This window comes from Peristeroidobacter agariperforans (assembly GCF_004138335.1).
Classification (GTDB): domain Bacteria; phylum Pseudomonadota; class Gammaproteobacteria; order Steroidobacterales; family Steroidobacteraceae; genus Steroidobacter; species Steroidobacter agariperforans.
In genome coordinates this window covers 2,070,397-2,531,769 of record NZ_RYFW01000001.1, presented here as the reverse complement: position 1 = coordinate 2,531,769, position 461,373 = coordinate 2,070,397, and the positions used below count along the sequence as shown (strand labels likewise).

The following is a 461,373-nucleotide window of genomic DNA, read 5'->3' as shown; positions in this document are numbered from 1 at the left end:
ATCTCCGCAAGCATGGTCGGCGCCTGGCCATCTACCGACGGCGAAATCATGAAGCCCGGCTTCATGCCTTTGATCTTGCTCGAGCAGATGAAGCGCGCGGCCATCAGCAAATGCTGATGCCAGAACACCGGCACCACCGCGCCCTGCTCTTTCAGCAATGTTTCCAGCCGATCCAGGTTGACGATCTTCAGCCGGCTGGTCCACCACAGCACTTCGAGAATCAGCGCGCCCAGATAGGTGGCGAGCCGATAGACGAACATGCGCCCCGCCGTCAGCTGGCGCTGAGATTTGGTCCGCGAGGGCCGCGGCGGCGGCGCGCTTTCTTCTGCTGACATCCCTGCAAGTTTACCGAAAGGCTAACTGCCCTGCTGCAGCTGGGCGGTCAGCTCGATTTCCTTACCCTCACGCCACACTTTCAGACGCACGGTATCGCCCGGCTTGTAGTCATCCAGTCGCGCGGACAACAGCGCGCCGCTGTCCACTTCCTTGCCGTCGACTGCGACGATCACATCGCCTGGAACAATCGTGTTCCGGCGCTCGACGCGAACCCCACGCAGCCCGGCACGCTCGCCAGTCCCGCCTTGCTGAACCCTGAGAACCGCCGCGCCGCGTACACCGAGTTGTCGGGCAACTGCGCGACTCAGCGTCTCATCGACGTCGATGCCGAGGCTCGGCGGAGCGTAACGACCTGTGGCGATGAGCTCCGGCACGACACGGTTGATCGTGTCCACGGGCACTGCGAAACCGATCCCCGCGCTCGCGCCCGACGGACTGAAGATTGCGGTGTTCATGCCTATCAATCGACCGGCGCTGTCGAGCAGTGGCCCGCCCGAGTTGCCTGGATTGATTGCGGCATCGGTCTGGATGAGATGTTGAATGACGCGGCCGTCGTCCTCGCTGAGCGAACGATCCAACGCCGACACGATGCCCGTCGTCAGCGTCCAGTCGAGCCCGAAAGGATTGCCGATCGCGAATACCGACTGCCCGACCTGCACGTCGCCGCTGCTGCCGACGGGAATCGGCGCCGGCGCATCCTTGGCCGCGACAATTTTCAGGACCGCAATGTCATGCGCCTCACTGCCGCCGACGAAGGTCGCTTCGAAATCGCGACCGTCGGCGAGCTTCACCGTCGCGCTGCTGCCGCCTTGGATGACGTGCAGATTCGTGACGACATGACCTTGCTCATCCCAAATGAAGCCCGAGCCGGTACCTCGCGGCACTGTCATGACATTCCGCGTCCAGTAGTCGAGCACGCGCTCCTGGGTCGAGATGAACACCACTGACCCCTTGGCCGCTTCGAACAAACCGATGATGGCCTGCTCGTTCGACATGAGCTCGGGCCGGGGCACGACGGCTCGAGGGGCCGCGTCTGCCGTGACTCTGCGTACCGTGTCGGATGCCAGATACCAGGCGCCGTACGCGGCCAGGGCGATCACGACCAGCCGGGAGACATTCCGCCAACGCGAGCGTTCGGAAGCTTGCAACGTCATGAGGCGTAAGTGCTTGATGGGAAATGGTGCCGACTCGCGGAATCGAACCGCGGACCCACGCATTACGAATGCGTTGCTCTACCAGCTGAGCTAAGTCGGCACCGAAGAACCGATGCGGCACCGGGGAGCCCCGGTGCGGCGGGGTGCGAAGTATAGGGGAAGAAGTTGCGAGCGAACAGGCGCTGCAACGAACTTGACGACTAGGCCGAAGGCGTCTCGACCGGACGCTTCTTGCGCAGACGGATCACGACCTCGATGGCCTCGGCTTCCATGCCCTCGGGCAATGTCGGGAAACGGCTGAAGGCGATGTCGTTCGGATCGATGTCCCGCAGCTCACCGGTTTCCAGGTCATGGAAATGGTGATGGGGAACGATGGTCGAGTCATACACCGAGCGCTCCGGATCCAGGTGGATCTGGCGCACCAGCCCGCGCTGGGCCAGCACTTTGAGCGTGTTGTAGACCGTGGCCTTGGAGACGCGCTCGCCACCCCGACGGATCTCCGCCAGGATCTGCTCGGCCGTCATGTGCGTCGGCGCCGCCATCAGAATCTCGGCAACACGCACGCGCTGATGGGTAGGCTTGAGGCCGTGCAGGTGCAGCTGCTCGATGATCCGATCGCGCGTCGGACCCTCCGCGCTGACCGCGGGGCCCTGCTGAGGGCTGTACTCGGAAGTCACTTAGGAACCCGCCACTGAAAAATCCGGGCAAATACCCAGGGCAATCAACTTGGGACCGAGCATACCTCGGCATGCGCCTGGAGGCGAGAAACTAGGTAAAAAAGCCTCGAAATCGACATTTGGGGGCTGGGGCGGGCTCCTATGGTGGGCGTCCGTGTAGCGAAGGATCGCGCCCATGTGTCCCCCCTGTCCTCCATCCAGCTCCCGCCCGACGGGCTTCAGTCTGCTCGAGTTGATGGTCACGCTTTCGATCGCGGGGATTCTGCTGGGGCTCGCGGCACCCTCGTTCCGCGGGATGATGCTCGACTCGGAACGAGCCTCGGTAGTGAACTCCTTCGTCCATAACGTCTACCTGGCTCGAAGCACCGCGACCCTGCAGGGACATACGGTCTCCATCTGCCGTTCGATAGACGGCGAGACCTGCAGCAACGCCACCGCCAACTGGCAGGAGGGCTGGATCGTGTTCGTGAATTCCGATCGGGACGAGCCGCCGATGCGCGATGAGAACGAACGGATTCTCGCCGTTCAAGCACCCTGGCGCGGCGGAACGGTCACGTCGAACCGGCGCAGCTATTCATTCAATCCCTATCAATATGGCGTCAACGGCACGCTGGTGTTCTGCGATGGTCGCGGCCCGGCGCAGGCGCGCGCCATCATCATCAACATCTTCGGCCGTCCGCGCTTAGCGACACGAGACGCCGAGAATCGGCCTTTACGGTGTCCCAACGGATAGCCATCATGCGCGCGTATGGGAGGACCAATTACGCCCTCGCGCGGCGCTTACCGCGAGCGTGGCTTCAACATCGTCGAGATTCTTGCCGCCTTATTGGTCATGGCTGTGGCCATCGTCGGCATTGCGGCCCTTTACTCGGATCAAACTCACATTCCCGCAGACGCGCGCCTGCCGCTGCAAGCGGCGGAGCTTGCTGAGCAAATGGCTGAACGCATTCGCACGACTCCCGAGGGTCGAGACGGCTTTGCGACGACGGTCGGCGTGATCTGCAGCGACAAAGCGAAAACGCGAACGCCACAAGACAAGGCCGCACAGATCGCCGCGTGTTGGGAGGACGAGGTCGAACGCTCATTGCCCAGCGGCCTGGGCTCGATCTCACGGGATACGTCGATGACGCCAGCGAGCTACGTCGTCGCCGTCAGCTGGTCAGCGCCCGGCACGGGAGCGGCGTCGTATGTGACGCGGGTAGAGATCAGATAGCGGGCCGCTGTTTTTCTCTCAGCTCTCTTGGCAGGCTGAACACGACATTCTCCACCTGCCCTTGCAGGTTCTCGGGGAGTTGACCGCCCCATTCTCTCAGCCGCGCGACCACTCGTTCGACGAGTACTTCCGGCGCCGACGCACCCGCAGTCACACCCGCGACGCGCTTGCCTTCGAACCACTCGCGCTTCATGTCTTCCGGACCATCGATCAAATAGCCGGGGATACCCGCCTTCTCCGCGATCTCGCGCAGGCGGTTCGAGTTCGAGCTGCTCGGCGAGCCCACCACCAGGATGATGTCGCAACGTTCGACCAGGCGCTTCACTGCGTCCTGACGATTCTGCGTGGCGTAGCAAATATCTTCCTTGCGCGGCGTCGTGAGCGTCGGGAAGCGACGTCGTAGAGCATCGACCACTTTCTGCGTATCGTCGACCGACAACGTCGTCTGTGTCACGAACGCCAGCCGATCCGCATCTTTGATCTCGAGCCGGTCCACATCCTCCGGCGTCTCGACCAGCACGATGCGACCGCCGAACTGAGTATCGAACTGCCCCATCGTGCCTTCGACTTCGGGATGACCTTCGTGACCGATGAGGATCACCTCGCGGCCTTCGCGCGCATAACGCGAGACTTCCATGTGCACCTTGGTCACCAGCGGGCAGGTCGCATCGAACACTTTCAAATCGCGACGACGCGCTTCTTCTTGAACCGCACGCGCCACGCCGTGCGCGCTGAAGATCACGGTCGCGTCGTCCGGCACTTCATCCAGCTCTTCGACGAACACCGCCCCCAGGCTGCGCAAACGTTCGACCACGTAGCGGTTGTGAACCACTTCGTGCCGCACATAGATCGGCGCACCGAACAGCTCGATCGCGCGCTCGACGATGTCGATGGCCCGATCGACACCGGCACAGAAACCGCGGGGGTTGGCGAGGAGAATCTGCATCACTTGCTCGATATTACTTGGTCGGCGCCTGGGGAGTGCCGTCGGCGGGGCGACGGTCCTGCCCGCTTTCGAGGAACGCATCGATGAGCAGACAAGCGGCGCCGATGGAGATCGCCGTGTCGGCGATATTGAACGCCGGGAAATCCCACGTGCGCCAGTTGAAGTAAATGAAATCCACGACGTAGCCGTGCATGACGCGATCGATCACATTGCCGAGCGCGCCGCCGAGCACCAGCGACAGCCCGATCGCAAGAACGGTCTGATCCGCGCGAATGCGCCGCAGCCAGATCATCAACGTCAAGCTCACCACCACCGCGAGCGTGATGAAGAACCATCGCTGCCAGCCCGATGCCTCCGCCAGGATGCTGAACGCCGCGCCGGTGTTCTCCAGGTACACGATGTCGAGGATGGGCAGCAGCGAAATGCTGTCCTGGAATTTCACGGTGCTGATGACCAGCGCCTTGGTCGCCTGATCGAGGATCACCACGAAAAAAGACAGCCACAGCCAGTTGCTGCCGCCGCGCGTGGGCGTGAACCAGACTTTCGCCAAAGGGTTGGTCATTGCATCGACCTCAAGTAAAGCGCCGCTGTTCGCCGGGCCCGTCTACGTTGGTCACGCAGCGGCCGCAAAGTTCCGGATGGTTCGGGTGCTGCCCCACATCCGGACGCTTGTGCCAGCAGCGCACGCACTTGGTCGCCGTCGTCGGCTTCACCGCGATCCAGGTCGTGTTGCCCTCGCCCTCCACCGCCGCCACCGCATCGGCGGGCCGGCTGTCGGCGGAATGCGCCCGCGCAGCTGAAGTGATGAACACGAAGCGAAGTTCCTCGCCGAACGACTGCAACGTCTCCAGCAACGGCCCCTTCGTGTACACGTCCACTTCCGCATCGAGCGGCGCGCCGATCGAGCCCGCGTTACGCAGCTTCTCGAGCTCACGTGAGATGGCGCTACGAACATTGAGGATCGCATCCCAATCGATGGTGGGCGGCTGCGTCAGCTCTTTCGGGAACTCGAAGAAGGTATTGAAGAACACCGACTCGCTACGCGCACCGGGCATGTAACGCCAGATCTCCTCGGCCGTGAACGACAGGATCGGCGCAAGCCAGCGCGCCAGCGCTTCGGCGATATAAAACATCGCCGTCTGCGCCGAGCGGCGCGGCAGACTCTTCTTGCCCGTCGTGTACACGCGGTCCTTGGTGATATCGAGATAGAAACCACCCAGGTCGACGCTGCAGAAGTTGTGCACTTTCTGATAGATGAGGTGGAACTGATAGCTGCGATACGCCGCGATCACTTCTTCCTGCAACTGGTGCGTGCGCCACACGGCCCAGCGATCGACCGCAACCATCTCCGACACCGGTACTTTGTCCGTCGCCGGATCGAAGCCATCGAGATTGCCCAGCAGGAAACGCGCCGTGTTACGGATGCGCCGGTACGACTCGGCGACGCGCTTCAAGATTTCATCCGACAGCGCCATTTCGTTCGCGTAGTCGGTGGCCGCGATCCACAAGCGCAGCACGTCGGCGCCGAGCGTGCCGATGACCTTCTGCGGCACGACGACGTTGCCGAGCGACTTGGACATCTTGCGCCCCTTGTCGTCGATCGTGAAGCCGTGCGTGAGCACGGCCTTGTAGGGCGCGCGATCGTGCTGAGCAACCGACGTGAGCAGCGAGCTGTGGAACCAGCCGCGATGCTGATCCGAGCCTTCGAGATACAAATCGGCGGGATCTTTCACGTCGGGGTGCATCTTCGGCACACAGTGGTGAGCACTGCCGGAGTCGAACCAAACGTCCATGATGTCGGGGACTTTCTCGTATTCCGCGGCCTCACCGCCCAGCAGCACCGCCGGATCGAGATCGAACCAGGCGTCGATACCGCCCTGCTCGACGAGCTTCGCCACGTCTTCTAGCAATTCGACCGTGCGCGGGTGCAATTCGCCCGTCGCCTTGTGAGTAAACAAAGCGAGCGGCACGCCCCACGCGCGCTGACGGGAGATACACCAGTCCGGACGATCGGCGATCATGCTGTTGATGCGGTTCTCGCCCCAGCCCGGCACCCACTTCACTTTCGCGATCTCGCGCAGCGCGCCTTTGCGCAGCCCCGCCTGTTCCATACTGATGAACCACTGCGCCGTTGCGCGATAGATCACCGGCGTCTTGTGACGCCAGCAATGCGCGTAACGGTGATTGAGCTTGGTCTCGTGCAACAGAGCGCCGCGCTCTTTCAGCACTTCGATCACATGTTTGTTCGCATCGAAGACCCGCTCGCCCTCGAAGATCGGCGTGCCGGCGACGAAGCGGCCGTCGCTGCCGACCGGGTTGTAGACCTCGAGCTTGTACTTCAAGCCGACTTCGAAGTCTTCCGCACCGTGGCCGGGGGCCGTGTGCACAGCGCCTGTGCCATCGTCGATCGTGACGTGATCGCCGAGGATGATTGGCACGACGCGCTCGTAGAACGGGTGCTGCAGCTTCACGCCTTCGAGCTTAGCGCCCTCGACCTCAGCAAGCCGCGTGACGTTCTCGACGCCCGCGCGCTTGGTCACCGCGTCGACGAGCGAACTCGCCAGCACCAACAACTCGGCGCCGGTGTCGACCAACGTGTAACGAAACTCGGGCCCGAGCGCGACGGCCTGGTTGGCAGGCAGCGTCCAAGGCGTCGTCGTCCAGATGATCACGCTCGCAGGCGACTTCAACCCAGGCACGCCGAAGCGCTTCGCAAGATCGGCAGAATCCTTGACCGCGAAACGCACATCGATGGCCGGCGAGACTTTGTCTTCGTACTCGACTTCCGCCTCGGCGAGCGCCGAGCGGCAGTCGAGACACCAGTGCACCGGCTTCAACCCTTTGTAGACGTGACCGTTGCGCAGGATCTCCGCGAACGAGCGCAGCTGTTCGGCCTCGTACTTCGGCGCCATCGTGATGTACGGGCGATCCCAATCGCCCATCACGCCCAGACGTTTGAAGTCCTCACGCTGGCCATTGATCTGTGACTGCGCGAATTCGCGGCACGCCTGACGGAACGCGCGAGGATCGAGCGCCTTCACTTCCTTGCCACGCGTCTTCTCGATCTGATGTTCGATCGGCAGCCCGTGACAATCCCAGCCGGGCACGTAAGGCGCGTCGAAGCCGTCCATCGAGCGCGACTTGACGACGATGTCCTTCAAGACCTTGTTGATGGCGTGGCCAAGGTGAATCGCACCGTTCGCGTACGGCGGACCGTCCTGGAGAATGAACGTGGGCCGGCCCTTCGCGATCTCGCGCAGCTTCTGATACGTCTGGGTTTCTTCCCAACGCTTGAGAATGTCCGGCTCACGACGGGCAAGGTCCGCCTTCATCGGGAAGTCGGTCTGGGGCAGGTTGATGGTTTGCTTATAGTCCATACGGGAAAAGCGGTTAGCGGTTGGCGGTTCGCGGTTGGCGGTTGGTGCAGACGCGGCTACGCCGCGCGCATGCGGCCGGAATTCGCAAGGTAATCATGTAAGCGTTCATACAAAAGCATCTCTCTTCACTAACCGCGAACCGCTAACCGCCAACCGCTAGTATCTGCCGCGCCTGCGCGGCGTCTCGATTCATCTGCTCGATCAACGCATCCATATCGGCGAACCAGCGCTCCGCGCGCAGGTAGGCGATGAAGTCAACGTGCACGTGCTGGCGATACAAGTCGCCCTCGAAGTCGAACACGTGGGCTTCCAGCAGCAGTTCCTTGCCGTTCACAGCCGGACGCGTGCCGAGGCTCGCAACACCCGGCGCATCTTTCAGTCCAGCGCCCGTCACTCGAATCGCGAATATCCCGGCCAGCGGCGTCGCGCGCCGGTGCAAGCGCAGGTTCGCGGTCGGAAAGCCCAGCTTGCGGCCCAGCTTCTCGCCATGAATCACCTTGCCGGTCATCCGATAGGGACGACCGAGCAGCTTCGCCGCCTTCGCCATGTCGCCGATCGCCAGCGCCTCACGGATCCCGGAGCTGCTGACGCGCTCACCGTCGATCTCGAAGGCCGGCACCTCGGTGACCTCGAAGCCAGCTGCCGCTCCAAGCGCGCGCAAACAGGCGATGTCACCCTGGTTGTCGCGCCCGAAGCGGAAATCGTGCCCTACTACGATGTGGCGGACGCCGAGCGCTTTTACCAGTACCTCGCTCACGAACTCTTCGCGGCCGAGCCGACGCATGCGCTCGTTGAAGCGCAGGCAGACGAAACGGTCGACCCCGTAGCGCTCCAGCGCTTCGAACTTCTCGCGAAACCGGGTCAGCCGGGCCGGCGGCGTGCCTTTGGCAAAAAACTCGCGCGGCGTCGGCTCGAACGACATCAAGGCGGCCGGAAAGCCGTGCTCCGCGGCGCGCTCGCGCAGCACGCGGATCATCTCCTGATGCCCGACGTGGATGCCGTCGAACGCCCCGATCGTCAGCACGCAGCCCCGCTGCCCGGCACGCAGGTTATAAAGGCCCCGAATGAGCTCCACCGCGGCCCTCGTGCTCCGCAAGTCCAAGGATTAAGGTGAACCGACGGTCCACATGAAGTGAAGCATTATAGGGAAGTCGCGGGCGACTGCAGTCGGAACTGGCCGGCGCGTACGCCCATCACCCACAACGCCGCAAAATAAACCCCGATTCCGCCGACCACCAGTCCGGCCAGCCACACCACGCGCTGGAGAGTCGGGGTGACCAGCCAGGTGGCGATATCGCCGCCGAACCACCACAGGAACGCGGCCATGAGGGCGCTCGCCAGCGCGATGCGGATCAGCAGACCCCGCATGGCCTGGCCGCGCCGGAGGACCTGGCTGCGCAATAGCCCCAGATAGAGCAAGCCGGCATTCATGATGGCGCCGACGCCGTTGGTCAGGGCGAGCAGCGTGTGCGCACCCGGTGTCTTGAGGTTTCCGGTCAGCCATAGCGCGACGACCACAATCACATTCAGGACCATCGTCACGCCGAGCGCACGCATCGCGACCTTCACCGGACCTTTGGTGTTTTGCTGGGCGTAGTAGCCGGTCGCGAGCACCTTGATCAGGCTCCAACCGAGCAGCGCCAGGGAAAAGGCCATCAGCGCCATGCGCGTCATCACAACGTCTGTGGCCTTGAACTGGCCATAGTGCAGCAGTGCGACGGTCAACGGCCCCGACATCGCGAACATCGCGACGGACGCCGGGATCACGATAAGACAGACCAGACGCACCGCCCACGCGAGCGTCGCCGAAAATTCATCCGGTGACTTGCGCGCGTGCTGGGACGACAAGCTCGGCAGGATCACGGTGGCAAGCGCAATGCTGAACACGCCGAGCGGAAACTCGACCAAGCGGTCCGCGTAGTACAGCCACGTCATGCTGCCGTCCGCCAGCAACGAGGCGATACCCGAGCTGATCATTACGCTGAGCTGCCCCATCGATGAGCCGACGATGGCCGGCCCCATGAGCCGGGCAATGCGCTTTACGGCCTCGTGCTGCCAATTCCAGTGCGGACGACGGATCACGCCGAGCTTGATCAACGCCGGGATTTGAATGATCAGCTGGATCACGCCACCGACGAACACCCCGACGGCGAGCGCCACGACCGGCGTCTCGAAGTACGGCGATACATACGCCGCGAATACGATCAAAACGATGTTCAGCACCACCGACGTGAATGCCGGCAGCGCGAACTGTTGATAGCTGTTGAGCACGCCGCCGGCGAGCGCAGTCAGAGAGACGAACAGCAGATAAGGAAACGTCCAGCGAAGCATCTCCACGGCAAGTCCGAACTGGCCCACCTCTTTCGTGGTGAAACCCGGCGCGCAGACGGCCACGATGACCGGCGCGGCGATCACGCCGATCACCGAAACGACGGCGAGAAATGCGCCCAACGTGCCGGAGACGGAGTCGACCAGCTCGCGCACATCTTCTTTTGAGCGATTCGCCTTGTACTCGGCGACCACCGGCACGAAGGCCTGCGAGAACGCACCTTCGGCAAACAATCGTCGCAGCAGGTTGGGGATCTGATTGGCGAGGACGTACACCTCCAGATACACCGCCGGGATCATCACGGCCTGGACGACGTCCCGCACCAGCCCCGTGATCCGGGACAGCAGCGTGGTAATTCCGACGATGGCGGTGCTACGAAAAAAGCCGCGGCTCATGGGTGGCCGGGCTCGAGCGAGGTGGGCGAGGCTGGGGTCATGGGGCGGCAATGGTACCGGACGTCAGTCAGCGCTGACGGACTTCCAGCCTCGCTCCGGACTATGGCGAACGACGGGCGATAAGCGTCCGCTGAGAGGGCAAAATCAGGTCAATGCTGGCGGCGATGGCCTGAACTGGTCAAAATTCGTGGTTCGGAAGCACTTTGCCCTTGCCTTACGGCTGATCGGCCGGCAGAATTCGCGGCCTCTTTTTTGGAGCCTTCACGACCGTGGCCAATATCAAGTCCGCCGAAAAGCGCGCCCGCCAGACCGTCAAGCGCCGTGCCCGTAACGTGGCTGGCCGCTCGAAGCTGCGTACTGCCATCAAGGGCGTCGTGAATGCGGTGGAAGCCGGCGACAAAGAAACCGCCGTCGCCAAGTTGAAGGCCGCCGGCCCGATCATCGACTCGGCCGTGAACAAGGGCCTGATCCATCGCAACAAGGCTTCTCGCCATAAGAGCGCCTTGAATGCGCGCGTGAAGGAAACGTCGGCCGGCTAAGCCGACAGCTGAACTCGAATGCAAAAAAGCCGGGCTTTGCCCGGCTTTTTTATTTGGCGCCACCGCTTGGATGGACGTGTTTAGCCGGCCTCCGCCTCGCTCGGCGCGTCGATCTCTTCCAGCCGCTTCATGATGGACTCGCACAGCTCTTGCGTACCCAGATGCGCGAGCCCCGAGATCCGATACACCGGCCCCTTCCAGCGCAGCCGACGGACAATGTCCTTGCAGACCTTATCGGCCTGATCCGCGGGCAACAGGTCCACCTTGTTCAGCACCAGCCAGCGCTCTTTCTCCGCCAACTCGGCGCTGAACTTCTTCAATTCGGCGATGATCGAGCGGGCATCCTTCACCGGATCGGCCTCCGGATCGGGTGGGCTCACGTCGATCAGGTGCAGCAGCACTCGGGTGCGCTGGAGGTGCTTCAGGAACTGAATTCCAAGGCCCGCGCCTTCGGCCGCACCTTCGATCAGACCCGGGATGTCCGCCATGACAAAGCTGCGATGGACACCGACTCGGACCACACCGAGGTTCGGGTGCAGCGTTGTGAACGGATAGTCGGCAACTTTCGGCTTCGCCGCCGAAACCGCACGAATCAGCGTTGATTTACCGGCATTCGGCAATCCGAGCAGCCCGATGTCGGCCATGACTTTCAGCTCCAGCCGAAGATCGCGCTTCTCGCCCGGAAGACCGGGCATCGCCTTGCGCGGCGTGCGATTGGTGCTGGATTTGAACCGCGTGTTGCCCCAACCGCCCTTGCCGCCCTTGCCGACCAGCAAGCGCTGGCCCGGTTCGGTGATGTCCCCCAGCTGCTCTTCCGTGTCCACATCGATGACCACAGTGCCAATCGGCACTTCGACGATCAGGTCGGTGCCACTAGCGCCGGTGCAGTCATTGCCCGAGCCTGCGGTGCCATGCGGCGCCCGGAAGGCGCGGTTGTAGCGAAAGTCGGCGAGCGTGTTGATACCGGCCTTGCCGACAAGATAGATGTCCGCGCCCTTGCCGCCATCGCCGCCGTCGGGGCCGCCGAACGGAATGAACTTCTCGCGACGAAAGCTCGCGCAGCCGCGCCCGCCGTTACCGGCTTGAACCTTGATCGTGGCTTCGTCGACGAAACGCATGTTGCTAGTTTGGGTGCGCGGAGGGCTTAAAAAAAGAGCCCCGGCGCGGGCCGGGGCTCTTTCGGTCTTGCGAAAGCGCTGTCCCGATTACTCGGAGACGACACTCACGAACGTCTTCTGCTCGACGCCGCGCTTGCGGAACACCACGCGACCTTCGGTCGTCGCGAACAGGGTGTAGTCCGTGCCGGTGCCGACGCCGTCACCGGCGCGATACACAGTGCCGCGCTGGCGGACGAGGATGTTGCCGGCGATCACGTGCTCGCCGCCAAACTTCTTGATACCGAGTCGCTTGGACTCTGAATCGCGGCCGTTCTTGGTACTGCCGCCTGCCTTTTTATGTGCCATGGCGTGTGCTCTCCAAAATCAATAAAAGGGTTAGCCGCCGACGATGCCCGTCACCTTCACTTCCGTGAACGGCTGACGGTGCGTGCCCTGGCGCAGGTAATGCTTGCGGCGACGGAATTTGACGATGACTTTCTTATCGCCCTTGCCGTGGCTCTGCACGGTGCCAGTCACCTTGCCGCCGCTCAGGAACGGCGCGCCGATCTTGACCTGATCGCCCGAACCGACCAGCAGCACCTTGTCGAACTCGACATTGGCGCCAGCCTCGGCATCGAGCTTCTCGACGCGCACGACCTGGCCTTCGCTGACGCGATACTGCTTACCACCCGTGGAAATGACGGCGTACATGTTTGACCCAAGCTCCGGGGACCGGGAAGACCCCGGCTGAAAAGGGCGTGAAGTGTACGGAGCGGACGGGTTCTAAGCAACAGCCGAAGCCGCATCCAGGCCAAAAACTGCCTCGAAATGCCCTTCCGAGGGCTTTCCCGTCGGAATTCGTCTCATGTTCGCGGCGGCGAGCACAGGCGCGGCCGGGCACTTTACACGCAGATTTCATGCCTTTCACGGCCTCATGAAGGCAGTGAACAGAACTAAGTCTGTGACATGCGACAGCTTGCGCCCGTGATGGGCTACCATTCGCGCGTCCGGCTATTTCCCCTTGGAATCCATGAGCTTCGAGTCCGTCAAAGCGCTGGTCGAAGACGACCTGCGACAGGTCGATGTGGTCATCCGCAATCGTCTCGCCAGCGACGTAGTCCTGGTCAACCAGATCGCCGAATACATCGTCGGCAGCGGCGGCAAACGCCTACGGCCCTTGCTGGTCGTGGTCGTCGCTCGTGCCTGCGGCTATCGGGGAGCGCTGCATTCCGAAGCCGCGGCGATCATCGAGTTCATTCACACCGCCACCCTGCTCCACGACGACGTGGTCGACGGCTCCAAACTCCGCCGCGGTCGCGATACCGCGAACGAAGTGTGGGGCAACGAAGCGAGCGTGCTGGTGGGCGATTACGTCTACTCGCGTTCCTTCGAAATGATGGTGTCCCTGGAGAGCATGAAGATCATGGCCGTGATGGCCAGCGCCACCAACAAGATCGCCGAGGGCGAGGTGCTGCAGCTCCTGAACGCCAACGACCCGGACACCACCGAGGAGCGGTATTTCGAGGTGATCTATCGGAAGACTGCCAAGCTCTTCGAAGCCGGCGCGCAGATCGCCGCGCTCCTGGCTGGCGCTTCTGTTGAGGTTGAAGCCGCGATGGCGGCCTACGGCCGCCACCTGGGCACGGCCTTCCAGCTGGTCGATGACGTACTGGATTACCGGTCAAACAGCGCGGAACTGGGCAAAAACCTGGGCGATGACCTGGCCGAGGGCAAGCCCACCCTTCCTCTTATATATGCGCTCCGCACCGGGACCGAGGAGCAGCGCGTGCTCATCCGGCACAGCATCGAGGAAGGCAGCATCGCTCGACTCGCAGACATCACCGCCGCAATTGAATCTACCGGGGGCCTTGCGTACACTGCGCGGCTCGCGCGGCGGGAGGCCGCCCTCGCCATCGACGCAATCGCCGTATTGCCCGACTCGGCGTATAAGCAAGCCTTGCGCGAATTGGCGGAGTTTGCGGTGGGGCGCTCCTACTGATCCGCCAGCCCAGTCCTTCTTCGGGGTGTAGCTCAGCCTGGTAGAGCGCTACGTTCGGGACGTATAGGTCGCAGGTTCAAATCCTGTCACCCCGACCATTCAAAACATTCGATTTTTTTCTCGGATCAATGCTGGGGTTCCGGCGTAACTCTGCTCGGGGTCCGAGTGGGGTGTTCGGCGTTCTGGCGCGACCTGCGCAAACTGACACCCGCCAGCTTAGTTCCGCGCCTGCGGTGCGCTGCCTTGCCGCTGTTCTTATTGCGGCAAGGGCTCCTCTAAACGCAGTGTATTCAGCACGCGGTCAAGGCTTCGCCGCCATCTCCTCAGTCATTTTTGACAGCAAGGCTTCCAGCTCTCTCGCGACGTCGTACACGTTTGCCGTTGTTCTTCGTAGCCCTTCGATATCAGCATATGGCGTCATCATATTCTTTGAATCTTTCAACATTAGAAAGGCAAGACCCTTAGGCTTCCCTGCCTCAGGCTCCCCCTCATAGACGACGACCATGGGTCCATGCGCAATAATGTTCCGGACTCTCATGATTGCTTCTGCTTTTTCCAAGGCGGTCGTCAGTTCGCTTTTCAGCCCGCTCGAAAGCGCGGACTTGCCCACGAGCTGAACCAGCTTGCTTCTCCTTCTTGCAAACATGCCATCTCGGAGTTCTTCAATGGGCGGTCGCTCCCCTTCCGGCATCAGCTCTTGAATCATGACATCAATCAACAGCTCGATTGCCCCGCCGTTGATTATTATTGAACCAATCTCACACTGATAATCATGCATTCCCTCCGCGTTGGTCACAAAGCCACGCAGGGCATCTCGAATCGTCTTGTTCTCCATACTTCACCGGTACTTGATTCACAGGCGATGAGCGCGCCGCTGGGGAATCTACCACGCTGAGGGCAATCCGCTCCGTTTCGAAATACAGGTGATGCGCTCCCTCCGTGTACGTGATCGGCGCGTTCGGAGGGCATCCGCAGCCCAGGACAACTGTAATCACCCGCCACGGCCTCCCATCTGACCCATCTTCCTACTTCCGCAACTGCGGCGCGCTGCCGGCATTGCCGCTGTTCTTGTTGTGGTCCTCCGGCACGTCGAGGATTCGACACAGGAGTCGTGCCTGATATGAGATGCTTGGCTGCTGGCCATAGGTTGGCTAATACCGTAGCCGCACTCCTCAGCGGGTACATGCAAACAAAAGGGCTCGCGCTCGGACGGCGCAAATCGATCCCGTAAGGCAGATAGACAACTGCGCCGAGCTCAACCTGACGGTACTGTGCGTGGTCTGCGGCCGGTCGAATCGACCGCTCTATTCGCTGAGCAATAGACACGGGCCAGCACTTCCACCGAAGAGGCACCGAGCCTATCGATCGCCGTCAGGTACCTCTCACGGTGAATTTATGGCGCGGCTGGCGATGCGCAGGATCGAACTCTCGCTGCACCGAGTCGCGATCATTCCGGCCGAGTCGCGTCCATGTGGTCTGCGTGTTGGGCGCCGTGGTTGTTCCGAAACCGTGCGGGAGACTAAGCCCAATGAGGTCCGTGATTAAGTACCGGTCGTGGAAGTCGTCCCATAAGAATACGTCCACCGAGATGCCAGCCGCCTTAGCCACGGCTTGGATGGACGGTTGCAGCGCCGCGACCACCTCCTTCACCTTAGGGCGCTTGTCGTTGCCGCCGCCGTACCATGCCACGCGATGTATTTCGACGAGAGGCTTCATTGAGCGGGCTTGGAGACTCACCAAGATCTTGATCAGGTCACCGTACTGGTGATGATCGGTGAAGTCGATAAACGGATCGATGAAGGTTAGCGAGTTCGCGTGTTGCAGGACCGAAGCGAGCGCCGCTTGGTACTCCGTGAGCGTACGGCCCAGGCGCAGCGACGGACTGCGAGCTATCCACCAGGGCGCACTCGTCAGGCGGTTCACCGAGCTCACAGTGTCGTTGCCGGCATGTGGCGCCGCCGTCGTTTCGGTTGCGATCACGCCGGCGAGCGGTCGTGATGCATGACTGCCGAGCGCCTCTAGGCACCACTCGGCATCTGTCTGGGGTGCCGTCGCTTGCGTCGCATTCACGAGCACGCTTCGGTTCTGCGCGCGCAACTTCTTGAGAAGTTCCTTGCCTCGCTGGTGCCACGGGCGCGAGGAATCCTCGAATATCTTTGCCCATTCGCCGCTACGCAGGTTCCGCACGAGGCCCTCGTGCAGGAGCACATCCTTGAGCGCCTGAAGGTACAGCCCGCATACCTCTTCGCTGTTGTAAGCCGCACTGTCGAAGACGTCCGGTGTGATCGCGTACTCGGCGAGCAGGGCCATCAGAGCACCTCCCGCAGACCCTCTTCGAAGAAGCCGCCCGGCCAGGCCTTCACGAGTTCGCCGCGTTCATTGAGCGGCATCTTGCGTGTGATGCTTCGCTCGCTGTCCTTCTCGACCAGAACGACGGACACGTCTGCTGGCGCAATCGGCCGCAAGCCCTCAGCAACCGTACCTTCGTGCGTCTCACGCATGCGCCGCATCACGCGGAGCAGGAGGTGTTCGCTGTGAGTTTCGACGAGGGTGATGCGTCGCTGCCCTTCGCGACCTGCGCCGTCGAGGAGCAGGTCTCCCAGCCCGACCTGCACTGCTGGGTGCACATGGATCTCGGGCTGTTCGACGAGCGTGAGACCGCCACGTCCTTCGATGGCCGCCACGACTATAGGGATGAGCTGCGAGATACCGGCGCCTACTTCGGAGGGGAGTACGAAGGAGCCCGCACCGGTGTCGAGGAGGAGCCGTCGGACGGTCCGATCGACGTGACCATCGGACAGCTCTTCGGCGTCCGCGCCTCCGTCGAACAATTGCTGGACCACGACCTGGCAGCCGGCGCCGAGTTTTCGAAGCCACGTATTAGTGCGCTCGATGAGCGTGAGCCGGTCGGCAAGGAGCAGGTCCCAGGAGGCAAGGCCGTCAGCCCAGCTCGTGATGCGGCCCGCGCGCTCGTAGAGAAAACCTCGCGGCGGGATCGTGCGCAGCGGGCCGATGTACTGGGCGCCGCGCAAGAAGCTCGCAAGCTGAGATGTTGTGCCAAGAACTACCATCTCGAGGAAGGTGCGAACTTCGCGAGCCGCGCGCTCGCGAAGTTCGATCGATGCCTTCAATGAAGCGATCTGCTGCTTCGTCTCTTCCGACGGCGGCCTGAGGCTCAGCGAGATGAGCTCTTCCTTGTCACCCTCGATGTCGCCTGCCACCACTACTCGAAGAGGTTCATTTGGAGCGGGAAGCGCAGAGGTGCGCCCGCGAGCGAGCGCGAACACGGGTAGAAATCGTCCGTCTCCGAAGCCGCTCCCATCAACGAGTCCTGCGCCCGCTCCGCTGCTACTGCCGTATTCGCCGTCTTCTATCCCGAGCGCGCGATGGAGCACTTCCTCTGGAATGGCGATCTGCTCCCACGTCTCGGTAACCTCTGAAGGCGCATGCTTCGCCGAGACCGGCTGCTGCGAACCATCCACCTCGATCGTCATCGCGCCGGATAGCTCGCGAGTCTGCCTGGGCAAGACTGGGTGGCCGAGATTCACGCGAGCATGCAGCGGTTCGCCGTCGCGCAGCGTAGCTCCGCTTTCGAGCCACACGAGCGGCTCCACATCGCCGTTCACGCCGAACACGACACGTTTGACGATGGGGCCGCGAAAGCTCGTGGTCGTGACGAAGCGAATGGTCAGCTCCAACCATGCGCTGTCCACGTCGTCGTCGAGGTCGGGGAACGGGAAGTCGGTGAGGTCGCGCCCGAAGCGCTCGAGACCTGCGGGCGTGGCAAACTCTGCTCGCAGAACGATGGCGCGCTCCGTTTCGTGCTTGTGGACGAGACGAGCGAAGCCGCCGAGCTCCAGAACGTTGCCGCCCAGCTCGGTTCGGTCAACGTCGGCCTCGCCACGCTCGATGAGCTCGTGTAGGTACACGAGCGCTTGCAGGATGCTGCTCTTGCCGGCGCTATTAGCACCGAAGAGCAACGTCAGCGGCGCGAACTCGATGCGTTGACGAGCGGAGATGCCCTTGAAGTTCTCGATTTCGAGAGAGGTCAGCACGGGCCCTCCAGCGAACCGGAGAACGAGCGGGCGACGAGGGAATTGAAGAGGTCTTGGGAGAATTGTAGCGAGGCAGCGAGGCGCTCCTGGGCCCTCACGACCTTCCAACGAAGCTCTGCGAACTCCTGCTGCCGCCGCAGTGGTGGCAACGGGAGCGGAAAGTCTAGGATGGTGGCCTGGTTAATAAACGGTAAGTCCAGCCGCATCACTGATTCTCGCAGCGGAGAGCTTTGAAGCGCCGTAGTTACGTACACGGGGTCCAGAAGATCAGGCCGGTTGATCGTGACGACGATGGCGTTATCGGTAACCCACGCCGGCCCCTCCGTCATTCGCGTGATGCCGCACTGCTGTCCGACACGACCAACCACAACCACCGGGTCGTTGTACAAGGCCTTGGTGGCCCACCCATTGATGCCATTTCCACCATAGATCGGGATGCCAGTCTCCATTTCGGCCAACACCGGTTTGCTGGACTTCCCGCTTGCAGCGGAAAGGAAAGGCCGAAGAGGCGCAAACGGCCAAGGAGATCGTTTCGCGCGAATGTCGCCGAACATCTCCAAAAACGTCGAGCACAGCAGTTCCTCGGCGAGCGCAATGGCCTCCTTGCACTTGCGACGGATGGCGTCGGCCTTGTCGAGGATGTCGGCGATGCGGCGCTGTTCTTTCGGCGACGGAACCGGCATCAGCATTCGCGCTACGTCTTTGGGGTAAAGATGAATTCCTTTGACGAGATCGCGCAACCGACGACGGGTCCCGGCTGACCGAATCCAATAGTGCACGAAGCGGGCGTCGGCACCGGTTGGTCGGACGATGAGCCATTCGCCAGTTGCGAGGGTGTTCTCTACGCCCTCGAGCGCGAGCGCGATCTTCGACGCAACGTAGTCTGCATTGTGAGCCGCGTTCAGGATCAACGTGTCGCCACGACGAACCAAGCGCTCCCTGAACTGCTCAGCGAAGCTTGAATCAACGAACGACTCGTGGCAACCACGAAACTGACCGTCTTCGTCGATGTCGCGGATTTTGAGCACGGGGTGGCCTGCGGTTCGTTGGTCGCCCTTGGCCGGTGTCTTCCCGTTGAACACCTGAGCTACGCGACCGAGTTCGACAACGCTCATCATAGCATCGCCTCCAACTCGCTCAGGTCCTTAGCGATCTCCGATTCAAGGGCACGAAGCTTGGCGACAATTTTCTTCGGCGGGTCGTACTCGACAGCTTCGTGCTTCGCTTCTTTGTAACGATTGATCGACAGGTCAAAGCTCTTCCTTTCGATCTCCTCCACCGGCACCATGAAGTGCTTCGCCGTGCGGTCGATGTCTTTCTTTGCGCTGCGCTTCCGCCAGCGCTCGAGTGCATCGGGCAAGTCGTTCTCGCCGACCGGATCGCGCTTGTCGTCGAGCGAGTAGCCGTCGGCGTCGACGTCGTAGAAGAAGACGTGATCCGTCTTACCACCCTTAGTGAACACGAGGATGGCGGTGGATACGCCCGCGTAGGGCTTGAACACGCCCGAGGGCAGCGCGAACACTGCCTCGAGCTGGTTGTCCTTTACCAGCAGCTCTCGGAGCGCCGCGTGAGCCTTCGACGAGCCGAAGAGTACGCCGTCCGGAACGATGGTAGCGCTGCGGCCGCCCTTTTTAAGCATGCGTAGGATGAGCGCCAGGAACAGCAGCTCGGTCTTCTTTGTCTTCACCGCTTGCGTGAGCGTTGGATGAACGTCGCCCTCGTCGAGGCTGCCCTTGAAGGGCGGGTTCGCCAGGATGACGTCGAGCCCGCCGGTCGCCTGCTTACTGAACTTCTCCGGGAACGAATTCGAGAGCGTGTCCTGATAGTGGATGTCTGGGTTGTCGACGCCGTGGAGCATCAGGTTCATCGACGCGATGCGGAGCATGGTCGCGTCGAAGTCGAAGCCATGAAACATCCCGTTCTGGATGTGGTCACGATAGGGCTCGAGGAGATCGCCCGTGAAGATGGCCTCCCCATTCTCTCCCCTCAGCTTGCCTTTCGACGAGGTATGGGTCTCGAGGAGGTACTGCATCACTCCCACGAGGAAACCCGCCGTGCCGCACGCCGGGTCACCGATCGTCTCAGTGGGCTTTGGCTCGAGCAGCTCGACCATAAAGCGGATGATGTGGCGTGGCGTTCGAAACTGGCCGTTGATGCCGGCCGTCGTCAGCTTGCTAAGCAGGTACTCGTAGAGATCGCCCTTGGCGTCGCCGTCGGTGATCGGCAGCTTGTCAATCATGTTCACGGCCGAGACCAAGAGGCTCGGCTTGTGCACCATGAGCTGCGCGTCCTGCATGTACTCGGCGAAAGTAGTGCCTCCGTTGAGCTTGCGGAAGTGTGGGAACACCTCGTCGCGCACCACGCGCAGGAGCTCGCCCGCGTCCTTCTGCTTGAAGTTCTTCCAGCGACGCGGGTCGTTCGGGCCATTGAACCGACCCCTGAATGGCTTCTTTGTGCGTGCAGCGCGCCGCTCGCCGGTTGTCTCCATGACGTCGAGCAGCCGCGCGAACATAAGAAATGAGATCTGCTCAATGACTGTGAGGGGATTGGTTATGCCGCCGGTCCAGAACTCGGTCCAGAGCTTGTCGATATCGCCTTTCTGTTGTGTCGTCAGTGTGCTCATAGTGCTTGACTCGCGGGCGGGAAGTCCCTCGAGGTCGCCCGCTGGGGTTCGAAGACGCTCAGGATGGCAAGAAGCTCATCGACGTCTCCAGGATTAGTGAAGATACCGTCCATGCTTTCTGCGTGGAGGGTCGTGAACGGGGGCTCGTACAGACGCTCAAGCTCGATGCCGCCGTTCTGTGCAATGTAGTTCTGCAAGACCTGCAGAAACCGCAGCTGCTGCGAGGATAGCCGCGGGTGCTTGTGAACGAAGTCCGTGAATGCCTGCTCCACCGCCGCCGCAGCGAGCCCCACCAATCCACGAAAGACCGTGAGCAGCGACCGCCGTGTTTCCGGGTCGTGCCCAGCTAGGTGCTTAACGTTGGCCTTATCGTCGATCTGCAACACTAGCTTGGCCAGCTCTTCGAGCTCGCGCTCCTGCACGGGCTTGCCTTCGCGAATGTGCTGCAAGATGACGTTGTTCGAAAAGTGCTCCTTAAGCACACGCTCGACGCGCGAGCGGTATTCGACGAGGTCGAGCCCCTCAAGGCGCGGGATATATGCCTCCGCGATGTGGCCATCGTCAGTCACGTCGAAGACCTGCGGCGCCACGCGCGTGGTGGTAGGAAGCTGCTGGTACTTCATCACCGAGCGAAGCTCCCTCCTGAGGCCTTCGAGGTGGTTGACCTCCACGCTCGACCAGAAGTCCTTGCTGCGAACCTGTTTGATGGCGTCGGCCTTAGCTTTCACTGGCTGCAGGTTCTTACTTAGTAGCTCCACGGCCTCTTCGACACGACCTTTCAGGTCCTGCACCTTGGGCGCGCTCGGTCCGCCTTTGAGCAGCTCCACTTGGAGGCGCGTCATCAATAGGTCGAAGCGGTACGCGTCCTCGTCGCCGCGGATGCTGCGGAGATATTGTAGTGGGGCGACGATCGATAGCAGGTCGGCCTTGGTGGCAGCGGCGAAGTGGTGGATGCGATCAGCGTCCGCGAGCTGTTCCAGCTCTTTCCACTTGTCTCGCGCGTCGATTGCGTTCGTGTCTCGCACCGCGCGGATGTCGCCGAGCACTTGCTGTTGGGCAATCCCGATGGCGGCCTCGTCCATCTTGTCAATAGCCGTCTGGAGCAGCTCCACACGTGCCTCGAAGAGGTGCTGGAGCAGCGACTTCTGCGGGGCTGGCTGCGCCTCCTTGTACTTTTCGTCAAAGAACCAGAAATTCTGCCAGTGGTCGAAAATGAGGAACTCTGTCTTGTCTTTGCCCGGCCCGAATAGGTCTTTGCGCAGGCGTGTGCCACGGCCGATCATCTGCCAGAACTTCACATACGACTTGATCGGCTTGGCGAAGACGAGGTTCACCACCTCGGGCACGTCGATGCCGGTGTCGAGCATGTCGACCGAGATGGCGATGGTCAGCTCGCTCTCGACATTCTTGAAGTCGTCGATGAGCTGATCGGCCTTGGGCTCCTGGTTGTCGATGACGCGGCAGAAGGTCGAGCCGTACTGCGGATATAGCTCACTGAAAACCTCGGCGAGGTGCACCGCATGCAGGTGGTTGCGCGCGAAGACAATGGTTTTGCCGACATGCTGGCCCGTCGCCTCGCGGAGGCCGCCCTCCATCAGCGACCGCCAGATGGCGCGCGTGGTGTCCTTGTTGAAGAAGTACTTGTCGAGGTCTCCACTGTCGTAGTCGACGGACTGCGCTTGCGGGTCCTGGTCTTCGAGCTCTGCGCGCTGCGCCTCGCTCATCTGTGAGTAGCGGAAGCCGTCGCGCGAGAACTTGGTGCTCACCTGCATCACGCGGAATGGCACGAGGTGGGGCGGCTTGGATTCGATCGCCTGCTGGAAGTCGAATGCTGACGTCGGGTCACCGTTCTCACAGGCGAACAGGTCGTAGGTGTTACGTTCGATGAACTTCACCGGCGTCGCAGTGAGGCCGACCTCGAGTGCATCGAAGTACTGGAAGAGCGAGCGGAACTTCTTGTAGATGCTGCGGTGGGACTCGTCGGCGATGATCAGATCGAAGAAGCCGACGTCGAAGGCCTCGTAGGCTTTCATCATTGCCGGGTACGTCGCGAGGTAGATGCGCTTGTCGCGATCGTTGGCGGTCGAAGCGTCAACGATCACGCGCGGTTCGCCCGGCAAGAACTCTTTGAAGACGCGGTCAGCCTGGCGACGCAGCTCCTTGCGATCGCAGAGGAAGAGGATCCGCTTAACCCAACCCGCGCGCATCAGCACGTCACACAGCGAGATGGCGACGCGCGTCTTGCCAGTGCCAGTGGCTTGCACGACGAGCGCCTTGCGAAAGTTGCGCTCGAATCGCTCGGTGACGCGCTTCACCGCTTCGAGCTGATACATGCGGTTCGCAATGGCGAGGTTCGGCTCAACGTGGGCAAGGACCTTCTTACCGTGCCGCTGATGGACGAGGTACTCAAGACTGTCCTTTGAGTAGAAGCCGTAGACCTTGCGGTACGGATCCTTCTGCGCGTCGTCCCACAAGAAAATGTCAACGCCGTTAGTAAAGAAGATGACCGGGCGCATGCCGGTTTCTCTCTCGAGGGCGTCGGCATACTGGCGGGCCTGCTCGCCGCCTTGGCGCGCATCTTTGGCGGTCTTCTTCGCCTCGATGACCGCTAGCGGTTTGCCGTCGTCGCCGTAGAGCACGTAATCGGCGAAGCCGTCACCGGTGGGCGTGGGTAGCCCCTTGAGCTTCATCTCTTGCTTAACCTGCTCGGTGTTCGCACCGAGCGCACCGACATTCCAGCCCGCCGCGAGGAGCTGTTGGTCGATGAGACGGCGTCGCGTGAGTTCCTCGTTGAAGTGGAGGAACGAAGCGACCTTCTGGCCTTCGTTCTTCAACTTTTCGAGTTCGGTGGCGTGCTCCGTCGCTGCACGTTCGGCATCGAGACGCTTTTTGGTCTCGGCGTCCAGCGCGGCGAGCACCGACTCGTACTTCGCCTCTGCAAGGCGAAGCTTCTCGAGAGCATCCCGCGCCTTAACGGTGCTCGCAGCTTCCGGCGGTGGAGCAACGAACTTGGGAACAGCGTCGAGCTTGCCACCGTCGATCTGCACATGAAACCAGCGCGCGATATCGAACAGCTGCGCGAGGCACTCGAGCGAGAGCTGACTCGTAATCGGCCGCCGAGGATGAGCGGCGTGGTTCCCCGCCTTGCGCACTGCATGGAGTTTGTTCTGGACAACCTCGGGAACGGCCTGGCGGAATGAGGTCTCATTCATCAAATCGTTGAGGTTGTCGGAGAACGGTGGGCGCAGCCGATAGCGAACGTAGATCTCCGCCACTGCATGCTCGACGAAGCTGCGCTGCTTGATCAGCGAGCTTGCGGGGTCTTCGTGCGCGTAGCGCTCGGCAAAACCTGCGAGGTCAGCCAGAACCGCACGGCCCGCCCGGAGGAACTCGAAGTTCTCGGACTTCATGTGCGGTACGTTCTCCTTAGTGACGTTGGCGAGCATGCCGAAGTCCATTTCAAGGTTCGTGCCATCAGCTCTGCACCTCGTACTTGGCGAGCCAGTTTGAGAGGGTCTGGTAGCTGGGCAGCCCCACGAGCTCCGCGGCCTTCGTCTTGTTACCGTGCGCTTCGTCGATTGCTCGCCCGAGGTAATGGCGTGCCACTTCTTTCAAGAGATCCGGGAGGTTGAGACCTCCGCCGAGTGGGCGCCCGAGGACTTCCTGCTTCGACGCTGAAGGGCTCACCGGGAGGAGTGCTTCGCGCACATCTTCTGAGGAGATCACGGCCGCGTCACTCCAGATGGCCGCTCGCCGCAGGGTGTTTAAGAGCTCGCGAACGTTGCCCGGCCAAGGATGGGACAAAAGAAGGTTCCTTGCGCCAGCAGAAAGCTTCTTCTCCTTGAAACCAGGTTCGGCACCCAACTCCAGGTTCACCTGCCCTAATAGATGGTCGATCAGCACACCGAGGTCACCCGACCTCTCTCGAAGTGGTGGGATCTGCAGGACGGCGACGGCAAGCCGATAGAAGAGGTCCTCGCGGAAGCGACCGGAGGCAATCTCTTCGGTGAGCGTGCGGTTCGTGGCGGCAACGATCCGAACGTCCACCTTGGTGGACTTACTGGAACCCAGCCGTACGACCTCGCCCTCTTGAATGGCGCGCAGCAGCTTCACCTGGGCGGGCCCTGGAAGTTCGCCCAGCTCGTCGAGGAAGAGTGTGCCGCCATCCGCCGCCTCGAAGTGCCCCTTGCGCTGTTGGACGGCTCCCGTGAACGCCCCCTTCTCGTGGCCGAACAGCTCGGACTCTACGAGATCAGCCGGGATCGCCCCGCAGTTCACGGCGATGAAGGTCCGGTCCCGGCGTGGGCTTGCGCGGTGAATGGCGCGCGCGAGCATCTCCTTGCCCGTCCCCGACTCGCCTTCAATCAGTACCGGGACGTTGCGGATGGCAACGCGCCGGGCGCGCTCGACCAACCGAGCCATGACGCGGCTCTTGTGAATGACATCGACAAACTCGGGGGTTTCCGGAGGTTCAGCGCCGCTTATTTTGCGCAAGCGTTCGTCCGGCGCGCGCAGTAGGTCGGGCAAAAACTCCGCGGAGAGATCGAAGGGCACCGAGGCGGTGCGCACGCCGTGTTCTCGCGACGACTCAATTAGCTCAGCGGGGAAGCGCGTCTTGCCAAGGATAATCCACACCGCTGCCATCGCGGGCGTGCCAGGGCTCAGATGCATCGCAAGCTCGGTCTTGCCACGCCGCTCACCGAGGGCGTGCTCGATGCCGCGGACAGCGGCTTCGTAGATCTCGCCAAACTGCGTCGGCCCCGAGAGTTTTTCCGCGAGCGCCTCGATACGCACCGATGACCGCCCACGCAGCCACCTCAAGTAGGGCTGGACCAGCTCGTATTCGTAGTCGGAGAGCAGGAAGGCCTCGTCGAAGGGCCGCTGCTCGATGGCTTGCGCGATCGGACCCAATCCCACGAGCTCGCCCTCGGCGGGAGCCCGGAGGTCGGTCTTCCCGATCCATGCCATGAGGACCTTACGCATCCAGGCAGAATATAAAACTTCTTATCTACTAACAAGGAGACTTGTATGCGACAGATCAGCATGACAATGACAGCGCACATCGGCATATGGAAGCATGGAGTGATGTTCATCTCTGCAGAGCCGGGCGGATGAGCGCAACCGTTAGATCCGCGAGGTTGCCGAAGATAATCACAGGATGCGCTCACTAAGCTGCCGGCGATCGCGAGCGAGTTGCTCAATGCTCGATCCTTAACGCGGACTAATTGGTGGTCGCGATGAGTTAGTCCACTCGAACCGCATTTGCTTCGTCTCGCCGCCTGCGGTGGTCGATGACCCGGTCCTCAACCGAATGATTCCACAACCACTTCCCAACGCTCCGGGATTCTCCCGGTCCAGCAAATTCAACAGTGGCAGGACCTCTATCCGCGATCTCTCAGCGATGCCTCTTCCCTCGAAATGGTCATGCCGGATCTGGGTGCTGACTAATTGGCAAGCCGAAGCCATCGTCCTCTAGGCCGGTCAGTATACGCGCTTCAGCGGCACGAGCTGTTTCGAGTCAGAATCAGCTGGTCATATGCTCGCGCTTCCGTCTCTTCGAGAAGGTCGCTGGTATACGACCGCCTCGTCGTCTTCACTTCCTCGTTGATTACCGTTGACTCCAAGACTTACGCCTAAGCGGGGCCACGTTTGAGAACGGCTAACACCTCATTGGTCGCGGAACTCGGGACTTGAAACAGGGTAAGCGTCGACCGGAGGGAGTTCTTCGTCTGCGTACTTAGATCGTCGCGATCAACCTCGCCTAGCCACTTGACCTTGCGAAGCAATGCAACCCCGCGATCTTGCGGATCCAACTTAGCAACGAAGTCGCCTGTGACTTTGCCGATCGCGTATTTGCGAGCCGTTGGGTCGTACGTTATGCAGAAGTCGTCGATCGTGATTTCATTTATGAAGCGCCACACCTGAGAGGCGCCCGAAATGATTGTGCCCTGCTTTAAGTCCGGCCGGACTCGCGCGTAGATTTCTGCCAGCTCCTTCCTGGACATTCCGGGTTGCGCATTTATTAGCTCCGCCCAGCCTATCGCGATAATTCCGCGGTCCTGAAATGCATCGTAGAGGCGACCGCCATCACCCCTAGCCATCCACATCTTCTTGTTTGTCATTGCGACGATTCTGACGAATCCGCCAGTGCAAGCTTATTGATCTGGCTAGCAAGATAGGCGGAATCGTGGGAGATGTCGACCTAGGAAGTGGCGCTCCGATATGGCGAGGAACTCCTCGAGTGCGCATTCGCCACCGCCGCCCCGACATGTATGCCAATCGGCGTTGTGGGCTTGCACTGGCCGCAGATCGAACGCCTTGGCTGGATGGAGCCCGAGGAAGCCGAGCTAAACACGGCGCACGTTTGAGGCTGGCCGAGACGCACTTTCGGCCACATAATGCCCCTCAGAAACATTGCCCGCGACTCCGCTCTCGGCAAGCGAAGTGTCCGACTCCTGACGTAACCCTCTACTTGAATCTGACCCGCCGGGCGATCGCAGATAGAGCACATATGGAGTCACCCCGACCGCTCAAAACATCCAAGATTATTCTCAGCTAGTTGCCGGGGTGCCGGAGAATTCTGGTCGGAGTCCCGGCGGGTGTTCGGCGTTTCCGTCGCGACCTGCGCAACTGGCACCCGTCAGCTCAGTTCCGCGCCTGTGGCGCCCTGCTGGCGTTGCCTCTGTTCTTATTCTGCTCCTCGAGCACATCGAGGATCCGGACGACGAAGCGCTGCTGCGTTTTGGACAGCGCCTGGAGGCGCTCCGCGTGGCGCATCGCTCTCGGCGAAAGCCGTCGCTTGTGCACTGGCTCTGGCGCGAAGCCGAGGAACTGGTCGATGTTTAGGCGGAACAGCCTCGCGAGCCGTTGAAGGATGAGGACGGAAATCCGCCTGTCCCCGATTTCGTAAGCGAACACCGCCTGCTGAGACACACCGAGCGCGCGTGCCAGCTCCGCTTGCGTCATACCTCGTGACTTGCGCAGCTGCGTGACGCGCTTTCCGAGCGCGGCGAAATAAGCACGACTTTCTTTCTTGATCTGCGGCGACTTCGGTGATGCGGGTTGCGTGTCGCTCACGTGCGCGCCCTGCCCGCTCTACGTCAAACTTCCGGAGTCCGCGCCGCCCGATCCCTTGCTCGGTGGCGGGCCGAACTCGCCAGCCTTAAAGCGCCTGACGATCTTCTCGAGCGCATCGACTGACTCTGCGATCAGCCTCGCGATGACCTGGGCCACGTCGGCGTGCATTGTTCCATCATCGTCATCGGAATACAGCAAGACGTCGTACAGAACCCTCGCCATCCCTTGAATCTGCATGAGGTTGGCGCGTTCCGCTTCGATGAGTTCTTCGAGAGAGCGGCCGGCGGGAAGTGCTTCGTATGTTTCCTTCTCCGCCATGAGTTGTTACCTCTTGCGGAGCGGTGAACTGCACAACCGCTCGATGGCTTCTGCGCCGCCGATCAGGCGTTCGTGGAGAGCCGCCTGTCCTTCGTGACATTGCTGAGCCGCGTCGCGAAGGCCGTCGGCGGCGAAGAGCGCTTCGGCGACGTCGTCGTTCGCTTCGCCGGCGCTTGAGCTTGGGAAGAACTTGCTACGGGTTAGAAGGATCGCGTGTATCAGCAGGCGGGTGCGACGGAGTAATGCCATGTCACCCTGGGATCGGCACCATGCCTCGGTCTGCCGCACGCTCGCCAGCAGCGCGTTGAGGCCCATGCTGAGGACGACCATGTCTTCGCGGCTGGCGCGAGTCATGGCGCGTACCTTGTGCGGGGCGCGCTACTGCATGAACTGGGCTGGTCGGAACGATTGTTGGAAGCTACTAGCGAGTACTTTCGAACGCATTCTCGCCACTGATTCATGGCCGCGCCCCGCCTGATGAAGTTCGGTGGAGCACGGCGAAGCCGTTTGTTCTGTTAGGTACACGCGCACATACCCGCGCAAGCGCCGGGTGCGCCATAATGAAGGAAGCCATAACTGCCTCTTGGTAGGCGTTGTGGTTAGGCCCTCGTTGGTGTTGGTAGCACCGACGGGGGCCGCCCTCGGGCGGATCACTGGCCGCGGGATGACACTATTCCGATCGCGCGTTGGAGTCCAGACAATCAGCGTCAGTTGGCACAACGCAGGAACATGCAACAAAAGCCGGGCGTAAGTGGTTGCTGCTCCCGCAGGTCTGCATAAACTCCAAGTTCTAGCGATCAACGTCACTTCCGCTTCCGGCCCGGCCAGCAGCGGACATAGCGTGGCAGTCGCGATCGAAGAAGTCGGACCTGAAAGTCTTCCCCGAGGCCCCGGCCCCGATGCGCGCGGAACTCTGCGTAGCCCTCGGCGACTCAGTGCTGTACCTGGCGCAGGCGTTCGGAGATGTCTTCCACGCCCGCAAGCCTCCATACGCTGTCACGGAGAACGAATTTCCAGCCATTCGTGTGCTTCACGAATACTGCGTGCTCTTTCACCACTTCAAAAGGTATCAGTGCTGCGCGCATCACCGAGAAGTCCTCATTGAACAGGACGCCGGCTAAGAAATCGAAATGCGCGCTTTCCAGATTGCGTATCGCGCTCAACTGTCGCGATCCATTGTGCGGGGTTATGCGCCGACACTTGACTTCAATCTTACGCCCCTGAGGATCAACACCGTCGTAGCCTGCGGTAGAGGCCGTGTTGAGCGTCAACGACAGAGCCTTTGCGACAAGTCCCTCTGCGATGTCTGCGCCAGGACCGTTTGACGACCGGACGAGATCGCGTCTCCGCATCTCCGCCATAAGCTCGGCGTACAGTTTGAGCAGGTGGCGATTCGACAGGCATTTCAAATCGTTCATGGTTACCGCTCCCAAACGGTGGAACCGCAAGAGACAGAAATCTCGAGCCGCTTTGCGCGAGCTACCTTTAAGCCGAGTATCTCAGGCGGTTGGACATTCCTTGAGCGGACGCGGGATTGCAGTCGGGCATCTAGAAAAGAATACTCCATTGGGGATAAAAACCCCTCGCCTTAGCCAATACCTCTTGCAGCGTCAGTTCTCTGTGCTGCCCACTGATCACATTGACGAACACGAATCGGAACTGCTTCTTGAGACTCTGCGCAACGAGCAGCTCCGCCGTCGTGAGCGCGAAGAAGTACTTGTTGAAGTCCGCCCCGATTGACCTCCTATTCGTTGATTTGATCTCGTAGAGGATCAGCGAGTCGAGCTCCCGTTCGATCGACTCCTGATCGTCGAGATCGACCTTCACTGCATCGCGAATCCTCACGACGTCATACGCCTTGCCATAGACGACGCATCCGCGCTTAGCGAACGCGATCACGATCTTCTTCTTCTGAGCAGCCGTCGGCGTTATATAGCCGAGTTTCAGGCGAGTCAGTATCTGGACCGCACGCCTTGCCGTGGTGTTCCCCTGGCGAAGGGCAGGGATCAGATCGCCCGCCGCATCCGGAGCGGTTGTTCGCTTCCGTGCCATGGATTCAGCTTCCTGTCCGCTCGGTTCGCAGTGAAGTGCCCAGCGCCCTTGCCAGGCAGGCGAGAAGATCCTCGCCGGTCTTGCGTGCCTCGGCTGCAACACTTCTTTGAACCTTCAGCGAGGGCAACGGCATTTGGAGTGACAGAACGTTCTCCTTCCTCAGATTCGGATACACGCTTCGCTGCGCTCTCATCTGGAGCAGCTGCTGGCACGACGCCGAGTGGATATAGGCGACTAGAAAATCTGGGTCCAGTGTCGACGGATCCGTTCTGACCACATAGATCCCGATGCAGGCGATCGCAGGTTGCTCGAGCATGTTGAATACGACCGCTTTGCCGATCGTGCCGGAGCGCGATACCAGCACATCGCCCGCTTCCAAAAGACACTCGGCAGAACCTTTCACCTTGTCGGGCAGAAACCAGAGCGTCGGCTCTTTCATCTGACAATTGCCGTAATCCGAGATTCGCAGATACCCGATCGACTCTGCGGGCCGGGCTCCCGACTCAAGACACTTGTTCTTCACGTAGAGCCCGACGCGCAAGCACGCATGTCGTTCGAGCAGAACGATACGCTGCTGCGCGCCCAGCAGCTTGCCGAGCTCTGTGTCGAGCCAACTCGGCCGCTTGAGCGCCTGCCGGCTCAGCTCGATCTTCCATCGCTTGGCGGAGAGCTGCGTCCGGTCGAGAAATTCGAATTCGCAGGGGACGCCATCGCCCACGCCCTCGACGCGAGTGTGAAAAAGGTGGCTGATCACCTGAGGCTCCGCGGCTCTTTCAAATCGCACGGCGGGCTCGCGGGCGCTGTCCAGCGCCGAGGCATCGATGATCTGAATCGCACCCTCCGCTCCGTGATAAGCGAGGCTGAGAATCGCCGCCCGGACCTTCGGAGCCTCAGGAAATATTCCCAGCGGTAGCAGAATGACTGTGTCGAGAATCCCTCGTTCGATAAGCCAGCGCCGGAGCGGCGCAGCGGATTCGCGCGTAAGAAAGCCCGCCGGCACGATGATCGCGGCGCGGCTGCCAGGGCGCAGTGTTTTCACGATGCTTTCGAGGAAAAAAGCTTCCGGCGCGCTGACGCTCGTGGCATCGCCGCCGCTGCGCTGGCGAATAGCTCGCGCCATTGTGCGCCCAAACGGGGGATTGGTTAGCACGAACTCGAATGGCTTCGTTGCCAGACCGGAGTCTGCTTCATCGTCGTCCTCGCTGAGGACGTAGCGCGTCAGCCCGACCAGGAACTCGTGATTGTTGAGACGAGCATCGTAGGGAAGATCGCGCTCCTGATTCTTCCCGTCGATCACAACAGATGCCATGTGCTCGGCGACGCGTGCCAGGAAGAGCTCCGTGCTCATCGATGTGTCGGCGCCCCGGATGGCGCAGTTCGGCCCTGAAACGTCACGAACCAGTTTGCGCACCCATTCTCGTGGAGTGAAGAACTGCCGCCCTCTATTCCCCAGCTCAGCGCCGACGGCGTCGAACAGCTGAAGAAGTCGGGAAGGCGTGGCTTTCTCATCCTCGTGAGGAGTGAATGAATAACTGACGTATTCGACGTCAGCCGCTCGCAGGCGGGCCACGCTAGACACGGCTTCTCCGAGAATCTTAAGTGCGCCCGCATGGCGCGAACCCGATGCCTGGGCGGCCCGAGACAGCATTACACCGAGTTTCTCCAGTTGCGGCCTCAATGACTCCGGGCCGTACCAGTTCTGGGGGTCAAGATTCGAGAAGAGAGCGGTGGCGAGATCCGCTCTCTCAGGTTCTCCATTGTGCGCCGTTGGGTGGAGGTCCAGTGCTTCCCGCTTCTCACTTGCCCACTCAAGCAGCAGCATGACGCAGAACAGTTCACGCATCCGCGTCGTCGAGACTCTGCGGCTCTCGAGCCCTGAAATGAGCTGTTGGACCAGTGACTCGTGCTTCGCACGTTTGGACGATGCTGAAGATCCGGGCAAGTGCAGCTGCTCCGTCATTCGATAAGGATCTTGTCGCACGGCGAAAATCTCAGGGATAGATCTTTCTTTGCCCGAGCAAGTCAATTCGAGCTTTCGCCTTGAGGTTTCCTGGGTGGCGATGCTACTCATGCTAGGCGCGGCTGTCATCACCCAACTAGGGACGAACGACTTGCCTCTTGCGAGAGCGAACGCCCGCCTCGGGCCGATAGCGGCCCCGCATCGCCATTCCTGCGGACATAAATTTAGCCTAATCCTCGATGATCGGAACATCCACGTTCGCCTTGAAGCTCTCACCTAGCGAAGGAGCGATCTATCCTTCTCACGCTGCTGACCCACTAGCGCCATTAGCTCATGCGCCAACCTCTCCTTCTCAGTGCGCGCGGGCGGCATTTGGTTGACGAATCGCGCAACATCGTTGGCAAGCTGATGCTGCCCCTCGACGACCAAAAGATTCCGCACGGTTTTCCATCCGCGCAGGACTTCAATTCTGGATCGCTGGAGCTGAGCGGCACCGGATCTATCTAGGGATCCTGCTTTCAGCTCGCGCACGACATCGCCCAGTCGCGCGGCCATGTGCGACGACTCGCCCCTCTGAGCTGCTCTGAAAATGGAGTCCAACTTCGGCGTCCGACTTTGCCCACGAACATGTCGTTCCGTGGCGTTCGCCTCAACGCCATGCGCTCGAAGCTGACATGCAAACTCCTGCCTCCAATGTCGCAGAGTCGCCTTGCGAATATTGAGCCGTACGCCATCTTCGCCGAGCGCTTTTACGACCACATGCACATGCGGGTGCGGCTCATCCGTATGCAACACCATCGCGTATCGATGTTTGAGTCCAAACTCCTCACGAGCGAAGTCGCGGACGGCTGCTAGTACCTTCTGTGGCGGCGTGCCCGCCGGCATGGAGAAGATCAGCCTGTGAACAAGCTTCGGCGGCTTTCGCCGATTCATCGCGAACAGGTCGAGCCGCTTGCGATCCTCCTCTAGATCCAAGTCCCAATCGTCGACCAGATGCCGACCTACTCCCCGACCGGTCAAGCGCTGGCCGTCGTCGGTCTCGATCTCCAGCTCGCCTCGCCTGCCAATGTAGCTGAAGTGAGCATTGACGCCTCGACCCGTGGTCGAACCCCCACCGCCCGTGACCTTGACCACCACTTCGGGCGCTCGCGAGACCGTCCGGTGGATCTGTGCGATCTGAGCGGGCGTCAGCGCAATCCGAGCGCCCGGACCTGCACGGCCATAGCTGATGATGTCGAGGATCGGCCGACCGGCCTCAAGTCTGATCGTTCGCATGGCCTGCCTCCCAACTCCTGGTGTTGGCTTTGATCAGCCCCTTGATGTGAGCGCGCATCGCTTCGCATACCTTGAGCATCATTTGCACAACCTGCCCGCCGGGGGAGACCGAGCCCGGTCGCTGGTGTGCCAGACGAGCCAGCTGGTTGAGGTTTCTACCGATCGCACTGAGCTCGGCGACAGAGCGCTTGAGCTCCATCAGCTCCGCCTTGGGAAGCGGCGACAGCGTCCGCAGATGGGCGCGCACCAGGACGGAGACGTACGTAGCCGCCGGCATCTGCCGAGCTGCTGCCCTTTCTGCCAGTAACAACTGATCGTCCGGGTGCAGTCGGACACACAGCCGAGCGCCTCGCAGGCGTCGCTCTGGCGACTTCAGAACATCGGCATCGTTCACGCCGCCGGTGTGTACGGCCATATCGACGAGCCGTTTCAGCAACGCCGACTCGGTCATCTGCTGCTGTTCCGCAAGGCTGCGGAACCGGGCTTTCGACTCCGGGGAGACGCGAGCAGCGATGACGTGCGTGATTCCCATGCACCAGAGTGTAAACAAAAGCAGCCGCAGGCCAATCCTGCAATTGGCCGCTTTGTTGATCGAAACTCAAACATTCGCAGTCACTGATTCCAGCGGAGTGCGTGGCAGTTCGAGGAGGAAGAGTTCGACCGTTGGCGATATTTGCTATTTTTATTGAGGTCAGTGATCTTTGGCCTCGGGCGCGTGTGCTTTATGGTGAGACTGAGACTTCGGTGCGCATGAGGTCTCGAATATATCGCCGGGTGTGCTCGGCCGTTAGTGGGCGTACTGTCTTGCATCCAAATGCAGACGACGCGACGCCTGTGTATCGATCACCCAGAACGCTCCTCTCGATCTTGGCCCACCACCCCGCCGGATGCCTGCATCACCGGCCACACTAGGAGCCGCTCGCGCGAGGGAGAGACCCTGCCCAGTCACGAAGACAGCTGCGGACTCGTTCTCGCATCGTGGCCGACGGGCGCTGTCCAGGCGATGCCCATCTCTACGGGTCCAGTTGTGGGCTGGGCGGCGGCAGGAAGCCGTCCGCAGGCGGCTCTGTCTCGCTTTCCCACAAGCTCACCCGATCTCACCGTCCTTATTCGTCACGGCGTCGGAAGACTATCGAAGCAGCGCGCGAGACGACTCGCCTGGAGCACGCAATCTGATCTGCCGGCAGAGACGTGGATGGTGAAGACGACGCCAACATATAAAACGGTCGCGCGACAACTTGCGACGGCACGCGACCGTTTGGGATAGCCACCTATCCGTCACAAGCCATACTCCGCGCGTGCACGTTCGACGAATCGAGCGACGCCCTCTTGGCCTTGCCCGCGCAGCCACCGGATAAAAGCATCAACCTCGAGCGGTGGTAGTTCCCGGTTGTCGTGCCCAAGTGCCGCCGTCACTCCTTGGGAGTGAGACAACCGACGTTGCACATTCGCAAGCCGCTCGCGGGCTACGCGGCAGTAATCGCGCTCCAGCTCAACGCCAAGGTAGCGTCGACCATTCAAGGCAGCGGCCACTAGGGTGCTACCGGAGCCAGCGAAGGGATCGAGGACCAGTTGCCCAGGCTGCGAGAAGGCTTCGATGAGCGGCGTCAGAATCTTCACCGCCTTCTGCGTCGGATGATCCTGATTGCCCGAGTACACCCAGGGCTGGATGTCATCAATTGGCTGCCCCGGCACCTTTGGGGATCCCTTGGCCAGCACGTACGCCTGTTCATGGCGGTAGTGGAGATAGCGTGTGCGCGACGCGTAGTCCTTGGCCCAAACGATGTGACCGATCGGCCGAAACCCAGCGCGGCGCCAGGCTCGGAAGAATGCATCCACCTGGCCCCAACCGTAGAAGGAGATGCAGATGCTGTTGGGCTTCAGAACTCGGTACAGATCTGTAAATGCACCCAGAATGCGATTCGGATCATCGTCGTTCGCAATCGTCCGACCTTTGCTGTCTTGATAGCGGACACCGTAGGGCGGATCGGTTACCACGAGATCGACGAAAGAATCCGGCAACCGCCGCAGTACGCGAGTGCAATCACCCTGAAGAACTTCGTTGACCGGGAACATGATGGCATCTCCATTGGCATCGGCGGGTTTGCCGATGCGCTCTCCCGATCACGGCGCGCGGAGCGGTCAAGCGAAGACCGGCGGGACCGTCGAATAAATGGAGGGGACCCGCGTCCGCGGGGAGGCGGCCGTTTATGCGGCGAAAGCCCGCCGGGCTTTGCTTGACGGCGAGCACACCGTGATAGCATGGAGAGCAAGGCAAACCATCCCGCCTTCCTGCTTCCTAATCGTTAGACCAAAACAAACAAGCGACAACTGAAATGAAATCTGGAGTTGCACAGCAATGGGTGATCGAGTCCTCCTGATCGATCTGGAGAATGTTCAGAAGTTCCATCTCTCCGCACTTCCCGGCGATGTTCGCGTGCTAGTGTTCTACGGCGCGGCGCAGACGAAGCTGCCGGATGAGTTGGTCATACAGGCACAGCCACTAGGGACACGGCTCGCATGGATCAGGATTTCAGGCAACGGACCGAACGCACTCGACTTCCATATTGCGTATTATCTCGGGCTAGAGCTGACCCATCGACCTACTTCCGACTGCACGGTGCTCTCTAAGGACACTGGCTTCGATCCATTGATTCGACATCTCGTCGAACTCGGGCATAGGTGTCGTCGAGCAAACTCACTGAGGTCAGCATTCCCCAGAGCGGCGATCCCTCCGGAACCCGAGCAGGATAATTTCGGGCGATTGATATCTCTCCTGACCAAGGAGAAAGCTCGCCCGACCAGGCGCAAGGGGCTCGCGAATAAAGTTAAATCCTGGTTTCCCAAACTAGGCGACGACGTCCGATTGGCCCTAGTGCAACGGCTATTCGAGGAAGCTCATGTGCGCGAACTGGATGGGGCACTTACGTACGCCATTTGACGCATCAATCAAGGCGTACGTTGAGGAGTTCCGGCCGCGTCAGAGAGGAATTCTTTTCCGAATCCGCGCTAACTGCCATGAGTCGACTGTGATTCAATTCGGTGGAAATCCTGCGCGCGAGACTTCCACCATTTCGCTGGTGGCGCTCATTGGCCCCTCCCCCAGCTGCTTAAAAACCTTGTCCAAACTCTCTTGCGCAATACCCGCCTCTCGATGAGCGTGTGCTGCGGCATCCATAATCATGCTAAAGATTGGGGGCGCAGAGGAACGCAAAGCACCGAAGGCGAGCTCTAGACCTGAGCTGATTTTCTTTCGGGCGCCGGGGTGCAACATGAGAAGGATTGCACCCATGACGATCGAAGCCTTCACCCAATCTGGCGCTCTAGCGATCGATTGACCCAGATTTTTAACTCCAGAAATTATCTGGCCGATCACGTGGAAGCCGAGCAAGCCCAGCGTGATTCCCCCAACCTTTATATTCCACTCAATTGCCGCTGCGCGAGAGTAATCTCTTAATGAGAACACGCAGTCGATGGATATCCTCTTGCCGCCCATTTGAGAGATGTGCCGATCGTTACTTAGAACTCCTTTCGCGCCAACGGCTTCCGCCAGAGCAAGAAACACAGCGTCGTCAGGATCTACCCCAGCCCTATATGGCCGAATTCGGTCCTCATCAGGATCCAGCACGTTCAGATGCTTTTGGTAAGCGGCCCAGCCTTCCAGCATTCGACTTCGGTCGATATCTTCCTCAGCTGAGAATCGGTCGATGTGCCGACCGACCTCTTCATACAGCTGGCTTGGCACATAAACCTCCAACGTGCCGGACTCCACAACTTCCAGCAACGCGGTACGAGCCACCGGCGACTTGCGTTTAGTTGCCAACCAACGTACATCTCGCAGAATTATATTGGCGTCCACCACTAGGCGCATCTTGAAGATACGACCGAGAAAGCCCATCTCTTTCCACAGTTCGATGATCCTTCGGAGCTCCACAAGCTTGTCCGATGGAACGAAGTAGGAAGTTGCATCGTGCTTCTGCATCCGTGTTACGCAACTCTCTGTTTGTTACGGAGCGATATAGCGGCTGCGCCGCGCGCTACTCTGCTGTTCGCGCCACGCCCTGAAAAGCCACCTGTTTCATTGTTAAAGCACGGCTTCTCGCAGGGAGATTGCTAGATCACCGTTAGTCTTGCTGTCGTTTCCAGCCACAATCACCGCTGCGCTGTGCGCCTCATCGTGGCACATCACCATTATCCCAAACTCACGCCATTCCATTGCTACCCAAGTGCTGCCGGTAGCAACGATCTTGCCTCGCCGCGCATGCATTTCCTCGCCCGCTTTGCGCCTACACTCCTCCACGGAATTCCTCGCTTCCCCGGATCCACGGACGCCACAAATATCAGCGGCGCACTTCCCGTGTCTCTTGGTGCTTGTGCTGCGATCGGCGCGGCGGGGTCCGGGACTCGGTCAAGGGAGCGTTCCGCCAGGAGGGTCACCGCTATCGAGGACGCAGCAGTAATGACAGCAACGAGCACGGCCTGTTTCGCTTGGATGCGAGTGATCTCGAGCTGCTTCTGTTCTGTCACACATCCTCTCTGAGCGCCTGGGGGCCTCCACGCCTACTAATCGATCCGAAACACCGGTGCCCAGCAAACGCACCTGAGACTCCCGGCGACCTATGTGAAGCTCTCTATGGACGCCAGACCACCAGCAAGGGCATCATCCCGCCGCCTCTGCGGTTTGATATGCGCACTGTACTTGAGCTTCGCAGAGCTAAAGAAGCCCCCACACTCCTGTCGCAAGTCGCACCCGTCGCACTCCGGCATATACTCGTTCTTCCAATCAGAGATGCTGCGAACCGCGAACCTCCGAATCTCGGGATCAAGCAAGCAGAGCTGATGGTTGTAGATGAGAGCTTTGACGCGCGCAGCGTGTAACGTGTGTACTGCATCGGCCAGCTCAGCTTGATAGTCCACCGGATCTATCCACAACTCGGATAGATTGGCCTTAGTGAAGCCCGTCATCTCCAGACCCATGAGCGCCACCTGGTCCACAAACTGCAGATTGCGCGCGATAAATCGGGCAAGCGCCGGCAATCTCGCGTAGGTAGCTGCGTGAACGACCACCCGAACCTCAACGCGAACGCCGCACCGTTTCAGGTTGAGAATCCCGCGGACGGTCTCGTCGAAGGCACCGTCGGCCTGCACCACATAGTCGTGCAACGACGCGATATCTGAGTAGAGCGGTATGCCGATCATCAAATCCGGATGATGCAACGCTGCGAGCGCCTGCGCGAGGCTCAGCTGCTTGAAGTTCCTTCCGTTGGAAAGGATGTGAACGCCGGTATGAGGGAGGTTCGACTTCAGAGAGCGCACCAAGTCAAACAGCCTGGCGCCCAGTAGGGTTGGCTCACCGCCGGTGATTCCTACCTCTCGAGTACCAGGATCAAATAGCGGAATGGCATCCAGCAGCTCATCGACGAGGTGAGAATCATCCACGTCCCTGGGCGGCTGAGAGCACATCAAGCAAAGGCTATTGCACCGCTCGGTGACCAGCAGGCTGTTGGTGCTCGCGTTTCGCCGATAAACCACACGTATATGGAGATCGGGCGTCAGCCGGATAACATCGCCATCCCCCAAGTAGAGCAGCGACGGATCAATTAGCAGCGCGCCGCATTGGTGATCCGAAGCGAATGGGCTATCAGGCCTGACAAGAACAACACCGAAACCCTTTGGAATGGAAGCCCAATCAACGGGCAGAAGCAGAGCCGCATTCTCTCGCAGCACCGCCGGGAGCTCCGCATCGGTTGTGACCCGAAAGGATCGTACGCGCTCCGGCCGCATCAACCCCAGCGGAATGTTCTGCTTTGCGGAGAGCGTCAACAATCGAAAGCCCACCTAAGCAGTATCGCCTTATCGGCCAGGCTGTCCTCCATCAATGCAATCAGATGTCGAAATATGGCCATATTGCGTGCGCAGTACCCGCTGAGAGCCTTATTTCCCATCATGTCGCGCTGTGTTGCATGGTGATAGACAGGATCCGCGCCACAGTACGGCACGAATGCGCACTCGGAGCACAGGGGCGCACCTTCCGCCACTCCCGCCTCCAGCGCGTCAAGCAATGTCGTCGACAGCATCATCTCTTCGTATGAGTTCACGCCCAGCCGGCCGAGTCGGAACGACTGATCGCCCATCTCTGCCAGCATTCGCGACTCATCACTTGCGTAGACCGCTCCGTCGTAGTTATAGACGATCGCGCTTATTCCCAGACCTGTCGGTGACTGAAGGTCAACATAGCCAGGGTTCTGCGGCGTCAGCATCTTTCTCAGAATGATCGCCGCATAAGTCTCGCGGATCGAGTAGCCATGCTTGTTCAGCTCGAGGATGTAGCTCAGCCCCTCTCGATAGAAAGACAGCCACCGCTCCGCGTCGTATTTATCGACCTGGCCCGTTGTGACAGCAAATCCGTAGGGACTCAGTGGCCGGAGGAAAATGCTACGGAAGCCCAGCCGCACATACTCGTCGATGATTTCCTTGACATACGGGAGGCTTCTTTCGGTCGTCGTCATCAGCGCCGACACGCGATCTCGGCCCAACCGATCTTGAATTCTTTTGATCCCACGGATTGTCAGCTCGTACCCATTCTTCCCTGGTTTTGGGCGATTGCGATCGTGAAGACTCGACGGCCCATCAAGAGACGTACTGAGATAGATGCCGTGCCGATCGCAGTAGTCCAGGATCTCGTCGGAAATCAAGCTCAGGTTCGAAGCAATGACGAACTGCAGGTTCCGCTTCTCCTGCACGTTGCGCGCCTCAGCCATTTCCACGACTGACTTGATCCGATCGAAGGCCAGCAGCGGCTCGCCGCCCTGGAACTCAATCTTGATCGCGGGCGCCGGGCTACGAAATGTCATTTCGACCGCAGCGGCTGCAGTGTCGTCGCTCATATCGTAAGCAGAGCGGTCCTCGGTCTGCCGCGAGACCTGGCAGTACGCGCACGTGTAGTCACAACGCAGCGTCACCACAAACATGTGCAGCGACGTAAACTGCGACACTCGCGCCAGCTTTGTCCGGTACTTCAACGCGAGCAGATCGAGGGCTACATCAGAGTCCGCATCTCGTATGAAATGGCGGCTCTTGAACTCATCGTACAGATCTGAGCCCTGCGGCACCCGGTGGTGGATCAGGTCGTTGAGCTGGTCGCGCTTGACTACCAGATACTCTCCGACCATGTTTGAAATGACATATCGCTCTTGATCGAGAGCGGTGAACCTGAGGGGCAATAGGCGGTACCCCGCCATCTCCACAGCCCGAAATGTTTCGACAGCTGAGAATCGCTTCGCGAGAGCCATCTAGGCTGAGATCAATTTGGAGTTGGAGAATGCGTGAGCGAGAATCAAGTTGCGCTCATTCTCCGTTTCTTTGGCAACTATCGCTCTGAGGTGCTGATCTAGCACCTCATTCCTGTACCTGCCTTCGAAATCGTCCGCGCGTAGGGCGTATGAGTCATTCAGAGGCGCGATCTCCACAGCGATCTTGGCCTCGGCAAGCCGGAAGTTGAAGCTACATACGTCCGTGAACTTCAAAGCAGCCCGCTGAAGCACCTCTACAGGGTAGATAGCTCGATCAAACTCGATGCTCAGCATGCAGGCTCCGTCCCACGCACAGTTGACTCCCGGCCGTGCTCGATTAACCCGCGTATGACTGATGCGAAGAGTGTGAGCTGTGGGATGCGTGCGACTCGTGGGATGCGTGAGACGAGTGCGACTGATGAGATGAATGCGAGCGGTGCGCTGTCATCACGGAATCCGTGCCTGAAGCGGGCTCGATGACAAAATCTTTTGCTTGGGGCTGCTCCGCCACGATCGGGGTCAACTGCGCCTTTGGATCAGCGGCAGCTCCGGCCGGTGACTGCGAAACAAGGATTGCGGCAGCAAGTGCCAGCGTGGAGGTTAGAAACGCTCTTTTCTTCTGTTCGCCCATGGTCACTCCCTGGTGCAAATGTTTTTCTGATATTCCGGCGCTTGTAAAGCTTACTCACAAGTCGCTGGGAGTCAATGACAGCCGCAACATTTCTAACGACCGGAGTGAAATGCTGGAGAACATCGCGACGCAGCAGACACCTTTTATGTAATGCACGAGCCGGCATGACCCGTTGACCAGTTCACTGGGTGCTCACGCCGGTTTCGTCCCGCGACATCGCGGATACGAACCGCAGCCCCAGAATGAGAGGCCAGCATGAGGCCCTCGTGTCGCCTTTCTTAACACCATAGCGCCTCCGCATAGCGCGCAAGCGGGATCCACAGTGGGAGACTCCCGCCTGCGTCTCGTTGGGTCCATGAAAGGTTCTGGCTCGCGGGCCAGCGCGATCATTTCAGCTAGTGCCGGACCGTCGATCAGTTCAATTTCGGATTTGCGCGCAAAATCACGCGCTTCATTCGTATACTCACCCGAGACAACGAAGAACCCACCGGAAGCATCGCTGGCCGCGATCACACCGTAGAGCTCCCGAATCGGCCTTACGCCGACTTTCGCTTGTTTCCACTGCTTGCATTGTACGTAGTACTTCGCGCCGTCCTTTCGGAGCACCAGATCAATACCGCCATCCTGGCCATCCACTGCATTCTCGATGACTACATAGCCGCGGCGGCGGAATGCCTCGCCAACGATCGATTCGAACTGGCGCCAGGAAAGCTGCCGCACCTGTTCGAGGCACGCGAGATCGTTGAACTTCCGCTTGATGACGAGAGCTCGGATGAAGCTGAGCAGGCCGATGAGCAAAAACAATCCTGCGAAGAGTGCAGCACTATTCTTCGACACCATGCCGATGCCGGCCATGTTCTGCTCGCCTGCGAAATAGTGAGGCAAAGCAAACGCAAACAAGGCATATACGGTTGCGGCGACAACCACACTGATCCACCACGGGAGCACCAAAAGCACGTCTGCCAGTGATTCACGTCGCTTCGACATGGACGGCCCCTCTGTAACGGTTGAGAGTTTATTGAGTCCTGTTGGAATAACTGTGAAACGGGTCGCCTAACGATGGCATCGAAGGTACAGAGCACGACCGGGCTGATACGATCACGTTGCCGTGGACGATATTCCATATCCCTGGTCGGCCGCGGCGACCTCGGCGAGATCGTGGCGGATCTTAGAGCACTCGCAGCATCACTGATCCGGTCACGCCAGGGGTGAAGCATCAAATTAGCAGCACCCACGCGAGTGAGACATCACCAGCAGCAATCGGTTGCCGACCGTCTCGTCTGTTTGAACCAGCGCGACTATTTCGCCCGATGTTGAGAAAACAGGTTTAGGCAACCTGTAAACCGGACCGACGCAGGACCATCGCAAGTCCTTGGATCCTCGGGTCATTCGCAATACACTCGAAAAGCGGCTCACTTACATGGGTGCAACCGAGCGGGACGGTTTGAGAAATAAGTAACGCAGAGCACGGATATGGCACGAAGAAGAAAAGGCGACTCAGGGGGAGCCGCAACGGTCGTCGTCGGCGCGATTGTCTTGGCGATTGCCACAATTCCTAAAGAACTCTGGGTAGTCATAGGAATCGTAGCCGCCGCAGCCCTAATTTTTTGGCTCATTTCCAAGAGCAAAAGCTCCTCCTCGTCACAATCTCAGGGCTATGCCCCCGACGCCCCAATGCGGCTCGACGCACTACAAACGTACCGTGGCACCCGCCCGGCGCCCCACCCACCAAAGGGACGCGCGATTCCAGCTTGTTGGATTCCCGCGAACCAGGCAACGACCATTGCCGGAACTACGGTCCGAGGCGGCATGCTGTATCTGGGATCTGATCTGCGTGCAGCCAACGGACAGGTCGACCCTGCCCTCATCGATCCACGCTACCCACTGTCAGCTGATGTGCCGGAACTTGCCACGCGACAGATGGACTATTGGCCAAGCTACACAGCCATCTCCGATTCCGCACGCCGAGCATATATTGAGTGGCTGGCGACCGGCCGAAGCGATCCGACAGCAGACATCGGCTACGTCTTCCTCTTTTTCTACGGCCTGGAGAGACGGGCCCTCGTCGACGCGGCGTCAGATCCGGCGGCCAAGGCAGACCTACCGGCGATCGAGGCCGAAGTTCGTCGACTCATCGCGATCTATGGGCAGAATCGCTCATTTCGGCGATATGCATCGTCGTTCATTGAGTTCCTAGCACCGCACCGCCTCGGAGACTCGCCTGGCGACCAACCACCTCCGCCATCCAGAGACTTCTCTGTAGAACTGCGGCTTGGCTTAGGCCGGATGGCAATGCGAGGAAAGCCCGTCCCGACATCGTGGGCCGTGGCCTGGGCACTCAGCGATCCTCGTCTAAAGCTTCCTAAAGCGCTTCAACGGTGCCCTCTGCAGTTCGAGACCCTTTTCGCGAAGCTCTATACAGAGCAATTCGGAGAGGGCATCAAGTTGCCCGTCAATCGCACGAAGATTCGGTTGAGTTATCGGCCGGCCTCCAGTGGCTTTGGTGGAAGTGAGCTCTCAGTCGATACAGACGGCATTCCCGATATAACTGCGGTCGTGGCACCGCTCAAGAAGCTAGAAGCCTTGATCGAGAAATGTGCTAGTGCCTTAGCACCCTACTCGCGATTCGTAGGGAAGAACCCCGCTCAGGCGACATCCCTCGAAGCAGCGCTATTACTTCCAAGAGCACTGTGGCCGGACGCTACGGCCGCCGCTATGCAGGGCCTCAACGAAAAGATTCAAGACGGCCTGCGAGTAATGACTATCGGAGAGCTAGTCTCCTCTCTCGGCGGCTCAGCCTCGCTGACGCGCGATCGTCTTCGCTCACTCGCCCACGCGCTCGAAGAGATCAACGTCGGTATCGAACCTGACATTCTCGGCGGCGCGCGAACTCCGAAGGCGGACGATCAAATCATTCTCTTCCGCTGCGCGCGAGAAGACGCAGCATTGCGGCAATCCGGCTCCTATCAAGCCGCCTCCGTCACGCTTGATCTGGCATGCAGTGTGGCGTCGGCAGACGGAAATCCTCACCCGAATGAATTGCGTCTCCTGATGAAGCAGATCGATAGTTGGGTGCAGCTATCCGAGCCCCAACGCAAACGACTCAGAGCGCGACTCCGAATGGCCATTGAGGCCCCGCCGTCTCTCGCAGCACTGAGGGGAAAACTCGACATTATCCCAGCAGACGCGAGACGCGCCCTTGCGCACCTGCTTTCGACCCTTGCGCAGGTTGATGGCACTGTATCCCCCGCCGAGGTGCGTCTGCTCGAACGCATCTACAAGGCGCTCGAGGTTGATGCGCAAGCACTGTACACCGACCTGCATATAGCAGCGGGGGCCCCTAGTGCAACCAATACTGCAGCCACCACTACGACTCCAAGCAGGCACGTGACCGGCGGCCTTTCACTGGACATGGCGCGCATCGAGGCGCTCCAGCGCGAGACCGAGCAAGTCGCAACTCTTCTTTCAAGTGTGTTCATCGACGCACCAGCCTCAGTTGAGTCCGAAGAGGAGCAGGATGAAATGAAGCCTGTCTCGGAGCCGACTCTCTTAGGGCTGGATCCCGAGCACAGCACGTTCCTTCGCCTACTACTGACCCGATCCTCGTGGCAGCGGCAAGATCTTGTTGATGCGGCGGCCGATATGGAGCTAATGCTCGACGGAGCGCTCGAGCGCATCAATGAAGCCTCCTTCGAACAATTCGATGAAGCTTTGATCGAAGGAGATGACCCAGTGGAGATTTCGCGCGACGTCTCGGAGAAACTCGCCGCATGACAAAGATCAAATCGAAGGAGCGGGATACCGTTGTCCAGGCTCTACGCGCTGGCGTCGTCCCGCGAACCGGCCAACATCTCATCCAAGTCGGACGAGCCCGCGAAATCGAAACGCTACTGCGGGATATCGAACGTATAGCAGATGGAGGCACAGGGTTCCGTCTTGTGATCGGAGAGTACGGTGCGGGTAAGACATTCTTCTTGAACTTGGTGCGCGCCATCGGCATGGAGAAGCGCCTTGTTACAGCGCACGCCGACCTAAATCCGGACCGTCGGCTGCAGGCATCCGGAGGTCAAGCACGTTCGCTGTATGCGGAACTGATGAAGAATTTCTCGACGCGGACCAAGTCGGATGGCGGGGCACTGCCGGGCGTTGTTGAGAAGTTCGTAGCGCAGGCGAAGACAGAATCGAAAACCTCGGGCAAAAGCACTGAAGACATCATTCGCGAGAAGCTGGCCAATTTGTCAGAGATGGTAGGAGGCTACGACTTTGCCGAGGTGGTAGCCGCTTACTGCCGAGGGTTCGAGGAAGGGAACGATCGACTTAAAGCAGATGCCATTCGATGGCTTCGCGGTGAATTCACAACCAAGACAGATGCCCGATCCGCGCTGGGAGTAAGGACGATCGTCGACGACGATGCATTCTACGATCAGCTGAAGCTGCTAGCGCGATTCGTGCGCCTTGCCGGATTCTCGGGACTACTCATCTGCCTCGATGAAATGGTGAACTTGTACAAACTCGCCAATGCTCAAGCACGCAATGCGAACTACGAGCAAATCCTTCGCATTCTGAATGATTCGCTGCAAGGCTCAGCAGAAGGGCTCGGCTTCATTCTAGGCGGCACACCCGAGTTCCTCTTGGACACTCGCCGCGGCCTTTACAGCTACTCTGCGCTGCAATCACGGTTGGCCGAGAATACGATCGCTGCCCGAGCTGGCATTCAAGACTTCTCGGGTCCGGTGCTCCGGCTAGCTAGCCTTACCAACGAGGACTTCTTTGTTCTCCTTCAAAAACTAAGACATGTCTATGCAAGCGGAGAGGAGGCGAACTACTTGGTACCAAATGAGGGCCTGGTTGCCTTCATGCAGCATGCATCCAAGAGACTCGGGGAAGCCTACTTTCGAACACCGAGAACCACTATCACGGCTTTCCTCAACCTCCTTGCAACGCTCGAACAACATCGCGACTCGAGCTGGCGCGAGTTGCTGGATGTCATCGAGGTAGATGAGGACACGGGTGGCGCGAGCGAAAGGGTGACTGAGGATGACGAGCTCGCGTCCTTCAAGCTCTGACGATTCTAGCTTCGACCTCCTTCATCCCAGCATTCAGCGCTGGGTGTGGTCAAAGGGCTGGACATCACTCAGGGATGCCCAAGAGCGGGCTATAAAGCCGATCCTCGAAGGTCAGCGGGATTTAATCATCGCTGCAGCCACTGCAGCTGGAAAAACAGAAGCCGCCTTTCTACCAATCCTAACGAGAATTGCAAACGCCGGCGAGGAGTCCGCACTCGCCATTTACACCAGTCCGCTAAAGGCGCTGATCAATGATCAGTGGGGGCGACTGGAGCAGCTCTGCGAATCCTTAGAAATTCCGGTCATTCCATGGCATGGCGACATCTCTCAAAGCAGGAAGCAGCGCTTTCTACGTCATCCGCGCGGTGTTCTTCTCATCACTCCCGAGTCTTTGGAAGCGATCTTCGTCAGGCGAGGCAGCGAGGCGCCGCGCCTCTTTGCGGAGGTCATGTATGTAGTTGTTGATGAGTTGCACGCATTCATTGGCACCGAGCGCGGCAAGCAGATGCAATCGTTACTCCATCGAATGGAGCATGCCGCAACCAAGCGCATACCACGGATAGGGCTTTCGGCGACGCTCGGAGACATGAATCTTGCAGCCGCATACCTGCGACCCGGCAGCCCCAGCAGCGTTGACCTGATCGTGTCGAAAGCGGGCAATCAAGATTTACGCGTGCAGGTGCGTGGCTATCTTTCCCCTGCCGTCATCGAAGACCCTGAAAACGACAGCGAGGGCGAAGACCGACTTCTCGGCGCCGAGTACGCCATTGCAGATCACCTCTACAATGTCCTGAGAGGATCTAACAACCTAGTATTCCCGAACTCGCGCAAGAAGGTGGAGTTCTATACAGATGCGCTAAGGCGCAAATGCGAGTCTGACTCTGTTCCCGTCGAGTTCTGGCCCCATCATGGCTGCCTCTCGCGCTCGATCCGAGAGGAAACTGAAAAAGCGCTTAAGGCCGGAGATCGGCCGGCCACCGCCGTTTGTACCACGACACTAGAGCTTGGCATCGACATCGGCGCCGTCAAAACTGTAGCGCAAATTGGGCCCGGCCCCTCCGTCGCGTCCATTCGTCAGCGCCTTGGTCGGTCCGGGCGGCGTCCCGGCGAGCCCGCGATACTCCGGTCGTACAACATTGAGCAATCTTTGACCGACCGGTCCTCTTTCTCAGATCGACTTCGAGAGTCGCTGGTGCAGTCGATCGCGATGATTCGCCTGCTGCTGCGCGGCTGGTACGAGCCACCGAACGCGGCTGGCTTGCATCTATCAACTCTGGTCCAACAAATTCTATCGGTTATTGCTGAGCGCGGCGGCGCACATGCCGGGCCGCTCTACAGATTGTTCGTCTTGGAAGGACCTTTTGGCGGCCTGACGCAGCCAGAGTTCGGCGAACTACTACGCGGCCTTGGGCTAAAAGACCTAATTACCCAGGATCGCACCGGCCTCCTGCTTCTCGGCCAAACAGGTGAGCAACTGGTCGGAAGTCACGATTTCTATGCAGCTTTCACTTCTGAGGACGAGTGGCAGATCGTGTGCCAAGGACAGACCATAGGCACCCTACCGATAAGTTCTCCGATATTCGTTGGAATGAGGCTCATCTTTGCCGGCCGTCGATGGCTAGCCACCTCTGTTGAAGATGAAGCTCTTATTGTATGTGTTGTCGCAGATCCCGGCGGCATGCCTCCATCGTTCGGCGGAAGCAGAGCAAGCACGCACGATGTAGTTCGCTCGGAGATGCGAAGTGTTCTCGCAACAGCTGACCAAGTCGGTTTCCTCGACCAAACCGCGAACGCACTACTCGCAGAAGCGCGGCGCCAATACGCAGACCTCAATCTATCCAGCGAGATCGTGCTAAGGAGCGGGGAGGCGATTTCGCTTTTCACATGGCGAGGCGACCCTACGAATGACGCGCTAGTGCTGATACTTCGTGGCCTTGGGATCGAACGAGTGGAGAACGAAGGCATTTACCTGATAGTCGAGAAGTACGGAATCGACAGATTGCATGACGCACTCACGGACATTGCAGAGCTTACCGATGTCGACTACATGCGCCTACTGACGGACGTCTTCAACATGCGCAGGAGTAAATGGGACTGGGCGCTGCCCGATTCGTTGCTCAAGCAATCGTTCGCTTCATTGCATCTATCATTCAGCGGGGCACGAACGGCTGCCCGTGAGCTCGTATCAGGAACGCGGAGGTGACATGCGATTAGCGAGATTCCGAATCCAAAACTATCGATCGATTCGCGATTCCGGCGATATTCGCATCGAATCACTGCAAGCTCTCGTGGGAGAGAACAACTCAGGAAAGAGCAACTGCCTTCGCGCCCTCCACTGCTTTCTGACCAGCGGCTCAGGCGGAATGGAAATCCGGGATTTTAATGACCGCGATTCGCCTTGTGTGATCGAGTGCGAATTTGGCAGCCTCAATGAAGAAGAAGCCAAGCGCCTCCGTCCTTACCTAATCGGTGACAAGATCATTCTCCGAAAGGAGCTACGAATTCACGACGACGAAGCTAAGGACCGCAAATCAGTGAAGGCGGAGTATCACGGATATCAAGCTGAACCTCGTAGTCCTTGGCTCTCGATCGCGAAGATGGAGGCTGAAAACGCTCGCCCCAAGTGGCAGGAGGTCGCCGCGGAGCATGGCCTTATTGACTACGTTCAAACGCCAGAAGGAAAGGTCACTAAGACCAGCTACAAGGCTGGACTCGAGCGATATCTCTCCGAACACAACGTGGAATACGACGAGCCACAGCTTGGTACGACGCATGCGCTGGGCATTCCTCAGAACCTTCTTTCCGCGTTGCCGGAGTTATACCTGCTTCCCGCGATTACCGACTATTCCGAGGAGATCGATCGGCGCTCGTCGAGCACGGTATTCAGGCGCCTTATGGCAGATCTTTCAGATCGAATTATGAGCGCGGACCCGAGGCACAAGGAATTGGAAGAGGCGCTCGGCCGTGTGCACGCGTTACTGAACTGTGTTGGTGATGATGGAGGGACCAAACGGTTGGAAGCATTGGGCGGTGTTGAGACATCTCTTCGCGACGTGATGAAGAAGCTCATGCCAAGCGTTTCCTCCATTAGACTTGAAGTTCAGGTAGATGCCTCGAAGGACATCTTCGCACGCGGAGTGACCATTCGAATCGACGACGGGGTTCTAACGGACGTTGTCGATAAGGGGCACGGAATGCAACGAAGCGTGGTGTTCTCGCTGCTGCAAATGCTAATCAGCTCAGCGCATCAGCGGTCGGTGGGTGATCGCAGACCGATCATCCTCGCGATTGAAGAACCAGAGCTCTACATTCACCCTCACTGCCAGCGGCTGATTTTCCGCGTCCTTCGGGAGTTCGCCGGCGTTGGCGACGACGATGCCGAACCGACCGGCGATGACCAGGTGATCTACACCACTCATTCACCAGCCTTTATTGAGGTCTGGAACTATCAGCGCATCGGCCTTGTTCGAAAGCCCGATCTTCCCACCGGCACTGTGATCACTCAGGCCGCCCGTGGAATTCTCGGCAATCCGGATGAGCGAAAGGTCTTCAAGATGCTCACGTGTTTCGGGCTCAAGCACAACGAGGTTTTCTTTGCCCGGGAGGCCATCCTCGTCGAAGGGCCGGAAGACGACGTTGGGGTAATAGCCACCGCCAGGAAACTTGGCAAGATCAATGAGCTGCCGGATGAGATCGGCGTCTCCGTTGTGGTTACTGGTAGCAAAGGCGAGATCCCGAAGTTTCAACGGATACTCAACGCCTTCGGCCTGAAATACGCGGTCATGCTCGAGCTAGACGGAAAGGACGAAGATCACCCCCAGAACGCTCCGATTCTCAACGAACTGAACGGGAACCGCGTAGCTAAAATTCCTAGCAAGCTCGAAACACTGTTGGGGTTGGAGAAGCACTTTGATGACCAGCGGCACGCCAGGCAATTCTTCTCTGACTCGAACAACATCAATAACGACATGGAGTCTGTGGTCGCACAGCTCCTGCCTTGACGGTTGCACGAGTAGGGTCAAATTGCAGGAACTCGTCAGCTGGACCCATACTGACCTTACCGCTGTAACGGGAACGCAAAGCGGATGGGGTGAGGCCAGCGAAACTGATCTCACCCGCAGTACCGAACAACTGCGCCGCGTTGGTCGGCGAGGAAGTTGAGGAGGACCCGTCCTCTACGATCAATTGGTTCTGCTCTTCAACAACGGAGAATGTTTATGCCAAAGATAGTTCATGAACCTCTACTCAAGCAGTCACAAGCCACGTAGCCATGCCCGACCATCCCGATTTTCTCCGCTCACCCAAGAACGTTTCGGTGCTGATCCGCGCAGCTCAGGATTCGAGATTCTTGGACCGCAGGGTTTCCGGCCGAAAGCACTGCAGGATCAGCACCAGGCGGTCGCCGAGGTCACCCTTCACCCTGGAGTTCCGTCCGCGGTCGTTGCCAGTTTCGAGACCGCCAAGAACCTGAACCTCTTCTCGTGGTTTGTGTATCGGTTTCATTCAGCCGCTCGAAGTCACGCATATCAGAGTCTCGAGCTCGCGCTCAAGATTCGCTTCAAGGATGACCTTTACGCGCAGGAAGAGCGGAAGCGCCGATCATTGTACGAGAGCAAGATCAAAGGCGATCAGCAGAATGCCAAGCCGTATCAGCCGCTGGACAAGGAGAAGTTCCGCCCGATGCTGCATGCACTCCTGGGATTCGCGATTGAAATCGGCGCTGTGAAGAACGAGAACTTCAGCGCCTGGCGGCTAAAGGCCCGACTTCGAGCGCAATCCCGGAGGAGCATTGAGACAATTGATAAAATGAAGGCCTTGGGCCTCTCGGAACTCGAGATCGACGACTCGCAGCTCGAGATCAACGACAAAGATCGCGATCACGACTATGTCGGACAGGTTCTCAAGAACATTCCTTTTCTGAGAAACGAGCACGCGCACGGCACAACCGCGCTGGATAACCAATCGCTGAGCGCACGACGCCTGGTGGCGGAGATCATCAACCAGATTTTTCCCGACGCTGCGCAATTCATCGACAGGGACTCCGCCGCCGCGGCGTCCAATCCCGATTGAGCCGATTCGGATCGAATCCCGTCGAATCGAACACACCGCCTGCTGCTTCCGGCCACCTCGATGGCACCCGGCCCCGAAAGGACCGCTGTCGCGACACTCACCTGAGCCCTTGCAATCGCACTCCGACGGAGCTAACACACCCTCTGTTTTTATCAATTCTCGTCAATTTCTCCGCCTGACATTCCCTGGCGGATGGGGAATGATCTTGTTCGGGTGAATGGTCCCCAAGCTGAACTACGCCTGTACAAAGGCGGCGAAACTCGAGCCAAATGCCGATCCAATACGCCGAATTTTCCGCGAAACTCCCCCTGGGCTTTTCCTGACCACTGAGGAATGCTGTGCATGGGTGGAACGTCGCCCCCGTTGATCATCGCAATCACATCAGGAGTAACGATCATGAACTCGTATTCGTCCCGATCGCTCCGTGCGATACCCACTGCACCCGCGGCTACGCGCCTGGCCGGCACGGCTGGGCACGGCGAGAGCCACGCGCTCGCCGGCCGTGCGATCGCGTCAGTTCCTCCGGCACAATCGCAAGTACCGCACGATGTACAGCCGACGACACCGATCCGCATGCTCCGGCTCTCTCAAGTCGCAGCGATCACCGGCTTGAGCAAAACCAAGATCTATCAACTGCAGATTCAGGGCGACTTTCCAATGCGAGTGCAGCTATCTCCCAGACGTGTCGCATGGGTGGAGTCGGAGGTGCAGGCCTGGCTTGCCGCACGCATCACATCCAGCACGCCTCTGATTGAACGCTGACTCGGTCCCTCCGTCATGACCCGTCAGCTTCAGCGCTCGGCAGCGCCGCGTCGTTGCGGCCTCCGAGCGGTCTTTTACTCCCCGACCGGATTGCGCCGCTGACGCCCAGGAGATGCTACTCTGGGCCATTAGCGCCGCGAGCATGCTCCTCCTACGCCGCTTCGGTCGGCTCCACGATCACATAGGCGTTCGCGTCCGACTCACGCCATAGGCTCGCAGCATCAAACTCAGCGCCGATAAGATCCTCCGCCCAGCGCTCGAGCACTTCGCGCATCTCCTTCACATAGCCATATCGGTTGTAGATCGCCGTGACGCTGCCATCGGCGTGGCCCAGAACTCGCTTTATCAACTGCTCACCACCAACACCCAACTGCTCCGCAATCCGAGTCGCGACGGTGCGTCGCAAGTCGTGCGGAGTCCACGGCACCAAACCTCGCTCGCCGGACACCGCCGTCACGGCCTGCATCATTCTGCTGTGCCCCTTCGACCATCCAGACACCGGCGCGAGACCGTCGGTGCCGCTGAAGACGAAGTCGCCCTGTCGTCCAGCGTAGTTCGCCAAAGTGTGTTCGAGTATCTGAACCGCGACCGGCACGAGCGGCACCACATGCACGTGGTCGCTTTTGTATGCCTGCGCTGGAATGACCAGCAGGGACTGCTTGAGGTCAATATACGACTGCCGACATCGCGCCCACTCGCCCGGTCGGCAACCCGTTAGCATGATCAGGCGATAGAGCGGACCGAACGGATAGCCGAGGGTCCCAGCGGCTTGCCAGACGACCTGCGCTTCCTCCAGAGACAGCACGCGCTCCTTCTTCCTCTTCTTTGGCAGGTTGTCCTCCATTCCCGAAACTGGATTGTCCGCGCGCTTCAGCAGCCGCTCACGAATGCCCCAGTTGATCATCTTACGAAGGACAGCAACTACGCTTCTCGCTGCTTCGATGCCACCGCGACGGCGCGTCTTTCCTTCACGAGTTGAAGGCACCTTAACCATGGCCTTCTTCATGAGGTCGCGCACCTGGTCGCGAGTGAGCATGTCGGCCACCACCCGGCCCACTCCTTCTATGATGTGAGTCCGGATGGCCATCTCATATCTGGTCCCAGCGCGAAGTCGCTTGAGATGGACGTAGTCGGTAAGGAATCTTTCAGCTAGACCTTCAACAGTGAGCCGCCCGGTCGCTACCCGCTCGAGCGCTTCAACCGGACTCTCACCGCGCCGCGCCTGATCGATAAACGTGTTGGCCTTTGCTCGGGCAGCGTGCAACGAGACCTGCGGGTACGAGCCGAGTGTTAGCCGTCGCTTCGGGCCCATCAGCCCGTGACCCCGATCGGTGATGCCACCTTCGCCGAATACGCGGATCATCAACGACCATGTCGCGCCCCGCGTTTTTCCAATTCGCAGTGTGAGTCCAGGCACTGCGCCGTCAGGCAACTCGACGCGGCCGGCCCGTGGTTTGGCCAATAGTGCGCGTATCCCTACGTCTGTGAGCTTGTTCATAAGCCACCTCGCTCCTGGGGTGTCACCTCAAATTCGTGGGTGCCAGCCTCGATTTGCGGGTTTTCAAACCACCGCTCCGGGGTGCCACCACAGGGTGATACTTTGCTCGTCTCTGCCTGAGAAAGCGAGCACGTCCGTGAACTACGAAAGACGCGCAATGCCTATATTTATAGTCTTTGCGGCACTTCCTCACGTTCCCTTAGAAACGCCGGAAGAAAATTCGGGACACATAGCACTTCTATAGAAGCCTGCGAAGTAAGCTTCAAACGTATCGATCGTTAGTTCATATCTTTCGAAGGAAGTACTTATCAGGAATGGCCAGCAGCGCAAGAATATCGCTTGCGCGCAAGACGAAAGACCCATCGTTCAGTTGCCACGGCAACGGCAAAGCGACCGCACGGGATCCTACAGCGCACGGGACCTGCGAGAGTGCGTGCATCAACGTCGCGTTTGATGGCGCCGCAGAAAGAACCCGGGAAGCTATCGCAAACTTTGCAGTGAACTCAGCGAGGCTTAGGCGCTCGTCACGCCTTTGCTAGTCTCCCGCCTCTCACGTAAGACCTCTAAGGCAAGTAAGCCGAAGGACTTTCCTGTGCCCGGCCGATGCGCACTCACGGGGATTCCTGCGGTTTCATCCCGCCATTGCTCAAGATGGAGCTCCGCGTTATTACGAGGGATAAGGGCTGCGAACCTGAAGAACTTCTCCTGGTCGGTCAACCACAGACCGCTGTACAGATCGCCATCTTGTTCCGAGACTTGACTGACCTCCACGAGAATCCCATGCAGCGGCGACATCGACTTCGCATGCAAGATTTCGATCAGCCACGAGAAGTGCAGAGGTTCTGCTTCGAATGTTGAGGCGAGAGTAAAGATTCGATCCTTCGTTTCTCGATTCTGCTCTTGAACGTTTCGCCGACCGATTGCCGCCATGCTAATTCCCCGAAAGGCTAACCTGCCGCGTGCTCAGACATTTGGATATACCGCCGTCTCCACGAATTCTTGTTCTTACACACAGTGAACTGCGCATCAGAAGCTCCGACTGCCCTCCGAGAACACACCATGCTTCTCGACATGTTCGTTATAGGCAGCGATGGATTCGCGATTTTCTTCACGCCATTGGCGATCCTGCGCGTCCCGCAATTGCTCGATCAATGCCTGCTCAAGGATGGCAGACAGATTGATTTTCGAAGCGCGGGCAGCATCGAGCAGGTCGCGGCGAATATCGTCATTAGTGGCGCTCTTCTGCAGAGCACAGGCGGAGCCGACATTCCTCCGCCTGTCTCGCATAGGCCGTGCCGGGCTGCGCGTCATTGGCCGCGTCGCTCACGCCACTGCCGCTGATCCGGATCCCAGATGCCAAGACCTGCCTGATCAGCAATGACCGGATCGGCAAACGAGATTACGCGGTCCAGCACAGCAGCGAACTCTGTTGGTATGGTTGTCTCAAGTCTCTGCTTTCGCAGCCACGCACTCCACCGTGCCTGGCCGAGTTCGGAGTATCCAATTAATACGGCAGCCAATGGCGCGAGAGCAAGCTTCCGATGCTGTGCTACACGATCAAGAGATGCTCGGAAGGTTGCTCCATCCACTGGATGCCGCATGGCCAGGGCATATACGTCCACGAAGTCGCGCCATCGAGTGTTGGCAGTGCCTCTAGCAATCGCTGTTGCAACTTTCTCGGCGAGCACCATCTCCAACGGATATCCGCGCACCTGCAGAGCACCATCTAGCAACCGCGGCAGGTTGACGTGCTGCGGCTCTGGCCAGATTGGATCGCCAACGTTCACATCCACGTGGAGCCGAACCGTAGCCCGTGACAGCGTTCCGCCGAGCGTCACGCGTATGCCGCTGTAATCGTCTTCTTCTCTAATCGACTCGGCGGTCGCCTGCTCGGGGTCGAACGCAATACCATCGGCCAGCGCGATGCCAGCAATCTTGCGAACAACATTCAGTATTTCGGCCTCCGTGTTTCGGAGCGCAGTCGCCGCCAGGTCGATGTCTCTTGTTGGGCGGCGGGCGTCGAGAGCTGCGAGTAGCACGCCGCCTTTGAGGACGAGTTTCTGCCCATACTCGGACCGCGTCAGGCGATCGAGAAAGCACTCGAGCGCGTATAGCTGTATGAGTTCATCTGTTGGCCGCCCGGTTTGTCGCGCTTTGCGCTGGAGATCAAGATAGCGTGCACCGGCAACTGACGTGCGATCCACGGGACTCATAGAACGACTTCCAATGCGGATCGGACAGCTTTCTCCGCGCCTCGAAAGTGTTTCGCCATCGCGAGAAGCGCAGCAGGCTTCGAACCTTTCCGCGCAATCCAGCGACGGAGCGCGTTCCACGCGACATCTGCCCCTTCCTGATGTCGCAGTCGAATGACGTCGACGAGCGTGCGCTCCGGAGAGTAGATGCCGATAGAAAGTCCATCGCCGATACTGAGTTCATCTCGACCCAGCTCGAATGTCTCCCGGGCGAAGACATGAACTTGGATCGTCTCGCGCAGCGCTGGGGTGCGACTGCCTCGAGGTAATGCAATGTCGATGCGCGGCGGAATGATGTCCGTCAGTCCGTGGCGAGCAAGCGCAGTGACCAAGCAAAGCGTGCCTCGGGGCGCCCGATGGGCAATCTCCAATAGATCCTGATCGACCTGGGGTGCATCAGCCCAGCGATACAGCCCGCGGGCGACCTGATCGATGAGCCCTTGAGAACGATAGGCATAGAGCCGCTCGGCCGAGATACCTGCGGCCCTGGCTTGCGTGTAGGTGAAGGCCGGCGGCAAGGCCTTTCGCCCTGGAATGGTTGCTTTACGGCTCATCCGATGAAATCGTACACAGGAAACCGCATCCTGTCTACGATTTCATCGGGACCCGATCCCACAGGAGGCCGACGATGTCAGCAGCAGAGTCCAGCCAGTTCCCGGGGCATCTGACAACTGATCCTGCTCTTCGGCAGGAATTCCGGGCGACCGTTGTGGCTTGCTTGCTCCCGCCGGATTCGGGAATTCCTGCCCATGTTGAGACCGGCCGTCCACCTTTCCCTGCCTCCGATGAGACCCGGCCGCCCGTTCGCAGCTAGGTGTGCGTATGAAGTCGGCCAGTTCCGCCGCTGGACGGCTCACGTGCGCCGCGCGTGCCTGCTCCAACTCATAGACCACACCGATCGAAAACAGAGCATCACAGTCTCGGCGAAACTCGCTGAGACGGATCCGGACGCCTGTAGAGAGCTGTCCCCATGAGCCCCGCCAGTGCCACACCCGCCCGCGAGTAGCTGAACAGATTCGCCGGCTATCCTGCGAAACGCATCAGGAACGCGCCTCACCGACGGCGGCCATATCTCTTGCAATCGCCCTCCGAGCAGAGCTAACACACCTCTGTTTCTATCAATTCTCGTCAATTTCTCCGCCTGACATTTGCTCGCCGACCAGGAATGATCTTTGTTCGAGTGACAAATGCCGACTGAAGATCACCGCCCATGCAACCACGCCAATACATGCATGACCCACCAGCCTAATTCGCCGAATTTTCGGCGAAACTCCCCGCTGACATTTCACGTCCGCTGGGGAATGCTGTGCGTGCAGTGAAGCCACGCCGCTCGGTCATCGAAATCAGACCAGGAGTAACGCTCATGAACACGGATTCTTCTCGACCGCTCCGCCTGATACCCGCAACACGATCGGACACACCCGTTGCGCCAGTGTCCGGTCGAATCGAGGTTCGCAGCCTCGCCGGTCACATGATAGATGCACAGGCTTCCACACAGCCGGACGTGTCTAGCGATGTGACCCCTACCGCGCCAATCCGCATGCTCCGACTCGCTCAGGTAGCGAGCATGACGGGATTGAGCAAGGCAAAGGTCTACGCGCTGCAGAGTCGGGGCGACTTTCCACAGCGCGTGCAGCTCACAGCTGGGCGCGTCGCGTGGGTGGAAGCTGAGGTGCAAGCTTGGCTGGCAGCGCGTATCGCCGCGAACACGCCACTAACTCGGCGCTGAACCGATCGCTCGGAACTAACTCTCTTCGCTCGGTGGCGCCGCGCCGTCAAGGCCGCCGAGCGAGAGTTTCCAGCAGTCGCCAGAAATGCGCCACACGCCTTCACGGCGCGGACAGTGCCGAGCGGACCATCAAAGCGAGCCAGCGTACGCGTTGCTCACGAGACGCTCGTCTCCTCGACAATCACGTACGGCACCGTCTCGGGCTCAGAGAAAATGCTCGCGGGATCGAATTCCCCGCCCATAAGATCCTCCGCCCAGCGCTCGAGAACCTCGCGCATTTCCTTCACATAGCCATATCGGTTGTAGATAGCTGTGACGCTGCCGTCGGCATGCCCGAGAACTCGTTTGATGAGTTGCTCGCCGCCGACGCCGAGTTGCTCCGCAATCCGAGTTGCAACTGTTCGGCGCAGATCGTGTGGTGTCCAAGGCACCACGTCGCGCTCACCACTCACAGCCGTCACGGCGCGCATCATTCTGCTGTGCCCCTTCGTCCATCCGGATACCGGAGCTAGACCGTCGGTGCCACTGAAGACATAGTCACCCTGTCGTCCAGCGTAGTTCGTCAAAGTGTATTCGAGAATCTGAACGGCGACCGGCACAAGCGGCACGACATGTACGTGATCACTTTTATACGCTTGCGCCGGAATGACCAGCAGCGAATGCTTGAGGTCGATGTATGACTGGCGACACTGCGCCCACTCGCCAGGTCGGCAACCCGTCAACAGGATCAGGCGATAGAGCGGACCGAACGGATAGCCCAGCGTCCCAGCGGCATGCCAAACGATCCGAGCTTCCTCCAAAGACAGCACACGCTCCTTCTTCCTCTTCTTCGGCAGGTTGTCCTGCATCCCCGCGACGGGATTGTCTACGCGCTTCAGCAGCCGCTCACGAATGCCCCAGTTGATCATCTTACGGAGGACCCCCATCACACTTCTCGCGGCTTCGACACCACCGCGACGGCGCGCCTTTGCCTGCCCGGTAGGAGTTACCTGAACCATGGCGTTCTTCATGAGACTACGCACCTGGTCACGAGTAAGCATGTCGGCCACCACCCGCCCCACCTCCGCGACAATGTGAGTCCGAATGGCGATCTCATAGTTGTATGCGGACCGCAGTTGCTTGAGATAGACGTAGTCGGTGAGAAACTTCTCGGCCAGACCTTCGACGGTGAGCCGGCCAGTAGCTGCTCGTTCCAGCGCTTCCACCGGGCTTTCACCGCGCCTTGCTTGATCGAGATATGCGCTGGCCTTAGCCCTCGCGGCATGCAAAGAAACATGCGGGTATGTACCCAGCGTGAGGCGCCGCTTCGGACCCACCAGAGCGTGGCCTCGATCGGTGATTCCACCTTCACCAGCGATACGGATCATCAACGACCACGTCGCGCCCCGCGTCTTCCCGATTCGAAGCGTGAGTCCGGGCACTGCGCCGTCGGGCAATTCGACGCGACCGTTCCGTGGTTTCTCCAGCACCGCGCGTATCCCTACGTCTGTGAGCTTGTTCATGAGCGACTCACTCCTGGGGTGTCACCCCAAATTCTTGGGTTCCAGCCACCGATTTGGCAGTCTTCACCGCCGCTCCGGGGGTGTCGCCCTGGGGGGCGTTCCTGCCAATTTCGGCTTGAGCATGCATGAACGATCCAAGAAAGGGAACATCGAGAAACGCCGCTTTTTATAGACTTTCTCGCACCTCCCAAGAGACATACATAACCGCTCGAGAATTCTTCGGGACTAGCAACTCGCACGTACAAGCTCCCGCGAGCGTACCAATCGCAGGTTCAAATCCTCGCGTCGACTAAGATGCGCTGGCGCTCTATACCGACCGATTTCGTTCGCCATGATCGTCGTATCCACGCCTGCATCGCTTCCGACTGCCACGACATGCGTGCGCCGAAACTCATGTCAACTGCTCCAGTTCAAGGCAAGCACGTCAGGATGATCTTTGCATTGGCTCACCCACGCCATTCCGCCGTCCATAAAGTAATGTGGCAAGGTGCAGCTCGAATCAATCTGGAAGATGACATCCATTCGTCGGTCGCAGCGAGGACAGGCGATGTAGTCGAGATTCTGAGGCCAATCGAGCCAGCCTCCCAGCTTGTCTCCCGCCAACGCGAAGCGCTCCGACTGATTGATCATCAGACACTCTTGCGCATCGCTCAGCTGATTGCCGTGGAGCGGTCGGGAATCTGCGGCACCTGATGCACGATCAAGGGCATGTACGCCTGATCACAGTTTGCCGGCGTCAACGCGACGACCTTGGCCATGAAGTCGATGGTGGCTGAATCGCTCAGCGCGACAGCCTGCATCGGGCCGCGACGGCCCGATGCAGACTTGCACAGCGAGACCTACTGCATCTTCCGGCCGTGAGCGCGCAGGATCTCTTTGACCCGCTCCACCGGCAGCGCATCGACCGTCACCCAGCTCCGCTCGACGGTGTTGAAGCTACGTTCGGTGCGAGCCATCAACATCGAGTTGTAGATGGCCTCTTCGGCCGACTCGATGGCAGCTTGAAACAGCGGCGAGATCTGATCGTTCGGCAGATCCTGGATCTCAGCAACGGCCGCGCGGACGGCGGGTGTTCGACGCACGCCTGCCGCCGTCGAAAAGCTGATCGCGTAGTCGCCCGATCCATTGGAGAACGATGAGCCAGTGCGAGCCAGACCGGCAAGCGTGCGATTGCCAAGGCGACGTAGATTACCTGGCGACAATGGCGCATCCGTCGCTACGACGATGATGATCGAGCCATCGGAGCTGCTGTCATTGAGCTCCTGCTTCAAATAGTATTGGCCCAGCGCTTCGCCGATGGGCACGCCGTCCATCTGCAAGATGCCGCCGAAGTTAGATTGCACCAGCACACCCACCGTGTAACCGCCGAGCTTCTTCGGCAGCACGCGGGAACTGGTGCCGATGCCACCTTTCCATCCAAACGCGACGGTGCCCGTGCCCGCACCGACCGATCCTTCAGCGACCGCCCCGCTTCGTGCGCCGGTGATGGCTTCGGCGATGATCTCGGCCGTCAACGGTCGCGAGCGAATGTCGTTCAATCGGCTATCGTTGGTTTCTCCGACCAGCGCATTCACGGAGACGACGCGTTCGTTGCCTGGATACGCGAGCGTCCAGTTCACGATGGCTTCGGCGGCCCGCGGCACGCCGAGCGTGTTGGTCAGCACGATGGGCGTTTCAATTTCACCCAGTTCGTCGACCTGCGTCGACCCCATCAATTTTCCGAACCCGTTGGCGACGACGACGGCGGCCGGCACCTTGTCCTGAAACAAGTTGCCCCCGTGCGGAAGAATCGCGGTCGCGCCCGTACGGATGCTGTCGCCCTTTCTGAGCGTGACGTGCCCGACCCGGACGCCGTCGACATCGGTGATCGCGTTGTATGTTCCCGGCTGAAGCACGCCAGGCTCGATGCCGATCTGTCTCGCACGCACGCTAGTCGGATCTTCAGCCGAAGCAACACCGACGTAAGTCATTGCACCTATCGCCAGAACCCTCATCCAACTTCGCATCGTTGCTCCCTCGTTCGTCCCATCAACGAAGGATCCGTGCCCCCTCGATGAATGGCTTGACCTGCAGGCTAGTGTAGATCGTTTCGGGAACAACCACCGAGCCCTCCTTCATCACCAACCGCAGGCGACGCAGGGCGCCGATGTCCCGCGTGGGATCGCCGTCGACCAGCAGAAAATCGGCGCGCTTACCGCGTTCGATCGTACCCAGCTGCCGCTCGAGCTTCAGAGCGCACCAGCGCAGCCTCGTGCGGCAGGATCTCGCGAGCAAATCAAGTGTTGAGCGCTCTGTCCAGGATGCGGACAATAGCGTCAACAGGCTCGCGAGATACAGCGATTCATGCCCCGGACGGCTGCGCGGATATTTTGCACGTGGACTCAGGGGTTCCCGCGGCTGCTTCGTCACGGTTAGCTTGGACAGCACGCCGCGAAGGTCTCCGACGCGCGTATAAATGAGCGATCTGCGCTTCCGGGATTTAAGCCGATGGCTCGTCTCGGTCCATAACCGGGCCTTTCGACCAGGAGATATTCGACTATGAAGCTATTGGCGTGCATATTTGTGTTCGTGGCCGCGGCCATCTGCGGTCGCGCCGGCGCCGATTCGTGCGCCGATCTAGCGCCCTATCAGAAGGCGCGTGAAGTCATCGAAGACCGCGATCGCATCCTCACGCCCAACGGAGTGCAAGAGAGTTTCAAGACCCGCATCGGCGGCATCGAACAATGGTTCAACGTGCGCGGCACCGATCGCGCCAATCCCATCATTCTGTTCGTGCACGGCGGCCCGGCATCGCCGCTCATTCCGATGTTGTGGCAGTTCCAGCGCCCCATCGAGGAGTACTTCACCGTCGTGAACTACGACCAGCGCGGTGCGGGCAAGACTTATGTCGAGGATCATTCCGACGCCGTTGGCGATAGCTTGCACATCCCTCGCTACATCGACGACGCCATCGAAGCCGCCGAATACATCCGCCACCGCTACGGCAAGAACAAGATGATCCTGATGGGACACAGCTGGGGCACGGTCATCGGCATGGGCGCGGCGCTCAAGCGGCCCGATCTGTTTCACGCGTACGTGGGCATCGGCCAGGTGATCAACACTCACGACAACGAGCGAGTGAGTTTCGATTACGGCATGCAACAGGCAATCGCCCACGGCAACACGGCGGCCGTCGATGAGATGAAGACTATCGCCCCCTATCCTGGCGATAAGCCCATCACCCGTGATCGCATCATCATTGCCAGGAAGTGGGCGCAGTACTACGGCGGGCTGACCGCGTACCGCAACGACTCCAAGTATTTCTTTAGCGCGCCGCTGCTCTCGCCGGAGTACAGCGCGGCTGATGTTTGCGCTGTCGATCAAGGCAGTCTTTTCACACTCGGACGCGTGCTGCCCGAATTCCTCGAAGTCGACTACAAGAACGTCACTCGCTTTCCGATTCCGGTCGTGATGTTCATGGGCCGGCACGACTACACCACTCCCTCCGAACCGACCGCGGCGTGGCTGGCCAAGGTGAAGGCTCCATACAAGCAAGGCGTGTGGTTCGAACACTCCTCCCACATGATTCCGTGGGAGGAGCCGGGCAAGACGGTGCTGAGCCTCGTGAAATACGTGGCCCCGCTTGCCAAAGAAAAGCCGCAACGCTGACGGCGTCGTCAATCCGAGAAGCCGTCGCAGTTCACGTTGCGCGCAATCCAGCGACGAAGCGCTTCCCACGCGACATCGGCCCCTTCCTGATGTCGCAGCCGAATGGCATCGACGAGCGTGCGCTGCAGAGAGTAAATGCCGATACAAAGCCCATCGCCAATGCGGAGCTCATCTCGACCCGTGCGAGAAGGCATGTATCGCTGAGCGACGAGCGCACCGCAACGTTCTGCGGATGCCGTATCCTGCCTATCGGCGGTGCGGTCATCCGCGACGCGTAATGAACGCGAAGTCTTGCCGGCGGAAGCTCTTGAATAGAAGTAGCAGCCCGGACAGGGACAACCAAAGCGCGGCGAAGCCGATGGTGATCACGAGTGGATTGTTGAAGTTGTCACGCCCCCGATAGTCCATCGTGTGCAGCATCCAGAAGAAATCGAACAGCCGCCAGCTGTCGCCGCGCGTCTGGACCAACCGGCCGTCGTCCGCGGAAAAGTAGAGCGTTGTACCCCGCTCGTCATCAAAGCGCGCTTGCCACGTCGCACCCGAATCTCGCGTCTCGATCGTTTCATTCGGGTGAAACGTCACGGACGCGAGTCGGCCTTTGCCGGCATACTGCTCCTGCGCCAAGTCGCGGATCTCGGCCTCCGAGAGGTTCGTGACCTCACCGCTGACGGCGTCTCGCAGCATGACACCTTGCGCCGTTTCAACGCGCCAGACCCATCGGTCGAGCACTGAAAAAAGACGGATTTCGAGAATCTCCTTCGAGTCCAGCTCACCCAACCAACTCGCCGGCTCAACGAACGATGCAGACGCTGCTAGCACTTGCGCCTGCGGATCACGCACGCTGTGCTCACCCGAGACGTCATGATGATTCAGCCATGCGAACACGAGGCCGCTCACCGCCCAGAGCAGCACCTGCAGGCCTACGATGAGGCCGAGCCACTTGTGGAGTTTTCTTAGGAATCGCATCACAGTGTTCCGATTGAGGAATTGGGCCGCCGTACTGGCGTCTTCCGACGGAAGCTGAAGTACAGGAGCCAACCACCGCTCAACACCGCGACCACTCCTGCCGCCGTTGCTGTCCGCAATAGCGCATTGTTCATATCGGTCCGAGTGTCGAAATCCATGATGTGAAACATCCAGAGAAAATCGAACCATCGCCAGAAACGGTGGCGCCGCGTCACGAGCACACCTGTGTCCGGATCGATATAGAGGCTCGTTTCCGACCAGTCGTCGAAATCTCCACGCCAGATCGGCAGAGGCCGAGTCTGAATTTCCAGAGGTGCGTCGCGCTCGATCAGCGTCAGTGTGGTGAGCTTGCCCGCGCCTGCGTAGTACTCGCGGGCAAGATTCGACACGGCATCTTTCGGCAATGGCGAGAGCACCTGCCCGGTCGTGGAATCGACGAGTGCTTTACCGGTGCGCGTCGTCACTTCGTAGACGGGAGCGATCACGCCTGGCAAAGCACGCAACGACACTTGAGTGACGCCTTCGAACCGATTCGCCACGGCGGCAAACGAAACCGGAGGGGGTTTCGCCTCGAATGGCACGCGAACGTTGCGCACGAGCGGGTCGCCGTGAATGAAATCGAGGTCGACCACGACCATGTAGAAGCCGCTGAGCGTCCAGAGCACGAGCGGAATCCCAACGATGAGACCGAGCCACGTGTGAATTGTGCGTGAGAGTAGTGCGGGACGCATGGGGTCTCGGATGCGAGTGATGTCTCGGCGGCGGGATCAACGCCCACCGCCACCCTATTTCGTTATGCAGATTGCAGCTGGCGCGCAGGTACCAACACCTCCCGAATAGGTCACATCTAGCCGAAACCCACGCGCAGCATGCGATCTATCTGACTCGAACACGGACCAGCGGTGCAGGAACAGCGCAAATCCCTTCACCCTGACCACATTATTCCCTGTCACTCCACCACGCATCGGGGCCTCCAAATTGCTGGGAACTAGTTGCCGATGAACCCGGAGTAAAGCCCACTCCATCCCAAAGCCCCCCCTCACCATCAAGCAACCGCAGCCGCAAACTGCGCAAACAGATCACCAGGCAACGCGTGATCTAGCTTCCAGGTGATCGCCATCGGGAGCTCCCCAGTGTGACTAACATAGGTCGCCGGCCCAAGGAACCAAAAGGCGCGATCATCGCGGCGCAATCTCGCGAAGAGATGGACACTCGTGCCCATAGACACATGTTTCTGGTATCGCTGACCAGTTTCGCTCGACTCACGAACCGTAGATTGCGATTCCCAATGAATTAGATCGCGGCTGATCGCGTAGTCCTTGTAGCGCGTCGTCGGGGAGAACTGTCCATCGGTTTTGTCCAGCGTGAACACGAAAAGATCAGCGCGCGCATCCCGGACGAAGCGGACACCCTCTCTCCAATCTGGAGGGATAGCAGCATCACCGACGCCGAATGCGGACAGGATCTCCGTTCGTGTGTAACGAGCATGGACCCGCAACGGCACTTCGGCCTTGTTTGCAAGGGAATGGTGAACGTGATTAACCCTCTGACGGAGCACTCCCAGTATTTCTCGGAGCTCCAGGACGATTTGAGGATGTTCCCAAAGAAGGCGGGTTGCTGCCTCCAGAGTCGTATCCCGTTCAGCCGCTGAGCCGGTGATTGAGGCCACCAGCATTCGAAGGAGCCGCTGATCGTGAGTCGACAGAGCATTGGCGGCCGGCGGACCGGAGCTCAGAAACTGCTGATATGTGTCGATGCGGTTGAGATCATCTATATGAAGCATTCGGCCGCACGCCCGACGGAGCCCATCATTCTCGGGCCCAGCTCCTGCGATAGGCAACCCAGCGGACTCACGCAGTTCCGACCACGAGCGTTTTCCTTCGTAAATGTCTTCTAGATCCAAGCCGGAACGGCCAAGGTATTGGCCCAGGGTTACATCGGATTTGCCGCTCTGCATGGAGCGCAACTCCGCAACCTTCGCCGCCCATCCGCTTGGAATAGCTTGCTTGATGCTCGCGAGCACGATATCTGATGCGACCCGGTCGAGTTGCATATGACAGCCTGCGGGCAAGAATGGAAATCCGTTCTGGATCTGCCCGATGATGTCAGCCCGCGAACCGCCAAGCAGAGCTCGAAATCGTTGGTCGAATCGAAACTCCTTGCGATGTTGGCCAACAAAATCTAATACGGTGCATGCGGATTTTCCGGGATACCTTCTCAAGCCACGTCCCAGTTGCTGGAGAAACAATGTTGCACTCTCCGTAGGGCGAAGCAGCAGCAGCGTGTCAACGGCGGGAACATCAATTCCCTCATTGAAGAGGTCGACAGAAAACACAACGTTAGTGCGACCGGCCTCGAGGTCTTTTAACGCTTGCATCCTTAGTCCTGAATCGGTCTCGCCAGAAACTGCAACTGATGGAATCCCGATCCGGTTAAATGCTCTGGCCATAAAGTGTGCGTGCTTGATGCTGACGCAGAACCCGAGGGCACGCACTCTTGAAACATCGGCGACATGCTCGTTCAGCTGCTTTGCGACCAAGCTTGCTCGTAGGTCATTCCCGGTCAACACATTAGTCAGTTCATCTATGTCGTAACCCCGCCCGCGCCGCCAAGGAACATGACGCAAATCCACTCCATCGTGAATACCGTAATACAAGAATGGACATAAGCGATGCTGCTCGATCGCATCCCAAAGACGCAGCTCCGCGGCGATTCGGTTGTCGAACCAGTGGAGTAGAGGCAGGCCGTCAGCGCGCTCCGGCGTCGCAGTGAGACCCAATAGCTCCACGGGCTGGATATGCGAGAGTAACGATGAATAGGATCTGGCCGCGGCGTGGTGAAACTCATCGACGATGACCACGTCAAAGTGATTTGGAGACAAATCAGCAAATCCCGTGGCGCTCAGGCTTTGAATGGATGCGAATACGTGCTCGAAGCTCGATGGACGCTTACCGCCAACCCAGAGCGCACCAAAAGAGTGATCGCGCAGGGCAAGGCGGAACGTCTCCAGACTCTTTTGCAAAATCTCTTCTCTGTGGGCCACGAACAGTAGGCGAGAGCGTGGCAGACGGAACTTCAATTGAACGTAGTCGAGCGCAGCCATAACCGTCTTTCCCGTCCCGGTCGCAGCTACAAGAAGGTTTCGATGGTGCCCGAGCTGCCGAGATACCTCGATTTGCTCCAGTAACCTCTCTTGAAAGGGCTGTGGCATGAGCTCGATTGGACTCAATGCCAGCGAGCCACCCTTCCTGGATTCCACTTTCAGCCTCGCTTCGAACTCAGCGCGAACGTACGACTCAAAGTCGGAACTGCTCCAATAGCTTTCGAATACCGCGCTAAGTTTCTCGATGACCGACGGGTTGCGGGCGCCGGAGATGCGTACATTCCACTCAAGGCCATCGTGCTGGGCTGAATGGGTCAGATTTGAGGAACCGATGTATGCTGTGGAGAATCCGGACTGCCGCTCGAACATCCAGCCTTTCGCATGAAGGCGCGTTGCCGTGATGTCATATGAGACTCGTACAGTTGCGCCGAGTGCGACGAGTGCGTCAAGCGCACGGGCCTCGGTTGATCCTGTATAGATAGTTGTCAGGACACGCAACGGTTTGCCGGCGGCGCAATGCTTCTTTAAGGCCTCGATCAGTGGTCTAAGCCCGCTATAGCGGATGAAGGCCATCACGACAGAGATCGCGTCGGCGGATTCAATCTCTGTAACAAGCTGGCTTCCAATTCTTGGCTCGCCCGGCGCGTTTGTTAACAGCGTCGTATCAAGTAACGGGATAAGGGGTCCGGCAACAGCTTCGGCCGTGCCATCTGGGTTACGGCGGGCGATCGATTGAAGGACCTCCCCTGTCACAATCAGTTGCTCGGGCTCCACCTCGGCCTCTGCGACCACTTTGTGGATCTCGGCGACGAGGTGACGCGCAAGAGCGAGTCCGACTTTGGCACGTTCCTTCTCGTCAATCGTGCCAATGGCTCTCGCGATCAGTCGCGCAATGTGCAGGGAGATCCGGTCTGGCGCATCCGCTGCTCGCAACAAGCCTTTGATTGGAACCAGGCTACGATCAAGCTTCGCGATCGTCTCGCTTAGGGCCTCGGTAATGAGCGTGTCGTAAAGGCCCGGTCTTGTGTTGCTCATGGGTTCGATTCTAGTTATTAGAGGGCTGAGAACTCCAGCATTACGACGGATCAGATAGTCAATACTCGATCCGCCGGTTCCGACCTATACGGGCCGAGAAGGCCTCGCGCGTCGGCTTTACTGTATGTGCCTTCCGCTGAAGGGCTAGCCTGATGATCTTGCTGTAATAATCGGCTTGTGACGCTCCGTACCGTACGAGCCATCCACCGATACTCCAACAATAGCGCGAGGCCAAAGAACGCGAGACTGTTCATCGTCCACCCGTGGACAGCGGGCTCATACTTAGAGATTAAGGCCACCCCGAGCAGGGCAATACCGACTAGCGAGGTTCGGAGACCCTCGCCACCGCCGATCATGCCCAGCCGCGAAACCACTTTCGTCGACTGAAGCTTGAGTCGCTCGCAAGCGAACTCCAACGTCGAAGTCTCAAAGTGCTCGAGCGCAGCGATCAGTTCATGCTCACGATCTAGTGCTTCAATGATTCGATCCACATGCTCTACAAACGGACGCCGCGTTGTCCGGGCAAACTCGATAAGGATCACGACGAGACCAGCTAAAAACACCACGAGACCGAGAATAGACAGTGACAAATAGGCAAGGTAGAACCACGATGTCGTCGCGCCACCAACCTGCCGCAGCACCTCTCCCGCTACAAATAGGCAACCGCCGATCATGGCAGCCCATCCCGACAAGCGTTCCAATTTTGTCGATGACGGCCTCGACGACTTGTATTTCTCTGAGTGGTCCCTAACCAGGTTCAGAACCTCTGAAACGCTAAGCCAGGGTGAGTCACTTGTCATAAAGTTGCCTCGTAATCTTACCGCCGTTTGGTTGACGGCATCATCTATAGTAGTCGAGGCGCGCCGTGGACACGGCCAGCTAGTTCTCCAACAAAAAAAGCATCGCACTTACTAATTGGGACATGTCGTCAGCCACCAGGCCGTTCTAGGGGCCGGCCAACCCGCCAGTTATGCCCGCCGCGAGCTGTTCAACTTCCGATGCCGCAACCAAGACTGTCTACTACGACACCGTCGTATACGACGGAATCAGCCCCTAATCCTTGTGCATAATTGTGATTGTTCGTGACCGTCACACCGTCGTGTGGTGCCTCTTCACTCAAACACCTCCGCCCCCTGAATCACCCTCCTCCCCTCATCCAACCCGCCCACCACCAGCACCTTCCCACTCCGCAGCGGTGTCACCGTATGCAGGAACCGCGTTCTCGTCATAACCGGCCCATCCCGACGCCCACCATCAACCGCCACAATCTCCGTCGTATCCGTACCTGCTCCCGACATCGAGTGAGTTCCGCCAGCGATGAGCAATCGCGAGTCCACCAGCCTGCCTACGCCGAATGACGCCCGCGGTGTTGCCATCGAAGCAAACGAAGAGAACGTACTCGCCGCAGGGTCGAATCGAAGAATAGAGTTCACCGGCTGATCATCCGCATCCACCCCGCCCAAGATGAGCACGCCGCCATCAATCATCGTATGAGCGACATGCCGCGCCCTGGCACCAGGCTCAGCCGCAGGCAGCAACGTCGACGTCGCAGCAACTGGATCGTACAGTTCGGGCGGCGCAGGCTGGCCGTCAACTGTGTAGCCGCCATAGATGAGTACACGGCGTTCGTTGATGCGAACTGAAGTGTGCTCGGCACGGGCAACCTGCAGCGGCCCCGGCAGGAGAGTGAACGTATCGTTCGCTGGATCGTAGATCTCGACCGTGTTGTCCGGGATCGCTCCTTTCAATCCGCCGGAAATCAGCACGGTGCCGTTTAGCAGAAGGCTCGCGGCAGCAAACACGCGCTCTCGTTGCGGAGCGTTGGGCAGCGAGCTACTTGCTCCAGTATCACCATCGATGAGCTCGGCGCCTGGGGAACCGGTCAAAGCACGAAGGCCGCCGGCGACCAGCACGTCGCCATCGAACAACGTCACAGAGACGAATCCCACGCGACCGGTGGCAAGCTCGCCGATCTGAGAGAATCGCTCAGTACCGGGATCGAATGCCCAGACGCTGCTGGGGAACACCGAGCCATTGTCTTCGCCGCCGAAAATGATCACGCGCCCGTCCTGCAACGTCGCCGCGGCGTGCTCAGCTCGAGCGAAAGGCATCTCGATGGCACGCATGTGTTCGCGATAGCTGACGATAAGATCGAGATCGCGTGATACCGACTGGCCGCCGTTCGTAACAACCAGCTTGTAGCGGATGTTCTGCGTCAGTCCGCTGATCGTGACGGGCTGCCCGCTCTGCACCGGAACATCGTCCGGCTGGAGAACTCCGGTCCCGTTCGCAAAGACGGCCGTCAACTGTGCGCTGTCACCGACGTGATAGGCGGAGCGATCGGACGTGAGTTGAGTGATCACCGGGCCACTAGGCGGTTGCGACGTGCTACCGCCGCCTCCGCCGCCACAGCCGCTAAGAAAAACGCCAATGATGAAGATCGCCGCCGCTCGACGGTTGTGTGCAATCACGTAGCCGGTCCGCTGAGTGAATCAGCGCGCGAGAGTGGCAAAGCCTGGCAATGAGCCGCATCCGACGAACGGGCTATTGCCTACGCTCCTAATGTCGAAAAGCACTCAGTGCATCGGATGGTTGGCTCAAGAGCGGGGAGACTGGACGTCCTCAGCCTGCATCGAACGCCGCTGCCCTGACCGGGCAACGGCCTTTCTCCCTTGATAACTCAATCCGCACTACTTCGGCCTCTTCGCCCTCAACAAATCCTTCGTCTCCTCCTTCCCAACATGCGGATTCGGATGTCGCTCCATCGACGACCACTTGTTCTGCTTTGACAACCCCGGTGGCGTTCTCACTTCCCGCACCGCCTCCGCGTCGCGGCTCTTCTTATCCTCCCGAGCCTGCGCTGTCTCCGCAATGCCCGCCCCAGCAACCAACACGCATCCAGCTAAAGCCATCACTCCACAAAACAGCTTATTCACGCGCTCTCCTTGTCGTTGCCACCCGAGCGCAACTCTATGAGTGAATGCGACGCGACATCTGTGAGTTAAGACATAAGCGCCGCGCTCCACGCGAGGGAATTTCCACTAGGGGTGTAATCAGGGGTGTAATCGCGCGCGACAACGAATTGGAATGTCTAGTAACAATGGAGCAGCTCACCTCGCAACACGCACTTGTCCGGCGGACCGTACTGACGCCAGTAACTAAACAATCCAAGCCGCGTGACGAAATTCTGAAACCGCGGGGAATCGCGGAATGCGTGCATTTCCCTGGTCCACAGTATTCCCCAACCGTTGCCGATCGTTCCGTGGGCTGCAAGGCGATCGACGATCCGCTGAGCGAGGTCGTGAGCCACATCGACTGCACCGAGCATGGTGAACCAGACGATCAGTCTTTGCGCCACGCTTGGTTCCAGCTCTTCCGGCGACAGTTTCGCCTCCCACGCCTGCAGCGCTGCGACGGCCCGATCATTGCGTGACGGCTCGGATTGCGCTCGATAGAAAGATTGAATGGCCTCGAAACCGCCCGCTTCGCGCGAAGCGGGCGACAGCGTCTCGGTCAGCTCCTGTGCCGCTTCCTCGAAGCGTCCTTCGAGCATCGCTAACTGCGCACGGGCTTCTCGTATTGCCGTGAGACTGCGCGGATAACCGTTCGCAACGGCCAGGTCGATCCATTTGCAAGCTTCCAAGCCATCGCCATCGAGCAGCTTCTGAGCACCCAAGTGCAGCGCGAGCGCCGGCGCCGAGGGCGTCAGCTCATAGGCCAGTTGAATCTCGCCCAACGCCTTGCGCTGATGACCGGCCTGTCGTGCGATATAGATCGCATGACACACGAGAGCGTCGGGATTCCTGGCGACTAACGACAGCGCCCGGCGCAATTCAGTCTCCGCTTCGAGCCAACGCCCGCAACACGCATTGATCAGTCCGAGCACCCCGTGTGCTCTGGATATCGATGGATCCAGAGCGAGCGCATGTCGGGCGTCGCGCTCCGCATGATTCAACAGCATCAACGCGCACCCATCATTTGCGGCGCGGTGAGCCCGCGCCTCAGCGATGGCGTACCACGCGCGGGCGAAATCCGGGTCACGCGCCAGTGCGCGATCCAGAGTCTGTATGGCCGCTTCCAGATTGTCCTCGGTCGGCTGAGCACGCAGTGCCATTGCCTGCAGGTAGAGGTGATACGCCTCGAGATCGCGCGTAGGTGTTTTGCGCCGGGCGGTTCCCATCACGAAACGGCTCGCCGTTGCGTCGACAATGGCGACGGTCAATTCGTCCTGCACCCTCGCAAGGTCGTCGCAGCTGCGCTCGTAGCTCTCCGACCACAAGTGATGACCGGTGCGCCCATCCACCAGTTGCGCGGTAACCCTGATGCGCTCGCCGATGCGACGGATGCTGCCTTCCAGCACCGCTTCCACATCGAGCTCGCGTGCGATCTTTCGCACATCCACATTCCGGTCCTTGAAGGCAAAGGTGGAGGTTCGCGAGGCCACTTCGAACCAGCGCACGCGCGCGAATGTGTTGATCAACTCCTCCGCCATTGCTTCGCCAAAACGATCGGTCGCGGGGTCTCCAGTCAGGTTCGCGAATGGCAGAATCGCCAGTGGAATGCGCGTATGCGTACGAGCGGCAGGACGCGCCGGCTCATTCGAGTTCGCAACCGATGCGACCTGTGGCGATTCGTCCGACGGTTCGGAGACGGTCTGCACGTCGGCGACGAAGCGATAGCCGCGCCCAGGCACGGTGACGATGAAGCGATACTCTCCCGGACTTTCACCGAGCACTCGTCGCAGCAATGAGATGTTTTGATTGAGGCTGTTCTCTTCGACGATCACATCCGGCCAGATCGCACCGATCAGCGTCGCCTTGCTCAACAATTTTCCGGGTCGCTCTACTAGATACAGCAGCGTATCGAATGCCCTAGCGGTTAAGGGCAGCGCCCGATCGCCATTCTTCGGCAGCAGCAAGCGCCGCGCCGCGTCGAGACGAAAGTCTCCGAACTCGTAGGTAAACCGGCCGGCCGCCATAACGAGCCATATAAACACAAGATATGAGGATCTCTCGCAAAGCCTGGCTTCCGTACCCCGGCGGAATTCTAGCGCCATGCTTCGAGCCATCAACCGGATTTCCCCTACAGGTCAGCTCCGCGGCGTGCGTGCAATTCACAAACGTTCAGAGTATTTGCAAAGCCAATTCATACCGCGACTCGCACGCTACGCCCCGACTCCGCCACACCAAAGGGGAAAAGCAATGAACGCAGCGAAATCGAAATCGGCCGTGAGCTTGACTCTGGCCGCGGCACTCGTCGGACCATTCGCCGTAGCGCACGCCGATCGAGTCGGGCAACTGGAAGGCACGCCGAAGATCGTCGTCAACTACGAGGATGTGGATATCTCCAATTCGCAGGGCCTCGCGACTCTCTATTCCCGCATCCAATACGCCGCAATGGATATCTGCGACTACGATCGCTTGCACAAGGAGCTCTCGAGGCAGCGCCGTCCGGAAGCGTGCTATCGAGCCGCGGTCGACGATGCCATCAAACAGGTCAATCAACCCGTGCTCACGGCGTATCACCGCACGAAGTCCAAGTCGATCCCGGGCTGAGTGGATGGGCGAGCTGAACAGCAGCGGCGGATGACGAAGCGTGTCATCCGCCCGGCGTCCCCGACGTGCGTGATACGCTTGCTCAATGAGCAAGCTTCGCATCGGTCTTCTCGGCGCAGCCCGGATCGCCACTCCCTTCATCGCCGGCGCCAAACTTTCTTCTCGCGCGGAAGTCGTGGCCGTAGCGAGCCGAGATCGTGGACGGGCACAAGCCTTGGCGGACACGCACGGCGTGCCGCACGCGATGACGTATGAGCAGCTGCTGGCGGCGAAGGAGATCGACGCCGTTTACATCCCTCTGCCGAACAGTCTGCATGCACCTTGGTCCATCGCGGCCGCGCGTGCCGGCAAGCATGTTCTGTGCGAAAAGCCGCTCGCCCTGTCCGAAGCAGAGGCGCTTGAAATGTTCTCGGCAGCCGACGCCGCGGGCATCGTGTTGCTCGAGGGATATCCGTTTCTGTTTCAGCCGCAGACGCTGGAGATCGAGCGACGCATCCAGGCCGGTGAGATCGGCCGGGTGCAAACCATTTTTGCGACCTGCGGCTTTACCTTAAGCAATCCCGATGACTTCAGGCTCGATCCCACGATGGGCGGCGGCGCTCTGCTCGACGCGGGCTGTTATCCGGTCAGCCTGATCCGTCAGATCACCGGCGCCCGGCCAACGCGAGTGACGGCAACGGCCCAGTGGCATCGAGGTGTCGATCAAACGCTGGCAGCCACTCTCGAGTTTGCGAGCGGCACGATCGCTCAGCTGAGCTGCAGCTTTGCGAGCGGGCTGGTACGCACGGCGGTGATCGCCGGGTCGGACGGCATCATCGAGACGGACTACAGCAATCACACGATCCGCTCGCCCGCGCCGACGTTCGGCCTGCGTCGTGGCAGCGATTGGCGGCGGCCGACGGAAGCCATAGCCGTGCCTCGCGAAGACGGCTTTCGCCTGGAAATCGATGCGTTCGCTGCGATGATCGACGGCAGCGAGCGCGATCGCCACGCCGCGCGACGTGCCGCAAGCATCGATGTCGCGTGGACCTTGGAGGCCATTCTCGCCCGGGCACGAGCCGTATCCTCATAGTCTCGTCAGGTGCTCATCGCAACGTGGATGCGGCATTCCCTGAGTTTTTCAAATAAAAAATAGTTGTGCCGCAGGGCACTTCAGTTCCCCATCGAGCGTCCGCTACACGACTTCAGAGTCAGCACCAGTGCGTGCTGTTGGAGTCAAAGGTCGATGTTCAACGATATGAAGGTAGGCACTCGCCTGGCGATTGCCTTCGGTGTAGTGCTGACGCTGCTGGTGGGCGTCGTCATGGTCGGCGTCAGCCGCATGGGCCACATCAACGAGAGCCTGCGGGCAATCGCGGAAGAAAACGTCGTACAGATGCAGCATGCGCAAGAGGTCCGCGCGGCCTCGTATGCGGTGAGCTCGTCGATCCGAAATCTGATCATCGTGAGCGATGACGAAGAAATGAAGGCCGAGTACGCGAAGCTGCAGGCGCTGTTCGAAAAGGCGCGCCAGGAGAGGGCGGCGCTTGCCGAGATGTTCGACACGATCGACGGCACCACGGCGCGGGAGAAAGAGCTGTTTGCGAAGCTGGAAGAGCTCAGCAAGCCCCTCCCGGCGGTGATCGACAAGGTCGCCAAGCTGGCGCTGGCAAACAAGAAGACCGAAGCGATTCAGCTGTATATGAGCGAAGCGTCCAAGCCGAACTCTGCGGTGCGCGACGCCGCCGAGGAACTCGTCGAATACGAGAACGATCTGAACGACGAGGCCGCCGCTGAAGCGGTGCAGACTTACGAAGCCGCTCGCAACATGATGATCGTGCTCGGCGCCATCGCCGGTCTGCTCGCGGTTGCCGCTGCCCTGCTGGTCACCCGTAGCATTCTGAAGCAGCTCGGCGGCGAGCCGTCGTATGCCGCGCAGCTGCTCACGTCGGTCGCGAACGGCAACATCAATATCGAAGTGGCCACCAAGAACGGCGACAACAGCAGCATGTTGTTTGCCGTGCGCAATATGATCGATCGCCTGAAGCAGGTGATCTCCGGCCAACAGCGCCTGGTCGAAGCCGCCAACCGCGGCGACTTCAGGGAGCGCGTGGACCTGAACGGTCTGAGCGGCTTCCAGAAGGAGATGGGCGAAGGGCTCAATCAGCTCGCGACGACCACCGGCCAGAGCATCGACGACGTCGTGCGCACGATGCGCGCGATCTCCGAAGGCGATCTCACCAAGACGATCGACAAGGACTATCAGGGCGCTTACGGCGAGATGAAGGAATACGCCAACAACACAGTGCTGAAGCTGTCGATGATCATCAGCGAGGTCAACAGCGCCACGGATTCTCTGTTGAGCGCCTCCGAGCAGGTCAGCACGACGGCGCAGTCGCTGTCGCAGGCTGCGACCGAGCAGGCCGCGGGCGTCGAGCAGACCAGCGCCGCCATCGAGCAGATGACTGCCTCGATCGCTCAGAACACCGAGAACGCGAAGGTCACCGACACCATGGCCTCCAAGGCGTCGTCGGAGGCGAGCGAAGGCGGCGAATCGGTGAAGGCCACCGTCGCCGCGATGAAGCAGATCGCGCAGAAGATCACGATCATCGACGACATCGCGTACCAGACGAATCTGCTGGCGCTCAACGCCGCGATCGAGGCGGCGCGCGCCGGCGAGCACGGCAAGGGCTTTGCGGTTGTCGCCGCTGAAGTGCGCAAGCTCGCCGAGCGCAGCCAGGTCGCCGCGCAGGAAATCGGCACGGTGGCGACAGGCAGCGTGGAACTGGCGGAAAAAGCCGGCGCGCTGCTCAGCGAGATCGTTCCGAGCATCAAGAAGACTTCGGATCTGGTGCAGGAAATCTCGGCGGCTTCGCAGGAACAGTCTTCCGGCGTCGGCCAGATCAACTCGGCAGTCACGCAGCTCAACCAGACGACGCAGCAGAACGCAGCGTCGTCCGAAGAGCTCGCCGCCACCGCAGAAGAAATGAGCAGTCAGGCGAGCCAGCTGCAGCAGACGATGTCGTTCTTCCGGACCGGCTCCAGGGGCTCGCAAATCACTGCTCCGGCTCGCAAGATGACGGTCGCCAAGGAACAGCCGCGCAAAGTCGCTGCGGCCGCATCGGTGATGGGAAATCTCGCGGTCTCGGGCAACGAGCCGGACGCGTCTCAGTTCGCGAAGTTCAACTAACGAGCAGCGCGCATGACTCAGGCCAGCTCACATCGGGCGAGAGAGGCAACATTGCCGCTGGCGCCCGGCGCGGAAGCGCAGATCAATCAATATCTCACATTCATGCTGGGCGCCGAGACTTTCGCCCTCGGCATTCTCGCGATCAAGGAGATCATCGAATACTCGAGCCTCACCGACGTGCCGATGATGCCGCCCTACGTCCGCGGCGTCATCAATCTGCGTGGCGCCGTGGTGCCGGTGATCGATCTTTCAGTTCGCTTCGGCCGCGCCTCGGCGCCCGTGACCAAGCGCACCTGCATCGTCATCATCGAAGTCATGGCGAACGAGGAGCGGCAGGTGATCGGCATCGTCGTCGATGCGGTGAATGAAGTGCTCGACATCCCAGCTTCGGATATCGAGCCGCCACCGGCCTTCGGCGCAGGCATCCGCACCGACTTCATCCTCGGCATGGGCAAGGTGCACAACAAGTTCGTCATCCTGCTGGACGTGAATCACGTGCTGGCATTCGATGAGCTTGCTGGTTTGGCGATGCCCGCCGCCTGAGGCTCATTTGCGCTTCGACGCCACCGACCACGCCGGCGGATCGCTGGCAGGGAACGATTCCCAGCCGGCCTCCTCGACCGGATCGTAGGCGTCGACCTCTTGATTCTGCTCGGCGGAGTCATCGGGCGTGACCTCGTCACGAGGGGTCTCGGACATCGTGCTCTCCTGCAAACGCTGCCAGCGATGATCTCGCAGTGTTCGCACCGGGTCTTGGATGAGCGTGCCGAAACAACGACGTACACCAAAAAGTACTCAAGCCACCGCTTTGTGCCTGCTTCCCGGTCGCAGGCCTGCCGTCTAAGCTAGCGAACATGGCATCCCCAAAGCTCGCTCCAGACTGGGACATCGCTCAGTGGTTCAACGTCGACGCTCCGCTCGACCTTCGCGCGCTGCGAGGCCGGGTCGTGGTCGCCGGTGCGTTTCAGATGCTTTGTCCCGGCTGCGTCTCGCAAACGATTCCGCAGTTGCGCCAGGCGCACGCGTTGTTTCCCGAATCCGAAGTCGCCGTCATCGGTCTGCACACCGTGTTCGAACATCACGCAGCGATGGGTCCGACGGCGCTCGAAGCATTCCTGCACGAGTACCAGGTCCGTTTTCCGGTCGGCGTCGACCGTACGAGCGGTCGCGGCGAGCCGATCCCCTCGACCATGCGCCGCTATGGCATGCAGGGCACGCCGACGCTTCTGCTGATCGATCGCGAGGGACGGTTGCGACGGCAAACGTTCGGTCACATTCCCGATCTGCAGTTGGGCGCCGAAATCATGGCGCTGATGCGCGAGCCTGCAAACATCGACGCTGTCAGCACGGACGATCGGCAACGGCGCAATCCGCAAGCGAAGTGCGATGCCGACGGCTGCGCCATCCCGAACGAATCCGAATAGCGCGACAGCGCTGGCCAATCGCCCGGAGATATAGTGAGCCGCAACATCCCTTAAGCTCACCTCCGGTGATACATGCCCACCCAGGCCGCGACGCGAATCGTCGAATTCAGCGCCGCTTCGCTGACAGACCCGCTGCGCATACTCGCGTCGATGTCGCACGATCTGCAGACGCCGCTGACGCGCCTGAAACTTCGCGCCGAGGCGATGGCCGACTCCATCGAAAGAAACAAGCTGATCGCGGATCTCGAGGAGATGGAACACCTCGTTCGGCAAGGAATCGTGTATGCGCGCTCACGTCACGGCGCGGCTGTAACGCTGCGACGTATCGATCTGGATGCCTGTCTGCAAAGCCTGGCGAGCGACTATCGGGACATCGGCAAGGCGGTCACGCTTTTCGGGCGAATCGGTACGCCGTGGATCACCTGCCAGCACGCACTACGACGCACACTGATGAACCTGATCGACAACGCTTTGAAGTACGCTGGCTCGGCCGAGCTGTGTGTGAGACGCGTGCCGGGCAACTCGATCTCGATCGTCGTCGCCGACCGCGGCCCCGGCATCCCGCCCGCGGAGCTCGCCTCTGTCATGCAGCCGTTTTATAGAGCGAGCTCATGCGTCGCCGGCGTTTCGGGCGCGGGACTTGGCCTGTCGATCGCGCACGAGCTCGCTACGTCGCTGGGCGGAGCACTCAGCCTGGCGAATCGTGAAGGGGGCGGTCTGTTGGCAACGCTGACTCTTGCGGCATGCCCCGCGTCTCCGGCAACGCCAGCGCGCCGATGATCACCAGCGAGAATGCGGCCGTCGCAAGCATGCCGATGGAACGGCCCAGCGGAACATCGAGCCACGACGCTGCGACCAGCACCGGGAAGATCGAGCCCAGCGCGCGTCCAAAGTTGTAACAAAAGCCCTGCCCCGCTGCGCGCAACTCGGTGGGGAACAGTTCGCTCATCCACGGGCCCAGTCCACTGTAGAGCCCCGCGGCAAAGAAGCCCAATGGCAAACCCAGCGCCGCAGACGCCGCGTTCGATATCGGCAGCTGCGTGTATAACAGGGCGAGCACGCCAGAGAAGATAGCAAACATCAGGAACGTGACGCGCTTACCCGCAGAGTCCACCAGGCACGACGCGACCATGTATCCACAGAACGCACCGAGAATGATGATGCTGGTGAACGCGCCAGTGCCGATGAAAGACAGCTCTCGCTCGGTGTGCAAGTACGTCGGCAACCAGATCGCGATGGTGTAGTAGCCGCCATGGGCGCCCGCCGCGAGCAGGCACGCATAGAAGGTCGCCGATCGGTAAGGCCGCCCGAAGATTGCGAACATCGATGCATGCGAATCATGCGTCGACCTTTTCGCTTCCAGGAACACGCTCGACTCAGACACCGAGCGACGCACATACAGCGCCACGAGCGCCGGCAGCAAGCCGGTGAAGAACAGCACGCGCCACGCGATAGCTTCGGGCAGCTGAGTAAACAACAGCGTCGCCAGCAGCGTGGCGGCGCCCCAACCCACCGCCCATGCGCTCTGGATCGAGCCCATGACCCGACCGCGATAGCGCGACTGAACCGCCTCGCCGATCAGAATCGAGCCGACCGCCCACTCACCGCCGAATCCCAAGCCCTGCAGACACCGGATGACCAGCATCTGCTCGAAGTTCTGCGCGACTCCGGATAAGAACGTGAACACTGCAAACCACAGGATCGTGATCTGCAACAGGCGCGCGCGGCCGAAGCGATCGGCGAGGATGCCCGCAATCCAGCCACCGACCGCGGAAAAAACCATGGGCGCGGTGGCGAGAATGCCCGCGTCCGTCTTGGAGAGGCTCCACAGCCCCATGAGCACCGGCATGACGAACGGATACAGATGGACGTCCATCGAGTCCGCGGCATAGCCGGTGAAGCAGGCCCAGAAAGTGCGGCGATCTTTGGCGGTGAGAGCGTTGAACCAGCTCGGCATGAATCCTTGCCACGACTAGCAAAGGATTCACCAGTTTAGCAGTCGCGCGTGGCCGACCGGGTGAACATTCGCACTTTATTCAGATCGCGGCCCGCTCGTCGCGCACGCCCGGGGCGCCCGTGTACACTGCCGCCCGCAGCGACGGATCGACTGCCTGAAACTTGCGGAATTGCGATGGCGTCATCCCGGTGATGCGGCGGAACGTGTTGGCGAACGCCGACGGCGTCTGGAAGCCCACCGACAGAGACACGTCGGTGATCGAGACCGTTGGATCGGTCAACAGCTGTCGTGCCCGCTCGATTCTCAGTGCACTGAACGCCGCGAACGGCGTGCGACCGGTCGCCAGCCTGAAGGCCGTACAGAAGTAGGCCGGGCTGAGGCCGAGCTCCGCGGACGCTTCGGCGAGGCTGATGCCCTCTTCCAATCGATTGCTCATATGATTCATCACGCGGCGAACCTGCCAGGCTGCCAATCCTCTGCCCGACACCAACATGCGCTCGCCCGCCGCCGTGACTCCGCCGCGCTCGCTATCTGCCATGAACATGACACCGCTCCTGTCCGATCCTGGCCGGCAGTCTCGCAGACACCTCGCGCCCCTGCTGTGAGGTCTCGGGAGTCGGCGTGAGATCGAAGTCATGAGCGGCAGGATCGTGCCCCCGATCGACACGGCGGTGGCCTTCGGGCCCTACGTTCTGAAGCCCCGTCAGCGACTGCTGACTCGCCATGGCGAGCCCGTCGACCTGGGCGGGCGTGCGCTCGATCTGTTGATGGTGCTGATCGAGCGGGCCAACGAGACGGTCAGCAAGCGCGAGTTGCTGGCGGCCGTGTGGCCGGACGTGGTCGTGAGCGAAGAGAGCCTGCGGTTTCACATGAAGACGCTGCGGGGCGCGCTGGCGGACGGCGATGACGAGGCGCGCTACATCACGACTCAGGTTGGACGGGGTTACTGCTTCGTCGCGCCGGTTCGTCGCCATGATCCAGCTCCAGCGATTGCCGAAGTCCGCGAACCGGCCCCGCTGGCAACGATGCCGTTACGCAGTTCATTGCCGACTCGGCTGCGCCGGATGCTCGGCCGCGATCAAGACGCTCGACTGCTGTCAGCGCACGCCCTAGCGGATCGTTGTGTCACTGTGGTCGGGCCGGGCGGCGTCGGCAAAACGACGCTGGCGGTCGCGGTCGCGCACGATCTGGAAAGCACTTTCCCGGGCCAGGTCTACTTCATCGATCTGAGCGCGTTTCGGAATGCGGCCCTGACTTCGACGGCCCTGGCCTCGGTGCTCGGCATGTCCGTGCCGACCGACGATCCGACGCCGAGCCTGCTCGCCTTCCTGCGCACGCGGCGCATGTTGCTGGTGTTCGACAATTGCGAGCACGTGATCGACGATGCCGCACGACTGATCGAGTCCATCGTTCATTCCGCGCCGGAGGTTCACGTCCTCGCCACCAGCCGCGAAGCATTGCGAATCGACGGCGAGCACATTTATCCGCTGGAGCCGCTGCAGACGCCGCCCGACTCACCGGAGCTGTCGGCCGGGACGCTGATGCAGTACTCGGCCGCGCAACTGTTCATCGATCGCGCCAACGCCGGTGGCTGGCGGCACACGCCCAGCGATGCGGACGCGCGCATCATCGGCAGAATCTGCCGCAAGCTCGATGGTGTCGCGCTGGCGATCGAATTCGCAGCCGGCCGCGTCGCCACGTTCGGCCTGGGTCAAACGGCCAGCTTGCTGGATGAAACATTGGGCCTCGCCTGGTCCGGCCGCCGCACGGCTCAGCCCAGACAACAAACGCTGGAAGCTACGCTCAGTTGGAGTTGCGCCCTGCTCCCGCCGATCGAGCTGCGTGTGCTCTATCGGCTCTCGATCTTCGTGGGACACTTCTGCCTGGAAGTCGCGCAAGTGGTCGCAGCCGACGCCGAAGTGGACGCAAGAAGCGTGATCTCAGCGGTCGAGGCTCTGCACGCCAAGTCCTTGCTGTCTCTGAGCAGCTACGCCGGACGAACGACTTATCGACTGATGGAGACGACTCGCGCGTATTGCATGGAGCGACTGCAAGCCGATGAGCGAGAGCATCACGAACTCGCGCTCCGCCATGCTCGGCTGTTCCAGCGGCTGCTCGAATTTCCCGAGGACTGCTTCAAGGAAAATGCCCAAACCTGGCGCAGCTACCTGGCCGAGAACCTCAGCAATGTTCGCGCGGCGCTCGAATGGGCGTTCTCGCCTCGCGGGCATGCGCCGATTGCAATCTCGCTGGCGCGAGTCGCGTCCCGACTGTTCCTCGAGCTGTCGCTGCTCACTGAGTGCCGGCGCTGGTGCGAGCGGGCCATCGAGTCGATGACCGACGCCCAACGCGGCGACGCGCCCGAGCACGAGTTGCAAGCGGCGTATGGCCTGTCGGTGACATTTACCTTGGGCAACACGGACGCCGCACGCATCGCCTTCGAGCGTGCGCTCGAAATCGCGACCGCCTTGCACGACTCTCGCAATCAAGTGCGAATGCTGGCTCGCCTGCACATCTTCCACGAGCGTCTGGGAGATTTCGCGGGCTCGCTCGCGAAGGCTCGACAGGCGGCTCAGATCGCCGCTGAGCTCGGCCAGCCAGAACAGCGGGCCGTTGCCAGCTCGTTGCTCGCAATCTCGTTCCACCTGATGGGCGATCAGGCGCGCGCGCGAGCGGCGTCGGAAGCGGCTCTGAAACTCAGCGCCCCGTCGGAGCGCTGGCAGACCATCGATGCAGGATTCGATCATCGCAATCGATCGCTCATCACGCTGGCTCGCACGTTGTGGCTGCAGGGGTTGCCGGATCAAGCACGCGCTCGCGCGGCCGCTGCCGTCAGCGAAGCGGCCGGCCTCGAACATCCGGTCACTCACTGTATTGCGTTGATCTGGGCCGTGTCCGTCGATCTGTGGAGCGGCGATCTCGAACAGGCGGAACGTCACATCGACGAGTTCATCGCCGAGGCCGAGATTCATTCGCTCAGTCCGTATCTCGCCGTCGGCATGGGCATCAAAGGCGAGCTTGCCATCCGCCGCGGTCAGGCCGAGGCGGGCGTGCCGGCGCTACGCGAGTGTCTACGACGGCTGCACGCCGTTCGCTATGAGCTGCTGACCACTCATCTGAATCTGTCGCTCGCGGAAGGTCTGATTGCGATTCAGCGTGCCGCAGAGGCGCGAGAGCTCATCGAATCGACCATCGCACACAACGAAGCAAGCGGCGAGTTGATCGCGCTGCCGGAGCTGCTGCGAGTCAAAGCGGGCCTGCTCGAGGATGGCGAGGCCGAAGAGACGTTGCGGAACGCACTGGAGCACAGCCGGCGGCAACATTCCCTGTCGTGGGAGCTGCGCTCAGCCATGGACCTCGCACGGCTGCTCGCCAAACAAGGACAAGTGGGCGCTGCGTACGATGCGCTCGCGCCAGTGTTCGCCAGGTTCACCGAGGGTTTCGGCACTGCCGATCTACGCGCCGCTCGACTACTGCTCGATCAGCTATCCGCAAACGTCACTGGCGCCGAAAATCGATAACCGCGGCCCGTGACGTTTTCGATGTATTGATCGCCGGCGCCGCTTTCGCCCAACGCTTTCCTGAGCGCTGAGATGTGGACACGGAGTGTCCCTTCTTCCACGACCATGTCGGGCCAAACGTGCGCCATCAAGTCGCGTTTCCTAACAACCTGCCCGGCCTGCGTAACCAAGGCGCCGAGAACCTCGCGCGCCCGACTGCCCAAGCGCACCGGCGTATCGCCGCGAAACAGCCTTCGCTGGTCGAGCTCGAAACGAAACGGGCCAAATGCTGTCGTCGTCATAGGCCTGCGATCTGACGGCAGCAGTGTGTCTGCAATGTGTCCAATTTGTATCGAAGGCACGTTCAGCGCAAGAACGCCGCCAGTGCGCGAAGGACGTCCACGTCGGGATCCGAGCGGTCGGAGGTCGATTCGCAGAAGATGCCACCGAATTTCTTAGTCACCTCCGCGGTGAGTGTCGCAAGCTCACGCTCCCGTTCGGGCCATCCCAGCGTGAGCACATCGGCGCCAGCGGCGCGCAACGCGGATATCATCACGGTCAGCTCGCTTCTAACCAGAGAAGGATTGAATTCACCTCGGGCGATGTCGCTGCCGCCGGCGGCAACGATGGCAAGGTCAGGCTTCAGCTCCAACGCGCGCGTCAGCTGCGTGATGCGCACCTCCGCCGCGAGCAGATTTCGGCGAGCGAGATCGAATGCAACGAATTCCGGCTGGACGCGGGTGAGCGCTTCGCTGATCCGATCGACCCACGACATGTCGCTGTCGCCCAGAATCACCAGGCGTTTCCAGCGTGCGCCCGCGAGCATCGAAGCTGACATGGAGTTCTCCGCACGAATTGCCGGCGCATGGAAGCACGCGCCGTAAGAGTTGTTGCCACACGCTGCAACACTTAATAGGTGTTGCGAGTCCCACTTCAGGCGCGGCCTGCTGCAATCCGGCGCGATTCGACGTACACTGCCCGCCTCTGGATGCAAATCCAGAGTTCTATGCGCCAATAAACAACCTCTGCATTTTCTACTTGCTTCTCCTGCAGACGCGCACGCCTGTGCGCGGAGGTTGTTATGTCTCCAGTTATCGTGGCGCGCGACGTCGCGTACGAATTCTCCAATGGGCGCGAGCTGTTCAAGCACCTGAGCTTCACCCTGAATGCCGCGCGGTCGGCATTGGTCGGCCCCAACGGCGTCGGTAAAACGTGCCTCGCCCGGCTGCTGGCCGGCGGGCTCGAGCCGACCCATGGCGCCATTCAACGCGATGGCGCCGTCGCCCTGTTTGCTCAGCGCGAGCCACCCGAGCCGATTGCGGTGGCTGACTATCTTGCGTCCGTCGATCAGTGGTCGCTCACGCGAGACCGGCTGCTGACAAACATCGATCAGCAAGCGCTGTGCACGACACTGAGCGGCGGCCAGTGGATGCGAGTGCGGCTGGCACGCGCGCTGGACGAAGGCTTTCTGATTCTCGATGAGCCCACCAATGACCTGGACCGCGAAGGCCGTGAGGCGGTGTTCCAGTTCCTTCGTTCGCATGCCGGCGGCGTGCTGCTGATCTCTCATGATCGCGAGGCGCTCGAGCTGTGCGACGAGATCCTGGAGCTTTCCAACCTGGGCCTGATGAAGTTCGGCGGATCGTGGTCGGAGTACGTGATCGAGAAAGATCGCGAGCGTGCGCGGCTCGGCGCGGCCCTCGACCAAGCCAAACGAGAGCGCGACGCTGCGGTCGTCCATCGCGTAGAACAACAAGCCCGGCAGGAAAAGCGCAACCGTCGAGGGCAGGCTGCTGCCGCCCGCGGAGGCATTCCCAGAATTCTCGCCGGCGGCCGCAAGCGCGCGGCCCAAGTTACGACGGGCAAGCGAGATGTCGCTCTGGTCGAGCGTGCCGGGGCCGCTGTGACCACGGCACACGAAGCGTTCGCGGACTTGAAGGTCGATCCGGTGATGTATGCGGACCTGATGGGACAGGAACTGCACTCGCAGAAACTCATCGCCGAAGCTCGCGGCTTCAACATTCGCTTTCGCGACTGGCTCTATGCGCACGATCTCGACTTCAGCTGGCGCGGCAATGTCAGGTTGGCTCTGCAAGGCCCCAACGGTTCGGGCAAATCCACCCTGCTCAAGGCCCTGACCGGCGCGCCTTCGATCTCGCGCGGTGAGTTGAATCGGGGTCAACTCGTGACGCTATATATAGATCAACGCTGCAGCGTGCTCGACGACACATTGAGCGTCCTCGACAACGTCCGCGCCGTGGCTCCAGGCAGCGAAAGCGAGATCCGCACTCATCTCGCCCGCTTCCTTTTCACCAGGGATACCGTCTTCCAGAAAGCCCACTCCCTCAGCGGCGGCGAACGCCTCCGCGCCACCCTCGCCCGCGGCCTCCTCGCCACGCACAAACCCGAACTGCTCCTACTCGACGAACCGACCAACAACCTGGACCTGGCAAACATCGAGTTCCTGGAAGGGCTGATTCGCGAATTCCACGGCGCACTGATCGTCGTCTCGCACGATCACAGATTCCTGGCGAACTGCGGGGTGACGGCGGGGTTTGAGTTGCCAGCTCGCTGAGGCGCGCGGATCAGAGGCCGCGCAACGCCCGGCGTGCGCGTCACGCGGCATGGACGCCGCGGCATACGGCGCACGCCTGTTCAGTCAAACAACGAGCTATTCACCATTTTGGGTTGATCACATCGAACATGATTGCGAGGTGACGGATTTCCGACATGGAGCTGTCGATCGAGGGCGCCGGGTCGAGGCCGCATCAGTTTCCACGCCTTGCTGGGCCATGTCCTGCGAGGCACAAGCCCGCGGCCGCCGCCCTAGACCTCAAACCCCAGAAACGCGAAACCCCGCTTGTGGCGGGGCTTCGTCAGTCCGGATCCTCTTACCAAGCACCGGGGCGGACCTCGTCAGAGGCGGGCGTGCACCGGGCCGGCTTTTGTGCACAGGGGGGTTCTACGGCGGCCAATGAAGTAGAACAAGCCAGTTAACACACCCTATCTCATTAGTTGCGCCCTCCGTCCTGCCTGCACCATCCCTCCCGCCAGTCTGCTACTCTGTCTATCCGTACAGTAACCCAAGCAGGGGACGATAATGAGCAATGCGAAAGGGCTGTCCGAGTATCTGGTTATTTCCAAAGGATACTGGGACGAAGATAAATCCCCGGAGCAGATCCAGGGCGCGATCGATGCCTTCTATAAATGGCACGACGTGCTGGTGGCGCAGGGCAAGATGATTTCGGGGCAGCGGTTGCAGCCGGCGAAGATGGTGGTTTCCAAGCACGGCATCACCGACGGGCCGTTTGCCGAAACCAAGGAAGTCATCGGAGGGTACTGGCATTTTTTAGCAAGTAGCCTCGAAGAAGCGGCGGCGCTGGCCGCGCAGAATCCGACGCTGGCGTGTGGGCTGAGTATGGAGATCCGGCCGATCGAGCCCACCAAATGTTCGGCGTTCGACCAGACAACCGAGACGCCGCACAGTCGCCGCAAGTAACAATCGCGGCGCATTCATAACGTGCTGACCACATGCCCGCCATCGACAGTGATGACACTGCCGGTCATGTAGCGCGAGGCGTCGCTGCACAACAGTAACAACGCGCCATCCAGATCGGCGGGCTCGCCGAGATGGCGCTGTGGAATACGTCGGACCAGGGCTTGTCCGGCGTCCGTCTCGAAGAACGCTGAATTCAAGTCGCTCGCGATATAACCCGGTGCGATGGCGTTGACGCGAATGGAATATCGCGCCAACTCCAACGCCATCGTCTTGGTCAGCTGAATCAGCGCCGCTTTGGAGGCCGCATACGGCGCGACCATCCCGGCCTGTCGCAACCCCAAAATCGACGCCACGTTCACAATGCATCCGCCGTGCCCCGCGGAGCGCAGATAGCGAGCGACCGATTGGCTCATGAAGAACGCGCCACGCAGATTGGTGTTGATGACGGTATCCCAATCGGACTGCGTCTGATCGAACACCGGCTTGCTGACAGTGACGCCCGAGTTGTTGATGAGAATGTCCAGGCGTCCGAAGCACTGCCGTGCCTCCTCCACCGCACGTTCAACGGAATCCGCATCGCCGGAGACATCCAGAATCAGAGGCGCCGCCCGACCGCCCGCAGCAACGATCTCTGCTACCAGCGCATCAAGCAACGAAGCCCGCCTCGCCGCGACGACGACACTCGCACCAGCTCTCGCCAGGGTTTGAGCGAAATGCCGACCCAGGCCGCTCGATGCACCCGTAACCAGCGCGACCTTGCTGCTGAGATCAAACACCGAGTCCAAAGCTCGCCTCATCCATACTCATCAGCGACGTGCTGCCATTCCGGATACTGTGCGCGTGCGCGTGAATCCTCGGCAGCATCTTGTCGAAATAAAACTGCGCCGTTTGAATCTTCGCTCGATAGAACGCCGACTCCGCATCGCCGGCGTCGAGCCGCTCGTGCGCGACCACCGCCGACAGCGCGAGCACATAACCAACGCACACATAGCCGGCGAGCATCAGATAATCCACAGCCGCCGCGCCCACACTCGCCGGATCCGAGCGGTGCTGCTCAGCAACGGCGTCCGTAATCTCCCGCCACAAGCTCACGCCGTCCGTGAGCGCCGCCGCCAATCGCTGCAACGATCGCTGACGTTCAGCTCGCGTGGCAAGCGCAAGGATCTCATCAGTGAACCCTTCGAATTCCTCGCGCAACGGACCGAGCAGCTTCCGACCGAGCAAATCCATGCCCTGAATACCCGTTGTGCCTTCGTAGATCCGAGTGATGCGAACGTCGCGCACGCGCTGCTCGAGCCCCCACTCTTTCATATAGCCATGGCCGCCCAGAATCTGAATGCCCAGATCCGTGGCCTCCGTCGCCCACTCGGACAACGCGCCCTTCGCAATCGGCGTCAACAACGCAAGCCGTTGCTCAGCACGCGAACGCACGTGAGCGTTCGGGCTGTCGGCGAGGTCGACCCATTTTGCGCAGTAGAGCACGAAGGCGCGGCCACCTTCGGCAATCGCCTTCTGCGTCAACAGCATTCGACGGATATCCGGATGAACGATCAACGCCGCCGGTCGAATCTCATCGGCCGGCGCATCCAACGCCCGCCCCGCCAGCCGCTGCTGCGCATACGCCAACGACGTTTGAAACGCGCCTTCGGCGTGCGCTTGTGCCTGCTGGGCCGTACCCAGCCGGGACTTGTTGATGAATACGAACATTGCACTCAGGCCACGCCCCGGCTCGCCCACCAGCCAGCCCTGCGCACCTTCGAAGGCCATGACGCACGTAGCGCTGGCCTTCAAGCCCATCTTGTTCTCGATGGACAGGCAGCGCACCGAGTTGAGCGAGCCCAACGCACCGGACGCGTCCGGCACACGCTTGGGGACTGCAAACAACGAAATGCCTCGCGTGCCGGAAGCCGCACCGGGCAAGCGCGCCAGCACGAGATGCACGATGTTCTCGGAGAAGTCCTGCTCACCCGAGCTGATGAAGATCTTTGTGCCGGAGATCGAGTAGCTGCCGTCGGCTCGCGGTTCGGCCCGGCAACGCACCTGGCCAAGGTCCGAGCCACAGTGCGGCTCGGTCAGGCACATTGTGCCCATCCACTCGCCGCTGATCAGCCTGGGAACGAAACGCTGCAGCAACTCGGCATCCGCGAATCCGAGCAACGTCTTGATCGCGCCGTCGTTCAACAGCGCATACATGCACCACGCGTGATTCGCAGCCTGCATGAACTCCGAGACGCAGAGCTTGAGCGAATATGGCGCCGCTTCGCCGCCATACTCGGCCGGATTGCCAAGCCGGGGCCAGCCCGCCTCGACATACTCCTCGTAGGCGTCGGCGAAGCCGCTCGGCGAACGAACCTGCCCAGCTTCGAAATGCGCGCCTTCTTCGTCGCCGACTTGATTCAGCGGCACGAGGACATCTTCCGCGAAGGTTGCAACAGCCTGCACCACTGCATCGACTTCTTCTGTCCCAAGCTCCGACTCCAGAGCGCGGTAGTGAGCAGCGAAGTCGAGCACCTCGTGCACACAGAAGCGCACGTCGCGAAGCGGCGCCTTGTACGTTTGCATCAGTGCTCCGCGAAGTGGCCGAGCACCGCCTTGGTCTCGAGGAATTCCTTGAGACCTTCCTTGCCCCATTCGCGGCCGTTGCCGGACTGCTTGTAGCCGCCGAACGGTGCATTCATGTCGAGCGCAGCACCGTTGATATGAATCATCCCGGCCCGCAGTTGCCTGGCGACATTCCGCGCTCGCTCCAGGTTGCCGGAGTGCACGTAGCCGGCGAGCCCATACACCGTGTCATTCGCGATGCGCACCGCCTCTTGCTCATCCTGGTAGGGAATCATCACGAGCACCGGGCCAAAGATCTCCTCGCGCGCGATCGTCATCGAGTTGGTGACATCGGCAAAGATCGTCGGGCGCACGAAGTAGCCGCGAGTCAGCTCGTCCGGACGTCCGAGTCCGCCGGTGACGAGTCTCGCCCCCTCATCGACGCCTCGCTGAATCAATCCCTGGATCTTGTCGAACTGCGCTTTGCTCGCCACGGGGCCCATGGTCGTGCCCGACGCCTTCGGATCGCCGATGACGCAGCGCTCGGCCACGCTCTTGGCGATGCGCACGGCTTCATCGTAAAGCTTCGCCGGCACGAGCATGCGCGAGGGCGCGTTACACGATTGGCCGCTATTGATCAGCATCGGCATCACGCCGCCCTTGACCGCCGCCGTCAGGTCGGCATCGTCCAGAATGATGTTGGCCGATTTCCCGCCAAGTTCCTGTGACACGCGCTTCACCGTGTCCGCCGCCATCTTGGCCACCTGAACGCCGGCGCGCGTCGAGCCGGTAAAAGAAATCATGTCTACGTCCGGGTGCCGCGCCAATGCTTCGCCCACCGTCGGGCCATCCCCATCGACGAGATTGAACACGCCCTTCGGCACAGCCGCTTCCTCGAGGATCTCGGCGAACACGTGCGCACACAGCGGCGCGATCTCGCTCGGTTTCAAAACAACCGTGCAGCCGGCTGCGAGGGCGGGCGCCACTTTGCAGGCGATCTGATTGATCGGCCAGTTCCAGGGCGTGATCAATCCGCACACGCCGATGGGTTCGCGACGGACCAACGTACCGTTCATTTGCTCTTCGAACTCGAACGTCCGCAGCGCACTCAACGCCGCCATGAAATGGCCGATGCCCGCGCCAGCCTGGACCTGCACCGCTAATCCCAGCGGCGCGCCCATTTCATCGGAGATCACCTCGCCGAGGCGCGGCAAATGCTTCTGCATCACCTCGATGATGCGCTGGAGCAAGGCAATGCGCTCTTCGCGAGATGTCTGTGAGAACGACGCGAATGCAGCCCTCGCTGCTTTCACGGCCCGATCGACGTCCACGATCGATCCGAGACTGATCGCACCGACCGGTCGTTCCGTCGCCGGACTGACAACTTCGAGATCGCGAGGGCTGGCCGGCGAAACCCAGGCGCCGTCGATATAGAACTTGCGGAAGTCGTACATAGGAAGTCCCTTACTTCGGTGGCATGCGCTGCGCGCCGTCGAGACGAATGGTCTCGCCGTTGAGGAATGGGTTCTCGGCGATCGAGATCACGAGTTGCGCGAACTCCGGCGGCCGGCCCAGGCGGTTTGGAAACGGAATGGACGAGGTCAACGCAGCTTGTAGTTGCTCATTGAGCTCGCCACCGAGCATCGGCGTTTCAAATACGCCGGGCGCGATAGTCACGACCCGTATGCCCACGCGCGCGAACTCACGGGCCAGCGGCAGCGTCATGCCTACGACACCAGCCTTCGATGCCGAGTACGCCGGCTGTCCGATCTGTCCGTCGAACGCCGCGATCGATGCGGTGTTCACGATCACGCCACGCTCGCCACCATCGAGCGCAGGCGCATTCTGCATGCGCGCGGCAGCGAGGCGAATGATGTTGAACGTGCCGACGAGATTCACATTGACGATGCGCGAGAACTCCGCAAGCGCCAGTGGCCCGTCGCGTCCCACGGCCTTTCCCGGCCTGCCAATGCCGGCGCAGTTGACGATGACGCGCGCGACGCCGTTATGTTGTTCGGCAGATTCAATAGCCCGAGCCGTGCTCGTCTCATCAGCAACGTTACAAACCTCGGCGTGACAGCCGAGCGTCTTCGCCTGCGCCGCCAGCGTGGTCTCGTTCAGGTCGAGCAACGTGACCTTCGCTCCCGCTTTCAACAAGGCGGCCGCCGTTGCGGCGCCGAGGCCGGAGGCGCCGCCCGTGACAATGGCTGCATGACCCGCTAGATGCATTCGAAGACTCCGATTAACTCGTATGAGGCGGCTGCACGATGGCCTTGATCGCCAGGCCGCTGGCGCACGCCGCGGCCGCTTCGTTCAATTGCGCCAGACTGAAATAGGAAACCAGGCGATCGAACGGAAACGTTCCGTCGCGCCACCAATCGATCAGTTGCGGAATGAATCGCTGCGGGACGCTGTCTCCCTCAGTAACACCGCGCAGCGTCTTCCCGAACAGAAATCGATTCATGTGAAGCTGAACTTCGGCTTGATGGCCGGCGACACCGAGCGACGCACACACGCCGCAAGCTCGCAAACTATCGACCGCCTGCCTCAGCACCGCAGGCGCGCCGGTGCACTCGACGCTGTAGTGAACGCCGCGGCCTTTCGTGGCAGCACGAATCGCCACGAGAGCGTCTTCAACTTGCGTATTGATAGTGAGCGTCGCGCCCAACTCTGCAGCGATTCCCAAGCGTCCCGCGTTCTTATCGATTGCGATGATCGTTGCGCATCCGGCGATGCGCGCCGCCATGATCGCGGACAAGCCGACGCTGCCCGCACCGAAGATCGCGATGCTCTCGCCGCGACCTGGCTTCAGCGCATTGATGACGGCTCCCGCACCCGTCTGCATGCTGCAGCCGAGCGGCCCCATCAATTCCAGCGGCACATCGGTCGGCACGCGGATCGCATTCGACTCCAGCACCAACGCATGCGTGGCGAACGCACTTTGCCCAATGAACCGCGCCGATAACGGCTGGCCTTGCCGATCTCTCGCGAGCGCACTGCCATCCACACGAACGCCGCCGAAATTGAGGCGGGCGTTGCGCGTGCAGTAAGCCATCCGATCGTCCTGGCAATACTCACAATCGCCACAGTATGCATAGGAAAGTACGACGGCATCGCCGGGGCGCAGCCGCGTGACGCCCGCGCCCACTTGCTCGACGATGCCCGAGCCTTCGTGGCCCAGAATCGCAGGTAATTTGAACGGCAAGTCCTGGTCGCGAGCACTCAAGTCGGTATGACACAGTCCGCAGCCGACGATGCGCACCAGCACCTCGTGCTGCCGAGGCGCGTCGATCTCGATCGGTTCGAGATCGAACGCACCCGGGCGACGGACGACAGCGGCGGTGGCAGCTCGCATGCGGCTTTCGACAGCGCACGTCCGCCTAGAACGACATCCGCAATGTCAGGCCGTATGTCAGCGGCGCCGAGACATAGCCGTTCGCGTCCGTTCCTTGCAGCGGCGAGTTGAAATGCTGAGTCACATAGCGCTGATCGCTGCAGTTCTGGCACCACGCCGTGACCGACCACGAGTTGTCCGAAGCTTTCAGGCCCAGGCTCAGGTTCAGCTCCGTCTGCGCCTCACGCATGAGGTTGTTGGACGTGTTCGTGAACTGATCGCCCGTGTAGGTCGCGGCCACGCGACCGACTAGCGAGAGGCTGTTGCTCAACGGCTGATCGAGACTCAACGACGCATTCGCCGCGAGATCGGGTGCCTGCGCGAAATCACGACCCGACAGATTGAGGATCGATGCCGACTCGCCGAACTCCGCCTCCGCGAGCCACGTGGCATCGAGCCCCAGTGTCAGCGTATCCGTCAGCGTGAAACTGTTCTCCGCTTCGAGGCCGTACACCGTGGCTTCCGGCGCATTCACGATGGTGAACTGCGTGCCGAGGAACTGCGCCACCTGCAGGTCTTTCATCTCATCGTAGAACGCGGCGAAGTTGCTGCGGGCACGACCGTTGGCGTATTCGGTCTTCAAGCCGAGCTCGTAGCCGTCGACGTACTCCGGCTTGTAGCGTGGATCGAGCGGCACGGCGCCAGGCACTTCGGCGGGATTGTTCAGTCGCGTGCCTGCAGCCGTGTTGTCGATGTTCACGCCGCCGGCCTTGAAGCCGCGGCTGTAGCTCACATAGCCCATCACATCCGACGTGAATTGATACTGCAGACCGAGCGTGCCGGTGACCGCATCGTCTTCTTGCTTGGCGCTGTACTCGGGCCCCGGCTGCACGTTCAACAACCGGAACGCGGCGTTCGGCAGCGGCGTGAAGAAGAAGCGCTCGAACGCGCCGGTCTTGTCTTCACGCGAATATCGAGCACCGACGATCAGCTTCAGCGGATCGCTGAGCCCGATGCTCCAATGCGTGAACGCCGCGTACGAACGGCTGCTTGCCGGCAGAACCGCATCGCTCCACAACCCTTCCGGCGCGGCCGAGGTGCCGGGCGGCAGCCCTGCCTGCGCACCGAACAGCACATCGAAGAACGCCTGCGCCTGATTGCCCCACAACAGCTGATGCGTGGCGTCGATGTCTTCATCCGCGAAGTACGCGCCGAACACATAGTCGGCCGAAGCCAGCGTGCCGTTGTAAGTGAGCTCCTGCGAGAAGAAATCGGTGCGGAAGCTTTCGTTGATGGTGAGGATGTTGGCGCCGGTGAAATCGGCGTCCATGCCGTCCTGCTGAATCTTCCAGCTGCGGTACGCCGTCACCGAGTGCAGCGAGTTGCCCTTGCCCAGCTCCCAGTCGGCCTGCAATACGACGCCTTTATCAGTGAGATCCTGGATGGTGTCGTTGCTCAGCACCTGCTCATAGTCGTCGAAGTCCGCAGACGGCGGACTCAGCCCACGACCGACGGTGAGAAGGTTGATGAAGGGCTGCAGCGGTCCATCCACATCGTCGACCTGCCCGTAACAGCAGTTGCTCTTCTCCTCGGAGTAGTCGGCGATCAGTCGCAAGGTCAGCGAGTCGGTCGGCTCGACCAGCAGTTGCGCCTTGGCCGCGCGTGGCTTGCGTTCGTTGTAGGAGTCGCCCGTGTTCGGGTTCTCGATGAAGCCATCGGCTTCCGACCACAACGCCGCGACCCGAGCCGCCGCCCGATCGCCCATCGGAATGTTTACGGCGCCACGCGCGAGCATCGTGTCGTAGTTACCGTAAGTCAGCTCGAAGTTCGAATTGAAGTCGCCCAGCGTCGGTCGGGTGCTGTTGATGAGCAAAGCGCCGGCGGACGTGTTCTTGCCGAACAGCGTGCCTTGCGGTCCACGCAGGACCTGCAGGCCATCGATGTCGAGCCAGTTCTGCAGGGCCTGACCGGCACGAGTGCGGTACACGCCATCGACGAACACGCCGACTGCGCCTTCGAAGGCGCGGCTGTTGCCGACCGTGCCGATGCCTCGAATACGGATGTTGGCGCTGTTCGCGGCGCTGTTGCTGCTATCGAATGAGATGCTCGGCGAGATCTGTTGCACGTCGCCGATGTTTTCGACTCGCGCGGCTTCGAGTGTTTCCGCCGTCACTGCGGTCACGGCGACCGGCACTTCTTGCAGGTTTTGCGCTCGTCGCTGAGCGGTAACGATGACCTCTTCGGTGTGCGCCCCTGCGACGCTCTGGTTCGTGTTCGCGACGGTCGATTCCTGCGCGCCCGCGGTTCCCGCCATGGCCAGCAGGACCGCCAGCGATCCACCCACCCGCTTGTACCCCAACTCGATAGTCATCCGATTTTCCCCCCGACTCTTATTGATCAGGCTGCATGGCCCCCGGATACGGCGGCCCGTTCTGACTCAAGGATGGGCCCGGGGCGGGTCGGCCCGACTCGTCGGAACTGACGATCTGGCGTCAGGTGATCAGGTTCAACTTGCGGGCCACGGCGATGGCCTGGGTGCGGTTGTGTACGCCGAACTTGGCGTTGATGTTGCGCAGGTGCGTACGCACCGTGGTCTCCGATACGAACAAGCGCCCGGCAATCGCCAGATTCGACAGCCCCTCCGCCAGCAGCCGCAGGATTTCGAGCTCCTTGCGGGTCAGCGCCTCGGTGGCGCCGGGCGCCGGGGCCGGTGCTTCGACCTTTTCGGCGCGCTGCCCGGCGAGCCGTTTCAGGTATTCGGCCAGGTTGGCCGTTTCGTCGAGCTCGTTCTGTTGAGCCAGCGACAACCGCTGCAACAGCCGCTGCATCGGCTCGCCTTCGTCGAGGAAGATCCGCACGAACCGTTCGCGCGCACCCAATCGGAGCGCATCTCGAGCCATGCGCAGCGACGCCTTTGCGTTACCCGCCTTATCCAGCGCGAGCGCCAGCAGGATGCGCAGCTTCAGGGCGCGGCGATGACGCTTGGCGTTCTCGGCGCGCTCGAGTTCCTGTTTGAGTTGATTGACCGCCTCGTCCGCCCCGCCGCTGTGAATCATCAAGCGCAGCTGGCCTTCCAGCAACGTGTCCATGTCGTTGCCAAACAGCGCGCGGGACATCACCGGCGTCCAATCCACCGCCGACCGTGCCCTCTGCAACGCTTCACGTGCGCTCTTCACATCATTGCGCCATAACGACAGACGCGCCCGCTCCAGCTGTGCGTTCGCCACCAGGCGTGCGAGGCTCATGCGATGGCCGAAACATTCCATTTCGGTCACGGCCAGCAGCGCGCGATCGTGATCGCCGGCGTGATGGGCAATGCGTGCCAGGCTGCGATGGCCGCAGATGAGATGATCGGTCATTCCCAGTTCCTGCATCAGCGGCACATACACGCTGAGCAAGCGCTCCGCCTCCGCCAGCTCGTCCTGCTCATAGAGCACTTCGGCGAGCAGGATGCCGGCCATGGCATTGCCATTCGTATCGATCAGGAACTTGCGCGAGCCGACCGCGGAGGAATGTTTGAAGCGCGCGGTCGCCTGCCTGAGCCGGCCATGCAGCAGGTCAATGGCGCCTTCCACACATTGAGCGAAGATGGTCATGAACGGACCGGCCGGCGCATCCTGCTGAACCCGGCTGCGATCAAGCAGCTCGCGCGCGTTGGTGTACTTGCCCATGATCATGTGCAGGTTCGCCAGCGACGTGCGCAGGATGCTGAAAGGAAACACCTGCTCTGCGGTCACCTGCTCGAGCGCGCCTTGAGCGGCGTCGTATGCCTCATCGAACCGATCCAGCATCGTGAGCAACATCGGGCGCAAGGCAAGCGCATGCACTTCCAGCTGCGGCGGCAGCGGGCCTTGCGCCTCGATGCGCTTCAACATCTGCATGGCCTCCTGCCCGCCTTTCGTGAATGACAACGCCCAGGCGTGCATCAAGCGCAGATGCGGCCAGTTCGCGAGCTCCTGTGGCGGCACCAAATCCAGCAATCGCGCCAGCAGCCGGATGCGTCCGCCTTCCAGCAATTGCTCGGCGATGCGCTCCAACATCGGCAGTGCATAGTCGAAGTCCGCCGAGGCAAGCGCATGCTCCACGGCCGGCACGGGGCGATTCTGCGCGTCGTACCAGCGAGACGCGGCACGATGCAGATCGGGAATGTCCTGCGGATACAGGCGCTCCAACTGAGTGCGAAGGAAGCCGGCAAACAGGCTGTGATATCGGAACCACTCGCCGTCCTCGCTGATCCGCTGCACGAACAGATTCGAGCGTTGCAACGACTCGAGAATCTCGCGACTGTCGCGTTGACCGCGCACGGCGTCGCAGAGTGGCGCGTTGAAATGATGAAGCACGCTGGTGCGCACGAGGAATTCGCGCACGCTCTGACTTTGCTGAGCCAGCACTTCCTCGGCCAGATAGTCCGCAACCAACGCATTCGAGCCGGAGAAGTGCGACACCAACTCGACCGAGCGCTCGCTGCGTTCGAGCGCGAGCGACGCCAGCCACAACGCAACCGGCCATCCTTCGGTAGCGCCTTGCAGCCGCGCGATGTCGGCGCCGGGCACGTTCAATCCACGCTTGTCTCGCAGATAGTCGCCAGTCTCGGCGACCGAGAAGCGAAGCTGCATCGGATCGATCACCAGCAATTGACCGCGAGCGAGCAGCCGGGGCGCACCGATGTCCAGCATCGTTCGCGACCCAATCACGACGCGGCAGCCCTCGGGCAGGTTCTCGATCACCTGTCGCAACACCGCCAGCGACGCTGCGTTCTGTAACGACTCCGCGTCATCGACGAACAGCACGAATGGGGCCGGCGTGCAGGCAATGCGCTCCATCAGGTCGAGCGCGATGACACCGGCCGCGACATCGTTCTCCGGCTCCGTGCCGGGCGCGACGCCACTGAGCAACTTATCGAACGACGCATCGAGGAACGCGAGAAAGCGCCCGACATCGTTGTCAGCCGCATCGACGGTGAGCCAGGTGGTAGTGACGCCCTGGGCGCGCAAGCCGTCCATGACTTGCAGCATCAACGTGGTCTTGCCGAAGCCCGCCGGCGCTTGAATCAACACCACGCTCTCGCCGCCGGCACGGCACAAACGCTCCTGCAATTCCTTGCGCGGAATTTGCGAGGCCGGCAGCGTCGGCGGCGTGGTTTTCGCCAGCAGCAAATGATTGCGCACGCCCGAGACGAAGTCAGAACGATTTTTCGGCAATCCCACGTACATCTATCGACCCGCGGCCGCCGGCTCAGCGCTCGGCGCCCAACCCCCTCATGAATCGACTGTGCTTGATTCTTCCTCCGCCCAGTTGAGCGGGTTTGGCCGCGGCTGCAATCGTCAGATCCGACGAAGTGTCGAGCCGGCCGCCGCCTAGAATACGGGATCGCTCCCTCCAACGTACCGTCTCGAGGAATCGATCATGTCCGAAGCTTACATTGTTGCTGCCGTTCGCACCGCAGGCGGACGCAAAGGGGGACGCCTGTCCGGCTGGCATCCCGCCGACCTCGCCGCCCAGGTGATCGACGCGCTCGTCGCCCGCGCCAAAGTACCGAGCGACGCCGTCGATGACGTCATCATGGGCTGCGTCAGCCAGGTCGGCGAACAAGGCTTCAACGTGGCGCGCAATGCCGTGTTGTCGTCCTGCTTGCCCGAAAGCGTGCCCGGCACTTCGGTCGATCGGCAGTGTGGCTCCTCGCAACAAGCGATTCATTTCGCGGCGCAGGCCGTCCAGTCCGGATCGATGGACGTGGTGATTGCCGCCGGCGTCGAGAGCATGACGCGCGTGCCGATGGGCCTGTCGGTGTCGCTGCCCCAGAAGCACGGCTTCGGGTTTTATGTCAGCCCGGGTATGCAGGCGCGCTATCCGAACGTCGAGTTCAGCCAGTTCCTGGGCGCCGAGATGATGGCGCGCAAATATGAACTGTCGAAGGATCAGCTGGATGAGTACGCGCTGAAGAGTCATCGGCTCGCGATCGCGGCGACGCAGGCAAAGGCATTCGACAACGAGATCGTGCCGGTGCAGATCCGTCGTGCTCCGGTCACCATGCCGAGCGGCGAAGTCGTGACGCCCGCAGCGACCGAGGATTTGCACACCATCGACGAAGGCATCCGCTTCGATGCCAGCATCGAGGGCATTCGCGCCGTGAAGCTGCTGGCCGAGGATGGACGCGTCACCGCCGCGACGGCAAGCCAGGTCTGCGACGGCGCCGCCGGCGTCATGATCGTCAACGAGCGTGGCCTGAAGAAACTCGGCGCAACGCCGCTCGCCCGCATCCATCACATGAGCGTCATGGGGCACGATCCCGTCATCATGCTGGAAGCGCCCTTGCCCGCAACTCAGAACGCGATCCGGAAAGCTGGCATGAGCATCAACGACATCGATCTGTTCGAGGTCAACGAGGCCTTTGCGCCGGTGCCGCTGGCGTTCTTGAAAGTTACCGGCGCGGATCCGCAGCGCCTCAACGTGCACGGCGGCGCCATCGCGCTCGGTCATCCGCTGGGCGGCTCGGGAGCAAAGCTTATGACGACGCTCGTACATGCGCTCCATCGTCGTGGCAAACGTTACGGGTTGCAGACCATGTGCGAAGGCGGCGGCATGGCGAATGTGACGATCGTCGAGCGCCTATAAAATCGATGTGAAGTCGTGAACTCAGCTCGGGCGGCTCCAGCCGCCTGAGCTGCTCCATTCCGCCCAGCCATCCAGCGCCTCGATCCGCTCGCCGCTTGCGCGCAGCGGATTGATCTCCAAAGACACCAACTGCGGACCCAGCGCCAGGGCCGCATCGCCAATCGCAACGATGACGTTTGCAGCGGCGAGACGGTCGACGGCCGGCGTCCCGCGGAAGCCATCCAACAACGCCTTGCCTCGCAGCTCATCCAACATGGCGAGCGCGTCGGCCTGCGAGATCGGTAACAAGCGCAGGCTGGCATCGCGCAGCGCTTCGACCCAAATGCCGCCCAAGCCAATGGTGATCACCAGGCCCCATTGCGGATCGCGCATCGTGCCGACGAACAGTTCAACGCCGGCGTCGCGCATCGGTCCGACCGAGACACCTTCGATGCGTGCATCAGGCATGGCCCGTCGCGCACTCGCGATGATTCGCTCGTACGCAGCCGCGACGTTTGCATCGCCAGTAACATCGAGCTTCACGCCGCCCACTTCGGTCTTGTGAGGAATGTCGGGAGAGACGATCTTCAGCGCGACTGACGATCCAAGCGTACGCGCATGGCGGATCGCTTCTTCTGCGCTGTTGACCACCTTGGCAGGCACGACCGGAACACCACGGCTCTGCAAATATTGAAGCACCTGGCGCTCGGACTCCGGTCGCGAGTCGGCCACAGATAGCACACCCGCGGACATTTGCCCGCTTCGCGGGCTGGACGAGCCAACGCCGGGCAGCGCGCACCTGTCATTCGCCGAAGGCCGCACCTCACGCGAGCGTTTCGACCACTCGAGGGCACGCGCCACCGCTCGGATGCCGTGCTCCAGACCGCATGGAAGATAGTTGCAGCCAGTAGCTTCGATGATCTCTTCGCTCATCTCTGTAAAGGGCCGCACAGTGTGACTGATCAGCAACGTCGCACGGTCGGCTCGGGCCTGCGCCGCCGCCACGCCTGCGAGCAGCTGCCGCAGCAGCTTGCTGTCATCAGCGGCTGCCGACGCCACATCCAACACAGCGAGGACCGCGGCGAACTCAGGCTCCGCCGTCATCGCATCGAGTGATTTCTCGAGCAACGATGGATCGAGCAACGCGCCGCCGGTGACGTCCAACGGATTATGGGGCGTCCCAAAGTTCGGCAGCGCAGCCGCAAGACGCGCCGACGCTGGCGACGACAACGATGGTAAGCTCACACCGGCGTCGGCCGCGCGGTCCGCGGCTATTTCGCACAAGCCACCGGACAGGGAGATCAATCCCAACCCGCCCTCGGGCAGCTTGCCCCAGCGAGCCAGCACCTCTGCGGTGAGAATCAAATCTTCGAGCGACGTCACGCGCACCAGCCCGAAGCGACGACAAACGGCGTCGAACACACGATCGTCGCCGACCAACGAGCCCGTGTGTGCCTGCGCCGATCGAACCGTGACCTCGCTGCTGCCGACCTTGAGCACCACGACGGGTTTGCCCGCTTGCGACGCTCGCAGGCAAGCGCGCGCGAAGGCAGGAGCGTCGCGCACCGATTCCAGGAATAGTGCGATCGAACGAGTGGCGGGATCGTCGACGAGATAATCGATGACCTGCGCGACACCGACGCCCGCTTCGTTGCCGGTAGACACCATGTAAGTGAGCCCGATGCCCTGCCACTGCGCGAAGTAGGACATCTGCGCCGCCAACGCGCCGCTTTGAGAAACGATGGCGACCTTTGCGGCGTGAGCACGTTGCGGCCGCAAGCTCACTGTCCACACCGGCGCGTTGTTGGTGTAGTTCACGAACCCCAGACAGTTCGGCCCCAGCAACGAAATGCCGAGCTCGCGAGCCAGATTCATCAGTCGTTCCTGCAGCTCACGACCGGCGGCGCCGGACTCGGCAAACCCGGCGCTCAGAATGATGGCATTGCGAATGCCCGCGGCACTGAGCTCTGGCAAGGTATCGAGCAGAGTTTCGGAGGGCACCATCAGCAGCGCGACATCCACCGGCTCGCCGATCTCACGAATCGAGCTCACCGCGGGATGCCCCAGCACCTCTCCGCCCTTGCGATTGACCAGAAAGATTTTTCCGTCGTACCCGAGCGTGCGCAGATTCGCGAATGCAGCGCGGGTCCAGACGGAACGCTCCGTCGCGCCCACCAATGCGATGGAACGCGGCGAGAACAGTGCAGCTAGTGGATGTGACATGCAATCGTCGATCGTCGTCTCAGGATTCCCAGATCACCGGCTGCGCCAGCTCGCGCCACTGCGTGGCCCGTGCGAGATAGCGGTCTTCGATCTGGCTGCGACGGATCTTCATCGTCGGTGTGAGCAAGCCGCTCTCGATGGTCCACGGCTCCTTGACGACGACCAGGTACTCCACCTGCTCGTGATCTTCCAGCGACGCGTTGACTTGCTCGAGCAACGTCGCCAGCTCACGATCGAGCTGCGTGTGCGTAGCCGTGTCTGCCTGGGCCTGACGATATTTGTCCGCCGCCACCATGAGCAGCGCGAAGGGCTGCGGCTCGCCGTGACCGGTCACACAAATCGCCTCGACGAACGGGTGCGCTCCCAGCCGGTTCTCGATCGGCACTGGCGCGACGTACTTGCCTTTGCTCGTCTTGAATAGTTCCTTGACGCGGCCAGTGATACGCAGCCGGCCCGCTTCATCGAGCTCACCGCGATCGCCGGTGCGGAAGAACCCGTCAGGTGTAAAACATGTCTGTGAATCTTCTGTGGCCCGGTAGTAACCGAGCATCTGCCCGGGGCTTTTCACCAGCACTTCGCCGTCCTCGCCGAGACGGCATTCGACGCCTGGCAGCGGCACGCCGACATAACCAGGCCGCACATCATCGCGAGGGCTCGCATGAGAAGTCGCGGCATTCTCGGTCATGCCATAGACCTCGATCAGATCCAGCCCCAGGTCGCGATACCACGAGAGGATTTGCGCCGGCAGCGGCGCGGCGCCCGTGAATCCCAAAGTCGCGGCGTCGAGCCCCAGACCCGCCAGGATGTTGTTCTTGACGATCGGGCCCTGCACCGGATCGGAAAACAATAGCTTCTGCTTCTCCGGCGGCACCTGTTGATTCACCGCCTGATAGAACTTGGTCCACAACCGCGGCACAGAAAAGAACCGAGTCGGACGCGCGCGCTTGAGGTCCTGCGCGAATGTTTCCAAGCCGAGATTGAAGAACGCCTGGAAACCGAACACCAACGATGGCACTTCCAGCGCCACGCGCTCTGCGATGTGCGCAAGCGGCAGATACGAGAGCATCCGATCCTCGGTGCTCGTGCCCCACAACGACTTCGTGGTCAGGCACGGCGCGATCAAGGAGTGAAAGCTGTGCATCACGCCCTTCGGCTGGCCCGTCGTTCCGGAGGTATAGATGATGGTGGCCAACGCGTTCTCGTCGCGCTCGACGGCTTTGGGCAGCGGCTCGCGGGCGGCAATGAGATCGCCCCATCGCGGGCTGACGGTCGCAGGAGACATGGGCAGGCCGATCTTGGGCAGCGTGGCCGGCAGCACGCGCTGCACGTCGTTCCAACTATCGGTCACGCCATCCACTCGCCCGATGAAGATCAGACGGGCATCGCAATGACGCAGCACGTACTCCGCGGTTTGTGAGCTTGCGCTCGGATACAAGGGCACACTCACATGGCCTGACATCCAGATCGCCAGGTCCGCCATGATCCAGTGCGCGCAGTTCTTCCCATAGATCGCAATGCTGCTGCCCGCAGGTAATCCGAGCGCATGCAGATGCGCCGCCATGCGCCGGGTTTCGTCCCATACGCGCGCCCAGCTGTATTCGACGACCGTGCCATCCGGCAGCGGCTGCGTGAGATAGGTGCGGTCGGGCGTGGTGCGGGCCCAATGTTCCAGACGCTCCAGCATCACAGCGTCCTCGCGATCAGTTCCTTCATGATTTCGTTGGTGCCACCGTAGATGCGGCTCGCGCGGTTGTCGATGAAGGCGCGTGCGATGGGGTACTCCAGCATGTAGCCGTAGCCGCCATGTAACTGCACACACTCATCGACCACGTGACACACGAGCTCGGATGCCGTGAGCTTCGCGGTCGCCGCCGCTTCGGGACTCAGCTGATTCTGCAGCACCAATTCCAGACAGCGATCGACGAACACTTGCGTGACGGCGATCTGCGCTTTCAGCTCCGCGAGCTTGAAGCGCGTGTTCTGATATTCGGCGACCGACTTACCAAACACCTTGCGCGTGCGGGTGTAATCGATCGTCCATTTGAGCGCGGCCTCGGCTGCCGAGATCGAGAGAATGGCGATGATCAGCCGCTCCCACCCCAGCTCCTTCATCAACTGCGGAAAGCCCTGACCTTCCACGCCGCCGAGCAGATTGGAGCGCGGCACGCGCACGTTCTCGAAGAACAGCTCGCACGTGTCCTGCGCCTTCATGCCCACCTTCTTCAAGGGCGACGCCTTGGTGAACCCTTTCCGGCCGTTCTCGACCAGGATCAAGGAGGTGTCCTTGGAGCCCGAGCCCGAGTTGCCGGTCTTGGCCACCACCACGACGATGTCGGCGAGATAGCCGTTGGTGATGAAGATCTTGTTGCCGTTGATGATGTAGTCATCGCCATCGCGCTCGGCGCGGGTCTTCACCGCCTGCAGATCCGAACCGGTGCCGGGCTCGGTCATCGCGATGGCGCCAACCGCTTCGCCGCTCGCCATCTTCGGCAGCCAGGCGTGCTTCTGCTCTTCGGTGCCGAAATTCAGGATGTAGTTCGCGACGATGTCCGAGTGCACCGCGAAGCCCGGCCCGGTCACACCCGCATAGCTCTGCTCTTCCATGAGCACGGTGCTGTACAGGCGGTCTCCGCCCATGCCGCCATATTCCTCGGGCACGGTGAGGCACAGAAATCCCAGTTCGCCTGCACGCCGCCAGACATCGCGGTCTATATGCTGCTGCTCCTCCCAGCGCGAGTGGTGCGGCACGCACTCTTCTTCCAGGAAGCGCCGGACATTCTTGCGGAACTCATCGTGATCGGCAGTAAAGATGGTGCGAGCGAGCATGATTGCCTCAGTAATACTTCCGTCGTTCACGCGCCATGGCGCGCATCGCTGGCGTGGCTCGATATTGCGGCCCGAGGGCAGCGTAGCGCTCCGACAGCTCGACCACCCGTTCCAGGCCGAGCCAGTCGGCGTACTTGAGCGCTCCCCCCAGGTACGAAGGTAAACCCACGCCGAGCAGTAACGCCATATCCAGTTCGGCGGCGCTCGCCACGACTCCCTCCTCCAGGCAGAGGGCCGACTCGACGATCAGCGGCAGCATCATGCGCTCGACGATTTCCGCATCGCTGAACGAGCGCGGGCCTTCAGCTTGGACGTCCTGCAACAGCACGCGGGCCACCGGGTCCGGATGCTTCACCGGCTTGCCCTTGGCGCTGATTTCGTAACGATAAAAACCGAGGCCGTTCTTCTGCCCCAGCCGGCCGTGCGCGACCATGAGCTGCAAAGGATCCTTCCAGGTCCGGCGCAAGCGTTCGGGGAAACCGGCACAAATGATCTCCGCCACGTGCACGCCGGTGTCCATGCCGACCACGTCGTTGAGATACGCGGGTCCCATCGGCCAGCCGAACGCTTCCATGGCGGCATCGATCTGTTCGTAGTCCGCGCCGTCCGCGAGCAAACGTCCGAACGCCTGCATGTATGGCGTGAGGATGCGGTTGACGAGGAAGCCCGGGCCGTCGCGCACGACGATGGGTGTTTTGCCCATCGAGAGCGCGTAGCTCACCACCGTGCCGACTGCCGTATCGCTGGTCTTCGCACCGCGAATGACTTCGACCAGCGGCATCATCGGCACCGGATTGAAGAAGTGCATGCCGACGAAGTTCTCGGGACGCGCGAGCGGCGCGGCGAGCTCGTCGATGCGCAAGCTGGACGTGTTTGATGCAATCACCGCATCCGGTCGGCCCGCGTCCTCCAACTCTCGCAGCACCCTGTGTTTGATCTGCAGATTCTCGACGACGGCTTCGACGATCACATCGGCCGTATTGAAGTCCTGATAGGTCAGCTGCGGGACGATCGAGGCGAGCACACCGTCCGCCTTGTCTTGGGCGAGCCGGCCCGCCGTCACTTGTTTGCTGAGGAGCTTGCGCGCCTCGCCGATGCCCAGATCGAGCTGACCTTGCGCGATGTCCTTCATCACCACCGGAATGCCGCGGCTCGCGCTCGTGAACGCGATGCCGCCGCCCATGATGCCCGCGCCGACCACGGCGGCTCGCTGGACTCTGCGGCCGCTGCTCGCGTGGCGCTTCGCTGCTTTCTTGACCAGCTGTTCGCTCAGGAAGATCTGCACCAGCGAACCGGCCGCTTGCGTCTTTGCGATTTTCGCGAATGCGGCGGCCTCGAGCGCGAGCGCGCCGTCTCTCTCTAGTGGCATCGCCTCCTGCAACAACTGCAACGCCGACATCGCGGCCGGCTGATGCTTCGGCATGCGCGCGACGAGCGTGCGTTTGGCTTCTTCGAATATCGCATTCGTATCGACACCATCGGTTCGAACCGGCCCGAGCTTCGCCGACCGACGAGCGCGCCAGTCGAGTTCGCCGCGAGCTGCGCGACCCAGCACGTCCAGCGCCGTATCGCGCAACGACTCTGGGACTGCAACGAAATCGACAACGCCTGCCTTCTCAGCCGCCGGCGCCTTGGAAGGCTCGCCGCCGAGAATCCAGCGAAGCGCCACTTCGATTCCCGCCACGCGCGGCAAACGAACGGTGCCGCCGAAGCCAGGAAACAAGCCGAGCTTCACTTCCGGCAAGCCCACCTGGGCGTCCTGTGCCAGCACGCGATAGTCCGCTGCGAGCGCCGCTTCCAGTCCGCCCCCGAGCGCGAAACCGTTGATCGCGACTACCACCGGCACCGGCAATCCTTCCAGCGCATGAAATACGCGATTGGAAGCCATGTTGCTCGACATGACTTCCTGCTGCGGTTTGCTGAACAATGCACCGAAGCCGCCGATATCGGCACCGACGATGAATGACTGTTTCGCACTCGTGATCAAAACACCGCGCAGCCCTTCGTGAGCGGCCGCGGCCGTGATCGCTTGCTGGAGTTCGCTGACAGTGCGCTTGTCGAATTTGTTGATCGCATCTTCTTTGCGATCGAAACACAGCTCGACAAGCCCGTCCTGGAGCGCACTGACGCGAATCGACTCGCCCTGAAACATTGGAATCCGCCTCTCCTCGCGCTCGCGCGCCCGATGTATTACTAGTTGAAACTCGCGGTGACGTGCCGCAGCCGCTCGCGGCATTCGCTCACCATGCGCTCGATGAGCTCGGCGCACGTGGGAACGTCATCGATCAAGCCCACCACCTGGCCGGCTGCGATCACTCCGCCATTCGGATCGCCCGCGATCAGTGCTTCACGCCCGCGCTGGCCCGCCACCAGATGACGAATGTCTTCGAACTGACAGCCCTTTGTTTCGGCCGCGACCACTTCTTCGGAGATCGCATTTCTGAGCACGCGAGCGGTGTTGTGCATGGTGCGAAAGATCAGGCGGGTATCTCGCTCGCTCGCCGAGACCAGCGCCTGTTTGATGTTGTCGTGGATCGGCGCTTCGCGGGTCGCGCAGAAGCGAGTGCCCATGTTGACGCCGTCGGCGCCTAGCGTGAGAGCCGCGGCCATGCCACAACCGTCGCCGATTCCGCCCGAGGCAATGATGGGCACCGACAATCGGCGCGCCGCTGCCGGAATGAGCACCATGCCACCGACATCATCGTCACCGGGATGTCCGGCGCACTCGAAACCGTCGATGGAGATCGCGTCGGCGCCGTGCTTCTGCGCCGACAGTGCGTGTCGCAACGACACGCACTTGTGAATGACTTTGAGCCCGGCGGCCTTGGCGATTGCGATGAATTCGGGCGGCACCTTGCCGGCTGTTTCGATCGCGGCGACCTTGGCGCGCACGATGGTGTCGAGATAACGATCGTACGGCGGCGGATTGATCGAAGGCAGCATGGTGAGATTCACGCCGAACGGCCGATCGGTGAGCGTCCGACACTTGCCGATCTCGTCCCACAATGCTTCCGGGGTGGGCTGGGTCAGCGCCGTGATGATGCCGAAGCCGCCGCCATTGGAAACCGCGGCAGCCAGCTGCGCCGTGCCGACCCACATCATCCCGCCCTGGACTATTGGGTACGCGATGCCCAGCATTTCGGTGATGCGCGTGCGCAGAGGATCCCCCGGTTCGTATCGTTTCGGTGCGATCAAGCTAGGGGTCGGGGGAGGAGCACGCCTCGTCGGTTCTGACGATTTTCGGCGCTGGGCCCGCGGGCAGGATGAGTCGCACAGTAAGGCTCGAGCATGGCAATCGTTCCACCGCACCGAATCCCCGTCATCGTCGGCGTCGCCGACGTCATCGACCGCCCAGCAGACCTGGCGCAAGCGCGCGAGCCAGCGGCGTTGATGGCGGATGCGCTGCTCGGCGCCTTGCAAGACGCCGCCGGTTCGGCAGCACCCTCGTTGCTCGACGCGCTGGATTCGCTGGACATCGTCGCCGAGCATTCCTGGCCGTATGCCGAGCCTTGTGACGTGGTCACCGCCCGACTCGGTCGTGCGCCGAAGCGTTGTGTGTACGGTGTCGCAGGCGGCGAATCGCCTGTTCGTTTTATTCACGAAGCAGCACTGCGCATCGCCTCCGGAGACAGTACCGTCGCGGCCGTTGTCGGCGCCGAGTCGCAACACTCCGTTGCGGCCGCGAGCAAACAATCGGTTCAGTTGCCCTGGTCGCCTCGTGGCGCGAATGCCGGGCTGCTGCGAGGCAAGGATTTGTGTCATCCCGTCGCGATCAGGCATGGCATGACACAGCCCGTCCACGTTTATCCCTTCTACGAAAACGCGGCCACGGCCTCGTGGGGACAAACGCCCGCCGAAGCGATGCGTGAGTCGGCGGAACTGTGGTCGGATTTTTCCAAAGTCGCTGCGGAAACGCCGAGCGCCTGGCTGAAGCAGGCCTACTCGGCCGATCAACTCGCGACACCCTCGCCAGACAATCGTCCCGTCGCGTGGCCTTACACCAAGCACATGGTCGCGAATCCATTCGTGAACCAGGGCGCCGCGGTCGCGCTGACTTCACTGGCGAAAGCTCGCGAGCTCGGCATTGCCGACGAGCGTTGTGTGTTCATTCACGCCGGCGCGCGAGCGATTGAGCCAAGAGATTATTTGCAACGGGACCAGTATCAGCGCTCGTACGCGCAAGAAGCCGTGTTGGAAGCTTTGCGCGACGTGGCCGCTCGCTTCGACGCCGTCGAGTTGTACAGCTGCTTCCCCATCGTGCCCAAGATGGCTCGACGCGTGCTCGAGCTGCCGGCCAAGGCGCGGCTGACTTCAATCGGCGGACTGAGCTTCTTCGGCGCACCGCTCAACAACTACATGACGCATGCGACCGCAGGGCTGGTGCGCCGGCTGCGGAATCAGCGCGACGGATTTGCTCTGCTTTACGGCCAGGGCGAATTCGTCACCAAACATCATGCGTTGCTACTGAGCTCGTCACCGCCACAGCACGAACTAGCAGCCATCGATGACAACGTGCAGGCACGCGCCGATCGACTGCGGCGGCCGGTGCCGGAACTGATCGATGATTTCAGCGGGCCGGCGGCATTGGAAACATTCACCGTCGTTTACGGCCGCGGCGGCGAGCCGGACTTTGGCACGGCGATCGCCCGCACCGACACCGGCCCCCGCCTGATGGCGCGCGTCGCGCCAAGCGATGCCGCCTCGCTGCAAGCGTTGACGAGCCTGTCGACGACTCCCATCGGCCGCGTGGGCCAAGTGACGACCGGCGCGGACAACCTTCTCCACTGGACTGTGACATGAGTGAACCGGTACTCCTCGAGCATCGCGGCGATGTCGCCATCGTGACATTGAACGTGCCGGAGAAGCGCAATGCCCTGGGGGTCTCGCTATACCGAGCGCTCTCGCAAACATTGACGTCGCTGCAAGACGATCCGTCAGTTCGTGCGTTGGTTTTACACGGCGGCAAGCACTTCTGTTCGGGCGGGGATATTTCATCCCTGGACTCGGCGCCGCTCGCGATGCGCTCGGCAATGCACGTCGGCCATCGCGCCGTGCGCGCGTTGATTGGCGGTCGATTGCCCGCCGTGGCGGCTGTCTCAGGCAGCGCATTCGGCGCAGGCTTCTCGCTTGCGATGGCCTGTGACTTCGTCATCGGCGATCCGTCGACCACGTTGTGCGCGGCGTTCGGCAAAGTGGCTCTCACGCCCGATTACGGATTGATGTGGACGCTGCCCCAGCGCATCGGCATCGGGCGCGCGCGAGAGCTGCTGATGTTGTGCAGGCAGGTCGGCGCCGAAGAAGCGTTGTCGATGCATTTGATCGATCGCCTCGTGGGCCCGGGCGAAACGCTCGACGCCGCGCTACAGCTCGCCAAAGAGCTGGCCGCCGCTTCGCCGGGCGCGATTGCGACGACCAAGGCCATGTTGTCTCGTTCGCCCTTGTCCCTGGACACGATGCTTGCCTGGGAAGCGGATACACAATCCCTGCTAGCTCGAACACAAGACCTGCAGGAAGGCGTCCGCGCCTTCGCCGAGCGGCGGCCGCCCGCATTTCGTGGAGAGTAACGCGATGTTGAACGCGGCAGCCGATACCATGCGCGCCGAAATCGAGACCGTGCCGCAGTACTGGCCGCGTCTCGCCGAATATCTGGCGGGGCTGGGCATGCAGCTGGATCTCGACACGCCGCCGCAGCAGTTCGCTGGGGGCTTCGCGAATCTGAACTACCTGATCAAGCTCGACGGCCAACCGGCCGTACTACGCCGACCGCCGAAAGGGCCGCTGCCGGCAGGCGCATACGATATGGCGCGCGAGTTTCAGATTCTCTCGCGGCTGTGGCAGAAGTTTCCGCTCGCGCCGCGTGGCCTGCACCTTTGCGAAGATGCGCGCGTCATCGGTGCGCCGTTTCAGATCGTCGAGTATCGAACGGGCATTTCGTTACGCGACTCGCTGCCTGCCCCGCTCGCCGGCGATGCGACGATCGGCGCCTCGCTCGGCAACACGCTCGTCGATATCCTCGTCGATCTGCATCGCGTGGATCCGGTGAGCGTGGGGTTGGAAACATTGGGCAAGCCCTCGGGCTTCCTTCAGCGCGCGACCGAAGGCTGGATCAAGCGGGCAAGCGTCGCGGTCGATGGGTGGGGTACGCCGACGGCACTGCAACTGATCATCGAGCTCGCACACTGGTTGCGTGAGAACTGTGTTCCGGACGCCAGTCCGACACTGCTCCACAATGATTTCAAGCTCGACAACGTGCTGCTCGACCCTACGACGCTGGCTCCGCTTGCGGTGCTGGATTGGGATCAAGGGACTCGTGGCGACGGGTTGTTCGATCTCGCGGTGCTGCTGAGTTACTGGACCGAGCCTGCCGATCCGGCAGCGATGCATCAGATGGCGCAGATGCCGACGGCCAGTGCCGGCTTTCCGACTCGACAGCAGGCCGCTGAGCGCTACGCGTCGGCGCTCGGCCGTGATCTCTCGACGTTCAGGTTTCATCGCGTGCTTGCTCAGATGCGCACTGCCGTGATTTTTCAACAGCTGCACGTTCGGTGGCGTCGCGGTGAGACTCGCGATTCGCGGTATGAGCGATTTGGTGAGATCGGGGAGGGGCTGCTGCAGTTCGCACGCTCCATCGCGCGGGGCGACGTGTTTTAGGAGCCCGCCCACCCGCCCTTTCTGTTGGCGCTGCGCGCGGCCATACGGCCTATTCTCGCTCCGGTGCGCAGCGAAGTGTTCTAAGAGCCCACCCACCCGCCTTTTTTCTTTCTTTTGGCGCTGCGCGCGGCCATACGGCCTATTCTTGCTCCGGCGCGCAGTGAAGTGTTCAAGAGTCCCACCCGCCCGTATTTCTTTCCTCTTCTGGCGCTCCGCGCTGCCCGGCCGGCCCGTGCCGGACCGGCGGCGCAGGAACTTGGGGGCGCAGCGCCAAACAAAACGCAAGCGTTCCTGCTCCGCGAAGCCCCGGCCGGCGCGTAGCGCCAAACAAGAACAAATATAGGGCGGGTGGGTGGGCAACAAAATCGCGCGGGTGGGCAGGTCTTCAAAAACCACCGCGTAAGCGACCCCAAAAGGATCGCCTACGCGGGGCGAAGCCCAACGCTACAGCGTCTTCATATACTCGATCAGCGCCCACCGCTCCGAGTCAGTCAGCGACTGCGTAAAGTCGTGACCGCCGTTGCCGTTGCCGTACAGGTAGCTGTTATAGACCATGCGCGACTTGATCTGCTGATCCGTGACCGGCGGCGGGACCTGGTACGCCAGGTTCAGATACTGAGCCGCCACGTTGTCCCACATCGAATAGATGATATCGATGGTCGCCATGCCGGCCGTGCAAGGCAGGAACGGCGAGGTGAAGATGTTGTTGCTGCAATTCACCGACGTGTACTTCCAACCCAGCTTCTGCCAATCGTAGGACGCGAAGCTGTAATCGTAGCCGGCGTTCTTGCCGAACACGCCAGGCGCAGTGTACGGACGCTTCCACACCTTCGGACGATCCGCCGGTTTCAGCACGCCCCACAAATTCGGCACGCTGCCGTTGTGGAAGTACGGAGCCGTCGCCCAGGCACCATACAGCGGCGGTGCGATGTAGCCGATCGGCTCCTCCCAGATATTGGGTCCGAGCGGCGAATAGATCGGCCCACCATTGTTATAGATGGCGCGTGGCACGCGACGCAGCTCGCTCTCGACGATGCTATCCGATGGGTAGCCAGTGAAGTCCGGGCTGAGACTGTTGTACGCCCACCAACTGCTGTTCCAAGCCCGGCGGCTGCGCTCGTCCGCCATCAGCTTCATACGCTGCGGATCGGTGCGGATCGTTTCGATCGGTGTCACCACGGCGGCGACGCCCTTCAAACGAGGATCGGGCAGATAGTTGGGGTCTGCTGCATGCCGCGGCGAATAGACGCCATGACAGCTCGCGCACGATCCGTTGCCAGGTGGCTTGGGAATGGCCCCATTCACGGTACCCGCCCACAGATCGCGCTCGTGATAGATCACCGCGCCCTGCTCCGCCAGCGCCGTGTTGATTGTTTTTGGATAGGTCGCCGGCGACAGCGAGATCAGGAAATTGTTGATGTCCTCGAACTCATCTTCGAGGTTACGGCGCATGGTGGCATCGCGGAACAGATTCGCGACACCGAACGCCATCTCCGAGTGCACGTTGTCCGATGACAACGAGCCATCCCAGAACTGGCGTGTCTTGAACGCTCTCGCCCACCAGGCCGGCGCCTTGGTCATGCCTCCATGCGGACTGTCGGCGACATACTCGAGCGGGCTTGGCGCGAACGTCAGGGTTTCCATGTCGAACAGTGCGGGCAGCAGCGAGATCAGACCGATCGCATCCGAGCTGCCGCGACCATTGCTCCAGGGAATAGGTAACAAATTACCCAGCGATGTGATCGGGGTGGTCCGGAACAGATCCGATGCCAGCAATCCGGCATCGTTCGCACTGTTGGGCAGACCCCACTTGAACGGCGCTTCGCTTGCGGTGCCCAGGCGAGAGTCGTGACATGCCGAGCAGGACGCGCCGATCAGGCCCGTCCACTTGCCGTTGTCGTCCTTGCCTTGAATCAGGCCCAATGGCAGTTGGCCGCTGCCGCCATTGGTCTGGTTCGGATCCTCGCCCGGCAGCGGATAGGGATTGCGGAACGGCGCAGGATACAAACCATAACGCTTGGCCACCTGCTCTTCGAAATCTGGCGGACGCACCAGATAACCCCATTGCTGGTAGATGAAGTGATAGCTGACCGCCAGCGCCATCGGCAGGAAGAACTGACGCTCCTCGAGATTGATCCGTCCGCGAGTGGCGCTCGCGCGAAACTCCCCGCACGTCCTCGGCCGTGGCGGCAGACGATTCAGGAACGGCGGCGGTGGATTGTGTAGATCGACGAAAGGAGCGTTGAACTGAATCGCCGCGTTCGGATTGGTATTCACGGCCGCTGTCACCAGCGAGCGCGGATCCACCGGCAGCGGCGTATTGTCCGGCTTGCCATTACAGCCCGCCATCAACGGCGAGCGAATCGATGCCTGATCGAGCAACGGCAAGGCCTGCCCGTTTGCTCCCTGAGCGATCAACAATATGGGCGCAGCCGCGAGCACGGCCCACGCCCTCCCTAGTCTTAGGCGTCTCATGATTCCCCCTGTACGGCCCAGCGAATGAGTTCTGTACAGGGTGAATCTAACGACGCGGTCCGGGACCGGCTTCGTCGGAAGGGACGATTTCGAGGATGATTTTCGGCGCGCGTGTCGTCAGCCGAGCGTCAGCGCCTTCAATTGCGGGAATGCTTTGCAGCCCATCGCGAAGTATGTCACATCGCGTTCCGTGCCAATGGAGAGGTAACCCAGATGATCGGCCGCGGCGAGTGTCGAGGTGCTGCCGGCGAATGGGTCATAAACGATGCCGAGCCCCAGAGGCAGTGCCGCACGCACGACCTGGCGCAGGAAACGTTGCGGCTTGAGCGATGGATGAGGAGCAATCTCGCGCTCGGCGCCGCGCGTCGGCGAACAGGTGATGACGTCCTTGAAGGGTTCTTCGCCTGAGATTCGACGCAAACCCCCGGTGCCCCACTTGCGCAAGTTATCCGCCGCGGTGCCTTCGAACGGTTTTCTGAACACGCCCCACGGCTCCCAGCACGAGCGGGCCATCATCGACACGTCGGAGAATTCTTTTTCCGCGCCTTTGGGGCGGTCGCCACCACGTAAAGTCTGCACGAGCCGGATGACTTCGCCGCGCTTTTCAAAACCGGCACGTTGGAAGGCATGAAACGTCATCGTGGACAGCAAAGGATTGGACGCGAGGAACACGTGTCCGCCAGGCACGAGCGCACGATTCAATCCGTAAGCCAGCGCCCCGAAGAAGTTATATAGCGCGCTGACTTCTTCCTGCGAGAGCACTGTGAAGCGCGGCAGGGGGCTGCGCTTCGCGCCATCGAAAGACGGAGGGATGCGCCACACGCCGCCGCGACCTGCTCGCAGCTTGCGATGATCCTTCTCCTCGAATTCGACGATGCCGTAGGGTGGATCGGTCACCACCGCGTGGATAGAGTGCTCCGGCAGCTCGGCGAGCCACTGAACGGCATCGGCCAACACTCCGGTGGCCCGCTCGGAAAGGTGCTGGCGGCGCTGCTCGCCATGCTCGCGTACTCGTTGCCACAGCTCGTCTTGACGATCGACCAACGCGGCACGCCAGGACTTCGTGCGGCCGGAGTCGGAGGCGACTGTTTTCATGGACGGCGATTGTATCCGAACGTATCCGCGGCCGCCGTGGAAACGAAGCAACACGCAGCCGCGGGCCAACCACACACGCCGGATACACACCGCCGCTGCAATGAGCGCCCGCTGATTTTCATAGAGGAGCGCATATGATTCGTCGTCCGTTACTTCGTTTCCTGGCCGCGGCCGCATTTCTCGCCCATGTGCCGTTCGCTTCGGCGAGCGCCGCCGACACTACGGTCGTGCTGGTGCACGGCGCGTTTGCCGATGGCTCGAGCTGGAACAAGATCATTCCGAAGCTGCAGGCTCGCGGCCTGAAAGTGATTTCGGTGCAGAATCCGTTGACCTCGCTGGCGGACGACGTCGCCGCCGCTCGCCGCGCCATCGACAACGCTTCGGGCAACGTGGTGCTGGTCGGCCATTCCTGGGGTGGCACCGTGATCACCGAGGCGGGCAACCACGACAAGGTGAAAGCGCTGGTGTATGTCGCCGCGTTTGCGCCGTCCAAGGGCGAATCGAGCGCCGATCAAGGCAAGAATTACGAAACTCCGCCGGGCATCGCCAAGCTCGTAGCCGACCCGGCGGGATTCCTCTCGCTGCCGGCCGAAGCGGTCGCGAGCGACTTCGCGCAGGACGTAACGCCAGCAGAAGCCAACCTGATCGCGATCACTCAAGGTCCGATTCGTGGTGCGAGCTTCGATGAGAAGATCACGGCGGCTGCCTGGGAAACCAGGCCGAGCTGGTACATCGTGGCGAGCAAGGATCACATGATCCAGCCGGCATACGAGTCCAAGACCGCGCAGAAGATTCATGCGAAGGTGACGACACTGCCGAGCAGTCACGTGCCGATGGTTTCCCATCCCAAGGAAGTCGCGGACGTCATCATCGCCGCTGCGACCAATCACTGACCTGCGACATGAGTCACCCGTTCTCACACACCCGCCGCGGCTTTCTCGCGACGACTGCAGCCGCGGTCCTCACATCGAAGATCGCACTCATGACAACTGCGCACGCCGCCAATCCGCCCCTGGTTGCAAACAAGCAGATCAAGGCGGGTATGCTGAGCGTTGGTTACTCCGAGACCGGGCCGAGCAACGGCCCGGCCGTCCTGTTGCTGCACGGGTTTCCCTACTCCATCGACAGCTACGTCGATGTCGCGCCGATGCTCGCAGCACGCGGCGCTCGAGTGATTGTTCCTTATCTGCGCGGACATGGCTCAACGCGCTTTCTCGACAGCACAACGCCGCGCGCCGGTCAGCAAGCTGCCATCGGCGTTGACGTGGTCGACCTGATGGATGCACTGAAGATCGAGCGCGCCGTGCTTGCGGGTTACGACTGGGGTGGACGCGCGGCCTGCGTCGCAGCCGCGCTGTGGCCAGAGCGTTGCAGTGGCCTCGTGTCCGTGAATAGCTATCTCATTCAAGACATCGCAAATGCCGACAAGCCGTTGTCACCGGCCATCGAGTCGGGGCTGTGGTACCAGTACTACTTTCAAACCGAGCGCGGCCGCGCCGGTCTGACCGCCCATCGTCGCGAGATCGCGAAAACCCTGTGGACCCGCAACTCGCCGAACTGGCGCTTCGATGAAGCCATCCTGGCCCGACACGCCGCGGCTTTCGACAATCCGGACTATGTCGATGTGGTGATTCATTCCTATCGGCATCGACTCGGTCTTGCGCCGGGATACGCGCAGTACGAGGCCGTTGAGCAGCGCTTGGCAGCGCTGCCAGCGATCGGTGTGCCGACGATCACGCTCGATGGCGCAGCGGACGGTGTGGTGCCGGCGACCGACGGCACGGCCTCGGCGAAGAAATTTACCGGGCCGCGCTCACATCGCATCATCGCAGGCGCAGGTCACAACCTGCCGGAAGAGGCGCCGAAAGAGTTCGCTGCCGCAGTGTGGGAGCTGGTCACCGGCGATCGGTGACCGGGCCTCGCCTTACCAGCACGCGTCGTCCTTGGGCTCGCGGCCGCCCCTCTGATCCAGGCTCAGCTCGCCGCAGTGACTGGGATCGGTGTCTTTTTGGGCGTCGGTGGGAATGGCGCTGACGGTGTACGAGCGCGAATTCTCGCCGATCTCCGGCTCAGGAAACGTATAAAAGCGATTCAAGTCGCTCTCCGTGCGGCAGGCGAGATCGGGCTTCGCGCCTTCATAGCTGAGATTCGTCGTGTAGTAGCGCTCCATGAAGTTCGCATACTGCGACAGGCACGCCGCGGCGGCCTTGCGGTGGGTCTTCGCGACGTGCGACCGATACGACGGATACGCGATCGCGGTGAGGATGGCGACGATCGCCATGACGACCATCAGCTCGATCAACGTCATGCCGGTCGCGCGTCGGCCCATCGGTTCATATCTCATAGTCATTGCCTGCAAGCTCAGTTCACGATCTCGCGCCAGCTCATCCGGCCGGCGGCGGTGGCGGGCACCTGGAATCCCAGCTGATCCATGACGCCGCCGGTGGTTTGAAAGTCGATCTCGCTGCCGACAATCGTCGTCTGGCCAGCGATGGCGTTGCCGATTGCGACACCGGAGACCACGAGGACCTGCGAACTGTTCGAGCCGGACTCCACCGGCATGTGGTCCACCTCGGTGTATTTGCCGTCGCGGCTCACGTCGAAGAAGGTGTCAGGCAGACGCGCGCCGGTGAATGGATCGATCGCCATGATGAAGCCGGTACCGGTCGGCTTGCAGATGTCGGCCGCTTCGGGAATGCGCGTGGTTGCGAGCAACGCCGTGCCCACGAACTGATTTGGCACGATGACGCGCTCGCCTCGCGGCGCGCGCCCTGGCGAAACCAGATCCATGTACCAACCGCGCTTGCCGGCCAGATCGCCGACCGAGCCGTCCTCGACGGCTCGCAGCGTCAAGTCGTCGCGTTTCGACTCGGCGATGATGTTTCTTTGCACCAGGTCGCTGCGCGTCGCGGTGCTGGCATTGTTGTCCTTGATGCCGTACCAGGACTGCACCTGCCGGTCGTTCAGATCGGCGGCATTCAAGTAACGTCCGGTGCCGAAGAATACCCAGACCGCGCCGGTCGACGGATCCCGACCAGCGATCGGAGCGGCGGTGATCGGCTGAGCATTGCCGCTCGGATCGCGCGCCTGGAACATCTTGGTTGCGCTCGGCTTGCTGGCGAGGCCGGTGAACTTCCAGAGATTGCCCTTCAGATCGCCCGCGTACGCGACATCGGAAATGCGGTCGCCATCAACGTCCCGGGCCAGCACCGCGCTGAGTGCATTGCCGCCGGTCGCACCAGTGTCGGCTGTCGTCACAGCACCGGTTATCGCATCGATCATGATGAGCTGCGCCGAACCTGCCGACGTGGCGTGCCCGTTGCCCAGGATCACGCGCCATTCGCCGTCGGCGACTTGAGCAATGACGGGACGGCCGATGTTCTTGCCCAAAGATGGAATGTCGGCGCCGCTCTTCTCCCACAGGAATTTCACGCTGTCCGGATCGGTGACATCCAGCGCGAACACTCCTGGACCGCCGCGCCCCATAGTGCCGACCAGAATGGTTTTCCAGCCCTTGTCGTAGACATCGGTCACGACCATTTCGCCGTCGACGAAATAGCGATGCTCGTAGGCGGGATCGCTGTATGAGCCCAGGCCATTGACGATCGCGCTGTTGGGCACGAAGGCATAGGTCTCCTGGCCCTGCTCGGCCTCGACGGCGCCGGCGTCGAACCCGTGCAACATGCCGTCGTTCGCGCCCACATAGATGACGGGAGTTCGATCGGCTACGTCCTGCGCAAACTTCGCGTAGGATGACGCGCCGGTGAACGAAGCGCGCTCATACAACGCCGCATTCGGTGCAGCCACGTAGACCGGGCTGGAATTGACGATGTCGCCGAGCAAGCCGGTACGCGTTCGCAAGGCGCCATTTGCCTGCGATTCCTCCTTGCTACGATCGCCTAGCAAGTAATCCACCACGTCCGCCGATCCCAGCGCAGTCCTCTGGGTGGATCCCAGGTTGTCCCAGTTGAAGGCAGCGTACTTCGCGTCTGCGTTGTTGCCTTGTGGGTTGTGGACATAGATCCGCCGCGTCGTCCAATCGCGCGCGGTCAGTTTCACACCGGCAGACCACAGCGGGCTGCTCGAGACCCTGCCTTTGTCATCCAGCTCGTACGCACGCAGATCGCCACGCCACGTGCCGTTGTAGAACACCGCCTGGAAGAGTTGCGTATCGGTTTGCAGCTGACTCGAGGTCGAAGACAACGCAGTTCCCGCGCCCTGTGTTTCGGCGGCGATCTTTGCGAAGGCACGCGTCAGGCTTTCGACCATCTTGTCCGCTTCGCTCGCGACATAGAAATTTTCGGGCCGCAGGTCGCCGGTCGAGAGCGTTTCGCCACTGCTCCACAACGTGGTGTCGAGCGCCTTGGTCTGCTGGTACGGCTCGTAGTCCTCCGGCACGTTGAAGCCGCCATACTTGGCCGCGAGCCAGTATTGATTGCGTGCTCTGGGCTCGAGCACCTGGGCCTCGCGCACGTCCACCCAATAGGTCGAGACCGTCTGCTTGTCGTCCAGATCCGGCCGCAAATCCCGGGTGTGCGAGTCGTAAGCGAGGCCGGCGATGAACGCGGAGTTCTCGCGACCGGTAAAAGGCGTCGGGATCGTGATGCCTTCGAGCTGCGCCACCTTCTGCGTCGCCGTCAGTACGTTCACGGACTTGTCGGAAGAAACGGCGCCCGGGCGGGTCGGCTCGTCGGTCGTGGTATTGCTGCCCGGCAGATTCTTGTCGCGGTGGGTGTTCACATCGCCGATGCCGAGCAGCGCGTTGTTCTGGCAGCTGTACTGCATGGGATCGTCCCAGTCGGTGATCACGGGGAAGCCGTCCGCATGGTTGAAGCGCTGCGAGGAAGTGCCGCTCAGCGCGCTGTATTCGGACACGTTTCCCTGGCCTTTCAGATAACGAATAGCCGCGTAATAGAGCTCGCTCACCGGGTCGTAGCTCTTGTGATCCTGCGTGGTCATCTGGCCGAATCGGTTGATGTAGTTGATCACGCCGCTGTAGTTGATAGCCTGGCCGACCACGCCCGCCGTCGCGGCAGCATCCGCTGCATCCGGGTTCTGCACCAGGATGCCGGTGCTCGGATCCCACTCGCGGTTGCCGTTCGCGACCAGCAGATTGCTGGCGGGATCCAGCTTGTATTCGCCCACGAATTTCTGGCGGGCGCGCAACACGCCGCCATCGCGCAGGATGCTGCTGTCGTTGAGGTAGCCGAACACGCTGTAGCGGATCCGGCTGGAATATTTCTGGATCAGGCCTTCGGGCTTCCAGCCCGAAGAGTACTGCACGCAGTTGCTCTCGACGCCGATGTTCGAGTCGCACACCTTCACGCGGACGCTGACTTCATAAACCTTAGAGCCGTCGAGGGACGTGTGCGTCGATGGATCGTAGGCAACGACGGGATCCGAATTGAGATTGCCCGATCGGGTGAAGCGCATGCGGTTGCCGAGGGTCCAGATGCGATAGGTGAAATCGCTCCAGTTGGCCGGGGTTGCGCCACTCACCAGGCTGGAACCGCTGCCGCTCGCCGGGATGCGCCGATTCGGAAACAAACTGTTGGCGCCATTGCCGTCGTAGCGCGCCTTTTCCAACCAGGTCACGCCGGCCTCGTCCTTCACTCGATGACCGCCGGTCAGCGCCTTGCGAAACGGATCGATGGTCTGGGTCGTCGCCCAGTTCAGATAGTTGCCGCTCCACTGCTGCAAGCTGCTGCTACAGGTACGGGTCGTGGTCTTGCCAACCGGATAGAAATATCGATTCGTTTCAGTCGTGCTGTATGAATACTTGTAACATTTGGCTGGATCGAAGTAGCCGGTGTAGGCACGCGCTACGTCGTAGTTGCCGAGATTCGCCATGCTGTCGAGCGTCGGGTACTCGACCGATGGCACCAGCAGCAGATTGCCGGGAACATTGCCTGCGACGGTGAGCGGTGACTGCGCGACCGTGTTGCTCGCCGTTTGACCGCTCGCGGCGCCGGCGAGAACGGTCAGAAGCGTACCCGCCAACGCGTAGCGAAGTTTCACCAACACCGGCATGACGACCTCGATTTGCGCCACGTCAATACGCACGCTTGACGGTGGATTGCAGCACGACAATGGATCGGTCGGCGGCGTCGGCGGGAGCGCTGCTGCGCGCGGTGATTCGATAGTAGGCGACGCCTTGATACGTAGTCGCGCCGTACGCGGCAGAGTCGGCATTCGCTTCCAGATCGAAACTGCTCTGGGCGGGGCCCGTGCCCATGAACTGGATGAAATATTCCGGCGTGCCCGGCGTCTTGCCGCTGTTCACAGCGTGATCCCGGTCGACAGCGACCCAGTTCGCGCTGGTGCCGGTAAAGGTGTTATCGGGGATCACCGGGCAAGTCACACCGGTCACGGCCCGGCAATCGACACCTCCCAGAGCGTCGATGCGGCCATTGGCCAGGATCGCGACTTCGGCTGCACGCAACGCCGATTCGGCGCGCTGAAACGCGAGCGAGCGATCATACATATTGGCGCTCATGTGCTCCTGCAGACTGGTGCCCCGCACGGCAGCGAGTCCGATGAGCGTCGCCACCACGAGCAGAACCAGCGAGACGATCAGCGCCACACCCTGTTGATCACGCCGCGCAGTCCTCATGGCACGCGGTTCCTCAAAGTAATGACATTGGTGAAGGTGCGCTCGAATCGCCCGTTGTTCTCGCTGGCATCGGTCGACAGGCGCGGATCGGCGCTGTGCAACGTGAGCGTGATCATCACGGCGTTGACGTTGGTCCAGACACCGACCGCCGTGGCCGGGCCGAATTCGGTCTCGCCCGCCTCGCGGTAGGAGATCTGCATGTCGGTGACGCCTGCGACGATTTCTTCGGCGGCGCCGCTCAGCGAACGCCGGAACAACGATCGGCCGCCTTCGGCGGGACGCTGGTTGTCGCCGATGTACCAGTCCACCGCCTTCAGGCGCGACAGCTGCGAATTCGGCCCGTAGCTGTAGACGTTGCCATTGGCGTCTTTGCTGGCGCAGTCGACCGGATAACCCAGACCTTTGGAGCAGTTGCGCGGGTCGCCGCTGTTCTCGGCCCCGTGCCCCACGGTCACGTTGGCGCTGTTGTAATTGGTGATCTTGAAAATCGCCGCGTGGTCGAAGTCACACACCATCACGATGTCATCCTTGGCGATCGCGGTGCTCTGCACATTGATCTTGAAGTTTGCCGAAGTGGCCTCGTGCTTGACGACTGTCAAGCCAGTGCCTTCGATACCCTGCAATTGGATGGAGTCCGTGCCCTCGATGCGATTGTTTGGCGGCGCGCCGGCGCCGAACTCGACGGCACCGTCGTCCTGCGCGCCCTCGAAGCCGCGAATGCCAAACCAGTCCTGCCACCACAGCTCGCCCGAGGGCGATTGCAGAACATTCGCAACCCGCCCACTACTATCGCAGCCAGTGACGCCCGCCTGGCGCACGTCGCGCGCCAGCAGTTCAAACGCGGTGCGTGCGCTTTCCTGAATTTGCGACAAGCCCTCGTTGGCTCGGTAACTCTGTCGGTTCGCGAGAATGACACCCATCGCGCCGCCGATGATGACCAGCCCAAGCACCATCGAGATCATCAACTCGACCAGCGTGAAGCCGCGCTCGCTCACAACTGCACCTCGGTCGTCACTTCCTGTTGCCGAGCCGTCTTGCGTTCCGTCGTGCTGCCGACCGAACGCTCATCGGACCAGCGGACCGTGATCGTGCACACCCCGGAGTTCGCGCCGGTGCTCGTGCACGCGACGACACCGTTCGCGCCCGGGCCCAAGGTGTTGAGCAGATTGGTATGCCAAGTTTCCAGGGCGCGTTCGGCGAAGGTCTCGCCGGTGAGGTCCTGCGCCTTTGCGGAGTCGAAGTCGAAGTCGCCGGCGAGCGCTGCGGCTCGATCGGCGCGCATTGCATCCACGATGGAATGTGTTTCCACCACGGCCATGCTTCGCTCCATCGCGCCTTGATTGTTTCGCAGACTGTACATCTGCAGCCCGGCAAGGCCGAGCATGCCGATCGAGAGCACCAGCAGCGACACCAGCACTTCGATCAATCCGACGCCTGCCTGCGCGCGAGGTCCGCTCCTCATGCCCCACAGTCCTCGTCAATCGATTCCGTGGACAGGCGGCTGCCGCGCCCCAACGTCACTTGCCTGCCGCTGCCATTGCGCGGTGCGCAGATAGTGATGCGACGATCGGCAACGAGAGCATTGCCGCTGTAAGCCAGGCCTTCCGGCCGGAACGTGACCAGATCTTCAGTCAACGTGGAGCGCACGCTGATGCCGCCCGAGAACGTGTTCACCACGCCGCGGCGAATTACATTGCCGCCGGCGCCGGTCGTGACGATCCAATGCGTCCAGGGCCCCGTCGCGAGCTCGCAATCCTCCGCCTGTTCCGATTCGACACGACAGAAGGACACGCGGACGTTGCGCTTGATCGCCTCGGAGCGGGCGAGATTGAGCGCGGCGACCACTTCGTTCGATTGCGTCGTCAACCGGCTATTGACGGTCATCTGAGTGAAGCTCGGCACCGCCAAGGCGAGCGTGATACTGGCGACGGCCACGGTCACCAGCAGCTCGATCATGGTAAATCCCGACACGGGTCGGTTGGCGCGGTTGATTGGAACGGTCGTGAGCATCGCGAGCAGCCGCATTGATCAGGCAACAATACGCAAAGGATAGGCACTTGCTATCTGCAATTCGCGAATTGCATCGCAAGTGCCCACATGCAAATTGCCGCAGGCAGGACCGTATTACGCGTAAGGGAAGCGCAATCGCTGTACGAGCGATGCGCTGAGCGCTGCTTGAGGGAATGACTATGCCGTCGCTGCGCATGAGTCGCAGCGACGGCGAAATGTATGTAATTAGGTAACGAGCAGTTTGTGCACTGTCGGAGCCGACCTACAGATAGCTCGTGACCTTCGGCTCGTGAAACCAGTCGTAGTCGCGACCGTTCTGATATTTGATCGGCAGCGCGGCCAATTCTTCATCCGAGACGCCATCGAGACACGCGATGTTGATGGACACGAAGGCGCCGCCGATCTCGGGCACATCGCCGCGACTGAACGAACGCAGCCCGCAACTCTTGCAAAACAGCTGGTGCCCCTGCTTGGAGCCGAACTGGTAATCGCCGAGCTGTGCCTCGTCGGTCAGCAGCCGGAAGGCCTCGGGCTTGATCACCGTGCCCCAATACCGCGTCTTCTTGCAGATCGAGCAATTGCACCGGCTGGTGCCCTGGCTCAGGTCGATGTCCGCTTCGTAGCGAACGGCGCCGCAATGGCAGCTGCCCTGGTAGGTTTTCAACATGGGTCGGCTCTCCGTGAGGTGAAACGCTATGCTTGCCGGCAGTGTAGTCGCCACTGCTGTCAGATCCTGTCAGCAGCCCTCCTGTTCCGCCAATGAATAAGACTGAACGCCTGTTCGCCCTCATCGATGTATTCCGCCGACACCGCCGGGCGGTCACCGCCGCGGTGCTCGCCGAAGAAATGGACGTGTCTCTGCGGACCATCTACCGGGACGTGCAGACCCTGGTCGGCCTGGGCGCACCCATCGATGGTGAGGCCGGCACGGGCTACCTGCTGCGCCCGGGATTCTTTCTGCCGCCGCTGATGTTCGACCCCAGCGAACTCGAAGCGCTCAGGCTGGGCGCTTACTGGGTGGAGCAACAGGCCGATGCCGGGCTGGCGCGTGCGGCCAGCAATGCCATCGCCAAGATCGCGATGGCCACCCCGGACGACCTGCGCGACCAGATCGACTCGATCGGTTTATATGCCTTCCCACAGCCGAACGAGCCCACGCGGCTGGCCGTCCTGCCGCTGATTCGCGAAGCCTTGCGCAAGGAAGAAAAGGTGTCGATCGTCTACCAGGGCCCGGACGGCGCGCGCAGCGAGCGGACGGTTTGGCCGCTGGTCATTGCCTTCTATCATCAGCCGTCGTTGGGCGCGTGGTGCGAATTGCGCCAGGACTATCGCACCTTTCGCGTCGATCGCATCGCAAGCGCAGTGGCCACCGGCCTGCCGCTGCCGGAGCGCAGGACCACGCTGTTCAAGGCGTACCTGGAGCACATCTTCGCCACCTCAGGGGAACCCTGAACCGCGTAGCCAACGGCGTCTTCATTGCACTTTTGCGAGCCACTTCACTCAAGACTCGCCGCGCCGCTTCGATTAATGCATATCACGCCGTGCTTCTCAGCGGCCGAAACCGGCGGCAGACAGAATCAGCGGCGAACCGAAGTTCGAGTGTGATGTGTTGTGACGACTGGCACAGATACTGACCCTTGGCGCACTAAGTACTACGACAGCCTGGGCCGGCTGGAAGAGCAGCAGCTGCAGTTTCGCGCCATGGAAACGGCGCTCAAGCGGCTGGTCGGCCGCCTTTGCACAGCCGCGCTCGGCCTGGCGCCACCGCTGGATGAGCAGCTCCGCAAGCTGCAGGCGGTCATCCGCCGCGAGACCACGGCGGAAGAACTGGAAAAGCTCACCCCCGCGCTCACCGACGCGATCGGGGCCCTCGATCATCCTCTGCCGCCATCCCCGACAAACTCATCGAATGGTGGGCTCGCCAACGAGGAGCGCCTGCGGTCCATTCTCGGCGCCCTGCTCCTCGAGCTACGGCGCGACGCCGAGCTGATCGAGCAGGCTGATGCGTTGGATCAAACGCTCTCGGCCGCGCTGACCAACGAGCAACTGCCCGACGTGCTCACCTCCCTGACCGAGATGGTCGGCAAGCGCATCCAGCACATCGAGCGCGCCAAAGAGGAAATCGAAGGGCTGCTCGGTCACATGGTGGGCAAGCTGGATGAGATCGGCCAGTTCGTCGCCGAACAACACCAGCACCAGGCGCAGTCGCAAGCCAGCAGCGAGACCTTGAACACGCAGCTGGTCGGCGAGATCCAAGCCATGGGCGAGACCGTCGAGACCGCCAAGGACCTGCAGCAGATCCGCCAGCAGGTCCGCAGTCGCATGGATGCCATCGACCGGCATCTGCAAAACTTCCGGCAGCGTGAAGCCACCTTCGCCGCAGCCATCAGCGCTCGCAACGAGCAGATGCGCTCCCGCATCGTCGAGCTGGAAACCGAAGCCAAGCGGCTGCAAAGCCAGTTACAGGCTGAGCAACGCGCCTCGACGCTCGATGTGCTCACCGGCATTCCGAATCGCCAGGCCTACGACAAGCGTGTCGATGAGGAACTGCACCGGCTGCGTCGTTTCAAACAAGCGACCTGCCTGGCCGTGTGGGACGTGGATCATTTCAAGCGCATCAACGATACCTACGGTCATCGTGCCGGCGATCGCGTGTTGCGCGTGGTCGCCGACTGCTTCGCCAGCCGGATCCGCTCGACCGACTTCATCGCCCGCTACGGCGGCGAAGAGTTCGTGATGATCCTTCCCGGCACGCACCTCGAAGATGCCTTGCGCTTCAGCGAGCGTATCCGTGCGGCCATCGCCGAGATCGGCTTCCACTTCCGCGGCACCCCGGTATCGATCACCGTTTCGAGCGGCATGACGACACTGTCTCCCGACGACACCGCCGGCAGCGCCTTCGACCGCGCCGACAAAGCGCTGTATCGGGCCAAACAAGAAGGCCGCAATCGCTGCGTGACCCTTTGAATACAGGCGGCGCCGCCATCGACGCCGCCTGCGAGGGTTACGGCACGATCATGAAATCGGAGACTTCTCCGCCCGTCACCAGCGCACCATTCATCTTGGTCGCGATGGTCGGGGCATCGATCTGCACTCGATACAGTTCGGCCGCCGCGCTCGCCTGATCCGCCGTATAGATCATGCGATCGCCGGCGTGGGTGTATTCGAACCACATCACGCCCGACGCCGACATCGGCGCACTCAGTTTCGTCGCCACACCGGCGCTGGCGAAGTCCACTTCATACAGCTCATACACACCGGCCGTTTCCTGGTTGGCGTTATATGAAATGCGCGCGCCGTCCGGGCGCAGATCGAAACCCACTACACCGCCGCCCGACACCATCGATGCACTCAGCCTGGTGGCCATCCCAGGCATCGAAAGCTCCGCGCGATACAACTCCGGGCGACCGGCGGTGTCCTGCTCGGCGACGTACACGATGAAGTCACTCTGCGGTCCGAACTCATACATCGTCGTGACACGGCCGCCGGCGACCAGCGGCGGATTGACCTTGGTCGACACGGCGGGTGCGTCGAGCGCCACCGTGTACAACTCCACGACGCCATCGGTCGTTTGATCCGCGCAGTAAGCGACCCGAGCCGAATCCGGCGCGAATTGGAAGCGGCACACATCGCCGCCCGACACCATTGCCCCGTTCAACTTCAAGCTCGCGCCGGGATTCGACACCGCGACGGTGTAGAGTTCCAGCACGTCGTTCGTGTCCTGGTCCGCGACGTAGCCGATCTGCGCACCGTCGGGGCTGAACTCGAACTCATCGTAAACATCACGGTCGGCGCCCATCTGGGGAGACACCCGTTGCGCCACACCGGGGTTCGAGAGGGTGGCGATGAACAGTTCGTACACGTCCACGGTGTTTTGATCCGCGCGATACACGACTCGCGAGCCGTCAGGGCTGAACTGATAGTTGTCGCGAACCCAACCGCCGCTGACCAGCGGCGCATTCACCTTGGTCGCCACCCCGGGATTGGCGAGATCCACCAGGAACAGCTCATAGATCTCGTCCGTCACGTCGGCGCGATACACGACCTTGCTGCCGTCGGGGCTGACGATGAAATCGAGCACGTCCCGGCCCGACTGCAATGGCGCGTTGAGCTGGGTCGCCACACCCGGGCTCGCGAGGTTCACCGCATACAGTTCATAGCGGCCCGAAACGGAACCATCGGCAACGTAGATGGCAGTCTGGCCGTTCGGCGTGGTCGCATATCGATCGACGCTGCCGCCCGCAACCAGCGGCGCACTCAACTTGGTCGAGCCGGTCGGGTTGCTGGCATCCGCCAGGAATAATTCCCAGATGTCGTCCGAGTCCTGGTCGGCGATATAGATGACCGGGTTCGGCGAGCCCGAGTCGGAGCCGGTGCCGCCGCCGCCCGGGCTGGGAGTGCCGCCGCCCGTGCCCGTATCACCCGAGCCGCCAGAGCCGGAACCGCCGGTGCCCGTACCGCCCGAACCGCCGCCGTTGCCACCTCCACCGCCGCCCCCGCAGGCGGCGAGCATCAAGGCTGCAATCGTCGTCGCGAGCACTCCGCCCCGACGTAACAAAGTCTGCGGGCAGCTACTTGTATCGAAAGTCATGGTCGCTCTCCACTGAAGTTTGAGTCGTACTAAGATGTCGGCCGGAATCGAGTGCGCTCGCTCCAGCTCCTGTTGACCCATGCGCAGTGGTCGGCCGGATTGGCTCACGGGAAATAAGAAAAGTGACGCGACATGTCCGGCAGTGATGTGACCCGCCTGCTCGATGCGGCCGGCGGCGGCGACAAAGACGCTCTGGAGCGGCTCTATCAGGCCGTCTATGACGAGCTGCGCCTGCTCGCAGAATCCAGCATGCGCAAGGAACGCTCCGGCCATACGCTGCAGCCGACCGCGCTGGTCAACGAGGTATACCTCAGGCTCAATCCCGGCTCGGGCGAGTGGCAAAACCGTCGACACTTCTTCGGCGCGGCGGCGCAAGCCATGCGCCGGATCCTGGTCGATCACGCCCGCCGCAAGTACGCCGAGAGACGGGGCGCCGGTCATGAGCGCGTCACCTTGTCGGATTTAGATGTGAGCGCCCCCGAAGACGATCTGGACGTGCTGGCGGTGAACGACGCACTCGATCAACTCGCCCGCGAAGATGCGCGCCTGTCCGAAGTGGTCTCGCTACGATTCTTTGCCAACATGAGCATCGAGGACACGGCGCGTGCGCTGGATCTTTCCCCCGCCACGGTCAAACGCGACTGGACTTTTGCTCGCGCGTGGCTGTGCGAACACATCCAACAACACCGCTGATACCTGCAGGTAGATCGCATGAGTCTGCAAAGCGAGCGCGAGCTGTTCGAGGCCTGCGTCGATCTGCCCAAGACTGCAAGGGCGCAATGGCTCCACGAGCACTGCCCCGATGAAGCGAGCCGCGAGCGCATCACGCGTTTGTTAGAAGCCCACGACGCGGCTGAACGAGACAACGCACTGGAACGACGCGCCCATTCGCCAGCAGAGCGCGGCGAGCGGCGCATCGGCCCCTACAAATTGCTGGAGCGTGTCGGCGAAGGCGCGATGGGAGAGGTCTATCTCGCCGAACAAGTCACGCCCGTGGTCCGCCGCGTGGCGCTCAAAGTCATCAAGCCCGGCATGGACTCGCGCGAGGTGATTGCCCGCTTCGAAGTGGAGCGCCAGACGCTGGCGTTGATGAGCCATCCCAGCATCGCTCACATCATCGATGCCGGCACGACGGAATCGGGGCAGCCGTACTTCGCAATGGAATATGTCGCCGGCATCCCGCTCAATCGTTACTGCGACCAGCACCGGCTCAGTATCGATGCACGCCTGCAATTGTTCCTGCAGATCTGCGATGCCGTTCAGCACGCGCATCAGAAAGGCGTCATTCACCGTGACTTGAAGCCGAGCAATTTGCTGGTCAGCGAGCTGGATGGACGGCCAATGCCGAAGGTCATCGACTTCGGCATTGCGAAGGCGGTCACGCCGGGAACGCAGGCCAGCCGCGCTCACACCCGCATCGGGCATCTCATCGGCACACCGGAATATATGAGTCCGGAGCAGGCGCAGCTCTCGCCGCTCGATGTCGATACGCGCTCGGATGTTTATTCGCTCGGCGTAGTGCTCCACGAGCTGCTGACTGGCACGCTGCCGTTCAAGATCGCGAATCACGAATCGTCCCCCGCGCAGCTGGTGCACGAGCTGCTGACCTTCGATCCGCGAGCGCCGAGCACTCGAGTCAAGACCAGCTCGCAGGCGCTCGCCAATGCCGCGGAATATCGCCAGCTTACGACTCGGCAATTGTCGTTGCGCCTGCGAGGCGATCTCGATTGGATCGTGCTCAGAGCGTTGCAGAAGGACCGTAACAATCGCTACGGCTCGCCCGCGGAGCTTGCGGCAGACGTGCGCCGGCACCTGGCGAATGAGCCAGTTGTGGCCGGGCCGCCCTCCGTTGCGTATCGAATGCGCAAGTTCGCCGCGCGCCACAGTCTTGCGCTGGCACTGATCTCCGGTTTGTTCGTATCGCTGGCGGTGTTCGGCGTCATGATGGCCTACCAGGCGAAGGAAATTGCCCACCAGCGTGATGAAGCTCGCTATCAGGCCCAGCGCGCCGAGGCGTCGAATGAATTCATGAGCCTGATGCTGGAATCCGTCGGCCCCGAAGGGCGTGCGCTCACGCCCATCGAGCTGGTCGACACCGGCCTGGAGCTGCTCAACAAACAATACGGCGACGATCCACGCTTCGTTGCGCGCATGTTGCTGCAAATGGCCCGGCGCTACATGGACCTTCACAACACCAACAAGCAGCTCGAAGTGCTGCACCGGGCAGAAAACATCGCTCGCGATCTCAAGGATGACGAGCTTATCGCCGCCGTGCAGTGCGCAGCCGTCGTCACAGAGCTGGATGCCAACAACTATTCGGAGGCCGAGCGCCGGATGAAGCTCGCCCGCGAGGCGATGCAGCGGCTTGGTCATACACCGGTGACCACACGTGTCGATTGCTTGCGGGCTGAAGCGGACATCGCGCACATGCACCGCGACCGCGCCGGCGCGATCGCGAGCTTGAAAGAAGGAATAGCGCTGCTGGAGCGCGCCGATGACACACGCGGGCTGCGATACAACGGACTGCTCACCGACTTGGGCGGCATCTACTACAACACCGCCCGCTACAAAGAAGCCCTGGAGCTCAACATACTCACGAGCGACGCGCTCGATCGCAATGGCCGTGGCGGCACGCTGGCCAAGGCCACACTGATGATCAATCGCTCCTCGCTGTTGTATCGGCTCGGCGAGATCGAGAATGCCCGCAAGGTCGGCGAAGAGGCGATCCAACGCATCCGATCGTTGCGAGGGGCGCAGCCCATCCCCATCGCTTACGGGGTTTCTTTTGGCACGACGCTGCAACGGCTCGGCCGATGGGACCAGGCCTTGACGGTGCTCGAGGAAGCCAGCTCGCAGGCCAAGCTGCTCGACAGCGAATTCTTGAGAGCGAACGCCCAGCATCAGCTGGCCCGGGCGCTGATGGGCAGCAAACAATTCGAGACGGTCGAAGCAAAGCTCGCCGATGCGGAACGGATCTGGATGGCGAACGAGACCGGCAATCGCGACCGGCTCGGCGATCTGCTGCGCACTCGCGCGGAGCTGGCCATGGCTCGTGGCGACTACGACTCCGCTCGGCAATTCATCGATGCAGCGCTGAGCAAGCTCAGCTATGCCCCCGGCCAGGATCTTTCCCCTGGCGCGAGCGCGGCGCTGACCACTGCCAGCAAGATTTATCTGCAACTAGGCGACATCGACAAATCCGTCGCTTCCGCCAGGGAGGCCCTGGCCCTGGCCGAACGCGTCGCTCGCGATCCGACGGGCAGTGCCGATATCGGCGATGCCCTGCTGGCGCTGGGCCATGCCCAACAGGCACAACGAGATCCGGCCGCGACCGCAACCCTGGCCCGGGCAAATGAAACATTACGTAAATCTTTGGGCCGGTCCTGACAGATACAAAACAGTTGTGATCGAAATATTCCATTGCTAGACTCGCCGCCGGTTTGAACTTTCGTCAACCACCGAATTCATGCACCTGAGACACGGCAAAGCCCTCGAAAACACGCAACGCGCTTTGAATCGCGGCGTGTTCGGCTGCCCATGGCATTCAGGTAGCAAGTAACGTCTTCAGGGCTCCTGCCCCGAAGGCGCTAGCCGGACGGGACACCAGGAGCCAAGCCGCACGAGACCTCTCTCGGCGCCGGCCAACCTCCTCCCAAGTGCCTCGACCGCGAGGTTTTTGTTTCAAGTACGCACGAGCGTGAGGCTAACCCTCGACTCGCGCATTTGTTTCGACCGCCGGACCAGGAGGAGCAACGATGAGTCCGCACATTCTCGCGCTTGACATCGCCGGCGCTCCGCACCGGTGGGTAAGCGTTCGCCAGGCCGCGCATTACTACGCGACCGACATGATCGCGTGGGCCGCCGGCCAGCACGAGTTCGTGCTCCACGGCGGCATGCAACGTGTCACGGGCCTGCAGTCGATGATTCGCGCCAGCTCGATCATTGCGATCAAGGGCCGGGACTTCATGGTCCGGCACTTCGATGTGGTGCCGACCTTGAACAAGGACATGCTGCTCGCTCGCGACCGATACACCTGCGCGTACTGCGCTCAGCGGTTTCGCGCCGACCAGCTCGATCTCGAGCACATCGTGCCGAGGTCCAAGGGTGGCGCGGACTCGTGGACGAACCTGGTCGCTGCCTGCAAGGCGTGCAATCACCGCAAGGCGGATCGCACGCCCGAGGCGGCGGGCATGAAACTGCACTATGTGCCGTACGTTCCGAACCGATATGAGGCGTTCATTCTGAGCAATCGCAAGATTCTGGCCGACCAGATGGAGTTCCTGCTCCTCGGCGTGCCGCGCAATTCGCGAGTGCACTTGAACGCGTGAAGCATGGGCGGCTGGATATTTCCAGCCGCCCCTGTGCGCTATTGTTTGATCTGTCCGACGACAATATCGATATTCCAGCCATTCGGCTCCGCATACGAGACGACGCCGTTCTCGTGAAGACGCAGACGCGCGCGCGCATTCACCCCTGGATACCTCGCGGCTGGCTGATAGTCCGTAAGGTAGGCCACACGGCGAATCAAATCGGGGTGTGACAGAAGCAGATCGGCGTGCCAGTCCCATGGCATCGCTGCGCCAATAGCAACCAGTGTCGCCCCCATCGCATGTAACCACGCACGGAAACCCAAGCGATGGGAGCGCTGGTCCGTATTGTTCGCGCGCCCCGAGGCGATCCATGGAAATGAGGAAAGCAGCGACATGATCATCGAAACCAGCAATAGCCCGACGCTCAGGCTCATTGCTCCCAGCGACAAAGTGAGAACCCACAGCGCGGGATATAGCTCCAGAGCAACAAAAGCCACCGCTATATCGAAGTCTTGCGGCGGCAGGCCGATCGCGACCGCCGTGAAGTGACGAGAGATAGGCACCGCAACAAGGAGGATCGTGGCGTGCAAAGCGACGATGGCATACCTCCGCACAGGGTATTTCCAAAGCGCCCGTAGCTTGGGCACCACCCACGTCAGAAAGGCAGTCGCGAACGATGCCGCAGATATACACAGCGCCACGTTGCCAATCTGCAGCGCGGCTACGCCGCTCATAAAGATCGGTACACACGAGACAATCATGCTAATGACCGCGACTGCGTATAAGCAGTTGGTCAGGCTCAAAGCCTTGGATTCTTCCTCTCGAAACATCTGCGCCATGGATCCCTCGCGACCCGCCCTTCCCACCGGAAGAATTTCATAGTTGTGGAGCAATGGTAAATATATGACTTGCTTCTCATACAAGGAGCCGCCCCGCCCGCCATCCTCTCGCCATGCGTGGGATCGGACTCATCGCAGGCGTGCTCTATCTGATGCTGTCCATGGCAGCAGCGGCCGCCGACCTTGCCGAGGAGCAAATCCGAAAAGCCCTGATACAGCAAAGCATCGCCGCGTATCCGGGCAGTTGCCCCTGTCCTTACAACGTAGACCGGGCAGGCCGGCAGTGCGGACGGCGGAGCGCTTACAGCAAGCAAGGGGGTTATAGCCCGCTGTGCTATCCCGCCGATGTCACGCCGGAGATGGTCGCTCGCTATCGCAACCGGTAATGAGCGCAGGGACCTCCCATCTACCCCCGCGGGTGTAGAATGAGCCCCATGAGCACCTCCTCCCAAATCTTCCAGTTCGAAAAGGATTTTGCCGGCGCGCTGTACTGCATACCCATGGCCGTGCGGCGCAAGCTCGATTTGTGCGGCGTCAAGGTGTCGTTGAAGCAGTGGAATCGTTTCGCACTCGATGAGCGTGAGCAGATGGTTGCGCAGAGCTGCGAGACGGCGGGCGAGATCGACGATTACGGCCGCTATGTCATGAACGTGATCGAGCGGAGAACGGCCGAGCCGGCGCAGCTGCTCGAAAGAGACAATGGCGCGCAATGGAATGACACGAGCAGCGTGCCTCAGCGCGTCGTGGATTATTCGATCGAGCGTGACGTGACTCCGCCGACGCCCGCGCAATGGGCGAAGCTGAGTCCATTACAGCGCTTCGCCATTTTCAAACTGACGCGTCCCGGTCACACCAACGAGAACTTCGTGCCGGCGATGCGTGAGTTCGGCTTGATTCAGTAGCAACTCAAGCCTTGGCCGCCGTTTGCTCAGCGAGCTGCTGAACGGCGGTTCGAACCGGCCCTTCGAGATCCATCCCGCCGGTGTCGTTGTAGTAGCCAATGATCCGCGAGCGCATTCGCGGATCCCAGAATTTCTGGATGTGCTGGCGAATGCTCGCGGCCGCGACGCCCTGGTCCTGCTCGCTTGCGAAGAAGGCGCCGATGTCATTGGCCATGCGAACTAAGTAGTCGATGTGCATAGGAGTCGCGAAGGATGGGCGTAAACCACATGTTGGTGCTCACGCGCGAAACCAATCAATGTCAGCCCTGCAGCCTCCGCCATGCGAATAGCAAACGCCGTAGGCGCTGACACAGCGGCGAGCAGCGTGCCGCCGACGGTGACGGCCTTCTGCACCATTTCATAACTCGCGCGGCTCGTCACCACGAAGTATCCATAGCTGAAGTCACCACCCGCGCGGATCACCGCACCGATGACTTTATCCAACGCGTTGTGCCGGCCGACATCTTCGCGCACCAGTTTGATGCCCGACTCCGGCAGCACCCAGGCAGCCGCGTGAACACTGCCGGTGCGCAAGTTGATCTCCTGACGATCTCGCAGATCCCGCAAGGCGTCGTGGAGCGATCGCGCATCCACCTTCACTCCGCCCTGCACCGGTGCCGGCTGGCGAATCGCGTCTTCCACCGTTTGCGCACCACACAGACCACAGCCGGTGCGACCGGTCATATTCCGTTGTCGCCGCAGCAGTTCGGACAGCTTCGATGCGGTGATGCCGATGCGCACTTCCAAAGTCCCGTCATCTCGCGTCGACGCCTCGACCGATACGATCTCTTTGGGCGAATCGACGATGTTCTCGCTCAACGTAAATCCAACCGCGAGATCTTCCAGGTTCGCCGGCGTCGCAAGCATCACCACGTGCGGGACGCCGTTGAACACCAGCGCGACCGGCAATTCTTCGGCGACGTGATCGGCAACGCGCTCGACATCGCCATCGCGCCAGCGATGCACCGTGACTTCACAGCTCGTCGCCGGCGTGGAACTGCGCTCAAGCATGCACGCCAGCTCTCCGCCGAATGCGCGTGTTGCGCTCGGTCAGCTCGCGATAGCGCTTCTGCCATTCCGAGGGCTGATTGACCTTCACGACCTGCACTGCCGTCACCTTGTACTCGGGACAGTTCGTTGCCCAATCGGAATTGTCGGTGGTCACGACGTTCGCGCCGGACTCCGGGAAATGGAACGTCGTATAGACGACGCCTGGCTGCACGCGATCGGTCACCTCGGCACGCAACACCGTCTCGCCGGCCCGGCTGGCGATGCCCACCCAATCCCCGTCGAGAATGCCGCGCACATCGGCATCGTGCGGATGGATCTCCAACCGATCTTCGTCGTGCCACACGACGTTGTGAGTACGCCGTGTCTGCGCACCCACATTGTATTGAGTGAGAATCCGCCCGGTCGTCAGCAGCAACGGGAAGCGACTCGTCGACTTCTCGCGGGTCGGCACGTAGTCCGTCACCCAGAACTTGCCCTTGCCCCGCACGAACTGACCGATGTGCATCGTCGGCGTGCCGGCCGGCGCCGCCTCGTTGCACGGCCACTGGATGCTGCCGAGCTTGTCGAGCTTCTGGTAGTTCACACCGGTAAAGGTCGGTGTGAGCAGGGCGATCTCGTCCATGATTTGCGACGGATGCGTGTAGTCCATGGGATAGCCGAGCGCTTTCGAGAGCAGCACCGTAACTTCCCAATCCTCATAGCCGCCGAGCGGCTGCATGACCTTGCGCACGCGCCCGATGCGCCGCTCCGCGTTCGTGAACGTGCCGTTCTTCTCCAGGAACGACGAGCCGGGGAAGAACACGTGCGCGAACTTCGCGGTCTCGTTCAAGAACAGATCCTGCACGACGACACATTCCATCGCGCTCAGCGCCGAAGTGACATGCGTCGTATTCGGATCGGATTGCGCGATGTCCTCGCCCTGAATGTAAACAGCGCGGAAGCTGCCATCGAGCGCCGCTTCGAACATGTTGGGAATGCGCAGCCCCGGCTCGGACTGCAGCGGCACTCCCCACTGCGCTTCGAACGTCGCACGCACGGCGTCATCGGACACATGCCGATAACCGCTGAACTCGTGCGGGAACGAGCCCATGTCGCACGAGCCCTGCACATTGTTCTGACCGCGCAGCGGATTCACACCGACACCAACGCGACCGAGGTTTCCGGTCGCCATCGCAAGGTTCGCGATGGCCATGACCATCGTCGTTCCCTGGCTGTGCTCGGTGACGCCCAGGCCGTAGTAGATCGCGCCATTCGGTGCAGAGCCATACATCCGGGCGGCGCCGCGAACTGCCATCGCAGGCACGCCGGTGACGGCTTCCATCGCCTCTGGCGAATTCTTCGGATCGCTGACGAACGCCTTCCACTTCTCCCAGGACTCGGCTTCGCAGCGATCGGTGATGTACTCGCCGTGAGCCAGGCCCTCGGTCACGATCACGTGCGCAATCGAGTTCATCAGCGCGACGTTCGTGCCCGGCTTCAACTGCAGGTGATAGTCCGCCTCGATGTGCGGGCTGCGCACGAGCTTGATTTGCCGGGGATCTATGATGATCAACTTCGCACCCTGCCGCAGCCGGCGCTTCATCTGCGAAGCAAATACCGGGTGACCTTCGGTGGGATTCGCGCCGATCAGCATGATCACGTCGGTGAACATCACTGAGTCGAACTCCTGCGTGCCGGCCGATTCGCCCAACGTGTTCTTCAGGCCGTAGCCCGTGGGTGAGTGGCACACACGGGCGCAGGTGTCGACGTTGTTGTTGCCGAACGCCGCACGCACCAGCTTCTGCACCAGGAATGTTTCCTCGTTGGTGCAGCGAGAGGAGGTGATGCCGCCCACGGAGTCCGGGCCGTACTGCGCCTGGATGCGTTTGAACTCGGACGCCGCGTAGCTGATGGCTTCGTCCCAGCTCACTTCGCGCCACGGATCGGTGATCTTGCTACGGATCATCGGCTTCGTAATGCGATCCGCGTGCGTGGCGTAACCATAAGCGAACCGTCCCTTCACGCAAGCGTGGCCATGGTTCGCATGACCGTCTCGATACGGCACCATGCGAATGACCTGCTCACCCTTCATCTCGGCCTTGAACGTACAGCCGACACCACAGTACGCGCACGTCGTTGCAACCGCACTCTCGGCTTTGCCGAGTGCAAGCACCGATTTTTCAGTGAGCGCCGTCGTCGGGCACGCTTCGACACAAGCGCCGCAGGACACGCATTCGGACTCCAGGAACGACTCCGACTGACTTGCGGAGACTTTGGATCCGAACCCGCGGCCTTCGATGGTCAGCGCGAACGTTCCTTGAACCTCATCGCAGGCGCGCACGCAGCGAGAGCAGACGATGCAGGCGTCCTGGTTGAAGACGAAGTAAGGATTGCTGTCGTCCTTCTCCGAGTGCTGATGATTGCAGCCCGCGGGCACGCCATCGACCGCCGGCAATGCATAGCGCGATTCGGTGACGCCCGCCGCCGCGGCCATTTCGTGCAGCTCGCAGCGGTTATTGCTGGAACGGCACTCGGCCTCGGACGGGTGATCCGATAGGTATAACTCCAGCACATTGTTCCGCAGCTGGCCAAGCTTCTCGCTTTGGGTGCGGATCTTCATGCCATCCGCCACCGTCGTCGTGCACGATGCCGGATAACCTTTGCGACCTTCGATCTCGACCAGGCACAAGCGGCACGAGCCGAAGGCTTTCAGCGAGCTCGTCGCGCACAGTTTTGGAATTTGATTTCCGAGCAGCGACGCCGCGCGCATGATGGACGTGCCATCGGGCACGGTCACGGTGAAGCCGTCGATCTCGACGGTCACTTGTTTTACCGCCCCATCGGCGGGGCGCGGCACGGCCGGTGTGCCTGGATCTATGTAATCGAGTGCGTGCATGGCTTGAACTCCGGCTACTGCACAGTCTTGCGAAAGTCTTCGGGAAAATATTTGAGCGCGCTCTGCACCGGGAATGGCGTCATCCCGCCCAGGCCACACAGCGAGCCGTGCAACATGGTGTCGCACAGCTCTTCGACCAGCTGCAAATTGCGTTCGCGATCGACGTTGGCGAGCACGCGATCCATCAACTCCACGCCTCGCGTCGAGCCGATACGGCACGGCGTGCACTTGCCGCACGATTCCTTCGCGCAGAACTCCATCGCATAACGCGCCATGCCGGCCATATCGACCGTGTCATCGAACACCACGACGCCGCCATGACCGAGCAACGCGCCGATGGCGCTCAGCGCTTCGTAGTCAATCGCCGTATCGAATTGCGAGGCTGGAATGTACGCGCCGAGCGGCCCACCCACTTGCACGGCCCGAATCTCGCGCCCTGAGGCGGAGCCGACGCCGTAGTCATAAATCAGCTCACGCAGCGTGAGACCGAACGCCCGCTCGAACAAACCGCCATGTTTGATGTTGCCCGCGAGCTGTAATGGAATCGTGCCGCGCGACTTGCCGGTACCGAAATCTTTGTAGAAGTCGGCGCCCTTCGCGAGGATGACCGGCACCGAGGCCAGCGATATCACGTTGTTGACGATGGTCGGCCGGCCAAACAGCCCTTTGATCGCCGGCAACGGCGGCCGCACACGAACCTCGCCGCGCTTGCCTTCGAGGCTTTCGAGCATCGAGGTCTCTTCGCCGCAAATGTAGGCGCCGGCGCCCAGCCGCACCTCCAACTCGAACTGCTTGCCACTGCCGAGAATATTGCCACCCAGATAACCGGCGGCGCGAGCGGAAGCGATCGCTTCGTCCAACGCCCGATGCGCATGCGGGTACTCGGCACGTAGATATATGTAACCCTGCGTGGCGCCGACTGCGATCCCCGCGATGGTCATGCCTTCGATGAGCGTGAGCGGATCGCCTTCCATCAGCATGCGATCGGCGAAGGTGCCCGAGTCGCCTTCATCGGCATTGCAGGTCACATATTTTTGCTGAGGTGGCTGGTCGAGCACCGTCTTCCACTTGATGCCGGTCGGAAACGCGGCGCCACCGCGGCCACGCAGGCCGGACTGAGTAACGGCATCGACGATTTCTGATGGCGACAGAGCGAGCGCGCGCTTCAACCCGGCATAACCACCGTGCGCAACGTAGTCCTCGACGGAAACTGGATCGATGACACCGACGCGTGCGAATGTCAGCCGCTGCTGGCTCTTCAGCTCCTTGATCTCATCGGTGAGCCCGAGGTGCAGCCGATGCGGCTTGCCGTCCAGAAAGCCTGCATCGAACAGGCTCGAAACATCTTGCACGGTTACCGGACCGTATGCATGACGGCCTTCGGCACTAGCAACTTCGATCAACGGCTCCAGCCAGAACAAACCGCGCGAGCCATTGCGGACCAGCTGGACGCGCAGTCCGCGGCGCTGAGCCTCGCGATCGATTGCGGCAGCTACTCGGCCCGCGCCGAGCGACAACGCGGTTGCATCTCGGGGAACGTAGACTTTGATATTCATGACAACGGTGCGATCAGCGCGTCGAATGAATCTGGTGTGACACGGCCGTGCAGCTCGCCGTCGATCATCACGGCCGGACTGCAGGCACAGTTCCCCAGGCAATACACAGGCTCGAGCGTGTAGCGGCCGTCGGCAGTCGTGCCGTGCAGCTCGACGCCGAGCTTGCGTTGCACATGTTCCGTCAGCTTCTCACAGTGCATGGAGCGGCAAGCCTCCGCCTGGCACACCTGAATGACGTGCCGGCCAATCGGCGCTTGCCGGAAGTGATGATAGAAAGTAACGACGCCATGTACGTCGGCCCGAGACAGATTCAATACTTCGGCGATGAGAGGAATGGCTGCAGGTGGCACATATCCGAGGCGATGCTGAACCTCGTGCAACACCTGCAGTAGCGGCCCGGGCCGGCCTTGGTACGTCGCCAACGCGGCCTCGACCTGTTCGCGTGACAGGTCGTCCAGCGGATCGCGGAGCGCCCGATCTGCACTCATATCATCACCCCCCACCAGCCTTCGGCGAGTGTGACACCGTTGTGCAGAATCGACCACCGCAGCCGCGTCATTCGAGCGGCGCGCTGGCTGAATCGTGCGAATGAGCGCGGTTACTATCGATACCGGGCCATTGGGACCGGCCCTCATCCTGGTACAGGAATGCCAGCTCGTTGGCATCGAACGATTCGAAGAATTCGTCCGAGGAGATCCGCTCGAGCGACTGCTGGCCGGAGAAGCCGGGAAAATCAATACGCAAGATGCCCGGATCCTGCTTACTGCCGGTGCTTTTCACATGGGCAGGACAGCCGCCGTGCTTCTCGACCCAATGGCGCGGATGGTCTCGTGATCGACGGTAGCTTCAGCGGATGCCATGACTGCACTCCTTCGAAACATTGCGTCTCGGTAACGCATCGCCTTCGAGTGAGATCCATGCCCATGAAATCGCGACGGGGTAGCCCCGATAAGTAGGCCCCTTCGTTACAGGCCGGATCCGCGCCCGGCTTTGCTCGCCAGCACGCCATCGCCGTGGAGTTTGGTTTTGAGACCGCTGCGCTTCAGGCGAGTGGCCACTTCGGTGGGCACGTCGCGGCCGGTCGTGAGTTTGTTCGGCGCGCCGGTGTAATGAAACATTCGCCCGCCACGTTTCAACACTCGCGCGAGCTGATCGTAGAACGATTGTGAGTACAGCTCGCCGGCGATACCAAAGCGCGGCGGGTCGTGCAGGATGGCATCGAACGACGCGTCCGGCAGCTCGGCGATCTTTTCCGAAACATCGCCTTGAGTCAGCGAGAGCGCGCCGCACGTTTGCGGCGACCAGGGATTCAGACTGCGCAGCCAGATGACATCGGGATTCTTTTCGAACGACACAATGCGCGCCGCGCCACCTTCCAGACACCAGGCCGCGAAGTAACCCAAGCCGCCGCAGGTATCGAGCACCACTTTGCCGCGAGGCTCGATCAAAGCAACCTTCGCTTGCGCATCCTGATAGGGCGACAGTCGCTCACTTACTAGCATTTTGATGCCGTCGATCTCGAAGGTGGGCGTGCCCCACTCGGTCGGCACCAGCTTGATGAGCGATGAGCTGTAGCGAGATACCGGCGCGAACTCGCCGTCTCTCCAGTAATAAACCGTGCGCTCCTTGCACTTCTCCAGATACGGATAGCGCTGCCCCTGCCAGGTCCAGCCGGAGTCGTCGAGCGCCACTGTCGTCGTCGTGCGATCCAGATCCAGCGAGCACGACAGCTCGGCAACACCCGCGCGTCGCGCCTTCTGCAGCTGGTCGTGAACCTTCAACGTCAGCAGCGGCCCCGGCGTTCGTCTCTCAATCGATTCGGTCATGCACGCCATGATACCGAGCCGGCCGCGCCTGCGCCGTAAAACGCCAGCGGTGTCTGCAGAGAGCGCCCGCACCTGAGCGCGAACGCCCCCTGCCCCTTTTCGCTACGGCATCTTTACTTTCATCGGCATCGGCAGCGATGCCGTGCGGCTCGGCATCGGCGCACGATCCGGCGGCGCCAGCCCCGTCACCAACTGATCGATGCGCACCGACTGACCCGTCTTGAAACATTGGTTGGCTGCGGCGCCCACGAGCATGGAGTAAGCGCCGCCGCGCTCGTCCGATGCACGCTTGTACTTATCGGCCGGCGCATCGCCGAATATCTCAGTCAGCATCACGTCATCGCCGCCGCCGTGACCGCCCGTTCCGGTCCAAGGCTCGATCTCACGCGGCGCGCCTCGCAAGGGAATGATCCGCGTCGTCACGCCATCATCCTTGATCTTTCCCTGCGTCTCGTCGGCGCCGGCGACGCCCGCCTGCTCGACGATCGAATGCTCGATACGGCCCTTCGTGCCGTTGAACGCGATGTGATAACCCTCCCAGGAGTTGAACGCATTCAGCGAATAACTCAGCGTCGTGCCTGTGTCGTAGCGAACCACGACGTTCATCGTGTCTTCGATGTTGATTTCAGGCCGCCACACGCACTGGTCACGGAAATAGCCGTCGTGCTGCTCATTGTCCAGGTACAGCGCCTTCAGCCCGGGATCGGCGGCGAGGTCGAAATAGAACGTGCAGGCAGCCTTCTCGGGACAGGTCCGGCAGCGCTCATGCGGGCCTTTCAGTCCCATGCGCTTGGCCATCTCGGGCGTATAGAACTCGCGCTTGCCAACCGCGACGACCGATTCCGGTTGCGCCCCGAGCCACCAGTTCACCAGATCGAAATGATGCGTCGCCTTGTGAATCATCAGGCCACCGGAAATGGCTTTATTGCTGTGCCAGCGGCGGAAGTAGTCAGCACCGTGCACGGTGTTCAACAACCAATGGAAGTCGACCGAGAGAACCTCGCCGATCTCGCCGCTCATCAGCATGTCCTTGATCTGCGTGCGCGGCGGGGAATACCGGTAATTGAAAGTCACACGCACGTGCCGGCCGTTGCGTTTGCAGGCATCCAGAATGGTCTGCGCCTTCTCGGGCGTCGTGGTCATCGGCTTCTCGGTGATCACATCGCACCCGGCATCCAACGCACGCACGATGTAATCGTTGTGAGTCGCGTCCGGGGTCGTGACGATCACGGTCTGCGGCTTGGTTTCGCGAATCATGCGATCGAAATCCGCCGCGCTGTAGGCCTTGGGCTTGCTCGCGCCGGTCGCGGCAATCGTCTTCACCGCCAGGGCTGCCCGGCCCGCATTGTTATCGCTCACTCCTACGAGTTCGTTGGAGTCACGAAATTTACCGGTGATCGCGTGCGTATACATGCGTGAGCGCGAGCCCACTCCGACCACGGCGAAACGCTTTCTGGGCGCAGCGGCGTAAGCGGTGCTCGCCAAACCGAGCGCCACAGCGCCGGCCGACTTGAGCACGGTGCGTCGATCGAGGCCGACAGGATCTTGGTCATTCATGCATGAAACCCCTGGAAAATAAGTATTTTGTCGCGGTCCACGCGCGCCGCGCCGGAACTCCAGCGAGCACTCTTGCAGAAATATTTGTCTGCGTAATGCATTCGCCTGAATCGATTGTCGCCGACCGGGACGGAGTCATGAGCGCTGTGACCGGCCTCTAGCCAACTTCAATCAACTATGATAATTCTCGCTCATTGCCGGTCACGACGGCAAGCAATGATAGCGGTAACTCGCAAGGGGACGAACACACACGGCTGGCACCGGCTAGCAATCATCAAAACGATTCAAAACCGCTCACGCCGTCGGCGCGGGCGACCAACAAATTCTTCATAGGGGGCTATGAAATGATCGGGAGATTGAAACATCGCCGGCGAGCGGCTGCGCTCGGCTTCGGTGTGGTATTCGCGGGTTCCACTTTGGGCACAGCTGCACTGGCGCAAGACACGCAGCGTGCGGAAGTGGAAGAGGTACTGGTGACAGGCTCGAGAATCGCGCGCGAGGGCATCGACACCTCGACGCCGGTCAGCGTCATCGGTGTGGAAGAAATAAAACTCTCCGGCGCGCCGAACGTCGAAAAAATCCTGAGCGACGCGCCTCAATTCGTGGCGTCCACCAACGGTGGCGCCTCAGCAAACACGGTGCCGGGCGGCACCGCCGATGTGAATCTTCGCGGCTTCGGCGCATCCCGCAACCTGGTGCTGGTCAACGGCCGACGCTTCGCGATCTACGGCCCGGAACAGGTCACCGACCTCAACACCATTCCGACCGCGCTGATCGCACGCACCGAAGTCGTCACTGGCGGCTCCTCCGCGGTGTACGGCTCCGACGCCATCACCGGCGTCGTCAACTTCATCATGCGCGATGACTTCGAAGGTGTGGAAGCAACGGCGCAAACGAGTTACGACAGCCCGACCACGACGCCGACTTACAACATCGACCTCACCGTCGGCGGCAACTTCGCCGAGGGCCGCGGTAACGCAGTCGTGTCGGTGAACTATCTCAATCGTGGCTCCATCACTCGCGGCGAGCGCGGCGAATGGGCATACGACTCTCTGTCCGACGGTTGCGTGACACCGGCATCTGCGAGCCGCGATCATGCGGGCGTTCCGGTCGCTGTGCCCTCGGGCTCGACGTGTCGTGCTGCGGGCGGCGTGCCGGGACTCATCGCGGGCGGCAGCGGCGATATTCCAAACGGCCGCTTCACCGGCGTGCCGCTCTTCAATTCCGCCACGTCGACCGCCGGTTTGAATGACGCACTGGAAGCGGCGGGCCTCACCGGCATGGGCTCGCGCGGCTTCACGTTCAACGACACAGGCTCAGCAGTGCGCCCTGCCCTCACACCGCAGGACGACTTCAACCTCGGCCCCGACAACTATCTGCAGGTGCCGCAGGAACGCTGGATGGTGAACGCGTTCAGTCATTACGACTTCACCGACAAGGCGACCGGTTATCTGGAGTTCCACTTCAGCAACAACCGCGTCGATCAGCAGCTGGCGCCGACCAACATCAGCGGTCCGTTCCTGTTCAACATCAACAATCAGCATCTCGCAAATGTCGATGGAATGAACGAGGTCCTGCGCCAGTTGGATCTGGCCGAGACCGGACCGACCACAGTGACGACTGGCTCGAGCTCGCGCGTCAACAATCCGAACGATGGCTTCGCGGTGATCAACGTCGGCCGTCGCCTGGTCGAGGTCGGCCTGCGTGAAAACGTGTCCGACCGCAATGTGTGGCGCATGGCATTGGGCGTGCGTGGTGACATCGGCGATGTCTCGGAGAATTTCCTCAGCAACCTCGCCTACGATGTCTATTACACCTTCGCGCGCACCGAAGAGACGAGCCGCCAGTCGGGCAACGTTTCTCGCAGCCGCTTCCAGAGCGCGTTGCTCTCGAGCGGTGGCGCGGCCCCGCTGCTGAACATCTTCGGCCAGAACATATCCGATGCTGCCGTGGATGCGATCGCGATTGGCGCGACCAACTCAACCGAAGCGCAGCTGCAGGTCGCCGCCGCAACGCTGTCCGGCCAGATCATCGATCTGCCGGCCGGTCCGCTGGCCTTCTCGCTCGGCGCAGAGTGGCGGTATGCATCCTCGCAGTTCGTGCCGGATGAGTTCCTGCGCTCGGGCGACGTAGTCGGCTTCAATCCTGGCCTGCCCACCGAGGGCGATGTGACGGCCAGGGAAATCTTCGGCGAGTTGCGCATCCCGCTGCTCGGCGGCTTGCCGTTCATCGACGATCTCACGGCGAACGGCGCGTTCCGCATGTCCGATTACGATCTGGAGGGTGTGGGCAAGGTCTGGACCTATCTCTACGGTCTCGACTGGCGCTTGAACGAAGACATTGCTTTCCGCGGGCAATTCCAGCGCGCGATTCGCGCACCGAACGTTGCAGATCTCTACGGCGGCCTGCGCCAGAGCGTCGAGCCCGCAACCGATCCTTGCTCCGACAAACAACCCGCCTCCGGTCGAACGGATGAAGTGCGTGCGCTGTGTGTCGCGAGCGGGGTTCCGGCGTCGTCGGTGTTTACGGCGGGCGTGCAACCGAACACGATCATCCCGGCATTGTTTGGCGGCAATCCCGAGGTGGGCGAAGAAGAGTCCGACACTCGCACCTTCGGCATCGTCGTCACGCCGCAGATTCTGCCGAAGCTGGCCGTAACGTTGGACTACTTCGACATCACGCTGGATGGCGCGATCGCGCAACTCGGCGGCGGCCTGAACAACACGTTGAACCTGTGCTTCAACGTCATTCAGGACATCGACAGCGAGTTCTGCCAGGCCATCAATCGCAATCCGGTGACGGGCGAGATCAGCGTGCCGTACTACGCCGAGATCCGGCAGGCGAACACCGGCGGACTGGCAACCTCCGGTTACGATCTGTCGGCTCGCTACGGCTTCGACTTCGGTTTCGGCCTGTTCGGCAACGGCAGCACGTTGAACATCAGCACGGCGTGGACCAAGACCAATGAGTTCACCTCGACGCCAGTGCAGGCGTTCCCAAACGTGAAGAACCGCTGCGTCGGTTCCTATGGCACCACTTGCGGCGAGCCCATCCCCGAATACAAGGGCGTGACTCGCTTCACCTGGGCGACTGGGCCGCTCAGCCTGAGCTTGCGGCATCGATTCATCGACGCTGTGACGGTGGATCGTTATCTGCTGCCGACGCGTGCGGGGACGACTGCGCCGGCCTACGCCGACCTGGTGAATCCGCGCCTGGGCTCGCAGAACTATCTGGACTTCTCCTTCTCTTATGACTGGGGCCAGCAGGTGGAATTCTTCGGCGGCGTGAACAATCTCGCCGACGACGATCCGCCGGTGGTCGGCAGTGCGCAGATCCGCGCCAACACGTGGCCTGCGACCTACGACTACAACGGCCGCACCATGTTCATCGGTATGAGCGTTCGCACGTTATGATCGAAAGGTGGCGGCGTGACGGTGCCCCCCATGCTGTCACGCCGCCACAGGGATCTGCAGGAAATATGAAGTCGGTTGCCCTCGCTCTGAGCAGCGCTTTCCTTCTGGCCGCGACGCTCGTCGATCCGACGAGCGCCGCACTCGCCGATGCGGCCACCTCGTATCGCAATCCCATCCTGCACTCGGACTACTCGGATCCGGATGTCATCCGAGTCGACGACAGCTACTACATGGTGGCGTCGACATTTCATTTCTCGCCGGGCGTGCCGGTGCTGAAATCCAAGGACCTGGTGCACTGGACGCTGCTCGGTCACGTGCTGCCGCGGCTGGATTTCCATCCCAACTACGACCTGCCCGGTCCGGTGGAGTTCGACGACACCACCGAGCGCATTCCTTTCAACACCAGGATGGGCCACCGCTACGCCGCCGGCGTCTGGGCGCCGTCCATCCGTTTTCACGAGGGGCGCTTCTACGTGTACTTCGCAACGCCCACCGAAGGCGTGTTCATGGCTAGCGCCGCGCGTGCCGAAGGACCGTGGAGCGCACCCGTCAAAGTCATCGACGAGCCCAATCTCGAAGATCCGTGCCCGCTGTGGGACGACGATGGCAACGCCTATCTGGTTCATTCGCGCGTCGGCGCTGGTCCATTGATCCTGCGCCGGATGAGCGCCGACGGCGCCAAGGCGCTCGACGCCGGCAAGGTGATCGTCGAAGACAAAGTGCGATTGCCGATTCTCGAAGGCCCGAAGCTGCTCAAGCGCGATGGCTACTACTATATCTTCGCGCCCTACGGTGGCGTCGGCGAAGGACCGCAGGCGGTGCTTCGATCCAGGAACATCTACGGCCCGTATGAGATCCGCACTGTGCTCTCCAAAGGAACGACACACGTGCAGGCGCCTCATCAGGGCGGCTATGTCGAAACACCGTCGGGCGAAGGCTGGTTCTTGCACTTCAACAGCACGGGTGCGTATGGGCGCATCGTTCACATGCAGCCGGTGCGTTGGGAGGATGGCTGGCCAGTGATGGGCGAGTTGTTGCCAGGCGCGCCGAACGGACAGCCCGTGCTGTCACATCGCGTGCCCGACGTCGGCAGTAAATTCGAGCCGGTGCAGATTCAAACGTCCGATGAGTTTTCGGACGCGAAGCTCGGCGTGCAGTGGGAGTGGAATCACAACCCGACGGACGCAAACTGGAGTTTGAGCGAGCGTCGCGGCCATCTGCGACTGAAGGCGATGCCAGCGCAGAACTTCGTCAGCGCCCGAAACACTCTGACTCAGGTACTGCACGGTCGCTCGTCGCAGGTCACGACGCGAATTCTGGCGAGCGAGATGCGCGACGGGCAGAAGGCCGGGCTCGCCATGTTTGGCAAGCGCCCGAGCTGGATCGGATTGACGCAGCAGTCAGGCAAGCGCCATCTCACGTTCTCCTACGCCGGTACGGACACGCTCGGCGATGTCGTTGCGGCCGATTCGCTGGTCTTGCGGGTGAACGTCGATGATGAGTTCGCCCGCTACTCCTACAGTACTGACGAGGGCAAGACGTTCAAACCGTTCGGCACGCGCGCGAAGCTGATGTTCAGCTGGTGGAAAGGCGCACGGCCCGCGCTATTTACGTTCACATCCAATCCGACCGGCGGCGGCATCGCGGACTTCGACTGGGTGCACGTCGAGGACACGAGCATCGATCGGCAAGCACTGGTGACCCGAAACCATCCCACGCTGACGAGCATCGACCCTTCCTCGCCGTTCATGGTCGGCAATGGAAACGTCGCGTTCACTGCCGACATCACCGGACTGCAAACCTTCCAGGAACAATATTCGTCGCTGACGCCGCTGCTGACGCAGGCGCAGTGGGCGTGGCACAGCTTTCCCAATCCCAAGCAGTTCAAGTATGAGGACAGCCTCACGACCATCGACGTTCGCGGGCAGCCACAGCAATACCCGTGGCTGCGCGATTGGTCAGAAGCAAAGCGTCCGGAGATTCAGTGGCTGCGCGAGAACCCGCATCGCTTCTCGCTGGGGCGTGTGTCGCTGCACTTGCTATCGAAGAACGGCAAGCCCGCGCAGTTCTCCGATCTGAAGGCGACTCGACAGACGCTCGACCTGTGGAGCGGTACGCTGCGCAGTCACTTCGAGTTCGAAGGCCAGCCGGTCGATATCGAGACGAGCGTTCATCCGCGCCTCGACATGCTCCATGTGAGCATCAAAGCGCCGACGATCGAGCCTGCACGGCTCGGCGTCGATCTGAAGTTTCCGGGCGTCGCCGCTCAGCTCAATCCGAATCCGGCGGATTGGGAGCATCCGGAGCGTCACACGACGGAAGTGCTCGGCAAGAGCGCACGCCAGATCTCCCTGCAACGTCGCCTTGACGACACCCGTTACTTCGTCACGGCCGCGAGCGATGAGGATGCGAGCTTCGAACCCATCGGCCCGCATTCGATGCGCGTTCGCCCCAAGGCTAATGACGGCGTCTTCCGCTTCAGCGTGCTGTTCTCGCCCGAGCGGCATCAGCAACCGCTGCCGTCGGCGTCGGAAACACACGACTCTGTAGTCACGCACTGGAATTCTTTTTGGAACAATGGCGGCGTGATCGATTTCTCCGGCAGCACGGATCCGCGCGCGAAAGAGCTCGAGCGGCGCGTGGTGCTCTCTCAATATCTGATGGCGCTGAACGGCGCTGGCGCCTTGCCGCCACAGGAAGAGGGCTTGTTCTCCAACAGTTGGAACGGCAAGTTCCACATGGAAATGCACCCCTGGCATGCCGCGCACTTCGCACAGTGGGGTCGGACGGAGCTGCTCGAACGCAGCATGCCCTGGTATCAGCAACACTTGCTGCAAGCGAAGGCGCGCGCGGCTTCGCATGGCCTGAGCGGCGCGTGGTGGCCGAAGATGGTTGGACCTGAAGGGCGCGAAAGCCCGAGCACCATCACGCCCTTCCTGATGTGGCAGCAGCCGCATCCGATCTTTCTCGCGGAGCTGATTTATCGCGACCGGCCCAACCCTGTTACCCTGGCGCAGTATCAGGAGCTGGTGTTCGAGACCGCCGATCTGCTCGCATCCTTTGCTCACCATGACGAGAAGACCGATCGCTATGTCCTCGGTCCGCCGCTCATCCCCGCGCAGGAAGTGTTCCCGCCGCTCACGACGTTCAATCCAACGTTCGAGTTGGAATATTTCCGCTTCGGACTGGCGACGGCGCAAAGCTGGCGCGAACGATTGAAGCTTGCGCGCAAGCCCGAATGGGATCGTGTGCTACAGAAGCTCTCGCCGCTGCCGCAGCGGGACGGTTTGTACCTGGCGGTCGAGTCGTTTCCTCAACAGTGGGAGCAGGCGCGCAGCCCCAAGTGCTCCAACGGCAACACGGCCGACGAATGCTGGAATCGCGATCATCCATCCTTCCTCGGCGCGCTGGGTTTGCTGCCGGGCTCGAGCGTCGACCGGGAAACCATGCGTCGCACGCTGCGTGCGGTGGAATCGCATTGGGATCTGCGACAGACGTGGGGATGGGACTTTCCGCTGCTCGCCATGACTGCAGCGCGCCTGCACGAGCCGGACAAGGCCGTCGACTTCCTGCTGTCCAGCTCGAGAAATTTCCAGTTCGGTGTCAGCGGCATGACGCCGCGCGTGCATCTGAATGAGCACGCAGCGGATCTCGTGCCGACAGCGGCTAGCAACGCTAACGCAGATGCGGGTTATCGCCGGCTCGCGGAAACCTACTTCCCGTCCAACGGTGGCTTGCTGCTCGCTGTTGGATTGATGGCGGCGGGCTGGGATGGCGATCTCACTTACCTGCCCGGCTTCCCGAAGCAAGGCTGGCGGGTGCGAGCCGAGGGCTTGCGGCCGCTGCCTTAGGGCCGGCCGAGCACCGCGCGCTCGGGCGACAGGCGAATCACCAGATCGGCGCGCCCGGGCATTTCGATCAAGATGTGACGCGTGAGCCGCTCGTAGTGCTGAATGAAACGCACCAGCGCCGCATCGCTCATGACGCCTGATTTGTTGCCGGATTGATCGCGCAGCTCGTGCTCCTGCTGAGTGCGCCACTTCAAAACCACGTCGAACGACGGCGCCGCGAGCAGCACCAGGAAATCGATCTTGCCGAACAGGCGCTGATATTCGCCGCCGAGCGCATCGTTCACATAGCGCCGCCAGCGGCCATCGACATCTTCATTCGCTTCGAGCGCATTCACCGGCTGATCCAGGGGCCCGAGTGTCTGCGGCCGCGCGCCGACGCACCAGCCCTCGAACAGCACCAACTGCACCGGCGCTTGGACCGAATCCCACTGCGCCTTCGGCCGACGATCGTCGATCGACTTGTCGAAGCGAGGCAGCGGCACTTGCCCGCCGTGGCCGAGCGCACTCAACGTTTGGACGCCGAGTTTCGTGTCGTGCGTCCCGGGCACGCCACGCGTACGAAGCAGCGGATGCACGTACTTCGCGAGCGTCACTCGCTCGGCGAGCGGCAAATACAAATCGTCGAGGGAAAGATTGGCGACCGTCAGACCCGCCTGAGTGAAGCGCGTCGTGAGTGTCTTGCAGACGGTGCTCTTGCCGCTGCCCTGACTGCCGCACACACCGACCACGAGGGGATGGCGCGAGCGCGCAGACGCCAGCTTCGCGCGGATGGCGTGCTCGATGATGTCAGCGGCAGATTGCGATTCAGGCGACACGGTTCGGTGGCGTTCGGCCGGCGAAAAAGCTGTCCAGATTGTCCGCCATCTGCATGCCCATGGCAGTACGCGCTTCCAGCGTTGCGCTGCCCAGATGCGGCAAGAGCACGACGTTTTCCAGCTCCCGCAGCGCCGGCGACACCGACGGTTCGCGCTCGTAGACATCCAGCCCCGCAGCCGCGATCTGCCGTTGCGCTAGCGCGTTCGCCAGCGCCTCCTCATCGACCACACTGCCACGCGCCGTGTTGATCAGGATGGCGGTCGATTTCATCCGGGCCAGTGTGTTCGCGTTGATCAGGTGACGCGTGGCCGCACCGCCCGGACAGTGCAACGAGATCACGTCCGATGCCGCTAGCAAAGTGTCCAGCGTTGCGTGATGTTCAGCGCCGAGCGCGCGCTCGTCCTCAGCGCTGGCCCGACTGCGCGAGTGATACGCGATGCGCATTCCCAGCGCCGCTCGAGCGCGACGGGCAGCTTCTTTGGCGATGCGACCGAAGCCCACCAGACCCAAGGTCTTGCCTTTCACATCGGTGCCGAGCAGTTGAGTCGGCGCCCAGCCCGTCCACTTGCCTTCACGAAGCAGACGCTCGCCCTCGCCGGCGCGACGAGACGCCATCAGGATCAGCAGGATCGTGAGCTCTGCAGTCGCGTCGGTCAGTGCATCGGGCGTGTTGGTCACGACCAGATTCGCGGTCTTCGCCGCTTCGAGATCGACGTGTTCGTAGCCCGCGCCGAAGTTGGCGATGATGCGCGTCCTCAATCCGGAATTGAGCAATAGCGCGGCATCGAGCTTGTCCGTGATCGTCGGCGAGAGCGCATCGAAGCTGCGCAGGGCCATCAACAACGCTTCCCGTCCGAGCGGACGATCGTCGGGATTTACGGTCACTTCATAGCTGGCGCGCAGACGCTCCAGCACCGACGCAGGCAACCGACGGGTTATCAGCAGACTCGGACGGAACATGAGAATCTTCCTTGTGGATCATGACGCGAGAATCGAGCGATCGATCTCGCCCACGTTGCACACGCTGGTCAACGCCATCGCCACTCGCATTTCCTTCGCGAAAATGTCCAGCAACTGACTGACGCCGGCGCCGCCGTTCGCCGCGAGCGCGAACACCCAGGCACGACCCAGCATTACACCTTCGGCGCCCAACGCCATCAGGCGTACTACATCGAGGCCGGATCGGACGCCGGAGTCCGCGAGAATCGTCAGCTTGCCTTTCACTGCGTCGGCAATGGCCGGCAACGCGCGAGCCGATGACAGCACGCCATCGAGCTGACGGCCGCCATGATTGGAAACGACGATGCCGTCGGCGCCGATTTGCGCGGCCGCGATTGCATCTTCGGGATCCAGAATGCCTTTGAGGATGAGCGGCCCGTCCCAAGCCTGTCGCAACCAATCCAGATCGGTCCAGCGAATCGAGGGATCGAAGTTCGCGCCGAGCCAGCCCATGTAATCGCCGAGCCCGCTCTTGGCTCCGAGCACCGATTTGAGATTGCCCAGCGAATGCGGACGGCCGTGCAAACCGACATCCCAGGACCAACCGGGCCGCCCCATGGCTTGAAGCACTCGACGCAGCGGCGCGTAACGCCCCGACATGCCCGAGTGAGCATCGCGATAACGAGCGCCGGGCACCGGCATGTCGACGGTGAACACCAACGCCTGAGCGCCCACTGCTTTCGCGCGCGACAGCATCTCCCGCATGAATCCACGATCTTTGATCACATACAGCTGATACCAGATCGGCGCCGGACAATTCTTCGCGACTTCTTCGATGGAGCAGATGGAGACGGTCGAGAGCGTAAACGGAATGCCAGCATTGCAAGCCGCTCGAGCGGCTTGCACCTCGCCGCGCCGGGCGGACATGCCCGAGATGCCGACCGGACCGAGCGCCACGGGCATCGACAATTTGCGGCCGAACAGCGTCGTGCTCAGGTCGATGTTGGAAACATCGCGCAGCACCCGTTGCCGAAGCGCGATCTCGGTGAGGTCGCTGACGTTCTTGTTCATGGTGCGCTCGTCATAAGCGCCGCCATCGATGTAATCGAACAGGAAGCGGGGCAAGCGGCCGCGAGCCGCCCGATGGAAATCTTTATAGGAAGCGAGAATCATGCGGTCAACCTGTCCTCCGCGCGGCCTGGATTCGATTTCGTATATCAGCCCCCGCGCTTAATATATCAGACGGCCGACGCCGCGTTGGCGCACCTCCCCGCTCCCGTTATTCCTGTGTCGCTCGCGGAAAGTCAGTCGACACACTCAATTCGCGCCAGCGCTGCAGGTCAGCCAGCTTCGCGCGATCCGCCTGTTCGATCACGTTCACAGCATCGCTCCCCAGCGGCAGTCTGAAAGGCGGCGCATCCATAGCAGCGATTTGGAGGATGACTTGCGCGGCGCGCTGCGGATCGCCTGGCTGACGACCGTCGTACTCGCGCTGCGCCCTGGCGGCCGCGCCGACGACTGCGTCATATTCAGCGCGCCCGGCCTGAAGCACGGTCGACGATCCCGCAAAGTCGGTGCGAAAACCGCCCGGCTCGATGACCGTGACCTTGACGCCGATCAGCGCCATCTCCCTCGCGAGGACTTCCGAGAAGCCTTCCACGCCCCACTTGGCCGCTGAATACGGTGCACGGCCTGGCGCGCCGATGCGGCCGCCTACCGAGGAAAACTGGATGATGTGGCCGGCGCGCTGTTGGCGCATCACGGGGATCGCCGCCTTTGTGACGATGATCGTGCCGAACAAATTCGTTTCGATCTGCCGGCGAAAATCCGCAAGCTCCGTGTCTTCGATCGAATTCACGTTGCCGTAGCCCGCATTGTTCACGAGCACGTCGAGTCTGCCGAAGCTGTCGACGGCGAGTTGAACTGCAGCCTCCGCAGCGGCCGGGTCGGAGACGTCGAGAGCCGCCGTCCGCACCGCCTCGCCATGACGCTCCACGAGATCGCTCAATGAAGAACGATCGCGCGCAGTCGCCACCAAGAGATGGCCAGCGTCGAGCACGGCTTCGGACAATGCACGCCCCAAGCCGCGAGAGCTGCCAGTAATGAGCCATCGTTGTTGCATGGAGATCACCGTCGGTTAGCGCTTGGGAAATTCGGTGAAGACGTAGTCGCGATTCTTCACGATCGTGTGACAGGCGAAGCCGCACTTGGCATCGTTTCCCTGCGGCGGGCGATCCGAGGTGTTGCTGGGCCGGAACGCGTTCGTCGCCTCCTCGAACTGGAACGCGGCATAGCCCCAGCCGCCGGAGTCGGCGAAGCGCTGCTTGTCCTTGAGCATGAAGTCGACATCATGGAGCGCACCGGCAACCAGCGGCGCGTTGGGATACGACGTCTTCGAGGCGATCCAATGGATCTTCGCCATCTTGGCGCCGTCGGGAAACGGCTTGCCATTGCCGGGGATGCCGGCCTCGAAGGCCCGGATCATCGCGGGATTACCGAGAATCGCCGCGAGCTTGTCACCGTTGTGACTGAGCGAAATCACCTGCCACTTCTCGTACCCCTTGAACTCCGAGAATGACAGGCCGCCCGGCACCTTCAGGCTGTAGCGATCCTGACTGGCGAGCGCCGCCGTTGTCAGCGCGACCAATCCTATCGCTACACCTGCCGCCATCAACCTGTTGTTCCGCTTCATCGCCACTCCTTACGTTGGGAAGTCATGGCGACGATGCTGCGGTGGCCGGGCACAAAAAGCCCGTGATGGCTCGTTAGGAGTTGTTAGCTCCTCGACTCATCTCGGGTACTCGAGGCTGGGGTACCAGTCGGACTTGCGGCCTTCCGGCGTCATGTCGAGCACGGTCCAAAGCGGCATGAGGTCGGGCGCGCCGCGCGGATCCTGGCCGGGATCGGCCTGTTCGAAGCCCATCTCGCCCGCCCAGAAGTGCCGAATGACGCCATCGCGCTTCGTGAACACGTTGATCGCGGCGGTGTCGGCGAACTCGGGCGTGTTCGCGAGATAGTCCACGCTGTATTCGCGGCTCGTGTCCGAGTAGAGCTTGAGATTGCGCCAGCCGCGCTCCTTCTTGAACGCCGTCAGCCGCTCGATCGGCGACTGCGCAATGACCGCGAGTGCGACGTTCTGCTCGATGTCCTGTGCTTCGCCATCCCAGGCGCTGAGCAACGACGTACACATCGGACAGGGCCGTGCGCGCTCTGGACCATACATGTAGCTGTAGACCACCAGCGTCTGCTTGTCGCCAAACAGCTCGGCGAACGTGACCGGGCCGCGCTCGCCCTGAAACTGGTACTTCTTTTTCACTTCGCCGCCCGGCGGCAGTGCGCGACGCAGCTCGGCGACGCGCTCGATGTGACGTCGCAGTTCGATTTCCGCAGCGAGCAAATCAGTGCGGGCCCGACGATATTCGGCGCTCTCGTTCGGAAAGCTGATCTTGTTCCTTGCCGCCAGCTCCGCGGCCGGGACCAAGGGCTGAGTCGATGTCTTCGTCTGTGCCTGGGCCATCTGAGTCTCCTTGGAAACAGGACAAGGATGGACGCCCAAGCCTGCCCCAGGCGCCTCTCCTGTTCCACCGTATTGAGCCAAGGACGAGCCACATCGGGCAGTTCCGACAGCGCCGGCCAATTTTTTTTCGGACGGTCAGTCGTGCGTCTGACCCCAGAGCGGCGTTGCGACCATGGACTCGCGCTCGCTGAACCGCTCGAACCAGGACGCCAGACGCGGCCGGCGCCGGAACGTCGGCAGTTCCCGAAATTCCAGCCAGCTCAAGGCCGTGGCGAGTGCGATGTGACCGATGTCGACGGCGCCGTCGGTGTCGAGCTCCCGCTCCAGCCAGTCGTAACTCGCCAGCAATTTTTCCACGTAGCCATCGCGCAACGCGGGATAACGCAGCTCCTTCGGCCGGCGCTGGGTTTCCCAGCGAATCGCGATGCCGGCATCGGCCAGCCCCTGCGCAACGGCCTGCACTTGCAAGGCCCGCCAGCGCGCCTCGCCTTCGGTCGGAATCAACTTCCGGCCGGTATGGAGCGTGTCGAGATAGGCGCAGATCACGTCCGAATCGAATAGCGCAGGCAGGCTCTCTCGCACCAGCACCGGCACCTTGCCGAGCGGATTGGCGGCGAACACCGTTTCATTCCGCCGCAGCGGACTGGTTTCGTGGTGAATGACTTCGATCCGCTCGGCCAGACCCGCTTCGTGCGCGAACACCAGCGCCTTGCGGGCATAGGGAGAGTGAGTCTGATACAACAATTTCAAAGTCCGGTTCATTGACTGGTTCACCGCGGTTGTGACGTGGGCTACGATGTTAAAAGTGCGGCGGCGCGCATCGGCCGCGATTCCACCAGGCTCGATGCAGTTTTTCCGCTCGTCATTGCCAGGGCCAGGGCCTGTTAACACCCATCATGGATCTGGATCGTTTCGACCGTCAGCTTCTGAACCTCGTCCAGGCGGACTCCGCGCAAACTGCCGAGCAATTGGCGGAGCACGTCGGCCTGTCGCCTTCCGCAATTCAGCGGCGGCTGAAGCGGCTGCGCGAGCAAGGCGTCATTGCTCGCGACGCGGCGATCGTCGATCCGCGCGCTATCGGGCGGCCCACGTTCTTTGTCGTGTCCCTGGAGATCGAGCGGGAGCGGCCGGAACTGCTGGCCCAGCTGCGCGAATGGCTGACCAAGCGCGCCGAGGTTCAGCAAGCCTTTTATGTCACCGGCGAGACCGACTTCGTGATCATCGTCACCGCGCGCGACACCGAGGCATTCGATGCAATGATGTCGCAGCTGGTCCAGGAAAATCCGAACGTGCGGCGCTTCACCACCAATGTGGTGCTGAATCTGCTCAAGCAGGGGCTGACGATTCCGGTGCCGCTGGACGACACATAGCGGTTCAACAGCAAAGCCACCGCTTCTATTGCGGCCAACCGGCGCGTTGCGCGGCCATACTTGTTGCATGCAAGAACTGAAGAAGCTCTGGGCGCTGCTCTGGCCGGACGCCCAACCCACCTCATTACTCGAGTTACCGTCACTCGCCCGGCTGGCCGGCGTCGGCCGCGTATACGTCAAAGTCGAGGGCGAACGGCCGCTCGGCAGTTTCAAGTCACTCGGCGGAATGATCGCCGGCGTCCGCGCGCTGGCGGCAGCGAGCGGCGTCACTGATGCACGAAATCTCTTCTCCGAGAGCACCGAGACCGCACGAAAGCTGCCTCGATTGATTTGCGCCAGCGAAGGCAATCATGGGCTGGCCGTCGCGGCAGGCGCAAACAAGGCCGGGACCCAGGCGATGGTCTTTTTGCCAAGAGAGGTCAGCCCCCTGCGCGCCGCGCGAATCGCAGCGTTGGGCGCCGAGATCGTACGCATCGAAGGCACTTACGACGACGCAGTAGCCGCCGCTGAAGCGGCGGCGGCAAGAGGCGAGGGTTTGCTGATCTCCGATACTTCCAGCGCTGCGGACTCGCCCATCGTCAACGATGTGATGGCGGGTTACGGCATGCTGGCGGACGAGCTCATCGAGCAGTTCAACGATCGGTCGCGCGCACGACCGACACACTTGTTCGTGCAAGCCGGGGTCGGCGGTCTCGCTGCCGCCATGGCCGATGGCCTGCAATCGTTGCTCCGCGCGCCGACCAAGTTTCTCATCGTCGAACCCGACGCCGCGCCGTGCGTCGCTCGCGCACTGCAGGCGGGCGAACCGACGCTCATTGAAGGCGATCTGCACACTTCGGCCTCGATGCTCGCGTGTGGCATGGCCTCGGCTCCGGCATTACGAATCCTGCAGCGTCATTCGGTCGCCTCCGTTTTGGTTTCGGATGTTCAGCTGCGTGTGGCCGCAGCGGAATTACGCAGCGCCGGCGGGCCTGAAACCACCGAGTCCGGTGCGACGGGCCTCGCCGGTTTGCTGCAAGTCGCTGCACGTCGCGAACTGCGCTCGCAACATCAACTCGCTGACGACAGCGTCGTACTGCTCATCGCCACCGAGAGCGCCTGAAACACCTGTCTTGACATGCAACCTCATGGTTGCATAATGATGCCATGGATCTGGACGCTGCGTTTCGCGCATTGGCGGACAGCAGCCGGCGCGCGCTGCTCGATCGCCTGTACGAACAAAACGGCCAAACCCTCGCGCAGCTGTGCGAAGGCCTGGACATGAGTCGTCAGGCCGTGACCAAGCACCTGGTGATCCTGGAGCAGGCCAATCTCGTGGTCGTGCAATGGCAGGGCCGCGAGAAGCTGCACTACCTCAATCCCGTGCCTATTCACGAGATCGCCGAGCGCTGGATCCGCAAGTACGAGCGCGGCCGCCTGCGCGCGCTCGCCGATCTGAAGAAACGATTGGAAGGAGACGACGATGAGTAGCAAGTTCGTCTATGTCACCTATATCCGCACCACCGCCGAGAAGCTGTGGGATGCGCTCACCCAGCCGGAGTTCACGCGTCAGTACTGGGTCGAAACCTGGCAGGACTGCGACTGGACCCAGGGCGCTTCCTGGAAACTCATGATCCCCGATGGTCGCGTCGGCGACAGCGGCAAAGTGCTCGAAATCGACCGCCCGCGCAAACTGGTGCTTCACTGGCACAACCAGTTCGTCCCTGAACTGAAAGCGGAAGGACCGACACGCTTGACCTATGAACTGGAGCAGCATGGCGACGAAGTGAAACTCACGGTCATTCACGAGAGCGACGTGCAGGACTCCAAGACCATCGACGCCGTCTCGAACGGCTGGCCGGGCCTGCTCGCCAGTTTGAAAACTCTGCTCGAAACCGGTCGCCCGCTGGCCAGCACGACGCGCTGGCCCGAGGGCCTGTGACCTGACGGAACTTTACGTTCCATTGCTTTCTTGTTCGGACTCATCGAGAGCTGTTTTGCGAGCTGCGCCATGAGTCCACGGAAAGAGTTCCCTAAACCGCCCTTCCCCAAACAATCCCAGTCCCTGCCCGGCTCGAGCAAGGCGATGAAGCCCGAGCCGGACTACGGCGAGGACAGCTACAAGGGTGCGAATCGGCTGACGGACAAGAAGGCGCTGATTACCGGCGCCGATTCGGGCATCGGCCGTGCAGTCGCCCTCGCATTTGCGCGCGAAGGCGCCGATGTCGCCGTCAGTTATCTCAACGAGCATGAAGATGCGAAGCAGACGCAGCGCCTGGTCGAAGCGGCCGGGCGCAAGTGCGTGCTGATACCGGGCGATATCGCGCAAGCCGAGCATTGCCGTACGCTGGTGAAGAAATCGGTCGAAGCGTTCGGCCGCATCGATATCCTGGTGAACAACGCCGCGCACCAGATGACATTCGACGCGTTGGAAAAAATTCCCGACGAGGAATGGGACAAGACGATGGCCACCAACCTTTCGGCCATGTTCTACATCACCAAGGCCGCCATGCCGCACATGAAGGAAGGCGCCAGCATCATCAACACAGCATCGATCAACGCCGATGTTCCCAATCCCAGCCTGCTCGCCTACGCAACGACCAAGGGAGCGATTCAGAATTTCACCGCTGGACTAGCGCAGTTGCTAGCCGAGAAAGGCATTCGAGCGAACACCGTCGCACCGGGGCCGGTCTGGACGCCCCTGATCCCGGCGTCGATGGACCCGCAGAAGGTCAGCGAGTTTGGATCGCAATATCCGATGAAGCGACCGGCACAACCGTGCGAGTTGGCGCCGGTGTATGTGATGCTCGCGAGCGATGAAAGCAGTTACGTCTCGGGAGCGACCGTCGCCGTGACGGGCGGCAAGCCTCTTCTTTGATAAGCAGACTGCCGCGCCGCGCCTCGTCACGAGGCCATGTTCACCACGACCTTGATGCAGTCGTCTTCCTTGTCGCGGAACATCTGGTATGCATCCGGCACATCATCGATGCCGATACGGTGAGTGATGATCATGGTCGGATCGATCTCGCCGTTCTCGATGCGAGCCATCAGCGGTTTCATGTACCGCTGCACGTGAGTCTGGCCGGACTTGATCGTCAGCGCCTTGTTCACGACGGCGCCGAGTGGAATCTTGTCCGCCAATCCGCCGTACACGCCCGGAACCGAGACCGTACCGCCGTTGCGACAGGCTTGAATCGCCTCGCGCACGACGCCCGGCCGCTCGGTTTCCAATCGCAACGCCTGCTTCACCTTGTCGTACGCGTGCTGGACACCGTGCATGTGCGCCTCCATGCCCACGGCATCGATGCACGCATCCGGCCCGCGGCCGCCCGTCCATTCCCGTAATGTTTCCAGCGTGTCCATTTCCTCGTAGTTGAGGATCTCTGCGCCTGCTCGGTGCGCGAGACTCAGCCGCTCAGGGAATCGATCGATAGCGATGACCCGGGACGCGCCCAACAGCTTGGCGCTCATGATTGCGAACAGGCCGACTGGCCCACAGCCCCAGACAGCCACCGTGTCACCTTCCCGGATGTTGCAGTTCTCCGCGGCCATGTAGCCGGTGGGCAGGATGTCGCCGAGAAACAGCGCTTGCTCATCGCTCATCGCATCCGGGACCTTCATCGGCCCGACATCCGCGAACGGCACGCGCACATACTCGGCCTGCCCGCCTGCATAGCCGCCCAGCAAATGCGAGTAACCAAAGATGCCGCAAGGCGAATGGCCCCAGAATTTTTCCGCGAGCCGCGCATTCGGATTGGAGTTCTCGCACAGCGAGTACATTTCCTGCTCGCAAAAGAAACAATTGCCGCAAGAAATCGGAAACGGCACCACGACGCGATCGCCGCGCGAAAGATTCGGCACGCCGGACCCGGTCTCGACCACTTCACCCATGAACTCGTGGCCGAGAATGTCACCGCGCATCATGCCGGGTACGTAGCCGTCGTAGAGATGGAGGTCCGAGCCGCAAATGGCCGCTTTGCGCACCTTGATAACAGCATCGCGTGGATTGATCACACGCGCGTCCGGCACTTCCTCGATGCCGACCTTGTGCACGCCTTGCCAACAGACTGCTCTCATGACTCCTCCTTGCCGAACATGCGACCGATCATGCTGCGCTTTCCGGCCGGCTGGCCCTGGGTCGTCGCGATCTCGCCGGTCTCGATCAATTGTTTCAAGCGCCGCAGGTCTTCGGTGACCAGGGACTCCGGCGCCATCGCCACCAGTTGCGCGGCTTTCGCAGCGGCGGGCCCGCCCGGCATGCCGTAATAGATTTCCACTTTAACCTGCGTCCCCTGGCCGCCCGGCCCGGGCTCGAAGCGCACGCTGCCGACGTGATTTATTTCCGAGCCGGCGACGGTGCGCCATGACATCAGCCTTCCCGGCTGATCCTCGACGATCTCCGACTGCCAGCGCAGTTGCACGCCGCCAGGCAGGCGAGCCGTCCATTCCGATCGTTGCTGGGCCACTTCCGCCACGGATTCCAGGTGGGACATGAAGCGCGGCAGGTTTTCCAGCTTGCGCCAGAATGCATACACCTGATCCGGCGGACTATTGATCATCAGACTGGCGTGCACCGGAACGTCCTGTTGCGCCTCGGCCATGGAAGATTGCAGTTCCACTTTGCTCGCGTACAGATCGAGCGCAGTAACGCCGGCAACTGCCGTTGCCGTCGCCGCCACGCGCGAGGGATTCGAATCCGGCGAGCGCAGCGATGCGCCGAGCAACGCGAGATCCATCACATCGCCGACGACGCGCGACATCGCAAACGTCGCCGGCGCACGACCCGACAGCAAACCGACGCCGCTCACGATCTCGCGCACGCCACACATTCGTAACACAGTGCTTTGTTCGCCCACACCGATCATGCGCCCCATCGCTTTCGGTGCCAGCAGCTCTGCCATGCCCAGCCCGACGCTGAACCAGCCGAGCGAACGATCGAGGACTGGCTCGCGAGTCATTGATGCAGCCATGGCCATGCCTCGCTAACCCTGAACGGGACGCTGCGAACCGTCGTCGGTTCCCGCAACATTGTCGCTTCCGAAACGTCGCGCGCCGTTGCCGCCGCGACGTTCCAAGGACGATGCAACCGCCTCGCGCAGATTGTCGTACTCGCGTCGGCCGGCTTCTTTGGCGCGGGCTACGGTGCGGTCGTGTACGGGCCCGACCCATCTGTTCTCATATTCCGTCATGGGCAGCGCAGCGCCGATCAATGCGCCGGCCGCCAGCGCGAGCGCACCGAGTGCAATCGGCTGTTCCTGAACCAGATCGTCCAGGCGTGAGCGCACTTCGCGCGAGCGGACTTGTACGGTTTGCATCGAACCCGACAACCGGTCCGAGACCTGCCCCTGCACCCGACGCGCCCTGCTGCGAACCTGGTCAGCCGCATTCCTCACGCGGCCACGAGCTGATCTGTCCCAGCGCTCCTCATCGCGCCGCCATTCGCGCTCGCGACTCATATAATCCTCGTAATCCTCGTCGTCGGAGCGCGACTTCGCCACCGAAGCCACCAGCCAGATCAGCCCGGCCGCCGTGAGCACCACCGGCACCGGGTTTCGCCGCACGGTGTCCGCAGCCTCCCGCATCAGCTCCGAGCCCGAGTCTCGAATGAACTCCACCGAGCGATCGAGCAACTCGCCCGAGGAAAACTTGCGCTGGATCTCATCGAGCGTTTGATCCAGATTTGCCCGGATCTGCTCGCCGCGCTGCTCCAGATCGGCGGCGCTACGCTTGTCAGTTGTGCCGTTCATCATGTCCTCCGCGCGACCACGGTCGCATCTTTTTGCAGCGATTCTTGAGTGCGATCGAACTGCTCGCCCAGATGTGACCACTTGCGCTTGCCCGCATTCAGCAGCACGAACCCGGCGACCAGCAATACGATGCTGACCAGCATCGCCGCCAACCACGGGCGCATCACTTCAGCGAGCGCGAGGATGACGGTTGCAACCAGCGTGAGCACGCCTGCCAGCAGCACGCCGGCCGCGATCGCGAACGGCGCGACGCTCAGTTTTACATCGCGCAACGCTGTGCGAGCTTCGGCTTTGGCCAGCGCAATTTCGTTTCTGGCGAGCGCCAGAGCTTCATCCATCAAACGACTGAGCAGCCCCGTCATGGACGCATCCGTGGGGCCACTGGGTATCGGGGAGGACGCCATGACTCAAACTCCCCTGCTTCCATAGGTGTCGGGCGTGGCCGACGCTCGATAGAACGCGGCACTTTGTTCTTCGCCTGCCTCACCCAGATCCTCTTCATATAAAGCGTCCAGGTTGCGCTCGGAGGCCTTCATGAAGCGCACGATCGCGACACCGAGCGCGGCGCTGCCGAGCAGGAACATTCCGGGATGCCGGACCGCCAGCTGCCGCACCTGGTAGTACAAATCTTCGATGCTGTCCTCGCGCAAATGCGCCGCGAGGCCACTGACGTTGCCCGAGAGCTTCGATGCATAGCTCGCAATCGTCGGCTGGGACTGATCCAGCTTTGAGCAGGCCGCATCGATGGCGTCGGCGATATCCGCGATCTGATCCGCGGCGGCGCGCTTGCCGCTCTCGATCCTCTGCTTGCCGTCATCGCGCAAGCGCTGTTTCAAGTCGGCAGCACGGCCGCGCGCTTCTGAAGTGCTTGTACTGTCGGTGGATTCGGTCATTGCCCTCTCTCCGGTTGAAATCTCATCAAGATGCCGATTTTTAATCGCGCGGCGACAAGAAGGTTCCGCCTGGATTGGACGGGCGCCGAGCAAACAACAGTGCCCACGATCCGCCGACAGTGAAATCGCGGAATCCGCCCGCTGGGCTGCCCCGCATACGCATATTCCAATCGCACGCTGTGCACCAATTCGCTGCCGGCCGCTGGACGCGGCTGCTGTGAGCGGATCGCACCCGCCCCCTCGGGATTACCTCGTAGCGAGTTTGTGATTTCCGAGATTCGGGGCGCGCGGCGGGGCGCAGGCGAGACGCTGAACGAGCGCGGTCAGCGCATGAAACACCCGCGAAACATCTGTTTTGGCGCGGGCGTCGACATTCCTTTTGCGTTTTTACCGGTTCAACGCTCAATTCCAGTCGATATAAATTCGTTTAGATGCTTGCCCTGCAGGGAATATTTCGGTAGTAGCCGGTGAGCGAATGATACGTTTTGTCACCAACCGTCACCGTTATATACAAACACGTAGTGTTTATTTGGTACGATAGCGCCATTCCGTTCCAAACATGGTCATTTCGAATCTTCCCATCACATCCCCGCGCATTCGAGAACGGACCGAAGTTTCATAAGCGGCCACCAAAGTCAAGCCGATGCTGAGTGTATCGACTCGACGAATCAGACGAGTTCACGACCGCGGAACTCGTCGCGGCGGCCGCGGATTCAAGCGGCGTTACCCAGAGGACTAACCATGGCAACTAAAGCAAAACGTTCGAAGACTCCCGCTAAGAAGAAGAGCTCCAAGGCAACTTCCCGCGTTCGTTGGACGAGTCAGAATGACCGCGAAATGAAGGCGCTGATCAAGGAACAGACTCCGGCCCGTGCGATCGCGAGCAAGCTGAAGCGCACCGAGGCGGCCGTCCGCCAGCGCATCCACAAGCTCGGCTTGTCGCTGCGCTCGTCGAAGAAGAAAGCCCGCCGCTAATCCGGAATTTGGGTTGAAACATTCGGGGCCAGCGGGTTTTGCCTCGCTGGCCGCCGAATGATTACAAACCCTTAATAATTCCCAACGGTTTGACCGCCCCCGCCGCGGCGCTTTATAGTCGCGGCCATGATCCGAATCAGCACACGCAAACAGCAACAACCGCGCTTCATTGCGGCGGTTGCGCGTGCGTGCGTTCGGATTTCCTCGGGCCGGTTCTAAGCCCAAACTCCAACAAACATCCGCAACCCCGCCATCCGGCGGGGCTTCGTCGAGCTTCGCTGGCCACCCTGTCAGGAGCTTGACCATGATTCATTACATCAGCGACAGCGAAATCGAGCGCATTGCGCTCGGCGTCATCGACCGGACTTTGCCGAAACCGGAGTGGACGCACGCGGCCCACTTCGCCGCGGCTCTTTGGGTTTTGCGACGGCCCGGCATGAACGCCGAAGCCGAGATGCCTAAATTGATTCGCGCGTACAACCTCGCGACCGGCGTGGAGAACACCGATTCGAGCGGCTATCACGAGACCATCACTCTGGCCTCGCTGCGAGCCGCGCGCGATTGGCTGGAAAAAAGACCGGAAAAGGCGCTCCACGAAGTGCTGAACGGGCTGCTCGCGAGCCGTTACGGACGCTCCGACTGGCTGCTCGAATACTGGTCGAAACCCGTGTTGTTCTCCGTGATGGCGCGACGCGCGTGGATCGACCCCGATCTCAAGCCGTTGCCGTTTTAGGGCCTTCCAGCTCGAGCACGCGGACAAACATTCGCCGCAGCACCAGGATGCTGAGCGAACCTGCGACCGCGACCAGCACATGAAGCATCCAGAACATCATCGGGCCGAGCGGCTCATAGAAGCGCGCCAGCCAGCCGCTGGCGATGCCGCCGACGAACAGGCCGAGGTAATAGGAGCCGACCATCATGGCGTTCACGGCAGGGGGTGCTGCGCGCGAGACGAGCGCGAGTGCAATCGGCGCCACATACAAATAGGAAGCGGCGCAAACGAAATGGAACAGGATGGGCCAGCCCACCGGCACCCGGCCGGCGCCCGCCAGCCATTGTCCAACGCTCAACAACAGACACGCGATGGCGAAGAAAGCGCAGCCGAGCGCGATCTTTCCCAGATCGCTCGGCTCGGCGCCCCGCTGCGCCTGGCGACGCCACAGGAACATCACCAGCGGCGCGAACAGCAGCACCGTCAATGAATCGAGCGCCTGGAACCAGGTGACGGGCAGCATCCAGCCGAACGGCAACGAGCGATCGACGTGGTCGCGCAGCCACACCGGATAGGTATTCCAGACCTGGGTCTGCACCGTCCAGAACAGTGCAGTGATCGCGAGCAACAGCAGTATCACCAGGACTTTGCGCAGATCACCGGGCTGCATGCGCGGGCGATCGTGAACTGGAGCGTCACGCGGTCGATCAGCCGGCAAATATTTCGCACCGGCCAGATAAATGACGATTCCGATCAACATGCCGATGCCGGCGGCGCCAAATCCGTAGTGCCAGCCGTAGAACTCACCCAAGGTGCCGCACACCAGCGGCGCGATGAACGCGCCTACGTTGATAGCAGTGCAGTAAGCGGTATATGCGCTGTCGCGGCGACGATCGTCTTTGCTGTAGAGCGCGCCGACCTGAGCGGCAAGATTACCTTTGAGCAAACCGGAGCCGACGATCAAGGCGGCCAGCGCCGGCAGGAAGGCTGCTTCGAACGCCATCAGGAAGTGCCCGATCGCCATGGCCGCTGCGCCGAGCAGCACCGCCCGACGTCTTCCCATGACGTGGTCGCCGAGCAGACCACCGAAAATGGGCACGAAATAAACCAGGCCGATATACAGCCCGAAGATCTGGGCCGCGAGCGCTTGTGTGGACAACGTGCCGAACACCGCCTCGATGGCGGCGCGCAGGCCGGCGAAACCGGCCACCTGCTCGACCACTCCGGGCTGCAGCAGATATCCCGACATGTACAGCACCAGCAGCGCCTGCATGCCGTAAAAGGAAAATCGCTCCCAGGCCTCGGTGAAGGCGATGTATGCCAGACCGCGCGGATGGCCGAAGAATTCGGCACTGGCCGCCGGTGCTGCGACCGGCGATGAGGCCTCGGCGATGGTATTCAACGGCACCCCTTACTCGCAGAATTGACCGATGTTGTCAGCGTCGCCACCCGGGTTAGGAGTGCCAAAGCCAATCGCCTTGGTGCCGTTTTCGCACCGGCCGTGACACAATCGAGGTTGATTCGGGACACGATTTGAAGAACGCTTCCATCCCCTGGGGAGGAGGCGCCGAGTTTATAGACGATGAGCGAGGAAAAAATCGCACACCAGCCGGCGGCCTCGCTGCCGTCGCGCAAGGCGCTGCCCCCTTTCGAAGCACTGCGAGCATTCGACGCCGTGGCGCGCCTCGGCGGTGTCCGTAAAGCCGCCCAATATTTGTGCCGCGACCATGCCGTGGTGAGCCGGCACCTGCGCGCCATCGAAGATTGGACCGGCACCAAGCTGATTCAACGCACTCCCGGCGGCGCAGTGCTGACCGAGGACGGCATTCGATATCACAAGCAAATCGCCACCGCCATCGACTTGATCGCCGGTGCGACCGTCGATCTGATGAAACGCGGCGACGATCATCGCCTGCACATCCGCTGCATGCCCGGCTTCGCGCTGCACTGGCTGTCGAGCCGGCTCGGCGAGTTCGAAAAGGCCAATCCCGGCATCGATATCGAAGTCCGCCCGCTCGATCGACTGCCCGACGTGCTCGCCCACCACACCGACGTCGAGATCCGCCTGGTTGCGCCTTATGCGGACCGCATCGAGCTCGCCGCCGAGCTGCGCAGCGCCGAGATCGTCCATACACCGGTGCTCGCCGTCGCCAATCGTGAATACCTGGCCCGCTCGGCGCCGATCAACGAGCCGCGCGACCTGCTGACCCATCAGCTGTTGCACGAGGAGAACTTCAACCGCTGGCGCAACTGGCTCAGCTTTCACGGCATCCATGAGGATGTGGAGCTCAGCGGCACGCGCCTGTGGCAAGGCCATCTCACATTGGACGCGGCACGACACGGCCGCGGCATCTCACTGACCAACTATGTGATCGTGGCTGATGACCTGGCCAGCGGCCGCCTGGTCGATGTCGGCGAGGGCAAGCCGGCGTTCCAGCCGCTGGCCGTGGGCATTTATTACTTTATCGCGCGCGAGAAGCGCTGGGATTCGCCGGTGATCCGCAAGTTCCGGCAGTGGATGATCGCCACCCTCAAGAAACAGCATCCACACTTAAAAGCGGGCGCGGCGTGAGCCGCGCCCAAAAGCAACGTTACCCTAACCCAAACTTCTTTGCGGTTTCGTCGAGCGCCTTGCGCGCCTTCTCCGTCAACTCATCGACCTGAGCTTTGCTGATGATCAGCGGCGGGCTCAGCACCATCGACTGATACACCGCTCGCATGATCAGGCCATTGTTCGCAGCCACGTCGCGGCAGAAATTCGCCGCATCGTCCTGCGTCGTGAAGATTTCACGAGCCTGCTTGTTCTTCACCAGCTGAATGGCCGCGATCAGACCGACGCCACGAATCTCCCCGACGATGGGGTGCGAGGCCGCCAGCTCCTGCAGGCACTTGCGGAAATACGGCGCAATCTCTTCGCGTACGCGCTCGACCAGGCCTTCCGAACGCATCAACTGAATGTTCGCGATCGCAACGGCGCACGACGCGGGATGACCCGAGTACGTATAGCCGTGCGCCAGCGCGCCGCCTTCGTTGATTTCCTTCCAGATGCGATCGTGAATCGCGACACCCGCGATCGGCAGATACCCCGACGACAGGCCCTTCGCCATCGGCATCAGATCCGGATCGATGCCATAGGTCTGCGAGCCGAACCACTGCCCGGTGCGTCCGAAGCCACAGATGACTTCATCGGCAACCACGAGCACATCGTATTTGCGGCAGATCCGCTGAATCTCGGCCCAGTAACCCGGCGGCGGCTCATACACGCCACCGGCGCCCTGCACCGGCTCACCGATGAAAGCCGCGACATTGTCGGCGCCCAGCTCGAGGATTTTTTCTTCGAGCAGACGCGCCGCCTTCACCCCATACTCTTCCAGGCTCAGCCCCGCACCCTGCGTGTAGTAGTGCGGATGAGCGATGTGAGCGAACTCGGGCAACAACTGTCCATCGAGCGCGTGCATGTGCGACATTCCGCCGAGGCTCACGGCCGCAAGCGTGCTGCCGTGATAACCGAGGTTACGCGCGATGAACGTGCGCTTGGTCGGCTTGCCCTTCACGCGCCAGTAGTGACGCGCGAGACGAATGACGGTGTCGTTCGCCTCCGAGCCCGAGTTCGTATAGAAGAAATGCTTCAAGCCCGGCGGAGTCACCTCCGCCAGCACCTTGCCCAACTCGATCTGCGAGGGCGTCGACGTTTGGAAGAAGCTGTTGTAGTACGGCAGCGTCTGCAGCTGCTGAGTCGCCGCATCCACCAGTTCCTTGCGGCCGTAACCGACGTTGACGCACCACAGGCCCGCCATGCCGTCGAGGATCTTGTTGCCGTCGCTGTCCCACACGTACGCGCCTTCGGCGCGAGTGATGACCCGTACGCCCTTGCCGGCCAGCGCCTTCTGATCGGTGAAGGGATGGACGTGGTGAGCCACGTCCAACGCCCGATAATCCTGAGTGCTGCGAAACGTCTGCGCCATTGCCTCTCCACGATTGCCGCTGCCCGGGCCGCAGGCCCGGGCAGCCAATGATCAGAACTGATACCCGACCTTCACGCCCACCTCACGCGGCCGCGTGCGATTGGCGTTGGTCCACGCGTGATACGGATCGATCCACTTGTTCTCGTTGGTCAGGTTGGTGCCGAACACCTCGACGCTCGCCTGACCGATCTTCATGCCCAGGCGCGCCGCGAGCAGCGCGATGTCATCGGAGAACTGCGGCGTGTTTTCCAGCGGGAAGCTGCTCAGGTCGATGTAGCTGACCTTGTCGCGGTAGCTGTAGTCGACCCGGAAGAAGCCCGGCATGGTCGCGCTCCAGTCGAAGTCGTAGTTCGCGCCCAGCGTGTAGCTGAACTCCGGCACGTAGTCGACCGGATCGCCCGGCAGGTTGGTGGCGCCGAGCGCCTTCACCTCGGTGATCTCGCTGTCCAGATAAGTCGCCGTCGTGTTCAACGTCAGCCGCTCGATCGGACGGAACGTCAAACCGACTTCGACACCCTTCACTTCGGCCTTGCCGATGTTGCTGGTGATCTGATCGGTGGTGCCGGTGTCCGCGTTGAACACCAGGCCACGGCGCAACATGTCCTTGTAGTCGCTGTAGAACACGGCCGCTTCGTACGCGAACACGCCGCCGCCCACGATGCCCTTGCTGCCCAGCTCGTAGCTGATCAAGGTCTCGGGCTCGAAATTGTCGGCTGGGCCGCGGTTGAAGCCGCCGCTGCGGAAGCCGCTGCCGACGCTGGCGTAGATGTTGATGTCTTCGGTGACCTTCACAGACGCGAACGCGCGCGGATCGACCGAATCGAACGAATCCGTTTCTTCGGTGAGGCCATCCCACGACTTCTGATCGTCCTGGAAGTAGCGCACGCCGGTGCCGAGCTCCCAGCGCCCGAAGCGGAAGGAAATATCGCCGAACAGCGCATACGACTCGTACGTGTCGCGATCGTAGTACTCCAGGCCGCCGAAGTAGTCGCCCGCGAACAGCGTGTCGTAGTACGCGGTCAGCGAGTTGCTCATCGAGCGGTAGAAGCCGCCGAAGGTGTAGTTGAAGAAATTCTCGCCAGCGGAGCTCAGGCGGAGTTCCTGCGTGAACTGGTGCGCGCGAGTGTGGCGATCGTCGGTGCCTTCCAGCGCACCGCCGTACACCGTCTCCGGACCGCCGATATACGAGGCCGGGTACTGGTGATCGTGATCGATGTACGTGGTGGAACTGAGCAATTCGGCCGGACCGAAGTCGTACTTCACATCGAGGTTGTACAGGTCGTACTCGAACTTCTTCGGCACCAGGCGACGCGCACGATCGACGGCGACAGTGACGGTGCGATCCGGCTGCTCATAGCCGAGCCCCAGCTCGCTCTCGTTGCGATGGATCATGATCATGCCCTGCACCGACAGCGCATCGGTGGGCTTCCACAGCGCCTTGGTGCGCACGATGCGCAGGTCCTGATTGTTGCCGTCCTCGATGCCGGCTTCCGGCTGATCCTGCCAGCCGCCGCCTTCTTCGGCGTGGGCCGCGATGCGAATGCCGAATTTGTCGGTAACCAGCGGCGCGTTCAACACGCCGGTGATGACTTCACGCGAGTCGCCGCCGCTGATGAAACTTTCCTGGGCCGCGATGGAGCCGCCCCATTGATCGAGCTCCGGCGACTTGGTGATGTAGCGGATCGCGCCGGCCACCGAGCCCTGGCCGTACAGCGTGCCTTGCGGGCCCTTCAGCACTTCGACGCGCTCGAGATCGACCGGACGCGCATCGAGCTGGTCGAAACCGCTGAGCGAGAGCGGCGCTTCGTCGAGATACACACCGACTAGCGCATCCGTGCCGTATTGGTTGCTCAGGCCGCGCATGAAGATCTGATAGCTGCCAGGGCCGTCTTCGCGCAGCGCCATGCCGGGCACCGCGAACGCGATGTCTTGGATATTGGTCAAACCCTTCTGCGCAATCTCCTCACCGCCGAGCGCGGTGATCGCCACCGGCACGTCGACCAGCCGCTGCTCGCGCTTCTGCGCGGTCACGATCACCTCTTCGACCACCAGTTCCTGCGCCATTGTGCTGACCGAGGTGGTTGCGCCAACCACCGCCAGTGCCGTGATGTACTTGAGTCGCGTCGCCATGTTGCCTCCCAAAACTTTGATCCCCAGGGTCAAGCCGTTGTGTTTATGTGTCTGGTTCGCTACGTCAACGCGTCGACCGCGCTGTTGAAGAAATCGTTGTCCGGAATCGCCTCGGCGCCCTTCGGTTTGGAGCGCGAGCTCAGTACCGCGACGATCACCTGCTCGCGCGGATTGATGTAGATGTATTGACCGAAGATGCCGCGAGCACTGAATGCGCCGTCGGCGAACGAGCCATTCGGTCGTGCGACGGGCCACCACATATAACCGTAATCGACGCGCGCATTACCGACCTGGCGCGGCTGAGTGGCTTCGACGATCCAGTTGTCCGGCAGCACGCGCTCGTTGCCGATGACGCCGCCGTTGGCCATGAACAAGCCGAAGCGCGCGTAGTCCCGCAGCGTCGCGTTGATGCCGCTACCGGCCACTTCCAGTCCGCCCGGCGCTTCGAGCCACCACGTGGCGTCCTGTTCCATGCCGACTTTGGACCAGATCTTCTGAGACAAGTAGTCCGCGCACCAGATGCCAGTGGCTGCGCGCACCAGTGCGCCGACGACGTGAGTTTCGCCGGTGCTGTAATTCCACACGGAGCCTGGCGCGGACACCCGCGGCTGGCTGGCGAGAAACTTCATGATCGCGCCCGGCTGCTGAGCGATCTGCAGCTCGAGCATGCGACGACGTTCGGAGCTCGGATCGGTGTGCGTGTCATCCCAGTGCACACCCGAGGTCATCTGCAACAGATGACGAATCGACACGCCGTCGTAACTCGTGCCACGAAGCTCGGGGAGATAGCGCGTGAGCTGCTCATCGACACCGCCAATGAGCTTGTCTTGGATCGCCGCGCCGATGAGCGTAGTGCTCACCGACTTCGCCATCGACATCGAGATCCAGCGCGTGCTGGCATCGGTGCCCAGATCATAGTGCTCGAGCGCGATGCGGCCGCGCTTCATCAGCAGCAGGCCGGCAACGCGATTGCGCGAGAGATAGTCGGGCAGGTCGTACTCCACGCCCCTGGAGCGCACGACCAGATCCTGCAATTGAATGTCGGCGCGCGGCAGCTCGTGAACAGGACCGCCTCGGGCGATCGTGCGCGTCGCGAACTCCCACTGCGTATCGCGAAACAAGCGCAGTTGGGCGTCGGGGAGCAGCTTGCCCGCGTAGGCATCGCGGGCCTGGCTGGCGGCGGCCTGAGGTTCATCCGCACGTCGGCTGCGGACTTCGGCGTCGCGATGCAAGGTGAAAATTCCTGGATAACAGCGGTGTTGCTGTTATATCGCCAGCCCACCGAGGCGCACAGTTGCCAATGCTGACGGCGTCGGTGAGCTGCGATCACCAGGAGCGGACGCCCTGGTGAGTCAGGATCACCTGACCCCGATCTGCTCCCAATGGCCAGGATTCAAGATCAATTTGCCGTCAGCAAAACGCACATTGAGCGGATATCGGCCCGGCACCGTGAAGTCACCCTGTGCGACCGGCTGCAATTCCACGGCCGCTGCCTTCTTGATGGCGAACGCATCGCGAGCACCGCTTGCTTGCGCCACCAGCTTGCCGCCCTCGGTGGAGACTTTCACGCTGACGATGTCGCTGAACTTGTACTCGCCGGCGTACTTCTCCAGATCGGCGGCCGCGACTTTGAAGCGCTTGTTCGGCTGGAAGGCCTTGGGCTGTTCGGGAACCGACGCAAGGATGGCATCCCACATCACTTCGCTGGCAATGACGCCCAGATCCACGGACGTGAGCGCACCCGGGGTCTTGTCATCAACTTCCGCAGTCGAGATCGCGTAGAGCACGTCGCCGTCGTATTCGGTCGCGAACGGCTGCAGCCCGCGCGCCATCGAAGTGTGAACCTGCACAGCGATCCGCTGCAGCAATGCCGGCTCCAAGGTCTGGTTCACGACGACCAGGCTGACCGTGGTGTTGCGGGCGGCTTCTTTCGGAGGCTGCCAACCGGGCTTGCGGCTGTCTGGCATGCCGGCGAGCAGATCGGTGGGACGCAACGGCTGCGGCCAGTTCGCACCGGGATTGCACGCAACTACTTTGCCATCGCGATCCGTCACCACCCCGAATGCGTTGACGACCGTGAACGCGGCGATCTTCACCGGACCAACCTGACGGAACGCACCGCCCTGACCGGAGTGCACGTTGCAACCGAAGAACTGACCGGTGCGCGCCGAACGCCCCGCGCCTTGAGCACCTAAAGGAAACACACCGGGTTGCGCGGCTCGCAACGCTGCTTGCGCCAGCCGCTTGTCGGGATAGATCTCGTTCAGCCGGCGGTCGCCAAAGTCATAAATGATCGCGCCCACGGACAACCCGATGTTGTCCCAGTTGCCACTGCGCTCGCCGTCGTCTTTCAGCGCCGTGTTCACGGCGGTCGTGGACTCGAGGCCATACCACGAGCCGCCTGAGAACACGACCGTGTCCACCTCGGGCGCGTTATAGCCGAGACGCAGATAGTCGGTGTTCACCGTGCCGGGACCGCCGCCGCGAACATCGACTGCTCCGTACACGCGACGCGCGAAACGAAACACCGTGACGCCGGTCGGGCCCTCTCCATACTCGCCGGTGCCGATCTTGAGCATGGGCCAATCGAACTGAAGCTTCTTGTCGCCCGCGTTGACCACCGGCTGCAGGGAGTCCTGCGGATCGGCGACGGCCGACGCCGAAGTGACGGTGACAGCGGCCAGCAGCAGGGCCGTCATGGATTGGCGCAACGTTCGCATCGGGGTGCAGCTCCGGGCATTTAACACTGCAGCCATTGAAGCACAGGCGCGAATGACCCGGGCGTGCCATCAAGGACGCCGTTGGTGCGCCGGACACACCTCCCCTGGACCGCCGATTATCTCACCGGCTGCATATCTCCCAGCACCGTCGGAATCAACTCCGAGACGGTCGGATGAATGGGCACCGCCCACTGCTGCTTCGTGTACGGCACATCTGCGTTCATCACATCGATGATGCCGTGAATCGCTTCATCGCCGCCGACGCCGAGGATCGATGCGCCCAGAATGCGCTTGGAGTCGGCGTCGGCGATGAGTTTCATGAAGCCTTGCGTTTCGCCCTTCTCGACGGCGCGGCCCACTTTGCTCATGGGCCGCGTGCCGATCAGCAACTTCTTGCCGCTCGCGCGCGCTTGCGTTTCTGTCATGCCGACCCGGCCCAGCGGTGGATCGATGTATAGCGCGTAAGCGGGAATCCGCTGGCTGACACGCCGGTCCGCACCGTCGAGCAGATTCGCCGCAACGATCTCGAAGTCGTTGTAGGACGTGTGCGTAAACGCGCCGCGACCGTTGCAATCGCCGAGCGCGAACACACCCGGCACGTTGGTCTGCAAACGATCGTCCACCTTGATGTAACCGCGCGCATCGACTGCGACGCCCGCCCGGTCGAGGCCAAGATCATGCGTGTTCGGCAGGCGACCGACGGCGAGTAGCACGTGACTACCCACGACTGTAGGTGCGCCTTGCGTGCAACTCACGTGAACTGCTACACCCTCGGCGTGTGGCGCGAGGCTGATGCATTCGGCATGGGTGCGGATTGCGATGTCCTCGTTTTTCAGGATCTCGGCAATCGCGAGCGACACATCTTCGTCTTCGCGGCCGATCAGCCGCCCGCTTTGCTCGACGACGGTCACTTTCGAGCCAAAGCGCCGGAACATCTGCGCGAACTCGAGACCGATATAACTCCCACCGACCACCACCAGATGCCTGGGGACGAAGTCCACCTGCAGCATCGTGGTGTTGGTGAGAAACGCAACGGTGTTCACGCCCGGCATGTCCGGCACATTCGCGCGACCGCCGACATTGATGAAGACATTCGGGGCGGTGAGGGCCTGCTCGCCGACTCGAACCGTGTTCGCGGCTTCGAAGCGCGCCTGGCCTTCGATCACTGTGCAGCCGGGCATGGATTTCAGCCAGCTCTCCAAACCCGAGCGTGCGTCGAGCGTTACCTTCGCGGCGCGTGCTTGCACGCGTTTCATGTCGACGCTGACGGACGCGCTCGTCTCCACGCCGTAATCCGCCGCTCGCCTCGCAATGTGGGCTGCGTAGGCGCTGGCGACCATGGTTTTGGTCGGCATGCAGCCGGTGTTCACACAGGTGCCGCCGAACAGCTTGCGTTCGACGATCGCGACCTTCTTGCCCGCCTGCGCCAAGCGCGCCGCCAGGAATGGCCCCGCCTGGCCCGCGCCGATGATGATGGCGTCGAAGTTCTGTGTCATGGCAAAGCCAACACTATGAGCCCCGCTGCGGCAATCGCAACCGCATCCTCAATCAACGCCGCCGGCCGATCCTTCCCGAACGCCGCCGCCATCTTGGCTCTCGCAGCGCTGCCGCCGAGTGTTCCGATGATTGCACCGATAGCACCGACGGTCGATCCAACCCACAGCGACCCCGCCGCCACTCCGATCGCGCCCCCGGTCACGACGCCCATCAGGATACGCGTCCCGAATTGCACGGGAACTTTGCGACTCGGTGTCGTGGGGAGCTGGTCGGTGACCAATTCACCTATTGCCAGAACGAGGAAAACCCAAGGCGTCCAGCGATAACCCAGGAAGGCGAGCCAGGTGCCGCTCAGATTCAGCAGCCCGTAATGAGCCGCGAACGAAATCGCCGCCGGCGCCGTCATGGCGCGTAGCCCGGCGACGATGCCAATCAGCAGAGCAAGGAAATAAACCATGATCCCTCGTCACGCTTTGTTGTGATTGACAGCATCCTAATCCAACAAAGCGCGACCGGGAGAGCCGTCGCAGCATAAAGGCACGAATATTCCAGGCGGGCACGGTGATACCTTATTCGGCGACCGTAAACGACGTGCGGCCCAGACGGTCGACTTCCAACTCGACGTGCATGCCCACATGCAGCTCGAACGCCGCCATCGCGCCACCGGCCATGACGATGTGACCCGCTTCCAGCACTTCGCCACTGATCGCAACCAACCCCGCCGCTCCCACGAGCGAACGAACCGGATCACCCAGGATCGCTGCCGTCGAGCCAAACGAATGCGCGCGACCATTCACCATCACTCTGATGCCGAGATTATCGAGCGGCTGATGCGGCGAACTCCACGGGCCAATCGTGAGCCCCGAGCACGAGCTGTTATCCGCAACGACGTCGGTCAGCGAGAACCTGAAGTTCTGATAACGCGAATCGATGATCTCCAGCGCCGGCGCCACCGCCTCGAGCGCATCGCGTGCTTGCATGGCCGTCACGATGCCAGACAGCGGTTTGCGCAACAGAAACGCCACCTCCGGCTCGACGCGGGGATGCACGAAACGTTTCCTGCTGATCGTGCTGCCGTCCTCGACGATCATCGCGTTCGTCAGGCGGCCCCAGATGAGATCGTGCACGCCCATCTGTTCCATCTTGGCCCGGCTGGTAAAGCCCATGGCCACGCCGATGCGGCGCTCGCCTCGTGCGAGGCGTCGCTCGATGCTTTGCCTCTGGACCTCGTAAGCCTGTTGCAGCGTTAACGCTTCCGTGGCTGAAATTTGCGCCACCGCAGTGGCATTGCGAACCGCGTCGTCCAACAGCCTCGCGAGACGGGGAATATCTGCAGTCATGCGGCGACCTCTTTGGTCTGCAGGCGCGCTTTCCGGTCACGCGATTCAGCACGATGACGGCCTCGGACGCAAGCCATCAAGGCCCTGGTCAATAGTAAACACGCCGAGCCGGCGCGCACGGGCCAACCGTTACGGGCGAGACTTGCCGGCCCGACGACCGGTGACGCTGCGGCTTCTGTTCTTGCTCGGCAGATCTTCGCCACGACGCGTCAACGCAGCACGCACCACGTCGGTGGTTCGTTGCAGGTGCAGCTCAGTCAACCGGCAAGCACGCAGTGTCTTGCGACCGAGTACGGCCTCGACAATGGCTTCGTGCTCATCGTGCACATCGCGCTCCACGCTCGCCTCGGCGAGCGAGATCATTCGATAACGCTCCGAGTGATAGTGGAGCATGCTGCGCAGACGGATCAGCCATTTCGAGCCGCACGCCGAGACGAGCGCTTCGTGAAAACGGCGGTTGGCGTTCTCCCAGCGCGTGAAGGTCGCAGCGTCACGTTCTTTCAATTGATCCTCGAGCGAGGACAGCTCCTCATAAGCTTGATTGACTGCGCGCTCCCACTCGAGGCCGCCCTTCTCGATGGCAAGCGACAGCGCCTGCGTTTCGATCAGCAGGCGCGTGCTCATCGTGTCCTGCAGTTCGTCCAGCGAAATCTGCGACACCCAGAAGCCGCGCTGGCCCTCGGCCTCGGCCAGCGCATCGCCGGTCAATTTCACCAGCGCCTCGCGCAGCGGGCTCAGGCCCACGTCGTAGCGTTTGGTCAGCATTTCCATCGCGAGCTTGGTGCCAGGCGGCAGCGCTCCGGAAATGATGTCCCGGCGAATCTGCTGATACGTCTGGTCGGCGATGGTCTTCGCGACCGTGGTGTTGTCGTTATCCGATTCCCTCTTCATTCGATCCCCGCTGCAACCGCCGTATTCTCTGGTCGAAAGCGGCCGAAGCCCTTTCGACACGGCCGGCCAAGGACGCGACTCTTGCCGATCCGCTAAGCTCTTGGTGAGCGTCAAAGCCACGGCCCGGCCACTGATGATAGCGCTAGCAGCATCATAAAACTCAGGGGCGTTGCCCGTCACGATTCTGCCGGTGTCGACGAAGAGCGGCGCCTCGTGGGTCGCGTTCGACACGCTCAACCCAGGCCCGCGCGGCTCAGCGGGCCAGGGATCGTGGAGGTAAAAGCGAGCAGGCCAGCGAAACCTCAACACGGTGCCCGGAGGATCTGCCCCGCCCTGGCGATGCGAACCGCTGAGCCACTTCCTCTTATCTTTGCGTCCGAAACTCGATGCCAGCTCTCGTATCCTCCGGCCCGCGCTGGGCCTGCACAGACAGATCGCGAGAGAGCTTGTAACGCAGAGTGATGACCTCGCCCGGCTCAAACAACCCGACTCCGTAACTCAAATACACACGCGGCGACAAATACTGCCCAACCGTCAACGCCGCGCCACCGAGCATCTCATCATCCTTCACCGCCAACTCATCGGCGCCCAGCCGTCTGCCCAGGTTCTTCGCGAGCAGGCCTCCGGCAGCGGCACCCAACGATCTCGTTGCCGCCTGCACGGCGTCACCCTCACCCGACCCTGAGCCGATGTCATCTAACGGCTTGCCCGCAACGATGTATGAAAGCGCATTCGCCTGACTCATCGGCGGATCCGAGAACACGGTGAGCTCCGGGCTCTGCGCGCTGCCGCGAATTCTCAAGCCCGCGACAACTTCGTCCACCTCGCGCGTTGCCTCGATTCTCAGCCTCGGATTGTCGAGCGGCGTCGATGCGTAGAGCAGCTGACCTTGCTGAATCGTCAGGTCCTGCCCATACGCTTTATAGGTTCCCGTAACGTTCACATCACCGGACGCCACCGTGTCCGTCCCCGGCCTCTCACGCACATCGAGTTGTCCCGTCACCTTCGCGATCAAGCCAAAACCGGTGAGATTGACGGCCTCTTCCTTGAGCTCCGTCCTGCGCTGCTCTTCCCCGCCCAAAACGATCGTAATGTCCGCGTACAACGGAATCGCCTCCTCCGCCGCTTCTTCCTGCGTCTGCGCGTCCACGACAACCACGTCCGGCGAGGCAGCCTGCGCTTTATCGCCGCCCCTCGGCAGCTTCTGCAAATTCACATCCGCCGAGGGAATCCTCACCTTGCCCGACAGCGTCGTCCGCTCCTCGTTACGCACGACATCGATATCCGGTGAGATGAGCACCTTCGCACCCGGGATGTCGGCCGCGAGAAAACGATTGCCCTCGACTTGCATGTTGATGACTCCGCTCGTCGACGCCGTGCCCGCAAACTTCAGCGAGCCTTCGCCTGAAGCGACGCCGCCCGACACCTGAAACTCCGTCGTCGATTTCGGCCGCACATCGACGCGGCCGTTCTTCAAGTGCAATCCAACCGCAGGAATATCCGCGGCCAGCTCCGCCGCCGTGACCTCGCCCGTGATCGCTGGCTCCTGCAGCGAGCCCGTCACGCTGCCCCTGGCATCCATGCGTCCGTGCACGTTTGCGAGCTGGGGCGCGAACACTGCGAACGGTGCGAGATCAGGCAGACTCGCGTTCATGCGGGCATTGATCTGCGTATCGCCCTGATTCAGCCCGCGGACCTCACCCTCGCCTTGCAGCGAGCCATTCTCCATCAGACCGGTGCTGATCGAAGCTCGGGCGTCCGCGCCGGACAGGGTTGCTTCGACCTTGAAGTCCCGATACGTCAACAATGTTTCTTCTTCGGCGGGCTCCGACTCGCCATCGACCACCAGCGTGCGCGACATGCTGCCGGAGGGCGAGCGGATCGACGCGTTGCCGAACAAGTTGCCGTCGGCGTCGCGACGGATGTCGCCCTGGCCTTGGATCATTCCTTTGAAGCGCAAGGGCAGATCGCCGCTGGACATGGAGTTCGCAAGCGCGAGCGGCACGTTGGCCAGCGAGTAACTACCTTGCATCGAGCCGTCCGGCTGCATGCCGCCTTGCAGGCACAGCTCGATGTCACGATCGACGAAACACGCGCGCGACACATCGACCGCCGTCTTCTGATCCTGCGTCTTCATGACGATGTTCGCCGGCTCACGCAAGCTCAAACGAGCGGCATCCTTCACGTCGAGCACCAGCCGCTGTACCGCGCCGGACCAACCATCGTCCCGGCGACCTCCTTGCACAGCGACGGAGAACGCGAGCGGCTTGCCGGTCGTATTCACTTCAGCGCGATGCTCCGCCGAGTTGCCGGATGCGTTCGCTTGCAACGTCTCAAATTCGAGACCTGCAGCCGACAGCCCTTCCATTTGCACCTTCACCGCGCCTTCCGGATCTAGCGGCTTGTTCACGTCAGCGTCCAGCGTGATTCCCTGCAGACGCATCTCATTCATGTGCAGCTCATGACCACGCGCATTGCCGTTGATCGCCACCTCGGGCCACTTGCCGAGCACTCGAAAGTTCGCCGCCAGTTCGCCGCCAGAGTCAGGCACCCAGTCATTCAACGACGCCACATTCACTGCGATGGTGGCGTTGATCTTCTCGCCCTTCGCCGCCTCCACCCGCAACGAGCTCTGGCCCGAGTTCAACGCGAGCGTGCCGGCGGGCAAGTAAGGCGCGGTGAGCGTCATATCCGCATCGCCCGAGATCTGGCGACCGCGTAACCGGCCACGCAACTCGCTGAGCTTCAACGTGGCGTCCGGCCCCTGCTCGGTCATCTTGCCTTGCGTGGCCAATTGAAAACGCAGGCTGCCCGGCCACTCGACCGCGAACGCGCCGGGATCGAAGTCTTTTCCTTGCGCATCGACGACCCACGCCAGTTGCGGTTTCAAATCGACTTTGCCGGTCGCGGCGAGCCGGCCTTTCGGCTGCACGATGTCGAACTGTTGCAGCTCGACCAGCTCCGGCGTTCCGCGCACTTGCAACGCAATGTCCGCCTGCTGCTTCTGCGGACCCAACGTGAGCCGCCCCTTCGCGTTGTACAGCTTTGGATTGCCATCGAAGTCCAGCTCGCCGTGCGTGTACAACTCCTGCCCGACCCACGCGGATGGCACGATGACATCCCGCCACCGCGCGCTCGCCTTGCTGATCCAAGATTCTTCCGAGAACTGAATATCGGCATCGGCCATCAGCTCGCCCGCCGTCGCGCCGATCTTCAACAGCGTCTCCAACTGTAACCGCTCCTCGCTACGCGTGAAGCGCACCTGTTCCAGCTCGAGCGGCTCGTCGTTGAGCGTCACCCGGCCGGAAACGACACCCTGATCGAATGTTCCTTCGCCGTGCAACGATGCCGCGAGACTATGGAAACTCGAATCCGGCATCAGCTCCTCGCGAGGATCGAAGCGCGGCACTTCCAGTTGCAGCTGCCATTGATGATCGGCCGCTTGCGTCACTTTCGCGTGCAAGATCGCTTCGAGCGGCGCGGACAATTTGGTGCTGAGGACCGCATCCGATTCGTTCGCCGAAGCGAGCAAGGTGCCGACGAACTTCTGCTCGCCCGCCGTCCATTCGAATCGCCCCCGTCCCTCGCCCAGAAACGCATCGTTCTGCGCGACACGCCCGTGGAACGTTACGAAGCCCTGCGGCGATTGCACGTTCAGTGTTCTCACGGCCAGCGCTGCCTCGGTCCAGCGGCCGGCGAACGTCGCTCGTGTGATCTCGACGATCGTTGCTTCCGGATTTCGAAGCTTCACATTCCTCGCCAGGAACGAATCGACGGCGATATCGATCGGCGGCTTGAGGGTGAACGGCTTGGCGGGCTCCTCGGGCGGCGGCGGTTGCGTTGGCTCCTGCATCAGCACGTCGACGCCACTCACGTTCAGTCGATCGACGTGCACGAGCCGGCGCCACAGAGCGTTCAGCACCAGGTCGACCTCGAGCGTCGCGACCGCCGCGTCGATGCCCGCCGCCGGATCTCGATAGTGCAGATTGGTGATGCGCAGCGGACCGGCAATCGACCCGTCGATGGCGCCGATGGCAAGTTTCTCGCCCATGATCGCCTGCGCGCGTTCGGCGGCGAACCGCGTGCCCGACTGCGTGTTGAGGATCCAGGCAATTGCACCGACCGCGAGCAGAATCAGCGCCGCGATGACGATGCCGGTCCAGGCCAGGGTTTTCTTCAGCACGCTCATAAATCCGGCCCGATGATCAAATGAACGCGCCAGCCGCCGTCCAGATCGGTGACTACCGGCTGCGCGACGTCGAGCCGCACCATCCCGATCGGCGATTTCCAGCGCACGCCGATGCCCGCGCCCACATTCATGTCGAAGCTGGACTTGAAGGCGTCGCCGGCATCGACGAACACCGCCGCGCCCCAGTTCTGCCAGAAGAAATGTTCGTACTCGACGCTGCCGGCGGTCAGATATTCGCCGCCGATGACGCCGCCGCTGGCGTTGGTCTCGCCGATCGCTTGATAGTCGAAGCCGCGAATGGATCGATCGCCGCCGGCGAAGAAGCGCAGCTCCGGCGGCAGCGCATCGAAATCATCCACGACCATGGCGCCGAGCGCGGCGCGAAGAATCACGCGGCCGTCATCAGTGACTTTCTTCAGCCACTTTCCCTCGGCGCGTACCTGCGCGAAGGTCGTGTCGGAGAGCACCTGTTCGAAGCCGAAGCGCAGGCCGTACAGCAAGGAATATCCCGAGGTCGGAAAGTAGATATCGTTGGCCTGTTTCCGGGTGAGCAGGCCATCGGCGTAGAGCAGGCTGGTCTGGCCGCGCTCATCGGCGATCTCGAAATCGCCGTTCAAGTACTGCAGGCCCACGGTGCGAGTGAAGCCTTTCCAACGATCGGCAACCTGCGTGGCCGCGAGCCGGAACATGCGCGAAGTGCTGGTGTCGGTCTCTTCATCGCGATAACCGAGACCGAAGGTGTAATTGCGCGGCCGCGGGCCGGGCCTGGGAATCTGATATTTGACGCTGTACTCCTCCAGCCGCCCCGAATACTCGATCTCGCCACCCAGCTTGTGGCCGCGCTTGTTGAGCCAGCGTCGCTGCACACCGAGCTTGGTGCCGGGACCGGAGTCGGTGCCGAAGTAGATGTTCGCCGTGTACAAGGTGCGCTTGGCGGGAATCAGCATCACGTCCACGGGCACTTCGCCGTTCGCGGCATGCTCCAGGTCGGGCGCGACCGCCACCGATGTGAAATAGTCCGCATCGACCAGCGACTGCTGCAAGGCCAGCAGCTTGTCCGCCGAGTAATACTCGCCGTCCTTCCACAACTTGTATTTCTGCAGGAACGAATCCGGGAACTGGGTCTGCGAGAAGCGCAGCGCGCCGAGCCGGTAGCGCGGGCCCACATCCCACGCCAGGTCGATATCCGCCGTGTTCGCACTGCGAACGACTGACACTTTATGGCGCACCAGTTGCGCGCCGAGAAAGCCGTCGTTGGCGAGCGCCGCCGAGATCTGATCCTTGCTGCGCTCGTACTTGGCGTGATCCAGTCGCTCGCCGTGCCTGGGCTCGAACCTCTCCACCGCCTGTCTGACCGGGTCGAGCGCGGTGGCTTCGGGTGCGACTTCGATGCTCTTTTCCTGAACGATCACCGGGTCGCCGGCTTTCACATCGAAGACCGCGTGAAATTTACCGGGCTCGGGCCGCTCCAGCCGGCCCTCGACGCTCGGGTTGTAAAAGCCGAAAGGCTCGAGCGAGCGCACGATCTGCTCCTTGCCACGATCGAACAGGCGACGCGCCTGCGCGGCCGACACGTCGCGCTCTTCGTATTGTTTCAGCTCGAGGTTGGCGCGCGCCGATTCGAGCATATCTTCCTCGAGTCCGTTGATGGTGACGGTGACCCGCTCGGCGAGCGCGGTTGCGGTACAAAACACGCACAGCGCGGACAAGCCGGCGCCACGCAGAATCCGCAGATTTGTCATGGACCGGGCAGCCGGGAGTGGGGTTCAGATCTCATTCATTAGGGACGTTTTAGTGCCCGTGTTGTTCCACGGGTCAGTGTCGGGAAGTCGCGGCGCCGGGCGCTTGAAAGCCGGCCGCCCACGCCCGACAATCCGCACGCGTCTACAATCGCATCAGCAGGTAATCCGATGACAATCTCAAGAATTCTCGCATCCACCGTTCTGCTCGGCGCGCTCAGCGTCTTCGCTCCGCTCACTCACGCCGCCAAGACCTGCGAGCTGGCCATCGAAGGCAACGACGCCATGCAGTTCAACAAGCAGTCGCTGGCCGTGGCCGCCGATTGCACCGAAGTGAAGCTGACGCTGAAGCATTCGGGCAAGCTGCCCGCGGCCGCCATGGGCCATAACTGGGTGTTGACCGAAACGTCGGTGTTTCAGGCGGTCGCCACCGCCGGCATGTCGGCCGGTTTGCCGAACAACTACGTGCCGAAAGACGACAAGCGCGTCATCGCGCACACCAAGGTCGTGGGCGGCGGTGAGAGCACCAGCATCACGTTCCCGACCACGGGCTTGAAGAAAGGCGGCGATTACACCTTCTTCTGCTCGTTCCCCGGCCACTGGTCGGTGATGAAAGGCAAGCTGACCTTCGGTTGAACCCGTAGCACGGCGACGCCAGCCAGGAACAGGCTGGCGCCGCCGATGACCAGGGCATAGACGGGCTCGCCGCCGAGGAACGTCCGCAGCAGAAAGCCGAGCACGCTGGCCGCCAGCAGCTGCGGAATCACGATGAAAAAATTGAAGATGCCCATGTACACGCCCATCTTTTCGGCGGGCAGGTTGTCGGAGAGCAAGGCATAGGGCAGCGACAGGATCGACGCCCACGCAAAGCCGATACCGATCATCGCAACCAACAGCCATTGCGGATCGCGAATCGCCGCGAATGACACGAGTCCCAGCGCGCCCAGCCACACATTGATCATGTGGCTCACGCGCAAACCCCAACGCCGCACCATGAACGGAATCACGATGGCCGCCAGTGCCGCGAATCCGTTGTACGCCGCAAACAGCACGCCGACCCAGTTCGCCCCTTCGTTGTACGCGGCCGACTGAACGTCACTCGTGCCGAAATGCACTTGCGTGACAGCCGCGGTCGTATAGATCCACATCGCGAACAAGGCAAACCAGGAAAAGAATTGCACGACCGCGAGCCGGCGCATCGCATCGGGCATGTCGTGCACATCGGTCATGATCGCGGTGAATACGTTGGTGGATCGCGAAGCGCTCAGCACCAGCAAAGCCACGCCGTAAACGGCAATGCCGCCCGCCAGCAGATATAGCTGCCGATCCCACTGCAACAGGGATATGGCGAGCAGCCCGACCACGCCGGCGCCGAGCCAGACTGCGCCATCTCGTCGCGACCTTGCGACATCGAGCGGCCGCTGGCGCACCACGCCGGCGTCATCGAAGTTCTTGAGCTGATCGGGGGGATATTCACGCGTGCTGAATACCGTCCAGCTCACCGCGCCCAGCAGCATGACGCCGCCGAAGTAAAAGGAATATTTCACCGTGTCGGGAATCTCGCCGGGCCCGGCGGTGTTGTCGACACCGAGCCGGGTCAGAATCCATGGCAGCAAGCTCGCGATGACGGAGCTGACGCCAATGAAAAAGCTCTGCATCGCATAGCCCGCCGGCCGCTGCGGCGGCGGGAGCTGATCGCCGACGTAAGCGCGAAACGGCTCCATGGAAACATTGATGGACGCGTCCAGGATCCACAGCAAACCCGCTGCGATCCACAGCGTCGGAGAATTCGGCATGAACACGAGGGCCAGCGTCGCGGCGAGCGCGCCGAAGAAAAAGTACGGTCGCCGGCGACCAAGGCGAGTCCAGGTCCGGTCGGAGTAGTAGCCGACGATGGGCTGCACGATGAGCCCGGTCAGCGGCGCCGCCACCCACAGCATGGGAATCTCATCCAGTTGCGCGCCGAGCGTCTGGAATATGCGGCTCACATTCGCGTTCTGAAGCGCGAAGCCGAACTGGATGCCGAGGAATCCGAAACACATGTTCCAGATCTGCCAGAACGACAACACGGGCTTCTGCATGCGACTCATGACTCATCTTGCGCCGCGCACACCACGTAGCTCAAGGGCTCCAATGTCACTTTGTAGCTGCCCGGCGCAGTCGGGCGTGGAGCACAGGGTCCCTTCAACGAGCGAAAGGCGCGAGTGCGAGCATCGACCTCCACGTTCGCCTGCAATGGCACGGTCGACGTGTTGAAAGCGACCAGGATCTCGCGCCCGGTCCGCGGGTCGAGGCGCGACACGGCAAACAGCCCGGGCTTTTCTGAGTAGTTGCGCACGATCTGCTTGCCTCGGCGCAAGGCGGCGTTCTCCTGGCGCAGCGCCGCCAGCTCGGCGATCGCCACATACAACGGATGATCGCGATCGAAGTTGCCGAGCGCCGTCGTTGCCTTGGTTCCGAGCAAAACGTTGTCGTTATAGCTGGCAACGCGGCTGGGAAACATGTCTTCGCGCGCGTCCTGATCGGAGCCGTCGCCCGCGAATCCCTGCTCATCACCTGCGTAGATCACGGGCACACCACGCAAGGTGAACATCATTGCGTGAGCGAGCATCGACCGTTTCAAGACGCCGGCATCGTCGCCATCCGTCATATTGGCGCGCGCGTAGTGCCCGAAGCGGCCGATGTCATGATTGCTGATGAACGTCGGCAGTTGAATCGCCGCCTCGTCGCCCCCTTCGTAAAGCGCATCGCTCCTGTAGAGCCATGCGAGCTTGTCCGTGCCCGCACTCTTCGTGAGCGTGTCGAGCACCGTGGCGCGGAAAGCGAAGTCGAGCACGCCGGGCAATCCATCGACGCGAGTGCTCCAGGCGAGCGGAACGACATCGCCGGTCTCCGCAAACACTTCGCCGAAGATGTGAAAGTTTGAGATGCCGCGCGCGTGCGCCGTTTTCAGCATCGCGGGCACGAATGCCTGCCAGAACTCCGGGTTCACATGACGGGTCGTGTCGATGCGAAAGCCGTCGACGCCGAACTCCTCGATCCACCGCTGATAGATCTCGATGAAACCACGCAACACCCGCGGATTCTCGGTCATGAGATCGTCGAGCCCGACGAAGTCGCCCATCATGCTGTTTTCGCCGCGGAACGTGGTGTTGCCGCGGTTGTGATACCAGATGGGATCGTTGAGCCACTCGGGAACCTTCACCTTCGCTTCGGCCGGGCGAATGAACGGCTCATAGGCATAGTCGGTGCGCGTCAGCTTTGCGAAGTTTGCTTCGGTCTGAACGCTCTCGCCCAGAAAGCCTTCGTTGATGGCCGAGCCGTCGGTGCCGCCGGCCCGGCTATAAGGATAGTCGGCGCGCGAGCGGTAGACACAATCGCTTTGCGGACATTGCCGATACGAGATCACATCGGCCGTATGATTGGTGATGATGTCGAGATAGACCTTCATCCCGCGCGCGTGTGCGGCGTCGATGAATTCCTTCAACTCTTGCTGCGTGCCGAAGTGCTCGTCGACGCGCGTGAAATCGGTGATCCAGTAACCGTGATAGCCGGCCGACTCCTGGCCGGGCGGTCCTTGCACTGGCTTGTTCTTATAGATCGGACCCAGCCAGATGGCAGTGGCGCCCAGACCCTGGATGTAGTCGAGCCGCTTGATCAAGCCACGCAGGTCGCCGCCGTGATAGAAACCTTTGTGCGTGGGATCGAAACCCGTCTTGAGTCGATCGCCCTTCAGCCCGCCGCGATCGTTCCGGGTATCGCCGTTCTCGAAGCGGTCCGGCAGCAGGAAATAAATAACCTCGTCCTGCGGCAGCCGCGAGCGGAATGCAATCGCGTCAAATGTTTCTGCGGCCAGCGATCCGGACAAACACAAGCACAGCACGGCGAACCAACGCATCCTGATCTCTCGCTCGAATGACGTCGCGGGGCGGACTGAGGGCAGAACGCCCCATCATCCCCTTCCCGGGGGTGGGAAGGAAGGGGATGTGGGGCCACGACAACGATCGCTCAGAGCCGATAGTTGATGCCGAGCAGATACTGCCGGCCGTATTCCTGGAAGTCCTGCAGACGGGTCTCGGACACCGAGTACGCGATGTACGGCTCGTTGGTGAGATTGTTGACCTGCAGGAGAATGGACAGACCCTGCAGCGTGCCGGGACCAAATTCGTAGCCGAGCTGCGCGTCCGTGATCCGGTCGCCCTTCACGTATTTGAAGGCGCGATCGTTGGCGAAGTTGGTCACCTCACCGATGTACTTCGAGCGCGAGCGAGTCGCCACACGCGCCGAGAAGCCCGCGTTCTCGTAGTACACCGTAGCATTCCACACCGTCTTCGACAGGCCCGGCAGCGGAATATTGCCCAGGCCGTTGCCGCCGGTGAACTGATTGTTCGGCGGATCCTCGATGGTGATGCTGCTTTCGGTGCGCGACACGCTCAGGATCGTGCCGAAGCCGCTCAGCACATCGGTGAACAGTTCGCCGGTCAATGCGACGGACAGCTCTAGACCTCGCAAGTTGCCGCCATCGCCGTTCACCGGCCGCGTGAATCGGCCGCTGGTCGGAATCACGATATCGGGATCCTCGAAGTATTCCGGCGGCAGGGTCGCGAGGAAGTCTGAGAAGTCGTAGTCGGCGATGGTCTGGCTATAGATATAAGTCTTCAGGTCCTTATAGAAGCCCGCCAACGACATGTACGCGTTCGGTCCAAAGTATTTTTCATACGAAAGGTCGTACGCCACCGCGCGCCAGGGATCGAGACGCGGATTGCCGCCCGAGCCGCCGGGCAATCCGGTTGCGGCGTCGTAGCCGATTTCGCTGGACGCCTTCAGCTGATCCATGCGGGCGCGCGCGATTTCTTTTGCGACGCCGACACGGACCGCTTGATCCGACGGCAGCATGAAGGCGAAGTTGATCGCGGGCAGCACATCTGTGTACTTCTTGCCATCGCTGAACGGCACCGGGTCGCCGTTCTCCAGGCGCAGTGCGTCGGAGCTTTGATCCGTCTGCACCACCTGCACGCCGACGTTGCCCTTCAACGTCACACTCGAGGACAGCTCGTGATCGAGCTCGCTCTTCACGTAACCGGTCGTCACCTTCTCGCTGACTTCCCAGTTCTTGCCGACCAGATATGCGAAGCCGTCGCGATCCGGCGTGCCGTAGTCGATCGGGTTGTAGAAATCGGCCAGCACGCCCATTACATCCCACGCGAGCGCGCGGCCGGCATTCGCGTAGCCGAGATTGGTCGGCGCGAGCAGATGGTCGCCCACCTGGTAGTACGCGTTGTTTCGAGTCGAGAGATTGGCCTCGGGCTGCACCTTGTCCTTGCTGCGATCCGAGTAGTTGGCGCCGACTGCAATATTCGCCAGCCAGGCATTGTCCAGCTCGCGGATCACATCGACGCGCCCCGACTTCAGCTCGTCCTCGATGTGCGGAATCTTGCTGTAGCCCGCGCCGTAGATCGTGGGACCGACCCGAACGCCGTTGGGATCGGCGTAGTTCATGTTGAAGCTCAGCGTCGGCATGTCGTCGCGCGACAGGCTGAAGAAACCCGAGTCAGGAATGTTGGAGGTGCCGCCCGCCACGAACTGACCGTTGGTTTCGAATTGTTCTTCGTCGCGCTCGGCCTTGGAGTAGCTCACATCGGCGATGAACGTCCAGCTGCCGGCGAACCACTTGTTGTTCCAGCCGGTCGCGAAAATCTCGTCCTCGGTCTTGAACAGGAAGTTGCGCGCCAGCGGCACGCGATTGAGCAGCGTGCCGCCGATCACGGTGTTGTCCGCGATGATGGGATCCGCAAAGCCCTGACCCTGGATGGGATAGTTGCCCAGATTCACTTCCAGGCTGCGTGCATTGTCCGTCTGCTTACGCTTGGTGTAGTACAGATCGAGCACGGTCTCGTAGCTGTCGCTCGGCCGCCATTGAATCGCCGCCATCGCGCCGTCGCGGCGGTTCTCGCCCATGTCGGAACGGATCTTCATGCCGTTCGTGACATACAGACCGTCCGCCACTTCGGGGTGATAGTTGAACGCGTCAACGTCCGGATCGTTCGCGTGCCACGGTTCGTAGGTGCCGGCGCCCTGGATCGCCAGCGGCGATTCCAGATGCGCGAAGCCGAAGGTGACGCCTAGCGTGTTGTCGAGGAACTGATCGATGTAGGAGAAGCTGGCGCGATAGCCCTTGTCGTCGGAGTCGGCGCCCATGTCGTTCTGCGAGTTCATCTCGCCGCGCACGTTCATGACGATCGCGCGGTCGTTCACATCGAGCGGACGCGTGGTGCGCAGATCGATCGTGCCGGCGAGGCCCTGACCGACAAGCTGCGCATCGGGCGTCTTGTATACCAGCACCGAGCTCAACAGCTCCGACGGATATTGATCGAACTCGATGCTGCGATTATCGCCGGTGCTCACCTGCTCGCGGCCATTCAACAGCGCGCTCGTAAAACCCGGATCGGTGCCGCGCAAGCTGATTGCGGACGCACGACCTTCAGCGCGTTGCGAGGTCAGGCCAGGCAGGCGTGACAATGAGTCGGCGATGCTGGTGTCCGGCAGCTTGCCAATGTCTTCGGCAGAGATCGCTTCGACGATGCTGCCCGAATCGCGCTTGAGCTCGATCGATTCTTCGATACCCGCCCGGATGCCGGTGACGACGACCGTCTCCAATTCGCCGCTGTTCGCCGCCGTTGTTTGCGCATGTCCCGCGGCTGCAAACAGCAACGCCATACCGATGGCCGTGCCGCCGCCCAGACTACGCGTCACCGCACGCGACAGTCGCTGGTTCGAGATCGTATTCATTTTACATTCCCCCATGTTTCTGCCGGCGCGCCGGCTTGAAATAATCCTGCTCGCCAAGGTGCTGGTCATTTTTTGCGATCGTAGGTCCGCGACTACTGCGGAACAACGCTATGCATACGTATTCATGACGGAACCCGAGCGAATACGACGCCGTGCCCCGGCAACGTCAGGCGCTCGTCATGCAACTCGCCCGTCAGAACGCCAACGCTCTCGACTTGCTCCGTCCCTGCCGGTAGCTGCACGGCGGTCTGCACCGCTTCAGGCGACAGATTGAAAACCGCGAAGATGCGTGAATCTCCCTGGGTTCGCGTGAATGCCAGCAACGGCTCGGGCACATCGATGAACTTGATATCGCCCCAGCGCAGCGCCGGGTGACGACGACGCCATTGCAAGAAACCGCGAGTCGCGTTCAATGTCGAGTGCCTGTCGGCGAGCTGCGCTTCAACATTGCAGTTCCGATGCTCGGCCGCCACGGGCAACCACGGCCGCGCCGTGCTGAAGCCCGCGTGTTCGCCGCCGTTCCATGGCATCGGCGTACGACAACCGTCGCGCCCTTTGAAGTTCGGCCAGAACGCGATCCCGTACGGATCGCGCAACGATTCGAATGGCACACTGGCTTCGCTCAATCCCAGCTCCTCGCCCTGATACATGCAGACCGAGCCGCGTAGCGAACACAACAGCGCGATCAGTTGATTCGCCAGATACCTCGAAGGACGCTCGCCGCCCCAGCGGGTCACTACACGGCGCACGTCGTGATTCGAGAACGCCCAACAGGGCCAGCCATCGGTGAGCCTGGCTTCGAAGCCTTCGACCACCGATCGAATGTGCCGCGCCGAATATTCTTCGGACAACAGTTCGAAGCTGTAGCCCATGTGCAAGCGATCGGCGGTCGTGTACTCAGCGGTGGTCGCGATCGAATCCTCGGAGGAAATTTCCGCCAAGGTCACCGCGTGCGGATACTCATCGAGCAAGGCGCGCAGCTCGCCGAGAAATTGCAGGTTCTCCGGCTGCGTGTTGTCGTAGCGATGGTATTGATAGGCGTACGGATTCTCCGGGCTGAAGCCGCGCGTGGTGCGCTCGTGCACCGGCTTCGGTGGATTGTCACGCAGCGCGCGGTCGTGGAAACAAAAATTGATGGCATCGAGCCGCAGCCCATCGACGCCCTTGTCCAGCCAGAAGCGCACGTTGTCCAGGACGGCGCGGCGCAGCTCGGGCTGATGAAAATTCAGATCCGGCTGCGACGACAGGAAATTGTGGAGGTAGTACTGGCGCCGGCGCGGCTCCCAACGCCACGCGACGCCGCCGAAGATCGACAGCCAGTTGTTGGGCGGCGTGCCATCGGGCTTGGGATCGGCCCACACATACCAATCGGCCTTGGGATTGTCGCGGCTCTGCCGGCTCTCGCGAAACCATTCGTGCTCGATCGAGGTGTGACTGAGCACCTGGTCGATCATCACCTTCAGGCCCAGGCGATGCGCCCGGCTCAGCAACTCATCGAAATCGGCCATGGCGCCGAACAAGGGATCGACGGCGCGATAGTCCGCCACGTCGTATCCGAAATCCGCCATCGGCGACCGAAAGAACGGCGCGATCCAGATCGCATCGACCCCGAGCTCGGCGACATAGTCGAGACGCTGGACGATGCCTGGCAGATCGCCGACCCCATCGCCGTTGCTATCGACGAAGCTGCGCGGATAGATCTCATAGATCACCGCGCCACGCCACCACGGCGGTACTGACATCGGCTCGCATCCCCACTGTTCTCGGACGCGCAGAGATTACCTTCAGCACCCCGTCGATCTCGACAGCCTGCATACGTATTCATTGCAGACCGGCAGGCAAAAAAAACGAGCGACCCTCAGTCTTGGGGGTCGCTCGCGCTTCTGACGATTCGCTATCAATCGTCAGTCATCGTGCCTTCAGACTCTTACACTGCTTCTGACCTTGCGGTCGCAAACCCGAATGGGAGAAAACTATTCCCAGTAGCGGGGTGAACGGTAGTAGTCGAAGGCTCGATCCCGATAAGCCCGGCCATCGTCCTTGGTCAATTCCGACAGCGAATCCGCCGGCGCAGCCTGTAACTGTTCCTTGGTGATGTTCACCACGTAGCCGCTCTCGTCCTCTTCGTACTTCAACATGCTCCACGGAATGGGATGGTACTTCTCATTCACGCCGAGCAAACCGCCGAAGCTGACGGCGGCGAACATGATGTTGTTGGACGTCTTGTCCAGCACCACGTCCTCGATCTCGCCGATCTTCCTGCCAGCCGGATCCTTCACCGCAGTGCCGATGACCTTCTTGGCTCGAATCGCTTTGGTGTGTCCGCTCGAAGTAGGCATGACTCGCTCCTCTGCTCCATCGATTGAATTCTGCCTTTGGCAGTTCAATGAGTGGAGCCCCGCGGAGTTCCTGCGAAGTATCTGGCGCGCAGTCGGTGCGGGCCGACGGAGAAGTTACACGCCCTTACAGATAACTGAGCCACCAGTCGCGCCGCTCCCGCTTTACACGAGCAAACCACGACGACAGCGGATAGAGCATCAGCACTACGGCGAGCCAGGTCGCGTAGACGACGGGGAGCTCGTAGCCCTGCCCGGTCGGGGCGCCTCCGAAGCGCGACAGAAAATCGAAGTAGTACGACACCGACAGTCCGCCGAGCACACCGATCAGCAAGGCGACGCTGTGCGCCAGATAAATGTGCAACACATACGTGAACAACGAGGTGCGACCGAACGCCAGCAGGAATCTATGCAACCGCCCCGTCAATCTATCGAGGGCGAGAAACAGCAGCATCGAGACGCCGAGCGTGACCAGCACATACATTAGCGACGGTGGATACTTCGACACGTTGATGAACGACAGCACCGTCATGACCGCGCTCGACTGCACCGACCAGGGCGCCGGATCGCCGTAGCCATTGACCGCACGCAGGACCACGAACGCGGCGAGCAAGCTCAGCGCCAGCAGCAGCACGTTGCGGCGTCGCTGCTCTGGCTCCTGCCGGAAGATGAATCCGAGTCCGTAGCCCAGGCACATGACACCGAACCACGGGATCACCGGATAGGGAACGAAGCCGCGAAGAAACAAGGTCGGCCCCGGCTGCATGGTGAGGAACCACGCCTGCGTCCAGGCGCCCAACTGCGCCGCGTCGATCGCCGACGCCACGAACTGATGGCCGACAACAATCGCCCCACCCAGGCCGAGCACCGCGGCCGCCGGCAATCTCACAACCAACGACATCAGCACCATGCCGGCGCCGATTGCCCAGATCACCTGCGCGAACGCGAGCGGTGGGCCCCAATTGAAGCCGAAGCCGATGATGGTGAACTCGAGCACGATCAACCACAGCCCGCGCGTGAGCAGGAATCGGCTCAGCGCCGCCGGCTCTTTGCCGTTGGCCCGCTGCATGAAGATCGAGACACCGGCAAGGAACACGAATGTGGGCGCGCACAGGTGGGTAACCCAACGCGTCATGAACAGCAGCGGACTGGTCTGAGTCAGATCGGTCGGGTTGAAAACCATTGCCGGCGCATGCACGTAATCACGAACATGATCGAGCACCATCAACACGATCACCAGGCCGCGCAACAGATCGATGGCATCCAGACGCAACGCCCCCGCCCGGGTCAGCGCAACTTCTTTCGCAGCGGTTGCTGTTGAACTTTCGCCGGCGCCGACGAATTCGGAAGGCACAACGGGGGCTAGGGCGCGTTCGTCCATGCTGACTCCAAGGGGTCTTACGCATTCCCGGACAGAATTGCCGGGGTACGCATTGGCGCATATTCCACACTTCCGCTGCACCTACTTTGGTCAGCGCCAGCGCCTCGCGCAAGCCATTGCGCGTTGCATATGTTGCATATGTGGCACTATCGCCGCCCGGTTGCTCGAGAGATGGTTTATCGATGCTGTTCCAAGACGCCACGAATGACTGGCCCGCCGCCGTTGATGTCCTCAATGAGCGGGGCCGCTCGCCGTTCGTGCTGATCTGCGAGCACGCCTCCAATCATATCCCAGCGGAGTACAACAAACTCGGACTGGACGACAGAGAACTGACCCGTCATATCGCCTGGGACATCGGCGCGGCCGATGTCACACGTGCTTTATCGAAGCGCCTCGATGCGTCGGCGTTCCTCGGCGGCTATTCCAGACTGCTGATCGATCTGAACCGTCCGCTGCACGTAGCCGACAGCATCCCACTGCGCTCGGAAGCCACGGCCATTCCTGGAAACCTCTCGCTGGATGCGGCGGAGAAGGAACGGCGTCGCCGGTTGATGTTTCATCCTTTTCAGGATCGTCTCCGCCAGCACCTCGAAACGCGCAGCGCCGACGGCCGTCGCAACGTGCTGATTGCGGTCCACAGCTTCACGCCCGTTTACCTGGGGCAGCACCGTGCGTGGCACGCGGGCGTGTTGTTCGACAAAGCTGCGTTACTCGGACAGGCCCTGATCGCTCAACTCAGCCGGGATCCGCTGCTCAACGTCGGCGCCAATGTTCCTTATGGCGTGAGCGCCGATGCCGACTATGCGTTGGTCGTGTACGGCGACCAGCTGGACAATCCGGCCGTGCTCATCGAGATCCGCAACGATCTGATTGACGATCCTGACGGGGTCGAGACCTGGACGCGCAAGTTAGAAGACGCCTTGCGCGCCGTTGAGCAGTTGAGCTAGCGCGCGAGGTACATTTCGCGCCCACCGACCACGGTGCGCACGACCTTCACGTTGATGATCTGCGTCGCCGGCACGGCAAACAAATCCTTCGACAGCACGGCAAAATCGGCCAGGGCGCCCTGCTTCAACACGCCGACCTTGCCTTCCTGAAATCCTGCCCAAGCGTTTTCGGCCGTGTATGCGCGCAGCGCCTCCGCAACAGTGATCTTCTGCTGCGGCAGCCAGCCATTCGGATTTGCGCCGTCGGCCGTGCGCCGCGTGACGGCCGCATAAATACCCGTCAGCGGATCGAGCGGCGCCACCGGCCAGTCGGATCCGAATGTGAGATGCGCGCCGGAGCCGATCAGAGAACGAAACGCATAAGTGCCCTTGAGCCGTTCTGCACCGATGCGCTTCTCCGCCCAGCGACCATCGTCGATCGCGTGTGCGGGCTGCATGGACGGAACCACGCCCAGCGGCCCGAATCGTTCGATGGCGGCCGGCGTGAGGTGCTGAGCGTGCTCGATGCGGAAGCGCCAATCCTTCTTCGGCCCAACCTGCTCCACTTTCTCGAACGCGTCGAGCAGCCAATCGTTCGCGCGGTCGCCGATCGCATGCACTGCGACGTGCAGACCCGCCTGGTTGGCAGCCGTGATCGCCGCGCGCAGTTGCTCGGGATCCACCATCGTCAGGCCGGTAGTGTTCGGTGCATCGTCATAAGGCTTGTGAAACCAGGCGGTGGTCGAGCCGAGCGAGCCGTCGACAAAACCCTTCAATCCGCCCCAACGCAGCCACGCATCGCCCGAGCCGTTGCGCTTCTTGTATTCGGCTGCCTTCTGCCAATCGGCCAGCGGCGCAAAGGAATAAATGCGCAGGCGCAGTTTGTCGCTCGCCCTGGCGCGTCGATACAGCTCGATCACTCGCCAGTCTTCGATGCCGCCCATGTCGTGCACCTGCGTCACTCCGCGAGCCACGGCGTGCTCCATTGCACTCTCCAGCCCTGCCGCCAGTTCCTGATCCGAAAGCGGCGGAATCGCCTTGGAGACCAGGTTCATCGCGTTGTCTTTCAGAACGCCGGTCGGCCGACCATTCCTATCGCGAACGATGGTGCCGCCTTCGGGATCGGGGGTTTTCTCGTCGATGCCCGCGAGCTTCAGCACCAGCGAGTTCGCCAGCGCCATGTGGCCATCGAGGCGCGAAATGAACACCGGCGTAGTGGCCGTGTCCTTATCGATCCAATCGCGCGTCGGCAACTCGCCGCCCCACAGCTCGTGATCCCAATTGCCATCCTTGACCCATTGACCCTTCGGCGTTTTCGCCGCGGCTTGCGCGATTCGCTGCGTGAACTCCGCGCGAGTCGCAGCGTCACGCAGATCGACCTGCGCGAGCGCCATACCCCCGTTGATGAAATGCACGTGGTTGTCGATGAAGCCAGGCACCACGAACGCACCCTGCAGATCGATGGCGCGGGTCTTTGCGTCCGCGAGCTTGCGGACCTCGGCGGTGCTGCCGACGGCGACAATGCTGCCGTCATCGATGGCGATCGCTTCAGCTTTCGGCTGCTGAGGATCGCCCGTCCACACGTTCGCATTGAAGTAAACAGCATCGGGCGCGGCTGACGCCACGCCGCTCGCCGATTGCAACAAGAGCGCGGCCACCGCGACGTCGATTATTTTTCTCAGCATTTCGCTCCCTCGCCATCGCCCTGACAGCTGCCGTTACTGAAGCCCCGCTAACCCCACAGCGCCGGTGTCGGCCAGGACATCACACCGGTGCGGTCGTACTGAATCGGATTCGCCCAATCTTCGGCCTGCAACAGCGGACCGTCGAGATCCACGACTTCACACAACTGCGCGAGCACCATGCCTGGGGCCATGCCGACAGAGCCGGTGACCATGCAGCCGACCATCAATCGCAAGCCCTCAGCGCGGGCTGCGTTTGCAAGCTCCAGCGCGGCCGTCAGTCCACCGGTCTTGTCGAGCTTGATATTCACGAACTCATAGCGGCTCTTCAAGCGCGGCAGATCGTCGATGGTGTCGATCGATTCATCTGCGCACACCGGAATCGGCGAGCGACCGACGACGAGATCGTCATCGCCCCCCACTTTCACCGGCTGTTCCAGCAAGTCCACACGCAACTCCGCAAGCTTGGGGCCCAGGGAGTACAGCGTCGGCACGTCCCACGCCTGGTTCGCATCGACGATCAGACGGGAATTCGGAGCACCCCGGCGCACCGCGGCGACGCATGCCAGAGGGTCCTCTTTGTTCACCTTGACCTTGATCCAGCGATAGTGCGTCAGACCGCGAGCGGCTTTCTCGTACCCTTCTATGGAACGAATGCCGATGGTCATGGCGCTCGCGATCTCGCGAGTGTTGCCGACACCCGCCAGATCCCACGCGCGGCGCCCCGTGCGCTTCGCTTCCAGGTCCCACAGCGCGGCATCCACGGCGTTGCGAGCGCCACCGATGGGCAACAATTTCAACAACTCGGCGCGCGTGATACCCGCTTCGATCTTGCTGCGAACGGCCTCCAGTTGCGCCAGCATCGAGTCCGGCGTTTCGCCGTGATAATCGACGCCCGCCGCTTCGCCGCGGCCCAAGTGCGGCCCATCCTGCAATTCGACGATGATGACGTCGCTGGTCGTGTACGAACCGCGCGCGATGACGAAAGGCTCGCGCAACGGCCAGAGTTTCTTTTGAACGGTGAGCTTCACACGGACTCCTGAATCATCCCGCGGGACTGGGCGAACCGTAAGGATACCGAAAATTTCGAACCCACTCCGGGTTGGGGGCCTGCTTCCATGTTGTCGTCGATTTCAACCCGAGCCATCAACGGAAACGGCGATCGGCCACGAACGGATTGGTCTGGCGTTCCTGCCCGAACGTGGACAGCGGCCCGTGGCCCGGGACGAAGCGCACGTCGTCGCCGAGCGGAAAGAGGTTCTCGCGGATCGATTTGACCAGTGTGTCGTGATCGCCGCGAGGAAAATCCGAGCGGCCGATCGAACCGGCGAAAATTACATCGCCGACCCAGGCGAATTTCTGTCTGGCATGAAAGAAGATCACGTGGCCGGGCGTATGACCGGGGCAATGCCGCACCTCGAGCGTCTCATCGCCAACCGTGACCTGATCGCCCTGCTCCAGCCAGCGATCCGGCGTAAACACCTCGGCCTGAGGAAAGCCGAAACGCTGTGTCGCCTCGGGCAACTGCTCGATCCAGAATTGATCGTCCCGATGCGGCCCTTCGATCGTCAGGTTGCGCAGCTTCGCCAGCTCCGCCGTCGCCGCCGCATGATCCAGGTGGCCGTGCGTCAGCAGAATCTTCTCCAGCTGCAAGCCTTCGCGATCCACTTCCGCCAACACCCGATCCAGATCTCCGCCCGGGTCCACGACGGCCGCGCGCTTGCTGTGCTCGTCCCAGATGATGGAACAGTTCTGCTGAAACGGCGTGACGGGGACGATCATGGCTTTCATGGGCCGGCATGGTACCCCATCGGGTAGAATCCCGGCCCATGCCGATTCAAACCCTTTTTCCCACCTATATTTACAGCGCTCCGCTGCAGCGGAGCGATTGGCGCAAGTTCAACAAGCAACTGTTGCGCGAGTGTCTGCAACTGCAGCTCGACGATGAAGCCGGCCAGAAATGGTCGGAGAAAAACTATCCCGGCGGTTACACGTCGTATCACTCGGCGCACCGCATGCAGCAGGTGTCGCCGACCTTCCAGCAGCTGGAGAAATATCTGCGACGGCACGTGAGCGCGTTCGTGAAAACGCTCGAGCTCGACATGACCGGTCGCGAGCTGGCAATGACGGACTGCTGGGTGAACATCATGCCGCAGCAGGTCGCGCACAGCATGCACTTGCACCCACTCTCGACCATCAGCGGCACGTACTACGTGCAGACTCCCAAAGGTTGTGCCGGCCTGAAGTTCGAAGATCCGCGCCTGGAAAAATTCATGGCCGCGCCACCGCGGCGGGCCGATGCGAGCCCGGCGAATCGTGCCTGGTCGGTAGTGCCCGCCGAAGCGGGCAAGGTCGTGCTCTTCGAGAGCTGGCTCCGCCACGAGGTGCCGGCGAATCCGGTCGTCGGCGAGCGCATCAGCATCAGTTTCAACTACAACTGGTTCTAGCCGAACACGGCCGGCAGCTCCCTCAGCACCCGGTGCACGAACTGCACGCAGATCGAGCCCTCACCGACACCTGAAGCAACACGCTTTACGCTGCCGGAGCGCACATCGCCAACGGCGAACACGCCGGGCAAGCTCGTTTCCATGATGTACGGCGCGCGGCTCAACGGCCAGCGCGCCGCCGTCAGCTCGTCCTTGCTCAGGTCGGCGCCGGTGCGCACGAACCCCTTGTCATCGAGGTTCACGCAGTCCTTCAGCCATTCGGTGTTCGGCGCGGCGCCTGTCATTAGAAACACGTGCCGGATGGGCCGCCGCTCCTGCTCGCCCGTGCGTGCGTCGGTCCACGTCACATGCTCCAGCTCGTGCTCGCCTTCCAGACTGACGATCTGCGTGCGCGTGTGCAAAGTGATATTGGGCGACTCTTGAATACGCCGGATCAGATAGTGAGACATCGTCTCGGCAAGCCCTTCCGAACGCACCAGGATGTGCACGTGCCGGCAGCCGCCTGCTAGAAACACCGCCGCCTGGCCTGCGGAGTTGCCGCCGCCGACCACGATGATTTCCTCGTTCTGGCACATCTTGCCTTCCAGGTGCGTGGCCGCGTAGTACAAGCCCACACCGGCATATTTATCCAGGTTCGGCAGATCGGGTTTGCGATACTGCGCACCCGTCGCGATGAGCACAGTGCGAGCTCGCGCGATGCGGCCATCGGCCATCTCGACCCGATACGGCCAGCTGTCGCAATGCAACGCCACGGCATCGCATGCGACGTGAAACCTGGCGCCGAATTTCTGTGACTGCACCAACGCGCGACCAGCCAGTGCCTGGCCGGTAATGCCCGTTGGAAATCCCAGATAATTTTCGATGCGTGAGCTGGTGCCGGCCTGGCCGCCGGGAGCGAAGCTGTCGATCACCCGCACGTCCAGCCCTTCCGACGCGGCATACACCGCACCGGCCAGGCCAGCGGGGCCGGCGCCCACGACCAGCACGTCGTGAATCGCCTCGGGATCGATTTCCGGATTGATCTCCAGGAACTCCGCCAACTGCCGCAAGCTCGCCTTGCGCAAGGCGCGCCCGCGACCGATGACCGCAGGAACATCCCCCGCAGTGAGTCCGGCGCGTTCCAACAATCCCGCCGCTTCCGCATCCACTTCGGCATCGAGATAAAAATGCGGATGCGCATTGCGGGCCAGGAACTCGCGCAGCATCAACGTGTGACCGCAGTAACGCGAGCCAATCAGCGTCATCGCGCTGTTCGGCGAGGAGATCAATCCCATCCGGCGCAGGATGAACGCGCGCATGAAGATCTCGCTGAGTTCCGCATCTGTTTGCACGACGACGCGCAGATCGCTGTCGGTGACGACCAGCACCTCGCCCGCTTCACTCACTTCGACCCGCGCGAACCCGGGCGTGCCTCGCAGCGTGCTCATCTCGCCAGCGAAGTCCCCCGGGACGAGCGGCCTGATCACTTGCTCATCGACGCCAGGCACCGTCACCTTCAGGCTGCCGGCGAGCACGACGATCATCTTGCGCTCGTGATCGCCCGGCTCGATCAATACCAATCCTTTGGTGGTCGGCAGATGCACGCCGTGCGGCTCGAGGCGCGCGATCTGCGCCTTCGTGAGCTTTGGAAACATCTGCTCCGCGCGCTTTTCATACAGCTCGTTTGGCATGGCCGCACCGTGTTACTTGGCGAGGAGCGCGGCCACTTTGTCGAACAGCGACTGCATGCCGGCGGACACGTCGTGAATCTGGCCGTTCACGAAGATCCCGGGCGTGCCACGTACCCCGCTGCGCCGGCCGCCATCGATGTGCTCGCGAATGCGCTGGCGGTAGATCTCGTCGTCCATCTCGGCGGTGTAGCGCGCCATGTCGAGATTCAGCTGCTCGGCATAGTGCTGCAATTGATTGGACTTCAGGTGCAGTTGATTGACGAACAGCAGGTCGTGCATCTCCCAGAACTTGCCCTGCGCGGACGCCACCTCTGAGGCCTCCGCGGCACAAAGTGCGTGCGGATGGACCTCTTCGAGCGGGAAGTGGCGGAACACGATCCGTACCTGCTCGGGAAAGCGGCTCAGCAACAGCTTCAGCGAGGGCGCGGCCTGCTTGCACGTCGGACATTCGAAATCGCCGTACTCGACAACGGTGACCGGCGCGTGCGCGGGCCCGCGCGAGTGATCGATCGCGGTGACTGGCATCACCAGGTCGTGCTGCTGATTCATGCATCCTCCTGCGCCGGCCGGAAGCCGGCAACCAAATCCGATACTACCGCCGATCGCGGGCGCCGGAGCTTGAATCTCAGTGCTTTTCGGTTGGGGGCTGTGCTGGGCAGGACCGGCGTCCATACCAGAGTAAGGCTGCGCGCATATCGGTAATTTGTGGCGAGTGAGCCGGAAATGCGAGGCTTTTGGCGCTGCCCTTGGTGCTTACATAGCGGCATGGACGCCGCACACAAACTGGCAGCTGCACTCATCGCAGGAGCTACGCTCGTCGCACCGGCTCTCGCGCAAGCAGCTCCGCCGCCGCTCTTACTCGCCAACGACTATGACGATGCGGACGTAGACCTGTCGCGCTACTGGGTCAGCGAGAAATACGACGGCGTCCGCGCGTATTGGGACGGCACTCACCTGGTCACGCGCGCTGGCAATACGATTCATGCCCCAGAATGGTTCACGCGCGATTGGCCCACCGAACCGCTCGATGGCGAACTTTGGGCAGGCCGAGGGCGATTCGAGCAAGTCACCGCAACCGTTCGCGATCTCGATCCCGACGACAGCGCCTGGCGTCACATCCGCTTCATGGTCTTCGATCTGCCAGCGCACGGTGGAATTTTCAGCGCGCGGCTCGAGACGCTTCGATCTTTGCTCGCGTCGACTCACATCGACTGGCTACGAGAAGCAACACAATCACGCGTTACAGATGACGCCGCACTCCATCATCAATTGGAGACCATCGCCGCGGCCGGCGGCGAGGGGCTGATGCTGCACAAGGAAGATTCGCTCTATCGCGCCGAGCGCAACGACGACCTGTTGAAATTCAAACCTTATCAAGACGCCGAAGCACGAGTCATCGCGCACCTGCCCGGCCAAGGCAAATATCTCGGCATGCTCGGCTCACTGCTCGTACGCACCGTCGATGGCATCGAATTCCGTATCGGCACCGGCTTCACCGACGAGCAGCGCCGTCACCCACCGCCTCTCGGCAGCTCGATCACGTACAGCTACCACAGCCTGACTGCCCGCGGCATTCCGCGCTTCGCTCGCTTTCTACGCGCGCGACCGCCGGAGTAACGGCTGCAGGATGCGGATTGATTTAATGTACATCTAGATGCACATTCGGCGAATGGAGCAAGGCTATTCCATCGCCGAAGCCCGAGCCAACCTGCCCACCCTCTCGAGCAGGTGGAGGCAGGCGTGACCGTCGAATTAACTCGCAGAGGCAAAGGAGTCGCAGTCATGATCTCAGTCGCCGAATATCGACGCCTGCACAACAAGCGCACGACATTTCAGGATGCCTATCAGAAATTCCTGAAGAAATATTCGCTCGCGGAAGTAGGCTTGGAGCAGGATTTTGCTCGCAAGCTCCGCGATCGGAGCCCCGGACGCAAAGTCGAATTTTGAGTCGGCGCCGTGCTGCGCTACTTGCTGGACACCAATGTAGTGTCGCAGCCCATGATGAAAGCGCCTTCACCCAGCGTCATGCGGAAGCTCGCAACGATCGCGGACGAGTGCGCGATCGCTGCGCCGGTTTGGCATGAGCTGCAATTCGGCTGCAGGTGCCTGCCAGCGGGGAAGCGTCGCGACGCTGTGCAAGCCTACCTCGCGGATGTGATCAATACCTTCGAGATACTGCCCTATGATGATCTGGCGGCGAAACTGCACGCGATCGAGCAAGCGCGCCTGCGGGAGCTAGGCACACCAATGCCATTTGCCGATGGTCAAATCGCCGCCATCGCGCAAATGAACGAGCTCGTGCTCGTGACCGACAACGTGCGCGCCTTCGCGCCCTTCAAGGGGCTGGCGGTAGAAAACTGGGCTTAGTCTCACGCCGGGTTAGAATCGCCCATCTTCCGCACGCAGGATGGCGCCGTTGCAGCTCTCACACGTCGACTCGGCAATCATCGGCGTCTGGCGCTGGCAGGCGGCGATTGCGACTTTGATTGTCGCGGCTCCGGCGTTCGCGCTCAGCCCCTCCATCCCTTTACTGTGGCCGCTCGCGCCGACACTGATCGTCCTCGGCGGCGGCTTTCTGACGTGGTGGTGGCCAACGCTTGCGTATCGACACTTGCGTTTCGGTGTCGACGAAACGGGCATTGCGATCGAAAGGGGCGTGATCTGGCGGTCGCGCGTTGCACTCCCGCGCGTTCGCATACAACACACCGATGTCTCGCAAGGGCCGCTCGAACGCCGGTACGGCATTGGCACACTGAAGATGTACACAGCCGGTAGCAGGCACACAATGATCGAGCTGCCCGGATTGCGGCACGAAGACGCCCTCGCTCTGCGCGACGCGTTGCTCGCCGAAGGAGCCGGCAGTGGCGTCTGACAGCAACTTTCAGCCGACGCTTCGGCTGCACCCGCTGTCATGGGTGTTCGGCTTGAGCACCGCGATCAAACAAATGGTGCTGCCGCTGATCGCCCTGCTCTTCTTCAACGTGCGCGATGACACGCCGGGGCCGTTCGGCCCCTGGATCGTGCCCGCCATCGTCGCGTTCGTCGCGATCCGCGCCGTGTGGGTCCAACTCACCTTCCGCTATGGTTTCAGCCCGACCGGCCTGGTCGTTCGCGAAGGAATGATCTTCCTCAATACGCGCTACATCGAGTACGCACGCATCGAAAACATCGACACGGAACGTCGCTTGTTACATCGCCTGCTCGGCGTCGCCGAAGTGCGCGTGCAGACATCCACCGGCGGCAAACCGGAAGCGCTGATCAGCGTACTCGATCTGGCCGCTGTGCAAGACATGCGCGAACGAGTCTTCTCAGAAGGCAAACCCGCCGAGCAGGCGGTTGCAGCGCCCGCCGAAGACACACTGCTTCACTTGGATATCGGCGAGCTCGTGCGTCACGGACTGATCGACAATCGCGGAATGATCCTGGTCGCGGCTGCCTTCGGCGTGCTGCACGAGGCGGGCGTGTTCGTGATCAACGAAGAATTGTTCGATCGGCTGCTGCGCTCGTCCTCGGCGGCCGGAGTCGCGGCACTCGGCCTGGTGGTGCAGATCGGGCTGGGCATTCTCACGATCCTGGGCGCCCTGATCGCCGTCCGCATCCTGTCGGTGATCCTGGCGATCGTCACCTTCTACGATTTCAGATTGACTCGGTTGGCCGGCGATCTGCGCGCTCGTTACGGGCTCTTCACGCGCGTGGCCCTGACCCTGCGAACGCGGCGAATTCAGGCCGTCCATCAGAACGAATCGTTGCTGCACCGCTGGTTCAAGCGCGTGTCGCTGAACGTGGATCTCGCCGGCGACAGCGGCGTTGGCGAGGGCAACGGCGACAATTCACGTAGCAAGACACGATGGCTCGCACCCGTTTGCCCGGCAGACGCTGCCCCCGCACTGATCGCCGCGGCTCTACCGATGCTGGATCTGAACGCCGAACCCGACTGGCAACCGCTCGCACCCGGCGCACGAGGCCGCATCTTTCGCAAAGCGCTGCTGTGGTCCGTTGTGATCGTGACCGCACCTGCCATCTGGTACCTGAATGCCGGCGCGATCGTCATCGTGCTTGGCTGCATTCCACTGGCCTGGATGCACGCTCATTTGTACGTGAAGAACACTCGTTGGGCGCTGGCGCGAGACGCTGTGCTGTTTCGATCTGGATGGCTGAATCGCCGGCTGTCCATCGTGCCACGCAATCGAGTGCAGACCCTGAGCATCGAAGCGACGCCGTTCGATCGACGCAGTCGCATGGCGAGCATCTACGTCGATACTGCCGGCGCCAGCGCGATGACGGCGGGAATCAGGATTCGCTATCTGGGCGCGGACGTGGCGGAGAGATTGGCAGCCGCGCTGTATGGAACGGCCGGCGCAGCGAGGTAATTGCTTCAGTCGCGTGCGAGCGATAACACTCGCGAGAACGGCGAATCGGTCCTGCGCCACAGGCGACGGCGCAGCGACGCCATCGCGATGATCATGCCGGGCAGGATGCCGCTGAGCGCGCTGTACAGATAATTGCGATCGGTCACGTGATCGGCCTGCACCAGCAGCGCCAGCCCCAGCAGCGTACCGAACACGGCGCCTATGAATGACACCTCGAACCTGAACCTGCCGGCGGCTATCCGCCAGCGACGCGTTACGTAATCCATGCTGCTGGCCCAGACCGAGCCGCACAACATCATCACCAGGCCATTGCTGAGGCCGGACAACTTCTGCGCGACGACCAACACCAGTCCGATCCACATCACGGTCGCGATGAACGCCGCTATGACGTGGCTGCGATAGCGCGAGCGGAAGAACGTCTCGCAAAACTCCACCATCAACGCCGTGCCTATGCCGACCGCAATGCCGGAGGGATACATCCATTCATGAATGCGCCCGATGCTCAAACTGTCGAAGTAGGCGAACAGCGCCCCGGCAACCGTGCCCAGCGCGATCGAGCGACCGAAGGCGTTGAAGATTGCGCCAGCCGCGTCGTCCTCGCGGCGCGCGACGATGCGACTCTGCAATTCACGCAGCGATTCGAAGCGAGCATCCGCGCGTGGTGACATCGCTCGCATGATGGCGCGAGCGATCTGACGCGGAATGTCGCGACGGACCTGTTCGATCGGCTGCACGGCGCCCATGGGCACGCGGCCAGTCAACAATTCATACATGAGCACGCCGAACGCGTATTGATCGGCACGCCAGTCGACTTCCTTCGCATCGGCGTGCTGTTCGGGCGCCATGTAATAGGCGGTGCCCAGGTTCATGCCGGTGCGGGTCAGCTCATTGTTCTGATAGGCCCGCGCGATGCCGAAGTCCATCAGCTTCACGACGCCGCTGCTGTCGATCCACACGTTCTCGGGCTTGAGATCGCGATGAACGATGAAACGATGCGCATGGCGCAGCGCTTCGAGCAACTGCTCGCCGATCGCGGTCGCTTCTTCGACGGGGAACGGCTTGCCGGTCGCGAGCTGCGACTGCATGCGACGACGCAAGCTCACGCCGCGCAGACGCTCCATCGTGAAGAAGTAGCGGCCGCTGGCCACGCCCACGTCGAACACGCGGACGATGTTTGGATGAGCGAGCTTGCAGGAAACCTTGGCTTCGGACAGGAAACGAGTGCGAGCGGCATTGCTCGACAGCAACTCGTTGCGCAGCACCTTGATCGCGACTTCTTCGTCCTTCAGACGATCCCGAGCCGCAAACACGCGACCCATGCCGCCATCGCCGAGCACTGCCTGAATCTCATAACGCCCCTGGAGCACGACGCCCGGGCCGATGACGACATTCGAGCCCTGATGAACCTGAGTTTCCGGCTCGGCCACGTCATCCATGCGCATCATGGTGACGGCTTCGCGATTGACCTGGCGGGTCGCAGGCTCGGTGGCGCTGCGCGCAGTCTGATAGGCAGCGACCAGTCGGGCCAGATCCTGTTGGGCCGATTCCTGGGCTGCCGGAGTTTCAGCGTTGATGAGCTTGTGCTGGAGAACCGCCAGACGATCCGTATAGTTTTGCCATAACGTGGCAGGATCGTCGGCTGACTCCAGCCCGAGCAGCATCAGAGCATTCTCCAGACGGCTGGACATAGTAGTTAGCGCTTACTTCCGTGCAAAAACCAAAGCAACGATTCATCCCGGACTTTTGTAATCCCGCGTTTCGATTCCGGGGGGGACACATTGCACTAGGGCTGACTGCTTGAAAAGTGCCTCCACGAGCAGACACTGTCCATGACAGCGGAAACCTGATAGCACCGCGCCCGGCGAGGCTGCGTCAGCCGTCTTTTCGACCGATTATCGGCCTCGCAACGCCAGTCGTCGGCCGGCGAACTTTCGGCAACTCTGCCGCGATGTCAACGTTCACGCGCGCTGTCGCCGATCGCCCACTGCGATTGCGCAAAAGTTAGCGCCCGTCCCCGGCTGTTGCAACATAACCGCGAACGATGAACGAGCCTGGAGTTTCTATTGGCCGTGCCGGCGATGCTTGCAACGCATGGCCCATTGATGACGGGCGTGCAGACGCTCCGCTTCGCTATCGGCTTCGGGCGGCAATTTGCGAATCGCCTGCAAGGCGGTGGAATGCGCGATGGCCACTTCGGGGTCGGTTTGTAACAGCGCGCGATAGCGCTCCAGAAAGGCCTGTTCGACCGGCGCCCCGACCCCCGACAGCAGTGCAACCGCATGGGCCCCGATCGCCGCGATTTCGGACACGGGCAGATCGCCCTCGTGCAGGGCGTGATCGACGTCGGCGATCAACTGATACAGCGGCCGCAGCCACTCCCATTGCGGATCCTCCGTGATCTGACGCAACAGGGCCAACGGCGACTGCTGACTGCCGAACTTGCGCTCGACCGCGATCACCACTCCCAACAACCCGCGCAGCGCCCGGCTCGCATCCTCCAACGCTTGCAGATCAGGCGAATCGGCTCGAGTCATGGGCAGGCTCCGGTCGGGGGATCGCTATCCTGCGCCCATCCCCCGCATTTTTCACGTCGACGGCGCGCTCTGCGCGATGGGCATTATGGACACCCACCGGGCATTATGGACACCCACCAGGGCTCACATGGCAGGGCTCACATGGACACCCACCAGCTGGCAGGGCTCACATGGACACCCACCAGCTCATGGGGGCTCATTATGGACACGGCTCATCATGGACACCCACCAGGGAGCGGGGGGCTTACATCACCGGGGCCATATGGAGGGCTATATGGACACGCACCAGGGCTCACATGGACACCCACCACGATCTCTCGCCTTAGAGAGACCCTCGCCCGCATGGATGAAGCCTATGTAGTGGCGAGAGTAAGCAGGTCACCGCGCCCAGTTCCCCCTAGCGCGGCAGCTCCTCCTTCGCAGCGATGGGGCCGGGCGAGGGTCTTCTCTTTCACTCAGGATCTGGCACGTCGGCGCTTGGGCGCCGCGGCTCCCGCCCGACCGGCATCACTGACCCGCACTCGAACCGCGTGCGTGGACTTCACTTCTTCCAGCACGAAATATGTTTGCGTGTGACGTACGCCGCGCACGTTGACGATCTTGTCGCCGAGCACGCGCCGATACTCATCCATGTCCTGCACGCGCGTCTTGATCAGATAGTCGAAGCCGCCTGCGACCATGTGGCACTCGACGATCTCTTCCACCAGCTGCACGGCTTCCTTGAAGCGTTGAAATACGTCCTGCGTGGCGTGATCGAGCGTGACTTCGGTGAACGCCAGCATGCTCTGCCCGAGTCGCTTCGAGTTCAGGTGCGCGTAATAGCCGTCGATAAAACCTTCACGCTCCAAGCGGCGCACGCGCTCGATACACGGCGTCAGCGTGAGATTGACGGTGCGTGCGAGTTCCGCGACGGTCAGCCGTCCGTCGGCCTGCAATAGCGACAAAAGCTGGCGGTCGACGCGATCCAGTTCACGACTCGGTGGATTGCTGCTCATGAATATCCAGTAACTCCTGCTGTTCTGGGCCGCTCGTTTGGCAGACTTTACTGCTAAACACTCGGTATCGTAGCGCAATATGCTTCGGGACAGGCGGAGCGGACCAGCACCCGCTTCGCTACCACCATAACTCCAGCGAACCTTCTGACAGCAATGTTCGACCATCCTTCGTTCGACCAGCACGAGCGCGTGGTCTTTGCGCACGATGCTGCCACTGGCTTACACGCCATCGTGGCTGTCCATTCTTCGGCCAGAGGCCCCGCCGCCGGCGGCTGCCGCTTCTGGCACTACAACTCCACGCACGACGCCGTGGCCGATGCCCTGCGTCTGTCGCGCGGTATGCGCTACAAGAACGCGATGGCGGGCTTGCCGCTCGGCGGCGGCAAGGCCGTCGTGATGCTGGACACCCACCGGCCGAAAACGCCGGCAATGCTCGAAGCCTTCGGCCGGTTCGTCGATTCGCTGCAGGGCCAATACATCACCGCCGAGGATGTCGGCGCGTCGGTCGCCGACATGGAAATCGTGGCTGTCCAGACGCGTTACGTGAGCGGATTGCCGCGGACCGCAGTGACGTCGGACGGCAATCCCAGCCCGAAGACGGCGCTCGGTGTATACCTCGGCATCAAGGCAGCGGTGAAATTCAGACTGAAGAAGGACGAGCTGCGCGGCTTGACCATTGCAGTGCAAGGCTTGGGCGGCGTGGGCTACGAGCTGTGCAAGCTGCTCGCGGCGGACGGCGCGAAACTGCGCGTCGCCGATGTTCGCGAAGCGGTGACTCAAAAGGCCGCGGCGCAATTCGACGCTGTCGTGTCCAGCCCGGATCGGGTGCTGTTCGAGCGCGCCGATGTGATCGCCCCCTGCGCTTTGGGCTCGGTCTTCGACGCCAACACCATCCCGAAATTGCAGACGCCGATCATTGCCGGCGCCGCGAACAATCAGCTCGCGACGGCGCAAGACGGCGCACGCCTGCACTCGGCCGGCGTGCTGTACGCCCCTGACTATGTGATCAACGCGGGTGGCATCATCAGCGTTGGTCGTGAATATCTGGGCGGCGCGACGGCCGACTCCATCCTCGCCGAAATCCACCGGATTCCCGTTCGACTCACCGAAATTTTTGCGCGTTCCAGCGCGACCAATCGTCCCACCAGCGAGCTGGCGGACGAGATGGCTCGTCAGCTGCTTGCGGAGGCCCGATGATGCGATCCCGTTTGCACGTTCCGAGACCGCCGGCTCGTCCCGGCGAGAAACCGGACTTCAGTTATGTCGCGGTTTCTCCGGCGGGCACGGCTGCCCGGCCCGATCCGAACGCGCCGTTGAACGAAACCGAATTTCTCTCCCGGGAAATGGTTCGCGTGCTCGATGACAACCATCGCGCGGTCGGCCCCTGGAATCCGCACCTCGCCGCGGCCGATCTCGAGCTCGGCCTGCGTCACATGATGCTGACGCGCGCGTTCGATGACCGCATGCATCGCGCCCAGCGCGGCGGCAAGATCACGTTCTACATGAAATCCACCGGTGAAGAAGCGGTCTCGGTGGCCGCCAACATGGCGCTGAAGCCCAGCGACATGATGTTTCCTGCGTATCGCAACCAGGGCCTGCACATCTCGCGCGGTCTGAAGATCGTCGATCTGATGTGCCAGCTGCTGTCCAACACCCGCGACATGTGCAAAGGCCGCCAGCTGCCGGTGATGTATCACTCGGTCGAAAGCAATCTGTTTTCGATCTCCGGCAATCTCGCCACTCAGTTCCCGCAGGCGGTGGGCTGGGCAATGGCCTCGGCCATCAAAGGCGAGGACCGTATCTGCGCGACGTGGCTCGGCGATGGCAGCACCGCTGAAGCGGATTTCCATTACGCATTGCTGTTCGCGCAGATCTACAAAGCGCCCGTCATCCTCAACGTCGTGAACAATCAGTGGGCCATCTCCACGTTCCAAACGTTTGCTGGCGGTGAAGGCCGTTCGTTTGCTTCGCGCGGTCCGGGCTACGGCATGCCCGGCATTCGCGTCGATGGCAACGACTTCCTCGCCGTCTATGCGGTGACTCAATGGGCCGCCGAGCGCGCGCGCACTGGCGCCGGCCCGACATTGATCGAGCTCGTCACCTACCGTGCCGCGCCTCACTCGACCAGCGACGATCCGTCGCGCTATCGCCCCAAGGACGAAGAGAAGAGTTGGCCGCTCGGCGATCCGGTCGCACGTTTGCAAGCCCATCTGCGCTCACTCGGCGCGTGGTCCGACGAACAGGAAAAGGCGCTCGCGCAGGAATGCGAGGAGCACGTCAACCAGGCGTGGAAGGAGGCCAACACCTACGGCACGCTCACCGACGGTCCGCAGCTCGATCCGGCAATCATGTTCCAGGATGTGTTCAAAGAAGAGACGCCGAGCCTGGCACGCCAGCGCATGCAGCTGGCGCAGGAACTGAAGGAGCGCGCGCAGAAATGACTCAGATGAATATGATCCAGGCGCTCAACTCCGCCATGGATGTGATGATGGCGCGCGATCCGGGCGTCGTGTTGATGGGTGAAGACGTAGGCTACTTCGGCGGCGTGTTCCGTGCGACCGAAGGACTGCAACGCAAGTACGGCGAGCATCGCGTGCTCGACTCGCCGATCGCCGAGGGCGGCATCGTCGCCACGGCCATCGGCATGAGCATCAACGGATTGCGCCCCGTCGCGGAAATTCAGTTCGCCGATTACATCTATCCGGCCTACGACCAGATCGTCAGCGAGCTTGCGCGCATTCGGTATCGCAGCGGCGGCGACTTCTGCGCGCCGGTGACGATCCGTACGCCGTGCGGCGGCGGCATTCGCGGCGGCCAGACTCACTCGCAGAGCCCGGAAGCGTTGTTCGCGCACGTGTCCGGCTTGAAGGTCGTGATGCCGTCCAATCCGTACGACGCCAAAGGGTTGTTGATCGCGTCCATCGAAGAAGACGACCCGGTGATCTTCCTGGAGCCCAAGCGACTTTATAACGGCCCCTTCGATGGCGATCCGAACAAGCCAGCAGTGGGTTGGAACTCGCACGCTCGTGGCGACGTGCCGGAAGGCCATTATCGCGTCGAGCTCGGCGTCGCCGACATCGTCCGCCCGGGCAGCAAGCTCACCATCATCACCTACGGCACGATGGTGCACGTCTGCCTCGCCGCCGCTGAAAAGGCCGGCGTCGATGCGGAGGTCATCGACCTGCGCTCGATCGTGCCGCTGGATGTGGAAACCATCGTCAATTCGGTGAAGAAGACTGGCCGCTGCATCGTCGCGCACGAGGCAACGCGCTTCGCCGGCTTCGGCGCCGAGGTCCTCTCGACCATTCAGGAAGAATGTTTCTGGCACCTGGAAGCGCCGGTCCTGCGCGTCGCCGGTTGGGACACGCCATATCCGCACGCGTTCGAGTGGGAATATTTCCCTGGCCAGGCGCGCGTCATTGCCGCCATTAAAGCAACGATGGAGGCGTCATGAGCCGTCATGTGGTGAAACTGCCGGATCTCGGCGAAGGTACGACCTCTTCCGAAATCGTGGCCTGGAAGGTCAAGGTCGGCGACCAGATCGCCGAAGACGATCCGATGGTGGAAATGTCCACCGACAAGGCCGTCATCGAGATGCCCGCACCGGTCAGCGGCAAAGTGGTTTCGCTCGGCGGCCAGCCGGGCGATCAAATCGCCGTCGGCGCCGAGTTGCTCGTGCTGGAAACGGATGCGGGAGCTGCTGCAACTGAAAGTGCGCCGGCCGCTGCTCCGACTCAATCTGCGCCCGCCGCTTCAAACGCACCCAAGAAGACGCCCGCCGCTGCGAACAATGGCTCCGTGGCTGCGACGGCTGCAGCCAAGCCCTCAGGCGGCCGAGTGATGGCATCGCCTGCGACGCGCGCACGCGCCAAGCTCGCCGGCATCGATCTCACGACCGTCAGCGGCAGTGGCCGCGATGGCCGCATCCAGCGCCAGGATCTGGAAGCCGCGATCAACGATCGTCAGGCCGGCAAAGCGCCTGCTGCGGCATCTACGCCGAGTGGACGCCAGGTGCGCACGGGCACCGAAGAGATCCGCATTCTCGGCGTGCGTCGCGTGAGCGCGCAACGCGTGGCGGATTCGAAGAGAAACATTCCGCACTTCGCATATGTCGAAGAAGTCGACATGACGGAGCTGGAGCGGCTGCGCAAACATCTGAACTCGCAGCTGCCGAAGGGTTCGCCCTCCTACACCTACCTGCCGTTCCTCGCGATGGCGCTGGTGCGGGTCGTCGAGCAGTTCCCGAAAGTGAACTCGCGTTACGACTCCGAGCGCAACGTTCTCGTGCGTCACGATGGCGTGCACATCGGTGTCGCCACTCAGACCAACGATGGCCTGAAGGTGCCGGTCGTGAAGCATGCCGAATCGCTGTCTCTCAAAGAGCTCGCGGCCGAGATCCGCCGTGTCACCACCGCTGCGCGCGAAGGCACCGCGAGCCGCAACGAGCTGCAGGGTTCGACGATCACGATCACCAGCCTCGGCAAGCTCGGCGGCATCGTCTCGACGCCGATCATCAACGCGCCTGAAGTGGCAATCGTCGGCATCAACAAGGCGGTGGAACGGCCCATGATCGTCAATGGCGAGATCGCGGTTCGCTTGATGATGAACCTGTCCTCCTCGTTCGATCACCGCTTCATCGACGGCTACGACGCTGCCGAGTCCATCCAGGCGCTGAAAGAAAAGCTCGAGCAGCCGGCGACCATCTTCATTCGCGATTGATGTTTTCCCCTAAGAGGCGGGCGTGTGACCTGGGTCACATCGTCCGCCTCGCAGGCGCCGGGCGCTGCGCCGCATGACACGATTTCCTGCTGCCTGCTGAGTCGTTTGCGAACGGCTTCTCACCGCACGGTCAGCCGTCAACTTACATTTGCCGTATTCCCTGGATTCGTCTATGGACTCGGCAGCCAGTACCCTCCGCCAGTTTCTGATCGAAGCGCAGCGACGCATCGGCTGCCATGCGGTCGCATTCGCTTCTCCTACGCGCGATGAATTCCATTTCCATTGCCGCAGCGACGACGCGCGTGAAGTGGAACAGATGCTGCGCGGGATTGCCGATACGTTCCTGGCGCAGATCCGCGAGACCAACGCTCCGGTGATTCGCAACCGCGTCCGTTACGAGAATGGCGGGCCGATGATCGGACGTTTCCTGGTGGCGCCGGTGTTCGAGTCGTCCGGCGAGCTGTCCGGCATCGCGATGATGTATCGCCTCGCCACGCAGGACTCCTTCGAGCAAGACGATCTGAAGAAGGGAGCACAGCTGAGCCTTCAGCTCGCACGCTTGTTGTCTCTCCCCGCCGATCCTGTCACTGGGCTGATCGCGCGCGCCGGCATCGAAAAGCTGGTCGATTGGCGCTCGAGATCCCTCGGCGAGCGCGCCAACTCCAGCGTGCTCTATGGCGACATCGATCAGCTGCACGTCGTCAACGACATGTTCGGCTTCGAAGCGGGCGACCGCGCCATCGCAGTCGTCGCGAATGCTCTGGCCGCAGCGCTTGCAAACGAAGACGCGGTGCTCAGCCGTTTGTCCGGCGATCGCTTCACCATCTTCCTGCCCGACTGCCCACTGCCCCAGGCGCAAAAGATCGCCGCGCGACTTCGCGAAGCGGTGCAGGCACGCTCGCTCATTGTTGGCGACGACTCGATTCCGCTGTCGATCAGCTTTGGCGCAGCGGCGTTGACGAATGGCGAGCGCAGCTTCGACCACTCGCTTGCCGGCGCCGAAGCCGCCTGCAAAGCCGCCAAGGAACGGGGGCGCAATCGGGTAGAGGTCTACGAGATTTCGGACACCAGCATCATTCGCCGGCGCGATGACATTTCCATCGTCGGCCGGCTGCGCAGCGCACTCGAGGAAGGCCGATATCAGATCTTCGGCCAGCCGATCGCGTCGCTATTGACCCGCGACTCGGTGCACCGCTACGAGATGCTGCTGCGGATCATCGACGAGAAAGGCCGCCTGGTGCTGCCATCGTCTTTCATGTCGTCGGCCGCGCGCTATCAGTTGATGCCTCAGATCGATCGCTACGTCATCACCGATGTGTTCAAACATCTGCGAGGCGCCAGCGCGCGACCTGGCTTCAGGCCGCTGCACGTTTCCATCAACCTGTCCGGCCCGACGATCGCTGACGAGGGTTTCCTAGACTGGCTGCAATTGCAGATGGACGAGCACGGCGTGAGCGGCGAATGCCTCACTTTCGAGCTGACCGAGACTGCCACCATCAACAACATGGCGCACGCTCAGCTGCTGATGAGCACACTCATCGCGCGCGGCTGCCGTTTCGCGCTCGACGATTTCGGCACCGGCCTGAGCTCGCTCACGCACCTGAAGAATCTGCAGTTCTCGTCGCTGAAGATCGACGGCTCGTTCATCCGCGACCTGCTGCACAACGAACGCTCGCAAGCGCTGGTCGGCGCCATCGCCCAGCTGGCCGGCGCGATGGGCATGGAAACGATCGCCGAGTACGTCGAGACGCCCGAGATCTGCATGCGCCTGATCGAGCTGGAAGTCCAATACGGCCAGGGCTACGCCATCGGCAAGCCCCGGCCGCTCAACGGCATCCTCGCGCCCGCTGCCGGCCTGCTGCACGCCAGCTGACGCGTTTGCGCTAAGCTAGCAGCACTCATTCAAAACCAGATGGCGCTGCTATGCCTTGGCCGGATCCGATTTCCTTGCACGGGGACCATGTATTTCTCGAGCCGCTGACCCTGGCCCGGCACGATGAGTTCGTCGAGGCCGTGCAGGACGGGGAGCTGTGGAGGCTGTGGTACACCTTCATTCCCTCGCCTGAGCAGATGAAGTCCGAAATAGAGAAACGCCTCGAGCAGCAGCGCAAGGGAACGATGCTGCCGTTCGCGATCGTCGCCTCGGACACGGGCAAGGCGGTCGGCATGACGACTTACATGAACATCGACGCCGAAGCACGCCGCGTTGAAATCGGCAGCACCTGGTATCGCAAGCAAGTTCAGCGCACGGCGATCAACACCGAGTGCAAGCTGATGTTGTTGACGCATGCGTTCGAGAACCTCAACTGCATCGCGGTCGAGTTCCGTACGCACTTCTTCAATCATCAAAGCCGCCGCGCGATCGAACGGCTCGGAGCAAAGCTCGACGGTGTGTTGCGCAACCATCGGCGCTCGAGCGACGGCACCCTGCGAGACACCTGCGTGTACAGCATCATCGCCAGCGAATGGCCGACGGTGCGCTCACACCTTCGCCATCAACTCGCAACCCGCGGCGTCAAATCTCCTTGAGATTGACGAGGAACTGCGCTCGCCGCTCGGCATAACCCTGAGCGGCTTTCATCAGGTTCTCTACGTCCTCGTCGGTGAGTTGGCGCGCCACTCGTGCGGGGGCGCCGAGAATCAATGAGCGGTCGGGAAACACCTTCTTCTCGGTGACCACGGCACCCGCGCCGACCAGACATCCCTTGCCGATGACTGCGCCGTTGAGCACGACGGCCTGAATGCCGATGAGCGAACCGTCGCCGATCGTGCACCCGTGCAGCATCGCCTGATGGCCGATCGTAACGTTCTCCCCGACGTTCAGTGTGATGCCAGGGTCGGTGTGGAGTACCGCACCTTCCTGCACATTGGAGTTCTTACCGAGGGTGATGACGTCGTTGTCGCCTCGGATCGTGGCTCCGAACCACACGCTGACGTTTTCCGACAGCACGACGCTGCCAATGACACTGGCGTTGGGCGCAACGAACACGCTTCCGTGGACGGAAGGAACGCGCTCGCCGTAGCGATAAATGGGCATGGATGAGCTCCGCGGGATCAGATGCTGGTTGCGGCGGGCATTGTAGCCGCCGGCGCGGTGGGGATGTCAGGCGTCAGCGGCCTTCCGCCTTGAGTTGGACACCCACCTTCGCTCCCTCCCCTGCCTTCAGTTGGACACCCACCTTCGCTCCCTCCTCTGCAATCTCCGCGCACTCTCGATACAACGCGCCGTGGGTGTCCAGGGCTTGCGCGCAGAAGCGCATCAACGCCTCCGTCGCGAACTCGATCTCCTGGCTCGACCACCTTCGCAGCAGCGTGCGCTTGTAGTCGACCAGGTAGCTTCGCAGGTACCACTCCGGGCTCTCTTGGACATCCGCCTGTGCGGACACTTTATTCAACAGCTCACCGATCAATTGGATGGGGTCTGGCATACCGACCATGATACAGGGAGTTGCCGGCCGCCGTTTTCCGCGGAGGCGTCGCGGACGACTAGCGAATGACTCGGGCGATAGCCGACCGAACTTGAACGGCCGAACTTGGACACCCATCTATTTCCATTGGCTGCTTCCAACCGACCGCCCTGACATTTCTTCCCGGCTGGCTTTTTTCCTGGACATCCACGCCCGCCTCAGTCCAGATCCCCAGGTACGATTCTGGTCCTATTCTCTAAATACTTGCCGAAATGCCCAGTTATTCAGCATCTACGACATGACCCCGCATTCGATGATGCGGGTCATGGGCTATCCGCGTAAATCGCTCATCTGCCTTGAGGATACGCCGTACTACCACGTCGTCGCGCGATGTGTGCGTCGCGCTTGGCTTTGGGGGTACGACACCTATGCAAGCAAGGACTACTCGCATCGCAAAGCTTGGGTCTTGCAGCGTCTGCGCTATCTCGCCGACGTGTTCTCGATCGACCTGTGCGCGTACGCCATTATGAGCAATCACTATCATCTCGTGCTGCGAGTGGATAGCACGCGGATGTCGCGCCTCAGCCATGACGAGATCGTGACGAGGTGGACTCAGCTCTTCTGCATGCCACCGTTGATCCAGCGTTGGCGCGATGGCCGCGCGAGCACTGCGGAACGAATGATCGCCGAAGAGTTGATCGAGCGCTGGCGGCTGCGACTGATCGATATCAGCTGGTACATGCGTTGCTTGAACGAATATCTGGCGCGGCGAGCCAATGCCGAGGATGAATGCACTGGTCGGTTTTGGGAAGGCCGATTCAAATCGCAGGCGCTGCTCGATGAGACCGGCTTGTTGACGGCCATAACGTATGTCGATCTTAATCCAGTACGTGCCGGCATCGCGACGACGCCTGAGGAGTCCGAGTTCACTTCGATCTATGCACGTTTGCAACAGCTTCGGCATGAACAGGCGGCGCGGGCGCGGAAGAGACAACCGCCACGGGTACCAGCGCAGCCGCCATTGCTTGCCTTTGGCGGGGCGGGCAATTCGAATGCTGCAAGCATTCCGATGAGGTTCCAGGATTACTTGCAACTGCTGGACTGGAGCGCCCGAACGCGTCCTGCTGGCAGGAGGGGCGCCACAGGGCAGGATGTGCCCCATGTTCTCGCTCGATTGCAGATCGAGCCTGAGGCGTGGCTGCGAACGATGCGCTCGGGCGGCAATCTCTTCGGACGCGCCATCGGTCGCATCGAGCGCATGCAATCTCACGCCAGAAAGTTGGGCCAGTCCTGGATACGCGGGATCCACGCGGCGCGGAGGCTACAGCAAGCGTAGTTCCGGCCACGCCCGCGCTTCAGTTCAATCGCGAACTCCGCACCAATGACTATCCCTCAGCTCATCGACGTGGAGCGATGGGCTGCCAGCATCGGCGCTTTACGTCGGTGGGTGTCCAAAATTGGGAGCTTAAGAAAGTCCGGAGCTTTGGAATCGATCGGTGTGCGGTGTCCGGTGTCCGAAAAGATGATGGGGTGTCCAAATTAGGTACGGAAGGATGATGGGTGTCCGGAGAGGATGGATCTGTTGCCTTAGGAACTCCTCCCCCACCCCATCCCTTCCCCATACAACTCCCTTCCTCTGGGACCCTTGTCATGCGCACTCCTACAACATCCGCGACCGCATCATTCACCGCTTCCCTCGTCGCCACGGCCTTTGCAACGGACGCTGCCGAAGTCACAACCCAGATGACGCAGGACCAAGGCTACGGCGCGAACCCCGAGCTGCCCGCGCCAGAGAAATCTCTCATTCCCACTGTAAACGTTGCTGAAGCAAAGCCGTGGGCCGCCGACCAGGCGCCGACACCAGCGAAAGGTCTCGCCGTTTCTCGGTTCGCGTGTGGGCTCGATCATCCGAGGTGGTTGTATGTGCTGCCGAATGGCGATGTGCTCGTTGCGGAGACCAATGCGCCGGAGCGGCCGGAAGATAGCAAAGGCATCAAAGCCTATTTTCAAGACAAGGCCATGAAGAAGGCGGGCGCGAAAGTGCCGAGTGCCAATCGCCTTACGTTACTTCGCGACGCCAACAGCGATGGCAAGCCGGAGCTGCGCACAAAATTCATCGAAGGCTTGAATTCTCCGTTCGGCATGGCGCTGGTGGGGAACGATTTCTATGTCGCGAACACCGACGCGGTGCTGCGCTTCAAGTATGAGATGGGTGTCCAGGAGATCAAACAGCGGGGCATGAAGTTCGTCGATCTGCCCGGCGGCGAGTTGAACCATCACTGGACCAAGAATCTGATCGCGAGTCCGAAGGGCGACAAGTTGTATGCCACGGTTGGCTCGAACAGCAACGTCGCGGAGAACGGCATTCAAGCCGAGGAGAAGCGCGCAGCGATTTGGGAGATCGATCGAGCCACCGCCGAAACACGCGTGTTCGCGTCGGGGCTGCGCAATCCGAACGGCATGGACTGGCAGCCGCAGAGTGGCCTGCTATGGACCGTCGTGAACGAACGCGATGAGATCGGGCACAACCTCGTGCCCGATTATTTGACGTCAGTTCAGGACGGCGGCTTCTACGGCTGGCCGTACAGCTACTATGGCAAGAACGTCGATGAGCGCGTCAAGGAGCAGCGTCCGGACCTGGTCGAGAAAGCGATCGTGCCGGACTATGCGCTCGGCTCGCACACGGCTGCGCTGGGACTGGTCTTCTACAACGGCGACCTGCTGCCGGACAAGTATCGCAACGGCGCATTCATCGGTCAGCACGGCTCATGGAATCGCGAGCCGCGCAGCGGCTACAAAGTGATATTCGTTTCTTTCGCGAACGGCCGCCCGATCGGCATGCCCGAAGAGGTCCTGGGCGGATTCATCGGCTCCAAGGGCGAAGCACGCGGCCGACCGGTTGGAGTGGCGGTCAGCCGCGAGGGTGCGTTGCTGGTTGCCGACGACGTCGGCAATTGCATCTGGCGTGTTACGCCGGCTGCGTCGCAGGTAAGCCAAGCTGCAGACGCATCTGCTTCCGAAGCAAAGTCACGCTGATCACCGCCTGCAAGGCACTCGCTGCGATGGACAGATACCAGACGTGCTCGATCTGGTAGCCCGGCTGCGACGTGAGCCACATCAGCGGCGCGGCATACACCAGCAGTCGCGAGGCCGAGCTGAGCAGCGCGGGCACTGTGTTGCCCAGCGCCTGGAACAAGCCCGAGCAGGTGAAGATCAGCCCGCTCATCACGAAGTTCCAGGAGATCAGGTGCAGGAACAACGCGCCGACTCGGATCACTTCGGGGTCCTTGGAGAAGAACGCCACCAGCGCCTCCGGCCGCCACTGGCACAGCACCATGATCGCCAGCATGATGCTCACGCATTGCACGGAGGCAACACGAAAGGTCTCGCGCACGCGCTCCATGCGCTTGGCCCCGTAATTCTGGCCCGCGATCGGCGCGACCACGAACGCAATCGCCATCGCCGGCATGAAGATGCCTTGCATGATGCGCGAGCCGATGCCGAAGCCGGCCTGAGCCGCCGCGCCGAAGTCACGAATCGCCCAGTAAGTGATCGCGGTGTAAAGAAACATTAACGCAAACTCGCCGCCTGCCGGCAGGCCGACGCTGAGCATGCGCCGCCATACCGCGATGCGCGGCTGCCATTCCTCGGGATGAAAAGAAACGTACTTCTCCAGCCGCCCGAAATAAACAGACAGCAGCACCACGCCGGCAGCAATCGAAATCGTGCTCGCCAGGCCCGCACCGGCGACGCCCATGGCGTAACCCGTGCCCCAGCCGGCGATGAGCACCGGAGCGAGCGCGGTGTTGAGCAGCACCGTCAACACCTGCACGACCATGGTTGGCTTGACGATGCCCGTGCCACGCAATGCCGAGGACATGGCAACTAATGCGAACTGCAGAGCCAGGCCCGGGAAGAACCAATACAAGTAGGCTTTGCCGGCCTCGATCGTCGCCTCGTCCGCCGCGACCGCGCGCAGGTAAGGCTCGGCCATGAGGTAGCCGACGACCAGGACGAACAAGCCGCACAGGGCCGCGATGACCAGCGACTGGTTGAACACCAGGTTGGCATCCTGCTGATCCTTGCGCCCCACCGCGTGCGAGATCAGCGCCACCGTACCGACGCCGAGCACTTGAGTCAGAGCCAGCACGATGAACATGACGTTGCCGGCGGCGCTCACGCCCGCGACGGCCGCGTCACCCAACGCGGCCACGAAGTACAGATCGACGAAGTAATACAGGGTCTGGAACAGCATGCCCGCCGCCGTCGGCACCGCAAGCGAGACCAGGTGCCCGGCGATGGAGCCTTGTGTGAGATCTTTCATGCGCTGTCGGTCATGCGCCGCCCATTCGGGCCGGCCACGGATGCTTCAGAACTGGGGAGGCGCGTATTGTGCTTGAAGTCGGGCCCGGTTGCGGGCTTGTATGCGATTTTTGTCGTCCCCATAACCGGGTGACCCGACTGATCCGGTATCAGACCTCATGAGCGACTCGACCGCTGCCTCCGCCTCCAGCATCCATCTGGTGTGCGGCCATTGCGATTCCGTTGTGCGAATTCCGGCTGACCGCCTCGAGCAGGGGCCGAAGTGTCCGAAATGTCATCACGGGCTGTTCGAGGGCCATCCCCTGGCGCTGACCGCCGCGGCGTTCGAGCGTCACTTGAGCCGCAGCGACCTGCCACTGATCGTGGACTTTTGGGCGCCCTGGTGCGGCCCCTGCAAGATGATGGCTCCGCATTTCGAAGAAGCGACCCGTCGCCTGCAGACCAAGGCGCGTTTCGCGAAGGTCAACTCCGACGACGAGCCGTCACTGTCGGCGCGCTTTGGGATCCGAGGTATCCCGACCCTGATCGTGTTCAAGCAGGGCCGGGAGATCGCGCGTCAGTCCGGCGCGATGGATCTCGGGGGATTGCTACGCTGGCTGCAACCCCACGTGCAGTAGGTCAGCCCGACACGCTGGCCCACAACTCTTCGATCTTCTTGCGACCGGCGGCATCCGGCAGGCGGCCGCGACCGGCGAGCTGATTATCCTTCAGGTGCGTGATCTTGGTCGTCCCCGGGATCACCGCGGTCACGGCCGGGTGCGAGATGTTGTACTTCAAGAACAACTGCGCCCAGCTGGTCACATCGTAATCGGCCGCCCATGCCGGCAACGGCTTGCCCGCAACTTTCGTCAGCACGCTGCCGCGACGGCCGCCTAGCGGCACGTTGGTCAGCACCGCCACGCCCTTCTCCTTCGCGAGCGGCAGAATCTTTTCCTCCGAACCGCGATTGTCGATCGAATAGTCGACCTGCAAGAAGTCGAGCTTCAGCTCGTTGAGCGCCTCGAGCACCTTCGGATACTGATCGTCGGTGGACGTCGTGATGCCGATGTAACGAACCTTCTTGGCTTGTTTCCATTCCTGCAGCTTCGGAAACAGCACGTCGATGGCGTTGAAGTTATGAATCTGCAGCAGGTCGATGCGATCGGTCTGCAAGCGCTGAAAGGCCAGCTCCAGTTCGCCATCGCCCGCGGTCGGCTCGCCGCGAATCAGCGTCTTGGTCGCGAGGAAGATCTGATCGCGATTGCCCAGCTCCTTGAGCAGCTTGCCGATGACGACTTCGGATTCGCCATAGCCGCGCGCGGTGTCGATCACTTTCGCGCCGAGCTTGGGGAAGTTCTCGAGCACTTCGCGCCGCGCGGCGAGCTCTTCGGGCGCCGTGACGCTGTATTGATTGGTGCCAAGGCCAACCACCGGCAGCTTCTCGCCGGTCGAAGGAATGGGTTTGGTGATCGCAGGCAAGCTGTCCGCCGCCTCGGCGATCGCGCCGCTCAATGCAATTCCGACGCCCGCGGCGATGCCGCCGTGAAGAACTTCCCGACGCGTGAACACTGAACTCACAACGGCCTCCGAAAAATGATTCTTCCCCAGGCAGCCACACTGACGAACTTCGACTGACCCCACGATGACTCGAAGCTGACAACAGGCTGACGTCGGACTCGCAATCTGAACGCTGGAGGAGGAGCGCGTTTATGACTTCGACGCACAAACGTTGTCAATAACATCGACGTAACACTGCATCCGACCTCTATTGCGTTACCGAATATTGGCATCGAGAGCACCGCACGCTCCCTCCTTATTCACCAGAGGTCGAAAGTCATGAGATCGACGAGAACTTCAGCGGCATGGGCCGCAGTGGCGGTCGCCACCACGCTGCTCGGCGTGACGATGGTCAACGCGCAAACGCAAACCAGCGTCGTGCCGACGAGCGGCGTCGCGAAAGGCGTTACGCTGCCCAACTCGAGCCTGTATGCGCTGACCAGCGACAACTCGCTGTACATCCTCAAGCCCGGCGCCACTTCGTATGTGCGCGGCGGCCGCGTCGACGTGTCCGACGGCGGCAATCTGATCGGCATCGACTTCCGCCCGGCCGACGGTCAGCTGTATGGCCTGACCGATCGCGGCGGCTTGTACACCATCAACCTGGCGTCGCGGTACTTCGGCGCGAGCACCAAAGTCAGCCAGGTCAATCCGCGCTTCAGCGGCGGCTTCGGCGCGTTGGTCGATTTCAATCCGGTGCTGAATGCATTGCGCATCACTGGCAGCAACGATCAGAACATCGCAGTCGTGAACGACGCCAACGGCGGCAACTTGAACACGACCGCGGTCCAGACCAGATTCACTTATGCGCAGGGCGACGTGAACTTCGGCAAGGATCCGGAGATCGTCGGCGGCGCGTACAACAACAATTTCAACGGCGCGACCGCGACGTTGTTCTACCTGGTCGATCACGACCTGGACACGCTCGTCACCATTTCCGGTAAGAACGCCACCGGCAGCTCCAACACCGGCGCCGGCCTGTTGCAGACCATCGGCTCGTTCGTCGATGAGTACGGCAATGCCCTGAACATGTCGCCGACCACGGATTTCGACATCTACACCGACGCCTACGGCAACAACTTCCTGGTTGGCCAGACCACGCGCCTGCTGTTCTCCATCGATCTGACGCAGATCGATCCAAACCTGCCCCTGGGCAGAACGCAGAAGGTGGTCGTCAGGCGCGGCCAGCCGGCGGCGCTGCCGGGCTCGACCGCGCCTATCACCGGCGGCGTGTTCGACATCGCGGTCGTGCCGCGCCGGTAACTGTGCCGACTGCCAACCTCTGGTGAATCCAGGCCCGGACGCCAACACGAATTTGGGCCACTGACAATCTTCGTTTTCCCGGAAGCCATCGTCGCGGGGCTCGCGGCGGTGGCTCTTTTTTTAGGGATGGCCCTTTTTTTATAGATGCGACTAGTAGGATCATTGCGGTCCGTTCATTTTCGGGCAGCACAAGGACCTTCGATGCGCACACGACTGATAACGACAACATTGCTGGCAGCCCTGCTCAGCAGCGCCACCTTCGCCGGAACACCGCAAACAGAGAGCTGGAACGCACTCAACGGCGCCCGCTCGCAGGTCAGCGCCGCCACCAGCATCTCCAAAGAGCGCCTGGCTCGCATCGATACGTTGATGCAACAGTATGTGGACGAGAACCTGATCGCCGGCGCGGTCGCCTTGATCCTGCAGAACGGCCAGCCCGTGTACCAGCACGCCGCCGGCTGGGCCGACAAGGAAGCCGGCACGCGCATGAGCACCGACACCATCTTCCGGATCGCCTCCCAGACCAAAGCGCTCACCAGCGCCGCCGTCCTGCAATTGCAGGAACAGGGCAAGCTCGTGGTCTCCGATCCCGTCAGCAAGTTCATTCCGGAATTCGCCAAGACCACGGTAATGGTGAACGGCAGCGCCGTGCCCGCGAAGCGGCCCATCACATTGCGCGACCTGTTGACTCACACGGCCGGCATCTCTTACGGCACCAACCCGGAAATCGCCAAGCTCTACAAGGAAAAGGGGCTCGGACCCGCAGCGGGCATAGGCTGGTACACGGCCGATAAGAATGAGCCGATCTGCACGACCATGGAGCGGCTCGGCTCGCTGCCGTTCGTCGCGCAGCCGGGCGAAGCCTGGGTGTACGGCTACAACACCGACATTCTCGGCTGCGTCGTCGAGCGCGCCTCGGGCATGGCGCTGGATGAGTATCTGCGCAAGAACATCACCCAGCCGCTGGGCATGAAGGACACGAACTTCTTCCTGCCGAAGGATCAGCGCAGCCGGCTGGCCGCCGTGTACGGCACGGGCACGAATGGCAAGATCGCGCGCTCCGCAAACGACGCTAAGGGGCAAGGCCACTATGTCGACGGGCCTCGCCGTAGTTTCGCGGGCGGCGCCGGGCTGCTCTCGACCGCCGCAGACTATGCGCGCTTCCTCGAGGCACTCCGCAATGGCGGCACACTCGGCAACGCGCGGATTCTTTCACCCCGCAGCGTCGCGCTGATGACCACCAATCAAATCGGCGACATCTACAACAAGCCCGACATGGGATTCGGTTTTGGCTTCGAGACGGTCGAACGCTTCGGCGCCAACGGCATGGAAGCGCCGGGCGCGTTCGGGTGGGGCGGTGCTTACGGCACCAACTATCGCGTCGATCCCACCTCGGGCCTGGTCGTCGTGCTGATGATTCAGCTCATGCCGAACGGCACCGACTTCCGTGAGAAGTTCGCGAGCATGGTGTATCAGTCGCTACTGCCTCAGTAGTAGCGATTACGCGTCGGTCGCGAACATCGTGATCAATGTGAAGAGTGCAAAAGCTTGCGCCACCGCGCTGACGGTGGCGCTGGCTCGTTCTTGCCGCAACGCGCTTAGCGTTGCGGCAAAACCCTCAGCAAGATCCACCTTGGGCTGCCAGCCCAGAACTGCTTGAGCTTGCCGCGAATCGAACGCTGCATCGTTCAGATAGAAATCCATGCGGCGGCGATAGATCGGCGGATTGATATTGAGCACCTTGCAGGTGTCTTCGACCAGGGCCGCCAACGCCAGCATCGGCTTCAGCGGCAAGCGAGGGCCGAACACCGGGCGGTTCGCGGCCCGCGCAATCGTTTCTAACATTTCGCGCAGCGGCACGGCTTTCGGTCCCGCGACGATCAATTCCTGATTCGCAGCCGTCGGCGCCGTGCACGCCCGCAGGAACGCATCGGCCAGATCGGTCACATAGATCATGTGCCGACGTCCATCGCCCGGACCGAACAGCGGGAAACGCCCCTTCTGCACCGAGCGGAACAGTTTCAACAATCGCTCATCGCGCGGTCCGTAGACGGCGGTTGGGCGGAGAATGACGTACTCCATGCCAGCCGAGGTCGCGATCTCTCGCACCTGTTCGTCGGCCGCAAGTTTACTGCGCTCGTAACTGTTCCAGGGCCGGATCGGCGTGCTCTCGTCGATGGTGCCGGCGACGCGCTGGCCATAGATGCCGGCAGTCCCGCACTGGACGAAACGTTTGACTCCAGCCTCTGCCGCGGCGCGCGCCACATTCGACGTGCCCTCGACATTCATTCGCCGGAAATAACTTTCGTCGGCGCCGGACTCGCGGAACGCGGCGGCAAAGTGGCAAATGCTGTCCGCGCCTTTCACCATGTCGGCAAAGGACTCCGGCTTCAGGACGTCCCCTCGCCGAAGCGATGCGCCGTGTGCGCGTAACCGTTCTATCACCGCTCGGTGCTTGGCTCCGTCGCTGCGATACAGACCGATGACTTCATGGCCGTCCGCCGTCGCTCGCTCGACGAAATGCGCCCCAATGAAACCCGTGGCGCCAGTCACGAAAATCCGCATACATCCGCCGATATTGTTACAAATGCATTTGCAAAAGTTATACGCAACGCATGCAAATGCGTGAGCACATAGATTCGTTCCAGCGTCGGCCAAGTTTTTCTGAACGACGCCGCAGTGGCGCCGAGCGCGCAAAGCACCACACCCGTTGCCATTTCATCACAACCGTATTACATGCTCCCTTGGCCTAAGTCGTTCCGGAGTGACTCATGAACAACAATGCTCCCGGCTCCTTGCGTTTGGCCGCTGGCCTGCCCCTGTTACTGATGACTGCGCCGGCGCTGGCGCAGTCCGCTGGCGAAGGCGCCAAAGAGATCGAACAGGTCATCGTCACTGGCACGCGCGTCGCGAACCGTTCGGCCTTGGACACCGCGGTCCCGGTCGACGTCGTCAGCGGCGAACAATTGCAGAATTTAGGTGTCTCCGAAGTGAGTCAGGCGCTTTCGGTCACCGTTCCTTCGTTCAACTTTCCCCGCCCCGGTCTGAACGATGGCACCGATACGGTGCGCCCGGCGACCTTGCGCGGGCTCGCGCCAGATCAAACATTGGTGCTGGTGAATGGCAAGCGCCGGCATCAATCCGCGTTGATCAACATCAACAACAGCATCGGTCGCGGTTCGACGGCGGTCGATCTGAACACCATTCCGAACGCGATCATCCAGTCCGTCGAAGTGTTGCGAGATGGCGCATCGGCGCAATACGGCTCGGACGCGATCGCCGGCGTGATCAATCTGCGACTGCGCACCGACAACGACGGTGGCGATGCCGGTGTGACTTATGGATGGCGCGAGACCAGTTATGACGTCCTCGTTGGCAGTCCGCCCACGAATCCTCCCGGCGCAAATTTCTCATCACCGCCGAGGCGCAGTCGCGACATGTCCGACGGCGAGACCTTGACGGTGTCGGCCTGGAAAGGTTTGCCGATCGGCACGACCGGCTCGGTGGTCATTGCCGCCGAATACAAAGATCAGGAACACACCGAGCGCGGCGGTTACGACATGCGTCGACAATATCCGCTGGTGAACGGCGCCTACGATCCACGTGAAGTGACTTTCGATCGCTACAACTCGTGGTATGGCGAGCCGGAGCTCGATCAGAAGACGGTGTTCGTCAACGCCGAGTATGAGGTCGCAAGCGGCGCGAGCATCTACGGCTGGGCGAGCTGGCAGGATCGTGACGCGGTGTCGGCAGGCTTCTATCGAATCGCCAGCGACGATCGCAACACCATCCAGATCTATCCCGACGGGTTCCTGCCGCTGATCGCACCGGACGTCGTCGACATTTCGGCGGCCATCGGGACGAGCTGGCGCCTCGGCGAATGGGACATGGACTCGTCGCTGACCTACGGTCGCAACGAAATGGACTATGAGGTGAGGAATTCGTTGAACCGTTCGTTCGGCACCGCCAGCCAGACCACATTCGATTCCGGCGGCTTCGACTACGATCAATTGACCATGAACGTTTCCGGCGTGCGCACGGTCGAGGTTGGCCTCGCCTCGCCGCTCAACATCGCCATTGGCGTTGAAGCACGGCGCGAGACTTTCAGCATCCACGCCGGCGAGCCCGCCTCGTATCTCAACGGCGGCGTCCGCCTGGCCAATGGCAATCCGACGCAGTCGGGCGCGCAAGTGTTTCCTGGCTTCCGGCCCGAGAACGAAGTCGACGAAGACCGCACTGCTGTCGGCGCTTACATCGATCTGGAAGCAAACATTACGGAGAAACTCCTGACATCGGTGGCGCTGCGCGGCGAGAGCTATTCGGACTTCGGTGAGAATCTCGCCGGCAAGCTGTCGTTGCGCTATGACTTCATCCCGCAGTTCGCCATGCGCGCCTCGGTGCAGAATGGTTTCAAGGCGCCGTCACTGCAGCAGCAGTACTTCTCGACCACCTCCACCAACTTCATTGGCGGCTTGCCGTTCGACATCGCGACCTTCCCAGTGAACAACCCGGCGGCGATCGCACTGGGTGCGCAACCGCTGGATGCGGAGGAGTCGTTGAACTACTCACTGGGCGCCGTCGCGCGCCTCGGCGACCTTACGATCACGGTCGACGCCTATCGCATTGATATCGAAGATCGCATCGTGCTGTCGGAGAACCTCACGTCCACCGATGTCGTGAACTATCTCACCAACCTCGGCTTCATCGGCATCGGCGGCGGCCGCTTCTTCATCAACGGCGTCGATACGACCACCGAAGGCGTGGACATCGTGATGAGCTATCCTTGGTCGACGGACGCTGCCGGACGCTTCGACTTCACGGTCACGGCGAACTTCAATTCCACCGATGTCACCAAAGTCCCGACGACGCCGCAGCTGTCGGCGCTGCCCACGCCGCCCATCCTGTTCAATCGGTTCAACGTGTTGAGCTATGAGGAAGGCACGCCCGAGAACAAGTTCGCCGCAGCCATCAACTGGACGCTCGGCGGCTGGGGAGCCACGCTGCGCGCGACCCGGTACGGCGAAGTGTTGTCGCCTGACCCGAATCCGACACTGGACTTCACTTTGTCGGCGACCACACTGGTGGACCTGGAAGCACGGCTCGCAATCACCGAGCACCTCAAGCTGGCGCTCGGCGCGGACAACATCACCGACGAGTATCCCGATCCCCTGCCGCCGCAGAACAATCTCACCGGCACGCAGTCGTTCTCGAACTACTCGCCGTTCGGCCGCTCCGGCCGCTTCGTCTACGGGAGAGTCAACTACTCGTTCTAGCGAGTAGCCACTGCGACGGCGGCGCAAGCCATCGCGGCCCCGGTGCCACGATTGATTCTGCGTACCGCCGTCGCGCTCTTGAATACCTGGCGAGCACGAGCCGCGAGCAATACGTAGGCGCCCAGCGTCAGCGGCAGCAGAATGGAAATCGCCACGACCATCTCAGCAAAGCCGAGCAGCGTCAGCTTTTCGAGCTGCACGACTGTCGGCAGCAGCGCCACGAAGAAGATCATGGTCTTGGGATTGGCGAGTGTCAGCGCCAGACTACCCAGGAACAGCTGCAACGGTTTCTGGCCCGCCTCGATGTCGGGCCCTTGATCCGAGACCGGCGCCGCGGGCGCGGTCCACAGTTTGTACGCGAGATACAACAAGTATGCTGCGCCCGCGTACTTCACCACGACGAACACCGCATGCGCGCTCTGAGCGAGGGCCGCAAGACCCGTTGCCGCAAATGCAAACCAAATGAGATCGCCGACCAGAAAGCCGGCGATGAACGCGGGCGCGCCGCGAGTACCCTTCGCCAGCGAGCGCGCGATGACCGCTGCGACACCTGGCCCCGGCGTGGCCACTGCCAGCATATAGATCGCGGAAAAAACCAACAGACCGTACAAGGACATAATCGCTTCTCCTGCCCGCCATCATCGTTCGAGCCATCCATGCCACGATGTTCGCAGCAATCCCGTATTGAGAATAACCCGAAACACTTCGACGCGCAGTGATCGGCAGACGGATCTTGCAGCCGCGTGATCGGGCCGCTATCGGATATCCGGTGGTGACGCTTGCCTCACGCGGGAATATTCTTTTGTTCGCGGGTGACATTGATGCACTCGCGGATGCGAGAGATCGCGTCATGGTGACAGAAGGAAGTGGGGGAAAGATGACCATGAACAGAGTAGCTAATTTCTCAGGGACGATGCTGACGCTCGGAGCTGTCGCAATCAGCGTCACGCTGGGGGGCTGCAGCACGCGCAGCGAATCGTTACCAAAATCCGTCGTCCAGTCGTTCGAGCAGGCGTTCAACGCGGACGATCTCGACGCCACCGTGGCGTTGTTCGATGACGATGCTCAGATCCTGCCGGAGCACGGCCCGATGATCTCCGGCCGCGAAGGCATCTCGGCGTTCCTGAAAGATCAGATGACGCCGGTGGTGTCGTTCAACACCGAAGCCGACATGAGCCTGATCCGCAACGACATCGCGATCGAGCAAGGTCATTATCGCGTGCGCGATGTGCGGCGTGGCTCGGATGTCGAGGAAGGCAAATACATGCACGTGTGGCGCAATCGCGGCCAGGGCTGGAAGCTCTATCGTGTGATGTACAACACCGACGTTGCGACGTCTACGGCCGTGTCTGTCGCGCAGGCGGCGGAGCAGGAGGGCACCGGCTGACCGGCGCCTGATGAATGACTACATCGGACCACCCGCGATGTCGGTATTGACGTCGATCGAGGTGGTCCGGGACAGCGGCTCACCGTTGTAGAACACCGCCGCCTTGATCACGGTCGCGCGCGGCACCTGGAACACATCTGTGTAGGCCGGCGACTTGGCAGTCGGCTCCGTACCATTGATGGTGTAACGAATCTCGCCGAGCGGCACCTGCTTGGCGAGCTCGACCGAGATGCGCCCGCCCGACTCGCCGCGCTTGAACGCCATCACGCGAAACGCCGCATCGCTGTAGCGGACGCCGAGACGCGAATAGCGCCCGAGCATCGCCACCATGCGCGGTTGAAAATCGGGCCAGCGCAACTCCGCTGACGGCGTCCAGCCGATTTCCGCCAACGCCGCCGCGCGAGGAAAGGTCATCTGCTCGATGACTTCTTCATTGCCATCGGTGCTGGTCCATACATTGGCCTGCACGCCGATCAGGCGGCTGCGATCCTGCGCCGACAATGCCGACGGCGCGGGATCGAAACGGTAGACGTCGCCCAGGCTGAGAATCTCGCCGGACTTGCCGCGATCGTTGGGCGCCGTGCTCTGCGGACGATCGAAGCTTAGCAGCGTCGCGGACGAGACAATCACTTCGTAGCCGGAAGCGACCGCGCCCAACGCACCGTCCAGGCCGCGCGCCGTCATGATTATCGAGTCCGCCGGCACGCCGCCGCCGAAGATGGCATCCCAGCCGACGATGCGACGCTTTTGTTTCTGCGTCAGCTCGCTGATGCGCTCGAAGAAGTATCGTTGCAGCCGGACTTCGTTGACGATGCCCAGCTCGCGCATGCGCGCCTGCACGCTGGTCGATTGTTTCCATTGATCCTTGGGCACGTCGCCGGCGCCGATGTGGATGTATTCAGCCGGAAACAGCGCGGCGAGGTGCGCGAACACGGCGTCGAAGAACGCAAATGTTTCCTCTTCGACGTTGTAGAGATTCATGCTGGCGCCCGGCGAGTCCGCCGCACGCAGCATCGGATACGCCGTGACAGCGGCGGTCGCATGTCCGGGCATTTCGAGGCCGGGCACGACCGTCACATTGCGAGCCGCAGCGTACTCCACTACCTCGCGCACATTCTCGGCCGTATACGAGCTCAGGCCGCCAGTCAGCTTGGGATATTTCGGAATCTGCAGGCGCCACGCCTGATCGCCGACCAGATGCCAATGCAGGACATTGAGCTTGTGGAGCGCCATGAAATCGATGTAGCGCTTGATGAACGCCACCGACTGGTACTGGCTCGCGGAATCCAGCAGCAGGCCGCGCCACCGCATGCGAGGCTGGTCGTCGACGCGGATGCCGGGAATACGAATCTCCTGCACGATGGTGGACTGCTGGGTGGCCAGCTGCCACAGCGTCATCGCACCGTTGAACAAGCCACGGGGATCCGCCGCCGAGATCAGGGCAGCCTTGGACGAAACGTCGAGCTGGTAGGCCTCCGGCCCCGCGCCGGGCGGACCACCGCCTAATGTGAAGACAACGGCTCGCTTCGCCCCCTCCCCGGCCGAACCCTGAACGATCGCGGGGCGCAAACCGCGCGTGCGCTCGATCAGCTCACCAAAGTAGTGCGCAACGTCGCGCGCCCGGGCATCGCTGTAGACGATCTGGGTCTGTGCATCGATCGTCAGCGAGCCGCCCCGAGGCTCAACGCTGGCCGGCCAGGGGATTAGCGATATATCGGCAGAGCGCTCCGCCCCCAGCGCGCCAGCAGCCAGGCAAAGGAGCAGCGAAACGGCAGCGACCAGACGGATCATCATTATTCTCCTCCCTCGCCAACGGCTCGAAGCGACCGGCGACTCGTTCGTCCGCCGTCCCTGATGCAGGAGGTATGCCCATCGCGGCTCCACACAATTCTTATGTGGCGGCCACGCCGGGGCGTGACTCTAATAGTGGCCGCAAGGGGGGATCAATAAGATGCTTGCCAAAGCCGCGATTCGGACCGTCGCACATTCAGCATGGACTGTAGTGATAGGGGCACTGACCCTGTCGTGCGGCCCAACCCAGGCGCAGGAAGGCACGAAGCCGCCGGTTGCTGCCGATTCCGCCGCCCTCGCCCGCGCGCAGGCGGCCATGGAAACGCCGCATCCTGGCAAGGCTGTCTACGAGCAAAGCTGCGCCGCCTGCCACAATCATCCGGAAGCCACGCGCGCCCCGGCGCTGGATGCGCTCAAGGCGATGCGCTACCAGACCATTCTGTATGCCTTGAATGAAGGCAAGATGAAGGTCCAGGCGTCGGCGCTGAGCGGGACGCAGAAGGCCGCGGTGATCGATTATCTGGTCGGCCGCGAAGCCACCTCGGATGAATGGCTCACCACAGCGATGTGTTCGCCCGCGCGCCGCAAGGTCAATCTCGATGCGCCGGCGACGGTGACCGGCTTCGGCTTCGATCCCAGGAATCATCGGCGCCTGACCGCCGCCCAGGCCGGGCTGCGCACCACCGACATGCGCAACCTCGAGCTGGCCTGGGCAATGGGCATCCCCAAGGCCACGCAGATGCGCTCGCAACCGGCCGTCGTCGGCACGACCTTGTTCCTGCCCGTCGCCGACGCGCAGCGCGCGGTCGCCATCGATATCTCGGGACCGCCTTGCGTGCAATGGGTTTACTCGCACGAAACACCACTGCGAACCGGCGCCGCCTTCGGCCAGCTGCCGAACGGCCGCAAAGTCGTCGTGTTCAGCGACCTGGCGTCGAAGGTGCACATGCTCGATGCCGCGACCGGGCAACTGTTGTGGCTGCAGGCAGTCGGCTTGTATCCGTTATCGCTGACCACCGGCACGCCGGCCATTCACGGCGATCGCGTCTACGTGCCGATTTCACAATATGAGATCTCGCTCGGCGGCAACGACAATCACGAATGTTGTCGCACGCACGGCGCGGTGACTGCACTCGATGCGATGACGGGCAAACAAATCTGGACCGCGCACACGATGGAAGAAGCGAAGCCCGTGCGCGATCGCGGCGACGGCAAGATGATCTACGGTCCGTCGGGCGCGCCGATCTGGACCTCGCCCGCGATCGACGCCAAACGCGGTGTTCTCTACGTCGGCACGGGCGAAGCAACTTCTGAGCCTGCGGCACCGACGACGGACGCGATCCTCGCGATCGATCTGAAAGACGGCCGGATCCGCTGGTCCTTCCAGGCCACCGAGAACGACATCTTCCTCACTGGTTGCGCGCGCAATCGCAATGGATTGAATTGCCCGAAGAGCTCCGTTCATCGTGACGTGGACTTCGGCGCTTCCGTGATCGTCGCGCAACGTGCCGACGGCTCCGACGTGATTCTCGCGGGCCAGAAGTCAGGCACGGTGTGGGCACTCGATCCGGATCGAGATGGCAAGCTGGTGTGGCGCCAGGATTTCGGTGAAGGCTCGCCGCTCGGCGGCATCCACTGGGGCATTGCCTATGACGGCACGCGCGTGTTTGCTCCGATCAATCGGCCGTATGCCTCCGCCGCAAAAGCGGATGGCTCGCAGAAGCCGGGTCTGAACGCAGTGCGCGTGGACACCGGTGCAGTTGAGTGGACCTATACAGCAACGCCCGATTGCTCAGGCAAGCGCGCCGAGTTGGTGAAAGCCTGCGCGACCAACATTGGTTTCTCCGGCGCGCCCACTGTGATCGATGGCGCAGTCGTCAGCGGCAGCCTCGATGGTTTCCTGCACGCGTTCGACGCGAAGACCGGCGAGTTGCTCTACAAGTTCGATACCGCGCGCAGCTTCGATACATTCAACGGCGTGACTGCAAGCGGCGGCGCGATCGACAACGCGACGATCGTCGCGGCCAACGGCATGCTGTTCGTGAGCTCGGGCTATGGCTTGTTCGGGCAGATGCCCGGCAATGTGCTGCTCGCGTTCAAGCCGAAGGCGAAGCAGGCGCCAGCGACAACATCGCCCTGACCGAATCAGTCGCCGAAGAAACGTCGATACAACATCAGGAACTGATCCGCCGCGAGCTTGAGATTGGTTTTCCAATCCTGGCCCGAGGCGTGATCGGCGCCGTCGGTCACATACTTCACCGCAGTGAATGCGACGCGCTCGAGCAGGCACACCTTGGCGAGCGCGTAGCCTTCCATGTCCATGACATCGCATTCCATCGCGATCTCGCTCATGACGAACGAGTCGCCGCTGCCGCACGCGCCGCCCGGCAGCTCAGGAAACAGCCGCGGAAATTCCAGGCGGGGCGGAATATCTTCGTACGGCGTGACTCCGAGCGGCACACCGAGGCCGGTCACATCCATGTCACGCTGAACAAAGGCGTGACACTCCAGAATGGTCCCGGTGCGATGACGGCGGCTGCCCACCGTGCCGAAGTTGATCACTTGCGGCATGGGCACGCCGGCGCGCACGTATTCGGACAGCCGTCGCGTCAGGCTATATGTCGCGTTGACTTTGCCTATACCGGTATACAAGACCGGGATGCGGGCGCGCTCGAACACGCCCTGGCTTTCCAGCGGCAGTGCCATCACGATCAACGGATCCGAATAGTCCTGGTTGTGTACTGAAGCCATAGCGGCCGGATCATAGCAGCAGCCCGCGTGCTGCCGTGTGGGCTGTGCCATTACAATGCCGTGACAGAAACAACGGGGAGCACCATGTCCTTCTGGAACCGCCGCAAGAGTCTCGAGTCCGTCAGCGCCCGGCAGACGCACAGCGCGCTGCGGCCCACGCTCGGCTGGCTGCATTTGATGAGCTTAGGGATCGGCGGCATCGTCGGCACCGGCATCTATACGCTGATCGGCGTCGGGGCGGGGCTCGCTGGCCCTGCGGTCATCGTCTCGTTCGTCGTCGCCGGCCTGGTCTGCGCCTGCGCGGCGCTGGCGTACACCGAGATGTCGACGATGATGCCCATGGCCGGCAGCGCCTACACCTACAGCTATGTGGCGCTCGGCGAGTTGCCGGCGTGGTTCGTGGGCTGGACGTTGATCCTCGAATACACGGTGGTGTGCAGTGTCGTCGCGGTCGGCTGGTCCGGTTACGCCGGCGGCTTCATCCACGCATTGGGCATTGGCATTCCGGACGCCTTGCTCGCCGGCCCCGCCGCGGGCGGCGTGATCAACTTGCCCGCGATCGTGATCGCCCTGGCGGTTGCCGGACTGCTGGCGGTCGGCTCGCGTGAGAGTGCGACGGTCAATCTGGTTCTCGTGTTCGTGAAGCTGGTCGCGCTCGCGACGTTCGTTGCGCTGGCGATCCCCGCGTTCGATGCCGGCAACTTCGAGCCGTTCGCTCCGCACGGCTTCGGCGCGACGGAAATCGATGGCGCCAAGTACGGCATGATGGGCGCCGCGGCGGTGATCTTCTTTGCGTTCTATGGCTTCGACGCGGTGTCGACTGCGGCCGAAGAAGCAAAGGATCCGGGCCGCGATCTAAAGATCGGCATCATCGGCTCCATGGTCGCCTGCACGATCATCTACATGGTCGTCGCCGCCGCCGCGATCGGTGGCTCACGCACCGAAGCGCTGGCAGCCAGCGGCGAGCCGCTCGCAATGGTGTTACGCAATCTGGATCACCCCGTCGCGGCCAAATTCATCGGCCTCGCAGCGATCGTCGCATTACCCACGGTGATCATGGCGTTCATGTACGGCCAGTCGCGCATCTTCTTCGTAATGGCCCGCGATGGGCTGCTGCCTCAGCGCCTGAGCGTCGTCAATGAGAAGTCGGGCACACCGGCGCTGATGACGATGGTCACGGGCGTGATCGTCGCAATTATCGCCGGCTTCCTGCCCCTGCAGCGAATCGCCGAAGTCGCCAATGCGGGCACGCTGGTGGCCTTCATCGCAGTGGCCGTGTGCTTGCTCGTGCTGAGAAACAAAGCACCGAACGCGCCCCGACCGTTTCGCACGCCGGCGGCGACCGTCGTTGCCTGGGCCGCGATTGTCGGCTGTGCGTATTTGTTCGTGAGCCTGCCCGGAGTGACCAAATTGACGTTCGTGATCTGGAACGCCATCGGGATCGTCGTTTACTTCGTGTATGCGAGGTATCAGAGCGCGCTGGCGCGGGCCTAGGGATAGTGGACGTCCATGAGAACAAGAACGGCGAGTCTAGCGGCAGCACTCTGCGCTCTTTATGGATGCGCCTCGACACCCCTGCCTGAACCCGCTTTTCTCGAGGTTTATACGGGCACTATCGATGGGGCAGCTATGAAGCTGGAACTGCTTCGAGAGCTCCCCAGGGAGCCGAAAGCTGGTTGGTTGAACACGGTCGAGCAAGCATCCGCCGATGGCAGGTTTGGCGCAACGAGCCGCAAACCTGTCAAGTTCAAACTCGAACCAACCTTCATCGCATTTCAAGCGCACCAAGACGGACAATTTCCCGGCGCCAAGTACTACTGGCGCGACGGTTCTCTCGTTGTTTGCATGTTGAGGCTCAGCCCCGGCCGCATCAACGGCTCCGACAGCGTCGTGCTGGGTGGCGACTATAGCCAGTGTGCAGCTATGTCAAAGGCTTCGCAGTAGCAGAGCTCTATGCACTCGCAGATGTTCTAGTTGTGCGCTTCTGTTCGTGCGCGCGTCCAACGACTGGTACCGGAAAGCTCAGCGTTAGGAGAGCACAAGAACGTGGGTCGAAAGGCTATTCAAGACTTCGCAAATACTCTCTGCCGAATGCTCGTCGGATGGCGAATGGCAGAAGATCTTGAAATTCTCGCCGACCTTCCGGACGGCACTCTGAGCATCGATGCCTTGTCCGGCTCAGCAAGCCACAGCGTGAACGGCCTCATCAACCTTCATATCGCAGGTGAGCTCCAAACGTGGCTTCAGCAACGGCTTTCGGAGTCGAGGATTGAGCCGTCAATCATCGTTCAAGCAAAAGTCACTGCCGCTGTCCGCACCGATCGCATAGCCACCAACCGAAAGCGAATCGTGTCCTTTGACTTCACCGTCGACTCAGTCATTTCCACGACGGACCGCGAATACCGCGGCAAGCTCTGCGAAGTGCATCAGTGGCACTCGAGAGCGCCCTCTAGCATTCCGCTGCCTTGCGGCCAGCCAGCACAGGCGCCTGACCCGGGCGTTCTCATTCCTGATGCCAACCCATAGTCCGCATGCCCCACAAAACAATGCTACTTGGACTCCCTGACGGGCCTCCGGGATCGTCGGCTGCGCGTATTTGTTTGTCAGCCCGAGCCCGCAAGGCGTAACCAAATTGACCTTCCTGCTCTGGAACGCCATCGGCATCGTCGCTCCAGCTGGAGTGTGCCCGCCCTAGTCGGCGTGTCGGGCACGTTCACGTTTGCACTCCAAAAAGGCGCTGCAAACCAGCGCTGGCATCCACGCCATAGAACACCGCGCCGACTGGGACGCGCCCCGCTACTGCAGACGCAACCGACGCAAGACCCGCACCGCCGAACCCACCACAGAGTTCGATGAGTTCCACCCCTTCCGCGACCAATTGCTTAGCCACACCGGCTGCATCATCGATGGCCGGCACGCCGACACACACGAGCGTTCCGATCCTGTCGATGCGCTGAGCATCGCTGGGATCATCCAGGGTATAAATGAAGCCCCATTTCATCTGGTTCTCCTCTCTATACAGCCAAGCCCCACGCCGGCGGGTTGGACAACATCACTCGGCCCGTCAATATATAGTGGTTATGAGTAAGGAAAGTCGAATGAGCCCAGAGGACGCCGAGCAACTCAACGTTCTGCTGTTGCAAATCCAAGCGAAGCTAAACCAGAGCGTCGGCTTCATTCGAGATCACGATTCGACCAAAAGCTTTGAGAGTTATCAGCGAGTCGTCGCCGAGATCATGGCAACGGTACAGCTCGATATTCAGGAACGTCTTTGGCGTGACTACCCGCAGTTGCGGCCTGAATTTCTGACGGGCCCTATCGGATCGATCCCAAGATCTATGGGCCGCCGTTCTACGAGCCGGGCGATGCGAAGGATGCATAATGAGCCGGATTGTGGCAAGAATTGACCCCGACTTTCCGGCAATCCAGCGCAAGACGGCGCGCTACGAACGAAAGCTTGAGCAAGCACTCAATCTTGCACGGAAGCGTGATCGGCGGTGCGGCGAAGTCCTGAAGAGGTATATCGGTCATTGCTTTCGAGTGCGCCGTTTCAAGGTGGGCGCTATGAAATCTTCTCCGAGAAAGTACTCGACGAAGCGGTTCGCGATAGACGCCGGCTTTGCTTCCTAGACCCGCGATGGCAACGAGATGAAATTGAACTACTCACTTTCCAAGGAACAGCTCCACGCATTCTCCAAGGTTTCGTGCCAACGCTTGGCGGTAAGCCGCGGTGCAAGAGCGCTCCTCATGTCGCTGAATATTCTCGCATGGGCTGCCATTGCATTCGGAACGGCAGCTCTCGTCGGCATATACCAAGAGGCGCCTCGATTTGCGTCCGAGTTGAACTCACTCGTCATTCCATGGGGCCTGGCCGTGGTAGCGCTAGTCACCTCGTTGGTGTATCGGCAACGCCTCCAATTTAATTCCGTATTCGCAGACGATAGCTGGCCCCGCGTGTATCAATCGGTGTCCGCTGGCCCTGGTGGCATTGAGATCACAGCATCGGGGGTATACACCCGTTACGAGTGGCGTCGCTTTGTCGAGGCACTCGAAGATGCCGCGGCGATCTACCTCTTCTTGGATGCAGCCCACGCGGTGATAGTCCCCAAAGCCGCTTTTGCGTCGCCTGACGAAATGGAAATTTTCTTGTCTTGGGCGAAGGACTCTAACAAACTTGCCGGACCGGACGCGGGAGGACCGGGCGCGTGAGCAATAGCGTTACCTCGTCAGAGTCGCTATGGCATCCCTAATCACTCATCCCGTTGTGCCGCTCGCTGTGGCCGCCGCCGTGGGGCGCGGAGTCATCTCGGTGCCGTTGCTCATCCTCGGTATCGCTTTCTCGATGTTTCCTGACTTAGACGGCGTCACGTTCCGCCTGGGCATTCCTTACGCCTCACCTTTCGGGCACCGCGGGTTTTCGCACTCCATCGCGGTCGCCTTGCTTCTGGCCTCGATAACCGTGCCGCTCTCCAGAGCGCTCAAGGCGGCGCCGCTCGCTGTGTTCTGCTTTCTGGCAATAGCCATGGTGTCTCATGGCGTACTCGACGCCTTCACCAATGGCGGCCACGGGGTCGCCTTCCTGTGGCCGTTCAGCACCGAACGCATCTTCTTCGATTTCCGCCCCATCGAAGCGTCACCGGTCAGCCTGCGTCGCTTCATGTCAGCGCGTGGCCTGCAAGTATTGGAGTCCGAGTTGATTTGGGTTTGGATGCCGGCGCTTGCGTTGGCCGCAGTTGGTTGGTGCCTTCGAAGGCTCCTGCGAGCTCGCGCTGCGCGCCCGACGCTTACGAAAGCGAGGCACCTTTGCCCGCAGCTCAAGCTGTTTGTTAGGCTGAAGAGATGAAGAAGGACGGTAACATCGACTACAGCGGCTACAGTCTTCCGCAGCTCAATGAAGCACTCTCATTGATAAATCGGAACAAGTATCCCCTCAACCACGAGAGGCTCCTGGGAGAGATCGCTGCGCGCTCGAAGTCGCGGTCATCACAGCCTGGCCCGGAGCAAGCAATCGCAACGACGCCAGATTCGGTCACACCGCCGAGCACGGATCCCACATCGGCGCTGGCGCACAAGCCAAACTCCGTTCCCTTGATCACGAGAGCAATCAATATCCTGGCGTCGTTCGGCCTTCTGGCCTATGGCGCCTACGGCGTATACATAAACGATTTATATCTTCCAGCCAAAAAAGGGCCGGGCGTACATCTGCACGATAGCGCTGCGCTGGTAATGTTCGCTGCGCTGATATGTGCGTGCTTGAACATGATGTCAGTGGTCCTTGATCACCACGACAAGCGGAATAACGAGCACGAGTATCGGGCGTTTGCCATGGGACTGAAGTATTTGGGGTGGTTGCTCTTCGCCGGCTCTCTGCTGATGCACATACCCGAGTGAGATCAACGTCTATTCCGCCGACGCCGGCTTCGCCGAGTAACGAAACACGTACTTCATCGCGTCGCCGAGCGTGCTGCCCCACACTCCCCAGTTGTGCGCGCCGTCGACGATACGCAATTCCGCCGGTTGCTGATTCGCTCTGAGCAGCGAATACAACTTCGTGGCGTCTGCTTCAATCATGAACTCATCGTCGTCGCCGGAGTTGATGTACATCGGCACCGGGATCTTCTTCGCCAGGTAGCTCTGCCACAGCGACGGATAGTTCAAGCTCTTCCACACCTGCTCATCGAACGCGGGCTCTCCGAAGACCCCTACCCGCCGTGCGCTCGACTTCGGCGGCGGCTGTGGATCGTAAACCGCCGGCGACAACAGCGCGGCGGCCGCGAACATCTCTGGGTGTTTCAGGACGAAACGCAGCGACCCGTAGCCGCCCATCGACAGGCCGCCGATCAGCCGGCCCTGTCTCGATCGCAACACCCGCAGATTCTTTTCCACCTCGGGAAACAGATCGCGAATCACCGCAGTTTCCATCTTCTCCTTGCGATCGACGAACCACGTCACGCCGGCATCGGGCATTACGATTACCGCCGGCGGCATGTCGCCGCTTGCGATCAAGCCATCGGCAACGGCCTGAACCTTGCCCTTATCGACCCAGTCGTGACCGGAGCCACCGTTGCCGTGCAGGAGATACAGCACGGGATAGCGCAGCCGCGAGGTCTCGTATCCCGACGGCAAGTAAACCTCGTACTTCCACTCCCGGCCGAGGGCGTTCGATTTGAACTCGCGAGTGACAACGTCGCTCGCGAATGCCGCTGAGGCAAGCAGCAGTGCGCACACCGCCAGTAACAGGGATCGCCACACTCGATGGAGTTGATGCATTACTTCGCCGCCGCAGCCTTCTCTTCTTCGCGCGCCCCGGACAAGATTCCCGGCAACGCGTAGTTGCCCTCGTGGCAAGCATACTCGTAGATGTTGCCGTTCGCCGGGGCGAACGGCAGCTCACCGGTGATGCGCTCGGTGAAGGTCGCCGGATCGTCGATCGTGAAGCGATACACGATCTTGTCGTCCGCCACTCGCGTAAATCTTTCCGTTATCACCGCCTGCTCCGATGAGCCTCGGAAGCTCTGCTCCTGGCGAAAGTTGCGCGTCTCGACCACGAGCGTGTCGCCTTCCCAGCGCCCCACCGAATCGCCCATCCACTTCCGCACCGAGCTCGGCACGTGCTTGTCATCGATGCGGATGATACGCGCGTCGTGAACCATCTCGACCAGGATCATCACGTAGCCCGGCGACTGCACGATCTGGTAGTAGCTGTTGTACATGACCGGCAGCATCGGCGGTCCCGATGCGTAACCGAACGACAGCAAACATCGCTCACCGAGCGCCCGCCCCTCCGGCCCGTCATTGGAACGGCCGATCTTCGTCGCGGTCATCCGCTGCTGCGCAGCTTCGGTGAGCGGCGGCACACGGCCGTTGAGCGGCTCGATGATCATCGAGGTTCGATACTCTCCGTCGATCTGCGCCACGCTCATGCCGCGATCGGTCCAGAACAAGTTGTAATTGCCAACCGGCGGCAGCGACGCAGCCGCTTCGATCTTCTTGTCAGGATCGCTTGGCTGGGCGTCGGCCTCGACCGCCGCGATCGCTGCTTTGCTGATTGCCGCCGCCTCTGCATCGGTAAATGCACGGCGTGTCCCAAGCTCCACCGCACGCTCCATCGGTGTCGCCGTTTGATTGGTCCAGACACCTTGCAGATCCGGCGTGCCGTCCGCGAGCCGCGGCGCCTGATAGCGACGGCTGGCGCCGTCCGCCGAGTGCGCCGTCATGGCTGCCACTGCAAGCGCAATGGCAAGTCCGATCGGCAGTCCCTTGTTCATCCCCCACCTCGTCGATTTGTGACGTGGAACGCAGCTGTCGCTGAATTGTATCGATACGTCAACACGACCCCGTCGCAGGACACGCACAAGAATTATCAAGAAGGCGTCGCCCGCGACGAATTGACCCCGCTCGCGCGTGGACAGCGCGCACATCCCAACGCACACTAACTGAGCCCAATTCACTTTGTCGGCCAATCGGTTAAACGGAATTCACATGCGCAACCTTCATCGTGCCGGGATCCTGCTGGCGTCGTTCTTGCTGAGCCCGCACGTGCTGGCCGCAGCCGGCGTCGCGGACAATTTTCGCCTGACGGATCATCGGGGCGTCTCCCACGAGCTCTACTATCTTTCTGACATGAAAGCCGTGGTGCTGCTCGCACAAGGCAACGGCTGCGACGCGTCCCGCCAGGCAGTCACCGCCGTGCAGGCCCTGCAAGGCAAATACGAAGCGCAGGGCGTGACATTCCTGGCGATCAATTCGAATTTGAGCGATTCGCTGCAAGCGGTCGCCAAAGAAGCGACCCAGGCCGGCATCAAGCTGCCCATCATGCTGGATGGCGCGCAGCTGGTCGGCGAATCGCTGAACCTGAGCAGCAACGGCGAAGTACTGGTTCTGAATACGAAGGGCTGGAAGATCGCTTATCGCGGCGATGCCGGCGGTGTCGCTGGCGCGCTCGACGCGGTGATGGCCGGCAAGCCCGTGCCCGCCGCCACTGCCGCCAAGGGCTGCACGATCAAGATGCCCGAGCGCGACAAGCGCAGCGCGCACGCCAATATCTCCTACGAAAAGGAAGTCGCGCCGATCCTCATGGACAAGTGCGTCGTGTGTCATCGCCAGGGGGGCATCGGCCCATGGCAGATGACCAACTACGACATGATCCGCGGCTTCTCGCCGATGATTCGCGAAGTCGTACGCACGCAGCGCATGCCGCCATGGCACGCCGATCCGCACTACGGCGTGTTCAGCAACGATCGCGGCCTGAGCCCGGCGCAGGCGAAGACACTGGTCCACTGGATCGAAGCCGGCTCGCCGCGCGGCGCGGGTGCAGATCCGTTGTTGTCGCAGAAGAAGGATTGGCCGAAGTGGGAACTGGGCGAGCCGGACCTGGTGATCGAGCTGCCGCCGTTCACGACGCCGGCGACAGGCACGATCCCCTATCAGAACATCAAGCTCGACAACCCGCTCGATCATGACGTTTGGGTGCGGGCCGTCGACTTCCTGCCAGGTCAGCGAGCGGTGCTTCATCACATCATCGCGTCGGCGGGCGGCGAGGTTCGCGGCAACATCAGCTTGAACAACTACGTCCCGGGCGCGCAGCCGCTGCAAGTACCGAAGGACAATGGCATTCTCCTGCCGGCGAAGGCGAAGCTGCACTTCCAGGTGCACTACACGCCGAATGGCCAGGTGCTCACGGACGTGACCCGCATGGGTTTGTACTTCATGAAGGCTCCGCCGAAGTACAACTTCCGCAGCATGATCTTCGTCAACGCCAAGCTGAAGATCCCGCCGAACACCAAGTATCACGTGGAGAAGGCCGAGCGTAAGTTCGATCAGGATGCGGTCATCTTCAGCCTGCACCCGCACGCGCACTTCCGCGGCAAGTCATCGAGCTTCGTTGCGCACTACCCGGACGGGCGTGAAGAGACGCTGATCAACATTCCGACCTACGACTTCAACTGGCAGTCGACCTACGATCTCGCGAAGCCCCTGACGGTCCCGGCCGGCACCCGCATCGTCTACACACAAGTGTTCGACAACTCGGTGCAGAACAAAGCGAACCCGGACCCGAACCGCGAAGTCACCTGGGGTGAGCAGACCTGGGAAGAGATGGTGTTTGGCGTGATCCGCTATCGCAACGTCAAAGAAGACCATACGCAGCCGAAGAGCGCGGAGCCGAACCAGGCCGAGCTGTTCAGCGACATGCCCAAGACCTGATCGCTGCAAGCGAGCCGGAGGCAATCTCCGGCTCGCCTCCCTCGCCGATAGATTTCGTTACACTCGCCAACGTTTCTTTGCAGTCGTAACGAGCAGCGTCGAATCTCTGACGCACTCCTCGCCTTGTCGCCGATCCGCGAATTTTGCGCACGGCTTGTAACTGCAACTTGCAGAGCTAATCTTTCTTTCATCATTCTTCACAAACGCGGCGAATCCGTGCATCATGTGCGTGCGGTTCGAGAAAAACAGCCACTAAAACGCCGCTTCCCTACAGCAAAGAAACATTTAGCGCGCGCGTACGCATCACAAAACGCGCAGCTCATTCCTGAGCGCGAGGCATTTCACTCGTGCTGAAAAACGCATTGGCTCGTCTTCCTGCGCTGCATACAGTGCGCCCCGTTCAAACGTATCCGTTGCACCAAGGAGATTTGACGATGCGTATGTTGGCGATGGCGAGTGCGATTGCGGTCTGCACTCTGGCGACGAGCAACCTGGTTTCGGCGGCGGCCCCTTCGTACCTCGCCCAGGCGACGCTCGCTACGCCGGTGTCGGCTGCGACCGAAACCGAAATCTCCGGCGTGACGTGGCGCTGTGAAGGCGACAAGTGCGAGGGCAAGGGCGACCGTCGTGGCAGCCTGGACTCGTACATGAAGGAATGCCGCAAAGTGGCGGAAACGCTGGGCAAGCTCACGTCCTACGCGAGCCGCGGCCGCGACATGAGTGCGCGCGACGTGCAGAGCTGCAACAAGCTGGCCGGCAAGGCCGAGTGATCGTTCGATCGGCGTGAGTTTCGCGCGGCCGGGCAACGCAGCCCGGCCGCACTTCGGAACAAGAACGACGCCTAGCTGTCAGCGCGCGTCAGGCTGACGATCTTGCCATCCATGATGACCACGAGCATCGGCAAAGATCGGGATGAGTTCCGGTAGATCCAGCGCTCTGTCACCGTCTGCGCTCCCGTCTTCACACGCCCGCCGTTGACGGTGGTCATGAAGACGTCGTCCTTGGTGACTTCCCGGCTTTGCGGCTCGCCGCACTTGCTGAGCAACTCGCCCACGGTCACGGATTCGCTGACGACCCATTTGCCACAGCGCATGGAATCGGCGCTGGCAGCCACAGGTGCCGCCAGCGCCGTCAGACAGATCAGGCTGTATAGACGGTTACCCAATCGATATTTGATCCCGGATCAATCGTCGCTCGCATACCGATCCCGATCGTCGTCGCGCGAGCGCATCTCGCGCTCCACGTCCAGGTAGGCCTCAGTGACTGGCCGAAACTCCTGTTCCGCTTCCCGGCTCTGCGAACGCTCCACTTCATCTCTCATCGCATGATAGCGCTTTGACACGTCGCTGAAAGCTTCTCGCATATCTTCTTTCGAAGAACTGCGGTCCTCCACGGTGCGACGGAACTCACGCGCCTCTTCCGCCAGCTCCCTGGCATCGCGCTGGAATCCCGAACGCGCATCATCATCCTGAGCCTCGTCGTGAAGAGCATTCGCGTTGCGCTCCAGTCGACTCGCCGAACTGCTCAAGCTGCCGCCGGTGGTGGCGCAGCCGCCGAGCGCCATCAATCCCACCGTCGCGGCTATCAACAGATTGTTCCTCAATGTCGTCATTGCCAACTCCCGCCCCTCGCTCGGGCACCAATGTGAGTTAGCTGAGAAACGGACTTGACACCGGGCCGGTTCCGCCCTCAACGCGGCAGCACGCCGATGCTGCGATAGAGCGCGTCCACTTCGTAAACTTTGCCGTCTTTTACGACCAGGTCGGTGTTTCTGATATCGCTGATCCGGCGCGCCGGGTCGCCGTCGACCAGGATCATGTCCGCAATTTTTCCAGGCGCGATCGCGCCCAGGTCCGCCTCGCGCTCGAGCACTTTCGCGGCGTTCAATGTCGCGATACGCAATGTCTCCGGCGCCGAAATGCCTGCCTGCACATACAACTCCAATTCACGGTGCAAGGTGAAACCCGGCAGGTCGTCAGTGCCCGCAACCAGCGTAATCCCCGAGTCATAGAGCAGCTTGATCATTCGTAACAACGCGTCGGCCGAGTCGCGATACTGCTGCTCGCTGCCTTTCGGAATCGGCAAGCCCCCCGTGAGCAGCGAGCGGCGGATCTGCGGCGGCAACCGGCCTGCGATCGGCGCATAGCCGGGGCCGACGGTGCCGGGCTGGCGGGTCATCATCGTGTTGAACACGGTCACGGTGGGATCGAGCACGACGTGCTTGTCCTTCATCAATTGCACGAAGGAGCGCACTTCGGAGGAGTTGAGATCCAACTTCGACCCACGCTGCGCCACCGATGTGAAACGTGCGGGCGTACGCGTGTCCTGCACTTCATCGAAGAAGAAGTTCAGGAAAACGAAGTTGATGTGCTGCATCTCATCCGCGCCCGCTTCGATGAACTGGCGCGCGGTCATGTACGCCGGCACATGACCGCCGACGCGCAGCCCTTTGTCGTGCGCTAGCTTGGCGATGACGGGCACCAGCTCCGGCTTGACCGAGCTGTAGATCTTCACGCCTTGATAGCCGAGCTTGGCGTAGTTATCGACTGCCTCGCGCGCCTTCGCTTCGTTGTCGACGAGCACCTTCGTCGGACCGGCAAACGGACCGGGACCTTCGATGATGCCGGACATGAAGATGCGCGGGCCGAGCTCCTCGCCCGCATCGAAGCGACGTTTGAAACCGAGCAGTGCATCGGGATCGTTGGCCATGTCGCGCACCATCGTCACACCAGCCGCAAGGTGCTGCACGCCCTCGTGCTCACCGAGATGCACGTGCATATCCGCCAGGCCCGGCAAGAGCGCACGCCCGCGCGCATCGATCCGTTCGGCCCCAGCGGGAATCGCGACTTTGCCGTCTGCGCCGACCGCCTTGATGCGATTGCCTTCGACCAGAACAGTCGAGCCCGGAATGGACTTACCGGTCTGCGAGTCGAACAGATTGGCGTTGACGATCGCGAGCGGCCCCTTCGGCATCCTCGTCAGCGCACGCGCGCTCTCCTGCATGCGCACGTTGGCGCGCTTGTCCTGCAACTCCATGAGTTCTGAGACGCTCGATTCCCAACCCTCGAGGATGAAGGAGGACCAACTACTCACAGCTGCGAAGAACGCACCGTTCTCATCGAGCCAGATCGTTTCCGGTGCGAAGCCAAGACCGGAGATTTCGTAACTCATGACTCGGCGCGTGCCGGAGGCGGACTTCAACGTCACCTCATCGCCGCGCTGCGCAGTCGCCTGCCCTTCAGGCAGTAGCGCCAACTTCTGCCCTTCGGCTTTCAATAGCGCGTTGGCGAGCAGCGCCCCTTCTTCGGGGACGCTTTGCAAGCTGACATAGAACGCCGGCGCCGTGAGTTTCTTCTCGCCGCTCTCTGCATCGTTCTTCCAACGCGCGACACCCTGTTCGAGCGTGAACGTCTCCTTCACCGGCACCTTCAGATAGTCGTTGCCACTGGCCTGCACAGAGACCGGCAAGCCTGCTTCGTTGACCTTGATCCGACTGACGATCTTTGGCCCACGACCGCGGTCGGTGAACTCGTATGAGACTTCACGCGTGCCGTCGGCAGCGACGTTCGTTATTTGTATACCGGCCTTGTTGCCACCGAGGATTACGGTGTGCCGGGTTTCGGCAGCGAGCGCGGGCAAGGAGATGAGAGTGGCAAGGAGAGCAACCAACGCCATTGAGCGGGTCATGTCGAGGCTTCCGTGACGGTTTGGAAGGGGCGGAGTCTGCCAAGCGGATCTCTTGCCGCCAAGGCACTCAGGAGGTTTAGCACGGGAAGAGGAGGAAAGTTACAGCCCGAAAGCTACGACTCTCCTCCTACGCCAGCCGCTCAGTCGCGCCATCGCCAGCGACAGGGCGGGGTATCTCTTCCCGGCAGCTTTGCGGCACAGGGATGGGGCCGCAACAGCAGGGCTCATCATGGACGTGCGGCAAGGAGCGGAATGCGCGACGGCCGGCGCCCGGTGCCGGGAAGAGATACCCCGCCCTGGCGATGCGAGCACCAACGCCTCTTCTCTTAGAAGTCTTAAGAAGGCTTAGAGCGCAACCGCCAACGACACCAGATAAGCCCGGATCTCCTCCGCCTGAGCCGGCGTTAGCGTCGAGCCAAACCCCACCATCCCCTTACTCGCACGCACCCCATCAATCACGATCGACTTGAACGTGTCGCGAGAAACGATGGCGGTCGAGTAACGCAAGTCCGGGATCGCCGTCTCACTACGCGCATTCATTCCGTGGCACACGGAGCAAACGTTGTCGTACGTACGCTGCCCCGATGCAACATCGCCTTCCGCGTTCGCCCTGCGCACATCCGGCGGCTTGCGCACGTTGTTGGAGATCAACGCCGGCAATTCCGCCTTGCCACCCATCTTGAACGTCACAACACGACCATATTGGCTACGAGGCTGCGACGCGCCAAGAACACCAGCAACCGCCACACCGCCGATGCCCGCCAACGCCGTCACATATTGCTCGCCATCCAGTTCGAACGTCACCGGGCCGCCGAGGATCGCGTTCTGCACATCCTGCGACCACAAGCGCGCGCCCGAATCGGCGGCGTACGCGTTGAACATGCCGTCGACCGAACCCTGAAACACCAGCTTGCCACCGGTCGTGAGCAAGCCACCGTTGCCCGCACGCGGATAATTCACTCGCCACACTTCACGCTGAGCCACGGGATCCCACGCGAGCAACATCGCTCCGCCTTTGCCCTTAGCTGCGTCGGCAACCGTCTTCGCATTCGCGGGGTCGCGCGAGATCTGAATTCCCGTATTCCAAGTGCGATCGCGGAACTGAAACCCGTCGTCGTGTTTGTAATAGCTCGACGCTTCCAACGCCGGGATATACGCCAGCTGCGTCTGCGGGCTGAAAGACATCGGATACCAGTTGTGCGCACCGAGCGGCCCTGGGGACACCATCGCCGGCTCTCGCAGATAGCGCGCCTCGGGCACCATGCCGGGCCGGCCGGTCTTCGGATCGAGCCCCGTCGTCCAGGTCACGTGCACATAGTTCTTGGCGTGAATGAACTCGCCCGTGGCGCGATCGATCACATAAAAGAAGCCGTTCTTCGGCGCCTGCATCAGCACCTTGCGGGCTTTGCCATCGATCGTGAGATCGGCCAGGATGATGTGCTGAGTCGCGGTGAAGTCCCACGACTCCGCCGGCGTCGTCTGGAAATGCCACACGTACTCGCCAGTCGACGGGCGCAACGCCACGATCGAAGACAAATACAGATTGTCACCTTCGCCCTTGGAGCGGATCTGATGATTCCAAGGGCTGCCGTTGCCGACGCCGATATAGAGAAGATCGAGCTGCGGGTCGTAGGCCATCGAATCCCACACGGTGCCGCCGCCACCGTACTTCCACCACTCGCCGTGCCAGGTCTTCGCAGCCCGCTCGAGCGCCGGGCTTTCGAAGCCATCTTTGGGATTGCCCGGCACGGTATAGAAACGCCACGCCATCTTGCCGTCGTTCGCATCGTAGGCAGAGACATAGCCGCGCACGCCCATCTCACCACCACCATTGCCGATGATGACTTTGCCCGCGATCACGCGGGGCGCGCCGGTGATGGTGTAGCGCTTGGTGGGATCGGTCGTCTGGACGGACCACGCGAGTTTGCCGGTCGCGCGATCGAGCGCGATCAAACGTCCGTCGAGCGTGCCGACGAACACACGATCTCCCCATGCAGCAACACCGCGATTGACGACGTCGCAGCAGGCATCGATGGCCTTGGCGCCGTCGACTTTGGGATCGAAGCGCCACAGCTCGCGACCGGTGCGCGCATCGAGTGCAAACACCTTGCTCCACGACGATGTGACATACATGACGCCGTCGATCACCAGCGGCGTCGCTTCCTGGCCGCGCGTGGTGTCGAAATCGTAGAACCAGGCGAGCTTCAGCTCGTTGACGTTGCCCTGGTGAATCTTCGCCAGCGGACTGAAGCGCTGTTCGTCGTAAGTGCGGCCGTGCGTGAGCCAGTCAGCGTTGTTGCCAGGAGCAGCGAGCAGGCGGGCGGCATCGACGTCGGCGGCGCCGGCCCAAGTCGAATGAGCAAGGACCGCGAGAATCGCGCCCTGCAAAACAAGCTGTACCGCGCAACGGAATGGCCGCATCGAATCCCCCAGTAGTTGTCCGCGCCTTGGCCGGCGCGGTTGGGGGAATCTTATACGTGCGGCCCCGGCGGATGCTCCTCAGAAACGACGAGGAGACTTATAAGAAACGTCAGCGCCCGGTGCTGCTCAGCGCAGCGACTGGCGCGCGATGTTGAGCGCCGCCTCGAGGATCTCCTCCATGCGGTCGGCCTTGTTATAGGAGGGCAGGTACACCCACATCTTCACTACGTCGAGCGACGGCTCGGCAGGCGTGTCCTTCTGCGACTGCGCGCCGACTTCGACCGACAGCGCCCCACTGCGCAGGAAACTGATCGACATCACTTCCAGCTTCATTGCCAACTCCATGCCACGTTATCGTTGATTCTATCGACGGCGCCGGCGCTCAGAACTGGGCCTCGAAGCTGAAGCCCATGAAGTTCACGCCGCCGCCGGTCTCACTGAACAGCCCGAACACGCTGGAGCGGTGCCACACCAGGAAGCCCACCGACGCCTCTTCGATGGCACCGCCGAACAAGCCGTGCAGCGGCTCGAACTGGCGCAGCGGCAGGTCGATGGTCCACTCCAGATAATTCATCAACTTTTCCGACTCGGCGCCATCCTTCTTGGCGAAGTCCCGGACCTCGCTCATCGGAATGCGCGACACGTAGCTGAGTCCCTCACCCAGCCCGAGCCGAACCTGCTTGTCGGTCCACGGCAGCTCCCAGCGATAGTGCGCCTTGATGAACGCCGTAAGGCCGTAGCCGTTCTCCTGGTAGCCCTGCTCATCGAACCACTGCACGCCGACGTTCGCGGTCATCTCCAACGGCAACGTAAACAGCGTGTCGCTGTACTGGTAGCCATAGGTGGCGCCGATCAGGTAGTTCGACTCCGGCGACTCCTGGTAGTCGCCGATCACCACCGTCGCCAGATCGGTCTCGGACGACTTGTTCCAGTGCACGCGCAGACTCTTCTCGCCCTCGGCGTGAGCCAGCGGGCTCAGCAGGGCGGCAGTCAGTGCAATGGCGGCGAATGAGCGGCGATACACGTTAGGTTTCCCTCGGTTGGCGCTAGGCAAATGGCGAAAGACGAGACCGGGAATGACCGGCCGGATCTTAACTACTGACACTCTCAGGCGCTGTACGATGAAACCTTAAGCGACAGTAGTTTGGCGCGGACAGGCGAGCACGAATGTGACGTGGTCGCCATTCAGGCCGTCAGGCTTACAAAAGTTACGTATCCGGATACATTCAGGTCGCAGGCGAGCGCGGTCCGGTCCGCTCGATGTGCGCAAACTCCTTCAAGGCGCGCACCAGCTCGGCCGCCCTCACCGCCTCGCGCCGTGAGCGCGCACAGATCGTTGGCACTTCGCGCTCCAGGAACTCCAGATCGCAAGCGGATTCCATCTCGCGTAAATCCGCGAGCTGGGCAGCGGCCGGTGTGTGCGTGCTCCGAAGCGAGCTGAGCGCATCCCGGTATCCATGGAACAGCTGGCTGAGATCCTCGAAGGCGTCGCTCAGAAACTGAACACCATCGCCGACGTTCTGTAGCGGCCGATCCAGCAGATCGAGACTGCGTTCCAGCCGGGTGCGCGCCGCAATCTCCTCGGCCAACTGCTCTCGCAACTGCTCGATGAGACGCTGCGCGTCCGGCAGAGATGCCAGGTCTTCCGGGGCTGGGGTGAACACCGACGACGCCATAGGTACAGATTCGCTCTTGGCGGCCGCCTGGATAATCAGGCGTTCGATTATTAGCGGGCCGACGAATGTGTAATGGTTCCGTTGCCCGCGAGCTGAGCCTTTGCGGGCGCCATCGACGGGCTCATCATGGCCGGCATGAGCAAGCATCGCAATCCGCAAGCCGAGCAGATGGCGGACGAATCGATGGTCCGCAACCTGCGTGCACAGGCCGAAGCGATCTGGCCGCAGGAACAATCATTACTGGCGCGTTACCACGAGCCGTCACACATTGCTGACATCGGCTGCGGCAGCGGGGAAATCACCAGCCGCCTGGCCGCCCGCTATCCGCAGGCGCAGATCGTCGGTGTAGATATTTTGGAAAGCTCCGCAGCTCATGCGCGCCGAGTGCACGCGGCGCTCGCCCCCCGGGTCCGCTTCGAACAGGGCGACGCGTTCGAGTTGCGGTTCGGCAGCGGTCAGTTCGATCTGGTCGTGTGCCGGCACATGACTCAAGCCGTGCCCGAGCCGGAGAAAGTCATTCGCGAATTGAATCGCATTTGCAGTCCGGGCGGCTGGGTGCACGTACTGAGCGAGGACTACGGCATGCTTCATATGCCGGCCGGGGCGGTGGATCCGGATCGGCTGTGGCACGAGGGCGTCGTCGAATATACGCGCCGGACTCACACCGACGCCCGCATCGGCCGCCGCACCTGGGCGATCATGAACGACCTGGGCTTGCAGGAGTTGCACGTCGACTACGTGGTCGTCGACACGGTGCGCGTGCCCCGCGAGACGTTCGCCACCATCATCCAGGCGTGGCGCGACGGATACACCGAGGTCCTTGCTGAACATAGCAAGCTGACCCTCGAGGAGGTGCGTGCGCTGTTCGATCAGGCGATCGACGCGATTCTGGATCCGCGTCAGTACGCGGTGTGGCACATCCCTGTCATCAGCGGCCGCAAGCCCGCCTAACGCTGCCAACCGTAATCCAGCTCGAATCTCAGGCCGAGCACGTAGGAATCATCGAGCGTTACATCCGTGCCTTGGACTCGTTCTGCCGGCGTCGACTGTGACAATGCCGTCGGCGGCTCATCGCGATAAGTCAGCTGCCAGGCGTAGCGATGGCGGAAGCCAGGGAGCTCGACGCTGCGCTGCCCGTCGCGGGCATCGTAATCGGCAGCATATTCGGCCACGGTCGGGGTCGCATCGACCGCTTCGCCTTCGACGATGGAAACTTTGTAGGAGGGATAGAGGCTGCGCAGAGCCTTGACGACAAACGAGGTGGCGGCATCGACCGCCGCTGTCACATCGACGCGGCCGGTGGGTGTTTTTTGTGACGTCCGCTCGCAGTCTTCGCACGCCCGGGCGAGCGGACTGGCCATGAGTGCGACAAGAAAAAAGGCCGCCACTTGCGCGGCGGCCGAAAAGCGGTCCATCTCTCACCACTCCCACTCGAATGGCTTTATCTAACGACGCCATGCCGAGGCCGCTCAAGCGCCGGACCGTGCATCCGACATCAGGCATTCCCTGATGCGCCCGACAGTGATTGCGGAGAATCGCGCTCGTCATTGTGTTGACAACGCAAACTGGCGATGGACAATCGGGCCGAGGCTGCTGCGGTTATTTTCGAGTTTTAGGGCTGAACTTCTTTCAACGGAGAGTCGAATCAGCAAAAGCAGCCGGTAGAAGGTAAGCAGGATGGCACAGCACACCCCGGGACCCTGGATCGTCAGTCTCGATCCACGTTATCCCAGCGAGCCGTGTATCGACGCGGTCATCGACGGTGTCGTCTGGCATATCGCGCTGTGCCACAACGCCGCGGGCCCCGACGATGGCAGTGCCGAAGCCAATGCCCGCCTGATCGCCGCCGCGCCTGAATTGCTTGCGACGGTGAAGGACGCGTTGCCGCTGTTACGCGCCGACCAATCACGATATGAGGCCGCGCTTGCCGTGCTCGCGAAAATCGACGATTCGCTGCCGCAAAGCTCAGAAAATCACTAAGACTGACCGCGGCGCAGAACCCGACCTTCGAAGCTGAAGAACGGTCAACGTTGGCCGTCTCGCGCACGGCTTCTGCAATACTCCCCGCTCACGGCGATCGTTTCGATCATCAAGGAAAGGCGGGACGCGATGAAACCGGGCAACGCTGCGTATTCGATTCACCTGGGTGCGGCAATTTGCATGACACTGGCGTCGGCCGCAGCCCTGGCAGGCAATTACAAAGCGCCTCGCACGACGGACGGCCACCCCGATCTGCAAGGCATCTGGACCAACGCCACGCTCACGCCGGTCGAACGTCCCAAGGCGCTGGGCAATAAACTGGTGCTGAGCGAACCCGAGGCGCTGCAGATGGAAAAGCGCATGCAGGACTTCGCCGCCGAGTCCGACCGCCCCAGCGACCTCAACAAGGAACTGCCGAAGGGCAGCGTCGGCGGTTACAACGTGTTCTGGTTCGATCCCGCCAACAAGGTCGCGAATGTCAAAGGCGAGCGGCGCAGCTCGCTGATCGTTTATCCCGAGGATGGCCAGGTGCCGGCGCTATCGGAACCCGGTCAGCAGCGGCTCGCCGCACGCACGGCGCGTGCCGCCCAAGGCGCATTCGACGGCCCGGAGCAACGCGCAGTCGGCGAACGCTGCCTGTTGGGTTTTGGCAGCAACTCGGGACCGCCGATGCTGCCGGTAATGTACAACAGCAACTATCAGATCGTGCAATCCGCCGACGCCGTGCTGATTCACGTCGAGATGGTCCACGATGCGCGCATCATCAGGCTCGGCGGCACCCATCCGCCGGATCACGTCCGAAAATGGATGGGCGACTCCATTGGCCGCTGGCAAGGCGACACGCTGGTCGTGGAGACGACCAACTTCAATCCGGCTCAGCCGATTCAGATCGGCCAGGGCGCGAGCTATCGCCTTATTCCCGTGTCACCGAAGCTCAAGGTGACCGAGCGCTTCACGCGCACCGAAAAGCAGACCATCCATTACGAATTCACGGTCGAGGATCCGGACACGTTCAGCACGCCGTGGCGTGGCGAGATTCCGTTCCACTACACCGACCAGCCCATCTACGAGTACGCCTGTCACGAAGGCAACTATGCGCTACCCGGCATCCTTGCCGGTGCGCGTGAAGAAGAAAAAGCCGCAGCTAACTCCAAGGAATAAAGCAAGCAGCGAATTGTAACCATTCATCGGCGCTTCAGAGTTAGAAACAACACCGATAGGCAAACGTCGCTCCGATGATGCTGCGACCCTTTGCACCGGTCGCGCATCCAGCAGCGAATGTCGCGACCGCTCGCTGCCTGCCTGTTCGCATGTGCCTTACTGGTAAATCCACTCGGCTCGGGAAAGCTACGCGCGCAAGGCATAAGTAGCGCATCAACCAGCGCTCAATTCGTCGTCGGCGAGATTCGCATCGAGGGGTTGCAGCGAATCAGCGAAGGCACGGTCTTCAACTACCTGCCCATCAACATCGGCGACTCGATCGATGGCCGACGACTGGCCGAAGGAATCCGGGCGCTCTACGGCACAGGCTTCTTCAAGGACGTGGAGCTGCGGCGCGACGGCGGCGTATTGATCGTCGCGGTGCTCGAACGCCCCACCATCGAGAGCTTCGAGGTCAAGGGCAACAAGGACATCAAGACCGAGGACCTGGAGCGCTCGCTGCGCAATGTCGGCCTGTCCTCGGGCAAGACGTTCGATCAGTCCGTGCTCGATGAAGTGCGCCAGTACCTCACCGAGCAGTACTTCTCTCGCGGCAAATATGCAGTGAAAGTCGACGCGCGCGCCGACGAAGTGCCGGGCAACAAGGTCAAGGTCGCGATCAACATCACCGAAGGCAAGCGCGCGCGCATCCAGCAGATCAACATCACCGGCAATCACGCCTTCACGGACGAGGAACTGCTCGAGCCGTTCGAGCTGAGCACGCCGAACTGGCTGTCCTGGTACAAGCAGGACGATCGATACGCGAAGGAAGCGCTCGCCGGCGACATCGAGAAGCTGCGCTCCCATTACATGGATCGCGGCTATGCCGATTTCGCCGTCACGTCGTCGCAAGTGGCGATCGGTCCGGAGAAGGACGAAATCTACGTCACGCTCAACGTGCACGAAGGCGAGGTCTATCGCATCTCGCAGGTGCGGCTCAGCGGCGAGATGGTCGTTCCAGAATCGGAGCTGCGCCGGCTGGTCATGATTCAGGCCGGCGACTTGTATTCATTGCGGCGAGTGACGCAGTCCACCGAAGCCATGACCTTGCGACTCGGCCTCGATGGTTACGCTCTTGCCAAAGTGGATGCCGTGCCTCAGATCGACCCGGACACCAGACAGCTGTCGCTCGCGCTGGTCGTCGATCCCGGCCATCGCGTGTATGTGCGTCGAATCAACTTCAACGGCGCCACGAGCGTGAACGATGTGGTGTTCCGTCGCGAGATGCGCCAGCTCGAAGGCTCCTATCTTTCGAACGCCGCGGTCGAGCGCTCGAAACAGCGCATCCAACGCCTGCCCTTCATTCAAAAAGTCGACGTCGAGACCACGCCCGTGCCCGGCACGCCGGACCTCGTCGACGTGGATTTCAAGATCGAGGAAGGTTTGCCGGGCCAGTTCGGCGGCGGCATCGGCTACTCGGAATCGCAGTCGTTCATCCTCAACGGCAACATCGTCCACTCCAACTTTCTCGGCACCGGCGAACGCGTCGCACTCGAGCTGAACTCCGGTAGTTACACCAAGGCCTACGATCTCTCGCACACCAATCCGTTCGTGACGCTCGACGGCATCGGTCGCACCACGAATCTTTCCTATCGCAAGGTCAAGCAGCTCACCTCCGCCTCCTCGGACTTTTCCACCGAGACCTGGCTGACGGGCATGGACTTCTCCTTTCCGCTCAGCGAATACCAATCGCTGCGCCTGGGCAGTAGCTGGCAGTCCGCCGAGCTCGCGACGACGGTCTACAGCTCGCAGCAGTTCCAGGACTGGGTACAGGCCAACGGCTCGCCGTATGAGAAGGAGTCGGGCGTCTACGAAATTCTCGGCACCCAGTACCAGGTCTTCGAGCTCAATCTCGGCTGGGGTTACGACAGCCGCGACCGGCTGATCTTCCCGACCCGCGGCGCGAGTCATCAGCTCTCGTTGAGCGCGACTCCGCCGGGCAGCGACATCGAGTACTACGTCGCAAGTTACAACTTCAAGCAATTCGTCCAGCTGCCCTATTTGAGCTGGATGCCGCTGAGCATCGGCTCACGCGTCAGCTACGGCACGGCGTTTGGCGACACGACTGCCTTGCCGCCGCAAAGAAACTTCTTCGTCGGCGGCCCGGGCACGGTGCGCGGCTTCAAAGAATCGTATCTCGGCCCGCGCGACTCGCTGGGCAATCCTTACGGCGGCGATTTCTCGATCACCGGGCAGATCGAAGCCATCTTGCCCATGCCCGAGAAATTCAAGAACAGCGCGCGCCTCAGTTTGTTCTATGACTTCGGTCAGGTCGCCTATCTCGGCGACACGAAGTTCACCGATAAGGGCGGCTTCCCGATCGAGTACGACTTCGACTGGAACCACTTTCGCACCTCGGTCGGCGTCGGCGTGGAGTGGCTCGCGCCGCTCGGCCTGTTCCGCTTCAGTTATGCAGTGCCCCTCACCTTCCGCAGGAGCACGGAGTTGAATTATGGCGATGAGCTCGAAGGCTTCCAGTTCTCGATCGGCAATGCATTCTAAGGAGCACGCGATGCGCGCATGGATCAGGGCTGGCGGCGCCATCACTTTGGTGGGCCTGCTCACGGCGTGCAGCAACGGCTCGCTCAACGAAGACGAGACCACATTTCACCTGCGCAGCCTGAACCTGGTCGAGAACTCCCCCACGCTGCAAATCGATATCGACGACACGACGCTGGCAAGCGCCGCCTATGGCGGCGCCACCAGTTTCTCCGCCGGGCATCCCGGTCAGCACACGCTCAGCTTCAGCGCGCTCTTGCCCGCGGATTTGGACGACGATGATGACGACGACGAGTCCGAGACCCCGGTCAGCGGTGCGTCCGCGTATACCTTCCTCGCTGGCACGGAGTACACGGTCGTGGCCTATGGACGCATGGAAGACGTCCACACCTACATGATCGAAGGGCTGGATCAACGCGAGGATGTCGATGACGACAAACTCGTCCTGCAGTTCACGCACGCGTCGCCGGATACGCCGGCAGTGGACGTGTATGTGACGGCGGTGAAGGCTGGAATCGCATCGAGGTACTACGTCGATACTTTGTCCCTCACCGAGACTACGTCGCCGCTCGAGCTGTCTTTGGTGCGCGACGACGACGATCTGGATGACGATTCGACGCTGACCGCCGACGTGCTGGTCGAGCTCTTGGCCGCCGGCACCAGCGATGTTCTGTATCGCTCCGAGTCGCTGACATTCTCCGAGCAGAATCGGATCATGATGGCGATCGCCGATACCAACGGCCCCACATCGACGGCGACCAAACTGCTGGTCGTCGGCAGCGGCGAGGCGCGTGACTATCGCGACGGCGCAGGACTCAAGTTCGTTCACATCTCACACGATACGCCGCCGCTCGATGTGACTGTCGGCTCGGGGCTGGCCGATCCGCTGGCACAGAACGTGGGCTTTCGACAGTCGACGGACTATCTGCCGATCGACCAGGGCGAAAACGGCTTGATCGCCGTGCCGGCAGGCGTCAGCTCACCGTATGTTTTCTTCGAAGAGTTCGCCGCAGCCGCGGGCGGGCACTACACCGCGTACGCGATGGGCCCGGCATCTGTTGTGGACGCTGTGGTGCTTTCCGCCGACGCCCGCAGCGTGCCGACACAAGCGAGCTTTCGATTCCTGCACGGCGCAGGCAGCCTCGAAGATGCCGAGCTGCTGGATTTGTATCTGCGCTTGCCCGGCGAGACGGTGGACTTCGAGGACGACGACACCGTGCCCACTGCCTCCGCGCTGGCCTATCAGAACCCTTCCAGCCAGTTCACCCTCAAGGCCGGGGACTACGACGTTTTCTTTTATTTTGCCGGCACGTCGACGCTGGTGATGGGACCGAGCCGCTTTCACGTCGACAATGGCGATGTGAAGACACTCGTGCTGCTCGACAACGAGGGCGGCAGCTTGGAACTACTGCCGGTCAGCGACGCGGCCACCGCGAACTAGTCGACGAACGCGCCTTCCGCCATAGCGGTCGGGTGAACGAAATCAGCCCAGAAGCCGTATTGGTCGCGGAACGGTGTGCGATCATATTTTTGCTGGGGCCGCGCCACTGCTATTGGCCGGCCCCCTTTGCCGCCCAGGACGTCCATGGCCTGCACCGCACCGTCGGCCGGCGTAGACTCCGACGCCGACCCATCGAATGGAGCCTGAAACATGAGACTGATCCTCTCCTGGCTGATCCTCTCCCTGGCAGTCTGGTTGACGGCGGCTGTCCTGCCCGGTTTCCATATCAAAGGCCCCAAGAGCGCCGTGCTCGTCGCCGCCATCTTCGGCGTGCTCAACTTTCTGCTGGGCTGGCTGCTGTTCGCGATCTTCACCGTCGCGACGTTAGGTCTCGCGTGGCTGCTCGCGTTCATCACGCGCTGGATTATCAATGCGATCCTGCTCGTGATCGTGGACAAGCTGACGGATCACCTGAAGATCGATGGGTTCCGGTGGGCGCTCGGTGGGGCCTTGGTGATGTCGCTGGTCGGCACGTTGGGGGAATGGCTGGTGAGAAGGATGATCTGAATGGAATGCCAGCTATCGCTCGCGGTGCATTTGTTGACAATGATCTGAATAGTGGAGCAGCATGACTTCGGGCCACACGGCAGTGCCCACGCACGAGATTGCCGCAAAGTCGCGGACAGACTTTCAAGGAGAAGGTCATGGCAGGACTCGTTTTCTCCACTGCGCGCGCGATGTTCTTTTTGCCGGTTCTAATCGCCTGCACCGTGGGCGCGACGCAGCCGGCGCATGCTGAAGCAGGCGATTACAGCGCCCTGCAGACGATCTTGAATCTGGTCTCCCCTCCGCCCGCCGACAACCCGGTGACACCGGCCCAGATGCAAGGGCCTTATCCACTGTTGTCGAATCCTTCCGGATTCAGCGACGGCTTCAGTCCCGGCGCCTACTATCAATGGCAGACAGTCAAACTCGCGCCCTCGACCGGCGCGGTGTGCGGCAACGGCTCGCAATATAAATTTTTCGTGAACCGCGTGCCCAACACCCGGAACACCATCATTTACATGGAAGGCGGTGGGGCGTGCTGGGACTATGCAAGTTGCAGCGGCCAGACCGGCATCCGTGGCGCTCGCAATCCGAATGGCATTCCAGACGACTATATGAGTTTGCTCAGCCCTGCGAGCAGCCTGGTCAGTCCCTTTGTCGTGCGCGCGCACCCGTGGTCGTCGGTCAAAACCCAGAACTGGAACATGATCTATGTTCCTTACTGCACTGGAGATGTTTATAGCGGCGACAGAGTTGCGGTCTACAACGATCCCACCGGGCAGAACACTCCGCTGGTGTGGCACCACAATGGAGCCCGCAATACCCGCGCCGTCCTCGCGTGGTTGAAAAATCGATTGCCCCGGCCGACGCAGATGTTATCGACGGGCTGCAGCGCCGGCGGCATCGGCAGCCTCAATAGCTACGCGACGGTCCGGCGCGATATGGCTCCGACTTACGGGTATCTGATCAACGACTCCGGCCCTGCGTTCTCCGCACCTGTCGGCGGCAATCCCGCTCAGTATCCGTCGGTGCCGTTACACACTCAGATTCGCTCCGCGTGGGGATTGGATCAGGGGCCGATGCCGTATCTGGCATCGGTGCTGCCCGGGTTCGATAGCAACAATTTCGGCACCATTTATGCGGCGCTGGCCGCGAAGGCGCCTAACGATCGCCTCGGCCACACGCATTTCTGGCAGGACCTGAATTATTCGTCGTACTCGTACGAGCGCTTCTTCCCGGAAATCGTCAACGCGCCGAGCCAGGCTGCCAAAGAGGCGCTGATCCACGCCAAGTGGGGCACGGATACCGAACGTCTGCGACAAACATTGCAAACGCTGCCGAGTTTCGGCGGCTACTTTCCGCAATTCCGCGCCCTGAACGAAAGCCACTGCACGACCATCGTCGATTTCGAGAACGGCGACATTCAAGAGCGCTCGCTGGAACTGCGCAACTTCATCGACAGCGTGCTGGACGGCGGCGGCGCCGTACTGGACGCGTCCGAAGCCAGCGATCAGGCCGACCGAGCCAAGCCACCCAACCTGATTTATCAACTGATCGAGTCGCTTTTATAGGCGAGTCGATGCAAGCTCGATGGACAATGCTGATTGCCCTTGCGCTGGCCGCGGTGGCCCTTGGATGGGCACTGCATTTGGGAATGCCAACAGCGGAGCGAACGAAGCCGACCGACGCGCGCGGGATCCCCGGTGAAGGGAAGGAGCACCGGGATGATTCCTCCCCTTCGCCTGCACCTGCTCGTGCGGACGCGACAGCACACCCGAGCGAGAATACCCGTCCTGTCGATGTTCACGAACGCGCAAGATTCAATGAGCAGGCCCGAGAATTTTTCGCGCAAGTCCCAGCCTTGTCCCCCGAGCAGGCCCGTCAGCGAGCATCTTATATCTCACAGGAGCTCTCTCGCATCGAACAGGCTGGAGGCTTGTCCGCGGGCGAAACGTTCCTGCTTCGCGCAGGACTGATTCGAGCCACGGTTGCCGATGAACAACAACAAGTAACGCAGCTACACGCACTCAAGCAACGTTACGAGGCAGATACCCGCCAACGCAACGCACAGGCAACTGCGCAGCCCGATCCGATGTTTGAACTGTACAAGGTTCGGGAGAGCCAGATCGTCGCCGAGACCCTGTCGCTCCAGACCATCCCGAACGGCCTGAGCCGCGACGAATACCTCCGACGCCGCTTGCAGGCCGAACGTGAGCAACTGCTCGGCGATGCCGAGCGGCCTTGATGAGAAACCAAACTCCCCAGCGCGGAATCGCGTTCGCGCCCCGAGCTGTCAACAGAGCTTAGGGCTTCTCGATGGGGCCGATCGGAAACGCGCAGACATCCGGAGGATCCGGAGGATGGAAGATGGTGTGCACGCACTTGAATCCTATCGTCTGCGCTTTAACGTCGTATGTCATCGGCTTGCCCGTGTACGGATCACGGTACTCGGAGGCATTGATGACTTGGCTCACCTCAGTTGACGCCGGACGACGTTCAATTTCCGACTGGAGCAACACCAGCAAGATTCGACCATTCTGGTCGTGCACGCGAGCTGGAAACTGCGCCGCGTCGCGCCCCTCACTCAGCGCGAGCCTGCCACCCAAATTGTAGAGCGGCGCAGGAAACAGCCGCAGCTGATACATCAGCGGTTCGTATGCTTTCTGGCGGTAGTACTCCTCGGCACTCAACGACGCACGATGCAGCATCGGGACGACATTTACCATGTAGTCTTCGTTCGATGTGGCGTTTTCCTGCGACATCAGTTTCATCAGCCAGGAAGCGCGCATGAGGATTGGAGGCTCTCCGCTTAGCAACGCGATTCGAGCCTCCGAAATCAACGCCTCTGCGATGTTGCTTTCTTCTCGGGTCAGGGGGCGCAGGAACGCCTGGATCTGGCGATGGTCACTTTCTGTCAATTCGCGATGTCGCATCAGCGTTGAAAGAAAGTCGAGATCGTTTTGAATACCTGCGAGGGACACCATCTTTGTCGCAAGCGTTTCGCCCTCTCGTAGCGCCCTGAGCCAGAACTTAAAATCCTGGCCCGCTTTACTGAGAAACTCTGGGATGGATTCCCTCTCGTAGCTCTTCGCCAGGCGCAGCCGTCCGATAGCCGTCAATGCTTGGTATGGAGGCATGGGGGAAAACACGTCGCGCTCCTGGCTCTCCTCGAAACGAGGCTGCTCAAGCAGCAAACTGTAGCGCTCGAACAAGGCGCTCAATCTGGGCGTCGTTACATCGGCGCGCGCCATCTCTGCGATGAGTTGTTCCGCACAGTTCAGGTATCTACGAGCATTACACGTCAGACTCTTGAGCTCCTCCTGCCAATCCTCGTCGAGTTTTGATCCACCAAGAATAGCCTCTGACTCCTGCGCAGTGAGCGCGATGCTTTGCCCGCGCTCGTGTTTCACTCGAAGGACTTCTAGGATCTTCCGCCCAACGAGCTGCGGACTCCGCTCTTGCGCCGCTGCAAAGCCGAGCGCCAGTACATAGGCGTTCCCTTCCATGGAAACCGACCGAAGCTCCCTCATTGAGACCAGCTCAGGATGGAGTGGCTCGTCGAACCAGGAAATATTGATGAACAGCGCCCAGACTCCCAGGAGAACCATTCCTGAAATGAGCGCCTTGAAAACGATGCCTAGATTCAGACGCGCCAGCCGTGCGGTCATTCGGGTTCGTCCTCGTTTGTCTAAACGTCCTTGCTTTCGTCATGCCTTGCGCGACGTTAGCTTGGTACGCGCATTTTCGGCGCGCGGTCGGGTGTCGGCTTGCTATGCCGAGCTTCTCCAGAACCGCTGATCTTCTGCACGTCATAGTAGTTATTCTGGCCTTCATCGACATGGGTGCCGATGAGGCAAAACCCAGCGTCCTCCAGGGTTTGGACATACCTCACTCTACCTAGCGAGCGACATTCTTGGCCAGTGCAAGTGTCCCGCCACACTCCTGTTTGGATCGGCGCAGTGAACAGGAAGCGACCGCCAGGCAACAGAATCTCAGACACGCGGCGCAGGAAGGCCAACTGGCCGGCTTCTTCCAGGAGGAAGAGCAGCCCGATGGCTACGGCTGCACCGAACTCCTTCCCGAAGTAATCACTTTCCAGGGCCAGCGAGCATCGAGTTGGAACGTTGGGAAATCGCAAACGGAATTGCTCGAGCAGCGTAGGAGACGCATCGATGGCCCAAAGATTGACGCCGCTGTCCACTAACACTCGACTAACGGGATATCCGCCACCACAAGCGATTTCGATGACGTCGGCGCCGACCGGCAGTTCCCTGGCCCAACGAGCAACGACATCAGCGCCGATTGTCGACTTGTCTCGCGCATCGAGAAAATCAAGCGCATGCATTTCATAACTGCTTGCTGACTTCATGTCGTTCGCTGTTCTCTTATGAGACGGCCAGCCGTCGGATCGGCATTGCCGAAACGGCGAATACTATGGCAAGGTCCACCGCAACCAACTCTCACTTGGGAGATCGCCATGCTGACTCCAAGCGATTTTCACGGCGTTCGATATCAAGTCACTGATGTCGGCCGGTCGGTCAAATTCTACGTCGAGCTGCTTGGTTTCAAGGTGGAGCGCCAGCAGCTGCCGGCGTTTGCCAATGTTTCGCTCGGCAGCCTACACCTTCTCTTGAGCGGCCCGGGGGCGTCGGGGTCGCGCCCGATGCCGGATGGACGTGTTCAGGAACCGGGGGGCTGGAACCGGATAGTGCTGCGCGTGACAAACTTGACCGACATTATCGAGGATCTCAAGAAAAGCGACGCGCGCTTTCGCAACGAGATGGAAGCAGGACCTGGTGGCCGGCAGATCCAGCTACTCGATCCTGACGGCAATCCGATCGAGCTCTTCGAGCCCGGGCGACATTAGTCGTTACAAGAACGTGTACGTCAGCCCGATCGAAATCATATTGAGATCGTCGACGTCGCTCAGATCGAACCCTTCATACTCGGCACGGACGCTGAGACTCAAGAAGCGGAGCTGCGCGCCGACGCCGTAGGCGAAGTCCGTACCGTCACTCTCGAGCCCGCCGCTGAAGTTCGAATCCCAGTTGATGCCGCCGAGCTTTCCGAAGATATCCACCGGACCAAGAGCGAAGAAACCGACGGCGAAAGCGGAGACGCCGTCGGCTTCCGCTTCGAAGCGCTCCCCGAGGACGGTGGCGTCAGGGTTTCCAAAGTCGACGTACGATGCTTCCACCGCAAACCAATCGAGCGGCCGAAATCCCGCGATCACCTTGAACGCCGTGTCATCCCCATCGAAATCGGCTGCACTCAATCCGGCGAGATTGTCCACCTTGAGATTGGCTTGACCGACCGACCCACCCAAGTAGATGCCGTTGTCAGCAGCAAACACGGAACCGCTGGCAGCAAGCAGAACGATCGCGGCCACAATCGATTTAGTCATCGCGAGTCTCCGTCAGCAGGGTTGACGGATAGAGTACATGGTTCGCACCGGCAGGTGCGGTGGCAAGTCATGGTAGGGGCTAGGGGAATTTCGTTCGGCCTACCCCCTTTTTACAACCACTCCATGTCATAAATGTTTCACACCACCTGCACGCGCCCACCGAATCCAGTACGAAACAGCGCTTCGTGCGCAGCGTGATCCGGGTCGTAGCAGCAGTCGCGAACCAAACGTACGTCATAGTCAGCATCGCTCGCCCACGTGATGCTCGAAAGAACGACGCCAGTGGTGCTGATTCCGGCCATGACGAGGGTGCGGATGCCGCGGGCGCGAAGGTCGGCATCCAACGAGTTCCCATAGAACACGCTGGCGCGCGGACATTTATAGAAGACATCGTGCGGCTCGATCGCGAGCCCTGTCATCGGCTGCGAGTTACGGAAGTAGCCGCTTGGCACGATCGATGAGATCAGGCGATTGTGCTGCGAGGCGTGCTCGTAATTTTCGCCCAGGAAGAAATTAGGAAACAACACCGGCCGGCCAGTGACACGCCAGCGCCGGATCAAGTCATTGCACTCGTCCAGCAGGGGCGACGGTTGCTCGCCGAACAGGATGTTAAAAACATCGGCCTGGTAGTGCATGACGACAAGCGCCGATTGATCGATGTAGCTTCCCTCGAAATCAAGCGACATAGCTGCCCCTCTTCACTCGCTCGCCTAGCGAGTATCTTGCTTCATCTTGCGATAGTCGATCGGTCGAATCTCCGAGATCAAGCAGCGTTGTCCGCGGCCGACGATCACCGAATCGCCTCGACTCAGCGTCGAGCCTCGGGATTTGATAGCGACGCGATTTGCAAAAGGCAGGTCGTTGCACGGCCCCGCGACGGTGAGGAGATACGCCTCGGTCGGCCCCGTGAAGATAACCAGGTTGTCGCGTCCCAGCGCACGCCAGCCGTCGTATCGACCGAGATAGCTGATCGAGGTGACCGGTTCACCCGCGTATTGCAAATAACGAGCGAGATCTTCCTGGTCGCTGGTTCGCTTCGGGATGTCGGCGCAGGCGCCGACGATGAGTGTCGCGAGAACGGCAACGATGTTCCGGTAGCTCAAATCGCTCCCCAATCAAGAAAGTGATAAGGCGCCAGCAAGTTCCTCGGAGGTGACCCCATCCACCTCGACGGTCTTACGCCGACTGGTGAGCCCAGCAGTAATGCGGACGCGAGATTTAGCAACGCTGACCTGCTCCGCGACGAACTCGACCAACGCCGCGTTGGCGGCGCCATCCACCGGTGGCGCCGCCAATCTGATTTTCACGCAACCATCGTGCATCCCCGCGACGACGGTCTTACTCGCCCGAGGCTGCACATATACGTTGATGCGAGCTGAATCGGCCATCGACACTCAACGTTTCAGCTGCTGGGCCAACTGGCCGGCGATGCGACGCGTAACGTCGTCTTCGTATCGCTCATCGAAGCCAGCCAGCAACAGACGAGCGATGCGACGATCGCCGGCGTCCCGGGCGAGCTCGATCAGCTTGATCGTGTCCTCGCCTTTCAGCGGCTTGAACTTCACATCCGCCTTCAATTGCGTTCTTGCGATATTCAAAGCATCGCCGGTCCGGCGGGCGGCCAACAAATGCGGGATCAGCTCCTGCGCCAGCCGATGAGCCAAGCGCTGGTCGGGCCACTGCGATGCGCTTTGAAACAAAGCCTGCAGTAGCTCGCCAGGCCGCGGGCTGCTGCTCAAGTGTCTTTCAATGGTACGCCACGCATTGCCGTACGCACCGCCCCGCCACTCGGCGAAGATGTGATCGATGAGGCGATCGATCTCACGTTGACGCTCGCGATCTTCTTTCGCCGCTGCTCGCTCGGGTGAGTGCGACGGCTCGAACCCCAGCTCGGCGCGGCGCACATATAGAACACCGCCGATCATCGCAAACGACGCCAGCCACGCGAACATCAGGATCATGACCCGCACCATGTCGGGCATCGGAATGGAAACAGCGAACGGGAGCTCCGCCATTGGCAGCCAGGTAACCAGCGCCGTCGCGAGCCACCACGCACCGGCGAGCAACGCGAGAATCAACAGATAGCTGCCGGGGACGCGAACGATGATTTGCAGCAGCTTGAGCGGATTGAGCGACTCGAAGAAGCCGTCCAGGACCTGGGTCATGACGATCGCCGGCACCAGCAACAGCCCGATCGCACGTAGCACGCCGACCGCGTCGGCCCCGAGCGCCGGCTGCAACATGCCAGTGAGCAAATAGAACAGGCCGACGATGGCCAGCAATCCCAGCGGTCGGGATTCGTTCGCTGGATTCACCATCTCATAAGACAGCACGGGCGGCTCGTTCAGGCCGTCGGCGACCTTATCCAACAGAGCGAAGCCGTATTTGAAGAACCACGAGACCACGATCAGGGCGAGCGGCAGCCCCATCAGCCCGCCCCGGGCGGACAGCAGCAACAGGAAGCTGAACAGCACGATCAGGATGAGCGACGCGCCGCGCAGCGGAATCAGCAGGTATTTGAGCGTTTCCATCGCATGCATGCCGCGACTGTAGTCGCGCGCCTGCGATGGCGGCAAGGTACGGGTTATTTGTGCTTTTGCTTGCCGACCCGGCGCTCATTGAGCCGTTCGGTCAACTCATCCACGTGCCGAGTGACTTCGGTCAGCGTGCCGGCGCGCAAGCCGGTAATTTCGTTGTCACCCTGGGTGATCACATACTGGTGCCAGAGACCCTCGCCGCCTTCAGGCGCAGCGGTGGGTGTCACGGAGCGACGTACGAAGGGCACCTCGAGCCACGTTTCAGTGGCGCCGGTCAGTTTCATCGTAGCTCCTCATAAGCAGGGAACGGCCCCGCGACGCTAACGCGTCGCGGGGCCATTAGATCACCAGCGACGCGGACCGCCGCCGCCACCGCCGCCACCGCCGCGGGGCTTGTCCTGCGCCTCGTTGACCTTGAGCGGACGGCCGCCCATGTCATGGCCGTTCAGGTTCTGAATGGCGCGAGCCGCATCGGCCCGGGGCATTTCGACGAAGCCGAAGCCGCGAGGACGGCCGGTTTCGCGGTCCATGATCAGGGCAACGGATTCAACGGTGCCATGCTGCGCGAACAGGTCGCGCACGGCGTTTTCATCGGCGGAAAAGGGCAGATTGCCCACGTAGATCTTACTCATTCAATACTCCAACAAGACGCGAACCCGCCGGCATCGAGCCGACACTCAACGCGCTCCCACCCATCCAAAGCAGGAACGCCTAAACAGGCCGCAATACGGGCTGTGCACAACGCACGACCCACCATGGTTCTCGGCAACGATTCGGTTTAGGTTGAGTTGGTCGCGCCAGAATGGCGCCGGCGAAGGCATGGATGAGGAAATCGCCGCGGACCAAAAAAGATAAAGAGAAAGGTTACGAGCCGTAGGCACTATACACGTCCGCAGGCCCGCATGACGAATATTTTAGATGAATCTACGGTAGGCGGCGCCCGACCCACGGGCCTGGCGCCGCCACGGGTCAGGATCAGGCGGCGAGACCCTGCGAGCGCAGATACTCGTCGTAGGTGCCCTTGAAATCGGCCAGCTGACCGCCCGGCCGCACCTCGATGATGCGGTTGGCGACGCCGCCGACGAACTCGCGGTCGTGCGAGACGAAGATCACCGTGCCGGGATATTTCTCCACGCCGATCTGCAGCGACTCGATGGTTTCCATGTCCATGTGGTTGGTGGGCTCGTCGAGCAGCAGAACGTTCGGCCGCTGCAGCATCAGCTTGCCGTAAATCATGCGACCCTTCTCACCGCCGGACAGCACCTTCACCGACTTGCGCGTCTCCTCGCCGGAGAACAGCAAACGACCCAGCGTGGCGCGCACGATCTGATCGTCGTCGCTCTTGCCGCGCCACTCCGACATCCACGTGAACAGATCCACTTTGTGGGCAAACTCCGCCTGCGGATCCTGCGGCATGTAACCGACCTTGGCGCTCTCGACCCAGGTGATCGAGCCTTTGTTCGGCTGCAACTCGCCGGCCAGCAGGCGCATCAACGTGGTCTTGCCGACGCCGTTCTGGCCGATGATTGCGATGCGCTCACCCGCCTCGACGTTGAAATTCACGTTGTCGAGCACCGGCGTCTGCGCGCCGGGATAGGTGAAGCTCAACTCCTCCACCGTGACCGCGTTTCGATACAGCTTCTTCTCCTGCTCGAAACGAATGTAGGGATTCTGGCGCGAGGACGGCCTCACCTCTTCGATCTTGATCTTTTCGATCTGACGCTGACGGGACGTCGCCTGGCGCGCCTTGGAGGCGTTCGCCGAGAAGCGACGCACGAATTCCTGCAGATCGGAGATGCGCTCCTTCGCCTTGGCATTCGCTGCCTCCACCCGCTCGCGCGCCTGCACGGAGGCGAGCATGAAGTCGTCGTAGTTGCCAGGCCAGATTTTCAGCTGGCCGTAGTCGAGGTCGGCCATGTGCGTGCACACCTGATTCAGGAAGTGACGATCGTGGCTGATGATGATCATGGTGGCGTCGTACTGATTGAGCACGCTTTCCAGCCAGCCGATGGAATGGATGTCCAGGTTGTTGGTCGGCTCGTCGAGCAACAACACGTCGGGCCGTGAGAACAGCGCCTGTGCAAGCAGCACACGCAGCTTCCAGCCCGGCGCGACTTCGCGCATCGGACCGTTGTGATACGAGGGATCGATGCCGGCGTCTTTCAAAATGCTGGCGGCGCGCGCCTCGGCGTCATAGCCGCCGTATTCCGCATATTTCGCTTCGAGCTCCGCGGCGCGCATGTAATCCGCGTCCGTCGCATCGGCATTCGCATAGATGCGATCGCGCTCGACCATCGCTTGCCACATTTCCTGGTGGCCCTGCATGACCACGTCGAGCACGCGCTCGTCTTCGTAGGCGAATTGATCCTGACGCAGCTTACCCAGGCGCAGTCCGTTCACCAGCATCACTTCGCCGGAGCTCGGCTCCAGCTCGCGGCCGAGGATTTTCATGAACGTGGACTTGCCGCTGCCGTTCGCGCCGATCAAGCCATAGCGGTTGCCGTCAGTGAACTTGACTGAGACCTGCTCGAACAGCGGCTTGGCGCCGAATTGGATGGAGACGTTGGCGGTTGAGAGCATTGGCGCGTATTGGAATTGGGGATAGCTAAAAGAGGGTTCAAAGTTGTGGCGACGGCCGCCGGATCAAGAGCAGCGACAGCAAAGTCAGCGCGCCCGCGGCCGTGAGGTAATAGCCGACATACGCCAGGCCATAGTGCGTGGCGAGCCAGGTGGCCACGTACGGCGCGAGCGAGGCGCCGACGATGCCGGCGAGGTTGAAGGTCAAAGAGGCGCCAGTGTACCGGACCGAGGTCGGAAACAACTCTGAAAGTGCCGTACCGAGCGGACCGTAGGTCAGGCCCATCAGGCCGAGCCCCAAGGCGAGGAATATGACCACACGCAGCGGCGAGGCGGCGCTGAACAGCGGCGCGAAGAACAGGCCGAACGCCATGATGCCCAGCGTCGCGGCGATCAACATCGCGAAGCGCCCGCGCCGGTCGGCGATCACCGCGGAAACCGGGATCGTCAGCGCAAAGAACAACACGCCGATCATCTGCAGGATCAGGAATTCCTGGCGCGAATAGCCGAGCGCGCTGGTGCCCCAGCTGAGCGAGAACACCGTCATCAAATAGAAAATCACAAACGTGGCGGTGGCGGCGAACGTGCCGAGCACCAATGTCACAGTGTGTTGGGTCACCACGGTCCACATCGGCAGACGCACACGCTCGTTATTATCGATGGCCCGCTGAAATGCCGGCGTTTCGTGCAAGCGCAGGCGGACATACAAACCGACGAACACCAGCAGCGCGCTGGCCACGAACGGCACCCGCCAGCCCCACATGAAGAACTCCGCATCGCTCAGGAATTCGGTCAGCAGCAGGAACACACCGGTGGAACAAATGAACCCCAGCGGCGCACCGAGCTGCGGGAACATGCCGTACCAGGCCCGTTTGCCCGGCGGCGCATTTTCGGTCGCGAGCAGCACCGCACCGCCCCATTCGCCGCCCAATCCGAGGCCCTGGCCGAGGCGACATAAAGCCAGCAGCGCGGGCGCCCATACGCCAATCGAGTCATAGGTCGGCAGCAAGCCGATGAACACCGTCGACAGGCCCATCGTCAGCAGCGCGGCCACCAGCGTCGCCTTGCGCCCGACGCGATCGCCGAAATGGCCGAACAGCGCCGATCCCAGCGGGCGCGCGAAAAACGCCAGGGCGAACGTAGCCAGCGACTGCAGCGTCGCCGAGGCCTGATTGCCCGCTGGAAAGAACAGCTGCGGGAACACCAGCACGGCCGCCGTCGCGTAGATGTAGAAGTCGAAGTATTCGATGGTGGTGCCGATCAGGCTGGCAAACAGCACCCGCCGCGGCGAGTTGCCCGTGCCGCTCGACGCCGACGTCTGAGTCATTAGCTTTCGGGGACGATTCAAGGAGTTTTTCGGGCGCGGATTCTCGCATGAAAAAGCTCCGAAATGGGCTATCCGGGGTTCACCGGTGCAACCCCGGGGAACCCCGCGTTCAGCGCCGACGCCCGGCGGTCGCTATAGGTCAGCGAGACAACTAAAAGGATCAGCAATGACTGCTCTGGCTGCGGTCTCACATAATGCACATCGACCGCAAATACGGTGAGCATTTCGCCCAGGAAGCGAAGCAGGAACACCGCAAGGCGGGCTGAGCGCCAGCCCTATCGGCCGAGGCAAACCGGCGCGGGCGTGCCCTAAGATCCGCACTCCCGCGCCCACCCGAAGGTCCTCCATGCTCGCCCGATCGACGCTGTCGAGAATCGTTTGGTTGTTCCTGATCGGCACTTCCTGGGCTTGGGCGGCACCCGCCCTCAAAGGGCCGGCGACGGCGAACATCGGCGCGCCCGTCACCATCACGTTCACGGGCAACACGAACCCGCGAAACTTCATCACCATCGTCGCCAAAGGCGCCCCCGAAGGTCGCTACGACGAATATGGCTACGCCGATGCGTCCGGCAAGGTCGAGTTGCACACGCCGACAACGCCTGGCGATTACGAGATTCGTTTGCTGTCCGCCGACAGCCCCTACCCCACGCTGGCTCGTGCACCGCTACAGGCCACTGCAGTCACGGCCTCCTTCGAAGCCCCACCGCAGGTCGCTGCCGGCTCCGAGGTAAGAGTGAAATGGACGGGGCCGAACAACGAGCGCGACTACATCGGCATTGGCAACGCCGAGCACCCGTATATCGTTTACGAGTACACGCGCTACGGCAATCCAACAACCCTGCGCGCTCCCGATGCCAGTGGCGACTACGAGCTGCGCTATTTCCTGGGCAATGGCGACAAAGTCATCGCCACGCGCAAGCTGACCATTGGCGCCGTGACGGCTTCACTGCAGGGGCCGACGGAAGTCGTTGCCGGCAGCACGTTCGCTGTGACCTGGAAAGGTCCCAACAATCCGTCCGACTACATCACCATCGTCCCGAAAGGCGCCGGCGCAGGCGCCAGCGGCAACTATCAATACCCGTCGCGCGGCAATCCGGCAGAGCTCCGTGCGCCGCTGCAGGCGGGTGAATATGAGTTGTGGTACGCCACCGGCCAGTCGCACACCACCCTCGCCAAGGCAAACATCCGTATCACGCCAGCCAAACAAGAGCCCGGCAAACTCGTGGTAACCGCGCCGGCCGCTGTCGCGAGCGGCGGTGGCATCGAAATCATTCTCGATGCGTCGGGCAGCATGCTGCAGAAGATCGGCGGCCAGCGTCGCATCGACATCGCGAAACAAACATTGAGCAAGCTCACCTCGAGCGGCATCCCGGCCGGCACGCCGTTCGCATTGCGAGTCTTCGGTCGCGAAGTGGACTCGTGCCAGACCGATCTGGATATTCCAGTCAGCCCGCTCAGCGCTGCAGCCGTCGACGCAAAGATCAAAGCGCTGGAGGCGAAGAACAACGCGCGCACGCCGATCGGTGCGTCGTTGGAAAAAGTCTCATCCGACCTGGCTGCCATCAAAGGCGAGCGCCTGGTCGTGCTGCTCACGGACGGCGAAGAAACCTGCGGCGGCGATCCCGCCGCGGCCATTGCGGCACTCACCAAGGCTGGCACCACAGTGCGTGTCAACATCGTCGGCTTCGCCATCGAAGATCCGAAACTGGCTGTCACATTCAGCCACTGGGCTTCGCTCGGCAACGGCAGTTACTTCGACGCCAAAGACGCCGCCGGCTTGAGCAGGGCACTGATGCAGTCGCTGCGTCCGAGCTTCGAAGTGGTGACTCCACAAGGCCAGGTGATCGCGACCGGAGTGACGGGCGGCGACCCGATCGCCGTGATGCCCGGCAACTATTCCGTGCGCATCAAGGGCCAGACGAGTCGTACACAGTCGGTCTCGATCGAGTCGAAGGCTACTGCCACAGTGACGCTTTAGGCTGTTGCGCGAGGCCGGCAAAGACTTGCTTCATTCGGTTCACGCGCGAGATGTAGCCCTGCACGGAATGATCGCCGCAGTGCTGACCGGGGCGCGGCCGGAAGCCGCGCCTCGCGAAGGAGGCGCCCGCGCCAGCGCCGCAAACGTGAATCACCGCGGCCAGATCCTGCTTTTGTTTGAGCGTCGCGGAACGGATGCCGTGCTTGGCGAGAATGACAGCGATGCGGCGATCGAGATACGCCGATGTCATCTCGACCGCATGCGACGGAATGACGCGCAGGTACAGACTGTTGAACCAGCACGACTTGAAGTCGTTCCACGGCCCCTCCTCCACGACCTTGTGGTCGTGAATGCACAGCCGGCTGGTCTCCTCGAACGTGCCATCGGTGATCTGATACATCCCGACCGCGCTCGAGGCCGGCCGATAGATGTCGAACGGCTTGTGCGTGAACGTCCAGCGCCAGTAGGTGCGCACGATGGGATTGCCCGAGCCCTCGACCTGTGCGAGCGCGGCCAGTAATTCTGGACTGATGGTGGCGGTGGAATGTTTGCGGAAGATGGGCTCGTACGACGTCCAGGTCTCGCTGGGCGATTTGTAGAGCGTGCCGCTGACCGGAAAGAACAACTCGGTGGGCTTGCGCACCACCTGATAGATGAAGTTGATCGCGAACCAGGTGGACACGGTCAACAACGCCACCACGACCAGCTGCAACGTGAACGGCGCCGAACGCAAAATGCGCAGCCACCGCTTGCGGGTGGCTGCGCTCGGCAGAAACTTCGCTATGCGCCAGCTGCGGCGTTTGCCGCGTGGCTTGCTACTGCGTCGACTGCTGATCAGCAGACTCCTTGCTCTCCGGCTTGTCCTTGCCCTTCTTCTCGTCGTCCTCCTTGCCAGTCGGACCGCCCACGGCCGCCGCGTAGTTCGCCTTGAGGTAGTCGCTGATGAGATCGGTGGTTCGTACCAGCATCGCCTTGTCGGTGGCGCCGTACGAGAAGGCCGCACCCATCGCGTTGGCGTGCTGGTAGAACTCCGGCTCGGCGATCACTTCGCCGGTGGCGGCATCGCTCAGCTTGACCGTCATCAGCACGGCCGTGCCGCCTGAGAACGCGCCGGTCCAGAAACGCTTCTTGCCGCTGACGAATTTCACATGACGAACCGCCGGCTCGATCCTGAGCGTCTTCGGCGGCGAGTTCTTCGCTTCCTTCGCGTTCCATTCGGTCAGCACTGGCGGCACGCGCTCGTCGAGGTTGACCTGCAGGCGCTCCTTGGCTTCCTCGTTCACCTCTTCGCCGGCGTACGGCGCACCCATCGCGATCGGCGCAATCTCGAAGCGATCGAAACTATTCAGCGCCGCCTTCGGCGGCGGATTGGTCACTTCCCGGGCCTCGACGTACTCGCCCGCTTCGCCTTCGGCCCACGACTGCACCGGCTGCAGCGCCAGCGCCATCATCAACACTGCAATTCGACTGACTCGCATGAGAACTCCACAAGAGCTCAGCGGGTCGAGCCCGCCGGCCACAGATAGTTATGGAACCACGCAGCGATTGAGCTGCGCAATGCTTCCTGGCTTCCTGAACTGGTCCAACCGTGCGCCAGTCCGGGCACAAGGAGCAGTTGCAGCTGTTCCGTGGCAAGTGCCTCGCGATAAGCAGGCAGCAATGCGCTATGCAACGTGCTGGCAACCTCGGGCGTCAGCATTGCGTCGTCGTTACCATGGATGATGAGCAATGCCGGTGGCGGGTGACCTGTGGCGATATCCTTCGCGCGACCCGCAGCATCTGAACGCTGCGCGAGTCTACGCGCCGCACCCGTCCAGTTATATGACCCTTTAGTGGCACGCTCATAAGCATTGACGGACGCGCTCAAGCCTGTTGACGCGTTCAACGTCACGGCGGCGCCGATCCGCACATCCCTCTCGGCCAGCGCGTAGAACACAGCAGCGCCGCCGGCCGAGAATCCAAACAGTCCAATGCGCTCGCCTCGCTTCAAACAATTGCGTTCCTCGAGCGCACGAACCACGGCGGGCAACTCTTTAGCGGCACCCATCACCGCCGGCTCGAACACCAACGTCGCGAGATCCTCTTGCTGTCGGCGCGCCAACTCGTTCGAGCCACCAGCCGGCGCACGCGCACCGAACAACGGCAAGCCGAGATACACCTTTACCGCCGGCACATCATCCAGCGGCAATGCTTCCATCAACGCCTGTTCGCTCGCAGGCGGGCCGAAGCCGTGCCACAGCACGATGGGTGATCGACCGATCTTCGATGGAATGCGGACCAGCGCCGGCGTTTCACCCAGCGTGGTCTTGATGACAACCGATCCGGCCTCTCCGACACGCGTCGACGTGCAGTCGAAGTCCCTGTTACTGAGCGCACTCGCCGGACTTGCAATCGCGAAGCTAAAGCTTGCGAGCGCGGCATAACCTATACGCATCATCTTCTCCGCATCGGCTGATGCGAATCAGTATAGCGGCGCTGGCTCGCGGCCTGTGGAGGCGGGATAGCTAATCCGTAGCTTCGGCCGGTTTGCGCGCCGGCGCGTCGGCGAAGACCAGCCTGAACACCACGCCGCCGCCCGGACGCGGATCGTTGTTGGCGCCGGAGCGAACGCCGGGCGAAAGCTCGCGCGACACGAACATCGAAATGCCCGTGCCTGCTTTGCCCGCCGACAGGAACGGCTCGAACACGCGTTTGGAATCGGCGGGACCGATCGCGGAGCCGCGATCGATCACGTCGAGATAACGACGCTGCGTAGTGGCGCTGCGGCCGACCCGAATCTCGATGGGATCGTTGGCATTGGTGGCGCGCCCGTATTTCAGGAGATCGTTGCACAGGGTCCACAGCAGCTTTTGCAGATGAGCGGGATCGGCACGCACCGGCACGCTTTCGCGCGGCGCGCTCAATCGCAAGGTATCGGCGTCGATGTCTTCGGTCTGCCAGAACTCGGTGAGAAACTCTTTGGACCACGACGCCAGATCGACGCGCTCCAGCCGCACCGACTCGCGCTTACCGTACTGGAGCGCGTTGCCAATGATGATGCGCAGGCGCGGGTCGTTGTTTGAAAGCATGCTTCCCGGCGGTCGGGTCGGCTGCTGTTGTCGCCGGGGTTGAGCTGCGGTCGTAGCGGGAGCGGCAGCGGCCGGTGACGGCGCCGCCGGTTTGGGCGGGTTCTCCCAGGGAGAAACTTCTTGAAGCGCGGCACGGAAGGTGTTTTGTCGCGCGATGTTTTCTCTCAGTGTATTTGCTCGATACGCCTCCTCCTTGTTGGTGCCCGTTCGCTGTGGACGGGCTGGCTCGACGCGCGGTGCGCCCTGACGACGCGCACCTTCCCGATATGATGAATCTTCAAAGGGGTTGCCGCGGGCGCCGCTGGTGCGTAACGCACTAACCGGCGACAAGGCGCCTGCATACTGCCCGTTCTCATAGGAGGGCTCACGCAACGCACCGGCCGCATAGGGACTTTCGAACGCCCGCTCTCTGGTCACATCGCCACGAGCGCTCTGAGTGCGCACCGGAGCCGGCGGAGCAGCCGCACGCGGCACCGCTTCACGCGGCGCCGGCACCTGATTGACTTCCACCGTCGCAGGCACCATCGAGGCGGGCAGCCACGACGCCATGCGCGACTTGTCCTCGACGAAGATCAGTGCCGGGCCTTGCGTGCTGTTATCGAGCGATACGAACTTCAGTTGCAGCCGGCGCTCGCCGTCGAAGCCCATCATGGTCGGCGTACTGCGGCTCTCATCGCAAAAATAACGTCGCCAGGTGTCCAGCAAGTTGGCGAGCCGGGAGGACACGTCGCTCAGCAACGAGCCTTCGGCGACACTGCCGCCCTGGAGCAGCGTCGAGGCGGTGTCGCTGATCATCGAAACCTTGTTCTCGCCATCGACGATGAGCACGCCCTCGCGCAAGTGCTCCGAAAGCGTTCGCTGCAGCTCGGTGAGCTCGATGTTGGCGGCTTCGCGTTGGCGGTTGATCTCCTCGTTCTGCCGCATGATGCGTGCGAGCTGCGAAATGCCGAGCGCGATGATGATGGTCAAGGCGCCGGAGATCGCCGCGGTCGTGACGTCGCTCATCGCGTCGACATTGGCGAGCATCGAGATGACTGGCTGAACGAGCATGGCAAGCGAGGCCGCCACCGCGATCGCCATGGCCAGCCGCCGGCGCAGGATGAAACTGGCCGCACCGATGGACAGCACCACCAGCGCCGAAATGCCGCCGTTCACGCCGCCGCTGGCGTAGGTGAGCAGCGACAGCACCAGCACATCGGCGAACACGCCGGTCCAGGTCTGCAGCACGATATCCGGCGAGCGCCGCCGGATGCTGCTGATCGAGATCACGGCATACAGGAAATAGGCCGTGGCCGCGCCAGCGAATAGCGCAGGGTCGAGCTGCCCGAAGGCCTCGGGCATGATCGAGACGAACAAAACCGCGAGCGATGACGAGGCGAGCAGCCGCAGCCCATTGACGAAGCCGAGCACGCGCCACGACAGCTCGGCCGTCGATACAGGCACAAAAGTCTCCGGGCTCGATGCCACCGCGCCCTTTCCTCCCATTGGCAAGGCGGGGATTCGCGGCCCGCCGAGGTCTGGTTTCACCGTGTGAAAGCCAGGCTCGATAATTAAAGCGCGGGATCGAGTTGCTCGCCACAGTCGCAATAACTGCCGGGATCTCTCATTTGCACTGGACGCTCACCGCGGGGAACGCTAGCGTACCGGCCCGTTTTTCCTGCACCAGCAGAGGGATGTATGCAATTGAGGCTCCTCGTTGCGCTATTGGCGACCGCCACACCGCTGACCGCCGCGCTCGCCGATCCACCGGATGCGCCCAACAAGATCTTCCAGGGCCGCGACCTGTTCGGCCTGCAATACGCCACCGATCCGCAAATCCGTCCGGACGGTCGGGCCGTCGCCTATGCGCGTCACTCGTTCGACATCATGACCGACCGCGGCCGTACGTCGATCTGGCTGGTCGATACCGAGACGGGGGCACAAGCACCGGTGGTCGCCGGCGCCGGCTCGCACAGCTCCCCGCGCTGGTCACCCAAGGGCGATCGGCTCGCCTATGTCTCCAGCGCCGAGGACGGCCGCCCTCAGCTGTTCGTGCGTTGGATGCAAACCGGCCAGACGGCGAAGCTCGCCGAGCTGCTCGACGCGCCGGACTCGCTGACCTGGTCGCCCGACGGCAAGTGGATCGCGTTCACCATGTTCGCGAAGGACGAGAAGAAGCCGCTGGGCGAGGCGCCGCCGAAGCCGGAGAACGCGCAGTGGGCGCCGCCACTGGAAGTGATCACCGATATCACCTATCGCGCCGACGGCGCCGGCTATCTCGAGCCCGGCTACACGCATGTTTATGTGATCGCCGCCGACGGCGGCACGCCGCGTCAGCTGACCTTCGGCGCCTTCAACGAGGGCGGTCCGCTCACCTGGGCGCCGGACGGCAGCTACATCGTCGCGACCGGCAATCGCAACGAGAACTGGCGTCGCGAGCCGGTGAACACCGAGCTGTATCGCATCGCCGTGGCCGATGGCCAGATCACGCCGCTGACCCAGCGCGCCGGCCCGGATGGCTCCGCCCGGGTTTCTCCGGACGGCAAGACCATCGCGTATCTCGGCTTCGAAGATAAGTTCATGGGCTACCAGAACGTCGAGCTGCACGTGATGAATGCCGACGGCAGCAATCAGCGCTCGCTGACTGCGTCGCTCGATCGCTCGATCGACGACGTGCAGTGGGCGCCCAATGGCCGCGACCTCTATGTTCGATATGACGATCACGCCGTGACCAAGGTGGCCCGCGTGGCGCTCAATGGCAAAGTCACGCCGGTCGCGCAGGGATTGAGCGGCGCGTCGCTCGACCGCCCCTATACTGGCGGTGAATTCAGCATCGCGAACGACGGCACGATCGCGTTCACCAGCGGCAGTGGTGCCCGCCCCTCGGATGTTTCTATTTCACGCGGCGGCCGCAGCAAACAACTGACCGATCTGAACGCAGGCTCGCTCGGCGGCAAGACGCTGGGCCAGGTGCAGCCCCTGGAGGTGAAGTCCTCGTTCGATCAGCGCCCGATCGACGCCTGGCTGGTGCTGCCGCCGAACTTCGATCGCAACAAGAAATATCCGCTGATCCTGGAAATCCATGGCGGTCCGTTCGCCGCCTACGCCCCGGTGTTCTCCACCGACTACCAGCTGTATGCCGCGGCCGGCTATGTCGTGCTGTACACCAATCCGCGCGGCTCAACGTCGTATGGCGATGAGTTCGCGAATCTGATTCATCACAAATATCCAGGCAACGATTACGACGACCTGATCAGCAGCGTCGACGCGGCGATCGCGCAGGGCTTCGTCGATCCCGACAATCTGTTCGTCACGGGCGGCTCGGGCGGCGGCGTGCTGACAGCCTGGATCGTCGGCAAAACCCCGCGTTTCAAAGCGGCCGCCTCGCAGAAGCCGGTGATCAACTGGACCAGCCTGGTGCTGACGACCGACGGCACGGCGTTCATGACCAAGTACTGGTTCGGCAAGACGCCTTGGGAGGATCCGCAAACCTACTGGGCGCGTTCGCCGTTATCGCTGGTGGGCTCGGTGAAGACACCGACGCTGGTGGTCGTCGGCGATCAGGATTTCCGTACGCCGCTCAGCGACTCGGAGCAGTACTACCAGGCGCTGCAACTCGCCGGCGTGCCGACGGGTCTGGTAAAAGTGCCCGGTGCCTCCCACGGCGGTTTCACGGCCCGGCCATCGCAATCGGCCGCCAAGGCCAGCGCCATCCTGGCCTGGTTCGAGCGCTATCGCGGCAAGTAAGCCGACCTCCAGTAGTATTTCGGGCACATGGATGTGCCCCGCCGCCCTGGCGGCGACTCACGAGGAAAAACCACGCTTTTTTCTCGTGAGCGCGACCGTCGCGACAGGAGGTCCGATCGGTCGCCCGAAAAGGTAGATAAAAAAAGGGCCGGACATTGTCCGGCCCTTTTCATTTCCAACTTCAGCTGCGTTCTAGCGAACGCTGCCGCGGCGGAACAGATTGACGATAGCGAGCAGAATCACAGCGCCCAGTAGCGAGACCAGGAAGGTCGCAACCGAGATGCCCTCGTTGATCGTTCCGACTCCGACCATCGGCGAAATGATGAAACCCGCCAGCAAGGCGCCGACGATGCCGACGATCACGTTCAACAGAATGCCTTGCTGCGCATCGGTACGCATGATGATGCTGGCCAACCAGCCACACACGCCGCCGACGATCAACCAAACGAGAATACCCATAATCCCTCCTCCGGGGCGTCGTAACCACTATCGACGACGAAATGAGGGGGCACGACGGTTGGTTCCGTCGAGCACAGCGTTTTAGTCGGTAAAACGGGACACGAGCCGGGCAATTACCGCTTGATTGGGTTGATCCGGTAAATAGCGCACGGCAACCGTGGTGCCGACCGCGGGCAACGATGCTCGCAGTTCTTCGGCCGGCCGCCGGTCGATATGACAACCGCGCACCGTATCCATCCCAGGCGGCTCGAACTCGAAATAGATGCGGGCGAAGGCGCCACGCAGCTTGGGCCGCCAGATGTGCAGGATGCGGCCGTGCGCGACCTGGCCTCGCTTCAAGATTTCCTGCTGTTCTTTGACGGCGCGCGATACCGACAACGACGACAAAATCGCTGTGACCATGGCGCCCGAGATAAAGGCGATAATGGGTATCAATTCTGCGGACATGTTCGATCCAAGGAGGAAGGTGGCGTGCGCAGGATGCGGGAGCCGCATTGCGACGTTCAGCGCAATACATCACGAATTGGCGCCGATTACCTTTAGGCGGATCCTGAATTGCTGGCGACGCCAGAGGTTTCCTACAAATTAATGTTTGTTGAGCCAGGCGCCCAGGCCCTGGGCATTCAACTCGATGTCCGTCGCCAGGACCTCGCGTAGGAAAGATTCCGGCTGCCTCGAGCCGGACCGCCGCAGCTCGGCGATATAGATGTCGGCAAACGCCCGCTTCAGCTGCTCGTGGCGATCGGACACCAGCGCCAGCGACCGGGCCGCCTCGACCATGGCATCGACCTGCGAAAGAAATTGCACGGACAGCTGTTCTGGGTTGGCGACCGCGCCAAAGTGCGTCAGATACATCTGCAGCGGCCGCTGCGCCAGCAGCCGCTCGATGGACTCGTGCAACGCTTCCTGATCGAACTGCACCGGCGCGGTGGCCGGCACCACATACGGTCCGTTCGACGTGTGCAGCTCCGGATAGGCGATGCCGAAGGTGTCGCCGGTAAACCAGCCGCGACTGGCTTCATCCCAGATGCAGTGGTGATGTTTGGCATGGCCCGGCGTGTCCATGAAGCGCAACGGCCGCCCGCCCAACATCACGACCAGGCCATCGCTCGTGGTTGTGACCCTTTGTTCCGGCACCGGCACCAGCTCGCCGTAATCGCGATTGGCCACTTCGACGCCATACACGGCCCGCACACCTTCCATCAGCGCCGTTGGATCGATCATGTGACGTGCGCCGCGCGGATGAATCAGCATCCGGGCGTTTGGCAATTCGCTCATCAGGAGCCCTGCCCCGCCGGCGTGATCCAGGTGCACATGAGTTGGAATCACATAGTCGACGGCGCTGCGTTCGATGCCGGCAACGTTCAGCGCGGCCAACAATCTCGGCACAGCATTGTTCGGTCCGGTGTCGATATAAGCAGCTCGACCGTTTTCGACGACCAGATAAGCGGCATCGAACTGCGGCCGGACAAAGCCGGTGTCGATGACGAAGATGCCGTGATCCAGAGCTTGGCAGAACTCGGCGGTCGGCGTGCTCATGATAGCTTGGCTGAGCTGCCCCCGTGCTGCTCGCTCGGCGGCGTGTGCTCGCCGAGCATCTTGTCCAGAAGACGGCTGACATGCTCGGGCGACTTGGTACGGCGAGCAAAGATCGAATACACCGCCGGCACAGCAAACAACGTCAGGACCACAGAAACGATCGTGCCGTAGAACACCACGATGCCGATGGGAATGCGCTGCTCCGAGCCCGCGCCGGTCGCGAACAGCAACGGCAACGCGCCGAACGCCGTACACAGGCTGGTCATCAACACCGGGCGCAGGCGCGTCTCGGCGGCTTTCACCACGGCCTCGGTGAACTCCAGGCCCTGATCGCGCAGCTGATTGGCGAACTCGACGATCAGCACGCCGTTCTTCGCGGCGATGCCGATGAGCATGATCACAGCGATCTGGCTGAAGATGTTGATGGACGCGCCATACAGCTTCAGACCGAATACCGCACCCAGCAGCGCCAGCGGCACCGTCACCATGATGATGGCCGGGTGCACGAAGCTTTCGAACTGCGCCGCCAGCACCAGGAACACGATCGCCAGCGCGAAGAAGAACGTGAGATACATCTGCTGGCCGGCGCGCATGTACTCGCCGGACTCGCCGTCCCACATCACCGTCGCTTCCGGCAGCTCGCGAGCCGCTGTCTGCTGGAACCATTCGATCGCTTCGCCCAGGGTGTAGCCCGGCGTGAGATCGGCCCGAATCTCCACCGAGCGCAGCCGATTGAACCGCGGCAGCTGCACGGCGCCCGCCGTCTCCTCGATGTGCACGACGTTGGACAGCGGAATCAGCGTATCGCCGCGAGCCGAGCGCACCCGAATGTTCGTGAGATCGGTGATGGTCTCGCGCGCTTCGTCGGCGGCTTGCAGGATGACGTTGTATTCGCGCCCCCGATCGACGTACGTCGTGACGATGCGCGAGCCGAGCACAGTTTCCAGCGTGCGGCCGACCGTCTCCAACGACACGCCCAGCTCGGCCGCACGGCTGCGATCCACCGACACGCGCAATTGCGGCTTGCGTTCTTTGTAGCTGTTATCGACGTTGCGCAACCCAGGATTCTGGCGCGCCAGGTCCATCATCTGGTTCGACCACTTCGCCAGCGTTTCGTAGTCAGGACCGCCGAGCACGGCTTCGAACGGACGCCCTGAGCCCCGCCGGCCCAAGCTGCCCTGCTGGTTTGCCATGGCGCGCACGCCGGGCATGGTCTTCTGCGCTTCCGCGACGATCGCGTCCGCGATGTTCTGTGCCGAACGCTCTCGATCGTGCCAGTCGGTCAACATCATGAACACACGCGCGGAATTCACGTCGCCGGTGCGCACGTCGCCGCCACCGTTACCTGGCACGCGCAGCAGGATGTGCGCGATGTCGCCATGCGTCTGCTTCTCTTTCATGGCGATGGCTTCGAGCTTCAACGCGTATTGATACATGTGATCGAAGCTGGTGCCTTCCGGCGCCTCGATGGACACGCTGACACGGCCCGCATCGGCGAGCGGCGTGAACTCCGACGGCACCGAGCGGAACGTGAGTGCGCCGAGCACGACCAGGGCACCCACCGCACCGACGATCAGCCACGGCCGGCGAATCAGCGAGCGCAGGCGTGCGTCATAGACTTCGGCGAGCTTGCGGAAGAAACGATCGACCATTCGAGCGAAACGATTCCGATGCGCGTCGGACTCGGGCAGTTTCGACGCGAGCATCGGCGTCAGTGTCAATGCCACCAGCGCCGAGAACAACACCGAGGCCGCGAGCGTGAAGCCGAACTCGCTGAACAGACGCCCGATGTCGCCAGGCAGGAATGAAATCGGAATGAACACGGCCGCGAGCGTCAGCGTCGTGGCAATGACCGCGAAGCCGATTTCGCGACTACCGGTCACTGCGGCCACCAACGGCGGCTCGCCGAGCTCGGCGCGACGATGCACGTTCTCGAGCACGACGATGGCGTCGTCGACCACCAGACCGATCGCCAGCACCAGGCCGAGCAGCGTGAGCACGTTGGCCGAGTAGCCCATTGCATACATCACTGTGAACGACGCGATGATGGACACCGGAATCGTCACAGCCGGAATCAGCGTTGCTCGCAAGCTGCCGAGGAACGCGTAGATCACGGCGAGCACGGAGATCAGTGCGAACACGACGGCAATGATCACCTCACGCAGCGCCGCTTCGATCGCGAGGCCGTTGTCGACGCCGACCTCCAGCGTCGTGCCGCGCGGCATGGTGTCCTGCAAGTTCTCGATCTCGGCTCGTACGCCGCGCACGATGTCCAGCGTGTTCGCCTTCGACTGCGCTTCCACTGCCATCGATACGCCGGATTGACCGTCGAAGCGAGCCGTGGCGCGATCGTTTTCCGCAGCCAGCTGCACCTTGGCCACTTCACCCAACCGGATCAGGTGACCGTCGGAGCCACGCGTGATGACCAGATCGCGAAAGTCCTGTTCGTCATCCAGGCCGACCAGCGTACGCAACGTGAACTCGCGGGTCTTCGATTCGATGCGGCCGGCCGGCAACTCGACGTTCTCTCGCCGTAGCGCGTCTTCGACATCGGTGACAGTCAACTGACGCGCAGCGAGCGCCTGCCGATCCAGCCAGATGCGCATGGAGTAGCGTCGTGCGCCGTTGATGGAAACTCGCGCCACGCCGGGCACGGTCGACAGGCGGTCGATGAGATTGCGCTCGGCATAGTCGGTGACTTCCAGCGTCGACATGGTGTCGGAGCTGAACAGGATGTACATGATCGGATCGGCGCTGGCATCGGCCTTCAACACTTCCGGCGGATCGGCCTCTTCCGGCAGATTGCCCAGCACGCGCGCCACGCGATCGCGCACGTCGTTTGCCGCGCCGTCGATCTCGCGATTCACATCGAACTCGATGCGCACCGAGGAGCGCTCGTCTTCGCTGTCGGATTCGATTTTGAGAATGCCCTCGATGCCGGCGATCGAGTCCTCGATCACCTGCGTGATCTTGGTCTCGATGACCGCGGCCGAGGCGCCCGTATAGGTGGTGGTGATCGACACGACCGGCCGATCGATATCCGGATATTCGCGCACCGCCAGGCGCTGCAGCGACACCAGACCGAAGATGATCAGCAACAGGCTGATGACAGTCGCGAAGACCGGGCGGCGAACCGACAGCTCGGACAGCTTCATGGCTTAGGAACTCGTCTTCTGTTCGGCCTGCGCCTGCGACTGTTGCCCCTGTTCGCGCACTGGCCCGCCATCACGCAGATTCTGCGTGCCTTCGATCACCACGCGCTCATGTTCCTTCAACCCTTCGACGATCTCGACCAAGCCCGGACGACGCTTGCCGAGCTTCACTTCGCGACGTGTCGCCTCGCCGTTCTCGACCACGAACACGAACACGCGGCCCTGCTCCGGCACGATCGCGCTTTCCGGCACCACCAATGCCGGCGACACCTCGCCCTGCAGCTTCACCGTCATGAACATGCCGGGACGCAGCTCGCCCTTGGGATTGGGCAACTCGGCGCGCACGGCGATAGAGCGGCTCACCGGATCGACTCGCGAATCGATCTGACTGACCTTGCCGTTGAACTCGCGTCCGGGCAGACCGGCCGTGCTCGCGGTCACCGGCAGATTCTTATCCAATGCATACAAATAGGTTTCGGCGACGGTGAAGTCGAGCTTGATGAGCGACGTGTCGTCGAGCGTCGTGATCACCGTGCCCGGGCTCACCAGACTGCCGACGCTGACGCGCCGAAAGCCGGTCTTGCCATCGAAGCTGGCGCGAATGATGGTGTCTGCGAGGCGCGCCTTTGCCACATCGACGCGCGCCTGATTGCCCTTCAAGGTCGCTTCGATCAGATCGAGCTGCGACACCGACAGCGCCTGCTGCGTGTACAGGTCACGGCTGCGTTTGAAGTTGTTCTGACTTTCCGCCAGCGCAGCTTCCGCCTCCGCCAGCGAGGCGCGGGCTTCGGCGCCGTCGAGCTCGACGAGCACAGCGCCCTTGCGGACCCGATCGCCCTCTTCGAAACGAATCGCGGTGACGGTGTTGGAAGCTTTTGAGGTGACCTCGACCGACTCGTTGGCGCGCGCGGTGCCTACCGCCTCGATCTCCACGCCCAACTGCTGAATCTTCGCTTCGGCGGTGATGACGCCGATGGTCTCCGGCCCGACCGCCTTGCCCGGCCCGGCCTGTTGACGCGAGCAGCCCGCGGCCGCGATCAGGAGCATCGCGCACAGGGCCCACTGCGTGGGGGCGGGATGGCGGGGGCGTCGATCTGGCATGAAAGCTCTATCCGTTCGTCGTATAGCTAAATGACACCGCGCGCGGCGACATGCAAACGCGCCATGGTAACCCGCTGCCCCGATGACCCGGGGCTAACTGATAAACCTTTAATGGTCGTCAGTAATTTTATGCGGCGAATCGTGACGCGAAGCTGACGACTTGCTGAGCGAGCAGCTCGAACTGCGTCTGGATCCGCTCATCCATACATGAGCCGGACGCATCGAATAACGGGATCGCGGTATTCAGGGTTACCCCGAGCGGCGTTGGCCAGCCTCGCAAGGCGTGCACGATGGTGCGCACCGAAGTCAGTGTCGTCCCGGCACCTTGCCAGCCATATGCCGTCACGATACAGCCCACCGCGCGGCCATCGAGATAGGGCCGCGGCTCATCTCGCAGGTCCTCGAGCAGATCGATGGCGTTCTTCAGCAGCCCGGACATGCCGGCGTGATAGGCGGGCGTGGCGATAATCAGGCCGTCGGCGTCGCGGACCGTGGCCACGAAGCGCTGCTGCTCCGGGGTTCGGGCGGTTTCTTCGGGGGAGTACAGCGGCAGGCAGGCCAGCGCCGTGCCGGGAATGAGCTGCACTTCCGCGCCCAAGCGCTCGGCCGCCGCGAGGCACGCTGCCAGGGCCTTCTCGGTCGATGAGCCAGCCTTGGTGGTGCCGCCGATACCGACGATACGCAAACGCGGAGCGGAAGGATTCGGCATCGAAGCTGGGGCTCCAGGAACGGGAGCCTCACCATATCACCCGACTCTTATTCTTTGTTGGTGACCGCCGCGGCCGGCAGGGTGAAACGGAAAATCGTGCCGCGGCCGGGCTCGCTGTCCACCGTGACCTTGCCGCCATAGCGGCGCACGATCCGGGCGACGATCGCGAGCCCGATGCCCACGCCCGGAAACTCGGACGCGCTGTGCAGTCGTTGGAACGGCTCGAACAAGCGCTGCGCGCGTGACATATCGAAGCCGGCGCCGTTGTCTCGCACCGAGAACACGATGCCGCCGGTGGCTTGCGTGCAGCTCACTTCGACGCGCGCGTTCGGTATGCGGCTGGTGTATTTCCAGGCGTTGCCGAGCAGATTGCCCAACAGGCTCTTCATCAAGCGCGGGTCGGCGTTGACCACGAGGTTCGGCTCGATCACGGACTCGACCTTGTGCCTCGGATACTGCTGGCGCAGATCCTCGACGATGTTTCGAGCCAGTACCGAGATGTCGACCCGCTCGTTCAACAGCTCCTGGCGCGATACGCGCGCCAACGACAACAAGCCGTCGATGATTTCGGAGGAGCGCGTGACATTCGACTGGATGCGATCGATGCGTTGCGTGATCACGTCGGTCATCCCTCGACCGATGTCATCACGCAGCAGGCCTGCCTGGCCCGCAATCGTTCCCAACGGCGAGCGCAGATCGTGAGACGCCGACGCCGTGAACGCTTCCAGCTCTTCGTTGGTGAGCGCCAGCTGTTGATTCGCTTCCTGCAGCTCGTTGGTGCGCGCGGCAACGCGACTCTCGAGCTCGGCATTGAGCTGACCCAGATTGGTGTTGGCCTTCTCCAGCCGATTGATGAAATGCCGGAGCAACACCGTCATCGCGATGAACAGGATGGAGATGCCGACCAGCACGATCGTGAGGCCGCGCGTGCGCTCGTGCCATTGATACAGAATGGCTTCTTTCTCGCGGCTCGCCGAGACCGCGAGCCGGTAGCCGCCGAGACGGCGGATCGCATACACCCAGGTGCCGGTTGCGAACGGGCTCGGCGCTTCGACGAAGCCGCCCTCTTCCGACAACTCGACGCTGCCGCGATAAACGTCGGTATTGCGGACATTGATTTGTTTGGTGTGCGCCAGCGTCGGCGTGGGCACTCGCAATAACAAATCGCCGGCGGTGGACGTGACACTCAACGCCCCGCCACGGATCGCCATTGTTTCGTACAACTGATCGAGCGCATCGACGCCGAGCAGCGCGCCGGCCCACACCGTGGCGCCGGTGCTGTCGACGGTGCGAATCGCGATGGGGAAGGCGCGCTGAGCCGATTCGACGGGATCTTCGATCGTCTGGCCGATGAATACGCCGCGCGTATCGTCGATCGCCGGCTGTATCCAGCCTGGCGGCGCATCGAGCGTCTGCGTGTCTCGATTGCGGACGGCTGCGACGAATTTGTTTGGAGTCATCACGAACAGTGCGCGAACGTATTCGCCACTGCTGAGCTCACGCGCCAACAACTGAGCGGCCGCGGTCGCTGGAATCTCCGCCATTCCGCCGTTCGAGTCGATGGCCTGCGCAGCGGTCCGCGCCGCGCCGAGGCTGTCGTTCAAGACCGCCTGCAAATGAACATACATGCCCGCGGCGAGCGCACTCAGCTCGTGACGGGCGGATTCGAGTGTTTCGGCCTTGTCGCTATAGACGCGCCACGAGGCATAGCTCCAGAGCGCCGCAAGAATGAGAACAGCTTGCGCGACCACCGCTCGTTTCACGAGCATCGGTAGTGCGCCGTCGATGAATCCTCGCTGATGCGTGCTTCCTGCTACGCGCTGCCAGTTGTCCGTCATGAGTTGCCCGTGCGGGATCTTCTTCGCGCCGGCAGTCTCTCACGCGAGGACCGGCGCCCGCCACTGACATCCAGCGGTTACCGGTCCTCGAAGTCACTCGGACACTCAAGGAATTGTCAGGCCTGTGAGCACGGTCACATATTGGCCTGCGCACCGCCCGCGGAAATTTCCGCATCGGGCACGCTGCGGACGATGTGTCCTTTGAGTCCATAGAACACGATGTAGGCGTAACAGATGGCGGGCACGAAGAACGATGCGAGCAGGCCGATGGTGTCGGCGAAGTATCCCTGGATCACCGGCACGATGGCGCCGCCGACGATGGCCATGCACAGCACGCCCGAGCCTTCGCCGGTGTGACGGCCGAGCTTCGCGACGCCGAGCGTGAAGATGGTCGGGAACATGATCGAGTTGAACAGGCCGATGGCCAGCACGGCCCACATCGCCGTCTTGCCGGCCATGCCCATTGCGATCAGCAGCAGCGCGATCGCGCAGGCCGCGTTGAACGCGAGCACGTGGCCGGGTTTGATCTTGCGAAGAACGACCGCGCCGATGAAGCGGCCGACCATCGCCCCGCCCCAGTACAGCGACAGATACCGGCCGGCGGTGCTTTCATTCAGCCCACCCACCTCCGGCTGCGCCATGAAATTCACCAGCAAGCTGCCGATCGCAACCTCCGCGCCCACGTACATGAAGATGGCAACCGCCCCGAGCACCAGGTGCGAGTGCTTCCAGACGCTGGGCACATTGTGATCGTCCGCCGCCGAGGTCGTCGCATCCGTGCCGTTCACCACCGGCAGCTTGAACTGCGAGAACACGATGGCGATCAGGAACAACAGCGCTGCCAGCACCAGATAAGGGCCCTGCACGGTCTGGATTTCCTTTGCCGTATCGACCGCCGTGCCCGCGGTGACAGCCGCCGACAGAATGAACATCGAGCCCAGGAACGGACCGACTGTCGTGCCCAGCGAATTGAATGCCTGCGTGAGATTCAGCCGGCTGGCCGCGGTGTCGCTCGGCCCGAGAATCGTGACATATGGATTCGCGGCGACCTGAAGCAGCGTGATGCCGGAGGCCAGAACGAATAACGCCGCCAGGAACAGCGGATACGACTGCATCGAGGCCGCCGGATAGAAGCCCAGGCAAGCCACACCGGCCGTCGACAGCCCGATGATGATGCCGCGCCGGTAGCCCAGCTTCTCCACCAGGTAGCCCGACGGCACCGACATCACGAAGTACGCCCCGAAGAAGCTGAACTGGATCAGCATGGCCTGCACGTAACTCAACGTGAAAATGGCCTTGAGGTGCGGAATCAGGATGTCGTTCAGCGAGGTGATGAACCCCCACATGAAAAACAGGGAAGTCAGCACCACCAGTGCAGGCAGGTAGCTCGGCCGTGCGCCGCTATTCGAATTCATTCTCTATCCCCCGGTTGCTGCCGTTGCCGTCGATCTAAGGTGACAACGTTGTCAGCATGCCAGAGAGACGGGCTGGTGGGAAAGGGGGCGACGAGTTGATATCGCTAACTCAGCGTTTTGGCGTTCATGAGCCGCCCGACTCCGCCTCGGCGGCCTGCTGCGCGAACAGCGACTCGCGGACCAGTGCCGGCGGAATGGAGCCGACGCTCAGCAACCGGTCGTAGAACTCGCTCGGCGGATTCGGCTCGCCGTATTGCTTGATGTAATCGGCGCGGATCTGCTCGATCTCCTGCATGCCGATCAGATAACCGAGCACGTACGTCGGCCGCTCGATGTACATGTTCACGTCGAGCCCGGCAGCGTAACGATCGAAACGCACTTTTTCGGAAAGGAACGTCACCGCGTCGTCGAAGCTCATGCGACCGGTGTGCAAGCTCACGTCGAGGATCACGCGGGCCGCGCGCCACAAACGATTGCGCAGCTGAGTGAGCCGCACGTCGTCGCCTTGCAGGAAGCCCTGCTCGAACATCATCTCTTCGGTGAACAGCCCCCAGCCTTCGGACATGATGGATTCGCGCACGATCTTGCGAAGCAGCCGCGGGCTTTGCTGACGCTTCAGGCCATCGACGTGATGGCCCGGATAGGCTTCGTGCACGGCAATGATGGGAATCCATGCGTTGTGGTGCGAGCGCAGCCGGTCCTCACGTTGCTGTGCCGTCATCCAGTCTTCGATGGGCGTGAGCACCAGCTTGCCCTCGAGGTCCTGGCCGAACGCATCGACCGACTGGAACGTGCCAAACGGCGACGAGCGCCGCATGGCCGGCGGGGTATCGATGGTGATGACGCGCTCGCCGGGCGGCAATGTGACGATGTGCTTCTCGATCACGAACGCTTTGGCCGCGTCGATCTTGGCTTGATAGGCCTGCTTGATGCCATCAGCCGCCGGGTGATCGTCCTTGAGCTTCTCGTAGACCTCGGTCCAGTGCCTGGCCTTGGGATCGATCCGTTTCGCGACTTGCTGCGCCAACGCTTCAGTTTCCTCGAACGCTTGCTGGCCGCGAGCCAGGATGGCGTCGGCATCGGCGTTCATCATCCAGCGGTGCTGCAGAACGTAGTCGTAGTTCGCTTTGCCGAACACCCACGAACCAGTCGAGCGTGGCAGCAGGTCGTCCTTCAGAAATTTCAAATAATCATCGAGCGCGGTGAGCGCCATCTTGGTGGCAGCGTTCAAGGATTCCTTAGCATCGCCCGCTTGCGCAGCCAGCGTCGGCGCACTCTCCCGCAACAGCTTGATGGTGCCTTCGGTCTTGAAGATCGCCGACTCGGTGAACGTGCGCGGCGGCGTTTTCAAATTGCGCCGGGCGTGGTCCAGTCGCGTCGGCAAATCGTTCAGCACCGCCGTCAATGACGTCGCCCGCTCCTGCGGCGTGCCGGGCGCCGTTGGCTCGAGCCCACGCCCGATCTCCGGCGCCGGAACATACAACGCCGGATCGTTCTCCCAAATGCGCCGTGCTTCGGCCGTGTGAATCGAGGAATCCAGCAAGCCGATCATCAAGCGCCGATCGATATCCTCGTCGAGCGACAAGCCGTCTTTACTCACTTGCCGGACCTTCTCCAGCAACCGGCGCCGCACGTCGATTTCCTGTTGGAATCCTGCAGCGGACACGTCACGCCGCCCGCCCATCTCTTCCTCTTCGGGCCTTTCGATTTGCGCGTACTGCTGAATCAGCGGCTCGAGCGCGGCCGCTGCCGATGGGCCGGCCGCTGCCGCCGGCGCTTCCTCTTTACGCGAACAGCCGGACAGGACGCTCAACGCAAGGGCTGCGCCGATCAGGCCCACCCGGCGAATGCCGCTCATCGAGTAACTGCGTGTCATGTTGAGAATCTTCGACTCACGGAACACCGAGTTTACTTCCTGGCCACCACCTGGAAAGCACGGCCATCGGCAAGCGCGGCAGCGGCTGCACATCGATGTGCCGTAGTCGCCTCGCTGAGGACAGTGCTGCAATGATGGACCGACTGCAATTACACCGGCTGCGTGCGTTCGTTGCTTCAGCCGCAACGTCCGCGCACGAGTGCGGCGAGCGGCACGGGCTTCACTGGCGCTTGTGCCTGGAAAGGCCCGACTTCGTTGGGCTGCAGACCTCTCGTTTCGGCGATTACGCGCGCGACGTTGTCGCCGCACAGTCGGCCTTGGCAAAGGCCCATGCCGACTCTGGTCAGCAGCTTGGCGGCATCGGCAGAGAGGATATGTTCGTTATCTGCGAGAGCCCGTTGCAACTCGCCCAGCTTGATGGACTCGCAGCGACACAGGATGGTGTCGTCGCTCATTGCTTGCAGCGCGAGGTTCGCGGGAGGCTGAGCGAGTTGCTGGAGCACGGCGGCGAAGTCTTGCAGGCGTGACAAACGTTTCCTCGCGACCGCTGCCAGGTTGCGAGCTCGATTGTCGTCGATGCGGCCTAGCGAGCGCAGGATGCCAACCGCCGCGATGCGGCCTTTTTCCAGCGCGGCGTCGGCGCCGTCGACACTGGTGATCTCGCCGGCCACGAACAGGTTCCTGATGCTCGATTCGAGCCAATCGTCATGACGAGCCACCCAGCCGCCGGCGTGATCTTTCCAATGCATGTCGGCGCCGGCCTGTCGCGCCAATTCTGATGAAGCAAGAAAACCGTGGCAGACGCCAATGCGATCGCACTCGAAGACTTGGGTTTTGTGACGATCTGTAACGCCGCTTGGATTGATCTCGGCGATCGTCGCGTTCTCCACGGCGTTCGCGCCATCCGCTCGGACGATGGTGTGGCCGAAGACGACTGGCACATCGGCTCGGCGCAGTCGGCGCAGGATTCGGGATGTTTCCAGTAGTTGCCGGTGATGTCTGAGCGCCACGAACGGATGGCGCAACATCCGCCAGGCTTGTTGTCTTCGCTGCGTGAACACGACGGCTGCGACGTGCGCGCCCGCAGTCAGCAATTGATCGGCGACGACGAGTTGCAATGGATGACTGCCCGCGAGCACGAAACGGTTGCCAGGCACGAATTGCTGGCTCTTCACGAAGCCCTGAATCGCACCAGCCCCCATCACGCCCGGCAACGTCCAGCCCGGAAACGCAAGCGGACGCTCGTAACAGCCTGGCGCCAGCAGCACGGCATTCGCGCGCAACAGGTAACAACCGGCCGGCCCTTGGATCCAGAGCTCGTGCGCACCACCGCCCGATCGCCTGTACGGCGACGGCCGCATGATCCCAAGCACCGTCGACTGGAACCGCCAATCGATATGCGGCTGCTCGCTCACCGCATGCAGCGCGGCCTTGACCCGGTCGTACAGCTTCGCCGGCAGCCAATGCGCAACGGAAAAACTCTTCGGCGGCTGACGAAGGATCTGACCACCCGCGCGCGGCTGCTCATCGATGACAGTCACACCGACGCCATGCTCGCGAAGCACCGCCGCGGCGGCCAGGCCGGACGGGCCAGCGCCGATGATGGCGACCTCGCAAGTCGCATCACTCCCTTGCTGATCGTTCGCCGCCATCAATGACCTTCCGGCACAACGAGACGCAACCCAGCACGCACCGGCGTCAAACACGCGCGAACGCGGGACGAAGCGCCCTCGCCTTCGTCCACTTCGACCAGGCAATCGAAACAAACGCCCATATTGCAAAAGGGCGTGCGCAGTCTGCCAAAGCTATCGCGCGATGTGGTCAGCACGCCGGCAGCAATCAGCGCAGTCAGCACCGATTCCCCTACATAGGCCTCGACCGCCCGGCCATTGATGAAAACGGTCACCGCCGCAGGTCGCGCGACACCCACCGTGATGCGCTTACTCACGTTCGTTCCTTTGCCGCGAGCTGCGCAGGCGCGTGAGACAACTGCGATGATGATGTTGTTGGCTCATCACACCGACGCCATGAAATTATTGATGTGACTGAAGCGCGCCGGACTATACAGATCGATGCTCACCGACGGCCGTCCATCCAGGATCAACTCACTCACAAGCCGAGCATATGTCGGCCCGTGCGTAAACGCCGCACCACCCGCTGCGACGAACAACCCCGGCGCTTCCGGCACCGCACCGAGCAACGGCATCTGATCAGTCGTGATTCCAGTAATTCCCGTCCACGAACGTAACAAATGCAAACCGCCAATCGCCGGCACGAGCCGCGCAGCCAGGGTTAGATTCGCCGTCACATTCTCGACCACGGGCTCTGCGCGCCGACGCGCACTCATCGTCGAGCCCTCGCGCGAAAACCGGCTCGGCCAACCACCGCCTACCAAGACGTTTCCAGCTGCTACTTGTTTGAGCGTCAGCCGCTGACTCGCGTGCTGCACGAGATGCGGAATCAGCGGCGCCGCGCGCTCAATGACGTTAATCGACAAGGGCACCGCAAAAATCGGCAAGTGCAAATGCGCGAGCGCGCCAATCTCACCAGCCCAAGCACCGGCCGCATTGAGCACAGCGTCGGCACTCACTTCTCGAACAAGTCCTTCACGATCGACCAAGGTGACGACCCACTGAGCGCCATCCCGCATGAGCCCCGTCACCCGAGTCTGCGACTGAATAGTCGCTCCCAGACCTTCCGCACGCCGTGCAAACGCCGGCGCGACCAACCGAGGGTTCGCATGACCTTCGTGCGGAAAGTAACCGGCGGCGATGACGCTCTCAGCCAGGTACGGAGCCATCCGACGGACTTCCGCAGCCGACAGCAACTGGGACGCCAGCCCCCATTTCTCCTGCAGTGCCTGCCTCCTTTCCAGCAGCGCCACATCAGCCTCCGACTCAGCCACGATCAAGCCGCCGTGCATGCCGACTTCGAGGTCGGCCTGCAACTCGGCTTCCAGCCCGCGCCAGTCTGCAAGCGCGACCAGGCTCAGCGGAATGATCTGGGCGAACTGCGACGCCAACTCGTCGCCATAGCGGATCAGCCGGTACTCCAGCTGAAAGTGCAGCGAGCCGGCATTGCGGCCGGAAGCTTCGCGATTCAGATCGCCCTGCTCGACCAACAGCACGCCGGCGCCACGCCGCGCGAGGTAATACGCTGCCGCGCAGCCCACCAGGCCGCCGCCGAGCACCACCACGTTGACGCGTTTCATTGTTCTTCAGGGCTCCGAGCCGACCGTCCAGCCGGTTGGCTGCCTGTCGGGGAAGAATAGTCTGGAGCTGATTGAATCCGGGCGCGACCTCAACATAGACTCGACTTCGTTGCGTTTACTGCAATTATCGGAGAGAACGCATGCACGGGGAAATTCGACTGCGCTATTTGTACGAGGCAGCGCGGCTCGGGACGATGCGGGCGGCCAGCGATGAGCTGAATGTCGCCACCTCATCCATCAGCCGGCAGATTGCCGCGCTCGAGAAGGAACTGGGCATGCGCTTGATCGAAGGCGGACGCCGCAAGATCAAGCTGACAGAAGCGGGCAACGCCGCCTTCGCTTACTACCGCGAGATGCAGGCTCACGAAGAAGTGTTCCTGTCGCGGGTTGCGGAGTTGCGAAGCATTCGCAGCGGCACCATCAACCTTGCGGTCGGCGAGGCGTTCATCAGCGATGCGTTCAGTGAAGTCCTGCAGGAGTTCATGCGCCGCTTTCCAGGGTTGACGGTGCGCGTGAAGATGAGCGGCACCAACGACGCGGTCGCCCTGGTGCGCGAGGACGAGGCTCACTTCGGGCTCATTTTCGACGTGCCCAAAGACCCGAAGGTCCGCGCGCGGCTAACGCTGTCACAACCGTTGAAGGCCATCGTACACCCCAAACATGAGTTGGCCGGCCGCAAGAGTGTGAAGCTGGCGGAGCTGAAACAGTACAGCATCGGCCTGCCGGAAGATTCGTTTCGCATTCGTCAGATCGTGCGCGAGGCCGAGCATGCCGAAGCCGTGTTCCTCGAGCCGGGCCTGATCGCCAACTCGATGATGCTGCTGAAGGACTTCGCCAAGTGCGGCCGCGGCCTGACGTTCCTGCCGGAGTTCCTGGCGCAGCCGCAGTTGAGCGAAGGCAAATTGATCGCAATTCCCATCGAGAATCCGGTGATGAACTCGACGCGCATCAGCCTGATCACGCGCACCGGCCGGCAAGTGCCGAACGGCGTGTATCGATTGATGCTGCGGATCGAGGCGCACCTGAAGAGCTTGATCGCGTAAATATAAGGAGCGACTCGGGCATCCTGCCACTCGCGCTCAGGCGCAGAGAGCAAAAGGCGCGACTTTTGCTCCTGCGCTCGCCGCCTGCGGCGGCGGGCACATCCGTGTGCCTGGGGGTGGCTCTAGACACAAACACTGGTGAAAAAGATTCCCAACTTTCGCTGGGTGATCGTGCTGCTGCTGTTCGCGGCCACGGCGATCAGTTATGTCGATCGCCAGGTGCTGACCGTGCTCGCGCCGACATTGCGGGACCAGCTGCAGATCAGCAACACGGGTTACGCATCGATTCTCACGGCCTTCCTGCTCGCGTACACGTTCATGCAGCCGGTGACGGGCTGGCTGATCGATCGCATCGGCACGCGGCTGGGATTCGCGCTCATCATGGCCTGGTGGTCGATCGCTGCCGGACTGCACGCGGTCGCCGGCAGCGTCGCCTCCTTCGCCGCCTTTCGCTTCTTGTTGGGCGCTGGCGAGGCGGGCAGCTGGGCCGCGTGCGTCAAAGCGGTTTCCGAATGGTTTCCGCAGAAGGAGCGCGGCTTTGCGACTGGCCTATGGAGCGCCGGTGTCAGCGCCGGGCTCGTGATCTCGGTTCCAATCGTCGCATGGATCAATGTCGCGCTGGGCTGGCGCTGGGCCTTCATTCTCACGGGGCTCGTCGGTCTGGTGTGGCTCGCCGTCTGGATGTGGCTCTATCGCTTGCCAGGCGTGCATCCGGCCGTCACTGACGAAGAGCTTCGTCACATTGGCGACGAGACGGTCGCACCTGCCCAGCGCACGCCCTACATGAGCCTGCTCCGTTCTCGCAACGTGTGGGCTGTGATCGGTGCGCGCGTGCTCGCAGATCCGTGGGTTTGGTTCTACTACTTCTGGATTCCCGAATATCTCACTCGCAGCGCTGGCTTCACTGCGACGGATATCGGCAAGTACGCGTGGATCCCGTATGCCGCGCAGGGCGTAGGCATCGTGCTGGGCGGGGCATTCTCTGATTTGTTGTGTCGGCGCGGCCTGAGCGTGATTTCTGCGCGCCTGACAGTGATGCTGATCGGAATGTTGCTGATGACGGCCGGCATCGCTGCGGCGTTCGAACTGAGCATCACGCTAATTTTCGCCGGCATCAGCACCGCGATGTTGGGCTTCGGGCTATGGGCGCCGAATATGATGTCGTTGTGCGCCGATGCTTTTCCGCGCGATTCGGTCGGCTCAGTGGTGGGCTTGGGCGGGATGGGCGCCGGAGCCGGTGGCATGGTGGTTACCATGGCCACCGGCTGGACACTCGATCATTATGGTTACGCACCAGTCTTTCTTGCGGCTGGTGCTATTCCCCTGTTGGCCTTCGCCGTGCTTTTTACTCTCCTAGAGAGACCGAAAGCAAGTGCCGCGAATCCGATTGAGTCGGTGAGGCTTCGCGACAACGCAGGACTTTGAGAATGACTCGCACTGGCGCGGCGACCAGAGTCCGCTGATTTCATTCCGGGACCGCGGCAGTCGCTTCGATCTCGACCAGGAAATCAGGTAGCGCGAGCGCGGCCACACCGATGAACGTATTGGGCGGCGGCGTGGCGCCACCGAAAAATTCGCCGACTTCGCCGAGCACCGGGCCGAGCTTGTCCGGCGTGTGATTCACGACGTAGGTGCGAATTCGAACGATGTCTGCAGGGGTGCAGCCCGCCGCCTTCGAGACGGCCTTCAGATTGGCCAGCGCCTGTCGCGTTTGCGCAGCAATGGGCGCGTCGAAATGCGTGCCGGTGTGCTCACCGCAGGCGATGTTGTTCCAGAACCAGGCCGGGTCCCGTTCGTCGTAACGGGAGATTTCTTCCAGCGAGAACGGCTTGGAAGGCGAACTGCGGCGGCAATGACTTGCCCCCTATGTTTCCTTATGCACTGAGCTTTCCGAGCTGAATCAAAATCTGCCGCACGGCGCGCACGCCTTCGGTCTCGAGCGGCAACAACGGGCGTCGCGGATAACCGCCGGGCAAGCCCAGCTCGTTCAACGCAGCCTTGAAGATTGCCTGCGCCGAGCCGAAGCGCCCTGTGTAATCGGTGTTGAACCACGCGCGCATCAATACTTCGTTTCTTTCGCCGAGCCGGCGTGCGCGCGGGATGTCGTTATCCCAAATCGCATTGAAGTAATCAGGCAGCTCGCGACCGAGCACCGCGCCCGCACCCATCGTGCCGTCGGCGCCCTGTTGCACGAGCAAGATGCCCAGGTCATTCATCGGCACGCCAAACACGCGGACCTTGTCTTTGAGCGCGAAGAACACATCGACGAAGTGGCGCAGATCGGCGGTCGAGTTCTTGATCGCGACCACGTTCGACAACTCGGCAATCTGTTGCAACAGCTTCAGCGACATGTCGACGTTGGTGCCGGGCGGCCAGTTGTATACGCAGATCGGTAACGACACCTGATCGTTGACTTCACGATAGAACGCGAGAATCTCGCGATCGGTCGGCACCATGTATGGCGGCGGCGTGACCAGAATGCCGCTGAAACCATGATCCGCGGCGAGCTTCGCGTGGGCCGCCACTTCTTGCGAGGTGTAGCCGCTGCAGCCAGCGATGAGAGGAATTTTGCCGCTCAGCTTGCGTCCGACGGCCTGCATCAGCTGCTTGCGCTCGGCCTGATTGATCGTGAACCACTCGCCCTGCGTGCCGCCGACGATGATGCCGTGCATGCCTTCCTGGTGCAGCCAGCCCAACAGCCGATCCAGGGCGTCGAGATCGAGCGCTCCGTCGCCGGTGAACGGCGTTGTGATCGCCGGAATGTATCCACGCCACTGGACCGAATGCCTGTCCATACTGAAAACCTTCTAAGCTTCGACGGCTGACACGCTAAGAAGAATGCCAGGCCGATTCAATAGTCCCATGCGCGCCATTACGTTGCGTTCACGGCAACGGCTGGTCGTGACGCACCACCTGACCGCCCTTCATGACGAAGTTGATGGTGCGCAATGCGGCGATATCCTGCGCTGGGTTCGCATTCACAGCGATGATATCGGCGTAGTGACCGGGCTTCAGCGAGCCCACTTCCTTGTCCATCTCGAGCATGGTCGCGGGTTTGAGTGTCGCGGCCTGCAGCGCCTGCAGCGGCGTCATGCCCGCGGTCACATAAAGCTCCGCCTCGCGCACCGTCGCGGTCGTGCCGGCGTTGGGCTCGAAGGGAAATTGATCCGTCCCGAGCGCAATGTTCACGCCGAGCTTCACCGCGGTCTGCAACATCTTGAGATGATCGACACGCGTGCTCTTCACTCGCTCCAGATACCACGGCGGCGAGCCGATCTTGCGGAAGAACTCCATCGCACCTTCGTCCGTGACGACCGCGGTAGGCACGAGCCACGCGCCCTTCGCCTTCATCGTGCGCAATTGCTTCTCGGTCAGGTGATAGGCGTGCTCGAAACAATCGATGCCGAGCTCGAGCGCCTCGTCCGCCGCCACCGGCGAGCCGTTGTGAGCTGTGACTTTCGCGCCGTTGCGATGAGCGACTTCGATGACAGCTTTCATCTCATCGTGCGTCATGGTCGACGCGGCGATGCTGCCGTGAGAATCGGAGATGCCGCCGGAGATCGCGACCTTGATCCACGTCGCACCGTTCTTGATCTGCGTGCGCACCGCCTTGGACAGTTCGGCGACACCGTCCGCTTCGACGAAGCCATGTCCGCCCGTTGTCGCGATGATCGCACCAGCAGTTTGAATACGAGGACCGAGCGCCGTGCCGCCATCGATCGCAGCCTTGAGCGCAAAGTCACTGCCATGCTCTTCGCCGACCAGACGGACTGTCGTGACGCCTGCGTACAGCGACTGCCGCGCGTTGTCCGCCATGCGCAGCACGAGCTGCATCTCCGTCTCGTTCTCGAGCGCCGCACCCGCGGGGCCCGGCAACTTCAAGCCGAAGTGGGTGTGCATGTTCATCAAGCCGGGCGCGAGCCACTTGCCGTCCATGCGGATCTTTTGCACATCGGCGGGCAGATTCACAGTGGACGCGGGGCCAACGGCCTTGATGCGATCGCCTTCGATGAGCACGACCGCATTGGGAATGACCGAGCCGTCTTCGACATTCACGACCGACGCGCCCACGATGGCGATCGCCCCCGCCGGCGGCGTCGCCTGAGTGAAAACCGCAGTAGGCACGGCCAGTGACACGGTGGGCACGAGCGACGCCTTCAACAACAGCACAGCCAACAGCGTCGAACGCTTACACCATCGCCACATAGTCCTTTTCTCCATTGGTCGTCGTAGCCGTATCATCGAAGCCGCCGCCACCGCAGGTCAATCTGCGCACCGGCCGAAGTTTGTTGCACTGAGCGCAACGACGCGACGGCGCCGCCTGCATTGAACCCACCCGACGCCGGCTGCAAGCTCGAAATCGCGAACCAAACCCGCGGGTGAGCATGGGCGCGCGACACTGGTCCTCGAATCTGCTGTTCCTGATCATCGCCATCGGCACCGAGGCGGGCATCGCCAACGTCTGGAAGTTCAGCTATCTGGCGGGGGCGAATGGCGGCGGGTTGTTCGTGGCGCTGTATTTTCTGGCGTTGTTCCTGATCGCGATCCCGGCGCTGATGGCGGAGATGTTGATCGGTCGTCACGGCGGCAAGAGCGTCGTCGGCACAATGAATGTGCTGGTGACGCGGGATGCCATTGCACCGTTCTGGAAATCGTTCGGCGCGCTGGCGACCGCGAGCGTGATTCTGATCCTCAGCTACTACTTCGTGATTTGCGGCTGGATGCTCGACTACTTCTTCTTCGGACTGCGCGGCGGCTTCAAAGAGATCGATTCTTCGGGAGCTGCGTCGGCATTTCAGCAGATGCTGTCGAGCCCAGCGCGCATGCTGCTGTTCTCGGGGATCATCATTGCGACGACGGCTGTGGTGATCGCGCGTGGGATCAACAAAGGTATCGAGCGCGTATCGGGCGTGCTGACGCCGTTACGGTTTGTGATTTTGTTCGTGCTGCTGATCTACTCCGCGATCTTTGCCGACTTCGGACGGGCGGCGAGCTTTTTGTTCAGCGTCGACTGGAGCAAGTTCAGCGCTGGCGTGGTCGTGACGGCGTTCGGTCAGGCGTTCTTTTCTCTGGGCATCGGTGTGGGCGTCATGATGATGATGGGCGCGTACATGAAGCGCGAATATTCCATCACTCGCGCGGTGTTCACCGTGGCCGTGGCACAGGGATTGGTGGCGCTGATCGCGGGCATGTCGATCTTTCCGCTGGTGTTCACGTACGGGTTGGAACCGACGCAGGGGCCGGGGCTGATCTTCGTTACCCTGCCGGTGGCATTCGGGCAGATGCCCTACGGGCAGATCTTCGGAACACTGCTGTTCCTGCTGCTCTCGTTTGCGGCCCTGACTGCGACGATTGTGATCCAGGAGCCGATCGTCGCGGCGCTCGAGGAATACACGACCTGGTCGCGCCCGGCGCTGGCATACTCCACCGGGCTCGTCATCTGGCTGATGGGATTCGTCACGGTGCTGTCGTTCAATCATTGGAGCGACGTGCATCCGCTTCGCTGGCTGGGAGTTGAATCGACGCGCACGCCGTTCGAGCTGCTCGATTATCTGACGTCGAATTTGATGATGCCGCTGGGTGGGTTGATGGTGGCGCTGATCGCCGGGTGGGCCTTATCGCGTGCGGCCGTGAGGGATGAGCTTGGGCTGGGAGATGGGACTGGGTTCAAGCTTTGGTACGCTGCGACGAGATATCTGGTGCCGGTGGCGATACTCGTCATCTTCTACTCGGTGCTGTAACAGGAAGAGCCGGTCAGACCGGCTCTTCGGGAATCTCAGTCATCGCCGCCTTGCCGATTGACATACTTCTCACAGGACGACGATTTTTTGCGAGCATCCAGCGCAATCGTCGTGACGGCGCCTTGCTCGACAACGATGAAGCCGAGAGCGTGCGCGATCGACACAAACTCTTGGTAAAACTGCTCCCCGGTAAGCTCGGTCTGCCAAGACGCAGTGACTAGCGCGCACACCCCTTGACCGACAACCAAGGTGCGACCGCTCAGCTGGGCAACGACCTGAGCCATCGAGGAAAAGTCCACATCCCTGAAATCGGGAGCGACCTTCGATGGCCTGCGCGCAGGAGGAGCCGTGCCATCTGGGGCGATGAAGCGATTCGTTGGCGAGGGCTCCTGCCCCCATGCCATACAGGCCAAAGTCATTGCGACTGCGGCGGTGGCAACTTTTGTTCCGTACTTGGACATGCCGATGCCCTCCGAGGCGATAGTGGCCGTCAGCTCAAGATACTATGACAAGAGCGTGTGCAGCCGAGTTCAAGTCTCGGCGGCCGGCATGGGCTCGCGCGTGTAGCAGCCGCGAAGACGTCTATCGCAGTGCTGGACTCGCCTGCTCGAACCAACCTGCCCCGCTCGGCATAGCCGCTGTGTGAGGATGCCGCCCGCGGCCATCGAGATAGATCTCTGCCCAGATCTCCGTGACGATGGCGGTCCATAGCCGCATCGCCGTTTCCGGATGGAAACCGCGCGTGCACGCACGCCGGATGCGGTCGATGTCCGCGCAGTGAAAGAAGCCGCGGCGCTTGATGCGCTCGACACTGAGGAACTGATCGGCCAGCAACTGGAGCGTGCTTGCGAATTCACCGCCTTGCTGCATTCGCATGAGCTCCTTGGGCGCTTTGCGCAAGGAATCGGCCATCCATGGGCGCATCGCCTGTCGCAGGATGTACTTCTGCTGACCATGACGGATCTTGAGGTGACCTGGCATCGTGAATGCAAATTGAATCACGGCCTTGTCCAGGAACGGTGAGCCGTAATCCAGTCCGTAGGCCTGGAAGGGACGCTCGATGCGCGCGAGCGTCCGGCTCGTCGGCTCTTGCCCGTCGAGCATGAGACAGCGATTGATGAACTCCGGCCCGGGCTCAGCGAGCAACTCTGGCTCATAGGCGCGCTCGCAGTTGAGGACAGCGGGTGGAGGCGACAAGCCGCCGCGATAGTAAAGAGCCGTCATCAAGCGCGCGAGCGGACGTGAGGCCGCCTCGCCGGTCTGGGTCGCCTCGAAAAATGCAAGCAGATCCTTGCGAAGGAACGGCAGCACCTCGGCCATCCACAACACCTTGTGTCGCGGCATTCCGCCGAACAGGAGATCAGCGCCCATCCCCGTGAGCAGAAAATCGAAGCCGCGGTCGCGTGCCAGCTTGGCCAGGACGAGATACTGAAAGGTCTCGCTGCGGCCGATGGGATTCTCCAGGTACCACACCGCCGCTGGAAGCTTGGCGATCAGCTCTGCGCTCGGCACGACGATTGCGTGATGCACGCCGTCCAGGCGCTCCATGACGCTTGCTGCTCGCCGGACCTCTGGATCATCGGGCCCCTCACCGGCCGTGAACGCGACGAGTTCGGCGTTTGGTGCGCACCGGCGTGCGAGAAACGCCGTGCTCATCGAGTCGATGCCGCCGCTCAGTGCGAGCCCGATGCGGGATCGACCGCTCACCAGCGGCATCGTCGCCTGTTCGAGCTTGCGCCTGAGCTGCGAACAGGCCTGCTCCTGCGTCATCGGATCGACCGCCAACCGCACATCGGGCATGCGATCGTCCGCCGCCGTCGTTCCATCCCGGCGAAAATGGATCACGCTTCCTGGCGACGCTGCAAAGACATCTTTGAGCAAGGTTTTGCCCGCCGGCATCGCCTTGTACATCTGCAAGCAGCGCACTGCGTCCAGATCCGCCCTTGCCGGAACCTCGTTGATCGCCAGCAGGGCTTTGTATTCCGTTGAGAAAGCGAGCCCGCCGCTGGGCAGCCGACACCAATGCAGCGGCTTCAGGCCGAGGAAGTCTCGTCCCAACAGCAGTTGCTGTTCGGCGTCGTCCCAGACGGCAAAGGTGAAGGGGAATGTAAGCCGGTGGTCAAGTTCCTCCGCGGATCTTGAACGCATGAGCGTCTCGAGCACGCGCGAAGTAGAGCCCGGCGAGAGTCCCTCGGGTGCGTCGACTACCATCGCGAGCGCGCCAGCGATGTGAGGTCGTTGTGGACTCTTCGCCACTTGCCCCAGGTAGACGCCTCGAGCGACTTCATTCCAGCTCGCGTGACCGCCGCGATGCGTCAGGCGCCGGCCCATCTCATCGAGCTCACCAGCTGTCACGGCGCCAACGGCGCCAAATACTGCAGGCATAACTACCCTCGCCGATTTACCCGCTCGAGTGCGTAGGCGCTGGACGTGAGGCGTTGATGTGCACGAGGTGCACATCAAGCGTCGTTGCAAGGTCTTGCGGCTCCGCATTCGTGGCGAGCTGTCCATTCTCCAGCGTCGCCAAGGGAACGTCGGCGCGCGGCTCCAGCGGCTCTCGTTCGTTGCGGGCGAAGACGTCCGCCGCTTGTTGCGTGTTCTTCAGGTAGCCGGTGTCGGCATACCACTTGAAGGCGTCCCTGACGCCCGCCTCAAACGAAATGCTGGCGTCGAAGCCCAACAACCGTTGCGCTTTCGTGGTCTGAAACCAGAACGATTTGCGGAAGAAGTCGAGCCGACGCATATGAAGCGGCGGTCGAATTGCAAGCGGCCTGCAAACGCCCTCGGTGATCCGAGCAGCAACTGCGAGCGGCAGCATCGGGATGCGAATGCGTCGCGCCGATGTTCCTACAGCCGCACTCACCGCGTCCGTCATCTCGCGCGTAGTGACCGGCGCCGGCCCGGCAAAGACGAAGGTTTCTTTGCTCGCTGCCGGGTGCTGGACTGCAAGCAGCAGTCCACGCACCAGGTCGTGCACGTGAATGGGCTGGTGCAGATTGCGACCGTCGCCCACCAGAATCGAGACGCCGCGACGCGCAGCCTGGAATAGCTTCAGCAAGCGAAGATCTTCAGGGCCATAGGTTTCGCTGATCCTCACGATGGTCGTTTCAATGCGGTCGCTGAAGGAGCGCACCACTGCCTCCGCTGCCGCTTTGGACCTTCCATAAACATTGTCGGGCGCGAGCGGCGTTTCTTCCGTGATCGCAGCTCCATGAGCTGCCCCGTACACGCCGATGGTGCTGCCATAGAGAAGGCGAGACACTCCGGCCCGTACGCAGGCTTCGAGGAGAATCTGCGTGGCCTCGACATTGACTGAGTAGAAATAATCGTCGCTTACGCCGACGTCGTGCTGTGCCGCCGCGAGATGGATGACGGCATCCCGGTCGTGGACCAGCAGCCGTGCGAACGAGGGGACGCGCAATGAGCCATCCGTCACGCGGATGCCCGCCGCCTCGAGGCGGTCGGCCCGCTGTTGCTCTGCTGCGTTATTCAAAAGGCCGGTGACGACGACATCATGTCCACGAGCTCGCGCCTCTCTCGCGAGTTGCGAGCCGATGAATCCCGTGCCGCCGGTTACGAGTAGTTTCATGGTCGTTGTCCCACGCTAGGGTGCAACCGTGCGCAATACATCTGAAACGGCCGCCGGCGACTCCTGCCGGAGCGCGCGAAGGGCGATCACGTTCATGCGGTAAGCATTGCAACTCCCGTACCATAGTGGAAATCCGTGCAAAGGGCTGCCGACGCCGGCCCTGGCGCAGGCCAGCCGCTCACGTCATGTCACCTTCTTGCAAAGATTGCTGAAGAGATTACAAAGGCGGCGCCAGGGAACGGCGTCTACTGGAATTTGACCGTCAAATCCCCACAGGCATGTCGGGTGCGATCAAACTCGTAGACGCGCTAATTCTGCAAGCACGCCGGGCGCGGCCGGGCCAATGAGGATATGAACGCTATGAGTCATCGGCCGTGCAATGCCTCGTACGCCTGCAAGCTTGGCAACATCAGCTGAAACGGCCGCGTCATCGCGAACCGTGAAGCAAATGCGGCTAGCAGCCGCTCGCATGTCGCGAATGTTCTCGACACCACCCAGCGATTGCAGCAATTGTTTGGCGGAGAGACTGCTCGCGGCAATCGGGGCACCGACATTAGATGCCGACGATGGGGCTGCAACGCTTGCTGGGAGTCTCAACCCAGCACGAATAGACGAAGCCAGCTGATCCGCGACGGGACCCACGACGACTTGCAATGTTTGCTGTGACGGCCGCACCAGGCCGCGGGCGCCGAGCGACTTCAGCGCTGCTTCATTCACCGCCTTTTGATCGGCGATCGACAATCGCAGTCGCGTCGTGCACGCATCGACAGCAACCAGATTGCCGGCGCCGCCGAGCGCCCGAATCCAACCTTGAACGGCGTCGTCCTGCGTGCCGGCGTCGCTGCTTGCGGTGGCCGTATCCTCCATCTCACGACCCGGCGTCGCGAGATTGAAACGTGCGATGAAGAATCGGAACAGGCCGTAGTAAAGCGCGAAGTACACCAGACCGATCGGCAGCAGCAGCAGCGGCTGCGTCGCCTTGCCGAAGTTCAAAACGTAGTCGAACAAGCCGGCGGAGAAACCGAACCCCAGCCGGACGTTCAGCAGATCCATGGCGGCCATCGCGACACCGGTCAACACCGCGTGAATGCCGTACAACACCGGTGCCAGGAACATGAAGGAAAACTCGATGGGCTCGGTCACGCCTGTGAGAAACGACGTCAGGGCCATCGAGAAGAACATGCCGCCCACAGCAGCACGCCGCTGCGGAAGAGCCGCTCGATACATCGCCAGGCACGCCGCCGGCAAACCAAACATCATCACAGGGAAGTGGCCAGACATGAAGGCGCCCGCGGTCGGATCGCCAGCGAAGAAACGTTTCAGGTCGCCGGTCACCCCGTGGTAATCGCCGAGCAGGAACCAGGCAACGTTATTCAGGATGTGGTGCAGCCCGGTGACGATGAGCACGCGGTTCAATACACCGTAGGCGAACACGCCGATGGAATCGGACGCCAGGACCGCTTCGCTCGTCGCATCCATGCCGCGCTCGAGGACGGGCCAGCCGAAGCCGAACGCCAGCGCAAGGACGATGCCGGCCGTGCCGCTGGCAATCGGCACGAAGCGCCGGCCGCCGAAGAACGCCAGATAGGCCGGCAGACGAATGTCGCTGTAACGGTTGTACAGATAGCCTGCGACCAGACCATTGAGCAGTCCGGCGGGCACACTGAGCTTCGCAAGCTCACGTTCGCGAAACGCCGCGATTGCGAAGTCGCGTGCTTGCCCAGCCAGCTGCGCCGTTACCTCCGGCGGCACGGAGATCAGGACCTCAGCGCCTTTCGTTGTCACTAAATACCCAACCACGCTAGCCAGCCCCGCCGCGCCGTGATTCTCACGCGCGAGACCGACGGCGACGCCCATCGCGAACAGCAAGCCGAGATTGGAGAAGATGGCGTCACCGGCGGCGGCAATCGCGGGAATATCGAGCAGGTCCTGCTGTCCCAGGCGAAGGAGCAGCGCCGCCACCGGGAGCACGGCGATCGGCAACATCAGCGCGCGGCCGATGGACTGCAAGCCGGCAATTATATTTTTCATCACACCACCCCTGCGCAAGCTCAGCTATTCCGCGGCCAGCAATCCTCGCGCCGGCGTCATAGCTTCATTAGCTAATGCACGCACTGCTTCTGCCGTATCCATCGCGAGCGCACGTTCTGCAAGCGCGCGACAGGCGTCGACGGTCACCGTGCGAATCAAACTCTTCAGTTGCGGCACCAGTGTGGGCACGACCGAGAGCTCTCGCACACCGAGACCGATGAGAATGGGCACGGCGGCCGGTTCGGACGCCAGGCCGCCGCACACCGCAACCAGCTTGTCATGCTCGCTGGCGGCGTCGACGGTCATCGCGATCAAGTTCAACACCGCCGGGTGCAAGCCGTCGATGCGGTGAGCGAGCTCGGCGTGACCTCGATCCATCGCCAGCGTGTATTGCGTGAGATCGTTCGTGCCGATGCTCAGGAAATCCACTTCGCGGGCGATTCGACCGGCGATCACCGCGGACGCGGGCGTCTCGATCATCGCGCCAACTTCCACCGCCGAGGCGATTCCCAACTCACGACGCACTTCGTCGAGCATCCGGCGAACCGCGCGAATCTCGGCCGGATCCGTGATCATCGGCAACAGTACACGGCACTGCTCGACAGGCTGCACTCTGAGGATGGCCCGCAGCTGGACTCTCAGCAGATCCGGGCGCCACAAACTAGTACGCACGCCGCGCAGACCCAGCGCCGGATTTTCTTCTGCCGGCAATGGCAGGTAGGCAATTGGCTTGTCGCCGCCGATGTCCAATGTGCGAATGACGAGCGGCCGATTCTCCAGTGCTTTGGCGATGCCTTGGTACTGCTGGAGCTGTTCCTCTTCGCTCGGGGGCGCATCGCGTTCGAGGAACAGGAATTCGGTGCGGAGGAGCCCGCAGCCTTCTGCGCCGTGGGCAACGGCAACTTGTGCTTCGGCGATTGAGCCGAGATTGGCGAATACTTCGATGCGCTCGCCATCGGCGGTGCGACAGTCGACGTGCGCCGCCGCCCGCTCGGTTTGCTGGCGCTGCTTTCGCTGCGTCAGTGTTTGTTCTGCTGCGGCTAGAGCCACTTGATCTGGAGAGATCGTGAGCGCGCCCTGCTCGGCGTCGAGCACGAGCCAGGCGCCGTCCTCCACACTCAGCACGGATTGGCCGAGTGCAACGAGTGCCGGCACGCCCATCGCGGCCGCCAGGATCGCAACGTGTGAGGTTGGACCACCTGCCGCCAGACAGATGCCGGCGAGTTTGGTGGCGTCGAGAGAAACGAGTTGGGAAGGTTTCAGATCCTCGGCGACGAGGATGGCGCGATCCGGGAGTTGCGGAATTGTAGCCGGCGCCTCGCCGCTGAGGGCGAGCAGGACCTGAGATTCCAGATCGATCAGGTCGTCGACTCGCTCGGACATGCGAGGGTCGCCGAGCGCGCGCAGTGTGTCTGCGCTGTCCCGTACGGCGCGACGCCAAGCGAACGCCGCGCTCTTGCCACGAGAGATGGCGCGTCGAGCCGATGCGACGAGTTCCCAGTCGTCGATGAATTCGAGATGAGCGGTGATGACTTCTTTTGCCGCGCCTTTCGAATGCTGTGCGAGTTGGTTGAGCCGAGTACGCACTTCCTCGCGCGCGCGCTCGAATTCGGCGCTCTCGTGTGCGATGCCTCGACCGGCTTCGACGACGACGATCTCGGCGGCTTTGAGAGTGACCGCACGGCCGACCGCGAGACCGCGACTGGCGATGACGCCACGCAGCCGGTTGGAGCCGGCAGCCGGCGACGCTACGGTTGAGATAGCGCCCTGCCCGACCGCTGCGTTATTAGTCGACGCTGCATGCGAAACCTTGGCGTCGCTCGCATGCGGTGCTTCCTTGATCCCCAGGACCAGTTGCTTCAGCCGCTCGAGCACAGCGACTGCATCAGCGCCGCGAGCGGTCAGCGTCATCTCGTCGCCATGCTTCACGCCCAACGACATCAGCGACACCGCGCTTCTCGCATTGGCACTGCGACCGTGCGCTGACACTGCGATCTCCAGTGCCTGCGTCTTGGCGAAGTTCGCAATCAACGCCGCCGGCCGCGCGTGAATTCCGTGCGCCAACGGCACGGTGAAGCTCAACGTCTGTTCCTGCTCCGTGCCGCTCGACACCAAAGCAACGTTTGCGCCCGTCGCGACCACATCGAACAACGCATCGCCGACTTCAACCGCCACCCCAACGCACGCATTGGCCACCGCAAACCGATCGCCATTGGTAATCAGCAGCGGCGTGATCAAACTCTTCGCGCCCCGAGCCAGCACATCGAGGTCGAACTTCAATAGCGGCTGGCCGCGACTGACTCGCGCACCAGGTTGAACCAAAGCATCGAATCCATTGCCACCGAGCGCAACCGTATCGATGCCGACGTGCAGGAGGATCTCCGCACCGTTATCCGCTCTCAACGCCACCGCATGTTTGGACGCAGCGACCGACACAACCTCACCATCGCAAGGTGCGTACAGCGTATCGCCCGTAGGATCAATGGCGACGCCATCACCCAGGAAGCGCTGCGCGAATACCTCATCGGGCGTTTCGCCGAGCGACGCGCACCAGCCGCGCAGCGGCGAGTGCAGCTTCAGCAGATTTGCAGAACTGCTCATTCCGTCCCCGCCACCGCAGTGGTCTTCAATTCGATGGCATCGATGACCCAGATCGGGTCGATGCTCTTCCGGGTGAACGTGAGACACAGGTCGTGCCTGCCCTCGCGCGGAGTGATATCGGCCGCCGGCAAAGTCGTCACTGCGAAATTACCAATCGCCGGCGCCAGCGGTAGCACGGCGATGCGCTCGCCCTGGCAATCGTCGAGGCGCACTTCCAGCTCGCCCGCAGGCGTCGCCGGCTTGTGCAAAGGAATCTCCTTTACCGCCGCGCCGATCTGAAAATTGAAGGGCACCTGGCCGACGGCAGCCACCAACGTATTGACCTTGGAAAGGTCCGCGCCTTTGAACAACCAGCAAGGATCCATGATGTCGACCTTGAAGACTGCGCGCTCGCCCGCGATCGGTGCATCGTCCTCCAACGACAGCGGGATCTTGTCCGTACACAGCGCCATCTCGTGACTGATGCGCCGGAGCGGATCCACAGGTCTCGGCAACGGCGCTTCAGCGAAACGAACATCGAGCAGCCTGTAACGCTCGAGCTGCGCCGGCAGCCTTGCGGAGAACCCGGCCCAATCCTGGGTCGGCGACCAACCGACCTCGGCAATGGCGGCCGCACGCGGGAAGGCCATGAACTCGACCCGATCCGGTGTACGAATATGTTCCGTCCAGATATTCGCCTGGACACCGAGGATATGTTTACGCTGCGCTTCGCTGATCGCCGTCGGCGCGGGATCGAACGAGTAGACATCCTCGACCGTCGAAATCTCGACGCGACCGGGTGATCTCGGCGTATCGAAAGGCCGTCGATCGAAGTACAGCGTCGGCTGCGGCGACAATACCGTGTTGTGCCCCGCGGCTGCGGCTGCAACGGCTCCATCGATGCCACGCCATGACATGACGGTGGCGTTCGGCGCCAATCCGCCTTCGAGAATTTCGTCCCAGCCGATCATGCGCCGGCCTTTGGCAGTCAAGAACTTTTCCATGCGCCGGATGAAATGGCTCTGCATCTCATGCTCGTCCTTCGCGCCCAACTCGCGCATGCGCGCCTGCACACGACGCGACGCATGCCACTGATCCTTGACTGCCTCGTCGCCGCCGACGTGGATATATTGTCCCGGAAACAGCGTGACGACTTCTGCGAGCACGTCTTCGAGAAACTGAAAGGTCGATTCCTCGACATTGAATAGATTGGGATAGACACCCCAATCGGCTGGCACATCGGCCGACGGCCGATCGATCACTGCCAGTTTCGGATACGCGGCGATGGCGGCGCTGGCGTGACCGGGCATGTCGATCTCGGGAACGATGGTGATGTTGCGGGCGGTCGCATAGGCCACGATCTCCTGCACTTCCTCCTGCGAATAGAAACCGCCATACAAGCGCGGCTTGCCGGTGGCTGGATCGATATCGGCAGCAGCCGCAGGCCCCGCCGGCACACGCCATGCCCCCACTGCCGTGAGCCGCGGATATTTCTTGATCTCCAGACGCCACGCCTGGTCGTCGGTGAGATGCCAGTGCAGCACATTCAGTTTATGCAGCGCCATCACATCGATGAACTTGCGGATGAACTCGGGCGGTTGATAGTGACGCGCCGAGTCGAGCATCAGGCCACGCCAGCCAAAACGCGGCGAATCTTCGATAGTGACGGCAGGAACGGTGAAACCGTTCTGCTGCTTCGACAACAGCTGCCACAGCGTCACTGCGCCGTAGAAAAGGCCGCGAGAGTCGCCGGCGGAGATGACGATTCGTGAGGGGGAAGACAACAGCGAATAGCCTTCTGCGTCGGCCGAGCTCTCGCCGGCCGTCAGCTCGAAACGAATGACATTGGCGCCTGGTGAACTCCCGCCGGCGCCCAAGCCGATGCCGTAGGTCCTTTGCAACAAGTCGGTGAGATAACCACCGAGCCGCTGGCCGTCGACGCCGTCGCCGAACTCGAGTCGAGTGTTCTGCGAGAGCTCGAAGACGCCGCTGCCAGCCTCGACTTTGCGAGGCGCGGGAATGATGGAGATCTTCTCCGACACCGCCGGCGTTGAAGGCTGCGGCGCCCGGTCGTCGCAGGCCGCCAGCACGAGAGCGGCCAACGCCCCCAGGACGGTGCGGCTCGCAACAGTCATCCGTCTTTGCTTCATGCGTGAGTACTCGCCGGCTTCAGACGACAGGTCTGCCGTTGGACACGAGCTTGGATCAGGGCCGCGGATGTTTCAATCCGCGGCCTGATCCATGCGGAGGGCTCGATTACAGAGAGAAGCGCACTCCGGCGAAGTAGCGGCGGCCGTTCTTGTACAGGTTCAGCAACCGGCTCTCCTCGCCCGCGTACTCGTAGTGCGTCTCGTCCAGCATGTTGAGAATCTGAGCCGTCAGCTCGATATTCTCGGTCAAGCGCCAGCCGAAAGCGGCGTCGAGCTGTGCATACTCGTCGGTGGTCACCGCCACGCCATTGCGGCCAATCTCCCGGAAGTACTTCGAACGCCAGCCGTAGGTCAGGCGGGCGTTGATGGTGCCGTTGTCGTAGTACGGCGTGAGATTGATGGTGTGTTTCGAGCTGAACGGAAGCTGCAAGCCTTCATCCGTGCTGCCATCGGCATAGGTGTAGTTGGCCTGCAGACCGAAGTCGCCCCACAGGTTGGTCTGATACGTCAGCTCCGAACCCTGGATTTCGCCGCCCGCACCATTGCGCGGACGAGTGACGTCGAAGGTCTCGGTCTGTCCGGAGTTGGTGTCGAACTGCAGCTCGGGCGAGGACTGGCCGACGATGAAGGAGCGCACATCCTTGTAGAAGAGCGTCACCGCGAACAGGCCCTCATTGCCCAGGTACCATTCGGCCGACAAGTCGAAATTGCTGGCGCGGTACGGATCCAGATTGGGGTTGCCGCCACGGCCGGAATTCGTGGTGTTGTCCAATTCCAGGAACGAAGCCAGATCGGCGAAGTTGGCGCGAGCCATGGAGCGTGACGCCGACAAGCGCACCACCACGTCATCCGCCACGTCCATCGCGAAGTTGAAGCTCGGCAGCCAGTCGTTGTAATCCCTGGAGAAGGAATTGGGCACGAAGACGCCCCCACCTACGCCGGTAAAGCCCGAGCTGGACTGATCGGTCATCACATAGCGCAAGCCGAGGTTGCCGCGGAAACCCGCGCCGGTGAAGTTGAATTGCGTGTACGCGCTGGTGATCTCTTCTTCCACGTTGAACATGGCATTGGGGAACGGCGTAAATACGCCGACGCCCAGCGGCGTGACCGGGGTCGTGAACGGATTGACCAGCGGCGCACCCGCCACAAAGCTCTCCAAGGCGCCACGATCCACCGTCATCCAGCGGTCCAGGCCGGAGTTCGCGTCCGCACCGTCCAGCATGTTGCCAGGCGTCAGCCCGCCGGCGAAGTCATCGAGGCCCTGTCCGGCCAGCGCGCTGGCGGCAATGTTGCCAAGACGCGAGTCCTGATCGGTCTTGTGCTCGCGATATTTCGCACCCACCAGCCACTGGTTGATCGGACCCCAGCTCAGGTCGCGCGTGAAATCGGCCTGCACATACTGTTCTTCGTCATGCGTCGGCTGCTGACGCGACTGGCCGAAACCGATGCTGGGCAGGGACGCCGGATTGGCAGGATCGTTGTCGAAAGTGACTGCCGCGCGCTCCTTGCCGATGTCGTAGGAGAAGCCGCCCAGGCCCTCGTACTCGAGGAAATACTGCTGCTGAGTACCGCCGTCGGCTTCAGTCGTGCCGATGGTGCCGCTCGCGCTCCAGCCATCGCCACGCCAGTCAGCCTTGAGATCGACTGCGTACGTTTCCACTTCCGAGCGTCGCGAGATCGCGTCGAGCAGCGTCAGGCCGTTGGAGAAATCGGCGCTGGTGATCAAGCCATCGTTGACGGTGGCGCGAGTGAGGTTCGGCGCCGACAAGCCGTGGCCGAAGAAGGCATAGCGGCTCTGGTTGTAATTGTCGTATTCCGCTTTGACGTACAGGCCAGTGAGATTCAGCTCGAAGCTGTCGCTCGGCTTCACTTGCAGGCCGATCGTGCCGCTGGTGCGAATGCGGTCCTGTTTGAAGAGCGCCGCGTTGATCGCGTTGGGGAACACAGCGGAGCGATCCGCCACGACACTGGCCGGCATATTGGCGCCGCCCGCCGTCGGATAGCTGAAAGTCTCGATGCCATGACGCTCCAGTTCCTCTTCGGAGCGCAGCGCCGTGACGATTACGCCGAAGGTGTCGGCATCGTTCTTCCAGCTGTAGAGCGCGGAGTAGTTCGGCTTGCCCTCTTTGGCCCGGTCGTTGTACGCATAGTCGAGCGAGGTGCGCAGCGTGCTTTCCGGCAGATCGAGCGGCCGATGCGTGTTGAGAATCACGGTGCCGCCGATGCTGCCCTCGTCGATGCGCGCTTCGGGGCTCTTGTAAACCTCGAGGCTCGAAACGATCTCGGGTGCGAGCAGCGTGTAGTTGAAGGTGCGGCCCGGCGAATCGAGGATGAACCAGTCGGCGGAAGCGACCGTCTGCCCGTTGAGCAGCGTGCGGTTCAACGCCGGATCCGTGCCACGGATGCTGACCCGTTCGCCCTGACCGAACTGGCGATCGATGTTGACGCCAGGCACGTGCGACAGCGACTCGGCCGCGTTCTTGTCGGGGAACTTGCCCATGTCTTCGGAGGAGATCACATCCACGATGGCGCTCGCCTCGCGCTTGGTCTCCACCGATTCGCGCAAGCTGCCGCGAATACCGGTAACAACAACCTCCTCGACCTCGTTGCGATCGGTCGTCTGCGTCTGCGCGACCGCGGCCTGCTGGAACAGCGCCAGCGTGACGGCGGCACCGATCAAAGTCGTGCTTCTCTTGCTCATCGCTCCCTACCCCTTGGTTGTGTTTTGAATCGGACCAATATGGGTCCAATATAGTACCAGTCTGAGCAAAAAGCCAAGCCCCGCTAGTACCATTAGTTTTTGATCGGGTTTTGTAGCGAAAATACAAAGGGTTGAGTGTTCAGACCGGCATAACCACTGGGCTATTGGTATTGCATTGGTAATATTCCAATGGCATCTTCCTACCCCAGAAGTGCACCACAACAGCAAGCTCCAACCGCGAGGACCTTCGGTTTGACGCCACTCTCCGAGCACCTGCAGCCACTCGATGAAGCGAGCACCCTGCCGCTGTATCAGCAGCTGCAGCGCAAGTTGCGACTCGCGATCGAAAACCGCGTTCTCGGCGCCGACGATGCGCTGCCGCCCGAGCGCGATCTCGCCGAAGAGCTGAACGTTTCGCGCATCACCGTGCGCAAGGCCATCGACGGACTGGTCGAGGAGGGCCTGCTGATTCGCAAGCAAGGCTCGGGCACGTTCGTTACCAATCGAGTCGAAAAGAATTTCGCCAAGTTGACCTCGTTCTCCGAAGACATGCGCGCCCGCGGGCGCAAGCCCCGTAGTGTTTGGCTCGATCGCGCGGCCGGCACGGTCACCCCCGGCGAATCGCTCACGCTGCGCTCCAGCCCGGGCACGCCCGTGTATCGATTCAGTCGAATTCGTTACGCCGACGATGCGCCGATGGCGATCGAGTACGCGACGGTGCTGGCCGACTGCCTGGCGTCGGTCGAGGCGGTGGAAACATCGTTGTATGAAGCCCTGGAGCGCACCGGCAACCGCCCCGTGCGCGCCTTGCAACGATTGCGTGCTGTTCTGCTGACGGCCGAGCAGGCGCAGTTGTTGAAAGCACAAGAGAAGGATGCGGGCTTGCTGGTCGAGCGTGTCGGCTTTCTCAAGGACGGCCGCGCCGTCGAATTCTCACAGTCGTTCTACCGCGGCGATATTTATGATTTCGTCGCCGAGCTCAGCGCATCCTCATGACCATGGGAACGGACAGCCGCATGTTCAGCGAAGCCGCGCAGGCGCCCAGCGTGGTGCGCGGCCAGCTGGAGAACAATGCGGTCAACGTGCGCCGCATCGGCGCCCTGTTGAGAGAAATGAGCCCGCGCGCAGTTGTGACTTGCGCGCGCGGCAGCTCGGATCACGCGGCGACGTTTGCGAAGTATTTGATCGAGTCGCACACCAAACTGTTGACGACGTCAGCCGCGCCTTCCATGAGCTCGTTGTACGACGCGCAGCCGGATCTGCGCGGCGTCGTGTTCCTCGTGATCTCACAATCGGGCAAGAGCCCCGACCTGCTCGCCTCCGCGGAGAACGCCAAGCGCAACGGCGCGTGCGTGATTGCCTTGTGCAACTCGCCGGCTTCGCCACTCGCGCAGCTCGCTCATCACACGATTCCGCTGAGCGCCGGGCCGGAAACGAGCGTCGCCGCAACGAAGTCTTACATCGCGTCGCTCAGCGCCATCGTGCATCTCGTGGCGTGCTGGACGTCGGATCAGTCGTTGATCGACTCGCTCATGCACGCACCGGAGCAACTCGAGCAAGCCTGGCAGCTCGACTGGACCGCGGCCGTGCCGATACTGCAGCGGGCAAACAATCTGTTCGTGGTCGGCCGTGGCTACGGCCTCGGCATTGCGCAGGAAGCGGCGTTGAAATTCAAGGAAACCTGCGGCCTGCACGCCGAGGCGTTCAGCGCCGCTGAAGTGAAACATGGACCGATGGCCCTGGTCGGGCGCGGCTTCCCCGTGTTGATGCTGTCTCAGAACGACGAGAGCCGCAGCGGCGTCGAAAAGCTAGCAGCTGACTTCGTCGCAAGAGGCGCGGACGTGCTGCTCGCTGGCCCGCAAGTGACGGGTTCGATCTCACTGCCGACTGTCTCTGCGCACGCAGTGATCGAGCCGCTGCTCATCGTGCAGAGTTTCTATCGGATGATCGCATCGCTCGCACCCGCCCGCGGCTTCGATCCCGATCGTCCGCCGCATCTGAACAAAGTGACCGAGACGCTCTGATGACGCTCGCGCTGGTCAATGGCCGCCTGCTGCGCGACTCGGGATGGGTCGAGGATCAAGTGGTGCTCATCGAGGGTGCGCGCATCAAGCAGATCGTGCCGAGCGATGCCCAGTGGCGCGCCGATATCACTTACGACCTGCGTGGACAGACACTCCTGCCCGGCTTCATCGACGTACAGGTCAATGGCGGCGGCGGCGTGCTGTTCAACGACGATCCGAGCGTCGCGTCGATTCGAGAGATCGGTCGCGCGCATCGACGCTTCGGCACGACCGGATTTCTACCCACGCTGATCAGCGACGATCTCGACGTGGTCTCGCGCGCCGTGAAAGCGGCACAAGACGCAATCGAGGCTGGCGTGCCGGGCGTGCTGGGCATCCACATCGAAGGCCCGTTTTTGAATGAAGCGCGCAAGGGCGTGCACGACGAGACTAAGCTGCGCTGGCTGAACGAAGATGCGCTGGGCCTGTTGACGTCACTCAAAGGCGGCAGGACGCTGGTGACGCTCGCCCCCGAGCGCACCACTCCGCAGATCATTCGCAAGCTCGCCGACGCGGGCGTGATCGTCTCCGCCGGTCACACCAATGGCACGTACGACGAGATCCGTACCGCGCTCGATCATGGGTTGACCGGCTTCACTCACCTGTTCAACGCGATGTCACAACTCTCCGGGCGCGAGCCGGGTGCGGTGGGCGCAGCGCTGGACGATGAAGGCAGCTGGTGCGGAATCATCGTCGACGGTCATCACGTCGATCCAGTCGTGCTCAAGATCGCGATGCGCAGCAAGCGCCAGGATCGTTTCATGCTGGTGACCGACGCCATGCCGACGGTCGGCGCGCCCAACAAGAGCTTCAGCCTGCAGGGCCGACCGATCTCGGTCGCTTATGACAACATGCTGGTGGACGAAAACGGCCGCCTGGCCGGCTCCGACATCGACATGGCGACTGCGGTTCGCAACTCCCTGGAAATGCTCGACGTGGATTTACCGCACGCCGCGCGCATGGCCAGCTTGTATCCCGCCACCTTCCTCGGCCTGGAGCGTGAGTTGGGCCGGCTCGAGCCCGGCTATCGCGCCGATCTGGTGCTGGTGGATGCGGGTCTCAACGTGCTCGAAACGTGGATCGCCGGGCAAGCCGCGCACTGAGCCACTATCTGCAGGACCGCTGCTGAAGCGGTACGATGCTGCCCCTGAGCTGCAGGGGGCCTGATGCGCGGAAAAGGTAAAGCCACGTCCTTCGACATTGCCTATCGGGCGGGTGTGTCGCAGCCCACCGTGTCGCGCGCCTTGCGTGGCAGCCCGACAGTCAATGAGCAGACGCGCCAGCGCATCCTGCAAATCGCCCACGAGCTCAACTACAAGGTCGACAAGAACGCCTCCAACCTGCGCAATCAGCAGTCCGGCACGCTGGCGCTGCTGTTCTTCGAAGACCCGACGCAGGACGACTCGCTGATCAATCCGTTCTTCCTGTCCATGCTCGGCTCGTTGACTCGCGCCTGCGCCGTGCAGGGCTATGACCTACTGATCTCGTTCCAGCAGCTGTCCAGCAACTGGCACGTCGAATACGAGGACAGCAAGAAGGCCGACGGTCTGATCCTGCTGGGCTACGGCGACTATCTCGAATACGTCTCGCGCCTGGAGCTGCTCGTCGAGCAAGGCACGCACTTCGTGCGCTGGGGTGTCGTGCTGCCCGGCCAGCCCGGCGTGACGATCGGCTGCGACAACTTCCAGGGCGGCCGCGACATGACGCGTCATTTGCTCGAACAAGGCCGAGGCAACATCGCGTTCATCGGGCACGCGTCCGAGCACTATCCGGAGTTCCTGGAAAGATACAAAGGCTATTCGGAATCGCTGCGAAACGCCGGCGTGCCAGTGCAACCCGGACTGCAGATCGATGCGTTCACGACCGAGCGCGCCGGCTACGACGCGGTAAACGCGCTCATCGAGCGCGGTATTTCATTCGATGCGTTGTTCTGCGCGAGCGACTTGATTGCGATCGGCGCAATGCGCGCGTTGGTGGACCGCGGCGTGCGAGTGCCGCAGGACGTCGCTGTAGCAGGCTTCGATGATATTCCCATCGCGAGCTTCACCAACCCCAGCCTCACGACCGTGCAACAGGATACGAAGGCAGCAGCGACGTTTCTGGTCGAGAGCCTGCTTGCGTTGATTCAGGACGAGCCGGTGCAGAGTCACACCATCCCGGCGAAACTCATGATTCGCCAATCGACGCGATCAACCTGATCCGCGTAATCTCCGACGGCGCACCGAAGCGCTTTGGCGGTCCCCAATAGCCTGTGCCCCGGCTGGTGTAGACCCATAGCGAGTCGAGCCGATCCAATCCCGCGGTAAATGGCTGCTGTAAGCGAACAAAGAAATTCCACGGCCAGAATTGACCGCCGTGCGTGTGCCCGGACAGTTGTAGATCGAATCCTGCCGCCGCCGCTTGAGGCGCCGAGCGCGGCTGATGCGCAAGCAATATCTTCGCTCCCGCATCCGACGGCGCATCGGTGAGCGCCGCGGCCGGATTGCTGCGATTGGCAGGATCGAAGTGATGCGCACTGAAATCCGTCACGCCCGCGATCACCAGCCTGGCCGCGTTGTGATCGACGACCACATGTTCGTTCATGAGTACGCGCATGCCGAGACGACGCAGCTCTCTCGTCCATGCGCGCTCGCCGGAGTAATACTCGTGATTGCCCGTGACGAAGAATGTTCCGTATCTGGCGCGCAGCTGCGCCAATGGTTCGACGTGCGCTGCCAGCTCTCGCACGCTGCCGTCGACCAGGTCGCCGGTGATGGCGATCGCGTCGGCGTCCAATCGGTTGACTGCGGCAACGATGCCTTCGACGTAGTGGCGACGGATCGTCGGGCCGACGTGAACATCACTGATCTGTGCGATCGAGAAACCGTGCAGCGCCGGCGGCAAATTGGCGATGGGCACATCGACGTGAACGACGCGCGCCACGCGACGCGCGTTGCTGAATCCAATCAGCGTCGCGAGCACCGCGGCGCTAACGACAATCCATGCAGATGCGTTTTGCAATCGTGCGGCAGCCGCCGCGGGCGTGAACAACGCCGCGATCAGCAAAGCCAGATCGCGCAACAGGGTGAATACAAACAAAGACGAGAACAGCCCCATCGCGATGAGCGCGGTCCATAGCAAAGCATCGGCGCCGTCGGTATTCGTTTGCCTCGAGCGCGCCGTGAGCCCCATCGGGATCACGATCCAGGACGCGAGGAGCAGCAGCGCACCGATGACCTGGCCGACCCCGCCGATGGACAGGGCCGGCAACAGCCGCACGCCAATGTATACATGCAACAGGCCGAGCAGGCCCAGCATCATCAGGAAACCGCGTCGCAAGGAGTCCGCTCCAGCCGCGTGCACCCGAGAGTACAGCGGTCACTATATAGAGCTGGCTTTAATGGCCTCTGGGCGGAGGGATTACAAGGCCGGGGCCGATCAGGACACCTTGATGTTCAGCCAGGCCCGGGCGAAGCGCAGCTCGCGGACCACCGCGTCAGGGCGCAGATCCAGCAGGCGGGCCGTTTCCTTGACGCTGACGCCGGCGAAGTAGCGCAGGTCGATCATGCGGGCACACAGCGGGTCCATGGCGTCCAGCCAGGCGATCCAGGCTTTCACGTCGGCGAAGGTCACCTCGGTGCCGCGCACCCGCTGGTTCAGATTGGCCGAGCCGATCACCAGCCGACGCACCAGCGGCGCCACGAAGAACAGAAACCGCAGCCGCTCGAACCCCTCGTGGTGACCGCCGAAACGATTCACGAACAGCGTTTCCAGCGTAACGCGCAGCCTGGATGAGCAGTCCGCGGCGTGCTCGCAAAGCTCCTCCCGAGTGGACGTGGACAGGCTTGCCAAGACCCGGGCGGCCAGGCCGGGCATGGAAACAGGCGTGGAAGGAATGGCGTCTGCCGTGCTCATTGGCCGGACCTTGCTACTTACCACTATATGGACTGAATCGAGGCTCCGAGTCGTGCGCTCGCGCCGGGCAATCTCTTATTCAGACGTGGCAGCTCAGCAAAAACCTCAAGCAAATGTCACATCTTTCGTGCTAGCACAGCAGCCGTTATTTCCCGCCGAGCAATTCTTTCCGCACATCCAGCAGCAGCAACAAGAATCGATGGAGGTGGCGATAGACGTTGTATTTCGCTTTTACTCGAATGCCTAACATCTGCTCGAGCGCCTTGAACAGGTGATGGGAGAAGATCAGGGTCACCTCATCTGGCTCACACTGCCAGTCGCCGATCAGCCCTCGTTCGTGCCACCCGCGCAATGACGCTTCTACGTCGGCGAGGATGAAATGAAGATAGTTGAACAGGCTGATCCGCCACTTGTACCAGACGAATTCGCTGTAGGGATAACCCCAGGCGTCGTAGGTCTCGCGCCAGGACCAGGCGTGCGGCATATCAGCCGGCGACTGCAGCCCGCACCGCCGGCGCAACTCCCAATCCACCTGCAGGCCTTCAAAATCTCTGTAAAGAAAGCGGCCCAGCGGAGTCAGGTCCGGGGCCAGCATCAGCATGAGATCTTGGGCATGAGCCTCCAGTATCAAGCCAAGGCGCAGACTCATCCCCAACCATAACCTGGCGAATGGGGCGCAGAGCACCTCCTCCACCAGTTGCCGCGGCGGCATGCCGCTGCGTTCGAGCAGAGTCAGCAACAGTGGCACGCGAGAGCCACTGCCGCCTAGCAATGAAAACACCGGAGCGACCAGGATCCGGCCTTGCTTGATCTCTTCGGGTATCGAGCGAACGATGGCGCCGCTATCCGGCAACGATCGCGGCACAAAGCCTACCGACTCCGGCAGATAGTCCAATGTGGCCGGAAGATCCGCTCGCGCACTTTGCATGAGCCCGGAGAAGCCCACGCTGCGGCCGACTGTTTTCAGGTACAGGCGTCGGTCCCCGAACATCGGAGACCGCAGCGATGTCTTGACGAAAACCGCTGTAGCCGGCGCCTGATCGTGCCATGCCAACAGAGTCCTGGTACTCGACGTCGGTACGGCCCAGATGCACGCGCCCTGCTTCGACGCCTCCACGGCATCCACATCTGACAGGAACTTTCTGTAGTGATCCAGGGACGATGGATGAATCGGGAACAGCACACGCTCGTCCAAACCCTGGCCGGAGAACAGTTGCAATTCGCCGCCGCCCGCAGCTTGCCCGCCATAAACCTGAAGATATCTGCGCCGTATCCAGAAGCAGGACAACCTGAAAGCGCCGCAATTCTGGGGCAAGTACCGCGGATCGAAGGCGGGATCGCGGGACCTGTTCTGGAACAGATCCACCTTGTGCAGATGAAAGCGCTCCAGCGCCAGCCATTGCTGCAAACCGGGCGGCAATTGACCGATGACGTCCTGATCGTGGATGGGCAGGGCTGACATCGATCGCTCCTTGTCGATGCATCAGAGCCAATGACAGGTAGCACAGACCCGGGCGGCAGTAAACGCGAGCAAGTGAATGCAAATAATCAAAGACTGTCACCATCGTCAGTGGAGCGTGAAGCACCCCCACTGCACGAAGCCAATCCGGGCGGGACGCGACAGTCATCGGGCGCAACGTGAAATTCATCTCGGTTAATGTCGTAAGCGGACGTGCTGTCAGACATTTGACCTTGTAGCGCAGCGATGCACACGAGCATACATCCGGCGGTAATACGCTCATGCATTCGGGGGCGATGGGTGTCCAGGGGTTCGCCCAATGGTTCGTAATATCCCGCCGAAAGGACCTCTGCAGCGGTGCCGGGGCTTGTAGCCGGATGACTTTTGCAAACATCCTCTGCGCGCCATCCATGACGGGTGGCAGCAAGCAAAGGAGTAGCAACATGGTCAAGCTGGGAAAAGTGTCTAAGGAAACCAAGGGCGTGAAGGTCGTGATCGTGGGAGAGAGCGTCTCCCAGTTCCAGTATCCGATGTAATCCCGGTTGGCATTGCCAACAACGAGATCGGGCGGGGCGCACTGCTCTACAGCAGCGCGCCCCGCTCGCCAGGACGGCACTCTCGCGCAGGTTGCTCATGGCCGAATATTTTCTTCCGCCGCACGTCCACTTTTGCCAGCGTGGCGATGACCTTGTGTTTCTCGACCTGAAGCAGGACGACTACATGCTGATCAACGGAGCGACTGCGGCGGCCTTGCAGGCACTCGCTCCGAGCGGACGACTGGACGAGTCGAAGCCGGAAGCCGCCGATGCTTTGCAGGAACTGCTGGCGGGCGGACTGCTGGTCACCGATCCGAGCCAGGGCAAGAGCATCCGCCCGACACAGGCGGAAGTGGCGATGGAACCCTTGATCGATCCCGAAGCCGTGCCGCGAGTACGCCTGCGCATCTCGCACTTCTACAAGTTCATTGCCGCATGCACTACCGCAGCAGCGCGACTTCGCTGGCAACGCATCGACAAGACCGTCAAAGCCGTGGAGCTGCGCAAAGCACGTTACAACTCGAACGGCACGTTCGACGTCAACGCGGCTCGCGAGCTGACAGCGGCGTTTCAAACTCTCAGATCTTTGTTCCCGCGCGACTATCTCTGCCTGTTCGACTCGCTCGCCCTGCTCGAATTTCTCGCCCGCTACCGGATTTTTCCCACCTGGATGTTCGCGGTCCGGCTCGAACCGTGGAACGCGCACTGCTGGGTGCAGCAGGGACAGTTCATTTTCAACGAAGACGTGGAAACGGCAGCCGGCTTCACTCCCATCATGACAGTCTGAAGCCAGGCACGCGCAACCGCCAAGGACACGGCCATGCAGCGCTATCTCGCCCTGCTCTGGGATCCGCTCAATCTCGAGAGCGTGCGAACATTTCAATCTTTCGGCCTGAGTAGCAGCACCAAACCCGCCGGGTGGGTCACCGCCTGCGACGCATCGGGAATGTTCGTGATGCACACTGGAATGCGGCGGGGTGCGGCCGAAGCGTATCCATTGCCCCACGGCGGCGGCGTCGTACTGGGAAGAATCTTCGACCGTCGTCATGGCGACTACACGAGCGCTTCGCAGATCGTTCTGGATGGCGCGGCGGCTGCCGGGATCATCGATAGCGGCGGCCAGCATCTGGTCGATCGCTACTGGGGCACATACTTCGCCATCGTTCATGAGGCGACCGCGGCCAAGTATCACGTGTTCCGCGATCCGCTCGGCAACATGCCCGGCTATCACACGCACTTTAAAGGCGTCGACATCTTCTTTTCTCACATCGACGATTGCGTTCGCCTGCTGCCGATCCGCTACAGCGTCAATCGTCAGTTTCTCGCTCGCTGGCTGATGTTCGGCAACCTGACGCTCGAAGCGACTGGCCTCGAGGGCGTGGCGCCCGTGCCGGCCGGAGATCGCCTCACATTCTCCCAGGGACGCATGACGCGCTCCGTATTGTGGGATCCGATCGCGATCGCGAGCACGAGGGACCTCGAGCAGTTGGATGCAGCCGCAACTGCGCTGCGCGCAGCCGTACAGGACACCGTCAATGCATGGGCCTCCTGCTACGAGAGCATCACACTGCGGCTTTCCGGCGGACTCGACTCTTCCATCGTCGCAGGATGTCTGGCGCACGCAGCGTCGCCAGCGCGGATCAGCTATCTGAACGTCTGCATTGATCTCGGTTCGAGCCAGGAGAAGGTGGCGATGCCGGGCATAGACCGGCGGACCACGGAGAAAGTTCGCGCGATCATTGGAACTGGAGACGAAAGGCACTTCGCTCGCTTGGTGGCCGAACGATGGCGAACCGAGCTGATCGAACGGCAGCGAGAGCTCGCCCTGGATTTGACAAGGATTTGGGACACCGCACCGACGGTCAGCCCCAACCTGTATTTCACTGTGATGGAGATGGAAGACATCCTGCTCGACCTGATCAAGAGCCGCGGGACTCAGGCGTTCTTTTCGGGGCAAGCGGGCGACTCGGTATTCCAAGCCACCGTCCAGCCCCTGCCAGCCATGGACCAGGCGTACCTCCACGGCTTGAGGCCCGGCCTCTGGGAACAGATCCTCGCGACCTCCCGGCTCAGCAAGGACTCGGTATGGTCCGTGTTCGGCAAGACCGTTCACCACGGCCTGCTACGTCGTCCCTATGTCAGTCCTTTCGCGATTTCGAATCTGCCGACGCTGGTGAGCGCCGAACTTACCGCAGGCCTGAGCAATCAGGATTTCGAAAGCGAGCAGTCGAAACGAATTTCGCGCTCATCGCTGCCTCCCGGCAAGAAGGATCACGCCAAAGGCCTGACCTGGTCGGCTTGGTACGATTTCGTTTTCGACAGCGGCAGATACACTGACCACATCGATCCGCTGAACGCTCAGCCAGTATGGGAGACGGCGTTGCGGATTCCGACCAGCACGATGCTCACCGGCGGCATAAGTCGCGGGCTGGCACGGCGCGCTTTCGCCGATCTGCTGCCCGCCGAGATCCGCAAACGCCAGGTCAAGGGCACGGGCAGTTCGTTCTATCAGCAAATCGTCAAGCGCAATCGAGCGTTGCTTCGGGAGCAGTTGCTCGAGGGCTTGCTGGTGAAAGAGGGCTACCTGGACCGTGGCCGGCTCGATGCGTGCCTCGGCGCGCCGGAGCCTTCGCTCACGGTCCCTGCCCCAATCCTGTTGAGTTATCTGGCGGCGGAAGCCTGGTTACAGAAGTGGACCAGGATCGCCCGGACCGCCGCCACGCCTCACTCCTTGTCGTTGTCAGCGCAATAGGCGCGGAGCGAACGCGGATTGAGGCACTGCAGATCGCGCAGCGCTCGCCAGCGTCGATACTGGTCGGCCTTGGCCCCGCTCGGATCTTCGTAGTCCTGCAGCCAGAACCGATACCAATCGAGATTGCGATTGTAGATGGCGTAGCGATGCGCCGGCTGCCACTTCTCGTGGTATTCGTCCGGGAAGATGAATGCCTCGAAAGCTTTCTTCGCATCGCTCAGCCGGCGTTGCAGGCGCATGATGCCGGCTGACTCTCGATCTGCGATGTGCATCAGGATCGGCGCTTCGATCGAATCGAGGTGGTCGGCGAGATCGACCTGCCTCCAGTACTCGACGGACTCGGGAAATTTCCAGCTTATTCCCGCCCGCTCCATCGTGGCGAGTCCGTGGCTCGTTATGAGGTAGTACTCGATCTGCGACCAACCTGGCCCGCTCACTGAAACCGCGGACAAACGATCGTACTTCTGCAGCGCGTACAGAGACGCGAACGTTCCCTGACTCAATCCACCCATGCCCACGCGGCTGCTATCGACCCACCCGCGCGCCACGGCTGCGTCCAAGGCACGCATCGTCGATTCCAGGAGCATGGTCATGTTGGGAAACCCAAGCTCGGCGGAATGCATCTTCTCGAACAGGGTGTCTGAGTCCGCGGCCCCGATATCGCCCATCGGGTAGGGAAAGCCCGTGTCAAGAACAACGAAGCCGTTAGCTGCATAAGCCAGCAGCGGCTGCTCGTCGCCCACATCCCCTCGAATGAAACCGTGCGCCATATACGGGGAAATGATCACCGGATACTTCTTCTTCGGATCGAAGTCCGGCGGATAGACGATGTAGCCGAAAGCTCGCTTGGGATAGCCCAAACCCACGGTGTCCGGCGGCGCATCCCACTCGAAACGTTCGATCCTGGGCAAGCGCAGATTTTTGAATTCGGGATTGAAATCTGCCAGAACCGAAACGCGCCCGGCGCGGGTGTCGATGCTGGCGATGTGCGCGGGCTGAGTTCGCGTTTCGCGCACGCAGATCAGCCGCCGCCCCAGCAGTTCGCACTCCTTGAAACGGTCACCCAAGACACGCCATAGCGGCTTCACGACACCGCTCGCTGGAGTCCATGAATAGAACCCCTGGTCGGTGAGATTGATGCCCTCTTCCCGCCAGAAGATGACCTGCCTGCCGTCCTCGCTCCACCAGACTTTGGAAAAGAACTGCGCGGTACATTCGTCAGCGGTACACGCGATTGGCTGCGAACCATCAGGGCGTAACGAGGCCGTCAAACGTAGCCTCGGCAAAATGCCGCGCTCCGAGGGGTCGACGCGGGCGAGCCAGGCTAGAACGCCATTCTTGCCGACGACCGGCGGCGCAGCCGAGCCTCCCAACTCCTCGATCTTCGGCGGTTGCGAACGGTCGCGGCCCCAAGACCAACCGCGCCGCACCCCTTCCTCGAATTGTTTCTTCCCGGCGGCATCCGCCACGCGTTCGTCATGGCCGTTGCTGGCGACGGCCCAGACGGTCAGATCGGTCTCGACGGGCCGTTCGGGGGCCGCTCGGTGGATGACCTCGGTGTAAAACTGAAACTCATCCAGCCGGAATCCATCGCGGCGACCTTGTTCGTCGCGAGCGCGCTGTGATGCGCGAGTGCTGCCGACAGTAAAGAGCAAAGTGCGCCCGTCTTCGCTCCAGACGAAATCGCGCACATCTGCATCGTTGCGAGTGAGCTGCTGCTGAACCTTGCCGTCGACGCTGCTGCGCCAAAGCTGTACTTCGCCATCCCGCTGCACGGTATAGGCGATCCACTGACCGTCGGCTGACCAGCGACTTGGCGAACCGGCGATTTCCCCTCCGCGTCTGCCAGTCACGCCTATGGTCAACCGCGCTTCGCCGCCATCACCCGCGGCGGTCAGCGCGCCATCGTCGGTCGAACCGATGAACCATCCGGTGCGATAGTCGTTCGCGACCGGATCCGCCTGGCGTATCAACACCGCGAATTTTTTTCCGTCGGGCGAGAGGCTGAAGGAATCGATATCGCGCAACGCGATGAGATCATCCGTCGTGATGAGCCGCTTCGGGCCGTCCGCCACCTGCGGGATGGTCAGCGATGCGGTTTGGTGATTGGAGGACTGGCTCCAGGCCGTCATTGCGACGGCCTGGAGGGACAGCGACATGGCAAGAAGCCAACCGGCCGTGACGCGAGCGTCACGGCCGACACAAGAGCGGGTTACCACGTCTTGGTAAACTCCAATGCGATGAAACGGCCCAGCGGACTGGCGTTGGTAGGATCGAAGCCCAGGTCGAAACCAGGCGAGCCCGGAGGAGAGATCACTTGCGTGCTCGGCGGATCCTCATCCAACAGGTTCAGCACGCTGGCGCCCACCGTCACTCCAGACAGGAACCCGCTGCTGAATCGATTCGAGAAGGAATAGGCCACGCGTGCATCCACCGTCGTATAGGCGTCGACCGACACCGGGATCATCAATCGATTGTCCGTATACGAATCGGTGTAGTTCACGAACGCATTCGTGCTCCATCCACCGCGCTGCCAGCTGGCCATCGCTCGCATGCGCAAGTTCGGCGCATTGCCGAATGTATCGTCCGTTTCAAACGGCGCGCTCGTCGTGGTGATCTGCTGCTCGATCTGCAGCACGTAGGTCGCGTCGATGCCGAGGGCGACATTGGACGAGCCAACGCCGAAATCGTAGCGCGTGGAGAAATCCACGCCGTTGGTGTCCACCAGGCTCAGGTTGCGCCGCCTGCCGTCCACGATGACATCGATCGACGCCGGGTCGAAATTCGGATCGAAAGTGAAGTCGATCGGGCTGAGCGGGATGAAGCCCACCGGGCCGAGCTGGGCGATCGCGATGAACTGATTGACCTGATCGACCGTCGGATTGCGAATGAACAGGCTGCCGAAGGAGGCCGCATCGCCGAGCGTCACCGAAGGCAACGGTGGATTGGTGATCCGGTTGCGATACCTGATCTGGTAGTAGTTGAGGTTCACGGCCAGGCCCTTGACCGCTTCCGGAGTGAACTCCAGGCCGAACGAGGAACTGGTCGACTCCTGGGGTTGCAAGCCATTCACGTCGATGCCGCTGACCTGCAGCTGGTAGTTGAAGCCGCCCGGCGCCAGCGGGTCCTGCGCCAGAACTGCCGCGCCGGAATTGGTGCCGAAGCTGTATTCGATCAGGTTCGGCGCCTTGTATGAGGTGCCGTACCTGGCGCGCAGACGCAGCCCGCCGACCGGCTCCCACATCAAGCCGTACTGCGGGTCGAAGGAAGAACCGAAGCTCGAATAGTCGTCGTAGCGTCCGGCCAGCGACACCTCGAGCCTTTGCACTCCGGCCACCGCATTGGGATCGCCGACCAGCGGAATGTACAGCTCGGCGAACGCCGAACTAACGTCCTGATCCGTGTCGGTGCTGCTGATGAGCATGCCGCCGAGTGCGTTCATATCCTCATAGGTCTCGGAACGATAATCGGCGCCAATGGCCATGCGCATGTTGCCGCCTGGCAAACCGAGCACCGTACCGTCCGCCTTGACTCTGCCCGCCTCGCTCTCGAACTTCGAATCGAACGAAGCCTGTCCGAGGGTGCCCCCTCCCCGTACCACTTCGAGATCGTTGCTGCCAAACGAGCCGGACAGCTCGAGCTGCCAGTCCCCACCCAGCGCGAAGTTCAGCCCCAGCGTCGCATTGAGCTGGGGATTGTCCACGTTGTTAGGCGTTTCGTTGAACAGAGGCGTAACGCGCCCTGCCCGATTGAAACTATCGCGCTGCGAGAAGAGCACGTCGGCAAACGCGGTAATCGATCCGGAGAGCTGCTGCTCACCGGTGAAGACCGCCGAGTAATTCTCCTCTTCCGGCAACAGCCCGGGGGCCGCGACATTGGCGGGAATGTAGTCACGATCGCTCGTGAGCAACTCGTCCCGCTGGTAATACTCCAGGGACAGCAGGACGTTGCCCGAATCCCAGGAGTTGCCCAGCGCCTGACTCACCCGGTACTCATCGGTGCCGTCGGCGAAACCTGCGCGCAGCCGGGTTTCAGCCCCTTCAAAGTCGTCTCTGAGAATGAAGTTCACGACGCCGCCCACCGCGTCGGAACCGTAGATCGCCGAAGCACCGTCGGTCAGAATCTCGACCCGCTCGATCGCGGTCAACGGCAGCGCGGAGATATCGGCGGCGGCAGATTTAAAGCCGGGCGCCAGTCGACGGCCATTCAACAACACCAGCGTGGTGCCTTCGCCGATGCCGCGAAGATTGATGGACGAACCCTGTTCAAAGGCACTGCTGACTTGGCCCGTACCGTTCGATTGCAGTCCGCTCTGGTTCGCGAGCGCAAAGTTCTGCGGCAGCGATTCGATCAGCTTCGTCGTGGTGCTGAAGCCAGTGGAATTGATGTACTCCCTGGACAGCACTAGAACAGGCGCGGTTTTGTTCTCGACGCCGCGGATGTTCGTGCCCGTGACGATGATCTCTTCGATATCGAGCAGCGGCTTGCCCTCGACCATGCGGGTCCGCCGACCAGTGTCGCCGGTCTCTGCCTGAGCCAGGCGAATGCGTCCATCGGCGCCATAGCTGGCACTGGTGGTTATCGAAGGATCCGTGCTCGCCAGCTGAATCGTGACCGTTTTGTCGTCGAGATGACGATAAGTCAGGCCGGTGCCTTCCAGCACTTGTTTCAACGCCTGCTCGGTCGTGGCCTTCATCTTCAGCGGCGGCGCCGACTGTTCGTTGACCAGCTTCTTATCGAAAATGATGTTGCTGTCGGTCTGAGCAGCGATCTCCCGCAGCGATTTCGCCAGCGGCTGCTCGGGCAGATCCCATTCAGTCATTGCTTGCGCGTTGCCTGCAGTCGCAAGAATAGCCAGCACACTCCCTGTCAGTGCTGCTGCGCGTGGCGCGCAGCGGGCGCTGCTATGAAACATCCGATTGTTCGTGCTCAAAGTGATCTCCTAACCGATGAATCCCCAATCCCCAGGTCCTGAACAAATGTCAGGATTTTTGACACATCGTTAGTTCGACGTTGCAGCCGATGGAAATCCTCACTGAACGGGTTTGCCAGACAGAACTATCTCATCGCCGCGCGTGGTGACTGTCAGACCATAAGCTTGTGCGACAGCGTTGGCGAAGTGCGTGGAGTCGCCCGCTTGGAATAAACCATTGATGGGAATCGCGGCCGCCGCCGGATCGGTAACGATCAATTTGGTTTCGTTATATCTGTTCATCTCGGCGACCGCGGTTTGCAACGGCGTGTCATCTAATATGACCTGGCCCCGGCGCCATGCAGTCGTCTTGTCGATGGAGGGTGTATCGAGTTTAGTCGCCGCACCGCTGCTGAAGGTGAGTCGTTGGCCGGCTGCAAGCTTGAACTGGCCGCCGCCAGCTTCCGAAGTCGTCGCGGGTGTTTGCTCAATCGCGCCCGGCGCATCGATCGTCGAGTGAGGCTGCTCGGGCTGTACTGGCAGCACCGGCGAGACCAGCACGCTGCCTTCCACCAACGTCACCGCGAGCCGCTCGGCTTCTCTGCGCACTACGAATGAAGTGCCGAGCGCCTTCACCTGGCGATCGCCCGCTACGACGATGAACGGCCAGTCGCTGCGCTTGGCGACGTTGAACAACGCTTCGCCCCGACGCAGCTCGACGCGGCGCGCGCGCTCGTCATATTTCACGACGATGTGCGTGTCCGTATTTAAAAATACGCGAGTGCCGTCCTCGAGTACCAACTGGCGCTGCTCCCCGACCGCAGTGGCGACGACACCCACGTATTGAAACCAAACAATTCCGACGACGGCCAGCGCCAGCACGCAGGCGAACGCGACCAGTAACGCTCCGCCCCGGCGCGGCCGATGCTCGACGTGAGTGAGCGGGCGAAACGGCACGACACTGCGCAGCTTCTCGGATTCTTCCCACACTTCGGTGGCCAGCTCGAACGCGCGTGCATTGTCCGGATGCGCGTGCAGCCAACGGCGCAAACCATCCTCGACGGCACGGCCCCGCGCGTCACCGTGCAGCTTCGCGATCCATACGCTGGCTTCGGCGAGTCGCTCCGGCGGCACGGTCTGGCTGGTTGATGCTTCCGTAGGGCTCATTCTCGTTGTCGTTCGATGGCGAGAATCGTAACGGCGCTCGCAACATGCTTCTCCACCGCGCTGACGCTGATTCGCAAGCGGCGCGCGATTTCGGCGTGACTGAAGCCGTAGAGACGGTGCATGAAGAAAACTTCCCGTGTCCTGGGATTGGCGCGATCGAGCGCATCCCGCATCCTCATCAGACGTTGCTCAGCGGCAAAAACCTCATCCGGGGTGGGCTCGAGATCGGGCAGCTCGAGATCTTCGATCGGGTCGGCCTCGTAACAGTCGAGCCGCGCGTGCCGATGTTGATCGACGGACAGATTGATTGCCGTACGGGTCAGGAACGCTTCCTGATTCTGGACCTGGCCGCCCTGACGGGTATAAGCGTGCAGCCGTAGCACCGCTTCCTGCACCAGGTCTTCCGCCTGTTCCGGCGTAGCGCCGCGCCGGCGCAATAATTTCTTCAGGCCACGCAGCTGCCTCAAGAGCACATCCATATGAAGCCTCGACTGTGAGCAACCAATGTCGCCACCGGCATCCCTGTTGGTTCCCGCTGAACCCTGAATCGCGCGGCATATTGCTCGATTCGACCCACGCGTGACAACGGAGTCTTTCCGAGCCCAGTTAATGCCGGAATAAACAAATGCGCGCGCACCTGCAGCATCGATTCGGTAATAATCGGCAGCTGAACCTACCGCACGGTATGTGCCCGAACCAATAAGGAGCTACTGCTAGTGAGTACCTGCTTCGTAGCACGAGCGATTGCCTTGACAGTGATTGGCCTGGCGAGCACCTCGCTGTACGCCGCCGAGCGCCGGGCGATCACACACGAAGATGTGTGGCTGTCGCCACGAGTCGGCGCCCCTGCCGTCAGTCCCGACGGCAAGCTGGCAGTGTTCAGCGTGACCGAGCCGGCGTACGTCAACGATCAACAGGTGAGCGACCTATGGCTGGTGGCCACCGACGGCAAGAGCTCGCCGCGCCGGCTGACTCAAACCCGCGCGTCGGAATCAGGCATGGCCTGGAGCGCGGATAGCAAGCGCATTGCCTTCGCCACGAAGCGCGATGGCGACGACGTCAATCAAATTTATATCCTGGACATCGAAGGCGGCGGGGAAGCGCTGCGAGCGACAACGATCAGCACCGGCGCGCGGCTGCCGAAGTTCTCGCCGGACGGCCGCAGGATCGCATTCACCAGCGACGTGCCGCCGGAAAGCCGCAACGACGAGGACAGCAAGCGCATCGTCGCGGAAGAGAAGGCGCGCAAATATAAAGTACGCGCCTACGATGGCTTCCCGATTCGCAATTGGGACACGTGGCTGCCGGAGAATCGCGAGCCGCACGCCATTGTGCAGACGATCGGTGTGAACGACGCGCGCGATCTGTTCGCCGGCGCCGAGATGATCAAACAGCCCGGCTTCGGTGGCCGCAGCACCCAAGGCGCGAGCGAGCTGGATTTGCTGTGGACCCCCGATGGAGAAGGCTTGATCTTCGCCGCCTCTCGCAACGCCAACCGCGGCGCCTTCGATTTCACCAACACGGAGCTGTGGCAGGTCGCCGTCAGCGGCGGCGAGCCGAAGCGTCTGACCGGCAGCGACGATCTGAAAGGCGGCGATGGCTGGAGCGAACCGGAGTTCAGTCCTGACGGCCGCACTCTTTATGTACTTCGCGAAGTGCGCGGCAAGACGGTATTTGGCCCGACGCATCTGTCGTCCTTCGATTGGCCTGCAATGAAGCGCCGCGCCGATATCACATTGCCCGCCGAGCGGGACGCCCTGAACTTCGTGGTCGCGCCCAACAACCGCGACGTTTATCTGCTCGCCGAAGACGCCGGACATTCGAAAATCTATAGCGGCAAGAGCAGCGGCGGCGAAGCGACGCTTGCGTTCGATATGAAGGCTGGCGGATACGGCAATCTCGTGGGCGCCGATCGTTCCGGCGCGCCGGTGTTGATTGCGAACTTCGACAGCGCCGTCAGTCCGTCGGAAGTCGTGCGCATCGACCTGCAACGTGGCAATCATCAGGCACTGACCCGCTTCACTGCAGACAAGATGGCGCAGCTCGATCTGGCGCCGGTCGAACATTTCTGGTTCGACAGCAAGCGCGGCGCGCGCATCCACAACATGATCGTCCGCCCGCCCGGTTTCGATCCCGCGAAGAAATATCCGTTGCTGGTCCTGATGCACGGCGGCCCGCACACCATGTGGCGCGATACGTTCTTCCTGCGCTGGAACTTTCACCTGCTCGCCGCGCCCGGGTACGTCGTGCTGCTCACCAACTACTCCGGCTCCACCGGTTTCGGCGCCGCGTTCTCGCAGGCCATTCAAGGCGATCCCCTGCAAGGCCCGGCGCTGGAGATCAATCAAGCCGCGGACGAAGCGATCGCACGCTATTCATTCATCGATGGCACGCGGCAATGCGCCGGCGGCGCGAGCTACGGCGGCCATCTGGCGAACTGGATGCAGGCGAGCACCACTCGCTATCGCTGCCTGATCAGCCACGCCGGCCTGATCAACCTGGAAAGCCAGTGGGCGACCAGCGACATCGCCTATCCGCGCGAGCAGAACATGGGCGGCCCGCCGTGGCAGGAAGGCGTGGACTGGAACAAACAAAATCCCATCCGCTATGCGACCGAATGGAAGACGCCGGTGCTGGTGACGGTGGGCGAGCGCGATTTCCGGGTGCCGATGAACAACACGCTCGAGTACTGGAGCGTGCTGCAGCGTCAGCAGGTCGAGAGCCGCCTGTTGATCTTCCCGGACGAGAATCACTGGATCCTGCAAGGCGAGAACAGCCGGCAGTTCTTCAACGAAGTCCACCGTTGGCTGGCGCGCTGGCTGAAGAACTGAACGGCACTTGAACGCCGTCACGCGCCGGCGCGTGACGGCGACATCCCACCGCAGCGCTGTTGCCTCGGGTGCGGGAAGCTCAGTAACGTTAGCGACTCCACAACAGGAGAATTTGCAATGTCTACACGCCGCCAGTTTCTGAGTCAGTCCACCGCTGCTCTTGCTGGATCGACCCTCCTGGGTGCGAGCTCCTGGTCCGCGCTGGCGGCTGCGGCAAGTGAGCGCACTATGTTGAAACGAACCATTCCTTCCAGCGGCGAGACCGTGCCGGCGATCGGCATGGGCACCTCGGGCAGTTTTGAAATCACCCCGGGCAGCCCGGAATACACTGCGCTCAAAGAAGTGCTGAAGCGCTTCTTCGATGCCGGCGCGACTTTGATCGACACCGCACCGACCTACAGCAACGCCGAGGACATCCTTGGCCCACTGCTCGCCGATGCCAAGCTGCGACCGAAAGCATTCATCGCCACAAAGCTGTCCGGCGTCGTCGGCCGCGACAAAGGCCTCGCGCAATTCCAGAAGACGCTCAAGTCATTGCGCACGGACAAGGTCGAGCTGCTTCAGGTCCACAACCTCGGCGACTGGAAGACTCAGCTGGCGCTGGCGCGCGAGCTGAAGGAACAAGGCAAGGTGAAGTACACCGGCATCACTCATTACCTGGACTCCGCTCACGATCAGCTCGCCGATGTCGTTCAGGAAACCAAGCCGGACTTCCTGCAGATCAACTATTCCGTGACCAACCGTGGCGCCGAACAACGTTTGTTCCCCATGGCCAAGGACCTGGGCGTCGCGGTGCTCGCCAATCGCAACTTCAACGACGGCAAGCTGTTCAATCAGGTGAGGGACAAGCAGCTGCCCGGCTGGGCCGGCGAAGTCGGCGTGACTTCCTGGGCGCAAATGTTCCTCAAGTTCTGCCTGAGCCACGAAGCCGTCACTGCCGTCATCCCGGCCACCGGCAAGCCCGACCGCCAGTCCGACAATCTCAAAGCCGGCTACGGCCCGCTGTTGTCGGCCGCGCAGAAGAAAGAACTGATTCAGCTGGTCGGCTGATATCGCAATCCGGCTGCTGCGGGCGATGAATCCCGCAGCAGCCTCGTCTCAGCTCTTCGTCTTATCGGTTGCCGCGTCAGGCTGCGCCATCGGCACCAGTGCCGTGACTGTCAGTTCGGGTGTTGCAAAGGACACCTGGCGCGGGATGCACTGCACGCGATCGGCCTGGATCTTCACCGAGAGCTTCGGCAGGACGTGGTCGCGCAACCCTTCCATCAGCTCGCAGTCGCCCGGCTCGAGATCGAGCTTGCGGTCGCGAGACAGCTCGACGGTTTTCCATTCGGCGAGGAATGTTTCATCGAGTTTCGCGGCCGCAACCCCAAGCCGCTCGAGCAACTCGTCACGACTGGCTTGAGCGGGCGTCTTGGACAGATCGGCCACCGGCACAGGCGTCGCGGTCGTGATGGTGATGAAGAAATTCCGCGACGGGCGACTGAACGTACAGCCCTGCGCAGACACGCGCGTTTGTTCGTGTGCGCCAAGCGCCCGCAGGATTGCTTTGATCCGATCCTCGGCCGCGTCGCAGTCATACGCGGTCGTGAAGCCGGTATAGCTGTAACGAATCTCCTGAGTCTTCCAGCCGGCCTGAACCGGCGCTGAATCTTCGGCGTGACTCGCGAGCGGCAACAGCAGACCGCCGCAGCACGCCGCGAGCAACGTGATTTTCGATGTGTGGGCTGCGTCTCGCATGGGAGCTCTCCGAAACACCCTATCCGTTATCGGGCCTGTATTGCTTGGACGAATGGCGCATCGGCATGTTCCCGAGCCGGGCGCCGCGCCGTCATGAAAAGTCGTTCATGATCGGGCTACGAGCCTCATCGACTCGTGAATTCCTGGCGTTGCTCCAGCAGGAATGGCCGGTCGATCTGTTCGGCGTACAGGGCGACATCGCCACGCGTCACACCGCACTCCGTGTAATGTTTCTGCCAGTCATTCACGACGGCGACGACCTCGCGCACCTGCCGGATCGCTGCATCTTTCTTCAGCGAGAAGAGCGGCGCCATCGATAGTGCATTGGCGAGCGTCGAATCGGCCTCGTCCTCGCCGACTCGCATCTGCTGAAAGCCCAGCGCCTGCCCGGAAGGCAGCACATCGTACGCCGGCGACAGTCGGTACTGCTGGGCGTCGGTCGCGATCAGGGCGTGATTCTTCTCATGATCGTCGGTGTTATCGATGAGGATGTTGAACACCATGCGGCGAAACAGCTCGTGCATGTCGCGCTCGTTTTGATCTTGTTCGACGACACCGCGCCGGCGTAGCAGCTGCGCGAGCTCGGGATAGCCAAATCGCTCGGCCGCGGCTCGCAACGCGACGCTCGCGGAGAGACAGTGCAGCCTCGCGCCTCGCTCCCGGTCGAATCGTTTGATCGCGACAGCATGGCCGTGCGTGAGGCGCACCGCCTGCGTCTGCGCAACTCGAATGTTTGCTTTCTGTGCGAGCAGCATGGTCGCGTGCTCGATCAATGGCGTGTCCGCCGGCTCGCCATCCGAGAACTTGATCACCCATTGCTCGCCGGCGATATCCAGCAAAGCCTTGGGGCGCGCACCGCCGAGCGTCACGCCGGGAGAGATCAAACGTTTTTGCGATTCCGGCACCGGCTCGTTGTCCTGCACTTTGCGGATCAGCTCGTAAATGGTGTCGGTATCGGCCAGCGCCGGCAGCGGCCCGAGGTGCCTGGGCCGATACTCCTCCGCGGACGTAGAGACACCGAGCGCGCCGAAGCGATCGTCGCCGGCAAAATACAAATACTCGAGCAGCGACAGGCGCGGCGGCTTGTCGAGAAAGCGAATGACGCGCTCGCCCCAGCGATCCGGCCGGGCATCGTCCACCGCGCCAATCGCGATCCCGGACTCGGTGGGCAGCAGTTCCTCGTCAATCAGCGGCACGTCCTCACTGAGAGGAAAGCCTCGCTCCAACCATTCCGGCGCGTACCGCAACGACACGCCGCGCGTGGTTCTCACCAGGTGCAACTCGCCTATCAGCACTGGCTGTGCCGGCTGAGTGACCAGCCACAGATAGAGCTGGTCGGTCGGTTGGTAAGCTGCCGGCTTGCGCGCGAGACTCATGAGCGCTCCTGCTTCTTCGGCCGTGTGCCACGAGCCAGGCGGGCTTCGACCGAAGCCGCGGACCGGACGGCCCGTCGTTTCAGGGCGCCACGCACGTCGCTCTCCAGTGCGCCCTTGTCCTCGGCTGGCGCTGCGATTGCAGGCAGGGCACTCACGCGCCCCATCAGCCACAGCGCCGTCGCGTAGATTCCCACGCTCACACCTGGATCGCCGCGCTCCATCCGGATCAAGGTCGGCACCGAAATACCCAATCGCTTGGCCCAGGCGCGCTGGGATTCCCGGCGCCGGACCCGGGCGATCGCCAGGTTTTCGCCCAGAATGTGCAGCGCCTGGGTGGCGGCCGGGGGCAGGGACTGCAGTGCTTGGGGGGTGCTTGGCATAACATAGAGTTTACCAATTTGACCGTTTTGGTCAACTCTATGTTAGTCCTGGGTTCTTCGACAGGGCTTGCCTTGGAATCCCCGCAGGCCGCCCCCACCCCTGCGGACCAGCCCGAAAAAGCCCGACGACACATGACGCCCGAAGACGCGCCTTCCAATCTGGTCGAGGTTTTTCGCTCGCTGCGAATGCCCGATTGCGACCAGCAGACCTTGATCCTGTCGGCGGTCGGCATTCATTCGTGGACCGTCGTGCGAGGCGGTGTGTTCGTGGTCGTGGTGCCGGAAGAATCGGCCGCCCTGGCCATTCGCCACCTCACCGAAGTCGCGCAGGAATCCAGGGCTCCCGTTCACATCCCCAAGCTGCCCAAGCTGCAACCCCGCGCCTGGACCGGATCGATTCTCTACGTGCTCGTGATGATGGCAGTCGCCTATGCGGCGGGCATCGATGCGCTCGGTTTCGATTGGCTCGAGGCAGGCGCATTGCACGGCGGGATTCCAACGACGCACGAGTGGTGGCGGGTGATCACTGCGCTCACGCTGCACGCAGATGTGGGCCATTTGCTCAGCAATCTCGCGTTCGGCACGGTGTTCGGTTTTCTCGCGTCACGCGCATTGGGTGGTGGCGTCGCATGGGCCAGCATTCTGATCGGCGCGATGATGGGCAACGGGTTGGACGCCATCGTGATGCCGACCGAGCAACGCTCGCTGGGCGCATCGACCGCAGTGTTCGCGGCGCTCGGCATATTGAGCGCGTACGCATGGTCGCTGGAGACGGAGAGCAATCTGCGCTGGGCGAAACGGCTCGGCCCCTTGATCGCCGGCGTGATCCTGCTCGGCTTTCTGGGCGCCGGCGGCGAGCGCACCGACGTCATTGCGCACGTGACTGGATTCTTCAGCGGCTGTGTGCTCGGCGTCGCGCTCGGGAAAATTCCCGAGCGCCGCTTCGATTCTCCCGCCCTGCAGCTTGCCGCCGGCGCATTCACCATCGCGGCCATTGCCGCCGCGTGGTTGTGCGCAATGCGCTGAGGACTATTCCTCGAGCTGGAAATTCAAACGCAGCCGATAGCGCTGGTTCTTGCACTGGCTGCTCATGATCATCGCGCCAACCGCCTGCACCGCGCCTTGATCCAGGCGAGGCGACAGGCTGCTCGCGATCACCTTGATTTCGGTGGGGCTGGCGGCCTTGCCCGGCACGGTGAACTCCACGACCACCGGGCCCTGCTCATCCGCCTCGCGCGCCTCCTGGGGATAGAAGTCGGAAATATTCACCGGCTTCACTACTTCATATTTGCAGCCCGCTTGCGTGTCGAGCGGCGGCAGCGGCGGACGCGGCTTGCAGGACGCTTCGAAGGTTGCCGCGTTCACGCCCTGCGGCGCCATGCTGGCAATGACCGCACGAACGGATTTCTTGAGCACCACGGCCTGCGCCTCGGGCTGCGCATTGCCTTTCGCATCGGCACCTTCGTATTTGATATAGGCCTTGCACTCCAGCTCCTGCTCGGAGCCATTGGTGACGAACACCGTGCGCCTCACGCAATGCTTGTCGCCTTCCCCGCAGTAGCGCGGCGTGTCGTCGCGAATCAGCGTGTAACTCCACGCACCACCCTGCAGCTCGAACGAATAGCCATCGGCTTCTTTCACGATGTTGCTCGGCATGGGCGTGCCGCCCGGAGCCGGTGAGGGGGTTCGACTTTTCGCCGCAGCCATGTGCGAGCTGCAATCCGCGGTCTTGCCCCCGGCGCCGCCCTTGGTTTTCTGAAACGCCTCCACCTGAGCGTTGTAGCAGCCCGCCAGGCCCGCCAGCTCATCGGTGGTCGCGTTGTGCGAGTCGACATATTCCTTGACCAGCTTCTGACGAGTGGCCTCGTCCTTGCCCACCGTCGCCTGGCTGGCGTCGCCCTTGATACAGCGCAGGTACTCGCCCATCTCCTGATCGAGCTTCACCAGCGTCTGGGCCGCCGCCTTCATCTCCGCTTCGGTCGCCGTTGCGCCGTCCGGCACGGTGATCTTGAAATTCGGCCGCGTGCAGGCCGCGTAGGCCGAGCCGAGCGGCAGAGCTGCGACCAGCCCGATCGCCGAGAGCGCCGCCATCTTCGAAGCAATCACTGCGAATCGCATATCCCCACATCTCGAAGCTTTCGATGCTCAGATTGTCCGCGATGCGTAGCGGCGGCGCCAGCGGCGAGTCCCTGACTGAACCTTCGCGCCCGGAGCGCCTCTATTGGCTGGGGACTGGCCACTATTCGATTGGATCAATTGGGGATTCCGTGGCGGCGAGGGACTTTGTGCAGGATGACCGCACCGCTCGGCCGGCGATCTTCACGCTGGTCATGGCTGCGCATCTGGCGGTACTGCTCATTCCGTGGGAGGAACGCGTCCGAGCCACCGACACCACCGCCCGCGGCACTTTGCTGCTGATTCCAGAGCGCAACTACATCCTCCCCGACGAGTCTCGGGCGCCCTCAGTGAAGCTTTCGGCGGTGAATGTCGACTCTCCGTCTGCGCCTGGTCTCGCTCCGATGTATTTGCCGCCCGAGACGCCGACCGGATCGGCCCTGGCCCTGCCCGACTGGAAACAATCTGGCGCAGAGGCCGCGGCGGACGCCGCACGAGACAATTATCGAGCTCTCGGCCCTCGCCCCGAAGAGCCGCAGGTAAAGCTGCCCGCGCCGCCATTTCGCCCACCGCCGCGTCACAAGTATGGCGAGTCCGACGTGGACGAACTGAGAAACCCCATCCTGTGGCTCAGCGAAAACTGCTGGCTCCGTCCGAGGAATTTCGCGGCACAGCCGGACGATCCGTTCGCGACCGTTCCGATGACATTCTGCAGCTTTCCGTTCGGCAAGAAAGCGCCGAGAGGCGACCTCTTCGAGCATCTGCGCAAGACGCCGCCCGTGCCGTAGTTCGTGTACTCTCAGCCCGATCATGAGCCGCACGGACCGTGTAACTGTCGATGCAACGCTGCGCCAGGCATTGGCGCAGGGCCTGGCTGCGACCGAGTTGTGGTCATTGTTGCTATCGGTGTTGGAGCAGCGAGCCGCGCAGCGCACACCTGCGATGGTTCGTCAGCAATGGGAGAGCGATCGATTCGTGCAGCCGTGCGCAGTGAATCAGCGCATCTCGAACGAACTGGACTCGCACCTGCTCGCAGCCGCCGTCGATTTCGAAGCGCTCGAGCTGTCCCCGCTCGCGCCGCTTGCTTCGTGCTCGAGCGTCGCGCTCACCAGCCAGAACAGAATTGTTTCCACCGCGCGCGGCACCGAGGTGGTTTCCGATCCGACCAATGTGCTCGCTCTCGAATGCGCCAGGCGACTAAGAGAAGCGCCGGGTGCGACGATCAAACTCACGACCAGCCATCGTTGCGTGCGCGCGCAAGCGATACCGAAACGCCCTGGATTCGCGGCGCACTTTCGAATGTTTTGTCTGGCGTCGGCCGCGCACGAGCGCAAAGATCACGGCTTCACAACCGAAGCGCTGATCGAGCACATCCGCACACACATCGCGGCACTCGACCGCCTGGAGCAGCACGGTTATCGCTTCCCCGACCGCACACTACGCTTGCTCTGCACGCCCGAGCGTGCGCACCTGGCGAAGCGCATTGCCGAGTCGATGCCCGAAATCGCCGCGACCGTGGCGCCGCTGGAGCACAAGTACTACGACGGCCTGAGGTTCATGCTCGATGCAGGCACGCCGGACGGCAACGCAATCCCATTGATCGACGGCGGCGCGTTCGACTGGCTGCGCAAGCTCACTGACAACCAACGAATGGTGTACGTCGCAAGCGGCATGGGCTCGCAGCTCGCGGCGCTACTTTTTCGCCGCGTCGCTCAAATTGCCTGAGACTCAGGCGCGGCGACGGAACGGCGAAGTTGTCGCGGTCGCGGCGCGTTCGGCGGAAAGAATCGTGTTGTGCAGGAGCATGGTGACCGTCATCTGCCCCACGCCGCCCGGCACCGGAGTGATGTACGACGCCTTCTCTTTCACGCCCTCGAAATCGACGTCGCCGACGATGCGGCCATCGGGCAGCCGGTTGAATCCCACGTCGATCACGACGGCGCCGGTCTTCACGATCTGCGGCACGATCAGGTTCGGCACGCCCGCCGCGACCACCAGGATGTCCGCCAGCAACGTGAAATGCCCGAGGTCGCGCGTCTTCTTGTGACAGATGACGACCGTCGCGTCCTGCTGCATCAACATCAGGGCGGTGGGCTTGCCGACGATGTTGCTGGCGCCGACCACGACCACGTTCTGTCCTTCGACGCGAATGTTTTCGTGCTCCAGAATCTTCTGCACACCGTACGGCGTGCACGGCGAGAACACGGTGTTGCCGGTGACCAGGCCGCCCATGTTGTACAGATGGAAGCCGTCGACGTCCTTCTCGACAGAAATCTTCTCCAGCACGCTCGACACCCGGATGTGCGCGGGCAGCGGCAACTGCACCAGGATGCCGTGCACGGTCACGTCGTTGTTGAGTCGGTCGATGTGATCGAGCAACTGCTCTTCCGTCGTGCTGGCAGGCAGCTCGACCAGCTCGGAGCGGATGCCGACTTCCTTGCAGCCCGCGATCTTGCCGCGGACGTAGGACTGCGAGGCCGGGTTGTCGCCGACCAGAATGACGACCAGCGCCGGCGTCACGTTGTGACGTGAGCGCAGCACATCGACGCGCGCGTGATATTCCGCCCGCAGTTTCTTCGCAATCGCCTTGCCGTCGATGATCTTCGCAGTCACTTCAGTACCACCGTCTTGCTGCCGTTGGTGAACACGCGGCGCTCGGCGTGCCACTTCACGGCGCGATTCAATACCACGCTCTCCAGATCCGAGCCGATGCTGACCAGCTCTTCCGGCGCCATGGTGTGATCCACGCGCGCCGTTTCCTGCTCGATGATCGGGCCTTCGTCCAGATCCGTCGTCACATAGTGCGCCGTCGCTCCGATGAGCTTCACGCCGCGCGCGTGCGCCTGGTGATAAGCCTTCGCGCCTTTGAATCCAGGCAGGAACGAATGATGGATGTTGATCGCCCGGCCGGCAAAATAGTCGCAAGCGCGCGGGCTCAGGATCTGCATGTAGCGCGCCAGCACCAGTAGCTCGCCGTCGACCTTTTCGAACAGCTCGATGATGCGCTCTTCCTGTTCGGCCTTGCGTCCGTCGATCACCGGCAAATAGTGATACGGCACGCCGTGCCACTCGCTCAGGCTGCGCATCTCCTGATGATTGGAGACCACCGCGACGACTTCAATGGGCAGCGTGCCGGTGCTCCAGCGGTGCAGCGTGCTGTTGAGACAGTGACCGTGCTTCGACACGGCCAGCACGGTCCGACACTTGCGCTGGGCTTCGTGAAACTTCCAGCGCATGCCGAAGCGCTGGGCAACTGAATTCGAGAACAGCGCGTCCAGCTCGCGCAGCGACGGCGCACCGTGGCCATTGTCATGAAACACGGTGCGCATGAACGACGTGTCCGAAATCGGATCGTCGTAGTGCTGGGCCTCGGTGATGAGGCAATTGTTCGCCGCGAGGAAACTGGCCACGGCTGCCACGACACCGGTGGTGTCGGGGCAGGCCGTGGTCAGAACCATGCTTGGCGGCTTCGCCATCGGTTATCAGTAGCGGTAATGATCCGGCTTGTACGGACCGGCCTTGTCGACGCCGATGTACTTGGCCTGTTCGTCGGTCAGCGTAGTGAGCTTCACGCCGAGCTTGGCCAGCTGCAGCCGCGCCACTTTCTCATCCAAGTGTTTCGGCAGCACGTACACACCGACCGGGTACTTCGCCGTGTGCGCGAACAGCTCGATCTGCGCCAGGGTCTGGTTGGCGAAGGAAGAGCTCATCACGTACGACGGATGACCGGTTCCGCAGCCCAGGTTAACCAGGCGACCTTCCGCCAGCAGGATGATGCGCTTGCCGTCCGGGAAGATGATGTGATCGACCTGAGGCTTGATGTTCTCCCAGGTGTACTTCTTCAACGACGCCACGTCGATCTCGTTGTCGAAATGACCGATGTTGCAGACGATCGCATTGTTCTTCATCGCCTTCATGTGATCGTGAGTGATCACGTGGAAGTTGCCGGTGGTGGTGACGAAGATATCGCCGAGCGCGGCGGCCTCTTCCATCGTCACGACGCGATAACCTTCCATCGCCGCCTGCAGTGCGCAGATCGGGTCGATCTCGGTGATCAGCACCGTGGCGGACAACGCCCGCAGCGCCTGCGCCGAGCCCTTGCCCACGTCGCCGTAGCCGGCCACGACCGCGACCTTGCCGGCGATCATCACGTCGGTGGCGCGCTTGATGCCGTCGACCAGCGACTCACGGCAGCCGTACAGGTTGTCGAACTTGCTCTTGGTGACCGAGTCGTTGACGTTGATGGCCGGGAACGCGAGCTTGCCTTCCTTCGCCATCTGATACAGACGCTTCACGCCGGTGGTGGTCTCTTCGGTCACGCCCTTCACGGCTTTCAAGCGAACCGAGTACCACTTCGGGTCGACCTTGAGCTTGGCCTTGATGGAGTTGAACAGGCAGATTTCTTCTTCGCTGCCCGGGTTGTTCAACACGCTGATGTCACTTTCCGCACGCGTGCCCAGGTGCAGCAGCAACGTCGCGTCGCCGCCGTCGTCGAGGATCATGTTCGAGTAGCCGCCGTCCGGCCAATCGAAAATGCGGTGGGTGTAGTCCCAGTACTCGTCCAGCGTCTCGCCTTTGTATGCGAACACCGGCGTGCCCTTCACGGCGATCGCCGCGGCGGCGTGGTCCTGGGTCGAGAACACGTTGCACGAGGCCCAACGGACCTGCGCACCGAGCGCTTGCAGCGTCTCGATCAGCACGGCGGTCTGAATGGTCATGTGCAGGGAGCCGGTGATGCGGGCTCCTTTCAAAGGCTGCGACTTTGCGAACTCTTCGCGGATGGCCATCAGACCGGGCATTTCGGTCTCGGCGATCAGGATTTCCTTGCGGCCCCACTCGGCCAACGACAGGTCGGCAACGTGAAAATCGCCGCTGGAAGCAGGCTTGGCGACTGCGCTCATATGAATCTCCGTCAATGGTTGGAGGGCGCCGTTGCCTAAAGGCTGTGCGAGCCGAGCCTGGCAGGTCTCGGAAGAACTCCGGACTGCTGCAGCGCCCCTCGGATCGCGGAGCCGGGATTCTAACGTAAAACGCCGGGCGCGACGATGAGTCACGCCCGGCGTTCGAGGCAGTCGAGTGGACTGGTTAGGCGTTGGCCGCGCGCTTTACGCCCGCTTCCGCCGCCAGCAGCTCGGCCTTGTCGGTCTTTTCCCAGGTGAATTCCGGCTCGCTGCGGCCGAAATGGCCGTAGGCGGCGGTCTTCTGGTAGATCGGCCGGAGCAGGTCGAGCATCTGGATGATGCCTTTGGGGCGCAGGTCGAAATGTTTCGCGACCAGCTCTTCCAGGCGCTCATCGGACACTTTGCCGGTGCCGAAGGTGGTGACCATGATGCTGGTCGGCTTGGCGACGCCGATGGCGTACGACACCTGCACCTGAGCCTTGGTGGCCAGCCCCGAAGCGACGATGTTCTTGGCCACGTAGCGGGCGGCGTAAGCAGCCGATCGATCCACCTTCGACGGATCCTTGCCGGAGAACGCGCCACCGCCGTGCGGAGCCGCGCCGCCGTAGGTGTCGACGATGATCTTGCGGCCGGTGAGACCGGCATCGCCCTGCGGACCGCCGACCACGAAGCGGCCGGTGGGATTGATCAGATAGTTCACTTTCTTGCCGATCATTTCCTTCGGCAGCACCGGCTTCACGATCTCCTCGATCACCGCCTCGGCCAGCTGCTTGTGCTCGATGTCCGGGTGGTGCTGGGTAGACAGCACGACCGTGTCGATTTCTTTCGGCTTGCCGTCGACGTAGCGGATCGTGACCTGCGACTTCGCATCCGGGCGCAGCCAGGGCAGCTTGCCGTTCTTGCGCAGCTGAGCCTGACGCTCGACCAGGCGGTGCGAGAGATAGATCGGCAGCGGCATCAGGCCGGCCGTTTCGTCGCAGGCGTAACCGAACATCAGGCCCTGGTCGCCGGCGCCCTGATCCAGGTCGATGCCGCGGCCTTCATCCACGCCCTGCGCGATGTCTTGCGACTGCTTGCCGTACGCAACCAGCACCGAGCAGCCTTTGTAGTCGATGCCGTAATCGGTGTTGTCGTAGCCGATGCGCTGAATGGTGTCGCGTGCGACGGCCTGGAAATCGACGACGGCGCCCGTCGTAATCTCACCTGCCAGCACTACCAGGCCGGTGGTGCACAGCGTCTCCGCGGCGACGCGCGAGTACTTGTCCTGCGCCAGGATGGCGTCCAGCACGGCGTCGGAAATCTGGTCCGCAACCTTGTCCGGATGGCCTTCCGAAACGGATTCGGAGGTGAAGAGGAAGCTGCTGCTGCTCATTAAGAAGGTCCTTTGACTTGAAACCGGATGCTAACCCGCCCACGGTTACAGCGGGGTACCAAAATTCTCCCGATAGCGGGTAGCAAATTCGTCGCGAGTGAACCGATGGTTCTGCGTGCCGCGGGACTCGATCTTGATCGCGCCCAGCAGCGAGGCAATCCGACCGGTCGTTTGCCAATCCAGTCCGTGAATGAGGCCGTGAAGCAGACCCGCGCGATAGGCGTCGCCACACCCGGTGGGATCGACCACGGCCTTCGGTTTGGCCGCCGGGATGAGGATTTTGCCGTCTCGCGTATGGATCTCCGAGCCCTCCGCGCCCCGCGTGACGATCAACGCCTGGACGTGGTTGAGTATTTGGGCTTCGCTCCAGCCGGTGCGCTGCTGCACCACCTGCCACTCGTAGTCGTTCAGCGCCAGATAAGTGGCCTGCGAAATGAAGGTCTTCAAGTGCTCGCCATCGAATAGCGGCATGGCCTGGCCGAGATCGAAAATAAATGGAATGCCGGCGGCAGCGAACTGTGCGGCGTGCTGGATCATGCCGTCACGGCCATCGGGCGCGACGATGCCGACTTTGATCGGCTGATCGGCCTGCCGCGCGACCTGCGACACTTCATTGACATGCGAGTGCTGCATGGCGCCGGGATGAAAGGCCCAGATCTGATTGTCATCGAGGTCAGTCGTCACGAAGCCCTGCGCCGTGTGCTCGCTCTCGAGCACTCGCACGTAGTCCGTCGGGATGCCGTTCTGCTGCATCCAATCCAGGTATAGGCCGGCATCGCGGCCGACCGTCGCCATGAGGTATCCCGTGTCGCCCAGCAGCTTGAGGTTATAGGCGATGTTGCCGCCACAGCCGCCGTATTCGCGGCGCATCTGCGGCACCAGGAACGACACATTCAGCATGTGGATTTTGTCGGGCAGGATGTGATTCCGGAACCGGTCCTCGAACACCATGATGGTGTCGAACGCCACCGAGCCGCAGATCAGGGCCCGTCCACCGGCCTGTGCACGCTGTGTCAAACGCTGTTCTCCTGGGAATGCCTTGATGTATTGGCTCACGTCGGCAAGTGGCGACTTGCGCACTGGCGAGCCGCCGCGATTGTAGGCGTCCGCTGCCCGTCCTACTACCTGACAATTCCATCGGGCCGGACTCGACCGATGCGCCGACGAACGGCGTAATGAATGGATTCGGCGGTGAACCCGTAGGTCGGTTCAAGCGTTATCGGAGATCCAAGGCGGGGTCCCCCGCCCCCAGGGGAGTGACGGATTGATCAACGTGGAGCCTCGCAGCCGCTTCGACCGCTCGAACAGGCACGGCTCGTCGTCGGATGGCGACGGCTCGGCTGGCGCTGGCGCCGGACCCGAGGCGCATCCGGCGTCGATCCTCATCGTCGAGGACGAGGGCATCGTCGCGCAGGACCTCATGGAAGCCCTCACTCGCCTCGGCTACCGCATCAGCGGCGTAGCGAGCGAAGGCGCTCAGGCCGTGGCCATGGCTACGCAATTGAAGCCCGAGCTGGTCGTCATGGACGTGAGCCTGCGAGGCGAGATCGACGGCATTCAAGCGGCGCGCCTGATGCACGAGCAAGCGCACGTGCCCATCATCTTTCTGACCGGCCATCGGGACAGCGAGACACTACAGCGCGCGGTGTTGACCGGCCCACTCGGTTATCTGATCAAGCCGTTCCAGGAAGACGAGCTGCGCTGTGCAATCGAGGTCGCGATTCACAAGCACCGTTCCGAGCAGCAAGTGCGCGAGCGTGAAGAAGAGCTGCGCCGAAGCGCCGAGCTGCTGCAGAACCTGTCGCTGATCGATGAGCTCACCCAGCTGCGCAATCGCCGCGGCTTTTTCGAGCTGGCCCAGCAGGCGTTGAAAGTCGCCCAGCGCGAGCATTACGCAATGGGCCTGTTCTTCATGGACCTGAACGGCCTGAAGCGCATCAACGACACGCTCGGCCACCAGGCGGGCGATCAGGCGTTGCGCGACACCGCCGAAGTGTTGCGCGATACATTTCGCAGCTCGGACATCCTGGCACGCATCGGCGGCGACGAGTTCGTCGCCATGGCTCACGTGCACTCCACCCAGGACCTGCACGCGCTGGCGAACCGCCTGCGCGATCATCTGCAGATCTTCAATCAGGCCCACCGCCGTCCGTATCCGCTGAACATCAGCGTGGGCATGACGTTGGTCGACATCCCCACCGAAGAAGACCTCGAGTCGCTGCTGGCGCGCGCCGACGCCGCCATGTACGAAGAGAAGCGCGCCGTCTCCAGCCGGGCTTGAGCCTCCGCAGGGAGGACCGGGCTATCATGAGCGCCTCGATCCGCGCCTCATGAGACCCGCCGATGTCGAATGCAGCTGCCACCGATGCTCCTTCACGGTGGCTGGATACCATTGCCGCCAACGATCCCGAGCGCCTCCTGCTGGAGACTGGCGAGGGACGCCGACTGAATTATGGTCAAATGGCCGCGCTGACCCGGCGGCTCGCAGGATCGCTCGCGACGCTCGAGGTGAAGCCGGGGGACCGCGTCGTCGCCCAGGTCGAAAAATCTCCCGAAGCGATCGCGCTCTATCTCGCCTGCCTGCAGCTTGGCGCGACGTTCGTTCCTCTCAACACCGCTTACACCTTCGCCGAGCTCGAATATTTTCTGGGCGACGCTGCGCCAACCGTCGCGGTCGTGCGGCCGGCCGATCGCCAGCAAGTGCAGGCGATCGCGACCGCCTGCGGCGTCAAGCACGTAGAAACATTGGACGATCGCGGCGGCGGCTCGCTGCACGATATCGCCGGCCCGGCGCCTGAAAGCTCGGCGCACGCTCCGGCCACGCTGGCGGCATTGCTCTACACCTCTGGAACCACCGGCCGTTCCAAGGGCGCGATGCTCACGCGAGCGAACCTGTCGTCCAATGCGCTGACATTGGCACAGGCGTGGCGCTTTACCGCCAGCGATGTGTTGTTACATGCCCTGCCCATCTTTCACGTACACGGCTTGTTCGTGGCCATCAACACCGTCCTGGCGTCGGGCAGCTCGATGCTGTTCCTGTCGAAGTTCGATGCGGACCAGATCGTACGGTTGCTGCCCCGAGCCACCGTCATGATGGGTGTGCCGACGTTTTACACACGCTTGTTACAACATCCCGGCTTGCACCGGGACGCAGTCAGCAATGTGCGCTTGTTTGTTTCGGGTTCGGCGCCGCTGCTGGCCGAAACGCACCGTGAGTTCCAGGCGCGCACCGGCCACGCCATCCTGGAACGCTACGGTATGAGCGAGACGCTGATGAACACGTCCAATCCCTACGACGGCCGTCGCATTCCCGGATCGGTCGGGCCGGCGCTGCCGGGCGTCGAAGTACGCATCGCGGATCCAGACAGCGGCGCGCCCCTGGTCGAACCCGACGCCATCGGCATGATCGAGGTCCGCGGCCCGAATGTCTTCTCTGGTTACTGGCGCATGCCGGAAAAAACCGCGGCCGAGTTTCGCCAGGACCGTTTCTTCATCACCGGCGATCTCGGCAAGCGCGATGCGCAGGGTTATGTTTACATCGTCGGCCGCGGCAAGGACTTGATCATCACCGGCGGCTACAACGTCTATCCCATCGAGGTCGAGCTGGAAATCGATGCGCTGCCCGGCGTCAACGAAAGCGCCGTCATCGGCGTGCCGCACCCGGATTTCGGCGAAGGCGTCACCGCCATCGTGGTGCCCAACCAGCACCAGACGTTGGACGAGGCTGAAATCCGCAACGCGCTCGAGCAGCGGCTCGCAAAATTCAAATTGCCCAAGCGCATCGTGTTGGTCGCCGAACTGCCTCGTAACACCATGGGCAAAGTGCAAAAGAGCGCGCTGCGCGAGCGCTATCGTGATCTTTATAACTAATCAGGAATCTTCCGCATGACCGCGACTCTGATCGATGGCCGCGCCGTCGCCGAACGACTGCGTGAGCGCGTTGCCGCCCGTACAGCCGAACTTGCGAAGCACGGCGTGATTCCCGGCCTCGCCGTCGTGCTGGTCGGCGACGATCCGGCCAGCCAGGTGTATGTCGGCAGCAAGACCAAACAAGCGGCCGCCGCGGGGTTGAAGCATTTCGATCATCGCCTGCCGGCGACCGCCAGCACGTCGGAGCTGATTGCGCTGGTCGAGCAATTGAATGCGCGCAGCGACGTGCACGGCATCCTGGTGCAGCTACCGCTGCCAGCCGGCGTGGACAGCGCGGCGGTGCTCGCCGCCATCACCCCGGCCAAGGACGTCGACGGCTTTCACGCAGTGAATGCTGGCCGACTGGCGCTCGGCCAGGACGCAACCGTGCCCTGCACGCCGCTCGGCTGTTTGATCCTGATTCGTGAAGTGACGCGAGAGCTCGCTGGCAAACGCGCCGTGGTGGTGGGCCGCTCCAACATCGTCGGCAAGCCCATGGCGCAACTGCTGTTACAAAACGACTGCACTGTAACGATTGCCCACTCGCGCACGCGCGATTTGCCACAGCTGTGCCGCGAAGCCGAGATTCTGGTTGCGGCGATCGGGCGGCCGAAAGCGATCGCCGGCGACTGGATCCGGCCGGGCGCGATCGTCATCGACGTGGGCATCAATCGCGTCGCCGGCCTCGATGGCAAGAACAAACTGGTGGGCGACGTCGATTTCGAAGCGGCGCTGTCACATGCGGGTGCAATCACGCCCGTGCCTGGGGGCGTCGGGCCGATGACCATCGCCTGTCTGCTGATGAATACGGTAAACGCCGCGATCCGCTCGCGGGCCGGCGCGCTTGGCCCGCTCATCAGCCTGAATTAATCGGGCGCTAACGTCGTGCGCGGCGGGAAGCCGCGCCTTTCCCGGCGCTCACTCTATAGAGATTTATTCGGCCTCTTCGACGCTGTCGCCGCCGTTGCCGATGGTGGCCGACAGCTTGTCGATGATGGAATAAAGCGACGAGCGCTCCGCTTCGTTCAAGGTCAGCAGCATATCTGCCTGACGTTTGCGCGCCACGGGCAGCACCGCCTTGTACAAGGTCGTGCCCCTGGGCGTGATGGAAACCATCACTGGCGCTGCCAGCGCTTCGGTCGAGCGCGAGCCGCGCTCCTTGATGGTTTTGGTTTTGGTCAGTCCGCGCGTCGCCATGACTCGCAATGTCCGGCTCACCTGGCCCTTGTCCATGCCGCTGCGGGCCGTCACTTCCGAGAAGCGCATCGGGGCAAAGCGCGCCACCAATGCCAGCAAGCGCCACTCCGGCAAGCTCAAATCGAACTGCTCGAGATAGGGCTTGGTGAGATTGGTGCGCAAGGCGTTCGACAGGCGCGTCAATCGAAACGTGAGGAAGTCCTCCACGTTCAGATGCGAGCCACTGCGCGACACCGCCGTCCAGGGCGAGGTTGTTTTGCTCGTCGACCGCTCACGCGGCTTCTTCTGCGAAGCTTTCACTGACGTGCCAATTCGGGTTTGCCGAAGTGATTAGGAAGGACGCGGATTCTGCCGCAAGCAATCGCCTTTGAATAGAACATCGCACCTAACAATCTTGTAAACATGTGTTCCTCGACACGTCCGTGCGTTATGCAATCACCAAAGCAAACGCTGAACGCCGCGTGAATGTTTCTGCGCGAGAATTTGCCGTGTTTTCTGGGTCGGCAGAACGCGGCTCACCGGCGCCGTACCTGACAAATTTTGTCCATTTGTTACGCGCCACACGCTATCTGCCTGTTTGCACGCCGCGTATTGCAAGTGACGTTTCGCGGCCACGCAGGCATGTGAGGGTGGAAAGAAAAAAACTGGTGCGGCGATAAAAACGGGCTGCTATGTTCCCGCGCGCTCCTAAGGAGCGGTGCATGCAACAACCAGAAGCCCAAGCCCGCGTCATCGAAGAGTGGTTCCGGTTGCCGGAATCGCGCCGGTTGCACGCGACCGATGCAGTCGCATTCGCCTTCAGGCTGTTACAGGACCGTCCGGAGATGTTCGCGCGCCACCGCGAGCGCGATCAGGTCGATTACGACGTCATCGTGGAATGGCTGCTGCCTTATCTGAACAGGCAGCCGAACTGATCGCCAGCGTCACGCGCCCTGCAGGGCCTGACCGATGCCGCTGACCGTCGCCAGCAACGCCGACAACAGCTCCCGATCTTCCCGCTTGCCGGCGCGCCAGCGCCGTAACAGATCCACCTGCGTCAGGTGCATCGGATCGATGTACGGGTTACGCAGCATGATGGAGCGCTGAACCGTCGAGGCGCCCTCCAGCAATTGCTGACAACCACGGATATTCAGCACCTGCTGGCGCGCCAAGTCATATTCGGCGCGCAGGATGGGAATGAAGCGACGATATTTTTCATCCACCAGCTGCTCGTAAGCGCGCGCGATGTCCACGTCCGCGCGCGCCAGAGACAATTCGATGTCATCGACAAGATTCGTGAAGAAAAACCAGCTGTCGTGCATGTCTCGCAGGACAGCGTCGCCGAGCGTGCGCGACGCCAGCGCCAGCGCCGAGCCGGCGCCGAACCAGCCGGGCATCATGTAACGACACTGCGACCACGCGTGCCACCAGGGAATGGAACGGATGGCGCCGATGCCGACCCGATCCAGGCGCGACACCGGACGCGAGCCGAGCTGCATGCGCTCGATCACGTCGATGGGCGTGAGTTGACAGAAGAAGTCGTGGAACTCCGGATCGTCGAACACCAGGCCACGATACACGCGCGAGCTTTCCTCGCTCATCAGCTCCAGCGCCTCGCGCCAGGCCGGCTCGACCCGCTCCGGCGGCATCACGCCCGCGCGCGACAACGACAGTGCATTGAACGCCTGCTCGAACACACGCAAGGCGATCGGACGCAGGCCGTATTTCTCGTTGATCAACTCGCCCTGCTCCGTGATGCGCAATCGTCCACGGCGCGCGCCGTTCGGAGCGCTCCGGACCAGCACTTCGGTACGACCGCCGCCCCGATCGATGCCGTCGGCCTGACCGTGAAAAAGTGTCAATTCGATGCCGGCGGCGTCGGCGGCCGCAAATAACGACTCCTGCGCCTGACGGATCAGCCAGCGTGCGCGCACGATGCCGCTTTCCTTGTTGCTGGCCGAATAGCCGATCATCACGTACTGATGGTTGGCGCGTCCTTTGAGGTGACGCTGGTAAACCGGCTCTTCGAACAGCTGCTTCATCATCTCGCCGCAGCGTTGCAGCGACTCGGCCGATTCGAACATCGGCGCGACATCGGCTGGCACATCGCCCGTGCGGCGATCGGCGGTATCGGCCCAACGCGCCAGCAACAGCAGGGACAGCACGTCGTCGATGCCCTGGGTCGAGCTGACGACATAGGCTCCGATCGCCTCGTCGCCGTAGCGGTGACGACAATGCGCCAGCGCTTCGAGCACCCACAGGCTGCGCTTGCCGCTCGCATCGAGCACATTGCTGGGGCCTTCGTCCCGCTCGAGCGCATCTCGCAAACGATCGGTGCGCTCCGCACTGGTGCGGCTGGCCCAGCCGGCATCGTTGAAACCCTGGCCGATGACGGCGCGGTGCGCAGCGGCGTTCTGGCGAATATCCAACGTGGCCAGATGGAAGCCAAACGTTCGAATCCGGCGGATCAGCCGGCGCACCTGAAACAACCCGGCGTGCTCGCCCTTGTTGGCGCGCAGGCTGTCGGAGATCAGACTGATGTCGCCGAGGAACTCGTTGACGCTCTCGTAGTGATTGGCGCGCCCCTCGTAAGTCGCGCGCAACCGCTCCATCACCTGCCCCAGGAATACCCGATAAGGCATGCGGTCATGGCGGGCCGGGGACAGACTGCCTCCGCCCGCGTGCAGCAGCACCGAATATTGATCGAGGCGCGCTGTCAGCTCCGGCGAGATGCCGACGCGCGATGCGCTCTGCGACAACGTTTCCGCGAGGCTTTTACACTCCAGGAAGTAGTTATTGACGATGACCTGCTGATGACGCGCCAGGGTCTCGCGCAGCGTCTTGGCGTGCACGTCGGGATTGCCGTCCATGTCGCCGCCGACCCAGGAGCCGAAGCGCAGGATCTCCGGCACCTCGCGCTCCCGCGCTTCCGGCCCGTATGCCTGTTCGAGCGCCGTTTCGATTTCTTCGTAGAAGGTCGGCACGATCTTGTAGAGCACTTCGGCGATGAAGAACAGCACGTGCTCGCGCTCATCGGCGACCGTCAGCCGCTCGCGTGAATTCTCCGCCGTCTGCCAGCCCGAAGTGATCTCGTTACGGATGCGATCCCACAGCACGCGCGTCTCATTGGCGCTGCGTGGCAGCCCGAGCCGTTGCAACAACAGTTTTGCGATCTTCTGTTGCTTGCGCAGGATGGTGCGACGGGTGGATTCGGTGGGATGCGCCGTGAACACCGGCTCGACCCACATCTGCAGCATCAGGCGCCGAACGTCCTCGAGCGACAAGCCCTGTGCCTTGAGCTTGTTGACGGCTTCGATGATGCCGCTGGGTTGAATCTTGCCTTCGTTTAAATACTGGCGGCGGCGGCGGATGCGATGGACCTTCTCCGCCATGTTGACCATCTCGAACCAGGTCGAGAAGCCGCGCACCAGGTCGCGTGCCTGCTCCGGCGGCACGTTGCGGGTCCGCTCGGTCAATTCACGGCCGCTGGCGGTGTCGCCTTCACGGCGCGCGATGGCCGATTGCCGGTCGCTCTCCACGGCTTCGAACAGAACGTCGCCGCCCTGCTCGCGAATGACCTGGCCGACCAAACCGCCGAGCATGTGGACGTCTTCCCGCAGCTCGGCGTCTTTTTGCGGAAAGCTGATGTCGGAGCGAGGCATAAGGGGCGCGGAGTTTAGCAGGGATGCCCGCGCCCGGCGCTCAAAACACTGTTGGCATCAGGCAACGCGTGCTGGAAAAGTCTTCAGCAGCGACTGTTTACAAGTGCTGCAGGCCCCAGGCTCGAGCCGCGGCAAGGTGCGGTCCGCGGGAATCCCCAGCGTCTGCTGGGCGTCCTCGATTTCCTCCCAGGTCCCCAGGCGAACCTGGATCCGCCGGCACCACGAACAACAACGCAGGCTGCGCTCATCGCGCGGATAAGCCGGATCGAGCAAAGCCACCGCCGGTCGCGCCTCGCTCCACACCGGCTCGCACACATGACGGATGGAGCCGTCGGCCAGCGGCGTCAGCTCGATGTCGATGAGCCGGCGCTCGTCGACCCGATCGGCGCGCGTCGGCACGAACACACTGCCGCCAACCGCTCGCACGCGGGCGTACAGCAATTCCCACAGCTGCCGCACGACGCCCTCGGAAATGCGATTCCAGATGGGGCGGCCGAGCACATCAGACAAGCCCGGTCCGAGGCCGCGCGCCGGCGCCATGAAACGGCTCCACGCGGGATTCACGAACACGATGCGGTCGCGTGCATCGATGATATAGACGGGGCGGGGATCCGCCAGATCGTTGACCATAAAACCTCACGACGGCGGGTAGCTGAACAGTGACGAAAAGCGCCGTCGTGACAAATCACATCATCGGCCCGGTGTCAGACTCGGCCCATGAGGCTGGCCCTGAATGCCGCCCCCGCCCGAGCGCGCTATGCGGCTGATACGATCGCCACCTCGCACCGGATTTGTGACGCAGCCAACTTAAGTTTTTGCTGCGCCCCGACGCGGCATATGACGAGAAGCACATGACTTTGACAGGACAAATAGCGGTTTTTCTGGGCGCCACGGTGCTGGCGGTGCCGATGTTCCGGCGCCTGAAGCTGAGCTCCATCCTGGCGTATCTTGCTGCGGGCGTGGCGATCGGGCCGTTCGGGCTGGCGGTGATCGACGACATCGAAGGCGTCATGCACCTCGCCGAGTTCGGCATCGTGCTGCTGTTGTTCGTCATCGGCCTGGAATTGCAGCCATCGCGTCTGCGCGCGCTACGACGCTCGATTTTCGGACTCGGACTCGCGCAGGTCGTCGTCACCACGTGCGCATTCACAGTGCTCGCGCACCTGCTCGGGCTGCCGATGAATGCTGCGTTCGTCACTGGCTTCGCACTGTCGCTCTCGTCCACGCCGCTGGTCTTACAGTTGCTCGCCGAACGTCACGAACTGAATACCCGGCACGGCCGCCCTGCGTTCGCCATCCTGCTGTTTCAAGACATCGCAGTGATGCCCGTGCTGGCCATCCTGCCCCTGCTGGGCATGACCGGCGCCACGCAGTCGCTCGGTGCAACCGTGCTCGGCGCCGTCAAAGGTCTCGGTGTGCTCGCGCTGCTGGTATTTGGCGGCCGCTATGTGCTGCGACCGGTGCTCAGATTCATCGCCGAAACAAAAGTCTCCGAAGTATTCACGGCTGCGGCGTTGCTGGTGGTGATCGGCACCGCCCTGCTCGTGGATGCGGTCGGCATGTCCATGGCCCTGGGTGCTTTCGTCGCGGGTCTGCTGCTCGCCGAAAGCGAATATCGCCACGAGCTCGAAGCCGACATCGAGCCGTTCAAAGGCTTGCTGCTCGGCCTGTTCTTTATTTCCGTGGGCATGACCACGAACATCAGCCTGCTGCTGCAGCACCCCGTGTTGATCGCGAGCCTGGTCATCGGTCTGCTCGCCATCAAGGGATTGGTGTTGTGGATCGTTGCGCGGGTCGCGCGAATCTCGGCGCGAACTGCTTCACCGTTGGCCGTTTCGTTGGCGCAAGGCGGCGAGTTTGGTTTCGTGCTGTTCGCGCTCGCGGTCAGCTACGGCGTCATGGAACGGAGCCTCGCGCAGATCCTGGTGATCGTCGTGACCATCTCGATGGCAATGACGCCGCTGCTGATCAAGCTGCACGCAGCCCTCATCGAGCCGCTCTTCAGCAAGGGCGAGCCGCCGCGGGATTTCGACACCATCGACGATCACAACAGCCGCGTGCTGATCGCAGGCTTCGGTCGCGTCGGCCAAGTCGTCGCTCGCGTGCTCCGCATGCGACGCATCTCTTTCACCGCGCTCGAATCGAGCGTCGCGCAAGTCGACTTCGTGCGCCGTTTCGGCAACAAGGTTTACTACGGCGATCCGTCGCGGCTCGAATTGTTGCAAGCGGCCGGCGCCGGGCGCGCCGAGATCTTCGTGCTGGCCATGGACGACATCGAAGCGTCGGTGCGCACCGCCGAGCTCATCCAGAAGCACTTCCCGAACCTGAAAGTGTTCGCGCGCGCCCGCAATCGTCAGCACGCGATCCGCCTGATGGAGATGGGCGTGCGTTATTTCATGCGCGAGACGTACTTCTCCAGCCTCGATATGGCGCAGAACACGCTGGAAGCACTAGGGCTGTCGCGCGCCGAAGCGCTGGAAAGCATCCGACGTTTCGATGCGCACGACCGCAAGCTGCTGGAACAGCAACGATTGGCCGGCGACGACGAGCAGAAATTGATTCAGACGGCGCAACAGGCCGCCCGGGAACTGGAAGCGCTGTTCGAAGAAGACGTGCGCGGCGCGGACTCCGCCCCGACCGAGCGGGATGAAAATCAGGCGACGGCCTGAATGCCCCGCCCTAGTTGCCGACTTCGTCCTCGCCGTCGACCTGGAAGTCGCCGTAGAACTCTTCGACACAGCTGCGGCAGATGGTGGCCGCCGGCGCTTCGATCAGGCCCTCGACTTCAAACGGACGCTTGCCGCAGAAGGAACATTTCAAGCCGGCTGTTTCGGAGTCGTAGTACGCCAGCGCTTCTTCGAGCGTGATATGGGTGTCGATCCAGCGTTCGCTGACGCCCGGATAGATGCGCTCGAAGGCCTGCTTCGCCTGCTCGACGGTTTCCGCGTCCGAGATGCCGAGCGAAATCCATTCCTCGTCGCAATGGAGCACCAACGGAGCGGGCTGCGAGCCCAGCCCCACCGCGATCGCCAGCCGCGGCACCTGAGCAATCATCGCCTCCTCGGTGAACAGGGAGCCGACGTGGCAATAGGGAATGTCGTCCACGAACGCATACGACACCACTCGCGCGGCGTCGATTACGGGCGGGGGTGGGTTGCGGTGGTCGTTGCTCATGCGTGCGGATATGGGGACGCTGTCAAAAATAGGAACGTCAGAAGCGCGAATAAGATCCGTCGATTCATTACAGGCGTCCGGGGCGATCCGGCTGTCACGGTCGCCGCGATCCTATTGTGTGTCTTCCGAGCCGCCGAAGGTTTCACTTAACCTGTGACATATCGGCAGGACATACATTCCGGCACGCATGCTTCCCGGCAACGTCGTACTTACCCGCGCAGACACGTCGGAACAGATCGCCACGGCGCGCGATTTATTTCAAGAATACGCGCTCGCTCTCGGCATCGATCTCGAATATCAAGGATTTGCCAGCGAGCTCGCGGCGTTGCCGGCGCCATATGTGTCGCCGCGGGGTGCGTTGTTCATTGCATACGTGGATGGGGAAGTGGCCGGCTGCGCGGCGCTTCGACCATTGGGTGACGGCGCGGGGGAAATGAAGCGCCTGTATGTGCGTCCCGTCTTTCGGAAAGCGGGCGTGGGCCGCTGTTTGGTAAAAGCCATCGTCGATGCCGCCCGGCACGCAGGCTGTCACACCCTCCACCTCGACACCCTGGCAAGCATGACTTCGGCTCAAACGCTGTACCGGCAGCTCGGCTTCATCGAAACGCCGCCGTACAACGACAAATATCTGCCGGGCACGCGCTTCTTTGCGCTAGCCCTGAAATAGAAAAGGCCCCTGCCGCAATGGCAGGGGCCTCGATCGTCGCAGTCCCCGCTTATCCGGGGAAGAAGTCGATCGGCTTGCTGACCGTCATCGTGCCAACGTCCTTCGCTTCGAAGCGGAACGACTTCACTCGGGCCACCAGCTTGCGCTCCAGCTCGGGGTCGTTGAGCTCGCTGGACAGGATTTCGCAGCGCTGCACCGAGCCGTCGGGCGCAATGGTCAGCTCGAGCACGACCTTGCCTTGCAGCTCAGGCTTGTCGCGCAGGGCGCGCTGATACATCGAGTCGATGGCGCCCTTGTTGCGGACAAAGACCAGCGCGATCTCTTCTTCGCTGCGCGAAGCCTTGCCGCTACCGCTGCCCCGCTGCACTTTGTCCTGCGCCTGCTGAGTGAGCACCGACGACGTTACTTGTGTCGTAGTGTGCCCTTCGAGCGCACCCTGGCCGCCACCGTAACCGCGACTCAGTGCGGCCGTGTTGATGCCGCCGCTGCTCGCGCCAACCTTCGAAGTCAGCAGCGAACGTTCCGAGCGTGTCGACTCACCGACCTTGCCGCTGAGGTTCTTGGTCTGCATGGCCTTGTCGGCCACCGACATGTCACGCAGCTCGGCAAACTGGTCCGCCACGTTCGCCATCTGCTTCTGCGCACGCTCACGAGCGGTCGGCTGCGGCTTGGGCTCGGGCTTGGGAGTCTCCACCGGCTTGATCGGCTCCGGCTTCTTCTCCTCGAGCTTCGGCGGCGGCGGAGGCGGCGGTGGCGGGGCCTTCTTCTCGATCACCAGCTTGACGATGCGATCGGGAATGTCCGGCGCCTTCACCAAGGTCTTTTCCGGCACTGGAATCAAAGGAATCAAGATCGCGAGGATGGCGAACAGGATGAAGGCGTTGCGCACCACCTTGCGGAAGCGCGCTTCGACCTCCTCGGTCGGCGACCAAGGCAAGTCATATAAACGATAGTAAGGGGCGAGTGTGCTCATGAGTGGCCGGCTCCTCAGCTACCCACGGCATTCGACGCCGAGGCATTGAATGCCGCCGTGCGCCCGCTTGCGCTCGGGCTGACGGCATTCGCGCCTTCGCGTTCGACCACCGCCAGCGATACCTTGCCGTAATCAGCATCGGTGCAGGTCGCCATGATCTTGCGAAGCACGCTGTACGGCGTGTTCTTGTCGCCCATGATGGTGACTTCGCGATCCTTGACCTCCTGCTTGGCCGCGTCCACCAGCACGGTGTCGGCCTGACCCTGCAGCGCCCGCTTCAGCGGCTGAATCACCGCCTCCTGCGAGTTGATCACATCGGTGACCTTGGCGATGGCCTTGCCATCCACCAGCAGATCTTCCTTCGTGATCATCACCACCACGCTCGGCCGCGGCTTCTTGTCCGAAAGCGACTGGGGAATCGCGATCGACTTGGTGTTCGGCAGGATGTCCACGTCGGAGTTGTGCACCAGCAAGAACACCGTGAGGATCATCAGCATGTCGATGAACGGCACCAGCGTCATGTGGCCGCCGGCTTCGGCGCCGCCATGCTTGCGACTGCGATGTCGTTTGATTCGATTGATCATGTCGGCGCGTCTCCCACGGACACATCCGGGAACAGCTCGCCGTAAGTCCAGCTGTTCTCGGCCACGCTGAAGACACGCACCGTGTCCATCACCTGCACCAGCGTGTCATAGGCAATCTCCTGCTCGAGCAGGATGGTCGCATCCGTCTTATCGGGATATTTGGTCTTCACCAGCTTCAGGTAGTCCTGCAGCCCGACCAGATCGTAGGCGCCGCCATTGGTCGGGACGCTCTTGAGCAGCCCGGTGCCGCGATCGGCGATTTCGATCTTGTCCTTGCGAATGATGACTTCCAGGTTCAACCCCTCGGGCAGGTCCGGCACCGCACTGTCGGCGCCCGGCAGGTTGAGCTCCAGAATATTCGTCTTGGTGAACACCGCGGTGAAGATCAGGAAGAACACCATGATGATCATCATGTCGACCATCGGCACGACGTTGATCTCGTGCCGGCCGCGATAGCGCGCGTGATTGCGCGCTACCCGCCGCTGTGCCTTGGACTGAGCCATTGTCTATCCCTTTAACGGACCGCTGTGGCGTTCCAATCTTTCTCAGGCCATTCCGTGAGCCGCGCGACCGCGCGGCTGCGGGGCGGCCAGATCGTCGTTGCCGACTTCCACGTCCTGACGGCGCTCGACGACCGAGTTCATGAACTTCACCGAAGCGATCTCCAGGCTGTCGATCATCTTGGTGGTCTTGGCTTCCAGGAACATGTGCGCCAACAACAGCGTGATCGCGACGAACAGGCCCGACGCGGTGTTGTTCATGGCGACCGAGATGCTGGCGGCCAGCAGGCTGGCCTTTTCCGCCGGATTGGCCTGGGCGATCGAGGCGAACGCCGCGATCAGGCCGATGACGGTGCCGAGCAGACCGGTGAGCATGCCGATGTTGGCCAGCGCCGAAAGATAGTGAGTGCGCTTCTCGGCGCGCGGAATGATTTCGAGCAGGCTCTCGTCCATGGCCTTTTCGACGTCATCGCGCCGGCGGGCGCTGGCGAGGCGAGCGATGCCGTAGTTCAGCACGGTCGCGATCGACGCCTTGGACTTGGAGGTGATGGCCACCACCTGCTTGAAGTTGCCGCTGTTGATCAGCGGCACGACCTGCGCCCACAGACGACGGTTCTGGGTCGTCTCGTTGGTCAGGAAGATGAAACGCTCGATGGCGATAGAGATGCCGATCACGAAGATCGCGGCCAGCGGATACAGGAAGAATCCTCCCTCGCGGAAGAAATTCACCATGAAATGGATCAATTCCATCGTCGTAAGACTCCTATGCGGTGCGGTAGACCAAGGCGCCGCTCATTTCCGGGCGAGCGCTCAACTGAATAAGTGAATAAGGCGCGCTTTATCGCCTTACATAAATACTGCCTGCTGCGACCTACTTCTCAGTGCTCGGAGGTGGCGGAGCCGCCGCGTCGGAGCCGCCATTGATTGCACCGTAGTAGGTCACCTCTCGACGAAAAACGTCACGATCGACCGGCGTCAGTGCCTCATCCAGCAGCGTGTTGAACGGCTGCGCGGGCAGATCGCCAAGATCGGATTTCTTCCAAGGCACCACGTACATCACCTTCGGCAGCTCGCGATTGCCGGTCACAGTCGTGGTGTCGAGATCGAGTCGATCGTTGCGCACGACTGCACGCGGGCCGCCAGCGCGTTCCGACGAAGTCGATGGCTCCGCTGACGGCGGCGGCGCTTCGGCAGCCGCTGACGATTGCGATACGTTCGTCGTCTTGCTGGTGTCCACAGCGGGACCAGCCGCGGTCGCTTCTTTAGATAACGTGCCCTGCTCCTCGGCCGCATACACGGCCGCCGAAGCAAACATCAGTAACAGAGGCAGAGTGAAGCGCATTGTGCTCATGGTGCTCATTCGCCAGTTTGGGCACTTCGCGGATCGGCGCCGATCCGTTTCTTCAGTTCGGTCACCCAGCCGTTGACCTTCGCGTCCGGCGCGCTCGCTGTCGCGAGGTAACGCTCATATGCTTCGAGCGCACGCTGCGGTTCCTGCAGATACAGATCGCACAGCACACCCAGATTCAACCAGGCCAGCGCATAGTTCGGATCGATCTGCACCGCGCGCGTATAGGCATCGTTCGCATCCTTGAACTTGCCCTGTTTGCGCTGGACGATGCCGAGTTGATTGAACGCCGCGGCGTTGTTGCCGTTGCGCGCGATCGCGTCGCGAATGGCTTTCTCCGCCTCGTCCAGCTTGCCAGCCTTGGCGTGCAGGATGCCAAGATTCAGTAGCGGGCCGGAATACGATGGATACGCAGTCGCGAGCGCACGGAATCCCTGCTCAGCGGTTGCGAGATCGCCGGAGCTCATCGCTTGCACGGCGCGCTCGAACTGTTGCACCGCTTCGGGAGGCAGCACCGGCTCGACCGGCACGCCCGCAGCGGCTTCGGCCGCGGCTTTCTCCTGCTGCGCGTCCGAACCTGTCGGCGCAGAACCGCAGCCTGAGAGCAAAAGACCGAGCAGCGCGCCGACGATCAGCCCACGCCAATCACGTCCTTCCGAGTGAGTGCTGTCAAGGCAACGTCGGCACATAGTCTTCACTGATCTCGGTCTTGGCGTAGCGCGCCGGCTTCAACTTCGCCAGCACATCGAAGCTGCGCTGGACCCATTGATCGTAAACGCCGTCGCCGGTGCGCTGCGCATTGGTCTCGTGCAATTCAATGGCCTTTTCCTCGAATGGGAAGGCCTGTTCCTCGAGCAGCACGTCGTACTGTTCCCTGGCCTCCTCATCCAGATTCTTCGGCCGCTCCGACGCCATCAGGTCGGCGCCCAGCTGGCGATACAGCTCGCCCATGCCATAGGTGGCCTGCGTGGTGACCTCGGCAACACCATAGTCGAGCGCCTGACTGTAGATCGCCAGCGTCTTTTCCATGGCGTCGCGTTTGGACTTCAGCGACTTGTTCAGCGGCGCAGTCAGCTTGATCGACTTGAACAACGCCACCGGCACGTCGGCGGTTTCGATGGTCGCCTTCGCCGCGAGATATTTGCTGCGATCGGTGCGCGCCGCGCCGGCTGTTTTGTCGGCGCGAATGATCTCATCCAGCCACTGCGACCGGACCTTCACGTCGTTCTGCGCCTTCGCCATGTCGGCGAGCTTCTGGCGCGCGTCCATCGCCGGATCGAGCGGCGACGGATATTGCTTCACGTAGCTTGCATACAAACGTGCCGCATTGGTCGGCGAAGCCGCTTTGTCATAGAGCTCGGCCGCCTGCCACAGAGCAGCGCGCCGGATTTCGACCGGCTCCTGCTCACGCGCAGCCACACGCTCCAGCTCGGCAGCGGCCTGCGTGCCACGACCCAGTTCGAGATAGGCGACCGCGAGCGAACGCGTCGCATCGGGCACCAGCTCGTGATTGGGATAGTTGCGACGGAATGTTTCCAAAACCTGCGCGGCCCGCTCCCACTGCTTACTCTGCAACAGGATGCTCGCGGCGTCGTATTCCGCGTTGGAGCGCGCCTTCGAGTTCGGAGCCAGCGCCGCGACCCGCAGGAAGTCGTCGACCGCACCGGTCGAATCGCCCGCCGCGCGCTTCGCTTCCGCTTGTTTGTAAATCGACGCAGCGATGCGCTCTTCGATGTTGGCGCGATCCGGGTCGTTGGCAGGCAGGAAGCCCTGCACCTTCACATAGGCCGCTTCCGCCTCGCCGAAGCGACCGCGATCGAACAGCGAGTGCGCCAGCAGCGTGGTCGCCGTGCGCGCAAGCTTGCGTTCGACCGGAGGATTGCGCTCCAGGATCAACGTCGACACTTCGATCACGCGATCGAAATCGTTCAGCGCGAACAGATCTTCGTCGGCCTTGGTCTGCACGCGGGCCGACTCCGGGTGCTCGGGGAAGCTGGTGGCAAACATCAGCGCGCTCTCGATGCCCTGCTGATGCCACACGGCCTTGGACTGGCCCTGAAGCGTCGGCTCGTGCTTCTGATAAGAGACCAGCGCGGCGTAACCGGCAGCCGAGGACTTCGGATGCGCCGGATAGTCATACGCCGCCGTTTCATACTCTTTGGCCGCCTCGGCGAAGCGCCCGGACTCGAACAACACTTCACCCAACACGAAGCGATTCGCCGGCGCTTCCGGATCTTGCGGGAACGAATCGAGCATCGCGCGATACCAGCGCGCCGCAGACGCATAGTTCTCCGGCTTCTTATCCTTCTGCGCCAGCGCGTAGTAATACTCCGCGAGGTCCTTCTGGTTGGACTTCAACTGCGCAGCCACTTCGGGCGCATCTGCAACCGTGCGCTCGCGCCAGAAGGCGGAGCCGAACGCGTAACGCTCGACGAAAGCCTGCTTGCCTTCGATGACCAGCGACGCCAGGCGGCCCTTCTGGTAGGCATCGATGGTCCGCATCTGCAACGACGGCGCATAACGATCGTCGGGGCGCCGCTTGGCGAACGCTTCGAACGCCACTGCCGCGTCCAGATAACGTTCCTTTTCCAGATAGAAATCGCCGAGCGCTTCATACACCAAGTGTGCGTACGGCGGATCGCCTCGCTGCGCCAGCGTGGCATCGAGCGTCGCCGGCCCGTCGAGATCCGAAAAGCTGATCGCCATCGCGCGCAACGCATCCGACGTGAGCTCGCGCTCCGGCCGGCTCAAAGAATCTCGCGAACGCAATTGACCGTCCCGCACCAGGATCCGATCGAGCAGCCGCATGAACGCGGAGACACTTTCCTCGCCGAGCGATTGTTTGAACAAGGACCAACCGAGCTTGTAGAGGCCCTGCTCGAAGAAGCCCGTATCCGCACCCGGCGTGGTCACCGCCACGTACGCGTTCTCGGCCTCGCGATACCGACCCAGGCTGAACAGGATCTCGCCGCGACGGAACTGCGATTCAATCAGCCATGGGCTGCGCGGATAAGTCGCCACCAGCTGGTCCAGCACCGTCAGCGACTTCTCGAGCTGGCCTTTCGCTTCATAAGCACGCGCCAGCTGATACATGACGACGTCGTTGCGCTCGTAGTCCGGATAGGACTTCAGCAGTCCTTCGTACAGCTGCACGGCTTCGTCGACGCCGAGGCCGCCAAAGGCACCTTCGGCCGTGCGTGCGCTCTCGTCCTCGACCTGCAGATCGCCGAGACGACGCATGGCTTCGGCGCGCAGCTTCTCGTTCTGCGATTCCATTTCGAGGAAGCGGCGGTACTGCTCGATCGCCTGCTGCATTTTCACGTCGCTCGGCGGATCGCGATTGACCTTGACCTCTTTCTTCTCGAGATCGCGGATGGTTCGCGGCGCCGGCTTGATTGGCGGCAGCTCTGCGGCGCACGCCGGCATCGCAATCGCACTGGAAAGCGCGAGGGTGACCAGGATGCGGAGCTTATTGGATCCGCTCATTCCGCGCCTCCCTTGTCGACGCCACCCTCACCGGTGGCGTTGCTGCCCGTCGCCGCCTTGTCGTAGATCGACGCCAGCGCGAAACGTGCCTGCAACGAATAGGAGGCGAGGCGCTGCTTTTGCGACTCCAGTTCCTTGATCGCAACAGCCGCCAGATAGCGGTTCTGAGCCTGGGCGGTCGCTTCCAAGCGCGCGCTCAAGCCGTCGATGCGCGGCGGCAACGTAGCCACACGGCGTGCAAACTCCTCAGTACGAGCGGGATAGTCACCACGCGCGCGCTCGACGAGCACCGACCGGCGACGCGCTTCTTTATAAGCGACATCCAGCTCACGCAGTTCCTTGCGGGCACGCCACTGGCGGGCCTTGAAGCTGCCATTGAAATCCCACAGCAGCTTGCCGCGGATCAGGCGCGCCTTCTCCCGCATCTCCTGCACCATCGGATCGTTCTGGTCCGCCTTCGCCAGCACCGCTTCGATCTGCTGCACCTTGGACCATTGTTCCTTTTCGCGCGACGTGGCGAGCGCAGTCACATCGTCGTCACGTTCGGTCGCGGCCAGGCGCGATTCCAGCTCGTTCTTGTGCGCTTCCATCGCGTCCAGATCGACGGTGTCGAGCGTCTTCTGCAAGCCCGGCAGACGCTGATCGTAGGCACGGCGGCGCGTGTCCACCATGTCTTCGAACGCCTGCACGCTCAACGCCCAGGTGGCGAGATTGCGCTGCATGAGCCGCAGGTCGCGATAGTTCTTCAGGCCTTCCTGGAACTCGTGAGTTGCCAGCAGGTGATAGAGATAGCGGGTCTCGGGCGCGTCGGGGAGATTCTGCAGCTGCCAGTACCAGCCGACCTGATCGGCCTTGTCGTTCTCGACGATGGCGTCGAGCAACTTGCCGTCGCGAATCGCCTGAATGGATTGATCGATGCGTTGGGACTCGGCCGCGAACGCCTCAACCGCGGTTACATACTGTTCCGCCGCCTGGCCCGTTGCGTCGAGCTGCGCATATGCATAAGGAATGGCGAGATACGACTCCTGCACCGCTGCGTCGAGGATGTCGCGATCGCGCAGTTCCATCCACGGCGCGAGCGCCTTGTTGAACTGGTTCTCCGCCGAGTCCGCCCAACCCACTGCAAGCAGCGCCTTGTTCGACTGCGGGCCTTCCAGCCGCACTCGTTGCAGCACCTTTTTCGCGTCCTCGGGACGATTGGCCTTGAGCCAGGCGAAACCGAGCGCGAGGTTGGCTTTATCGCGCAACGCCGCAAGCTCTTCGGTCGGCACCGCGATCTGACCGACTTCGTTCAACAACTCGGCCGCTTCCTCGACCCGCTCCTGGCGCACCAGCGCAACACCGATGTTGAAGCGTGCATACGACGACCAAACATCGCCGCCCGCGCCCACCGGTTGCCACCGCTCCAACGCGCGGATCGCTTCGTCGTAGCGGTTGAGATACATCAACACCTGCGCTTCGAGCAGATGACGCTCCGGCTCGAGATCGCCGGGCAACGCGCCACGGATCGACGCCAGCGCAGTCGCCGAGTCTTCCAGGTAGTTGCGCTGATACCAGACCTTCGCGAGATAGAACCAGGCGCGGTTGCGCACATCGAGCGGCACGTTGTCGTTCAGCAGCGCTTTGAAGATGCGTCCCGCCTCTTCATGCTGACCGAGCGATAGATACAAGCCGCCTTTGAGCAGCTCGGCCTCGACGCCGTGGTGCCCGATGCGATTGAAATCCTGCGAGGCGCCGAGGCGCGTCAGCGCCTGCAGATAGTCGCCCTGATAGAAATAAAACAGCACGTCGCCCCAGTGCAGATCGCGCACGACCTGCGGGGTGCCGACCAAGGGCCGCGGCTCGGGAGCCTTGTTCTCCTTGGCGGCCGCGACGTTGGTCGCGCCTAGCGCGAACAGCATCGCAACCAATAATTTGTTACATCGGCCCGGCACGGGTTATTCCCATTCCTTGACGATGAACTCGGGCTGCGCCTTGACGGCCTTGTCGCTGATCTTCAGCTCGACGTATTTGGCGCCCACGCCTTTCTCGAGCTTGATGGTCGCGCCACGGCGATAGTCGCGCTGGTTCGGGCCCTGGCCGGTGAACAGCGCGATCAGCTCGTGCTCGCCCGCCTTCAGGTTGCCGATGAACACGCGGTGCACGCCGCCCCTGAGCAGCGCCTGCGCCTCGCGCTCGGTGTACAGATAGTTGGCGACTTCCTTGTTATCGAGCTTCAGGGTCACCGAGTCGAGCGCAAAGAACTCGCCCACGTCCATGGAAACGAACACCGCCACTTGCGTATTGGCCGGGAACAGCAGCTCTTCCTCCAGCACGAACAGTTCTCGGTTCAGGTCGAGCACTTCCTTCTTCAGCGCCTGCACTTCTTCGTCGAGGCTCTTGAAGTTGTCGCCGCCTGCCGGCGCCGACGGGGCTGGAGCTGGCGCGCTCGTGTCGGTCAGCGGCGCAGTGGTCGAGTCTTGGGCAGTTGCCAGCCCCGCTGCGAACAGCAGGGGCAACAGCGTGGCAGTTATTTTCAGGAGGCTCTGACGCAGCATGGCAATGTCCGGCAAATCCGTGGAGGGTGCTCGAGAGTTCGATACGAGTTCGGTGCAGTGGGCGAAGCGGATGATCCGTTGGACACGAGTCACTCGTTCAGCAGTTCACGCAGCTTTTCGGTGTAGCGCGTTTCATATCCGGCCTTGTAGCCCTCGGAGATGTAGCGCACCACACCTTCGCGATCGATCAGTACGGTCAGCGGCATGGTGCTCGCCTGATAGGCACGGCTCACTTCCTTGCGAGCATCGAACAGCACCGGATAACTGACGCGCAGCGTCTTCGCCATTTCACGCGCCGCGTCGACATTGGTTTCCTCATCCAGGTTGACGCTGAACAGGACCAGGCCGGCGCGGCGGTACTTGCCATAGATCTCATCGAGCAATGGCATCTCCTGGCGACAGGGCCCGCACCAGGTTGCCCAGAAGTTAATCAGCACTACTTCGCCGGAGTGTTCGGACAGGCGCATGTTCGCGCCGTCCCACGAACGCAGTGCAAAGTCCGGCGCGGGCTGGCCGACTAGTTGGGTTGCCGGCACGCACACAGCGGGCCCGAGCAGCAACAACGCCAGCAATGCAAAGCGTGGCATCCGTGCGGCAGCCTGGAGCGGCAAGCGAGCTTGTGAGGACTGTGACATCGAACTTTTATTCGTCGCCGGACACGCGGTGAGGCAGCCGATCGGCGCCTCCACAATGAATGAGAGGCCGGCGCTGGCAACCCCGCTGTCCTAGGATCAATTCCCTTAGACCGGTGGCTTTGCGTCCCCACCTTTCGGTGAGTTTGCCCTTGCTTAAGGTGGCCCCTGACACGAGCGTGGCTACACCTCTGACAACGCCAGCTAGGGTGCTATACGCAGCGCAAATATGTCAACGAACGAAGTGTGATGCCAGCGGCGCAAAAACGCGACGGGCCTGTGACTTGCCGCACATTTCAAAGGTCTGTCGGTAGGCGACGACAACGCCGTCGACGCCTTGTATCCGTACGCAGACGACTGACAGCCTGCCTTCCCACCCTGTGTGCATCGAGCGGCAAACAGCGTGCGACCGGTGGGAGGGAACCGGTCGCACGCCAGTGTTGCGCCGGTAAGTTAGATCGGCGCTTTCAGAGCTTCGTAGTCAGTCGATGCGGCAGTGGCCTTCCACATCGCGATCTGCTCCGCAGTCACGGTCGAGACACTCGAGCCTGCTGCCGAGGTGGTTGTGTCGGAAGGCAACGTGATCGGCTGCTCGACCATCGCGGCCTGCTCGTGGCCGTACAGAAACGTGCTGGCCACTGCGGTGCCGAGCGTGAGCAACATGGCGGCGCCAAGGGCGATACGACGCTTTGTCATCTCTATCTCCAACGCGAATTCAAACTTGCGAATAGGATTCGTTTGTTAAGCGAGCACCGGGCGTTTGCCGCCGGTGTCACCATCGGCCAGGTTCAGCACCGGGCGCTTACCGCCGGTATCGCCATCGGCCAGCACCGGACGCTTGCCGCCGGTGTCGCCGTCAGTGAGGTTCAGCACCGGGCGCTTGCCACCTGTATCGCCGTCCGCCAGCACCGGGCGCTTGCCACCCGTATCGCCGTCGGTGAGGTTCAGCACCGGACGCTTGCCGCCCGTGTCGCCGTCGGCCAGCACCGGGCGCTTACCGCCGGTGTCGCCATCGACGATGTTGAATACCGGCCGCTTGCCGCCGGTATCGCCGTCGGCCAGGGTCAAGACCGGACGCTTGCCTCCGGTGTCGCCGTCGGTGATGTTAAATACCGGGCGCTTGCCACCCGTGTCGCCATCGGCCAGGACCGGACGCTTGCCACCCGTGTCGCCGTCGACAATGTTAAATACCGGGCGCTTGCCGCCCGTATCGCCGTCCGCCAGCTGCGCGCCAGAGCTCGCGTTAGAAGCAAACAGAACGCCCGCCACCGCCATCGAAATTGCAAATACGTTACGCATGACAACAACCCCTCCCGGGAAAAGTGCTAAAAAACGCCAGTCGCACTGGCTCGATCACTGAGTTAAGCGATGTCCCCTTGAGAATCCCGTCACAGCCCCCTGGACAAGCGGAAGAAAAAAGGAACAATCAGTACATCGCTCAACCGCAATTTCGGGACATCCCGCAAATCAATCGGTTGGGCCGGATTCAGGGACGGCCGTAAGGCGGTTTTGGCTTAGCGACGCGGTACAGCCGGGGCGCCAGGTGAGAAACTGTCGCACTCGAGCCCGTAAACTAGAGAACCCGTCGAAAACGCCGTGGCGTTTTTCGGTTGGAAGAACAGACAGGCCCCGAATCGGAGACCCGCAACTGAGCAACACAATCGCAGCGGCCATTCCACCGCCCGACCGCCAGGCAGTGACACGGCTGTTGTCTGCGTGGCAGTCAGGGGACACTCGCGCCCTGGAACGACTGACGCCGCTCATATATGAGGAGCTGCGCAACCGGGCTCGCCGCTATATGAAACGCGAGCGCCCGGGCCACACCCTGCAGGCCACCGCCGTCGTGCACGAGGCATTCGTCAAGCTCGTCGAGATGAATGTCTCGTGGCAGGACCGTGCTCATTTCTTCGCTGTGGCCGCGCGGCAGATGCGCCGTATTCTGGTGGATCACGCCAAGAGCCGGTTTCGTGACAAACGCGGCGGCACCACCACGGGCTCGCTGAACGACTTCGACATGGACGTGCTCGATCTCGGCCCCGCGACCGCGGGCGATATCGACGTGCTGGAAATCGACGAGGCCTTGCAGCGCCTGTCCGGCAACAATCCGCGCCTCGCGGAGATGGTGGAGCTGCACTACTTCGGCGGCCTCACCTATCAGGAGCTGTCCGAGACCCTGAAGGTGTCCGAGGCCACCGTCGACCGGGAGATCCGGCTCGCGAAGGCCTGGATCCTGCGCCAGATCCGACCGCAACGGAATCGCGAACCCGAAGCCTCATGACGACCGGACAACCAGGGAAGACAGTCGACGATCGCTGGGAGCGGTTGCAGGATCTGTTCTCCCGCGCCGTCGAGTTGCCGGAACACGAACGTGAAGCTTTCATCGGCGCCGAGACCGGCGACGACAAAGACCTGAAAAACGAGCTGCTGGAGCTGCTCGCCTGCGATGTCGGCCAGTCCACCGGCCCGCTGACCCACGCCCTCGGCGCCGCCATCGACGCCACCACCCGCGACCGGCGCAAAGCGCTGGTCGGCCGCGTCATCGGCAATTACAAACTCGCATCCATCCTCGGCCACGGCGGCACCGGCACCGTTTATTTAGGCGAGCGCGCCGATCGCCAGTATTCGGCGCAGGTCGCGGTCAAGATCGTCGACAACGCCCCCATTCATGGCGACCTCGGCCTGCGGTTTCGCGCCGAACGGCAGATTCTCGCCAGCCTGAATCACGCCAACATCGCCCGGCTGCTCGATGCCGGCGAAACCAAGGACGGCCAGCCGTACCTGGTCATGGAATACGTGCACGGCGAGCCCGTCGATCGTTATTGCGATCGCCAGCAGCTCGATCTGCACGCGCGGCTGAAGTTGTTTCTGGAAATTTGCAACGCCGTCCAGTACGCGCACCAGAACCTGATCGTGCATCGTGACCTGAAGCCGGCCAACATCCTGGTGACCGCCGAAGGCTCGCCGAAACTGCTGGATTTCGGCATCGCCAAGCTGCTCGATACCGGCGATGCGGCCGCCATGCTGGCGCTGACGCGCATGAACGACCGGCTGCTGACGCCGGAATACGCCAGCCCCGAACAGATCCTCGGCCGTCAGGTCACCACCGCCAGCGACGTTTATGCGCTCGGCGTCGTTTTATATGAATTGCTCACCGGGCTGCGGCCGTACACCGTGCCCTCCTCGGCCAGCCAGCTCGAGCTGGAACGTTCCATTTGTATCAGCGATCCGCAGCGCCCGAGCACCGCGGTCAAGAAAGCGATGGAAGCGGCCGAGGCCGCGGAAGGCGAATCGGCCATCGCGGCCATCGCGCTGGCTCGCGGCCTGCAGCCGGATCGATTGCAGAAGCGCCTGCTCGGCGACATCGATGCCATCGTCATGCGCGCGCTTCGCAAAGAGCCGCAGCATCGCTATGGCTCCGTCGAACAGCTGGCCGCCGACGTGCGCCGTTATCTGTCGGCCGAGCCGGTCGTCGCACGCCAGGGCAACTGGCTGTATTACTCGCAGCGTTTCGTGCGTCGTCATGCGTTCGGTGTGTCGGCGGGCGCGTTTCTCATCGTTGTCATCGTTGTGTTCGCCGTCGCGATGTCGATTCAGAACCAGCGCATCGCCGCCGAGCGCGACCGGGCCGCGAACGAGAGCAAATCGGCCCAGGCCGTGTCCGAATTCATGCTGGATGTGTTCTCCGCGGCCGAGCCGTTCAAGGCGCAGGGCAAGGAGATCACCGCACGGCAGCTGCTCGAACAGTCGGGCATGCAGGTGCGAGCCGATAAAGGCATGCGCCCCGAGGTTCGCGCGCGGCTGCTCGCCTCCATCGGCCGGGCGTTCCGGCGCAGCGGCGATCCGGAACGTTCGCTGAGTTATCTGGAAGATGCCGTACACCTGCGCCGGCAAATGCCGAACAGCGGCGGCCTGCCGGCTGCCGAAGACATGTCCGAGCTCGCAATCACGCTGCGAGCGCTGGGCGACATGAACGGCTCGGCGCGCGTCATCAACGAAGCGTTGGCCCTTTGCGATCGCATCGGCGGTCAACGCACTCCGACCTACGCGACCTTGCTGACCAATCGCGGCCGCGTGGAATTTGCCAGCGGCGATGTCAGCCGCTCGCGGCAATCGTTCGAACACGCGTTGGCGTTGAATCGTCAGGTGCGCGGCCCTAACGATCAGGAAGTCGCGGTCGTGCTGCTCGACCTGTCGCTGGTGTTCATGTGGATGGACGACATTCCGTCGGTGGAGCGCGTGACGCGCCAGGCCGTGGATATCTTCCGCCTGACGGCCAACGATCTGCATCCCGATCGCGTGCTCGCCGAAACGCGGCTCGGCGAAGCGTTGCTGATGCAGAACCATATCAACGAAGCGGGCGTGATGTTCGAGAGCACACTGGAGAAGCAGCGCATCCTGTTCGGCAACAACAGCCGCCAGGTGGCCGAAGTGCTCGACTCGCTGTCGCAGATTCGTCGAGCGCAGGGCCAGCTGGCCGAGTCGGAACAGTTCGCCGCCGAGGCGCTGAGCTCCGCAGTCAACGCGCTCGGCGCCGAGCACGCGTACACGCCATATTTCCGCACGGCCTATGCCTCGGTGCTCATGCGTCGCGCGAAGTACACAGAAGCCGAACGCGAATTGCGTCATTCGCTCGACACGTTGGCGAAGACGCGCCCGGCCGATCATCAATACGTGTGCTCGGCCGAGCATCTGCTCGGTGAAGTGCTGCTCGAGACCAACCGCCTGGCGGATGCCGAAGGGACGCTGACGGCGGCGATGAATCGTTGGAAGCGCACCGATGCGCCGGCCTGGCGTGCCGCCCGTTCGGCGAGCGCGCTCGGCGAAGTGTTCTACAAGCAAGGCCGCATGCGCGAGGCGGAACAATACTTGACGCGCGCGTACACAGAGCTCGCCGCCGACGACAGCGCCGATCGCGACGTGCGCATCAAGGCGCGCCAACGCGTCGAGCACTTTTATATCGCCAATGGTCAGCGCGAAAAGCTCAACGACCTGATGCTCGCCACCAGCGGCGCCGCGCCTGCCAAGACGCCGCAAGCCCGCTCGAATTAAATCGCCAAGAATCCGCCTCGGGCTTGAACCCACCGCTTCTGTTAAAGTCTCATTACGAGACTGACTCGTTTGTAGGAGTGACGCCAACGATGCGCACACGATCCAACCTGTTCGCGACCAAGCTCGCGGTGCTTCTGCTTTCCTGCGCCATGACCGCCGGTGCTGTTGCTGGCGAGCGCCAGGAGGCACGGCTGCTCACCTCGACACAGGTGCTGAGCGAGCTGATGAGCATGCCCGAGCAAAATATTCCTACCTGGTTGATGGAGCGCGCTTACGCCGTTGCCGTCATCCCCACCGTCATCAAGGTCGGTCTCGGCATCGGCGGTCGTCGCGGCAAGGGCGTGTTGGTCGTTCGTAAGGACACCGGCGCGTGGAGCAATCCGATTTTCATCAACCTGACTGGCGGCAGCTTCGGCTTCCAGGTCGGCGTGCAGTCCGCCGACGTCGTGCTCGTTTTCACCTCAAAGCAAAGCATCGAAGGCATCGTCGGCGGCAAGGTCACGCTGGGCGCGGACGCGTCGGTCGCGGCGGGTCCGGTCGGCCGGCAGAGCTCGGCGGCAACCGATATCGGGCTGACCGCGCAGGTGTATTCATATTCGCGCGCCAGCGGCTTGTTCGCAGGTGTCGCGCTCGACGGCTCGGCCATCACCATCGATAGCTCCTCGAACGAATCGTTCTATAAGAAGCCCGGCATCCTGGCCAGCGAGATCATCCGTGCCGACGCGCCGAGCGCACCGGCCCCGGCGGATCAGTTCGTCGCAGCCGTGCAGCGTTCGGCCAGCGGCAATGTGCCGGCCGCCCCGGCGACCACCCCGCCGCCCGCGACCCCGACTCAACCGCCGGCTTCCACGGCCAGCAGCTCGGCTCCCAGCGGCGTGCAGACCTACCCCCTCGAAGACCCTCAGCCGGGTCAGGAACCGCCGCAGTAACATTGCAGTGAATCTGCGCCGCGAGCGAGTTCGAACTCGCGGCCAGATCCCCCATCTAATCCGCTCGGAGACAGCGGGTATCCGCAGTCCCCAGTTTGCGGACACGGGCCATCCAGATATGATCCGCGCGGCCCGACACGGCAGTCGGCATGTCATACAGCGCAGCGAGATTGCAATGAAATCAACCCAAAAATTCCAGCGCAGCGGCGGATTTACGCTCATCGAAATCATGGTCGTCGTGGTGATTCTCGGCATCCTGGCCGCGATCGTCGCGCCGAACGTGATGCGTCGAATCGACGATGCGCAGCTGACCAAGGTGTCCAGCGACATCCGCACCATCGAAACCGCGCTCAACCTGTATCGCATGGATAACTTCCGTTATCCGACCACCGAACAGGGCATCAAGGCGCTGTACGAGAAGCCCAACGATTCGAGCGTGCGCAACTGGAAGCAAGGCGGCTACCTCGACTCGACTGCGAGCAAGGATCCCTGGGGTAACGACTATCGCTACGTCTACCCGGGCACGCACGGCAAAGAGTTCGACCTGTTCACCTACGGCGCCGACAACCAGGAAGGCGGCGAGGGCCTGGACGCCGACATCGGCAACTGGGTGAGCGATAAGCAGCAGTAACGCGCCGAAAAGCCGACTTACGACGGCGAGGTCGGCTGGTTAGAATTCGGCGCCATGAGCGCCTATACCGAGAGCGCGCCGTCGCGCACTGAAGTCGATGCCTTGCCGGGCGCGACCGTCATCGAGTTCGGCACCAACTGGTGCGGCTTCTGCTCAGCCGCCCAGCCGCACATCGAACAAGGCCTGGCCGCCCATCCCGACCTGCGGCATCTGAAGATCGAAGATGGCCCCGGCCGACCGCTCGGCCGGTCGTTCCGCGTCAAGCTGTGGCCCACGCTGATCTTCATGAAGGACGGCACTGAGGTCGCGCGCGTCGTGCGCCCCAGCTCAGCCCAACCCATTCGCGACGCTGCCAGACAAATCGATCCCAGCGAGTAAGCGCACGCCGCGCATGTGAGCACCGCGCCCTCATCCGACGTCCAACGTTACCTGCCGTGGCTGGTCGGCGTCGTGCTGTTCATGGAAACGCTCGACTCGACCATCGTGAATACGGCCGTGCCGAGCATGGCGCGCAGTCTCGATGTCACCCCGCTCAGCCTCAAAGCCATTGTCACCAGCTACATCCTGGCGCTAGCGGTCGGCATTCCCGTGAGCGGCTGGCTGGCCGATCGCTTCGGCACGCGGAAGTTGTTCATCTCGGCCGTCGCCATCTTCACGCTGGCTTCGATCATGTGCGGCCTGTCGCTGAACGCGCCGATGCTCGTCGCCGCTCGCATCCTGCAAGGCCTCGGCGCCGCGATGATGACACCGGTTGGACGGCTCGCGATCGTGCGGACGTTTCCGAAATCACAACTGCTCGACAAGATGAACTTCGTGATCATCCCGGCATTGATCGGCCCGCTGCTGGGCCCGACGGTCGGCGGATTGATCGTGCACTGGTGGTCGTGGCGCGAGATCTTTTTCGTCAACGTGCCGGTGGGCTTCGCGGCGCTGTGGCTCAGCCGCCGTTACATGCCGGAATACCGCAGCGACTCGCCCCGACCGCTCGATGTGATCGGCCTGGTGCTGTTCAGCTCGGGCGCGGCGCTGTTGTCATGGCTGCTCGAAGTGTTCGGCGAGCATCGGCTCGATGTGACTTCGAGTGCGATTCTTTTCTTGCTGTCGTTCGCGCTGCTCGGCGCTTATGGGTTGCACGCGAATCGCACCGAGCATCCGCTGCTGAGTCTGCGACTATTCCAGGTGCGGACGTTCCGGGTTTCGGTGCTCGGCGGGCTCGTCACGCGACTCGGCATTGGCGGCCTGCCTTTCCTGCTGCCGCTGTTCTATCAGCTCGGCATGGGCATGCCGGCGTGGCAGTCGGGCCTGATGATGATGCCTTCGGCCATCGCCGCGATGACTGTTAAAGCGATCTCGCCGCATCTGCTGCGACGCTATGGCTATCGACGCATTCTGATCGTGAACACGATGGTGATGGGCGTGATCATTGGCTTGTTCGCGCTGGCCGATCAGAGCACGCCCATCGTCGTGATCGTGCTGCTGAGCTTCCTGGTGGGATCGGGCAACTCGATGCAGTTCTCCAGCATGAACTCGCTCGCCTTCGCCGATATCGACGCGCGTAACTCGAGCATGGCGAACACCATCGCCAGCACCACGCAGCAGCTGTCGATGAGCTTCGGTCTGGCCTGCGGCTCGTTGCTGACGGGCTGGTATTTGGGAGGCTTGCCACAGACCGATCAGATCGCGGTCACGAACGCGCTGCACGCGGCGTTCATTACTTTAGGCGTCGCAACGATCGTGTCGTCGCTCAGCTTCTGGACGTTGCGCGCCGGGGATGGGCACGCACTCACGGCTAAGAATGAAACACCGGTCGCGACGCGCGAGCCCGTCACCGACTGACGGACTCGCGCGTTTGTATCAGCGAGCGAGGTCCTTCAACACGCTGTTCCAATGCGCGAGTGCGCCGTCGATGGACGACACCGGCACGCGCTCATTGAGACCGTGCGAGAACTCATCCGAGTCCTTCATGAACAGGCCCGACACGCCGTAGCTCGGCACACCGTTCGCACGGAAGTGCATGCTGTCGGTCGCGCCGGCCGACATCGACGGCACGATCGACAAGCCCGGATAGTTGGCGTGCACCGCCTTGGTCACAGCGGCCATCACATCCTTGCGCAAGGGGGACGCGTCGCTCGCAACCGAGCCGGTGGTCACCTGCGTGATCTTCACTTCCGCATCGGCCGCGACTTCGCCGAGCGTCTTCTGCACTTCCGCCACCGGCGTGCCGGGGAAGATACGGCAGTTGATGTTGGCAACCGCCTTCTGCGGGAGCGCGTTCGTGGCGTGGCCGCCTTCGATCATCGTGGACACGCAAGTGGTGCGCAGCTGGCCGATGTAACTTGGGTCATCGGACAAGGTTGCGATCGCCTGTGCGTCCTCTGGGTTCGCCAGATACCGTTTGACGGCTTCGGCCGTCGGTCCGGACAACTTCGGCAGGCTCGCTTTGAAATAGGCCGTGGTCAGCTCGTTGCGCATGACCGGAAACTGATACTTGCCGATACGATCCAGTGCTGCGGCCAGCTGATTGATGGCGTTCACCTTGCCCGGGCGGCTGGAGTGTCCGCCGGGATTGGTGACGGTCAGCTTGAAGTCCGCATAGGTCTTCTCGCCCGCCTGCAGGCCGTATACAACCGGCTGGCCCTCTTCGGAGAGCAGGCCGCCGCCGGCATCGCCGTTCAACGCCAGCTCCGCATCCTTGAACTGCGCAGCAAGCTTGCGCGTGCTGGCCATCGACGTTTCTTCGTCGCCGGAAAACGCCAGGATCACGTCGCGCTTCGGCTTCCAGCCCTGGCGCTTCAGGTTCGCCATGGTCGCGACGATCATGGACACTTCGAACTTGTTGTCCACCGAGCCGCGGCCGAACACATAGCCGTTTTCGAGCACCGGCGTGAACGGATCGCGCTGCCAGTCCTCGCGCTTCGCTTCGACGACATCCATGTGACCGATGACCAGCAGCGGCTTCTTCTTGCTGTCGGCGCCTTTGTAGCGGGCGACGAAGGTAGCCGTGTTCGCAACCGGCTCGATCTCGATATCGCCAGGCGCATAGCCGGCTTCGACCAGCACGCTCTTCAGATACTCGGCATAGGCCGGCACCTGCCCCGCGCCCTCCACGGTCCGGAAACTGATCGACTTCTGCAGGATTGCCAGCGCCTGATCGTGCAGCGCCTGATCCACCGCCGGCTTGCCGGACGCCGTAGCCCCGACCGCAAAGCTCATCGCGGCACAGCCGATGAGCGCGGCGACATAATTCTTCAGGAGCGAGCTGGACTTCACTTCGAACCTCATTCAAAACGCCATGGCCATGGCAAGCGCGCATTGTGGCCACGGCGCAGCCGTTTAGAAAGAGGTTTGCCCGCTGGCGGCCTTGACGACAGGCATGGGCGCGGATGAAACGTTTTTAATGCGAGCGTATTGGATACAACGTTGCCCTGGGGCGCTACTGCTGCAACCAGTGCCAAGCTACTGTAACGCGATTCCCGGCGGCATCCCTCACGGCCGTGCCGCGCACGACATCGCCGATGCGCGCCCCCAGTAGAGCGTTCTCGACGAAGCGTCGCGACTCGTTCGGATCGGTGATGATGTTTCGCCGCCCTCCGCGAACGAATTCCCCCTCGGCGCTCAACGCCATCCACAGCTCCGTTCCCTGGGTGAGCCCAACGTCGATCGCCGCCGGATCGGCTAGCTTTATCACGGCGCGTTCGTTTTCCGTCTTCCTGATCAGAAAGGCTTCCAGCCAGTTACGGTCGCGTCGGATCGCGGACATATCGATAGCCGGGGCCGCTACGTCGATCGGCTTGCCGCCTGGATTCACGCCCAGAATTACCAGCGCCGGGTTCGGACCAAAGCGCCTCGAGCCCAACCTCAGCTGCAGAAACACGGCGCTAGCAGCCGTTGGCTCGCCAGCGAGCGCTGCGAACATGTTTTGCAATTCATCGCTGGAAATCGGGTCTCTCTGCCATGAAGGCCGAAACTCGAGATGATGGCGAACGACGCGACCGTCATTGTCCGCAGCGATGAAAATATATGGAGTCCTGGACCGGTCGGCGTTCAATACGCCCGGCTCGAAATGCGCGATAGCCTGCACGAGCGACTGCCACTGTACTTCCAGCTCATGCTGCGGAGAGAGCACGCGAGGTGCGGCAATGACCGATCCTGCGGTTGGATGCGGCGTCCACGGCCGGGCAGCAGGTGGATTCAACGCTGCAGCAGTCGCGCAGATCGCCAGAGACGCGAGCGCAAGAATCACAATCGCGGGTTTGTCGTGCGGCGCGCGCGAACGGAGCATCGTTCGAATCCGCTTCTCCAGGGACGATGCTGACTCGATCAGCGCCGGAACGACAACTGTGTCGCGCGCTCCTAGCGACGCTGCATCGAGAAGTGCCTGACCATATTCATTGGGTCCGAACTGAGCTCGCAGCACGCGCTGATCGCAATCCAACTCGATTGCCAATCGCAGGCGTTTCAGTTGCCACCAGAGAGCAACGTTCCAGGGAAAGATCATCAGTACGCAAATTGCTGCGCCGATCAGCCATTGATCTTTCGCTTGGACATGCTGCAGCTCGTGCGCTATCACCATTTCACGCTGGCGGGCGGACATCTGGCGTATCCATCCCGGAAGAAGAATCGTCGGGTTGGTGAGGCCGATGACGGCGGGTCCAAGGTTTTCCGTCATCACGACTGGGCAGCCCGCAACGACGGCGACAGTCCCAAGCCGCTGCTCCCGCCTCACCGCATAAAGCCCGAGCGCGAACATGATCGAGGCAGTTGCCGATAAGCACAGCCAGACGGCGCCCAACCACTGGTCGATCGCCTGCACCCCGGCGTTCTGGCTGAGTGGCGCCTGCATCGAGGGACCTGCCGAGACCTCGGCATCGAGGTTCCCGATCGATGAAGTTCCCACGACTTCCAGAAATCGTTCGCTCATGGGGAGCGGTGCGAGTGTGTGTACCACCGGAATCGAGACGGACAAAGCCAGTGCCGCAACCCATGCCCATCGGGAAGCAAATCGACAAAGCGAGGCGGCTCGCTCCCAGGCCACAGCAGCCAGGCCGACCATCCCAGCGACGAGCGTCGCATAGAGCATCCAACTCAGCATTTATGTCTTCCTTTTCGAGCCTGCTTTGCGGTTTTCGTCCAGAATCGCTTGAATACGCTGCAGCTGATCCTTGGAGAGCTCGTGGTCGTCTACGAGCTGAGCGAGCAGCAACTCGGACGAGCCGCGGAACAGCTTTTTTGTGAGTTGCCGCACGGCCGTTCGACGCAGATCCGCTTGCTTGACGGCCGCCTCGTAACGATGCGCCCGGCCTTCGGCAACGTGCCGCACGCATTTCTTCGACTCGAGATTCTGCAGAATCGTGAGCACAGTCGTGTACGCAAGCTTCGCGCTCAAGCCGCTCAAGACTTCGTTCACTGTCGACGGCCCGCGCTGCCACAGCACGTCCATCACCTCGCTTTCCCTGCTGCCAAGAGAGATCTTCATAGCGCCTCGACGTACTACTAAGTGCATAGTACACGAATAATACTATGTGTATAGTAGTAACGGCCCGGGCCGATGGCATCGATGGCGCAGGGGGCGCAGGGGGCGCAGGCTCAGTCTGCTATGGATACTCGCTCGACCAGGAAATCCATAAAGACTCTGACTCGCGCCGCCAGGCGCGCATGCCCGATATACAACGCATGTATATCTTCGCTGTCCGCCTTGATGTAATCCTGCAATAGCGGCACAAGCCGGCCAGCACGCACATCGGCTCCAACGAGAAAATCCGCCAGCCTCGCCACACCGGCGCCGCCCACGCACATCAGTCGCAGCGACTCGCCGGAGTTCGCTATGAAGTTCCCCGTGACGTGAACTTGTTTACTCCGCTGGCCGGCACGAAAGGTCCAGCCTTCGATCGAGCGACGGTAGTTGAAGTTCAGGCAATTGTGCCGATCCAGATCGGCCGGCGCCTGCGGCGTACCGTGACGTTGCAAATATTCCGGCGCAGCGACGACGAGCCAGCGACTGCTGCCCAGCTTGCGCGCCCGCAGCGATGAATCTCGCAACGCGCCGTGACGGATCGCGACATCGGTGCGTTCGCTGACCAGATCGACCAACGCATCCGTCAGCGCCAAATCCACCGTGATCTTCGGATACCGCTGCAGAAACTCCGGCAACACGGGTATCACCCGATGAATTCCAAACGGCGTCGATGCGCTCACTCGCAAGCGCCCGCGTGGCTCGCTCTTGTCGGTCGCGAACGAACGCTCCAGCTCATCCAGGTCCAACAGCAGCTTTTGCGCCTGTACCCGAAATTTTTCTCCCTCCGGGGTCACGGCAAGCGAGCGGGTCGTTCGAGTCAGCAACCGCACTCCCAGCCGGGCTTCGAGCCGCGCCACGCTACGGCTCACCGCTGAGGGTGTCTGCCGCAAGGCTTTGGCCGCCGCGGCGAAGCTGCCGCCCTCGACACTGCGTAAAAAGGCTTCGATTTCGCCGGTTCTATTGTCCATGGAGCCGCCCGATTCGTTCATTCAATGCACGACGCTCGTGTACGCGGACATTCTTATCAGCAATCGCAGCCGCCCGCATCATTGCCTTTCCTCAAAACTCCTCGAGACAGTCATGCCTCTCGCCTTGTATGCGCTCGCGGTCGGCGCCTTCGGAATCGGCGTCACCGAATTCGTGATCATGGGACTGCTGCTGGAAGTCAGCGGCGACCTCAACGTGTCCATCTCCGCCGCGGGGATGTTGATCTCAGGGTACGCACTCGGCGTCATGGCCGGCGCGCCGATCATGACGGTGGTCACTGCTCGCTGGCCCCGCAAGGCGACGCTGCTCGCGTTGATGGCGATCTTCACGATCGGCAATCTTGCTTGCGCCATCGCTCCCACCTACTTCGGATTGCTAGCCGCCCGCGTGCTTACCGCATTCGCGCACGGCACGTTCTTCGGCGTCGGCTCGGTGGTCGCGACACAACTGGTCGCGCCTCAACAGCGCGCGTCGGCCATCGCCATCATGTTCACTGGCCTGACAATTGCGACGGTGCTCGGCGTTCCGTTCGGCACCTGGCTCGGTCAGTTGGCCGGATGGCGCGCGACCTTCTGGGCCGTCGTGGGCATCGGCGCTTTTGCACTGGCGGTCATCGCCTTGCTCGTACCTCGCGACGCCGGACAAATCGAAGAAGGTAACTGGCGCAGCGATCTGCGCGCGCTCGCCCGCGGTCCCGTCGTGCTGGCATTGCTAACAACCGTGTTCGGCTTCGGCGGCATGTTCGTTGTGTTCACCTACATTGCGCCACTGCTGACTCAGCTCACGCACGTCAGCGAGCGGGCTGTGTCGTTGGTGATGCTTGTCTTCGGCGGCGGCCTGGTCGTCGGCAACATCGTCGGCGGCAAGCTGGCGGATCGATATCTTGAAGCAACGCTGATCGGCTCGCTGCTCATGCTGGCGGCCGTGCTGGGGCTGATGACGTTCGCCGTTCATGACAGCATCGCCATGGTGATCTTCGTCGCCCTGCTCGGCGCAGCGTCATTCGCAACGGTGCCGCCGCTGCAGATGTGGGTGCTGGAGAAGTCCAGCGGGGCCGGCCAGAGCCTCGCGTCGAGTTTCAATATCGGCGCGTTCAATCTTGGCAACGCGCTCGGCGCTTGGCTGGGCGGCACCGTGATCGATCATGGCCCCGGATTGCCGGCTCTGCCTTGGGTCGCTGCGGTATTGCCGCTGCTCGCAGCTGCGCTGGCGCTCAAAGGACTGCGCGCCTCGCGAGTTGCCGCGGCGACCTGCTAGCCGGTAACCGCTAGAGCAATGACGCCGGTGACGATGAGCACGGCTCCCGTCAGTCGGATCGGCGTCACTTGTTCCTTGAGTAAACGAGCGCCGAAGTAGGTTCCGATCAACGTCGCCAGCTCCCGCATGGGCGCGACGTGCCCGATGGGAGCATGTTTCATCGCGTACAACACCAGGATGTAACCCAGCGGGCCGAGCACCGCGACGATGAGAATGGGCGTACGGTACATTCGCCACTCGCCGAGCAGCGCAGGCGGATCTCTCAGCGCCATCGGCGCAAGCACCGTGAGGCGGAGCATGTTGCCGGTGAAGTCGATCACGAACGGGGACAACATGAGCGTCTTCACCGCCCAGCCGTCGTTGATCGTATAGCCGGCGATGAACACGCCGGTCAGCAAGCCCAACGCGATGCCGGCACGCGGCGCTTTGTGAGCTTCGTTCGCAAGACCGGACACCATCAGAATGCCGCCGACGATCAGCAACACGCCGAGCACGGAGAAGATATTGGCCGGCTCGTGCAGAATGAAGGTCGCCGCAAGGAATGACAGCAACGGGCCGGTGCCACGCGCCAGCGGATACACCAACGACAGATCGGAAACTCTGTAGCCCGCCTGCAGCGTGAGCGAATAGCCCATGTGCAGGATGCCCGTCATCAACAACGCTACCCAGTGGGCTGTTGCAAACTGTAGCTGAGTGGTCGAGAGCACCCATATCACCGCCGGCGCGTACAGCACGACCGATCCCAGCGAATACAACCAAACGAAATGGCGCGAGCCCGAGGCGCGCTTGGCGGCCAGATTCCAGGTGGCATGAGTGAACGCCGCGAGCAGCACGGCCGCAATCGCAAGGGGGTGCATGCGGCGATCTTAACAGGCGCTGGCTGGCGGCCTCCGAAGAAAGGTCGGCAAGAAGCGGAGTGCCGCGCGACGACTGCGACGGCAAGGTAGGCACTCGTTCGCCAATCCCGGAGCCGACCATGAGCTTTCAAATCACTGGACTGCCGCTGAGCCAGTTCTCGCCCTTGTTCTCGATGTCCGATGAAGAACTGGCACGCCAAGGCGCGCTTCGGGTAACCGCCGATGAATGCCCCGGCTTTCCCTGCCGCGTCAGCCTGCAAGATGCCGAGATCGGCGAGCAGCTGATCCTGCTGAACTACGAGCACCTGCCCGTCGCCACGCCCTACCGCTCACGTCACGCCATCTACGTCCGCGAAGCCGCAACCGAAGCCCGGCTCGCCATCGACGAAGTGCCTCAACAAATGCGTTCTCGCCTGTTATCCGTGCGCGCCTTCGAGGCCAGCGGCATGATGAAAGCTGCCGACGTGGCCCCCGGCACCGCCATCGAAAAACTCATCGAGCAGATGTTCGCCAAGCCGGGCATCGCCTTCCTCCATGTTCACAATGCTAAATGGGGCTGTTTCGCCGCCCGGGTGGATCGCGCGTAGCGGTTAAGTCACATCGAACGCGTTGCGCGACGAACTGCGAGCGCCGCAGAAGGGACAGACCACGGCAGTGTTGAGATGAACGTGGTCGCAGTGGCGGCACTTGATCAATTCCTTGCTCAGGTCCACCGCCCCGTCGGCGACGCCATCCAGCAAATCCGTGCTCGCCACGTATTTCTCGAGCTCGGCGTCTGAGAGGTCGACCTTGTCTTTCAGCAGGCGCCACAGCGACAACGTGACCAGCTTCAGCTGTTCGTGCCGCCGTTCCAGCTCGAGCAGCCGCGCTTCGGTCGAGGCCGCACGCTCTTGCATCGAGCTCGAGTGCTCGCCGCGTCGTTCTGCCTCGGCCCGCAGGCGCTGGATGTCGGAGTCCTGGAACAGATTCCAGATGAAGTCGATCATGAGCTGTCCTTGGCAGTGACCGGCGATTCAAGCAGCTTAATACTTTGAGCTGGCTCCGACATGCTATCGTCGACCCATGCTCAAAACATACTCAGGCAGCTGTCATTGCGGGGCGGTGCGGTTCGAGGCGGACATCGATCTCACGCAGCCGACTTATCGCTGTAATTGCTCGATCTGCGCGAGGAACCGGTTCTGGCCGGCGATCGTGATGCCGGAGCAGTTTCGACTGCTGGCGGGCGAGGCGGAGCTGACCCAATATTTGTTCAACACCCGCCGCAACGAGCATTACTTTTGCAAACATTGCGGCGTGCGCTCGTTCGGCATCGGCAACACGCCCGATGGGCAGCGGGTTTATGGCGTGAACCTGGGCTGCCTGGAAGACGCGACGCCAGAAGAGCTGGCGGCTGCGCCGGTCGTGTACGTCGACGGCAAGCACGATAACTGGAACAACGCGCCGGCGATTACGAGCCATCTCTGAGATAGCTCGAGCGACCCGCCGAACTGGCTGCGCAGCAGTCGATCTTTTCTCCAGCCCTGCAGGGGAAAAACTAAAGATGTAATTCCCCCTCTCCCATCGGGAGAGGGGGCCAGGGGCGAGGGTCTTCTTTAGCTGGCTTCGCGAGCCTGCGAAACCCCAACAACCCCACCCGACTGCCTTTCAAACAGCCTTCGATAGTGACCGTGCGACCGGCGTAGCAGCGCGTCGTGCGATCCTTCCTCGACGATGCGGCCGTGCTCGAACACCAGGATGCGATCCATCGCCCGCACCGTCGACAGACGGTGCGCGATGACGATGGACGTGCGGCCCGACATCAAGCGATCCATGGCCTGCTGAATCAGCGCTTCGGATTCCGAGTCGAGGCTCGAAGTCGCCTCGTCGAGAATCAGGATCGGCGCATCCGCCAGGAACGCCCGCGCCAGCGCCACACGCTGCCGCTCACCGCCCGAAAGCTTCACACCGCGCTCGCCGACCAGGGTCTGATAACCCCGCGGCAGACGCACGATGAAGTCGTGAGCATTCGCCAGCCGAGCAGCCCGCTCGATCTCCTCCATCGTGGCATCCGGCCGGGCATACGAGATGTTCTCGGCCAGGCTGCGATGAAACAGGATGGGCTCCTGCTGCACGATCGCGATCTGCGACCGCAACGACTCCTGCGTGGCGTGCATAACATCCTGCCCATCGATCAGCACGCGACCCTCGGTCACGTCGTACAGCCGCTGGATCAGCTTCACGAACGTGGTCTTGCCCGAGCCGGAATGCCCGACCAGACCGATGCGCTCGCCCGGCGCGATCCGCACGTTCAAATCCCGATACAGCGGCGTGTGCTGCCCGGCGTAACAGAACGTCACATGATCGAACCGCACCTCGCCCGCATCGATACGCAGCGGCCGAGCGCCTGGCGAATCCGCCACACCCATGGGCTCCGCGTGCAGCTGAACCATCTCTTCCATTTCGTTCACGGAACGCTGCAGGTGATGAACGTGCTGGCCGATATCACGCAGATAACCGTGCACGACGAAGTACGTCGTCAGCACATAGGTGATCTCACCTGGCGTCGCGCGTCCCTGCCACCACAACCACAAGGCAGTCGCGGTGATGGCCGAGCGAACGAACCAAAGCAGCGCCAGCTGTCCCGTGCCACTCCAGGTGTGAAGCATCCAGGTGCGATGCGTACGGCGCGACCATTTGTGCATGACCCGGCTGAGTCGCGCGTCCTCACGAGCTTCCGCGCCGAAGGATTTCACGACCGAGTTCCCACCGAGCGCGTCGGCAAGCACACCACCGATGCGCGTGTCCTGGGCATTGGAAAGGCGCGACGCCGGAGCGACGAGACGAGTTGCAAGCGTCACCGTCAATATTGCGTACGCAATGGAGCCCAGCGCCATCACTACACCCATGATCGGCCAACGCTGGCCAAGCAGGAACACGGTTCCAACCAGCACGACCAACGACGGCAACAGCGCCAGCAGCAGCACATCGTTGATCATGTCGAGCGCCCACATGCCGCGCGTGATCTTTCGCACGATGGAGCCCGCAAAACTGTTGTTGTGCCAATCCGTCGAGAAACGTTGCACGCGATGGAAGGCGCCCTGCGAGATTTTCCGCATCATGCCCAGCGTGAGCGGCACGATGGCCCACCAGGCCAGATGCCGGAGCGCGACCATCGCCAAACCCAACCCAGCCATGACCAGGAAAGAGTGAAGCGCGACGTCTGCAAATTCCCGCCCCTGCGCGAGGGCGTCGACGAGCCGGCCGGCATACACCGGCACGACCACTTCAGTGACCGTCGACAGCACCATGGCCAGAGCCACGAGGATGACGAGCCCCTTGCGTTCGGCCCAATGCCGGAGCGTGAAAACAAGCACATTACGGAGGACCTGCGAGCCCTCGACGCGGGATTTGACCATGATGAGCCAGCGCGATTACCGCGCTGTCCTTGCGAAGCCGATGGAGCCTGACGGAGGCGGCGGGCCCAGCAGGCCGAATTGACCCACGTGGGGATGAAGCCGCAGTTTTTCTACCGGGAGCCCGGAGTTAGCGGGTATGTACCGGTGGGAGGTGCATGCTGAATGGAATCATCGGTGCCCTCCTTGCTTCGCGACGGGCCAATGAGAAGAGCGAACATTCAATCATTGTTCGCTGTTTTGAGCAAGCGCAGTTTGCAACGCCTCTACATACATCGGAGTCGCAGAGATTGTGTTGTGGCCGGTGTCCGGAATGATTCGCTGACTCGCAACGCCTGGCCGAAAGGCTGCATACAAAGCGTCCGTGCTGGGGCGTGGAATAATTTCATCGTGCTCGGCGACCACCAGCAGCGTCGGCACATCGATGAGCGGCGCATGGCGCCACGATTCAAATCGGTCACGAATCAGCCACTTCACGGGAAACATCGGAAACTGGCTGGCCGCAAGCTCGGCAATACTGGCAAACGGCGTAATCAGCACCAGCCTGGTCGCCGGGCGCTGACTGGCGAGCCGTATGGCGACACCGGAACCCAGGCTCCGCCCCATGACGGTGATGTTGGGATGCCGAGCGTGCACGTAGTCGAACAATGCCAGCGCGTCCTGCGAAATAGCCGCTTCAGAGGGACTCCCCGAGCTGCCGCCATAGCCGCGGTAATTCATTAGATACAGCGCGTGGTCGGGAAAGGCGTCGGAGAACGACGGCAGGTTGTACGTCACGTCCTCGCCGTTGCCGCCGAAGTACACGATGGCGTTCGGCCCGTTGTGCGCGCGAACGCTGATGACCAGCTCCGCCCCCTGCACGGATAACGGCAGCGTCGCCGATGTTTTACCGTGCGGCCGTGGCTGCGGGAAATAGATCATCGAGCGCTGAAAGAAGAACAGCACGGCACACAAGCCGACATAGACGACCGCGACGAAGATGCCAAAGCTGAGCAATGTCTTCACGACTCACATCGCCAGCGGCGGCACTCCAATCAGCCATGTGTGCAGCCAGAATACGAAGATGACATACAACGCGAGACCACCGACCACGGCGATGAGATCGTTGTACTTTCCCGGCGGCGGCCCGGGCACCGGCCGGACCACGGCGCGACGTTTGACTGAAATACGATCCGCCACGGCCCAGAGCAGAAAGCCGCCAAACAACAGTAAATCCGCCAACATGCCATTGGCGAGCAAATGCGCGAACGCCCACGCTTTTACCGCGGCCAGCATCGGATGTTTCACTGCTGCCTTGATGCGCCCGGGCAGATAAGCCGCCAGCAGCAACGGAAACACCGGCAGCATCAATAGCAAAGCAAGATGCCGCATCCACAGCGGCGGCGCATACACGAGGATCGGATCCTGGCGAGCAACGCCGTAACCCCACACCAGCAGCACGAACCCGAGGATGGACAGCAGCGAGTAGATGCCCTTGTACGGCTTTTCGCCCAGCTTCGCGACCGCCCTGCTGCGGAACGTCGGCGAGACGATTTCCACCGAGTGCACGCCGAGAAAGATCACCAGTCCCAGGATCAGGTATAGCATCGTGGCTCCTGCTCGAATGGCTTACGACTTCTGCGCGGCGTTGCGAATCGACTGCAGCGTGGCGTTCGGCGTGATCGCTTCCGGATCGATGCGTACTTCGATCAATGCCGGCTTGCCCGCCTTCATGGCGCGCTCCAACGCCGGTCCAAATTGCTCGGTCGTCTCCACCAATTCACCGTGAGCTCCAAACGCCGTGGCGAACGCCGCGAAGTCCGGATTCACGAGCGACGTGCCGTACACCCGAGCCGGATATTCGCGTTCCTGGTGCATCCGGATCGTGCCGTACATATTGTTGTTGACCACGATGACGATGACATTGAGTTGATATTGAACCGCGGTCGCCAGTTCCTGGCCCGTCATCAGAAAGCAACCATCGCCCGCGAATGTGACGACGGTGCGGGTCGGATACAAAGCTTTGGCCGCGATGCCGGCGGGCACGCCGTAGCCCATCGCACCGGATGTCGGCGCCAGCTGCGTCCGGAAACCGCGGTAGCGATGGAAGCGATGCGCCCAAGTTGTGTAGTTGCCCGCGCCGTTAGTGACGATGACATCCGGCGGCAGCACGCGATCCATATGCTGAATCACGTCCCACATCTGCACCTTGCCCGGAATCTCTTTGCGCCCTTGCCACGCTCGATACTCCGAGTTTGCCACCGCGACCTGCGCCTTCGATTCATCGCGCGTAACCTTGGGCAACGCCGCCAACGCTCGCGTCATGGCGGGCATGGTGGCGTTGATCATCAGTTCGGCGTGATAGAAGCGACCGAGCTCGTCCGCTTCTGGATAAATGTGCACGAGTCGCTGCGCTGGAACTGGACCGGCAATCAGCCCATAGCCGCTGGTCGTGATCTCACCAAGCCGCGCGCCGAGCACGATCAGCAGATCGGATGCCTTCACGCGCTCGGCCAGCTTTGGATTGATACCGATGCCGACATCGCCCGCGTAATTGGGATGCGCGTTGTCGAATAGATCCTGCGAGCGAAACTCGCATCCCACCGGGATGTGCTGTGTCTCGGCAAAACGCTGCAATTGTTTGCAAGCCGCTTCGTCCCAGCCACTGCCGCCGACCAGCAGGAACGGCCGCTGCGCTTCGCCGAGCATCTGCGACAACTGGCTGAGCGCCTCTGGCGACGGCGCAGACTCGATCCGCTGCCACGGCCGCGCATCCGCGACGGCAGCGGTTCCGCTCAACACGTCTTCTGGAAGCGCCAGCACCACCGGCCCCATGCGTCCGCTGGTGGCCACCTGGTAGGCGCGCGCGATGAACTCGGGAATGCGATCGGTGCGATCGATCTGCGCCACCCACTTCGACATCGGACCGAACATGCGCCTATAGTCGATCTCCTGAAACGCCTCGCGCTCCATGAAGTCGGTGCCCACCTGGCCGATGAGCAGAATCATCGGCGTCGAATCCTGGAAGGCAGTGTGTACACCGATGGAAGCGTTGGTTGCGCCTGGCCCGCGTGTCACCAGGCAGATGCCGGGTTTGCCGGTCAGCTTCCCATAAGCCTCGGCCATGTTGGCCGCGCCGTTTTCATGGCGACAGGTGATCAGCTTGATGCGATCGCGCACGGTATACAGCGCGTCGAGCACCGGCAGATAACTCTCGCCGGGCACGCAAAAAGCAAGCTCGGCTCCGTGCGTCAGCAGTTGATCGACAATGAGTTGCCCGCCCGTGCGCTGCGGATGGCTCGAACTCGAAGTCATGGCGCCCACCTATCGTGGAGAAAACGCCAATCTTACCGCGAGTGTCAGGTTACCTGCTGCCGATGGCGAGCTTGAGCGCGTCCGCGAGCCCGGCCTCATCGACATGCCCGATGGTGCGCTCGGCTGCCGCGATGACCTGAGGATCGGCGTTGCCCATCGCAATGGGATGGCCGACGACACGCAAGGCCGACAGATCGTTGCCCGAGTCGCCGACATACATAACGTCACGCAGGTCGACGCGATACGCAGCGGCGATCTCACGCATGGCAGCGCCCTTGCTCACGCCGTGACGGGTCAAGCCGATGAATCGAACGTCAGGCATGAGCGGCGAACTCGAGTCAGCCATCTCGAGATCCGGAGGCGCGACGACTCGCTTGGCGTCTTCGGGCGAGAGCAGCCACTGCGCGCGCACCAGCGGCGGCGACAATGTTTCATACGGCCGCGGGTTGAAAGGCAGGCCGAGCAGTTCGGCATGTTCTTTCGCCCACGGCGCCTGGCTCTCGACGGTGTAGTCGTCATCGCCATACAACTCGAGCACGTGACCGGTTTCGCGTGCAAGTGAGATCAGGCCGCGAACGGATCCTTCAGGAAGTGGCGTGGAGCGCGACTCGTGAGTCGCGAGGTTCACGACGCTCGCACCATTCTGAAAGATGTGCCAGCCATCGTCATCGAGATGACGCGCATACTCGGCAGCTACGCCAAACGCGGGGCGGCCCGAACACAGCGCGAGATGAATTCCTTTGGCGCGCGCCTCAGCGGCGAGCTGCCAGATAACGCCCGGCACCTCGCCGGAGCTGCCGATCAAGGTGCCATCGACATCGATGCCAATCAGAGCAATCAACGGTGTCTTCCCAACGCGAGCACGGGTCACGAGTGTAGCGTGCCCCAGGGAGTCGCGGGCGAGTACAACCGTCAGATTCGGCTCACTTGCCCCTGATCACTCACAGTGGAGGGCTGTTTTTACAGAGTGTCAGCGCGGCACACCCATCAGCGCCAGACCCTGGGCGACCGAGGAGAACTCGTCGCCGCCGATCAGCTTGTCCGCTCCGAATTTCCTCGCGAACAACTCGCGCACTGCTGGCACCAAAGCGGTGCCGCCCGTCATGAAAACGCGAGTGAGATTCGCAGGATTCACGCCAGCGGTTCGGACGGCCTCGTCCGCCGTCGCCTCGATGCGCGACAAATCATCGGCGATCCATTGTTCGAATTCGGCGCGCGCGACCGTGCGATCGATCTCGATCGGGCCTGCCTTGAAGCTGAGCCGCGCGCTGTCCTGCGCCGTGAGCGTTTGTTTCACTCGCGAGACGGCTTGAAACAACGTGAAGCCTTCCTCGTTGCGAATGACGTGCACCAACCCTTCGAACGCCTCTTGATCGACAGCCGTGCGCAGAATGTCAGTGATGTGTCGTAACGTCTGGCGGTTATTCATCATCGACAGCTGATGCCAGCTCGCAAAGTTGGCGTAGATCCACAAAGGAATCGGCAGCTTCTTGGTTTCGGGCTGGAACTGCGAGCCCATGCCGAGGGCCGGACACACGGCGTTGTAGACGATTTGATAATCGAAACGATCGCCGGCAATGCCGACACCAGTCTGCGCCAGCGGCGTGAGCTTCGGCTGCGCCCCTTCAGCATTCACTTCCACGATCGAGAAGTCGCTCGTGCCGCCGCCGAGATCGGCGACGAGCACCAGGTGACGACCACGCGCGCGGCTCGCAAACGCGTATGCGGCCGCTTCAGGCTCCGTTCCAATTCGATCCGCCTCGCGCCCCGCGAACGCAAACGCCGCTTTCAATCTCGTTTGCGCAAGCTCATCGTCGGGCGATGCGCCGGCGAACTCGATGGGCCGGCCGATGACGAGCGGCGCCTGGGTCAGCAGCTCGCGCGCGCCAGTCGCGTCATACAGGTGCTCAAGCAGTGTGCCGATCAACGACTCGAGGGTGTAGGTGTGTGTGAACACCTTGGTGTCGACGAATGCCCGGCTGCCCAGAAACGATTTCATCGATTGCACGAGCCTGGCCGGCCCGGTGCGCGAAATGTAGTCGGCGATTGCGTCTGCACCCGCACTGCTGATCGGACGATCGCGCGGATTCGGTTCGGCGGGCCGGAAACACAGAATCGACGGCAATGCCGTGCCCTCGCCTGCCCGAGAAGGCACTTTGAGCACGGTCGAGCCGAGATCTGCGCCCACCACGGCAATAACGGTATTGCTGGTGCCGAAATCGACACCAATGGAAATGGGCTGCATGGAAGGTCGCCGGGGATAAACGGCCGGCCATTGTAGCAGCTCCGCGGCGGGCGAGCCCCCGAGTTCTCAGCGCAACAACGATCGGGAGGTCGGGGCAAGCCTCAACACCTGCGCGGCCCGTTCCTGATAATCCTTCAGCTCGCGCCCCACGGCGCTGCCCTGGAGCTTCGCGAGCATCTGATCGTAACTCGCCGCATCTTGCGTGCGAGTAAACCAGACGAACACCTTCTCATGCTGCCGCACCGGGAGTGCGGGGAAATTATTCGGCGTGGCCTCGGTAATATAGCCGCCTAGCACGGGCACCCCGGCAGCTGTCAGTTCCGGCTTGAGCTTTTCCGCAAAGAATCGAGTGAAGCCTTCGGACGGATCCTTCCAAAGATAGTAGATCGTCACAACGATGGTGCTCGCGGGCTTTGGCGCGTCGCCGGCCTTGGCCCGCTCGCTCGCCGGCGGCACTTGCAGCGCCAACTCTGCCGTTGCAGGTTTCAGCAGCAAGACGTTGTCGTTGTCCTCCAGCAGTGGATTGGCCTCGCCCCGATGCGCCTTCCACACCGGACCGGTGTAGAAATGAGTAAGCGCCGCGCCGCGCGCGTCCATGTTTGAAAACTCCCGCATCCACGTGAACCGATTCGGATCATCGCGATCCCGGAATTGACCGAGCAGGCGCATGCCGACCTCTTCCTGCCCCTCGATCAACTTGCCGTCGAACACGGCGATCATCTCGTCGCGTTTGCCCGCAACGATCTTGTACTGACGCAATTCGAGCACCGCCGGCGTCACAACGGATGTATCTGCACTCGTCGCCATCGTGAATATCGCCAATAAAGTTGCCAACAGCACCCGCATGGTCAGACTCTGGTGAATTCCATGATCCAATTGGTCTCCCACGTCGCACCCGCATCGACAGAGAACGCCTGTTCCCAACGAGCACTGTCCGCTTTGATCTGCGACCAGAGGAAACGGATTCGAATCGGCCTGCCCTCGAAGGTGTCCTCCCCGAAGAACGTGCCCACGCCTTGATTGAACGTGCCGTGCACCGGAGCATCGAGCTTAGGATCGCGCCCATCGATCCAGTAGATGCTCCAGCGCGCCTGCTCGGGATTGAACAAGCGCACCGTGCACGCTTTATAGGCCTCCTGGGGCAGCTCGATGACGTTCTCATCGAAGTTGCCGCGGCCGCCGAGGATGGACTTCGCAGTCATCGTGCCGCCGAAACGCACCCAGTCGCTGCTGCCCCTCAGTCGTTGCGCGAGTCGCTGATGTGATACTCGCCAGCTGCCGTGGATAAAATCGAAGTCCTTTGCGCCGGAGGAAGCTGTCGTCATACGTGCGCTCTCTTGAAGTCCATCACCCAGTTCACTTCCCAACTCGCACCGCCGTCCGGCGAGAACGCCTGAGTCCACTGCGCGCGATCAGACTTCAGCAGCTCGTATGTGGTACGCACCCGGATGGGTTGGCCCTTGAAAACGTCGTGTGCGTAGAACGTTCCTTTGCCGCCTTGAAAGCCGCCGACGACAGGCGGCTCGACCGCCGGAAAGCGTGAATCGAGCCACCATATCGACCATTGCTGCGCGCCCGGATTGAAGAGGCGTAACGACGAGGCTTGATACGTGCCGTTTGGATCACGCAGCACGTTCTCGTCGAAGTTGCCGAGACCGCCAAGAATCGGCGCGACGCTCAGCGTGCCGGGAAACTCGAACCACTGATTGTTGCCGGCGAGCCGATCCTTCAGCTTGCGATGTACGACATCCCATTGCCCGTGCAGGAAGTCAAACCGGCGCGCTTCCGCACTTTCTGCTGCCACAGCATCCGCAGCACCCAGCGCAGCGCCGATCGCGAGTGCGCCGCTCGCCTGTAACAACGCACGCCGCGAGATGGATGAATGCACGCCCAGCCTCCAGAAGTTTGGCCTGAGAGGGGGTTAGCCCTCAGCTGGACGTCATTCCATAACGATCGTTCTGTTTTGTCAATGGCGCCCGATCAAGGGGAGAGCCGATCGCGCAACTCAGGCAAGCATTGCAACAGCGGTGCGGGCGATTGTTGGACTTTGCACAAGGCCATCGCACCTGAATACACCGCAATGATGTACGCCGCGAGCGGCCCCGGCTTGGATCGAGGCAGCCGTTGCTCATTCATGTCTTGTTTCAGCTTCGCCTCGATCTCGCTTTGCCAATTCGCAAACACCTTTGCGAGGCTGCTCTGAAACTCCGGATCCGCAAACGCGAGCTCCAGGGTGAGATTGTTGAGCGGACAGCCGCGCACGGCGCTTCTTGCCTCCAACTGCGCCGCAATGTTCTTGAACACCGCCGTCACTCCCTCGAGCGTCGACTTCGCCTCCCTCACCGGCGCAATCCACGCCCGCTCGACCTCGGCAGCCACGCGCTCCTCGATCACCGCCATAGCCAGATCTTTCTTTCCAACGAAGTGATGATAGAAGGCGCCAGCCGTCACGCCCGCGTCCTCGAAGATCGCCTGCATGCCCGTGGCGCAATACCCACGGTTCTGGAACAGCTCGGCTGCGACATCGAGAAAGCGCGCCCGCACGCCTTCCGGATCGTTCTTGCGTGCGGGCGTGTAGCCCGCCTTTTTCTTTTTCGCCGCCATCGCCCACCTCACTCGCAACGCTGTACAAATGATACCAAGTTGAGATCGCCGACCGCTGCCGGCACACTGGCGCGATGGATGAATGGGCACTCAATGCATTGAAGCGCTGGCCGAACGTGCCGGCGTTGTTCGGCTGGCTGGGCCTGGATCGGCGCGGCCGCTGGCTCGTGCAAGGCGAGGCCATCAGCCATCCTCGCATCATCGACGTGATCAATCGGAACTATGCAGCGGACGAGCACGGCCGCTGGTATTTTCAGAACGGCCCCCAGCGCGGCTACATGCAACTCGAATCGACGCCGCTGATCCTGTTCGTCTCGGAGGACAACGAACACCTCATCACTCACACCGGTCTGGCGGTCGCGCAGCTTCGCGCTGCTTATATGGATGAGGAAGGCTCGCTGGTCCTGACAACCGAGCACGGCCCCGGCGAGCTCCGCGGCACGGATCTGCAATGGGCTTTGGACAGATTGTCCATCGCGGGCAAGCCGGTCGACGACGACTCGCTCGCCGCCGCGCTCGATCTGCCTTCCCAATCCCGCACCGACATCGCGCTAACCGTCGGCGCACTGCAACTATCGCTACAACGCCTGGACTTCGCCGCAGCGCCGGCAATATTGAGCTTCGATCGCGAGCCCGCGCCTCGCGAGGGAGAAAAGGTCTCGACGCGCGCGATGGACTGATTCATCGCCCCGGACGGGGCCCGTGTTTCGCGTACTCTTCCACCAGCTTCGAGTAGTCCTCCATCGGCGGAAAGCTCTCGTAGCTATGGCTCGCACCGGCAACCGCCGAAGGCAGTCGCGTCTGCGTACACGTTTCGACGAACGGCGCGACCCACGAGGCGTCGTCCAACAACGTCGGTCGCACATTCACGAAATGATCCAGCCCTTCCGGCCGCGTGAACATCCAGCTCTTGCAGTGAGGACAAAAGAAGTGGCGTGTCGCACCGTGCAACCCGCCAATGACGGGCTCACCCTGCGTGACCGCAAAGCCTTCGACAGGAATCGCTGCGCTCAGTGAGTAGGCGCTGGCGCTCATGCGCTGACAGCCTCGGCAATGACACGCCATCGTCAGTAGTGGCGCGACGCTGATCCGAAAGCGCACCTGCCCACACCGGCAGCCGCCATCCCAGGGAAGTTTCCAGTCGCTCATGTTCAGCCCCGTGGTGTCTTCAGCGCACTGTAAGGCACCGCAGCGTAGAAATCATCGCCCCGAGGTTTTCACGGATTTTTCACGCGTCGTATCACCCGACACTCACGACCCGGGAGCACTGTCGCGCACTCAGCAACAAATGTGGGGAGAACGCTATGCGCACCAAGATCTGCCTGGCCTTCGCCGGCTCGCTCTGGCTGGCCGCAGCCGCGCACGCCCAAGTGCCGGTTCATAAACATTATCAGGAGCACGAAGGCTTCGACTCGACCTCGCCGTCGGGCGCCATCGCACCCCGGCTGCAGGATGTCGGCAAGCACACGTTTCCCGTCACGACAGAATCGGAGCAGGCGCAGCGCTTCATGAACCAGGGATTGAATCTCACCTACGGATTCAATCACGCCGAAGCCGGACGGGCCTTCGCGGAAGCGGCGCGACTGGATCCGAACGCGGCCATGGCGTATTGGGGTCAGGCGCTGGTGCTGGGCCCGAACATCAATGCGGCCATGGGGCCTGAGCAGGAACCGAAGGCGCTCGAGCTCATCAAGAAGGCCCAATCGCTCAAGGGCAAGGTGACCCCACGCGAACGGGACTATATCGACGCGCTCGCCCTGCGTTTCACCGGCAAGCCCGAAGATCGCGCCGCTGCCGATCAAGCCTACGCCGGCGCCATGCGCATCCTGCAGGAAACCTATCCGGACGATCTCGACGCCGCGACGCTGTACGCCGAGTCGGTGATGGATCTGCGTCCGTGGAATTATTGGACTCGCGATGGACGTCCCTATGATCAGACCCACGACATCATCAAGGCCCTGGATCGCGTGCTCGCGAAGAACCCGGATCATCCGGGCGCGCTGCACTACTACATCCATCTCTGGGAGGCGAGCAATACGCCGGAAAAAGCCGAAGCTGCGGCTGATCGGTTGCTACCTCTCGCGCCGGCAGCCGGTCACCTCGTGCACATGCCGGGACATATCTATCAACGCGTAGGCCGCTATGCCGATGCGATGAAAGCCAATCAGATGGCGATCCTCGCCGACGAGGATTACATTACTCAGTGCCGTGCGCAGGGCCTCTACCCGCTGGGCTACTACCCTCACAACGTGCACTTCCTGTGGTTCGCGGCCAGCATGGCGGGTCAAAGCAAGATCGCCATCGACTCGGCCAACAAGACCGCGCAGGCGATTCCGCCCGAGGCTCTCAAGGAAATGTCGCTGCTGCAAACCTTCGTGCTGCCACCCGACTTCGCGCTGGTGCGCTTCGGCAAGTGGGACGAGATCCTGGCCGCACCGGCGCCTCGAGCGGACACGCTCTTCACGCGTGGCGTGCGTCACTACGCACGCGGTATGGCATTCATCCGCAAGAATGACTTGGGTGCTGCGAAGAAAGAGATCGAGGCCGTGCGCAAGATCGCGAAAGATCCGAAGCTGACCGCAGCGCCGACCTCGATGTCACTCAATCTCGCCGACTCGGTGCTGCGAGTCGCGGTCGAAGTGCTCGATGGCGAACTGGCCGCCGCGCAAGGCAACTACGACGTAGCGATCGCTCATCTCGATCGCGCCGTGCGTTATCACGACAACCTGATCTACACCGAGCCCGACGATTGGCACCAGCCCGTGCGTCATGTGCTCGGCGCCGTGCTGCTCGACGCGGGCCGCCCTGCCGAGGCCGAAGCGGTCTATTGGGAAGATCTGCGCGTCCATCCGAAGAACGGCTGGGCGTTGTTCGGCTTGCACAAGGCGCTGCTGGCGCAGAACAAGCAGGAGCAGGCCAAGCTCGTCGAAGCCGACTTCAAGAAGGCTTGGGCAGACGCTGACGTAACGCTCACTGCCTCACGCTTCTGAGCATCGGATATGAGTGACATGCGACTTCACCGACCGCTCGCGGCGCTGCTGTGGATCATCGCCACGGCAGCGCCGGCTTACGCCGATGGGCCGGGCGCTTATCGCCCGCCACCTCGCTCCGCTGCGCCGCCGCCGATCTCGGAGCAGAGCGCGATCGACGCGTACAATGTGGGCTATGCCGCGATCCAGCGCGCCGATCATTCGCAGGCGCTGGCCGAAGCTTCGAGTGATGCCAAAGAAAAGTCCGCGGCGGAACGCGCCGCGCGCGACGCATATGAGGAATCGCTGGAACATTTCGAAGAAGCCGTGCGACTCGACGCATCGATGCACGAGGCTTACACCTACCTCGGCTATGCGAACCGCAAGCTGGGCAATCACACCAAGGCGCTCGCAGCGTACCAACAGGCGCTGAAAATCTTTCCTGACTATCCGCACGCCATTGAATATCAAGGCCAGGCGTTCCTTGGCCTGAATCGGCTCGACGAAGCGCGCTTCAACTATCTGCGCTTGTACGCACTCAACAAAGGCCAGGCGGCGAAGTTGCTACAGGCAATGCGCGAGTGGGTCGCCGCTCACCGGACCGACTCCATCGAGGGAGTCGACGTGAGCGGCTTCGGCGAATGGGTCGCGCAACGCTCCGAGATCACCCGCGACGATGTGCCGTCCTCGAGCTGGTGAAGCCCTCAGACCGTGATCTCGATGCGATTGCCATCGGGATCGAGCACCACGCTTTCGTAATAGCCGTCGCCCGTGCGACGAGGCCCATCGAGCACAGGATAGCCGTCTCTTTTCAAGCGCTGCGTGAGTGCATCGACACGCTCTTCGGAGCCCACCGACATGGCGAAGTGCGTCAACCCCATGCGCTGCGCGCCGGCTTCGATGACGACTGGAGACAGCGTCGTGCTCTTCATGAATTCCAGGCGCGCGCCATCGGTAAAGCTGAGAAAAACAGATTCAAAGCCCTTGGCAGCGTTGCGATAGCCGCTGCCGGCCACGGCGTCGAAATACGTGACGTAGAAATCCCTGATCCGCGCCAGGTCGTCAGTCCACAGAGCCAGATGTTCGATGCGCATGCGTTATATCGCTTGAGCTTGTTTCCATTCGCGCGGCGACAGGCCGCTCTGAACCTTGAAGGCGCGAGACAGCGCAGCCTCGCTGCCATAACCTACTTCGAGCGCAATCATTTTGAGCGAGCGACCTTGGCGTAGCGCCTGCTGCGCCAGACTCACGCGCCAGTTCTGAAGATAAGCCCCGGGCGTGAGTCCGACCGTGTCGCGAAACGCGTTGGCGAACACGCTGCGGGACATGCCGGCTTTGTCGGCCAACTCTTCCAGCGACCACTCGTGCGCGGGCTGCTCGTGCATGGCCACCAACGCATGTCGCAGCTTCGGATGCCCCATACCCGCGAGCATGCCGCTGCGGATCTGGCCGCTCTCCATCAGGTGGCGCAGCACTTGAATCAACACCACTTCGAACAGGCGGTTCACCAGCGCCTGCCGGCCGCAGCGCTGATTGAAGGCTTCATCGAACAGCAACGACAGCACGCCGTCCGCCCCTTCGATCTGAGCCAGCGGTGCGCAGATGACCGGCGGCAGCGCAGCGGCGATTGGATTGGCAACGCCCCCATCGAAGTGCAAATTCGCACAGGCCAGGTCGGCGCCGCGTTTTGCGTCGGTGACAAAACGATGCTTCAGCGGCCGCGGGTACAGCAGTAAGCTGGGCTCGACGACGTGCAGTGGCGTTTCGCCGTCATGCATGACCTCAACCGGGCCCAGCTTGATGAGGTGCAATTGCCCGGTGTCCGGCAAGGTCGGCACTTCGTTCAAACCGCACAGCGCCCCGGAGTGGAACATGCGGGCGTGCACGGCAAAGTGCGTCAGCAGGGACTCCAGACGGTCGACCATTCCCATATTCCTGATCAAGTTTTGCGGATTTTAGGTGAGCCGGAGTCCGGAAGGCACGCGTACAGTCTCTCCCACTGACGCACACCACCCAAACAACCCAAGGAGCACGTCATGTCGATCGAGAAAGTTCTATACACCGCCCAGGCCACCGCGACCGGAGGCCGCGACGGCCGCGCCAAGTCTTCCGACAATGTCCTGGATATCCAGCTGTCCACGCCGCGAGAGCTGGGTGGCGGGGGCGGCCCGGGCACGAATCCAGAACAGCTGTTCGCCGCCGGTTACTCGGCGTGCTTCCTGGGTGCGCTGAAGTTCGTCGCCGGTAAGGAGAAAGTCGCTCTGCCCGCGGACACGAACGTGACCGGCCGGGTCGGCATCGGCGCCATCCCGACCGGTTTCGGCATCGAAGCCGAGCTGCGCATCAATGTGCCCGGCCTGCCGAAGGATCAGGTGCAGAAGCTGGTCGAGAAGGCGCACATCGTCTGCCCGTACTCGAACGCCACTCGCGGCAACATCGACGTGAAGCTGGTCGTCGAGTGAAGCGTCGCAGCCGGGCTGTGCAGCGAACTAACCTTCGTTGAACAGCTCGGTGTAGCGCCGCTGCATTTCTTCGGGCGTGACGTCTTCGATGTGGCCGCCGAGCAGCCATTCGTGACCGAACGGATCGCGCACGGTGCCGGAACGCTCGCCATAGAATTGATTCTGCAAAGGGCGCACGACGGTTGCGCCCGCCGCCACCGCCTGCTCGAACAAGCGATCGACGTCGCTGGCGTGAATATGGATTGAAACGCTGGTGCCGCCGATCGAACGCGGCCCGCGAATACCCATCTCCGGATATTCATCCGACAACATCAGCGTCACCGGCCCGATCTTCACCTCGGCATGACCGACTTTGCCGCCGGGCTCGACCAGCCGGAACAATTCCTTGGCGCCGAATGCACGGGCATAGAAATCGATGGCCGCCTTGGTGTCGTGCAATCGCAAGTAGGCATACACGTCGTGAATGTTCTGCTCGCCCTTATCGCTCATGGCCGCTCCTGGTTCGCGAAGGAGGTCTCGCGCTGGAGCATAGTGTCATGCCCGGCGATGCACGAGTCTTGAAGCTTTTTTACCTGGGGTCACGACGTGGTGATGCTCGCTGTGCGCCGCTGGCGGGCAATAGGCGGACGGCGCGACGCCGGCGAGCTGGCGAAACTCCCGGGAAAAGTGCGCCTGATCCGCATAGCCGGCGGCGAACGCCACATCCGCGAGTTTCGTTCCGCCCTCGCTCGAACTTCGCGCCAGGCGAGCGAGCGTGCCGGAGAAACGCTGCACGCGATAAAAGTGCTTCGGCGTGAGACCGACGGCCGAATGAAACAATTCGATGAAATGACGCGGACTGTAACCGGTGCGGCGTTGAATCTCGTCCACGCGCGGACTGCCGAGCCCCTCGGGCCGTAATGCGTACCCGACGGCAGGATGAATCAACAACGGCCGGCGAATCCTCGCGATCAACTCCGTTTCCAGCGCCCGGCAAACATCCATCGGCTCTCGGATCGAAGCCAGCCTATCGTGCAGCTCGAGTCCGCGATAACCCCACAGCTCCTCGATGGAAACGTGACGATCGCGCAGCTCATCCAACGAGACGCCGAGAATCGCCGCCGCCATGCCGACCCGAAACGATGCGCCGACGACGACACCCGGCGGCTTCGGCCCGGCCAGGTAATAGCGGGCCTGAGGACCATGGATCACGCCGCGGGTCCACGAGTGCCATTCGATTTTGCTGCCCGGCGAGGCCCATTGAATGGGCGCATCGTGCAAAGGAATGACAAGCTGCGCCTTTCCGGAAGGCAGCATGTGCTCCCAGTGCTGGCAATGCTCGCGGCGCTGACTCAGCCAGATGCAGTCGATCGCGGCATCCAGCGGAGGGGCGGGACTGTATCGGATCATGACTCCTTATACTCTGGGCCGGCCGGGCGCGCGATGGCATGGACACGTCGATGCCTGGAGTTGTACCCTGACGCCCTCGGCGCAATCATCAGTGCCGCGCGGGCATCAGCCAGGACCGGCCACCAAAAACGAGCGCTCCGCTCGCAGCCTGCAATTTTCCACCAGTTAGATACGTTTCCACGGCGGAGCGATCCGTCGCCAGTTTCTGTATGCGAAGACATCCTACGTTTTTGATCATCGTACTCGGCTTCCTGAATGCGCTGACCCCGTTCACCATCGACCTGTATCTGCCGGCGTTCCCGCAGATTGCAGCGGATCTCGGCGTCGCGGTGTCGCGCATGTCGCTGAGCGTGTCGGTGTACTTCATCGGCTTTGCGCTCGGGCAAGTCATCTACGGTCCGTTGCTCGATCGCTTCGGCCGGCAGCGCCCGATCTACGGCGGGCTGGCCATCTATGTGCTCGCTACGCTCGGCTGCATGACGACCACTTCGTTCGAAGGCCTGCTGGTGTATCGATTCATCTCGGCGCTCGGCGGCAGCGCTGCGTCGGTCGGCGCCATCGCCTTGGTACGCGATCACGTTCCTGCTGAAAAAGCAGCTCGAGCCTTTGCGACGCTCATGCTCGTTCTGAGCGTGTCGCCGCTGCTCGCGCCCAGTATCGGCAGTTTGATCACCAGCATTGCGAGCTGGCGAGCAATCTTCGCTGTGCTGGCCGCGCTGGCCATCGCCGATCTGGCTTTGGTGATGTTCGCAGTGCCTCGCACGTATTCGCCAGATCCGTCGGTGAGCCTGCGGCTCGCGCCGATCCTTCGTACGTTCCGCGATGCCCTCGCCCAGCCTCAGTTCAGGACATACACGCTCGCGGGCTCATTGTCCTTCGCGGGCTTGTTCGTGTTCGTTTCCGGTTCGCCGGCAGTTTTCATGGACGGCTTCGGCGTCGGGCCGGGCGGCTTCGGTGCGATCTTCGCCATCCTGGCTGGCGGCATGATCCTGGGCGGCCAGTTGAACCATGTGCTGTTGAAACATTTCGCCAGCGAGCAGGTGTTTCGTCGCGCCTTGTTCGTTCAGGTCATCAGTGGCATCACGTTCCTGGCGCTGTCGTTGACGCTCGACCTCGGCAAGTGGGCCACGGTCGCGCTGCTGTTCGTGTTCCTGCACTGTGCAGGCATCACCTATCCGAATGCGGCCGCACTGGCCCTGAAGCCCTTCACCAAGAACATCGGCAGCGCCTCGTCGCTGCTCGGCTTTCTGCAGCTGGGCACGGGCGCGATCGCGGCCGCATTGGTCGGCGTGCTGGATTTGACCGGCCCGGTGCCCATGGCCTTTGTCATGGCCATCTGCTCGACCGCGGGCTGGATCCTGTTGAGCTCGGCGCGTCAGGCGAGCAGCGAGGAAATTGGCGAACAAACGTCGGGATAAGCCTACTCGGAATTCCCAGAATACAAACGAGCGGGCGCTGATTATTCTGCCCTCATGCAGATCCGCCGGCTCCGCTCGTTGATCGTCGCGCTCTGCGCACTCGGCTGCGTATCGCAGGCATCCGAGGCTCCGGTGGAGTTCGATACAGCCGGCGGCGACGCGTGGACGTTCGATAAATACATCGAGGGCCGAGTCGACTCGTCGGCTTGTGACGAGGTGCTGATTCAAGGTCCGGCCGCAACCGCGGTCGCAACGCTTCAAGACCATCGGTTCCGGGCGTCCGTGCCGCTTCGTAGTGGCGGCAACGACCTTCGCGCGCGCTGCATGCGAGACGGTCGCGAAGTCGCGCGATCGCCCGCTCAACGTTGGCAGGTTCGTATCGAGGACCGGCCGCGTGCCTGGATCCGCACTCGCATCGACGGCGCAAATATATTGATGGATGCCGCCGGCAGCGAAATGGCGCCCGGCATCGCGGCGCCCATCGTGCAATATGAGTGGCGAACCCGACGAGGCAATGCAGCGCCGCTGACGCTCAGCTCTCGATCTGTGCTCGATGTCACGCCGGCGACGACACCGACGATCCAGGTCGAGCCGCCCGATGTGGATGGCGAGTACTACGTCACGCTGCGCGTTACGGACGCGCTTGGCCGCAGCGATGAAAGCACCAGCGTCTTCAAAATCGCCGACGGCTCGCCGCAGGAGGTCGACCTCGAGAATCACCGTCCGCCATGGATCACACGAGCTGTTCTGTACGGCGTAGCTCCCTTTGCATTCGGTCACAATGGCTATGACGACGTGCGCAAGCGCTTGCCGGAGATTGCCGCGTTGGGCGTCACAGCGATCTGGCTGTCGCCCGTCACTGGCGCACCGACCGAAGACTTCGGTTACGCAGTGACGGATCATTTCCAGTCTCGCGCCGAGTTCGGAACGAAACTGCAGCTCGAGGCGCTCATCAAAGCGGCGCACGCCCACGGTCTGCGCGTACTCATCGATTTCATCCCGAACCATCTGGCGGCAGCGCATCGCTATTACGTCGATGCTGCCGACCGCCGGCAGCGCTCGCCCTACTTCAACTGGTTCGAGCGCGATCCGGACGGCGAGGTCACGAACTATTTCGACTGGGCGCACTTGAAGAATCTCGAGTACGACAACCCTGAAGTACAGCGCTACATGATCGAAGCCTTCAGCTACTGGGTGCGCGAGCTCAATGTCGATGGCTTCCGCGTGGATGTGAGCTGGGGCGTGCGCGAACGAGCTCCCGAGTTCTGGCCTCGCTGGCGAGCAGAGTTGAAGCGCATCGATCCTGACCTGCTGCTGATTGCGGAAGCTTCCGCCCTCGACGGCTATTACTTCCAACACGGCTTCGATGCGGCGTATGACTGGACGGAAAGGCTCGGCGAATGGGCCTGGAACGATGCGTTCGCGAGCAAGCCGCCCGATCTGAACAAACTGCGTGCGGCGCTAGTGAAGAGCACTCGAGGTCTTCCAGAGCCCGGACTGGTGCTGCGCTTCCTGAACAACAACGACACTGGCGAGCGGTTCATCGCCCGGCACGGCGCCGACCGCACTCGGGTCGCGGCCACCATGCTGCTCACTCTGCCGGGATTGCCTCTCATATATAACGGCGATGAAGTCGGTGCGCAGTTTCTGCCCTACGACGAGCAACCGCTTTCGTGGGAAGATCGACACGGCCTGCTGGCTCACTACACCAAGCTCGTTCGACTTCGAAAAGAAGTCGCAGCCCTGTACTCGCCGGATATGGAGTTGCTTGCGACTAATCGCGACGACGCGGTGCTTGCATACATCCGACGACCAAGCGTGCCCACCGCAGAGTGCTATCAACCTGGAAGCGCGCTGGTCCTGCTGAACTTCAGCAACGAATCCATCGACCTGCAGCTCTCGTCGGTTGGTAGGGACCCGCGGCTCGAGAGCCGGCTGCAAGATCGCCTCACAGGCGAGCACTTCGTCCTGCCTGCGTCGCAGACATTGCACCTCGCGCCTTTCGAGGCTCGCATCCTGGCGGCCGACGCCCAGTCCTGCGCTGAGCCGGCCGGCGCGCTCAGTGAGCGAACACGTCGCAGTGCCGCATCTCGCCCTTGGTCGCGTGTAGCGCCACATTCATGGAAAGAAACGGTTCGTCGGCGTTGGTCTGGCCCAGCAACTGACCTTCCGGCGAAATAATCCACGCCCGGCCACCGAACGTTCCAGATCGGTTCGATGACACCGCAAACGCGTGCGCATGCTGAGCGAGCGAACACGCGCGCTGCACAGTACCGCCGAGGGCAGCGAAGTCACCGGCCCGCGGGATTGCCAGGACATCGACGTGCTCCGCCTCATAACCGCGGGGCGCCCACATCTCGCTGCCGATCAGCATGGCGACGCGCAGCCCTCGAACTTCCACCGGAATGAACTCCGCCGTCGCGCTGTCGTACCACGACCCTTCGCGCGCACCTTTGACGTCCGGCAGAGAAGATTTGGCGTGCACAGAGAGCATGCCCAGCGGCTCTTCCCAAAGAAAGCCTTCATCATATCGCTCGTTGCCGAAGTCGACCGGGCGTGACGCCATCACCATCGCCGGGCTCAGCTCGCGCAGCCGGGACTCCCATTCGTCGTGGGAGCGGACTGCCGCCGCCCACACATTCCGATCGAATCGGTTCGAGCTCGCAAACCAACTGCTGAAAGGCATATCCGGCAGCACGACCAGGTCGCTGTGCTCGGCGCGCACATGGTCTACGAGGTCCCCCCACGCCGTATCGAACGACTTGCGCTGGTCCGGCAACTCACAGACGGTGATTTTCATGCGCACCCCTGTCAGAAAGGCCCGTTCCGGAAAGACGGGCCATTACCGGCTTTTGTTCCAGCCTGTTCTGCCTATTGCATCAGCTTCATATAGGCGACCAGATCTTTCTGATCCTGCTCGGTGAGCGTCAGGCCGAGCACTGCGAAGAACCGGGCGTACTGCTGCATGACCTCTTCGAGCGACTTCGCCGAGTTGTCATGGAAGTAAGGTGCTGTGCGCGACACTCCCCACAACGATGGAATCTTGAACGCATTGACGCTCTCGAAATCCGTGGAGCCAGTGATCAGCGCACGGCCCGGGTCGGGGCTGGACACGGTCGTGGTCGTGCCATCGGGATTGGTGAACACGAAGTCATAAACCGGATTGCCCGCGACATTCATCTCGGACACACCGACCGATTGGAAGCGGCCGCCCCGCGCGAACGGTGGGAAAGGCGCGAACTCGTTGGTCTCGTTGAGCATGGGACCGCTGTGACAGTTGGCGCACAGCCCCGACTTGAAATCGCCTTCCAGCGGCACGTCGAGGAAGAAGCGGTGGCCGCGAATCTCGGACGCCGTGCGCGGCTTGGGCAACTTTGGCGTGGTGCCGAAGTAGGCGTACTTGAACGTCGTCAGCGAACTGAAGAACTGAGGCGTGTGCTGATACGCCGCGATCAACTCCAGGTCGCGCCGCTTCGGTTCACGACGCACCTGCGCGTGATCGAATATCGCGCCCCGCGCCTGTGCGACCAGATCGGGCTGCCGGCCATCGTGCATCAACACCGGATCGAGAGCCGGGGTGTTCAGCGTCGACGGGGCGCCGCGCCTCACCACGACGCTGCGTGCACTGGGATCATTCGCCAGGCGGACATTGTCCGGCAGCGGAATTCGCACCAGAAACGTTGCGTCCTCCAGCATGCGCTGGGTCCCATGGCCCGCGCCGTCATCGCTGCCGTCGGCAAGGAACAGCGGATCCTTTCGATTGCGCGCATAGCGTTTGCGTGCATCGGCCGGCGCCACGGTGCCGGTCTCGCGGCTGTGACAAGTGAGACACGTGCGGCCGTTGCCACCGAAGGTCTCGCGTTCGAACAACTGTCGCGCCTTGAGGAAATCCATCGGCCCGCGGAAGAACTCGAGACCCGCGGCGTCATGGGCGGAGATGTCTGCTACGCTTTCGACCGGCTCGCCTGCGGTGGCAAGCGCCGGCAACAAGGCCAACGCCAACGCGAATCGCCTGGACTTGGAACGAGCCAGCATTACATTCTCCTTTGAGGCACGAGAGGTGGGAGCGATGAGGACGGGCGGCAGTATCGCGATTCGCCGCGCAGGGCGAATCGTCCGTAAGACGCACTCGAAGAGCCATGCCCCTTCGGGTACACCCGCCGGTAACTATCGATAGGTGCTCGATCAATCACATGAGAGTAGTGCTCGACACCAACATCGTTCTCGACTGGCTCGCCTTCGAGGACGCGCGCTTAGCCGAATTGCAGCGAGCTTGGGACGAGCAGCGCTTGGAGCTCGTCACTCACGTGCCCGCGTTGGAGGAACTACGCCGTGTGCTCGCTTATCCGCAGCTCAAGCTGCAGGAGAGTGAGCAACGAGCGGTGTTGGAGAGTTACGGCGCCCGGGTTCGCGTGATGCCATTACCTGAGGGCGTCACGATGGAGAGCTTGGGGATGCCCGTGGGCTTTCCTCGCTGCAAAGACTGCGACGACGACCACTTTCTCGCCCTCGCCTTCCATCATCATGCCGACGCCCTCGTCAGCAAGGACCGCGCTGTGCTCGATCTCGCGAAGCGAGCACGAAAGTTTGGTGTCACGGTTCTTAGTCCGCTGCAACTTGCAACGCGGCTCAGTGAGGCGAAGCCCTAGCCTCTCGTCCCTTCAACGACACCATCACTCCGAGTGCCGTCAGCGCCAGCAGCGCCCCGATAGCCCATTGCATTCCATCGACAAACGCCGCACGCGCCTGCACTGTCAGCCCAAGGTGCTCGACCACTACAAAATCTCCCGCGGCGATCTGGCTAAGCGTTTCACCGGTGATACCGACGTGCGAGGCCAGCGCAGACCTCACGACGTGAAGCACGACAGCGCCTGGAATGATCGCGGCAAGAATGTCACCCAGTAAGCGCACGACGTTGAACGCACCGGACGCCAAGCCGGCCTGCTCCGCCGGTACCGCCGTCAGGCCGATGTAATCGACCAGACCGTACAACGCGCCAGCACCACTGCCACACAATACGAGTGCCGCGAGCTCGATCGCGCGCGATGTCGCTCCTGACCATGCGACATGCATGCACCACAGGCCGGCCGCAATCGTGAGGAATCCGCCGATCAACACCGCACTTATCTTGAAGACCAGCACCAGCCGACTAACGACGACAGGCATCACCAGCGCAGGCAGCAGCAACGCGAGCATCAGCGCGCCAACACTGCGTGGATCGAGCCCATCCACCGCCTGCATGTGCAGCGGGGCGTAGATAAACAACGCCACCCAGACCGTTGTAAACAACAGGCACAAGAGACAGCTGAGCATGAAGGATCGATTCTCGAGCAGTGCTCGCATCGGCACGTGAGCTCGCTGCGACTTGGCGTGAACGACCAGGGCGCCCGGTGAGCAACACACGACCGCGAGCGCCGCGATCATCACCGGAATCGGCAACGCTAGCGCCGCGCGCCAGCCGAACCGGCTGCTGGCCGCGCCGGCGAGCAACGCTCCCAACGCAAGCCCGATGCCGCCGCTGGATCCCAAATATCCAAACGCTCGCTTGCGGTCCGCTTCCTTCGAGAACGCCAAGGTAAGTGCCGCCGGCGCAGTTGCCGTCAACAATGCCGCACCGACTCCTTGAAGTGCGCGGCCTGCCATCAGCGACGTCACATCGCGCGCCAGGACAGCGACGGCGGCGCCGATAACGAACACGACCGCGCCCCAAACAAACAATGGCCGTTGACCGCGGCGGTCCGACCACGCGCCGAATGGCAGCAGCAACAGTGCATAACTGACGATGAAGCTGTTAAGCACCCATTGCAGCTGATCGATGCCCAACTGCAGCTCGCTCTGAACACCCGCTAGCGCGATGCTCGCCGCGGTGATGGTCATGGCGATGCCGCCCATCGTCGCGCAGGCTGCAATGAGCGTCGCAAGCGCTGCTCGATTGCGGTTGCACGGCGCCTGATCTGCAACAGCGGTATCCGGAGAGCTCGGGAATGTCATAGGCTCTGCAGCCTAACGAACCGATATCGACGCAACGACGACGTGACTGCAACGCCCCGTTGCAAAAACAGGACGCCCCCATGACGATTGACGATTTGAACGATCTGTACTTGTTCGCACGCGTCGTCGAAGCCGGCGGTTTCGCGGCGGCGGAACGGGACACGGGCATTCCAAAATCCCGACTCAGCCGCCGCATCGCCGCGCTGGAAAAGCAACTCGATGTCCGGCTCATTCACCGCTCCGCGCACGCGTTCAACGTTACGGACGTGGGCCAAAGCGTTTACAAGCACGCTCGCGCCATGGCCGATGAGGCACAGTCAGCGATCGCAACGGTGGCGGACTCGCTCAATGAGCCGAGTGGCCTGGTGCGCATGAGTTCGTCCATTCTGACGGCGGAGCTGTATCTGGCCGGCTGGCTGGGCGAGTTCATGTGCCGCTATCCCAAGGTGCGCGTGTCGTTGGAGCTGTCGAACCGCTTCGTCGACTTGCTGGCGGAACGCATCGACCTGGCGATTCGCTTTTCCACCGAGCCGCTGGCATCTGCCGACGTGGTCGCGCGTCCACTCGGCCTGTCGCGCATGGTCCTGGTCGGCAGCCCGGCCTTGCTCGAAAAGCATGGAGTCCCCGTGGAGCTCTCCGATCTGGCAAAGTTGCCTGCGCTAGGACAAGGCACGCTCGAAGCGGTGCGTCCCTGGTCTTTCAAGGGGGCGCACGGAGAGGTGGTCCTGCATCATCCTGAGCCGCGGCTAGTCATAGAAAACATCATCGCGCTTCGTGAAGCGGCGCTTCGCGGCGCCGGCCTGATTCAGCTTCCTTGGGACGCGTGTCGGACGCACATCGAGAGCGGCGAGCTGCGCGTCGTACTCGAGCAGTATCCGTCGATCGGCACTGGCGTGTATGGGCTCTATCCGAGCCGGGTCGGAATGCCGGCGGCCGTACGCGCCCTGTTGAGTTTCCTAGAGGAACGCTTCCGCTCCGTCTTCTGAAGGCGCGTTGCAAATCTGGAACGCGCCGGTGCGCTGGCGCAGCTTCCAGCGCGGCGACCTCATCCTTAACGTGGTGCCATCCGAAACCTTGGAGGCACAGCATGAATCTCGCAGGACAAGTCGCGATCGTCACCGGCGGATCGCGTGGCATCGGCGCAGCAGTTGCCCGCCGCCTGGCAAAAGACGGCGCCGCCGTCGCGCTGATCTATCAATCGAATCGCGAACAGGCGGCCGAAGTCGCAGCCGATATCCGCAAGCAAGGCGGCCGCGCAGCGATATTCCAAGCCAACGTGATCGATGAGCACGCGGTGAACACGGCCGTGCAACAGGCGGTTGCCGAGCTCGGGCCGGTCAACGTGCTCGCGAACATCGCCGGCGTATTCGACGCTGCGCCGGTAGGAAACATCACTCGCGAGATGTTCGATCAGCAGTTTTTGGTCAACACCTGGAGCGTCATCACGACGACTCAGGCCGCCCTGCCTCATTTCTCGCCCAACGGTGGCAGCATCATCAACGTGTCGACCAGCCTGGTTCACGAACCTCGCAACGGCACGGCAGTTTACTCAGCCAGCAAAGCCGCGCTGGAAACGCTTACGTTTGGCTTCGCCAGCGAGCTCGGTGCTCGAGGCATTCGCGTCAACGCCGTGGCCCCCGCCATCACGCGCACAGACATGACTGCAGGCATCCCCCAGCCGCACCTCGACCATGAGCGCTCGTTGACACCGCTGGGCCGTCTGGCGGAGCCGGACGATATCGCCGATGTCGTCGCGTTCCTCGCGTCGCGCGATTCGCGCTGGGTCACCGGCCGGACGCTGCTGACCGACGGCGGTCGAATGTAACAACGCCCAGGGGAATCCGGTCCGACTATCTGGCGCCGGATTCGCCCAGGTTCTTGCGCAGGCTGTCGATCGCCGCAACCAGCTGGCGATAGGTTTGTTCGGCGGATGAAACCTTATCGGCGACTGCAGATAGATCCCCTGATGCGCCCCGGTCTTCCAACTCCTGAAACAATCGCGCCAGCGCATCGGCGCCGACGGTCGCGGCATTGGCCTTGAGGCTGTGAGCGCTGCGCCGGAGCGCCTTGGCATCCCCGTCGGTGAATGCTCGGCGCAGCGCGTCCAGGAGCCGAGCGGCGCTATCGACCATCGCCCCCAACACCAAGCCCGCGCCTTTCGGGCCCGCCGCCGACACGAGCCGGTCGATTGCTTCCTGACGAAATTCCGCGAGCGACGGATTTCTTGCGACTGGCGGAGCCGTAATCGCCGTGGCTTCGACAGGCACCTGTTGGCGCATCAGGACTCTCGCCAGCTCGTCGAGCTGCACGGGTTTGCTGATGTAATCATCCATGCCCGCGGCGAGACACAGCTCGCGATCGCCCGTTAATGCATTGGCCGTCATCGCGACGATGCGTGGCTGACGCTCCTCAGGCAATCGTTCGCGAATCTGGCGAGTCGCATCCAGACCGTCCAGCTCGGGCATCAGCACATCCATGAGAATGATGTCATAGGGCAACCGCATCGCGGCCTCCACCGCTTCGACGCCGTTCGACACGACATCCGCCGCCTGCGACAACCGCTCCAATAGCAGTTGCGCCATGCGCTGGTTTACGACGTTGTCCTCGGCCAGCAGGATGCGCAGCGGCGCCTGGAGCTGCGAATGATCGGCGGCCCATTGAAAGTTCAGCTGATACGGCAAGGTGGTTGCCGCTCCGGTCAGAACAGCGGCAAGCGCGTCGAAGAGGTGTGACTGGTGCAAAGGCTTCGTCAGCACGCCCTGGATGTGCGATCCCGCCGCGCGCGCGGCTTCATGGGCCGGACCATGAGTAGCCAGCAGCAGAATCTTCATCGAATGCGAGGCATCCAGCGCGGCAATTTCGCTCGCGAGTTGCGCCCCATCCATCGTTGATGAGGAGTAATCGATGAGCGCCACGTCGAACTGCTCGCCGCCGCGAATCAGACCCAGCGCCTGCTCGGGCGATGAAACCCCCGCAGCGGGCATGCCCCACGAATCGCAGTACTGACGCAATACGCCGCGCGTCGTTTCGTTCTCTTCTACGATGAGCACGCGACGCCCCGCCAGTTGCGCTGGATCGATCGCGCCAGGCCGCGTCGGCATGAGATCGGCAGACGCAGCTTCGAGTGGCAGCGTCACGATGAAGGTCGATCCAACCCCAACCGTGCTCTCCACCTGAATATCGCCGTTCATGGCTTCGGCCAGCCGTTTGCAGATCGCCAGACCCAGCCCCGTGCCACCGTAGACTCGAGTGGTGGAGACATCGACCTGACTGAACACTTCGAATAACCGGTGCCGTCGCTCCGCCGGAATGCCGATGCCGGTGTCGCGGATCGCGAGGCGCACGACGTAACGACCGCTTCGCTCTTGCACTCCGCTGATCTCGGCGACCACTTCGCCGTGCGCCGTGAACTTCACCGCGTTCGACAGCAGATTCACCAGGATCTGACGAATGCGCGCCGCGTCGCCCACGAAATAATTGGGCAGCTGCGGATCGTAGTTGTACGCCAGCTCCAGGCCTTTTTCCTGGGCGCGATTGGCCAGCAGATCCAATGACTCTTCCACGCAGACGCGCAGATTGAAGCCCTGCTGTTCCAGGTCGAGGCGCCCCGCTTCGATCTTCGAGAAGTCCAGGATGTCGTTGATCAGATCGAGCAGCACACCGCCGCTCAAGCGCGCCATTTCGACATACTCGCGCTGGCGCTCGTCGAGTCGCGTGTCCTTGAGCAGACTGGTGGCGCCAATGATGGCGTTGAGCGGCGTGCGAATCTCGTGACTCATCGTCGCGAGAAAACTCGATTTCGCCGCACTCGCCGACTCCGCTTGATTCAAACGCTCCAGCTTGGTGGCCAGCAGCGCCGCGGTGTGGCGAAGAACATCGACCTCATCCGAGAAGCGTGAGTCGATTCGATCCTCGCCCAACAGGCCACGCGCCTCCGCAAACCTTTGCTCCGCGACCACGGGCAATGCTCGCGTGACCCGGACCAGTCGACGCAACACCGGCCAGGCTACCAGCAGCAACGCCAGTGAAGACAAGGTCAGACCGACGGCGATCGCCAGCGTCGTCCTCTCCATGTCGGCGCGAATGCGAGCTTGCGCCGCTGTATCGTCGACGATGAACAGTGCCTCGGGTCCGCGGGTACTGCCCACCAGGCGCGGCGGCAATGTATGTATCTGAACGAGATAACTGTGCTCGCCGGCGACCTTCGCTACCCTGGTATTGCTCGCCGGCGCGGACCGCTCATAGTTCAACGCGTTCAACACGGGCGCCAGCGTGGGCGCATTGGTCAGCACGCGAACGTGCCGTCCCCAAAGCTGGGGCAGAGACTCGTCTCTGGAAGTGTCGCCGGTCTCCATCAGCGCGACATCGGCTCCCGCGACCCGCCGAAACACTTGCAGCTGATCCGACGCAAGCTGACTGACGATCACCGAGATCTCGCGACCATCGCGATCGAACGCCGGCACGAAAGCGTGCAGCACGCACTCGAGCGCGCAGGTGAGCCGTGTCAGCGGCCGATGGGTCTCGCGCAAATCGTGCAGAATGTCTGCAACCTTGAAAGGCAACGCCGCTCCCGAGCCACTGCCGACCCACTGCGCAATCGGCTTGCCTTCCGCGGTGTAATACTCGATGCGAGTCAGTGCCGACAGCAGGCCCGCTGCCGGTGAGAGATCGGCCAGATCGCTCGATTGCAACTCGCTGGTGCTGGTCACTGCCGCCATGTTGGTGGCAAGACGGGTCAGCTCATCGCCGGCGCGTTCCAGCAAGGCGTCCAGCGCCATGCCGAAGCGATCCATCTCCTCCTGGCGATTGCGCTCGTTCTGTTCCTGCAAGCTGTGATAGCCGAGGTAGCCGAGAAAGGGATAGGTCGTGCCGAGCAGGATGATCAACAGCAGCAGCGCCTTCCACATCAAGCTCAGGCGCGGCCGCATGCGCCTGGATGATTCCGGCGATGGCGGCGCAGGTGCGGAGGTGACCATTCGATGCGAGCCGCTCAGAATTTGTAGCCCGCCATCAACATGAGCATCGACCAGCGTTGATCGCGCACCGGCGGCGGATTCTCCAGGGGCTGCAGCGTCGCCGTGCCGTTGATCCAGTGGTGCTCGGCCCAGAAGCCCCAATGCTCGCCGGGGCGCCAGTTGACGCCGATCGTGAAGTCGTGGCTGAACCGCATGCGGCGGTCGGCGCCGGGATTGGCCGCCGCGAAGTCACGGCCGCTGCGATCGTGACGGTCGCTGTAAAAGCCGTCCATTCTCGCCATCAGCGTCCAGTCGGGGCGCAGGCGATACTCGGCCTGGAGATAGCCGCTATCCGCCGTTACGCGTTGATGCAGGAACGGGGCGCCTCTGAACGTCAGCCGGTTGTCGTTGTCGACCAGCACGTACTCGGCGGTGACGGTGAACCGTTCGGCATTGTAACGGGCCGAAAAAACATTCAGGTCCACGTCGAAGCGCCCGGTGAGATCGATCTCCGGCGCAGTCGACATACGGAACTCCCCGGAGAAGTGGCTATAAGCAAGCTGCCACTTGCCGCCATCGATCGAATCCATGACCTGAACGTTCCAGGAATCGCCGATGCGAAGATCGAAGGGCACGGTCAACGAGACCAGCAAGCGCTCGTCGGACTTGCGCACGTCGCGCTCGGCGTTGAGAGTGCCCGTGAACGACAGCTCGTGCAGTCCGATGACCGTGCCGCCATAAATCTGCGCGCCCGGCGCTGTGAAGATCAGGCTGCGCTGATTCTGATTGTCGCTGTAAACCGAAGGCAGCAGGATGCTCGGTCGCGTGAACACCACGTCGCGTGTCTCGTTGTAGAAGCCCAGAGCGTTCTTCACTTTGCCGGCTCGCAAGCCTGCTTGAATGCTCGCCTCGGAGACCAGGCGGTAATCAGCCACCGCGTAGTCGAGTCGCAACGAGCCATCGTCACTGATGCCAGCATCGCGAATCGCCGCCTGAGCGGCGAACGAGAGATTCGGCTGCACCTGCACGGCTGCATTGATGCCTGCCTCGTAGTAGTCGAAGCTGCCGTCGGTGCTGTCGCCAAAGAAATCGTTGTGACGACTCAGCACGAAGCCCTGCGCCGCATAGCCGTGCACTTGATAGTCGAGCGCGCTCGCCGAGCTGCTGAAGCAAATCGCGGCGAATGCGGCGGCGACGCGCAATTGGTTACTCATGGGCATCCGCCCTCAGCAGCACGATTTGCCAGCGCGGCGGCGCGGGGCGATTTCGTGACGAGGTCTCGCGCTTGCGCACGAATCCGATTGCACCGGGCGTGGAGCGGACCAGCTCGATCATCTCGCTTTCCGAGCGCACCACGGTGGGAGCAAAGCCGGTGCCGGTGAAAACCATGCGATCCCACGCCCGGCGCAACACGTAGGAGTACATGCCGAGACGTTCCCGATAAAAGTGATCGCTGAGCGGATTGTCATCGGGCAGCACGAATACGCGAACCGGCGTGCCATCGGGCCATTCGCGCACTCGCATCGTGAACACTGCGCGTAGCAAGCTGCGGTCCAATGTTATTTCCGCCAGCGAGGGGCTGACGATGACGTCGACTGCTAACTTACTGGTCTGCGGACTCGCCGCCGACGACACCATGAACAGCAGCGCCACTGTCAAATAGCGCAGACGTTGCAGCATCGATGTGTGGACCGTGAAACTCACAACCGATCTATCCCTGAGAAACGCGCATTCCGGGCGCCAGGTGCTGACTGATAGTGGCAGCAAATGAAGCTGGATCGAGCGGCTTGACGATGCAGCCGTCAAAGTCCGCAGCCAGCGCCTGCCGCTGCTCCTGACCCATCGAGGCTGCGGTAAACGCCAGCACCGGCACCTTCCGCCATTCCCCGCTCGCTCGCAGTGCCTGCACCAACTGCGGTCCCTCGATCACCGGCAAGTCCAGGTCACAAAGTATCAGTTGCGCAGTGTTCTGCAGCGCCAGCCGCATGCCGCTGCCGCCGTCGGTCGCGCTGCTGACGGTGTAGCCGGCATCCCGCAACAGATACTCGGCCAGCGCCAGGCTCATTTCATTGTCTTCGATGATGAGGATGTGCGCGCTCATGGAAAACATCATGCGGGCAGCGTGAAACGAAACTCCGCGCCGCGGCCCTTCTCGGCCTCGGCCCAGATCGTGCCGCCATGGCGCTCGATCAGCCGCTTCGCCATGGCCAGTCCCATCCCGAGCCCTTCGAACTCCTCTTCGGTGTGCATGCGCTGAAAGAATCCAAACAAGCGGCGCGCATACTTGGGATCGAAACCGACGCCGTTGTCCTTGATGGAGTAAACGATGTGGCGCCCTTGCCGCTTGCCGCTCACCTCGATACGCGGCTGCGCTGCCTGACGGGTGAACTTGAACGCGTTCGCCAGCAGGTTGTGCCACACCAGCCGCAACAGCTCGAAGTCCGCCTGGGCCGCAGGCAGCTCTTCGATCACGAGCTCGACCTGACGATCGGGCGTCGCGGCCCGCAGCTCGGCGACGATCTTGCAGACCATTGCCGCGATATCAACATTCTGCCGGTGCAGCGGATGCTGGCTGATCGTATCGAACCGCGTGAGCAGTTCGGCTCGCAACGCCAGTTTCGCCGCACCGGTGCCGATATGATTGAGCAGGCCCGCGGCCCGCGCCGGCAAGTGCTCGGCGTGATCCGTCACGAGAATCTTCGACATCTGCTCGAGCATCCGTAGCGGTGCGCGAAAGTCATGAGAGATGACGTGCGCATGCTGATCGAGGGCAACTTTGCTGCGCCTCAGCTCGTCACGCAGTTCCGCCGAGCTTGCCTCGAGCAGAGTGACCAGCACACCGCCGATGCCGCCCGCATCGTCGGGCACCGGCACGAAGCAAAACGTTGTCACCGCCGGCTCTGTGCCCCCGTCACGATCGAATGAGACCGATTGATTCTCCAGCCGCGCCGGCTCGCCGCGAGACGCTCGCTCGAAGCAGGCGTGCATCGCTGGCCACGACTGCGCCCAGCTGTGGGCGAAGTCCATACCGAGCGCTTCGGCACGGATCAGCGACACCTGGGAATAGGCGTCGTTATAAATCTGCGCACGTTGCCCGCCCCATGCAATGCACGAGGGCGCGGGGAGCCCGAGACAAATGCCGAGTGCAGTTCGCAAACTCAGCGGCCACTTCTCGATCGTCCCCAGCGCATGGCCCGTCCAGTCTTTCGCGTTGATCGCCTCGCCCATCGCGCCCCCCGAAATCATCGGGCGCGTGGCGGCGCGATCTTCCTGCCGCTTCATCGTGACACTCGCTGTTGCTGCACGTGTCGCAGCAACGACGACGTGGGGTCGGATCATCGGAGATTCGTTGCGGTGTGTCTAGCTGCAAACGCCGAGAGCGATGCGCGGTCAACGGCGCAAACCGTGGTTAATACGTACGCAGCGGTCCTTTGCGATCCGTGGCCGACGTTACAGAATCTCGGCCGACCAAGGGGCAGGTCGCGGCGATAAGTGGGGTCTATCCTAAGTTAATTCCAAGCCGCAACAACAAACAGACAAGGACCGGGCATGTCGTCATCTGCAACGGCACTGAGCGGCGCATACGATTATTTGCTGGTCGCTCTCTCCGTCGTCATTGCGATCCTCGCTTCCTATACCGCGCTCGACTTCGCCGGCCGAGTCACAGCCGCGCGAGGCTCGATGCGACTATTGCGCCTCACCGGCGGCGCAGTGTCGATGGGCGTGGGCATCTGGTCCATGCACTACGTCGGCATGCTTGCCTTTCAGTTGCCGATCCCGGTGCGCTATGACTGGCCGACGGTGCTGCTGTCGCTGCTCGCTGCCATCCTGGCCTCGGCGGTGGCGTTATTCGTCGTGAGCCGGCAGCGAATGGGCTTGTTTCGAGCGGTGCTCGGCAGCATCGTGATGGGCAGCGGCATCGCCACCATGCACTACGTCGGCATGGAAGCGATGCGCATGGCCGCCCAACACACTTATTCTCCGGGGCTGGTTGCACTCTCGGTGCTGCTAGCCATCGTGATTTCCTTCGTGGCGCTGTGGCTCGCGTTTCATCTGCGCACCGACGCCAATGCGTGGAGCAAGAAAAGAATCGTCGCGGCGCTGGTCATGGGTGCGGCGATTCCAGTCATGCACTACACCGGCATGGCAGCGGTCACCTTCTCTCCGTCCACGATGCACTTTCACGATCTTTCCCAGGCGGTGAGCGTGTCGGCGCTGGGCACCGTCGGCATCGTGCTCGTCACGCTGTTGGTGCTCGGCATGGTTCCGCTGACCAATCTGAAGATCGACACGCTATCGCACACACGCCAGCTGACAGTACGTCATTTCCTGTTTCTAGGAGTGCTCGGCCTGCTAGCCGTGCTCGGCGCGGTAGTGGTCGAGCAGGAGGGGCGGCAGTTGCGGCAACACGCGCACCTGATCAGCACCGCCGGACAGCAGAGCATATTGAGTCAGGCGCTCACCAAGGAGGTGCTGCTGCTTGCCGCCACGCCCGAGGGAGCGGCCAGGGAATCGATCATCGCGCGCATCCGGCAAGCTGTGCGCAAATGGCAAAGCTCACACGAAGCATTGAAACAAAGCGATGCCGTTTTCGGCGCCTCGAGCGTGAACAGCGTCGAGGTGATGCAAATGTTCGGCTGGCTCGACGCGCCATATCGCGCAATGCTCCAGGCACTGCGCGGTCTCACGGCGCCGGAGAATTCGCGAGCAGCCATGGACGCTCGTGCGCTCGTGGGCCAGATCCTGGCGCACGAACAGTCCTATCTAAGGATCATGAGCGAGATCGCGCGCCAGTACGAACGCGAATCCATCGCTCGGCAAAATCTCCGGGATCGAGTCTATGTCGGCCTGATCATCTGTCTGCTCGGCGTCTTGCTGTTGCAAGGTTTCGTAGTGCTGCGACCGGCGCTGGTGCGCATCGAGCATGGCATCGGCGAGTTGGAACAGACCACTCAGGCGCTGCACCGCCAGGTCTCCTTTAAAGAGCTGCTGCAATCGGTCGCGGTTGCGGCCAACGAAGCAACATCTATCGAGGCCGCCATGCAGTACGCGCTGGATCGAATCTGCGCACACACGGGCTGGCCGGTGGGACACGTCTATTTCTATACCCCAGGCTCGGGCAAGGAGCTGGTCTCCAGCTCGCTCTGGCACATCGAGCGCAACGAACGTTTCGCTGCACTCTGCGACGCGACCCAAAGCACTCGCCTGTATAGCAGCATGGGCGTGCCGAGCCGCGTCGTGAAGAGCGGTAAGCCCGCCTGGATCCGTGACTTGCTGGTGGAAAGCGAGTTCACGGAAAAGATGGCTGCTGCCGATCTCGGCGTACGCGGCGCCTTCGGCTTTCCAGTGCTGGTCCAGGGCGAAGTGGTCGCGGTGCTGGAATTCTTCTCGCACAAGGTCGAGGAGCCGGACGAAGAATTGTTGAACGTGATGTCGAATGTCGGCGCTCAGCTCGGTCAGGTCATCGAGCGCACGCGCGCTCAGCAGCAGATCGCGCGCAACGCCGAGGATCTGGCGCGTTCGAACGCCGAGCTCGAACAATTTGCGTACGTGGCTTCCCATGACCTGCAGGAGCCGTTGCGCATGGTGGCAAGCTTCACTCAGTTGCTCGCGCGCAAGTATCAAGGCAAGTTGGATTCCGACGCAGACGAATACATTCGCTATGCCGTCGACGGCGCGCAGCGGATGCAAACGCTCATTCTCGACCTGCTGTCGTACGCGAAACTGTCGATGAAAGGCCAGTCGCCGCAACCCATCGATGCCGCCTCACTCTGTGCGAACGCCATCAATCAGCTGCACCAGTCCATTCAAGACAAGAACGCCGTCGTCACCGTCGATCCGCTGCCGACCGTGCTCGGCTACGGCACGCAGCTCACGCAACTGTTCCAGAATCTCATCGGCAACGCGCTGAAGTACTGCAATCGGCCGCGGCCCGAAGTGCACGTAAGCGCCACGTCCGCGGGCGACCACTGGGTTTTCTCGGTTCGTGACAATGGCATCGGCATCGAGCCGCAATACTTCGACCGAATCTTTCAAATGTTCAAACGGTTGCACACGCGCGAGCAGTACTCGGGCACCGGCATCGGGCTCGCGCTATGTCACAAGATCGTGGCCCGGCATCGCGGCCGTATCTGGGTGGAATCCCAGCCCGGCCTTGGCTCCAACTTCCAATTCACCATTCCGCGCGCAGAAGGTGCACTCACATGATCACCAGGGCCATCGAAATCCTGCTCGTGGAGGACAATCCGGGCGACGCACGGCTGACCCTGGAAGCGTTCAAGGAAGGCAAAGTCATCAACAACGTCACCGTCGTGCGCGACGGCGTGGAGGCCATGGCATACCTGCGCAGACAGGAGCCCTACGGCCAGGCGAAACATCCGGACATCATCCTCCTGGATCTCAATCTGCCGAGAAAGGACGGGCGCGAAGTGCTGACGGAGATCAAATCGGATCGACATCTGCGGCAGATTCCAGTGGTCGTACTCACGACTTCCACGGCAGAGGAAGACATCGCACGCGCCTACAGCAGTCACGCCAATTGTTACATCAGCAAGCCGGTGGATCTGGAACAGTTCCTGCGAGTCGCCAGCTCGATCGAGAGCTTCTGGCTCAACTTCGTCAAACTGCCGCACGGAGCTGTCGATGTTTGACCGGCCGATCCGTTTATTGCTGGTCGAGGACAATCCGGGCGACGCGCTGTTGTTCACCGAAACCATAAAGGAAACACGCGCCTTTCAGTTCGAAGTAGCTCATCGCGCCTGCGTCGATCACGCGCTGGCCTTTCTCGCACAGGGCGCGCCGGACATGATCGTTCTCGACCTGGGCCTGCCCGATGCCGGCGGTGTGGAGGCAGTTCGCAAGGTGCAACTCGCCGCGCCCGCAGTGCCGTTGGTGGTGCTGACCGGGCTCGACGACGAAGCATCCGCCATTCAAGCGCTGCACGCGGGTGCTCAGGACTATCTGATCAAAGGCCAGCTGAACACCAGTCTGCTGGTGCGCGCACTGCGCTATGCGCTCGAGCGTCATGGGCTGCAGATGGCGCTGCGCAAGGAATCGACGATCGATGAGCTCACCGGCCTGGCCAATCGCCGCGGCTTCCTGATGCTGGCCGAACAGCATGCGATGCTGGCAAGACGCACCGGCGAGCATTTCGTCGTCGCGTTCATCGACATGGATCGATTGAAGCCCATCAACGATACGCTGGGCCATCAAGCCGGCGATACCGCCATCGCCGAGATCGCCGAGGTGCTGCGCGCTTGCTTCAGAGGCTCGGACATTCTCGGCCGCCTCGGCGGCGATGAATTCGCAGCGCTGCTGCCGGCGACGGCGGAGAACAGCGAAGCATCGATTCGCCAGCGCCTGACCGAGGAACTGCAAACCCGCAATGCCAAACCTGAGCGACGCTATGCGCTGCGCATCAGCGTCGGCATCGTCGCCACCGATCCGCAACACACCCTATCGGTCGAAGAGATGCTGGCCCAGGCGGACGCGCTGATGTACGAGGAGAAGCAGCGAGGGCGGATCGGCCGCTGAGCGCTCAGCCGCCCGGACGAAATCGTCGCACGGCGCGCTGAAAAAACAGGCTGTTCGGGATCTGCAGCGTCGGGCCGGGCTGGCCGTCGTCGGCGCCGTCTTCCTGCAGCGTCGTGTAGATCAGGTTGATGTCGATGACACGGCCCTTCAAGCCCAGCTTCTCGCCGTTCTCCAGCACCTCGATGCGGTCGTAGAGCCGGAACGGGCGTGTCGCGAAGATCAGCACCGAGCAGAAAATGTTGGAGAGCACGCTCCACACGGCGAAGAACGCCACTGCGGCCACGGCAGCGAAGCCAGTGAAGGCCGCCCACAGCACCGATGCGGACACGCCGAGCCGCTCCAGAACGAGCAGCAGCGCCGTGCCGTAAATCAGAAAGGCTGAGATCCGCCGCCCGATGGTGAGCATCTCGGCCGGTACATTGCGCTCGCCGAGCCGACGCATTACCCGCCGCGCCAGCCGCTGCAGCAGCAACGCGACCAGAACAATCAACAACACCTGGAAAACAGGAACGATCTCGCCCAGCCATTCCCGGCCCCACGACGGCCAGTGCTCACTCATCGCTCGAAACTACCTTCACGACTTGAACCTGTCCGCGATCGACGAATCGCGGGATCGTGAAGAATACGACAGCAAGGCCGGCCCCGCACCACTGCGTGACCGGCCCGGCAGCTTCGAGCGGCGAGGCGGCTACGGAATCGGGCAGGACCCCGCGCAGGCGCTCGTATTCATCTGGCTCGGCGGCAACAGCGTGACATCGCCCTGGCTGACCTGACAGTTCGGCGTGTTGAACTCCACCCCGAGCGCCGACGTGCTGCCCTGACCCTTCACGACGCCCTTGTACACCTGACAAATCTTGGTTTTGCTGGTGCCGCTGTTGTTCAATGTCAGGTTGCGGATGGTCGCGACATCGCCGAAGTTGCTGTTGATACCGACGATCGTCGCCACGTCGCGAGTGATCACATTGTTGACGAAGATGCGGCGCGGCCCGCCGTTGCCCGTGCAATCGCCACACGAGCGCACCAGCTTGCCCGAGTTGGCGACGAAAAAGTTGCTGATGCGCATCTCGCCGCGGCCGTTGAACTGGAATGTTTTATCCGAGCCCTTGTAGGCAGCCCCGCAGGTGATGTTCATGACCGTGCCCGCGGGACCGAGCGCCGTCGCGGCATCCTCGCCAATGTCTTCCCACCACACGCGCTCCAGCGTGCAGTTGCCGAGACAGTGAATGCCGTCCGCCGCGAGCGGACCGATGATCACATTCCTGAGCGTGGCGCCCTCCTGAACATCGAACACCGCGGGCTGTCCTTCGCTCTGGCTGCCGCCGGATAAGTTGTAACGTTTGTTGCCGCCATCGAAGACCGTCCCTGCCGGCACCACGTGTGTTGCAGTGAGCTGCACGGTTTCAGTGTAGGTGGGCATCGCGCAGCCGGGGTAGTAGCCGAGATCCGGCGTCGGCGGATCAGTCGATGGCGGCGGATCGGTTGGCGTCGTGCCGGTCGGTACGGAACACTCATTTACACCGCCCCCGATCCGGCCGCCGAACGTGGCCTGCGAACAAACGAAGCTGCCGCTCAACACCTTATATATGAACTGATCGGCCCGACCGAACGCGACGTTGGTCGATGCCGGCACCGCGCACGTCTGGTTCTCGTTGCATATCGTGGTGTAACCGCTCGGCCGATTCGCGGCAGTTACGGCCGTGCTCAGCGCCATTGCCGCTAAAGCAAACAAAGCGTATCCGTACTTCATAGCACTTCCCCCTGGGAACGAATCCTTCACCCAAGACGTTGTGACGCCTCCATTGTTGGTGCTGTCCACGCCTGCGAAGCAATGCTCTCGCAAGCGTAGACACCGGTGTCATTATGCTGCCACGAGCCTCGCGATCACAATCGTTGTCAGGGATATATAGATTCAAACAGGAGCGGATCGAAGCGCGCTGCTGCCGCGCGAATCTTCCGGCGCTTCATCCCGATCGTTCATACCGTAGTCACGCACAACCGCCGCGACACGCAACCGGTAGTCGGCAAAGATCGCTTCGCGGCCGGCAGATTGAGCGGTGCGGTGAGGCGGCATGTTGCGCCACTGACGGATCGCTGCTTCATCGCGCCAGAAAGACAGCGACAAGATGCGACCAGAGTCGCTGAGGCTTTGAAATCGCTCGATGGAAATGAAGCCGTCAATCCCTTCGAGCAGCGGGCGCAGCTTGGCGGCGGTATCGAGATACGCGTTCATCTGCCCGGGAGCCGGCGCGACTTCGAAGATCACTGCGATCATTGATCGACGCGCTCCAGAAATGTTCGCTCCTCACGCAGAATGAAACGGCGCTGTTGCGCGAACTCGAAGTTGGCGCGGCCTTCCGCATCGGCTTTCAATCGTGCTCGATAGGATTGATACGAGGCCAGGCTGTCGAAGCCGATCAAGCCCCAGGCAACGTAATTCGTACCCTCGTGCGGCAGGAAGTACCCCAGCAGATTGCCGCCGCAGCGAGGGATGATGCGCCCCCAGTTCTCCGCGTACTCGCGGAAGGCGGCGCGTTGGAACGGGTCGATTTCGTAGCGAATAAAGCAGGTGATCATGGTGCTCTAGCCTTCTACCGTGACGGCGCTACGATAGTGCTCCAGCGTCGCGGACGCTTCGATCGGGATCGAACCATGTACGAAGGACCCAACATTGCACGGGTCGCCGCTGTCATCGGCGAGCGCGGACGGGCACAGGTTCTCGGTGCGCTCATGGACGGTCGCGCGCTGACCGCCACCGAGCTCGCCGACGCAGTCGGCGTCACTCGCTCGACCATGAGCTCACATTTATCCCGCTTGCAGCAGGCCCGGCTCATCGCCGCCGAGAGCCAGGGCCGCCACCGTTACTTCCGTATCGCGAACGCCGATGTCGCGGAGTTGCTGGAAGGAATGATGGGACTGGCGCAACTCACCACACCGCAGCAGACATTCGGTCCGCGAGACCCGGCTCTTCGCAAGGCGCGCCTGTGTTACGACCATCTGGCGGGCGAGCTCGGCGTCTATATATATGAGGGACTGAAACGACACGGCAGCTTCGTCCACGCAAATGACGGCCTGACCGTGAACGATTCGGGTTGGTCGCTCCTGAGCAGGCTCGGCTTGTCCCCCGCACTCATGCCGCAGACGCGCCGTCCCTTGTGCCGGGCCTGCGTGGACTGGAGCGAACGACGCCACCATCTGGCCGGTGCGCTCGGCGCTGCACTGGCCGCCCGGTTGATGGAGCTACGTTGGGCAAAACGGCTGCCCCACTCACGGGCTCTGCACGTGACGGCTCAGGGTGAAAAATCGATTCGCGAAATCTTTGCTCGCTGAGGTAGGAGCCCGCCATGAACCTTGCCGGTTTCGACGCCAACCGACGGCGGTTGTTGAAGCTCGCGGCTGCTGCCGCCTTGGTTGGATCCGGAGCCCTGTCTGCAGCCGTCGTAACGAACAAACGCATCGGCGTCATCGGCTCGGGCAAGGTCGGCAGCGCCCTCGGCGGCAGCTGGATCAAGAGTGGCCACGAGGTGATGTTCTCATCGCGCAATCTCGATCACGACCAACAACTCGCGTCCCGTCTGGGGGCAAAAGCCCGCGCTGGCTCGCCGGCCGAAGCCCTGGCATTCGGCCACGCTGTATTGTTCGCAGTTCCCTATGGCGCCCTGCCGGAACTGGGCAAGAGTCTCGGTAGCGCACTCCAGGGCAGAATCGTGATCGACGCCTGCAATCCCTTCCCTGCCCGGGACGGCGAGATTGCGAATCGAGCTCGCGAGCAAGGCGCCGGACTCACCTCTGCCGAATTGCTGCCGGGCGCCCGCCTGGTTCGCGCGTTCAACGCCATCGGCGCCGCTCGCATGGCCACTGCTATCGAATCGCCCGGCAAGGTCGGTATGCCCATGGCCGGCGATGAGGAGCAAGCCATCGCCCTCGCCAAGCAACTGATCCGGGATGTCGGCTATGAGCCCGTGCTGATCGGCGGGCTGGATATGGGTAAGTACCTCATGCCAGGAACACCGCTGGCGGGCGAACATACGCCCGCTGAAATTCGCGAGATCGTCGCGAAGCTGTCAGCCCCTTAGACTGATGTTCCTTGGCCAGGCGCTAATAACTAACAATCAGGAGTGACCTCGTATGTTTGCCAAGCTCACGGCTGAGTTCGTCGGCACTTTCTGGCTGGTGCTCGGCGGTTGCGGCAGCGCCGTCCTGGCCGCCGCCTTTCCGGACCTGGGGATCGGACTGGCCGGCGTCTCGCTCGCCTTCGGCCTGACCGTCCTCACCGGCGCCTATTCGCTCGGCCCGATCTCGGGCGGCCATTTCAATCCTGCAGTGACCGTCGGGCTCTGGGCCGGCGGCCGGTTCCCGGCGAACCAGCTTGTTTCATACATCGTGGCGCAGGTCGTGGGCGGGATCGCCGGCGCCGGCGTGTTGTATGTGATCGCCAGCGGCTCACCGGACTTTACTCTCGCCGGAGGTTTCGCCAGCAACGGCTATGGCGAACACTCGCCCGGGGGATATTCCATGATGGCGGGTGCGGTCAGCGAAGTCGTGATGACCTTCATGTTCCTGATCGTCATTCTCGGTGCGACTCACAAGCGCGCGCCGGTCGGTTTCGCCGGCATCGCCATCGGCCTGGCCTTGACCCTCATCCATCTCATCAGCATTCCCGTCACCAACACTTCGGTGAACCCGGCGCGCAGCACCGGCCCCGCGCTGTTCGTGGGTGACTGGGCGCTCAGCCAGCTGTGGCTGTTCTGGGTGATGCCCATCGTCGGCGCGGCGCTCGCAGGCGTTGTGTACAAGACCATCTTCGAAGAAGAGGAAGTCAGCAAGCCGCCGATCACCGGCCGCCCCGCATAACGGCGCAAGCAACCGACGCAATGTTTGGGGTACGCACGGCCTGTGTCGTGAAACAGTTCGACGGCTACTTCATCGAGCCGGGCATTCGTCACAACGGCCAGCTGGTGCTCGGCCAAAGCATCGGCGATGTGAGGTCTGGTGAGGCAAGTTACACTCTTGCCTGATGAATGATCTTTCGCTTTTCGACCTCTGCAACATTGCGATCGCCGGCTTCGCGGCCATCAGCGCGGTATTGCTGCTGCTTGCCTATGTCGCGCTCATCGACGTGCCCGGCAAGTCGATCTATTCCATCGCCTCGTGCACGGCGCTGGTCGCTGCGCTCGCCACGATTCAGGTCGGGCACCTCGTGTACTTCACGGGGGGCGGACAGCCGCTGGCGCACTTCTATTACAGGCTGGCGTTGTTCATGGCGCCGCCGGCGTTCTACTCGTTCGGCCGCTGGGCCATTCTGCCCACCGAGACGTTGCGCCCCTTGCAACTGCTGCACTTCCTGCCGATCCCGGCGCTGTTCCTGCTGCCGCTGAAGATTGCCCTTCCGATCCTGTTCACGCTCGGCGCCGGCTACTCGCTGTGGCTGGGCAATCTGGTCTACGGGCTGCGCGATCAGCGCAAGCAGTTCCGCTTCGAATTCCTCTACTTCACCGTGATGTCGGTGCTGGCCGTCATCGTGCTGGGGCTCGGCTTTGCGATTCCGTACATCGATCACGACTACTTCTATTATTTCTACAACAACGCCGTCGCCCTCGGCGTGGCCATCATGCTCGTCGCGCTGGTCGGCAATCCCAATCTGATCGGCGACCTGACCGAAGCCGCCCGCGTGAAATATGGCGCTTCGACCCTGCGCGAGGTCGATGTCGATGCATCCCTGGCAAAGCTCAACCAGCTCATGACCGACGGCAAGGCGTATCAGAACGAGAGCCTGAGCCTGGCGTCCCTCGCCGAGGCCGTCGGGCTGTCGGGCCATCAGCTCTCGGAGCTCATCAACACGCGGCTCGGCATCGGGTTCTCCCGATATGTTCGGGAGTGCCGCGTGAACGCAGCGAAGACTTTACTTATTTCCGCGCCGAGTCGCTCCATCCTGTCGATCAGCATGGACACGGGATTCCGCTCGCAGTCGGCGTTCTACGCGGCGTTCAAGGAGGCCACCGGACAGTCGCCGGGCGACTATCGGCGCTCCCAGACTCCTCCATGATCTTTCTGGAAGTCGCTAAATCGTTGATGCGCAAGCCACCGGCATTTTTTTGATCCGCACTGATCATCGCGGAAGCCGGCACCTGCCCTAGCGGTCGATGCTTGAGTCGTGGTCACGTCGCCACGCCATTCGCACCCGAGCCATGCTGGCTACCCTTTCTCTGCCCCGGCATTCGATCAAGGCCTACACGAAGCTTGGCTTGCACGTGTACGACCCGTTGATCGTGAACCTGGTCGCCCCGCGGGTCTGGGGCTGCGATCCCGAGGTCCTGGTCGAGCACTATCGCCGGCACGTTACGTTCAATCATGCGGACATCGGGGTCGGCACCGGTTTCTTTCTGGACCGCTGCGGATTCGAGTCTCCCAACCCGAGACTCGCGCTGATCGATCTGCAACCGAACTGCCTGGCGCACACTGCCCGTCGACTGTCGCGCTATCGCCCGAGCACCTACCTTCGAGATGTGCTGGACCCGATGACCGGCCTTCCCGGCGGCCCGTTCGATTCGGTCGCGCTCGGCGGCATCATCCATTGCCTCGCAGGCGACCTGCCGTTCAAGAGCCGCGTGTTCGACAACATCCGGCCGCTCACCCGGGCGGGGAGCAAGGTCTTCGGCTACACCTTGGTTTATGACGGCGTGTCCCAGCGCATCAGCCGTCGTCTCGTCCACCCGCTGCTGAATCGTCTGCGGGTCATAGATAACACCAACGATCGCTCGAGCGACCTGCACGCTGCGCTGTCGGCGCGCTTCATCGATTGCAACGTCGAACTGATCGGCTGCATGGCGCTGTTCAGCGCCGTGGTGCCGACTGCTGCCTCCACTCACCCATAACTCTTGTCACAGGAACCTGGAATCATGAGCAACCATTCGCACTTCGTCTGCACTTCCGGCGATCTGTCCTGCAGCGCCCAGCGCGCCTGGGACAAGGTTTGTTTCTACGAGCACATCGCGATTCAACCGTCGCTGCTTCTACGCACCGTGTTGCCGGTGCCGCAGCGAACCAGCGGCGCCTATCGAGCTGTTGGCGACGTCTCTCGCTGCATGTACAGCGACGGCGGCTATCTCACGAAGCAGATCCGTCACATCGCTGCCGGGCAGCGCATCGATTTCGACATCATCGAACAATCGATCCGCTATGCCACCCGCATTCTGCTGAAGGGCGGCACGATCGAAATCGAGCCGCACGAGGGCGGGACGTGTTCCGTACACATGCTGACGCGCTACGAGCTGCGCGGGGCAGCGCGGTTTATTCCGCGCTTCTTTATCAACCACGTTATTTCAGCGATGCACCGGATCGTGCTCACTGACATGCAGATTCGGCTTGCGCCGCGGTCTTCAGATGCTCGAGCTGCGATCGAATATCAGAGGGCAGCTTAGGTATTGGTCCGCAGGGTCAGCCCGAATGCGGCTGACCCTGTGGGAATGTTCAATCTTTGAGCTCGAGGCCGCAGTTGAGCGTGCCCGGGTTGAATGGCTCGGGATCGAACTGGAGATGGAGCACATATCGGCCGGGCTTCTCGAGCATGGTCAAAAAAATCGGCACGCACCGATTCACGGACCTGCCACTGTCGTTGGCTGCATTGGCCCAATTCAAGTCTGTCTTCGTCGTTTCGCCCTTGATGATGCCGCTTAGATAGATCCGCGATGGCCCCAGCTCGATTCTGCTGATGCTGTCGAAGATATAATTGACGGGCACGGCTGCGGCCGATGATGTAACGGCAAGCAGGGCGAGCGCGAACAATGATCGCGTCATGACACTTTCTCCATGAATTGCAGGTTGAATCTTAGGGAGTCGTGAGCTGCCACACTGGCAGCTCGTAGTTGGATACGCTGGTGGCGTTGGGGTCGCTGGGATCGTCAACCGGATCGTATCCAAGCAACGATCTGGCCGCCGGCGCATTGGCGCCGATGCATGTCACGGTACCCGCACCTGCCCCGACACCGTCGCCGTCGGCATCGCCGTAAGTCATCGTCACTCGCCAGGTCGTAGCGGACGAGTCATCGCAATCCGCCGCTGCGGTCCGAGGCGCAGTTGCGCCGTAGCCCGACGGCAATGCCTCGCCCGAACAGATGTCGCCGCTGGCCGCGATGCTGAAACCATCGGCGTCCGCATCTCGGGAGAGGAACGACAGGATCCGCCAGGTCGTAGCGGACGAGTCATCGCAGTCCGCCGCTGTGGCCTCAGGCGCAGTTGTGCCATAGCCCGGCGGCAAAGCCTCGCCCGAACAAATGTCGCCGCTGTCCGCGACGCTGAAACCATCGGCGTCCGTATCACGGGAGACGAACGGCAGGATGCGCCACAGTGCGGCGTTGTTGTCATTGCAATCGACATCGCCAGACGCGACAGCCGACGCGGAATGAGATGAAGGAAGGGCGGTGCCAGCGCAAAGCTGACCACTGGAATTCGCGCGATGTCCGTCCGCATCGCCGTCCACTGATTGATAGCTGAGGTTCTGCCACCGGCTGGCGTCATTGACTGCACAATCCTGAGCATCCGCCACGCCGTCAGCGTCTGCGTCGGAAGGGCGTTTCTTGCCGCCACCGCCTCCGCAAGCTGCCAGGAAAGCAAACAGCAGCAACAAGTATCCGTTTCTCACAACTCGCTTCCGTCCCCAAGCACACCGTGAAAGATTAACACACCCTTGAGGTCGTGCCAGAAGCGCCATCTGAAGTTATGTTATAGCGGCTCCTTTGATCAGTCGCCGCGCAGGGCCGCGATCGCGGCCGCGAGATTGCGGCGGGCTTGGACTTCGTAGCGATCTCGAAACGCGGTCGTGCTGTAGATGGTTGGACGCGCCAGAAACGACTCGAGGATTTCAGCGCGCTTGCTCCGGAACAAGGGACCAGGCACCCAGCGATACTCCTGACGAACATCGGTCTCGAACCTGGCGTAAGCAGCTTCATCCACGCCGAGGATCGATAGATCGATGTCGACGACGAGCTTGGAATCATCGAGTTCGGCCGGAGCCTCGTGGCGCGTGGCCATGATGTGAGCTCGAACGCGCTCCACTCGCTCACTGCTAACGCCGCCCCGATGCAGCAGGTCGCAGGCCCAGTCGGCACTCTTAGCTTCGTTGTTCGAGGAGTACGGATCGTAGACGGCGTCATGAAGCCAGAGCGCGAACTCCACCTCCGCCGGCTCGTGCGCCAGCTCCGACGCGGCATCGAACTCGTGCAGGCAATGCTCGATGTGCGCGCCCGTGTGGTATTGCCGATGCTTCTGCGAATAAGCATCTAGCAGCCGATCGAACGACTCGTTGGTTTCCGGCAACGCGAATGCCGCCATCAAACGGTGCCATCTGTCGCGGTTCATGGGAAAAGCATGCCTTTCTTTTGCGGGCCCAACCACTTTTGAGTGTTTCCCTGATTTTGTGACACGGAGCATCAATTGCTACCGCTAATTGAGTATGGTGTTTGACGAAGCGACGACAGATCGCGGACCAGTAACTTCGGGATTGCACACAACGCGTGGCCAACGCGTCGGGGTGGATTTAGAACGATGAATACTCTCGTCCAGCCGCGAGTCGCGCTGGCGATCGCCAATCTGCGCTCCCTGCAGTGGCCGATTCGACGACTCGGACCGTATTCGTGCGTGCTCGGCTTCATTCTGATCGGCTCGGCGGCGCTGGCGTTGTCCAGAGCCGTACTCATCGGCTGGCAATGGGACCGCGTCGATGTGACCGATTCGCTGTGGAGCATGCTGCTGCAGGGACTGCGCAGCGATCTGATCACGTTAGGCCTGTTCGCCGCGCCCGCCGTGGTGCTGCTGCCGTTGTTTGTGGCAGCGAACCGGCTGAGCTGGTGGTCCCGCCTGTCCAGCGTCTGGCTGAGCGTCAGCCTGATCGCGATCCTGTTGCTGGAATTCGCGACCCCGCAATTTCTGTATGAATACGACAGCCGCCCGAATCGGCTGTTCGTCGAATATCTGGTTTATCCGCGCGAAGTCTCCGCCATGCTGTGGACCGGCTACAAAGGCACGCTGGCGCTGGTCGCGCTTGGCCTGACCGCAGCAGGCTGGCTGACCGTTCGTCACTTCAACAAATACCGCGACAGCGTCGATCCCTGGCGTGCACGCACGGTGCTCCTGGTGTGGCCCATCGTAGTAATCGTGCTGTTCGTGATGATCCGCTCCAGCTTTCAGCACCGGCCGGCCAATCTCGCGACCTTCGCTTTTTGTGACGACGCCATGGTCAACAGCCTGGTCGCCAACTCGGCGTACTCGGTGCTGTCGGCGGTCTACGGCTTGAAGAACGAAGCTACGAGCGAGATCTACGGCGACATGCCGGCGCAGGAAATCATCTCGCGCGTACGCCATGGCATGGCCGCGGGCCCGGGCAGCTTCATCTCCGACCAATTCCCGACGCTGCACAAGCAGACCGCCAGCGTACGCCGTGAACGGCCGCTCAATCTGGTCATCGTGCTCGAGGAAAGTCTGGGCGCAGGATTCGTGGAAGAGCTCGGCGGCGTACCGATCACACCTCATCTCAATGGCCTGGCGAATCAAGGCATCTGGTTCGACCAGCTGTATGCAACCGGCACCCGCTCCGTGCGAGGCATCGAAGCCATAGTGGCGGGTTTCCCGCCGACGCCCGCACTCAGCGTCGTCAAACTCGACAAATCACAGCGCGGTTTCGAGACGCTGGCGTCGGTGCTGCGCCGGGCCGGTTATCGTAGTGAATTCGTCTATGGCGGCGAATCGCACTTCGACAACATGCGCGGCTTCTTTCTCGGCAACGGCTTTCACGACATCGTCGATCGCAACGATATGGTCGCGCCCAAATTCGTCGGCAGCTGGGGCGCATCCGATGAAGACCTGTTCGACAAAGCGCACGAACGCCTGCAGGCGTTGCACGAGTCGCGGCAGCCTTATTTCCTGCTGGTCTTCTCCTCGAGCAATCACACGCCGTTCGAATTTCCGGATGGGCGCATCGAACTGTACGAGCAGCCCAAGCAGACGGTGCACAACGCCGTCAAATATGCCGACCATGCGCTCGGTGGATTCCTGAAAAAGGCGCGCGCCAGCAACTATTGGGCGGACACACTGGTGATGGTCGTGGCGGACCACGACACGCGCGTTTATGGCGACGAACTGGTGCCGGTCAATAAATTTCACATCCCCGGCGTGATCCTCGGCGCCGACACGCAGCCGCGCCGTATCGCCTCCACCGTCAGCCAGATCGATCTCGCACCGACGCTGTTGTCGCTCATGGGCATCGATAGCGAGCATCCCTTTCCGGGCCGCGATCTCACCCGGACGCTCGCGGAGTTCGGCAATCAGCCGCCGCTCCCGGCGCCTCGCGCCATGATGCAATTCGATCAGAACTTCGCCTGGATGCAGGACAACCAGGTCACGGTGCTGACGCCCGGCGGCGACGTTCGATACTTCACCTACGATCGACGCGCCAAATCGCTCGATCCCGCGACGACGCAGAACTCGGAGATGGCGCGGAACGCACTGGCGAACGTGCTGATGCCGTCATGGCTGTATCGAGAGCAGTTGTACCGGGTCAAGTGAAGAAGAAGCGCACGACGTGAAAGAACACCGGCGCCGCGAAGCTTACCGAGTCCATCCGGTCGAGCATGCCGCCGTGACCTTCGATCATCACGCCCCAGTCCTTGGCGCCGAGGCCGCGCTTCATGGCCGAGAGCGTCAAGCCGCCCAGCACGCCGGCGGCGACGATGACGAACGAAATCGCCGTCGCCTGCCAGAAGGTGAACGGCGTGATCCAGTGAAGCAAGCCGCCGATCAGCGTCGTGGTCACCCCGCCACCCACCAGCCCTTCCACCGTCTTTGACGGGCTCACGACGGGTGCGAGCTTGGTTCGACCGAACAGCTTGCCGAACACATACTGCAGAACATCGCTGAGCTGCACGATCAGCAACAGGTAGAGCAGCAGTAGCGCGCTCGAGCCTTCGTAACCCGGAATCTTCAATAACAACAATGCCGGGGCATAGCTGATGCAGTAGACCGTGATCATCGTGGCCCACTGCAGCTTGGCAGAGCGCTCGAGGAACTCGTGCGTGTCACCCGCGAACGTTGCCACAGCAGGCAGCAACAGGAAGCCGTACACCGGGATGAAGATGGCGAACGTGCCGTAGTTCTGGTGCGCGATCAACAGGTACTGGCCCGGCAAGATCACGAAGAACGCCAGCAACAGCGGCAGGTAATCGCTGGGACGGGTCGGCGTCAGCGTGATGAACTCTCGCAAGGCGAAGAATGAAACGAACGCGAACACGACTAGTGTTACCGTCTCGCCCAGCGCGAACGTGACGGCGAGCACCGCAATCATCACCCACCAGGCGTTCACACGCGCCTTCAGGTTCTCGACGGTCGCCCGACCGCTCTCCGAGTGTGCGCCCTTGCCGAGAATCGCACCGGCCAGCGAAGCAATCGTCAGCAGCACGATGACGCCGCCGAATACCCAGATCATCTTCTCTTGCAGAGCCATCGTGTCACGCCTTGACGTTGCCGGCGAGCCTGACGACCTCGCCCCGCGCACGCTCCAGGAAGGCTTCCTTTGTTTCGTCGGCGGAGAGCGCCATTGGCGCGCCGAAACGCACCGTGCACGTCATTGGAATGGGCAGGATGGCGCCCTTCGGCAACGAGCGGTGCAGATTCTCCAGATAGACCGGCACGAGCTGTGCGCTCGGAAACTGCGTGGCCAGGTGATAAAGCCCGCTCTTGAACGGTCCCGGCACAGCCGACGCGCCGCGCGTTCCTTCCGGAAAGATGATCAGCGACTCGCCGAGCTGCAGCATCTCGATCAGCGGCGCCAGCGGATTCGCATTCGGATCGGAACGAGAGCGGTCGATCAGCACCGCTCGCAGCATCTTGGTTGCGATGTATCGACGCACGCCACCGCCCCAGTAATCTTTCGCGGCGACCGGATGGGTGATGTTCCGCAGCCGGATCGGCAACGCGGCCCAGATGGCAACGGTATCGATATGACTGGTGTGATTGGCAAAATAGATTCGCTGCGTGGCCTCGGGGGCGCAGCCCATCCAGCGAGGGAAGGCGCCCACCAGCAATTTCGCAACGCCTGTTAGCAGAAAACTCGACGGACGCATGCGTGACTACCGCGCTCGAAGCTGCCGCGCGATGGCAGCCAGTCGCGTGATACAGGTGATGACCGATCCCACCGCGACGATCCATGCCGCGACCGACAGTGCCCATTGCGTTTGCCACATCCACCATTCCAGTGCGCCGAGGACGCAGGCGACGGTGAGTACCGCCATTCGATGCGGTTTTGCCATCGGTCCCCGAAAATCCTGTGGCAGTCCCAACGATCCGCCCAAGACTCGAATATATGCAGTAATCGCCGCGGCCAGCGCGCCAAACCATCCCAACACCGGCGCGTCTATGGCGTAACCCAACGCGACAATGAACAGCGAGTCCGCCAGACGATCCGGCACTTCATTGAACAACGCACCGGTCGGCGACTGCCGCTTGCCTTCGATGGCCACCATGCCGTCGAGCAGATTGCACAACAGGCGCAGCTGAATGCACAGCGCGAACGCCAACAGACCGCCGGCATTCGGCCACCGATATAACAGCCCGACACCGGCCGCCGCGAACACGACGCTGATTACTGAGATTGCGTTGGGTGAGATGCCAGCCCGAAGCAGCGCCGCAGTGAGAAAACGCGCCCAACCGGTCGAGCGCGAGCTCAACGGCCGGCGATTGGCAACGGATTCGGTATCGGCACTGGGCATCGAACGGTGAGATTCTGCAGTTAGTTCTTATCCGCAGAGGCTGACACAAGCCGGCCGGGAGGGAAAGGCCCTGACGGCCAGGCGCCCGGCGCATACACTCGACACTTCCGGGGGAGGGCATCTTCGTGGACACAGTGTTGCGATTCTCGGGCGGATCGAAGCGCGATCCGGCCATCGAAGAATGGCTCAACAGAACCGATGAGCGAACCGCCTTGGCGCGCACCTGGTTCAAGAGCATGCGCGCGTGTGGCGAAGACGTTCTGGAGCTCATGCACGACGGCTGCCCCACTGCCTGCGTGGACGATGCTCCGTTCGCATATGTGAATGTTTTCAAAGACCACACCAACGTGGGCTTGTTCTACGGCGCACATTTGGAAGATCCAGCTGGCCTGTTGGAAGGCAGCGGAAAGAACATGCGCCATGTGAAACTGCGAGCCGATCATCCGTGCAACAAGACGGCGTTGCAGAGTCTCATCGACGCGGCATATCTCGACCTGAAGCTTCGACTGCGCGCTCGGTGACTACATGGCAGGCGCCGAAATAGCCGCGAGCGCCGTCACGCCAGCGCGACCAGCAGCGCGATGAGCAAAATCAAGCTGACGACCTGCCAGAATCGCACCGGATTGCTTTCATAGAGCGATGGCCGGGCAAGCGACTGTGGCGCCGCCCGCATCGAGCCGTGTTCCAGCTCGAAAGCAAACTCCACGGCGTCCGCATAACGATCGCGACGATCCACAGCGACGGCGCGCGCCAGACAGTGATCGAGCCAGGCAGGCAGATCCGGCCGATGTTTGCTGAGCGGCGCTGGCCGGCCGAACCTGGGCTGCGCGAACGCTTCGACTTCTCCGTAGGGATAGGCGCCACCGGAAAACATGCGATAGATCGTGACTCCCAGCGCAAAGATATCGGAGCTCTCCTCGGCCTGCGCTCCTGAAAACAGCTCGGGCGCCATGTAACTGCGCGTGCCCGGCGCCTCGAACGACTCGGGCTCTTCGAACTGGCGCAGTCTCGCCACGCCGAGGTCGATGAGCTTCAAGCCGCCGTTCGCTTCCAGGATCACGTTCTCGGGCTTCACGTCCCGATGCACGATGCCGGCCCGGTGCAGCGACGCCAGCGCCTTGGTGAGCTTGAGGGAAACGTCCAGGCCCGTCGAAAGCGGCACCTGCGGACGGCGCAGCAGCCGACGCTCCAATGTTTCTCCCTCGTAGTACGGCAGAACGCCATACAAACAAGTTCGACGCTCGTCCGTGGGATCGAGCATCTCCGTGACGAACGGGCTCCTGACGTGACTCGCGATCCACATTTCTCGTAACAGCGCCGAGCGCAGCAAGTCTTCGAGACCGGGCCGAGGCTTGGGAAACTTGAGAATCACGTTGCGCCGCGCGCGTCGATCTGTCGCCCGATACACTCGCATGTACATGCCGTCGGCCAGCATGTCGCCGAGCTCGTAATCGTCGATCACTTCGCCGGTGCTGGGCGCGCTTCTCAACGGCCACGCCGCGTTGGCGATCTCGAGATCCGCAAATTGCGTTTCCGGTAACGCGAGCACATCGAGCACCAGAGCGGTTGCGTTATCTGCCGCGGGACGACTCACCGCCTGCTCGACAATTTGTATCGCTGTTTCTTGGGGCGCCGAGCGTCTCGCGAGGGCGGCCAGAATTTCCGATCGCGACAATCCACCGTGCACACCGTCACTACAGATGAGATAGCGATCGTGGACTTGCAGCGTCTCGATCGCGTGATCCGCGCACAACCTGCCTTCCACACCCATCGCGCGCGTCAAGACGCTCGACGTGCCGGGCGCGCCCAATGTGTGATCGGTGGTGAGCAGTGAGAGCTCGTTGTCACGCAATCGATAGACACGCGAGTCCCCAAGATGAAGCAAATGAGCGCGGCGCCCGCACAGAACCAGTGCACTCAACGTACAGGCCATGCCGTTGAGCTCCGGGTCGGACCTGCCCATGGAGTAGATCCAACGATTTACGGCATCTGCGGCTCTCGCGCTTATTCGTGGAACACCCACTGTGATCGGTTGCTCGAGACATCCTTCTATAAAACCACGGACTGCAAGTTCGGCCGCGGTCCGCCCACCTTTGGCCCCGCCCATACCATCCGCGAGCGCGGCGATGGCGCCGATCCCCGGCTGCCTCGGCCGCTGCCCCACATAACACGCCGCGAAATCTTCGTTCTCCGATCGGCCGCCTTGGTGCGTGTAACTGCCGACGCCGATATGCAGGCCCACATATGGTGCAGCTTTCCGCTCGGAAGTCGGCCCCAGCGCCGCCGCGCCTGAGGACTGCTCCAGGCCCGAGACTTGCACATCGGGTGTTGCTTCATTTGAAGACGAGATGCGTGTCTGTTCAGGGGGCATTTTGATCAGTCGGGATTTCTTCAAGGCGGGACACTTTCCCACGCTGCTGGCGGCCTTCTTCTACTTTGACATGAGCTTCATGGTCTGGGTGCTTTTCGGAGCACTCGCCGTCCAAATGTCGGCAGACATCGGCCTGAACGCTGCACAGAAAGGTTTCATGGTAGCGCTGCCGGTGCTCGCGGGCGCACTGCTGCGCGTAGTGTTCGGCATTCTCGTCGATCGTTTGCGCCCGCGGCGAGCGGGCATCATCGGACAGCTGATCGTCATTGCGGGCCTGAGCATCGCCTGGCTGGTGGGAATCGAAAGTTATTCGGGCACGCTCGCGCTCGGTGTGATTCTCGGCGTTGCAGGCGCCTCTTTCGCCGTCGCGTTGCCGCTCGCGTCGCGCTGGTATCCGCCACAGTACCAAGGCATCGCCTTGGGCATCGCGGGCGCTGGCAACTCGGGGACTGTATTCGCTTCGCTGTTTGCACCGGGCCTGGCGGCGCTACTGGGATGGAACAATGTGCTCGGCCTCGCGGTCATTCCGCTGGCCGTGGCGTTCGCGGTTTATTTCTTTGCTGCGAAGGACAGCCCGACGACACCGCCGCCGAAGCAATGGGCAGAGTACCTTGCAACGCTGCGAATGAGCGATGCGTGGTGGTTCATGTTCTTTTATGCCGTGACGTTCGGCGGCTTCGTCGGGCTCGCCTCCTCGCTGTCGATTTATTTCAACACCGAGTATGGGCTCGATGCGGTCAAGGCGGGGTTCTTCACGGCCGGCTGCGTTTTCGTCGGCTCCATGGTGCGCCCGATCGGCGGCGCGCTCGCCGATCGCATCGGCGGCATCAAGACGCTCTCCATCATGTATTCAGTGGCGGCGCTGATGCTGATCGTCGTGAGCTTCGGCCCCCGCAGCGTGTACACCGCGCTGTTCCTGTTCGTCGCCGCCATGCTGGCGTTCGGCATGGGCAATGGCTCGGTGTTTCAGCTGGTGCCGCAGCGGTTTCGTCACGAGATCGGCATCATGACCGGCCTGGTCGGCATGACTGGCGGCGTCGGGGGATTCTTTCTCGCCTCGAGCCTCGGGCTTTCGAAGCAGCTCACCGGCAGTTATCAGACTGGCTTTCTCGCCTTCGCGTCGCTCGCGCTGCTGGCACTCGTGAGCCTCACGAGCATCAAGCGCCGCTGGCGCACGACCTGGGGTGCAGTGGGAGTAGCCGCGGCGAGAATCTAGGACTCGCCAGTTCAGTACACGCTGAAGCGATACAACGTGCCGATGGTCCACAGGTGAACGGGGGCGCCGCCGACGTCGTAACGCGTCCAGCCCAGCGTTGCGCTGAATTCCTCGAACAGAGCGAGCTCCATGCCGGCGCCGAAGAACGCATCGGAGTCGCGACGGGAGGAACGAAAATCTTCACCCCACGAGTTCGTCGTTTGAGTGTGCGCGTCCCAGTAATACTTGCCGCCGCGCAACTCCATTGCGAAGCGCTCGCCCAGCGGGACTTTCAACTGCACTCCGACATCGACGCCGCGGATCGTTTGCTGACTGCCGCTCTCGGGAATCTGGAAACTGTCGAGGACTGCTTCGGCGAGCTTCGATTCAACTTTGCCTAGATCGGTGTAGCCGACGTGAACGGCCAGGTAATCGGTAAAACGATAGCCGGTGAACACGCGCCAGCCGATGCGGCTCTTCTCACCGAAGGTGGCGGACGTATCGAGGCTGAAGGTGCTCAGGTCACTCGAAAGCGGCGCGGAATTGCCCTTGCCTTGCGCCCAGCCCAGTTGTGTGCCGAACGACCAGGGCGAAGTGGCATCGTCCGCAGACGCCGTCGCCGCTGCCAGACAACCGAGTGGAATCAAGAGCGTACGAAGCAATACCCTGAGCGCAGGCACGCCACTCATGACTCCCTTCCTCCCGCTGGCCCAAGTTGCCGGCGAGCATACTTGAATGGCAGGTGAATCAGAACCTGGCGGCCGGAAAAACAGAGGTCCTTCAACCGAAGGACCTCTAGCTTTGAAACATCAAATAATGCCGAACGCCAGCATGGCCTGAGCCACGCGCCGGAAGCCGACGATGTTTGCACCGATCAGATAGTTGCCGGGGCTGCCGAACTCCTTGGCGGTTTCGAAGCAATCCTGGTGGATGTGTTTCATGATCTCGTGCAAGCGGCGCTCGGTGTGCTCGAACGTCCACGCATCGCGGCTCGCGTTCTGCTGCATCTCCAGCGCCGAGGTCGCCACGCCGCCCGCGTTGGCCGCCTTGCCGGGACCATAAGCGATGCCGGCGCCGATGAACGTCCGCACGCCGCCCGGTGTGGTTGGCATGTTGGCGCCTTCGCCGACGGCGACGCAGCCGTTGCGGAGCAACGTTCTCGCCGCTGTTTCATCGAGCTCGTTCTGAGTCGCGCAAGGCAGCGCCACGTCGCACGGAATATCCCAAATGACGCCGCCCTGAACGTACTCGGCATCTCGGTGCGCGGTGTACTCACTGATGCGGCGGCGCTCGACTTCTTTCAACTGCTTCAACAATGCCACATCGATGCCACGTGGGTCGTGAATGATGCCGTTCGAGTCTGAGCAGGCGATGACCTTCGCCCCGAGCTGCTGCAACTTCTCGATCGCGTAAATGGCGACGTTGCCCGAGCCGGAGACCGTACAGCGCTTGCCTTCGATGGAATCGCCGCGCGACTTGAGCATCTCTTCTACAAAGTAGACCGTGCCATAGCCAGTCGCCTCACGACGCACCAGCGCGCCGCCCCACTCCGGGCTCTTGCCGGTCAGCACGCCTGACTCGTAGCGATTGGTCATGCGCTTGTATTGGCCGAACAAATAGCCGATCTCGCGCGCGCCCACGCCGATATCTCCAGCCGGCACGTCGGTGTACTCGCCGAGGTAATGACACAGCGTGGTCATGAAGCTCTGGCAGAAGCGCATGATCTCGCTGTCGGATCGTCCCTTCGGATCGAAATCCGAGCCGCCCTTGGCGCCGCCGATCGGCAGCCCCGTGAGCGCATTCTTGAAGATCTGCTCGAAGCCCAGGAATTTGATGATTCCCAGATACACCGAAGGATGAAAGCGCAATCCGCCTTTGTATGGGCCCAGCGCGCTGTTGAATCCGACGCGAAAGCCTCGCGCGATCTGCACGACGCCGCGATCGTCCTGCCAGGGCACTCGAAAAATCAGCTGCCGCTCGGGCTCGCAGATGCGTTCGATGATCTTCTGATCGGCGTACTCAGGGTGTTTGGCGAGCACCGGGCCCAGACACTCCAGAACCTCGCGAACAGCCTGATGGAATTCTGCTTCGCCGGGATTACGTCGTTCGACTTGTCGATAGATGTGCTCGATCTGCTCGCTCGGGGTCACCATTCACTCCACGTTCGCCCGCGACATTGCGAGCAGCGCCCTTTCGCCGCTGAAAGGGGGCGGCGAACATATCAAACCGCGGCGGGAATTCAAAAGGGTTCGGCCGGGCCAGTCGGCGCCGGCCGGTCAGAGCCTAAGCTTTGCTCTTCCAAAGTTCGTAGAGGTCGACGCGCGACTCCAGACGAACCGGCATGTAGGTAATCTTCATCGATTGCTCCGCGAAAGGCTTCGCCAGGTCGGCATAAACCGCCGCCGTCGACAGGCCGTACGGTGCGCCGTCTTCGTTCGAATACGCATACGTGATCTCGGCGATGCCGGCCAAACGCATGGCGGCCATGCACATCGGGCACGGATGGCCGCTGGCGAAAACCGCGCAGCCCGCAAGATTCGGCGAGCCGAGTTTCTGACTGGCGGCTCGGATCGCCATCAACTCTGCGTGCGCCGTGGGATCGTGGGTGCCAATCACCTCGTTCACGCCGGTCGCCAGGATGCCGCCGCCCTTCACGACGACTGCGCCGAAAGGCCGACCACCGCGCTCGACGTTCGCGTACGCGAGGTCGAGAGCCGCACGAAGGAAAGGATGTTGAGGGGCTCCGCTCTCAGTTCGGGTCATCGGCTGATCCCGCCCTTTGATTTGCCGTGAGATTCGCCCTCAGATTCTAGGGCATTCCGATACAGACGCCATACAGGCGAGAGGCAGCGTCCTGCAATGTAACTTCTCATGTTCGGCCGTGTTCTCTCCGGGCGGCAATATTCCGCAACGGAAGGTGCGTATGAAACACTCGAGAAGGATTGCGACGACTCTGCTGCTGGTTGCTCTGATTGCACCGCTTCGGCAGGCAGCCGCGCTGCCGGACTGCGATACCTGGCTCAACAACCAAGTCCCAGTCGGCCCGGGCAAGTTTCTCGTGCCCACGCCGGGCAGGCTGGTGACGGCCGATATGAACCAGGTGAAGGAGGCGGGGGCGAGCATCGAACCGAGCCGGCGATTGCGAGCAAAGGATTATCCATGGGAACACGAAATCCAGATCGCCCTGCCGCCCTCCTACGCCAAGACGGACCGGAGCTTCCCTGTTCTATGGGTGACTGATGGCAGTTTGCTATTCCAACTGGCAAGCGCGCTGGTCACCGCCTGCGCACCGAAGCACATGCCAGAGATGATTGTCGTCGGCATCGGGGCTCCTCCAGAAGCATTGGAAGAAACGCAAGCTCGACGCAATTTCGACTTCAGCCCCGTCGAAAAAGCCGGCTACACCGGCTTTGGCAGCGCAGCGCATAACGAGCGCGAAAAGGCGGGCGAGGAAAAGCGCAAGGCCGAAGGCAAGGCGTCCATCGATCGATTCGGCGGAGCGCCGCGTTTCCTTTCGTTCATCGCGCAGGATGTGCGGCAGCAACTCACGCGGGAATATCGCATGGCGGACGATCACACGTTGTTCGGCCATTCGGGCGGCGGCCTCTTTTGCGCATATACGCTGGTGAGTCAGCCCAAAGCCTTTAATCGTTACATCTGCGGCAGCGCCGCCCTCGCCGCAGGAGATTATGAGGTATTCCGCATCGAAGAGCGTTATGCCCAACAGCACACCGATCTGCCCGCCGTGGCATTCTTTGCAGTGGGCGAGAAAGAAGTGCTGGACAAGAATACCCTCGGCATTTTTAGCAGTACGGCACGCCTGCCCGAGATCCTGAGAACACGCGCCTACCCCTCACTGAAGCTGCACTTCCGCGCCTTCGAGGGTGAAAGCCACGTGAGCGTCATACCACCTCTGCTCGCGTGGGGCCTGCGCTCGGTTTGGGAGTAGCATACGCCTCGGCAGGAGCGGCAACCGACGGCAGGACCAACCATGTCCGATCGAGTGATCGACGTTTTCTTTTATGGGCTGTTCATGGACGTGAGCATCCTGACAGAAAGCCATGTCTCGCCGATCAATCCTCGACGAGCCTATGTCGAAGGCTTTGGCATACGTATCGACAGCCGGGCCACACTGGTACCGGACGCCCGGGGTCGTTGTTTCGGAATGTTGATTGGCATGACGCACGCCGAGCTCGATCGCTTGTACAGCGCTGCTGGTCTCGAAGAATATCGAGCGGAAGCAGTGCTGGCGCAGGTAATGGATGGCCCCGCGGTTCCAGCGCTTTGTTACAACCTGCCCACTGAACCTTTAGCGGGACAGCGCAATCTGGAATATGCCACTCGGCTTCAAGGAATCTTGAGCAAGCTGGGTTTCCCAACGGAATATATCGAGTCCCTTGCTCATCGAGGAACGTAGGTCAACCTGAGCACATGCAGCCTGGATCGACTGCTTTCACATTGCCCATCGGTTCTTGGAGCACTGGAACCGGCACCGCGCGCCATAGAAGGTAGCAATCGCTCGCAACGGAAGAATTGATTGGATGCGCAGGCAGTCGCCTTCTACCCTGCTCTTCCATCGAACGGCGGCGGCTCTCTTTGGCGCGCCGCTCGTTTTCCCGATTTTTGCAGTTGAGAGCGAGCGATGAAATCACGTCTGGTTATGATCTCGATGATTCTGGCGACAACCGCAGCAGTCAGCGGTCCTGCGGGCGCTACGACCACAATTTCACGCTCACCGGATGCGCAGTCGCAGGCCTCCGCTTTGCTCAGCGGTGTGCGAACGTCGTCAACCTCGAAAGCGCAGACGCCGACGCGCTCATCGTCAGTTGCAGGGAATGCACACAAACACGCCGCTGCGCTGCTCAGCGGTGTGCGTGAGGTAAGCGCAAGAACTTTGGACTCTACTCATTCGGCGGGCGGCTCAGAAGATGCGCATTCGCACGCAGCTGGACTGCTCATGTACGGTGTAACGAGAGCGGCAAAATGAGGTATTGAGTCTGCGGCCACGAACTGACCGGGCACCGCAGACAAGGCTCAAGATACCCATCCCAAGGCCTCGCCGGATGCCGCTGATCACCAAATTCGTTCGAATCAACAGCCGAGCGCGGATCGCAGCAAATCTTTCGAGCCAACGCCGACCAATCAGGGCGCGTTGCGAGCGCTCGGCAACAGCATCTCAGGAAGAAATGTCCTGTTGTTTCCTTCAGGGCCTACCACGAACCGTTGTTACGTCATGGTACAACGCCGGTGGATTCTTGTTGACACACCTTGCGATCGCTAACTAGGATTTCCGAGCTGGTCGCGCCACACAGTCGTCGCAGAGCACCGATTGTCCCGGCCCCGCGAATTCGTTTCGAGGTTCGCTATGGCCCGCCCCAGCTCAAACCCCGCCCGCCTGCGAACTGCGCTCGTCGTTTGTTACTTGGCGCTTGCGTCCATCCATTCCGCCGCGGCATTCGTCCTTGCTTGGTTTTCCAAGGGCGACCCCGGCGCGTTTTTGCTGACAGGAGTTCTTACCGCCGCCTGGGCCGCAGTAGTCGCGACGACACCGACCGTAACGATGCGCGATCTTTCATTCTTCCGCAGGATTCGCGGCACTGAGAAGTTAAACTCAGATGCTGGGTAAATCTCGGGCCGACCAACCGACCGGAAACCTGCATCCGATTGACAGTCTCTGCGTGAGGGCTATACGGTTCCTCACTGCACGGCTGTGGGTATGCGCGGATCACAACGACACACAATGAGGCGGGCATGAGTGCGGTTTCGCTGGAGTGGGCGCTCCCGCAGCCGATCGTCAACGAGCGCGACGAGCGACTGGTGTCCGTCATCGATATTGATGAAACCGCTCTGCACGCGTTCTCACCGGTGACCTTCGCGCTGGTGATCGCGCGGGATGCCGCTGGGTTCTTGCTGGTACTGAACAGCAGACGCCGGGTCTGGGAGTTGCCGGGTGGACTCATCGAACCAGGGGAATCAGCGCGCGAATGCGCGCTGCGTGAGTTGCGCGAAGAGTCGAGTCAACGCGTGAGCACGCTACGCTGGCGTGCATTGCTGCTACTCGATCTGCCGGGACACGCATCGGCGCGGCGGACCGAGTATGGCGCGCTCTTCTGCGGGGAGCTGATTCCGGACGTAGCCTTCGTGCGCAACGAAGAGGCGGACGAGATTGGGCTGTGGCAGCCGGACGCGCTGCCGACACGGACCTCTGCGATCGATGCCTATCTGTTACGCCTGTTCCGCTGATCGCGACAATCGAGCCTGGGCGGCAGAACCCCTGCTGCTACGCTTTCACCGCCCCTTCTTCCTCCGGCAACGCGAAGCTCACCCCACACCCCCCAATCCCACAGTACCCATCCGGATTCTTCGCCAGATACTGCTGGTGATAATCCTCGGCGTAGTAAAACTCCGGCGCATCGAGGATCTCGGTCGTGATCTTCCCATGCCCCGCCTTCGTCAATCGCTCCTGGTACGCAGCCAGGGTTTTCTCAGCGGCCGCCTTCTGTTCGGCGTCGTGCACATAAATGCCGGAGCGGTACTGAGTGCCGACGTCATTGCCCTGGCGCATGCCCTGGGTCGGGTCGTGCGATTCCCAGAAGGTCTTCAGCAATGTTTCATAGCTGACTTTGTTCGGGTCGTAGACAACCCGGACGACTTCGTTGTGAGCGGTGTAGCCGGAGCACACCTCTTCATAGGTCGGGTTCGGCGTGACGCCCGCGGCGTAGCCGACGGATGTGCTGTAGACGCCCGGGACCTGCCAGAACTTGCGCTCGGCGCCCCAGAAGCAACCCAAACCGAACAGGGCGAGCTTGGTGCCGGCGGGGAACGGCGGAACGATGCGATTGCCGTTCACGAAGTGCTTTTCGGGCACGCGCAGCGGGGTGGTGCGGCCGGGAAGGATGTCGGCGGCGTCTGGCAGGACAGCTTTTTTGCGGAACGAGTACATACGCACCTCGGGGCAGCGGAATGACGCTATGTTGCATGGGATTCGGGGAGCGGTATAGATGCGGTCGGGCGCGGCCAAAACAAGCCGACGCCCACTCGCCGCAGCGGTCCGGAGAGCTTACTGATTTTTGGAGGCAGGCAGGCGCGCGATCATCTGCACCTCGACCAGGCCGCGCTTTGCCAGCAGGCCATTCGTGCCCACCGCCGTCCAAGCCGGATACGGTGCTTTGATGTAGTCGGCCGCCACTTCGTAGAACGCATCCCAATGCTGATCGCGCGTGCCGGTGAAGTTGGGGCTGTCCCAGACGTGGAAGCTGTTGACCATGACCACATCGGCAAAGCTGGCGCCCGACGCTGCGAGATTCGCTTTGATTCGCTCGAAGCCACGGCGCACTTGCTCCTTGAACGCCGCGACATCCGTGCCTTCTTTCTCACGCGGCCCCATGACCACGCCTGACAAATAAAGCGTGTCGTCGACGCGACGAACCGCCGCGTATCGATATTCGTCGTAGCCTTCCTTCTCGACGGCCGATGACAGGATCACGGCGCCATTGGGCGCCGGAATCACGACCGGCCATTGGGCGTCGGCAGAATGGGCAGCGGTGGCGGCGAACAAAGTCATTGCGACGACGATTCGGAACATGGAAGCTCTCCTCGGGTGAATGTCTTGATGAGTTATCGGCCTGTAGATGACCGGCATGTTATGACGTCCATTGCGGCGTGCCTGACAGCATTCGTCGCGCCGAGCTAACGTTTCGTCTCAGCCGCTGGCGTAACCCGATTCGATCCGCAGTCGCAGAGGAGCGCGTCGATATGAACACGCTCGAAACCACGATCGCCTCCGCCTATAGGAAACAAACGCCATCATGCAACTGACCTTTGTGCTTAGTTTATTTGCAATGCTGTTCGCGCCGCTGGCGTCCGCCGATACGCCGCCTGCGAAAATGCGAGCGCTGCTCATGACTGGCTACGGCGGGCCCGAAGTCCTCAAGCTCGACGAAGTGGCAACACCCACGCCAGCGAGCGGCGAAGTCCGGATCCGGGTGCACGCCGCGGCCGTCAATCCCATCGACTGGAAGATTCGTAGCGGCAAGTTGCAGCGAAACTATGGCGTCAAATTGCCCTACATCCCGGGCCGCGATGTGGCGGGAACCATCGACGCGGTCGGCTCGGGTGTAACCGGTTGGAAAGTAGGCGACAGCGTAGTGGCTGTGACGGACGGCGGCACGCTTGCCGAGCATGTGATCGCTCCGGCAGAAAACGTTGCGCGCAAGCCGGCGAAACTCACGTTTGGAGAAGCCGCCGGCATTCCTACTGCTTCGCTCGCCGCATGGCGCACACTCATTACCAATGGCGACATCAAGAAAGGTCAGCGCGTCTTGATCCACGGCGGCGCGGGCGGCGTGGGCAGCACGGCCGTGCAACTGGCACACTGGCGCGGCGCGCATGTGATTGCAACGGCCTCGGCGCGCAATCACGAATATTTGAAATCGATCGGCGCGGATGAAGTGATCGACTACCGCACCACTCGCTTTGAAGACGTCGCGAAGAACGTGGACGTAGTGCTGGACACTGTCGGAGGAGACACGTTGCAGCGCTCGCCCGCAGTACTGCGCGAAGGCGGCACACTGTTAACGATCGTCGGCATACCACCTGCGCCGGCGTGCAGTGAACGAAAGCTTCGTTGCCCTACTCCGAGCACTGCCACCAGTGAGCAGCCCGGCGAAGAACTGACAAAGCTCGGTCAACTGTTCGATAGCGGCGCTTTGCAGATGCAAGTAGAAGCGGTGTTTCCGCTGGCGCAAGCAGCGCAGGCACTGGAGCTGAGCGAGACGGGCCGCGCGCGCGGCAAGATCATCGTTCAAGTCATCGAATAACCGTCGCCCAAAAAGAAAAAGCTCCAGCAGGGTACGCCTGCTGGAGCTTCAAGCAGTCTGAATCACGCGGCTGCTGCCCCCATGCCACCCATGAAGGTCAGCGAGTCGGCGGCGCGACGGCATTCGCGCGGCGTGACGCCATGGAAGCGTCGCAGTGCGCGGAACAACGTCGAGCGGGAGTCGAAGCCGACCACCTTCACGATGTCTTCCACCGCCATCTCGCTTCCACGCAACAACCGTCCAGCCACCGTCGTGCGCTTACGCTGCAAGTACTCGTGCGGCGTCACGTCGTGAATGTGCTTGAACAGTCGCAGGAAGTGATGGCGCGACAGGAACGCGGCGCGAGCCATGTCACCCAGCATCAACGGCTTGTCGAAGTTGGAGTGAATGAAATCGGTCGCCAGCGACACCCGGCGCAGGATCTCGCGACGCGTGGCCGCGCGACGCACCGGCACGCCCCGTGCCCGCTGCAGCACGTCGCGATGACGAGCCAGCATGCGCTCCAGCAGGAACGCGAACTGCTCTTCGAACCACAGCGGATCGTTCAAGCCCATCTCGCAGTGTCGTCGAATGAACAGCAGCACCGGCGTGACACCCCGGTCGTGCGTCTGCAGGTGGGGAATGAAAGGCAGCGTCGCAGACGCCTGCACTTCACCCTCATCGAGCAGCCGGTCGTCCGGAGTGAGCATAGTGCCGAGCACTTCTTCCGGCATGCCCTTGCGGAACAATACGGTCAACACATTCACCGGCTCGGCCCCGCGGATGCGCACCGCGGCCGGTCCAGAGGGAATCGGCAACCAGGTGTCGTCGTCGACTGCGATCCGCCGGTTGTCCAGCGTCACTTCCTGCCGCCCGCCCCACGCGCTCAACAGCGCAAAGCGTTCACCATCCATCGTGTAATCGGCGACCTGCGTGTGCAGGCTCACCACGGTATTCTCGGAGCTGGGCTGTCGCGCCAACGCCGCACTCAGATCACCACTCACCATCTCATGGGTTCGACGGAGAATCATCCCGTTACCCCTCCCCGTTGCTTAGCAGTCAACACCGGCCGCAACACCGGCCTCACTGGAATCCCGCCGTCGCCCTCACGGCATACGCCGCAACTCCACCCTAAAAGCTGACACATCCTGGAAATCGGCTGAATTGTTACCATTTCCGCGCCATTTCGCGCCGGCTACAAGCGCTTTACGATGATCTGATTGCGGCATGCGGCGAAAGGTTGCAGTGCTACCCTGACTTAGGTCAGACAGGGGATGAATTACGCAATGAATGAGACACGGTCGCGCACGATCAGATACCGATGGACAGGATGAGTCGATAACCGTGGTCGTCAAAAGTTGCAGGTGCGCCACGAATTCGCGATTCGCACCCGCTTTTGAGGGACCTGGCTTAAAGACGAGTGAGACCGCACGAAGGAGACACCTTGGCGAAAAAGAATCTGCGACGTCGTCGGGGCGAATGCGGCTGGTGGAGTTCACGGCCGTCCGGGTAAAATCGCGCCCGCTTAGAACTTGTCCAAATCACTAGAACCTGTCCGGCCCATGCCCATCGCTCACGAACACAACCTTGCGCGCCCCCTGCCGCGCGACTGCCAGTTCGGCATTCGAGTCAAATTGCGCTCCACCGATCCGTTCAAGAACCTGGTTGGCGGGGATTGGACGCGCGAGCACTGGTACGCGACGCGCGAAGAGCGCGACCGCATGCTCAAGGAGATGAGCGGCCGTTATGTGTACTTCCGCCCGGGCGATCGCCCGACGCTGGAGTTCGAGAAGGTGGACCGCTAACCGCTAGAAGGTCCGGCCGAGGAACAGGTAGAACGCCTTCTCCGACTCCTCGGCGTCGTAGCCCGTCGCAAGGTAGACGGGCCCGAGCGGCGAATCGATGCCGAAGAACACGCTGAAGTTCTTGCGCAGGTCGCCGAAGCTCGCGTCGCTGCTATCCAGCCAGGTGTTGCCCGTCTCGAACGACAGGCCGGCATAGGCCGGGAAGTCGAGCACGCCTGCGCCGCCCCGGCCCACGCGCCGCTGATAAATGAGCCGGCCGATCCCATAGTGCGGCCCGGCCAGATAGCCGGGCGCCAGTCCCGACAGGTTCAAGAAGCCGCCCAGCGAGTAAAAATTCTCCGGTCGCGCCGACTCCGCATCAGCCGTGGTGCCGCCTTCCAGCCAGAAGATCAGCGTGTGGCGATCGAACGAGCGCGCCACCAGCCACGAAGTCTCGAACGCATTCAGGTTCTCTTCCGAGCCGATGCTTTCGCGCTCGCCGCGCCATTGGAACTCGAACTGCTGGCCATGGCGCGGGAAAAAAATGCTGTCGAGCCGATCGTACGAGAAGCGCGCGAAATAACCGCCGCGGTCGAACTCATCGACTGGCAACGTCGGGTCGCCGATCAGCACCCGCGCTCGCCCCGTGCCTCGTCGCATGCCGAAGCGGACCTCGCCCCAGTTCGATATTTCACGTCCCACGTCCAGGCCGCCTTGCAGCGTCCTCACCCGGTACTCCGCCAGCAGGTCCTGCCGATCCCCACCGAGTTGGAAGACGCTGCGCTCCTCGAAATCGATGCTCGGCGAAATGAAGTAGCGGCTGGCCAGCGATAGCGGTTGATACAACTCGGTGAACAGCTTGGGGTTGTCGCCGATCTGGATGTCCGTGAGCCATTCGGCGCCGAGCGGATTGAGCTCGGTGGCGATGAAGCGCACCGCCGCGTTGTAGCGGCTGGTGCCTTCGAAGTTGTCTTCCAGGTTCAAGCCGAAACGCATGTAGTTCGGTCCCCAGCTCTTGCGCTTCAGGTCGAGCTCGAGTCCGGCGCGCCCGTTCTCTTCGATCAGGTTGTAATCGATGGACTCGAAGCGATCCAACGCGTACAGCGACGACAGCCGACTGCGTACGCGATCCGCATCCATGGCCTTGCCGACCAGATTGCTCATGGTCGCTTTCACCAGCGCGTCGTACTCCATCGAGCGCGGATCGGCCCGCACGAATTCGACAGTCGGCAGGCTGGCGTCCCGAGGGTTGCGAGTGGCCAGATATCTCACATACGCGTCTGGGCTCAGCGCGAGCCTCTGCAGCGCGTCGGCTTCATCGCGCGCGCCCGCCTCGCCGGCGCCCAAAGCCTGCGTAACGCGACTAAAATCGGCCGAAGGGAACCGGCCGAGTGGCGGCTCGATGACGATGTCGTTCGGTCCGAGCAAAGCGCGCTGCTCGCGCGTCCGGCCGCGAATCAGAATCGCGAACGCCTGGTTGGTGATTTCGATGGGCGAAGTCAGATCCTCGGCGGCATACAGAGGGAAGCTCACATCGACGACGATCAGCACATCGACCTTCATCGCCCGCGCAATTTCGACCGGCAGGTTTTCCGTGAGCCCGCCATCGACCAGCAATTTGCCGTCGCGCTCGACCGGCGCAAATACGCCCGGCGCAGACATGCTGGCGCGCATCGCCGTTACCAGGTCGCCGGAGTCCAGAATCACAGGCTCTCCCGTCTCCAGATCCGTAGCCACGGCACGAAATGGAATCGGCAAACGATCGAAGCTCTGAATCGCCGCCACCGGCAGCGACGCGCTTCGCAACACCTGCTCGAGCTTCTGTCCTTGAACCAGGCCACGCGGCAAGACGAAACCTTTATCGGTCACGCCGAGCGCATAACGCACCAGGAATTCGCGATCGTCCTGCTTGCGGCGGAAACCCAGCTCTTCTCGCGGCGGCCGGTCTTTGAACGCGTCTTCCCAATTCACCGAGCGCAGCAGCTTTTCAATGTCCGCGACCGGCATGCCCGACGCGTACAGCCCGCCGACCACCGCGCCCATGCTGGTGCCGGCAATCGCATCGATGGGAATGCGCATCTCATCGAGCACTTTGAGCACGCCGACATGTGCCGCTCCACGTGCGCCGCCGCCACTCAGCACCAGACCGACACGCGGTCGTGACTGATCCGCGGCTGCCGCCAGTACCGGTGATCTCAACGATGCGCCGAGGACCAGCGCGATGAACATCGCGATCAAGGACGCAGGGAAGCGCCGCGCGCGGCATGCGAGATGGGCCTTCATCGTCGAAATTATAGGGCAGAGCTTGTGACATCGAACCTTGCTCGCTAGGCTTTTTGCATGACATTCGCCTGTCGCCGGCCGGCCATGCTGCTCAGGATCGCCCCGCTCGCCCCCCTCATCGTCGTGCTGGGCGGCATCGTTGCCAGCCAGGCACTCGCCGCTCCTGCGCATCGGCGGCTCAACGACGACGATGCGCAATGGCAGTTTTACGGCGGTGATGCCGGCGGCACGCGTCACGCAGCGTCGAGGCAAATCACGCCCAGCAATGTCGATCAGCTGGAAATCGCGTGGACCTATCGCACCGGCGAGCTCGGCGTCGGCTTTCTGCGCGCCGAGAAGTTGTCGTTCGAAGCGACGCCCATCCTGGTCGGCGACACGCTGTATGTGAGCACGCCGACCGACATCGTGATCGCGCTCGATGCCGCCACCGGCAAATTTCGCTGGCGTCACGATCCAAAAATTCCACGCCACCTGCACTACGCCGAGGCGACGTCGCGTGGCGTTGCGTGGTGGAGCGATGAATCGGCCGAGGCCAATGGACGCTGCTCGCAACGGATTTTCATCGGCACATTGGACGCGAGACTGATCGCACTCGACGCTCGCAACGGCGCTCCGTGCACCGATTTCGGCAGCAGCGGCAGCGTCGATCTCGCGGCCGGTGCGAGGCCGACTGAACGCGGTGAATATCTGGTGACCTCGCCACCGGCCGTTTATCGCGACCTGATCGTCACGGGCTCCGCGATCGGTGACAATCGAGGCGTCGAGTTGGAGCGAGGCATCGTGCGCGCCTTCGACGCCCGCACCGGCGCGCAACGCTGGTCTTGGGATCCCATTCCGAAGACGACCGCAGGGGCAACGACACAGGGCTGGACTGACGAGTCCGCTCGGCGCACCGGTGCGGCGAATGCCTGGTCGATGCTTTCGGTCGACGCGGGCCGCGGCTTGATCTTCGTGCCGACCGGTTCGGCGAGCCCGGATTTCTACGGTGGCGAGCGCCCCGGTCCGAACAACTACGCAAACTCGCTGGTCGCGTTGCGCGCCGAGACCGGCGAGTTGGTCTGGCATCGCCAGCTCATTCATCACGACCTGTGGGATTACGATCTCGCCGCGCAGCCCATGCTCATCGACTTCGAGCGCGAGGGCAAAGCCATCCCCGCGGTCGTGCAGGCCACCAAGACCGGCATGCTGTTCGTGTTCGATCGCGAAACCGGCGAGCCGGTGTTCGAGATCGTGGAGCGACCGGTGCCTGCGTCGAACGTGCCCGGCGAAGTTGCTGCGCCGACCCAGCCGTTCCCCGCCACACCGACGCTGGTCTCGCACGCCGCCATCACGCCGCAGGATGCCTGGGGCCTGACAGTGATCGATCGTGCCAGGTGCCGCGACCTCATCGGTAAATACCGCTCCGAAGGGCTGTTTACCCCGCCCAGCCTGCAGGGAACCATTCTGTCGCCCAGCTTCGTCGGCGGCGTGAACTGGGGCAGCCTGGCGTTCGACCACGAGCGGCAGCTGATCCTGGCCGCCGTCAATCACGTGCCCATGGTCGCGACGCTGGTCCCGCGCGAGCAGCTGAAACCTATGCGCGAGTCCGCGAATTATCCAGACTCGGAGTTTGCACAGCAGACGGGCACGCCCTACGGCATGCGTCGTGAGATGCTGGCGTCGCCGCTCGGGCTGCCGTGCACAGCCCCGCCCTGGGGATCGCTGGCCGCGGTCGACCTGCGGCGCAACGCCATTCTCTGGCAGGTGGTGCTTGGCTCCACCCGGGACAGCACGCCCTGGTTCGTACCATCCCGGACCATTGGCATGCCGAACATGGGAGGTCCGCTGGTAACCGCGGGCGGACTGGTCTTTGTCGGCGCGGCCACGGACAATTACCTCCGCGCCTTCGATGTCGAGACGGGTCGAGAGCTGTGGAAAGGCCGTCTACCCGCGGGCGGCCAGGCAACGCCCATGAGTTACGAGAGCGGCGGGCGCCAGTTTGTAGTGATTGCCGCCGGCGGACATGGCGGGCTGAAGACCAAACAGGGCGACTATTTGATCGCCTTTGCACTGCCGCCGGCGCGCTGACGATTCAATGAACAGGTTCATCATCATGCGTGCTTCGCGCTTCGGTTCCACCGCCCTGCTGGGTTGCTCGGCGCTGTTTATTTCCACCGTTCAGGCCGCCGAGCGCAGCGGCGGACGCGTGGAAGAAGTCGTCGTCACCGGCACGCGCGAAGCGGAGCAACTGCGCGATTTCGCCGGCAGCATCTCGCTCGTGAAAGGCAACGACATAACCGTCGTCGGCTCGACTCATCACAGCGAGATCATGAATCGCGCGCCCGGCACGATGATCCAGCGCAACAGCGGCGAGGAAAGCCTGACCGCGATCCGCTCGCCCGTGCTCAGCGGCCCGGGCTCGTGCGGCACGTTTTTGTTTCTGGAGAACAGCGTGCCGATCCGTCCCACCGGCTTCTGCAATGTGAACGAATTGTTCGAGGTCAACAGCGAGCAGGCCAGCTCGATCGAAGTGCTGCGCGGACCGGCCGGTGTGATCTACGGTTCCGGCGCGATGCACGGTGCGATCAATGTGATCTCCGCTCAGCCTGGAGAAATGCCGGCGCGCAGTCTCGCACTCGAAGGCGGGCCGGATGAGTACTACCGCGGCAAACTCGGCTTGAGCCACAAGAGCGATGCGACCGATATCGGCGGTGTCGTGGTCGCCTCGCACGACGGCGGCTGGCGCGACAGCTCGGGCCTCGAAGAACAGAAGTTGAATGTCGGGCTGACGCATCGGCGCGGCGATGCGCAGATGGGATTGGATCTGGCCGCGACCAACCTGAACCAGGAAACGGCAGGCTTCATCCAAGGCTTCAACGCCTATCGCAACGAAGCCATCGCGAAGTCGAATCCCAATCCGGAAGCGTATCGCGACGCCTATGCCGTGCGGCTCACGGGCCGCTACGAGCAACCGCTGAACGACAACATGCAGCTCGCCGTGCGTCCGTATGTTCGTTACTCGCGCATGGATTTCCTGCAGCACTTTCTCATCGGCAAGCCTTTCGAGGAGAACGGGCAGGAGTCGATGGGCGTGCTGACGGCACTCGATTTCACCGCGTTCAACAACACACGGTTTCTGACCGGCCTCGATCTCGAAGTCGCGCAAGGCTTCCTGAAAGAAACCCAGCCCGGGCCCGCGACGGACGGTGCGCCCGCCGCGAATGCCATCCGTCCCGCGGGCAAACATTACGACTATCGAGTGGACAGTCGAGTAGCCGCGGTTTACGGGCAAGTCGAGCAACCGTTCGCGCAGCGCTGGAAGGCGCTCGGCGGGGTCCGCTACGAGTATGTCGATTACGAATACGACAATCGCATGATTGCCGGCAACACGCGCGAGGATGGCACGACCTGTGGCGCCGGCGGCTGTCTCTACAATCGTCCAGCAGATCGCAACGACGATTTCAGCAACGTGACGTCCAAGCTGGGGCTCACCTACGAGATCACCGACGATCACACCTTGTACGTCACGGGCACCCGTGGCTATCGCGCGCCGGACACCAGCGAGCTGTATCGATTGCAGCGGCAGCAGTCGGTTGCGGATCTCGATTCGGAACGTCTCGACAGCATCGAGCTCGGCGCTCGCGGCTTCTTTGGCCCGCTCGGCTATTCGCTCGCCGCGTTCACGATGGACAAGGACAACGTGATCTTCCGCGATTCGAACGGCTTCAATGTCAGTGACGGCCGCACCGAGCACGATGGCGTCGAGTATGAGTTCTCGTGGGCGCCGCTCGAAACGCTGTCAGTGGCGCTCGCTGGCACCTACGCGAAGCACACTTACGACTTCGATCGTGTCGTCGAGCAAGGCGAAACCATCGTCGCCGGACGCGACGTCGACACCGCACCTCGCCACATCAACACCGCGCGCTTGAACTGGAGCTTCCTGCCGTCGGCGGCGGCGGAATTGGAATGGATATCGGTGGGCAAGTACTTCGTCGACGCCTCCAATTCGAACCAGTACGAGGGCCACGACCTGCTGAACCTGCGCGTCAGCTGGCAGGCCACGGAAAACTGGCGAGCGCTGGTTCGTCTCAACAACGTCACCGACCGCGCCTACGCCGACCGCGCCGACTTCGCCTTCGGCAACTATCGTTATTTTCCAGGCCGCGGCCGCACGCTGTTCGTTGAAGTGCGTTACGAAACGGAATAGTCGGGCTCGCCATCGGAATATGCCAAGGCCGCAAATAAAAAGGCCCGGCGGCAGCCGGGCCTGACAGTCGACAGCGCGAAAAAATCAGGTTACGGGGCCGGTGACGATGGGAGTGAAGGCGGTCAGGCCATCGAGGGACCCGCCCAGCGCATTCCCGAACTTGTTGGTGAAGTCGCCCTGCTGGCCGTGCAGCGCCATGTAGTTGAGGATCACGGTCTGCACCAGCAGGTTGACGTTGTTGGCCGCGGGGCTGCTGCTCGTGACCACGTCGCCTCCGGCGCTGTAGTAACCAATCTGCTGGTGACGCGCCTGAGCCGCGGCGTCAGCGCCCAACAGCGTGGGTCGGCCGAGTGGGTTGAACACGAGGAAGAACGATGCAGCGGTCTGCTGATTGTCGCCGGTCCACTGGCCCTTGCCGCGGCCGCCGGCAGAATCGTCGATCATGCCATTCGACGACAGCGAGCCGTCGCTGAACACATAAAGCATCAGCGGCTTGTTGTTGAGCGCCGCATATTCCAAGCACGCGCCGATACAACGGCCGGCGCGCAGATCGCGCTCTTCGCCGGTGGCGCGTTCGCCGGTGTGATAGTCGAAGCCGCCCATGGTGATAGTGCCCGCGCCGGCATTGCCGTCGATGACGAGCTTCATCACGGACGCGGTCTTCTCGAATTCACGGTCGCCGCCGAAGTTCGCGCCGAATATCGATAGAACGTCCGGATCGATGCTGGGGTTGAGCAAGGTGGGATCGCTGAACTTGTCCACCGTGGCGGCACTCTTGAGATAGGCGCACTTGAACTGCGACTTCACGTCCGCATCGCCGGCCAACCCGGTGCTGACGTTACCGAGCTTGCGATTGGAGAGGCGATACATGGTCTCCAGCGTCCGCACTGTGTCGGAGTCGGAGAGGATACCGGCCACGTCGCCGGTGTCGACCAGGCCGGTCACATCGCTGACCCGATCGATCTTGGTCGGCCGGAACTCGGGATTGAGATACATGGCCGGGCTCATCGAGTTGCCGCCCGACTCGGAGTTCTGCGAGCCGATCAGGGTCAGCAGATTGGATTTGACGCCCCACTTCGCCAGCCCATACATCGGATTGTGAGGATTGTTGCCGGTGTCGTTCTCGGAACGCGCGGCGATCACCGCGCCATTGACGCGAGCACGCGTAGTCGCCGTCGTTTTCTCGAGCATGCCGCGCAGGAACGCGCTGTCGGAATGAAATGCCAGGCCGAACTCGGCGTTGACGAAGTTGGTGGTGGAATTGTTCGGCAGCATGTTGCCGGGCAAACCGAGTTTGGAATAGCCCTGCGTACTCAGGAAATCCAGCTGGCCGCCCTGCTGTCCGACCAGCACGTTGGAGCCGGCGATATTCGCGCCGCCCGCCAGGTCGAAACAGATGAACGGGATTCGCTGGTCGCCGCCAGTAAGGCCGCAGCGCGTGGTCAGGGCGGCCAGGTCGGGAAGATCGCCGGAGAGCGCCGCCTTCGCCTGACGCGGACTGAGCGTGCTCAGGGCCGGCACCATCACCGTAGCAGCACCGGTAGTAAAACCCTGCGCGAGAAAATCGCGCCGAGTGACGGGCTTCTTGTGCGAGCCATGTTTCAAAGGCTCATTCAGGCCGAGAGCACGTTTGCGTTGTGACTTGATGATGAACATGCGATGAGCCTCTTACTCAACCAGGGTCGCGGCGTTACCGAGAGCGGCACCGCAAGCGGCCTTCACGACATCCGCTGTGCGCTGACCGCTACAGGCCTGATCGCTGCACAAGGTGCCCATCAGACCGCCCACGTCCGCCATGAAATCCGTGTCGCTCAGCTGCGAGGCGGCCGTGCCAATCATCTTGTAGTACAGAGTGTCGAGCACCGCCTGGCCATTGGCATTCGGGATCCTGCCGGAGCCGCCGGGCTGGGTGAGATCCGCGCTGAAATCCACGCCGGGGAAGAAGCTGCTCCTCTGCGTATTCACCAGCACATTGCAGTACTGCAGCGCCAGCTGCGCCACCGCGGTCTGGTGCGATGACAGATAACCCTGCAGGTCATGCACCGCCGGCAACGACTGACGCACGTTGTTATACGAGCGCTTGATATCGGCGTTGTTCGGATCGACGCCGGTGATCGACGCCATGGTCGCGTTGATGGCATCGAACAACTTCACGCCGATGTCGGAGGTGCCGGTGCTGCCGACCCTGGGAATCGCGATGCCCGGGGTGTACTGGGTACAGAAATCCTCCTGTGCGCCCAACTTATCGAAGCACAGGAAGAACTGGTCGAACTCGGGCCCCTGCTCCGCGGGAATGATCGTGCCTACCGAGGAGAGCAGCTGGCCGGTGGCGGCCGAATACATCTGATCGTTGATGGTCAGATCCAGCAGGCGATAGGCCTGGCCCACCTCCGCTTCGGCGCCGTTCACGCCGATGCGCATGCTCTGCAGCGGAATGCTGCCCGGCATGGCCGCCGCGTCCAGACTGATGAACTTCGGATTGGTGAACAGATAACCGTAGCTGTCGTACTGCGTGGCCTCGAACATGATGTAGGCCCTTGGCATGTCGACGACGTGCGAGACGCCGAACAGCAGGAAGAACTTCTGGCCGACGCCGGCTTCGAAATTCTGCTTGATCTGCTGCAGGTTCAGCGCGCGGTTATAGATGGCCGCCAGGCGGATCACGCCTTGCCACTGGCGATCGCCGCTGGCTTCGTTGCCGAAGTACAGCGCGAAGGTATTGTCCCAGGATTCCAGCGAGCCGCCGCCCGAGCCGTCGACATCGCCGGTGAATTCGCCGTTGACGTAGATGCGACGGCCGTTGACCGGATCGAACGTCATCACGACGTGCTGCAACGAGGCTTGCAAGCGTTCCGCATCGTCGTCGGTGATCAGCCTCGGCATGCCGTTGGCATCGGTCTCGGAGCTGCGAGCGGCGAACTCATAGTTGTACAGGTTCTGGCCCATCGTGAAGTTACGCACGTCGGTGCTACCGGAGTAGCTGACGATGCGCGCGTCTTCCTGCGTCACGTTGCCAGGCACGACCCACGCTTCGATCGAGTACTCGCCGGTCGCCTTGATCAGGTCATTGAACTTGCGGCTCGCGGCGCCAAACGTCTTGGCGCGGCCGCTGCGGATGTTGATGCCCCAGCCGCCGACCCACTCGATGCCGGGCACCGACAATTCCAGGTCGGCCGTGGGCGCAACGCCGCTGGTGTCGTACGCGATGTTGCCGCTGCCAGTCTTGAACTCGTACAACGCGATCATGTTCGCTTCGTAACGGTTGCCGCCCGCGGCGACCGTGCCGTCGTACAGCGTCAGCGCCTTGCTGAGCACGCCATCCGGCGGCGGCGCGGCGGTAATGCCGGCTGCCAGGATTTGAATCTGCTCGAGCATGGTCTGGGCATCGGTCTCGCAGTCGTCGGTCCAGCAGTTGTGCCTTTCGGGGAACAGGCGCACTACGAAACGGGACTGTTCCGGCGCATTGAGATTGATCTTCGGAATCGCCGCCAGATAGGCCTCGTCGATATTGTCCGCGGCGAAGAACGGCTGCTGCGCGGTCGCCGAGTTCGACTGATGGCAACCCGAGCAATGCTGATTCAGCAGTGCGTAGACGCCGTTGAAATTGGCCGGCCGCACGGCCGGCAGGCGCTTACCGGAAGTCGGATTGACCAGCTCCGGCTCGAGCAACGTGATCTGCTTGCCGCCCGTGCCCGTGGCTCCAACCCAAGCCGTGATCCAGCGAGTGAGATCGCTTGCACACGCCGCCGGATCGCCGCGCCA

The 461,373-nt window shown here is 61.9% G+C and carries 404 protein-coding genes, 2 tRNA genes, 2 pseudogenes and 2 riboswitches (2 of these 410 cut by a window edge); of the genes and pseudogenes, 147 read left to right on the top strand and 261 right to left on the bottom strand.

All coding sequences use genetic code 11. The annotated features are described in order from the left end of the window. The 4 genes from EK373_RS11045 to EK373_RS11030 all read right to left on the bottom strand — a co-directional run. Window positions 1-335, bottom strand: partial view of a lysophospholipid acyltransferase family protein gene (locus EK373_RS11045; protein ID WP_129642705.1) — the 5' end (the start) only. The gene continues 403 nt to the left of window position 1, outside the view; the window shows 335 of its 738 coding nt (coding positions 1-335); it begins with the start codon at window positions 333-335; its stop codon lies off the left edge, out of view. 21 nt (window positions 336-356) lie between these two features. Further along, entirely contained in the window at window positions 357-1,490 is a 1,134-nt protein-coding gene (locus tag EK373_RS11040) for a S1C family serine protease (protein WP_129642704.1), read from the bottom strand. 24 nt (window positions 1,491-1,514) lie between these two features. After that, a tRNA-Thr gene (locus EK373_RS11035) sits at window positions 1,515-1,590 on the bottom strand. 100 nt (window positions 1,591-1,690) lie between these two features. Then, entirely contained in the window at window positions 1,691-2,167 is a 477-nt protein-coding gene (locus EK373_RS11030; protein ID WP_129642703.1) for a Fur family transcriptional regulator, read from the bottom strand. A 175-nt stretch (window positions 2,168-2,342) separates the two neighbouring features. Here EK373_RS11030 and EK373_RS11025 point away from each other — a divergent pair, with 175 nt between their 5' ends. After that, window positions 2,343-2,900 carry a GspH/FimT family pseudopilin gene (locus tag EK373_RS11025; protein WP_129642702.1) on the top strand — a complete coding sequence of 186 codons (558 nt, stop codon included), beginning with the start codon at window positions 2,343-2,345 and terminating at the stop codon, window positions 2,898-2,900. A 15-nt stretch (window positions 2,901-2,915) separates the two neighbouring features. After that, window positions 2,916-3,380, top strand: a complete 465-nt coding sequence (locus EK373_RS11020; RefSeq protein WP_129642701.1) for a type IV pilus modification PilV family protein — start codon at window positions 2,916-2,918, stop codon at window positions 3,378-3,380. Here the strand turns inward: EK373_RS11020 and ispH are convergent. The 5 genes from ispH to murJ form a co-directional block, all read right to left on the bottom strand. Beyond that, window positions 3,373-4,326: a 4-hydroxy-3-methylbut-2-enyl diphosphate reductase gene (gene ispH / locus EK373_RS11015; RefSeq protein WP_129642700.1), complete on the bottom strand. Its 954-nt coding sequence runs from the start codon at window positions 4,324-4,326 to the stop codon at window positions 3,373-3,375. The genes EK373_RS11020 and ispH overlap by 8 nt on opposite strands. A 13-nt stretch (window positions 4,327-4,339) precedes the next feature. Beyond that, entirely contained in the window at window positions 4,340-4,888 is a 549-nt protein-coding gene (lspA, locus tag EK373_RS11010; protein ID WP_129642699.1) for a signal peptidase II, read from the bottom strand. Window positions 4,889-4,898: 10 nt separating this feature from the next. Then, window positions 4,899-7,703: an isoleucine--tRNA ligase gene (gene ileS, locus EK373_RS11005; RefSeq protein WP_129642698.1), complete on the bottom strand. Its 2,805-nt coding sequence runs from the start codon at window positions 7,701-7,703 to the stop codon at window positions 4,899-4,901. A gap of 142 nt (window positions 7,704-7,845) precedes the next feature. Further along, on the bottom strand, window positions 7,846-8,778 hold the full coding sequence (locus EK373_RS11000) for a bifunctional riboflavin kinase/FAD synthetase (RefSeq protein WP_129642697.1): 933 nt from the start codon (window positions 8,776-8,778) through the stop codon (window positions 7,846-7,848). Window positions 8,779-8,843: 65 nt separating this feature from the next. After that, window positions 8,844-10,427: a murein biosynthesis integral membrane protein MurJ gene (gene murJ / locus EK373_RS10995; RefSeq protein ID WP_129642696.1), complete on the bottom strand. Its 1,584-nt coding sequence runs from the start codon at window positions 10,425-10,427 to the stop codon at window positions 8,844-8,846. Between the two features lie 269 nt (window positions 10,428-10,696). Here murJ and rpsT point away from each other — a divergent pair, with 269 nt between their 5' ends. Further along, complete coding sequence (gene rpsT / locus EK373_RS10990; protein ID WP_129642695.1) at window positions 10,697-10,966, top strand: 30S ribosomal protein S20; 270 nt, start codon at window positions 10,697-10,699, stop codon at window positions 10,964-10,966. 80 nt (window positions 10,967-11,046) lie between these two features. On the opposite strand, the gene cgtA is transcribed toward rpsT, so the two are convergent. From cgtA to rplU, 3 genes are all read right to left on the bottom strand, one after another. Continuing rightward, on the bottom strand, window positions 11,047-12,084 hold the full coding sequence (gene cgtA, locus EK373_RS10985) for an Obg family GTPase CgtA (protein WP_129642694.1): 1,038 nt from the start codon (window positions 12,082-12,084) through the stop codon (window positions 11,047-11,049). A gap of 87 nt (window positions 12,085-12,171) precedes the next feature. Beyond that, the gene (gene rpmA, locus EK373_RS10980) at window positions 12,172-12,429 is read right to left on the bottom strand and encodes a 50S ribosomal protein L27 (protein WP_129642693.1); all 258 of its coding nucleotides are present in this window, start codon (window positions 12,427-12,429) and stop codon (window positions 12,172-12,174) included. 30 nt (window positions 12,430-12,459) lie between these two features. Then, entirely contained in the window at window positions 12,460-12,774 is a 315-nt protein-coding gene (gene rplU / locus EK373_RS10975; RefSeq protein WP_129642692.1) for a 50S ribosomal protein L21, read from the bottom strand. A 319-nt stretch (window positions 12,775-13,093) separates the two neighbouring features. Between rplU and ispB the strand changes: the two genes are divergently transcribed. Together ispB and EK373_RS10965 are read left to right on the top strand one after the other, a co-directional pair. Next, the gene (ispB, locus tag EK373_RS10970) at window positions 13,094-14,062 is read left to right on the top strand and encodes an octaprenyl diphosphate synthase (protein WP_129642691.1); all 969 of its coding nucleotides are present in this window, start codon (window positions 13,094-13,096) and stop codon (window positions 14,060-14,062) included. 21 nt (window positions 14,063-14,083) lie between these two features. Then, window positions 14,084-14,160, top strand: a tRNA-Pro gene (locus tag EK373_RS10965). Between the two features lie 203 nt (window positions 14,161-14,363). Here the strand turns inward: EK373_RS10965 and EK373_RS10960 are convergent. The 17 genes from EK373_RS10960 to EK373_RS10880 form a co-directional block, all read right to left on the bottom strand. Further along, window positions 14,364-14,897, bottom strand: coding sequence for a hypothetical protein (locus tag EK373_RS10960; protein WP_129642690.1), 534 nt, complete (start codon window positions 14,895-14,897; stop codon window positions 14,364-14,366). A 536-nt stretch (window positions 14,898-15,433) separates the two neighbouring features. Then, window positions 15,434-16,372 (bottom strand): hypothetical protein, encoded by a 939-nt coding sequence (locus EK373_RS10955; protein WP_129642689.1) that lies wholly within the window; start codon window positions 16,370-16,372, stop codon window positions 15,434-15,436. Then, entirely contained in the window at window positions 16,372-18,117 is a 1,746-nt protein-coding gene (locus EK373_RS10950) for an AAA family ATPase (RefSeq protein WP_198683218.1), read from the bottom strand. The genes EK373_RS10955 and EK373_RS10950 overlap by 1 nt, the downstream gene beginning before the upstream one ends. Beyond that, window positions 18,111-19,235 (bottom strand): restriction endonuclease subunit S domain-containing protein, encoded by a 1,125-nt coding sequence (locus tag EK373_RS10945; RefSeq protein WP_129642687.1) that lies wholly within the window; start codon window positions 19,233-19,235, stop codon window positions 18,111-18,113. The genes EK373_RS10950 and EK373_RS10945 overlap by 7 nt, the downstream gene beginning before the upstream one ends. Then, window positions 19,232-20,740 (bottom strand): type I restriction-modification system subunit M, encoded by a 1,509-nt coding sequence (locus EK373_RS10940; RefSeq protein ID WP_129642686.1) that lies wholly within the window; start codon window positions 20,738-20,740, stop codon window positions 19,232-19,234. The genes EK373_RS10945 and EK373_RS10940 overlap by 4 nt, the downstream gene beginning before the upstream one ends. Next, on the bottom strand, window positions 20,737-24,198 hold the full coding sequence (locus EK373_RS10935) for a DEAD/DEAH box helicase family protein (RefSeq protein ID WP_129642685.1): 3,462 nt from the start codon (window positions 24,196-24,198) through the stop codon (window positions 20,737-20,739). The genes EK373_RS10940 and EK373_RS10935 overlap by 4 nt, the downstream gene beginning before the upstream one ends. A gap of 16 nt (window positions 24,199-24,214) precedes the next feature. Next, the gene (locus EK373_RS10930) at window positions 24,215-25,708 is read right to left on the bottom strand and encodes a sigma-54 interaction domain-containing protein (RefSeq protein WP_198683216.1); all 1,494 of its coding nucleotides are present in this window, start codon (window positions 25,706-25,708) and stop codon (window positions 24,215-24,217) included. A gap of 665 nt (window positions 25,709-26,373) precedes the next feature. Then, window positions 26,374-26,862, bottom strand: coding sequence for a restriction endonuclease (locus EK373_RS10925; protein WP_129642683.1), 489 nt, complete (start codon window positions 26,860-26,862; stop codon window positions 26,374-26,376). A 523-nt stretch (window positions 26,863-27,385) separates the two neighbouring features. Beyond that, window positions 27,386-27,817, bottom strand: coding sequence for a helix-turn-helix domain-containing protein (locus tag EK373_RS10920; RefSeq protein ID WP_269813412.1), 432 nt, complete (start codon window positions 27,815-27,817; stop codon window positions 27,386-27,388). Window positions 27,818-27,835: 18 nt separating this feature from the next. Beyond that, window positions 27,836-28,135: a hypothetical protein gene (locus tag EK373_RS10915; RefSeq protein WP_129642681.1), complete on the bottom strand. Its 300-nt coding sequence runs from the start codon at window positions 28,133-28,135 to the stop codon at window positions 27,836-27,838. A gap of 6 nt (window positions 28,136-28,141) precedes the next feature. Then, complete coding sequence (locus EK373_RS10910; RefSeq protein WP_129642680.1) at window positions 28,142-28,489, bottom strand: hypothetical protein; 348 nt, start codon at window positions 28,487-28,489, stop codon at window positions 28,142-28,144. A gap of 578 nt (window positions 28,490-29,067) precedes the next feature. Then, a complete protein-coding gene (locus EK373_RS10905) occupies window positions 29,068-29,553 on the bottom strand; it encodes a DUF6998 domain-containing protein (protein ID WP_129642679.1) in 486 nt (161 codons plus the stop codon). 130 nt (window positions 29,554-29,683) lie between these two features. Beyond that, window positions 29,684-30,187: a hypothetical protein gene (locus tag EK373_RS10900; RefSeq protein ID WP_129642678.1), complete on the bottom strand. Its 504-nt coding sequence runs from the start codon at window positions 30,185-30,187 to the stop codon at window positions 29,684-29,686. 4 nt (window positions 30,188-30,191) lie between these two features. Next, the gene (locus tag EK373_RS10895; RefSeq protein ID WP_198683215.1) at window positions 30,192-31,766 is read right to left on the bottom strand and encodes an N-6 DNA methylase; all 1,575 of its coding nucleotides are present in this window, start codon (window positions 31,764-31,766) and stop codon (window positions 30,192-30,194) included. Window positions 31,767-32,423: 657 nt separating this feature from the next. Next, entirely contained in the window at window positions 32,424-33,284 is an 861-nt protein-coding gene (locus tag EK373_RS10890; protein WP_157994318.1) for a relaxase/mobilization nuclease domain-containing protein, read from the bottom strand. A gap of 118 nt (window positions 33,285-33,402) precedes the next feature. After that, a complete protein-coding gene (gene mobC / locus EK373_RS10885) occupies window positions 33,403-33,954 on the bottom strand; it encodes a plasmid mobilization relaxosome protein MobC (RefSeq protein WP_129642675.1) in 552 nt (183 codons plus the stop codon). Between the two features lie 746 nt (window positions 33,955-34,700). Further along, window positions 34,701-35,498, bottom strand: a complete 798-nt coding sequence (locus EK373_RS10880; protein WP_129642674.1) for a DNA methyltransferase — start codon at window positions 35,496-35,498, stop codon at window positions 34,701-34,703. Window positions 35,499-35,781: 283 nt separating this feature from the next. Here EK373_RS10880 and EK373_RS10875 point away from each other — a divergent pair, with 283 nt between their 5' ends. Beyond that, the gene (locus tag EK373_RS10875; protein WP_129642673.1) at window positions 35,782-36,363 is read left to right on the top strand and encodes a PIN domain-containing protein; all 582 of its coding nucleotides are present in this window, start codon (window positions 35,782-35,784) and stop codon (window positions 36,361-36,363) included. 93 nt (window positions 36,364-36,456) lie between these two features. Here the strand turns inward: EK373_RS10875 and EK373_RS10870 are convergent, their stop codons facing one another. From EK373_RS10870 to hxsD, 4 genes are all read right to left on the bottom strand, one after another. Beyond that, window positions 36,457-37,404: a PIN domain-containing protein gene (locus tag EK373_RS10870; RefSeq protein WP_129642672.1), complete on the bottom strand. Its 948-nt coding sequence runs from the start codon at window positions 37,402-37,404 to the stop codon at window positions 36,457-36,459. 635 nt (window positions 37,405-38,039) lie between these two features. Continuing rightward, window positions 38,040-39,248 (bottom strand): His-Xaa-Ser system radical SAM maturase HxsC, encoded by a 1,209-nt coding sequence (hxsC, locus tag EK373_RS10865; RefSeq protein ID WP_198683214.1) that lies wholly within the window; start codon window positions 39,246-39,248, stop codon window positions 38,040-38,042. Continuing rightward, window positions 39,242-40,714: a His-Xaa-Ser system radical SAM maturase HxsB gene (hxsB, locus tag EK373_RS10860; protein ID WP_198683213.1), complete on the bottom strand. Its 1,473-nt coding sequence runs from the start codon at window positions 40,712-40,714 to the stop codon at window positions 39,242-39,244. The genes hxsC and hxsB overlap by 7 nt, the downstream gene beginning before the upstream one ends. Beyond that, on the bottom strand, window positions 40,715-41,008 hold the full coding sequence (hxsD, locus tag EK373_RS34230) for a His-Xaa-Ser system protein HxsD (RefSeq protein ID WP_129642671.1): 294 nt from the start codon (window positions 41,006-41,008) through the stop codon (window positions 40,715-40,717). A 182-nt stretch (window positions 41,009-41,190) separates the two neighbouring features. On the opposite strand from hxsD, the gene EK373_RS33045 reads away from it, so the two are divergent. After that, window positions 41,191-41,496 carry a hypothetical protein gene (locus tag EK373_RS33045; protein ID WP_157994317.1) on the top strand — a complete coding sequence of 102 codons (306 nt, stop codon included), beginning with the start codon at window positions 41,191-41,193 and terminating at the stop codon, window positions 41,494-41,496. A 41-nt stretch (window positions 41,497-41,537) separates the two neighbouring features. Here the strand turns inward: EK373_RS33045 and EK373_RS10845 are convergent, their stop codons facing one another. Continuing rightward, on the bottom strand, window positions 41,538-42,332 hold the full coding sequence (locus tag EK373_RS10845) for a restriction endonuclease (protein WP_129642669.1): 795 nt from the start codon (window positions 42,330-42,332) through the stop codon (window positions 41,538-41,540). 486 nt (window positions 42,333-42,818) lie between these two features. Here EK373_RS10845 and EK373_RS10840 point away from each other — a divergent pair, with 486 nt between their 5' ends. The 6 genes from EK373_RS10840 (at window position 42,819) to EK373_RS33685 (ending at window position 52,243) form a co-directional block, all read left to right on the top strand. Continuing rightward, the gene (locus tag EK373_RS10840) at window positions 42,819-45,119 is read left to right on the top strand and encodes a tellurite resistance TerB family protein (protein WP_129642668.1); all 2,301 of its coding nucleotides are present in this window, start codon (window positions 42,819-42,821) and stop codon (window positions 45,117-45,119) included. Continuing rightward, a complete protein-coding gene (locus EK373_RS10835; protein WP_129642667.1) occupies window positions 45,116-46,411 on the top strand; it encodes an ATP-binding protein in 1,296 nt (431 codons plus the stop codon). Before EK373_RS10840 ends, EK373_RS10835 begins: the two co-directional genes overlap by 4 nt. Continuing rightward, a complete protein-coding gene (locus tag EK373_RS10830; RefSeq protein ID WP_129642666.1) occupies window positions 46,383-48,614 on the top strand; it encodes a DEAD/DEAH box helicase in 2,232 nt (743 codons plus the stop codon). Before EK373_RS10835 ends, EK373_RS10830 begins: the two co-directional genes overlap by 29 nt. 1 nt (window position 48,615) lies before the next feature. Beyond that, window positions 48,616-50,412, top strand: coding sequence for an ATP-dependent nuclease (locus EK373_RS10825; protein WP_129642665.1), 1,797 nt, complete (start codon window positions 48,616-48,618; stop codon window positions 50,410-50,412). 232 nt (window positions 50,413-50,644) lie between these two features. Next, window positions 50,645-51,481 (top strand): hypothetical protein, encoded by an 837-nt coding sequence (locus EK373_RS10820; RefSeq protein ID WP_129642664.1) that lies wholly within the window; start codon window positions 50,645-50,647, stop codon window positions 51,479-51,481. Between the two features lie 396 nt (window positions 51,482-51,877). After that, window positions 51,878-52,243: a helix-turn-helix transcriptional regulator gene (locus EK373_RS33685; protein WP_232831066.1), complete on the top strand. Its 366-nt coding sequence runs from the start codon at window positions 51,878-51,880 to the stop codon at window positions 52,241-52,243. Between the two features lie 151 nt (window positions 52,244-52,394). Here the strand turns inward: EK373_RS33685 and EK373_RS10810 are convergent, their stop codons facing one another. The 5 genes from EK373_RS10810 to EK373_RS10790 form a co-directional block, all read right to left on the bottom strand. After that, the gene (locus EK373_RS10810) at window positions 52,395-53,741 is read right to left on the bottom strand and encodes a tyrosine-type recombinase/integrase (protein ID WP_129642663.1); all 1,347 of its coding nucleotides are present in this window, start codon (window positions 53,739-53,741) and stop codon (window positions 52,395-52,397) included. A 513-nt stretch (window positions 53,742-54,254) separates the two neighbouring features. Then, a complete protein-coding gene (locus EK373_RS10805; protein WP_129642662.1) occupies window positions 54,255-54,671 on the bottom strand; it encodes a hypothetical protein in 417 nt (138 codons plus the stop codon). A 96-nt stretch (window positions 54,672-54,767) separates the two neighbouring features. After that, window positions 54,768-55,052 (bottom strand): type II toxin-antitoxin system CcdA family antitoxin, encoded by a 285-nt coding sequence (locus tag EK373_RS10800; RefSeq protein ID WP_232831065.1) that lies wholly within the window; start codon window positions 55,050-55,052, stop codon window positions 54,768-54,770. Then, window positions 55,049-55,954, bottom strand: a complete 906-nt coding sequence (locus EK373_RS10795) for a nucleotidyl transferase AbiEii/AbiGii toxin family protein (protein ID WP_198683212.1) — start codon at window positions 55,952-55,954, stop codon at window positions 55,049-55,051. Before EK373_RS10795 ends, EK373_RS10800 begins: the two co-directional genes overlap by 4 nt. Beyond that, window positions 55,951-56,547 carry a type IV toxin-antitoxin system AbiEi family antitoxin domain-containing protein gene (locus EK373_RS10790; RefSeq protein ID WP_129642661.1) on the bottom strand — a complete coding sequence of 199 codons (597 nt, stop codon included), beginning with the start codon at window positions 56,545-56,547 and terminating at the stop codon, window positions 55,951-55,953. The genes EK373_RS10795 and EK373_RS10790 overlap by 4 nt, the downstream gene beginning before the upstream one ends. Before the next feature lie 809 nt (window positions 56,548-57,356). Here EK373_RS10790 and EK373_RS34135 point away from each other — a divergent pair. After that, a complete protein-coding gene (locus EK373_RS34135) occupies window positions 57,357-57,722 on the top strand; it encodes a helix-turn-helix transcriptional regulator (protein WP_322095820.1) in 366 nt (121 codons plus the stop codon). A 155-nt stretch (window positions 57,723-57,877) separates the two neighbouring features. Here the strand turns inward: EK373_RS34135 and EK373_RS10780 are convergent, their stop codons facing one another. The 5 genes from EK373_RS10780 to EK373_RS10765 form a co-directional block, all read right to left on the bottom strand. Further along, the gene (locus tag EK373_RS10780; RefSeq protein WP_129642660.1) at window positions 57,878-59,224 is read right to left on the bottom strand and encodes a tyrosine-type recombinase/integrase; all 1,347 of its coding nucleotides are present in this window, start codon (window positions 59,222-59,224) and stop codon (window positions 57,878-57,880) included. A 396-nt stretch (window positions 59,225-59,620) separates the two neighbouring features. After that, window positions 59,621-59,854: a hypothetical protein gene (locus tag EK373_RS10775; RefSeq protein WP_129642659.1), complete on the bottom strand. Its 234-nt coding sequence runs from the start codon at window positions 59,852-59,854 to the stop codon at window positions 59,621-59,623. A gap of 20 nt (window positions 59,855-59,874) precedes the next feature. Continuing rightward, on the bottom strand, window positions 59,875-60,024 hold the full coding sequence (locus tag EK373_RS33040; protein ID WP_157994316.1) for a hypothetical protein: 150 nt from the start codon (window positions 60,022-60,024) through the stop codon (window positions 59,875-59,877). 39 nt (window positions 60,025-60,063) lie between these two features. Next, complete coding sequence (locus EK373_RS10770) at window positions 60,064-61,194, bottom strand: DmpA family aminopeptidase (RefSeq protein ID WP_198683211.1); 1,131 nt, start codon at window positions 61,192-61,194, stop codon at window positions 60,064-60,066. 58 nt (window positions 61,195-61,252) lie between these two features. Next, window positions 61,253-61,651 (bottom strand): hypothetical protein, encoded by a 399-nt coding sequence (locus EK373_RS10765; protein ID WP_129642657.1) that lies wholly within the window; start codon window positions 61,649-61,651, stop codon window positions 61,253-61,255. A gap of 111 nt (window positions 61,652-61,762) precedes the next feature. Here EK373_RS10765 and EK373_RS10760 point away from each other — a divergent pair, with 111 nt between their 5' ends. After that, window positions 61,763-62,872 (top strand): alpha/beta hydrolase, encoded by a 1,110-nt coding sequence (locus EK373_RS10760; protein WP_129642656.1) that lies wholly within the window; start codon window positions 61,763-61,765, stop codon window positions 62,870-62,872. 8 nt (window positions 62,873-62,880) lie between these two features. On the opposite strand, the gene EK373_RS10755 is transcribed toward EK373_RS10760, so the two are convergent. The 7 genes from EK373_RS10755 to EK373_RS10725 form a co-directional block, all read right to left on the bottom strand. Next, complete coding sequence (locus tag EK373_RS10755) at window positions 62,881-63,066, bottom strand: hypothetical protein (protein ID WP_129642655.1); 186 nt, start codon at window positions 63,064-63,066, stop codon at window positions 62,881-62,883. A gap of 67 nt (window positions 63,067-63,133) precedes the next feature. Next, the gene (locus EK373_RS10750) at window positions 63,134-63,838 is read right to left on the bottom strand and encodes a PepSY domain-containing protein (RefSeq protein WP_129642654.1); all 705 of its coding nucleotides are present in this window, start codon (window positions 63,836-63,838) and stop codon (window positions 63,134-63,136) included. Beyond that, window positions 63,838-64,569 carry a PepSY domain-containing protein gene (locus EK373_RS10745; protein WP_129642653.1) on the bottom strand — a complete coding sequence of 244 codons (732 nt, stop codon included), beginning with the start codon at window positions 64,567-64,569 and terminating at the stop codon, window positions 63,838-63,840. The genes EK373_RS10750 and EK373_RS10745 overlap by 1 nt, the downstream gene beginning before the upstream one ends. A gap of 314 nt (window positions 64,570-64,883) precedes the next feature. Further along, on the bottom strand, window positions 64,884-67,976 hold the full coding sequence (locus EK373_RS10740) for a DUF3427 domain-containing protein (RefSeq protein ID WP_129642652.1): 3,093 nt from the start codon (window positions 67,974-67,976) through the stop codon (window positions 64,884-64,886). A gap of 50 nt (window positions 67,977-68,026) precedes the next feature. Next, the gene (locus EK373_RS10735; RefSeq protein ID WP_129642651.1) at window positions 68,027-68,650 is read right to left on the bottom strand and encodes a hypothetical protein; all 624 of its coding nucleotides are present in this window, start codon (window positions 68,648-68,650) and stop codon (window positions 68,027-68,029) included. A gap of 438 nt (window positions 68,651-69,088) precedes the next feature. Continuing rightward, window positions 69,089-70,339, bottom strand: coding sequence for a Kelch repeat-containing protein (locus tag EK373_RS10730; RefSeq protein WP_129642650.1), 1,251 nt, complete (start codon window positions 70,337-70,339; stop codon window positions 69,089-69,091). 728 nt (window positions 70,340-71,067) lie between these two features. Then, entirely contained in the window at window positions 71,068-72,954 is a 1,887-nt protein-coding gene (locus EK373_RS10725) for a winged helix-turn-helix domain-containing protein (RefSeq protein WP_157994315.1), read from the bottom strand. Between the two features lie 223 nt (window positions 72,955-73,177). Here EK373_RS10725 and EK373_RS10720 point away from each other — a divergent pair, with 223 nt between their 5' ends. The 4 genes from EK373_RS10720 to EK373_RS10705 all read left to right on the top strand — a co-directional run bounded on the left by EK373_RS10720 (window position 73,178) and on the right by EK373_RS10705 (window position 77,243). Next, window positions 73,178-73,531: a UrcA family protein gene (locus EK373_RS10720; RefSeq protein WP_157994314.1), complete on the top strand. Its 354-nt coding sequence runs from the start codon at window positions 73,178-73,180 to the stop codon at window positions 73,529-73,531. Window positions 73,532-73,616: 85 nt separating this feature from the next. Next, window positions 73,617-74,603 (top strand): Gfo/Idh/MocA family protein, encoded by a 987-nt coding sequence (locus tag EK373_RS10715; RefSeq protein ID WP_129642647.1) that lies wholly within the window; start codon window positions 73,617-73,619, stop codon window positions 74,601-74,603. 153 nt (window positions 74,604-74,756) lie between these two features. Further along, window positions 74,757-76,700, top strand: a complete 1,944-nt coding sequence (locus tag EK373_RS10710; RefSeq protein WP_269813392.1) for a methyl-accepting chemotaxis protein — start codon at window positions 74,757-74,759, stop codon at window positions 76,698-76,700. Between the two features lie 12 nt (window positions 76,701-76,712). Beyond that, window positions 76,713-77,243: a chemotaxis protein CheW gene (locus tag EK373_RS10705; protein ID WP_129642646.1), complete on the top strand. Its 531-nt coding sequence runs from the start codon at window positions 76,713-76,715 to the stop codon at window positions 77,241-77,243. A gap of 3 nt (window positions 77,244-77,246) precedes the next feature. Here EK373_RS10705 and EK373_RS33035 read toward each other — a convergent pair whose 3' ends face one another. Continuing rightward, a complete protein-coding gene (locus tag EK373_RS33035) occupies window positions 77,247-77,399 on the bottom strand; it encodes a hypothetical protein (RefSeq protein WP_157994313.1) in 153 nt (50 codons plus the stop codon). A gap of 155 nt (window positions 77,400-77,554) precedes the next feature. Between EK373_RS33035 and EK373_RS10700 the strand changes: the two genes are divergently transcribed. Beyond that, window positions 77,555-78,124 carry a redoxin family protein gene (locus tag EK373_RS10700; RefSeq protein ID WP_129642645.1) on the top strand — a complete coding sequence of 190 codons (570 nt, stop codon included), beginning with the start codon at window positions 77,555-77,557 and terminating at the stop codon, window positions 78,122-78,124. 72 nt (window positions 78,125-78,196) lie between these two features. After that, complete coding sequence (locus EK373_RS10695; RefSeq protein ID WP_129642644.1) at window positions 78,197-78,904, top strand: sensor histidine kinase; 708 nt, start codon at window positions 78,197-78,199, stop codon at window positions 78,902-78,904. Here the strand turns inward: EK373_RS10695 and EK373_RS10690 are convergent. Next, window positions 78,813-80,081: an MFS transporter gene (locus tag EK373_RS10690; RefSeq protein ID WP_129642643.1), complete on the bottom strand. Its 1,269-nt coding sequence runs from the start codon at window positions 80,079-80,081 to the stop codon at window positions 78,813-78,815. The two genes, EK373_RS10695 and EK373_RS10690, sit on opposite strands and share 92 nt — an antisense overlap. A gap of 79 nt (window positions 80,082-80,160) precedes the next feature. After that, window positions 80,161-80,625 (bottom strand): helix-turn-helix transcriptional regulator, encoded by a 465-nt coding sequence (locus EK373_RS10685; protein ID WP_157994312.1) that lies wholly within the window; start codon window positions 80,623-80,625, stop codon window positions 80,161-80,163. Between the two features lie 91 nt (window positions 80,626-80,716). Here EK373_RS10685 and EK373_RS10680 point away from each other — a divergent pair, with 91 nt between their 5' ends. After that, entirely contained in the window at window positions 80,717-83,602 is a 2,886-nt protein-coding gene (locus EK373_RS10680; RefSeq protein ID WP_129642641.1) for an ATP-binding protein, read from the top strand. Here EK373_RS10680 and EK373_RS10675 read toward each other — a convergent pair. Then, entirely contained in the window at window positions 83,563-83,883 is a 321-nt protein-coding gene (locus EK373_RS10675) for a winged helix-turn-helix domain-containing protein (protein ID WP_129642640.1), read from the bottom strand. The two genes, EK373_RS10680 and EK373_RS10675, sit on opposite strands and share 40 nt — an antisense overlap. 62 nt (window positions 83,884-83,945) lie before the next feature. Beyond that, a complete protein-coding gene (locus EK373_RS10670) occupies window positions 83,946-84,419 on the bottom strand; it encodes a GDSL-type esterase/lipase family protein (RefSeq protein WP_129642639.1) in 474 nt (157 codons plus the stop codon). A gap of 243 nt (window positions 84,420-84,662) precedes the next feature. On the opposite strand from EK373_RS10670, the gene EK373_RS10665 reads away from it, so the two are divergent. Together EK373_RS10665 and EK373_RS10660 are read left to right on the top strand one after the other, a co-directional pair. Then, window positions 84,663-86,156 (top strand): ATP-binding cassette domain-containing protein, encoded by a 1,494-nt coding sequence (locus EK373_RS10665; protein WP_129642638.1) that lies wholly within the window; start codon window positions 84,663-84,665, stop codon window positions 86,154-86,156. Window positions 86,157-86,681: 525 nt separating this feature from the next. Then, window positions 86,682-87,080 (top strand): YciI family protein, encoded by a 399-nt coding sequence (locus EK373_RS10660; protein WP_129642637.1) that lies wholly within the window; start codon window positions 86,682-86,684, stop codon window positions 87,078-87,080. A gap of 14 nt (window positions 87,081-87,094) precedes the next feature. Here the strand turns inward: EK373_RS10660 and EK373_RS10655 are convergent, their stop codons facing one another. From EK373_RS10655 to EK373_RS10625, 7 genes are all read right to left on the bottom strand, one after another. After that, entirely contained in the window at window positions 87,095-87,877 is a 783-nt protein-coding gene (locus tag EK373_RS10655) for an SDR family NAD(P)-dependent oxidoreductase (protein ID WP_198683210.1), read from the bottom strand. After that, window positions 87,849-89,642, bottom strand: a complete 1,794-nt coding sequence (locus tag EK373_RS10650) for an acyl-CoA dehydrogenase C-terminal domain-containing protein (RefSeq protein WP_129642636.1) — start codon at window positions 89,640-89,642, stop codon at window positions 87,849-87,851. Before EK373_RS10650 ends, EK373_RS10655 begins: the two co-directional genes overlap by 29 nt. After that, window positions 89,642-91,075: an aldehyde dehydrogenase family protein gene (locus tag EK373_RS10645; RefSeq protein ID WP_129642635.1), complete on the bottom strand. Its 1,434-nt coding sequence runs from the start codon at window positions 91,073-91,075 to the stop codon at window positions 89,642-89,644. Before EK373_RS10645 ends, EK373_RS10650 begins: the two co-directional genes overlap by 1 nt. A 10-nt stretch (window positions 91,076-91,085) precedes the next feature. Further along, a complete protein-coding gene (locus EK373_RS10640) occupies window positions 91,086-91,850 on the bottom strand; it encodes an SDR family NAD(P)-dependent oxidoreductase (RefSeq protein WP_129642634.1) in 765 nt (254 codons plus the stop codon). Window positions 91,851-91,863: 13 nt separating this feature from the next. Continuing rightward, window positions 91,864-92,976, bottom strand: a complete 1,113-nt coding sequence (locus EK373_RS10635; protein ID WP_129642633.1) for an NAD(P)-dependent alcohol dehydrogenase — start codon at window positions 92,974-92,976, stop codon at window positions 91,864-91,866. Window positions 92,977-93,001: 25 nt separating this feature from the next. Beyond that, entirely contained in the window at window positions 93,002-95,326 is a 2,325-nt protein-coding gene (locus EK373_RS10630) for a TonB-dependent receptor (RefSeq protein ID WP_129642632.1), read from the bottom strand. A gap of 121 nt (window positions 95,327-95,447) precedes the next feature. After that, a complete protein-coding gene (locus EK373_RS10625; RefSeq protein WP_198683209.1) occupies window positions 95,448-98,162 on the bottom strand; it encodes a LuxR C-terminal-related transcriptional regulator in 2,715 nt (904 codons plus the stop codon). A 199-nt stretch (window positions 98,163-98,361) separates the two neighbouring features. On the opposite strand from EK373_RS10625, the gene EK373_RS10620 reads away from it, so the two are divergent. Continuing rightward, window positions 98,362-99,570 (top strand): acetyl-CoA C-acetyltransferase, encoded by a 1,209-nt coding sequence (locus EK373_RS10620; protein WP_129642630.1) that lies wholly within the window; start codon window positions 98,362-98,364, stop codon window positions 99,568-99,570. Between the two features lie 21 nt (window positions 99,571-99,591). On the opposite strand, the gene EK373_RS10615 is transcribed toward EK373_RS10620, so the two are convergent. From EK373_RS10615 to EK373_RS10595, 5 genes are read right to left on the bottom strand one after another with little or no spacing between them, the layout of a single operon-like run. After that, window positions 99,592-101,772 carry an acetate--CoA ligase family protein gene (locus EK373_RS10615; RefSeq protein WP_129642629.1) on the bottom strand — a complete coding sequence of 727 codons (2,181 nt, stop codon included), beginning with the start codon at window positions 101,770-101,772 and terminating at the stop codon, window positions 99,592-99,594. A 19-nt stretch (window positions 101,773-101,791) separates the two neighbouring features. Beyond that, window positions 101,792-103,456, bottom strand: a complete 1,665-nt coding sequence (locus EK373_RS10610) for an AMP-binding protein (RefSeq protein ID WP_129642628.1) — start codon at window positions 103,454-103,456, stop codon at window positions 101,792-101,794. Next, window positions 103,456-104,598: an acyl-CoA dehydrogenase family protein gene (locus tag EK373_RS10605; protein ID WP_129642627.1), complete on the bottom strand. Its 1,143-nt coding sequence runs from the start codon at window positions 104,596-104,598 to the stop codon at window positions 103,456-103,458. The genes EK373_RS10610 and EK373_RS10605 overlap by 1 nt, the downstream gene beginning before the upstream one ends. Before the next feature lie 7 nt (window positions 104,599-104,605). Beyond that, window positions 104,606-106,750, bottom strand: coding sequence for a fatty acid oxidation complex subunit alpha FadB (gene fadB / locus EK373_RS10600; RefSeq protein WP_129642626.1), 2,145 nt, complete (start codon window positions 106,748-106,750; stop codon window positions 104,606-104,608). A 41-nt stretch (window positions 106,751-106,791) separates the two neighbouring features. Further along, entirely contained in the window at window positions 106,792-107,757 is a 966-nt protein-coding gene (locus EK373_RS10595; protein ID WP_129643590.1) for an NAD(P)H-dependent flavin oxidoreductase, read from the bottom strand. A gap of 129 nt (window positions 107,758-107,886) precedes the next feature. On the opposite strand from EK373_RS10595, the gene EK373_RS10590 reads away from it, so the two are divergent. The 3 genes from EK373_RS10590 to EK373_RS10580 are packed head-to-tail and all read left to right on the top strand — an operon-like array spanning window position 107,887 to window position 111,249. Further along, complete coding sequence (locus EK373_RS10590) at window positions 107,887-109,398, top strand: acetyl-CoA acetyltransferase (RefSeq protein WP_129642625.1); 1,512 nt, start codon at window positions 107,887-107,889, stop codon at window positions 109,396-109,398. Next, the gene (locus EK373_RS10585) at window positions 109,395-110,162 is read left to right on the top strand and encodes an enoyl-CoA hydratase/isomerase family protein (protein ID WP_129642624.1); all 768 of its coding nucleotides are present in this window, start codon (window positions 109,395-109,397) and stop codon (window positions 110,160-110,162) included. The genes EK373_RS10590 and EK373_RS10585 overlap by 4 nt, the downstream gene beginning before the upstream one ends. A 4-nt stretch (window positions 110,163-110,166) precedes the next feature. After that, window positions 110,167-111,249, top strand: coding sequence for a phosphotransferase family protein (locus EK373_RS10580; RefSeq protein WP_129642623.1), 1,083 nt, complete (start codon window positions 110,167-110,169; stop codon window positions 111,247-111,249). A 444-nt stretch (window positions 111,250-111,693) separates the two neighbouring features. On the opposite strand, the gene roxA is transcribed toward EK373_RS10580, so the two are convergent. Both roxA and EK373_RS10570 read right to left on the bottom strand, forming a co-directional pair. Beyond that, window positions 111,694-113,724 (bottom strand): rubber dioxygenase RoxA, encoded by a 2,031-nt coding sequence (gene roxA, locus EK373_RS10575; protein ID WP_198683208.1) that lies wholly within the window; start codon window positions 113,722-113,724, stop codon window positions 111,694-111,696. A gap of 117 nt (window positions 113,725-113,841) precedes the next feature. Continuing rightward, a complete protein-coding gene (locus EK373_RS10570; protein ID WP_129642622.1) occupies window positions 113,842-114,819 on the bottom strand; it encodes a DNA-methyltransferase in 978 nt (325 codons plus the stop codon). Window positions 114,820-114,953: 134 nt separating this feature from the next. On the opposite strand from EK373_RS10570, the gene EK373_RS10565 reads away from it, so the two are divergent. Together EK373_RS10565 and EK373_RS10560 are read left to right on the top strand one after the other, a co-directional pair. Continuing rightward, window positions 114,954-115,712 (top strand): alpha/beta fold hydrolase, encoded by a 759-nt coding sequence (locus EK373_RS10565; RefSeq protein WP_129642621.1) that lies wholly within the window; start codon window positions 114,954-114,956, stop codon window positions 115,710-115,712. A gap of 89 nt (window positions 115,713-115,801) precedes the next feature. After that, entirely contained in the window at window positions 115,802-116,731 is a 930-nt protein-coding gene (locus tag EK373_RS10560; protein WP_198683207.1) for an alpha/beta fold hydrolase, read from the top strand. A 12-nt stretch (window positions 116,732-116,743) separates the two neighbouring features. Here the strand turns inward: EK373_RS10560 and EK373_RS33675 are convergent, their stop codons facing one another. The 7 genes from EK373_RS33675 to EK373_RS10525 all read right to left on the bottom strand — a co-directional run bounded on the left by EK373_RS33675 (window position 116,744) and on the right by EK373_RS10525 (window position 124,109). After that, entirely contained in the window at window positions 116,744-117,163 is a 420-nt protein-coding gene (locus EK373_RS33675) for a type IV pilin protein (protein WP_322095819.1), read from the bottom strand. A 17-nt stretch (window positions 117,164-117,180) separates the two neighbouring features. Beyond that, a complete protein-coding gene (locus tag EK373_RS10550) occupies window positions 117,181-120,870 on the bottom strand; it encodes a pilus assembly protein (RefSeq protein WP_129642619.1) in 3,690 nt (1,229 codons plus the stop codon). Window position 120,871: 1 nt separating this feature from the next. Further along, a complete protein-coding gene (locus EK373_RS10545) occupies window positions 120,872-121,432 on the bottom strand; it encodes a pilus assembly PilX family protein (RefSeq protein ID WP_129642618.1) in 561 nt (186 codons plus the stop codon). After that, window positions 121,429-122,427, bottom strand: a complete 999-nt coding sequence (locus EK373_RS10540; RefSeq protein ID WP_129642617.1) for a PilW family protein — start codon at window positions 122,425-122,427, stop codon at window positions 121,429-121,431. The genes EK373_RS10545 and EK373_RS10540 overlap by 4 nt, the downstream gene beginning before the upstream one ends. After that, on the bottom strand, window positions 122,424-122,894 hold the full coding sequence (gene pilV / locus EK373_RS10535) for a type IV pilus modification protein PilV (protein ID WP_129642616.1): 471 nt from the start codon (window positions 122,892-122,894) through the stop codon (window positions 122,424-122,426). Before pilV ends, EK373_RS10540 begins: the two co-directional genes overlap by 4 nt. Continuing rightward, complete coding sequence (locus tag EK373_RS33965; protein WP_198683206.1) at window positions 122,891-123,442, bottom strand: GspH/FimT family pseudopilin; 552 nt, start codon at window positions 123,440-123,442, stop codon at window positions 122,891-122,893. The genes pilV and EK373_RS33965 overlap by 4 nt, the downstream gene beginning before the upstream one ends. A gap of 262 nt (window positions 123,443-123,704) precedes the next feature. Continuing rightward, on the bottom strand, window positions 123,705-124,109 hold the full coding sequence (locus EK373_RS10525) for a GFA family protein (protein ID WP_129642614.1): 405 nt from the start codon (window positions 124,107-124,109) through the stop codon (window positions 123,705-123,707). Between the two features lie 92 nt (window positions 124,110-124,201). On the opposite strand from EK373_RS10525, the gene EK373_RS10520 reads away from it, so the two are divergent. Beyond that, complete coding sequence (locus EK373_RS10520) at window positions 124,202-124,894, top strand: helix-turn-helix transcriptional regulator (RefSeq protein ID WP_129642613.1); 693 nt, start codon at window positions 124,202-124,204, stop codon at window positions 124,892-124,894. Between the two features lie 159 nt (window positions 124,895-125,053). Further along, on the top strand, window positions 125,054-126,409 hold the full coding sequence (locus tag EK373_RS10515; RefSeq protein ID WP_129642612.1) for a GGDEF domain-containing protein: 1,356 nt from the start codon (window positions 125,054-125,056) through the stop codon (window positions 126,407-126,409). A 37-nt stretch (window positions 126,410-126,446) separates the two neighbouring features. Here EK373_RS10515 and EK373_RS33030 read toward each other — a convergent pair whose 3' ends face one another. Next, entirely contained in the window at window positions 126,447-128,033 is a 1,587-nt protein-coding gene (locus EK373_RS33030; RefSeq protein ID WP_157994310.1) for a TolB-like translocation protein, read from the bottom strand. Window positions 128,034-128,165: 132 nt separating this feature from the next. Here EK373_RS33030 and EK373_RS10500 point away from each other — a divergent pair, with 132 nt between their 5' ends. From EK373_RS10500 to EK373_RS10490, 3 genes are all read left to right on the top strand, one after another. Continuing rightward, window positions 128,166-128,726 (top strand): sigma-70 family RNA polymerase sigma factor, encoded by a 561-nt coding sequence (locus EK373_RS10500; RefSeq protein WP_129642611.1) that lies wholly within the window; start codon window positions 128,166-128,168, stop codon window positions 128,724-128,726. An 18-nt stretch (window positions 128,727-128,744) separates the two neighbouring features. Further along, a complete protein-coding gene (locus EK373_RS10495; protein ID WP_129642610.1) occupies window positions 128,745-131,420 on the top strand; it encodes a serine/threonine-protein kinase in 2,676 nt (891 codons plus the stop codon). A gap of 368 nt (window positions 131,421-131,788) precedes the next feature. Next, complete coding sequence (locus EK373_RS10490) at window positions 131,789-132,361, top strand: HNH endonuclease (RefSeq protein WP_129642609.1); 573 nt, start codon at window positions 131,789-131,791, stop codon at window positions 132,359-132,361. Window positions 132,362-132,399: 38 nt separating this feature from the next. Here EK373_RS10490 and EK373_RS10485 read toward each other — a convergent pair whose 3' ends face one another. After that, window positions 132,400-133,182 (bottom strand): hypothetical protein, encoded by a 783-nt coding sequence (locus EK373_RS10485; protein ID WP_129642608.1) that lies wholly within the window; start codon window positions 133,180-133,182, stop codon window positions 132,400-132,402. Window positions 133,183-133,295: 113 nt separating this feature from the next. On the opposite strand from EK373_RS10485, the gene EK373_RS10480 reads away from it, so the two are divergent. Continuing rightward, the gene (locus tag EK373_RS10480) at window positions 133,296-133,568 is read left to right on the top strand and encodes a hypothetical protein (protein ID WP_129642607.1); all 273 of its coding nucleotides are present in this window, start codon (window positions 133,296-133,298) and stop codon (window positions 133,566-133,568) included. A 48-nt stretch (window positions 133,569-133,616) separates the two neighbouring features. Further along, a complete protein-coding gene (locus tag EK373_RS10475; RefSeq protein WP_129642606.1) occupies window positions 133,617-134,084 on the top strand; it encodes a nitrate reductase associated protein in 468 nt (155 codons plus the stop codon). 4 nt (window positions 134,085-134,088) lie between these two features. On the opposite strand, the gene EK373_RS10470 is transcribed toward EK373_RS10475, so the two are convergent. From EK373_RS10470 to EK373_RS10435, 8 genes are all read right to left on the bottom strand, one after another. Continuing rightward, entirely contained in the window at window positions 134,089-134,298 is a 210-nt protein-coding gene (locus EK373_RS10470) for a formate dehydrogenase subunit delta (RefSeq protein WP_129642605.1), read from the bottom strand. A gap of 5 nt (window positions 134,299-134,303) precedes the next feature. Continuing rightward, the gene (fdhD, locus tag EK373_RS10465) at window positions 134,304-135,134 is read right to left on the bottom strand and encodes a formate dehydrogenase accessory sulfurtransferase FdhD (protein ID WP_129642604.1); all 831 of its coding nucleotides are present in this window, start codon (window positions 135,132-135,134) and stop codon (window positions 134,304-134,306) included. Continuing rightward, window positions 135,127-138,009, bottom strand: a complete 2,883-nt coding sequence (gene fdhF, locus EK373_RS10460; protein WP_129642603.1) for a formate dehydrogenase subunit alpha — start codon at window positions 138,007-138,009, stop codon at window positions 135,127-135,129. Before fdhF ends, fdhD begins: the two co-directional genes overlap by 8 nt. A gap of 14 nt (window positions 138,010-138,023) precedes the next feature. Beyond that, entirely contained in the window at window positions 138,024-139,565 is a 1,542-nt protein-coding gene (locus EK373_RS10455; RefSeq protein ID WP_129642602.1) for a formate dehydrogenase beta subunit, read from the bottom strand. Next, complete coding sequence (locus tag EK373_RS10450) at window positions 139,562-140,053, bottom strand: formate dehydrogenase subunit gamma (protein ID WP_129642601.1); 492 nt, start codon at window positions 140,051-140,053, stop codon at window positions 139,562-139,564. The genes EK373_RS10455 and EK373_RS10450 overlap by 4 nt, the downstream gene beginning before the upstream one ends. A gap of 67 nt (window positions 140,054-140,120) precedes the next feature. After that, window positions 140,121-140,309, bottom strand: a complete 189-nt coding sequence (locus tag EK373_RS33655; RefSeq protein ID WP_232831064.1) for a hypothetical protein — start codon at window positions 140,307-140,309, stop codon at window positions 140,121-140,123. Between the two features lie 221 nt (window positions 140,310-140,530). After that, window positions 140,531-141,391: a class I SAM-dependent methyltransferase gene (locus EK373_RS10440; RefSeq protein ID WP_232831063.1), complete on the bottom strand. Its 861-nt coding sequence runs from the start codon at window positions 141,389-141,391 to the stop codon at window positions 140,531-140,533. A 102-nt stretch (window positions 141,392-141,493) separates the two neighbouring features. After that, entirely contained in the window at window positions 141,494-142,948 is a 1,455-nt protein-coding gene (locus tag EK373_RS10435; RefSeq protein WP_129642599.1) for a Gfo/Idh/MocA family protein, read from the bottom strand. Between the two features lie 344 nt (window positions 142,949-143,292). Between EK373_RS10435 and EK373_RS10430 the strand changes: the two genes are divergently transcribed. Then, the gene (locus tag EK373_RS10430) at window positions 143,293-146,361 is read left to right on the top strand and encodes a TonB-dependent receptor domain-containing protein (protein WP_129642598.1); all 3,069 of its coding nucleotides are present in this window, start codon (window positions 143,293-143,295) and stop codon (window positions 146,359-146,361) included. Between the two features lie 65 nt (window positions 146,362-146,426). After that, window positions 146,427-150,212: a glycoside hydrolase family 43 protein gene (locus EK373_RS33330; RefSeq protein ID WP_198683204.1), complete on the top strand. Its 3,786-nt coding sequence runs from the start codon at window positions 146,427-146,429 to the stop codon at window positions 150,210-150,212. Here EK373_RS33330 and EK373_RS10420 read toward each other — a convergent pair. The 7 genes from EK373_RS10420 to EK373_RS10390 all read right to left on the bottom strand — a co-directional run bounded on the left by EK373_RS10420 (window position 150,209) and on the right by EK373_RS10390 (window position 156,234). Continuing rightward, window positions 150,209-151,027, bottom strand: a complete 819-nt coding sequence (locus EK373_RS10420; protein ID WP_198683203.1) for a hypothetical protein — start codon at window positions 151,025-151,027, stop codon at window positions 150,209-150,211. The genes EK373_RS33330 and EK373_RS10420 overlap by 4 nt on opposite strands. Next, entirely contained in the window at window positions 151,017-151,988 is a 972-nt protein-coding gene (locus tag EK373_RS10415; protein WP_129642597.1) for a 2-hydroxyacid dehydrogenase, read from the bottom strand. The genes EK373_RS10420 and EK373_RS10415 overlap by 11 nt, the downstream gene beginning before the upstream one ends. A gap of 18 nt (window positions 151,989-152,006) precedes the next feature. Beyond that, window positions 152,007-153,140 (bottom strand): FMN-dependent L-lactate dehydrogenase LldD, encoded by a 1,134-nt coding sequence (gene lldD / locus EK373_RS10410; protein ID WP_129642596.1) that lies wholly within the window; start codon window positions 153,138-153,140, stop codon window positions 152,007-152,009. Between the two features lie 106 nt (window positions 153,141-153,246). After that, a complete protein-coding gene (locus EK373_RS10405) occupies window positions 153,247-154,089 on the bottom strand; it encodes an oxidoreductase (RefSeq protein WP_129642595.1) in 843 nt (280 codons plus the stop codon). Between the two features lie 15 nt (window positions 154,090-154,104). Beyond that, window positions 154,105-154,659: a cytochrome P460 family protein gene (locus tag EK373_RS10400; protein WP_129642594.1), complete on the bottom strand. Its 555-nt coding sequence runs from the start codon at window positions 154,657-154,659 to the stop codon at window positions 154,105-154,107. Between the two features lie 96 nt (window positions 154,660-154,755). Next, window positions 154,756-155,484: a DUF899 family protein gene (locus EK373_RS10395; RefSeq protein WP_129642593.1), complete on the bottom strand. Its 729-nt coding sequence runs from the start codon at window positions 155,482-155,484 to the stop codon at window positions 154,756-154,758. Window positions 155,485-155,619: 135 nt separating this feature from the next. Further along, window positions 155,620-156,234, bottom strand: a complete 615-nt coding sequence (locus EK373_RS10390) for a glutathione S-transferase family protein (RefSeq protein WP_129643573.1) — start codon at window positions 156,232-156,234, stop codon at window positions 155,620-155,622. Window positions 156,235-156,380: 146 nt separating this feature from the next. Here EK373_RS10390 and EK373_RS10385 point away from each other — a divergent pair, with 146 nt between their 5' ends. The 5 genes from EK373_RS10385 to EK373_RS10365 all read left to right on the top strand — a co-directional run bounded on the left by EK373_RS10385 (window position 156,381) and on the right by EK373_RS10365 (window position 159,711). Next, complete coding sequence (locus EK373_RS10385) at window positions 156,381-156,854, top strand: Lrp/AsnC family transcriptional regulator (RefSeq protein WP_129642592.1); 474 nt, start codon at window positions 156,381-156,383, stop codon at window positions 156,852-156,854. 67 nt (window positions 156,855-156,921) lie between these two features. Continuing rightward, on the top strand, window positions 156,922-157,956 hold the full coding sequence (locus EK373_RS10380; RefSeq protein ID WP_129642591.1) for a pyridoxal-phosphate dependent enzyme: 1,035 nt from the start codon (window positions 156,922-156,924) through the stop codon (window positions 157,954-157,956). Between the two features lie 44 nt (window positions 157,957-158,000). Then, window positions 158,001-158,324: an ArsR/SmtB family transcription factor gene (locus tag EK373_RS10375; RefSeq protein ID WP_129642590.1), complete on the top strand. Its 324-nt coding sequence runs from the start codon at window positions 158,001-158,003 to the stop codon at window positions 158,322-158,324. Next, a complete protein-coding gene (locus EK373_RS10370; protein WP_129642589.1) occupies window positions 158,317-158,775 on the top strand; it encodes an SRPBCC family protein in 459 nt (152 codons plus the stop codon). The genes EK373_RS10375 and EK373_RS10370 overlap by 8 nt, the downstream gene beginning before the upstream one ends. Window positions 158,776-158,844: 69 nt before the next feature. After that, window positions 158,845-159,711 carry an SDR family oxidoreductase gene (locus EK373_RS10365; protein ID WP_129642588.1) on the top strand — a complete coding sequence of 289 codons (867 nt, stop codon included), beginning with the start codon at window positions 158,845-158,847 and terminating at the stop codon, window positions 159,709-159,711. Between the two features lie 26 nt (window positions 159,712-159,737). Here the strand turns inward: EK373_RS10365 and EK373_RS10360 are convergent, their stop codons facing one another. Genes EK373_RS10360 through EK373_RS10340 form a run of 5 tightly spaced genes read right to left on the bottom strand, consistent with a single transcriptional unit; the run spans window position 159,738 to window position 163,473 of the window. After that, entirely contained in the window at window positions 159,738-160,910 is a 1,173-nt protein-coding gene (locus EK373_RS10360; RefSeq protein ID WP_129642587.1) for a zinc-dependent alcohol dehydrogenase, read from the bottom strand. Then, complete coding sequence (locus tag EK373_RS10355) at window positions 160,907-161,803, bottom strand: SRPBCC family protein (RefSeq protein WP_157994309.1); 897 nt, start codon at window positions 161,801-161,803, stop codon at window positions 160,907-160,909. The genes EK373_RS10360 and EK373_RS10355 overlap by 4 nt, the downstream gene beginning before the upstream one ends. A 12-nt stretch (window positions 161,804-161,815) precedes the next feature. Beyond that, the gene (locus tag EK373_RS10350; RefSeq protein WP_129642585.1) at window positions 161,816-162,580 is read right to left on the bottom strand and encodes a hypothetical protein; all 765 of its coding nucleotides are present in this window, start codon (window positions 162,578-162,580) and stop codon (window positions 161,816-161,818) included. Continuing rightward, entirely contained in the window at window positions 162,580-162,984 is a 405-nt protein-coding gene (locus tag EK373_RS10345; RefSeq protein ID WP_129642584.1) for a phage holin family protein, read from the bottom strand. Before EK373_RS10345 ends, EK373_RS10350 begins: the two co-directional genes overlap by 1 nt. A 3-nt stretch (window positions 162,985-162,987) precedes the next feature. Beyond that, window positions 162,988-163,473: a hypothetical protein gene (locus EK373_RS10340; RefSeq protein ID WP_129642583.1), complete on the bottom strand. Its 486-nt coding sequence runs from the start codon at window positions 163,471-163,473 to the stop codon at window positions 162,988-162,990. Window positions 163,474-164,310: 837 nt separating this feature from the next. Between EK373_RS10340 and EK373_RS33025 the strand changes: the two genes are divergently transcribed. Beyond that, window positions 164,311-164,448: a hypothetical protein gene (locus EK373_RS33025; RefSeq protein WP_157994308.1), complete on the top strand. Its 138-nt coding sequence runs from the start codon at window positions 164,311-164,313 to the stop codon at window positions 164,446-164,448. A 304-nt stretch (window positions 164,449-164,752) separates the two neighbouring features. Then, window positions 164,753-165,181: a hypothetical protein gene (locus tag EK373_RS10335; RefSeq protein ID WP_198683201.1), complete on the top strand. Its 429-nt coding sequence runs from the start codon at window positions 164,753-164,755 to the stop codon at window positions 165,179-165,181. Here the strand turns inward: EK373_RS10335 and EK373_RS10330 are convergent. After that, complete coding sequence (locus EK373_RS10330; protein ID WP_232831062.1) at window positions 165,162-166,568, bottom strand: peptide MFS transporter; 1,407 nt, start codon at window positions 166,566-166,568, stop codon at window positions 165,162-165,164. The two genes, EK373_RS10335 and EK373_RS10330, sit on opposite strands and share 20 nt — an antisense overlap. Before the next feature lie 174 nt (window positions 166,569-166,742). On the opposite strand from EK373_RS10330, the gene EK373_RS10325 reads away from it, so the two are divergent. Then, window positions 166,743-167,732 (top strand): LysR substrate-binding domain-containing protein, encoded by a 990-nt coding sequence (locus EK373_RS10325; RefSeq protein ID WP_129642582.1) that lies wholly within the window; start codon window positions 166,743-166,745, stop codon window positions 167,730-167,732. Window positions 167,733-167,751: 19 nt separating this feature from the next. Here EK373_RS10325 and EK373_RS10320 read toward each other — a convergent pair whose 3' ends face one another. The 10 genes from EK373_RS10320 to EK373_RS10275 all read right to left on the bottom strand — a co-directional run bounded on the left by EK373_RS10320 (window position 167,752) and on the right by EK373_RS10275 (window position 183,634). Continuing rightward, window positions 167,752-169,125, bottom strand: coding sequence for an aspartate aminotransferase family protein (locus EK373_RS10320; protein WP_129642581.1), 1,374 nt, complete (start codon window positions 169,123-169,125; stop codon window positions 167,752-167,754). Window positions 169,126-169,176: 51 nt separating this feature from the next. Next, a complete protein-coding gene (locus EK373_RS10315) occupies window positions 169,177-171,255 on the bottom strand; it encodes a TonB-dependent receptor (RefSeq protein ID WP_129642580.1) in 2,079 nt (692 codons plus the stop codon). 59 nt (window positions 171,256-171,314) lie between these two features. Then, entirely contained in the window at window positions 171,315-172,487 is a 1,173-nt protein-coding gene (locus EK373_RS10310) for a serine hydrolase domain-containing protein (protein ID WP_129642579.1), read from the bottom strand. Window positions 172,488-172,613: 126 nt separating this feature from the next. Continuing rightward, window positions 172,614-173,975 (bottom strand): P1 family peptidase, encoded by a 1,362-nt coding sequence (locus tag EK373_RS10305; protein ID WP_129642578.1) that lies wholly within the window; start codon window positions 173,973-173,975, stop codon window positions 172,614-172,616. A gap of 116 nt (window positions 173,976-174,091) precedes the next feature. Then, window positions 174,092-175,471, bottom strand: coding sequence for an FAD-containing oxidoreductase (locus tag EK373_RS10300; protein ID WP_129642577.1), 1,380 nt, complete (start codon window positions 175,469-175,471; stop codon window positions 174,092-174,094). Then, window positions 175,468-175,929: a DUF4126 domain-containing protein gene (locus tag EK373_RS10295; protein WP_129642576.1), complete on the bottom strand. Its 462-nt coding sequence runs from the start codon at window positions 175,927-175,929 to the stop codon at window positions 175,468-175,470. Before EK373_RS10295 ends, EK373_RS10300 begins: the two co-directional genes overlap by 4 nt. Before the next feature lie 112 nt (window positions 175,930-176,041). Beyond that, window positions 176,042-176,812, bottom strand: a complete 771-nt coding sequence (locus tag EK373_RS10290) for a 2-keto-4-pentenoate hydratase (RefSeq protein WP_129642575.1) — start codon at window positions 176,810-176,812, stop codon at window positions 176,042-176,044. A gap of 129 nt (window positions 176,813-176,941) precedes the next feature. Continuing rightward, entirely contained in the window at window positions 176,942-177,703 is a 762-nt protein-coding gene (locus EK373_RS10285) for a GntR family transcriptional regulator (protein WP_129642574.1), read from the bottom strand. A gap of 364 nt (window positions 177,704-178,067) precedes the next feature. Then, complete coding sequence (locus EK373_RS10280; RefSeq protein WP_157994307.1) at window positions 178,068-181,886, bottom strand: translocation/assembly module TamB domain-containing protein; 3,819 nt, start codon at window positions 181,884-181,886, stop codon at window positions 178,068-178,070. A gap of 2 nt (window positions 181,887-181,888) precedes the next feature. After that, the gene (locus EK373_RS10275; RefSeq protein WP_129642572.1) at window positions 181,889-183,634 is read right to left on the bottom strand and encodes an autotransporter assembly complex protein TamA; all 1,746 of its coding nucleotides are present in this window, start codon (window positions 183,632-183,634) and stop codon (window positions 181,889-181,891) included. A 168-nt stretch (window positions 183,635-183,802) separates the two neighbouring features. Between EK373_RS10275 and azu the strand changes: the two genes are divergently transcribed. Further along, complete coding sequence (azu, locus tag EK373_RS10270) at window positions 183,803-184,267, top strand: azurin (RefSeq protein WP_129642571.1); 465 nt, start codon at window positions 183,803-183,805, stop codon at window positions 184,265-184,267. On the opposite strand, the gene EK373_RS10265 is transcribed toward azu, so the two are convergent. The 6 genes from EK373_RS10265 to EK373_RS10240 all read right to left on the bottom strand — a co-directional run bounded on the left by EK373_RS10265 (window position 184,201) and on the right by EK373_RS10240 (window position 194,137). Then, the gene (locus tag EK373_RS10265; RefSeq protein ID WP_129642570.1) at window positions 184,201-185,721 is read right to left on the bottom strand and encodes an MFS transporter; all 1,521 of its coding nucleotides are present in this window, start codon (window positions 185,719-185,721) and stop codon (window positions 184,201-184,203) included. The genes azu and EK373_RS10265 overlap by 67 nt on opposite strands. Beyond that, complete coding sequence (locus EK373_RS10260; protein WP_129642569.1) at window positions 185,718-187,529, bottom strand: alpha-amylase family glycosyl hydrolase; 1,812 nt, start codon at window positions 187,527-187,529, stop codon at window positions 185,718-185,720. The genes EK373_RS10265 and EK373_RS10260 overlap by 4 nt, the downstream gene beginning before the upstream one ends. Window positions 187,530-187,639: 110 nt before the next feature. After that, window positions 187,640-190,420: a TonB-dependent receptor gene (locus EK373_RS10255; protein WP_129642568.1), complete on the bottom strand. Its 2,781-nt coding sequence runs from the start codon at window positions 190,418-190,420 to the stop codon at window positions 187,640-187,642. Window positions 190,421-190,542: 122 nt separating this feature from the next. Then, window positions 190,543-192,162, bottom strand: coding sequence for an alpha-glucosidase (locus tag EK373_RS10250; RefSeq protein ID WP_129642567.1), 1,620 nt, complete (start codon window positions 192,160-192,162; stop codon window positions 190,543-190,545). A 231-nt stretch (window positions 192,163-192,393) separates the two neighbouring features. Then, window positions 192,394-192,759: a PRC-barrel domain-containing protein gene (locus EK373_RS10245; RefSeq protein ID WP_129642566.1), complete on the bottom strand. Its 366-nt coding sequence runs from the start codon at window positions 192,757-192,759 to the stop codon at window positions 192,394-192,396. 124 nt (window positions 192,760-192,883) lie between these two features. Then, on the bottom strand, window positions 192,884-194,137 hold the full coding sequence (locus EK373_RS10240; protein WP_129642565.1) for a DUF1624 domain-containing protein: 1,254 nt from the start codon (window positions 194,135-194,137) through the stop codon (window positions 192,884-192,886). Window positions 194,138-194,319: 182 nt separating this feature from the next. Between EK373_RS10240 and EK373_RS10235 the strand changes: the two genes are divergently transcribed. After that, entirely contained in the window at window positions 194,320-195,084 is a 765-nt protein-coding gene (locus EK373_RS10235) for an N-formylglutamate amidohydrolase (RefSeq protein ID WP_129642564.1), read from the top strand. Here EK373_RS10235 and EK373_RS10230 read toward each other — a convergent pair. The 3 genes from EK373_RS10230 to EK373_RS10220 all read right to left on the bottom strand — a co-directional run bounded on the left by EK373_RS10230 (window position 195,081) and on the right by EK373_RS10220 (window position 198,536). After that, window positions 195,081-196,748, bottom strand: coding sequence for an amidohydrolase (locus tag EK373_RS10230; protein ID WP_129642563.1), 1,668 nt, complete (start codon window positions 196,746-196,748; stop codon window positions 195,081-195,083). The genes EK373_RS10235 and EK373_RS10230 overlap by 4 nt on opposite strands. Window positions 196,749-196,795: 47 nt before the next feature. Beyond that, a complete protein-coding gene (gene dgcA / locus EK373_RS10225; protein ID WP_129642562.1) occupies window positions 196,796-197,776 on the bottom strand; it encodes an N-acetyl-D-Glu racemase DgcA in 981 nt (326 codons plus the stop codon). Between the two features lie 115 nt (window positions 197,777-197,891). Beyond that, window positions 197,892-198,536: an MBL fold metallo-hydrolase gene (locus tag EK373_RS10220; protein WP_129642561.1), complete on the bottom strand. Its 645-nt coding sequence runs from the start codon at window positions 198,534-198,536 to the stop codon at window positions 197,892-197,894. Window positions 198,537-198,574: 38 nt separating this feature from the next. Between EK373_RS10220 and EK373_RS10215 the strand changes: the two genes are divergently transcribed. Continuing rightward, complete coding sequence (locus tag EK373_RS10215; protein ID WP_129642560.1) at window positions 198,575-199,192, top strand: TIGR02466 family protein; 618 nt, start codon at window positions 198,575-198,577, stop codon at window positions 199,190-199,192. Here the strand turns inward: EK373_RS10215 and EK373_RS10210 are convergent. Next, the gene (locus tag EK373_RS10210) at window positions 199,189-200,862 is read right to left on the bottom strand and encodes an FAD-dependent oxidoreductase (RefSeq protein ID WP_129642559.1); all 1,674 of its coding nucleotides are present in this window, start codon (window positions 200,860-200,862) and stop codon (window positions 199,189-199,191) included. The genes EK373_RS10215 and EK373_RS10210 overlap by 4 nt on opposite strands. A 12-nt stretch (window positions 200,863-200,874) precedes the next feature. Continuing rightward, window positions 200,875-201,411, bottom strand: a complete 537-nt coding sequence (locus EK373_RS10205; protein WP_129642558.1) for a DsbA family protein — start codon at window positions 201,409-201,411, stop codon at window positions 200,875-200,877. 216 nt (window positions 201,412-201,627) lie between these two features. On the opposite strand from EK373_RS10205, the gene EK373_RS10200 reads away from it, so the two are divergent. The 5 genes and pseudogenes from EK373_RS10200 (at window position 201,628) to EK373_RS10180 (ending at window position 205,232) form a co-directional block, all read left to right on the top strand. Next, window positions 201,628-202,479: a DNA ligase gene (locus tag EK373_RS10200; RefSeq protein WP_129642557.1), complete on the top strand. Its 852-nt coding sequence runs from the start codon at window positions 201,628-201,630 to the stop codon at window positions 202,477-202,479. A gap of 102 nt (window positions 202,480-202,581) precedes the next feature. Beyond that, a pseudogene (locus EK373_RS10195) lies at window positions 202,582-202,809 on the top strand (type II toxin-antitoxin system Phd/YefM family antitoxin); the annotation flags it as partial. Window positions 202,810-202,818: 9 nt separating this feature from the next. Further along, window positions 202,819-203,229, top strand: a complete 411-nt coding sequence (locus EK373_RS10190) for a type II toxin-antitoxin system VapC family toxin (protein WP_129642555.1) — start codon at window positions 202,819-202,821, stop codon at window positions 203,227-203,229. 49 nt (window positions 203,230-203,278) lie between these two features. Further along, window positions 203,279-203,734, top strand: coding sequence for a PH domain-containing protein (locus tag EK373_RS10185; protein ID WP_157994305.1), 456 nt, complete (start codon window positions 203,279-203,281; stop codon window positions 203,732-203,734). Next, window positions 203,724-205,232, top strand: a complete 1,509-nt coding sequence (locus EK373_RS10180; protein ID WP_129642553.1) for a PH domain-containing protein — start codon at window positions 203,724-203,726, stop codon at window positions 205,230-205,232. Before EK373_RS10185 ends, EK373_RS10180 begins: the two co-directional genes overlap by 11 nt. A 5-nt stretch (window positions 205,233-205,237) precedes the next feature. Here EK373_RS10180 and EK373_RS10175 read toward each other — a convergent pair whose 3' ends face one another. From EK373_RS10175 to EK373_RS10165, 3 genes are all read right to left on the bottom strand, one after another. Then, entirely contained in the window at window positions 205,238-206,920 is a 1,683-nt protein-coding gene (locus EK373_RS10175) for a serine/threonine-protein kinase (RefSeq protein ID WP_129642552.1), read from the bottom strand. Window positions 206,921-207,292: 372 nt separating this feature from the next. Further along, entirely contained in the window at window positions 207,293-207,766 is a 474-nt protein-coding gene (locus EK373_RS10170; protein WP_129642551.1) for a hypothetical protein, read from the bottom strand. 455 nt (window positions 207,767-208,221) lie between these two features. After that, the gene (locus tag EK373_RS10165) at window positions 208,222-208,761 is read right to left on the bottom strand and encodes an Lrp/AsnC ligand binding domain-containing protein (protein WP_129642550.1); all 540 of its coding nucleotides are present in this window, start codon (window positions 208,759-208,761) and stop codon (window positions 208,222-208,224) included. Window positions 208,762-208,914: 153 nt separating this feature from the next. Here EK373_RS10165 and EK373_RS10160 point away from each other — a divergent pair, with 153 nt between their 5' ends. The 6 genes from EK373_RS10160 to EK373_RS10135 all read left to right on the top strand — a co-directional run bounded on the left by EK373_RS10160 (window position 208,915) and on the right by EK373_RS10135 (window position 216,009). Then, complete coding sequence (locus tag EK373_RS10160; RefSeq protein WP_198683199.1) at window positions 208,915-209,958, top strand: Leu/Phe/Val dehydrogenase; 1,044 nt, start codon at window positions 208,915-208,917, stop codon at window positions 209,956-209,958. Beyond that, a complete protein-coding gene (locus EK373_RS10155) occupies window positions 209,955-211,202 on the top strand; it encodes a thiamine pyrophosphate-dependent enzyme (RefSeq protein ID WP_129642548.1) in 1,248 nt (415 codons plus the stop codon). Before EK373_RS10160 ends, EK373_RS10155 begins: the two co-directional genes overlap by 4 nt. After that, complete coding sequence (locus EK373_RS10150) at window positions 211,199-212,215, top strand: alpha-ketoacid dehydrogenase subunit beta (protein WP_129642547.1); 1,017 nt, start codon at window positions 211,199-211,201, stop codon at window positions 212,213-212,215. The genes EK373_RS10155 and EK373_RS10150 overlap by 4 nt, the downstream gene beginning before the upstream one ends. Next, window positions 212,212-213,480 (top strand): dihydrolipoamide acetyltransferase family protein, encoded by a 1,269-nt coding sequence (locus tag EK373_RS10145; RefSeq protein WP_129642546.1) that lies wholly within the window; start codon window positions 212,212-212,214, stop codon window positions 213,478-213,480. The genes EK373_RS10150 and EK373_RS10145 overlap by 4 nt, the downstream gene beginning before the upstream one ends. 172 nt (window positions 213,481-213,652) lie before the next feature. Beyond that, a complete protein-coding gene (locus EK373_RS10140) occupies window positions 213,653-215,353 on the top strand; it encodes an EAL domain-containing protein (protein WP_129642545.1) in 1,701 nt (566 codons plus the stop codon). A 50-nt stretch (window positions 215,354-215,403) separates the two neighbouring features. Next, a complete protein-coding gene (locus EK373_RS10135; RefSeq protein ID WP_129642544.1) occupies window positions 215,404-216,009 on the top strand; it encodes a GNAT family N-acetyltransferase in 606 nt (201 codons plus the stop codon). Here the strand turns inward: EK373_RS10135 and EK373_RS10130 are convergent. Together EK373_RS10130 and EK373_RS10125 are read right to left on the bottom strand one after the other, a co-directional pair. Further along, entirely contained in the window at window positions 215,996-216,517 is a 522-nt protein-coding gene (locus EK373_RS10130; protein ID WP_129642543.1) for a gamma carbonic anhydrase family protein, read from the bottom strand. The genes EK373_RS10135 and EK373_RS10130 overlap by 14 nt on opposite strands. Before the next feature lie 73 nt (window positions 216,518-216,590). Beyond that, window positions 216,591-216,908, bottom strand: coding sequence for a hypothetical protein (locus EK373_RS10125; protein WP_129642542.1), 318 nt, complete (start codon window positions 216,906-216,908; stop codon window positions 216,591-216,593). A gap of 277 nt (window positions 216,909-217,185) precedes the next feature. On the opposite strand from EK373_RS10125, the gene EK373_RS10120 reads away from it, so the two are divergent. Both EK373_RS10120 and EK373_RS10115 read left to right on the top strand, forming a co-directional pair. Then, complete coding sequence (locus EK373_RS10120) at window positions 217,186-218,223, top strand: transposase (protein WP_198683198.1); 1,038 nt, start codon at window positions 217,186-217,188, stop codon at window positions 218,221-218,223. Between the two features lie 314 nt (window positions 218,224-218,537). Next, entirely contained in the window at window positions 218,538-219,923 is a 1,386-nt protein-coding gene (locus tag EK373_RS10115; protein ID WP_198683197.1) for a PQQ-dependent sugar dehydrogenase, read from the top strand. On the opposite strand, the gene EK373_RS10110 is transcribed toward EK373_RS10115, so the two are convergent. Next, window positions 219,856-221,211: an MATE family efflux transporter gene (locus EK373_RS10110; RefSeq protein ID WP_129642541.1), complete on the bottom strand. Its 1,356-nt coding sequence runs from the start codon at window positions 221,209-221,211 to the stop codon at window positions 219,856-219,858. The genes EK373_RS10115 and EK373_RS10110 overlap by 68 nt on opposite strands. 157 nt (window positions 221,212-221,368) lie before the next feature. Here EK373_RS10110 and trxC point away from each other — a divergent pair, with 157 nt between their 5' ends. Then, window positions 221,369-221,827: a thioredoxin TrxC gene (gene trxC, locus EK373_RS10105; RefSeq protein ID WP_129642540.1), complete on the top strand. Its 459-nt coding sequence runs from the start codon at window positions 221,369-221,371 to the stop codon at window positions 221,825-221,827. Between the two features lies 1 nt (window position 221,828). Here the strand turns inward: trxC and EK373_RS10100 are convergent, their stop codons facing one another. Then, on the bottom strand, window positions 221,829-222,767 hold the full coding sequence (locus EK373_RS10100) for an aldo/keto reductase (protein ID WP_157994304.1): 939 nt from the start codon (window positions 222,765-222,767) through the stop codon (window positions 221,829-221,831). A 258-nt stretch (window positions 222,768-223,025) separates the two neighbouring features. On the opposite strand from EK373_RS10100, the gene EK373_RS10095 reads away from it, so the two are divergent. Next, the gene (locus EK373_RS10095; protein ID WP_129642538.1) at window positions 223,026-224,009 is read left to right on the top strand and encodes a DUF4394 domain-containing protein; all 984 of its coding nucleotides are present in this window, start codon (window positions 223,026-223,028) and stop codon (window positions 224,007-224,009) included. Between the two features lie 201 nt (window positions 224,010-224,210). After that, entirely contained in the window at window positions 224,211-225,503 is a 1,293-nt protein-coding gene (locus EK373_RS10090; RefSeq protein ID WP_157994303.1) for a serine hydrolase domain-containing protein, read from the top strand. A gap of 6 nt (window positions 225,504-225,509) precedes the next feature. Here the strand turns inward: EK373_RS10090 and EK373_RS10085 are convergent, their stop codons facing one another. Beyond that, the gene (locus tag EK373_RS10085) at window positions 225,510-226,574 is read right to left on the bottom strand and encodes an NAD-dependent epimerase/dehydratase family protein (RefSeq protein ID WP_129642536.1); all 1,065 of its coding nucleotides are present in this window, start codon (window positions 226,572-226,574) and stop codon (window positions 225,510-225,512) included. 206 nt (window positions 226,575-226,780) lie between these two features. Here EK373_RS10085 and EK373_RS10080 point away from each other — a divergent pair, with 206 nt between their 5' ends. Next, entirely contained in the window at window positions 226,781-229,282 is a 2,502-nt protein-coding gene (locus EK373_RS10080) for a TonB-dependent receptor plug domain-containing protein (RefSeq protein ID WP_129642535.1), read from the top strand. Here the strand turns inward: EK373_RS10080 and EK373_RS10075 are convergent. Beyond that, on the bottom strand, window positions 229,279-229,899 hold the full coding sequence (locus EK373_RS10075) for a LysE family translocator (protein ID WP_129642534.1): 621 nt from the start codon (window positions 229,897-229,899) through the stop codon (window positions 229,279-229,281). The genes EK373_RS10080 and EK373_RS10075 overlap by 4 nt on opposite strands. 266 nt (window positions 229,900-230,165) lie before the next feature. On the opposite strand from EK373_RS10075, the gene EK373_RS10070 reads away from it, so the two are divergent. Continuing rightward, complete coding sequence (locus EK373_RS10070) at window positions 230,166-230,669, top strand: YybH family protein (RefSeq protein WP_157994302.1); 504 nt, start codon at window positions 230,166-230,168, stop codon at window positions 230,667-230,669. A gap of 18 nt (window positions 230,670-230,687) precedes the next feature. Here the strand turns inward: EK373_RS10070 and EK373_RS10065 are convergent, their stop codons facing one another. Next, window positions 230,688-232,460, bottom strand: coding sequence for a beta-N-acetylhexosaminidase (locus EK373_RS10065; protein WP_232831060.1), 1,773 nt, complete (start codon window positions 232,458-232,460; stop codon window positions 230,688-230,690). A 160-nt stretch (window positions 232,461-232,620) separates the two neighbouring features. Here EK373_RS10065 and EK373_RS10060 point away from each other — a divergent pair, with 160 nt between their 5' ends. Next, window positions 232,621-234,600: an outer membrane protein assembly factor BamB family protein gene (locus EK373_RS10060; RefSeq protein WP_129642531.1), complete on the top strand. Its 1,980-nt coding sequence runs from the start codon at window positions 232,621-232,623 to the stop codon at window positions 234,598-234,600. Window positions 234,601-234,605: 5 nt separating this feature from the next. Here the strand turns inward: EK373_RS10060 and EK373_RS10055 are convergent, their stop codons facing one another. Then, a complete protein-coding gene (locus tag EK373_RS10055) occupies window positions 234,606-235,211 on the bottom strand; it encodes a phosphorylase family protein (protein ID WP_198683196.1) in 606 nt (201 codons plus the stop codon). Window positions 235,212-235,295: 84 nt separating this feature from the next. Here EK373_RS10055 and EK373_RS10050 point away from each other — a divergent pair, with 84 nt between their 5' ends. The 3 genes from EK373_RS10050 to EK373_RS10040 all read left to right on the top strand — a co-directional run bounded on the left by EK373_RS10050 (window position 235,296) and on the right by EK373_RS10040 (window position 237,737). Next, window positions 235,296-236,705 carry an amino acid permease gene (locus EK373_RS10050; RefSeq protein ID WP_129642530.1) on the top strand — a complete coding sequence of 470 codons (1,410 nt, stop codon included), beginning with the start codon at window positions 235,296-235,298 and terminating at the stop codon, window positions 236,703-236,705. A 135-nt stretch (window positions 236,706-236,840) separates the two neighbouring features. Then, complete coding sequence (locus EK373_RS10045) at window positions 236,841-237,155, top strand: hypothetical protein (RefSeq protein WP_129642529.1); 315 nt, start codon at window positions 236,841-236,843, stop codon at window positions 237,153-237,155. A gap of 165 nt (window positions 237,156-237,320) precedes the next feature. Continuing rightward, window positions 237,321-237,737 (top strand): hypothetical protein, encoded by a 417-nt coding sequence (locus EK373_RS10040; protein WP_129642528.1) that lies wholly within the window; start codon window positions 237,321-237,323, stop codon window positions 237,735-237,737. Window positions 237,738-237,924: 187 nt separating this feature from the next. Here the strand turns inward: EK373_RS10040 and EK373_RS10035 are convergent, their stop codons facing one another. Further along, window positions 237,925-238,212 (bottom strand): DUF6506 family protein, encoded by a 288-nt coding sequence (locus tag EK373_RS10035; protein WP_129642527.1) that lies wholly within the window; start codon window positions 238,210-238,212, stop codon window positions 237,925-237,927. 97 nt (window positions 238,213-238,309) lie between these two features. Here EK373_RS10035 and EK373_RS10030 point away from each other — a divergent pair, with 97 nt between their 5' ends. From EK373_RS10030 to EK373_RS33325, 4 genes are all read left to right on the top strand, one after another. Beyond that, window positions 238,310-238,618 (top strand): hypothetical protein, encoded by a 309-nt coding sequence (locus tag EK373_RS10030; RefSeq protein ID WP_129642526.1) that lies wholly within the window; start codon window positions 238,310-238,312, stop codon window positions 238,616-238,618. 340 nt (window positions 238,619-238,958) lie between these two features. Further along, window positions 238,959-239,420 carry a YcxB family protein gene (locus EK373_RS10025; RefSeq protein ID WP_157994301.1) on the top strand — a complete coding sequence of 154 codons (462 nt, stop codon included), beginning with the start codon at window positions 238,959-238,961 and terminating at the stop codon, window positions 239,418-239,420. Between the two features lie 28 nt (window positions 239,421-239,448). Beyond that, complete coding sequence (locus tag EK373_RS10020) at window positions 239,449-240,054, top strand: metal-dependent hydrolase (protein WP_129642524.1); 606 nt, start codon at window positions 239,449-239,451, stop codon at window positions 240,052-240,054. Then, complete coding sequence (locus EK373_RS33325) at window positions 240,051-240,602, top strand: hypothetical protein (RefSeq protein WP_198683194.1); 552 nt, start codon at window positions 240,051-240,053, stop codon at window positions 240,600-240,602. The genes EK373_RS10020 and EK373_RS33325 overlap by 4 nt, the downstream gene beginning before the upstream one ends. A gap of 9 nt (window positions 240,603-240,611) precedes the next feature. Here the strand turns inward: EK373_RS33325 and EK373_RS10010 are convergent, their stop codons facing one another. Continuing rightward, complete coding sequence (locus EK373_RS10010) at window positions 240,612-241,481, bottom strand: alpha/beta hydrolase (RefSeq protein ID WP_129642523.1); 870 nt, start codon at window positions 241,479-241,481, stop codon at window positions 240,612-240,614. Further along, window positions 241,481-242,479: a hypothetical protein gene (locus tag EK373_RS10005; protein ID WP_129642522.1), complete on the bottom strand. Its 999-nt coding sequence runs from the start codon at window positions 242,477-242,479 to the stop codon at window positions 241,481-241,483. The genes EK373_RS10010 and EK373_RS10005 overlap by 1 nt, the downstream gene beginning before the upstream one ends. Before the next feature lie 214 nt (window positions 242,480-242,693). On the opposite strand from EK373_RS10005, the gene EK373_RS10000 reads away from it, so the two are divergent. Further along, entirely contained in the window at window positions 242,694-244,415 is a 1,722-nt protein-coding gene (locus EK373_RS10000; RefSeq protein ID WP_129642521.1) for a redoxin domain-containing protein, read from the top strand. Between the two features lie 434 nt (window positions 244,416-244,849). Beyond that, the gene (locus EK373_RS09995; RefSeq protein WP_129642520.1) at window positions 244,850-245,185 is read left to right on the top strand and encodes a CC_3452 family protein; all 336 of its coding nucleotides are present in this window, start codon (window positions 244,850-244,852) and stop codon (window positions 245,183-245,185) included. 71 nt (window positions 245,186-245,256) lie between these two features. Here EK373_RS09995 and EK373_RS09990 read toward each other — a convergent pair whose 3' ends face one another. The 7 genes from EK373_RS09990 to EK373_RS09960 form a co-directional block, all read right to left on the bottom strand. Then, window positions 245,257-245,580 (bottom strand): DUF2845 domain-containing protein, encoded by a 324-nt coding sequence (locus tag EK373_RS09990; protein ID WP_129642519.1) that lies wholly within the window; start codon window positions 245,578-245,580, stop codon window positions 245,257-245,259. Between the two features lie 18 nt (window positions 245,581-245,598). Then, window positions 245,599-246,027: a hypothetical protein gene (locus EK373_RS09985; RefSeq protein ID WP_129642518.1), complete on the bottom strand. Its 429-nt coding sequence runs from the start codon at window positions 246,025-246,027 to the stop codon at window positions 245,599-245,601. 77 nt (window positions 246,028-246,104) lie between these two features. Then, window positions 246,105-248,102 carry an amidohydrolase family protein gene (locus EK373_RS09980; protein WP_129642517.1) on the bottom strand — a complete coding sequence of 666 codons (1,998 nt, stop codon included), beginning with the start codon at window positions 248,100-248,102 and terminating at the stop codon, window positions 246,105-246,107. 345 nt (window positions 248,103-248,447) lie between these two features. After that, entirely contained in the window at window positions 248,448-250,523 is a 2,076-nt protein-coding gene (locus EK373_RS09975; protein WP_129642516.1) for a PQQ-dependent dehydrogenase, methanol/ethanol family, read from the bottom strand. A gap of 126 nt (window positions 250,524-250,649) precedes the next feature. Beyond that, window positions 250,650-250,856, bottom strand: a complete 207-nt coding sequence (locus EK373_RS09970; RefSeq protein WP_129642515.1) for a hypothetical protein — start codon at window positions 250,854-250,856, stop codon at window positions 250,650-250,652. Between the two features lie 49 nt (window positions 250,857-250,905). Next, window positions 250,906-251,547: a hypothetical protein gene (locus EK373_RS09965; RefSeq protein ID WP_129642514.1), complete on the bottom strand. Its 642-nt coding sequence runs from the start codon at window positions 251,545-251,547 to the stop codon at window positions 250,906-250,908. Window positions 251,548-251,749: 202 nt separating this feature from the next. Next, the gene (locus EK373_RS09960; protein ID WP_129642513.1) at window positions 251,750-252,187 is read right to left on the bottom strand and encodes a hypothetical protein; all 438 of its coding nucleotides are present in this window, start codon (window positions 252,185-252,187) and stop codon (window positions 251,750-251,752) included. Between the two features lie 138 nt (window positions 252,188-252,325). Here EK373_RS09960 and EK373_RS09955 point away from each other — a divergent pair, with 138 nt between their 5' ends. Next, window positions 252,326-253,150 (top strand): class I SAM-dependent methyltransferase, encoded by an 825-nt coding sequence (locus tag EK373_RS09955; protein WP_198683193.1) that lies wholly within the window; start codon window positions 252,326-252,328, stop codon window positions 253,148-253,150. On the opposite strand, the gene EK373_RS09950 is transcribed toward EK373_RS09955, so the two are convergent. Beyond that, window positions 253,147-253,614, bottom strand: coding sequence for a hypothetical protein (locus EK373_RS09950; protein WP_129642512.1), 468 nt, complete (start codon window positions 253,612-253,614; stop codon window positions 253,147-253,149). The genes EK373_RS09955 and EK373_RS09950 overlap by 4 nt on opposite strands. 262 nt (window positions 253,615-253,876) lie before the next feature. Here EK373_RS09950 and EK373_RS09945 point away from each other — a divergent pair, with 262 nt between their 5' ends. The 4 genes from EK373_RS09945 to EK373_RS09930 all read left to right on the top strand — a co-directional run bounded on the left by EK373_RS09945 (window position 253,877) and on the right by EK373_RS09930 (window position 259,319). Further along, complete coding sequence (locus EK373_RS09945) at window positions 253,877-254,179, top strand: hypothetical protein (protein WP_129642511.1); 303 nt, start codon at window positions 253,877-253,879, stop codon at window positions 254,177-254,179. 129 nt (window positions 254,180-254,308) lie between these two features. Next, window positions 254,309-255,340 (top strand): hypothetical protein, encoded by a 1,032-nt coding sequence (locus tag EK373_RS09940; RefSeq protein WP_129642510.1) that lies wholly within the window; start codon window positions 254,309-254,311, stop codon window positions 255,338-255,340. Between the two features lie 117 nt (window positions 255,341-255,457). Then, on the top strand, window positions 255,458-257,881 hold the full coding sequence (bamA, locus tag EK373_RS09935) for an outer membrane protein assembly factor BamA (RefSeq protein WP_129642509.1): 2,424 nt from the start codon (window positions 255,458-255,460) through the stop codon (window positions 257,879-257,881). 10 nt (window positions 257,882-257,891) lie between these two features. Next, the gene (locus tag EK373_RS09930; RefSeq protein ID WP_198683192.1) at window positions 257,892-259,319 is read left to right on the top strand and encodes a DUF4397 domain-containing protein; all 1,428 of its coding nucleotides are present in this window, start codon (window positions 257,892-257,894) and stop codon (window positions 259,317-259,319) included. Here the strand turns inward: EK373_RS09930 and EK373_RS09925 are convergent. Further along, window positions 259,316-259,531: a hypothetical protein gene (locus EK373_RS09925; RefSeq protein ID WP_129642507.1), complete on the bottom strand. Its 216-nt coding sequence runs from the start codon at window positions 259,529-259,531 to the stop codon at window positions 259,316-259,318. The two genes, EK373_RS09930 and EK373_RS09925, sit on opposite strands and share 4 nt — an antisense overlap. Between EK373_RS09925 and EK373_RS09920 the strand changes: the two genes are divergently transcribed. The 3 genes from EK373_RS09920 to EK373_RS33020 all read left to right on the top strand — a co-directional run bounded on the left by EK373_RS09920 (window position 259,530) and on the right by EK373_RS33020 (window position 262,110). After that, window positions 259,530-259,886 (top strand): phage holin family protein, encoded by a 357-nt coding sequence (locus EK373_RS09920; protein WP_129642506.1) that lies wholly within the window; start codon window positions 259,530-259,532, stop codon window positions 259,884-259,886. The genes EK373_RS09925 and EK373_RS09920 overlap by 2 nt on opposite strands. Before the next feature lie 170 nt (window positions 259,887-260,056). Next, complete coding sequence (locus EK373_RS09915) at window positions 260,057-261,436, top strand: pectin acetylesterase-family hydrolase (protein ID WP_129643550.1); 1,380 nt, start codon at window positions 260,057-260,059, stop codon at window positions 261,434-261,436. Between the two features lie 290 nt (window positions 261,437-261,726). Continuing rightward, entirely contained in the window at window positions 261,727-262,110 is a 384-nt protein-coding gene (locus EK373_RS33020) for a hypothetical protein (RefSeq protein ID WP_232831059.1), read from the top strand. 58 nt (window positions 262,111-262,168) lie between these two features. Here the strand turns inward: EK373_RS33020 and EK373_RS09905 are convergent, their stop codons facing one another. Together EK373_RS09905 and EK373_RS09900 are read right to left on the bottom strand one after the other, a co-directional pair. After that, window positions 262,169-263,533 carry a hypothetical protein gene (locus tag EK373_RS09905; RefSeq protein WP_129642504.1) on the bottom strand — a complete coding sequence of 455 codons (1,365 nt, stop codon included), beginning with the start codon at window positions 263,531-263,533 and terminating at the stop codon, window positions 262,169-262,171. 56 nt (window positions 263,534-263,589) lie between these two features. After that, complete coding sequence (locus tag EK373_RS09900; protein WP_129642503.1) at window positions 263,590-264,234, bottom strand: class I SAM-dependent methyltransferase; 645 nt, start codon at window positions 264,232-264,234, stop codon at window positions 263,590-263,592. Between the two features lie 108 nt (window positions 264,235-264,342). On the opposite strand from EK373_RS09900, the gene EK373_RS09895 reads away from it, so the two are divergent. Next, window positions 264,343-264,732 carry a VOC family protein gene (locus EK373_RS09895; RefSeq protein ID WP_129642502.1) on the top strand — a complete coding sequence of 130 codons (390 nt, stop codon included), beginning with the start codon at window positions 264,343-264,345 and terminating at the stop codon, window positions 264,730-264,732. Between the two features lie 3 nt (window positions 264,733-264,735). Here EK373_RS09895 and EK373_RS09890 read toward each other — a convergent pair whose 3' ends face one another. The 9 genes from EK373_RS09890 to EK373_RS09850 form a co-directional block, all read right to left on the bottom strand. After that, complete coding sequence (locus tag EK373_RS09890; RefSeq protein WP_129642501.1) at window positions 264,736-265,269, bottom strand: outer membrane beta-barrel protein; 534 nt, start codon at window positions 265,267-265,269, stop codon at window positions 264,736-264,738. A gap of 137 nt (window positions 265,270-265,406) precedes the next feature. Continuing rightward, entirely contained in the window at window positions 265,407-265,955 is a 549-nt protein-coding gene (locus tag EK373_RS09885; RefSeq protein WP_232831058.1) for a cysteine hydrolase family protein, read from the bottom strand. Between the two features lie 24 nt (window positions 265,956-265,979). Further along, window positions 265,980-266,372 (bottom strand): DUF6491 family protein, encoded by a 393-nt coding sequence (locus tag EK373_RS09880; RefSeq protein ID WP_129642500.1) that lies wholly within the window; start codon window positions 266,370-266,372, stop codon window positions 265,980-265,982. A 12-nt stretch (window positions 266,373-266,384) separates the two neighbouring features. Beyond that, window positions 266,385-266,657, bottom strand: a complete 273-nt coding sequence (locus EK373_RS09875; protein ID WP_129642499.1) for a DUF167 domain-containing protein — start codon at window positions 266,655-266,657, stop codon at window positions 266,385-266,387. Between the two features lie 6 nt (window positions 266,658-266,663). After that, window positions 266,664-267,800 carry a hypothetical protein gene (locus EK373_RS09870; protein WP_129642498.1) on the bottom strand — a complete coding sequence of 379 codons (1,137 nt, stop codon included), beginning with the start codon at window positions 267,798-267,800 and terminating at the stop codon, window positions 266,664-266,666. A gap of 53 nt (window positions 267,801-267,853) precedes the next feature. Then, window positions 267,854-268,090 (bottom strand): hypothetical protein, encoded by a 237-nt coding sequence (locus EK373_RS09865; protein ID WP_129642497.1) that lies wholly within the window; start codon window positions 268,088-268,090, stop codon window positions 267,854-267,856. A 60-nt stretch (window positions 268,091-268,150) separates the two neighbouring features. Next, window positions 268,151-268,438 (bottom strand): RNA recognition motif domain-containing protein, encoded by a 288-nt coding sequence (locus EK373_RS09860; RefSeq protein WP_129642496.1) that lies wholly within the window; start codon window positions 268,436-268,438, stop codon window positions 268,151-268,153. Window positions 268,439-268,781: 343 nt separating this feature from the next. Next, window positions 268,782-270,386 carry an ABC-F family ATPase gene (locus EK373_RS09855; RefSeq protein ID WP_129642495.1) on the bottom strand — a complete coding sequence of 535 codons (1,605 nt, stop codon included), beginning with the start codon at window positions 270,384-270,386 and terminating at the stop codon, window positions 268,782-268,784. 37 nt (window positions 270,387-270,423) lie between these two features. Then, window positions 270,424-271,710 (bottom strand): MFS transporter, encoded by a 1,287-nt coding sequence (locus tag EK373_RS09850; RefSeq protein WP_129642494.1) that lies wholly within the window; start codon window positions 271,708-271,710, stop codon window positions 270,424-270,426. Between the two features lie 346 nt (window positions 271,711-272,056). On the opposite strand from EK373_RS09850, the gene EK373_RS09845 reads away from it, so the two are divergent. Next, a complete protein-coding gene (locus EK373_RS09845; protein ID WP_129642493.1) occupies window positions 272,057-273,688 on the top strand; it encodes a vWA domain-containing protein in 1,632 nt (543 codons plus the stop codon). On the opposite strand, the gene EK373_RS09840 is transcribed toward EK373_RS09845, so the two are convergent. The 4 genes from EK373_RS09840 to EK373_RS09825 form a co-directional block, all read right to left on the bottom strand. Next, the gene (locus tag EK373_RS09840; RefSeq protein WP_129642492.1) at window positions 273,666-274,421 is read right to left on the bottom strand and encodes a transglycosylase SLT domain-containing protein; all 756 of its coding nucleotides are present in this window, start codon (window positions 274,419-274,421) and stop codon (window positions 273,666-273,668) included. The genes EK373_RS09845 and EK373_RS09840 overlap by 23 nt on opposite strands. Before the next feature lie 82 nt (window positions 274,422-274,503). Then, complete coding sequence (locus tag EK373_RS09835) at window positions 274,504-275,166, bottom strand: hypothetical protein (RefSeq protein ID WP_129642491.1); 663 nt, start codon at window positions 275,164-275,166, stop codon at window positions 274,504-274,506. Window positions 275,167-275,183: 17 nt separating this feature from the next. Further along, a complete protein-coding gene (locus EK373_RS09830) occupies window positions 275,184-276,122 on the bottom strand; it encodes an alpha/beta hydrolase family protein (RefSeq protein WP_157994299.1) in 939 nt (312 codons plus the stop codon). A 70-nt stretch (window positions 276,123-276,192) separates the two neighbouring features. Then, on the bottom strand, window positions 276,193-278,199 hold the full coding sequence (locus EK373_RS09825) for an ATP-binding protein (protein WP_157994298.1): 2,007 nt from the start codon (window positions 278,197-278,199) through the stop codon (window positions 276,193-276,195). 234 nt (window positions 278,200-278,433) lie between these two features. Here EK373_RS09825 and EK373_RS09820 point away from each other — a divergent pair, with 234 nt between their 5' ends. Continuing rightward, window positions 278,434-280,482 (top strand): alpha/beta hydrolase family protein, encoded by a 2,049-nt coding sequence (locus EK373_RS09820; protein ID WP_129642488.1) that lies wholly within the window; start codon window positions 278,434-278,436, stop codon window positions 280,480-280,482. A gap of 192 nt (window positions 280,483-280,674) precedes the next feature. On the opposite strand, the gene EK373_RS09815 is transcribed toward EK373_RS09820, so the two are convergent. From EK373_RS09815 to EK373_RS09760, 12 genes are all read right to left on the bottom strand, one after another. After that, entirely contained in the window at window positions 280,675-280,941 is a 267-nt protein-coding gene (locus EK373_RS09815) for a GlsB/YeaQ/YmgE family stress response membrane protein (protein WP_129642487.1), read from the bottom strand. A gap of 81 nt (window positions 280,942-281,022) precedes the next feature. Beyond that, a complete protein-coding gene (locus tag EK373_RS09810) occupies window positions 281,023-281,388 on the bottom strand; it encodes a DUF3592 domain-containing protein (protein ID WP_129642486.1) in 366 nt (121 codons plus the stop codon). A 138-nt stretch (window positions 281,389-281,526) separates the two neighbouring features. Further along, a complete protein-coding gene (locus tag EK373_RS09805; RefSeq protein ID WP_129642485.1) occupies window positions 281,527-282,480 on the bottom strand; it encodes an MBL fold metallo-hydrolase in 954 nt (317 codons plus the stop codon). Beyond that, window positions 282,477-285,635, bottom strand: a complete 3,159-nt coding sequence (locus EK373_RS09800; RefSeq protein WP_129642484.1) for an efflux RND transporter permease subunit — start codon at window positions 285,633-285,635, stop codon at window positions 282,477-282,479. The genes EK373_RS09805 and EK373_RS09800 overlap by 4 nt, the downstream gene beginning before the upstream one ends. 3 nt (window positions 285,636-285,638) lie before the next feature. Then, window positions 285,639-286,733, bottom strand: coding sequence for an efflux RND transporter periplasmic adaptor subunit (locus tag EK373_RS09795; protein WP_129642483.1), 1,095 nt, complete (start codon window positions 286,731-286,733; stop codon window positions 285,639-285,641). Between the two features lie 127 nt (window positions 286,734-286,860). Continuing rightward, complete coding sequence (locus tag EK373_RS09790; protein ID WP_129642482.1) at window positions 286,861-287,442, bottom strand: NADPH-dependent FMN reductase; 582 nt, start codon at window positions 287,440-287,442, stop codon at window positions 286,861-286,863. 47 nt (window positions 287,443-287,489) lie between these two features. Continuing rightward, window positions 287,490-289,280, bottom strand: coding sequence for a sensor histidine kinase (locus EK373_RS09785; RefSeq protein WP_129642481.1), 1,791 nt, complete (start codon window positions 289,278-289,280; stop codon window positions 287,490-287,492). Window positions 289,281-289,414: 134 nt separating this feature from the next. After that, window positions 289,415-290,695 (bottom strand): sugar MFS transporter, encoded by a 1,281-nt coding sequence (locus EK373_RS09780; RefSeq protein ID WP_129642480.1) that lies wholly within the window; start codon window positions 290,693-290,695, stop codon window positions 289,415-289,417. A 124-nt stretch (window positions 290,696-290,819) separates the two neighbouring features. Further along, window positions 290,820-292,571, bottom strand: coding sequence for a DUF885 domain-containing protein (locus EK373_RS09775; protein ID WP_157994297.1), 1,752 nt, complete (start codon window positions 292,569-292,571; stop codon window positions 290,820-290,822). Window positions 292,572-292,747: 176 nt separating this feature from the next. Beyond that, window positions 292,748-294,223 carry an FAD-dependent oxidoreductase gene (locus tag EK373_RS09770; protein ID WP_129642478.1) on the bottom strand — a complete coding sequence of 492 codons (1,476 nt, stop codon included), beginning with the start codon at window positions 294,221-294,223 and terminating at the stop codon, window positions 292,748-292,750. Continuing rightward, the gene (locus EK373_RS09765; RefSeq protein WP_129642477.1) at window positions 294,223-294,519 is read right to left on the bottom strand and encodes a (2Fe-2S)-binding protein; all 297 of its coding nucleotides are present in this window, start codon (window positions 294,517-294,519) and stop codon (window positions 294,223-294,225) included. Before EK373_RS09765 ends, EK373_RS09770 begins: the two co-directional genes overlap by 1 nt. Before the next feature lie 66 nt (window positions 294,520-294,585). After that, a complete protein-coding gene (locus tag EK373_RS09760; RefSeq protein ID WP_129642476.1) occupies window positions 294,586-295,782 on the bottom strand; it encodes an NAD(P)/FAD-dependent oxidoreductase in 1,197 nt (398 codons plus the stop codon). Between the two features lie 140 nt (window positions 295,783-295,922). Between EK373_RS09760 and EK373_RS09755 the strand changes: the two genes are divergently transcribed. Both EK373_RS09755 and EK373_RS09750 read left to right on the top strand, forming a co-directional pair. Beyond that, on the top strand, window positions 295,923-296,825 hold the full coding sequence (locus EK373_RS09755) for a LysR family transcriptional regulator (protein WP_129642475.1): 903 nt from the start codon (window positions 295,923-295,925) through the stop codon (window positions 296,823-296,825). Between the two features lie 138 nt (window positions 296,826-296,963). After that, a complete protein-coding gene (locus tag EK373_RS09750; RefSeq protein ID WP_157994296.1) occupies window positions 296,964-298,250 on the top strand; it encodes an MFS transporter in 1,287 nt (428 codons plus the stop codon). A gap of 40 nt (window positions 298,251-298,290) precedes the next feature. Here EK373_RS09750 and EK373_RS09745 read toward each other — a convergent pair. From EK373_RS09745 to EK373_RS09735, 3 genes and pseudogenes are all read right to left on the bottom strand, one after another. Then, a pseudogene (locus EK373_RS09745) lies at window positions 298,291-298,653 on the bottom strand (Rid family hydrolase); the annotation flags it as partial. Window positions 298,654-298,699: 46 nt separating this feature from the next. After that, complete coding sequence (locus EK373_RS09740; RefSeq protein WP_129642472.1) at window positions 298,700-299,620, bottom strand: dihydrodipicolinate synthase family protein; 921 nt, start codon at window positions 299,618-299,620, stop codon at window positions 298,700-298,702. An 88-nt stretch (window positions 299,621-299,708) separates the two neighbouring features. Beyond that, window positions 299,709-301,031: an amidohydrolase family protein gene (locus tag EK373_RS09735; protein ID WP_129642471.1), complete on the bottom strand. Its 1,323-nt coding sequence runs from the start codon at window positions 301,029-301,031 to the stop codon at window positions 299,709-299,711. Between the two features lie 179 nt (window positions 301,032-301,210). On the opposite strand from EK373_RS09735, the gene EK373_RS09730 reads away from it, so the two are divergent. After that, window positions 301,211-302,566 (top strand): sodium-dependent transporter, encoded by a 1,356-nt coding sequence (locus tag EK373_RS09730; RefSeq protein ID WP_129642470.1) that lies wholly within the window; start codon window positions 301,211-301,213, stop codon window positions 302,564-302,566. A 35-nt stretch (window positions 302,567-302,601) separates the two neighbouring features. Here the strand turns inward: EK373_RS09730 and EK373_RS09725 are convergent, their stop codons facing one another. The 7 genes from EK373_RS09725 to EK373_RS09695 form a co-directional block, all read right to left on the bottom strand. Further along, a complete protein-coding gene (locus tag EK373_RS09725) occupies window positions 302,602-303,027 on the bottom strand; it encodes a hypothetical protein (protein WP_129642469.1) in 426 nt (141 codons plus the stop codon). 121 nt (window positions 303,028-303,148) lie between these two features. Continuing rightward, window positions 303,149-304,951 (bottom strand): asparagine synthetase B family protein, encoded by a 1,803-nt coding sequence (locus EK373_RS09720; RefSeq protein ID WP_198683190.1) that lies wholly within the window; start codon window positions 304,949-304,951, stop codon window positions 303,149-303,151. Between the two features lie 16 nt (window positions 304,952-304,967). Then, entirely contained in the window at window positions 304,968-306,155 is a 1,188-nt protein-coding gene (locus EK373_RS09715; protein ID WP_129642467.1) for an NAD-dependent epimerase/dehydratase family protein, read from the bottom strand. Window positions 306,156-306,446: 291 nt separating this feature from the next. After that, window positions 306,447-308,186, bottom strand: coding sequence for an N-acetylglucosamine-specific PTS transporter subunit IIBC (gene nagE / locus EK373_RS09710; RefSeq protein WP_129642466.1), 1,740 nt, complete (start codon window positions 308,184-308,186; stop codon window positions 306,447-306,449). Window positions 308,187-308,210: 24 nt separating this feature from the next. Next, on the bottom strand, window positions 308,211-310,787 hold the full coding sequence (ptsP, locus tag EK373_RS09705) for a phosphoenolpyruvate--protein phosphotransferase (protein WP_129642465.1): 2,577 nt from the start codon (window positions 310,785-310,787) through the stop codon (window positions 308,211-308,213). Further along, complete coding sequence (locus EK373_RS09700; RefSeq protein ID WP_232831057.1) at window positions 310,784-312,916, bottom strand: family 20 glycosylhydrolase; 2,133 nt, start codon at window positions 312,914-312,916, stop codon at window positions 310,784-310,786. The genes ptsP and EK373_RS09700 overlap by 4 nt, the downstream gene beginning before the upstream one ends. A gap of 106 nt (window positions 312,917-313,022) precedes the next feature. After that, on the bottom strand, window positions 313,023-315,617 hold the full coding sequence (locus EK373_RS09695) for a TonB-dependent receptor (RefSeq protein WP_129642464.1): 2,595 nt from the start codon (window positions 315,615-315,617) through the stop codon (window positions 313,023-313,025). A 252-nt stretch (window positions 315,618-315,869) separates the two neighbouring features. Here EK373_RS09695 and EK373_RS09690 point away from each other — a divergent pair, with 252 nt between their 5' ends. From EK373_RS09690 to EK373_RS09675, 4 genes are all read left to right on the top strand, one after another. Further along, a complete protein-coding gene (locus EK373_RS09690) occupies window positions 315,870-316,613 on the top strand; it encodes a GntR family transcriptional regulator (RefSeq protein ID WP_198683189.1) in 744 nt (247 codons plus the stop codon). After that, window positions 316,610-317,641, top strand: coding sequence for an SIS domain-containing protein (locus EK373_RS09685; RefSeq protein WP_198683188.1), 1,032 nt, complete (start codon window positions 316,610-316,612; stop codon window positions 317,639-317,641). Before EK373_RS09690 ends, EK373_RS09685 begins: the two co-directional genes overlap by 4 nt. Beyond that, window positions 317,641-318,783, top strand: a complete 1,143-nt coding sequence (gene nagA / locus EK373_RS09680; protein ID WP_129642462.1) for an N-acetylglucosamine-6-phosphate deacetylase — start codon at window positions 317,641-317,643, stop codon at window positions 318,781-318,783. The genes EK373_RS09685 and nagA overlap by 1 nt, the downstream gene beginning before the upstream one ends. Before the next feature lie 63 nt (window positions 318,784-318,846). Continuing rightward, the gene (locus tag EK373_RS09675) at window positions 318,847-319,878 is read left to right on the top strand and encodes a LacI family DNA-binding transcriptional regulator (RefSeq protein WP_129642461.1); all 1,032 of its coding nucleotides are present in this window, start codon (window positions 318,847-318,849) and stop codon (window positions 319,876-319,878) included. Here the strand turns inward: EK373_RS09675 and EK373_RS09670 are convergent. From EK373_RS09670 to EK373_RS09660, 3 genes are all read right to left on the bottom strand, one after another. Further along, window positions 319,847-320,980: a metallophosphoesterase gene (locus tag EK373_RS09670; RefSeq protein WP_129643538.1), complete on the bottom strand. Its 1,134-nt coding sequence runs from the start codon at window positions 320,978-320,980 to the stop codon at window positions 319,847-319,849. The two genes, EK373_RS09675 and EK373_RS09670, sit on opposite strands and share 32 nt — an antisense overlap. Window positions 320,981-321,097: 117 nt before the next feature. Beyond that, the gene (locus tag EK373_RS09665) at window positions 321,098-321,574 is read right to left on the bottom strand and encodes an ECF-type sigma factor (protein WP_129642460.1); all 477 of its coding nucleotides are present in this window, start codon (window positions 321,572-321,574) and stop codon (window positions 321,098-321,100) included. Between the two features lie 145 nt (window positions 321,575-321,719). Then, window positions 321,720-322,982 (bottom strand): hypothetical protein, encoded by a 1,263-nt coding sequence (locus EK373_RS09660; RefSeq protein ID WP_129642459.1) that lies wholly within the window; start codon window positions 322,980-322,982, stop codon window positions 321,720-321,722. A gap of 684 nt (window positions 322,983-323,666) precedes the next feature. Between EK373_RS09660 and EK373_RS09655 the strand changes: the two genes are divergently transcribed. Beyond that, a complete protein-coding gene (locus tag EK373_RS09655; RefSeq protein WP_129642458.1) occupies window positions 323,667-324,356 on the top strand; it encodes a lasso peptide biosynthesis B2 protein in 690 nt (229 codons plus the stop codon). A 33-nt stretch (window positions 324,357-324,389) separates the two neighbouring features. Next, window positions 324,390-326,321 carry an asparagine synthase-related protein gene (locus EK373_RS09650; RefSeq protein ID WP_129642457.1) on the top strand — a complete coding sequence of 644 codons (1,932 nt, stop codon included), beginning with the start codon at window positions 324,390-324,392 and terminating at the stop codon, window positions 326,319-326,321. Here the strand turns inward: EK373_RS09650 and EK373_RS09645 are convergent. The 4 genes from EK373_RS09645 to EK373_RS09630 form a co-directional block, all read right to left on the bottom strand. Beyond that, on the bottom strand, window positions 326,294-328,480 hold the full coding sequence (locus EK373_RS09645) for an Atxe2 family lasso peptide isopeptidase (RefSeq protein ID WP_129642456.1): 2,187 nt from the start codon (window positions 328,478-328,480) through the stop codon (window positions 326,294-326,296). The genes EK373_RS09650 and EK373_RS09645 overlap by 28 nt on opposite strands. A gap of 53 nt (window positions 328,481-328,533) precedes the next feature. Beyond that, complete coding sequence (locus tag EK373_RS09640; protein ID WP_198683187.1) at window positions 328,534-331,143, bottom strand: TonB-dependent receptor; 2,610 nt, start codon at window positions 331,141-331,143, stop codon at window positions 328,534-328,536. Window positions 331,144-331,353: 210 nt separating this feature from the next. Then, window positions 331,354-332,400, bottom strand: a complete 1,047-nt coding sequence (locus EK373_RS09635) for a FecR family protein (RefSeq protein WP_129642454.1) — start codon at window positions 332,398-332,400, stop codon at window positions 331,354-331,356. After that, complete coding sequence (locus EK373_RS09630) at window positions 332,397-332,879, bottom strand: RNA polymerase sigma factor (RefSeq protein ID WP_129642453.1); 483 nt, start codon at window positions 332,877-332,879, stop codon at window positions 332,397-332,399. Before EK373_RS09630 ends, EK373_RS09635 begins: the two co-directional genes overlap by 4 nt. Window positions 332,880-333,155: 276 nt before the next feature. Here EK373_RS09630 and EK373_RS09625 point away from each other — a divergent pair, with 276 nt between their 5' ends. Both EK373_RS09625 and EK373_RS09620 read left to right on the top strand, forming a co-directional pair. Next, window positions 333,156-335,231 carry a S9 family peptidase gene (locus tag EK373_RS09625; protein WP_232831100.1) on the top strand — a complete coding sequence of 692 codons (2,076 nt, stop codon included), beginning with the start codon at window positions 333,156-333,158 and terminating at the stop codon, window positions 335,229-335,231. Between the two features lie 117 nt (window positions 335,232-335,348). Continuing rightward, entirely contained in the window at window positions 335,349-336,281 is a 933-nt protein-coding gene (locus tag EK373_RS09620; protein WP_129642452.1) for an aldo/keto reductase, read from the top strand. A gap of 48 nt (window positions 336,282-336,329) precedes the next feature. Here the strand turns inward: EK373_RS09620 and EK373_RS09615 are convergent, their stop codons facing one another. The 3 genes from EK373_RS09615 to EK373_RS09605 all read right to left on the bottom strand — a co-directional run bounded on the left by EK373_RS09615 (window position 336,330) and on the right by EK373_RS09605 (window position 338,727). Next, window positions 336,330-336,971 carry a hypothetical protein gene (locus tag EK373_RS09615; RefSeq protein WP_129642451.1) on the bottom strand — a complete coding sequence of 214 codons (642 nt, stop codon included), beginning with the start codon at window positions 336,969-336,971 and terminating at the stop codon, window positions 336,330-336,332. Window positions 336,972-337,096: 125 nt separating this feature from the next. Next, a complete protein-coding gene (locus EK373_RS09610) occupies window positions 337,097-338,347 on the bottom strand; it encodes a type II toxin-antitoxin system HipA family toxin (protein WP_129642450.1) in 1,251 nt (416 codons plus the stop codon). Continuing rightward, complete coding sequence (locus EK373_RS09605; RefSeq protein ID WP_129642449.1) at window positions 338,344-338,727, bottom strand: helix-turn-helix domain-containing protein; 384 nt, start codon at window positions 338,725-338,727, stop codon at window positions 338,344-338,346. The genes EK373_RS09610 and EK373_RS09605 overlap by 4 nt, the downstream gene beginning before the upstream one ends. Window positions 338,728-338,859: 132 nt before the next feature. On the opposite strand from EK373_RS09605, the gene EK373_RS09600 reads away from it, so the two are divergent. Beyond that, the gene (locus tag EK373_RS09600) at window positions 338,860-339,753 is read left to right on the top strand and encodes a rhomboid family intramembrane serine protease (protein ID WP_157994295.1); all 894 of its coding nucleotides are present in this window, start codon (window positions 338,860-338,862) and stop codon (window positions 339,751-339,753) included. Between the two features lie 3 nt (window positions 339,754-339,756). On the opposite strand, the gene EK373_RS09595 is transcribed toward EK373_RS09600, so the two are convergent. Next, window positions 339,757-340,845, bottom strand: coding sequence for an energy transducer TonB (locus tag EK373_RS09595; protein WP_129642447.1), 1,089 nt, complete (start codon window positions 340,843-340,845; stop codon window positions 339,757-339,759). A 149-nt stretch (window positions 340,846-340,994) separates the two neighbouring features. On the opposite strand from EK373_RS09595, the gene EK373_RS09590 reads away from it, so the two are divergent. Continuing rightward, window positions 340,995-341,630, top strand: a complete 636-nt coding sequence (locus tag EK373_RS09590) for a hypothetical protein (protein WP_129642446.1) — start codon at window positions 340,995-340,997, stop codon at window positions 341,628-341,630. A 22-nt stretch (window positions 341,631-341,652) separates the two neighbouring features. Then, window positions 341,653-342,567, top strand: a complete 915-nt coding sequence (locus EK373_RS09585; RefSeq protein ID WP_129642445.1) for a hypothetical protein — start codon at window positions 341,653-341,655, stop codon at window positions 342,565-342,567. A 3-nt stretch (window positions 342,568-342,570) separates the two neighbouring features. Here the strand turns inward: EK373_RS09585 and folD (EK373_RS09580) are convergent, their stop codons facing one another. The 5 genes from folD (EK373_RS09580) to EK373_RS09560 form a co-directional block, all read right to left on the bottom strand. Beyond that, window positions 342,571-343,455: a bifunctional methylenetetrahydrofolate dehydrogenase/methenyltetrahydrofolate cyclohydrolase FolD gene (folD, locus tag EK373_RS09580; protein ID WP_129642444.1), complete on the bottom strand. Its 885-nt coding sequence runs from the start codon at window positions 343,453-343,455 to the stop codon at window positions 342,571-342,573. Further along, window positions 343,452-344,300 carry a formyltetrahydrofolate deformylase gene (purU, locus tag EK373_RS09575; protein WP_232831055.1) on the bottom strand — a complete coding sequence of 283 codons (849 nt, stop codon included), beginning with the start codon at window positions 344,298-344,300 and terminating at the stop codon, window positions 343,452-343,454. Before purU ends, folD (EK373_RS09580) begins: the two co-directional genes overlap by 4 nt. Window positions 344,301-344,324: 24 nt before the next feature. Then, complete coding sequence (gene ahcY, locus EK373_RS09570) at window positions 344,325-345,743, bottom strand: adenosylhomocysteinase (RefSeq protein ID WP_129642442.1); 1,419 nt, start codon at window positions 345,741-345,743, stop codon at window positions 344,325-344,327. A gap of 16 nt (window positions 345,744-345,759) precedes the next feature. Then, window positions 345,760-345,849, bottom strand: a riboswitch (S-adenosyl-L-homocysteine riboswitch). Window positions 345,850-345,927: 78 nt separating this feature from the next. Further along, the gene (gene metK, locus EK373_RS09565) at window positions 345,928-347,115 is read right to left on the bottom strand and encodes a methionine adenosyltransferase (protein ID WP_129642441.1); all 1,188 of its coding nucleotides are present in this window, start codon (window positions 347,113-347,115) and stop codon (window positions 345,928-345,930) included. Between the two features lie 45 nt (window positions 347,116-347,160). Further along, the gene (locus EK373_RS09560) at window positions 347,161-348,066 is read right to left on the bottom strand and encodes a carbohydrate kinase family protein (protein WP_129643531.1); all 906 of its coding nucleotides are present in this window, start codon (window positions 348,064-348,066) and stop codon (window positions 347,161-347,163) included. Between the two features lie 322 nt (window positions 348,067-348,388). Between EK373_RS09560 and EK373_RS09555 the strand changes: the two genes are divergently transcribed. The 3 genes from EK373_RS09555 to folD (EK373_RS09545) all read left to right on the top strand — a co-directional run bounded on the left by EK373_RS09555 (window position 348,389) and on the right by folD (EK373_RS09545) (window position 351,894). Continuing rightward, window positions 348,389-349,396 carry a diguanylate cyclase domain-containing protein gene (locus tag EK373_RS09555; RefSeq protein WP_232831099.1) on the top strand — a complete coding sequence of 336 codons (1,008 nt, stop codon included), beginning with the start codon at window positions 348,389-348,391 and terminating at the stop codon, window positions 349,394-349,396. Window positions 349,397-349,458: 62 nt separating this feature from the next. Then, window positions 349,459-350,985 (top strand): malonate--CoA ligase, encoded by a 1,527-nt coding sequence (locus EK373_RS09550; RefSeq protein ID WP_129642439.1) that lies wholly within the window; start codon window positions 349,459-349,461, stop codon window positions 350,983-350,985. Between the two features lie 15 nt (window positions 350,986-351,000). Beyond that, the gene (gene folD, locus EK373_RS09545) at window positions 351,001-351,894 is read left to right on the top strand and encodes a bifunctional methylenetetrahydrofolate dehydrogenase/methenyltetrahydrofolate cyclohydrolase FolD (RefSeq protein ID WP_129642438.1); all 894 of its coding nucleotides are present in this window, start codon (window positions 351,001-351,003) and stop codon (window positions 351,892-351,894) included. A 63-nt stretch (window positions 351,895-351,957) separates the two neighbouring features. On the opposite strand, the gene EK373_RS09540 is transcribed toward folD (EK373_RS09545), so the two are convergent. Then, complete coding sequence (locus EK373_RS09540) at window positions 351,958-352,521, bottom strand: MarR family winged helix-turn-helix transcriptional regulator (RefSeq protein WP_157994294.1); 564 nt, start codon at window positions 352,519-352,521, stop codon at window positions 351,958-351,960. Window positions 352,522-352,922: 401 nt separating this feature from the next. Between EK373_RS09540 and EK373_RS09535 the strand changes: the two genes are divergently transcribed. Further along, complete coding sequence (locus EK373_RS09535) at window positions 352,923-353,135, top strand: hypothetical protein (protein WP_129642436.1); 213 nt, start codon at window positions 352,923-352,925, stop codon at window positions 353,133-353,135. Between the two features lie 9 nt (window positions 353,136-353,144). On the opposite strand, the gene EK373_RS09530 is transcribed toward EK373_RS09535, so the two are convergent. Together EK373_RS09530 and EK373_RS09525 are read right to left on the bottom strand one after the other, a co-directional pair. Beyond that, window positions 353,145-355,862: a phosphoenolpyruvate carboxylase gene (locus EK373_RS09530; RefSeq protein ID WP_129642435.1), complete on the bottom strand. Its 2,718-nt coding sequence runs from the start codon at window positions 355,860-355,862 to the stop codon at window positions 353,145-353,147. A 57-nt stretch (window positions 355,863-355,919) separates the two neighbouring features. Beyond that, the gene (locus EK373_RS09525) at window positions 355,920-356,492 is read right to left on the bottom strand and encodes a nitrogen regulation protein NR(II) (RefSeq protein ID WP_129642434.1); all 573 of its coding nucleotides are present in this window, start codon (window positions 356,490-356,492) and stop codon (window positions 355,920-355,922) included. Between the two features lie 221 nt (window positions 356,493-356,713). Between EK373_RS09525 and EK373_RS09520 the strand changes: the two genes are divergently transcribed. Continuing rightward, window positions 356,714-358,531, top strand: a complete 1,818-nt coding sequence (locus EK373_RS09520; RefSeq protein ID WP_129642433.1) for a monovalent cation:proton antiporter-2 (CPA2) family protein — start codon at window positions 356,714-356,716, stop codon at window positions 358,529-358,531. Window positions 358,532-358,541: 10 nt separating this feature from the next. Here EK373_RS09520 and EK373_RS09515 read toward each other — a convergent pair whose 3' ends face one another. Further along, window positions 358,542-359,036 carry a ClpX C4-type zinc finger protein gene (locus EK373_RS09515; protein ID WP_129642432.1) on the bottom strand — a complete coding sequence of 165 codons (495 nt, stop codon included), beginning with the start codon at window positions 359,034-359,036 and terminating at the stop codon, window positions 358,542-358,544. Between the two features lie 187 nt (window positions 359,037-359,223). Between EK373_RS09515 and EK373_RS09510 the strand changes: the two genes are divergently transcribed. After that, window positions 359,224-359,703 (top strand): GNAT family N-acetyltransferase, encoded by a 480-nt coding sequence (locus EK373_RS09510; protein WP_129642431.1) that lies wholly within the window; start codon window positions 359,224-359,226, stop codon window positions 359,701-359,703. A gap of 49 nt (window positions 359,704-359,752) precedes the next feature. Here the strand turns inward: EK373_RS09510 and EK373_RS09505 are convergent, their stop codons facing one another. From EK373_RS09505 to EK373_RS09450, 12 genes are all read right to left on the bottom strand, one after another. Further along, a complete protein-coding gene (locus tag EK373_RS09505; RefSeq protein ID WP_129642430.1) occupies window positions 359,753-360,676 on the bottom strand; it encodes a TonB family protein in 924 nt (307 codons plus the stop codon). A 14-nt stretch (window positions 360,677-360,690) separates the two neighbouring features. Then, entirely contained in the window at window positions 360,691-361,260 is a 570-nt protein-coding gene (locus EK373_RS09500; RefSeq protein WP_129642429.1) for an ExbD/TolR family protein, read from the bottom strand. Then, on the bottom strand, window positions 361,257-361,763 hold the full coding sequence (locus EK373_RS09495; RefSeq protein ID WP_129642428.1) for an ExbD/TolR family protein: 507 nt from the start codon (window positions 361,761-361,763) through the stop codon (window positions 361,257-361,259). Before EK373_RS09495 ends, EK373_RS09500 begins: the two co-directional genes overlap by 4 nt. 42 nt (window positions 361,764-361,805) lie before the next feature. Continuing rightward, window positions 361,806-362,510 (bottom strand): MotA/TolQ/ExbB proton channel family protein, encoded by a 705-nt coding sequence (locus tag EK373_RS09490; RefSeq protein WP_129642427.1) that lies wholly within the window; start codon window positions 362,508-362,510, stop codon window positions 361,806-361,808. Window positions 362,511-362,631: 121 nt separating this feature from the next. Next, on the bottom strand, window positions 362,632-363,111 hold the full coding sequence (locus EK373_RS33320) for a hypothetical protein (protein WP_198683185.1): 480 nt from the start codon (window positions 363,109-363,111) through the stop codon (window positions 362,632-362,634). A 5-nt stretch (window positions 363,112-363,116) separates the two neighbouring features. Further along, on the bottom strand, window positions 363,117-363,797 hold the full coding sequence (locus EK373_RS09480) for a tetratricopeptide repeat protein (RefSeq protein ID WP_232831053.1): 681 nt from the start codon (window positions 363,795-363,797) through the stop codon (window positions 363,117-363,119). Further along, window positions 363,778-366,594, bottom strand: a complete 2,817-nt coding sequence (locus EK373_RS09475; protein WP_129642425.1) for a tetratricopeptide repeat protein — start codon at window positions 366,592-366,594, stop codon at window positions 363,778-363,780. Before EK373_RS09475 ends, EK373_RS09480 begins: the two co-directional genes overlap by 20 nt. Further along, window positions 366,591-368,528 carry a tetratricopeptide repeat protein gene (locus EK373_RS09470; protein WP_129642424.1) on the bottom strand — a complete coding sequence of 646 codons (1,938 nt, stop codon included), beginning with the start codon at window positions 368,526-368,528 and terminating at the stop codon, window positions 366,591-366,593. The genes EK373_RS09475 and EK373_RS09470 overlap by 4 nt, the downstream gene beginning before the upstream one ends. Before the next feature lie 3 nt (window positions 368,529-368,531). Further along, complete coding sequence (locus EK373_RS09465) at window positions 368,532-369,131, bottom strand: AraC family transcriptional regulator (RefSeq protein WP_198683184.1); 600 nt, start codon at window positions 369,129-369,131, stop codon at window positions 368,532-368,534. Between the two features lie 89 nt (window positions 369,132-369,220). Continuing rightward, complete coding sequence (locus EK373_RS09460; RefSeq protein WP_198683183.1) at window positions 369,221-369,766, bottom strand: TlpA family protein disulfide reductase; 546 nt, start codon at window positions 369,764-369,766, stop codon at window positions 369,221-369,223. A gap of 72 nt (window positions 369,767-369,838) precedes the next feature. Then, window positions 369,839-369,924: riboswitch (cyclic di-GMP riboswitch) on the bottom strand. Between the two features lie 292 nt (window positions 369,925-370,216). Continuing rightward, window positions 370,217-370,459: a hypothetical protein gene (locus tag EK373_RS09455; RefSeq protein WP_129642423.1), complete on the bottom strand. Its 243-nt coding sequence runs from the start codon at window positions 370,457-370,459 to the stop codon at window positions 370,217-370,219. Window positions 370,460-370,504: 45 nt separating this feature from the next. Beyond that, the gene (locus EK373_RS09450) at window positions 370,505-371,062 is read right to left on the bottom strand and encodes a hypothetical protein (RefSeq protein ID WP_129642422.1); all 558 of its coding nucleotides are present in this window, start codon (window positions 371,060-371,062) and stop codon (window positions 370,505-370,507) included. Between the two features lie 244 nt (window positions 371,063-371,306). Between EK373_RS09450 and EK373_RS09445 the strand changes: the two genes are divergently transcribed. The 6 genes from EK373_RS09445 to EK373_RS09420 all read left to right on the top strand — a co-directional run bounded on the left by EK373_RS09445 (window position 371,307) and on the right by EK373_RS09420 (window position 378,208). Continuing rightward, on the top strand, window positions 371,307-372,041 hold the full coding sequence (locus tag EK373_RS09445; RefSeq protein ID WP_322095818.1) for an ECF-type sigma factor: 735 nt from the start codon (window positions 371,307-371,309) through the stop codon (window positions 372,039-372,041). Next, entirely contained in the window at window positions 372,038-374,812 is a 2,775-nt protein-coding gene (locus EK373_RS09440) for a serine/threonine-protein kinase (protein WP_129642421.1), read from the top strand. Before EK373_RS09445 ends, EK373_RS09440 begins: the two co-directional genes overlap by 4 nt. Before the next feature lie 89 nt (window positions 374,813-374,901). Continuing rightward, the gene (locus tag EK373_RS09435; protein ID WP_129642420.1) at window positions 374,902-375,741 is read left to right on the top strand and encodes a lipid-binding SYLF domain-containing protein; all 840 of its coding nucleotides are present in this window, start codon (window positions 374,902-374,904) and stop codon (window positions 375,739-375,741) included. A 175-nt stretch (window positions 375,742-375,916) separates the two neighbouring features. After that, window positions 375,917-376,372, top strand: coding sequence for a type II secretion system major pseudopilin GspG (gene gspG, locus EK373_RS09430; RefSeq protein WP_129642419.1), 456 nt, complete (start codon window positions 375,917-375,919; stop codon window positions 376,370-376,372). Between the two features lie 54 nt (window positions 376,373-376,426). Next, the gene (locus tag EK373_RS09425; RefSeq protein ID WP_129642418.1) at window positions 376,427-376,750 is read left to right on the top strand and encodes a thioredoxin family protein; all 324 of its coding nucleotides are present in this window, start codon (window positions 376,427-376,429) and stop codon (window positions 376,748-376,750) included. Between the two features lie 81 nt (window positions 376,751-376,831). After that, window positions 376,832-378,208, top strand: a complete 1,377-nt coding sequence (locus EK373_RS09420) for a DHA2 family efflux MFS transporter permease subunit (RefSeq protein ID WP_129643519.1) — start codon at window positions 376,832-376,834, stop codon at window positions 378,206-378,208. A gap of 18 nt (window positions 378,209-378,226) precedes the next feature. Here the strand turns inward: EK373_RS09420 and EK373_RS09415 are convergent, their stop codons facing one another. From EK373_RS09415 to EK373_RS09400, 4 genes are all read right to left on the bottom strand, one after another. Continuing rightward, window positions 378,227-379,654: a M20/M25/M40 family metallo-hydrolase gene (locus EK373_RS09415; protein ID WP_198683180.1), complete on the bottom strand. Its 1,428-nt coding sequence runs from the start codon at window positions 379,652-379,654 to the stop codon at window positions 378,227-378,229. A gap of 151 nt (window positions 379,655-379,805) precedes the next feature. After that, window positions 379,806-381,293, bottom strand: a complete 1,488-nt coding sequence (locus EK373_RS09410) for a M56 family metallopeptidase (protein ID WP_232831052.1) — start codon at window positions 381,291-381,293, stop codon at window positions 379,806-379,808. Window positions 381,294-381,464: 171 nt separating this feature from the next. After that, complete coding sequence (locus tag EK373_RS09405; protein ID WP_129642416.1) at window positions 381,465-381,848, bottom strand: BlaI/MecI/CopY family transcriptional regulator; 384 nt, start codon at window positions 381,846-381,848, stop codon at window positions 381,465-381,467. A 110-nt stretch (window positions 381,849-381,958) separates the two neighbouring features. Next, entirely contained in the window at window positions 381,959-382,855 is an 897-nt protein-coding gene (locus tag EK373_RS09400; protein ID WP_129642415.1) for a LysR family transcriptional regulator, read from the bottom strand. Window positions 382,856-382,967: 112 nt separating this feature from the next. Here EK373_RS09400 and EK373_RS09395 point away from each other — a divergent pair, with 112 nt between their 5' ends. Beyond that, window positions 382,968-384,131 (top strand): MFS transporter, encoded by a 1,164-nt coding sequence (locus EK373_RS09395; protein ID WP_129642414.1) that lies wholly within the window; start codon window positions 382,968-382,970, stop codon window positions 384,129-384,131. On the opposite strand, the gene EK373_RS09390 is transcribed toward EK373_RS09395, so the two are convergent. Continuing rightward, window positions 384,128-384,988, bottom strand: coding sequence for a DMT family transporter (locus EK373_RS09390; RefSeq protein ID WP_129642413.1), 861 nt, complete (start codon window positions 384,986-384,988; stop codon window positions 384,128-384,130). The two genes, EK373_RS09395 and EK373_RS09390, sit on opposite strands and share 4 nt — an antisense overlap. 119 nt (window positions 384,989-385,107) lie before the next feature. Between EK373_RS09390 and EK373_RS09385 the strand changes: the two genes are divergently transcribed. Beyond that, entirely contained in the window at window positions 385,108-385,575 is a 468-nt protein-coding gene (locus tag EK373_RS09385) for a DUF1203 domain-containing protein (protein WP_129642412.1), read from the top strand. Between the two features lie 3 nt (window positions 385,576-385,578). Here the strand turns inward: EK373_RS09385 and EK373_RS09380 are convergent, their stop codons facing one another. Beyond that, a complete protein-coding gene (locus EK373_RS09380) occupies window positions 385,579-385,974 on the bottom strand; it encodes a hypothetical protein (RefSeq protein ID WP_129642411.1) in 396 nt (131 codons plus the stop codon). 76 nt (window positions 385,975-386,050) lie between these two features. On the opposite strand from EK373_RS09380, the gene EK373_RS09375 reads away from it, so the two are divergent. Continuing rightward, a complete protein-coding gene (locus tag EK373_RS09375) occupies window positions 386,051-386,452 on the top strand; it encodes a GFA family protein (RefSeq protein WP_129642410.1) in 402 nt (133 codons plus the stop codon). 128 nt (window positions 386,453-386,580) lie between these two features. On the opposite strand, the gene EK373_RS09370 is transcribed toward EK373_RS09375, so the two are convergent. The 10 genes from EK373_RS09370 to EK373_RS09325 all read right to left on the bottom strand — a co-directional run bounded on the left by EK373_RS09370 (window position 386,581) and on the right by EK373_RS09325 (window position 396,523). Beyond that, window positions 386,581-388,383 (bottom strand): ABC transporter ATP-binding protein, encoded by a 1,803-nt coding sequence (locus EK373_RS09370; RefSeq protein ID WP_129642409.1) that lies wholly within the window; start codon window positions 388,381-388,383, stop codon window positions 386,581-386,583. Between the two features lie 222 nt (window positions 388,384-388,605). Beyond that, window positions 388,606-389,385, bottom strand: coding sequence for an alpha/beta hydrolase (locus tag EK373_RS09365; RefSeq protein ID WP_198683179.1), 780 nt, complete (start codon window positions 389,383-389,385; stop codon window positions 388,606-388,608). Window positions 389,386-389,388: 3 nt separating this feature from the next. Continuing rightward, window positions 389,389-389,967, bottom strand: a complete 579-nt coding sequence (locus EK373_RS09360; RefSeq protein WP_129642408.1) for an NnrU family protein — start codon at window positions 389,965-389,967, stop codon at window positions 389,389-389,391. A gap of 21 nt (window positions 389,968-389,988) precedes the next feature. Continuing rightward, window positions 389,989-391,674, bottom strand: a complete 1,686-nt coding sequence (locus tag EK373_RS09355) for a thiamine pyrophosphate-binding protein (protein ID WP_129642407.1) — start codon at window positions 391,672-391,674, stop codon at window positions 389,989-389,991. A 49-nt stretch (window positions 391,675-391,723) separates the two neighbouring features. Further along, a complete protein-coding gene (locus EK373_RS09350) occupies window positions 391,724-392,515 on the bottom strand; it encodes a Cof-type HAD-IIB family hydrolase (protein ID WP_129642406.1) in 792 nt (263 codons plus the stop codon). A 129-nt stretch (window positions 392,516-392,644) separates the two neighbouring features. Further along, window positions 392,645-393,919 (bottom strand): Hsp70 family protein, encoded by a 1,275-nt coding sequence (locus EK373_RS09345; protein ID WP_129642405.1) that lies wholly within the window; start codon window positions 393,917-393,919, stop codon window positions 392,645-392,647. 66 nt (window positions 393,920-393,985) lie between these two features. Next, the gene (locus EK373_RS09340; RefSeq protein ID WP_157994293.1) at window positions 393,986-394,726 is read right to left on the bottom strand and encodes an NIPSNAP family protein; all 741 of its coding nucleotides are present in this window, start codon (window positions 394,724-394,726) and stop codon (window positions 393,986-393,988) included. 41 nt (window positions 394,727-394,767) lie between these two features. Next, on the bottom strand, window positions 394,768-395,244 hold the full coding sequence (locus EK373_RS09335; RefSeq protein ID WP_129642403.1) for a DUF1579 domain-containing protein: 477 nt from the start codon (window positions 395,242-395,244) through the stop codon (window positions 394,768-394,770). Next, a complete protein-coding gene (locus EK373_RS09330) occupies window positions 395,241-395,807 on the bottom strand; it encodes a hypothetical protein (protein WP_198683178.1) in 567 nt (188 codons plus the stop codon). The genes EK373_RS09335 and EK373_RS09330 overlap by 4 nt, the downstream gene beginning before the upstream one ends. 92 nt (window positions 395,808-395,899) lie before the next feature. Further along, window positions 395,900-396,523 carry a TetR/AcrR family transcriptional regulator gene (locus tag EK373_RS09325; RefSeq protein WP_129642402.1) on the bottom strand — a complete coding sequence of 208 codons (624 nt, stop codon included), beginning with the start codon at window positions 396,521-396,523 and terminating at the stop codon, window positions 395,900-395,902. Window positions 396,524-396,597: 74 nt separating this feature from the next. On the opposite strand from EK373_RS09325, the gene EK373_RS09320 reads away from it, so the two are divergent. Continuing rightward, on the top strand, window positions 396,598-397,203 hold the full coding sequence (locus EK373_RS09320) for a DUF2946 family protein (protein ID WP_129642401.1): 606 nt from the start codon (window positions 396,598-396,600) through the stop codon (window positions 397,201-397,203). A gap of 1 nt (window position 397,204) precedes the next feature. On the opposite strand, the gene EK373_RS09315 is transcribed toward EK373_RS09320, so the two are convergent. Next, the gene (locus tag EK373_RS09315; RefSeq protein WP_129642400.1) at window positions 397,205-397,672 is read right to left on the bottom strand and encodes a GFA family protein; all 468 of its coding nucleotides are present in this window, start codon (window positions 397,670-397,672) and stop codon (window positions 397,205-397,207) included. 155 nt (window positions 397,673-397,827) lie between these two features. On the opposite strand from EK373_RS09315, the gene EK373_RS09310 reads away from it, so the two are divergent. Together EK373_RS09310 and EK373_RS09305 are read left to right on the top strand one after the other, a co-directional pair. Further along, entirely contained in the window at window positions 397,828-399,513 is a 1,686-nt protein-coding gene (locus EK373_RS09310) for a tetratricopeptide repeat protein (protein ID WP_129642399.1), read from the top strand. A gap of 18 nt (window positions 399,514-399,531) precedes the next feature. After that, a complete protein-coding gene (locus EK373_RS09305) occupies window positions 399,532-400,191 on the top strand; it encodes a tetratricopeptide repeat protein (protein WP_157994292.1) in 660 nt (219 codons plus the stop codon). A 5-nt stretch (window positions 400,192-400,196) separates the two neighbouring features. Here EK373_RS09305 and EK373_RS09300 read toward each other — a convergent pair whose 3' ends face one another. Together EK373_RS09300 and EK373_RS09295 are read right to left on the bottom strand one after the other, a co-directional pair. Then, on the bottom strand, window positions 400,197-400,586 hold the full coding sequence (locus tag EK373_RS09300) for a VOC family protein (RefSeq protein ID WP_129642397.1): 390 nt from the start codon (window positions 400,584-400,586) through the stop codon (window positions 400,197-400,199). 3 nt (window positions 400,587-400,589) lie between these two features. Next, window positions 400,590-401,417, bottom strand: a complete 828-nt coding sequence (locus EK373_RS09295) for an AraC family transcriptional regulator (protein ID WP_129642396.1) — start codon at window positions 401,415-401,417, stop codon at window positions 400,590-400,592. 111 nt (window positions 401,418-401,528) lie between these two features. Here EK373_RS09295 and EK373_RS09290 point away from each other — a divergent pair, with 111 nt between their 5' ends. Next, window positions 401,529-401,954: an organic hydroperoxide resistance protein gene (locus EK373_RS09290; protein WP_129642395.1), complete on the top strand. Its 426-nt coding sequence runs from the start codon at window positions 401,529-401,531 to the stop codon at window positions 401,952-401,954. A 27-nt stretch (window positions 401,955-401,981) separates the two neighbouring features. Here EK373_RS09290 and EK373_RS09285 read toward each other — a convergent pair whose 3' ends face one another. Further along, entirely contained in the window at window positions 401,982-402,443 is a 462-nt protein-coding gene (locus EK373_RS09285) for a VOC family protein (RefSeq protein ID WP_129642394.1), read from the bottom strand. Between the two features lie 45 nt (window positions 402,444-402,488). Further along, window positions 402,489-403,343 (bottom strand): helix-turn-helix transcriptional regulator, encoded by an 855-nt coding sequence (locus EK373_RS09280; protein ID WP_129642393.1) that lies wholly within the window; start codon window positions 403,341-403,343, stop codon window positions 402,489-402,491. Between the two features lie 209 nt (window positions 403,344-403,552). Between EK373_RS09280 and EK373_RS09275 the strand changes: the two genes are divergently transcribed. Then, window positions 403,553-404,761, top strand: coding sequence for a multidrug effflux MFS transporter (locus tag EK373_RS09275; RefSeq protein ID WP_129642392.1), 1,209 nt, complete (start codon window positions 403,553-403,555; stop codon window positions 404,759-404,761). Between the two features lie 54 nt (window positions 404,762-404,815). Next, entirely contained in the window at window positions 404,816-406,942 is a 2,127-nt protein-coding gene (locus tag EK373_RS09270; RefSeq protein WP_129642391.1) for an alpha-amylase family glycosyl hydrolase, read from the top strand. A 690-nt stretch (window positions 406,943-407,632) separates the two neighbouring features. Here the strand turns inward: EK373_RS09270 and EK373_RS09265 are convergent. After that, window positions 407,633-408,796 (bottom strand): hypothetical protein, encoded by a 1,164-nt coding sequence (locus EK373_RS09265; protein WP_129642390.1) that lies wholly within the window; start codon window positions 408,794-408,796, stop codon window positions 407,633-407,635. A gap of 158 nt (window positions 408,797-408,954) precedes the next feature. Between EK373_RS09265 and EK373_RS09260 the strand changes: the two genes are divergently transcribed. After that, a complete protein-coding gene (locus EK373_RS09260; RefSeq protein WP_157994291.1) occupies window positions 408,955-409,410 on the top strand; it encodes a putative toxin-antitoxin system toxin component, PIN family in 456 nt (151 codons plus the stop codon). Here the strand turns inward: EK373_RS09260 and EK373_RS09255 are convergent. Beyond that, window positions 409,391-410,752, bottom strand: a complete 1,362-nt coding sequence (locus EK373_RS09255) for an MFS transporter (protein ID WP_129642388.1) — start codon at window positions 410,750-410,752, stop codon at window positions 409,391-409,393. The two genes, EK373_RS09260 and EK373_RS09255, sit on opposite strands and share 20 nt — an antisense overlap. Before the next feature lie 80 nt (window positions 410,753-410,832). Between EK373_RS09255 and EK373_RS09250 the strand changes: the two genes are divergently transcribed. After that, on the top strand, window positions 410,833-411,738 hold the full coding sequence (locus EK373_RS09250) for a LysR substrate-binding domain-containing protein (protein WP_198683177.1): 906 nt from the start codon (window positions 410,833-410,835) through the stop codon (window positions 411,736-411,738). Between the two features lie 101 nt (window positions 411,739-411,839). Next, window positions 411,840-412,577, top strand: coding sequence for an SDR family NAD(P)-dependent oxidoreductase (locus EK373_RS09245; RefSeq protein ID WP_129642387.1), 738 nt, complete (start codon window positions 411,840-411,842; stop codon window positions 412,575-412,577). A gap of 25 nt (window positions 412,578-412,602) precedes the next feature. Here the strand turns inward: EK373_RS09245 and EK373_RS09240 are convergent, their stop codons facing one another. The 5 genes from EK373_RS09240 to EK373_RS09220 all read right to left on the bottom strand — a co-directional run bounded on the left by EK373_RS09240 (window position 412,603) and on the right by EK373_RS09220 (window position 419,046). After that, entirely contained in the window at window positions 412,603-415,680 is a 3,078-nt protein-coding gene (locus EK373_RS09240) for a hybrid sensor histidine kinase/response regulator (protein ID WP_198683176.1), read from the bottom strand. A gap of 62 nt (window positions 415,681-415,742) precedes the next feature. Further along, a complete protein-coding gene (locus EK373_RS09235) occupies window positions 415,743-416,921 on the bottom strand; it encodes a porin family protein (RefSeq protein WP_157994290.1) in 1,179 nt (392 codons plus the stop codon). Then, entirely contained in the window at window positions 416,914-417,411 is a 498-nt protein-coding gene (locus tag EK373_RS09230) for a type 2 periplasmic-binding domain-containing protein (RefSeq protein WP_198683175.1), read from the bottom strand. Before EK373_RS09230 ends, EK373_RS09235 begins: the two co-directional genes overlap by 8 nt. Before the next feature lie 7 nt (window positions 417,412-417,418). Further along, window positions 417,419-417,808: a response regulator gene (locus tag EK373_RS09225; protein ID WP_157994289.1), complete on the bottom strand. Its 390-nt coding sequence runs from the start codon at window positions 417,806-417,808 to the stop codon at window positions 417,419-417,421. Window positions 417,809-417,816: 8 nt separating this feature from the next. Continuing rightward, window positions 417,817-419,046, bottom strand: coding sequence for a sensor histidine kinase (locus EK373_RS09220; protein WP_129642383.1), 1,230 nt, complete (start codon window positions 419,044-419,046; stop codon window positions 417,817-417,819). Between the two features lie 210 nt (window positions 419,047-419,256). Here EK373_RS09220 and EK373_RS09215 point away from each other — a divergent pair, with 210 nt between their 5' ends. From EK373_RS09215 to EK373_RS09205, 3 genes are read left to right on the top strand one after another with little or no spacing between them, the layout of a single operon-like run. Next, window positions 419,257-421,914, top strand: a complete 2,658-nt coding sequence (locus tag EK373_RS09215; protein ID WP_129642382.1) for an MHYT domain-containing protein — start codon at window positions 419,257-419,259, stop codon at window positions 421,912-421,914. Beyond that, a complete protein-coding gene (locus EK373_RS09210; RefSeq protein ID WP_129642381.1) occupies window positions 421,911-422,357 on the top strand; it encodes a response regulator in 447 nt (148 codons plus the stop codon). The genes EK373_RS09215 and EK373_RS09210 overlap by 4 nt, the downstream gene beginning before the upstream one ends. After that, window positions 422,350-423,240, top strand: coding sequence for a GGDEF domain-containing response regulator (locus EK373_RS09205; RefSeq protein ID WP_129642380.1), 891 nt, complete (start codon window positions 422,350-422,352; stop codon window positions 423,238-423,240). Before EK373_RS09210 ends, EK373_RS09205 begins: the two co-directional genes overlap by 8 nt. Before the next feature lie 4 nt (window positions 423,241-423,244). Here the strand turns inward: EK373_RS09205 and EK373_RS09200 are convergent, their stop codons facing one another. The 4 genes from EK373_RS09200 to EK373_RS09185 all read right to left on the bottom strand — a co-directional run bounded on the left by EK373_RS09200 (window position 423,245) and on the right by EK373_RS09185 (window position 425,814). Then, the gene (locus tag EK373_RS09200; RefSeq protein ID WP_129642379.1) at window positions 423,245-423,799 is read right to left on the bottom strand and encodes a mechanosensitive ion channel family protein; all 555 of its coding nucleotides are present in this window, start codon (window positions 423,797-423,799) and stop codon (window positions 423,245-423,247) included. 129 nt (window positions 423,800-423,928) lie between these two features. Further along, entirely contained in the window at window positions 423,929-424,987 is a 1,059-nt protein-coding gene (locus tag EK373_RS09195; protein WP_129642378.1) for a pectate lyase, read from the bottom strand. Window positions 424,988-425,149: 162 nt separating this feature from the next. Next, window positions 425,150-425,512 carry an antibiotic biosynthesis monooxygenase family protein gene (locus tag EK373_RS09190; protein WP_129642377.1) on the bottom strand — a complete coding sequence of 121 codons (363 nt, stop codon included), beginning with the start codon at window positions 425,510-425,512 and terminating at the stop codon, window positions 425,150-425,152. Beyond that, on the bottom strand, window positions 425,509-425,814 hold the full coding sequence (locus EK373_RS09185; RefSeq protein WP_129642376.1) for an NIPSNAP family protein: 306 nt from the start codon (window positions 425,812-425,814) through the stop codon (window positions 425,509-425,511). Before EK373_RS09185 ends, EK373_RS09190 begins: the two co-directional genes overlap by 4 nt. Window positions 425,815-425,889: 75 nt before the next feature. On the opposite strand from EK373_RS09185, the gene EK373_RS09180 reads away from it, so the two are divergent. From EK373_RS09180 to EK373_RS09155, 7 genes are all read left to right on the top strand, one after another. Then, window positions 425,890-426,567 carry an ArsR/SmtB family transcription factor gene (locus EK373_RS09180; protein WP_129642375.1) on the top strand — a complete coding sequence of 226 codons (678 nt, stop codon included), beginning with the start codon at window positions 425,890-425,892 and terminating at the stop codon, window positions 426,565-426,567. A 14-nt stretch (window positions 426,568-426,581) separates the two neighbouring features. Next, window positions 426,582-427,313 carry an NADPH-dependent F420 reductase gene (locus EK373_RS09175; RefSeq protein ID WP_129642374.1) on the top strand — a complete coding sequence of 244 codons (732 nt, stop codon included), beginning with the start codon at window positions 426,582-426,584 and terminating at the stop codon, window positions 427,311-427,313. Window positions 427,314-427,365: 52 nt separating this feature from the next. Next, window positions 427,366-428,091, top strand: coding sequence for an aquaporin Z (gene aqpZ, locus EK373_RS09170; RefSeq protein WP_129642373.1), 726 nt, complete (start codon window positions 427,366-427,368; stop codon window positions 428,089-428,091). A 20-nt stretch (window positions 428,092-428,111) separates the two neighbouring features. Further along, window positions 428,112-428,255 (top strand): hypothetical protein, encoded by a 144-nt coding sequence (locus EK373_RS33015; protein WP_157994288.1) that lies wholly within the window; start codon window positions 428,112-428,114, stop codon window positions 428,253-428,255. Continuing rightward, entirely contained in the window at window positions 428,255-429,283 is a 1,029-nt protein-coding gene (locus EK373_RS09165) for an AraC family transcriptional regulator (RefSeq protein ID WP_129642372.1), read from the top strand. The genes EK373_RS33015 and EK373_RS09165 overlap by 1 nt, the downstream gene beginning before the upstream one ends. Window positions 429,284-429,425: 142 nt before the next feature. Then, window positions 429,426-430,112 carry a class I SAM-dependent methyltransferase gene (locus EK373_RS09160; protein WP_129642371.1) on the top strand — a complete coding sequence of 229 codons (687 nt, stop codon included), beginning with the start codon at window positions 429,426-429,428 and terminating at the stop codon, window positions 430,110-430,112. A gap of 24 nt (window positions 430,113-430,136) precedes the next feature. After that, window positions 430,137-430,658, top strand: coding sequence for a hypothetical protein (locus tag EK373_RS09155; RefSeq protein WP_129642370.1), 522 nt, complete (start codon window positions 430,137-430,139; stop codon window positions 430,656-430,658). A 49-nt stretch (window positions 430,659-430,707) separates the two neighbouring features. Here the strand turns inward: EK373_RS09155 and EK373_RS09150 are convergent, their stop codons facing one another. The 3 genes from EK373_RS09150 to EK373_RS09140 form a co-directional block, all read right to left on the bottom strand. Next, a complete protein-coding gene (locus EK373_RS09150) occupies window positions 430,708-431,034 on the bottom strand; it encodes a hypothetical protein (protein ID WP_129642369.1) in 327 nt (108 codons plus the stop codon). A gap of 31 nt (window positions 431,035-431,065) precedes the next feature. Next, a complete protein-coding gene (locus EK373_RS09145; RefSeq protein WP_129642368.1) occupies window positions 431,066-431,878 on the bottom strand; it encodes a hypothetical protein in 813 nt (270 codons plus the stop codon). 98 nt (window positions 431,879-431,976) lie between these two features. Continuing rightward, on the bottom strand, window positions 431,977-432,594 hold the full coding sequence (locus tag EK373_RS09140; RefSeq protein ID WP_129642367.1) for an HD domain-containing protein: 618 nt from the start codon (window positions 432,592-432,594) through the stop codon (window positions 431,977-431,979). Window positions 432,595-432,780: 186 nt separating this feature from the next. Between EK373_RS09140 and EK373_RS09135 the strand changes: the two genes are divergently transcribed. After that, complete coding sequence (locus EK373_RS09135; protein WP_129642366.1) at window positions 432,781-434,796, top strand: LTA synthase family protein; 2,016 nt, start codon at window positions 432,781-432,783, stop codon at window positions 434,794-434,796. Here EK373_RS09135 and EK373_RS09130 read toward each other — a convergent pair. The 3 genes from EK373_RS09130 to EK373_RS09120 are packed head-to-tail and all read right to left on the bottom strand — an operon-like array spanning window position 434,789 to window position 436,994. Beyond that, window positions 434,789-435,730 carry a phosphatidate cytidylyltransferase gene (locus EK373_RS09130; RefSeq protein ID WP_129642365.1) on the bottom strand — a complete coding sequence of 314 codons (942 nt, stop codon included), beginning with the start codon at window positions 435,728-435,730 and terminating at the stop codon, window positions 434,789-434,791. The genes EK373_RS09135 and EK373_RS09130 overlap by 8 nt on opposite strands. Window positions 435,731-435,734: 4 nt before the next feature. Next, window positions 435,735-436,349: a lysophospholipid acyltransferase family protein gene (locus EK373_RS09125; RefSeq protein WP_129642364.1), complete on the bottom strand. Its 615-nt coding sequence runs from the start codon at window positions 436,347-436,349 to the stop codon at window positions 435,735-435,737. Window positions 436,350-436,355: 6 nt separating this feature from the next. Then, window positions 436,356-436,994 carry a CDP-alcohol phosphatidyltransferase family protein gene (locus EK373_RS09120; RefSeq protein WP_129642363.1) on the bottom strand — a complete coding sequence of 213 codons (639 nt, stop codon included), beginning with the start codon at window positions 436,992-436,994 and terminating at the stop codon, window positions 436,356-436,358. Window positions 436,995-437,119: 125 nt separating this feature from the next. Between EK373_RS09120 and EK373_RS09115 the strand changes: the two genes are divergently transcribed. Then, window positions 437,120-437,515, top strand: coding sequence for a DUF1801 domain-containing protein (locus tag EK373_RS09115; RefSeq protein ID WP_129642362.1), 396 nt, complete (start codon window positions 437,120-437,122; stop codon window positions 437,513-437,515). A gap of 35 nt (window positions 437,516-437,550) precedes the next feature. Here the strand turns inward: EK373_RS09115 and EK373_RS09110 are convergent, their stop codons facing one another. Then, complete coding sequence (locus EK373_RS09110; protein WP_198683174.1) at window positions 437,551-439,236, bottom strand: bifunctional protein-serine/threonine kinase/phosphatase; 1,686 nt, start codon at window positions 439,234-439,236, stop codon at window positions 437,551-437,553. Window positions 439,237-439,366: 130 nt separating this feature from the next. Between EK373_RS09110 and EK373_RS09105 the strand changes: the two genes are divergently transcribed. Beyond that, window positions 439,367-440,581, top strand: coding sequence for a nitrate/nitrite transporter (locus tag EK373_RS09105; RefSeq protein ID WP_129643508.1), 1,215 nt, complete (start codon window positions 439,367-439,369; stop codon window positions 440,579-440,581). A gap of 11 nt (window positions 440,582-440,592) precedes the next feature. Here EK373_RS09105 and EK373_RS09100 read toward each other — a convergent pair whose 3' ends face one another. The 3 genes from EK373_RS09100 to EK373_RS09090 all read right to left on the bottom strand — a co-directional run bounded on the left by EK373_RS09100 (window position 440,593) and on the right by EK373_RS09090 (window position 443,323). After that, entirely contained in the window at window positions 440,593-441,249 is a 657-nt protein-coding gene (locus tag EK373_RS09100; RefSeq protein ID WP_129642360.1) for an outer membrane beta-barrel protein, read from the bottom strand. A gap of 120 nt (window positions 441,250-441,369) precedes the next feature. Beyond that, window positions 441,370-442,713, bottom strand: a complete 1,344-nt coding sequence (gene gdhA / locus EK373_RS09095) for an NADP-specific glutamate dehydrogenase (protein WP_129642359.1) — start codon at window positions 442,711-442,713, stop codon at window positions 441,370-441,372. A gap of 130 nt (window positions 442,714-442,843) precedes the next feature. Further along, window positions 442,844-443,323 carry a nucleoside deaminase gene (locus EK373_RS09090; RefSeq protein ID WP_129642358.1) on the bottom strand — a complete coding sequence of 160 codons (480 nt, stop codon included), beginning with the start codon at window positions 443,321-443,323 and terminating at the stop codon, window positions 442,844-442,846. A 295-nt stretch (window positions 443,324-443,618) separates the two neighbouring features. Here EK373_RS09090 and EK373_RS09085 point away from each other — a divergent pair, with 295 nt between their 5' ends. From EK373_RS09085 to EK373_RS09075, 3 genes are all read left to right on the top strand, one after another. Further along, entirely contained in the window at window positions 443,619-444,509 is an 891-nt protein-coding gene (locus tag EK373_RS09085; protein WP_198683172.1) for an alpha/beta hydrolase, read from the top strand. A gap of 42 nt (window positions 444,510-444,551) precedes the next feature. Beyond that, window positions 444,552-444,977: a gamma-glutamylcyclotransferase family protein gene (locus EK373_RS09080; RefSeq protein ID WP_129642356.1), complete on the top strand. Its 426-nt coding sequence runs from the start codon at window positions 444,552-444,554 to the stop codon at window positions 444,975-444,977. Between the two features lie 1,334 nt (window positions 444,978-446,311). Next, window positions 446,312-446,803 carry an NUDIX domain-containing protein gene (locus tag EK373_RS09075; RefSeq protein ID WP_129642355.1) on the top strand — a complete coding sequence of 164 codons (492 nt, stop codon included), beginning with the start codon at window positions 446,312-446,314 and terminating at the stop codon, window positions 446,801-446,803. A gap of 37 nt (window positions 446,804-446,840) precedes the next feature. Here EK373_RS09075 and msrA read toward each other — a convergent pair whose 3' ends face one another. Next, on the bottom strand, window positions 446,841-447,503 hold the full coding sequence (gene msrA / locus EK373_RS09070) for a peptide-methionine (S)-S-oxide reductase MsrA (RefSeq protein WP_129642354.1): 663 nt from the start codon (window positions 447,501-447,503) through the stop codon (window positions 446,841-446,843). Between the two features lie 117 nt (window positions 447,504-447,620). After that, on the bottom strand, window positions 447,621-448,145 hold the full coding sequence (locus EK373_RS09065; RefSeq protein ID WP_198683171.1) for a Rid family hydrolase: 525 nt from the start codon (window positions 448,143-448,145) through the stop codon (window positions 447,621-447,623). 223 nt (window positions 448,146-448,368) lie between these two features. Here EK373_RS09065 and EK373_RS09060 point away from each other — a divergent pair, with 223 nt between their 5' ends. After that, window positions 448,369-449,379: an NADP-dependent oxidoreductase gene (locus EK373_RS09060; RefSeq protein ID WP_129642353.1), complete on the top strand. Its 1,011-nt coding sequence runs from the start codon at window positions 448,369-448,371 to the stop codon at window positions 449,377-449,379. Between the two features lie 62 nt (window positions 449,380-449,441). Here the strand turns inward: EK373_RS09060 and EK373_RS09055 are convergent, their stop codons facing one another. Next, the gene (locus tag EK373_RS09055; protein ID WP_129642352.1) at window positions 449,442-450,389 is read right to left on the bottom strand and encodes a helix-turn-helix domain-containing protein; all 948 of its coding nucleotides are present in this window, start codon (window positions 450,387-450,389) and stop codon (window positions 449,442-449,444) included. Between the two features lie 531 nt (window positions 450,390-450,920). On the opposite strand from EK373_RS09055, the gene EK373_RS09050 reads away from it, so the two are divergent. Next, window positions 450,921-451,163: a hypothetical protein gene (locus EK373_RS09050; RefSeq protein WP_129642351.1), complete on the top strand. Its 243-nt coding sequence runs from the start codon at window positions 450,921-450,923 to the stop codon at window positions 451,161-451,163. Window positions 451,164-451,166: 3 nt separating this feature from the next. On the opposite strand, the gene EK373_RS09045 is transcribed toward EK373_RS09050, so the two are convergent. Beyond that, window positions 451,167-453,425 carry a patatin-like phospholipase family protein gene (locus tag EK373_RS09045; protein ID WP_157994287.1) on the bottom strand — a complete coding sequence of 753 codons (2,259 nt, stop codon included), beginning with the start codon at window positions 453,423-453,425 and terminating at the stop codon, window positions 451,167-451,169. Window positions 453,426-453,482: 57 nt separating this feature from the next. Between EK373_RS09045 and EK373_RS09040 the strand changes: the two genes are divergently transcribed. Both EK373_RS09040 and EK373_RS09035 read left to right on the top strand, forming a co-directional pair. After that, window positions 453,483-455,492 carry a pyrroloquinoline quinone-dependent dehydrogenase gene (locus EK373_RS09040; RefSeq protein ID WP_129642349.1) on the top strand — a complete coding sequence of 670 codons (2,010 nt, stop codon included), beginning with the start codon at window positions 453,483-453,485 and terminating at the stop codon, window positions 455,490-455,492. Between the two features lie 7 nt (window positions 455,493-455,499). Next, on the top strand, window positions 455,500-457,611 hold the full coding sequence (locus EK373_RS09035; RefSeq protein WP_129642348.1) for a TonB-dependent receptor: 2,112 nt from the start codon (window positions 455,500-455,502) through the stop codon (window positions 457,609-457,611). Between the two features lie 84 nt (window positions 457,612-457,695). Here EK373_RS09035 and EK373_RS09030 read toward each other — a convergent pair whose 3' ends face one another. Then, window positions 457,696-459,267, bottom strand: coding sequence for a general secretion pathway protein GspF (locus EK373_RS09030; protein WP_129642347.1), 1,572 nt, complete (start codon window positions 459,265-459,267; stop codon window positions 457,696-457,698). 12 nt (window positions 459,268-459,279) lie between these two features. After that, window positions 459,280-461,373, bottom strand: the 3' portion of a protein-coding gene (locus tag EK373_RS09025) for a LamG domain-containing protein (RefSeq protein ID WP_198683170.1). 366 nt of this gene lie beyond the right edge of the window; the window shows 2,094 of its 2,460 coding nt (coding positions 367-2,460); its start codon lies beyond the right edge, outside the window — the gene reads right to left on this strand; it ends in the stop codon at window positions 459,280-459,282.

Bases quoted from the DNA above. Each gene is read 5' to 3' on its own strand.
- EK373_RS10250 (WP_129642567.1), bottom strand. From the start codon at position 192,162: ATGTCAGTACCGCCGTGGTGGCGTGGCGCGGTGATCTATGAGATCTAT.
- mobC (WP_129642675.1), bottom strand. From the start codon at position 33,954: ATGGGAATCACGCACGTCATCGCTGCTCGCGTCTCCCCGGAGTCGAAA.
- EK373_RS10080 (WP_129642535.1), top strand. From the start codon at position 226,781: ATGAACAACAATGCTCCCGGCTCCTTGCGTTTGGCCGCTGGCCTGCCC.
- EK373_RS09290 (WP_129642395.1), top strand. From the start codon at position 401,529: ATGTCGATCGAGAAAGTTCTATACACCGCCCAGGCCACCGCGACCGGA.
- EK373_RS09480 (WP_232831053.1), bottom strand. From the start codon at position 363,797: ATGTGCCGACGTTGCCTTGACAGCACTCACTCGGAAGGACGTGATTGG.
- EK373_RS10265 (WP_129642570.1), bottom strand. From the start codon at position 185,721: ATGAGTCGCATGCAGAAGCCCGTGTTGTCGTTCTGGCAGATCTGGAAC.
- EK373_RS09940 (WP_129642510.1), top strand. From the start codon at position 254,309: ATGAAACCGGGCAACGCTGCGTATTCGATTCACCTGGGTGCGGCAATT.
- EK373_RS11020 (WP_129642701.1), top strand. From the start codon at position 2,916: ATGGGAGGACCAATTACGCCCTCGCGCGGCGCTTACCGCGAGCGTGGC.
- EK373_RS33330 (WP_198683204.1), top strand. From the start codon at position 146,427: ATGAAGTCGGTTGCCCTCGCTCTGAGCAGCGCTTTCCTTCTGGCCGCG.
- EK373_RS09650 (WP_129642457.1), top strand. From the start codon at position 324,390: ATGCAGCGCTATCTCGCCCTGCTCTGGGATCCGCTCAATCTCGAGAGC.
- EK373_RS10905 (WP_129642679.1), bottom strand. From the start codon at position 29,553: ATGAACGATTTGAAATGCCTGTCGAATCGCCACCTGCTCAAACTGTAC.
- EK373_RS10620 (WP_129642630.1), top strand. From the start codon at position 98,362: ATGTCCGAAGCTTACATTGTTGCTGCCGTTCGCACCGCAGGCGGACGC.
- EK373_RS09670 (WP_129643538.1), bottom strand. From the start codon at position 320,980: ATGATGCTGGGCCTGCTCGGCCTGTTGCATGTATACATTGGCGTGCGG.
- EK373_RS09535 (WP_129642436.1), top strand. From the start codon at position 352,923: ATGCAACAACCAGAAGCCCAAGCCCGCGTCATCGAAGAGTGGTTCCGG.
- EK373_RS09055 (WP_129642352.1), bottom strand. From the start codon at position 450,389: ATGATTCTCCGTCGAACCCATGAGATGGTGAGTGGTGATCTGAGTGCG.
- EK373_RS09850 (WP_129642494.1), bottom strand. From the start codon at position 271,710: ATGACTCAGACGTCGGCGTCGAGCGGCACGGGCAACTCGCCGCGGCGG.
- EK373_RS10655 (WP_198683210.1), bottom strand. From the start codon at position 87,877: ATGAGGCGAGCTTTGGACTCGGTGTTTGATCTCAGCAGCAAGGTCGCG.
- EK373_RS09410 (WP_232831052.1), bottom strand. From the start codon at position 381,293: ATGAGCGAACGATTTCTGGAAGTCGTGGGAACTTCATCGATCGGGAAC.
- EK373_RS10940 (WP_129642686.1), bottom strand. From the start codon at position 20,740: ATGAGCACACTGACGACACAACAGAAAGGCGATATCGACAAGCTCTGG.
- rplU (WP_129642692.1), bottom strand. From the start codon at position 12,774: ATGTACGCCGTCATTTCCACGGGTGGTAAGCAGTATCGCGTCAGCGAA.
- EK373_RS10710 (WP_269813392.1), top strand. From the start codon at position 74,757: ATGTTCAACGATATGAAGGTAGGCACTCGCCTGGCGATTGCCTTCGGT.
- EK373_RS10545 (WP_129642618.1), bottom strand. From the start codon at position 121,432: ATGAGGACTGCGCGGCGTGATCAACAGGGTGTGGCGCTGATCGTCTCG.
- EK373_RS10200 (WP_129642557.1), top strand. From the start codon at position 201,628: ATGGACGCCGCACACAAACTGGCAGCTGCACTCATCGCAGGAGCTACG.
- EK373_RS09835 (WP_129642491.1), bottom strand. From the start codon at position 275,166: ATGCGAGTCAGTCGAATTGCAGTGTTGATGATGGCGCTGGCGCTGCAG.
- EK373_RS09320 (WP_129642401.1), top strand. From the start codon at position 396,598: ATGGATGAATGGGCACTCAATGCATTGAAGCGCTGGCCGAACGTGCCG.
- EK373_RS33325 (WP_198683194.1), top strand. From the start codon at position 240,051: ATGAAGAAGGACGGTAACATCGACTACAGCGGCTACAGTCTTCCGCAG.
- EK373_RS10900 (WP_129642678.1), bottom strand. From the start codon at position 30,187: ATGGCACGGAAGCGAACAACCGCTCCGGATGCGGCGGGCGATCTGATC.
- EK373_RS10090 (WP_157994303.1), top strand. From the start codon at position 224,211: ATGCGCACACGACTGATAACGACAACATTGCTGGCAGCCCTGCTCAGC.
- EK373_RS10725 (WP_157994315.1), bottom strand. From the start codon at position 72,954: ATGGCGGCCGGCCGGTTTACCTACGAGTTCGGAGACTTTCGTCTCGAC.
- EK373_RS09220 (WP_129642383.1), bottom strand. From the start codon at position 419,046: ATGATCCGACCCCACGTCGTCGTTGCTGCGACACGTGCAGCAACAGCG.
- EK373_RS09255 (WP_129642388.1), bottom strand. From the start codon at position 410,752: ATGACATTCCCGAGCTCTCCGGATACCGCTGTTGCAGATCAGGCGCCG.
- EK373_RS09395 (WP_129642414.1), top strand. From the start codon at position 382,968: ATGCCTCTCGCCTTGTATGCGCTCGCGGTCGGCGCCTTCGGAATCGGC.
- EK373_RS09060 (WP_129642353.1), top strand. From the start codon at position 448,369: ATGCAACTGACCTTTGTGCTTAGTTTATTTGCAATGCTGTTCGCGCCG.
- EK373_RS09800 (WP_129642484.1), bottom strand. From the start codon at position 285,635: ATGAAGCTGTCCGAGCTGTCGGTTCGCCGCCCGGTCTTCGCGACTGTC.
- EK373_RS09730 (WP_129642470.1), top strand. From the start codon at position 301,211: ATGGGCGCGCGACACTGGTCCTCGAATCTGCTGTTCCTGATCATCGCC.
- EK373_RS09755 (WP_129642475.1), top strand. From the start codon at position 295,923: ATGCACGGGGAAATTCGACTGCGCTATTTGTACGAGGCAGCGCGGCTC.
- EK373_RS09700 (WP_232831057.1), bottom strand. From the start codon at position 312,916: ATGAAGCAAAGACGGATGACTGTTGCGAGCCGCACCGTCCTGGGGGCG.
- EK373_RS10835 (WP_129642667.1), top strand. From the start codon at position 45,116: ATGACAAAGATCAAATCGAAGGAGCGGGATACCGTTGTCCAGGCTCTA.
- EK373_RS09665 (WP_129642460.1), bottom strand. From the start codon at position 321,574: ATGAGCACGGCAGACGCCATTCCTTCCACGCCTGTTTCCATGCCCGGC.
- EK373_RS10690 (WP_129642643.1), bottom strand. From the start codon at position 80,081: ATGCCGAGCTGGTTCAACGCTCTCACCGCCAAAGATCGCCGCACTTTC.
- EK373_RS10115 (WP_198683197.1), top strand. From the start codon at position 218,538: ATGCGCACTCCTACAACATCCGCGACCGCATCATTCACCGCTTCCCTC.
- fdhD (WP_129642604.1), bottom strand. From the start codon at position 135,134: ATGCTTGAGCGCAGTTCCACGCCGGCGACGAGCTGTGAAGTCACGGTG.
- EK373_RS10745 (WP_129642653.1), bottom strand. From the start codon at position 64,569: ATGCGTCCCGCACTACTCTCACGCACAATTCACACGTGGCTCGGTCTC.
- EK373_RS09805 (WP_129642485.1), bottom strand. From the start codon at position 282,480: ATGAGCACGCCGACCGCCGAGTTCTGCCAAGCTCTGGATCACGGCATC.
- EK373_RS09950 (WP_129642512.1), bottom strand. From the start codon at position 253,614: ATGGACCGCTTTTCGGCCGCCGCGCAAGTGGCGGCCTTTTTTCTTGTC.
- EK373_RS09450 (WP_129642422.1), bottom strand. From the start codon at position 371,062: ATGCGTAACGTATTTGCAATTTCGATGGCGGTGGCGGGCGTTCTGTTT.
- EK373_RS09340 (WP_157994293.1), bottom strand. From the start codon at position 394,726: ATGGCGACGAGTGCAGATACATCCGTTGTGACGCCGGCGGTGCTCGAA.
- EK373_RS09995 (WP_129642520.1), top strand. From the start codon at position 244,850: ATGCGTATGTTGGCGATGGCGAGTGCGATTGCGGTCTGCACTCTGGCG.
- EK373_RS09605 (WP_129642449.1), bottom strand. From the start codon at position 338,727: ATGCCAAGCACCCCCCAAGCACTGCAGTCCCTGCCCCCGGCCGCCACC.
- EK373_RS10755 (WP_129642655.1), bottom strand. From the start codon at position 63,066: ATGCCTTCTCGCACGGGTCGAGATGAGCTCCGCATTGGCGATGGGCTT.
- EK373_RS10260 (WP_129642569.1), bottom strand. From the start codon at position 187,529: ATGCGTTGGTTCGCCGTGCTGTGCTTGTGTTTGTCCGGATCGCTGGCC.
- EK373_RS10025 (WP_157994301.1), top strand. From the start codon at position 238,959: ATGTCGCTGAATATTCTCGCATGGGCTGCCATTGCATTCGGAACGGCA.
- EK373_RS10660 (WP_129642637.1), top strand. From the start codon at position 86,682: ATGAGCAATGCGAAAGGGCTGTCCGAGTATCTGGTTATTTCCAAAGGA.
- EK373_RS09790 (WP_129642482.1), bottom strand. From the start codon at position 287,442: ATGCCGAATCCTTCCGCTCCGCGTTTGCGTATCGTCGGTATCGGCGGC.
- EK373_RS09920 (WP_129642506.1), top strand. From the start codon at position 259,530: ATGAGACTGATCCTCTCCTGGCTGATCCTCTCCCTGGCAGTCTGGTTG.
- cgtA (WP_129642694.1), bottom strand. From the start codon at position 12,084: ATGCGTTTCGTCGACGAAGCCACGATCAAGGTTCAAGCCGGTAACGGC.
- EK373_RS10290 (WP_129642575.1), bottom strand. From the start codon at position 176,812: ATGACTGCAGATATTCCCCGTCTCGCGAGGCTGTTGGACGACGCGGTT.
- EK373_RS09815 (WP_129642487.1), bottom strand. From the start codon at position 280,941: ATGGGTATTCTCGTTTGGTTGATCGTCGGCGGCGTGTGTGGCTGGTTG.
- EK373_RS09045 (WP_157994287.1), bottom strand. From the start codon at position 453,425: ATGAAGGCCCATCTCGCATGCCGCGCGCGGCGCTTCCCTGCGTCCTTG.
- ispH (WP_129642700.1), bottom strand. From the start codon at position 4,326: ATGCAGATTCTCCTCGCCAACCCCCGCGGTTTCTGTGCCGGTGTCGAT.
- EK373_RS10085 (WP_129642536.1), bottom strand. From the start codon at position 226,574: ATGCGGATTTTCGTGACTGGCGCCACGGGTTTCATTGGGGCGCATTTC.
- EK373_RS10435 (WP_129642599.1), bottom strand. From the start codon at position 142,948: ATGAATGACCAAGATCCTGTCGGCCTCGATCGACGCACCGTGCTCAAG.
- EK373_RS10070 (WP_157994302.1), top strand. From the start codon at position 230,166: ATGAACAGAGTAGCTAATTTCTCAGGGACGATGCTGACGCTCGGAGCT.
- EK373_RS09090 (WP_129642358.1), bottom strand. From the start codon at position 443,323: ATGACCCGAACTGAGAGCGGAGCCCCTCAACATCCTTTCCTTCGTGCG.
- EK373_RS10695 (WP_129642644.1), top strand. From the start codon at position 78,197: ATGCCCACCCAGGCCGCGACGCGAATCGTCGAATTCAGCGCCGCTTCG.
- EK373_RS09985 (WP_129642518.1), bottom strand. From the start codon at position 246,027: ATGACGACATTGAGGAACAATCTGTTGATAGCCGCGACGGTGGGATTG.
- EK373_RS09975 (WP_129642516.1), bottom strand. From the start codon at position 250,523: ATGCGGCCATTCCGTTGCGCGGTACAGCTTGTTTTGCAGGGCGCGATT.
- EK373_RS09245 (WP_129642387.1), top strand. From the start codon at position 411,840: ATGAATCTCGCAGGACAAGTCGCGATCGTCACCGGCGGATCGCGTGGC.
- EK373_RS10170 (WP_129642551.1), bottom strand. From the start codon at position 207,766: ATGACTCGAGCCGATTCGCCTGATCTGCAAGCGTTGGAGGATGCGAGC.
- EK373_RS10075 (WP_129642534.1), bottom strand. From the start codon at position 229,899: ATGTCCTTGTACGGTCTGTTGGTTTTTTCCGCGATCTATATGCTGGCA.
- EK373_RS10960 (WP_129642690.1), bottom strand. From the start codon at position 14,897: ATGGAGAACAAGACGATTCGAGATGCCCTGCGTGGCTTTGTGACCAAC.
- EK373_RS09225 (WP_157994289.1), bottom strand. From the start codon at position 417,808: ATGAGCGCGCACATCCTCATCATCGAAGACAATGAAATGAGCCTGGCG.
- EK373_RS09620 (WP_129642452.1), top strand. From the start codon at position 335,349: ATGTCTACACGCCGCCAGTTTCTGAGTCAGTCCACCGCTGCTCTTGCT.
- EK373_RS10825 (WP_129642665.1), top strand. From the start codon at position 48,616: ATGCGATTAGCGAGATTCCGAATCCAAAACTATCGATCGATTCGCGAT.
- EK373_RS10495 (WP_129642610.1), top strand. From the start codon at position 128,745: ATGAGTCTGCAAAGCGAGCGCGAGCTGTTCGAGGCCTGCGTCGATCTG.
- EK373_RS33675 (WP_322095819.1), bottom strand. From the start codon at position 117,163: ATGAGATATGAACCGATGGGCCGACGCGCGACCGGCATGACGTTGATC.
- EK373_RS10560 (WP_198683207.1), top strand. From the start codon at position 115,802: ATGACAACTGCGCACGCCGCCAATCCGCCCCTGGTTGCAAACAAGCAG.
- EK373_RS09190 (WP_129642377.1), bottom strand. From the start codon at position 425,512: ATGATCGCAGTGATCTTCGAAGTCGCGCCGGCTCCCGGGCAGATGAAC.
- EK373_RS09475 (WP_129642425.1), bottom strand. From the start codon at position 366,594: ATGAGCGGATCCAATAAGCTCCGCATCCTGGTCACCCTCGCGCTTTCC.
- EK373_RS09400 (WP_129642415.1), bottom strand. From the start codon at position 382,855: ATGGACAATAGAACCGGCGAAATCGAAGCCTTTTTACGCAGTGTCGAG.
- ahcY (WP_129642442.1), bottom strand. From the start codon at position 345,743: ATGAGCGCAGTCGCCAAGCCTGCTTCCAGCGGCGATTTTCACGTTGCC.
- EK373_RS10010 (WP_129642523.1), bottom strand. From the start codon at position 241,481: ATGCATCAACTCCATCGAGTGTGGCGATCCCTGTTACTGGCGGTGTGC.
- EK373_RS10175 (WP_129642552.1), bottom strand. From the start codon at position 206,920: ATGTCCAGCCGTCTGGAGAATGCTCTGATGCTGCTCGGGCTGGAGTCA.
- EK373_RS33685 (WP_232831066.1), top strand. From the start codon at position 51,878: ATGAACTCGTATTCGTCCCGATCGCTCCGTGCGATACCCACTGCACCC.
- trxC (WP_129642540.1), top strand. From the start codon at position 221,369: ATGAGCGACTCGACCGCTGCCTCCGCCTCCAGCATCCATCTGGTGTGC.
- EK373_RS09360 (WP_129642408.1), bottom strand. From the start codon at position 389,967: ATGCTATACCTGATCCTGGGACTGGTGATCTTTCTCGGCGTGCACTCG.
- metK (WP_129642441.1), bottom strand. From the start codon at position 347,115: ATGAGCAGCAGCAGCTTCCTCTTCACCTCCGAATCCGTTTCGGAAGGC.
- EK373_RS10255 (WP_129642568.1), bottom strand. From the start codon at position 190,420: ATGAATACGATCTCGAACCAGCGACTGTCGCGTGCGGTGACGCGTAGT.
- EK373_RS10720 (WP_157994314.1), top strand. From the start codon at position 73,178: ATGAACGCAGCGAAATCGAAATCGGCCGTGAGCTTGACTCTGGCCGCG.
- EK373_RS09720 (WP_198683190.1), bottom strand. From the start codon at position 304,951: ATGCCTGCAGTATTTGGCGCCGTTGGCGCCGTGACAGCTGGTGAGCTC.
- EK373_RS09530 (WP_129642435.1), bottom strand. From the start codon at position 355,862: ATGCCTCGCTCCGACATCAGCTTTCCGCAAAAAGACGCCGAGCTGCGG.
- murJ (WP_129642696.1), bottom strand. From the start codon at position 10,427: ATGAGCCGCGGCTTTTTTCGTAGCACCGCCATCGTCGGAATTACCACG.
- EK373_RS10370 (WP_129642589.1), top strand. From the start codon at position 158,317: ATGAGTAGCAAGTTCGTCTATGTCACCTATATCCGCACCACCGCCGAG.
- EK373_RS09390 (WP_129642413.1), bottom strand. From the start codon at position 384,988: ATGCACCCCCTTGCGATTGCGGCCGTGCTGCTCGCGGCGTTCACTCAT.
- EK373_RS33015 (WP_157994288.1), top strand. From the start codon at position 428,112: ATGTTTGGGGTACGCACGGCCTGTGTCGTGAAACAGTTCGACGGCTAC.
- folD (WP_129642438.1), top strand. From the start codon at position 351,001: ATGACCGCGACTCTGATCGATGGCCGCGCCGTCGCCGAACGACTGCGT.
- EK373_RS10810 (WP_129642663.1), bottom strand. From the start codon at position 53,741: ATGAACAAGCTCACAGACGTAGGGATACGCGCACTATTGGCCAAACCA.
- EK373_RS09050 (WP_129642351.1), top strand. From the start codon at position 450,921: ATGCCCATCGCTCACGAACACAACCTTGCGCGCCCCCTGCCGCGCGAC.
- EK373_RS09080 (WP_129642356.1), top strand. From the start codon at position 444,552: ATGTCCGATCGAGTGATCGACGTTTTCTTTTATGGGCTGTTCATGGAC.
- EK373_RS10735 (WP_129642651.1), bottom strand. From the start codon at position 68,650: ATGATCGGCGGTTGCCTATTTGTAGCGGGAGAGGTGCTGCGGCAGGTT.
- EK373_RS09635 (WP_129642454.1), bottom strand. From the start codon at position 332,400: ATGAGCCCTACGGAAGCATCAACCAGCCAGACCGTGCCGCCGGAGCGA.
- EK373_RS09775 (WP_157994297.1), bottom strand. From the start codon at position 292,571: ATGACACGCAGTTACTCGATGAGCGGCATTCGCCGGGTGGGCCTGATC.
- EK373_RS10395 (WP_129642593.1), bottom strand. From the start codon at position 155,484: ATGGCCCAGGCACAGACGAAGACATCGACTCAGCCCTTGGTCCCGGCC.
- EK373_RS09785 (WP_129642481.1), bottom strand. From the start codon at position 289,280: ATGACGGACAACTGGCAGCGCGTAGCAGGAAGCACGCATCAGCGAGGA.
- EK373_RS09250 (WP_198683177.1), top strand. From the start codon at position 410,833: ATGACGATTGACGATTTGAACGATCTGTACTTGTTCGCACGCGTCGTC.
- EK373_RS09760 (WP_129642476.1), bottom strand. From the start codon at position 295,782: ATGAAACGCGTCAACGTGGTGGTGCTCGGCGGCGGCCTGGTGGGCTGC.
- EK373_RS09980 (WP_129642517.1), bottom strand. From the start codon at position 248,102: ATGACCCGCTCAATGGCGTTGGTTGCTCTCCTTGCCACTCTCATCTCC.
- EK373_RS10405 (WP_129642595.1), bottom strand. From the start codon at position 154,089: ATGCAACAACGATGGCTCATTACTGGCAGCTCTCGCGGCTTGGGGCGT.
- EK373_RS09235 (WP_157994290.1), bottom strand. From the start codon at position 416,921: ATGAGTAACCAATTGCGCGTCGCCGCCGCATTCGCCGCGATTTGCTTC.
- EK373_RS10345 (WP_129642584.1), bottom strand. From the start codon at position 162,984: ATGGCGTCCTCCCCGATACCCAGTGGCCCCACGGATGCGTCCATGACG.
- EK373_RS10910 (WP_129642680.1), bottom strand. From the start codon at position 28,489: ATGACTCGCGCCAGCCGCGAAGACATGGTCGTCCTCAGCATGGGCCTC.
- EK373_RS09240 (WP_198683176.1), bottom strand. From the start codon at position 415,680: ATGCGGCCGCGCCTGAGCTTGATGTGGAAGGCGCTGCTGCTGTTGATC.
- EK373_RS09490 (WP_129642427.1), bottom strand. From the start codon at position 362,510: ATGGAATTGATCCATTTCATGGTGAATTTCTTCCGCGAGGGAGGATTC.
- EK373_RS10295 (WP_129642576.1), bottom strand. From the start codon at position 175,929: ATGGTTTATTTCCTTGCTCTGCTGATTGGCATCGTCGCCGGGCTACGC.
- EK373_RS33965 (WP_198683206.1), bottom strand. From the start codon at position 123,442: ATGCTCACGACCGTTCCAATCAACCGCGCCAACCGACCCGTGTCGGGA.
- purU (WP_232831055.1), bottom strand. From the start codon at position 344,300: ATGGTTCTGACCACGGCCTGCCCCGACACCACCGGTGTCGTGGCAGCC.
- EK373_RS10245 (WP_129642566.1), bottom strand. From the start codon at position 192,759: ATGCCTACTTCGAGCGGACACACCAAAGCGATTCGAGCCAAGAAGGTC.
- EK373_RS10915 (WP_129642681.1), bottom strand. From the start codon at position 28,135: ATGGCGGAGAAGGAAACATACGAAGCACTTCCCGCCGGCCGCTCTCTC.
- EK373_RS10005 (WP_129642522.1), bottom strand. From the start codon at position 242,479: ATGAACAAGGGACTGCCGATCGGACTTGCCATTGCGCTTGCAGTGGCA.
- EK373_RS33035 (WP_157994313.1), bottom strand. From the start codon at position 77,399: ATGTCCGAGACCCCTCGTGACGAGGTCACGCCCGATGACTCCGCCGAG.
- EK373_RS10110 (WP_129642541.1), bottom strand. From the start codon at position 221,211: ATGAAAGATCTCACACAAGGCTCCATCGCCGGGCACCTGGTCTCGCTT.
- EK373_RS10430 (WP_129642598.1), top strand. From the start codon at position 143,293: ATGATCGGGAGATTGAAACATCGCCGGCGAGCGGCTGCGCTCGGCTTC.
- EK373_RS09610 (WP_129642450.1), bottom strand. From the start codon at position 338,347: ATGAGTCTCGCGCGCAAGCCGGCAGCTTACCAACCGACCGACCAGCTC.
- EK373_RS09640 (WP_198683187.1), bottom strand. From the start codon at position 331,143: ATGACTGAATGGGATCTGCCCGAGCAGCCGCTGGCGAAATCGCTGCGG.
- EK373_RS10240 (WP_129642565.1), bottom strand. From the start codon at position 194,137: ATGGACGAACGCGCCCTAGCCCCCGTTGTGCCTTCCGAATTCGTCGGC.
- EK373_RS10650 (WP_129642636.1), bottom strand. From the start codon at position 89,642: ATGCAAACGTACAAGGCGCCGCTTCGCGACGTGCGCTTCTGTGTGCAC.
- EK373_RS10845 (WP_129642669.1), bottom strand. From the start codon at position 42,332: ATGTCGAAGCGACGTGAATCACTGGCAGACGTGCTTTTGGTGCTCCCG.
- EK373_RS09550 (WP_129642439.1), top strand. From the start codon at position 349,459: ATGTCGAATGCAGCTGCCACCGATGCTCCTTCACGGTGGCTGGATACC.
- lspA (WP_129642699.1), bottom strand. From the start codon at position 4,888: ATGACCAACCCTTTGGCGAAAGTCTGGTTCACGCCCACGCGCGGCGGC.
- EK373_RS10095 (WP_129642538.1), top strand. From the start codon at position 223,026: ATGAGATCGACGAGAACTTCAGCGGCATGGGCCGCAGTGGCGGTCGCC.
- EK373_RS09130 (WP_129642365.1), bottom strand. From the start codon at position 435,730: ATGGCTCTGCAAGAGAAGATGATCTGGGTATTCGGCGGCGTCATCGTG.
- EK373_RS09285 (WP_129642394.1), bottom strand. From the start codon at position 402,443: ATGAGCGATAAGGGCGAGCAGAACATTCACGACGTGTATGCCTACTTG.
- EK373_RS10150 (WP_129642547.1), top strand. From the start codon at position 211,199: ATGACTCAGATGAATATGATCCAGGCGCTCAACTCCGCCATGGATGTG.
- EK373_RS10125 (WP_129642542.1), bottom strand. From the start codon at position 216,908: ATGCCAGACCCCATCCAATTGATCGGTGAGCTGTTGAATAAAGTGTCC.
- EK373_RS10680 (WP_129642641.1), top strand. From the start codon at position 80,717: ATGAGCGGCAGGATCGTGCCCCCGATCGACACGGCGGTGGCCTTCGGG.
- EK373_RS10285 (WP_129642574.1), bottom strand. From the start codon at position 177,703: ATGAAGAGGGAATCGGATAACGACAACACCACGGTCGCGAAGACCATC.
- EK373_RS09405 (WP_129642416.1), bottom strand. From the start codon at position 381,848: ATGAAGATCTCTCTTGGCAGCAGGGAAAGCGAGGTGATGGACGTGCTG.
- EK373_RS10780 (WP_129642660.1), bottom strand. From the start codon at position 59,224: ATGAACAAGCTCACAGACGTAGGGATACGCGCGGTGCTGGAGAAACCA.
- EK373_RS09270 (WP_129642391.1), top strand. From the start codon at position 404,816: ATGCAGATCCGCCGGCTCCGCTCGTTGATCGTCGCGCTCTGCGCACTC.
- EK373_RS09460 (WP_198683183.1), bottom strand. From the start codon at position 369,766: ATGTCACAGTCCTCACAAGCTCGCTTGCCGCTCCAGGCTGCCGCACGG.
- EK373_RS09420 (WP_129643519.1), top strand. From the start codon at position 376,832: ATGGAAACGCTCGACTCGACCATCGTGAATACGGCCGTGCCGAGCATG.
- EK373_RS09370 (WP_129642409.1), bottom strand. From the start codon at position 388,383: ATGGTCAAATCCCGCGTCGAGGGCTCGCAGGTCCTCCGTAATGTGCTT.
- EK373_RS09200 (WP_129642379.1), bottom strand. From the start codon at position 423,799: ATGAGTGAGCACTGGCCGTCGTGGGGCCGGGAATGGCTGGGCGAGATC.
- EK373_RS10795 (WP_198683212.1), bottom strand. From the start codon at position 55,954: ATGAGTCCCGTGGATCGCACGTCAGTTGCCGGTGCACGCTATCTTGAT.
- EK373_RS09140 (WP_129642367.1), bottom strand. From the start codon at position 432,594: ATGAACCGCGACAGATGGCACCGTTTGATGGCGGCATTCGCGTTGCCG.
- EK373_RS10355 (WP_157994309.1), bottom strand. From the start codon at position 161,803: ATGGCTGCATCAATGACTCGCGAGCCAGTCCTCGATCGTTCGCTCGGC.
- EK373_RS10580 (WP_129642623.1), top strand. From the start codon at position 110,167: ATGTTGAACGCGGCAGCCGATACCATGCGCGCCGAAATCGAGACCGTG.
- EK373_RS09795 (WP_129642483.1), bottom strand. From the start codon at position 286,733: ATGCCAGATCGACGCCCCCGCCATCCCGCCCCCACGCAGTGGGCCCTG.
- EK373_RS10160 (WP_198683199.1), top strand. From the start codon at position 208,915: ATGTTCGACCATCCTTCGTTCGACCAGCACGAGCGCGTGGTCTTTGCG.
- EK373_RS10585 (WP_129642624.1), top strand. From the start codon at position 109,395: ATGAGTGAACCGGTACTCCTCGAGCATCGCGGCGATGTCGCCATCGTG.
- EK373_RS09440 (WP_129642421.1), top strand. From the start codon at position 372,038: ATGACGACCGGACAACCAGGGAAGACAGTCGACGATCGCTGGGAGCGG.
- EK373_RS09865 (WP_129642497.1), bottom strand. From the start codon at position 268,090: ATGAAACTGACCGGCGCCACTGAAACGTGGCTCGAGGTGCCCTTCGTA.
- lldD (WP_129642596.1), bottom strand. From the start codon at position 153,140: ATGATTCTCGCTTCCTATAAAGATTTCCATCGGGCGGCTCGCGGCCGC.
- EK373_RS09630 (WP_129642453.1), bottom strand. From the start codon at position 332,879: ATGGATGTGCTCTTGAGGCAGCTGCGTGGCCTGAAGAAATTATTGCGC.
- EK373_RS10140 (WP_129642545.1), top strand. From the start codon at position 213,653: ATGGACTCGGCAGCCAGTACCCTCCGCCAGTTTCTGATCGAAGCGCAG.
- EK373_RS09300 (WP_129642397.1), bottom strand. From the start codon at position 400,586: ATGCGCATCGAACATCTGGCTCTGTGGACTGACGACCTGGCGCGGATC.
- EK373_RS09520 (WP_129642433.1), top strand. From the start codon at position 356,714: ATGACTTTGACAGGACAAATAGCGGTTTTTCTGGGCGCCACGGTGCTG.
- EK373_RS09035 (WP_129642348.1), top strand. From the start codon at position 455,500: ATGAACAGGTTCATCATCATGCGTGCTTCGCGCTTCGGTTCCACCGCC.
- EK373_RS09160 (WP_129642371.1), top strand. From the start codon at position 429,426: ATGCTGGCTACCCTTTCTCTGCCCCGGCATTCGATCAAGGCCTACACG.
- EK373_RS09380 (WP_129642411.1), bottom strand. From the start codon at position 385,974: ATGATCGACTTCATCTGGAATCTGTTCCAGGACTCCGACATCCAGCGC.
- EK373_RS10750 (WP_129642654.1), bottom strand. From the start codon at position 63,838: ATGCGATTCCTAAGAAAACTCCACAAGTGGCTCGGCCTCATCGTAGGC.
- EK373_RS09695 (WP_129642464.1), bottom strand. From the start codon at position 315,617: ATGAGCAAGAGAAGCACGACTTTGATCGGTGCCGCCGTCACGCTGGCG.
- EK373_RS10615 (WP_129642629.1), bottom strand. From the start codon at position 101,772: ATGTCACATCCACTAGCTGCACTGTTCTCGCCGCGTTCCATCGCATTG.
- EK373_RS09375 (WP_129642410.1), top strand. From the start codon at position 386,051: ATGCTCAAAACATACTCAGGCAGCTGTCATTGCGGGGCGGTGCGGTTC.
- fdhF (WP_129642603.1), bottom strand. From the start codon at position 138,009: ATGCACGCACTCGATTACATAGATCCAGGCACACCGGCCGTGCCGCGC.
- EK373_RS10525 (WP_129642614.1), bottom strand. From the start codon at position 124,109: ATGTTGAAAACCTACCAGGGCAGCTGCCATTGCGGCGCCGTTCGCTAC.
- EK373_RS09465 (WP_198683184.1), bottom strand. From the start codon at position 369,131: ATGCTGCGTCAGAGCCTCCTGAAAATAACTGCCACGCTGTTGCCCCTG.
- EK373_RS09500 (WP_129642429.1), bottom strand. From the start codon at position 361,260: ATGATCAATCGAATCAAACGACATCGCAGTCGCAAGCATGGCGGCGCC.
- EK373_RS09195 (WP_129642378.1), bottom strand. From the start codon at position 424,987: ATGAAGTACGGATACGCTTTGTTTGCTTTAGCGGCAATGGCGCTGAGC.
- EK373_RS10155 (WP_129642548.1), top strand. From the start codon at position 209,955: ATGATGCGATCCCGTTTGCACGTTCCGAGACCGCCGGCTCGTCCCGGC.
- EK373_RS09355 (WP_129642407.1), bottom strand. From the start codon at position 391,674: ATGACTTCGAGTTCGAGCCATCCGCAGCGCACGGGCGGGCAACTCATT.
- EK373_RS09870 (WP_129642498.1), bottom strand. From the start codon at position 267,800: ATGGAAACGCTCAAATACCTGCTGATTCCGCTGCGCGGCGCGTCGCTC.
- EK373_RS10210 (WP_129642559.1), bottom strand. From the start codon at position 200,862: ATGCCAAACGAGCTGTATGAAAAGCGCGCGGAGCAGATGTTTCCAAAG.
- EK373_RS10805 (WP_129642662.1), bottom strand. From the start codon at position 54,671: ATGGCGGCAATCGGTCGGCGAAACGTTCAAGAGCAGAATCGAGAAACG.
- EK373_RS34135 (WP_322095820.1), top strand. From the start codon at position 57,357: ATGAACACGGATTCTTCTCGACCGCTCCGCCTGATACCCGCAACACGA.
- ispB (WP_129642691.1), top strand. From the start codon at position 13,094: ATGAGCTTCGAGTCCGTCAAAGCGCTGGTCGAAGACGACCTGCGACAG.
- EK373_RS09685 (WP_198683188.1), top strand. From the start codon at position 316,610: ATGACCATGGGAACGGACAGCCGCATGTTCAGCGAAGCCGCGCAGGCG.
- EK373_RS09885 (WP_232831058.1), bottom strand. From the start codon at position 265,955: ATGTCGCTTGATTTCGAGGGAAGCTACATCGATCAATCGGCGCTTGTC.
- EK373_RS09655 (WP_129642458.1), top strand. From the start codon at position 323,667: ATGGCCGAATATTTTCTTCCGCCGCACGTCCACTTTTGCCAGCGTGGC.
- roxA (WP_198683208.1), bottom strand. From the start codon at position 113,724: ATGAGACGCCTAAGACTAGGGAGGGCGTGGGCCGTGCTCGCGGCTGCG.
- EK373_RS09890 (WP_129642501.1), bottom strand. From the start codon at position 265,269: ATGACTAAATCGATTGTGGCCGCGATCGTTCTGCTTGCTGCCAGCGGT.
- EK373_RS10130 (WP_129642543.1), bottom strand. From the start codon at position 216,517: ATGCCCATTTATCGCTACGGCGAGCGCGTTCCTTCCGTCCACGGAAGC.
- EK373_RS10800 (WP_232831065.1), bottom strand. From the start codon at position 55,052: ATGACGCGCAGCCCGGCACGGCCTATGCGAGACAGGCGGAGGAATGTC.
- EK373_RS09945 (WP_129642511.1), top strand. From the start codon at position 253,877: ATGGCACAGCACACCCCGGGACCCTGGATCGTCAGTCTCGATCCACGT.
- EK373_RS10275 (WP_129642572.1), bottom strand. From the start codon at position 183,634: ATGACAAATCTGCGGATTCTGCGTGGCGCCGGCTTGTCCGCGCTGTGC.
- EK373_RS10480 (WP_129642607.1), top strand. From the start codon at position 133,296: ATGCGTGGGATCGGACTCATCGCAGGCGTGCTCTATCTGATGCTGTCC.
- EK373_RS10930 (WP_198683216.1), bottom strand. From the start codon at position 25,708: ATGGCATGGATCGGGAAGACCGACCTCCGGGCTCCCGCCGAGGGCGAG.
- EK373_RS33040 (WP_157994316.1), bottom strand. From the start codon at position 60,024: ATGCAGGCTGTCGCGCTGAGCGATTCAGCCACCATCGACTTCATGGCC.
- EK373_RS10605 (WP_129642627.1), bottom strand. From the start codon at position 104,598: ATGCTCGCTCGCACCATCTTTACTGCCGATCACGATGAGTTCCGCAAG.
- EK373_RS09560 (WP_129643531.1), bottom strand. From the start codon at position 348,066: ATGGTGTTCGAGGACCGGTTCCGGAATCACATCCTGCCCGACAAAATC.
- EK373_RS09135 (WP_129642366.1), top strand. From the start codon at position 432,781: ATGAATACTCTCGTCCAGCCGCGAGTCGCGCTGGCGATCGCCAATCTG.
- EK373_RS09900 (WP_129642503.1), bottom strand. From the start codon at position 264,234: ATGAAGTCAGCAAGCAGTTATGAAATGCATGCGCTTGATTTTCTCGAT.
- EK373_RS09125 (WP_129642364.1), bottom strand. From the start codon at position 436,349: ATGCGTCCGTCGAGTTTTCTGCTAACAGGCGTTGCGAAATTGCTGGTG.
- EK373_RS09335 (WP_129642403.1), bottom strand. From the start codon at position 395,244: ATGACGACAGCTTCCTCCGGCGCAAAGGACTTCGATTTTATCCACGGC.
- EK373_RS09415 (WP_198683180.1), bottom strand. From the start codon at position 379,654: ATGAGGTTCGAAGTGAAGTCCAGCTCGCTCCTGAAGAATTATGTCGCC.
- EK373_RS10145 (WP_129642546.1), top strand. From the start codon at position 212,212: ATGAGCCGTCATGTGGTGAAACTGCCGGATCTCGGCGAAGGTACGACC.
- bamA (WP_129642509.1), top strand. From the start codon at position 255,458: ATGTCGCGACCGCTCGCTGCCTGCCTGTTCGCATGTGCCTTACTGGTA.
- EK373_RS10630 (WP_129642632.1), bottom strand. From the start codon at position 95,326: ATGACTATCGAGTTGGGGTACAAGCGGGTGGGTGGATCGCTGGCGGTC.
- EK373_RS10365 (WP_129642588.1), top strand. From the start codon at position 158,845: ATGAGTCCACGGAAAGAGTTCCCTAAACCGCCCTTCCCCAAACAATCC.
- aqpZ (WP_129642373.1), top strand. From the start codon at position 427,366: ATGTTTGCCAAGCTCACGGCTGAGTTCGTCGGCACTTTCTGGCTGGTG.
- EK373_RS10945 (WP_129642687.1), bottom strand. From the start codon at position 19,235: ATGATGAGCGTTGTCGAACTCGGTCGCGTAGCTCAGGTGTTCAACGGG.
- EK373_RS09175 (WP_129642374.1), top strand. From the start codon at position 426,582: ATGAACCTTGCCGGTTTCGACGCCAACCGACGGCGGTTGTTGAAGCTC.
- EK373_RS09275 (WP_129642392.1), top strand. From the start codon at position 403,553: ATGCGAAGACATCCTACGTTTTTGATCATCGTACTCGGCTTCCTGAAT.
- EK373_RS10335 (WP_198683201.1), top strand. From the start codon at position 164,753: ATGATTCATTACATCAGCGACAGCGAAATCGAGCGCATTGCGCTCGGC.
- EK373_RS09165 (WP_129642372.1), top strand. From the start codon at position 428,255: ATGAATGATCTTTCGCTTTTCGACCTCTGCAACATTGCGATCGCCGGC.
- EK373_RS10740 (WP_129642652.1), bottom strand. From the start codon at position 67,976: ATGAGCAACACAAGACCGGGCCTTTACGACACGCTCATTACCGAGGCC.
- EK373_RS09820 (WP_129642488.1), top strand. From the start codon at position 278,434: ATGCAATTGAGGCTCCTCGTTGCGCTATTGGCGACCGCCACACCGCTG.
- EK373_RS09265 (WP_129642390.1), bottom strand. From the start codon at position 408,796: ATGCTGGCTCGTTCCAAGTCCAGGCGATTCGCGTTGGCGTTGGCCTTG.
- EK373_RS09385 (WP_129642412.1), top strand. From the start codon at position 385,108: ATGAGCTTTCAAATCACTGGACTGCCGCTGAGCCAGTTCTCGCCCTTG.
- EK373_RS10300 (WP_129642577.1), bottom strand. From the start codon at position 175,471: ATGACACAGAACTTCGACGCCATCATCATCGGCGCGGGCCAGGCGGGG.
- EK373_RS10520 (WP_129642613.1), top strand. From the start codon at position 124,202: ATGAATAAGACTGAACGCCTGTTCGCCCTCATCGATGTATTCCGCCGA.
- EK373_RS11040 (WP_129642704.1), bottom strand. From the start codon at position 1,490: ATGACGTTGCAAGCTTCCGAACGCTCGCGTTGGCGGAATGTCTCCCGG.
- EK373_RS10440 (WP_232831063.1), bottom strand. From the start codon at position 141,391: ATGACCGAATCGATTGAGAGACGAACGCCGGGGCCGCTGCTGACGTTG.
- EK373_RS09875 (WP_129642499.1), bottom strand. From the start codon at position 266,657: ATGGCCGATTCAGCTCGCATCAACGTATATGTGCAGCCTCGGGCGAGT.
- hxsB (WP_198683213.1), bottom strand. From the start codon at position 40,714: ATGGCTCTCGCGAAGCGATTCTCAGCTGTCGAAACATTTCGGGCTGTG.
- EK373_RS09305 (WP_157994292.1), top strand. From the start codon at position 399,532: ATGCGACTTCACCGACCGCTCGCGGCGCTGCTGTGGATCATCGCCACG.
- EK373_RS10870 (WP_129642672.1), bottom strand. From the start codon at position 37,404: ATGCAGAAGCACGATGCAACTTCCTACTTCGTTCCATCGGACAAGCTT.
- azu (WP_129642571.1), top strand. From the start codon at position 183,803: ATGACAATCTCAAGAATTCTCGCATCCACCGTTCTGCTCGGCGCGCTC.
- EK373_RS10840 (WP_129642668.1), top strand. From the start codon at position 42,819: ATGGCACGAAGAAGAAAAGGCGACTCAGGGGGAGCCGCAACGGTCGTC.
- EK373_RS09065 (WP_198683171.1), bottom strand. From the start codon at position 448,145: ATGTTCCGAATCGTCGTCGCAATGACTTTGTTCGCCGCCACCGCTGCC.
- EK373_RS10715 (WP_129642647.1), top strand. From the start codon at position 73,617: ATGAGCAAGCTTCGCATCGGTCTTCTCGGCGCAGCCCGGATCGCCACT.
- EK373_RS09810 (WP_129642486.1), bottom strand. From the start codon at position 281,388: ATGTCCGCAGAATTGATACCCATTATCGCCTTTATCTCGGGCGCCATG.
- EK373_RS09455 (WP_129642423.1), bottom strand. From the start codon at position 370,459: ATGACAAAGCGTCGTATCGCCCTTGGCGCCGCCATGTTGCTCACGCTC.
- EK373_RS10325 (WP_129642582.1), top strand. From the start codon at position 166,743: ATGAGCGAGGAAAAAATCGCACACCAGCCGGCGGCCTCGCTGCCGTCG.
- EK373_RS09970 (WP_129642515.1), bottom strand. From the start codon at position 250,856: ATGAAGCTGGAAGTGATGTCGATCAGTTTCCTGCGCAGTGGGGCGCTG.
- EK373_RS10055 (WP_198683196.1), bottom strand. From the start codon at position 235,211: ATGGCTTCAGTACACAACCAGGACTATTCGGATCCGTTGATCGTGATG.
- EK373_RS10770 (WP_198683211.1), bottom strand. From the start codon at position 61,194: ATGACTTACGTCGGTGTTGCTTCGGCTGAAGATCCGACTAGCGTGCGT.
- EK373_RS10230 (WP_129642563.1), bottom strand. From the start codon at position 196,748: ATGCTGAGAAAAATAATCGACGTCGCGGTGGCCGCGCTCTTGTTGCAA.
- EK373_RS09830 (WP_157994299.1), bottom strand. From the start codon at position 276,122: ATGCGTATAGGTTATGCCGCGCTCGCAAGCTTTAGCTTCGCGATTGCA.
- EK373_RS09325 (WP_129642402.1), bottom strand. From the start codon at position 396,523: ATGGCGGCGAAAAAGAAAAAGGCGGGCTACACGCCCGCACGCAAGAAC.
- EK373_RS09425 (WP_129642418.1), top strand. From the start codon at position 376,427: ATGAGCGCCTATACCGAGAGCGCGCCGTCGCGCACTGAAGTCGATGCC.
- rpmA (WP_129642693.1), bottom strand. From the start codon at position 12,429: ATGGCACATAAAAAGGCAGGCGGCAGTACCAAGAACGGCCGCGATTCA.
- EK373_RS09585 (WP_129642445.1), top strand. From the start codon at position 341,653: ATGAGCCGCACGGACCGTGTAACTGTCGATGCAACGCTGCGCCAGGCA.
- EK373_RS11025 (WP_129642702.1), top strand. From the start codon at position 2,343: ATGTGTCCCCCCTGTCCTCCATCCAGCTCCCGCCCGACGGGCTTCAGT.
- EK373_RS09845 (WP_129642493.1), top strand. From the start codon at position 272,057: ATGCTCGCCCGATCGACGCTGTCGAGAATCGTTTGGTTGTTCCTGATC.
- EK373_RS09860 (WP_129642496.1), bottom strand. From the start codon at position 268,438: ATGAGTAAGATCTACGTGGGCAATCTGCCCTTTTCCGCCGATGAAAAC.
- EK373_RS33025 (WP_157994308.1), top strand. From the start codon at position 164,311: ATGAAGGCGCTGATCAAGGAACAGACTCCGGCCCGTGCGATCGCGAGC.
- EK373_RS09770 (WP_129642478.1), bottom strand. From the start codon at position 294,223: ATGGCGGCGAACGATCAGCAAGGGAGTGATGCGACTTGCGAGGTCGCC.
- EK373_RS10935 (WP_129642685.1), bottom strand. From the start codon at position 24,198: ATGGACTTCGGCATGCTCGCCAACGTCACTAAGGAGAACGTACCGCAC.
- EK373_RS10360 (WP_129642587.1), bottom strand. From the start codon at position 160,910: ATGAGAGCAGTCTGTTGGCAAGGCGTGCACAAGGTCGGCATCGAGGAA.
- EK373_RS10320 (WP_129642581.1), bottom strand. From the start codon at position 169,125: ATGGCGCAGACGTTTCGCAGCACTCAGGATTATCGGGCGTTGGACGTG.
- EK373_RS10400 (WP_129642594.1), bottom strand. From the start codon at position 154,659: ATGAAGCGGAACAACAGGTTGATGGCGGCAGGTGTAGCGATAGGATTG.
- EK373_RS09435 (WP_129642420.1), top strand. From the start codon at position 374,902: ATGCGCACACGATCCAACCTGTTCGCGACCAAGCTCGCGGTGCTTCTG.
- EK373_RS10760 (WP_129642656.1), top strand. From the start codon at position 61,763: ATGAAGCTATTGGCGTGCATATTTGTGTTCGTGGCCGCGGCCATCTGC.
- EK373_RS09915 (WP_129643550.1), top strand. From the start codon at position 260,057: ATGTTCTTTTTGCCGGTTCTAATCGCCTGCACCGTGGGCGCGACGCAG.
- EK373_RS09525 (WP_129642434.1), bottom strand. From the start codon at position 356,492: ATGGTCAACGATCTGGCGGATCCCCGCCCCGTCTATATCATCGATGCA.
- hxsD (WP_129642671.1), bottom strand. From the start codon at position 41,008: ATGCTGAGCATCGAGTTTGATCGAGCTATCTACCCTGTAGAGGTGCTT.
- EK373_RS09180 (WP_129642375.1), top strand. From the start codon at position 425,890: ATGTACGAAGGACCCAACATTGCACGGGTCGCCGCTGTCATCGGCGAG.
- EK373_RS10635 (WP_129642633.1), bottom strand. From the start codon at position 92,976: ATGCGAGCTGCCACCGCCGCTGTCGTCCGTCGCCCGGGTGCGTTCGAT.
- EK373_RS09955 (WP_198683193.1), top strand. From the start codon at position 252,326: ATGGCCGGCATGAGCAAGCATCGCAATCCGCAAGCCGAGCAGATGGCG.
- EK373_RS09780 (WP_129642480.1), bottom strand. From the start codon at position 290,695: ATGAATTCGAATAGCGGCGCACGGCCGAGCTACCTGCCTGCACTGGTG.
- EK373_RS10830 (WP_129642666.1), top strand. From the start codon at position 46,383: ATGACGAGCTCGCGTCCTTCAAGCTCTGACGATTCTAGCTTCGACCTC.
- EK373_RS10700 (WP_129642645.1), top strand. From the start codon at position 77,555: ATGGCATCCCCAAAGCTCGCTCCAGACTGGGACATCGCTCAGTGGTTC.
- EK373_RS10570 (WP_129642622.1), bottom strand. From the start codon at position 114,819: ATGAAAACAGTCGCCTCCGACTCCGGCCGCACGAAGTCCTGGCGTGCC.
- EK373_RS10450 (WP_129642601.1), bottom strand. From the start codon at position 140,053: ATGAGTGCAGATCGGGCGCTCCGCGATCCGCTGGACGACCTGTCACGC.
- EK373_RS10060 (WP_129642531.1), top strand. From the start codon at position 232,621: ATGCTTGCCAAAGCCGCGATTCGGACCGTCGCACATTCAGCATGGACT.
- EK373_RS10380 (WP_129642591.1), top strand. From the start codon at position 156,922: ATGCAAGAACTGAAGAAGCTCTGGGCGCTGCTCTGGCCGGACGCCCAA.
- EK373_RS10490 (WP_129642609.1), top strand. From the start codon at position 131,789: ATGAGTCCGCACATTCTCGCGCTTGACATCGCCGGCGCTCCGCACCGG.
- EK373_RS09495 (WP_129642428.1), bottom strand. From the start codon at position 361,763: ATGGCTCAGTCCAAGGCACAGCGGCGGGTAGCGCGCAATCACGCGCGC.
- EK373_RS09210 (WP_129642381.1), top strand. From the start codon at position 421,911: ATGATCACCAGGGCCATCGAAATCCTGCTCGTGGAGGACAATCCGGGC.
- EK373_RS10350 (WP_129642585.1), bottom strand. From the start codon at position 162,580: ATGAACGGCACAACTGACAAGCGTAGCGCCGCCGATCTGGAGCAGCGC.
- EK373_RS10705 (WP_129642646.1), top strand. From the start codon at position 76,713: ATGACTCAGGCCAGCTCACATCGGGCGAGAGAGGCAACATTGCCGCTG.
- EK373_RS10235 (WP_129642564.1), top strand. From the start codon at position 194,320: ATGCTGTTCCAAGACGCCACGAATGACTGGCCCGCCGCCGTTGATGTC.
- EK373_RS09615 (WP_129642451.1), bottom strand. From the start codon at position 336,971: ATGCGAGACGCAGCCCACACATCGAAAATCACGTTGCTCGCGGCGTGC.
- EK373_RS10565 (WP_129642621.1), top strand. From the start codon at position 114,954: ATGATTCGTCGTCCGTTACTTCGTTTCCTGGCCGCGGCCGCATTTCTC.
- EK373_RS10375 (WP_129642590.1), top strand. From the start codon at position 158,001: ATGGATCTGGACGCTGCGTTTCGCGCATTGGCGGACAGCAGCCGGCGC.
- EK373_RS09725 (WP_129642469.1), bottom strand. From the start codon at position 303,027: ATGTCCAAGTACGGAACAAAAGTTGCCACCGCCGCAGTCGCAATGACT.
- EK373_RS09675 (WP_129642461.1), top strand. From the start codon at position 318,847: ATGCGCGGAAAAGGTAAAGCCACGTCCTTCGACATTGCCTATCGGGCG.
- EK373_RS09315 (WP_129642400.1), bottom strand. From the start codon at position 397,672: ATGAGCGACTGGAAACTTCCCTGGGATGGCGGCTGCCGGTGTGGGCAG.
- EK373_RS10775 (WP_129642659.1), bottom strand. From the start codon at position 59,854: ATGATCAATCAGTCGGAGCGCTTCGCGTTGGCGGGAGACAAGCTGGGA.
- EK373_RS09185 (WP_129642376.1), bottom strand. From the start codon at position 425,814: ATGATCACCTGCTTTATTCGCTACGAAATCGACCCGTTCCAACGCGCC.
- EK373_RS10475 (WP_129642606.1), top strand. From the start codon at position 133,617: ATGAGCACCTCCTCCCAAATCTTCCAGTTCGAAAAGGATTTTGCCGGC.
- EK373_RS10120 (WP_198683198.1), top strand. From the start codon at position 217,186: ATGACCCCGCATTCGATGATGCGGGTCATGGGCTATCCGCGTAAATCG.
- EK373_RS33030 (WP_157994310.1), bottom strand. From the start codon at position 128,033: ATGACTTTCGATACAAGTAGCTGCCCGCAGACTTTGTTACGTCGGGGC.
- EK373_RS33045 (WP_157994317.1), top strand. From the start codon at position 41,191: ATGACAAAATCTTTTGCTTGGGGCTGCTCCGCCACGATCGGGGTCAAC.
- EK373_RS10030 (WP_129642526.1), top strand. From the start codon at position 238,310: ATGAGCCCAGAGGACGCCGAGCAACTCAACGTTCTGCTGTTGCAAATC.
- EK373_RS10220 (WP_129642561.1), bottom strand. From the start codon at position 198,536: ATGAAAGCCATGATCGTCCCCGTCACGCCGTTTCAGCAGAACTGTTCC.
- EK373_RS09905 (WP_129642504.1), bottom strand. From the start codon at position 263,533: ATGACCGCACGGCTGGCGCGTCTGAATCTAGGCATCGTTTTCAAGGCG.
- EK373_RS10035 (WP_129642527.1), bottom strand. From the start codon at position 238,212: ATGAAATGGGGCTTCATTTATACCCTGGATGATCCCAGCGATGCTCAG.
- EK373_RS10820 (WP_129642664.1), top strand. From the start codon at position 50,645: ATGAACCTCTACTCAAGCAGTCACAAGCCACGTAGCCATGCCCGACCA.
- EK373_RS10040 (WP_129642528.1), top strand. From the start codon at position 237,321: ATGGCAGAAGATCTTGAAATTCTCGCCGACCTTCCGGACGGCACTCTG.
- EK373_RS09735 (WP_129642471.1), bottom strand. From the start codon at position 301,031: ATGTGGCGATGGTGTAAGCGTTCGACGCTGTTGGCTGTGCTGTTGTTG.
- EK373_RS10875 (WP_129642673.1), top strand. From the start codon at position 35,782: ATGGGTGATCGAGTCCTCCTGATCGATCTGGAGAATGTTCAGAAGTTC.
- EK373_RS09715 (WP_129642467.1), bottom strand. From the start codon at position 306,155: ATGAAACTACTCGTAACCGGCGGCACGGGATTCATCGGCTCGCAACTC.
- ptsP (WP_129642465.1), bottom strand. From the start codon at position 310,787: ATGAGCAGTTCTGCAAATCTGCTGAAGCTGCACTCGCCGCTGCGCGGC.
- EK373_RS10790 (WP_129642661.1), bottom strand. From the start codon at position 56,547: ATGAGCCGTAAAGCAACCATTCCAGGGCGAAAGGCCTTGCCGCCGGCC.
- EK373_RS10000 (WP_129642521.1), top strand. From the start codon at position 242,694: ATGCGCAACCTTCATCGTGCCGGGATCCTGCTGGCGTCGTTCTTGCTG.
- EK373_RS10205 (WP_129642558.1), bottom strand. From the start codon at position 201,411: ATGAATCAGCAGCACGACCTGGTGATGCCAGTCACCGCGATCGATCAC.
- EK373_RS10640 (WP_129642634.1), bottom strand. From the start codon at position 91,850: ATGCATCTAGCGGGTCATGCAGCCATTGTCACGGGCGGCGCCTCCGGC.
- fadB (WP_129642626.1), bottom strand. From the start codon at position 106,750: ATGTTTCAGGGCGAGTCGATTCGCGTCAGTGCGCTCCAGGACGGGCTT.
- EK373_RS09515 (WP_129642432.1), bottom strand. From the start codon at position 359,036: ATGAGCAACGACCACCGCAACCCACCCCCGCCCGTAATCGACGCCGCG.
- EK373_RS10610 (WP_129642628.1), bottom strand. From the start codon at position 103,456: ATGCTGGAGCGTCTGGAACATTGGGCCCGCACCACGCCCGACCGCACC.
- EK373_RS10050 (WP_129642530.1), top strand. From the start codon at position 235,296: ATGTCCTTCTGGAACCGCCGCAAGAGTCTCGAGTCCGTCAGCGCCCGG.
- EK373_RS10215 (WP_129642560.1), top strand. From the start codon at position 198,575: ATGCCGATTCAAACCCTTTTTCCCACCTATATTTACAGCGCTCCGCTG.
- EK373_RS10455 (WP_129642602.1), bottom strand. From the start codon at position 139,565: ATGAATATCAAAGTCTACGTTCCCCGAGATGCAACCGCGTTGTCGCTC.
- EK373_RS10485 (WP_129642608.1), bottom strand. From the start codon at position 133,182: ATGGCGCAGATGTTTCGAGAGGAAGAATCCAAGGCTTTGAGCCTGACC.
- EK373_RS09600 (WP_157994295.1), top strand. From the start codon at position 338,860: ATGACGCCCGAAGACGCGCCTTCCAATCTGGTCGAGGTTTTTCGCTCG.
- EK373_RS09345 (WP_129642405.1), bottom strand. From the start codon at position 393,919: ATGCAGCCCATTTCCATTGGTGTCGATTTCGGCACCAGCAATACCGTT.
- EK373_RS09150 (WP_129642369.1), bottom strand. From the start codon at position 431,034: ATGACGCGATCATTGTTCGCGCTCGCCCTGCTTGCCGTTACATCATCG.
- pilV (WP_129642616.1), bottom strand. From the start codon at position 122,894: ATGAGGAGCGGACCTCGCGCGCAGGCAGGCGTCGGATTGATCGAAGTG.
- EK373_RS09595 (WP_129642447.1), bottom strand. From the start codon at position 340,845: ATGCGATTCGCAGTGATTGCTTCGAAGATGGCGGCGCTCTCGGCGATC.
- EK373_RS09155 (WP_129642370.1), top strand. From the start codon at position 430,137: ATGAGCAACCATTCGCACTTCGTCTGCACTTCCGGCGATCTGTCCTGC.
- EK373_RS10315 (WP_129642580.1), bottom strand. From the start codon at position 171,255: ATGGCGACGCGACTCAAGTACATCACGGCACTGGCGGTGGTTGGCGCA.
- EK373_RS09645 (WP_129642456.1), bottom strand. From the start codon at position 328,480: ATGTCGCTGTCCCTCCAGGCCGTCGCAATGACGGCCTGGAGCCAGTCC.
- EK373_RS10500 (WP_129642611.1), top strand. From the start codon at position 128,166: ATGTCCGGCAGTGATGTGACCCGCCTGCTCGATGCGGCCGGCGGCGGC.
- EK373_RS09120 (WP_129642363.1), bottom strand. From the start codon at position 436,994: ATGCCCAGTGCCGATACCGAATCCGTTGCCAATCGCCGGCCGTTGAGC.
- EK373_RS10955 (WP_129642689.1), bottom strand. From the start codon at position 16,372: ATGGCCCTGCTCGCCGAGTACGCGATCACACCGGACGTCTTCGACAGT.
- EK373_RS09930 (WP_198683192.1), top strand. From the start codon at position 257,892: ATGCGCGCATGGATCAGGGCTGGCGGCGCCATCACTTTGGTGGGCCTG.
- EK373_RS10470 (WP_129642605.1), bottom strand. From the start codon at position 134,298: ATGGCCAATGACATCGGCGCCTTCTTCGCAAGCGAGCAGGACCAGGGC.
- nagE (WP_129642466.1), bottom strand. From the start codon at position 308,186: ATGAAAAATATAATTGCCGGCTTGCAGTCCATCGGCCGCGCGCTGATG.
- EK373_RS10020 (WP_129642524.1), top strand. From the start codon at position 239,449: ATGGCATCCCTAATCACTCATCCCGTTGTGCCGCTCGCTGTGGCCGCC.
- msrA (WP_129642354.1), bottom strand. From the start codon at position 447,503: ATGTACTCGTTCCGCAAAAAAGCTGTCCTGCCAGACGCCGCCGACATC.
- EK373_RS10385 (WP_129642592.1), top strand. From the start codon at position 156,381: ATGGATCTGGATCGTTTCGACCGTCAGCTTCTGAACCTCGTCCAGGCG.
- EK373_RS09895 (WP_129642502.1), top strand. From the start codon at position 264,343: ATGCTGACTCCAAGCGATTTTCACGGCGTTCGATATCAAGTCACTGAT.
- gspG (WP_129642419.1), top strand. From the start codon at position 375,917: ATGAAATCAACCCAAAAATTCCAGCGCAGCGGCGGATTTACGCTCATC.
- gdhA (WP_129642359.1), bottom strand. From the start codon at position 442,713: ATGGTGACCCCGAGCGAGCAGATCGAGCACATCTATCGACAAGTCGAA.
- EK373_RS09030 (WP_129642347.1), bottom strand. From the start codon at position 459,267: ATGTTCATCATCAAGTCACAACGCAAACGTGCTCTCGGCCTGAATGAG.
- ileS (WP_129642698.1), bottom strand. From the start codon at position 7,703: ATGGACTATAAGCAAACCATCAACCTGCCCCAGACCGACTTCCCGATG.
- EK373_RS10045 (WP_129642529.1), top strand. From the start codon at position 236,841: ATGAAGCTGGAACTGCTTCGAGAGCTCCCCAGGGAGCCGAAAGCTGGT.
- EK373_RS10135 (WP_129642544.1), top strand. From the start codon at position 215,404: ATGCCTTGGCCGGATCCGATTTCCTTGCACGGGGACCATGTATTTCTC.
- EK373_RS10065 (WP_232831060.1), bottom strand. From the start codon at position 232,460: ATGATCCGTCTGGTCGCTGCCGTTTCGCTGCTCCTTTGCCTGGCTGCT.
- EK373_RS10645 (WP_129642635.1), bottom strand. From the start codon at position 91,075: ATGTACGACTTCCGCAAGTTCTATATCGACGGCGCCTGGGTTTCGCCG.
- EK373_RS09295 (WP_129642396.1), bottom strand. From the start codon at position 401,417: ATGGTCGACCGTCTGGAGTCCCTGCTGACGCACTTTGCCGTGCACGCC.
- EK373_RS10670 (WP_129642639.1), bottom strand. From the start codon at position 84,419: ATGTCAGCTTCGATGCTCGCGGGCGCACGCTGGAAACGCCTGGTGATT.
- EK373_RS10665 (WP_129642638.1), top strand. From the start codon at position 84,663: ATGTCTCCAGTTATCGTGGCGCGCGACGTCGCGTACGAATTCTCCAAT.
- EK373_RS09310 (WP_129642399.1), top strand. From the start codon at position 397,828: ATGCGCACCAAGATCTGCCTGGCCTTCGCCGGCTCGCTCTGGCTGGCC.
- EK373_RS09100 (WP_129642360.1), bottom strand. From the start codon at position 441,249: ATGAGTGGCGTGCCTGCGCTCAGGGTATTGCTTCGTACGCTCTTGATT.
- EK373_RS10415 (WP_129642597.1), bottom strand. From the start codon at position 151,988: ATGTTCCGTCCGAGTCTGCTGATAACCCGTCGGTTGCCTGCGTCGGTG.
- EK373_RS09925 (WP_129642507.1), bottom strand. From the start codon at position 259,531: ATGTTTCAGGCTCCATTCGATGGGTCGGCGTCGGAGTCTACGCCGGCC.
- nagA (WP_129642462.1), top strand. From the start codon at position 317,641: ATGACGCTCGCGCTGGTCAATGGCCGCCTGCTGCGCGACTCGGGATGG.
- EK373_RS09040 (WP_129642349.1), top strand. From the start codon at position 453,483: ATGACATTCGCCTGTCGCCGGCCGGCCATGCTGCTCAGGATCGCCCCG.
- EK373_RS10165 (WP_129642550.1), bottom strand. From the start codon at position 208,761: ATGAGCAGCAATCCACCGAGTCGTGAACTGGATCGCGTCGACCGCCAG.
- EK373_RS10675 (WP_129642640.1), bottom strand. From the start codon at position 83,883: ATGACGACGACAGCATTTGGCCCGTTTCGTTTCGAGCTCGACCAGCGA.
- EK373_RS10880 (WP_129642674.1), bottom strand. From the start codon at position 35,498: ATGTTCCCGGTCAACGAAGTTCTTCAGGGTGATTGCACTCGCGTACTG.
- EK373_RS09280 (WP_129642393.1), bottom strand. From the start codon at position 403,343: ATGATCCGATACAGTCCCGCCCCTCCGCTGGATGCCGCGATCGACTGC.
- EK373_RS09075 (WP_129642355.1), top strand. From the start codon at position 446,312: ATGAGTGCGGTTTCGCTGGAGTGGGCGCTCCCGCAGCCGATCGTCAAC.
- EK373_RS10305 (WP_129642578.1), bottom strand. From the start codon at position 173,975: ATGCGAACGTTGCGCCAATCCATGACGGCCCTGCTGCTGGCCGCTGTC.
- EK373_RS09855 (WP_129642495.1), bottom strand. From the start codon at position 270,386: ATGCTCTCAACCGCCAACGTCTCCATCCAATTCGGCGCCAAGCCGCTG.
- EK373_RS10590 (WP_129642625.1), top strand. From the start codon at position 107,887: ATGGCAATCGTTCCACCGCACCGAATCCCCGTCATCGTCGGCGTCGCC.
- EK373_RS33320 (WP_198683185.1), bottom strand. From the start codon at position 363,111: ATGAGCACAATGCGCTTCACTCTGCCTCTGTTACTGATGTTTGCTTCG.
- EK373_RS09510 (WP_129642431.1), top strand. From the start codon at position 359,224: ATGCTTCCCGGCAACGTCGTACTTACCCGCGCAGACACGTCGGAACAG.
- EK373_RS09215 (WP_129642382.1), top strand. From the start codon at position 419,257: ATGTCGTCATCTGCAACGGCACTGAGCGGCGCATACGATTATTTGCTG.
- EK373_RS10925 (WP_129642683.1), bottom strand. From the start codon at position 26,862: ATGACAAACAAGAAGATGTGGATGGCTAGGGGTGATGGCGGTCGCCTC.
- EK373_RS09205 (WP_129642380.1), top strand. From the start codon at position 422,350: ATGTTTGACCGGCCGATCCGTTTATTGCTGGTCGAGGACAATCCGGGC.
- EK373_RS09260 (WP_157994291.1), top strand. From the start codon at position 408,955: ATGAGAGTAGTGCTCGACACCAACATCGTTCTCGACTGGCTCGCCTTC.
- EK373_RS10340 (WP_129642583.1), bottom strand. From the start codon at position 163,473: ATGACCGAATCCACCGACAGTACAAGCACTTCAGAAGCGCGCGGCCGT.
- EK373_RS09740 (WP_129642472.1), bottom strand. From the start codon at position 299,620: ATGGACAGGCATTCGGTCCAGTGGCGTGGATACATTCCGGCGATCACA.
- EK373_RS10685 (WP_157994312.1), bottom strand. From the start codon at position 80,625: ATGTTCATGGCAGATAGCGAGCGCGGCGGAGTCACGGCGGCGGGCGAG.
- EK373_RS09505 (WP_129642430.1), bottom strand. From the start codon at position 360,676: ATGAGCACACTCGCCCCTTACTATCGTTTATATGACTTGCCTTGGTCG.